The 461373-nt window shown below is 42.3% G+C and carries 428 protein-coding genes, 3 tRNA genes, 3 rRNA genes, 10 pseudogenes, 2 riboswitches and 1 other annotated feature (2 of these 447 cut by a window edge); of the genes and pseudogenes, 188 read left to right on the top strand and 256 right to left on the bottom strand.

Features of this window, described 5'->3' with window-relative positions; all coding sequences use genetic code 11:
• Both J7649_RS03300 and J7649_RS03295 read right to left on the bottom strand, forming a co-directional pair.
• A protein-coding gene (locus J7649_RS03300) for an urea amidolyase associated protein UAAP1 (RefSeq protein WP_219309354.1) crosses the window boundary here: on the bottom strand, positions 1-245 show its 5' end (the start). Its footprint begins 493 nt before the window's first position; only the first 245 of its 738 coding nucleotides appear in the window; it begins with the start codon at positions 243-245; its stop codon lies off the left edge, out of view.
• A gap of 28 nt (positions 246-273) precedes the next feature.
• A riboswitch (guanidine-I (ykkC/yxkD leader) is annotated at positions 274-385 on the bottom strand.
• Between the two features lie 206 nt (positions 386-591).
• On the bottom strand, positions 592-1485 hold the full coding sequence (locus J7649_RS03295; protein WP_004280389.1) for a LysR family transcriptional regulator: 894 nt from the start codon (positions 1483-1485) through the stop codon (positions 592-594).
• 280 nt (positions 1486-1765) lie between these two features.
• Between J7649_RS03295 and J7649_RS03290 the strand changes: the two genes are divergently transcribed.
• Positions 1766-2488 (top strand): HAD family hydrolase, encoded by a 723-nt coding sequence (locus J7649_RS03290; protein ID WP_005251895.1) that lies wholly within the window; start codon positions 1766-1768, stop codon positions 2486-2488.
• Positions 2489-2557: 69 nt separating this feature from the next.
• Here J7649_RS03290 and J7649_RS03285 read toward each other — a convergent pair whose 3' ends face one another.
• The 4 genes from J7649_RS03285 to J7649_RS03270 form a co-directional block, all read right to left on the bottom strand.
• The gene (locus J7649_RS03285; RefSeq protein ID WP_004280391.1) at positions 2558-2908 is read right to left on the bottom strand and encodes a hypothetical protein; all 351 of its coding nucleotides are present in this window, start codon (positions 2906-2908) and stop codon (positions 2558-2560) included.
• A gap of 259 nt (positions 2909-3167) precedes the next feature.
• Positions 3168-4334, bottom strand: a complete 1167-nt coding sequence (locus tag J7649_RS03280; protein WP_376699629.1) for a fatty acid desaturase family protein — start codon at positions 4332-4334, stop codon at positions 3168-3170.
• Between the two features lie 42 nt (positions 4335-4376).
• Positions 4377-5399 (bottom strand): flavin reductase family protein, encoded by a 1023-nt coding sequence (locus tag J7649_RS03275; RefSeq protein WP_219309352.1) that lies wholly within the window; start codon positions 5397-5399, stop codon positions 4377-4379.
• Between the two features lie 297 nt (positions 5400-5696).
• The gene (locus J7649_RS03270; protein WP_219309350.1) at positions 5697-7334 is read right to left on the bottom strand and encodes a long-chain-fatty-acid--CoA ligase; all 1638 of its coding nucleotides are present in this window, start codon (positions 7332-7334) and stop codon (positions 5697-5699) included.
• Positions 7335-7712: 378 nt separating this feature from the next.
• Here J7649_RS03270 and J7649_RS03265 point away from each other — a divergent pair, with 378 nt between their 5' ends.
• The gene (locus J7649_RS03265) at positions 7713-9134 is read left to right on the top strand and encodes an aminotransferase-like domain-containing protein (protein WP_219309348.1); all 1422 of its coding nucleotides are present in this window, start codon (positions 7713-7715) and stop codon (positions 9132-9134) included.
• A gap of 48 nt (positions 9135-9182) precedes the next feature.
• Here the strand turns inward: J7649_RS03265 and J7649_RS03260 are convergent, their stop codons facing one another.
• The 3 genes from J7649_RS03260 to J7649_RS03250 form a co-directional block, all read right to left on the bottom strand.
• Entirely contained in the window at positions 9183-10517 is a 1335-nt protein-coding gene (locus J7649_RS03260; RefSeq protein WP_219309346.1) for a DcaP family trimeric outer membrane transporter, read from the bottom strand.
• Between the two features lie 108 nt (positions 10518-10625).
• Complete coding sequence (locus J7649_RS03255) at positions 10626-11999, bottom strand: MFS transporter (RefSeq protein WP_219309344.1); 1374 nt, start codon at positions 11997-11999, stop codon at positions 10626-10628.
• Between the two features lie 228 nt (positions 12000-12227).
• Complete coding sequence (locus tag J7649_RS03250) at positions 12228-13139, bottom strand: LysR family transcriptional regulator (protein WP_219309342.1); 912 nt, start codon at positions 13137-13139, stop codon at positions 12228-12230.
• Between the two features lie 115 nt (positions 13140-13254).
• Here J7649_RS03250 and J7649_RS03245 point away from each other — a divergent pair, with 115 nt between their 5' ends.
• The 12 genes from J7649_RS03245 to pcaD all read left to right on the top strand — a co-directional run bounded on the left by J7649_RS03245 (position 13255) and on the right by pcaD (position 24477).
• On the top strand, positions 13255-14364 hold the full coding sequence (locus J7649_RS03245) for a muconate/chloromuconate family cycloisomerase (protein WP_004647035.1): 1110 nt from the start codon (positions 13255-13257) through the stop codon (positions 14362-14364).
• Positions 14365-14377: 13 nt separating this feature from the next.
• Complete coding sequence (catC, locus tag J7649_RS03240; protein WP_004647036.1) at positions 14378-14668, top strand: muconolactone Delta-isomerase; 291 nt, start codon at positions 14378-14380, stop codon at positions 14666-14668.
• A gap of 154 nt (positions 14669-14822) precedes the next feature.
• Positions 14823-15743 carry a catechol 1,2-dioxygenase gene (catA, locus tag J7649_RS03235; RefSeq protein WP_005246248.1) on the top strand — a complete coding sequence of 307 codons (921 nt, stop codon included), beginning with the start codon at positions 14823-14825 and terminating at the stop codon, positions 15741-15743.
• Positions 15744-15814: 71 nt separating this feature from the next.
• Positions 15815-17203 carry a benzoate 1,2-dioxygenase large subunit gene (benA, locus tag J7649_RS03230; RefSeq protein ID WP_219309339.1) on the top strand — a complete coding sequence of 463 codons (1389 nt, stop codon included), beginning with the start codon at positions 15815-15817 and terminating at the stop codon, positions 17201-17203.
• On the top strand, positions 17200-17691 hold the full coding sequence (gene benB, locus J7649_RS03225) for a benzoate 1,2-dioxygenase small subunit (protein ID WP_071320743.1): 492 nt from the start codon (positions 17200-17202) through the stop codon (positions 17689-17691). Before benA ends, benB begins: the two co-directional genes overlap by 4 nt.
• A gap of 93 nt (positions 17692-17784) precedes the next feature.
• Entirely contained in the window at positions 17785-18801 is a 1017-nt protein-coding gene (gene benC / locus J7649_RS03220; RefSeq protein ID WP_219309336.1) for a benzoate 1,2-dioxygenase electron transfer component BenC, read from the top strand.
• 24 nt (positions 18802-18825) lie between these two features.
• Positions 18826-19611, top strand: coding sequence for a benzoate diol dehydrogenase BenD (benD, locus tag J7649_RS03215; protein WP_219309334.1), 786 nt, complete (start codon positions 18826-18828; stop codon positions 19609-19611).
• Between the two features lie 58 nt (positions 19612-19669).
• Positions 19670-20890: a benzoate/H(+) symporter BenE gene (gene benE, locus J7649_RS03210; RefSeq protein WP_219309332.1), complete on the top strand. Its 1221-nt coding sequence runs from the start codon at positions 19670-19672 to the stop codon at positions 20888-20890.
• Positions 20891-20927: 37 nt separating this feature from the next.
• Positions 20928-21599, top strand: a complete 672-nt coding sequence (locus J7649_RS03205; RefSeq protein WP_004731110.1) for a 3-oxoacid CoA-transferase subunit A — start codon at positions 20928-20930, stop codon at positions 21597-21599.
• 19 nt (positions 21600-21618) lie between these two features.
• Positions 21619-22269 carry a 3-oxoacid CoA-transferase subunit B gene (locus J7649_RS03200; RefSeq protein WP_076753613.1) on the top strand — a complete coding sequence of 217 codons (651 nt, stop codon included), beginning with the start codon at positions 21619-21621 and terminating at the stop codon, positions 22267-22269.
• 163 nt (positions 22270-22432) lie between these two features.
• Positions 22433-23638: a 3-oxoadipyl-CoA thiolase gene (gene pcaF / locus J7649_RS03195; protein WP_219309330.1), complete on the top strand. Its 1206-nt coding sequence runs from the start codon at positions 22433-22435 to the stop codon at positions 23636-23638.
• A gap of 59 nt (positions 23639-23697) precedes the next feature.
• Complete coding sequence (gene pcaD, locus J7649_RS03190) at positions 23698-24477, top strand: 3-oxoadipate enol-lactonase (RefSeq protein ID WP_219309328.1); 780 nt, start codon at positions 23698-23700, stop codon at positions 24475-24477.
• A gap of 74 nt (positions 24478-24551) precedes the next feature.
• On the opposite strand, the gene J7649_RS03185 is transcribed toward pcaD, so the two are convergent.
• Both J7649_RS03185 and J7649_RS16760 read right to left on the bottom strand, forming a co-directional pair.
• A complete protein-coding gene (locus J7649_RS03185) occupies positions 24552-25439 on the bottom strand; it encodes a DMT family transporter (RefSeq protein ID WP_219309326.1) in 888 nt (295 codons plus the stop codon).
• 100 nt (positions 25440-25539) lie between these two features.
• Entirely contained in the window at positions 25540-26238 is a 699-nt protein-coding gene (locus J7649_RS16760) for a hypothetical protein (protein WP_228738659.1), read from the bottom strand.
• A gap of 86 nt (positions 26239-26324) precedes the next feature.
• On the opposite strand from J7649_RS16760, the pseudogene J7649_RS03175 reads away from it, so the two are divergent.
• Positions 26325-27090, top strand: a pseudogene (locus tag J7649_RS03175) (IS5-like element ISAba31 family transposase).
• On the opposite strand, the gene J7649_RS03170 reads toward J7649_RS03175, so the two are convergent.
• Positions 27078-27533, bottom strand: coding sequence for a hypothetical protein (locus J7649_RS03170; RefSeq protein ID WP_219309323.1), 456 nt, complete (start codon positions 27531-27533; stop codon positions 27078-27080). The pseudogene J7649_RS03175 and the gene J7649_RS03170 sit on opposite strands and share 13 nt — an antisense overlap.
• Before the next feature lie 255 nt (positions 27534-27788).
• Here J7649_RS03170 and J7649_RS03165 point away from each other — a divergent pair, with 255 nt between their 5' ends.
• Positions 27789-28856, top strand: coding sequence for a zinc-binding metallopeptidase family protein (locus tag J7649_RS03165; protein WP_004731123.1), 1068 nt, complete (start codon positions 27789-27791; stop codon positions 28854-28856).
• Between the two features lie 190 nt (positions 28857-29046).
• On the opposite strand, the gene J7649_RS03160 is transcribed toward J7649_RS03165, so the two are convergent.
• On the bottom strand, positions 29047-30216 hold the full coding sequence (locus J7649_RS03160; protein ID WP_004280402.1) for a thiolase family protein: 1170 nt from the start codon (positions 30214-30216) through the stop codon (positions 29047-29049).
• A gap of 83 nt (positions 30217-30299) precedes the next feature.
• Positions 30300-32081, bottom strand: a complete 1782-nt coding sequence (locus tag J7649_RS03155; protein WP_219309321.1) for an acyl-CoA dehydrogenase C-terminal domain-containing protein — start codon at positions 32079-32081, stop codon at positions 30300-30302.
• A 499-nt stretch (positions 32082-32580) separates the two neighbouring features.
• Here J7649_RS03155 and J7649_RS03150 point away from each other — a divergent pair, with 499 nt between their 5' ends.
• A complete protein-coding gene (locus J7649_RS03150; protein WP_004280405.1) occupies positions 32581-33186 on the top strand; it encodes a TetR/AcrR family transcriptional regulator in 606 nt (201 codons plus the stop codon).
• Between the two features lie 93 nt (positions 33187-33279).
• On the opposite strand, the gene J7649_RS03145 is transcribed toward J7649_RS03150, so the two are convergent.
• The 4 genes from J7649_RS03145 to cysK all read right to left on the bottom strand — a co-directional run bounded on the left by J7649_RS03145 (position 33280) and on the right by cysK (position 37842).
• Positions 33280-33474, bottom strand: a complete 195-nt coding sequence (locus J7649_RS03145; protein WP_004731127.1) for a heavy-metal-associated domain-containing protein — start codon at positions 33472-33474, stop codon at positions 33280-33282.
• A gap of 78 nt (positions 33475-33552) precedes the next feature.
• Positions 33553-33963 carry a Cu(I)-responsive transcriptional regulator gene (cueR, locus tag J7649_RS03140; RefSeq protein WP_005266316.1) on the bottom strand — a complete coding sequence of 137 codons (411 nt, stop codon included), beginning with the start codon at positions 33961-33963 and terminating at the stop codon, positions 33553-33555.
• Positions 33960-36659: a heavy metal translocating P-type ATPase gene (locus J7649_RS03135; protein WP_219309319.1), complete on the bottom strand. Its 2700-nt coding sequence runs from the start codon at positions 36657-36659 to the stop codon at positions 33960-33962. Before J7649_RS03135 ends, cueR begins: the two co-directional genes overlap by 4 nt.
• A gap of 184 nt (positions 36660-36843) precedes the next feature.
• Complete coding sequence (gene cysK, locus J7649_RS03130) at positions 36844-37842, bottom strand: cysteine synthase A (RefSeq protein ID WP_180180759.1); 999 nt, start codon at positions 37840-37842, stop codon at positions 36844-36846.
• A gap of 281 nt (positions 37843-38123) precedes the next feature.
• Between cysK and J7649_RS03125 the strand changes: the two genes are divergently transcribed.
• The 10 genes from J7649_RS03125 to J7649_RS03080 all read left to right on the top strand — a co-directional run bounded on the left by J7649_RS03125 (position 38124) and on the right by J7649_RS03080 (position 50080).
• Positions 38124-38441 carry an ArsR/SmtB family transcription factor gene (locus tag J7649_RS03125; RefSeq protein WP_005266304.1) on the top strand — a complete coding sequence of 106 codons (318 nt, stop codon included), beginning with the start codon at positions 38124-38126 and terminating at the stop codon, positions 38439-38441.
• A gap of 216 nt (positions 38442-38657) precedes the next feature.
• Positions 38658-40406 (top strand): SulP family inorganic anion transporter, encoded by a 1749-nt coding sequence (locus J7649_RS03120; RefSeq protein WP_219309317.1) that lies wholly within the window; start codon positions 38658-38660, stop codon positions 40404-40406.
• A gap of 328 nt (positions 40407-40734) precedes the next feature.
• Positions 40735-41931, top strand: coding sequence for a serine/threonine transporter SstT (gene sstT, locus J7649_RS03115; RefSeq protein ID WP_219309315.1), 1197 nt, complete (start codon positions 40735-40737; stop codon positions 41929-41931).
• A 42-nt stretch (positions 41932-41973) separates the two neighbouring features.
• The gene (locus tag J7649_RS03110; protein ID WP_004647063.1) at positions 41974-42648 is read left to right on the top strand and encodes a YoaK family protein; all 675 of its coding nucleotides are present in this window, start codon (positions 41974-41976) and stop codon (positions 42646-42648) included.
• A gap of 15 nt (positions 42649-42663) precedes the next feature.
• The gene (locus tag J7649_RS03105) at positions 42664-43200 is read left to right on the top strand and encodes a DUF2058 domain-containing protein (RefSeq protein ID WP_168386892.1); all 537 of its coding nucleotides are present in this window, start codon (positions 42664-42666) and stop codon (positions 43198-43200) included.
• A gap of 165 nt (positions 43201-43365) precedes the next feature.
• The gene (locus J7649_RS03100) at positions 43366-44640 is read left to right on the top strand and encodes a mechanosensitive ion channel family protein (protein ID WP_005266301.1); all 1275 of its coding nucleotides are present in this window, start codon (positions 43366-43368) and stop codon (positions 44638-44640) included.
• 226 nt (positions 44641-44866) lie between these two features.
• A complete protein-coding gene (locus tag J7649_RS03095) occupies positions 44867-46717 on the top strand; it encodes an ABC transporter ATP-binding protein (protein WP_219309313.1) in 1851 nt (616 codons plus the stop codon).
• Positions 46718-47179: 462 nt separating this feature from the next.
• A complete protein-coding gene (locus tag J7649_RS03090) occupies positions 47180-48208 on the top strand; it encodes an AraC family transcriptional regulator (RefSeq protein WP_005246182.1) in 1029 nt (342 codons plus the stop codon).
• 82 nt (positions 48209-48290) lie between these two features.
• Complete coding sequence (gene gcvH / locus J7649_RS03085) at positions 48291-48665, top strand: glycine cleavage system protein GcvH (RefSeq protein ID WP_004280423.1); 375 nt, start codon at positions 48291-48293, stop codon at positions 48663-48665.
• A gap of 239 nt (positions 48666-48904) precedes the next feature.
• Positions 48905-50080, top strand: a complete 1176-nt coding sequence (locus J7649_RS03080; RefSeq protein WP_213687327.1) for an MFS transporter — start codon at positions 48905-48907, stop codon at positions 50078-50080.
• 82 nt (positions 50081-50162) lie between these two features.
• On the opposite strand, the gene J7649_RS03075 is transcribed toward J7649_RS03080, so the two are convergent.
• Positions 50163-51359, bottom strand: a complete 1197-nt coding sequence (locus tag J7649_RS03075; RefSeq protein WP_219309311.1) for a PilT/PilU family type 4a pilus ATPase — start codon at positions 51357-51359, stop codon at positions 50163-50165.
• Between the two features lie 565 nt (positions 51360-51924).
• Positions 51925-53262: an ISNCY family transposase gene (locus J7649_RS03070; protein ID WP_219309309.1), complete on the bottom strand. Its 1338-nt coding sequence runs from the start codon at positions 53260-53262 to the stop codon at positions 51925-51927.
• A gap of 158 nt (positions 53263-53420) precedes the next feature.
• Here J7649_RS03070 and J7649_RS03065 point away from each other — a divergent pair, with 158 nt between their 5' ends.
• The 3 genes and pseudogenes from J7649_RS03065 to J7649_RS03055 all read left to right on the top strand — a co-directional run bounded on the left by J7649_RS03065 (position 53421) and on the right by J7649_RS03055 (position 56940).
• The gene (locus J7649_RS03065) at positions 53421-53978 is read left to right on the top strand and encodes a hypothetical protein (RefSeq protein ID WP_219309307.1); all 558 of its coding nucleotides are present in this window, start codon (positions 53421-53423) and stop codon (positions 53976-53978) included.
• Positions 53979-54132: 154 nt separating this feature from the next.
• Positions 54133-55458: an ISNCY family transposase gene (locus J7649_RS03060; protein WP_081400761.1), complete on the top strand. Its 1326-nt coding sequence runs from the start codon at positions 54133-54135 to the stop codon at positions 55456-55458.
• Positions 55459-55605: 147 nt separating this feature from the next.
• Positions 55606-56940: pseudogene (locus tag J7649_RS03055) on the top strand (ISNCY-like element ISAba32 family transposase).
• A gap of 618 nt (positions 56941-57558) precedes the next feature.
• On the opposite strand, the gene J7649_RS03050 reads toward J7649_RS03055, so the two are convergent.
• The 3 genes from J7649_RS03050 to J7649_RS03040 all read right to left on the bottom strand — a co-directional run bounded on the left by J7649_RS03050 (position 57559) and on the right by J7649_RS03040 (position 60982).
• A complete protein-coding gene (locus J7649_RS03050) occupies positions 57559-58608 on the bottom strand; it encodes a 3-deoxy-7-phosphoheptulonate synthase (protein WP_219309305.1) in 1050 nt (349 codons plus the stop codon).
• A 522-nt stretch (positions 58609-59130) separates the two neighbouring features.
• Entirely contained in the window at positions 59131-59661 is a 531-nt protein-coding gene (locus J7649_RS03045; RefSeq protein ID WP_219309303.1) for a hypothetical protein, read from the bottom strand.
• Positions 59662-59869: 208 nt separating this feature from the next.
• The gene (locus tag J7649_RS03040; RefSeq protein WP_219309301.1) at positions 59870-60982 is read right to left on the bottom strand and encodes an S-(hydroxymethyl)glutathione dehydrogenase/class III alcohol dehydrogenase; all 1113 of its coding nucleotides are present in this window, start codon (positions 60980-60982) and stop codon (positions 59870-59872) included.
• Positions 60983-61103: 121 nt separating this feature from the next.
• Here J7649_RS03040 and J7649_RS03035 point away from each other — a divergent pair, with 121 nt between their 5' ends.
• The 3 genes from J7649_RS03035 (at position 61104) to J7649_RS03025 (ending at position 63901) form a co-directional block, all read left to right on the top strand.
• The gene (locus J7649_RS03035; RefSeq protein WP_219309299.1) at positions 61104-62660 is read left to right on the top strand and encodes a phospholipase D family protein; all 1557 of its coding nucleotides are present in this window, start codon (positions 61104-61106) and stop codon (positions 62658-62660) included.
• A 167-nt stretch (positions 62661-62827) separates the two neighbouring features.
• On the top strand, positions 62828-63265 hold the full coding sequence (locus J7649_RS03030) for a hypothetical protein (RefSeq protein WP_004647076.1): 438 nt from the start codon (positions 62828-62830) through the stop codon (positions 63263-63265).
• A 159-nt stretch (positions 63266-63424) separates the two neighbouring features.
• Positions 63425-63901, top strand: a complete 477-nt coding sequence (locus tag J7649_RS03025) for a pyridoxamine 5'-phosphate oxidase family protein (protein WP_219309297.1) — start codon at positions 63425-63427, stop codon at positions 63899-63901.
• A 98-nt stretch (positions 63902-63999) separates the two neighbouring features.
• Here J7649_RS03025 and J7649_RS03020 read toward each other — a convergent pair whose 3' ends face one another.
• The 7 genes from J7649_RS03020 to J7649_RS02990 form a co-directional block, all read right to left on the bottom strand.
• A complete protein-coding gene (locus J7649_RS03020) occupies positions 64000-64584 on the bottom strand; it encodes a uracil-DNA glycosylase family protein (RefSeq protein WP_219309295.1) in 585 nt (194 codons plus the stop codon).
• A 32-nt stretch (positions 64585-64616) separates the two neighbouring features.
• On the bottom strand, positions 64617-65327 hold the full coding sequence (locus J7649_RS03015; protein ID WP_219309293.1) for an SGNH/GDSL hydrolase family protein: 711 nt from the start codon (positions 65325-65327) through the stop codon (positions 64617-64619).
• Positions 65328-65544: 217 nt separating this feature from the next.
• Entirely contained in the window at positions 65545-66603 is a 1059-nt protein-coding gene (locus J7649_RS03010) for a fatty acid desaturase (protein ID WP_219309291.1), read from the bottom strand.
• A 409-nt stretch (positions 66604-67012) separates the two neighbouring features.
• On the bottom strand, positions 67013-67756 hold the full coding sequence (locus J7649_RS03005) for an SDR family oxidoreductase (protein WP_004280440.1): 744 nt from the start codon (positions 67754-67756) through the stop codon (positions 67013-67015).
• 52 nt (positions 67757-67808) lie between these two features.
• On the bottom strand, positions 67809-68507 hold the full coding sequence (locus J7649_RS03000) for a histidine phosphatase family protein (protein WP_071850090.1): 699 nt from the start codon (positions 68505-68507) through the stop codon (positions 67809-67811).
• Positions 68504-69625: a phosphotransferase family protein gene (locus J7649_RS02995; RefSeq protein WP_219309289.1), complete on the bottom strand. Its 1122-nt coding sequence runs from the start codon at positions 69623-69625 to the stop codon at positions 68504-68506. The genes J7649_RS03000 and J7649_RS02995 overlap by 4 nt, the downstream gene beginning before the upstream one ends.
• 52 nt (positions 69626-69677) lie before the next feature.
• Positions 69678-70919, bottom strand: a complete 1242-nt coding sequence (locus tag J7649_RS02990; RefSeq protein WP_086044765.1) for an acyl-CoA dehydrogenase family protein — start codon at positions 70917-70919, stop codon at positions 69678-69680.
• A gap of 95 nt (positions 70920-71014) precedes the next feature.
• Between J7649_RS02990 and J7649_RS02985 the strand changes: the two genes are divergently transcribed.
• Positions 71015-71932, top strand: coding sequence for a LysR family transcriptional regulator (locus J7649_RS02985; protein ID WP_219309287.1), 918 nt, complete (start codon positions 71015-71017; stop codon positions 71930-71932).
• Positions 71933-72100: 168 nt separating this feature from the next.
• A complete protein-coding gene (locus tag J7649_RS02980; RefSeq protein WP_114541976.1) occupies positions 72101-72712 on the top strand; it encodes a thermonuclease family protein in 612 nt (203 codons plus the stop codon).
• A gap of 87 nt (positions 72713-72799) precedes the next feature.
• On the opposite strand, the gene J7649_RS02975 is transcribed toward J7649_RS02980, so the two are convergent.
• From J7649_RS02975 to J7649_RS02965, 3 genes are read right to left on the bottom strand one after another with little or no spacing between them, the layout of a single operon-like run.
• Complete coding sequence (locus tag J7649_RS02975; protein WP_004647088.1) at positions 72800-72907, bottom strand: hypothetical protein; 108 nt, start codon at positions 72905-72907, stop codon at positions 72800-72802.
• A gap of 9 nt (positions 72908-72916) precedes the next feature.
• Positions 72917-73921 carry a cytochrome d ubiquinol oxidase subunit II gene (gene cydB / locus J7649_RS02970; protein WP_044108336.1) on the bottom strand — a complete coding sequence of 335 codons (1005 nt, stop codon included), beginning with the start codon at positions 73919-73921 and terminating at the stop codon, positions 72917-72919.
• Positions 73918-75363 (bottom strand): cytochrome ubiquinol oxidase subunit I, encoded by a 1446-nt coding sequence (locus J7649_RS02965; protein ID WP_219309285.1) that lies wholly within the window; start codon positions 75361-75363, stop codon positions 73918-73920. The genes cydB (J7649_RS02970) and J7649_RS02965 overlap by 4 nt, the downstream gene beginning before the upstream one ends.
• Positions 75364-75628: 265 nt before the next feature.
• Between J7649_RS02965 and J7649_RS02960 the strand changes: the two genes are divergently transcribed.
• Together J7649_RS02960 and J7649_RS02955 are read left to right on the top strand one after the other, a co-directional pair.
• Positions 75629-76072, top strand: coding sequence for a MarR family winged helix-turn-helix transcriptional regulator (locus tag J7649_RS02960; protein WP_004280452.1), 444 nt, complete (start codon positions 75629-75631; stop codon positions 76070-76072).
• On the top strand, positions 76069-77271 hold the full coding sequence (locus tag J7649_RS02955) for an MFS transporter (protein ID WP_219309283.1): 1203 nt from the start codon (positions 76069-76071) through the stop codon (positions 77269-77271). Before J7649_RS02960 ends, J7649_RS02955 begins: the two co-directional genes overlap by 4 nt.
• Positions 77272-77277: 6 nt before the next feature.
• Here the strand turns inward: J7649_RS02955 and J7649_RS02950 are convergent, their stop codons facing one another.
• Complete coding sequence (locus J7649_RS02950) at positions 77278-78258, bottom strand: GlxA family transcriptional regulator (protein ID WP_005246142.1); 981 nt, start codon at positions 78256-78258, stop codon at positions 77278-77280.
• Positions 78259-78372: 114 nt separating this feature from the next.
• Here J7649_RS02950 and J7649_RS02945 point away from each other — a divergent pair, with 114 nt between their 5' ends.
• Positions 78373-80160: an acyl-CoA dehydrogenase gene (locus J7649_RS02945; RefSeq protein WP_219309280.1), complete on the top strand. Its 1788-nt coding sequence runs from the start codon at positions 78373-78375 to the stop codon at positions 80158-80160.
• A 54-nt stretch (positions 80161-80214) separates the two neighbouring features.
• Here the strand turns inward: J7649_RS02945 and J7649_RS02940 are convergent, their stop codons facing one another.
• Positions 80215-81429 (bottom strand): alkane 1-monooxygenase, encoded by a 1215-nt coding sequence (locus tag J7649_RS02940; protein ID WP_219309278.1) that lies wholly within the window; start codon positions 81427-81429, stop codon positions 80215-80217.
• 188 nt (positions 81430-81617) lie between these two features.
• Between J7649_RS02940 and J7649_RS02935 the strand changes: the two genes are divergently transcribed.
• Positions 81618-82568, top strand: coding sequence for an AraC family transcriptional regulator (locus tag J7649_RS02935; RefSeq protein ID WP_219309276.1), 951 nt, complete (start codon positions 81618-81620; stop codon positions 82566-82568).
• A gap of 2 nt (positions 82569-82570) precedes the next feature.
• On the opposite strand, the gene lpxB is transcribed toward J7649_RS02935, so the two are convergent.
• On the bottom strand, positions 82571-83743 hold the full coding sequence (gene lpxB, locus J7649_RS02930) for a lipid-A-disaccharide synthase (protein WP_219309274.1): 1173 nt from the start codon (positions 83741-83743) through the stop codon (positions 82571-82573).
• Positions 83744-84130: 387 nt separating this feature from the next.
• On the opposite strand from lpxB, the gene J7649_RS02925 reads away from it, so the two are divergent.
• The 3 genes from J7649_RS02925 (at position 84131) to J7649_RS02915 (ending at position 86829) form a co-directional block, all read left to right on the top strand.
• Entirely contained in the window at positions 84131-85021 is an 891-nt protein-coding gene (locus J7649_RS02925; protein ID WP_005266268.1) for a sulfite exporter TauE/SafE family protein, read from the top strand.
• A gap of 127 nt (positions 85022-85148) precedes the next feature.
• Positions 85149-86240: a 3-deoxy-7-phosphoheptulonate synthase gene (locus J7649_RS02920; RefSeq protein ID WP_174766804.1), complete on the top strand. Its 1092-nt coding sequence runs from the start codon at positions 85149-85151 to the stop codon at positions 86238-86240.
• A 64-nt stretch (positions 86241-86304) separates the two neighbouring features.
• Positions 86305-86829: a phosphatase domain-containing putative toxin gene (locus tag J7649_RS02915; RefSeq protein WP_213687344.1), complete on the top strand. Its 525-nt coding sequence runs from the start codon at positions 86305-86307 to the stop codon at positions 86827-86829.
• Positions 86830-86831: 2 nt separating this feature from the next.
• On the opposite strand, the gene ispF is transcribed toward J7649_RS02915, so the two are convergent.
• Positions 86832-87320, bottom strand: a complete 489-nt coding sequence (gene ispF, locus J7649_RS02910; protein ID WP_004280465.1) for a 2-C-methyl-D-erythritol 2,4-cyclodiphosphate synthase — start codon at positions 87318-87320, stop codon at positions 86832-86834.
• Between the two features lie 100 nt (positions 87321-87420).
• Here ispF and J7649_RS02905 point away from each other — a divergent pair, with 100 nt between their 5' ends.
• Entirely contained in the window at positions 87421-88074 is a 654-nt protein-coding gene (locus J7649_RS02905; protein ID WP_005266266.1) for an A1S_1983 family putative colistin resistance protein, read from the top strand.
• A gap of 82 nt (positions 88075-88156) precedes the next feature.
• Here J7649_RS02905 and J7649_RS02900 read toward each other — a convergent pair whose 3' ends face one another.
• The 6 genes from J7649_RS02900 to J7649_RS02875 form a co-directional block, all read right to left on the bottom strand.
• Positions 88157-89401 carry a D-amino acid dehydrogenase gene (locus tag J7649_RS02900; RefSeq protein ID WP_219309272.1) on the bottom strand — a complete coding sequence of 415 codons (1245 nt, stop codon included), beginning with the start codon at positions 89399-89401 and terminating at the stop codon, positions 88157-88159.
• A 135-nt stretch (positions 89402-89536) separates the two neighbouring features.
• Positions 89537-89624, bottom strand: a riboswitch (glycine riboswitch).
• 318 nt (positions 89625-89942) lie between these two features.
• Entirely contained in the window at positions 89943-90851 is a 909-nt protein-coding gene (locus J7649_RS02895) for an AEC family transporter (RefSeq protein ID WP_219309270.1), read from the bottom strand.
• Positions 90852-90976: 125 nt separating this feature from the next.
• Positions 90977-91498 carry a GNAT family N-acetyltransferase gene (locus J7649_RS02890; protein WP_219309268.1) on the bottom strand — a complete coding sequence of 174 codons (522 nt, stop codon included), beginning with the start codon at positions 91496-91498 and terminating at the stop codon, positions 90977-90979.
• A 66-nt stretch (positions 91499-91564) separates the two neighbouring features.
• Entirely contained in the window at positions 91565-92659 is a 1095-nt protein-coding gene (aroC, locus tag J7649_RS02885; protein WP_004280471.1) for a chorismate synthase, read from the bottom strand.
• A gap of 13 nt (positions 92660-92672) precedes the next feature.
• Positions 92673-93683, bottom strand: a complete 1011-nt coding sequence (prmB, locus tag J7649_RS02880; RefSeq protein WP_044108320.1) for a 50S ribosomal protein L3 N(5)-glutamine methyltransferase — start codon at positions 93681-93683, stop codon at positions 92673-92675.
• Between the two features lie 204 nt (positions 93684-93887).
• Complete coding sequence (locus tag J7649_RS02875) at positions 93888-94274, bottom strand: lysozyme inhibitor LprI family protein (RefSeq protein ID WP_219309266.1); 387 nt, start codon at positions 94272-94274, stop codon at positions 93888-93890.
• Between the two features lie 200 nt (positions 94275-94474).
• Between J7649_RS02875 and J7649_RS02870 the strand changes: the two genes are divergently transcribed.
• From J7649_RS02870 to J7649_RS02845, 6 genes and pseudogenes are all read left to right on the top strand, one after another.
• A complete protein-coding gene (locus J7649_RS02870) occupies positions 94475-94783 on the top strand; it encodes a hypothetical protein (RefSeq protein WP_085064442.1) in 309 nt (102 codons plus the stop codon).
• A gap of 160 nt (positions 94784-94943) precedes the next feature.
• Positions 94944-96320, top strand: coding sequence for an ABC1 kinase family protein (locus J7649_RS02865; protein ID WP_219309264.1), 1377 nt, complete (start codon positions 94944-94946; stop codon positions 96318-96320).
• Positions 96321-96565: 245 nt separating this feature from the next.
• Entirely contained in the window at positions 96566-97852 is a 1287-nt protein-coding gene (locus J7649_RS02860) for an acyl-CoA dehydrogenase family protein (protein ID WP_219310043.1), read from the top strand.
• 23 nt (positions 97853-97875) lie between these two features.
• Positions 97876-99075 (top strand): annotated as a pseudogene (locus tag J7649_RS02855) (acyl-CoA dehydrogenase family protein).
• Positions 99076-99188: 113 nt separating this feature from the next.
• Positions 99189-99680, top strand: coding sequence for a GNAT family N-acetyltransferase (locus J7649_RS02850; protein WP_005246123.1), 492 nt, complete (start codon positions 99189-99191; stop codon positions 99678-99680).
• Positions 99681-99804: 124 nt separating this feature from the next.
• Positions 99805-100386, top strand: coding sequence for a lytic transglycosylase domain-containing protein (locus J7649_RS02845; RefSeq protein WP_005246122.1), 582 nt, complete (start codon positions 99805-99807; stop codon positions 100384-100386).
• A gap of 467 nt (positions 100387-100853) precedes the next feature.
• Here the strand turns inward: J7649_RS02845 and rrf are convergent.
• The 9 genes from rrf to ftsY form a co-directional block, all read right to left on the bottom strand.
• Positions 100854-100968: ribosomal RNA gene (gene rrf, locus J7649_RS02840) — 5S ribosomal RNA — on the bottom strand.
• Positions 100969-101175: 207 nt separating this feature from the next.
• A 23S ribosomal RNA gene (locus J7649_RS02835) occupies positions 101176-104069 on the bottom strand.
• Between the two features lie 415 nt (positions 104070-104484).
• A tRNA-Ala gene (locus J7649_RS02830) sits at positions 104485-104560 on the bottom strand.
• 48 nt (positions 104561-104608) lie between these two features.
• A tRNA-Ile gene (locus J7649_RS02825) sits at positions 104609-104685 on the bottom strand.
• Between the two features lie 60 nt (positions 104686-104745).
• Positions 104746-106283: ribosomal RNA gene (locus tag J7649_RS02820) — 16S ribosomal RNA — on the bottom strand.
• Together the 16S, 23S and 5S rRNA genes with 2 tRNA genes alongside form the textbook arrangement of a ribosomal RNA operon.
• Positions 106284-106752: 469 nt before the next feature.
• On the bottom strand, positions 106753-107367 hold the full coding sequence (locus J7649_RS02815; protein WP_005100087.1) for a DUF2057 family protein: 615 nt from the start codon (positions 107365-107367) through the stop codon (positions 106753-106755).
• 202 nt (positions 107368-107569) lie between these two features.
• Complete coding sequence (locus J7649_RS02810) at positions 107570-108163, bottom strand: nitroreductase family protein (RefSeq protein ID WP_004731228.1); 594 nt, start codon at positions 108161-108163, stop codon at positions 107570-107572.
• A 196-nt stretch (positions 108164-108359) separates the two neighbouring features.
• Entirely contained in the window at positions 108360-109049 is a 690-nt protein-coding gene (locus J7649_RS02805) for a nitroreductase family protein (RefSeq protein ID WP_219309263.1), read from the bottom strand.
• Between the two features lie 177 nt (positions 109050-109226).
• Complete coding sequence (ftsY, locus tag J7649_RS02800; RefSeq protein WP_219309262.1) at positions 109227-110330, bottom strand: signal recognition particle-docking protein FtsY; 1104 nt, start codon at positions 110328-110330, stop codon at positions 109227-109229.
• 177 nt (positions 110331-110507) lie between these two features.
• Between ftsY and J7649_RS02795 the strand changes: the two genes are divergently transcribed.
• Positions 110508-111917: a M16 family metallopeptidase gene (locus J7649_RS02795; RefSeq protein ID WP_219309261.1), complete on the top strand. Its 1410-nt coding sequence runs from the start codon at positions 110508-110510 to the stop codon at positions 111915-111917.
• Positions 111917-113491, top strand: coding sequence for a M16 family metallopeptidase (locus J7649_RS02790; RefSeq protein ID WP_044108949.1), 1575 nt, complete (start codon positions 111917-111919; stop codon positions 113489-113491). The genes J7649_RS02795 and J7649_RS02790 overlap by 1 nt, the downstream gene beginning before the upstream one ends.
• Here the strand turns inward: J7649_RS02790 and J7649_RS02785 are convergent.
• Together J7649_RS02785 and J7649_RS02780 are read right to left on the bottom strand one after the other, a co-directional pair.
• Entirely contained in the window at positions 113415-113738 is a 324-nt protein-coding gene (locus tag J7649_RS02785; protein WP_004645254.1) for a hypothetical protein, read from the bottom strand. The genes J7649_RS02790 and J7649_RS02785 overlap by 77 nt on opposite strands.
• A 98-nt stretch (positions 113739-113836) precedes the next feature.
• Positions 113837-114196, bottom strand: a complete 360-nt coding sequence (locus J7649_RS02780) for a hypothetical protein (RefSeq protein WP_034436454.1) — start codon at positions 114194-114196, stop codon at positions 113837-113839.
• A gap of 224 nt (positions 114197-114420) precedes the next feature.
• Between J7649_RS02780 and J7649_RS02775 the strand changes: the two genes are divergently transcribed.
• From J7649_RS02775 to J7649_RS02765, 3 genes are all read left to right on the top strand, one after another.
• The gene (locus J7649_RS02775; protein WP_004278686.1) at positions 114421-114654 is read left to right on the top strand and encodes an SEL1-like repeat protein; all 234 of its coding nucleotides are present in this window, start codon (positions 114421-114423) and stop codon (positions 114652-114654) included.
• Between the two features lie 151 nt (positions 114655-114805).
• Positions 114806-115186: a DUF2750 domain-containing protein gene (locus J7649_RS02770; protein ID WP_004645256.1), complete on the top strand. Its 381-nt coding sequence runs from the start codon at positions 114806-114808 to the stop codon at positions 115184-115186.
• 104 nt (positions 115187-115290) lie between these two features.
• Positions 115291-115722, top strand: a complete 432-nt coding sequence (locus tag J7649_RS02765) for a CBS domain-containing protein (protein WP_004278688.1) — start codon at positions 115291-115293, stop codon at positions 115720-115722.
• Between the two features lie 129 nt (positions 115723-115851).
• Here the strand turns inward: J7649_RS02765 and trpB are convergent, their stop codons facing one another.
• The 9 genes from trpB to J7649_RS02720 all read right to left on the bottom strand — a co-directional run bounded on the left by trpB (position 115852) and on the right by J7649_RS02720 (position 123558).
• A complete protein-coding gene (gene trpB, locus J7649_RS02760) occupies positions 115852-117060 on the bottom strand; it encodes a tryptophan synthase subunit beta (protein WP_219309260.1) in 1209 nt (402 codons plus the stop codon).
• 107 nt (positions 117061-117167) lie between these two features.
• Positions 117168-118355 carry a vWA domain-containing protein gene (locus J7649_RS02755; RefSeq protein WP_219309259.1) on the bottom strand — a complete coding sequence of 396 codons (1188 nt, stop codon included), beginning with the start codon at positions 118353-118355 and terminating at the stop codon, positions 117168-117170.
• A gap of 13 nt (positions 118356-118368) precedes the next feature.
• The gene (locus tag J7649_RS02750; protein ID WP_005262763.1) at positions 118369-119220 is read right to left on the bottom strand and encodes an AAA family ATPase; all 852 of its coding nucleotides are present in this window, start codon (positions 119218-119220) and stop codon (positions 118369-118371) included.
• 20 nt (positions 119221-119240) lie between these two features.
• The gene (locus tag J7649_RS02745) at positions 119241-119624 is read right to left on the bottom strand and encodes a hypothetical protein (protein WP_184413068.1); all 384 of its coding nucleotides are present in this window, start codon (positions 119622-119624) and stop codon (positions 119241-119243) included.
• A gap of 21 nt (positions 119625-119645) precedes the next feature.
• Complete coding sequence (locus J7649_RS02740) at positions 119646-119951, bottom strand: YcgL domain-containing protein (protein ID WP_004278695.1); 306 nt, start codon at positions 119949-119951, stop codon at positions 119646-119648.
• A gap of 130 nt (positions 119952-120081) precedes the next feature.
• Positions 120082-121224, bottom strand: coding sequence for a ribonuclease D (locus J7649_RS02735; protein WP_004278697.1), 1143 nt, complete (start codon positions 121222-121224; stop codon positions 120082-120084).
• 178 nt (positions 121225-121402) lie between these two features.
• A complete protein-coding gene (recR, locus tag J7649_RS02730) occupies positions 121403-121999 on the bottom strand; it encodes a recombination mediator RecR (protein ID WP_005100074.1) in 597 nt (198 codons plus the stop codon).
• Between the two features lie 13 nt (positions 122000-122012).
• A complete protein-coding gene (locus J7649_RS02725) occupies positions 122013-122342 on the bottom strand; it encodes a YbaB/EbfC family nucleoid-associated protein (RefSeq protein ID WP_004278699.1) in 330 nt (109 codons plus the stop codon).
• Between the two features lie 28 nt (positions 122343-122370).
• Complete coding sequence (locus J7649_RS02720; RefSeq protein WP_005100072.1) at positions 122371-123558, bottom strand: O-succinylhomoserine sulfhydrylase; 1188 nt, start codon at positions 123556-123558, stop codon at positions 122371-122373.
• Between the two features lie 142 nt (positions 123559-123700).
• Between J7649_RS02720 and J7649_RS02715 the strand changes: the two genes are divergently transcribed.
• The 10 genes from J7649_RS02715 (at position 123701) to J7649_RS02670 (ending at position 131775) form a co-directional block, all read left to right on the top strand.
• Positions 123701-124798 (top strand): alpha/beta fold hydrolase, encoded by a 1098-nt coding sequence (locus J7649_RS02715; protein WP_219309258.1) that lies wholly within the window; start codon positions 123701-123703, stop codon positions 124796-124798.
• Positions 124799-124860: 62 nt separating this feature from the next.
• Positions 124861-125733, top strand: a complete 873-nt coding sequence (locus J7649_RS02710) for an NAD(P)-dependent oxidoreductase (protein WP_219309257.1) — start codon at positions 124861-124863, stop codon at positions 125731-125733.
• 86 nt (positions 125734-125819) lie between these two features.
• Complete coding sequence (locus tag J7649_RS02705; RefSeq protein ID WP_004278704.1) at positions 125820-126089, top strand: YARHG domain-containing protein; 270 nt, start codon at positions 125820-125822, stop codon at positions 126087-126089.
• A 31-nt stretch (positions 126090-126120) separates the two neighbouring features.
• Positions 126121-126534, top strand: coding sequence for an HIT family protein (locus tag J7649_RS02700; protein WP_004278705.1), 414 nt, complete (start codon positions 126121-126123; stop codon positions 126532-126534).
• A 317-nt stretch (positions 126535-126851) separates the two neighbouring features.
• On the top strand, positions 126852-127985 hold the full coding sequence (locus J7649_RS02695) for a porin (RefSeq protein ID WP_219309256.1): 1134 nt from the start codon (positions 126852-126854) through the stop codon (positions 127983-127985).
• A gap of 436 nt (positions 127986-128421) precedes the next feature.
• Entirely contained in the window at positions 128422-128613 is a 192-nt protein-coding gene (cydP, locus tag J7649_RS02690; RefSeq protein ID WP_004645265.1) for a cytochrome oxidase putative small subunit CydP, read from the top strand.
• On the top strand, positions 128613-130199 hold the full coding sequence (locus tag J7649_RS02685) for a cytochrome ubiquinol oxidase subunit I (protein ID WP_064095306.1): 1587 nt from the start codon (positions 128613-128615) through the stop codon (positions 130197-130199). The genes cydP and J7649_RS02685 overlap by 1 nt, the downstream gene beginning before the upstream one ends.
• The gene (gene cydB, locus J7649_RS02680; RefSeq protein ID WP_219309254.1) at positions 130196-131341 is read left to right on the top strand and encodes a cytochrome d ubiquinol oxidase subunit II; all 1146 of its coding nucleotides are present in this window, start codon (positions 130196-130198) and stop codon (positions 131339-131341) included. The genes J7649_RS02685 and cydB (J7649_RS02680) overlap by 4 nt, the downstream gene beginning before the upstream one ends.
• Positions 131342-131367: 26 nt before the next feature.
• On the top strand, positions 131368-131469 hold the full coding sequence (gene cydX, locus J7649_RS02675) for a cytochrome bd-I oxidase subunit CydX (RefSeq protein WP_004278713.1): 102 nt from the start codon (positions 131368-131370) through the stop codon (positions 131467-131469).
• Between the two features lie 3 nt (positions 131470-131472).
• Positions 131473-131775 carry a cyd operon YbgE family protein gene (locus J7649_RS02670; RefSeq protein WP_219309252.1) on the top strand — a complete coding sequence of 101 codons (303 nt, stop codon included), beginning with the start codon at positions 131473-131475 and terminating at the stop codon, positions 131773-131775.
• 154 nt (positions 131776-131929) lie between these two features.
• Here J7649_RS02670 and rodA read toward each other — a convergent pair whose 3' ends face one another.
• The 6 genes from rodA to J7649_RS02640 all read right to left on the bottom strand — a co-directional run bounded on the left by rodA (position 131930) and on the right by J7649_RS02640 (position 138143).
• Entirely contained in the window at positions 131930-133069 is a 1140-nt protein-coding gene (rodA, locus tag J7649_RS02665) for a rod shape-determining protein RodA (protein WP_004645269.1), read from the bottom strand.
• A 112-nt stretch (positions 133070-133181) separates the two neighbouring features.
• On the bottom strand, positions 133182-133895 hold the full coding sequence (gene ispD, locus J7649_RS02660; protein WP_219309250.1) for a 2-C-methyl-D-erythritol 4-phosphate cytidylyltransferase: 714 nt from the start codon (positions 133893-133895) through the stop codon (positions 133182-133184).
• Positions 133864-134256, bottom strand: coding sequence for a septum formation initiator family protein (locus tag J7649_RS02655; RefSeq protein ID WP_004645271.1), 393 nt, complete (start codon positions 134254-134256; stop codon positions 133864-133866). The genes ispD and J7649_RS02655 overlap by 32 nt, the downstream gene beginning before the upstream one ends.
• Before the next feature lie 7 nt (positions 134257-134263).
• Positions 134264-135553 carry a phosphopyruvate hydratase gene (eno, locus tag J7649_RS02650; protein WP_004278719.1) on the bottom strand — a complete coding sequence of 430 codons (1290 nt, stop codon included), beginning with the start codon at positions 135551-135553 and terminating at the stop codon, positions 134264-134266.
• Between the two features lie 59 nt (positions 135554-135612).
• Positions 135613-136470 (bottom strand): 3-deoxy-8-phosphooctulonate synthase, encoded by an 858-nt coding sequence (gene kdsA, locus J7649_RS02645; protein WP_004278721.1) that lies wholly within the window; start codon positions 136468-136470, stop codon positions 135613-135615.
• Positions 136471-136502: 32 nt separating this feature from the next.
• Entirely contained in the window at positions 136503-138143 is a 1641-nt protein-coding gene (locus J7649_RS02640) for a CTP synthase (protein ID WP_004278723.1), read from the bottom strand.
• Between the two features lie 225 nt (positions 138144-138368).
• Here J7649_RS02640 and J7649_RS02635 point away from each other — a divergent pair, with 225 nt between their 5' ends.
• Positions 138369-138791: a hypothetical protein gene (locus tag J7649_RS02635; RefSeq protein WP_373683213.1), complete on the top strand. Its 423-nt coding sequence runs from the start codon at positions 138369-138371 to the stop codon at positions 138789-138791.
• Between the two features lie 56 nt (positions 138792-138847).
• Here the strand turns inward: J7649_RS02635 and J7649_RS02630 are convergent, their stop codons facing one another.
• The 3 genes from J7649_RS02630 to J7649_RS02620 all read right to left on the bottom strand — a co-directional run bounded on the left by J7649_RS02630 (position 138848) and on the right by J7649_RS02620 (position 142647).
• Positions 138848-139960, bottom strand: coding sequence for a YheT family hydrolase (locus tag J7649_RS02630; RefSeq protein ID WP_086044730.1), 1113 nt, complete (start codon positions 139958-139960; stop codon positions 138848-138850).
• Positions 139961-140030: 70 nt separating this feature from the next.
• Complete coding sequence (locus J7649_RS02625) at positions 140031-140441, bottom strand: nuclear transport factor 2 family protein (protein WP_005100041.1); 411 nt, start codon at positions 140439-140441, stop codon at positions 140031-140033.
• 181 nt (positions 140442-140622) lie between these two features.
• Complete coding sequence (locus J7649_RS02620; protein WP_219309248.1) at positions 140623-142647, bottom strand: NADPH-dependent 2,4-dienoyl-CoA reductase; 2025 nt, start codon at positions 142645-142647, stop codon at positions 140623-140625.
• A 166-nt stretch (positions 142648-142813) separates the two neighbouring features.
• On the opposite strand from J7649_RS02620, the gene J7649_RS02615 reads away from it, so the two are divergent.
• The 4 genes and pseudogenes from J7649_RS02615 (at position 142814) to J7649_RS02600 (ending at position 146020) form a co-directional block, all read left to right on the top strand.
• Entirely contained in the window at positions 142814-143353 is a 540-nt protein-coding gene (locus tag J7649_RS02615; RefSeq protein WP_219309246.1) for a PadR family transcriptional regulator, read from the top strand.
• 23 nt (positions 143354-143376) lie between these two features.
• Positions 143377-144309: an alpha/beta fold hydrolase gene (locus J7649_RS02610; RefSeq protein WP_219309244.1), complete on the top strand. Its 933-nt coding sequence runs from the start codon at positions 143377-143379 to the stop codon at positions 144307-144309.
• A gap of 19 nt (positions 144310-144328) precedes the next feature.
• Positions 144329-145033 (top strand): annotated as a pseudogene (locus J7649_RS02605) (SIR2 family NAD-dependent protein deacylase).
• An 87-nt stretch (positions 145034-145120) separates the two neighbouring features.
• A complete protein-coding gene (locus J7649_RS02600) occupies positions 145121-146020 on the top strand; it encodes a LysR substrate-binding domain-containing protein (RefSeq protein ID WP_219309243.1) in 900 nt (299 codons plus the stop codon).
• Positions 146021-146269: 249 nt separating this feature from the next.
• Here J7649_RS02600 and map read toward each other — a convergent pair whose 3' ends face one another.
• Entirely contained in the window at positions 146270-147064 is a 795-nt protein-coding gene (gene map / locus J7649_RS02595) for a type I methionyl aminopeptidase (RefSeq protein ID WP_219309242.1), read from the bottom strand.
• Positions 147065-147414: 350 nt separating this feature from the next.
• On the opposite strand from map, the gene brnQ reads away from it, so the two are divergent.
• Entirely contained in the window at positions 147415-148701 is a 1287-nt protein-coding gene (gene brnQ / locus J7649_RS02590; protein ID WP_219309241.1) for a branched-chain amino acid transport system II carrier protein, read from the top strand.
• Between the two features lie 586 nt (positions 148702-149287).
• Positions 149288-149506, top strand: coding sequence for a hypothetical protein (locus J7649_RS02585; protein WP_004645284.1), 219 nt, complete (start codon positions 149288-149290; stop codon positions 149504-149506).
• 113 nt (positions 149507-149619) lie between these two features.
• Here J7649_RS02585 and J7649_RS02580 read toward each other — a convergent pair whose 3' ends face one another.
• Positions 149620-150078 (bottom strand): hypothetical protein, encoded by a 459-nt coding sequence (locus J7649_RS02580; protein ID WP_219309240.1) that lies wholly within the window; start codon positions 150076-150078, stop codon positions 149620-149622.
• Positions 150079-150195: 117 nt separating this feature from the next.
• On the opposite strand from J7649_RS02580, the gene J7649_RS02575 reads away from it, so the two are divergent.
• On the top strand, positions 150196-151059 hold the full coding sequence (locus tag J7649_RS02575; protein WP_219309239.1) for an alpha/beta hydrolase family protein: 864 nt from the start codon (positions 150196-150198) through the stop codon (positions 151057-151059).
• A 198-nt stretch (positions 151060-151257) separates the two neighbouring features.
• On the opposite strand, the gene J7649_RS02570 is transcribed toward J7649_RS02575, so the two are convergent.
• Entirely contained in the window at positions 151258-151479 is a 222-nt protein-coding gene (locus tag J7649_RS02570) for a hypothetical protein (RefSeq protein WP_004278743.1), read from the bottom strand.
• A gap of 140 nt (positions 151480-151619) precedes the next feature.
• Between J7649_RS02570 and J7649_RS02565 the strand changes: the two genes are divergently transcribed.
• A protein-coding gene (locus J7649_RS02565; protein ID WP_411800830.1) for an IS5 family transposase occupies positions 151620-152371 on the top strand; the annotation gives its coding sequence in 2 pieces (ribosomal slippage) (positions 151620-151854 and positions 151854-152371; 753 coding nt in all).
• Here J7649_RS02565 and J7649_RS02560 read toward each other — a convergent pair.
• The 5 genes from J7649_RS02560 to J7649_RS02540 all read right to left on the bottom strand — a co-directional run bounded on the left by J7649_RS02560 (position 152317) and on the right by J7649_RS02540 (position 157547).
• Positions 152317-153153, bottom strand: a complete 837-nt coding sequence (locus J7649_RS02560) for a hypothetical protein (protein WP_219309237.1) — start codon at positions 153151-153153, stop codon at positions 152317-152319. The genes J7649_RS02565 and J7649_RS02560 overlap by 55 nt on opposite strands.
• A 70-nt stretch (positions 153154-153223) precedes the next feature.
• Positions 153224-155863, bottom strand: coding sequence for a bifunctional aconitate hydratase 2/2-methylisocitrate dehydratase (locus tag J7649_RS02555; protein WP_005252103.1), 2640 nt, complete (start codon positions 155861-155863; stop codon positions 153224-153226).
• Positions 155864-156160: 297 nt separating this feature from the next.
• Entirely contained in the window at positions 156161-156430 is a 270-nt protein-coding gene (locus J7649_RS02550) for a hypothetical protein (RefSeq protein WP_219309235.1), read from the bottom strand.
• Between the two features lie 210 nt (positions 156431-156640).
• Positions 156641-157000, bottom strand: a complete 360-nt coding sequence (locus J7649_RS02545) for a hypothetical protein (RefSeq protein WP_004278748.1) — start codon at positions 156998-157000, stop codon at positions 156641-156643.
• Between the two features lie 112 nt (positions 157001-157112).
• Positions 157113-157547: an I78 family peptidase inhibitor gene (locus J7649_RS02540; RefSeq protein ID WP_004278749.1), complete on the bottom strand. Its 435-nt coding sequence runs from the start codon at positions 157545-157547 to the stop codon at positions 157113-157115.
• A 350-nt stretch (positions 157548-157897) separates the two neighbouring features.
• On the opposite strand from J7649_RS02540, the gene xseA reads away from it, so the two are divergent.
• Both xseA and xseB read left to right on the top strand, forming a co-directional pair.
• A complete protein-coding gene (xseA, locus tag J7649_RS02535) occupies positions 157898-159169 on the top strand; it encodes an exodeoxyribonuclease VII large subunit (RefSeq protein ID WP_219309233.1) in 1272 nt (423 codons plus the stop codon).
• Positions 159159-159353, top strand: a complete 195-nt coding sequence (xseB, locus tag J7649_RS02530) for an exodeoxyribonuclease VII small subunit (protein WP_004278752.1) — start codon at positions 159159-159161, stop codon at positions 159351-159353. Before xseA ends, xseB begins: the two co-directional genes overlap by 11 nt.
• A 229-nt stretch (positions 159354-159582) precedes the next feature.
• Here xseB and J7649_RS02525 read toward each other — a convergent pair whose 3' ends face one another.
• The 9 genes from J7649_RS02525 to J7649_RS02485 all read right to left on the bottom strand — a co-directional run bounded on the left by J7649_RS02525 (position 159583) and on the right by J7649_RS02485 (position 170519).
• Positions 159583-159783 (bottom strand): hypothetical protein, encoded by a 201-nt coding sequence (locus J7649_RS02525; protein ID WP_005247241.1) that lies wholly within the window; start codon positions 159781-159783, stop codon positions 159583-159585.
• A gap of 653 nt (positions 159784-160436) precedes the next feature.
• Positions 160437-160724, bottom strand: a complete 288-nt coding sequence (locus J7649_RS02520) for a hypothetical protein (RefSeq protein ID WP_005103447.1) — start codon at positions 160722-160724, stop codon at positions 160437-160439.
• 159 nt (positions 160725-160883) lie between these two features.
• A complete protein-coding gene (locus J7649_RS02515) occupies positions 160884-161024 on the bottom strand; it encodes a hypothetical protein (protein ID WP_004645377.1) in 141 nt (46 codons plus the stop codon).
• A 157-nt stretch (positions 161025-161181) separates the two neighbouring features.
• Positions 161182-161451, bottom strand: coding sequence for a hypothetical protein (locus J7649_RS02510; protein WP_005263238.1), 270 nt, complete (start codon positions 161449-161451; stop codon positions 161182-161184).
• Positions 161452-161598: 147 nt separating this feature from the next.
• The gene (locus J7649_RS02505; RefSeq protein ID WP_016658330.1) at positions 161599-162069 is read right to left on the bottom strand and encodes an IS5/IS1182 family transposase; all 471 of its coding nucleotides are present in this window, start codon (positions 162067-162069) and stop codon (positions 161599-161601) included.
• The gene (locus tag J7649_RS02500; protein ID WP_219309230.1) at positions 162017-162463 is read right to left on the bottom strand and encodes a transposase family protein; all 447 of its coding nucleotides are present in this window, start codon (positions 162461-162463) and stop codon (positions 162017-162019) included. The genes J7649_RS02505 and J7649_RS02500 overlap by 53 nt, the downstream gene beginning before the upstream one ends.
• Positions 162464-162678: 215 nt before the next feature.
• Positions 162679-162882: a hypothetical protein gene (locus J7649_RS02495; protein ID WP_216986118.1), complete on the bottom strand. Its 204-nt coding sequence runs from the start codon at positions 162880-162882 to the stop codon at positions 162679-162681.
• Between the two features lie 324 nt (positions 162883-163206).
• Complete coding sequence (locus J7649_RS02490; RefSeq protein WP_219309228.1) at positions 163207-167727, bottom strand: translocation/assembly module TamB domain-containing protein; 4521 nt, start codon at positions 167725-167727, stop codon at positions 163207-163209.
• Between the two features lie 35 nt (positions 167728-167762).
• A complete protein-coding gene (locus J7649_RS02485; RefSeq protein ID WP_219309217.1) occupies positions 167763-170519 on the bottom strand; it encodes an autotransporter assembly complex protein TamA in 2757 nt (918 codons plus the stop codon).
• A gap of 174 nt (positions 170520-170693) precedes the next feature.
• Here J7649_RS02485 and J7649_RS02480 point away from each other — a divergent pair, with 174 nt between their 5' ends.
• The gene (locus J7649_RS02480) at positions 170694-172013 is read left to right on the top strand and encodes an MFS transporter (RefSeq protein WP_219309205.1); all 1320 of its coding nucleotides are present in this window, start codon (positions 170694-170696) and stop codon (positions 172011-172013) included.
• Positions 172014-172016: 3 nt separating this feature from the next.
• Positions 172017-172652, top strand: a complete 636-nt coding sequence (coq7, locus tag J7649_RS02475; protein ID WP_004278762.1) for a 2-polyprenyl-3-methyl-6-methoxy-1,4-benzoquinone monooxygenase — start codon at positions 172017-172019, stop codon at positions 172650-172652.
• Positions 172653-172796: 144 nt separating this feature from the next.
• Here coq7 and J7649_RS02470 read toward each other — a convergent pair whose 3' ends face one another.
• A complete protein-coding gene (locus J7649_RS02470; RefSeq protein ID WP_219309203.1) occupies positions 172797-173498 on the bottom strand; it encodes a DUF1003 domain-containing protein in 702 nt (233 codons plus the stop codon).
• Positions 173499-173780: 282 nt separating this feature from the next.
• Between J7649_RS02470 and J7649_RS02465 the strand changes: the two genes are divergently transcribed.
• Positions 173781-174482, top strand: coding sequence for a VIT1/CCC1 transporter family protein (locus tag J7649_RS02465; protein WP_219309197.1), 702 nt, complete (start codon positions 173781-173783; stop codon positions 174480-174482).
• Between the two features lie 570 nt (positions 174483-175052).
• Here J7649_RS02465 and J7649_RS02460 read toward each other — a convergent pair.
• The 4 genes from J7649_RS02460 to J7649_RS02445 form a co-directional block, all read right to left on the bottom strand.
• Complete coding sequence (locus J7649_RS02460) at positions 175053-175490, bottom strand: 2-amino-4-hydroxy-6-hydroxymethyldihydropteridine diphosphokinase (protein WP_219309195.1); 438 nt, start codon at positions 175488-175490, stop codon at positions 175053-175055.
• Positions 175447-175827, bottom strand: coding sequence for a dihydroneopterin aldolase (gene folB, locus J7649_RS02455; protein WP_004645388.1), 381 nt, complete (start codon positions 175825-175827; stop codon positions 175447-175449). The genes J7649_RS02460 and folB overlap by 44 nt, the downstream gene beginning before the upstream one ends.
• Positions 175828-175963: 136 nt before the next feature.
• The gene (locus J7649_RS02450; RefSeq protein ID WP_004278767.1) at positions 175964-177262 is read right to left on the bottom strand and encodes an ABC1 kinase family protein; all 1299 of its coding nucleotides are present in this window, start codon (positions 177260-177262) and stop codon (positions 175964-175966) included.
• A 58-nt stretch (positions 177263-177320) separates the two neighbouring features.
• Positions 177321-178091: a HesA/MoeB/ThiF family protein gene (locus tag J7649_RS02445; RefSeq protein WP_219310042.1), complete on the bottom strand. Its 771-nt coding sequence runs from the start codon at positions 178089-178091 to the stop codon at positions 177321-177323.
• Positions 178092-178575: 484 nt separating this feature from the next.
• Between J7649_RS02445 and J7649_RS02440 the strand changes: the two genes are divergently transcribed.
• Positions 178576-179106, top strand: coding sequence for a pyridoxamine 5'-phosphate oxidase family protein (locus tag J7649_RS02440; protein ID WP_044108878.1), 531 nt, complete (start codon positions 178576-178578; stop codon positions 179104-179106).
• Positions 179107-179361: 255 nt separating this feature from the next.
• Here the strand turns inward: J7649_RS02440 and J7649_RS02435 are convergent, their stop codons facing one another.
• The 3 genes from J7649_RS02435 to J7649_RS02425 form a co-directional block, all read right to left on the bottom strand.
• Positions 179362-181008 (bottom strand): AMP-binding protein, encoded by a 1647-nt coding sequence (locus tag J7649_RS02435; protein ID WP_219309193.1) that lies wholly within the window; start codon positions 181006-181008, stop codon positions 179362-179364.
• 270 nt (positions 181009-181278) lie between these two features.
• Positions 181279-182415 (bottom strand): acyl-CoA dehydrogenase family protein, encoded by a 1137-nt coding sequence (locus J7649_RS02430; protein ID WP_219309191.1) that lies wholly within the window; start codon positions 182413-182415, stop codon positions 181279-181281.
• Between the two features lie 247 nt (positions 182416-182662).
• Positions 182663-183433 (bottom strand): 3-hydroxyacyl-CoA dehydrogenase, encoded by a 771-nt coding sequence (locus J7649_RS02425; RefSeq protein WP_219309189.1) that lies wholly within the window; start codon positions 183431-183433, stop codon positions 182663-182665.
• A gap of 138 nt (positions 183434-183571) precedes the next feature.
• Here J7649_RS02425 and J7649_RS02420 point away from each other — a divergent pair, with 138 nt between their 5' ends.
• Positions 183572-184594 (top strand): AraC family transcriptional regulator, encoded by a 1023-nt coding sequence (locus J7649_RS02420; protein ID WP_219310040.1) that lies wholly within the window; start codon positions 183572-183574, stop codon positions 184592-184594.
• A 228-nt stretch (positions 184595-184822) separates the two neighbouring features.
• Entirely contained in the window at positions 184823-185176 is a 354-nt protein-coding gene (locus J7649_RS02415) for a hypothetical protein (RefSeq protein WP_004278774.1), read from the top strand.
• Positions 185177-185358: 182 nt separating this feature from the next.
• Here the strand turns inward: J7649_RS02415 and prmC are convergent, their stop codons facing one another.
• Positions 185359-186177 (bottom strand): peptide chain release factor N(5)-glutamine methyltransferase, encoded by an 819-nt coding sequence (gene prmC, locus J7649_RS02410; RefSeq protein ID WP_219309187.1) that lies wholly within the window; start codon positions 186175-186177, stop codon positions 185359-185361.
• Complete coding sequence (prfA, locus tag J7649_RS02405; protein ID WP_004645400.1) at positions 186177-187265, bottom strand: peptide chain release factor 1; 1089 nt, start codon at positions 187263-187265, stop codon at positions 186177-186179. The genes prmC and prfA overlap by 1 nt, the downstream gene beginning before the upstream one ends.
• 345 nt (positions 187266-187610) lie before the next feature.
• Here prfA and J7649_RS02400 point away from each other — a divergent pair, with 345 nt between their 5' ends.
• The 4 genes from J7649_RS02400 to J7649_RS02385 all read left to right on the top strand — a co-directional run bounded on the left by J7649_RS02400 (position 187611) and on the right by J7649_RS02385 (position 190815).
• The gene (locus tag J7649_RS02400) at positions 187611-188027 is read left to right on the top strand and encodes a glycine zipper domain-containing protein (protein ID WP_004645401.1); all 417 of its coding nucleotides are present in this window, start codon (positions 187611-187613) and stop codon (positions 188025-188027) included.
• Between the two features lie 245 nt (positions 188028-188272).
• Positions 188273-188728 carry a hypothetical protein gene (locus J7649_RS02395; protein WP_004278778.1) on the top strand — a complete coding sequence of 152 codons (456 nt, stop codon included), beginning with the start codon at positions 188273-188275 and terminating at the stop codon, positions 188726-188728.
• Between the two features lie 170 nt (positions 188729-188898).
• Positions 188899-189903, top strand: coding sequence for an LLM class flavin-dependent oxidoreductase (locus tag J7649_RS02390; RefSeq protein ID WP_219309185.1), 1005 nt, complete (start codon positions 188899-188901; stop codon positions 189901-189903).
• A 348-nt stretch (positions 189904-190251) separates the two neighbouring features.
• Entirely contained in the window at positions 190252-190815 is a 564-nt protein-coding gene (locus J7649_RS02385) for an NAD(P)/FAD-dependent oxidoreductase (RefSeq protein ID WP_219309183.1), read from the top strand.
• 246 nt (positions 190816-191061) lie between these two features.
• On the opposite strand, the gene ppsR is transcribed toward J7649_RS02385, so the two are convergent.
• Complete coding sequence (gene ppsR, locus J7649_RS02380; protein WP_004278781.1) at positions 191062-191898, bottom strand: posphoenolpyruvate synthetase regulatory kinase/phosphorylase PpsR; 837 nt, start codon at positions 191896-191898, stop codon at positions 191062-191064.
• A gap of 154 nt (positions 191899-192052) precedes the next feature.
• On the opposite strand from ppsR, the gene ppsA reads away from it, so the two are divergent.
• The 12 genes from ppsA (at position 192053) to alr (ending at position 205171) form a co-directional block, all read left to right on the top strand.
• Positions 192053-194431, top strand: coding sequence for a phosphoenolpyruvate synthase (gene ppsA, locus J7649_RS02375; RefSeq protein ID WP_004278782.1), 2379 nt, complete (start codon positions 192053-192055; stop codon positions 194429-194431).
• A 419-nt stretch (positions 194432-194850) separates the two neighbouring features.
• Positions 194851-195648: an RDD family protein gene (locus J7649_RS02370; protein WP_219309181.1), complete on the top strand. Its 798-nt coding sequence runs from the start codon at positions 194851-194853 to the stop codon at positions 195646-195648.
• Positions 195649-195946: 298 nt separating this feature from the next.
• On the top strand, positions 195947-197041 hold the full coding sequence (gene cyoA, locus J7649_RS02365) for a ubiquinol oxidase subunit II (RefSeq protein WP_005247266.1): 1095 nt from the start codon (positions 195947-195949) through the stop codon (positions 197039-197041).
• Between the two features lie 3 nt (positions 197042-197044).
• Positions 197045-199033, top strand: coding sequence for a cytochrome o ubiquinol oxidase subunit I (gene cyoB, locus J7649_RS02360; protein WP_219309179.1), 1989 nt, complete (start codon positions 197045-197047; stop codon positions 199031-199033).
• A gap of 4 nt (positions 199034-199037) precedes the next feature.
• A complete protein-coding gene (gene cyoC / locus J7649_RS02355) occupies positions 199038-199658 on the top strand; it encodes a cytochrome o ubiquinol oxidase subunit III (RefSeq protein ID WP_004278786.1) in 621 nt (206 codons plus the stop codon).
• Entirely contained in the window at positions 199658-199984 is a 327-nt protein-coding gene (locus tag J7649_RS02350; protein ID WP_004645410.1) for a cytochrome o ubiquinol oxidase subunit IV, read from the top strand. The genes cyoC and J7649_RS02350 overlap by 1 nt, the downstream gene beginning before the upstream one ends.
• 10 nt (positions 199985-199994) lie before the next feature.
• Positions 199995-200873 (top strand): heme o synthase, encoded by an 879-nt coding sequence (gene cyoE, locus J7649_RS02345; protein WP_219309176.1) that lies wholly within the window; start codon positions 199995-199997, stop codon positions 200871-200873.
• A gap of 436 nt (positions 200874-201309) precedes the next feature.
• Positions 201310-201696: a 30S ribosomal protein S6 gene (gene rpsF, locus J7649_RS02340; RefSeq protein WP_004278789.1), complete on the top strand. Its 387-nt coding sequence runs from the start codon at positions 201310-201312 to the stop codon at positions 201694-201696.
• Between the two features lie 12 nt (positions 201697-201708).
• Positions 201709-201936 (top strand): 30S ribosomal protein S18, encoded by a 228-nt coding sequence (rpsR, locus tag J7649_RS02335; protein WP_004278792.1) that lies wholly within the window; start codon positions 201709-201711, stop codon positions 201934-201936.
• 9 nt (positions 201937-201945) lie between these two features.
• Positions 201946-202392: a 50S ribosomal protein L9 gene (gene rplI / locus J7649_RS02330; protein WP_004278793.1), complete on the top strand. Its 447-nt coding sequence runs from the start codon at positions 201946-201948 to the stop codon at positions 202390-202392.
• A 216-nt stretch (positions 202393-202608) separates the two neighbouring features.
• Positions 202609-204051 carry a replicative DNA helicase gene (gene dnaB / locus J7649_RS02325; RefSeq protein WP_005247269.1) on the top strand — a complete coding sequence of 481 codons (1443 nt, stop codon included), beginning with the start codon at positions 202609-202611 and terminating at the stop codon, positions 204049-204051.
• 49 nt (positions 204052-204100) lie between these two features.
• On the top strand, positions 204101-205171 hold the full coding sequence (alr, locus tag J7649_RS02320) for an alanine racemase (protein ID WP_219309174.1): 1071 nt from the start codon (positions 204101-204103) through the stop codon (positions 205169-205171).
• Positions 205172-205217: 46 nt separating this feature from the next.
• On the opposite strand, the gene J7649_RS02315 is transcribed toward alr, so the two are convergent.
• The 5 genes from J7649_RS02315 to J7649_RS02295 form a co-directional block, all read right to left on the bottom strand.
• A complete protein-coding gene (locus J7649_RS02315) occupies positions 205218-205649 on the bottom strand; it encodes a BLUF domain-containing protein (RefSeq protein WP_219309172.1) in 432 nt (143 codons plus the stop codon).
• A gap of 82 nt (positions 205650-205731) precedes the next feature.
• Positions 205732-206466: a proteasome-type protease gene (locus J7649_RS02310; RefSeq protein WP_004278798.1), complete on the bottom strand. Its 735-nt coding sequence runs from the start codon at positions 206464-206466 to the stop codon at positions 205732-205734.
• A gap of 13 nt (positions 206467-206479) precedes the next feature.
• Positions 206480-207259, bottom strand: a complete 780-nt coding sequence (locus J7649_RS02305; RefSeq protein ID WP_180190917.1) for a transglutaminase family protein — start codon at positions 207257-207259, stop codon at positions 206480-206482.
• Positions 207256-207858 carry an alpha-E domain-containing protein gene (locus tag J7649_RS02300; RefSeq protein ID WP_180190918.1) on the bottom strand — a complete coding sequence of 201 codons (603 nt, stop codon included), beginning with the start codon at positions 207856-207858 and terminating at the stop codon, positions 207256-207258. Before J7649_RS02300 ends, J7649_RS02305 begins: the two co-directional genes overlap by 4 nt.
• Positions 207859-207880: 22 nt before the next feature.
• A complete protein-coding gene (locus J7649_RS02295) occupies positions 207881-209440 on the bottom strand; it encodes a circularly permuted type 2 ATP-grasp protein (RefSeq protein ID WP_219309170.1) in 1560 nt (519 codons plus the stop codon).
• 240 nt (positions 209441-209680) lie between these two features.
• On the opposite strand from J7649_RS02295, the gene J7649_RS02290 reads away from it, so the two are divergent.
• Complete coding sequence (locus J7649_RS02290; RefSeq protein ID WP_219309168.1) at positions 209681-210688, top strand: helix-turn-helix transcriptional regulator; 1008 nt, start codon at positions 209681-209683, stop codon at positions 210686-210688.
• A 501-nt stretch (positions 210689-211189) separates the two neighbouring features.
• Positions 211190-212860 (top strand): FMN-binding glutamate synthase family protein, encoded by a 1671-nt coding sequence (locus J7649_RS02285; RefSeq protein WP_219309166.1) that lies wholly within the window; start codon positions 211190-211192, stop codon positions 212858-212860.
• Between the two features lie 69 nt (positions 212861-212929).
• Here the strand turns inward: J7649_RS02285 and J7649_RS02280 are convergent, their stop codons facing one another.
• From J7649_RS02280 to J7649_RS02265, 4 genes are read right to left on the bottom strand one after another with little or no spacing between them, the layout of a single operon-like run.
• The gene (locus J7649_RS02280; RefSeq protein WP_005252171.1) at positions 212930-213973 is read right to left on the bottom strand and encodes an alpha/beta hydrolase; all 1044 of its coding nucleotides are present in this window, start codon (positions 213971-213973) and stop codon (positions 212930-212932) included.
• Entirely contained in the window at positions 213973-215112 is a 1140-nt protein-coding gene (locus tag J7649_RS02275; RefSeq protein WP_219309164.1) for a YdcF family protein, read from the bottom strand. Before J7649_RS02275 ends, J7649_RS02280 begins: the two co-directional genes overlap by 1 nt.
• A 1-nt stretch (position 215113) precedes the next feature.
• A complete protein-coding gene (gene murB / locus J7649_RS02270; protein ID WP_219309162.1) occupies positions 215114-216154 on the bottom strand; it encodes a UDP-N-acetylmuramate dehydrogenase in 1041 nt (346 codons plus the stop codon).
• Between the two features lie 3 nt (positions 216155-216157).
• Positions 216158-216664, bottom strand: coding sequence for a low molecular weight protein-tyrosine-phosphatase (locus J7649_RS02265; protein WP_004645426.1), 507 nt, complete (start codon positions 216662-216664; stop codon positions 216158-216160).
• Positions 216665-216784: 120 nt separating this feature from the next.
• Between J7649_RS02265 and J7649_RS02260 the strand changes: the two genes are divergently transcribed.
• Together J7649_RS02260 and J7649_RS02255 are read left to right on the top strand one after the other, a co-directional pair.
• Positions 216785-217945, top strand: a complete 1161-nt coding sequence (locus J7649_RS02260; protein WP_219309159.1) for an iron-containing alcohol dehydrogenase — start codon at positions 216785-216787, stop codon at positions 217943-217945.
• A 44-nt stretch (positions 217946-217989) separates the two neighbouring features.
• Positions 217990-218424: an acyl-CoA thioesterase gene (locus J7649_RS02255; protein ID WP_081401206.1), complete on the top strand. Its 435-nt coding sequence runs from the start codon at positions 217990-217992 to the stop codon at positions 218422-218424.
• Positions 218425-218432: 8 nt separating this feature from the next.
• Here the strand turns inward: J7649_RS02255 and dnaX are convergent, their stop codons facing one another.
• The 5 genes from dnaX to J7649_RS02230 all read right to left on the bottom strand — a co-directional run bounded on the left by dnaX (position 218433) and on the right by J7649_RS02230 (position 224949).
• Positions 218433-220565: a DNA polymerase III subunit gamma/tau gene (dnaX, locus tag J7649_RS02250; protein ID WP_219309157.1), complete on the bottom strand. Its 2133-nt coding sequence runs from the start codon at positions 220563-220565 to the stop codon at positions 218433-218435.
• A 133-nt stretch (positions 220566-220698) separates the two neighbouring features.
• Positions 220699-221142, bottom strand: coding sequence for a copper resistance protein NlpE N-terminal domain-containing protein (locus tag J7649_RS02245; protein WP_153566242.1), 444 nt, complete (start codon positions 221140-221142; stop codon positions 220699-220701).
• Between the two features lie 78 nt (positions 221143-221220).
• Positions 221221-222486, bottom strand: a complete 1266-nt coding sequence (locus J7649_RS02240) for a serine hydrolase domain-containing protein (RefSeq protein WP_219309155.1) — start codon at positions 222484-222486, stop codon at positions 221221-221223.
• A gap of 59 nt (positions 222487-222545) precedes the next feature.
• On the bottom strand, positions 222546-223400 hold the full coding sequence (locus J7649_RS02235; RefSeq protein ID WP_044108854.1) for a MaoC family dehydratase: 855 nt from the start codon (positions 223398-223400) through the stop codon (positions 222546-222548).
• Between the two features lie 157 nt (positions 223401-223557).
• Entirely contained in the window at positions 223558-224949 is a 1392-nt protein-coding gene (locus J7649_RS02230) for a 3-oxoacyl-ACP reductase (RefSeq protein WP_153566239.1), read from the bottom strand.
• A 240-nt stretch (positions 224950-225189) separates the two neighbouring features.
• Between J7649_RS02230 and J7649_RS02225 the strand changes: the two genes are divergently transcribed.
• Complete coding sequence (locus J7649_RS02225) at positions 225190-226707, top strand: acetyl-CoA C-acetyltransferase (protein ID WP_219309152.1); 1518 nt, start codon at positions 225190-225192, stop codon at positions 226705-226707.
• A gap of 54 nt (positions 226708-226761) precedes the next feature.
• Here J7649_RS02225 and J7649_RS02220 read toward each other — a convergent pair whose 3' ends face one another.
• Together J7649_RS02220 and aceI are read right to left on the bottom strand one after the other, a co-directional pair.
• On the bottom strand, positions 226762-228777 hold the full coding sequence (locus tag J7649_RS02220; RefSeq protein ID WP_228738657.1) for an LVIVD repeat-containing protein: 2016 nt from the start codon (positions 228775-228777) through the stop codon (positions 226762-226764).
• Between the two features lie 337 nt (positions 228778-229114).
• Positions 229115-229552: a chlorhexidine efflux PACE transporter AceI gene (aceI, locus tag J7649_RS02215; RefSeq protein WP_180086906.1), complete on the bottom strand. Its 438-nt coding sequence runs from the start codon at positions 229550-229552 to the stop codon at positions 229115-229117.
• A gap of 98 nt (positions 229553-229650) precedes the next feature.
• Between aceI and aceR the strand changes: the two genes are divergently transcribed.
• The 4 genes from aceR (at position 229651) to J7649_RS02195 (ending at position 233628) form a co-directional block, all read left to right on the top strand.
• On the top strand, positions 229651-230541 hold the full coding sequence (gene aceR / locus J7649_RS02210) for an HTH-type transcriptional regulator AceR (protein ID WP_219309150.1): 891 nt from the start codon (positions 229651-229653) through the stop codon (positions 230539-230541).
• An 89-nt stretch (positions 230542-230630) separates the two neighbouring features.
• Positions 230631-231608 carry a transaldolase gene (gene tal / locus J7649_RS02205; protein ID WP_219309148.1) on the top strand — a complete coding sequence of 326 codons (978 nt, stop codon included), beginning with the start codon at positions 230631-230633 and terminating at the stop codon, positions 231606-231608.
• Positions 231609-231683: 75 nt separating this feature from the next.
• Positions 231684-232343, top strand: a complete 660-nt coding sequence (gene leuE / locus J7649_RS02200; RefSeq protein ID WP_219309146.1) for a leucine efflux protein LeuE — start codon at positions 231684-231686, stop codon at positions 232341-232343.
• Between the two features lie 109 nt (positions 232344-232452).
• Positions 232453-233628 (top strand): benzoate/H(+) symporter BenE family transporter, encoded by a 1176-nt coding sequence (locus J7649_RS02195; RefSeq protein ID WP_219310038.1) that lies wholly within the window; start codon positions 232453-232455, stop codon positions 233626-233628.
• Between the two features lie 39 nt (positions 233629-233667).
• On the opposite strand, the gene J7649_RS02190 is transcribed toward J7649_RS02195, so the two are convergent.
• Together J7649_RS02190 and J7649_RS02185 are read right to left on the bottom strand one after the other, a co-directional pair.
• Positions 233668-234012: an SMR family transporter gene (locus J7649_RS02190; protein WP_004645439.1), complete on the bottom strand. Its 345-nt coding sequence runs from the start codon at positions 234010-234012 to the stop codon at positions 233668-233670.
• Positions 234013-234102: 90 nt separating this feature from the next.
• Positions 234103-235089, bottom strand: coding sequence for an alpha/beta hydrolase (locus J7649_RS02185; RefSeq protein WP_219309144.1), 987 nt, complete (start codon positions 235087-235089; stop codon positions 234103-234105).
• A 266-nt stretch (positions 235090-235355) separates the two neighbouring features.
• Here J7649_RS02185 and J7649_RS02180 point away from each other — a divergent pair, with 266 nt between their 5' ends.
• Together J7649_RS02180 and J7649_RS02175 are read left to right on the top strand one after the other, a co-directional pair.
• The gene (locus J7649_RS02180; RefSeq protein WP_004278834.1) at positions 235356-235799 is read left to right on the top strand and encodes a universal stress protein; all 444 of its coding nucleotides are present in this window, start codon (positions 235356-235358) and stop codon (positions 235797-235799) included.
• 134 nt (positions 235800-235933) lie between these two features.
• Positions 235934-236380, top strand: a complete 447-nt coding sequence (locus J7649_RS02175) for a universal stress protein (protein ID WP_219309142.1) — start codon at positions 235934-235936, stop codon at positions 236378-236380.
• A 33-nt stretch (positions 236381-236413) separates the two neighbouring features.
• On the opposite strand, the gene J7649_RS02170 is transcribed toward J7649_RS02175, so the two are convergent.
• Positions 236414-236623: a hypothetical protein gene (locus tag J7649_RS02170; RefSeq protein ID WP_004278836.1), complete on the bottom strand. Its 210-nt coding sequence runs from the start codon at positions 236621-236623 to the stop codon at positions 236414-236416.
• Positions 236624-236837: 214 nt separating this feature from the next.
• The gene (pepN, locus tag J7649_RS02165; protein WP_219309140.1) at positions 236838-239444 is read right to left on the bottom strand and encodes an aminopeptidase N; all 2607 of its coding nucleotides are present in this window, start codon (positions 239442-239444) and stop codon (positions 236838-236840) included.
• A gap of 361 nt (positions 239445-239805) precedes the next feature.
• Here pepN and J7649_RS02160 point away from each other — a divergent pair, with 361 nt between their 5' ends.
• The 3 genes from J7649_RS02160 (at position 239806) to thiM (ending at position 242265) form a co-directional block, all read left to right on the top strand.
• On the top strand, positions 239806-240063 hold the full coding sequence (locus J7649_RS02160) for a hypothetical protein (RefSeq protein WP_004278839.1): 258 nt from the start codon (positions 239806-239808) through the stop codon (positions 240061-240063).
• A 161-nt stretch (positions 240064-240224) separates the two neighbouring features.
• Positions 240225-241385: a hypothetical protein gene (locus tag J7649_RS02155; protein WP_005106588.1), complete on the top strand. Its 1161-nt coding sequence runs from the start codon at positions 240225-240227 to the stop codon at positions 241383-241385.
• Between the two features lie 31 nt (positions 241386-241416).
• Positions 241417-242265: a hydroxyethylthiazole kinase gene (gene thiM / locus J7649_RS02150; protein WP_005106587.1), complete on the top strand. Its 849-nt coding sequence runs from the start codon at positions 241417-241419 to the stop codon at positions 242263-242265.
• A gap of 571 nt (positions 242266-242836) precedes the next feature.
• On the opposite strand, the gene J7649_RS02145 is transcribed toward thiM, so the two are convergent.
• Entirely contained in the window at positions 242837-244360 is a 1524-nt protein-coding gene (locus tag J7649_RS02145) for a TerC family protein (protein WP_195725866.1), read from the bottom strand.
• A 742-nt stretch (positions 244361-245102) separates the two neighbouring features.
• Between J7649_RS02145 and J7649_RS02140 the strand changes: the two genes are divergently transcribed.
• Positions 245103-245567: a MarR family winged helix-turn-helix transcriptional regulator gene (locus J7649_RS02140; protein WP_004278843.1), complete on the top strand. Its 465-nt coding sequence runs from the start codon at positions 245103-245105 to the stop codon at positions 245565-245567.
• Between the two features lie 78 nt (positions 245568-245645).
• On the opposite strand, the gene J7649_RS02135 is transcribed toward J7649_RS02140, so the two are convergent.
• The 5 genes from J7649_RS02135 to J7649_RS02115 form a co-directional block, all read right to left on the bottom strand.
• A complete protein-coding gene (locus J7649_RS02135; RefSeq protein ID WP_071850115.1) occupies positions 245646-246308 on the bottom strand; it encodes an SOS response-associated peptidase family protein in 663 nt (220 codons plus the stop codon).
• A gap of 92 nt (positions 246309-246400) precedes the next feature.
• Positions 246401-247849 carry an aldehyde dehydrogenase family protein gene (locus J7649_RS02130; RefSeq protein WP_219309138.1) on the bottom strand — a complete coding sequence of 483 codons (1449 nt, stop codon included), beginning with the start codon at positions 247847-247849 and terminating at the stop codon, positions 246401-246403.
• A gap of 127 nt (positions 247850-247976) precedes the next feature.
• Positions 247977-250142: a malate synthase G gene (locus tag J7649_RS02125; protein WP_219309129.1), complete on the bottom strand. Its 2166-nt coding sequence runs from the start codon at positions 250140-250142 to the stop codon at positions 247977-247979.
• 364 nt (positions 250143-250506) lie between these two features.
• Positions 250507-251658, bottom strand: coding sequence for a cell division protein ZapE (gene zapE / locus J7649_RS02120; protein ID WP_005252217.1), 1152 nt, complete (start codon positions 251656-251658; stop codon positions 250507-250509).
• Positions 251659-251742: 84 nt separating this feature from the next.
• On the bottom strand, positions 251743-252750 hold the full coding sequence (locus J7649_RS02115) for a helix-turn-helix domain-containing protein (protein ID WP_004645451.1): 1008 nt from the start codon (positions 252748-252750) through the stop codon (positions 251743-251745).
• Positions 252751-252894: 144 nt separating this feature from the next.
• On the opposite strand from J7649_RS02115, the pseudogene J7649_RS02110 reads away from it, so the two are divergent.
• A pseudogene (locus tag J7649_RS02110) lies at positions 252895-254392 on the top strand (flavin-containing monooxygenase).
• A 68-nt stretch (positions 254393-254460) separates the two neighbouring features.
• Positions 254461-255369 (top strand): LysO family transporter, encoded by a 909-nt coding sequence (locus tag J7649_RS02105; RefSeq protein ID WP_219309127.1) that lies wholly within the window; start codon positions 254461-254463, stop codon positions 255367-255369.
• Between the two features lie 435 nt (positions 255370-255804).
• Here J7649_RS02105 and pyrF read toward each other — a convergent pair whose 3' ends face one another.
• From pyrF to J7649_RS01960, 28 genes are all read right to left on the bottom strand, one after another.
• Positions 255805-256485, bottom strand: a complete 681-nt coding sequence (gene pyrF / locus J7649_RS02095) for an orotidine-5'-phosphate decarboxylase (protein ID WP_004278851.1) — start codon at positions 256483-256485, stop codon at positions 255805-255807.
• Between the two features lie 36 nt (positions 256486-256521).
• The gene (locus tag J7649_RS02090; RefSeq protein WP_004278852.1) at positions 256522-256881 is read right to left on the bottom strand and encodes a lipopolysaccharide assembly protein LapA domain-containing protein; all 360 of its coding nucleotides are present in this window, start codon (positions 256879-256881) and stop codon (positions 256522-256524) included.
• A 24-nt stretch (positions 256882-256905) separates the two neighbouring features.
• The gene (locus tag J7649_RS02085) at positions 256906-257211 is read right to left on the bottom strand and encodes an integration host factor subunit beta (RefSeq protein ID WP_004278853.1); all 306 of its coding nucleotides are present in this window, start codon (positions 257209-257211) and stop codon (positions 256906-256908) included.
• 163 nt (positions 257212-257374) lie between these two features.
• Entirely contained in the window at positions 257375-259051 is a 1677-nt protein-coding gene (gene rpsA / locus J7649_RS02080) for a 30S ribosomal protein S1 (protein ID WP_004278854.1), read from the bottom strand.
• Between the two features lie 110 nt (positions 259052-259161).
• Complete coding sequence (cmk, locus tag J7649_RS02075) at positions 259162-259845, bottom strand: (d)CMP kinase (RefSeq protein WP_219309125.1); 684 nt, start codon at positions 259843-259845, stop codon at positions 259162-259164.
• Positions 259846-259862: 17 nt separating this feature from the next.
• Positions 259863-260294: an SRPBCC family protein gene (locus J7649_RS02070; RefSeq protein ID WP_219309123.1), complete on the bottom strand. Its 432-nt coding sequence runs from the start codon at positions 260292-260294 to the stop codon at positions 259863-259865.
• Positions 260295-260354: 60 nt separating this feature from the next.
• Positions 260355-260870 carry a tRNA adenosine(34) deaminase TadA gene (tadA, locus tag J7649_RS02065; protein ID WP_114541085.1) on the bottom strand — a complete coding sequence of 172 codons (516 nt, stop codon included), beginning with the start codon at positions 260868-260870 and terminating at the stop codon, positions 260355-260357.
• Between the two features lie 7 nt (positions 260871-260877).
• On the bottom strand, positions 260878-261999 hold the full coding sequence (locus J7649_RS02060; RefSeq protein WP_219309121.1) for an enoyl-CoA hydratase/isomerase family protein: 1122 nt from the start codon (positions 261997-261999) through the stop codon (positions 260878-260880).
• Entirely contained in the window at positions 261996-262709 is a 714-nt protein-coding gene (ung, locus tag J7649_RS02055; protein ID WP_219309111.1) for a uracil-DNA glycosylase, read from the bottom strand. Before ung ends, J7649_RS02060 begins: the two co-directional genes overlap by 4 nt.
• Positions 262710-262755: 46 nt before the next feature.
• Positions 262756-263352, bottom strand: a complete 597-nt coding sequence (locus J7649_RS02050) for a 6-pyruvoyl trahydropterin synthase family protein (RefSeq protein ID WP_004278864.1) — start codon at positions 263350-263352, stop codon at positions 262756-262758.
• 152 nt (positions 263353-263504) lie between these two features.
• Positions 263505-264476: a type II secretion system minor pseudopilin GspK gene (gene gspK, locus J7649_RS02045; RefSeq protein ID WP_219309109.1), complete on the bottom strand. Its 972-nt coding sequence runs from the start codon at positions 264474-264476 to the stop codon at positions 263505-263507.
• Positions 264477-264482: 6 nt separating this feature from the next.
• Positions 264483-265124 (bottom strand): type II secretion system minor pseudopilin GspJ, encoded by a 642-nt coding sequence (gene gspJ / locus J7649_RS02040; RefSeq protein ID WP_219309107.1) that lies wholly within the window; start codon positions 265122-265124, stop codon positions 264483-264485.
• The gene (gene gspI / locus J7649_RS02035; protein ID WP_404976566.1) at positions 265121-265672 is read right to left on the bottom strand and encodes a type II secretion system minor pseudopilin GspI; all 552 of its coding nucleotides are present in this window, start codon (positions 265670-265672) and stop codon (positions 265121-265123) included. The genes gspJ and gspI overlap by 4 nt, the downstream gene beginning before the upstream one ends.
• Positions 265662-266213, bottom strand: coding sequence for a type II secretion system protein (locus J7649_RS02030; protein ID WP_005106567.1), 552 nt, complete (start codon positions 266211-266213; stop codon positions 265662-265664). The genes gspI and J7649_RS02030 overlap by 11 nt, the downstream gene beginning before the upstream one ends.
• A gap of 9 nt (positions 266214-266222) precedes the next feature.
• On the bottom strand, positions 266223-266837 hold the full coding sequence (locus J7649_RS02025) for a TetR/AcrR family transcriptional regulator (RefSeq protein WP_005252237.1): 615 nt from the start codon (positions 266835-266837) through the stop codon (positions 266223-266225).
• 41 nt (positions 266838-266878) lie between these two features.
• Entirely contained in the window at positions 266879-267652 is a 774-nt protein-coding gene (locus J7649_RS02020; RefSeq protein WP_005252239.1) for a TatD family hydrolase, read from the bottom strand.
• 27 nt (positions 267653-267679) lie between these two features.
• Positions 267680-268021, bottom strand: a complete 342-nt coding sequence (locus J7649_RS02015; RefSeq protein WP_004645468.1) for a PilZ domain-containing protein — start codon at positions 268019-268021, stop codon at positions 267680-267682.
• Between the two features lie 15 nt (positions 268022-268036).
• Positions 268037-269017, bottom strand: a complete 981-nt coding sequence (locus J7649_RS02010; protein ID WP_219309103.1) for a DNA polymerase III subunit delta' C-terminal domain-containing protein — start codon at positions 269015-269017, stop codon at positions 268037-268039.
• Positions 269018-269031: 14 nt separating this feature from the next.
• Positions 269032-269793 (bottom strand): 3-deoxy-manno-octulosonate cytidylyltransferase, encoded by a 762-nt coding sequence (gene kdsB / locus J7649_RS02005; protein ID WP_219309101.1) that lies wholly within the window; start codon positions 269791-269793, stop codon positions 269032-269034.
• A 12-nt stretch (positions 269794-269805) separates the two neighbouring features.
• Positions 269806-270810, bottom strand: coding sequence for a tetraacyldisaccharide 4'-kinase (lpxK, locus tag J7649_RS02000; RefSeq protein ID WP_219309099.1), 1005 nt, complete (start codon positions 270808-270810; stop codon positions 269806-269808).
• 3 nt (positions 270811-270813) lie between these two features.
• The gene (msbA, locus tag J7649_RS01995) at positions 270814-272541 is read right to left on the bottom strand and encodes a lipid A export permease/ATP-binding protein MsbA (RefSeq protein ID WP_219309098.1); all 1728 of its coding nucleotides are present in this window, start codon (positions 272539-272541) and stop codon (positions 270814-270816) included.
• Positions 272541-272963 carry an ExbD/TolR family protein gene (locus J7649_RS01990; RefSeq protein ID WP_044109548.1) on the bottom strand — a complete coding sequence of 141 codons (423 nt, stop codon included), beginning with the start codon at positions 272961-272963 and terminating at the stop codon, positions 272541-272543. Before J7649_RS01990 ends, msbA begins: the two co-directional genes overlap by 1 nt.
• 10 nt (positions 272964-272973) lie before the next feature.
• Entirely contained in the window at positions 272974-273612 is a 639-nt protein-coding gene (locus J7649_RS01985; RefSeq protein ID WP_004645474.1) for a MotA/TolQ/ExbB proton channel family protein, read from the bottom strand.
• Positions 273613-273645: 33 nt separating this feature from the next.
• Complete coding sequence (locus J7649_RS01980) at positions 273646-274533, bottom strand: ParB/RepB/Spo0J family partition protein (RefSeq protein ID WP_004731487.1); 888 nt, start codon at positions 274531-274533, stop codon at positions 273646-273648.
• On the bottom strand, positions 274530-275312 hold the full coding sequence (locus tag J7649_RS01975; RefSeq protein ID WP_005106558.1) for a ParA family protein: 783 nt from the start codon (positions 275310-275312) through the stop codon (positions 274530-274532). The genes J7649_RS01980 and J7649_RS01975 overlap by 4 nt, the downstream gene beginning before the upstream one ends.
• Positions 275313-275337: 25 nt before the next feature.
• Positions 275338-275970 carry a 16S rRNA (guanine(527)-N(7))-methyltransferase RsmG gene (gene rsmG, locus J7649_RS01970; RefSeq protein WP_004645477.1) on the bottom strand — a complete coding sequence of 211 codons (633 nt, stop codon included), beginning with the start codon at positions 275968-275970 and terminating at the stop codon, positions 275338-275340.
• Between the two features lie 85 nt (positions 275971-276055).
• A complete protein-coding gene (gene murU, locus J7649_RS01965) occupies positions 276056-276745 on the bottom strand; it encodes an N-acetylmuramate alpha-1-phosphate uridylyltransferase MurU (RefSeq protein WP_219309097.1) in 690 nt (229 codons plus the stop codon).
• A complete protein-coding gene (locus J7649_RS01960; protein ID WP_004731490.1) occupies positions 276746-277759 on the bottom strand; it encodes an aminoglycoside phosphotransferase family protein in 1014 nt (337 codons plus the stop codon). It abuts the gene before it with no gap.
• Positions 277760-277880: 121 nt separating this feature from the next.
• On the opposite strand from J7649_RS01960, the gene J7649_RS01955 reads away from it, so the two are divergent.
• On the top strand, positions 277881-280334 hold the full coding sequence (locus J7649_RS01955; protein WP_219309096.1) for an LPS-assembly protein LptD: 2454 nt from the start codon (positions 277881-277883) through the stop codon (positions 280332-280334).
• Positions 280334-281641 (top strand): peptidylprolyl isomerase, encoded by a 1308-nt coding sequence (locus tag J7649_RS01950; RefSeq protein ID WP_219309087.1) that lies wholly within the window; start codon positions 280334-280336, stop codon positions 281639-281641. Before J7649_RS01955 ends, J7649_RS01950 begins: the two co-directional genes overlap by 1 nt.
• 119 nt (positions 281642-281760) lie before the next feature.
• On the opposite strand, the gene hfq is transcribed toward J7649_RS01950, so the two are convergent.
• The 4 genes from hfq to tsaE form a co-directional block, all read right to left on the bottom strand.
• Entirely contained in the window at positions 281761-282291 is a 531-nt protein-coding gene (hfq, locus tag J7649_RS01945; protein ID WP_148334401.1) for an RNA chaperone Hfq, read from the bottom strand.
• Positions 282292-282382: 91 nt separating this feature from the next.
• Entirely contained in the window at positions 282383-283327 is a 945-nt protein-coding gene (gene miaA / locus J7649_RS01940) for a tRNA (adenosine(37)-N6)-dimethylallyltransferase MiaA (protein ID WP_219309086.1), read from the bottom strand.
• Between the two features lie 6 nt (positions 283328-283333).
• Positions 283334-285301, bottom strand: coding sequence for a DNA mismatch repair endonuclease MutL (gene mutL, locus J7649_RS01935; protein ID WP_219309084.1), 1968 nt, complete (start codon positions 285299-285301; stop codon positions 283334-283336).
• Complete coding sequence (gene tsaE / locus J7649_RS01930) at positions 285291-285770, bottom strand: tRNA (adenosine(37)-N6)-threonylcarbamoyltransferase complex ATPase subunit type 1 TsaE (RefSeq protein WP_219310036.1); 480 nt, start codon at positions 285768-285770, stop codon at positions 285291-285293. The genes mutL and tsaE overlap by 11 nt, the downstream gene beginning before the upstream one ends.
• Positions 285771-285896: 126 nt before the next feature.
• Between tsaE and J7649_RS01925 the strand changes: the two genes are divergently transcribed.
• From J7649_RS01925 to J7649_RS01915, 3 genes are all read left to right on the top strand, one after another.
• A complete protein-coding gene (locus J7649_RS01925) occupies positions 285897-286805 on the top strand; it encodes a pseudouridine synthase (RefSeq protein WP_219309082.1) in 909 nt (302 codons plus the stop codon).
• Between the two features lie 114 nt (positions 286806-286919).
• Positions 286920-287267, top strand: a complete 348-nt coding sequence (locus J7649_RS01920; RefSeq protein ID WP_004645487.1) for a type II toxin-antitoxin system RelB/DinJ family antitoxin — start codon at positions 286920-286922, stop codon at positions 287265-287267.
• 97 nt (positions 287268-287364) lie between these two features.
• The gene (locus tag J7649_RS01915; protein WP_004278907.1) at positions 287365-287808 is read left to right on the top strand and encodes a GNAT family N-acetyltransferase; all 444 of its coding nucleotides are present in this window, start codon (positions 287365-287367) and stop codon (positions 287806-287808) included.
• Between the two features lie 43 nt (positions 287809-287851).
• On the opposite strand, the gene J7649_RS01910 is transcribed toward J7649_RS01915, so the two are convergent.
• Positions 287852-288559 (bottom strand): pseudouridine synthase, encoded by a 708-nt coding sequence (locus tag J7649_RS01910; protein WP_219309080.1) that lies wholly within the window; start codon positions 288557-288559, stop codon positions 287852-287854.
• Between the two features lie 140 nt (positions 288560-288699).
• On the opposite strand from J7649_RS01910, the gene J7649_RS01905 reads away from it, so the two are divergent.
• Positions 288700-289152, top strand: a complete 453-nt coding sequence (locus J7649_RS01905; protein WP_004645490.1) for a DUF441 domain-containing protein — start codon at positions 288700-288702, stop codon at positions 289150-289152.
• A gap of 259 nt (positions 289153-289411) precedes the next feature.
• Here J7649_RS01905 and J7649_RS01900 read toward each other — a convergent pair whose 3' ends face one another.
• The 6 genes from J7649_RS01900 to hrpA form a co-directional block, all read right to left on the bottom strand.
• Positions 289412-289738 (bottom strand): gamma-glutamylcyclotransferase family protein, encoded by a 327-nt coding sequence (locus tag J7649_RS01900; protein WP_219309079.1) that lies wholly within the window; start codon positions 289736-289738, stop codon positions 289412-289414.
• Between the two features lie 30 nt (positions 289739-289768).
• Complete coding sequence (locus tag J7649_RS01895) at positions 289769-291484, bottom strand: AAA family ATPase (RefSeq protein ID WP_004278911.1); 1716 nt, start codon at positions 291482-291484, stop codon at positions 289769-289771.
• 90 nt (positions 291485-291574) lie between these two features.
• Positions 291575-293581, bottom strand: a complete 2007-nt coding sequence (locus J7649_RS01890) for a hypothetical protein (protein ID WP_219309078.1) — start codon at positions 293579-293581, stop codon at positions 291575-291577.
• 196 nt (positions 293582-293777) lie between these two features.
• Positions 293778-294530, bottom strand: coding sequence for a 1-acyl-sn-glycerol-3-phosphate acyltransferase (locus J7649_RS01885; RefSeq protein ID WP_219309077.1), 753 nt, complete (start codon positions 294528-294530; stop codon positions 293778-293780).
• A gap of 26 nt (positions 294531-294556) precedes the next feature.
• Complete coding sequence (locus J7649_RS01880; RefSeq protein ID WP_004278914.1) at positions 294557-295666, bottom strand: beta-ketoacyl-ACP synthase III; 1110 nt, start codon at positions 295664-295666, stop codon at positions 294557-294559.
• A 30-nt stretch (positions 295667-295696) separates the two neighbouring features.
• The gene (gene hrpA / locus J7649_RS01875) at positions 295697-299551 is read right to left on the bottom strand and encodes an ATP-dependent RNA helicase HrpA (protein ID WP_219309076.1); all 3855 of its coding nucleotides are present in this window, start codon (positions 299549-299551) and stop codon (positions 295697-295699) included.
• A 489-nt stretch (positions 299552-300040) separates the two neighbouring features.
• Here hrpA and ahpC point away from each other — a divergent pair, with 489 nt between their 5' ends.
• On the top strand, positions 300041-300604 hold the full coding sequence (gene ahpC, locus J7649_RS01870) for an alkyl hydroperoxide reductase subunit C (RefSeq protein ID WP_004278916.1): 564 nt from the start codon (positions 300041-300043) through the stop codon (positions 300602-300604).
• Between the two features lie 297 nt (positions 300605-300901).
• On the top strand, positions 300902-301108 hold the full coding sequence (locus tag J7649_RS01865) for a KTSC domain-containing protein (protein WP_004278917.1): 207 nt from the start codon (positions 300902-300904) through the stop codon (positions 301106-301108).
• 11 nt (positions 301109-301119) lie between these two features.
• Here the strand turns inward: J7649_RS01865 and J7649_RS01860 are convergent, their stop codons facing one another.
• Together J7649_RS01860 and J7649_RS01855 are read right to left on the bottom strand one after the other, a co-directional pair.
• On the bottom strand, positions 301120-301710 hold the full coding sequence (locus J7649_RS01860) for an O-methyltransferase (RefSeq protein ID WP_219309075.1): 591 nt from the start codon (positions 301708-301710) through the stop codon (positions 301120-301122).
• Between the two features lie 24 nt (positions 301711-301734).
• Positions 301735-301953 carry a DUF1653 domain-containing protein gene (locus J7649_RS01855; protein ID WP_219310034.1) on the bottom strand — a complete coding sequence of 73 codons (219 nt, stop codon included), beginning with the start codon at positions 301951-301953 and terminating at the stop codon, positions 301735-301737.
• Between the two features lie 233 nt (positions 301954-302186).
• Here J7649_RS01855 and ahpF (J7649_RS01850) point away from each other — a divergent pair, with 233 nt between their 5' ends.
• The 3 genes from ahpF (J7649_RS01850) to J7649_RS01840 all read left to right on the top strand — a co-directional run bounded on the left by ahpF (J7649_RS01850) (position 302187) and on the right by J7649_RS01840 (position 304635).
• Positions 302187-303752 carry an alkyl hydroperoxide reductase subunit F gene (gene ahpF / locus J7649_RS01850; protein ID WP_219309074.1) on the top strand — a complete coding sequence of 522 codons (1566 nt, stop codon included), beginning with the start codon at positions 302187-302189 and terminating at the stop codon, positions 303750-303752.
• Positions 303753-304038: 286 nt separating this feature from the next.
• A complete protein-coding gene (locus tag J7649_RS01845) occupies positions 304039-304284 on the top strand; it encodes a hypothetical protein (RefSeq protein WP_004278921.1) in 246 nt (81 codons plus the stop codon).
• Positions 304285-304428: 144 nt separating this feature from the next.
• Complete coding sequence (locus J7649_RS01840; protein WP_005106537.1) at positions 304429-304635, top strand: hypothetical protein; 207 nt, start codon at positions 304429-304431, stop codon at positions 304633-304635.
• Here J7649_RS01840 and J7649_RS01835 read toward each other — a convergent pair.
• Together J7649_RS01835 and J7649_RS01830 are read right to left on the bottom strand one after the other, a co-directional pair.
• Positions 304619-305257: a LysE family transporter gene (locus J7649_RS01835; RefSeq protein WP_184413292.1), complete on the bottom strand. Its 639-nt coding sequence runs from the start codon at positions 305255-305257 to the stop codon at positions 304619-304621. The two genes, J7649_RS01840 and J7649_RS01835, sit on opposite strands and share 17 nt — an antisense overlap.
• A gap of 119 nt (positions 305258-305376) precedes the next feature.
• On the bottom strand, positions 305377-305943 hold the full coding sequence (locus J7649_RS01830) for an FxsA family protein (RefSeq protein ID WP_219309073.1): 567 nt from the start codon (positions 305941-305943) through the stop codon (positions 305377-305379).
• Between the two features lie 125 nt (positions 305944-306068).
• Between J7649_RS01830 and ruvC the strand changes: the two genes are divergently transcribed.
• On the top strand, positions 306069-306614 hold the full coding sequence (gene ruvC / locus J7649_RS01825; protein ID WP_004278925.1) for a crossover junction endodeoxyribonuclease RuvC: 546 nt from the start codon (positions 306069-306071) through the stop codon (positions 306612-306614).
• 3 nt (positions 306615-306617) lie between these two features.
• Here ruvC and J7649_RS01820 read toward each other — a convergent pair whose 3' ends face one another.
• Positions 306618-306890 carry an acylphosphatase gene (locus J7649_RS01820; RefSeq protein ID WP_071851795.1) on the bottom strand — a complete coding sequence of 91 codons (273 nt, stop codon included), beginning with the start codon at positions 306888-306890 and terminating at the stop codon, positions 306618-306620.
• Between the two features lie 10 nt (positions 306891-306900).
• Positions 306901-308358: an NAD(P)H-hydrate dehydratase gene (locus J7649_RS01815; protein WP_219309072.1), complete on the bottom strand. Its 1458-nt coding sequence runs from the start codon at positions 308356-308358 to the stop codon at positions 306901-306903.
• A 23-nt stretch (positions 308359-308381) separates the two neighbouring features.
• On the opposite strand from J7649_RS01815, the gene queG reads away from it, so the two are divergent.
• The 3 genes from queG to bioB all read left to right on the top strand — a co-directional run bounded on the left by queG (position 308382) and on the right by bioB (position 310919).
• Positions 308382-309476 carry a tRNA epoxyqueuosine(34) reductase QueG gene (gene queG, locus J7649_RS01810; RefSeq protein ID WP_219310032.1) on the top strand — a complete coding sequence of 365 codons (1095 nt, stop codon included), beginning with the start codon at positions 308382-308384 and terminating at the stop codon, positions 309474-309476.
• 104 nt (positions 309477-309580) lie between these two features.
• Complete coding sequence (locus tag J7649_RS01805; RefSeq protein ID WP_004278929.1) at positions 309581-309784, top strand: hypothetical protein; 204 nt, start codon at positions 309581-309583, stop codon at positions 309782-309784.
• A gap of 133 nt (positions 309785-309917) precedes the next feature.
• Positions 309918-310919, top strand: a complete 1002-nt coding sequence (gene bioB, locus J7649_RS01800; protein ID WP_219309070.1) for a biotin synthase BioB — start codon at positions 309918-309920, stop codon at positions 310917-310919.
• A gap of 7 nt (positions 310920-310926) precedes the next feature.
• On the opposite strand, the gene J7649_RS01795 is transcribed toward bioB, so the two are convergent.
• The 4 genes from J7649_RS01795 to J7649_RS01785 all read right to left on the bottom strand — a co-directional run bounded on the left by J7649_RS01795 (position 310927) and on the right by J7649_RS01785 (position 313710).
• A complete protein-coding gene (locus tag J7649_RS01795; protein ID WP_034438286.1) occupies positions 310927-311163 on the bottom strand; it encodes a hypothetical protein in 237 nt (78 codons plus the stop codon).
• Positions 311164-312000: 837 nt separating this feature from the next.
• On the bottom strand, positions 312001-312687 hold the full coding sequence (locus J7649_RS01790) for a metallophosphoesterase (protein WP_219309069.1): 687 nt from the start codon (positions 312685-312687) through the stop codon (positions 312001-312003).
• A 33-nt stretch (positions 312688-312720) separates the two neighbouring features.
• Complete coding sequence (locus J7649_RS16755; RefSeq protein WP_228738656.1) at positions 312721-313005, bottom strand: hypothetical protein; 285 nt, start codon at positions 313003-313005, stop codon at positions 312721-312723.
• A gap of 9 nt (positions 313006-313014) precedes the next feature.
• On the bottom strand, positions 313015-313710 hold the full coding sequence (locus J7649_RS01785) for a hypothetical protein (RefSeq protein ID WP_228738655.1): 696 nt from the start codon (positions 313708-313710) through the stop codon (positions 313015-313017).
• A gap of 113 nt (positions 313711-313823) precedes the next feature.
• On the opposite strand from J7649_RS01785, the gene J7649_RS01780 reads away from it, so the two are divergent.
• On the top strand, positions 313824-314696 hold the full coding sequence (locus tag J7649_RS01780; RefSeq protein WP_219309068.1) for a competence protein CoiA family protein: 873 nt from the start codon (positions 313824-313826) through the stop codon (positions 314694-314696).
• A gap of 138 nt (positions 314697-314834) precedes the next feature.
• On the opposite strand, the pseudogene J7649_RS01775 reads toward J7649_RS01780, so the two are convergent.
• Positions 314835-315587, bottom strand: a pseudogene (locus tag J7649_RS01775) (IS5 family transposase).
• A 310-nt stretch (positions 315588-315897) separates the two neighbouring features.
• Between J7649_RS01775 and J7649_RS01770 the strand changes: the two are divergent.
• Both J7649_RS01770 and J7649_RS01765 read left to right on the top strand, forming a co-directional pair.
• A complete protein-coding gene (locus J7649_RS01770) occupies positions 315898-317703 on the top strand; it encodes an ATP-dependent nuclease (RefSeq protein ID WP_219309067.1) in 1806 nt (601 codons plus the stop codon).
• On the top strand, positions 317687-319672 hold the full coding sequence (locus J7649_RS01765) for a UvrD-helicase domain-containing protein (protein WP_219309066.1): 1986 nt from the start codon (positions 317687-317689) through the stop codon (positions 319670-319672). The genes J7649_RS01770 and J7649_RS01765 overlap by 17 nt, the downstream gene beginning before the upstream one ends.
• A 188-nt stretch (positions 319673-319860) precedes the next feature.
• On the opposite strand, the gene J7649_RS01760 is transcribed toward J7649_RS01765, so the two are convergent.
• The 9 genes and pseudogenes from J7649_RS01760 to J7649_RS01720 all read right to left on the bottom strand — a co-directional run bounded on the left by J7649_RS01760 (position 319861) and on the right by J7649_RS01720 (position 333049).
• Positions 319861-321123, bottom strand: a complete 1263-nt coding sequence (locus J7649_RS01760; protein ID WP_228738654.1) for a 5-methylcytosine restriction system specificity protein McrC — start codon at positions 321121-321123, stop codon at positions 319861-319863.
• Position 321124: 1 nt separating this feature from the next.
• Positions 321125-323020 carry an AAA family ATPase gene (locus J7649_RS01755; protein ID WP_104425925.1) on the bottom strand — a complete coding sequence of 632 codons (1896 nt, stop codon included), beginning with the start codon at positions 323018-323020 and terminating at the stop codon, positions 321125-321127.
• A 38-nt stretch (positions 323021-323058) separates the two neighbouring features.
• Positions 323059-326313: a type I restriction endonuclease subunit R gene (locus tag J7649_RS01750; RefSeq protein ID WP_219309065.1), complete on the bottom strand. Its 3255-nt coding sequence runs from the start codon at positions 326311-326313 to the stop codon at positions 323059-323061.
• 34 nt (positions 326314-326347) lie between these two features.
• Positions 326348-327265: an Abi family protein gene (locus J7649_RS01745; protein WP_219309064.1), complete on the bottom strand. Its 918-nt coding sequence runs from the start codon at positions 327263-327265 to the stop codon at positions 326348-326350.
• 187 nt (positions 327266-327452) lie between these two features.
• Positions 327453-328829, bottom strand: coding sequence for a restriction endonuclease subunit S (locus J7649_RS01740; protein WP_219309063.1), 1377 nt, complete (start codon positions 328827-328829; stop codon positions 327453-327455).
• Positions 328829-331156 (bottom strand): type I restriction-modification system subunit M, encoded by a 2328-nt coding sequence (locus tag J7649_RS01735; protein WP_219309061.1) that lies wholly within the window; start codon positions 331154-331156, stop codon positions 328829-328831. Before J7649_RS01735 ends, J7649_RS01740 begins: the two co-directional genes overlap by 1 nt.
• Positions 331157-331310: 154 nt before the next feature.
• Positions 331311-331418, bottom strand: a pseudogene (locus J7649_RS01730) (IS701 family transposase); the annotation flags it as partial.
• A gap of 15 nt (positions 331419-331433) precedes the next feature.
• Entirely contained in the window at positions 331434-332462 is a 1029-nt protein-coding gene (locus J7649_RS01725; protein ID WP_219309059.1) for an IS701 family transposase, read from the bottom strand.
• A gap of 233 nt (positions 332463-332695) precedes the next feature.
• Positions 332696-333049 (bottom strand): helix-turn-helix domain-containing protein, encoded by a 354-nt coding sequence (locus tag J7649_RS01720; protein WP_005103547.1) that lies wholly within the window; start codon positions 333047-333049, stop codon positions 332696-332698.
• A gap of 496 nt (positions 333050-333545) precedes the next feature.
• Here J7649_RS01720 and J7649_RS01715 point away from each other — a divergent pair.
• Positions 333546-334765 (top strand): IS3 family transposase gene (locus J7649_RS01715; RefSeq protein ID WP_219309053.1). Its coding sequence is split into 2 segments (ribosomal slippage): positions 333546-333822 and positions 333822-334765, totalling 1221 coding nucleotides; the frame shifts between segments, so codons are not numbered across the junction.
• Positions 333821-333937 (top strand) — a sequence feature (AL1L pseudoknot). (Overlaps the previous gene by 117 nt.)
• A gap of 1 nt (position 334766) precedes the next feature.
• On the opposite strand, the gene J7649_RS01710 is transcribed toward J7649_RS01715, so the two are convergent.
• Entirely contained in the window at positions 334767-335000 is a 234-nt protein-coding gene (locus J7649_RS01710; protein WP_005265709.1) for a hypothetical protein, read from the bottom strand.
• Positions 335001-335197: 197 nt separating this feature from the next.
• Positions 335198-336253: an aromatic ring-hydroxylating oxygenase subunit alpha gene (locus J7649_RS01705; protein ID WP_000991568.1), complete on the bottom strand. Its 1056-nt coding sequence runs from the start codon at positions 336251-336253 to the stop codon at positions 335198-335200.
• A 344-nt stretch (positions 336254-336597) separates the two neighbouring features.
• On the opposite strand from J7649_RS01705, the gene J7649_RS01700 reads away from it, so the two are divergent.
• The 3 genes and pseudogenes from J7649_RS01700 to J7649_RS16935 all read left to right on the top strand — a co-directional run bounded on the left by J7649_RS01700 (position 336598) and on the right by J7649_RS16935 (position 339774).
• A complete protein-coding gene (locus J7649_RS01700; protein ID WP_005090782.1) occupies positions 336598-337587 on the top strand; it encodes an isopenicillin N synthase family dioxygenase in 990 nt (329 codons plus the stop codon).
• Positions 337588-337613: 26 nt separating this feature from the next.
• Complete coding sequence (locus J7649_RS01695; RefSeq protein WP_000738084.1) at positions 337614-338690, top strand: apurinic/apyrimidinic endonuclease family protein; 1077 nt, start codon at positions 337614-337616, stop codon at positions 338688-338690.
• A pseudogene (locus J7649_RS16935) lies at positions 338687-339774 on the top strand (BMP family ABC transporter substrate-binding protein). Before J7649_RS01695 ends, J7649_RS16935 begins: the two are co-directional and overlap by 4 nt.
• Positions 339775-339844: 70 nt before the next feature.
• Here J7649_RS16935 and J7649_RS01680 read toward each other — a convergent pair.
• The gene (locus J7649_RS01680; protein WP_219309051.1) at positions 339845-340777 is read right to left on the bottom strand and encodes a LysR family transcriptional regulator; all 933 of its coding nucleotides are present in this window, start codon (positions 340775-340777) and stop codon (positions 339845-339847) included.
• 306 nt (positions 340778-341083) lie between these two features.
• On the opposite strand from J7649_RS01680, the gene J7649_RS01675 reads away from it, so the two are divergent.
• The 6 genes from J7649_RS01675 to J7649_RS01650 all read left to right on the top strand — a co-directional run bounded on the left by J7649_RS01675 (position 341084) and on the right by J7649_RS01650 (position 347594).
• Entirely contained in the window at positions 341084-342058 is a 975-nt protein-coding gene (locus J7649_RS01675) for an isopenicillin N synthase family dioxygenase (RefSeq protein WP_219309045.1), read from the top strand.
• Positions 342059-342074: 16 nt separating this feature from the next.
• Entirely contained in the window at positions 342075-343028 is a 954-nt protein-coding gene (locus J7649_RS01670) for an isopenicillin N synthase family dioxygenase (RefSeq protein WP_000735994.1), read from the top strand.
• A 17-nt stretch (positions 343029-343045) separates the two neighbouring features.
• A complete protein-coding gene (locus tag J7649_RS01665) occupies positions 343046-343837 on the top strand; it encodes an outer membrane protein OmpK (protein ID WP_000739035.1) in 792 nt (263 codons plus the stop codon).
• A 20-nt stretch (positions 343838-343857) separates the two neighbouring features.
• The gene (locus J7649_RS01660) at positions 343858-345189 is read left to right on the top strand and encodes a nucleobase:cation symporter-2 family protein (protein ID WP_004839196.1); all 1332 of its coding nucleotides are present in this window, start codon (positions 343858-343860) and stop codon (positions 345187-345189) included.
• 288 nt (positions 345190-345477) lie between these two features.
• Positions 345478-346410, top strand: a complete 933-nt coding sequence (locus tag J7649_RS01655; RefSeq protein ID WP_219309035.1) for an IS5-like element ISAha2 family transposase — start codon at positions 345478-345480, stop codon at positions 346408-346410.
• A 257-nt stretch (positions 346411-346667) separates the two neighbouring features.
• Positions 346668-347594: a LysR family transcriptional regulator gene (locus tag J7649_RS01650; protein WP_005265716.1), complete on the top strand. Its 927-nt coding sequence runs from the start codon at positions 346668-346670 to the stop codon at positions 347592-347594.
• Positions 347595-347717: 123 nt separating this feature from the next.
• On the opposite strand, the gene hpxO is transcribed toward J7649_RS01650, so the two are convergent.
• Positions 347718-348875, bottom strand: a complete 1158-nt coding sequence (gene hpxO / locus J7649_RS01645) for an FAD-dependent urate hydroxylase HpxO (protein WP_219309033.1) — start codon at positions 348873-348875, stop codon at positions 347718-347720.
• Between the two features lie 210 nt (positions 348876-349085).
• Between hpxO and alc the strand changes: the two genes are divergently transcribed.
• Together alc and J7649_RS01635 are read left to right on the top strand one after the other, a co-directional pair.
• Positions 349086-350093 carry an allantoicase gene (alc, locus tag J7649_RS01640; protein ID WP_000212598.1) on the top strand — a complete coding sequence of 336 codons (1008 nt, stop codon included), beginning with the start codon at positions 349086-349088 and terminating at the stop codon, positions 350091-350093.
• Between the two features lie 96 nt (positions 350094-350189).
• Complete coding sequence (locus tag J7649_RS01635; RefSeq protein ID WP_000250866.1) at positions 350190-350690, top strand: ureidoglycolate lyase; 501 nt, start codon at positions 350190-350192, stop codon at positions 350688-350690.
• A 125-nt stretch (positions 350691-350815) separates the two neighbouring features.
• Here the strand turns inward: J7649_RS01635 and J7649_RS01630 are convergent.
• From J7649_RS01630 to ureE, 15 genes and pseudogenes are all read right to left on the bottom strand, one after another.
• Positions 350816-351534 (bottom strand): annotated as a pseudogene (locus tag J7649_RS01630) (outer membrane protein OmpK).
• A 126-nt stretch (positions 351535-351660) separates the two neighbouring features.
• Complete coding sequence (locus tag J7649_RS01625; RefSeq protein ID WP_000139429.1) at positions 351661-353022, bottom strand: nucleobase:cation symporter-2 family protein; 1362 nt, start codon at positions 353020-353022, stop codon at positions 351661-351663.
• 35 nt (positions 353023-353057) lie between these two features.
• Positions 353058-353378: a hydroxyisourate hydrolase gene (gene uraH, locus J7649_RS01620; RefSeq protein WP_000625767.1), complete on the bottom strand. Its 321-nt coding sequence runs from the start codon at positions 353376-353378 to the stop codon at positions 353058-353060.
• Positions 353375-353878 (bottom strand): 2-oxo-4-hydroxy-4-carboxy-5-ureidoimidazoline decarboxylase, encoded by a 504-nt coding sequence (gene uraD, locus J7649_RS01615; RefSeq protein WP_001177702.1) that lies wholly within the window; start codon positions 353876-353878, stop codon positions 353375-353377. The genes uraH and uraD overlap by 4 nt, the downstream gene beginning before the upstream one ends.
• Positions 353879-354021: 143 nt before the next feature.
• Positions 354022-354984: an allantoinase PuuE gene (gene puuE, locus J7649_RS01610; protein WP_000127611.1), complete on the bottom strand. Its 963-nt coding sequence runs from the start codon at positions 354982-354984 to the stop codon at positions 354022-354024.
• Between the two features lie 385 nt (positions 354985-355369).
• A complete protein-coding gene (locus tag J7649_RS01605; RefSeq protein ID WP_044112009.1) occupies positions 355370-356302 on the bottom strand; it encodes an IS5-like element ISAha1 family transposase in 933 nt (310 codons plus the stop codon).
• A 519-nt stretch (positions 356303-356821) separates the two neighbouring features.
• On the bottom strand, positions 356822-358522 hold the full coding sequence (ureC, locus tag J7649_RS01600) for an urease subunit alpha (protein ID WP_004778074.1): 1701 nt from the start codon (positions 358520-358522) through the stop codon (positions 356822-356824).
• 11 nt (positions 358523-358533) lie between these two features.
• On the bottom strand, positions 358534-358995 hold the full coding sequence (locus J7649_RS01595) for a GNAT family N-acetyltransferase (RefSeq protein WP_108563965.1): 462 nt from the start codon (positions 358993-358995) through the stop codon (positions 358534-358536).
• 89 nt (positions 358996-359084) lie between these two features.
• The gene (locus tag J7649_RS01590; protein ID WP_004778077.1) at positions 359085-359393 is read right to left on the bottom strand and encodes an urease subunit beta; all 309 of its coding nucleotides are present in this window, start codon (positions 359391-359393) and stop codon (positions 359085-359087) included.
• Between the two features lie 19 nt (positions 359394-359412).
• Positions 359413-359715, bottom strand: a complete 303-nt coding sequence (gene ureA / locus J7649_RS01585; protein ID WP_004778079.1) for an urease subunit gamma — start codon at positions 359713-359715, stop codon at positions 359413-359415.
• A gap of 159 nt (positions 359716-359874) precedes the next feature.
• Positions 359875-360777 (bottom strand): urease accessory protein UreD, encoded by a 903-nt coding sequence (locus J7649_RS01580; protein WP_004778080.1) that lies wholly within the window; start codon positions 360775-360777, stop codon positions 359875-359877.
• A 34-nt stretch (positions 360778-360811) separates the two neighbouring features.
• Positions 360812-361384 (bottom strand): HupE/UreJ family protein, encoded by a 573-nt coding sequence (locus tag J7649_RS01575; RefSeq protein WP_004778083.1) that lies wholly within the window; start codon positions 361382-361384, stop codon positions 360812-360814.
• 12 nt (positions 361385-361396) lie between these two features.
• Positions 361397-362011: an urease accessory protein UreG gene (ureG, locus tag J7649_RS01570; protein ID WP_004778085.1), complete on the bottom strand. Its 615-nt coding sequence runs from the start codon at positions 362009-362011 to the stop codon at positions 361397-361399.
• 18 nt (positions 362012-362029) lie between these two features.
• Entirely contained in the window at positions 362030-362695 is a 666-nt protein-coding gene (locus tag J7649_RS01565) for an urease accessory protein UreF (RefSeq protein WP_004778087.1), read from the bottom strand.
• Positions 362682-363164, bottom strand: a complete 483-nt coding sequence (ureE, locus tag J7649_RS01560) for an urease accessory protein UreE (protein ID WP_005090807.1) — start codon at positions 363162-363164, stop codon at positions 362682-362684. Before ureE ends, J7649_RS01565 begins: the two co-directional genes overlap by 14 nt.
• A gap of 623 nt (positions 363165-363787) precedes the next feature.
• Between ureE and J7649_RS01555 the strand changes: the two genes are divergently transcribed.
• Genes J7649_RS01555 through J7649_RS01545 form a run of 3 tightly spaced genes read left to right on the top strand, consistent with a single transcriptional unit; the run spans position 363788 to position 369651 of the window.
• Positions 363788-364429: a hypothetical protein gene (locus tag J7649_RS01555; protein ID WP_005265722.1), complete on the top strand. Its 642-nt coding sequence runs from the start codon at positions 363788-363790 to the stop codon at positions 364427-364429.
• Positions 364419-366602: a hypothetical protein gene (locus J7649_RS01550; RefSeq protein WP_044113116.1), complete on the top strand. Its 2184-nt coding sequence runs from the start codon at positions 364419-364421 to the stop codon at positions 366600-366602. The genes J7649_RS01555 and J7649_RS01550 overlap by 11 nt, the downstream gene beginning before the upstream one ends.
• Entirely contained in the window at positions 366595-369651 is a 3057-nt protein-coding gene (locus tag J7649_RS01545; RefSeq protein WP_044113118.1) for a site-specific integrase, read from the top strand. The genes J7649_RS01550 and J7649_RS01545 overlap by 8 nt, the downstream gene beginning before the upstream one ends.
• Here J7649_RS01545 and J7649_RS01540 read toward each other — a convergent pair.
• The gene (locus J7649_RS01540; RefSeq protein ID WP_052431342.1) at positions 369642-369965 is read right to left on the bottom strand and encodes a hypothetical protein; all 324 of its coding nucleotides are present in this window, start codon (positions 369963-369965) and stop codon (positions 369642-369644) included. The genes J7649_RS01545 and J7649_RS01540 overlap by 10 nt on opposite strands.
• 147 nt (positions 369966-370112) lie before the next feature.
• On the opposite strand from J7649_RS01540, the gene J7649_RS01535 reads away from it, so the two are divergent.
• Entirely contained in the window at positions 370113-370457 is a 345-nt protein-coding gene (locus J7649_RS01535; protein ID WP_000171483.1) for a helix-turn-helix domain-containing protein, read from the top strand.
• Between the two features lie 144 nt (positions 370458-370601).
• Here J7649_RS01535 and J7649_RS01530 read toward each other — a convergent pair whose 3' ends face one another.
• The 3 genes from J7649_RS01530 to J7649_RS01520 form a co-directional block, all read right to left on the bottom strand.
• On the bottom strand, positions 370602-370907 hold the full coding sequence (locus J7649_RS01530; RefSeq protein WP_228738653.1) for a helix-turn-helix transcriptional regulator: 306 nt from the start codon (positions 370905-370907) through the stop codon (positions 370602-370604).
• Positions 370908-371007: 100 nt separating this feature from the next.
• Positions 371008-372255, bottom strand: coding sequence for a tyrosine-type recombinase/integrase (locus J7649_RS01525; protein WP_129717164.1), 1248 nt, complete (start codon positions 372253-372255; stop codon positions 371008-371010).
• Positions 372256-372448: 193 nt separating this feature from the next.
• Positions 372449-372525 (bottom strand) — tRNA-Ile (locus tag J7649_RS01520).
• A gap of 798 nt (positions 372526-373323) precedes the next feature.
• On the opposite strand from J7649_RS01520, the gene J7649_RS01515 reads away from it, so the two are divergent.
• The 3 genes from J7649_RS01515 (at position 373324) to J7649_RS01505 (ending at position 376157) form a co-directional block, all read left to right on the top strand.
• Entirely contained in the window at positions 373324-373878 is a 555-nt protein-coding gene (locus J7649_RS01515) for a 1-acyl-sn-glycerol-3-phosphate acyltransferase (protein ID WP_004278932.1), read from the top strand.
• 248 nt (positions 373879-374126) lie between these two features.
• The gene (locus J7649_RS01510) at positions 374127-374876 is read left to right on the top strand and encodes a YebC/PmpR family DNA-binding transcriptional regulator (RefSeq protein WP_004731522.1); all 750 of its coding nucleotides are present in this window, start codon (positions 374127-374129) and stop codon (positions 374874-374876) included.
• 129 nt (positions 374877-375005) lie between these two features.
• The gene (locus J7649_RS01505; protein WP_004645517.1) at positions 375006-376157 is read left to right on the top strand and encodes an IS4-like element ISAbe18 family transposase; all 1152 of its coding nucleotides are present in this window, start codon (positions 375006-375008) and stop codon (positions 376155-376157) included.
• A 66-nt stretch (positions 376158-376223) separates the two neighbouring features.
• Here J7649_RS01505 and J7649_RS01500 read toward each other — a convergent pair whose 3' ends face one another.
• Entirely contained in the window at positions 376224-376694 is a 471-nt protein-coding gene (locus J7649_RS01500) for an Lrp/AsnC family transcriptional regulator (RefSeq protein WP_004645518.1), read from the bottom strand.
• Between the two features lie 380 nt (positions 376695-377074).
• Between J7649_RS01500 and J7649_RS01495 the strand changes: the two are divergent.
• Positions 377075-378472: pseudogene (locus J7649_RS01495) on the top strand (hypothetical protein).
• A gap of 64 nt (positions 378473-378536) precedes the next feature.
• Here J7649_RS01495 and J7649_RS01490 read toward each other — a convergent pair.
• Positions 378537-379301, bottom strand: a complete 765-nt coding sequence (locus tag J7649_RS01490) for a glutathione S-transferase family protein (RefSeq protein WP_219309031.1) — start codon at positions 379299-379301, stop codon at positions 378537-378539.
• Between the two features lie 294 nt (positions 379302-379595).
• On the opposite strand from J7649_RS01490, the gene ychF reads away from it, so the two are divergent.
• The gene (ychF, locus tag J7649_RS01485; protein WP_004645523.1) at positions 379596-380687 is read left to right on the top strand and encodes a redox-regulated ATPase YchF; all 1092 of its coding nucleotides are present in this window, start codon (positions 379596-379598) and stop codon (positions 380685-380687) included.
• Positions 380688-380897: 210 nt separating this feature from the next.
• Positions 380898-381515, top strand: a complete 618-nt coding sequence (locus J7649_RS01480; protein ID WP_219309029.1) for a superoxide dismutase — start codon at positions 380898-380900, stop codon at positions 381513-381515.
• A 190-nt stretch (positions 381516-381705) separates the two neighbouring features.
• Here J7649_RS01480 and J7649_RS01475 read toward each other — a convergent pair whose 3' ends face one another.
• A complete protein-coding gene (locus J7649_RS01475; RefSeq protein WP_004645527.1) occupies positions 381706-382203 on the bottom strand; it encodes a hypothetical protein in 498 nt (165 codons plus the stop codon).
• A 103-nt stretch (positions 382204-382306) separates the two neighbouring features.
• Between J7649_RS01475 and J7649_RS01470 the strand changes: the two genes are divergently transcribed.
• From J7649_RS01470 to dapC, 6 genes are all read left to right on the top strand, one after another.
• A complete protein-coding gene (locus J7649_RS01470; protein ID WP_004278940.1) occupies positions 382307-383059 on the top strand; it encodes an AzlC family ABC transporter permease in 753 nt (250 codons plus the stop codon).
• Complete coding sequence (gene ygaH, locus J7649_RS01465; RefSeq protein WP_219309026.1) at positions 383056-383403, top strand: L-valine transporter subunit YgaH; 348 nt, start codon at positions 383056-383058, stop codon at positions 383401-383403. The genes J7649_RS01470 and ygaH overlap by 4 nt, the downstream gene beginning before the upstream one ends.
• A gap of 88 nt (positions 383404-383491) precedes the next feature.
• On the top strand, positions 383492-384091 hold the full coding sequence (locus tag J7649_RS01460) for a hypothetical protein (RefSeq protein ID WP_219309024.1): 600 nt from the start codon (positions 383492-383494) through the stop codon (positions 384089-384091).
• 160 nt (positions 384092-384251) lie between these two features.
• Complete coding sequence (gene purT / locus J7649_RS01455; protein ID WP_180038727.1) at positions 384252-385466, top strand: formate-dependent phosphoribosylglycinamide formyltransferase; 1215 nt, start codon at positions 384252-384254, stop codon at positions 385464-385466.
• A 26-nt stretch (positions 385467-385492) separates the two neighbouring features.
• Positions 385493-388165: a [protein-PII] uridylyltransferase gene (gene glnD, locus J7649_RS01450; RefSeq protein WP_219309022.1), complete on the top strand. Its 2673-nt coding sequence runs from the start codon at positions 385493-385495 to the stop codon at positions 388163-388165.
• Between the two features lie 17 nt (positions 388166-388182).
• Complete coding sequence (gene dapC / locus J7649_RS01445; RefSeq protein ID WP_219309020.1) at positions 388183-389352, top strand: succinyldiaminopimelate transaminase; 1170 nt, start codon at positions 388183-388185, stop codon at positions 389350-389352.
• A gap of 102 nt (positions 389353-389454) precedes the next feature.
• Here the strand turns inward: dapC and J7649_RS01440 are convergent, their stop codons facing one another.
• Positions 389455-389931 carry a glutathione peroxidase gene (locus J7649_RS01440; protein WP_004278946.1) on the bottom strand — a complete coding sequence of 159 codons (477 nt, stop codon included), beginning with the start codon at positions 389929-389931 and terminating at the stop codon, positions 389455-389457.
• Positions 389928-390347 carry a peptide-methionine (R)-S-oxide reductase MsrB gene (gene msrB, locus J7649_RS01435; protein ID WP_004645533.1) on the bottom strand — a complete coding sequence of 140 codons (420 nt, stop codon included), beginning with the start codon at positions 390345-390347 and terminating at the stop codon, positions 389928-389930. The genes J7649_RS01440 and msrB overlap by 4 nt, the downstream gene beginning before the upstream one ends.
• A gap of 228 nt (positions 390348-390575) precedes the next feature.
• Between msrB and J7649_RS01430 the strand changes: the two genes are divergently transcribed.
• Together J7649_RS01430 and J7649_RS01425 are read left to right on the top strand one after the other, a co-directional pair.
• Positions 390576-392006 (top strand): pyridoxal phosphate-dependent aminotransferase, encoded by a 1431-nt coding sequence (locus tag J7649_RS01430; protein WP_219309018.1) that lies wholly within the window; start codon positions 390576-390578, stop codon positions 392004-392006.
• A 213-nt stretch (positions 392007-392219) separates the two neighbouring features.
• Positions 392220-393431, top strand: coding sequence for a YbfB/YjiJ family MFS transporter (locus J7649_RS01425; protein ID WP_219309016.1), 1212 nt, complete (start codon positions 392220-392222; stop codon positions 393429-393431).
• Here J7649_RS01425 and J7649_RS01420 read toward each other — a convergent pair.
• From J7649_RS01420 to icd, 3 genes are all read right to left on the bottom strand, one after another.
• Positions 393410-393967, bottom strand: a complete 558-nt coding sequence (locus J7649_RS01420) for a M23 family metallopeptidase (protein WP_219309015.1) — start codon at positions 393965-393967, stop codon at positions 393410-393412. The two genes, J7649_RS01425 and J7649_RS01420, sit on opposite strands and share 22 nt — an antisense overlap.
• 143 nt (positions 393968-394110) lie before the next feature.
• Positions 394111-394242, bottom strand: a complete 132-nt coding sequence (locus J7649_RS16875) for a hypothetical protein (protein WP_004645538.1) — start codon at positions 394240-394242, stop codon at positions 394111-394113.
• Positions 394243-394540: 298 nt separating this feature from the next.
• Positions 394541-395797 (bottom strand): NADP-dependent isocitrate dehydrogenase, encoded by a 1257-nt coding sequence (gene icd / locus J7649_RS01415; protein ID WP_219309012.1) that lies wholly within the window; start codon positions 395795-395797, stop codon positions 394541-394543.
• A 194-nt stretch (positions 395798-395991) separates the two neighbouring features.
• Here icd and J7649_RS01410 point away from each other — a divergent pair, with 194 nt between their 5' ends.
• On the top strand, positions 395992-396780 hold the full coding sequence (locus tag J7649_RS01410; protein WP_004731551.1) for an rRNA large subunit pseudouridine synthase E: 789 nt from the start codon (positions 395992-395994) through the stop codon (positions 396778-396780).
• A gap of 155 nt (positions 396781-396935) precedes the next feature.
• On the opposite strand, the gene J7649_RS01405 is transcribed toward J7649_RS01410, so the two are convergent.
• Entirely contained in the window at positions 396936-397349 is a 414-nt protein-coding gene (locus tag J7649_RS01405) for a hypothetical protein (protein WP_219309010.1), read from the bottom strand.
• Positions 397342-397659, bottom strand: a complete 318-nt coding sequence (locus J7649_RS01400) for a hypothetical protein (RefSeq protein WP_219309008.1) — start codon at positions 397657-397659, stop codon at positions 397342-397344. The genes J7649_RS01405 and J7649_RS01400 overlap by 8 nt, the downstream gene beginning before the upstream one ends.
• A gap of 170 nt (positions 397660-397829) precedes the next feature.
• Between J7649_RS01400 and paaI the strand changes: the two genes are divergently transcribed.
• A complete protein-coding gene (paaI, locus tag J7649_RS01395) occupies positions 397830-398222 on the top strand; it encodes a hydroxyphenylacetyl-CoA thioesterase PaaI (protein WP_219309006.1) in 393 nt (130 codons plus the stop codon).
• A 75-nt stretch (positions 398223-398297) separates the two neighbouring features.
• Here paaI and J7649_RS01390 read toward each other — a convergent pair whose 3' ends face one another.
• On the bottom strand, positions 398298-400001 hold the full coding sequence (locus J7649_RS01390; protein ID WP_219309004.1) for a M61 family metallopeptidase: 1704 nt from the start codon (positions 399999-400001) through the stop codon (positions 398298-398300).
• Between the two features lie 175 nt (positions 400002-400176).
• Here J7649_RS01390 and J7649_RS01385 point away from each other — a divergent pair, with 175 nt between their 5' ends.
• From J7649_RS01385 to slyD, 3 genes are all read left to right on the top strand, one after another.
• Positions 400177-401490, top strand: coding sequence for a D-alanyl-D-alanine carboxypeptidase PBP6B (locus tag J7649_RS01385; protein WP_219309002.1), 1314 nt, complete (start codon positions 400177-400179; stop codon positions 401488-401490).
• A 241-nt stretch (positions 401491-401731) separates the two neighbouring features.
• The gene (locus tag J7649_RS01380; protein ID WP_005247395.1) at positions 401732-403018 is read left to right on the top strand and encodes an NAD(P)/FAD-dependent oxidoreductase; all 1287 of its coding nucleotides are present in this window, start codon (positions 401732-401734) and stop codon (positions 403016-403018) included.
• A 136-nt stretch (positions 403019-403154) separates the two neighbouring features.
• On the top strand, positions 403155-403637 hold the full coding sequence (gene slyD, locus J7649_RS01375) for a peptidylprolyl isomerase (RefSeq protein WP_004278960.1): 483 nt from the start codon (positions 403155-403157) through the stop codon (positions 403635-403637).
• A 166-nt stretch (positions 403638-403803) separates the two neighbouring features.
• Here the strand turns inward: slyD and J7649_RS01370 are convergent, their stop codons facing one another.
• The 5 genes from J7649_RS01370 to J7649_RS01350 form a co-directional block, all read right to left on the bottom strand.
• The gene (locus J7649_RS01370) at positions 403804-404577 is read right to left on the bottom strand and encodes a M48 family metallopeptidase (RefSeq protein ID WP_219309000.1); all 774 of its coding nucleotides are present in this window, start codon (positions 404575-404577) and stop codon (positions 403804-403806) included.
• A gap of 112 nt (positions 404578-404689) precedes the next feature.
• Positions 404690-404998, bottom strand: a complete 309-nt coding sequence (locus J7649_RS01365; RefSeq protein WP_044113013.1) for a hypothetical protein — start codon at positions 404996-404998, stop codon at positions 404690-404692.
• Positions 404999-405158: 160 nt separating this feature from the next.
• Positions 405159-406478 carry an adenylosuccinate synthase gene (locus tag J7649_RS01360; protein ID WP_219308998.1) on the bottom strand — a complete coding sequence of 440 codons (1320 nt, stop codon included), beginning with the start codon at positions 406476-406478 and terminating at the stop codon, positions 405159-405161.
• Positions 406479-406548: 70 nt separating this feature from the next.
• Positions 406549-407715 (bottom strand): ATP phosphoribosyltransferase regulatory subunit, encoded by a 1167-nt coding sequence (locus J7649_RS01355; protein ID WP_219308996.1) that lies wholly within the window; start codon positions 407713-407715, stop codon positions 406549-406551.
• A 206-nt stretch (positions 407716-407921) separates the two neighbouring features.
• Positions 407922-408377: an Lrp/AsnC family transcriptional regulator gene (locus tag J7649_RS01350; RefSeq protein WP_004645552.1), complete on the bottom strand. Its 456-nt coding sequence runs from the start codon at positions 408375-408377 to the stop codon at positions 407922-407924.
• A 147-nt stretch (positions 408378-408524) separates the two neighbouring features.
• Between J7649_RS01350 and J7649_RS01345 the strand changes: the two genes are divergently transcribed.
• Both J7649_RS01345 and J7649_RS01340 read left to right on the top strand, forming a co-directional pair.
• Positions 408525-409274, top strand: coding sequence for an AzlC family ABC transporter permease (locus J7649_RS01345; protein ID WP_219308994.1), 750 nt, complete (start codon positions 408525-408527; stop codon positions 409272-409274).
• Positions 409271-409570, top strand: a complete 300-nt coding sequence (locus J7649_RS01340) for an AzlD family protein (protein ID WP_219308992.1) — start codon at positions 409271-409273, stop codon at positions 409568-409570. Before J7649_RS01345 ends, J7649_RS01340 begins: the two co-directional genes overlap by 4 nt.
• A gap of 42 nt (positions 409571-409612) precedes the next feature.
• Here J7649_RS01340 and J7649_RS01335 read toward each other — a convergent pair whose 3' ends face one another.
• Together J7649_RS01335 and J7649_RS01330 are read right to left on the bottom strand one after the other, a co-directional pair.
• Positions 409613-409909, bottom strand: a complete 297-nt coding sequence (locus J7649_RS01335) for a hypothetical protein (protein WP_004278968.1) — start codon at positions 409907-409909, stop codon at positions 409613-409615.
• A 192-nt stretch (positions 409910-410101) separates the two neighbouring features.
• Positions 410102-411124, bottom strand: coding sequence for a type I glyceraldehyde-3-phosphate dehydrogenase (locus J7649_RS01330; protein WP_004278969.1), 1023 nt, complete (start codon positions 411122-411124; stop codon positions 410102-410104).
• A gap of 388 nt (positions 411125-411512) precedes the next feature.
• Here J7649_RS01330 and alaS point away from each other — a divergent pair, with 388 nt between their 5' ends.
• From alaS to csrA, 3 genes are all read left to right on the top strand, one after another.
• On the top strand, positions 411513-414206 hold the full coding sequence (alaS, locus tag J7649_RS01325; RefSeq protein WP_219308990.1) for an alanine--tRNA ligase: 2694 nt from the start codon (positions 411513-411515) through the stop codon (positions 414204-414206).
• Between the two features lie 64 nt (positions 414207-414270).
• The gene (locus J7649_RS01320; RefSeq protein WP_004278971.1) at positions 414271-415551 is read left to right on the top strand and encodes an aspartate kinase; all 1281 of its coding nucleotides are present in this window, start codon (positions 414271-414273) and stop codon (positions 415549-415551) included.
• A gap of 250 nt (positions 415552-415801) precedes the next feature.
• Positions 415802-416056, top strand: a complete 255-nt coding sequence (csrA, locus tag J7649_RS01315) for a carbon storage regulator CsrA (protein ID WP_004278972.1) — start codon at positions 415802-415804, stop codon at positions 416054-416056.
• A 95-nt stretch (positions 416057-416151) separates the two neighbouring features.
• Here csrA and rnhB read toward each other — a convergent pair whose 3' ends face one another.
• A complete protein-coding gene (gene rnhB, locus J7649_RS01310) occupies positions 416152-416739 on the bottom strand; it encodes a ribonuclease HII (RefSeq protein WP_004278973.1) in 588 nt (195 codons plus the stop codon).
• A 59-nt stretch (positions 416740-416798) separates the two neighbouring features.
• A complete protein-coding gene (locus tag J7649_RS01305; RefSeq protein ID WP_219308987.1) occupies positions 416799-417170 on the bottom strand; it encodes a hypothetical protein in 372 nt (123 codons plus the stop codon).
• 217 nt (positions 417171-417387) lie between these two features.
• Here J7649_RS01305 and J7649_RS01300 point away from each other — a divergent pair, with 217 nt between their 5' ends.
• Positions 417388-417951: a cytochrome b gene (locus J7649_RS01300; RefSeq protein WP_026055720.1), complete on the top strand. Its 564-nt coding sequence runs from the start codon at positions 417388-417390 to the stop codon at positions 417949-417951.
• Positions 417952-417994: 43 nt separating this feature from the next.
• On the opposite strand, the gene J7649_RS01295 is transcribed toward J7649_RS01300, so the two are convergent.
• From J7649_RS01295 to yaaA, 4 genes are all read right to left on the bottom strand, one after another.
• On the bottom strand, positions 417995-418348 hold the full coding sequence (locus J7649_RS01295) for a hypothetical protein (RefSeq protein WP_004645560.1): 354 nt from the start codon (positions 418346-418348) through the stop codon (positions 417995-417997).
• A gap of 45 nt (positions 418349-418393) precedes the next feature.
• Complete coding sequence (locus tag J7649_RS01290; RefSeq protein ID WP_004731590.1) at positions 418394-419395, bottom strand: adenosine deaminase; 1002 nt, start codon at positions 419393-419395, stop codon at positions 418394-418396.
• A 76-nt stretch (positions 419396-419471) separates the two neighbouring features.
• Complete coding sequence (locus tag J7649_RS01285; protein WP_004645563.1) at positions 419472-420794, bottom strand: NCS2 family permease; 1323 nt, start codon at positions 420792-420794, stop codon at positions 419472-419474.
• 1209 nt (positions 420795-422003) lie between these two features.
• Entirely contained in the window at positions 422004-422786 is a 783-nt protein-coding gene (gene yaaA, locus J7649_RS01280; RefSeq protein ID WP_219308984.1) for a peroxide stress protein YaaA, read from the bottom strand.
• A 123-nt stretch (positions 422787-422909) separates the two neighbouring features.
• On the opposite strand from yaaA, the gene J7649_RS01275 reads away from it, so the two are divergent.
• On the top strand, positions 422910-423542 hold the full coding sequence (locus J7649_RS01275) for an alpha/beta hydrolase (protein WP_004645565.1): 633 nt from the start codon (positions 422910-422912) through the stop codon (positions 423540-423542).
• A 32-nt stretch (positions 423543-423574) separates the two neighbouring features.
• Here the strand turns inward: J7649_RS01275 and J7649_RS01270 are convergent, their stop codons facing one another.
• From J7649_RS01270 to pheA, 5 genes are all read right to left on the bottom strand, one after another.
• On the bottom strand, positions 423575-424117 hold the full coding sequence (locus J7649_RS01270; RefSeq protein WP_004278982.1) for a GNAT family N-acetyltransferase: 543 nt from the start codon (positions 424115-424117) through the stop codon (positions 423575-423577).
• Positions 424105-424467: a hypothetical protein gene (locus J7649_RS01265; RefSeq protein WP_004278984.1), complete on the bottom strand. Its 363-nt coding sequence runs from the start codon at positions 424465-424467 to the stop codon at positions 424105-424107. The genes J7649_RS01270 and J7649_RS01265 overlap by 13 nt, the downstream gene beginning before the upstream one ends.
• Positions 424468-424566: 99 nt before the next feature.
• On the bottom strand, positions 424567-426813 hold the full coding sequence (locus J7649_RS01260) for a bifunctional prephenate dehydrogenase/3-phosphoshikimate 1-carboxyvinyltransferase (RefSeq protein ID WP_219308982.1): 2247 nt from the start codon (positions 426811-426813) through the stop codon (positions 424567-424569).
• A gap of 3 nt (positions 426814-426816) precedes the next feature.
• Complete coding sequence (hisC, locus tag J7649_RS01255) at positions 426817-427908, bottom strand: histidinol-phosphate transaminase (RefSeq protein ID WP_004645569.1); 1092 nt, start codon at positions 427906-427908, stop codon at positions 426817-426819.
• A gap of 66 nt (positions 427909-427974) precedes the next feature.
• Entirely contained in the window at positions 427975-429084 is a 1110-nt protein-coding gene (pheA, locus tag J7649_RS01250; protein ID WP_004278987.1) for a prephenate dehydratase, read from the bottom strand.
• A 488-nt stretch (positions 429085-429572) separates the two neighbouring features.
• Here pheA and J7649_RS01245 point away from each other — a divergent pair, with 488 nt between their 5' ends.
• Positions 429573-430091 (top strand): DJ-1/PfpI family protein, encoded by a 519-nt coding sequence (locus J7649_RS01245; protein ID WP_219308979.1) that lies wholly within the window; start codon positions 429573-429575, stop codon positions 430089-430091.
• A gap of 85 nt (positions 430092-430176) precedes the next feature.
• Here J7649_RS01245 and J7649_RS01240 read toward each other — a convergent pair whose 3' ends face one another.
• Complete coding sequence (locus J7649_RS01240; RefSeq protein WP_114541957.1) at positions 430177-431319, bottom strand: acyl-CoA dehydrogenase family protein; 1143 nt, start codon at positions 431317-431319, stop codon at positions 430177-430179.
• A gap of 159 nt (positions 431320-431478) precedes the next feature.
• On the bottom strand, positions 431479-432822 hold the full coding sequence (locus J7649_RS01235; protein WP_004731608.1) for a dicarboxylate/amino acid:cation symporter: 1344 nt from the start codon (positions 432820-432822) through the stop codon (positions 431479-431481).
• Positions 432823-433231: 409 nt separating this feature from the next.
• Between J7649_RS01235 and J7649_RS01230 the strand changes: the two genes are divergently transcribed.
• Positions 433232-434233, top strand: coding sequence for a glycosyl transferase family protein (locus J7649_RS01230; protein WP_005106493.1), 1002 nt, complete (start codon positions 433232-433234; stop codon positions 434231-434233).
• An 82-nt stretch (positions 434234-434315) separates the two neighbouring features.
• Here J7649_RS01230 and J7649_RS01225 read toward each other — a convergent pair whose 3' ends face one another.
• Both J7649_RS01225 and J7649_RS01220 read right to left on the bottom strand, forming a co-directional pair.
• Complete coding sequence (locus J7649_RS01225) at positions 434316-434588, bottom strand: YeaC family protein (protein WP_114541946.1); 273 nt, start codon at positions 434586-434588, stop codon at positions 434316-434318.
• Positions 434589-434591: 3 nt separating this feature from the next.
• On the bottom strand, positions 434592-435530 hold the full coding sequence (locus J7649_RS01220) for an NAD(+) kinase (RefSeq protein ID WP_004645573.1): 939 nt from the start codon (positions 435528-435530) through the stop codon (positions 434592-434594).
• Positions 435531-435721: 191 nt separating this feature from the next.
• On the opposite strand from J7649_RS01220, the gene mrcB reads away from it, so the two are divergent.
• Positions 435722-438112, top strand: a complete 2391-nt coding sequence (gene mrcB / locus J7649_RS01215; protein WP_219308977.1) for a penicillin-binding protein 1B — start codon at positions 435722-435724, stop codon at positions 438110-438112.
• 14 nt (positions 438113-438126) lie between these two features.
• Complete coding sequence (locus J7649_RS01210; RefSeq protein WP_044113031.1) at positions 438127-438672, top strand: hypothetical protein; 546 nt, start codon at positions 438127-438129, stop codon at positions 438670-438672.
• Positions 438673-438730: 58 nt separating this feature from the next.
• On the opposite strand, the gene J7649_RS01205 is transcribed toward J7649_RS01210, so the two are convergent.
• Positions 438731-439630, bottom strand: coding sequence for an NUDIX domain-containing protein (locus J7649_RS01205; protein ID WP_219308975.1), 900 nt, complete (start codon positions 439628-439630; stop codon positions 438731-438733).
• A gap of 138 nt (positions 439631-439768) precedes the next feature.
• Here J7649_RS01205 and hemP point away from each other — a divergent pair, with 138 nt between their 5' ends.
• On the top strand, positions 439769-439939 hold the full coding sequence (hemP, locus tag J7649_RS01200) for a hemin uptake protein HemP (protein WP_004645578.1): 171 nt from the start codon (positions 439769-439771) through the stop codon (positions 439937-439939).
• 87 nt (positions 439940-440026) lie between these two features.
• On the opposite strand, the gene J7649_RS01195 is transcribed toward hemP, so the two are convergent.
• From J7649_RS01195 to tfpB, 4 genes are all read right to left on the bottom strand, one after another.
• Positions 440027-441349 (bottom strand): sensor histidine kinase, encoded by a 1323-nt coding sequence (locus J7649_RS01195; RefSeq protein ID WP_219308973.1) that lies wholly within the window; start codon positions 441347-441349, stop codon positions 440027-440029.
• A gap of 4 nt (positions 441350-441353) precedes the next feature.
• Entirely contained in the window at positions 441354-442019 is a 666-nt protein-coding gene (locus tag J7649_RS01190) for a response regulator transcription factor (protein WP_219308971.1), read from the bottom strand.
• A gap of 135 nt (positions 442020-442154) precedes the next feature.
• Positions 442155-442520 (bottom strand): NirD/YgiW/YdeI family stress tolerance protein, encoded by a 366-nt coding sequence (locus J7649_RS01185; protein ID WP_004645581.1) that lies wholly within the window; start codon positions 442518-442520, stop codon positions 442155-442157.
• Positions 442521-442613: 93 nt separating this feature from the next.
• A complete protein-coding gene (gene tfpB / locus J7649_RS01180; RefSeq protein WP_219308969.1) occupies positions 442614-444371 on the bottom strand; it encodes a type IV pilus assembly ATPase TfpB in 1758 nt (585 codons plus the stop codon).
• Positions 444372-444580: 209 nt separating this feature from the next.
• Here tfpB and J7649_RS01175 point away from each other — a divergent pair, with 209 nt between their 5' ends.
• The 3 genes from J7649_RS01175 to J7649_RS01165 all read left to right on the top strand — a co-directional run bounded on the left by J7649_RS01175 (position 444581) and on the right by J7649_RS01165 (position 447069).
• Positions 444581-445834, top strand: a complete 1254-nt coding sequence (locus J7649_RS01175; RefSeq protein ID WP_219308968.1) for an MgtC/SapB family protein — start codon at positions 444581-444583, stop codon at positions 445832-445834.
• Between the two features lie 183 nt (positions 445835-446017).
• Positions 446018-446281: a hypothetical protein gene (locus J7649_RS01170; protein WP_219308966.1), complete on the top strand. Its 264-nt coding sequence runs from the start codon at positions 446018-446020 to the stop codon at positions 446279-446281.
• Between the two features lie 23 nt (positions 446282-446304).
• Entirely contained in the window at positions 446305-447069 is a 765-nt protein-coding gene (locus J7649_RS01165; RefSeq protein WP_219308964.1) for a hypothetical protein, read from the top strand.
• A 44-nt stretch (positions 447070-447113) separates the two neighbouring features.
• On the opposite strand, the gene tsaA is transcribed toward J7649_RS01165, so the two are convergent.
• A complete protein-coding gene (gene tsaA / locus J7649_RS01160) occupies positions 447114-447818 on the bottom strand; it encodes a tRNA (N6-threonylcarbamoyladenosine(37)-N6)-methyltransferase TrmO (protein ID WP_219310028.1) in 705 nt (234 codons plus the stop codon).
• 105 nt (positions 447819-447923) lie between these two features.
• On the opposite strand from tsaA, the gene J7649_RS01155 reads away from it, so the two are divergent.
• Positions 447924-448703, top strand: a complete 780-nt coding sequence (locus tag J7649_RS01155) for a ferredoxin--NADP reductase (protein ID WP_219308962.1) — start codon at positions 447924-447926, stop codon at positions 448701-448703.
• 64 nt (positions 448704-448767) lie between these two features.
• Here J7649_RS01155 and J7649_RS01150 read toward each other — a convergent pair whose 3' ends face one another.
• The 3 genes from J7649_RS01150 to J7649_RS01140 all read right to left on the bottom strand — a co-directional run bounded on the left by J7649_RS01150 (position 448768) and on the right by J7649_RS01140 (position 450005).
• Positions 448768-448950 carry a YgdI/YgdR family lipoprotein gene (locus J7649_RS01150; protein WP_004279008.1) on the bottom strand — a complete coding sequence of 61 codons (183 nt, stop codon included), beginning with the start codon at positions 448948-448950 and terminating at the stop codon, positions 448768-448770.
• 18 nt (positions 448951-448968) lie between these two features.
• Positions 448969-449220 (bottom strand): hypothetical protein, encoded by a 252-nt coding sequence (locus tag J7649_RS01145; protein WP_219308960.1) that lies wholly within the window; start codon positions 449218-449220, stop codon positions 448969-448971.
• Between the two features lie 161 nt (positions 449221-449381).
• The gene (locus J7649_RS01140) at positions 449382-450005 is read right to left on the bottom strand and encodes a cation efflux transmembrane domain-containing protein (RefSeq protein WP_219308958.1); all 624 of its coding nucleotides are present in this window, start codon (positions 450003-450005) and stop codon (positions 449382-449384) included.
• Between the two features lie 86 nt (positions 450006-450091).
• Here J7649_RS01140 and J7649_RS01135 point away from each other — a divergent pair, with 86 nt between their 5' ends.
• The 3 genes from J7649_RS01135 to J7649_RS01125 all read left to right on the top strand — a co-directional run bounded on the left by J7649_RS01135 (position 450092) and on the right by J7649_RS01125 (position 452301).
• On the top strand, positions 450092-450502 hold the full coding sequence (locus J7649_RS01135; protein WP_216986217.1) for a Cd(II)/Pb(II)-responsive transcriptional regulator: 411 nt from the start codon (positions 450092-450094) through the stop codon (positions 450500-450502).
• 132 nt (positions 450503-450634) lie between these two features.
• Entirely contained in the window at positions 450635-452044 is a 1410-nt protein-coding gene (gene trhP, locus J7649_RS01130; protein ID WP_004645587.1) for a prephenate-dependent tRNA uridine(34) hydroxylase TrhP, read from the top strand.
• A 2-nt stretch (positions 452045-452046) separates the two neighbouring features.
• On the top strand, positions 452047-452301 hold the full coding sequence (locus J7649_RS01125) for a YfhL family 4Fe-4S dicluster ferredoxin (protein ID WP_004645588.1): 255 nt from the start codon (positions 452047-452049) through the stop codon (positions 452299-452301).
• Between the two features lie 250 nt (positions 452302-452551).
• Here the strand turns inward: J7649_RS01125 and ahpF (J7649_RS01120) are convergent, their stop codons facing one another.
• The 6 genes from ahpF (J7649_RS01120) to glyA form a co-directional block, all read right to left on the bottom strand.
• Positions 452552-454117 carry an alkyl hydroperoxide reductase subunit F gene (ahpF, locus tag J7649_RS01120; RefSeq protein ID WP_219308956.1) on the bottom strand — a complete coding sequence of 522 codons (1566 nt, stop codon included), beginning with the start codon at positions 454115-454117 and terminating at the stop codon, positions 452552-452554.
• 243 nt (positions 454118-454360) lie between these two features.
• Positions 454361-455278, bottom strand: a complete 918-nt coding sequence (locus tag J7649_RS01115; protein ID WP_180086164.1) for a hypothetical protein — start codon at positions 455276-455278, stop codon at positions 454361-454363.
• Between the two features lie 37 nt (positions 455279-455315).
• Complete coding sequence (locus J7649_RS01110; RefSeq protein WP_219308954.1) at positions 455316-456449, bottom strand: toxic anion resistance protein; 1134 nt, start codon at positions 456447-456449, stop codon at positions 455316-455318.
• A 16-nt stretch (positions 456450-456465) separates the two neighbouring features.
• Positions 456466-457257: a hypothetical protein gene (locus J7649_RS01105; protein WP_004645592.1), complete on the bottom strand. Its 792-nt coding sequence runs from the start codon at positions 457255-457257 to the stop codon at positions 456466-456468.
• A gap of 341 nt (positions 457258-457598) precedes the next feature.
• Complete coding sequence (gene rnk, locus J7649_RS01100) at positions 457599-458003, bottom strand: nucleoside diphosphate kinase regulator (protein WP_044112091.1); 405 nt, start codon at positions 458001-458003, stop codon at positions 457599-457601.
• 505 nt (positions 458004-458508) lie between these two features.
• Complete coding sequence (gene glyA, locus J7649_RS01095) at positions 458509-459759, bottom strand: serine hydroxymethyltransferase (RefSeq protein WP_005103619.1); 1251 nt, start codon at positions 459757-459759, stop codon at positions 458509-458511.
• Positions 459760-460331: 572 nt separating this feature from the next.
• Here glyA and J7649_RS01090 point away from each other — a divergent pair.
• Both J7649_RS01090 and J7649_RS01085 read left to right on the top strand, forming a co-directional pair.
• Entirely contained in the window at positions 460332-461030 is a 699-nt protein-coding gene (locus J7649_RS01090) for a 3'-5' exonuclease (protein ID WP_219308953.1), read from the top strand.
• 101 nt (positions 461031-461131) lie between these two features.
• Positions 461132-461373, top strand: the start of a protein-coding gene (locus J7649_RS01085) for a hypothetical protein (protein ID WP_219308951.1). Its footprint extends 424 nt past the window's final position; 242 of the gene's 666 nt are visible here — the first part of the coding sequence; it begins with the start codon at positions 461132-461134; its stop codon lies beyond the right edge, outside the window.

Here is a 461373-nt window from a genome sequence, read left to right as displayed (position 1 = left end):
AAATCAGACGCCAAAATGTGCCCTGTACTTAAAAATGCGCTGTGTTGACCTTTTAAGCTGTCTGGCATGTTATAGGCTTCAAGCTTATCTTCGCTATTCACACAAAACAGTGAAACATTGGCATTTGCGCCTAAAGATTTAAGTTGTAAAACTGCGCCACGCTGGATGCGTGCTGACCAGTGGTGTCCACCCGGTAAACGTTCAGTCCAGAGGACTTGATCTTCGTGATAAGTAGTTGTGCTCATATGCATCCATCCCAATCTTGTACGGTTTACCTCCCGGGCTTTTATCCCTCCGTGTAGCTTGAGCTTGAAACTTAAGCCGTGAACTCTCGGTCGCAGACCTACATGAATCTTCATGTATCGGAACCCTAGATCACTTTTCTTTGTTTTAGATAAATGCAAAGTGCGTGCCAAATGAGTAATACTATTTTTATGTTTAGTAATACTTTTTTTGAGTTGGAGCTGATCAATTCAGGTGCAAGGCTCTGAAAAAGGCATCAAGATGTACCAAAATAAAAAAATCCCGGCTTGAACCGGGAATTGTAAAATCTAGAGATGAGAACTCAATCAAACTATTTAAGCGGTAGAGCTATTTACTTAAAATCTCATGCAGCATATTACGTAACCATTGATGACTGGTTTTATGATGACAAGACATATGCCAGTACTGCTTCACAGAATAGGTCGGGAACGCAATTGGTGCATTAAAAATCTTGAGATTGCCACGCGATAGTAATACTTCGCTCAAATAATAAGGTACAGTCGCAATTGCATCGGTTTCTTGTACCACCAGCCCTACCCCCAGATAACTGGGCAGACGCATCAAAATGTCACGCTTGAGTTCCAGATTCAGCAATTCATTTTCAATATGGTAATGCCCCATCCCGGCATCAATATCAATATGGGTTTCACGTAAATACTCTTCTGTCGTGATGCTGTCACCCGTGAGCCGCGGATGGTCTTTCGCCGCGATCACCACATAATATTGCTCAAACAGTTTCTGCTGATAAAAGCCATTCTCCAGATTTGGCAAGAAGCCCAAAGCCAGATCAATCTCACCATTGGCCATTTGATAACTGGTTTCCGATGTAATCGGACGCACATTCAGACGGATATGGGATGCATGCTGCTTCAGATACTGGGAAATTTTTGGCAATAACACCAGATGTGATACATCGGTCATCGCCAGTGTAAAGCGCTGCTGTGAAGTGACCTGATCAAAATTGATAGTGAAATTATTGATTGCTTCAACTTTGCTCAGTGCTTCGCTGACCAAGGGAAAGAGCTGTTTGGACAGGTCTGTCGGCAGCATTTCATTGCCAATACGTAAAAATAAAGGATCACCATAATGCTGGCGAATTTTATTCAGCAGATTGCTCACCGCTGGCTGGCTCATATCTAAATGATCGGCTGCCTGAGATACGTTTTTAAATTTATAGACATAATAAAAAATACTGAGCAATTTACAGTCAAGTTCAAACACAGAAATACATTTCCTTTAACTTTCTCATCATTCGGACAGGTCTTTCATCCGCATAAGTCTATTGAGGGTCAGATTAAAATATAACACTTCGCAACTATTGTCAGGATTAAACTCGCTGTAATTTTCCGAAAAAAATACTTTTGCCAGATGAATAAATCCATTAAAAAGTACCTCAACGCAAAATTTCCAGCCCGGTTTGCTCAGGTCAGTTAAACATTTAAATCGTATGCGATATACTCAGCCACACCCAATAAATGGTAAAAATACAGAGAAATCTTATATGTTTCAGGATAAAAAGCTGGTCTGTTTTGATCTGGATGGTACGTTGATTGATTCTGTAGGCATCTGGAATCAGGTCGATGCAGCCCTGATTGATGAGCTCTCCAACAGAAAAGTCGATTTACATGAGATTCAGCAACAGCGCGATCTTCAACTTACCGCCTTGAGACATAGACCAGATCCTTATCTGGAATATTGTGGATTTTTAAAAGAACAATACGGTTTTGAACCAGCTAAAGAAGAAGTAAAAAATCGTCGTTATAGTATTTCCCGACATTTTCTTGATTATATCGTCGAGTTAAAACCTCAGGCAGACCTCCTGATTCAGGCTTTAAAACAGCAACAGATATCACTGGCTTTGACCACCACCACCAGTTTATTCAATGTACAGCGCTATCAGGATAACAATCGAAATATTAATTCTAAAATCAGCTTTGATGAGGACTTTTCCTTGATTCTCACCCGTGAAAATGTCCAGAACATTAAACCTCATCCCGAAGTTTATCTGAATGTTTTGCAAGCCTTTAACCTTCGACCTGAGGAATGTCTAATTATTGAAGACTCTCTAGTCGGTGTAGAAGCAGCAAATCATGCGGGCATCGAGGTAGTGGGAATTTATGACCAGCACTCCGCTCATGAAATAGATTTGATTAAAGCCAAAGCAAATTATTATGTCGAAAATTTTGCTGAATTATTAAGTTCATTCAATAACAACATCCACTAAAAAAGATGCCATGAAGCATCCTTGTTCATGACATCTTGAATACTATTTGTGGCTTAAAAATCTTGCTGACTATTTGGCTTTTTTATAGATTGAGCCTGAACCAACCAGATTTCCGGTTTTCTCATCGATTGCAAAATCGACCATACCTGCACCTGCGTTCAACTGAAGCATGCCATTTTCGTTCACTGCAGCGGGCATTGGATTCTTTTTCTCGGTTTTACCGGTTTCCTTATCTTTGATCGTATTGGTAATCAGATAATTTTCACCATTTTTTGAAATAACCAGAATATTTTCAAGTTTTGGATTTTCCACGGTGTTTTTCCAGTTGCCCTGATAATCTGGTGCGGGTGCTTCAGTGGTGTTACAAGCAGTTAAAAGTACTAATAATGGAATTGCTGAAAAATATTTAAGATGTTTCAAAACTGAGACCTTAAGTGTAACGACGCGGCCATTATAGAGAGAAGCCCTTAGGGCTGAAGCAGGTTGTTGTAGGCAAAGCGTTTCAGCAGTACTGGATCTGTTTTGCTTTCGTCATTTTTTGAAATCTGTATCCATATTTTATTCATAAACAGGAGGATTTTAATGATATTGAATCTGATAAAGGTCAAAAAAAATTCCTCAATAGACCATCCAAATCTATTGAGGAGTACCAAAATGGTGAATAAGTAAAGCTTAAAAATTATGACAATAGTTTCGCTTTAAAGTAGTTGAATACAGATTTGGCAGCATGGGTTTTTTCAACCACCTGCTCAGTCCAGTGATTCGGTAGAGAACATTTAGCCAGACCTACCCACACTGTAGAAAACTGTTTCATGAAGCTGGCTTCGTTATAGTGAATACCATATTCTGCACAGAGCGCTTTGATTTTTGGCGCAACCTGCGCATAGCGATTGGCGGGCATGTCCGGGAATAGATGATGCTCAATCTGATGACTCAAATTACCACTCAAGATATGTAGCCAAGTTGTTCCACTAAAATTGCTCGAACCGCGAATCTGGCGTAAATACCACTCGGCACGGGTTTCATTGTCGGTATTGTCCATTTCAAAGGTTTCAGCATCTTCAGTGAAATGACCGTTAAAAATAACAGCAGAAGCCCATAGACTGCGAATCACATTGGCCACCACATTTCCGGTAAATACCGGAATGGCATTTGGCCCGGCAATGATCGGGAAAAATACATAATCTTTTAACACCTGACGGCGCATTTTCTGGCGCAAAGGTGCTGCTTCTTCCCAGACTTCTTTCCAGGTCTTGGTTTTATAGGCAATCACGTCTTCCAGATGCAGGCGTTGCAGGCCAACATACCATTCGAAAAACACCATTAACTGAATGCCCAGTGGAATATTGAACAGAAAGCGTGGTTCCCACTTTTGCGATTCACTGACTCGAATCAAGCCATAACCGACATCATGATCCATCCCGACAATATTGGTATAAGTATGGTGAATATAGTTATGGGTGTATTTCCAGTCATCGCCGGTTGAAATCGTATCCCAATCATACGTCACCCCATTCAGACTCGGATCATTCATCCAGTCAAACTGGCCATGCATGACATTGTGGCCGAGTTCCATATTTTCCACGATTTTGGAAAGACCGAGCAGACCTGTCCCTGCCAGCCATACTGGTGGCAACCAGCCGGCAAACATCAGCATGCCACGTGAGGCAATTTCACTATAGCGGACAAAGTTGCGGATTTTATAAATATATTCGGCGTCTTTTTCCCCCAGATCATCCATGACCTCGCGGCGGATCGCATCGACTTTGGCACCGAATTCCTCAATCTGTTCCGGACTGAGAAATTGGCTTTTGCTATGTCGTTTAAAATCAATTTGCATATTCATGGGAGCACCTTCTTATAGTTTAATTAATGGCTTATCAATAGCTTATAAATTAATTACCACAGGACTCACTGCCTGAGAAATGCACAGTTTGATCTGGGTATTATTACCATGATCAATTTCACCAGTCAGGACATTTCGTACCGAACCACTGACCTTTGTACAGGAACAGGTATTGCAGATACCCATCCGGCAACCATGTGCTGGTCGCAAGCCAGACTTTTCGGCACTTTCCAGTAAGTTGGACTGCGCCTGAAATTCCTGCTGTGATCTTAAAAACTGTACCGGCTGTGCTTTAATTTTTTCATCGACCACAATCTGGAAATATTCTGAATGAAAATTGGATTTCAAATCCAGTTTATCGACGATGCGAAGTGCAGCTTTCATCATCCCGGCAGAGCCACAGGCGTAAATTTTTCGTTCTGCAAAGTCTGGCACCAGCTTTTGCAATAAGCTCTGCGTCAGATGCTGCTGGTGTTCCACAGTATTGAAATGGTGATATTTCAAGTTTGGATGCATGAGAGCCAAGGTTTTCAGTTCAGCATGAAAGGCATCATCTCGAGTGAAATAGATCAGGTCGATCTGTTCCAGAGACTGGATCACTGCTTTTTGCAGCAAGGAATAAATGGCCGTAATCCCACTGCCTGAAGCCAGGAATAAAATCGGCTGCGTGGATTTTTGCAATGTGAACTCGCCTTGCGGCTGTGATATTTCGATCACGGCACCAATTTGCATCAGGCTTAAGGCACGTGACACTTTGCCCTGCTGTTTAACCGCAATGATCAGATCACCATTTTTCAATACCGTCACCACAGAATAATGTCGCTGATGACGTACGCCATCCAGTCCGACAGTCACTGCAATATTCTGGCCGGCCTGAAATGACTTGGCTTTAAAATTATGATTTGGACGTAAGTGAATCTTGAAAAAGTCAGGGCTGATGGCTTGAATGCCCATAACGGCAGCCTTAACTTTTTTGATTGCCCAAGTTGGATAGATTTTTTCACCAATAAAATCAATGAAATCTTCCCGGATCCAATGCGGCTGATAGGTTGGCATGCTTGTCATTTTTATCCCCTTATCCGCAGACAGTTTCATTAATGTACAACTGTCTAATTATTATATTGCTCAGGATAAAGAATTCTCACATTCAGACCATGGCAATACAGGTCAAATTATGTGCCTAAGCCATATAATATGACTTTTTGTCGGACAATATCGTCTAAAAGTAGCGATCAAGGCGATATGGATTGAGAAAAAGCATTTTTAAACAGACAATGCTGCTTAGCCTGTACATAAAAAACTGACCTCTATTCGAGATCAGTTTTTTGACTTCATATTGGGATTTTCAGATTAAATGGCGCGTTAACCTACTGCCTGCTCCAAAAGTATTGCGCCATATAATTCACGCAGATCCTTTTTCAGCATTTTACCAGTACCACTGAGTGGAATCGCATCAACAAATACGACTCGGTCTGGAATCTGCCATTTGGCTACCTTGTCCGCATAATAATCTAGCAAATCAGTTTCACTTAGCTGGCTGTCCGGTTTTTTAATGGCAATCAATACCGGGCGCTCATCCCATTTAGGATGCTGGGCGGCAATCACGGCAGCCATCGCAATTTCCGGATGTCCCATGGCAATATTTTCCAGCTCCACCGATGAAATCCATTCTCCGCCAGACTTGATTAGATCTTTAGAACGATCACTGAGTTTCATAAAACCATCCTGATCCAGCGTAGCAATATCACCGGTATCAAACCAACCGTCAGCAGTCAAAGCTGACTCTTCCTTGCCGAAATAGTGGCTGATGACCCAATGCCCTTTGACCTGTAAATTTCCTGTGGTTTGTCCATCACGTTCAATTTCATGCGTCCCTTTTTCTGCATCAGTCAAACGTAGGTCAACCCCGAATGGCGGACGGCCTTGAGACAGACGAATCTGTAATTTTTCTTCATCAGACAGATGCAAATGTTTGGTCTTGAGCTGATTCGCTGTACCTAATGGACTGATTTCTGTCATGCCCCAGGCATGGATCGTTTCACAATTAAACTGTTCTTTGAAAGCCCTTAGCATGGCCGGTGGGCATGCAGATCCGCCAACCACATTACGTTTTAAGCTTTCCAATTTAGAACCTGACTGATTTGCGGCCGCAATCAAACCTTGCCAGATGGTCGGTACGCCAAGTGCTACCGAAACCTGATAAGTATCAATCAGGTTGACCAGACTGGTGCCATCCAGACCCGGTCCAGGAAGAACCAAAGTGCATCCGACCATTGCAGCGGCATACGGAGTGCCCCACGCATTTACATGGAACATCGGCACCACAGGCAACATAATGTCGGCAGCCGAGACATTTAAGGAATCAGGTAAAATGATGGCATAGCTATGTAATACCGTAGAGCGATGGCTAAACAGCACACCTTTGGGATTGCCCGTAGTTCCCGAGGTATAACACAGAGAGCTTGCTGAGTTTTCATCAATTATTGGCCACTCAAAATCTGCATTTTGGCCGGCAATCAGATCATCATAAAACTGAACTTCTGGAATCGCTTCTCTAACTGCCGGATCAGCCGCATCCAGACAGATAAAATGCTCGACCGAGGTCAACAGCGCTTTCACGGTTTTAATTAAAGGGACAAATGTTTTATCAAACAGCACCACGCGATCCGCAGCATCATTGATAATAAAAATCAGCTGTTCCGGAAATAAGCGCGGGTTAATCGTATGACAGACCAGGCCGCTGCCAGAAATGGCATACCAGGACTCTAAATGGCGATGATTATTCCAGGCAATAGTCGCGACCCGATCTCCCTGCGCCAAGCCGAGTTGTTGTAATGCATTGGCAAAACGTTTCGAGTTTTGGTGAATTTCTCCCCAATTGGTCACTGTAATAGTGGTATCGGTATTTTTGGAAATTACCTCGGTATCGGCATGATAGCGTCCTGCATGTTCAATCATGCTGCTGATCAGTAAAGGCTGAAACATCATATTTCCGAGCATTTTCCACTCCTTTGTGCTTGTTATTGGTCCGTATTTGCGTATCGTTTTTATAGTTACATGATGGCTCGGTCTGAAACCGTAACTTACTTTTTATCATCATGTGGATTGAATTTAGCAAGGAAATCTAACTTTGTAAGTATCGAATTGTGACAAATTAAGCCAAGTGACTGAGGCGTATAAAAATGGGAATATGATTTATGTAGAGATAAAATTTCCACAGAAAATTTGAGACCTGATTTTCACTTTAATTGTCTTGCATCAAGACTCAAGCTTAAAAATAGAATGTCAATAATCCTATTCCTCCCTTTTGTTATATTAAGCATCCTAAAATATGCTATAAATCAAAATAATTAGAACAGTTTTAGTTCAAGAAAGTATATGTATAAGTCTGAAAAACTGGCACAAAATATTCGTCAGATGATTGAAAATGGCGTATGGAAGGCACATGAAAAATTACCTTCACTTCGCGAACAGACCCAATTATCTGGTTATAGCCTGATGACGGTACTCAATGCTTATCAAGAACTTGAAGCACAAGGGCTGGTCTATGCCAAAGACAAATTAGGCTATTACGTTGCAGAACACACTCAAGCGCTGCTCAATAACAAACAGTCCGTCCAGATTGGTTTAAATCCTAAAATTCAAATCAATTCGGTGGTATTTAATTATTTAAAATCGACTCAGTCAGCCGAGATTGTGCCTTTTGGTTCTGCCTTTCCCAATGCAGAGCTGTTATATAACGCTAAATTTATGCAGATTCTGGCGCAGCAGGCCAAAAGAAAAAGCAGTTATAACAATCAGAACCATATGCCGCCTGGTAATCAGGACTTGCGGCAACTGATTGCCAACCGTTATCAATTGCAAGGGATTACCTGCAATCCAGATGACATTGTCATTACGTCCGGCGCACTAGAAGCACTGAATCTGTCTTTACAGGCCTTAACCCAACCCGGTGATTTTATTCTGTTGCAGCAAACCATATTTTATGGCGCTTGGCAGGCAGCCGAACGTCTGGGATTACAGGTGATTACGATTCCAGAACATCCACAGTTTGGCTTTGATCTGGAATCATTTGAACAGGCTTTAAAACAATATCCGATCAAGGTTTGCTGGCTGATGCTGAATGCCCATAATCCGATTGGTTTTACCGTCAGTTCTGAAATCAAACAGAGAATCGCGGAACTTTTGTATGAATATCAGGTGTATTTAATCGAAGATGATGTTTATCAGGAATTAAATTATGGTTCATCCAAACCGCTACCGGTTAAATATTTTGATCAGCATCAGATGGTGCTGCACTGTGCCTCATTTTCGAAAACGCTGGGGATGGGCGCCCGCGTCGGCTGGGTGTATGCCGGCCCATTTTCGGATGCCATTCAGCACTTACAGCTCATGAGCACTTTAACGGTCAGTCCCTTACTTCAAAATGCGCTGGTCGAGTTTATTTCACATCATCATTATGAAAAACATTTGCGGCATTTAAGGCAGCATCTGGAAAAATATAAAAAGAAATTTTATCAGGAACTTAAAGCACGTTTAGGCACCCTCTGTGAAATTTACTATTATTCCAGTGGTTATTTTCTCTGGATTGAGTTGCCTAAAGAAGTCGATGCCCAACAGCTCTATGAACAATTACTTCAACAGCATATTTCAATTGCCCCTGCACTGCTGTTTAAGCCTGAGCCTGCCAGCCAACATTATATTCGCCTGAATTGTTCGTTTGAATGGACAGCCAAGGTTGAAGATGCAGTCAATCTGCTGACAGAAACCATTCTTCAAAAGAGCAAAAGCGCGGATTAATTCATCCACGCTTCTGTTACAGCTCAGACTCTCTCATTGAAAGAAGTCTTAGAAGTTGTAAATAGCAACCGCATTAATACGGTTGTCTTCACCCTTACGACTACTAATCGCATCACCTTCAGTATTTAAGACAGGTCCATAGGCTTCACGCTCACCATAGACATATTCCAAACCAAAACTTAAAGGCTTGGTTGGGCTATAGAAAATATTGGCCCAAGCTTGCCATAAGTCTTTATTGGCTTTAGTTTGATCAACAGCAGCCAAATAACCAGTATCCTGATCAAAATTCATATAGCCATAACCCAATGTACCGCGCAATTTGTCATTAAACTGCTGCGTTAGACCGACTGAAATTGAATCAAATTCACTTTGTAATAAATCGCCATTTGCAGCGGTAATCACACCCGTATTTGCATAAGATACAAAGCTGCTATCGCCTTTGACATGGTAATAGTCAGCTTTGAGCGTTGTACCCGGCACAACATCATACTTGGCACCAAGCCCTACACCCCATGCGGTTTTTTCATCTTCATTGACACGCTTTTCATTCCCCATCGCACGGGCACTGACTGTAAGATTATCAGCAAATTTATGATTTAAACGTGCCGTTAAAGCAGGTAGACGTTGTTTAATACCAGTAATGGTTGCATCTTTAGGATCTTCTACTGCAAATACTAGATTGGTTTCAGGACTGATGGTGCTGGTATAACGAACTTGTGGCGTCCGTTTAATTGAACCGCCAGCATAAACCAATGCATCTACAGTTTCCGGAATATAATCTGGCACTGCAAAGTTCGACCAGGTTTGACCGATCAACCAGTTGGCATAGCTGATATAAGCATGACGGATACGCAAGTTATCAAAGCTTGCGCCGCCCAGAAAATCCACTTCAACTTTACCGCTTAAAGCTTTATCTCCAGCACCGACTGGTGCTTTAAAATCCATGCCTAAACGGGTTGCAGCCAGAGTAGATTTAAATTCATCACTACGCTCACCGACACCTTCTAAAGGTACAGCATTAATCTGGTTATACATACGTGCTGCTGAACCACCTTCAGCCTGATAAGAGGCATCGGCACGAATATTTCCATAAAGATTAAATTCGGCACCACTGGCAATTTTCATTACGGGTTTTGTTGCTGGAGCAGGTGTTGCTGCAACATGTGCAGTGACCACAGCCGTCTGTCTTTGCTGTTGCTCAACCAGTGCGCGTAGAGCCTGAACTTCCTGGCGCAGTTGTTCAATTTCCTGCTGATTCGACTGAGCTGAGGTTTGTGCTTGAGTCGATAAGCTGATGCCCCCTAAACTCATTGCCATCATGCTCATCAGAACTGTGCGCTTGAATGTGATTGTTGGTTGATTAAATAATTGTGTCGTGTTCATCCTAAACTCGCTTTTTATTATGCGTTTCGATTCTAGCAACAGATCACCACCCGTTACGATGGCGATCTATATCATTGGGAATATTATCTTTATTGATTGAAATCTAACTTAATGTGTCGCTTCTTTTGCCAATGGATTCGGCTTCACATCAGGTGTTGCAAGGGCTTGGCCATCTACGGAAGTTTTTAAGTTCACCAGGAAAATTGCCAGCGCAGCGATTACGCCAGGAATCGCAATTGCAAAGAAGTTCATTTGATGTGGTAAATTCATGGTTAATAAAGCACCAGTGAGTACCGGCCCAACAATTGCACCAATACGTCCAATACCTGATGCCCAACCCATACCGGTAGAACGTACCGTCGATGGATAATACTGTGCCACAAAGGTATAGAGCAGAATTTGTGAGCCAATCGTTGCAGCACCTGCCACAGCAATCAAGGTATACAGCACGAATTGCGGACTGTTAAAGCCAAGCAGAATCAATGCAATGGCACCGCATAAGAACATGATAGTCAGCACTTTTTTGATATGGAATTTATCTGCGAGATATCCACCACCAATGGCACCCACCATTCCACCAATATTCAGGGCGAACAGGAAGATCATACTTGCACCCAGCGAGTAACCTGCCTGAATCATCAGTTTTGGCAACCAGCTACCCAAGGCGTAGACCATCAACAGGCACATAAAGAATGCCAGCCAGAACATAAAGGTACTGAAGCTACGGCCTTGTTGAAAGAGTGCTTTTAATGGTGCCTCATCCCCTTTTTGTACTTCATTCAGCACAAACTGGGTATCACTGGTAATGACCTGTGTCGGAGAAATTTTCTGAATAATAATGTGTGCTTGAGCCGTCTGTTGTTTGTTGGTCAGGTACATCAGGGATTCTGGCAGATATTTCCAAAGAATCGGCAAGATGAGCAATGGAATACCGGCAAGCAGGAACATGATTTTCCAGCCAAATTGTGGCACCAACCATGCACCGAGTAGCGCAGAAGTCATCCCGCCAATGGCATAACCACTAAACATCAGGGCAACCAGCGTACTGCGGATACGTTTAGGCGCATATTCGGTCATCAAAGCGACCACGTTAGGCATGACCCCGCCAATACCCAAACCAGCCAAGAAGCGCAAGATTCCAAATTCGATTGGTGATGTGGCAAAGGCACCAATGAATGTGAAGCCGCTAAAAATAGCCACACAGATCATGATGGTTTTTTTACGGCCGAGTTTATCGGACAATGTACCGAAACTCATGGCACCAAACATCATTCCGAATAAGGCAGTACTAGCCAGCATTCCAGCTTGCACTGCACTTAACGACCATTCTTGCATCAGCAGCGGCAATGCCACCCCATAGATGACCAGGTCATAACCGTCAAAGATAATGATCAGTAAACACCAGATCAAAACACCCCAATGAAAGGGTGTGAATTTCGCTTCATCAATCAGCGTATTTATATTCACTTTATTTGTAGACATCTCCACCTCCTAATTGTGAAGTTCAACTTATGCTGCTCACAATGCAGAAAATAGGAAAAAATGTCTAAAACTGAATAGGCATGGCTTTATACCTATAAGGTTTGGGTCAAATTAAACTATTCAATTAATTAATAAATATATTATTCAATCAAGATGTTTTGTAAAACAGGTTTTTTTATAGCGTCCTCATAAGTTTTTGTGCTATATCATTCACACGATTTTTAGCGATTAAAATACCGATCGATCGTATTTTAGCGCTTCAAGATCATAGACTTGATACACAGCATCAAACAGGTAACGGATGTATTCGCTCTCATCCATATTGCGCATGGCCATAAAGACAGGACTCACTGCAAAAGCATCTGCTAGAGGTACAAAGTTGAGATGGGCTAATTTAATGTTTTGTGCACTTTCCGGCACGATGCAGACGCCTTCTCCGGCAGCGACAAAGCCCAGTGCCAGCTGTAACTCACGGACAATCCGGATATTTTTCGGTTCCAGACCATACTCGGAAAATATGCCACGAACCTGGGTCGAAAAATTTGCCTTTCCAGTATTCGGATATAAGAACAGATGCTGATCGACCAGTTCAGATAAATGTATATTTTCTCGATGGGCCAGTACATGACTTGAATGAGCCGCCACCACTAGGCGTTCTTCACGCAATAACACCCGTTTTATCGCAGGATCCGAGATTCTTAAACGGCCGAAACCGACATCAATTCTTCCCTCTTTCAGTGCCTGAATCTGTTCATAGGTATTCATTTCCATCATCTCGATTTTGAGATAAGGATGCTGCTGCTTAAATAAAAATAAAATCCGTGACAACAAACCAAACAATAAAGAGCCAACAAAACCGATGGTTATGGTGCGATCAGCAATGCCAATCCGTTTGGTCATCGATTTTATTTCTTCAGCATTAGACAAAAGTTTAACAGCGTGCTGATAGAAAAACTGACCGGCTTCAGTGGTTTTTAGCGGGCGGCTACCACGCTCAAATAGCTGAATATCGAGCTCTTGCTCTAGATTTTGAATCTGTCGGCTCAAAGGTGGTTGAGCAATAAACAGTTTTTCTGCCGCTTTGGTAAAACTTTGTTCTTCGACGACGGCAACGAAGTAACGCAAATGTCTGAGTTCCATGGCTCTGAATACCTTTAAAGTATAAAAAAATGCTAAATCGATCTTAGACCAATCAACATTATTCTTTTAAGGTATATCAAGTCAAAGCATTAAAGCAAGAATGTGAACCCGTATTATGTATAAGTCAGTTGAAACCTTGCTGGTAGAAATTCCAACCATTCGCCCTCACAAGATGGCAGTGGCGACGATGCAAACCCAGACCCTGGTATTGGTCAAAATCACCACTGAAGATGGTTACATCGGTTGGGGTGAAGCAACAACTATCGGTGGCTTAGGTTATGGTGATGAAAGCCCGGAAAGCGTAAAAGTAAATATTGAAACTTATTTTGCGCCTCTTTTAAAAACATTATCCGGTTTAAATGTTGCACAGACATTACAAGCAATCAAAAAGAATATTAATGGTAACCGTTTTGCTAAATGTGCGATTCAGACTGCACTTTTAGACATTCAGGCACAACGTTTAGGTTTGCCATTAAGCGAAGTCCTCGGTGGCCGCTTACGTGACAGTATTCCAGTTCTTTGGGTATTGGCTTCTGGCAATACCGAAAAAGATATTGCTGAAGCAGAGAAAATGGTTGCGGCAAAACGTCACAACATTTTCAAACTCAAAATCGGTTCTCGTCCGGTAGAAGAAGATGTTGAACATGTGCTGGCAATTAAGAAAGCCTTAGGCAAAGACGTTTCGATCCGTGTCGATGTGAACCGTGCCTGGTCAGAACTGGAAGCGATTAAAGGCATTCAGTTATTGCAAGATGGCGGTGTTGATCTGATTGAACAGCCATGTGCAATTGATAACCTGGACGCCATGCGCCGTCTGACCAGACGTTTTGATGTTGCCATCATGGCAGACGAATCGTTAATGGGCCCGCACTCAGCGTATGAGATTGCCAAACAAAACGGTTCTTCTGTATTTGCAGTCAAAGTTGCCCAGTCGGGTGGCCTGATTGAAGGTTGCGAAGTAGGCAAGATTGCCAAACTTGCAGGTATTGACCTGTATGGCGGCACCATGCTGGAAGGCCCGGTGGGCACAATTGCTTCGGCACATGTGTTCTCTACTTTTGAAAGTCTGGCGTTCGGTACCGAGCTGTTTGGTCCTCTACTGCTGACTGAAGATATTTTGAAAACCCCGCTCAACTATCAAAACTTTGAACTTGAGATTCCGAAAGGACCAGGTCTAGGGATTGAGTTGGATGAAAACAAGATTGACAACTTGCGTCGTCAGTAATTAGGAGAAACCCATGCTTTTCCACGTACGTATGGATGTAAACATTCCACGTGATCTGCCAGTTGAACAGGCAAACGAAATTAAGGCTGTTGAAAAGGCTTATTCACAGGAATTGCAGCGTCAAGGCAAATGGCGTCATATCTGGCGCATCACGGGCCAGTACTCAAACATCAGTATTTTTGATGTTGAAAGCAATGAAGAGTTGCACAACCTGTTACAAGGCTTGCCTCTCTATCCTTATATGAACATTGAAGTGATGGCATTAAACCGTCACCCATCTTCAGTTCGAGATGACGACAGTTGATTAAATGAGCGGATTGGGAGTCACCGGATTCCCCTTCCAAATCGAAAACAGAGGGTACCTCAACAAGGATTGTGGCCAGCCAGATTTAGCCAGCCAATGAAAGCTAAAAAAGTGCGCCACTAAAAGATGAAAGACATACTTTAGGAGCAATAGTATGAATCGCCAAGAAATTGATGCATTAGTTAAGCAAATGAACGTTGATACAGCGACAGGTCCTGTAGATGAACGTGTACAACAAGTTGTTGTGCGTTTATTGGGTGACCTTTTCCAAGCGATCGAAGATCTTGATATTTCTCAGTCAGAACTGTGGAAAGGTCTGGAATACTTTACTGATGCCGGTCAAGCGAACGAATTAGGTTTATTGGCTGCAGGTTTGGGTCTGGAGCATTACCTAGACTTACGTGCTGACGAAGCAGATGCTAAAGCAGGTATTACTGGCGGTACGCCACGTACGATTGAAGGTCCACTTTATGTAGCTGGCGCACCTGAAACAGTAAGCTTTGCACGTATGGATGATGGTTCTGAAGAAGGAAAAATCCCGACGCTGATCATTGAAGGTACAGTGACAGATACTGATGGCAACCGTGTTGAAGGTGCCAAAGTTGAAATCTGGCATGCAAACAGCCTGGGCAATTACTCATTCTTTGACAAGTCACAGTCTGACTTTAACTTGCGTCGCAGCATCATTACCGCTGCCGATGGTCAATATACTGCATTGACTACAATGCCAGTAGGTTATGGCTGCCCTCCAGAAGGCACAACTCAGTTTGTACTGGACAAGCTAGGCCGTCACGGTAACCGTCCATCGCACGTACATTACTTCGTATCTGCACCGGGTTACCGCAAGCTGACTACTCAATTCAACATTGAAGGCGACCAATACCTGTGGGATGACTTTGCATTCGCTACTCGTGAAGGTCTGGTTGCAACTGCGGTTGACGTGACTGATGAAGCTGAAATTACAAAACGTGGTCTGAACGGTCCTTTCAAACACATTCAATTTGATATTGAACTTGTGAAAGAGAAACAAGACGCGCCTTCTACTGAAGTTGATCGTCGCCGCGCTAGCGCTTAATACATTAAGAAGCGGGATATGCCTTGAGATATATCCCGCTGACTTCCCCCTTGGAAAGTCGGAGAAAGGACATGCCTCGTATTCCCGTAATTAACACCAGCCATTTAGACCGCATTGACGAATTACTGGTTGATGATTATGAATCTGGTGAATTTAAACTACACCGTTCAGTATTTACAGACCAGGCCCTGTTTGACCTTGAGATGAAATACATCTTTGAAGGCAACTGGGTTTATCTAGCACATGAAAGCCAGATTCCAAACAATAACGACTTCTATACTACCTATATGGGTCGTCAGCCGATCATCATTGCACGTAACCGTCAAGGTGAACTGAATGCCATGATCAATGCCTGTTCGCATCGCGGTGCACAATTGTGTCGTAACAAGAAAGGCAATAAAGCAACTTATACTTGCCCATTCCATGGCTGGACGTTTAATAACTCAGGTAAGTTATTAAAAGTCAAAGATCCGGCTGAAGCGGGTTATTCAGACTGCTTTAACAAAGACGGTTCACATGACCTGAAAAAGGTTGCCCGTTTTGAAAACTATAAAGGTTTCCTGTTCGGTAGCTTGAATCCGGATGTTCCTTCTCTGGAAGAATACCTGGGTGAAGCGACTAAAATCATTGACATGATCGTGGATCAGTCTGAGCAAGGTCTGGAAGTTTTACGTGGTTCTTCGACTTATACCTATGAAGGTAACTGGAAGTTGACTGCTGAAAACGGTGCTGATGGTTATCACGTGTCTGCTGTACACTGGAACTATGCTGCAACGACTCAGCAACGTAAAGAAAAAGAAGCTGGTGACAACATCCGTGCCATGAGCGCAGGTGCATGGGGCAAACAAGGCGGTGGTTCTTACGGCTTTGAACATGGTCACATGTTACTTTGGACGCAATGGGCAAACCCGGAAGACCGTCCTAACTTTGCCAAGAAAGATGAATACACTGCGCAATATGGCGAAGCTATGGCGAAGTGGATGATCGAACGTTCACGTAACCTGTGTATCTATCCAAATGTGTATTTCATGGATCAGTTTGGTTCACAAATCCGCGTCCTGCGCCCGATTTCTGTCGATAAGACTGAAGTGACGATTTACTGTATCGCACCTGTAGGCGAAGAGCCTGAAGCGCGTACCCGTCGTATCCGTCAGTATGAAGATTTCTTTAACGCTTCAGGTATGGCAACCCCAGACGATCTTGAAGAATTCCGTGCATGTCAGGCAGGTTATGCCGGTATCGCGCTGGAATGGAACGACATGTGCCGTGGTTCTAAACACTGGATCCAAGGCCCGGACGATGCTGCCAATGAAATCGGTTTAAAACCAAAACTGTCTGGTATTAAAACTGAAGATGAAGGTCTATACCTGGCTCAGCACCAGTACTGGTTAGAATTGATCAAAAAAGGCATTGCGACTGAAAAAGAAATTGCAGCATCTACTGAAGGAGAAAACGCATGAGCGACATCACTTTAGAAAATATTGCGCAGTTCCTGTATCAAGAAGCTCGCTTTTTAGATGATGAACAATGGGATGACTGGTTAACTTGTTATGCCCCTACTGCTTCTTTCTGGATGCCAGCCTGGGATGACGACGACAAACTGACTACAGATCCACAGTCTGAAATCTCCCTGATTTATTATCCAGACCGTCAAGGTTTAGAAGACCGCGTGTTCCGGATCAAGACTGAACGCTCATCTGCCACCATGCCGGATACACGTACCAGCCACAACATCAGCAATATTGAAGTTGTTGAACGTGATGGCGACAAGGTCACTGTACGTTTTAACTGGAACACCTTGAGTTTCCGTTATAAAAACAGCTACAGCTACTTCGGTATGTCACGTTATGAAATCGATTTTTCAGGCGATAAACCACAAATTTTAAGCAAATACGTGGTACTGAAAAATGATTACATCAATCAGGTTATCGACATCTATCACCTTTAAGACTGTTTTTATTACAGCCAGGTAAAACCTTTCAGCCAGATGGAAAATTGGCTGAAAGGTCCAGTTACAAAGATTTATATAGGATATTCAGCCATGTCAAACCACAATGTTGCACTTCAATTTGAAGATGGCGTTACACGTTTTATTTCTGTTGCCCAAGGCGAGACCCTGTCTGATGCAGCTTACCGTCAAAAGATCAATATTCCTTTGGACTGCCGTGATGGTGCTTGTGGAACGTGTCGTGCGTTTTGTGAATCAGGTTCATTTGACATGCCTGAAGAAACTTATATTGAAGATGCATTAACCCCAGAAGAAGCAGCTGAAGGCTATATTCTTGCTTGCCAATGTAAACCGACCTCAGACGCCGTATTTCAGATCCAAGCTTCTTCGGAAGTGTGTAAAACTGAAATTCACGCATTCCAGGGTACGCTGGCTCGTGTCGAAAACCTGTCTGATTCAACCATTACTTTTGATATCCAGTTAGATGAAGGTCAACCAGACATTCACTTCCTAGCAGGTCAATATGTCAATGTCGGAATTCCAGGCACCACAGAGACCCGTTCTTATTCATTCAGCTCAAAACCGGGTAATCGTCTGACTGGTTTCGTAGTACGTAATGTACCGAATGGTAAAATGAGTGAATTCTTAAGCGCCAACGCCCAAGCTGGCGACAAAATGACTTTTACTGGTCCATTTGGTAGTTTCTATTTACGTAATGTCGCTCGCCCTGTCTTGATGTTGGCCGGTGGTACAGGTATTGCACCATTCATGTCGATGCTGCAAGTTCTGGAAGAAAAAGGGTCAGAACATCCAGTGCGTCTGGTGTTTGGTGTGACCAATGACTTTGACTTGGTGGCGATTGAAAAACTGAACGAACTTCAAGAAAAATTCTCTTGGTTCGAATACCGCACTGTGGTTGCTAACCCGGAATCTGCTCATGAACGTAAAGGTTATGTCACCGGTCATATCGAAAACGAATGGCTGAATGGCGGTGATGTAGATGTCTACCTATGTGGCCCGGTACCAATGGTTGAAGCAGTTCGCGGCTGGCTCGATGCTGAAGGCGTTAAACCTGCAAGCTTCCTGTTTGAAAAATTCTCTGCAAACTAAGTTCAGACTGAGTCGGAGAATAGAATGAATCATGCAAAAAGATTTGAAAATAAAGTTGTCATTGTGACTGGTGCCGCCCAAGGCATCGGGCGCGGTGTCGCGCTGCAAGTGGCCAGCGAAGGTGCTCAAGTGGTCATGGCTGACCTTTCCCCTTATGTGGAAGAAGTTTTAGCTGAAATTGAAGCTGCCGATGGTGATGCGATTACCGTCAAAGCCAATCTGGAAACGTTTGCTGGTGCTCAATTAGTCGTTGAAAAAGCACTGGATACCTATGGTCGTGTCGATGTCCTGGTCAACAACGTGGGCGGTGCCATCTGGATGAAACCTTTCCAGGAGTTTTCTGAAGAGGAAATTCTTAAGGAAGTGAACCGTTCGCTGTTCCCGACCTTGTGGTGCTGCCGCGCAGTACTTCCGGAAATGATTAAAAATCAGAAAGGGACGATTGTAAACGTATCTTCTATTGCCACACGCGGCATTAACCGTGTTCCGTATTCGGCATCGAAAGGTGGTGTGAACGGTCTGACAGCTTCCCTTGCCTTTGAACATGCCAAAGATGGTATTCGTGTCAATGCAATCGCGACTGGCGGCACTGAAGCACCACCACGTAAAGTGCCACGTAATGCCGACCCACTGACCGAATCTGAAAAAGAATGGATGCAGCAAGTGGTTGATCAGACCATTGACCGTACTTTCATGGGACGCTACGGTACGATTCAGGAGCAAGTGAATGCAATTGTATTCTTGGCTTCGGATGAATCATCTTATATGACAGGTACAGTGGTACCGGTCGGTGGTGGTGATCAGGGCTAGTCCTGATCATCACGATTTTTAACAGGCTCATGGTTAGACGCAAGGAGGCACATCACCAATGAATACCCTGTTTCAGACATTAAAAAATAATTGGTCAATTTCAGCAACTGTTGCAGGATTCTTAGCAGTGCTGATTTCCTATTCAGGGCCACTGATCATTTTTTTCCAGGCGGCACAGCAAGCCCAGGTTTCCCCGGACATGATGATTTCATGGATTTGGGGAATTTCTATTGGTGCCGCACTCGCAGGTATCTTTTTATCGATTAAATACAAAATACCTGTCGTTACCGCCTGGTCTGCACCCGGAACAGCTTTATTAGTCACGCTGTTTCCCGATATTTCGCTCAATGAAGCGGTTGCTGCCTATATCACCTCTGCCGTGGTGATTTTTTTCATTGGGATCACCGGTTATTTTGATAAATTGCTGTCCTGGATTCCTCAGGAAGTCGCTGCCGGAATGATGGCAGGGATCTTATTGCAGTTTGGTTTAGGGCTGTTTACCGCGACCGATACCATGCCCTATATCGTCTTTGGCATGCTGGCGGTATTTTTGCTGGCCAAGCGTTTCAGTCCACGCTATGCCATGGTCTGGGTACTGGTTGCCGGTGTGGTTTTAAGTATGTTACTGGGCAAGATTAACCCGGTCACGGCAGATTTTAGTCTGGCAATTCCGCAATTTATTGCACCGGAATGGACCTGGAGTTCAACCCTGAATCTGGCCCTCCCCCTGATTCTGGTCAGCCTGTCTGGCCAGTTTTTACCGGGCATGGCGATTATCAAACTCAGTGGTTATGACATGCCCGCCAAGCCGATTATCAGTGCGACCAGTATTGCCTCGCTTGCAGTGGCCTGTGTGGGGGGTATTACCATCGTATTGGCATCTATCACGGCTGCTTTGTGTTTAGGCAAAGACGCGCACGAACTGAAAGAAAAGCGTTATATCGCCGGCGTGGCGAATGGGCTTTTTTATATTTTAGGCGGCTTATTTGCCGGCAGCATTGTCATGCTGTTTAGCCTGATGCCCAAAGAATTAATTGCGGCTTTGGCAGGACTGGCATTGCTCGGTGCGATTGCCACCAACATTTCCGTGGCCATGGGCAAAGAGTCACAACGTGATGCAGCGCTTATCACCTTTTTAGCGACTGCTTCCGGCATGCATTTCTTGGGACTGAGTTCAGTCTTTTGGGGAATTTGCATTGGCCTGGTAGCACATTTTCTGCTGTCACAGAAAAACCGTAACGCAGTTCCGGTTACAGCATCAGATTCAAAACGAGTTTAAAGACATCCATCAGTTTAGGATATGTAAGGACCAGATTATGATAGATAAAAGTTCATTATCATTGAAAGAAGCACTCTCCCAGATCAAGGACGGTTCTACCATTATGATCGGTGGTTTCGGTACAGCGGGTCAGCCTGCTGAACTGATTGATGGTCTAATCGAATTGGGTATTAAAGACCTGATTATTGTCAACAACAATGCCGGTAATGGCGACTATGGTCTGGCTAAATTACTCAAAGCTGGTGCAGTGCGTAAAATCATCTGCTCATTCCCGCGTCAGTCTGATTCCTGGGTATTTGACGAATTATATCGTGCTGGAAAAATTGAGCTGGAACTGGTACCGCAAGGTAATCTGGCTTGCCGTATTCAGGCAGCAGGTATGGGCTTAGGTCCAATCTACACGCCTACCGGTTTTGGTACTTTGCTGGCTGAAGGCAAACCGACCATGAACTACGAAGGTAAAGACTACGTTTTAGAAAATCCAATTAAAGCTGACTTTGCTTTAATTAAAGCTTCTAAAGGCGACCGTTGGGGCAATCTGGTCTACCGTAAATCTGCGCGTAACTTCGGCCCGATTATGGCGATGGCGGCTGATGTGACGATTGCTCAAGTTTCTGAAGTGGTTGAACTCGGTGCACTGGATCCAGAGCACATCATCACCCCGGGAATTTTTGTTCAACACGTTGTTCAAGTTAAACCTGCACAATAATTGGCATCGGAGATAAATAATGAGCTATAGCAAACTGACCCGTGACCAGATCGCTGAACGTGTGGCACAAGACATTCCTGATGGCGCTTATGTGAACCTCGGTATTGGTTTACCGACCAAGATTTCCAGCTACCTGCCAAGCGATAAAGACGTCTTCCTGCATTCTGAAAATGGTTTACTGGCTTTCGGCCCTCCTCCTGCTGAAGAAGACCGCGATCCTGAGCTGATCAATGCCGGCAAAGAATTCGTAACTTTACTTGAAGGTGGTTCTTTCTTCCATCACGGTGATTCATTCGCGATGATGCGTGGCGGTCACTTAGACATCGCTGTATTAGGTGCATTCCAGGTCGCTGAAAATGGTGACTTGGCGAATTGGCATACTGGTGCACCGGATGCGATTCCAGCAGTCGGCGGTGCAATGGATCTGGCTGTGGGTGCGAAAAAAGTCTTTATCACCACCGATCACGTGACCAAAAAAGGCGAGCCAAAAATCGTGGCTGAACTGTCTTATCCGGCTACTGGCCTGAAATGTGTTGACCGTATCTATACCGACCTCTGCGTGATTGATGTCACCCCTGAAGGGATGAAAGTGATTGAGAAAGTTGAAGGTCTGTCATTTGAAGAATTGCAGTCGTTGACTGGTGCCAAACTGATTGATGCGACTCGATGAGTATAAATAGACAGACATCGCTATTTTTAAACGACACATTGAATAGAGATTGAACGTTCCTTCTCCCTCTGGGAGAAGGTTAGGATGAGGGGAATTTCCAGACATCCTCTCCCTAACCCTCTCCTTCAAAGGAGAGGGAACTTTATAAAGAAGAGAATACTCCATGAAAAACGCATATATTATCGATGCCATCCGTACCCCATTCGGCCGTTATGCCGGTGGTCTCGCACCTGTCCGTGCAGATGACCTTGGGGCGCTGCCAATTAAAGCCTTAATGGAACGTAATCCATCGGTGAACTGGGAACAGGTCGATGACGTGATCTATGGCTGTGCCAACCAGGCCGGTGAAGATAACCGTAACGTCGGTCGCATGTCTTCGCTGCTTGCAGGCCTGCCTTATCAGGTTCCAGCAACGACCGTGAACCGTCTTTGTGGCTCATCAATGGATGCAATCGCAATGGCAGCACGGGCGATTAAAGCCGGTGAAGCCAATCTGATCATTGCCGGCGGTGTAGAAAGCATGTCGCGTGCCCCATTCGTGATGGGCAAGTCAGAAACGGCGTATGGCCGTAGCCAAAAGATTGAAGACACCACCATGGGCTGGCGTTTCATCAACCCGAAACTGAAAGAAATGTACGGTGTGGAAACCATGCCGCAAACCGCTGAAAATCTGGCGGAGCAGTTCAACATCAACCGTGCAGACCAGGATCAGTTTGCCCTGACCAGCCAGCAACGTACCGCAGCAGCGCAGGCCAATGGTTTCTTTGCCAATGAAATTATTCCTGTAGTGATTCCACAGCGTAAAGGCGATCCGGTGGTTGTGGATACTGATGAACATCCACGTGCTTCAACCACAGCAGAAGCTCTGGCAAAACTGAAACCTGTGGTGAAAGCAGACGGTACAGTAACGGCGGGTAATGCTTCAGGGATTAACGATGGTGCGGCTGCCCTATTAATTGCATCTGACGAAGCGGTTGCTCAACACGGCTTAAAACCACGTGCCAAAATTATTGGTTCAACCGTCGTTGGTGTTGAACCACGCATCATGGGCTTCGGTCCTGCACCTGCCATCAAGAAACTGTTGGCACAAACCGGTCTGACTTTAGAGCAGATGGATGTGATCGAGCTGAATGAAGCCTTTGCAGCACAAGCTTTGGCTTGTACGCGTGACTTGGGTATCGAAGACGGTTCAGAGAAAGTCAATCCAAATGGCGGTGCGATTGCCTTAGGTCATCCACTGGGTGCATCTGGCGCGCGTTTGGTGACGACTGCACTGAACCAACTGGAACAGACTGGTGGTCAATACGCTCTATGTTCAATGTGTATTGGTGTCGGTCAAGGCATCGCTTTGATTATTGAACGCGTCTAACAACCTATTAAAAAGATAAACCTCCTCCCTTTTTTAAAGGGAGGTCGGGAGGGATTTCAATGCCAACATTTACATCCAACGATGCCCAGATCAATTACCAGACCTTTGGTGATGCCAGCAAATCTGCCCTGGTTTTTTCTAATTCATTGGGTACTAAATTCAGCATGTGGCAACCACAAATTGAATTTTTCCAGCAAGACTATTTTGTCATTTGCTATGACACTCGTGGTCATGGCGCTTCCTCTGCACCACAAGGTCCGTATAGCCTGGACCAGCTAGGACAGGATGTAGTGAATCTGCTGGATCACCTGAACATCCAGAAAGCCGCTTTCTGTGGTATCTCGATGGGCGGTTTAACCGGTCAATGGTTAGCGATTAACAAGCCTGAACGTTTTAGCCACGTGATTATCTGCAATACGGCTGCCAAGATTGGTCAGGAACAAGCCTGGCTGGAACGTGCCGCGTTGGTGCGTGAACAAGGTCTGGCACCGATTGCATCAACTGCAGCATCACGCTGGTTTACCGAACCCTTTATCCAAAGCAACGCAGCGACAGTTGCAGAACTTTCAAACGACCTTGGAGCTGGCAGCCCGGAAGGTTATGCAAGTTGTTGCGAAGCTTTGGCTAAGGCGGATTTACGTGAACAGATCAAAACGATTTCAGTGCCGGTACTGATTGTGGCCGGTCAGCAAGACCCTGTAACGACTGTGGCTGATGGTCAGTATATGGTTGATCGTATTGCCAATAGCCAACTGTTTGAAATCAATACCTCGCACATTTCCAATGTGGAACAACCTGAGGCCTTTAATCAGGCAGTTCAGAAATTTATCGCAGCTTAAACAATAAATGCAAAGAAAAAGCCACTGTTGATCAGTGGCTTTTTTATACTTAGATTTAAAAAATTAGTGCTGCATCAGGCCCAGATTACTAGAATCGCCGCAATCACTACCAAGCCTAGTCCCCAATGCTCCGCACGTGCCAGTTTATCTTTAAAGAAATATGCCGAAATCAGTATACTAAACAGAATCTCAATTTGTCCTAAGGTTTTCACGACCGGCACACTCATCATGCTCATGGCAGTAAACCAGCCGAGTGATGCCATAAAACTGCACACACTCACCTTAAAAGTTAAGCCCAGACGCTGCCACATGGCCACTAAAGTCTGGCGACTGAATAGGCTGAGGTAAAGCAGCATACTCAGGCACTGAAAACTGATCACCATTAACAGCACCCAGGCCGCACGATGCAAGGTGGGTAAAGTGCTTAATTCCAGACTGGCTTCGCGTACCAGAAGCGAGGTAATGGCAAAACTTAATCCACTGCCAATCCCGATCGCCAATGTTCTCGCTGAAAACCCGCTGACCTGTTGGCCTTTACTCAATAAAAATACCGCATATCCGCCCAGCGCCACACCAATCCAGGCCAGAAATGACAAATGATCTGCTAAAAAGGTCACGCCAATAATGGCTGCAAGAATGGCTTCACTTTTCGCCAGCCCCACCCCAACGGCATAATTTTTTTGCTTGAACAGTTGTACCATCAGCGCCGTAGCTAAAATCTGACTGCAACCCGCAATCACCACATAGACCCAGAACTTGGGCGTGAAGTGAATCACACTTTCAACTGGCTTGAAATAATACAGGCTGCTCAGGTAAAGCGCAGCGAATGGCAAACCGAAAATAAAGCGTGCCAGGGTGACTCCCCACACATCGACCGTGGTGCTGAGCTGTTTTTGAAAGGCGTTGCGCCAAGCCTGCATAAATGCAGCCATTAAAGTGAAGAAAATCCAGCTGAATGCCATCTACTGATCGCTATTACCTCAAAAGTAAATTAATTCTATGCCTTAGTAAAAGCGCTGACTAATTAAAAATAGGATACTCGCCGATAGCGGAAAGTTTGGATTACTTTCTAAATTCACTCACTAATTTGGCAAGTTGCTCCATTCCATCAAAGGTGGTTGGAATCTTGTCATCAGATGAAACTAGCGGTGAAAAGATAATATTTTCAAATTTCTCAAAGCCTGCTGCATTTTTCTTATGCAGTTTTTCTGAATCTTCAGCATAGTTATGGATGAACTGACACAGTGCCATGCGAAGTTCTAGCTGCATCATTTGAGATTGGACTGCTCTTTTGTCTTGTAAAGAAATTTTTAAAAGATATAACGTAATTAAAATTAAAGTAATGAAGGGAATAGAAATAAACCACATACCAGTAGGTAGCTTTCCATCAAAATAGAAAAATGCTCCAATTAATGCACCTAATTCCACAAAAGGTATAGAAAACATTGTTGCTGCAACAAAGCTATAAGTACCTTTTGCATTATCTAACTCTATTTTTTTCTGATCATAAAGCTCTTTAAAACCTTTATTGAGCAAAACGAAATCATAAGTTTGTTTATTTTTTTCAAGACGCTTTTCTAATTCTGATACTTCACTTTTTTTAGATTCAAATGTACTAGTCCAAGCATCAATTTTTTCTATATTTCTGTGATTAGACTCTAAATATTCAATATATTTTGAAAAATGATCAGGTGTTAAAGTTTCAATTATTTTTTGAAAATTTGGATTAGAATAAACTTTACTTAACAGTTTAAATGGCAATTTATCTAGGGTGTGTTGACACTTTTAGCTTAAAAAAATAGCGAAGTAGTAAAATCAAATCGCCAAACCCAATTTTACTATTCGCTATGCCTCGTACCATGCTGACAGATCAACACTGGCAAAAGTTGAAAGTTATTCTGCGTAATTTATCCATTCACCACAACTCAAATTTACGCAATTTTATTGAAGCTATTCTCTATAGAATTAGAACAGGCTGTCCGTGGCGAGATATTCCTTGTTGTTTTGGTCATTCAAACTCTATTTTCAAACGTTTTAATCGTTGGTCAAGCAGCGGTAAGTTACTTAGATTATTCAAATTACTAGCCTCATGCCCCGATATGGAGTGGATTTTTATTGATGGCTCTCATGTACGTGCTCATCAACATTCTGCCGGCATAGCGAATCAATCTATTTCTAAAAGTGTAGGAGGAAACTCCTCAAAAATACATTTGATTGTTGATGCACATGGCAATCCTATTGATTTCGTGATTACCGATGGAACCACACATGATGTTAAAGTTGCACCTGATTTAATATCAACATTAGATTTAAAAGAGACAAAAGTGGTATGTGCAGATAAAGGCTATGATTCAGAACCACTGCGTGAACAGATCAGGAAAACAGGGACTAAAGCGAATATACCAAAGAAAACAAATAGCCAATCGAACAATGACCATATGGACTGGTATTTATATAAAATCAGGCATTTAGTTGAAAATATGTTTTGTAGATTAAAGCAATTTAGAGGAATAGCTACTCGATATGACAAGCTCAAAAGAAATTATCAAAGTTCTGTTGCTTTAGCCTGTATATTTTTATGGCTACCTTTATAGGGTTAATTATGAACAGTAAATGTCAACAGACCCTATAAAAGAAAAAATATAATTTACTTCAGGACTGAATTTATTTGCATTATTTTCAATAAAATCAAAAAAGGATTTTTGAAAAGAGTATCTATAATCTTTCCTAAACATTACTTCTTTATAATATGCATAGATTAATAAATTTATATACTCTAGCTTTATTCGATCCGAATATTCAAAATGATGCCCTAATTCCCCATACTCATTATCAAATACCAACTTTAAACTTAAATCATTTCTTTTTTTGATCTCTATACAGTGTTCTTCAAACTCATTTAGCCTTTCATTATCATAAAGATCTATAGAATCTAAATTTTTTAGTAACTCCTTTTCCCACTCATCAATATCTGTCCTTTCTTTAATTTCAGAAATATATTTTTTTAATTGAATGATAACATTGCTAAATGAATTACTAAGAAATGAAAAAGCCATACTAAACCAATTTTTATAATTAAATAATGGTAATTTTCTTATAAATCAAAAACTAAAGCAATATCAATAATCATTAAACTATCTTTGATGGGATATTCATTCACACCTTTTTTACAATTCATCCATATAGAATTTTCAATGAAATTTTTATGATGTTTCTTTATCAGGAAGAAATTTAGGTAGGCATTCTGAACCTTTCTTGGTGTTCATCGAACATAAACATTTTAGGTCGTTCGCTTCCCTACAGGGAGTTTAATGAAACATTTTGAATGTGCCGTCTGCAAGCAACAGCTGTTTTTTTACAAATCAGTTTGTGATCACTGTCTGTCACCGATCGGTTATATCGCTTCGGAAAAAGAGCTATGCGCATTCGAAAAACAGAGTGCTGAGCGATGGGTTCCAATCGCCAAGAACTACCAACATGCCAGTTATAAACCCTGTCACAATTATGTAAATTATCAGGTATGCAACTGGATGATCCCCAGCGATGAAGACGAGGAATTTTGTGAATCCTGTCAGTTGACCCATGTCATTCCTGATCTGGAAAATTCTGAGAACCTGATTTACTGGTTTCGACTGGAAGAAGCCAAACGTCGATTCCTGTATTTGGCCCAGCGCATGAACATGATGCCACGCCCTAAAAAGTCTGAAGATGATCCATTTGGTCTGCGTTTTGATTTTCTCCTGCCCCAAGAAGATAAGCCTGTTTTAATTGGTCATGCCAATGGTGTCATTACCCTCAATGCCATTGAAGCTGATGTGGTTTATCGTGAAACTACACGTGTGAATATGGGTGAAAACTACCGGACTTTATTGGGTCATTTTCGTCATGAAAGCGGCCATTATTATTTTGCGCTCATGCAACATATGCATCCGGAATTGCTAGATGAATTCCGTCAGTATTTTGGCGATGAGCGGCAAGACTACAGCAAGGCACTTGAACGCCATTATAACGAAGGCGCACCAATCAACTGGCAGGAAAAGTATATCAGTGCTTATGCCACCGCCCATCCCTGGGAAGACTGGGCAGAAACCTGGGCACATTATCTGCATATGATGGAAACACTGGAAACTGCCTACTATGGTGGTATGCGTGTCGAAGGAAATGGCAGCTATCTGGCCAGTATGGATTTTAAAGAATGCCCGATTGGTGGACAGGATTTTGAACATATTCTGGAAAACTGGGTTACCTTGACCTTTAATCTGAATGCCTTAAACCGTTGTATGGGTCTGGAAGATGCCTACCCCTTCAAGCTGAGCGAAGCAGTTAAAGACAAGTTACGATTTATTCACCGGCATGTGCTGGAAAAAGTTTTTAAATAATTTAAAAAGTAATTTTTATAGTAAAAATATAGATGGAATGGGATCAGCAAAGTCTGAAAATATGGATTTTATTGTGTATTTTAAAAATTAATATGATTTAAAGAATCCCTGCTCCTGGTAAACCAAGAGCAGAAAGTCTCCAATGAATCAGTATTGAGTTTGCTACCTGAATATACGATTTAGGATGTGCTTAAATCAGTTCCACAGCAATCGCAGTCGCTTCACCACCACCGATACATAAGGACGCAATCCCTTTCTTGCCGCCAGTACGTTTTAAGGCATGAATCAAGGTCACAATAATACGAGAGCCAGAAGAACCCAATGGATGACCAAGCGCACAAGCACCACCATTAATGTTCACTTTTGCTGGATCAAGTTTAAAGCCATCAATGGCTAACATAGTGACCATGGCGAACGCTTCGTTGATTTCCCAAAGGTCAACCTCCTGAGCATCCCAACCGGTTTTTTTCAGGACTTTTTCAATCGCACCAACAGGTGCAATAGTAAATTCTGACGGATGCTGCGAATGGCTGGCATAGGCCAGAATATTAGCTAGCGGTTTTAAGTTACGCTGTGCAGCAATTTCGCTCGAGGTGATCACCAATGCTGAAGCACCATCTGAAATTGAACTGGCATTTGCCGCAGTAATGGTGCCGTCTTTTTTGAACGCTGGACGCAGAGTTGGAATTTTATCAGCCTTGGCATTTAAAGGTTGCTCATCCTGCTCTACTATCACATCACCTTTACGGCTGCTGACAGTGACCGGCACGATTTCATCTTTAAAGAAGCCTTGCTGGACGGCGGTCACGGCTTTATTTAATGAGCCAATCGCATAGTCATCCTGCTGCTCACGCGTATAGCCTTTTTTATCCGCCATTTCCTGAGCCAAAATTCCCATCGACAGACCTGTTTCAGCATCTTCCAGACCTTCCTGGAACATGTGATCAATGACTTTTCCATGCCCCATACGGAAACCGGCACGTGCCTTGTCCATTAAATATGGCGCGTTTGACATCGATTCCATACCACCTGCAACCACAATCTCTGCTGAACCGGCCTTGATCGCATCTGCTGCCTGCATCACCGCCTTCATGCCAGAACCACAAATTTTATTGATGGTGGTCGCACCAGTTGAATCCGGTAGACCTGCCTGACGCATGGCCTGACGTGCCGGACCCTGTTTTAAACCGGCTGGCAGTACGCAGCCCATGATCACTTCATCAATATCATTGGCCGCCAATCCTGCACGTGCCACCACTTCTTTAATTGCCACAGCACCCAAATCTGGCGCGGTACAGCTTGACAATGAACCTTGAAAGCCGCCCATCGCGGTACGTACTGCATCTACAATTACGATCATTTTAGTTTCATCCTTTTTCATCATTGTTATCAACCCTACATAGCCAAAGCGCTGTAGGGCTGGTCCTTCGCAATCATTGCGGGTTAAGCCTGTGCGGTAAAATAGTCTTCAGGCAACTGCATCACCAGTTCCGCACCGGCTTGAATACGTTGGATTCGTGCACTCAAATCCGGAAGTATTTTGGCCACATAATAGTTGGCCAGTACCAGTTTGTTCTGGAAGTAGCTGTCGTCTTTGGCTGCAGCGGCTTTGCTAATCCGCGCATACATATACACGAAACTTAGTAGCCCAACCGCATGTAAATAATCGACAGCAATCGCGTTGGCAAAATCAGGGTTCAGTTTAGACTGCTCGACGATGAATTTGGTGATATCTTCAAGTTGCTGGCAGGCTTCTAATGTCGCCGTTTTAATCGTCAATGAATCATCTAAATTTTGGGCAAATTCACGGATTTCAGCAATATATTCCGCGATATAAGCCCCATTACATTTGGTGGTTTTACGCCCAATCAGGTCAATCGCCTGCACGCCATTGGTGCCTTCATAAATCTGTGAAATACGCAGGTCACGAATACACTGTTCCATGCCCCATTCACGGATATAGCCATGACCACCGAAGCACATTTGCGCTTCCAGTGCAGAATCCAGTGCCTTGTCGGTCAAATAAGCTTTGGCGATTGGCGTTAACAGCGCCACACGGTCAGTCGCTTTACGCACCGCTTCAGGGTCGGTTGAGTATTTGGTAATATCCAGTTGTTGACCTACATACACCGCAAACGCACGTGAAGCTTCATTGTTAGCACGTACATTGAGCAGCATACGGCGTACATCGCCATGGACTAGAATTGAATCGGCTGGTTTTTCTGGAGATTTTGCACCAGTTGATGCACGGCCCTGTAAACGGTCCGTCGCATATTGTGCCGCATTCTGGTAGGCAAATTCTGCTGCACCAATGCCCTGAATTCCCATAGACAAACGTTCGTAGTTCATCATCACGAACATGCCGGCCAGACCTTCATTTTCATTGCCAACCATATAGCCCTTGGCGCCGTCAAAGTTCATGACGCAGGTCGCCGAGCCTTTAATTCCCATTTTATGTTCGATTGAACCGGCAGATACTGCATTACGCTCACCCAGTGATCCATCTGCATTGACCAGGAATTTCGGCACAATAAATAATGAAATACCACGTGAACCTGCTGGTGCATACGGTGTTTTCGCCAGTACCAGATGAATGATGTTTTCACTCAGATCATGCTCACCGCTGGTAATAAAAATTTTGGTGCCGGTAATATTGTACGAACCATCTTCATTTGGTTCAGCTTTGGTCTTGATAATGCCAAGATCTGTGCCGGAATGTGGTTCAGTCAGACACATGGTGCCTGACCATTCACCCGTATAGAATTTTGGTAAATAAGTTTCTTTCTGTTCCTGTGAGGCGCGGTCATTGATCGCCATACCTGCACCCACAGTGAGTAGTGGATAAAGCATAAAAGATGGGTTGGTGCTCCAGATCATTTCATCCGCCAGAACCGTGAGCATCTTCGGCATGTTTTGTCCGCCCCATTCTTCAGGCGCACCCAAGCCTACCCAGCCACCTTCAGCAAACTGTCTGAAAGCTTCTTTAAAACCTTTGGGTGTTGTCACCACACCATTGTTAAACTGAGCACCACCTTCTTCATCAGCAGGACGATTCAGGTCAAGCATAACATTCTTCGAAAATTTGCCCATCTCTTCCAGAATTGCATTTGCCGTTGCCATATCTAAATGTGCAAGATTTTCATTACCTTGCCAAAATTGTTCAGCTTGGAATACATCATTTAAAATAAATTCCATGTCTTTTAGCGGCGCATTATAAATCGGCATTTTTAAATTCCTTAAAGGGTGATACTCAATCCTGTTGCCAAATATTTTCTAATTTTCATTAGAATCCAGGCAGGCCATTTTAAAATTGTGATATCCAATTCTTGCAGTATTAAATCTATATCTAGATTCATAAAGTTGCATTGAAAATCACGTCTTCATGTTCAGTATGAGTAACTGAATATACCAGCTTAATATTGATCTACTTTCCGTACTAAACCCTGATGAATATGGGTTTAAAACAGTCAAAGGATTTAGCTTCGTGCGCTGAAACAATAAAATAATTATACTGAAAATGGAATTTTATTTAGCAAAGTTGATCTCTAGGGTTCAGTTTTCTTGACAATATTTCTGTCTGCTCAGCATCGCTATTTTTATTTGTCACCAGTTGCTGCATAAATATACAAAATGAGATAAATATCACGACCTTAGTTTTATAGCCATCGCGTGCAAAATTTCATATTCTTGGAAGGTTCTTTTTCGAAAAGTATGGACCAAGAAGATGACGACTGTAAGACAGCAGAACTTCCTTCTTCGTAAAGAGAAGATCCTCAGCATGGCGGAAAGCCTGCTACTGGATAATAATCAGGACATTACCCTGAGTGAGCTGGCCAGTGAACTGGACATCGCAAAAGGAACCATCTACAAACATTTTAAAAGCAAGAACCAGTTATATTTAGAACTGATTATTCTGAATGAAAAAAGAATTCTAGAAATATCAAAAAAGCATAATAACGATATTAAAAATTATGTTTCACAATATATGCTCTATCACATGCTCAATTCGAACCGAACCATCCTGTTACATGTCATTGAAGAGCGTTTAACCAATAACGAAAAAAATCTGAAAGAGTTATTTCAGGAGCTTTATCGTATTCGTGAAGAACGGATTATCCGGATTAAAGACATCACCCATGATTATCTGGTGGCTTTAGAAAGTGCCATGTCGATTCGCGATTATTTATCTTATATCTGGACAGTCACCTATGGCGCTTCGCTGTTATTAAATTCGACCAATTACCAAAAAGCGATTGGATCACGCGAACGTTTGATTAAGCTGTATATTAATCAGGCGCTGATGACGCCAGATAAAATCTCATCGGTATGATCACTAGAATAAAAAATGCCTGATTCAATCAGGCATTTTTTATTTGGCTGTATGAGTGCATAAGATCACTTTCGCAATCTAACTCGACAATGATCAGGCTGCCACAGGCGGGAAACCATCTTCGGTTAAAGCTGCAACAATCTCAGATTCACTGGCTGTCGATTCAACTTCAACCAGTTTAGTGGCCACATCAATATTCACAGTGGCATTTTCATCCAGATCTTTAATCGTAGCCGTGACACTGCGCGCGCAGCCACCACAGGTCATGTTTTCAATACGGAATTTCATGTTTAGCTCCATAGGATCGGTTTAAAGTTTATCTGATTCGGCAGACTATATTTAATCTGAGCTGAACTGCAGATCAGGTCAGTGCTGCTCAGGGACGACACCCTGTTCAATCTGTTTTAAAATCTGGCAGTCAGACTGTTCATTGCCGGCACATTGTTCCACCGATTGCTGTAATATCATCAGCATATGCTGCATATCGGCAATTTTCTGTTGTAAAAACTGGATATGTTTTTGTGCCAGCTGTTTAACCTCGCTGCTCTGGCGTGAGCTGTTCAGCCACAGACCAAGTAATTCTTTCATCTGCTCTGAAGAAAAGCCGAGTTCACGTGCATGCTGGATAAAACTTAAGATTTTAATATCCGCATCACTATAAACCCGATAACCTGTATCACTGCGTTTCGGAGCCGGCAACAAACCAATGTCTTCATAATAACGAATCATTTTCGCAGAGATGCCAGAACGTTTTGCCGCCTGACCAATATTCATCATACTGACTCCTTAAACTGCACCGGTTGATAGGCTTTTAATCTCAAGGCATTGCTGACGACAAACACGGAGGACAACGCCATCGCACCTGCGGCAAACATTGGCGATAACAATATACCCCAAAATGGATAAAGCACACCCGCGGCAATCGGAATTAAGGCAATATTGTAGACAAAGGCCCAAAACAGGTTCTGTTTAATATTGCGTATGGTCGCCTGACTTAAACCAATGCCTGTAGCCACATGCTGTAAATTGCCTGACATCAACACCACATCGGCTGCTTCAATCGCGACATCGGTACCGGTTCCAATCGCCATACCGACATCGGCCTGGGCCAATGCCGGTGCATCATTGATTCCATCCCCAACAAAAGTGAGCACGCCGTATTGCTGCTGGAGTTGTCGTACTGCATCGACTTTTTCATGCGGCAAAACTTCCGCAATCACCTGATCGATTTTCAACTGTTTGGCGATCGCCTGTGCGGTATGCTGATGATCACCAGTAATCATCGCCACTTTAAGACCTTGGTCATGCAAGGCCTGAATCGCGCTATAAGTAGTTGGTTTAATCGGATCGGCTACTGCAATAATCGCAGCCAGTTTCTGATTAATCGCTACATATAAAGGACTACGACCCTGATCACCGAGCTTTTGTGCAGTGGCTCTAAACAGATCGACATTTAAGCCCAAGTCCTGCATCAGACGTTCTGCACCGATATGCAGCTGCTGACCAGCAACCTGTGCTTTTACCCCTGCACCAGTGATCGAATCAAAATCGGTCACTTTACTCAGTTCCAGTTCTTGCTCACGAGCAGCCTGAACAATGGCGTGGGCAATCGGATGTTCTGACTTGGCCTCAACTGAAGCGACGAGCTGTAATACGGTCTGCTGATTAAAATCTGCCGTAACTTCAAAGTCAGTCAACAGCGGTTTTCCTTCAGTCAAGGTTCCAGTTTTATCCAAGGCGACGACTTTGGTTTGCTGCAGTAACTGTAAAGCTTCACCCTTACGGAACAACACGCCCAGTTCTGCTGCACGGCCAGTGCCGACCATAATTGAAGTAGGAGTCGCCAGCCCCATCGCACATGGACAAGCAATAATCAGTACGGCGACTGCATTTACCAATGCGTAGGTCAGATTCGGCTCAGGCCCAAACAGGAACCAGACCATAAAGGTTAAGGCCGCCAATGCCATAACAGCCGGCACAAACCATAAGGTCACTTTATCGACCACGGCCTGAATCGGTAGCTTCGATCCTTGCGCCTGTTCCACCATCTGAATAATCTGCGCCAGTACCGAATCCTGTCCGACCGCAGTGGCCTTGATTTGCAAGGTTCCGTTCTGGTTTACTGTACCGCCAACCACCTGATCGCCAGCCTGTTTGGCCACAGGCAAAGGCTCACCGCTAATCATCGCTTCATCGATATAGCTTTGCCCGGCAACGACTTCACCATCGACGGCGACTTTTTCACCCGGACGAATTTCAATCAGCATCCCTTGTTGTACATCGGCAATTGCCAGATCAACCCAGTGATTGTTTTGTTGTACTCGGGCTGTTTTTGGCTGCAAACCGACCAGATACTGAATCGCTTCCGAAGTTTTCCCTTTGGCTTTAGCTTCCAGATAACGCCCCAGTAAAATCAGCGCGACAATAACGGCGGCCGCTTCAAAATACACATGCACAGTGGACTGCGGTAACAGCTGCGGAAAAAAGGTCGCAATACAGGAAAAGCCATATGCGGCAATGGTTCCAACGGCCACCAGCGAGTTCATATCCGGTGCCAGACGCAATAGTGCCGGAATCCCATGCTGATAAAAACGCCGTCCCGGAATAATCAGCACCAAAGTGGTCAGTACAAACTGCAGATACCAGCTGTTCTGGGTTCCCAGCGTATGGGCAATAAAATGATGAAATGCCGGAATCAGATGCGAGCCCATTTCCAGAATAAATACAGGTGCTGTCAGAATGACTGCAAGCCATAAATCTCGTTTCAGTTGTGCCGTTTCATTGGCTTTCTTTTCCTGAAAAGCATCATGGCTATCTGTCGACATATCCCTACCAGATTTTATGGTGGCCTGATAACCGGCTTTCTCCACCTCAGCAATCAAGGCCGGAATCTGGGCATGCGAGGCTTTCACCCAGGCAGTTTCGGTGGCCAGATTGACCTGTGCTTCGCTGACACCTTCTACTTTTAATAAAGCTTTTTCAACCCGTGCCACACATGAAGCGCAAGTCATGCCTTCAATAGCCAGTTCAATGCGATCGCTCTGAATATCAAAACCGGCTTTTTGCATGGCTTGAGTCAGCTTGGACAATGGCACAGAATTGATCGCACTCACATGCGCCTTTTCAGTGGCCAGATTCACTTGTGCATCCAGCACGCCCTCCACTTTTTTTAGGGCTTTTTCTACGCGAGCCACACAGGATGCACAGGTCATGCCTTCAATGTTCAAATCAAACTGTTGCGTCGGTACATCAAAACCGGATTTTTCAATTGCTTGAACCAGCGCAGCGGCAGCAATTGGCTGCTGGCTTTTAATAAAAGCTTTTTCAGTCGATAGATTGACAGATGCCTCGACCACGCCTTCAATTTTTTTCAAGGCTTTTTCCACGCGAGCGACACAGGAGGCACAGGTCATACCGCCAATCTGCACCTGCTGCTCATATAAGCGGTTGCTATCTTGTTCTGCCATGCCCATCTCCATGCCTCAACTCACTTTTGAGCTTATAGCTTAAACATTCCCATCATGGTAAGGTCAAGTCTTTCATCTGACTATTTTAAAAAATGTAGCGTCCTGCTGCGATTTAAAGTCACCCAATAAAAAAGCCCGAAGATGACTTCGGGCTTGTATGCCAGTATTTAAAATATAAAATGCATCAATGTTATTCGGCAGAAATATCTTCAAATAAGATCGAAGACAGGTAACGTTCACCACCGTCTGGCAAAATCACCACAATATTTTTACCAGCATTTTCAGGGCGAGCCGCCAATTGTGCCGCGGCTGCCATAGCCGCGCCACTTGAAATGCCGACCAGGATACCTTCCTGAGCCGCCGTTTTACGTGCCCACTCGACTGCATCTGCGCTATTAATGGCAATCACTTCATCAACGAGGTCTAAATCCAGATTACCCGGAATGAAGTTGGCACCAATCCCCTGAATTTTGTGTGGTCCAGGTGTAATGTCTTCACCGCGTTTGGCCTGACCAATAATTGCAGACTCAGCGGGTTCCACCGCCACTGAATATAAAGGCTTATTTTTTACCTTTTCAAAGTAGCGTGAAATACCGGTAATGGTTCCACCCGTTCCGACACCTGCGACCAGAATATCGACATTGCCCGCAGTCGCTTCCCAGATTTCTGGGCCCGTAGTTTCTTCATGAATTTTAGGATTGGCCGGATTTTCAAACTGTTGTGGCAGGTAGTACAGTTCAGGATTTTCATTGACTAGACGTTGTGCTTCTTCAATCGCGCCTTTCATGCCTTTGGCCGGATCAGTCAGTACCAGATTGGCACCCAATGCTTTCACCACCTTACGGCGTTCAATACTCATGCTTGAAGGCATGGTCAAAGTAATGTCATAACCTTTGGCTGCCGCAACAAAAGCCAATGCAATACCGGTATTGCCGCTGGTTGGCTCGACAATATGCATACCGGATTTGAGCTTGCCAGATTTTTCAGCATCATTAATCAACGCTGCACCAATACGACACTTGACTGAGAATGCCGGATTACGGCTTTCAATTTTCGCAAGTACCGTGGCCGGAGCGGAAATCACACGATTAATACGAACAAGCGGTGTATTTCCAATCGCGTCTGCATTATTACTATAAACCGCTATACCTAAATTATTCGGTGTTGGAAAAGCTGAATCTGTACTCATGATGATATCCCTGATGTTATTGGTTCAAGTCGCTTAAACATCATACAAGCATTTTTTTGCTTTGTAGATGTTTGATGAAACTTGCACTTCATTGCACGAATGTGAACTAAAATACTTTCTGCACTATGCAATAAATTTATCTTATCTATCAATATTTAAAATATAATTTTAATTGATAATTCAATTCATTAAAAACCATAAAACTTAACTGTTTTTAGCAAGGTATTACGGGCTAAGACCCGTATAATTAGCGGGCTGTAACTTTATAATGGACATATTGAATGAAAACCGATTTTGAAATCACGACTATGCGCGATTCAGCAGAACAGGTCGTCGGCATTTTAAAATCTCTGGCCAATACCGACCGTCTTCTCATTTTATGTCATCTGTCTCAAGCGGAACTAAATGTTTCAGAAATTGAGGAAATAACTGAGATTAAACAGCCGACTCTTTCTCAGCAGCTCATGATGCTGCGTAAAAGCGATGTGGTAGATACCCGACGCGATGGCAAACAGATTTATTATTCAATTAAAGATCAAAATTTGATTGTGGTCTTAAATACCCTTTATCAATTGTATTGCGGCAATTCAGCTAAATAAAGAATCTTTCTTTTTTCAGTCATCAAGATAAGTTTCTTTAAACTCTTATTGAGGTCGTTCTACACCACTAAGATCACGATCATAGAGTTTTTCAAATGATACGTGCCTGGCTCAGATGATTCATTTTAAACATGAATCATCAGGAATTCAGATCAGCTAAGACTTCTTAGCAGAATTTGTGCATAATATATCTATATTTGTGATTTAGACCTTTTTATGCCAAATTTCAAGTCTAAACTTCTGCATAGACTGCCTGCCTGGGCATGGTTAAGCCACTACACGCCGGTCAAATTTAAGTCTGATGTGCTGGCTGCCCTGATTGTGGTGGCGATGCTGGTGCCTCAAGGGATGGCCTATGCCATGCTGGCAGGATTGCCGCCGATCATGGGCTTATATGCCAGCATCCTGCCGATGATCATTTATGCGCTGCTCGGTGGGAGTTCGACTTTATCGATTGGCCCGGTAGCCATCATTTCCATGATGACTTTTGCTACGCTCAATCCACTTTTTGAAGTCGGCTCACCAGTCTATATTGAAGCTGCGACTTTATTGGCACTGATGGTCGGGATTATTTCCCTGCTTTTGGGATTATTCCGTTTTGGTTTTCTGATCCAGTTGATCAGTCATCCCGTGATTCAAAGCTTTATTATTGCCTCTGCCTTATTGATTGCGTTTGGGCAGTTAAAGTTTTTGGTCGATCTTCCTTTAAAAGCCAATAACCTTCCGGAGTTTGTCAGCAGTTTGCTGCAATATTTCCCGCTACTGCACGTGCCGAGCCTGATTTTCGGCCTGTTCTCTATCGGTCTGCTAATCTATTTGCCCAAGTTATTAAAATCTCAGGCTGTACAAAGCCGGATCGGCTCTACAGATTTTCTGGTACGTGCAGTGCCCCTGATTTTGGTGTGTCTCGGCATTGCGGCGATTGTCTTTCTGGATTTAAAGCTTCAGGGTATTAAAACGGTCGGTGCAATTCCTTCCGGTTTTCCACCCTTGTCTTTTCCACACTGGAACTGGGAATTGGTGATGACCTTGTTACCGGGTGCCAGCATGATCGCCATGATCAGTTTTGTGGAGTCACTATCGATTGCTCAAGCCACGGCCTTACAGCAACGCAGTCATTTAAACAGTAATCAGGAACTGATCGCGCTCGGTCTGGCCAATATCAGTGCAGGCGTGAGTTCAGCTTTTCCTGTGACCGGCAGCCTGTCGCGGACGGTGGTGAATGCCGATGCCGGTGCCAAATCACCTATGGCCGGTGTTTTATCCTCGATTCTGATTATTTTCGTGAGCCTGTTCTTTACCGGATTTTTTGAAGATCTGCCGCTGACCATTCTGGCCGCGACGATTATTGTTTCCATCTGGAAGCTGGTTAATTTTCAGCCATTTTTTGATGCCTGGCGCTATTCCAAGGCAGATGGCCTTGCCATGTGGATTACCTTTCTGGGCGTGGTTCTTATTGATATTTCGACCGGTTTGATCATTGGGATCGTATCGACATTTGTGCTGATGTTATGGCGAATCAGCCGACCGCATATTGCGGTTGTCGGTCTAGTGGAAGGAACCCAGCATTTTCGCAATATTCAGCGGCATCAGGTCAGTACCTCAAACCGGGTGCTGTCACTGCGGATTGATGAGAATCTGACATTTCTGAATGCCAATAGCTTTAAAGGTTATCTGATCAATGAGATCAGTCTAAATGACCAGCTGCAACATGTGATTATTAACTGTTCCAGCATCAGTGCGATTGATCTGAGTGCTCTGGAAATGCTGGAAGATTTAAATGCAGAATTGGCCAAACTAGATATTCGCCTGCATTTTGCCGAAGTCAAAGGTCCGGTCATGGACAAGCTGCAAGCTTCTAAATTGATGACGCATCTGAGCGGGCGCATTTATCTGACCCATTTTCAGGCGATTCAGGACCTGGCACCAGAGATCTTTGAACAGCATAAAGATTATACGATTTAGAACAGCAGATATTTGAACTTATGGCCGGAGATTCCGACCGGTCATAAGTGCAGTCTTTTCTGAATTTTCAAATATAATTTGAATTTATCTATTTAACTTTGATATTTATTTCATGAATACAATTTTAAAAGCGCTGATTTATTCATCATTTTAAGAAGTCTTTCTTCAATATAAGCGCTGTTTTAAACCAATAGATTTTATAATAAATCAATAATATCAATATCTTGGTTTTTATATGAAAATATATTTTAAGCCTTGTTTAAATTAAGTATAAAATAGCGCAACTTTTTCCCAAATTTAGCCCTCGTAATTTTCACAAGGCAACCTTATGTTTTCTGCCCTTATGCGCATGAGCTTAGTCTCTCGAATCATCATCGCCATTATTTTAGGTGTGGGTGTGGCTGTGGTATTTCCCGAAGCTACTCCCTCATTAAGCCTATTGGGCGACCTGTTTATTAAAGCCTTGAAGTCTGTTGCACCGATTCTGGTTTTCATTTTAGTTTTAGCTTCTATCGCGAATTTTAAAGTGGGCCAATCCAACGCCGCCATCAAGCCGATTATGCTGATGTATGCGGTCGGTATGTTCCTTGCTGCGCTGAGCGCTGTGGTGTCGAGCATCTTATTTCCAAGTACGCTGTTCCTGGATATTGCTGCACAAGCTGACTTGCAGCCACCGGGTAGTCTGGTGGAAATTCTGAAGAATTTGCTGCTCAGCTTTGTCGCCAACCCGGTTGTTGCAATTGCTGAAGCAAACTTTATTGGTATTCTGGCCTGGTCAGTAGCATTGGGCATTGCTTTCCGTCATGCATCGGATAGCACCAAGACGCTTTTGAATGATGCAGCCTTTGCAGTGAACTATGTGATTCGTTTAGTGATCAGCTTTGCACCTTTGGGTATTTTTGGTCTGGTTGCGGTGACTTTTGCTGAATCTGGTCTGGACACGCTGACAAGCTATGTACATTTGTTGACTGTATTGTTAGGCACAATGGTGTTTGTGGCACTGGTGATTAATCCGCTTCTGGTTGCCTTAATGACGCGTAACAACCCGTATCCACTGGTGTTCACCTGTTTGCGCGAAAGTGGCATTACCGCTTTCTTTACCCGTAGTTCAGCAGCCAACATTCCAGTCAATCTGGATCTGGCAAAACGTCTGGGCGTCAAGGAATCAACTTCAAGTATCGCAATTCCTTTGGGTGCTACGATCAACATGGCAGGTGCTTCTGTGACCATTACTGTATTGTCATTGGCGGCTGTAAATACTTTGGGGATTAGCGTCGATTTCAGCACTATGCTCATTCTTTCTGTGGTGGCAACCGTTTCGGCATGTGGCGCTTCAGGGGTTGCAGGAGGTTCATTGTTACTGATTCCAGTTGCATGTGGCCTGTTTGGGATTTCTTCGGATATTGCCATGCAAGTCGTTGCAATTGGTATGGTCATTAGCGTATTGCAGGATTCTACTGAAACCGCGCTAAACTCATCGACCGATGTTTTATTTACTACAGCAGTAGACCGCGCATCAAATTGATTTTATATTGATTAATCAATATGTTTAGCCAATGATGTTGTTATGCCATTACAGCGTTTACCTACCTGGGTACAATTAGGGGCGTTTTTTCTTGCCGTCAATGCCGGCATGATTAACGTCTTGGGTCTGGTGACGGTACTGCACCAGTCTGTTTCACATATGACCGGTAATGTCAGCATGCTGGCCATGGCCCTGCTAAACTGGCAACCAGAACAGATGTTGTATCTCTTTTTGGTCACACTCTGCTATGTCATTGGTTCATCCTATAGCGGGCTCATTCTTGGAAATAGTCACTTTCGCCTAGGGCAACTTTATGGTTACCCTTTAAGTCTGGTGGCTATTTTTATTTTGATCTGCTGGTTATTGTTGCCCTATTTCCCGCGCTACGCCTTGTTATGGGCCTGTGTTGCCATGGGGGTGCAAAATGCCATGGTCAGCCATTATAAAGGTGCCATCATTCGCACCACGCATTTATCTGGCGTACTGACCGACCTTGGCTTGGCGATGGGCTACCGGTTGCGCGGTTTAGAGGTAGAATCACGACGTGTGGTTTTGCATCTGCTTATTTTGCTCGGTTTTTTAAGCGGCGGCATTCTTGCCAGCTGGCTATATCCTTATTTAAAATTAAATGCATTCCTGATCCCGGCAGTGCTGAGTCTGGTTCTCAGTCTCACGTATTGGGTGATTTATTTACGTTATCGACATCAACACGACTAATATCTGGACATTCTCATGGTTAAAAATGCATTGCAGGCACAATTGTTAAAGGCAGGATTGGTCGATAATAAAAAAGCCAAAAAACTGTCTAAACAGGCTGTGCATGAAAAACGCACCGGTGACGGTACCGAAGCTGAAATCAAGGCCAAGATTGAACAAGACAAACAGCAAAAAATGGCCAAAGATCAGGCGATTGAGCAAGAGAAAAAAGCAGCTTTGCAGGAAAAAGAACTGAAAGCCGCAATCATGCAAATGATTAATCAGCACAAAATCCGTAATACTGACGGCGATGCGGTGTATCAGTTTATTGATGACAGCAAAGTCAAAAAGGTCTATTTAAACCAGCAGATCTATAATGCGTTGGTGGCAGGCAGTCTGGTGATTGCACGTGAAAATGACAGCTATGCTTTCTTGCCTAAAGCTCTGGCAGAGCGTATCAATGCGAAAATGCAGGGCTTTATCATTGTGAATAATTCAGAGAAAAATGAAGAAACCACCGATGAAGAAGATCCATATGCAGCTTATGTTATTCCTGATGACTTGATGTGGTAAGCATCGCGATATCATTACTGAAATATCGAAGATCAGAAACCGGCGAATTCGCCGGTTTTTTATTTGTATGTGCTGTTATTTAATAATTCACATTAACAAATATGTTTTAAAAAGTTATCCAATATTAAAAAATCTGATCCAAAACTATAAACTTGATCTAAATTTTTGATTGAAGAGAAAGATCGTTTGGAACAGTTTAATTTTATTCGGAATATTCAAGAATGGGCAAATCAGTACCCATGGCTGGAAATGCTATCTTCACTGAGTATTGTGATTTTACTGGCGATTCTTGCCAATCTATTTGCTAAACAGATTGTGGTACGCGGAATACGTCAACTGATTTCCAGAATGCCTTTTGCCAATAATCAGATTTTTGCTGAGCATAGCGTGATTCGCCGGATTGCCAATATTGTTCCCGCAGTAGTGATCATGAACGGGATTACCACAGTACCGCATTTATCTGACAAGGTTGAGTCCTTTGTGCAAATGGGGGCACAGGCTTTTATCTTCCTGACGATTGCCTTAGCTCTTGGTGAATTACTGAATATTTTTAACCTGGTCTATCAGCGTAATCCCAAGTCACGTAACAAACCGATTAAAGGTTATTTGCAGCTGGTCAAACTGATTATCTTTATTGTCTGTGGCCTGATGATTCTCGGCACTTTCCTGAAAAAGGATGTCTTTACCTTGCTGGCTGGCTTCGGTGCCATGGCCGCGGTGTTGATGCTGGTCTTTCAAAATACCATTTTGTCACTGGTGGCGTCAGTGCAGATTTCATCTTATGACATGGTGCGGATTGGCGACTGGATCGAAATGCCCTCGCTGAATGCGGACGGCGATGTCATTGATATGTCATTACATACCATTACGGTACAGAATTTTGATAAAACAGTGACTACCATTCCGACCAACAAACTGGTGACGGACACCTTTAAAAACTGGCGTGGCATGCAGGAAGCCGGTGCACGCCGGATCAAGCGCTCGATTCATATTGATCAAAGCAGCGTGCATTTTATGTCGGCTGAAGAACAGAACAAGCTGAAAAATTTTATTCTGTTGGATCAATACTTAAATACCAAGTCAGAGGAACTGGAACAATTTAATCTGCAACTGAGCCATCATTCGCAATATAACCAGCGCCGTCTCACCAATCTGGGAACTTTCCGTGCCTATGTAGAATTTTATCTGCAACAGCATTCGGGCATTAGTAAAAATCATTCCCTGATGGTGCGCCAATTGCAGCCGACCAGTGAAGGTTTACCGTTAGAGATTTATGCTTTTACCAATACTACCGCCTGGGTGGAGTATGAAAATATCCAGTCTGATATCATGGATCATCTGCTGGCGATTATTCCGGAATTTGGTTTAAAAGTGTATCAAGCGCCTTCAGGTCTTGATTTAAAGGAAGCATTTACTCAACCATCTTCGATTATTACTTAAACACAAGTCATCCAATCTCAAGCCTGAGGTGCTGCTGCATTTCAGGCTTTTTTATTTCATGAGATGTTTAAATTCTGACTGGCATAAATCTGGCTTTAGTTTAATTTTTATAATCCAAGTTTTAATTGAGTGAATCATTTTGTGGCAATTTCACCCAATTACGGGCTTAAAAAAACAGAATCCTTTATAATTCCCGAAAAGCAAAATGCATGATAAGAGTACGATAATGTTTCGATGGCTTGAAAGACTGGTTGACCCCTATCCCACCAAAAATCTGAATCAACCTTTACCGACCAAGTTTTTTCCATTTGTCTGGCAGGCGGCCTATGGCGTACGCCGTTATTTGCTGATTCTGGTGCTGTGTACCGCCGGGGCTGCCAGCTTCGAAGCTTTTCTGTATTCAAAAATTGGTGATCTGGTGAACTGGCTCAGTAAAAGCCAGCCCGATACTTTTCTGGAGCAACATGCCAGTAATTTAACCTTACTGAGTATTGTTCTGCTGGCCAATATTTTCTTCGCCAGCGCACAATCACTGATTAAGCATCAAATTCTGTATAGCAACTTCCCGATGCGTTTACGCTGGCGCTTTCATAATCTGCTGATGAAACAAAGCCTGGATTTTTTCCACAACGATTTTGCCGGACGATTATCGGCCAAAGTTATGCAAACCGCTCTGGCAGTACGCGAATTCTGGGTCATTCTGGGTGACATGCTGGCTTATGTGCTGATTTATTTCATCACCATCAATATTGTTTTGGGTGCAATTTCACCCTTGCTGATCATTCCATTGATGGTCTGGCTAGCCTTGTTTATCTGTGCAGCGTGTTATTTCATTCCACGTTTGAGCAAAATTTCCAATGCTCAGGCGGATGCCCGTGCCGTCATGACCGGGCGTATCACGGATGCCTATACCAATATTCAGACTGTCAAGCTGTTTGCTCATGCCGGTCGTGAAAGCCAGTATGCCAAGACCTCTATGCAGGAATTTATGGTAACGGTATATAAACAGATGCGTCTGGGTGCCCAATACGAAATCAGTATTTTACTGCTGAGTGTAGTGTTATATGGCGGCGTACTGGGTACTGCGATCTGGTTGTGGATGGAAGGTCAGGCCGAGCTGGGCATTATTGCTGCAACTACAGCAATGGTACTGAAACTGAACAGTATTGCCGAATTTATGATGTGGCAGACCTCTGCCCTGTTTGAAAATGTCGGTACCATTCAGGATGGTATGAAAACTTTGGGTCGTAAAATTGCCATTGAAGATAAACCGGATGCCAAAGAGCTACAGCTCAATCATGGTGAGATCAAATTCGAAAATGTCAGCTTTGCCTACAATGATAAAAATGTGATTGATCAGTTTAATCTGACCATTCGTCCGGGTGAAAAAATCGGGATTGTCGGTCGTTCAGGTGCCGGTAAATCCACCCTGATTCAACTGTTGCTGCACTTCTATCATATCAACCAGGGGCGTATCTTGATTGATGGTCAGGATATTGATGAAGTCACTCAAGACAGTTTGCGCAAGAACATTGCATTAGTGACTCAAGATACTTCACTGCTACATCGCACGGTCGCGGAAAATATTAAATATGGTCGTCCTGATGCAAGCGATGAAGAAATGTTTGAAGCCGTGCGTAAAGCCAAGGCAGAAGAGTTTATTCCCAATCTGACCGATTTACGCGGTAAAAAAGGCTATGAAGCCTATGTCGGTGAACGTGGCGTAAAACTTTCCGGCGGACAACGTCAGCGGATTGCGATTGCTCGTGTGTTCCTGAAAGATGCCCCGATTCTGATTCTGGATGAAGCGACCAGTGCACTGGATTCTGAAGTCGAAGCCGCTATTCAGAATAGCCTTGATGACTTGATGCAAGGTAAAACCGTGATTGCCATTGCACATCGCCTGTCAACCATCGCGCAGATGGATCGGCTGATTGTACTGGATCAAGGTCGGATTGCCGAGCAAGGCAGTCATGAAGAACTAGTAGCATTGAATGGCATCTATGCCCAACTTTGGCAACGTCAAACGGGTGGTATGTTGATTCAACAGCAGGTCAAAGCACCGAAGGATGATTAATACAGTATCTGGAAGATTTCAAAATTATTGATGATTTGATCATCTTCAATACTAAACAGGTCTGGGACAAAAGAAAACTTTGCCCAGACCTTTCTTTTTAAAATCTTTTATATAGATGAACCTTAAGTTGCCATCTATCTGGCATTTTAATGAAATGACCTCACTCTCTAGTGCTGAAAGCTCTCTGATGAAGTCCTGTTTAATACTTAATAAAAACTAGACCAATCATCCTGTCCTGAGCAAACAGATGCTGGGATGTGACTTGTTCAATAAAATAATTTTAATTTCATCAATAAAATTATGCGGTTTAAATTGATTTTAATGCTGAATTCAGGCTAATCTGCCAGTGGCAGAGTCACAATCGCCAAAATTTTGTCCAACAATTTTAATGAAAAATTTGGCGGCTTCATGCCAATATCTATTTATAAATAAAAAAATTTGAATGAGTGCAACGGATCGCGCATGAAAACAATTGCTCCACGCCAAGACCAAGGAATTCCAGGTGTTTACGGTCTCCTGCTTCTCGATGTCATTTCCCGCTGGGGTTATAATAATGAGTCGCTTTTCCAACCTTTTGGCCTGACCAGTGAACAGTTGGCAGATCCTGATTTTCGTATTCCAACCCCTGTCGCCAACGAACTGGTGAAATATGCCCTGAAACTGACCGGCGAACCGACCTTGGGCTATCATCTCGGCACACAGATGCGGATCTCGATTCATGGCTTTATTGGCTATGCCATTATGACGGCGAATAATATTACCGATGCGCTGGTACTGGCGAACCGATTTATTCAACTCCGTTTACCCTTCCTGCAACTATTTTTCTCGACTTTTGGTGCCAAAGCCACGGTACAGTTGCAAACCGATATTCAGCTTGAACCTCTGCGCACCGAAATTTCCATTGCCTTGATGATCGGTCTGATCAGTATGGCCAAAGCGATTACAGGCGTTACTGATGCGACAGGAGAAATCGACTTCGATTTCAAAAAGCCGGAAGATTTTGAACGCTTTATGGCGAAGTTCCCCACCCATCAGTTCCGTTTTGAACAACCGCATTTAATTCTGAGCTTTGATAAAAGCTACCTGATGAACAAGCTGGTGCATGCCGATCCGATTGCCAGCCAGATTGCGATTAACCAGTGTGAAACGGAACTTTCTGCCTTGGGTGAACGGCATCGGATTGCCATGCGTGTCCGGGATATATTAACCCATGCTGAGCAACACTATCTCAGTATTGAAAGTGTGGCGGATCGCTTGCACATGTCTGACCGCACCTTAAAACGTCAACTCGCCGCCGAAGGCACCTCCTTTTCTACCCTGGTCGATGAAGTGCGTTACCGGCATGCCACCTCGTTATTATCCCGGACAGATTTCACTCTGGAACAGATTGCCGATGAACTGGGTTATAGTGATGTCGCCAATTTTAGCAGAGCATTTAAACGCTGGAGTGGTCGCAGCCCGAGCAACTGGCGCAAAGATCCTTATTTATAAGGAAGTATAAGCCTTTTGTTTTGCTTAAAAAGAATGTATAAAACATGTCAAAAATGATCTTAAGATTTTTAAGGAGTTATCAATGAATCATCCTGCAGAATTAAAGTACGCAAGTACACATGAATGGGTGCGCATTGAGGGTGATCTTGTTGTGACCGGTATTTCCGACCATGCACAGGATGCGTTAGGCGATTTAGTCTATGTAGAAGCACCAGATCTTGATTCACATATTACTGCGGGCGAACAAGCTGGCGTGGTTGAATCAGTAAAAACAGCTTCCGATATTCATGCACCAGTGTCTGGTGTAGTGGTTGAAATCAATCCTGATCTTGAAGATGATCCAGATTTCATTAATGATGACCCATATGGCAAAGGCTGGATCTATAAAATCAAGCCAGACAATATGGCAGATGTCGAAAAGCTGCTTTCCAATACAGAATATGAAGCTGGCCTCTAAGCCATTTTAACTTTAAAAAATCAGCCTCCGGGCTGATTTTTTTATTAAAGATCAAGCGTTGCATTTCCTAGTTCAAATTAAATTTCATGCATTTATCATGAAATATCATTGTATTTTTCACTTATTTTTCTTAAAGTCTTGCTCATATCTCCTTCGCTCCTAGATAGCTCGCGCTTATTTATAACAATAATTTCCCATGCTGAGCCCAGCGTCTTACAGCATATCATTTTAGGAAAATCATGAACGCCATTGCAGCGCCACTATGGACCAAGTCATTTGTGCTTTGTTTGGCCAACAACCTATTTTTATTTATTTTCTATTTTGCACAAACCACAATTTTGCCAATATACATCTTAAAAGAATTAGGCGGCAACCTGACTCAGGCAGGTCTGGCCATGACCTTGTTTATGGTCTCTGCCATTGCAGTGCGACCTTTTAGCGGTTTAATTATCGAAAAATTCGGGGTACGTAGAACCCTGATTATTTCAGAAGTGTTTTTTAGCCTGTTTTCACTTACTTATCTGCTGGCAGATCAGCTCACGATTCTGTTTATCATCCGTTTCTTCCATGGCATCTGGTTCAGTATATTGACTACAGTTTGCGTGCCTGTGGTGAACCAATTTATTCCGGAGCAGCGTAAAGGTGAAGGCATGGGCTATTTTGTCATGTCGGTTAATCTGGGGATTGTCTTAGGTCCGTTAATAGGTCTAAGCCTGATGGAATACTGGTCTTATTTTCAGGTCAGTATGCTATTGATCGTCTTGGTTTTTATCGGATTTGCCTTCTGTTTTTTGATTCCGGTCAAAGAACCTGAAAAAATCATCAAAAATACCAATAAGAAAACCTCGCTTGAGCTGACAGATTTTGTGGAAAAGAAAGTGCTGCCTGTCGCAGTATTGGCCATGCTGATTTCTTTTTCTTATGCGAGCATCATGTCTTTTATCGCACCCTTCGCAGCCAGCAAGGATTTAATGGCCTATGCAGGTTTATTCTTTGTGGTTTTTGCGATTTCCATGATGAGCTTACGGCCGATCACCGGAAAGATTTATGATCGTAAAGGCCCGCAATATGTGATTTATCCGGCATTGCTGGCTTTTAGTTCGGGTTTATTTTTACTGAGCCAGATTCAGAGCTTATGGGGATTTATGCTGGCTGCAGTCATGGTTGGTGTGGGCTTTGGTAGTGTCCAGCCGTGTATTCAAACTTTGGCGATTCAATGTGCGCCCAAGCATCGAATTGGCTATGCAACTTCAACTTTTTATACGTTTTATGACCTGGGTATTGCCATCGGTTCACTACTGATTGGTGCCATCATTGCAGCTTACAGTTATCAGTTTGCTTTTATGCTATGCGGTATTTTAACCTTAAGCAGTATTGTTTATTTTAAGCTGGTGGTGCAACGTAAAACCGTCTAGTTTTATGGATTGAATCGAATAATAAATAAGATCAATAAAAAAACAGGCAGAAAATTCTGCCTGTGATTTTTTGAGCAAATATTTATTCTGACACCGAAGTATTCTCTGCTTGTTTCTCTTCCGCTTTTGGCTCTTGCATCATGGTGAATTGGGTTGCCTCTGTGGCTACGGTAGTGTCCTGTCGGTTACTTTTCAGCTTGATCTGCAAACGTAATTCATTGGTAGAATCAGCATTACGCAAAGCTTCTTCATAGGAAATGGCGCCTTGGTTATACAGGTCAAATAAGGCCTGGTCAAAAGTCTGCATGCCCAGTTCACGCGATTTCGCCATAATTGCTTTCAGCTCATGGAATTCACCTTTCAGAATCAAGTCTGAAATAAGTGGTGTATTCAACATGATTTCAATCGCTGCGCGACGGCCTTTACCATCTTGAGTACGAATCAGACGCTGTGAAATAATTGCCTTCATATTGGATGACAAATCCATTAATAACTGATTCCGGCGTTCTTCCGGAAAGAAGTTAATAATTCGGTCCAAAGTCTGATTGGCATTGTTGGAGTGCAGTGTTCCCAAACACAAATGACCAGTTTCCGCAAAGGCAATCGCATGTTCCATAGTTTCAGTATCGCGAATTTCCCCGATCAGAATCACATCTGGTGCCTGACGCAAGGTATTTTTCAGCGCGTTGTGCCAGGAATGGCAGTCCACTCCGACTTCACGATGAGTAATCATGGATTTTTTATGCTTGTGCACATATTCAACCGGGTCTTCTACGGTAATGATATGCCCGGCCGAATTTTCATTACGGTAGTCAATCATCGCCGCGAGTGAAGTTGATTTACCTGAACCCGTTCCACCGACCACCAGCACCAGTCCGCGTTTTTCCATAATCACATGTTTCAGCGATTCCGGTAATTTCAGTTTCTGGAAGTTTGGAATTTCTGCAGTAATGGTACGAATTACCATGCCGACATTGAGTTGTTGCTGGAACACATTGACCCGGAAACGGGAAACACCTGGCACGGTGATGGCAAAATTGCACTCGAGTTCAGTTTCAAATTCTTTACGCTGTTTATCATTCATCAAGCTGTAGGCAAACAGCTTGGTTTTTTCAGCCGTGAGTTCCTGCTGTCCAAAAGGTTTCATTAAGCCCTGATGTTTAATACTAGGTGGAAAATCAGCCGTAATAAATAAATCTGAACCGCCATATTCCACCACCTTAGTCAGCATGTGATGCATGAATTTTTTTGCTTCGTCCAACAATTCTGCCGTGAACATCTTTTCCCCCGGAAATGCACAACGGCACAAATCTCAATCTTAGATTTATGCCAAAATATTTTGATTTCATTGTGCAGCGTTTTTTTTAAAGCCTCAAACATATTTGATTTATAAAGAAAATATTTTAAATTTTTTATGTGATTTACTTCAATAAAAATGAAATTAACCTGCAATATGTACGCTTTTTTAAAGCAACTCTGCTCAAAAAGAAGATTGTCATTTAAATGGTAAAACTCTATCAGACGACTCATAATTTGTCTTTTACGACATATAGAGTGTTATTTTTTTCCTTATGATTACCAACTTCCCTATTTTTTATGTACCAATTTCGGTTCTACCACATGTAATAATGACTTATGAAAAATAGGACAATATTTATAAAAGTTGAACAAAACCGTGGAACTTTGCTCAAATAATAGGCGTGGAACTTCGTAAATTATTAAAAAAGCCTAATTCAGCTAAGTTAGGCTTTTTATTCGATTATAAAAATATGATTTATATAAAATAAAATAGATATGTTATTCCCAAGTAGAAATGTCCTACCTAATAACCAAATAGAAATGTCCTATATGGACATTTCCAAGTCAAGCACAGGATTCAGATTTCGTTGTTGAATTGCTGTTTTCTGTGCACGTCTGCTTGGCATCTTTTGAGAACGATTACGTTTGTTTTGCTGTTCCAGTTCTTCATGCTGTTGCTGAATATGTGCCAGAACTGTACCTAACCGTTTATTCTCAACAATCTCATTTTGCTGCAGCCCAGCCAATTTATTGAAGATGCTGTAGTTGAGCTTTCGCCCTTCATGCATGAGGGCCACAGTGCCATCCGGATACTCTAGAAATGAAATGTATTGCCCAATCAGCTTATGATTCAGTACTGTTGGCTCAAGCATATAAATACATTTGTCATAGGTCAGGGTCAGATTCTTGGTGACCTTACGCGGTTCCTGCCAGGTAAAAATATCATCCAGTTCAAGATCAGATTCGGTTAATGGCCGATGTAAATTCTTTGAGTTTCGCGCATATTTGGCGAACTTCTGATTGAACTGCTCGATAAAGCAGGGCAACCATGCATTGGCCTCAGCAATCGAACAGATACCTTCCAGGCGCATCTCCTTGATCAGACGGTCCTGAAGAGTTCTATTGGCACGTTCTACGCGGCCTTTGGCTTGTGGGGAGTTGGCGAAGACAATATCAATGTTTAACTCATTCAGGATCCGCCCAAATTGCGTGATCTGGCTATCTTGGCTCGATTTCTGATTCACTCGGAATACCGAGTGTTTATCGCTATAAAACGCTAAAGGCTTGCCGTATTGCTCAATGTAGGCTCGGGTTGAAAGCATATAATCAAAGGTCGTTTCAGCCTCACAAAAGCGCAGATGCAACAGCTTTCCAGTGGCGTCATCGATATAAACCAGCAAGCAGCATTTGGAAGCTCGACCTTCAAACCAGTCGTGATATGAGCCATCGATCTGGATCAGCTCACCGAAGCAATCACGGTTGTATCGAGGCTGATATGGACGTTTCAGGCGCTTGGATCGAGGAATCCAGAGGTCATTTGCAGTCATCCAGCGACGAACCGTTTCTACCGGGATATGCAGGCCAAACATGCTGCTGAGCTTCTCATGAGCCAATGTAGGACCAAAGCCCAGCAAATGTTCAGAAATAATGGAAAGACATTCTGATTTTAACAGGACGTCATGGCGACGATGACCCGGTTGACCACGACTGGCATGTGCCATACCTGAGACACCATCTTGATTGAGCTTCTGCAATAACCGGGTAATTTGACGGGTGGAAAGATTCAGGATTTCAGCAGCACGGACCTGGGTAATACGATGATCTCTAACGTCTTGCAGAACTGCAAGACGTTGAATTTCTTTATCAGACATAGTGATCAGCATCTATATTTTATATCCAGTCCATGGTGATAAAAACCATCATAAACCAGACATTTTTATTGGTGAGAATATAGACACTTTAAATGGGTTCTAACAAGATAATTTCGTATAACGTGTATTATGTTAATTTTAGGAAAACTTAAACGAAATCACCAAAAACTATGAAAAAAAAATCAGCTTTTTTATATTATTTAGATGTTACAGCACCATTTTATTATTTTTATCTTGTACCCACTGTAATCGCATTAGTCATAGTCAGTTTTGATTTCTCATTTCAGGGCTTATTTCCGACCACAATTGACTCTTCGATTTCAAGCCAACATAAGTTTCTAAATGACTATTTTGCAATATGTAATTTTTTCGTGATTGGGCTTATTGTTATTAATTATTTAAGACACCCACTACCAGCCAAATATGTAAGACAAATACGTCAGCATTATGCAACATTAAATAAGAACCAGCAGTCTATCAATGGCTGGCTTGGCATTGTATTTTTCTTTTTTACTTTAGGCCTAATGAACCTGACTTGGTTTATTATTAATGATGAGCCTCTCCCACCATATAAAGAATGGCGCAAAGGCGATACTCTTACCTACTTAAACAGTTTCGCACATCCTTATATTTCTGCTATTGCTTTTAGTTTGCAATATGCCCTCATGGTATTCTTTACATTAATATTTATGAACATATTTGATAATCGTAAATATAGACAAAATTAATATGCTTAGTGCCATTTAACATAATGGCGATTATACGAAAGGCCCTTTGTAACTCCAAAATAGAAATGTCCGGTTTCTCCAAAGTAAAAATGTCCGCTTTTAGAATATGCGCTTTTGCGATTATCGAAGCGGACGGTTTGATATGTTGGTGTCTATGTCGGATAAAGAACTTAAACGATTGTCGGTCTTGCAGGAAATCTGCGATCAACGCATAACTCAATCCCAGGCTGCTCAGCTACTTCATATCTCAGAACGTCAGATCAGACGCTTACTGCAGAAATACAAAGCTCAAGGTCCAGCTGCATTAGCCCATGCCGGTCGTGGCCAAACCAGCAATTCCAAACTTCCTGAAGAACTCAGACTCAAGTGCCTCAATATTGTTTCTGACCAACTCCATGGTTTCGGACCCACTTTAGCGCATGAAAAGCTCACCACCGTACATGGATTCGATCTTTCAGTAGAAACCCTGCGTTCTTGGATGATTGCAGCCGACTTGTGGATTCCTCGCGCCAAGCGCCTGAAACGCCCATATCAGCCTCGATATAACCGGGATTGCTATGGTGAACTGATCCAGATTGATGGCTCTCACCATGACTGGTTCGAAGGGCGTGCTGCTAAATGCTGTCTGCTGGTGTTTATTGATGATGCCACAGGCAAATTACAGCATTTACGCTTCTGTGAGTCAGAATCAACCTTTGACTATATGATTTCGACACGTTTGTATGTTGAACAGCACGGTAAGCCCTTAGCGTTTTACAGCGACAAACATTCAGTCTTTAGGGTAAATCAAAGCAGCAAGAAAGACACCAAGATTACCCAATTTGGGCGAGTACTCAGTACGCTCAATATCGATATCATCTTCGCCAATTCACCACAGGCCAAAGGACGTGTAGAACGAGCCAATAGAACGCTTCAGGATCGTCTGATTAAGGAGATGCGCTTAGAAGCTATCAGTTCGATTGCAGATGCCAATGCCTGGCTGCCCTGCTTTATTGAGCAATTTAATCGTAAATTTGCCAAGATGGCCTTTAATCCTAAGGATCTCCACCGGACTGTCACTGAAACAGCTGAAGAATTAGATGATATTTTTACTTGGCGTGAACCCCGCAGAGTCACCAATAGCCTGACCATTACTTATGATAAATGTGTATATATTCTGGATAATATCCAAGAAAATCAGAAGCTGATCGGTAAATATCTTGAGTTTCTAGAATATCCGGATGGTACTGTAGCGATCATGCATGAAGGACGGAAGATCAATTACAGCATCTTCGATAAATTAAGTCAGCTTAACCAGCGAGAGATTGTTGAGAATAAACGTTTAAGTTCTGTATTGCTGCATATTCAACAACAGCATGAAGAACTGGAACAGCAAAACAAACGTAATCGTTCTCAAAAGATGCCAAGCAGACGTGCACAGAAAACAGCAATTCAACAACGAAATCTGAATCCTGTGCTTGACTTGGAAATGTCCATATAGGACATTTCTATTTGGTTATTAGGTAGGACATTTCTACTTGGGAATAACAGTGTTTGTTAGAACCCATTTAAAGTGTCTATATTCTCACCAATAAAAATGTCTGGTTTATGATGGTTTTTATCACCATGGACTGGATATAAAATATAGATGCTGATCACTATGTCTGATAAAGAAATTCAACGTCTTGCAGTTCTGCAAGACGTTAGAGATCATCGTATTACCCAGGTCCGTGCTGCTGAAATCCTGAATCTTTCCACCCGTCAAATTACCCGGTTATTGCAGAAGCTCAATCAAGATGGTGTCTCAGGTATGGCACATGCCAGTCGTGGTCAACTGGGTCATCGTCGCCATGACGTCCTGTTAAAATCAGAATGTCTTTCCATTATTTCTGAACATTTACTTGGCTTTGGTCCTACATTGGCTCATGAGAAGCTCAGCAGCATGTTTGGCCTGCATATCCCGGTAGAAACGGTTCGTCGCTGGATGACTGCAAATGACCTCTGGATTCCTCGATCCAAGCGCCTGAAACGTCCATATCAGCCTCGATACAACCGTGATTGCTTCGGTGAGCTGATCCAGATCGATGGCTCATATCATGACTGGTTTGAAGGTCGAGCTTCCAAATGCTGCTTGCTGGTTTATATCGATGACGCCACTGGAAAGCTGTTGCATCTGCGCTTTTGTGAGGCTGAAACGACCTTTGATTATATGCTTTCAACCCGAGCCTACATTGAGCAATACGGCAAGCCTTTAGCGTTTTATAGCGATAAACACTCGGTATTCCGAGTGAATCAGAAATCGAGCCAAGATAGCCAGATCACGTAATTTGGGCGGATTCTGAATGAGTTAAATATTGATATTATCTTCGCCAACTCACCCCAGGCCAAAGGCCGTGTGGAACGTGCCAATAGAACACTCCAGGATCGCCTGATCAAGGAAATGCGCCTAGAAGGTATCTGTTCAATTGCCGAGGCAAATGCCTGGCTGCCCTGCTTTATTGAGCATTTCAATCAGAAGTTTGCCAAGTGTGCGCGAAACTCAAAGAATTTACATCGGCCATTAACCGAATCTCATCTTGAACTGGATGATATTTTTACCTGGCAGGAACCGCGTAAGGTCACCAAGAATCTGACCCTGACCTATGACAAATGTATTTATCTGCTTGAACCGACAGAGCTGAATCATAAGCTTGTTGGGCAATATATTTCATTTCTGGAGTACCCGGATGGGACTGTGGCCCTCATGCACGAGGGACGAAAGCTCAACTACAGCATTTTCAATAAATTAGCTGGGCTACAGCAGAATGAGATCGTTGAGAATAAACGGTTAGGTACAGTTCTGGCACATATTCAGCAACAGCATGAAGAGTTGGAAAAACAGAATAAACGTTCCCGTCTCAAGAAAAGTATGCCGAGTCGTAAAGCTCAGAAAGCTGTTATTGAACAAAGAAAGTTAAATCCTGTGCTTGACTCTTGTGGTTAAAAACAGGACATTTTAAATGGTTTATCGCATAAACATTTTAATTGGTGAATAACAGCCCTTGTAAGTCCAAAATAGAAATATCCGCTTTCAGACTCTGGCATTGATTATGCCACCTAACATTAAAAGTGACATTGGCCATACGTTTTTAGCCAAATTATGCGTTGCCCAGATCCTCAGTATTAATCGGTAGAAAGTGTGCGTGATCTAGACTGCTCAAGCATAGATATTTGAGTACTTTCCGCCTGCAAAACTGGGTTAAGACGATTACTTTTCAATTTGATTTGCAAGCGCAGTTCATTATTGGAGTCCGTATTACGCTTAGCATATGGTGCATAAATTTACGTGCTTCATCGAGCAATTCGGTTGTATACATATCGAGATTCCTGAGATCATGACTGGTCAGCCGTATAGAATGAGCTGGAGCAAAATCTCTAATAAATTATTGTTATTGTTTATTTTTTAATTTAATTATTTTTATTCAATTTATAAAATCGTTCTAATCATTATTTTTATTTTCAAACGCTCTGATGAGCTGATTTAAGCATCTGGGAGATGCACTGATCAGCTTCATCCGATTCTGTCTTTCCCCAATCAATTGAGGAAAGACATCATTCAGTTTTAAGCACTACGCTTCAAACCTTCAATTCGTAGTGAGTCAGTCATATTTAACAATAGTTGTTCGGTTTTTTTCCAGCCCAGACATCCATCAGTGACTGACTGACCATAAGTCATTTGCTCAGAAATTTTTTGATTCCCGTCAACAAGATGACTTTCTAGCATTACACCACGAACATTGGTCTGTAAGCGTTCTGCCACGATCTGCTCCAGTACTTCAGGCTGCAGCATCGGATTTTTTGAGCTATTGCCATGACTACAGTCAATCACCAATGCGGGTAAGTCGATCTGATGTTTGGCGCGGATTTTCTCAATTTCTGACAATTGATAATTTGGTCCGCTATTCGAGCCACGTAAAATCAAATGTGCTTTAGGATTACCTTGCGAGTGTAAAATGCATGGTAAACCAGACTGGCTCATCCCCAGGAATTGATGCGGATGAGAGGCAGACTGAATGGCATCCAGAGCAATTTGAATCGAACCGTCAGTACCATTTTTGAAACCAATGCTATATGGCATATGGCTGGAAATTTCGCGATGAATTTGCGATTCGCTAGTACGTGCGCCAATCGCCCCCCAACCTAGTAAGTCATCGAAATATGCGGTTGCCATCGGACTGAGGATTTCAGAGGCAATCGGCAGACCCATTGCAATGATTTTGAGGTATAAGTCACGGGATTTTTCCAAGCCCAATTGCATATTGGATGAACCATCCAGATTTGGATCGTAAAGGAAACCTTTCCAGCCTACGGTAGTCCGTGGTTTTTCGATATAAGCACGCATCACCAGGAAAATCTGATCAGATAGCTGTGACTGAAGCTGTTTTAATTTTTCTGCATAGTCTAGCGCGGAAGCTTCATCATGAATGGAACATGGGCCGGTGACCACCATTAAACGATGATCCTTGTCTTCTAATATATTTTGAATGGTTTGACGATGTTCAGCGACTTGGCTGGCCAATTGCGGAGACAGTGGCAATTGTTGCTTAAGCTGCTGGGGTAAAGTTAAAATGCTTTCAGCATGATGTTGTTGTGATGTATTTGAGGTATTCATGACTTTAATCCTGGGACTGACAATCAGTCCAAACTTTTATTTGAGCGTTATGGGTCTAATCGAAGGTGTTGTGAGTGTCATTAGCTGACTAAAATAAGACCAATAAAAGTTGTTAAAGTATGAATAGTTAAAGTTTGTCATGGCTGTCTCCAAATATTGTAAAAAAATGAAAGGCATAAAAAAACCTGATCAGGGTTGCCGATCAGGTATAAACTGGTGGGCAACCTTTTCATTGCCCAAACGCGTTCAGGCAATTAGCTAAACTGCCAGAAATAAAAATATGCGTTTGAAATGATAGGTTGCTTTAACATGTTATGTCTTTCATAAAATGTGATTCTGAAATTAAAATACGCGCTCTGTGATCATTTGACAAGCATTAAATATAAAAAAATATTTATTAACTTTTCTACTTTTATTTATCGATTCATCAAACCGAGAGATGTATCACTAAAAGTGGTAAAAACCCACAAACTTATCGCGGGTTTTACCATAGAAACTTCTCTTTAATCCGAAGATTAAAAATTAACGTGAAACACGATTCCAGGCATCACGCACTGCAAATTTAGCCTGTTCCCAGTTTAAACGTGATTCGCCTTTCATTTGTTCCCATTTCAGTCTCAAATCAGGTTCTACGTCTTCAAAACGGGTATGGGCATCATAGCTGCCACGGTTTTCATAACCAACTCGATAGGCCGTATCATAATCACGGTCATAATCCAGATCGCTATAAGTAGTACGGGCATCTGAATAATATGGCGTATTGATCGAATTATCACGCCAGTAAGCCTGTTCTTCTGTTGGATTTATAGCTTCGCCTACACCTTTACCTGCCAGACCGCCAACAACCGCACCAACTACACCACCGACAGCGACACCCACTGGACCGCCTGCAGCACCAATGGCTGCACCTGCCGCTGCACCACCTGCGGCACCGACACCTGTACCCACAGGATGCGCGCCAGGTTCACCAGTAATTGGATCGGCATTCAAATCATCGCGGACATCTTTAGGCGCATTCTTAATTAAATCACGATCAAAATTATCATTCGACATAGAGCTTATCCTTATTCTTTAAAATGGTTTTAGCACGTATTTTCATACGTCCTATTTAATATAAGCATCTGGCATGTAATGACATTAGCAGGCGTGTGTTGTTTCAGTGACTCTCTGTGAGGCTTTCATGCACTAATGTATCCTGAATCAGGTGAAAGCCGCATAAAAAAGACCGGTTTAATACCGGTCTTTTTTAGATTAAAACAGCTTAGTCAAAATGAATGACCGTACGGATCGACTTGCCTTCATGCATCAGGTCAAAAGCTTCATTGATCTGATCTAATGGCATGGTATGAGTCACAAAAGGTTCAAGCTGAATTTCCCCTTTCATTGACTGCTCTACCATTCCCGGTAATTGTGAACGACCTTTGACTCCACCAAAAGCTGTACCCATCCATTTACGACCTGTGACTAACTGGAATGGACGGGTTGAAATTTCTTTACCTGCACCGGCTACACCAATAATCACTGACTGGCCCCAGCCACGGTGCGCACATTCTAGTGCTGAACGCATCACATCTACATTGCCGATACATTCGAATGAATGGTCTACACCCCAACCGGTCATTTCAACGATCACTTGCTGGATCGGCTGATCATAGTCTTTTGGATTTAGGAAATCTGTCGCACCAAACTGTTTCGCCAGTTCAAACTTATCCGGATTGGTATCAATCACAATGATACGGCCGGCTTTGGCCTGACGTGCGCCTTGTACTACAGCAAGACCAATACCCCCTAAACCAAATACTGCAACACTGTCACCTTTCTGAACTTTCGCCGTGTTATGCACCGCACCAATACCAGTAGTCACACCACAGCCCAGCAGGCAAACATGCTCATGATTGGCTTCAGGATTAATTTTTGCCAGAGAAACTTCAGCAACCACGGTATATTCAGAAAAAGTCGAACAACCCATATAATGATAGATCGGCTCGCCATTATAAGAGAAACGGGTCGTACCATCTGGCATGACGCCTTTACCTTGGGTCGCACGCACAGCAACACACAGATTGGTCTTACCTGATTTACAGAACAAGCATTCGCCGCACTCAGCAGTATAAAGCGGAATCACGTGATCGCCCGGTTTCAGGCTAGTGACTCCTTCACCTACTTCAACGACCACACCCGCACCTTCATGACCCAAAATTGCAGGGAATACACCTTCAGGATCTTCACCAGACAAGGTAAATGCATCTGTATGACACACACCTGTATGGCTAATTTTTACTAATACTTCACCTGCTTTTGGTGGAGCAACATCCACTTCTACAATTTCTAATGGCTGGCCTGGACCAAACGCAACTGCTGCACGTGATTTCATGTAAAACTGTCCTTTTTTTGCTGATTTACAGATGACTAACAGTAACCTCTTTCTATTCGGAGATTCAACTATTAACATCACCAGATAAGGAATAAAAGATCCTATAATTAATGGAACATCAATGACTAAACCTTCGCCCTTTGTATGTTTGAGCATTTTTACTTTTAGCATCATGCTTTCTGGCTGTGAACTGGCTCCCAATACTGCTGAAGAAGCGAAAATCACGCCGGTTCGACCGGCGCACTGGATCGACAATCAACTTTCAAAACAGCAGATCAATAGTGGTAAAACGGCTTTCTTGCCGCTCTATGATGGTTTTATGAGTATGGCAGCACGTCTGCACCTGATTAACAAGGCCAAATATCATCTGGATCTGCAATATTACATCTGGAAGGATGATTATATTGGCAATATGATCTTGTCTCAATTACTCAAAGCTGCCGATCGCGGTGTCAAAGTGCGGGTTCAGATTGATGATCAAAATGGCACCCAGCTTGATGACAAGCTTCTTGCTCTAAGCCAACATCCAAATTTTGAAGTCCGGATTTTTAATCCCTATAAATTTCGTCATTTACGTGCGCTGGATTATGGTTTCCGGATGAAAAAGGTCAATCATCGCATGCACAATAAATTAATCATTGCGGACGGAACTGCAGCCGTGACTGGTGGCCGGAATATCAGCAGTGAATATTTTGATGCCAGTGAAGATTTTCAATTCACCGATGTTGATATATTCTTCGCGGGGCAAAGCGTAACAGATGCCAATCAGACCTTTATTAACTTCTGGAATGATGATCTGAGTTATGATGTACGACAGGTACTCAATGATACCGGCCATCCTGAAATGCTCAAAAGGCTCAGAACTGAATTTGAACGAGAAGATGTTGACGAAACTGCACTCAAACGCCGGGTGGGCATTGCCCAGAAGCAAGTCGAACAACACTTAAAAAAACAACCCATTCACTGGGCGCCGGCTTATTTTGTTGCGGATAGTCCCGCAAAAGCACGCCCCCATGCCAAAAATGGCGATTATATTTATACCCATATGCTCGAACTGATGGGTGAGCCAAAAAAACATCTGGAACTGGTGTCCTCGTATTTTATTCCCACGCAAAAAGGCGCTGACTATTTAACTCGTCGTGCGCAACAAGGCGTGAAAATCAGAATCCTGACCAATTCTTTTCAGGCCAATGATGTGGCTGCGGTGCATGCCTATTACCAGCAATATCGTCAGCAATTATTGAAAAGTGGCATCGAACTCTGGGAATTTAAACCCTACATTGTCCGTCCGGAACGGACCTGGTATGAAATTATGACCGGAGATATCATTCCGGCTAAAAACAAAAATAGCTCCAGTTTGCATGCCAAGTTTTTTGATCTGGATGGCATGGTTTTTATCGGTTCATTTAATTTTGATCCGCGTTCAGCCTATTTGAATACCGAAGTCGGGCTGGTCATTGAGTCGGAAGATTTTCAGAAGGAAATTACCAGTGCGATGGATCAGTACTTACCACGCGTGGCTTATCAGCTTAAGCTGAATGAAAAAAATGAAATGATTTGGCTAGAACATCAAAAAGATGGCCGTAGTATTCAACATTTACATGATCCGGAAACTACAAAATTCCAGCGTTTTATGATGAATCTGGTGACGAAATTTCCCGGTGAATGGTTAATGTAATGACATTGGAGTGACCTTAAAATTACATGCTATGAAAAGCCCGTATTTCGAGAATAGCCGATTAACCTAACTTAGTCCGATCATCTTTTAAAAGGTTTTACAGTCGATTGCGCTTACTTTAGAATTACACTTTTCTCGTATTTTGCGATTGTTCGCCCTCCACTCCCATGCAATTTTTTGATTTAAGCCGTCAGTTTAAGTTCAGTGATATTCTGACGCCTGTAAAAACTCTCCATGATTTATCCCAGCAAGAATGGTATTTGGCCAAAATTCGTGTGGAACATGACTGTCTGTCCGACTCCGATACGGTCGAGGGACAGGTAGTTTTGAAATCCAGTGAAAATATTCAACTTGAACTGGAATGGCTGATTCAGGATAGCGGTTATGAATTACAGGTTTTATTTAAAGGTGTAGAAACCGAAGCCACTGATGAGACCGGTATTATGTTGAAAGGTGCACAACTGGTCGATGAACTGCAGCAAGTACTCTCTGCCCAAGCATTGAGCTTATGGATTGATGGCACTCTTTTGCCGATGTTGCCCGAGATCCGTCAGGAAATTAAAGCACGTTTAAACTTATGGGATTATGTCGAATACGATGGCTAATCGCCGAGTTTTGCATTTTTTAAAGAGCCTATGGGGCTCTTTTTTATAATCTGAATAACGATTTAGATTGATCAAACTGCCGTAGCTTCAGTTTTTTCAGGCAATGCCGAGCTGGGTAACTTGTTATAAAATTTATAAAAATAATAAGAGAATCAAGGCATGATTTCTGATAATGAATGGCAACAGATTCGCCGGGTGGTCGCTGATGCACAACGGGCCGCCATGCATTGCTCTATTGCAACAGTCAACTCCAAAGGCTTTCCTAGTATTACTCCGATCGGAACCGTATTCCTCAACAAAAAGACCAGTACGGGTTTCTTTTTTGATACTTATTCCACTACTTTTTCTGAGAATTTGCAGCATCAGCCGATGGCCTGTATACAGGCTGTGAACAGTAGCAAAATGTTTTGGTTTCATGCGTTGCTTAAAGGTAAATTTAAGCGTTATCCAGGAGTACGCTTATATGCAGAAATTGAGCCTTTACGTCCGGCCTCACCTGAGGAAATACAGCAGGTGGATTCGCGTATTCGAGCTTTAAAATGGACCAAAGGTAGCCAGTTAATCTGGTCAAGCTTTCATCATGTCCGGGAGATTAAGATCAATAGCTATCGCTGGGTCGAATATCCAAATATGTGAATAAATACAACCAAAAACTTACAAATAGTAAGTTCATTTCTTATCTGCAGCCCAGAAACTTCTTTAACTATTTTTTCATCTGATTATTGGATTAAATATTAAACCAGACCCACATGCTCAAACATTGTCCGGTAACTTTCGGCTTTTTTCTCCAGAGAAACCGGATATGCTCGAGAAGATGAAGGCATGCGATATAAATACAGATCACGTCCGACAAAATGAGCCTGACTTGGCTGGCCAATACTCGGCTTGAAAGTCCCTTCAGGCATGGACAGCATCATGGTGTCTGTGGCCTTGTCGCCTGTGGTCATAATATGATTACACTGCGGCATTTGGCTGAGCAGTTGCTCAATATTGGTGGGTACTACAATTTCCAAAAATTTATCTGAAGCATTGCCCTTTAAACGCCGGATCTGATAGCCACTATCAAAAATCGCAATCCCCGTTTCAGTTAAAAAATCCCGGATTAATTGTTCCTGAAATTTTTTATTAGGTAAGTCCAAAAAGTAATCTTTATTTTCAAAAAAAATCAGTCCAAAAATCCGCCACATATCATTTTGATAGTTTGGATAATAAAAGTTCATTTTCCAGCGTGTGGCAGGTGGCGGGAAGCTGCCCAACATCAATAATTTGGCATTGGACGGTAAAAATGGCGGTAGCGGATGCGTTTCAATATCAGACATAGAATTAACTAAATTGAGAGATTTCAACTATTTTAGAAGGTCTTCCGAATCTTGCCAGCCACTTCTTGTCCCCAAAGTGTATAAACTTCCTTACTCGGATGAAAACCATCTGCAGCCATTTGTAAATTCATGGCACGATACTTCTCAATATCGTATTCAATCCATTGCATATTCACTTGCTGATTCACAAATTTTTCCAGTTGCTGGTTCATCTGTTTAGCATACTGGCCAAATAGCCAGGCTAAAGGATTCGGTAGCGCCGGAAACATATTCATTGGCGGAACACCGGCAGCAATGATCAGTTTCGGTCTAAATTTTTGCTGAATTTTACTATAAAGCTGTTCCTGTTTCTGAATCCAAATATCAGCAGGCATCAGTTTGGTCACATCATTGACGCCAACCGACGTGACGATTACATCATAGTGCTGGACTTCTATTTGGTCCAAAGCATGAATTACTTTTGAGCTGGTATCACCGGTTTTGGCCTGTAATTTCCAGTCAATTTCAAAGTCATTTTTCAGTTCATGTAGAATTGCACCCAGTAATGCATCATCCTGATGTTCTACTCCTACACCTGCTGCTGCCGAATCCCCTAAAATCAGCAGAGACAGTTTGTTGCCGGTTCCGGTTTGACCTTCACGTGCACCTTCAGGTTCCGGCAGTCTTAGGGTATTTTTCTTGACACGATTACCCTGAATGACAAGTGCAGGAATCAAGGCAATGGTGGCGGCTTTCAGCAACATAGCGGGCTAATTTATATAGGGATATACTTAATTTTACCTGAGTTTATTCTTTTGAACTATTTCCTCAACAGTCATTTTAAATGAATGTTCACCTAAATTTAACTAAGATAGGATTCTTGCAAAATACAGGCTTATACATCTTGCCATTGGGTAAAACATCAAGGATAAATATAAAAAAATCCCGCTTAAAAACGGGATTTCTTATGGAAATTAAAGCTTAGATTTTATAGTCATTCCAGCGATTCATACGCTTAAAAGTTCCCACATCATTAAAACGCACGCCCACTTCTTTCATTACTTTATGCGCCGTTTTGGACGTCAGTTGACGGATATAAAATGGCTCTTTGACCACAAAATGATGAATCGCATGGGTCGAACCAAAATTACAGCAGAATAACTGGAACGGAACCATCCACCATGGATTGAGCACTTGGGTTTGTTTGATCACATCACGTGGATCAATATCGCCATAGTAATGCATATTTGAGCTGACAAACTGCAAGCTAAAAGAACGGATAAAGTTCGGAATCACCCAGATGACTGCCAGCAGATTTACAATCGGCATCGCGTCGACAATGCCTTGCGACCAGACCATCTCATAACCGAATAGCGGTGAAACTGCATTTAAACCATGAAAGACCACAAACAGGTAGCACAATCCATAGTAAATAATGCTGAGAGGTAAAAAGCCAAATAGCTGAGAAATCATGGCAATTTTACGTTCTTTTTCAGGCTGTTTTTCCAGAAAAAGATGAATCATTTTAATCATCTGAAATGGACGCAGATACACTGACATCAACTGGTCACTAATCACCAGAATTCGGCGAATGCCCCAAGGCATACCATTACTGATGCCACGTTCTTCCAGGTCATGTTCAGTGCCTGAATATTTATGATGATGCAAATGTAAACGACGACGTGCCCACGGACTGATGGTGTTTGGACGTGCCAACCAGACCAGTGCCAGCATCAGATGATGTGCCCAAGGTGTTTTTTTGAAATACATATAATGAATCAGGTCATGTTCCAATTCATGGGTCAATGATACAAAAATCGCAATCAAGGGAATGGTAAACCATGCTGAGAGATAACCTGTTCCATATGCTACCGCGCATGCAATCATGCCTGCCCAGGCAAAGCCTAAAATACTCGCACCTATAAAGTTCTGATGTTTGAGTATGGGATAACGAGCACGCACCTCTTCCCCGGCCTGGGTAACGATACTTCTGACCTTGGAGATTCGCTGCTGGTCAGTCATATCCGCAGATGTAGACATATGGACAACCTTTAATTTCTGAACGGTTGTACATTAAAGGAAATTCTAAAAAAGAGAAGTTATCATTCCACTTTTAGAGTGAGTATGTCTAAGTTTTGGACAGTTTGGAAAAGTTCTTAAAATTGGCGAAAATTAGGAAAAGTAAAAGATGGTCTTTCTCATGAAACGAAAATTTAAAAGTAATTGATTTAATTGCAAATTCACCAATAAAATAAAAATATAATTTTTGATAATTTAAAACTTTATTTTAATAATCAATATATTAGGATTTATAAAATTTCGCTTTTTTGTAAATTCAAGCTATACATTTTTTAGAAAAAAATACTGATTCAGAAATTTTTCTCAGTTTGTCATAAAAAATAAAAAGAGAAGCGCTCTAGCTTCTCTTTTTATAGATCTAAGAGCGCTTTTAACCTAACTTGTTCACCAGTTTAAGTGGTAATACTTTCATGGCTAGACCGAGTGGCAACCAAGGCCATTTCGGCACATAAGCCTTAACTGGTGCTTTTTCAATTTCTGCTGCCAATAAACGCGAACCAGTTTTTTCATCTACTTCAAAAGGTAGCTTTTTTGCCCCTTCATTAATTTCAGTACGAATATATCCTGGGAAAATGGTGGTCACTTTTATTGGCGTATCGATCAATTCAGCTCGAATGCCTTCCGCTAAATGAGCCACGCCGGCCTTACTTGCACCATAAGCCGTTAAATGTTTTGGCATACCGCGCATTGCACTCATAGATGAAATCATCACCAGATGGCCAGAGTTTTGTGCACGGAAGATTTCAACTGCAGCTTCACATTGTGCTAATGCCGAAATAAAGTTGGTTTCAACCGTGGCTTTATTGATAGCAAAATTACCTTTACCAATCCGGCGGCCCTCACCGACACCAGCATTCACAATAACTCGGTCAATGGTGCCAAAGTCTTCTTTAAAAGCACGAAACACTTCAAACACTTGATCGTAATCGGTGACATCTAGTGTTTTGGCAATGACTTTGATGCCATATTGGCTTTCCAGTTCCTGCTTTAAGATTTCCAGACGCTCCAAACGACGTGCACAAATCGCCAGGTTATAGCCTTTTTTCGCAAATTCACGTGCCATACCGGCGCCGATCCCTGAACTTGCACCGGTAATTAAAATTGTTTTAGCCATGTATTTACCCTATTCCTTTATTTTTCTAGCGTATTAGGTTTTCAATCTCATTTTAAATCCAGGTCAATAAGTCTGGACGCTGTGCTTTAATAAAATGATGTTCATTTAAACTGAGTAGTTGCGGTTCATTACCCACCAGACGTAGTGTCGTGATACTGGTATTGGTAATCGCCCAGTTCAGAGCAAAGGTTTTCTCCGGACTAAGGCCCAAAATTTTGCCTACAGCCACAGAAATCACCCCACCTGAGGTATAAACTACTGCATAGCGTGGTCGGCTTTTGGACAACTGGTCACACAGATTTTCTAAGCCGCTTTCCACGCGTGCTTTGAAACTTGGCCAAGATTCATCATATTCATGGTGATAATCATCGCCAGTCCAGCGTGCAATTGCACCGCTAAAAATCTTGCTCAGATAATCCCGTGGATTTTCATGTTCTGATACATCCTGTTTCAGCAATTCAGGCTGATTAAAGCGCGGCTCATAACGGGCGAATACCTGCTGATGATTAAATTCATTCCAGGCACTATCGGTCAGAATCTCACTTTCCGGAAAACATTTGTCCAGTGATAATTGCGCTGTCTGTTGATGGCGTTGCATGGAACCAGCCACCACATAAGGCGCTTCTTTCAGGATTTCGTCAAAATAGCGACCCAAAAGCTTTGCCTGTAACTCGCCGTTGGGCGAAAGTTGATCGTAACTTTCTGCGCCAAAAGAGGCCTGGCCATGCCGGATCAAGTAAATGGTTGTCATTTTGGCATTATCTCTTTAAATTTAAGCACATACTTTTGTGCAATCTCATTGGCTTCCAGTTTTTGCTTGCCAATCAGTTTTAAGGCACGAATATGCAAGGCATGAATCACCACCCAAAAATCCTTGAACGCTGGATTATTAGTCTGTTTATGGTAATAACGATAATAGATCTGCTGGGCAATCACCGCGAGACGGAAAATTCCGAACACCTCATAAAACGCCCAGTTTTCCGGTTGCAGGCCGGTTTTTCCCAAGTAGTAATCCACCACTTCTTTACGGGTAAACATACCTTTTAGATTGGTCGGCTGGCGGCGTGTTGCCTTAAAGATGGCATTGTCAGTATCTTCCACCCAATAGGCTAAAGCAGAACCTAGGTCCATGAGCGGATCGCCGAGTGTCGCCATTTCCCAGTCCAGTACGCCAATCACTTCAGTCGGATTTTCCGGATTTAAGATGACATTATCAAAACGCCAGTCATTATGAATCACACAGGTTTTAGAATCTGAAGGAATATTATCTTTAAGCCAGTTGCGCACATATTTAAATGATGGAACATTTAAAGTTTTAGCCTTTTCATAACGTACATCCCAGCCTTCGACCTGACGGCGACAATAGCCTTCACCCTTACCGAGATTTTCAAGTTCAGTTCCTTGATAAGGCACCTGATGCAATTCGATCAGTTTATCAATCACATTGATACATAAAGTCCGGATATCGGATTCAGTAAGCTGCAGCTCAGCTGGCATTTTGGCGCGAGGAATAATTCCTTCAAGCCGTTTCATCACATAGAAATCACAACCAATCACTGATTCATCCTGACAAAGCGCGACCATTTCAGGCACGACGGGATAATGTTCAGCCAAGGCTTTCTGCACATGATATTCACGTGCCATATCATGGGCTGATTTGGCTTTGGTACCTTGTGGCGGACGACGTAAAATTAAATCGGCATTGGCATACTGTAAACGGTAGGTCCAGTTTGAAGCTCCGCCTGAATATTGGGTCACCTGCACAGGGCCTTCAACATTCACATTTTGCTGAATTAACCAATTGGTGATGGCTTGTACATCCAGTTCTTCACCTTGACGAACTGCTCCACCTACATCAATAACCGCCATAATTTTTCCTTAAAATTTTTTAATACGTTGCAATTTTCTAGTTAAAGCCAGCTTATTTTTTGCGACGAGTACTGTAGCCACGTTTTGCCAGTTCCAGTTTGGCAATCATGCCCTTATGCACTTCGTCCGGGCCATCAGCCAAACGCAAGGCACGTGCCTGAGCAAAAAATCCGGTTAATGGTGTATCCCGAGAAACACCGGCACCGCCGTGGATCTGGATGGCCATATCAACAACTTTTTCCAGCACACTTGGCGCAACGACTTTAATTGCAGAAATTTCAGTCAGTGCTGCCATATTCCCTAAAGTATCCATTTTATAGGCGGCATACAAGGTCAAAAGACGTGCCTGATCAATCGCAACCCGTGCTTCCGCGACACGCTCCAGGTTGCCACCGAGTTTTAAAATCTCTTTGCCAAATGCGCTACGGCTCATACCACGGTCAATCATCAACTCTAAGGATTTTTCCGCAGCACCAATACAGCGCATGCAATGATGAATACGGCCTGGTCCTAAACGACCTTGAGCAATTTCAAAACCCTGACCGGCGCCACCAATAAAATTCGCTACCGGAACGCGGACATTTTCAAAACTGACTTCGCCGTGGCCATGTGGTGCATCGTAGTCACCAAACACTGGCAGCATACGTTCAATTTTTACCCCTGCGGTATTTACCGGAACTAGAACCATCGAATGCTGATGATGACGGTCTTTTGTTTCATCTGGAGTATGTGCCATAAAAATAATGATTTTGGCGTTAGGATCGCCCAGACCTGATGACCACCATTTACGGCCATTCAAAACAATCTCATTACCTTCCACCATCGCCGTTGCCTGCATATTGGTGGCATCACTGGATGCAACTGCAGGTTCAGTCATACAAAAGACTGAACGGATTTTTCCTTCTAAAAGTGGCATCAGCCATTCTTGTTTTTGTTCTTCAGAACCATAACGCCACAATACTTCCATATTGCCGCTATCTGGCGCATTACAGTTAAATACGACTGGTGCAATCAGGCTACGACCTGAAAGTTCGGCAATATGTGCATATTCCTGAACTGATAAACCTTGGCCACGTTCAGGACAAGGGAGAAACATATTCCAGAGGCCAGCTGCCTTGGCTTTGGCTTTTAAGCTTTCCAGTTCTGCTGGCCATTGCCATTTGGTCCAGTCACCGCCTTGATTCAACTCATGAACCTGCTGCCAGAAATCAGCTTCAACTGGTTCAATTTCCTCAGCAATAAATTTTTTGGTTCTATTTAAATAATCTTGTGCACGTGCTGAAAGCTCAAACATCTCTTTTATCCCTCTAAATATTCTAATTCATACGCTTTACAACACCTTAACCCAAAACCTATTATGAATAAAATGATTTTAACCCATACAATATTATGCATAATATTCATTCCAAAACAGTCATGGACCTGCGAAATTTTCATCGTATCGACATTAACCTTTATCCGCTTTTTATGGCAATTTATGAGCAGAATAGTATTTCTAAAGCTGCACAGATTTTATCAGTTAGCCAGTCTGCTGCCAGTCATGCTCTGCAACGTTTAAGACAGCATTTACAAGATGATTTATTTGTACGTACTGGTAGCAAAATGCAGCCTACGCCGTTTGCGGAACAGATCTATCCTGAGCTGAAGAATGCACTTTTTGCGATTCAAAATATTTCAATACAGCATCAGCAGTTCAGACCAGAAATGATTCAGAGTTTGAAAATTGCCGTTCATGATGAAATTGAGCCAATGATCTTTCCCAGACTCGTTCAGCACTTTCAGCAACTCAATCTGGAAATTCAACTTAGCAGCATGAAGCTGGACCGTAAAAATATAGCAGCAGACCTCGCCTCTCAACAGATTGATTTTGTCATAGATCTGGAACAAAACATTGCTGAAAAAATCCAGTTTGAACGCCTGGTGCAAGATGAATTTGTAGTGTGTACACAATTAACAGAAATGAATGAGCAGATTTATCTTGCCTCGCCTCATATTGGCGTGTCATCACGCCGTACTGGTGTTTTGGTTGAAGATATTTATTTAAGTCGGAAACAATATTCACGACAGATTTTTTTACGCTGTCAGCATTACTCAACTGCTCTGCAAATTCTGGAGCAGCAAAAGACAGCCATGCTGACTATTCCTAAAAATGTATTGACGCATTTACAATTGGCTACCAGTCTAAATATTTTTGAAGTCCCTGTGGAACTGCCGAAAATTAATATGGGGATGTATTGGCATAAGGATTTGCAAGAGAATAAAAGACATCAATTTTTGAGAAGTGAAATTTATAAAATTTTTGCTTAGGCTATTTATAAAGGAATGCAAGTTTACTTAGGCTATTTTTATATAAGTTTAGATGGTTGCATCTTCATCTTTTCAGTAGAAAAATATACTTAGGCTATTTTAGCTGGTACAAAACTAAACACTGAGTGATTAGCTTTTAATCCGTAGATCTACTGGCTTTGCTCTAAAATGGCTCGACTTTTAGCTGTGATTTTACAGCTGGTTTTGCTGATTTGGATCTTGCCTTTGTTAAATCTCTCCATCACCTGGCAAATTGTGCTGGGCCTCGTACTGCTGTGTTTTTCTTATTATCTGCTGCATAAAATTACAGTTTATTTAAAAGATGTTTTCCGCCCTTTTAAGAAAGGCAAAAAATACTGGTGCCGTGTAAAAGCCGTAAGTGATGGTGATACCCTCACCTGCTACCGTTTTAACATTCGTCGCTCTGAAACCAAATTACGCTTTGCCTTCGTTGATGCTCCTGAATCATCGCAAGCCTATGGTAAAGAATCGCAGCGTCTGGTCAAAAGCATGGTGAATAATAAAATGGTTCGGGTCAAGATAACCGACATTGACCGTTATGGCCGCTGTGTCGGTGTGGTCTATCGCTATCGCAAAAATATCAATGAAGAGATTGTCAAACGTGGTGCAGCGTGGGTCTATGAAGAATATATCAAGGATAAAAACCATTTACGCTATATGATGGAGCTGCAAAATAAAGCCAAGAAACAGAAAAAAGGTCTTTGGAAAAGTAGCCGTCCTGTACGTCCAAGTGTTTATCGTAAGCAGGTAAAATCGTAAATTTGGTTTTATCAAAGATAAATTGCAAATAAAAAAAAGTGATCAGGACATTCAGATCACTTTTTTCATTTTTTTAGTTTTACTAATTTAATAAGCCAAATGCACCAGAAAGCGGAATGCGCCAGCAATCAGGGCTAGCGTTAAAAATCCTGCCAGCCATAATCCTACAAACCATAATGCCTGCTTGCCTTTCATGACCACTCCTTAATGATAGCCATCATCGCCGACCCTGACCTTATGCCGGAATACCCAATAGGACATACCGGTATAAATCACAATAATTGGAATCAGGATTAAGGCACCAATCAAGGCAAATAACTGACTATTTTCATGCGCTGCTGCCTGCCAGATGGTCACGCTTGGCGGAATAATATATGGCCATAGACTAATCAAGAATCCGGTATAAGCAAGGAAAACCAGAACCAGCATATAGGTAAATGGACCTAATTCACTGCGTCTTTTACAGGCACGTAAGGCCAGCCAGGTAAACAGCAGAACCAGAATTGGAACTGGCATAAAATAGGTGAATTGTGGCTGACTAAACCAGCGTTCGGCAATCTGTGGATGGGTCAACGGCGTATAAATACTGACAGCACCCAATATGATCAGCAAGGCAATAATCAGCTTAGGCATTAGTTTAAACATTCGATCCTGTAAATCATCTCCGGTTTTATAGATCAGCCAACCACAGCCTAATGCCGCATAGAGCACCACCACACTGATTCCGGTGAAAATACTGAAGGGAGTGAGCCAGTCCAGACCACCCCCAACATAGACACCATTTCGAGTTTCAATGCCCTGAATATAAGCGCCTAAAATCATGCCTTGCAGGAAACTGGTGATCGCAGAACCACCGATAAAGGCTTTATCCCACCAATGCTTGCTGCGGTTTGCCTTGAAGCGGAATTCAAAAGCCACTCCCCGGAAAATTAAGGCAATCACCATCAGAATAATTGGCATATACAGCGCGGAGAGTACGGTCGAGTAAGCAAGTGGGAAGGCTGCAAACAACCCTGCACCGCCCAAAACCATCCAGGTTTCATTGCCATCCCAGACCGGAGCCACGGTATTCATCATGACATCGCGTTCATCCTGATGCGGGAAGAAAGGAAACAAGATACCGATGCCCAGATCGAAACCATCGAGAATGGTATAAATCAATACACCCAAACCAATAATCACAATCCAGATTAATGATAAATCAATCATTTTTTATCCTCCTGATCCGCTTGTTCAGGAACTTCTTCGATACGTTCGCGAATACTACTTAATGGTCGACGCGAGGCTTGAACCACATCGCTATCTGATTCATGATCTGGTCGGGTATGAATAAAATCCGGACCTTTGTGCATCAGGCGCAACATGTAGTAAATTCCGATACCAAATACCACACAGTAGACAACTACAAAAATAATCAGGGTCAGCCCCACCTGTTCAGCGGAAACCGGAGACAATGCATCCTTGGTTCGCATGATGCCGTAGACTACCCAAGGCTGACGGCCAACTTCTGTGGTAAACCATCCCGCAAGCATGGCAATAAATCCGGAAGGTCCCATAATCAAGGCAAACCGGTGTAATGCACGGGACTCATAAAAGCGGCCTCGGGTACGTGCCCACGCTCCCCATAACGCCAGTAACAGCATCAGCACGCCCAGTCCAACCATAATCCGGAAGCTCCAGAACACCACCAGTGAATTCGGCCTGTCTTCAGGCGCAAAGTCTTTAAGCCCCGTAACCTTGCCATCCATCGAGTGGGTTAGAATCAGGCTACCCAAGTTGGGAATTCCGATTGCATATTTGGTTTCTTCGGCCTCCATATCTGGAATACCAAAGAGATATAAGGGCATGCCTTCATCATGATTGGTTTCCCAGTGCCCTTCCATTGCCGCCAGTTTTGCTGGCTGATGCTCAAGGGTATTAATACCGTGCATATCACCGACGATGACCTGCAAAGGTGCAAGTACCAGAAGCAGCCACATTGCCATGGAAAATGAAGTTTTAACCAGTGCATCGCGACGGCCTTTGATCAGATGCCATGCAGCTGTAGCAGCAACCAGTAAGGCGGAAACCAGAAAGGCAGCCATAGCCATATGGGCCAGACGATAAGGGAAAGATGGGTTAAACACGATAGCAAGCCAATCTTGCGGAACAATCAGGCCATTTTCAATCGCAAAGCCTTGTGGGGTCTGCATCCAGCTATTGGACGATAGAATCCAGAACATGGAAATACAGGTGCCTATCGCAACCATCAAGGTCGAGAAAAAGTGCGCCTTTGGTCCCACTCGCCCCCAGCCAAATAACATGATGCCCAGAAAGCCCGCTTCCAGAAAGAAAGCGGTGAGTACTTCATAGGCCAATAAAGGTCCAGTCACGCTGCCTGCCACCCGGGAAAACTCACTCCAGTTGGTTCCAAACTGGTAGCTCATGACCACACCAGAGACGACACCCATCCCGAATGCCACAGCGAAAATTTTCACCCAGAATTTGAATAGATCCTGAAAAATCGGATTTTGGGTTTTGAGCCAGCGCCATTCCAGAATGGCCAGAAAGCTGGCCAAGCCAATAGAAATTGCCGGAAAAATGATATGAAAAGATACAGTAAAGGCGAACTGTATTCGTGCTAACTCTAATGCAGTTAAACCCAGAGTCATAAGCTTCACCTATGCATTGTTATTTGGCATCTTTGCCCTTCAATTTTTAAGTCATGAATTTTTCTAGTGACATGGCTAGCTTAGGCGTGGCTGTTATAAAAAGTATGTAGTCTTTTGTTGATTATTTTTTAATCAGGTTAAACTATGTAACTCTTGCTGATAAAGAAAATATTACTCTGAATAATTTTTAAAACTTTCCTCTTGAGCTTTAGATAAAACAGGCGTAAATTAGGCCTAAATTTAGTTACCCAGGTTAACTAACCATATGTTTTCCGAATCTCCCCGACTTCGTACGCTGTTATTACGCTGCGCACGACTGATGAGCGATGAGATCAATACGATCTTGTTGTCATCTCAATTAAATTATTCCTTATGGCAGGTGTTATACGTCATCCAGTCAAAGCAACAATGCACGCTGGCAGATATTTCCAGTTATCTCAATGTATCCAAGCCCGGTATTACTAAGCGGATTCAGCAACTGGTTGAACTCGATCTGATTGCCCAACTCGAAACTGAAGACAAACGTCAAAAGCTGTTCAAGTTGAGTGAGCAAGGAATTGAGACCTTTGCGATGTGTTCCAAACAGATCGATGCATTTGAAGATCAGTTGCTTGAGCACGTTGAATCAGATGATCTTGAAGGCAGTAAAAATACCTTGATGCAACTCATTCAGCAGTTATATCCCTCATCTCAGGACAGACCTCAATGAGCCAAGAACAAGAAGCGCCTTTATGGACGCCCAATTTTATCCTGATCAGTCTGGTGAATTTCCAGCTGGTTCTGGTGTTCTACTTACTGGTGATTGTGATTGTCGGCTACTCAGTGGCTGAGCTAGGAGCTTCGACTGCACAAGCCGGTCTGGTATCAGGTCTGTTTATTGTCGGCACCCTATTCGGACGACTATTGATCGGAAAATTACTGAATCGTCTGGGCCTAAAAAATACGCTTGTCATTGGCCTGACTGGCTTTCTGCTCTTTTCCGGACTGTATATGATTCCGGCCAAGCTGGAAGTTTTATTGGGTATCCGCCTAATACACGGTTTTATGATGGGTATGGCTTCTACTGTACTGGGTACAGTGATTGCACAGACCATTCCTGCCACACGGCGTGGTGAAGGAATTGGATATTTCAGCATGAGCAGCACCCTTGGCACAGCGATTGGTCCCTTTGTCGGAATCTGGCTGATGACAAATTTTAATTATCAGGTAATTTTCATCTTTACCAGTATTGTTGCGCTCAGCTGCCTGATCTGTGGGCTATTTATCCAGCCACCACGCCTTAAGGCAGGTCATTCGTCAGCAGCCTCTACTTCGCAAAGCACCAGTAAACTGGCTCAGTATATTGAACCGAATGCGCTACCGATTGCACTGATTGTACTGCTGGTGGCAACGTGTTATTCAGGTATATTGTCGTTTATTCACTTTTATGCCAAAGAAATCAATTTGGTAGAAGCCGCATCATTCTTTTTCTTAATGTATGCCTTTGCTATTCTACTATCCCGTCCTTTTACTGGCCCTTTAATGGACCGTAAAGGTGAAAATATCATTATCTATCCTGCCATTGTGATTATGGCATTAGGGATTTTGCTTTTAAGCCAAGCACAAAACTCTGTGATGTTACTCTCTAGTGCAGCGTTACTCGGTTTTGGTTTTGGGAATATCCAGTCGGTGTGTCAAACCATTGCGGTGAAAAGTACAACATTGCAGCGTATGGGTCTAGCAACCTCAACCTTCTTTATTGCCCTGGATGCCGGTCTTGGTTTTGGCCCGTATTTCCTGGGTATGCTGCTGGACCAGATTGGTTATCGCCAGCTTTATCTGTTCTCGGCGCTGCTCACCCTAAGCTGTCTGGCCTGGTATTACATTCTGCATGGCCGTAAAGCAGGAAAAGTACAGCCTTCTCATTAAAAGCTTTTAAAAGCGCCGGCTAAACCGGCGCCGGTATTCCAACGGCGTCAGACCGGTTTTTTTATGAAATAAACGGCGGAATGAACTTGGATCCTGATAGCCGACATTTTGCATGATCACATCCACAGCTTGATCGGTTTCTTCCAGTCGTTTACGGGCAGCTTCAATTCGGATCGCTTGTAGATATTGATTGGGCGGTATGTCTAAGGCTTGTTTAAAGCGTCGAATCAGGGTTCGGCCAGTCACATTAAACTGCTCTGCCAGCTGGTTCAAACTAAAATCTTCATGAAAATGCTGCTCTAGCCAGTTCTGGATTTTTTGTACCAGTTCATCATGGTGCGGCTGGCCAATATTCAGCAATGAATAAGACAACTGGCTATCACGGCGGTAATCAATTACGAAAGATTTAGCCGATTGCATGGCCACCTCAAAGCCATACAAGCGCTCAATCAGATGCAAACCCAAGTCAAACCAGGCCAGGCCTCCACCCGCGCAATAGATATTCTGATCCCGGCTAATCATCAGATCGGCATTCAGTTTCACCTTAGGATAGCGTGAACGAAACACTTCCTGAAAACCCCAATGTGTTGTTGCAATCCGGTCATCTAAAATGCCTGCTTCTGCCAGAAAAAAATTCCCCGTACAGTTTCCTGCAATTAAAGTCGCCTCTGCATGTGCAGATTTTAAAAAATGAATCAGTTCTGGATTCTGTTGCAATACATCCTGAATCGGTGCAGCGATGGTCGGTACCACCAGAATATCTGCAGTTTGAATCTCTTGATAAGAAAAATGTGCCTGCAACTGCAGCCCATTGATACACCGAATCGGATGTCCCTCCGGACTGGCGATACTCACCTTAAACAGGCGCTGTACGTCCTGCTGCTGGATCCGGTTCCAGCTTACGCCAGCCATGGTAAATAAATCGACCACACCCGTAATGGCCGAAGCCAGAGCCCCATGAAAGCCTAAAATCACCACCTGTTGCATACTTTACTAATTGTCACTTTTCACCCGATTCATGTCATTATTGACAATCCTCCTCAATAAAAGCAACTGCTAGTCTTGATGCTATCTCAAGGATTGCACATTTAGGATAGTACCGTGACCCAACTGATTAATGATAAAGATCTGCATTTCCAGCTTTATGACGTATTCAAACTTGAAGCGCTGACTAAACTGCAACGCTATCAGGATCATGACAAAAATACTTTCGACAGTATTCTGGAAACGGCAAAAGGTATCGCGACTGATTATTTTGCGCCGCATAATGCCAAAGCTGATCAACAAGAACCGAACTTTGATGGCAAACAGGTCAAAACCATTGATGAAGTGAAGACAGCCTGGCAACAGTTTGCCGATGCCGGCCTGCTTTGCGCCCAGCATGATTATGCAGATGGTGGCATGCAACTGCCCACTTTGGTGAATATGGCCTGCAATGCTTATTTTATGTCGGCCAATCCGTCCACCGTGGCTTATTCTTTTCTAACGGCCGCTGCGGCGAACCTGATACAGGCTTTTGCCTCCCCAAAACAAAAGCAAATATTCCTACCGCATATGTTGAGTGGCCGCTTTGCTGGCACCATGGCCATGACAGAGCCGAATGTAGGTTCCTCTTTGGGCGATCTGACCACTAAAGCCATTCCTCAGGCAGATGGAATTTATAAAATTAAAGGCCAGAAAATGTTTATTTCGGGTGGCGATCAGGACATTAGCGAAAATATTGTGCATCTGGTCTTGGCGCGGATTCAGGATGCGCCGCAAGGCGTGAAAGGAATTTCCCTGTTTATCGTACCAAAATTCAAAACCAACGAGGATGGTTCACTCGGTGAAGCTAATGATGTACAGCTGGCTGGCTTACTGCACAAAATGGGCTATCGAGGTACTACATCTACAGTTTTAAGCTTTGGAGAAAATGATAATTGCTTAGGCTATTTAATTGGTGAACCCGGTCATGGCTTAAAATATATGTTCAAGATGATGAATGAAGCACGTGTGGGTGTCGGTCTGGGCGCAGCCATGATTGGTTATCGTGGCTATCTGGAATCTCTGGATTATGCTAAAAACCGTCCGCAAGGCCGGCCAGTTCATGAAAAAACACCTGACTCGAAACCAGTAAATATCATTGAACATACCGATGTCAAACGCATGCTACTGGCGCAAAAGTCATATGTAGAAGGTTCGCTGGCACTTTGCTTATTTGCAGCCCGATTAATTGATGAACTTCAGGCAGCTCAAGATGAAGATAGTGCAATTCTGCTTGATCTCATCACCCCGGTGGTCAAATCTTTCCCTTCTGCCTATGGTCCGAAAGCCAATGATCTGGCTATTCAGGTCCTGGGCGGCGCGGGTTATACTCGTGAATATCCGGTGGAGCAATGTTACCGTGATAACCGGCTCAATCCGATTCATGAAGGAACTTACGGCATTCAATCTCTGGATCTGCTGGGACGTAAACTCTGGCAGCATAATGGCAAAGGGCTCAATCTGCTCATGCAGCGCATCCAGAAGACCTTGTCAGAGATTCATGAACCTAAGATAGTGGAACTCGCAAAGATCTATAAACAGCATCTTGCCACTGTGCAAAAGACTACACAGATTTTAGGCCAGGCCTTGCATCAAGGCAAAGTCAGCGAAGCTTTGGCCAATTCAGGCCTGTATCTGGATATGATGGGTAAGACCATCCTAGCCTGGCTATGGCTGGAAATGGCGAATCAGGCTCAACTCAAGTTTGGCACATCTTCGCAGGCAGAAGATCAGACTTTTCTGGCAGGGAAAATTCAGGCAGCTCAATATTTTATTCGCTGGGAACTCCCTGAAATTGAACATCAGGCCAAATTACTGATGCATCTGGATGATACTTGCCTGAATATGCAAGCCGACTGGTTCTAGGCAGAATTAATCAAAAAATGCGCCTTTATCGGCGCATTTTTATTTTGTAATTCATTAAGCTGTAGAGTTATTTACACCAAATTTTTTAAATAGCTTGGCACGCTTGGAAGGCAAGATATTAGCCTTACTTAAATCGCCCTGATAGTGCTGATATACCCGCTGATCCATGATTTTGTACCATAAAGGTGGAATCAAGGCTGGAATCAGCATGGTTGCATAACCGCTGGGTAATTCTGGCGCTTCATCAAAATGCCGCAACGCCTGAAATGGACGGCTTGGAAAAGCATGATGATCAGAATGGCGTTGTAACTGATACAAAAACAGATTAGTTACGATATTGTTGTTATTCCAGCTATGTTCCGGCAAGGTTCGCTCATAACTGCCATCCGCTTTCTGTCCACGTTTCAGTCCGTAGTGCTCGATATAATTCACAATCTCAAACAGGCTAACGCCATAAAATGCCTGTGTCAGTGTATAAGGAATAATTTTCTTGCCATACGCCTTTAGCATCAAGGCATGATAAGCAGCACTCATGGCCCAACCATGAAACAGCTCATTTTCCTGACTAAAGAATTTCAGTCCTTTACGCTCGAGCCGTCTTTTTTCAATCTGGATTGCAGATTTTAATCCACCTATTACGGTACGTGGCCAGAAGCGGTAAAAAGATTCACCCATTTTTGAAGATGCCGGATCTTCAGGCGTGGCCACCCGTTTATGGTGTCCATAAGGATGTTCGATCCGGAAATGGTTATAGCCCAAAGGCATCAGGCTGGCATGAGACCAGTAATGGTCTTTTTTCTGGGGACGATGGCTGAGTTCATGTGCGGTATTCACCCCCACACCATTAATCGCACCCATAGAAACTCCAAGCAGTACCTGATCCAGCAAAGACACATTTGGCCGGCTTACGACATAACCAGCAAAGGCATTGGCTGCCATTTGCAAGGGAATAAATGCTTTTACAATGCGGTCATAATAAGGATCGTTAACCAGTGCCTTGATCTGCTCATCATTTGGGTTATTGGCATCATCGCCAATCAGGGCATCCAGAGTCGGAATGATTACGTGCAGTAATAATAGTCCGCCCATCGCAAAGACTTTTTGAGTGGCCTTGGGACCAAAATGATAACCGGCCAGAATTCCCATCCCGATCACAGGCAGACCAGGGCTAAGTAACCAGCCAAAACGTTTTTTATCCAGCTTTACACCTTTTAGTGCCGACGCTTCCTGCGTAAACTGCGCTTTCTGGATTTGTGCAGGGGCATTCATTGCGACCTTCCTTTTTTATGTTACTCTGCACTCATAGTTGAATATTTCAGCAGCAGCGAACAGTATTCAACGTCCAGAAAAGCTATGTCAGCGTCTTTGGCACATGCAGCCAAATTCTGGCCTAAAATCACAAAATTAAAAAATTTATAGTCAATTCAATGAAATAAAACTGAAGAATAGAGTTAGGCATGGATGCTTTAAGTAAAATTTTTGATGATATTCATCTGGAAAAATCGGAATATCTTTATCTGAATGTATTTCATCCAGGCGGCTTTGATTATCAGCATGAGCCTTTTATGCTGGCCTATATCCTGTTACAGGGACAGGCCCAATTAAAGTTCATAAATGGTGATCGACTGGAGCTGCAACAAGGTGATCTGGTGCTATTACCCGCAGGTTCCTCCCATCATGTTTCCTGCCCAGACAATGCCGATTTTTCTGAGCACCATGCGATTAATCCTTATTTTCAGAGCAATGCACAGCAATGTGTTGATCTCAATCGGGAAAATTCGGCGGAGCATAGTTTCATACTGGCTATTCGTTCTAGCTTGGATATCCAGATGGCCAAACCTCTTTTGAGTGCATTACCTAAATACCTGCATATTCAACATATTCTGGGTGATACGGCGCCAGAATGGTTACAGGTTGGCTTGCAGTTTCTGGCACTGGAAACCCAGCAGCTTCGTCCCGGACGTGACAAGATTCTGGATCATCTGGTCAGTATTTTACTGATTGAATGCGTACGTGATTATATTTTAAACCTGGAAAATGCCTCGAGCTGGCTAAATGCGCTCTCGCATCCGGAACTATCCAATGCACTGGCAGCGATTCATGGCAAACCTGAACAATTCTGGACTGTAGAAAGTCTGGCCGAACAATGTCATATGTCACGTTCCAAATTCGCCCAGTTATTTACCCAGATTGTCGGTGAACCGCCCCTTGCCTATCTGCAACAGCACCGCCTGCGTCTGGCAGCGCAATATTTGAGAAATAGTGGATTTGGTATCCAGCAGATCGCTTATCTGGTTGGTTATTCATCCGAGACGGCGTTTAGTCAAAGTTTTAAAAAACAGTTTGAACAGACGCCGACCCAATACCGGCTGAATTGTCAGAAGAATCAGTCTTTATTACCAAACTAAAATTACTGGACTAAAGCCAGTACCGTTTTGACCGGATCTTCGCTATTGCCAGAAAGCAGCTGCTTGTGCATGGTGATATGCTGCATGACCTGAGTCTGCGCCACTTCAATATCCATTAACTTTTCAATTTCAGCAGCCAGATTTTCCGGGGTAGCATCGGACTGAATCAATTCCTGAATCACTTTTTTGCCGGCAATAATATTTGGCAATGAAAAATAAGAGATTTTTACCAGTAATTTGGCAATTTGATAAGTCAGCCAGTGCAGCTTATAAAAAGTCACCATCGGACGGTGCAGCAACATCGCTTCAAGCGTTGCAGTTCCAGACGCCAGTGCAATAATATTGGATGCATTCATGACCTGACGACCAATTTTGGATTCAGCACTGGTATTTTCCATCAGGCGAATCTGGGCCTTTAGGCTCTCAGGATAAGTGGCCAGTAAATTTTCGATTTGCTGTTTACGCGCATCATTAATTGCCGGAATCAGAAAGATATAATCTGGATATTTTTGATGCAGAATATTGGCAGCATCCAGAACCAAAGGCCCTAAACGTTCAATTTCACCACGACGGCTGCCCGGCAATAAGGCAATATATTTCTGATTTGGATCAAGACCTAATTCTGTCTTGGCCGCCAGAATTGGATTTTCAAGCGGTAACTGGCTGGCTAGAGGATGTCCAACAAAAGCTGCTGGCACATCCCATTGCTTGAAAAAGGCTTTTTCAAATGGAAATAAGCACAGTACCAGATCAATACTGGCTTTAATGCCATGCACACGACCTTGACGCCATGCCCAGACTGAAGGACTGACGTATTGCACCGTTTTAATCGGTAACTGTTTTTGTTTAAGGGTTTTCGACAAACGCAGGTTAAAATCAGGCGCATCAATTCCGATAAAAATATCGACCGGATCTTTAGTCCAGGTTTCCACCAGACCGTCACGAACAGCAAACAGTTTTTTAATATCTTTTAAAACTTCGACAATGCCCATCACCGATAAAATATCCATCGGATAATAGCTTTTAAAGCCTTCCGCGATCATTTGTGGCCCACCGATACCTTCAAATTCAGCATCAATGCCTTGCTCACGAAAACGGCGAATCAATTTTGCGCCAAGCGTATCTCCAGAAACTTCACCGACCACGATTCCAATTTTAAGTTTTCGATTTAGCAAGTGGGTTTCCTCTCAAATCCGCATGGAAATTTATTGAATCGGGATTCTAACATAATCCTGTGGCTATTCCGGAAGAAGCTTAAGCATCTTCTCATTTTAAGAAACTCACCGTTTAGAATGACTTAGTCAATAAGGGAGCTTGCATAACAAGAATTAAATGGACATTTACAGGTACATTCAATTAGACAGAAATGGGTCAAATCGGACAGTTAAAATCAATCATTATATTCGCACCTTATACATAACCCAGTGAATAAACATGAAAGATCACCTAATATTCTTCACCTAGCTTTATCTTTTTTATGCATAAGTAAATCAATAATCAAGACAACGACTTATATCCAAAAGTCATAAGATATGCTCGTTTTTTGATTTTGGCATATATGCATGTTTGGTCCGATTGAATTTATTTTAGCAGGCGTTCTGGTAGGTTTTTGTGTAGGTGTCACCGGTGTCGGTGGCGGTTCATTAATGACGCCAATTCTTATCAGTTTATTCCGGATTGAACCGCATATCGCGATTGGTACTGACCTGCTCTATGCCGCGATTTCTAAATTCTGTGGCTCGTTTGTGCATGCCAAGAAAATGAATATTGTCTGGCCGATTGTGATCTGGCTGGCCGTTGGCAGTATTCCCGCATCTTTTGCAACACATTGGGTTCTTGATAACTATCTGAGCCAATCAACGCATTACAAGGCCGTCCTGACCATGGTATTGGGCTTTATGCTAACCATTACCGGCTTATCCATTCTGTTTCGTAGCCAGATCGAAAATCTTTTTAATAAATACAGAAAACAAGAACTACCGGATATGACCCAAGATCTGGAAAAAGTAAAGCTGCAAGCCAAGGAAAAGCGCGTAGCCATTATCATCATGGGCATTATCTTGGGCATATTTGTCACGCTATCTTCAGTGGGTGCCGGCGCATTTGGCATCATGGCACTTGTAGTCATGTTCCCGAATCTGCCAATGATTCGTATCATTGGCTCAGATGTTGTGCATGCAGTGTTACTGACCCTGGTTGCAGGGCTGGGTCATATGTCTTCAGGCAATGTCGATTTCATGCTGCTCATGTGGTTATTGGTGGGATCTATTCCAGCGATTATTGTCGGTACTTTACTCAGTTCACGTATGCCAGAAAAACTGATCCGCAAAATTTTAGGCATTACCCTGTTTGCGCTGGGTGTGAATTTCATGATTAATCCTGTGAAATCAAAACCGGCTCAACCTGCTGAAACAGCAATGATAATTGTGAGCCAAAATTCCCCGTCCGTTTAAGTTAACTATCCGATTCATCACTTTTTTTTCAAAGAAGTATTCATCTTTTTTATAACAAAGTGACGCATCATTCATGTTATATTCGGGCTATTAAACAACCTTTTGTATGATCGAACCAGTGACGGCAATGAATACACAACAGTCAAATCCTATTTCAGCATCAGATATTGATGACGTGAATATCCACAGCATGATTCCTCTTGTAACCCCTGCCGAGCTTAAAGCAGAGTTACCGTTGACTGAAACTGCTTATCAAACCGTACTGCATGGTCGTGAAACGATTCGTAAAATTCTGGATGGTGAAGACAAACGCCTGTTCGTTGTAATCGGCCCTTGTTCTATCCATGATCCGGCGGCGGCGCATGAATATGCTGAACGCTTAAAAGTGCTGAGCGAAAAAGTTAAAGACAGCTTATATATCGTGATGCGGGTTTATTTTGAAAAACCACGTACTACCGTAGGTTGGAAAGGTCTGATCAATGACCCAGACATGAATGATTCATTCAATATTGAAAAAGGTCTGCGTATCGGTCGCAAGCTATTACTTGAACTGAATGAAATGGGCTTGCCATGTGCCACTGAAGCACTTGATCCAAACTCGCCACAGTATTACCAAGACCTGATTTCATGGTCAGCGATTGGTGCACGTACCACAGAAAGCCAGACCCATCGTGAAATGTCTTCTGGTCTTTCTTCACCAGTCGGCTTTAAAAATGGTACTGACGGCGGTTTAACGGTCGCGACCAATGCGATGCAATCTGTGAAACATGGTCACAGCTTCCTCGGTCTGAATGATCAGGGTCAGGTGGCTGTGATTCGCACTTCAGGCAATCCTTATGCTCACGTGGTACTGCGTGGCGGTAATGGCAAACCGAACTACGATGCAGGCTCGGTTGCCGATGCAGAAGCTGCTCTAGCCAAGGCCAAAGTCAGCACCAAGATCATGATTGATGCCAGCCACGCCAACTCTAACAAAGACCCGTACCTGCAACCACTTGTACTTAAAAACATTTCAGAACAAATTCTTGATGGAAACAAGTCAATTGTTGGTATTATGGTAGAAAGTCATCTTAAGGGTGGTCGTCAGGACATTCCGGCGAACCTGAATGATATGGAATACGGTCAATCCGTTACGGATGGCTGTATCGACTGGGAAACGACTGAAAAAGTTTTACTCGACATGCATGAGGCATTGAAAGACATTTTACCTAATCGTTAAATGATCTGACAAACGCCATCGCCAAGATGGCGTTTGCATTTCTAGAACAAGGAAAATTTATCTGATGAATGATATTGAAACGGCATTAAGCCAGATTGAGAATTTTCAGTTTATACACGAACATCTGTTTAGCTCCGGTCAACCAACTACTGCCCAGCTACAGCTGATGAAAGAATACGGTGTATCTACAGTCATCAATGTAGCGCTAACCGATAGCGAACAGTATCTGCCGCATGAAGATAAAATTTGCCTTGAGCTGGGACTAAACTATATTCAGGTTCCGATTTCCTGGGAAACACCTTCAGACAATCAATGTCTGCTGATACTGGACCTAATCGATCATCTGGTAAAAGAGCAAATGGTCTGGGTACATTGTTCGCAAAACTACCATGTCAGTTGTCTGATGTACTTATATCGTCAGTACTATATGGATATGGATTTGCCTACAGCACAAGAACACTTGCATCAGATCTGGGAACCAAATGAAACCTGGACCGGTTTAATGCATGCGGTTGCCCTACAGCTACAAGGCCGTAAAGCAACTCAGGAACTGGAACTTTCCCTGATTAATCCAAATTATTTTGCCTGATTTTATTTACTGTGGCTCAATAACACGGTTGCCATCGACATAATTCCTTCCTGACGACCGGTAAAACCTAACTGTTCAGTGGTGGTAGCTTTAATACTGATTTGAGTCACATCAACATCCAAAACATCTGCAATACTTTGACGCATCGCCAGATTGTGTTTCGCCAGTTTTGGACGTTCACAGGCCACGGTAATATCGGCATTATTCAGGTGATAACCACGATCCAGAATTAGCTGATAAACATGCTTGAGTAGTACCCGGCTATCTGCACCTTTAAACTCAGGATCTGTATCTGGGAAATGCTGGCCAATATCTCCAAGCGCCAAAGCACCCAACAAAGCATCACAGAGTGCATGCAGCACCACATCACCATCCGAATGTGCTTTCAGACCGTGAGTATGCGGAATTTGAATGCCTGCCAGAGTGACAAAATCACCTTCTTCAAATGCATGCACATCCAGACCCTGGCCAATACGAATTTGTGCGATCACCTTATACATCCTTTAGAAATAGCCCATTGAAATCTTGTACACTTGCTTTCTATTTCGCTATAGTTAGACCAAGCGTAAGACAGTGAAAGTATAAGCGATCATGCTACTGAAAACTGATATAAATATGTTGAAAATAATTGGCCTGATGCTCGGTCTGGGGACGATTTCTACGGGTAGCTCAGCGATCACAATGGATTGTAGCGATGACAGCAAAAAAACGGCTGCCATGAATAAAGTCTGCTCAGCATCGCTGGCTGAATCTCGTGAAAAACTCACAGACCAATACTTTACTGCTTTTCTGATTACTGATGCACCTGTGCGTTTATTACAAGATAGCCAACAACTATGGGCGACCCGCTTACAGCAATGCAAAACGCTAGACTGTTTTAAACAGCAGTTTGAATGGCGTTTAGATGATTTAAATGTCTATATTTCACTGAATCAAAGTCTGACCCAGCATTATATTAAGTTTGAACAGGGACAAATCGCCAAGCAGCCCGTGCATCTCAAGATTCATCAACTGACCAAAGACCGGATCAAGATTGAAGGCCTGGCATATCGTAATCCAAATAACCGGACCGAGAAGCAGACCGTTCCTTTTTTAGCCTATACTACGCCTGAGACAAAAAACCAGATCACCGATAATGAAAATGACTGCCGCTATGAGTTTAACTATAGTAAAGCCATTTTAGCGGTCAGTAGCCAGCAGAAAGGCTGTGAACGCTTTACCGGTATTTATCGACTATATGATTGATTTAATTTAAAAATATTAAAATTTATTGTCATATAAAATGAGATTTTTGGCGTAAAAAATAGCCCGCAAGCGGGCTATCAATTTAAGCTGGATAGTATTGCGCAATTTCCTGACTGATCATTGCGGCCGTTGCAGCTGATAAAGTCCAGCCCAGATGACCATGTCCGGTATTGTAAAAGACCCGCTCATGTTTGCCACGGCGTACCACAGGCATCATATTTGGCATCATTGGGCGTAAGCCTGCCCAAGGCACGACATGCTCAGTACACAGATCAAAATTACGATTGGTCCAGTCAATTAAAGGTTGAATCCGGTCTGCACGAATATCCCGGTTATACCCATTAAACTCGGCTGTTCCTGCAACACGCAAACGATCCTTGCCTAAACGTGACAAGACAATTTTGGCGCTTTCATCCAGTAAACTCACCCAAGGTGCGTTGTTTTGGCTCTGCTCATCCTTCAGTTTCACAGTAATGGAATAACCTTTGACTGGATAGACATTCACTCGTTCACCAAGAATCTCAGCCAGTTGATAACTACCAACCCCTGCACAGACCACAACGGCATCTGCATTAATTTCTAGAACATCATCTGGAGAGGAATGGACATTTTCAGTACTAGGTTTGCATTTAACTCGAATATTTTGAGTCTGATGATCAACAGCGAAAACATCTTGACCAAACTCAAATTTCACGCCTTTTTGCATACAGGCTTTAGCCAGACCAGTGCTGAATTTATGAATATCCCCGGTGGCATCGCTCTGGCAGTAAAATCCTGCGTAATAATCGCCCGTTAATGCGGGTTCGATCTGCTTGATTTCTGCATTGGAAATTGCGTTGCGCTCCAGACCACCGCTACACAACAGATCATTCACTTTGATCGCAACATCATAATCCGTCTTGTTATGATAAAAATGTAAAATTCCACGTTTTTCTAAATTGAAATCAATATTTTCTATTTGGGCAATTTCAAATAAGCGCGCTCTTGCCAGTAAAGCCAACCGTACAGTTTCTCGGGTATTGGCTTCATAATGTTTGATATTGCTCAGAAATTCCATGAGCCAGCTGTATTTATGCACACTGAAAGAAGGATTGAGCAAAAGTGGTGCAGTTTTCTGTGACATCCATTTGATGCCTTTGAGTACCGTGGCTTTCTGGTTCCATACTTCGGCATTACAGGCAGAAAGCTGGCCGCCATTGGCAAAGGATGTCTCCATAGCCGGATAAAGATGCCGATCAACCACGGTCACTTGATAGCCTGATTGTGCAAGCTCATAAGCTGTGGTTACTCCGGTGATACCGGCCCCAATCACCACGACATGACGCATAGACACCTCCTTGATTATATTGATGTCTTTTCCCATCTGTCATGTGTACCTGAGAGCTTCGATAGATGCATTGCACATCAATGCGGCCACCTTCCCCTTCGGTGAGTGATTCAACACTTCTCTCCAGAGTCTTTATCCATTATCACAGTCCTTTTGCCTGAGAGTTTCCTGGGATCTTGCTCCTTCGGCGAATGCAGAAGCATTTCTCTCCTGCAATAATGTTTTATTATCATGAGCAATTTATATACCATTTTTAGGAAAAACACAGTTTTTATTTATGTTAATTCACGTGAATTTATCTGTGATTCTTTTTAATTAACAGCATAAATATGTGATGGAGGATATTGCCTAGATATCAAATTTTTAGATTTAGATTTTGCTGCTGTAAATGAAACGAGTAAGTTCTACCCTTTATAAAATTCTAAGACTTATTTAGTTTTGGCGCTTAAATAGAGTTTCATTATGGCTTAGGCTATTTTAATAATTCAAAGTATATATCATCCAAAGCAAAATTTAGACTTTTATCATTTATTCTAGAATTTTAGATAATCCAAGAAAGCATCAGTACTAAGCTTCCTGCTGCGACCACTGTTTGTACACTAATAATACTAGCCATTAACTCACTATCGCCACCATATACCCGCGTTAAAACATACGAAGCTGAGGCGGTAGGAAGTGCAAAGAACAAGACCAATACCTGAGTAGTTAATGCATCAATCTGGAAAATTTTACACACTAAAAATGCAATCAGCGGCATTCCGAACAGGCGACCAAAGGTTATCAGGCTGAGTGGCAATACATCACGCTGAAAACCCTGAAACTGTAAGGCAGCGCCCACACAGATCAAACCGAGCGGCAAACTGCACAGTGCAATCTGTTTAAGGAACTGCTCTGTTCCAGTCCAGAGTGACAAACCGGAAAGATTAAATAAACCACCCACTATACAGCCTAAAATTAATGGATTTTTAGACAAATCCAGGACGATTTTTTTCAGCTGCATATCGTGGCTACGGGTAAATGCCAGCACTGACAAGATATTCACCAAAGGAATACACAGCACCATGATCACAGCGAAAATAGTCATACCCTGCTGCTGAAATAAGGCGCTGACAGCAGCAAGGCCAATATAGGTATTAAAGCGCAGTAAACCTTGAACATAGACGCCGAAACGCGCATAGGAAATTCGGTAAATTTGGCGCAAGATATACAGCGCAATACTGACCACAGCCATGATGCTAAATACGACCAGTACTACATCCTGAATGACATTCATTTGAATCTTGGCAGTGGCCAGATTTAAAAACAGCATTACCGGAAACAATGCATAATAATTTAACTTTTCAGCGCCTCGCCAAAAATCATCACTCAACCATTGCCTACGCTTAAGCAGATAACCAAAGCTGATCAGTCCGATGAGGGGAAATAAAGAAGTTAAAATAATATGCAGCATGTGACATCCTGGTCTGTTTTCTGCCTAATCTTAAGCCGCTTAGACTGAACAGAAAACTTAGCATATTGATGAGCTTTTTCACCACTCAATTTAAGTAGCAAAAAGCTTGAATTTTCACCAACTAATCATATTGATCTGATGATTTTTTCTAAAATCAGTAAATGTAACGGAATCAACGGTTCTCCGACATTTTGACCCAGTGGATATGCTTCAATCTTTTCAGTCAGCTGATAGCCACGGCGCTGATAATATGCCAGCAGTTCAATACGGACATTTAATACTGACATCTGAATCACTTTCTTCTTAAATATTTCGAAAATATGGGATTCGGCAAAGTCCAATAATTGCTTGCCATAACCCGAGTTTTGCTCAGCAGGTGCAACAGCAAAGCTTCCAATCTCTGCTACTTGCTGTCCTAAGCTCACGCCAATACAACCAAGAAGCTTATTATCAATTTCCAACACAAAGAGCTGAAAATTTTCTAAATTGAGCAAGTCATATAACTGTTTTTCTTGAATACGATCACCTTGGATCATTCCTGCCTCAGTCGTCCATCCATCCAGAGTACGATAAGCTGTATTAATCAGTATGGTAAGTTGCTGAATATCAGCCTTGCTTGCCAATCGTATATTTTTATAGTGATTCATTTTATAAATAAAAAAGTCAGACCGAAGTCTGACTTTAAAACAATTTCACTTTAAAGTTAAAGCAAATTATTTAGGTTCAATCGGTGCAAATGGCGCAACAACATCGGCATTTTGCGCACGGTGACGCATGAAATGATCCATGAGCACAATCGCCAGCATCGCTTCAGCAATCGGGGTTGCACGCACGCCCACGCAAGGATCATGACGGCCTTTGGTCAGTACATCAGTATCTTCACGCTCAATATTGATGGTTTTACCCGGCGTGGTAATAGACGCAGTTGGCTTCAAGGCAATCGCAACACGAATGTCCTGACCGCTAGAAATACCACCTAGAATACCGCCAGCATGATTGGCCAGGAAGCCTTCTGTGGTGAGTTCATCACGGCTTTCATGACCAAACTGTTCAGCGACGCCAAAGCCATCACCGATTTCTACACCTTTAACGGCATTAATCGACATCATGGCATGGGCAATATCTGCATCTAAACGGTCAAATACAGGCTCGCCCCAACCCACAGGTACTTTAGATGCAATGATCTCGAGTTTAGCGCCACAACTGGTGCCTTGCTCACGCAAAGACGTCACCAGCGCTTCAAAACGTGGTACTGCATCCACATCGCCACAGAAAAACGGATTATTTGGAACTTCATTCCAGTCCAGTTTCTCTGCTTTTTCAGTACCAATTTGAGTCACATGGCCACGAATCTCAATACCAAATTTCTCAAAAAGGAATTTCTTAGCAATTGCACCCGCTGCGACACGCATTGCCGTTTCACGGGCACTTGAACGGCCACCACCGCGGTAATCACGGAAACCATACTTTTGGGTATAGGTATAGTCGGCATGACCCGGACGGAAAGTCTGCGCGATATTGCCGTAGTCTTTCGATTTTTGATCCGTATTACGAATTAACAAACCAATTGAAGTACCAGTCGTTTTACCCTCAAACACACCGGAAATAATTTCTACTTCATCGGGTTCTTTACGCTGGGTTGCAAATTTCGATGTACCCGGCTTACGGCGGTCCAGATCTTTTTGCAAATCAGCTTCAGTCAGCTCAATGCCGGGTGGAACCCCATCGATGATGGCCATCAAGCCAACACCGTGAGATTCACCACAAGTCGTTACACGGAACAGTTGCCCTATACTATTACCTGCCATGTCAAACGACTCCTTATGCTTGAATAGACTGAATGAATAAATCACGGTAGGTACGGCATTGCTCTGCAGTCAATGCAAAGATACCAGTGCCACCTTTCTGGAATTGTAACCAGTAGAAATCAACCGAATTGAAGTTTTGGCGCATCGCCCATTCTGAATTACCCACTTCAATCACGATCAGGCCATTTTCAGTCAGGTAATCTGCTGCTTGAGCCAGCATTTTACGCACCAGATCCAGACCGTCCTGACCTGCAGCAAGCGCAAGTTCAGGCTCATGATGGAATTCTTCAGGCAAATCAGCCATATCTTCCGCATCGACATACGGCGGATTAGATACGATTAAATCGTACTGATTTTCGGCTGGAATTTTTTCAAACAGATCTGATTCAAGCAATGCGATCTGATATTGCTTGTCATGATGCTCAGTATTGATTTGCGCAACTTCCAATGCTTCTTTCGAAATATCGGTGGCATCTACTTCAGCTTCAGGGAAAGCATAAGCCAAGGCAATTGCGATACAGCCAGAACCGGTACACATATCTAGAATGCGTTGTGGTGTTTTTGGATTCGGGTTTTCCGGCAAGTTATTAACCGCTTCACCCATTTGACCATGTTCACCCAGGCAATACGGGGCGAAACGGTTTTGAATCAGTTCAGCAATCGGTGAACGAGGAATCAGCACGCGTTCATCAACGTAGTAAGGTTTGCCATCAAAGTAAGCCAGGTTCAATAAATATGAAGTCGGTACTTTTTCATTAATACGGCGTTCCAGCAGACTTAAAAATTCGGCTTTTTCACTTGGTAATAATTTGGCATCTAAAATTTCAGCGTCCGCTTTCCATTCTAATGACAGGGTTTGCAGCACTAGCGCTGAACTTTCAGCAAAATAATCTTCTGTGCCTTGGCCCAAATGTGCATCGTATTGACGTAATGCTGTCACACCAAAACGAATAAAATCACGAATGGTGGTTAAATTTTCAGCGGCTTCCTGCATATGTTCAGGGCTAATAGTCGGTCGATCCACTTAAGGCGTCTCCAAGGTCATTTTTTTAAACGCCTTATGATACCTTGTTTTGCCTGCTTTTATAATGCTAAAAGCATGAAAAACACGAATTCTCTATGCCCACAAAAATTATAAAATTCTTGTTTTTGTGAGCGATTATGATTATAAATTTTGACTTTATTCAGAGATGTTTCTGTTAAATGCCGAGGCTAATACTATGATGATTTATCGGAACCCGGACGCATAAGAGCGGGATTGATAAAGATTGGCCTGATCCATAATCAAAGCCAGCATACATTGACCTTGCTGCTGCTTGGCATATTTTCCTGACATTCTAAAATTACATTGCTGGGCCAGTTTACGCTCCCACAATACATGCTGACTGCGAATGGCGGCGGTCTGGTTCGGATTCAATTTTAAATAAGTTTTATAGTTTTTCTTCAGGCGTTTATTGTGAACTTTCAGCTCTTTTTCCAGGCATTTTTCCGCTTTGGGTGTATTACCATAACTAAAATTCATGCACTGTGTATATTCCTTGGAATACCCAACAGCAGCTTGTGTCTGAACCGCAGTACCCGCAAAAACTGCAACTAAAAACCATGCAAGACGCATAACTTCCCCTTGACCGAAACCGGTACAATCCCAATAAATGTTTAACAATCAATATTGTTTAAATTATCCACTGATATTAACGTAGTCCGGACAAAAATCCTATGCATTTCTCGGACTGAAAGATTAAACAGTTGCACAATTGAAAATTGGCACGTGACCCACATATAATCCGCATTCAATCTTCAAATGAGCCCAGATCTATGAGCTATAAGCACAATAATCTTATGGCGATGCGCCAGAATTACTGGAATGATCAAGCCTCCAGTCAGGTGCAGCAAGAAAAGGTATTTTTGCAGTCGACCTTAATGCAGCATGGCGTATTTACCGATGCGACACTGGAAGATGCCAAATATCTGTTTTTTGGCTTGCCTAGTATTGTGATTGTAAAAGGCTATGCTTTGGGCTTTATGCATGACAGCGTACAGCGCCTGATTCATCAACATATTCAAACAAATAAACAACAGTTACAACAACGATCTGAATTAAAAATCCAATTTCAAATGGCATAATGCCCTGTCTAAACTGATACAAGTTGGTGAATAAATGAAAGCTTGCCTAGCTTTTACTATGAATTCAGCGGCTTAAACTTTTTTAATACGTGCAGAAACGCTACTATCCCTTACAATGATTTATTCTGCTTCATGCTGATGATGAAAGGATCGAGTTTACATGTCAGATCAGAACGATAAGCTTAAACAACTGAAAACCTCCTCTATGGATCGACGCTTATCGATCGCAAAGGCATCCTTGCTGGCAGGCACGCGTTGGGCAGCTTCTAGTGCAAGCTCCATATTCTCAAGCGAAGAAGAAAAAGAAAAGAAACGTAAAAAAGCCATGAAAGAACAGGCCGATTATCTGGTAGCAGAAATTGGCAAGCTGAAAGGGTCTATCGTTAAAATTGGCCAGATGATGGCGCTGTACGGTGAGCATTTTCTGCCAGAAGAAGTCACTCAGGCTCTAAATACCCTGAACAATCAGACGGTAGCATTGGCATGGCCAGCCATCAAGACCCAGTTACAGCAACAACTCGGTTCAAAACTCGACGATCTCACCATTGATCATGAACCTTTGGGTACAGCTTCTTTGGCACAGGTACATCGTGCTACCCGAAAATCTGACGGAATGGAACTGGTGTTAAAAATTCAGTATCCGGGTGTTGCAGAAGCGATTGATTCGGATATGAGCCTGTTTAAAAACATGTTGAAATTGACCCGCATCGTGCCACAGACCCGTGAATTCGACCAATGGTTCGATGAAGTCCGTGAAATGATGCATCGTGAAGTAAATTATCAGATTGAAGCAGATACCACACGTCGTTTTGCTGCACGTTTAAAAGATGATCCGCGCTATATCGTCCCAACCATTATTAATGAATATTGCTCTGATCGTGTGCTGTGCATGACCTTCGAACGCGGTGTGCCGATCAACAGCCCGGTGATGTTGTCCCTACCTCAAGAACGCCGCAACCAGTTAGGTGAAGCCTCTCTGGAAATTGCAGTGCGTGAAATCTTCGAATGGGGCGAGATGCAAACCGATCCGAACTTTGGTAACTATCTGGTTCGTCTGGGCAATGGCGCAGATGTGCACGACAAGATCATTTTGCTCGACTTTGGCGCGATCCGCCAGTTTGACCAACATCTGCTCAGTGTTGCGCGTAACCTGATTCAGGCAGGCTATCATCATGACTCGGATATGATGGTCAAGGCGATGACCGGTTATGAGTTTTTTGATTCGATCCCGCAAAGCATCAAACCGGATATGGCTAAGGTCTTCTTATTAGCTACTGAAGCATTTAGCTCACCGCTAAATAATCAAGAATTGCCAGCTGGCATCATGGATGAACATAATCGCTATGACTGGAAAAAAAGCCAGCTGCATAGCCGTGTGATGCAACAGGCGTCGAGATCTATGGCTTCACGTTATTTCAGTGTTCCACCGAAGGAATTTATGTTTATTAGCCGTAAATTTATTGGTGCTTACACCTTTATGACCGTGATTGATGCCAAAACCAATGTGCGTGCCATGATTAAACATCATCTCTCTTAAAATAAAACCTGCATCAAAAAGACCCGGATGATTTTGTCATTCGGGTCAATTTTTATCCAAAATGGATTTTTTGTATTTTTATCTTTCTTTTAATTTTCATTGATTTATTCGCCCCTTTCTTCAATCCCAAAAACCTAAAAATTGTCAATCATTCATGTCAGGGATGACATAGTTTTATCTCTGAGTGCATGTCAGTATTAAAAAAATAACGTGACAACACCTTTAGGATAATCAGAATGAATAATATGGTGAATAAAGCCCAAGGATTTGGCTTGTCCATACTGACCAAAATCGCGGGTAGCGAAGTATTAGATCAATTAAAACTGCGTAAATTTGTAGAAAAATCACTTTATCAAAGTTCAAAAGCAGGATTCAAAACCTTAAGTCAAACCCAGAAAATCCTGAAATCTGGCCAGAAGATTCAAAAACAGCGTCTGCCGCATCAGTCCAAATCCTTATTTGATCTGAATCTGACTGAAGAACAGCAAATGACCTGTAATGCCATGCAGCAATTTGCTAAAGAGGTGCTATATCCATTGGCACATGATGCAGATCAGCATGAATTATTTCCCCATGAACTCTGGCAATACAGCACTGATTTAGGTTTGAATTTCTATGCCCTGCCTGAAGCATTGGGGGGCGTTGCATCGGAACAGAATATAGTTAGCAATATTTTAATCGCTCAACATTTGGCTCAGGGTGATTTCAGTCTGACGGCTGGCTTACTTTCGACTTTTAGTGTCATTAATGCCATTACCCGCTGGGGCTCAGAGCAGATTCAGTCAGAATATCTGGGCGCTTTCGCAGAAAATCCTGAGTTAAAGGCCACCTTTGCAGTGCAGGAAGAAACAGCAGCGTTTAACCCGGAGCAACTTAGAACCAAGGCTGTTGCACATCAGGGACATTATCTGATTCGAGGTCAAAAGACCTTGGTGCTCTTGGGAGAAAGTGCCGATCTATACCTGGTCAGTGCTAATCTAGATGGCAGAGCTGAGGTCTTTGTGGTGCAACGCGACAGTACCGTCACTGCGAAAAAATCGCCGGCTATGGGATTAAAAGCTACTGAAACCGTTACGCTCAAATTTGAAAATACTCCGGCATATCGTCTGGGTGATGAAGATTTTGATTATCGTACATTCGTAGATTTGGGCAATTTAATGTGGTGTGCGATGGCGGTGGGCACCTGTGAAGCAGTCAAAAAATACTGTGTGCAATATGCCAATGAACGTATTGCCTTTGGTGAACCGATTTCTCATCGTCAGAGTGTCGCCTTTATGATTGCCGATATGGCCATTGAAATTGATGCAATGCGAATGCTGATCCTGAATGCCGCGAGTCTGGCTGAATCTGGTCAAACTTTCCATCGTGAAGCCTATTTGGCACGCTTACTCTGTGCAGAAAAATCCATGAAAATAGGCACCGATGGTGTACAGATTTTGGGTGGTCATGGTTTTACCAAAGAGCATCCGGTCGAACGCTGGTATAGAGATCTTAGATCTACTGCCATTCTCCATTCTGGCTTGCATGCCTGATCAAAACATAAAGAAGAATAATGATGAATCTACAAACTCCAAAAAAATTTAAGCTTTTGATTGATCAAGCACATGAAGTTGCCCTCAATGTTTTGCGTCCGATTTCACGTAAATATGATAAGGCTGAACATGCTTATCCGATAGAGCTAGACATGCTCGCTTCAGTCGTGGATGGTATGAACCAAGGTAGCGAAGGCATGAATGCTGGTGCAGCGGTCAATAAACGTGGCGATGCAGACAGCAGCAATAAAAATGGCATCAATATGTCTACCGCCCTGAGTATTATTGAAATGTGTTATGGCGATACTGGCTTATTACTCTCGATGCCACGCCAAGGATTAGGAAATTCAGCCATTGCAGCTGTTGCCAATGATGAGCAATTGCACCGTTTTCATGGAACTTGGGCAGCCATGGCGATTACCGAGCCAGGTTGCGGTTCAGATTCCGCTGCAATTCGTACCACTGCGACTAAAGACGGTGATGACTATATTCTGAATGGTGAGAAGATTTTTGTAACCTCCGGAGATCGTGCTGATGCAGTGGTCGTTTGGGCAACTTTGGATAAAAAACAGGGACGATCGGCAATTAAATCATTTGTGGTGACCAAAGGTACTCCAGGAATGAAGATTGAACGACTGGAACATTAATTAGGGATTAAATCATCCGATACTGCCACGATTAGCTTTATCAACTGTCGAGTACCTGCAGCAAACTTGCTCGGTCATGCAGAAATCGATGTTGCTAAAGGCTTTGCTGGCGTGATGGAAACCTTTGATAATACTCGCCCGCTGGTTGCAGCCATGGCGATTGGTTGTGCGAAAGCCTCGCTGGAACGCATCAAGGAGATTTTTAAGGATCAGCTGGACTCCACTTATGCCACACCGTATTTACAAAGCTCTAATATCGCAGCACAAATCTATCGTATGGAAGCTGAATGGGAAGCAGCACGCTTACTGATGCTGAAAGCTGCCTGGATGGCCGATAATCGCAAACCCAATTCACGTGAAGCCTCTATTGCCAAAGCCAAGGCCGGTCGGATCGGTAATGAAATCACCTTAAAATGTGTCGAACTGGCAGCAGCCATTGGTTATAACGAAACTGAACTTTTGGAAAAATGGGCGCGTGATTCCAAGATTTTGGATATCTTTGAAGGCACCCAGCAAATTCAGCAACTCATTATTGCCCGTCGGGAGTTGGGAAAATCATCAAGCGAATTAAAATAGTGATTGCTCATCAAATAGTGAATTAAACTTATCTAAATTGAATAAACGATGGCTTTTTTAAGGATTTAAGGTTATAAAAATTCATCGTTTTTTCAAAATAAAATCAGTTCTATATGTACTCTATTCGTCCTATTCAGCCTGAAGATAATGCCCAAATTGCAAGCATTATTCGTCGTGTTTCCCAAGAGTTTGGGCTGGCAGCAGAATCTGGTTTCGCAGTAGGCGATTCTATTCTAGATGAACTGTATCAAGTTTATCAGCAACCGAAATCAGCTTACTGGGTTGTTGTGGATCAACAAAATAAAATTTACGGTGGTGGTGGAATTGCGCCATTAAAAGGTGATGCAACTATTTTAGAAATTCAGAAAATGTACTTTTTACCTGAAATTCGTCAGCAAGGTTTTGCCAAGAAAATTTTAGAATTATCCTGTGAATTTGCACAGACTCATCAGATTAATTCAGTCTATCTAGAAACAACTAAAGCGCTTTGGCAAGCGGTGAAACTCTATGAAAAATTAGGTTTTCAGCATCTTGATTATCCTGAAGGCAATACCGGACATAGTGATGCCTGTGAAATCTGGATGCTAAAGACCCTTTCAATTTAGAGATTTTTTAGTAGATAGATAAAATTTGTATAGTAATAAAGTGCTTTCATCAGCAGCAAGCTTGACTCTTGTATATAGGCTGCCTAACATCGAAATACGTTTATTCAGGCATGGAATCCACAGTTTGTTTTTTTCTTATTTATTCAATCCAATTAAATCTAAACGTTCACTATTTCATTCTCATTCTTTTAAATTTTCTTCTATTTTATTGAGCACTTTTCTTTTTGCGGGTTGCTCATCCTTGGGCGGAGGCTCGGTAGAAAAACGCGCAGCTAAGCTGTCTAAAGGCATTCAAACTGCTTATTCCACCCCATCCAGTACAGCTAATCGTGTTTCACCTTTAATTGTTCAACATGCACAAAATCAGGGTGTAGATCCACTTCTAGTGGCGGCTGTGATTCGTCAGGAATCTACTTATCGTAGCCAAGCAACTTCGCCAGCAGGTGCGGTAGGCTTGATGCAAGTGATTCCGAGATATTGGCAACAAACTTGTCCAGGTGATTTATACAATGAAAGCAGTAATATCCAATGTGGTACATATATTCTTTCTAAATATAATCAATCATCCGGTGACTGGAAGAAAGCGCTTGCCTATTATAATGTAGGTCCATCGGGTTATGAAAATAATCGTAAAATGCGTAAACAAGGTAAACGTTATGCCAAACAAGTAAAACAGCATAAAAAAATGCTGAAAGACTCTCTATAATTACTGATTTAAGCTAATTAAATTAATAATGCTTAGGCTATTTTATGTAAAGCTTTGATAATTAGTAGTTATTAAATAATACCTATTGAAATTTCTGCTATGAAAACATATTTAGAAAATATTAACTACAGTTGTGATATGCGTGTTCGGTAAAAATACCCTGCCATAAAAAACCAGCGATTCGCTGGTTTTTTATTTTTTAAGATTTATAAGATAGGACTGTAAAATCTTTTAGATCAAACTATATCGATCGGATAACACTAGTCATATTAACGTGAATCATCCTTCTAAGAAGACTTTAATAAGATTTCAGATAAATACTTCTATACACTTAAATTAATAAGTTCGTGGAGCTCGATAGGAAGTGAATGCATATAGAAATCAGAATCAGAAATAAAAGACTTATTTCTAAAATCCCGCGCATAAAAAAACACCCCCTTCGCTTGAAGGGGGTGTTTCGAATAATGAGCTGGCGATGACTTACTCTCACATGGGTAACCCCACACTACCATCAGCGCTAAGAGGTTTCACTTCTGAGTTCGGGAAGGGATCAGGTGGTTCACTCTTGCTATGGTCGCCAGCACAACTGGTATGATTACTTACTGAGGTCTTATGGTTGCCTTAGCTTTCTTCAAATCTTGCACTCTGTTCAAAGCAGTGCTTTGAACATCGTTCATTAACAGATATATCTGAGTTGCAGTAGTTTGTTCGTTTAGCGTAACTAAATCAAGTCACTTTGTTTAATATCGAATCAATCGAGCTTTTATACAACAACTGTTTGGGTGTTGTATAGTCAAGCCTCACGAGCAATTAGTATTGGTCAGCTTCACATATCACTATGCTTCCACATCCAACCTATCAACGTCGTAGTCTTCAACGGCTCTTTAGGAGACATAAAGTCTCGGGGAAATCTTATCTTGAGGTAGGCTTCCCGCTTAGATGCTTTCAGCGGTTATCCCTTCCGAACATAGCTACCCGGCGATGCCACTGGCGTGACAACCGGTACACCAGAGGTTCGTCCACTCTGGTCCTCTCGTACTAGGAGCAGATCCTCTCAAATTTCCAACGCCCACGGTAGATAGGGACCGAACTGTCTCACGACGTTCTAAACCCAGCTCGCGTACCTCTTTAAATGGCGAACAGCCATACCCTTGGGACCTGCTTCAGCCCCAGGATGAGATGAGCCGACATCGAGGTGCCAAACACCGCCGTCGATATGAACTCTTGGGCGGTATCAGCCTGTTATCCCCAGAGTACCTTTTATCCGTTGAGCGATGGCCCTTCCATACAGAACCACCGGATCACTAAGACCTACTTTCGTACCTGCTCGACTTGTGGGTCTCGCAGTTAAGCGCGCTTTTGCCTTTATACTCTACGCGTGATTTCCGACCACGCTGAGCGCACCTTCGTACTCCTCCGTTACTCTTTAGGAGGAGACCGCCCCAGTCAAACTACCCACCAGACATGGTCCTCGTCCCGGATAACGGGACAGAGTTAGAACCTCAATATTACCAGGGTGGTATTTCAAGGACGGCTCCATCGCAACTAGCGTCGCGACTTCAAAGCCTCCCACCTATCCTACACAAGTAAGATCAAAGTTCAATGTCAAGCTGCAGTAAAGGTTCACGGGGTCTTTCCGTCTAGCCGCGGGTACACCGCATCTTCACGGCGAATTCGATTTCACTGAGTCTCTGCTGGAGACAGCGCCCCCATCATTATGCCATTCGTGCAGGTCGGAACTTACCCGACAAGGAATTTCGCTACCTTAGGACCGTTATAGTTACGGCCGCCGTTTACTGGGGCTTCGATCAAGAGCTTCGCTTACGCTAACCCCATCAATTAACCTTCCAGCACCGGGCAGGCATCACACCCTATACGTCCACTTTCGTGTTTGCAGAGTGCTATGTTTTTAATAAACAGTTGCAGGGGCCTGGTTTCTGAGGCTGTCGCCCGCTCAAGGAGCAAGTCCTATCACCGACAACAGCGTACCTTCTCCCGAAGTTACGGTACCATTTTGCCTAGTTCCTTCAGCAGAGTTCTCTCAAGCGCTTTGGTCTACTCGACCTGACCACCTGTGTCGGTTTCGGGTACGATTCCTGTGTAACTGAAGCTTAGAGACTTTTCCTGGAAGCATGGTATCAGCCACTTCACTGTACAAGTACAGCTTGCTATCAGTTCTCAGCATAGAGTACCCCGGATTTGCCTAAGATACATGCCTACAACCTTCCACCTGGACAACCAACGCCAGGCTGACTTAACCTTCTCCGTCCTCTCATCGCATTACACAGAAGTATTGGAATATTAACCAATTTCCCATCGACTACGCCTCTCGGCCTCGCCTTAGGGGTCGACTCACCCAGCCCCGATTAACGTTGGACTGGAACCCTTGGTCTTTCAGCGTGCGAGTTTTTCACTCGCATTGTCGTTACTCACGTCAGCATTCGCACTTCTGATACCTCCAGCAGACTTCTCAATCCACCTTCATCGGCTTACAGAACGCTCCCCTACCACGCATAATAAATTATGCATCCGCAGCTTCGGCATATAGTTTTAGCCCCGTTACATCTTCCGCGCAGGCCGACTCGACTAGTGAGCTATTACGCTTTCTTTAAAGGGTGGCTGCTTCTAAGCCAACCTCCTAGCTGTCTATGCCTTCCCACATCGTTTCCCACTTAACTATAATTTTGGGGCCTTAGCTGGCGGTCTGGATTGTTTTCCTCTTGACTACGGACGTTAGCACCCGCAGTCTGTCTCCCGGATAGTACTCATTGGTATTCGGAGTTTGCATCGGTTTGGTAAGTCGGGATGACCCCCTAGCCGAAACAGTGCTCTACCCCCAATGGTATTCGTCCGAGGCGCTACCTAAATAGCTTTCGGGGAGAACCAGCTATCACCAAGTTTGATTAGCCTTTCACCCCTATCCACAAGTCATCCCCTGGCTTTTCAACGACAGTGGGTTCGGTCCTCCAGTTAGTGTTACCCAACCTTCAACCTGCTCATGGATAGATCACCTGGTTTCGGGTCTATACCCAGCAACTAAACGCCCTATTAAGACTCGGTTTCCCTACGGCTCCCCTATTCGGTTAACCTCGCTACTGAATATAAGTCGCTGACCCATTATACAAAAGGTACGCAGTCACCGAACAAGTCGGCTCCCACTGCTTGTATGCATGCGGTTTCAGGATCTATTTCACTCCCCTCACAGGGGTTCTTTTCGCCTTTCCCTCACGGTACTGGTTCACTATCGGTCAGTCAGGAGTATTTAGCCTTGGAGGATGGTCCCCCCATATTCAGACAAGGTTTCACGTGCCTCGCCCTACTCGACATCATCATATAAGCCCTTTCGTGTACAGGACTATCACCGTCTACGGTCGCACTTCCCAGAGCGTTCCACTAGAACTTATATGACTTAATGGGCTCTTCCCCTTTCGCTCGCCGCTACTGAGGGAATCTCAATTGATTTCTTTTCCTAAGGGTACTGAGATGTTTCACTTCCCCTCGTTCGCCTTGCAACACTATGTATTCATGTTGCAATACCTACCTTATGGTAAGTGGGTTTCCCCATTCAGACATCTCCGGATCACAGGATATTTGCCGCCTCCCCGGAGCTTTTCGCAGGCTATCACGTCTTTCTTCGCCTCTGACTGCCAAGGCATCCACCACATGCACTTAATTACTTGACTATACAACCCCAAACAGTCGTTTATCCTTACAAGTAGGATAAGCAACAGATCGTGTCTTTCAACACTCTCATACAGTTGGCGTTTCGTAGATTTAACTACTGTACAGCTTCAATTAGATTCATATACCAAAACGCTTGATTCAGTTAATTTCGCTAGAACTCATTTCTTGTAGTTGCCTACTTGAAACGAGTTTGAACAAATTATTTCAACTCAAATATATTCTGTTAATGATTTTTCCAGCCTTCGTCAGGTCAGGAAACTGTGATAAATCACAGAGATTATCAAGTGCGCGTATCATAACGCTTGTACTTGCTAATCTCTAGGATCTAAACACTTGATCGCTTAAGGACTAAACTAACAATCAACTGATTGTCTATTTATTAGCTTTTGTCTTTATACATTCCGTAGGAATGTATGGTGGAGACTAGGAGAGTCGAACTCCTGACCTCCTGCGTGCAAAGCAGGCGCTCTACCAACTAAGCTAAGTCCCCAGCTTATCAATAAGTCAATGTTTCTGATTTTCCGTACTTCGTCAGTAGTGGTGGGTCTGACAAGACTTGAACTTGTGACCCCACGCTTATCAAGCGTGTGCTCTAACCAACTGAGCTACAGACCCTCAGATACATCGTATGAAGAACAACTTGTTGTGGATTCTTACCAATCGTCAATCTTTCGTTAAGGAGGTGATCCAGCCGCAGGTTCCCCTACGGCTACCTTGTTACGACTTCACCCCAGTCATCTGCCACACCGTGGTAAGCGTCCCCCCTAAGGTTAGACTACCTACTTCTGGTGCAACAAACTCCCATGGTGTGACGGGCGGTGTGTACAAGGCCCGGGAACGTATTCACCGCGGCATTCTGATCCGCGATTACTAGCGATTCCGACTTCATGGAGTCGAGTTGCAGACTCCAATCCGGACTACGATCGGCTTTTTGAGATTAGCATCCACTCGCGTGGTAGCAACCCTTTGTACCGACCATTGTAGCACGTGTGTAGCCCTGGTCGTAAGGGCCATGATGACTTGACGTCGTCCCCGCCTTCCTCCAGTTTGTCACTGGCAGTATCCTTAAAGTTCCCGGCTTAACCCGCTGGCAAATAAGGAAAAGGGTTGCGCTCGTTGCGGGACTTAACCCAACATCTCACGACACGAGCTGACGACAGCCATGCAGCACCTGTATGTAAGTTCCCGAAGGCACCAATCCATCTCTGGAAAGTTCTTACTATGTCAAGACCAGGTAAGGTTCTTCGCGTTGCATCGAATTAAACCACATGCTCCACCGCTTGTGCGGGCCCCCGTCAATTCATTTGAGTTTTAGTCTTGCGACCGTACTCCCCAGGCGGTCTACTTATCGCGTTAGCTGCGCCACTAAAGTCTCAAAGACCCCAACGGCTAGTAGACATCGTTTACGGCATGGACTACCAGGGTATCTAATCCTGTTTGCTCCCCATGCTTTCGCACCTCAGTGTCAGTATTAGGCCAGATGGCTGCCTTCGCCATCGGTATTCCTCCAGATCTCTACGCATTTCACCGCTACACCTGGAATTCTACCATCCTCTCCCATACTCTAGCCAACCAGTATCGAATGCAATTCCCAAGTTAAGCTCGGGGATTTCACATTTGACTTAATTGGCCACCTACGCGCGCTTTACGCCCAGTAAATCCGATTAACGCTTGCACCCTCTGTATTACCGCGGCTGCTGGCACAGAGTTAGCCGGTGCTTATTCTGCGAGTAACGTCCACTATCCAAGAGTATTAATCTCGGTAGCCTCCTCCTCGCTTAAAGTGCTTTACAACCAAAAGGCCTTCTTCACACACGCGGCATGGCTGGATCAGGGTTCCCCCCATTGTCCAATATTCCCCACTGCTGCCTCCCGTAGGAGTCTGGGCCGTGTCTCAGTCCCAGTGTGGCGGATCATCCTCTCAGACCCGCTACAGATCGTCGCCTTGGTAGGCCTTTACCCCACCAACTAGCTAATCCGACTTAGGCTCATCTATTAGCGCAAGGCCCGAAGGTCCCCTGCTTTCTCCCGTAGGACGTATGCGGTATTAGCATCCCTTTCGAGATGTTGTCCCCCACTAATAGGCAGATTCCTAAGCATTACTCACCCGTCCGCCGCTAGGTTAAGTAGCAAGCTACCTTTCCCCGCTCGACTTGCATGTGTTAAGCCTGCCGCCAGCGTTCAATCTGAGCCATGATCAAACTCTTCAGTTTAATACTATGTAGTGCCTTAAAGGGCACCAATCTTGGCTCATCAATTTTCTGACAAATATTTCTCAAATAAACTTCGAGTAATTTCTACCATCAATCAATGAAAATAATTTCGATCAATCAATCAGTAAAAATCCACACAAGTTGTTCTTCATAATCTCTTAATGATCTTCTTAAAACCTCGTCAGTTTCAAGCTCCAACCCAATCACTTAACGTTTCGTTTCATGCATTGCGTTGGTGTGCTGCGTATTCTATACAGTTTCAAAACGAGCGCAAGGGCTTTTCTTAAAAATATTCAAAAAAACCAATCATGCGTTTATTTTTTAATCTAAAAGGCTATTTTTAACACTTTTTTGCGTTTTTCTAGCTAATTCCGCATGAAAAGTTTAAGCAAATGTTAATTTTCTAGCCTTCATCTCATAAAAAAAGATCACCTCAATGGTGATCTTTTTGATTCTTCATCAAAATATTTTAATTTGTCTGCTCAGCGAGCCAAGTCATGAATTTTTGACGTTCAGCTTTAGAAGCTTTCTGCCATAATTGAATCAGCTGCTGATCATTCTGTTCTACTGACTGAGTATATATAGCTGCCGGTTGATGAACTGGTGTCGCGGCTTGAGTTGTCATATCTACTTTTTTAGTCAATACGCGATTTCCAAACCATGGTTTCGCTGAATCTTTAGCGCCCGTCTGCTGGACTAAGAGCTGATTTTTCGCATCATATAGGCCAATAATGGGCTGATCTTTATATTTTTGCGCTGCATCAAAATCTTTAGGCGCCTGAATAAGTGCTAAACGGTAAGTTTCACCATCTTTAAGGCTTGGTGTTTTTACCGTAACCACACCTGACTTTAAAATGTCATGTGAATTGTCTGAATGCTGGAAAAATTCGTTATAGCGTACGCTGATCGCATTTACACCTGCATCCAAGCTATAAGTCTGATTAGAACGTAATAGACCCGAGTTCACCTCTTGATCATTTACGGCAACAATTTTTATTTCTTCAGGTACTGTGACGGTCACTGCCGAAAAAACTGGTGTGCTAAACAGAAACACTGCTGCAGTTGCCGCAATACGTAAACCCATATCCTATACTCATTTTTGGTTGTTTATTAAAAATTAGCTGCACTATGCCGCGTCTAAATGACAATCTTATGACAAAAGCTGGAGCGATACAGCCTGTGTTTTTAGCATTTATTTAGCTAGACATATCACATCATATCTAAATACAACTCTAAGACATAAAAAAGAAGCATCAAAGTGCTTCTTTTTTATAACCTAAAATCGTTTACGCAAAGGTCTTAAAGCGTTCTGCATCATCCATAAAGGTTTTTTCACCTGCAGGAGCTTCAATCGAACCAAATACCAGTTGAGCGCGAAGTTTCCAGTGAGATGGAATCTCGAAAGTTTGTGCAACTTCTTCATCAATAATTGGATTGTAGTGCTGCAATGAAGCACCGATATTTTTTTCTGCCAAAGCGGTCCAGGTTGCAAACTGTGCAATAGCGGAAGAATGCTCAGACCAGACTGGGAAGTTATCTGCATAGAGTGCAAACTGCTCTTGCATCGACTTCACCACATTCTGATCTTCATAAAACAGAGCGGTTCCATAACCTGCTGCAAAAGCATTGATCTTGCTATTGGTTGATTCAAATGCATCTGCTGAAACAAGGTCACGTAAAGTTTCACGTACAATATGCCAGAAGGTATCATGTGATTGACCAAATAAAATCACCACACGCGAGGTTTGCGAGTTAAAAGATGACGGACTGTGCTTCACCGCATCTTTAATGATTTTCTCAATTTCTGCTTGATCCAGATCTACATTTTTTCCAATTGAATAAATGCTACGGCGTTGTTTGATTTGATCTAAAAATGCCATGAACCCACCTCTGTATATTTTGGTTATTTGAAAATCGATAAAGTTATATTACGTGCTTTAAGCACCCAAGACAGGTGCATTTCGATAACAATGTGTTTTATTTATAGAACAATCAGATTTAGATCTGAGTAGCGTATTTGTATCTGATTTTATCCGCAGCTTCCATGCTGTCACATATAAAGTGTTCTATAAACTTTTAATTAAATACTTTGAAACGATGCTGATCCGGTTTTTGTAATTTTTCTTCTACTGTTTGTTCAATTGATCCAAAGCAAAGTTGGGCTCGCAACAACCAGTTCTTTTCAATTTCAAAATGCTCAGCGACCCTTTCATCAATCAGTGGATTGTAGTGCTGTAAGGATGCCCCTAAGCCAGAATCTGCCAGCGTCGTCCACACAGCAAATTGCGCCATACCGGAAGTTTGTTCCGACCATGCTGGAAAATCTTCACTATTTAATGGCATTTTCTTTTGTAATTGTTGAATCACGGCTTGATCTTCATAAAACAAAACCGTGCCATAGGCAGCAGCATATTGATTCAACTTGATTTCCATTCCTTCGTAAATAGATGCCGGCATATGCTGACGCTGTACCTGTTTCACAATTTCCCAGAATTGATGATGAGAATCTGCAAATAACACCACAATGCGCGTAGTTTGAGAATCATAAGCCGAAGGGCAACTGCGCACTGCTTCCTGAATGATTTCGCCAAGATAAGTCTGACTATAATGTACCCGCTTACCGAGTTGATCGATACTACGGCGCTTTTTCAATTGATCGACAAAAGTCAGTTCTAAATCACCATTCAGTTTATTTTTTCTTGAAAATTTAAAATCCTTGGTTATATCGCTTGTTAATACCTGACCAATCTTATTTAGCAATGCCATTTTCTACCCCACAAAAAACAAGCCAAATAAGCTTAGAAAATCCCCTACAATTATAAGGCCTTTATCAAGATGGGCAGATTTAGTGGTGGTTTTACTGTCGGTTTTTACAACACTCAAACCAGCCAAAAACAACAAACTCCGCACTTGGCGGAGTTTATGTGAAGCATTGCACATTATTTATTTTTCAGTTTCAAATAATGCAGCAACAAAAGATTTGGCAGAGAATGGACGCAGGTCATCAATTTTTTCACCCACACCAATAAAGCGAATCGGCACATGAGTACGACTGGCGATATTAAACAGTACCCCACCTTTGGCAGTACCATCAAGTTTGGTAATAGTTAAGCCCGTCAAGCCTACCGCCTCATCAAACATCTCGACCTGATTAATAGCATTCTGACCAGTACCGGCATCGACCACCAACATCACTTCATGAGGTGCAGTGGCATCAATTTTCTGCATTACACGTTTTACTTTAGTCAATTCCTGCATCAAATGACCTTTGTTATGCAAACGGCCCGCTGTGTCTGCAATCAATACATCCACACCTTTGGCACGCGCACTTTCAAAAGCATCGAAAATCACTGAAGCTGAGTCAGCACCATGACCCTGAGCAACAACCGCAATATTATTACGCTCACCCCAGATCTGGAGCTGTTCAGTTGCAGCCGCACGGAAAGTATCGCCTGCTGCCAACATGACGGTCTTGCCTTCACCTTGCAGGCGCTTTGCCAACTTGCCAATGGTAGTCGTTTTACCGACACCATTCACACCAACTACCAGAATCACATAAGGCGATTTATTCGGATCAATATGCAGCGGTTTTACCCGTGGTGCCAATAAAGCCACCAGTTCTTCCTGAAGCGCTTTATAGAGTGAATGCGAATAGATCAAATCACCACGTGCCGTACGTTCAGTCAGGTTAGCAATAATGGTCTTGGTTGCTTCCACGCCAATATCTGCTACCAGAAGCTGCTCTTCGACTTCTTCTAATAATTCATCATCAATTTCTTTACCGCCGATCAGGATATTCACCATCCCATCGGCAAGGTTTTTACGGGTTTTGGTTAAACCCACTTTCATACGGCTAAAGAAGCCAGCTTTCGCAGCAGAATCTTCATTTTCAGTTTCTGTTTCGACAGGTGCAGAAACCACAGCTGTTTCGCTTGGCGTTTCTATGATAGGCACATTAACCGCAGGTAAGCTCGGTAATGTGACATCATCATCTCCGATATCAGCATCAATCAAAAATTTGTTTTGCCCATTAGATTGCTGTTGCATGCCGAATCCTTGAAAAGCATTGCGTTAAAAACCCAGATTCTACCATAACTTGCCAGCTTTGCAGCTAGCAATGCAAATGCTGGACAAACATACCAAAAAGCTACAGCTCTCGGTTGCTTTCAAGCACACATTTATTAAAAATAACTCTAAATACAACTGCCTATTTCAGGAGATCTAGTGTTCATCACCTTTTTGACTATCTCCTCTTTCTCGCAAATGATCAAACAGATGCTTTATCCACTCGGTGCAGCAGTCTTGCTTAGCCTGAGTTTTAGCTCGGTTCAGGCACAAACCCGAAGCGAATTGTCACGGACTACTTTTGAAACCACTTTAAGTAACGGTTTAAAAGTCATTATTCGGGAAGACCATCGTGCGCCCATGGTAATGACACAAATTTGGTACAAAGTCGGCAGTAGTGATGAATCCGGAAATATTCTGGGGGTATCCCATGCACTTGAACATATGATGTTCAAAGGCACTCATAAAGTCCCAAATGATGAATTTACCCGTCTTAGCCGGATTTATGGCGGCAGTATCAATGCAGCCACCTTTACCAATTACACCAATTATTATCAGCTCTATCCTAAGGCTTATTTCCCTATGGCCTTGGAACTCGAGTCTGATCGTATGAGCAATTTATTATTGCGGCAGCAGGACTTCGAGCCAGAAATTAAAGTCGTCATGGAAGAACGGCGCCAGCGTACCGATGACAATCCGCGGGCGCAAGCATTTGAACGGTTTAAATGGGTCAGTTATCCGACCAGTCATTATCGCCAGCCGGTGATTGGACACATGAAAACTCTGAATAATATTCAGTTGAATGATGTCAAAAAATGGTACCGGGATTGGTACAGTCCGAATAATGCCATTCTGGTGATTGTGGGGAATGTAGAATCTGAAGCTGCTTTGGCTCAGGTACAAAAATATTTTGCTGACATTCCCGCACGTCCAACACCGGCGCGCAATGACGTACTGGAGTTTGAGCGTTTGGGTTATCGCCATATGGAAATCAATAGCAATATTCAGGTGCCCAATCTGTACATGACCTGGAATGTAAAATCCCTTGGCACTGCCAAAAACCCCCAAGATGCTTATGCCTTGACCATTATTCGCAGTCTTTTGGACAGTGGCATTTCTTCGCGCCTGCAAGACCGATTGGTACGTGATCGTAAAATTCTGACCTCTGTCAGCGTTTCTTATGATCCCTATAATCGCGGCGACAGCCTGTTTGGTATTTCTGCCTTACCTGCGCCGGGCATCTCTTTGCAAGAAGCACAACAAGCAATTCAGGATGAAGTGGATTTACTTAAAACTACAGCGATGACCCAACAGGAAGTGGATCGTATCAGTACCCGCTTTATTTCCAATTTGATCTATAGCCAGGATGATATTGCCGGACAAGCCAAAATGATTGGAAATCTAGAGGTCAATGGCTTGAGTTATCGCCTGATGGATGAATTACCGAAACACTTTGAAAGTGTCAGCGTTCAGGATATCCAGCGTGTCGCAAACGCCTATTTTGTACGTGAAAATCTCAGCACGCTTTATCTCTCTCCTGAACAAAACACCCAGCAACGGGGATTATAATGCTTCAACTTCGTTCATTTTTGCTTATTTCAATTTTAAGTCTTAGCTCGGCTACCCATGCAGAAAACTATCTGGATCCCCAGCCTAACCAAAATGATAATCCGAGTCAGTTACAGTCTATCCCTTTGCTGCAAAGCTTAAAAAATATTAATCAGCAACGGGATTTTCAGGCGCCTTATATTCATGATCTAAATAATCGCTACAAAGTACGCACGCTGTTTGTTGAAACGCAAGATCTTCCCATGGTAGATATCCAGCTGACCTTTAATGCCGGTTCGGCCCGTGATCAGGAAATTGCCAAAGGCCTATATGGTCTATCCAATATGGCAGCCAAGTTGATGCGTGAAGGAACCGACAAATATAGCGCCAATCAGGTGGCGGAAGTTTTTGACCAAACCGGAGCACAATTCAGCGTACAAGCCTATCGGGATATGTTTGTGGTTCGTCTGCGTACGCTTTCAGACCCGGAAAAACTGGAACCCGCATTGGGCATGCTGATGGAGGTTCTCAAGAATGCATCATTTAAACCATCCAGCATTAATCTGGCTTTAAGCAATACCCAAGTGGGACAAAAACAGCTACAGGAAAATCCAAGCCGATTGATGGATATCCGGTTTTATCGTGCCCTTTATGGTCAACATCCTTATGCAGAACCAATCAGCGGCACCCAAGGCAGCACCAAGAAAATTAACGCAGAATTATTAAAAAAATTCCGTGATCAGTTTTTGGTGGCGCAAAATATGAATATTGCTATTACCGGTAAACTCAGCCCTAAACAGGCACTGGAACTGTCTGAACGAATTGCCGGCAATTTACCTCAAGGGCAAAAAGCAGAAGCATTGCCACAGCCTGAAATTCAATCTGGTTTTGAAGTGGTACATCTACCCTATAACTCGTCTCAGGCGCATGTCACCTTTGGGCATTTAGGCCCAACCCGCTTTACTGAAGATAAACTGGCTTTAGAAGTCGCCAATCGCATGTTTGGCGGTAGCGGATTTAATGCAGTATTGATGCAGGAACTACGGGTGAAACGTGGTTTTACTTATGGCGCTTATAGTTCATTGAGCTTTAGTCAGGCACCCGGCGTATTCAGCTTTAAGTATTCCACGCGTCAGGATCAACTGCTAGACAGCATTCAGGTTGCACATCAAGCATTTATCCACTTTGTCAGCCAACCTATTGATACTCAGCGTCTGGAAGAAACCAAAGCAGGCATGTTACGTGCTTTTCCTAATAATTACAGCAGTAATGCCACCATTAATGCCCAGCTAGGCAATATGGGTTTTTATAGTGAGCAAACTGATTATTTATCCAGTTATCCAGAACGCTTGGCTAAAATCACAGCAGCAGATGTACAAAATGCAGTGCGCAAGCATTTTCATCCTGATCACTTAACCCTAGTCGTCGTCAACAAAGAACTGGATCAAAATGCCTTGAAAATGCGTTTGGAGCGAAATTTAATGGATGCCAATTATTACTTACCAACAAACCCTATGCCTAAGGCATCTCCACAGAGACCGGCGGAAGCTGACGTGCCCGAAGTGATTCCTGCTGATAAGCCTGCATCAATTTAAGATATTGCCCACGACGGATATGCTGCTGCTCTAATAAAGCGAGTGCCATATCCTGAGTTTGGGGAAGGTTTTGCTGTTTAGACAGTTGCTGAATCTGGGTGACTTGAGCAATGCTCAACGGACGATATAGAGCAAATGCGGCTAAAAGTAGAATGATCGCAATAATAAAAATAACCACACTGTTATAAATCTGTTCCAGTTTGATTCTGCTGAAAAATTGGCTTAGTTTTTCTGTATCTATAGACATACACTACCTCAGGTTAGAGGTAGTGTATGGTCGCAGTTACATAAGTTCAAGTCAGCGCACTGAATATTCATAAGAGCTGAATCCTGCTATTTCGAGGACTAATTCATGATTCTGGTAATAATTGTTGAATACAGCACCAATGCAACAACAAGCAATACCAGTGCAATTGCAAATTTACTTAAACCCGCTTCTGCTTCAGGCGGATGCAGACGATCCTCATCTGCAATGCGGACCAGCTCACCATTATAAAGCTTATAAAACTGCTCACGCTGGTTTTCATCCAGCGCACGGGTAAAGTCGTAGACTTCTTTACGTTGTGCCAGTCCATAATCACCCAGATGGGTATGTTTACTGAATATAGCTTGATCGAGTTTTTTACGATGCAAATCGGCAAGTTCCATAATTTGACCTGCAGTCGGAGGCATATCAAATTTCACACCATCTAAAGTTCTTGTCATCATGGCCTTCTCCTTATTGTTTGCTATCCATTTACAATGTAGCTTAATAATATTTATAGTTGTGTATAGTTTAATCAGTTAAACTATAACTTAAGTAAACAAATAAAATCGAATAGTTGACTTTTCCATTATTTTGTAATATTAGTTTAACAATACTAATTTATATTTGTATTTAGACTAAATAGTCTATCCTGTAATCATAATTAAAATTAAGGAGTTTTTATATGATACAACAACTCTCTCAACACGATCTGGAACATCTGTACGCAGATGCCGTGAATACCATTCAATCTCAAATGAACTTTGCTGATGCAGTAAAACAGCTTGAAGAAGCCGCTCGTGCTGGCCATGGTAAAGCAGCGCTTTTTTTAGCAGAACTTTATTATCAAGGTTTCCGTGTAGAACGAGATTCACTCAAAGCCCAGTACTGGCAGAACATGGCCACCATGCAAGCATAAAGAAACGTCACCTAGGTGGCGTTTTTTTATGCCCTTTTTTCAATAAGTAGCAATCAATACATATTTTCTTACGAATCCTTGCAAAGCTGAAACAGTAATTTCATATAAAGTTTCTAGAATAGAGCCTGAACTCCAATAGCACTTTATTCTAATGAAACCACGAAAAATTATTCAATTTGATCCGATCTGCAAAAACTTTCTGTTAAAGATCACGATGCTTAAATCTTTGATGAATTGTGGCGAGCTATGGGGCGCATATCACCAAGGCTGGGCGATGATGCGTGACCAGGAAGACTGCATCTTCCCATTCTGGCTCAATCCGCTGGATGCTAAAAATTATGCCCAGCAGCATTGGCCGGATTACATCCCGCGTAAAATCAATTCTGAAGATTTTGAAAATGCATTATTGCCGACCCTGTCGCGACTGAATGTTACGCCAGCCCTGTTCAACACCAATGGAACCAAACTCAAACTGACTGCTGCACAGATGCGTCATCTGTTTTTTTCGCAACAAAGACTGCACATTGCTTAAATAACATGCTATTTATAAAGACTAAAACCTAAACACTTAGAGATGTTCAGGTTGAATACATACTCTAGGATTAATAATAAATTAACCAATAAGGATGATTAAGCATGACCAATGTGGCACAGGTGCTCAGTGAAAAAATGCATCAAGCTATTTATACCATCCGTCCAGATTCTACTGTTTTAGAAGCCATCACCTTGATGGCGGATAAAGGAATCGGGGCGCTTGTGGTAACCCATGAAGACAATGTGGTGGGGATTTTGTCAGAGCGGGATTACACGCGTAAGATCGCCCTGATGCAAAGAACCTCATTCGACACCACTGTTAATGAGATCATGACCTCTAAAGTGATTACCGTAAATACAGCTACTAGCGTAGAAGACTGTTTATCTTTGATGACTGAACGCCACCTACGCCACTTACCCGTGGTCGAACATGAAAAACTGATCGGTCTGATTTCAATTGGGGATTTGGTCAAAGCGGCCATGGATGACCAACGCAAATTGATTGAACAGTTACAGCAATATATCTCAGGTTAAAACATCATCTAGCTTTCTCTAAGGCATTTGAAGATCACTTAAGTGACACCAAGATAAAGTTTTATATCTGATCCATAAAAAATCCCGGTATGTGTACCGGGATTTTTTATATGAACATTCTGAATAAAATCAGTTTAGACCTAATTTTTCTGCGACGTAATCTGAGTCTTTATCACCACGACCAGAAAGATTGACCACGATCTTGACTTCTTTTGGCAATTTGCCTGCTTCACGAATTGCCCAGGCCACTGCATGTGAACTTTCTAAAGCCGGCACAATACCTTCTACACGCGACAAGGTCATGAAAGCATCCAGACATTCCTGATCGGTGGCGGTGGTGTACTCGACCCGGCCCAAATCCTTAAGCAGACTATGTTGCGGCCCCACACCAGGATAATCCAGGCCAGAAGCAATCGAATGTACCGGTAAAGGTTCACCCTGCTCATCTTCCAGCACATAGCAGGCCATACCATGCAATTGACTTGGTTTACCCAGTGTTAAGGTCGCCGAATGCATATCGGTGTCCAGGCCATGACCTCCCGGCTCTACGCCCACCAGCTTTACTTCCGGTTCATTTAAAAACGCGGTAAATGCACCCACTGCATTGGAACCACCGCCAACACAGGCCACCACATAGTCCGGGTTTGCACCAAAACGGTCATTACTTTGCACTTTGATTTCATCACCGATAATGGACTGGAAATCACGTACCATCATTGGAAATGGATGCGGCCCCACCACCGAACCAATGGCATAGATATAATTTTTCGGGTCTTTCAAGTATTCTTCAAATGCACTATCAACTGCATCTTTCAGGGTTGCTGTACCACGCGTCACAGAGATCAGGCGCGCACCCAGAATCTTCATTTTTACGACGTTTGGATGCTCTTTTTCAATATCCACCTGACCCATGTGAATTTCACATGGAATCCCAACCAAGGCACAGGCAGTTGCCAATGCGACGCCGTGCTGACCCGCACCAGTTTCTGCAATGACTTTGGTCTTGCCCATGTATTTGGCCAGCAAAGCTTCACCTAGGCAATGATTAATCTTGTGCGCGCCGGTATGGTTCAGGTCTTCACGTTTCAGATAAATCTGCGCCCCGCCAAGCTGTTCAGAAAGACGTTTGGCATGAAATAAAGGACTTGGGCGACCGACATAATGGGCAAACAGATCTTTCAATTCATTCTGAAACTCTTCAGTCTGACGAATTTCCTGATAGGCCACATTAATATCATCCATAGCCTGTTTCAGATCGGGTGGAATAAACTGACCGCCATACTGACCAAAAAAACCCTCTTCATTCGGTAACGCAATACCATTAATTTGATGAGCCATAATCATGCCTGAAATTTTAAATAAGAGATAATGAGTGACTTTATACTAGAATAATTTTTTTTAAATCACTAATAACTCTAACTAAAGTCACTTATAGATAAATGGAATTAACGCGCCAGATATTTAGTCATGTCTTCAATGCCTTTCAGCGTCATTGGAAACATATGATTTTCAAATATTTGCTGGATCAGACCAATAGTATGGGTGTAATGCCAGTATTTTTCTTCTTCAGGATTCAGCCAAGCGGTTTTATCAAAATGCTGACGTAGACGCTGCAACCAGACTTGCCCAGCCTCATCATTCATATATTCAACCGAACCACCGACAGAATTCAGCTCATAGGGTGCCATGCTGGCATCACCGACTACAATCACGCGATAATCGCGCCCATAGGTATTGAACAAATCCCAGGTATTCATACGTGAACTGGAACGACGGACATTGTCTTTCCAGACATAGTCATACAGACAGTTATGGAAATAAAAATATTCCAGGGTTTTGAATTCGGTTTTCGCAGCACTGAACAACTTTTCACACTGGGCAATATGCGCATCCATCGAACCACCGACATCGAACAGCATTAAAACTTTGATGCGGTTACGACGCTCCGGCACCAGTTGTACATCCAGAATACCCTGCTTGGCCGTTTCACGAATCGTTCCATCAATATCCAGCTCTTCGGCTGCACCCTGACGGGCAAATTTTCGTAGACGGCGCAATGCCATCTGCATCTGACGGCTACCTAAAATCTGTTCATCATCCAGATTGCGGTATTGACGCTGTTCCCAGACTTTTACTGCGGAACGTTTACGCCCCGGCCCGCCAATACGCACACCTTCAGGATGATCACCATAAGCCCCAAAAGGTGAAGTCCCGCCAGTACCAATCATCTTGTTACCGCCCTGATGTTTTTTATGCTGTTCGCGCAGACGCTCTTCTAGCATTTTCATCAGCTCTTCCAGCGATCCGGCTTTTTTCAGCTCTTCGCGCTGCTCTGGGGTCAAATGCTTTTCCAGCAACTCCAGATCAAACCAGTCTTTGGGCAGCTTATGCACCTGATTTAGCAGTTCATCCAGATCAAAGGTCGCGATACCATCAAAATAGTCTTTCATGGCGCGATCGAACTTATCGAAATAGCGCTCGTCCTTGACCATGACGGTTTTGGCCAGCTGATAGAATTCATCCTGATCGGCAAAAACCAGACCTGCAGCAACCGCCTGATTCAGGTCAATCAGCTCACGAGTCGATACCGGCACGCCGTATTTGCGTAAGGTATAAAACAGTCGCACAAACATGCGTGTTTCTCCCTTAACGACGTGACATAAATGCTAGACGTTCGAGCAACTGCACATCTTGCTCATTCTTGATTAATGCACCGTACAAAGGTGGAATTGCTTTAGATTTATCAGTATTGCGCAGAATATCTTCCGGCATGTCGTCAGCCATGAGTAGACTGAGCCAGTCGATCAGTTCAGACGTTGAAGGTGGTTTTTTTAAACCCGGAATCTGGCGCAATTTAAAGAAAACCTGTAAGGCTTCATTCACCAGTGTGGTCGAGATATTGGCAAAATGCACATCAATGATTTCACGCATGGTGGCTTCATCTGGGAATTCGATGTAATGGAAGAAGCAACGACGCAGGAAAGCATCTGGCAATTCTTTTTCATTATTTGAGGTAATGATCACGATTGGGCGCTGAGTTGCGGTAATGGTCTCGCCTGTCTCGTACACATAGAACGACATTTTATCGAGTTCATGCAGCAAGTCATTTGGAAACTCGATGTCTGCCTTGTCAATTTCATCAATCAGCAGAACACAGCGTTCTTCACTGGTAAATGCTTCCCACAATTTGCCCGGCTTGATGTAGTTCTTGATGTCATAGACACGGTCATCACCCAACTGGCTATCGCGCAAGCGCGATACTGCATCATATTCATACAGACCTTGCTGTGCTTTGGTAGTAGACTTGATGTGCCAGGTGATCAGTTCCAAACCCAGACTTTCTGCAACTTGCTCGGCCAGTAAAGTCTTACCTGTACCCGGCTCACCTTTGACCAGCAACGGTTTTTGCAAACTGCGTGCAGCTTTCACCGCAAGTTTTAAACTGTCAGTCGCGATGTACTGATCGGTACCTGAAAATTGTTGAATATCAGCAGACATGATTGAACCTTATTTTTTACTTACAGCGGTGAACTTTTCTCGTGAACACGAATATTGCTTTTGTTCGACACATAGATCGACCAGCAATAGCCAATCACAGATCCAATCCCAATGACAAATAAAATAAGTGACGCATTAATCCAAACCAGGGATTGCTCTTTGGTCAGCATCCCAAATAACAGACCGAAAATCGCAGGTGCAATGGACGCATTCGACCCCTCAGATACCGTCGGTGTTAGCAGAATGGCAAAGGCCACAATCCACAAAAAACCGCCCGCAGGTTTAGGCAGGTGCTTGGTTACGCCATACCAGCACCATAAAGCAATCAGGCTGCCGAGCAGATAAACTGCTACGGCAATGCTCTGTTCAGGAATTGAGTCTAATACAGCCACATAACCATTCATTTCACAACTCCTGAATTAACATTAAGCACCGCGTAAACCTTCTGGTGCCACAGCGTTTGGATCAATCAAGCCTTCTGGCGGCATTTGCAGGAAGAACCCGCGGGTTTCAATAGAATCCATGACATGCAAGACATTGGCACGTGCCAGTTTACGTGATTCGCTTAATTCAAGATGCATGACAAAAGTCGCACGTCCAAATGCTGCCTGTACTGCTTCAGTTAATACACTTAAAGGCTCGAATGTTTCAGCTTCGCTTTCATTCGCAGGACGCGCCACATACAGATACATTTCACTTTTTTTGCTGGATTTGTAGATAGACACTTGCATATTTCAAACGACTTTTCTGGAAAAACAACCGCAAGGATACATCAAAAAAAAGACAGAAACATTAGCCACGTCTCATGCATCAGTCGTGATTTTGTATAATTGCTTTTTCTTTAACCAATCCTGCAACCAATCACTCGCTGACTTTCATCTGGGTAGACAGATAAGATTCATCCTGATGCAATACCTGAATCAGTGGCTGAGTTAATAACTCATAGCGCCAGCCAAGTAGATAATCCGGCAGATCCTGCTCGTCCTTATGAAAGACTACATGCTGATACAAGGCATTCAGCCATTTCTTACGCATCAGGACTTCTTTCGGAATTGAGGTTTCATTGACGACATTCTGAATAATTGAATCAATTTTTTCGCCGATATCTTTAGAAGAATGGCGAATTGGACGTGCCAGACGTAAAGGCCAGTTTGCCGGCTCCGGCAGGAATTTCAGTAAATCTAAAATGGTTTTGCCATGCTCACGAACCACATTCGAACGAATGTCTTTCACATGACTCAGCTGGAAATTATTGCGCGGGAATTTTTCCACCAGATCAATCATGCTGGCATTTTTCAAAATGAAACTGCGTGGCTGATTCAGTGCTTTGGCAATCTGATCACGCCAAACCATTAATTGCTGCAATTGCATCAGCTGACGGCGTGAATGCCGGTAATTGCCGACATCCTGATACAACAAGGCAGTTGGGGTATCTTCGCCAATTTCCTGAGTCAGAAAACGGCAATCTTGCAAGGCAAAATCCAGCAGATCTTTCGAATCCAGATCCTGTTTAATTTTCTCTGACAGTTGCACCAGATAATGCACATCATTGGCAGCATAGAGCAACTGTTCGGAACTGAGTGGACGCGCCAACCAGTCAGAACGGGTCTGGTCTTTTTCGATATCGACTTCCAGCATCTGCTTCAATGCATTTTGATAGCTGACTTGCAGACCATGCCCAAGAAAAGACATGCCAACCTGAGTGTCAAATACATTACTCAGCGATTTCTTCTGGGTATAGTGATAAATCAGATCGATATCTTCACTACAAGCATGAAAAATATTCTGCTGTGCGTTAAAAATTTTATTAAGGAACTCAGTCAGATCCAGCGTGGTTCCATCCAACAAATAGACCTTGTTGTCTACGTTAATCTGAAAAACACCCAGCTTAGGCCATAAGGTATCAACCTTGATAAACTCGGTATCCAGCCCATACACTGAATTCTGATCCATCAGCTTCAGTACATGAGTTAAGTCGTTTTGATGTTGAATAAATTGAAACATAGAACTGAGTCTAAGATTAGATTCTCGATAGATCCATATTAACTGATCTATAGAATTTTTGTATAAAAAATAAGGTCAATTCTGCCCTATTTCCCAAAAAATGGCGCTTACTTATCAGGTTTTATATTCTAATTAATATCTTTTTTATATTAAAACTAACAAGATATTTAAGCTCAGCTTACTTCATGCGCATCCGGTTATGTACTGCCTGACTCAAGGTATGGCTATCGACATATTCCAGCTCACCACCTTGAGGTACGCCTTGGGCAATTCGGGTCATCTGGATCGGTAAATGCTTACTGGCCTCAACCAGATAATGTGCCGTGGCTTGACCTTCTACAGTAGCATTGGTTGCCAGAATCACCTCTTTTACCTGACCATTGGCCAAACGATGTAACAAGTACGGAATACCGATTTCTTCTGGTCCAATACCATCCAGTGGCGATAAATGTCCGCCCAATACATGATATTTACCTCTGAAACTACCACTTTGCTCAATCGCCATGACATCTGCAGGTGATTCCACTACACAGAGCAGTTCATCATCACGATCCAGAGAGCTGCAAATATTGCAGACTTCGTCTTCGGTCAGAGAATGACAGACTGAACATTCATGAATGTGATTGGTTGCCTCAGTCAGCGCATGTGCCAGACCAATAGCACCCTCACGATTTTTCATGATCATATGCAATGCCATACGTTGAGCCGATTTTGGCCCAACGCTTGGCAAAATGCGTAATGCTTGAACGAGTTGATCAAAACGATCACTAAACATTGCGCATTCTTCCTTAGAACATACCTGCAAGACCAGGCGGTAAACCCATGCCTGAGTTCGCTGCTTTCATTCTTTCGTCAGATACCACTTCTGCCTGACGTGCTGCATCATTCATTGCAGCTGCAATCAGGTCCTCGATCATGTCTGGATCATCCTGAAGTAATTCAGGATTGATTTCGATACGCTTCACTACGTTACGGCAAGTCATGGTTACTTTCACCAGACCGCCACCCGCCTCGGCATGCACTTCAGTTTGCGCAAGCTCTTCTTTGGCTTTTTTTACGTTGTTTTCAACTTCTTTCTGCATGCGCTGAGCTTGCTGCATCAACATGTTAATGTTCATAAATATCTCCGAACATAAATTTATAAAATTAAATCAGGTCTAAACCGCGACGAATATCCTGGATAATATCACCAATCTCTTCCAAACCAACAGATACGCGAATTAAACCTTCACGAATACCAGCGGCTTCTTTGGCTTCAGGCGACAATTTACCGTGTGTCGTGGTCGCCGGATGGGTAATAGTCGATTTTACATCGCCCAGATTGCCGGTAATCGAAATAAACTGGGTATTGTCAATGACAGTCCACGCTTCCTCACGGCCACCTTTGACTTCAAAAGACACAATACCGCCAAAACCGCTCTGCTGTTTTGCTGCCAGTTCATGACCGACATGCTCAGGCAGGCCCGCATAATATACTTTTTCTACTTTTGGATGCTGATTCAAAAATTCAGCCAGTTGCTGAGCACTTGCTGAATGTTCACGCATACGCAAACGTAGTGTCTCCAAGCCTTTCAGGAAGACCCAAGCATTGAATGGGCTCATTGACGGGCCTGTGGTACGCACGTAGCCGAAGATTTCTTCTAGTAACTTGTGATTACCTACGACAGCACCACCCAAGGCGCGGCCCTGACCATCCAGATATTTAGTCGCAGAATACACTACCAGGTCTGCACCAAATTTGATTGGTTGTTGTAACACCGGTGTACAGAAGCTGTTATCAATCGCCAGTAAAGCATCATTGGCATGCGCAATATCAGCGAGTCCCTGTATATCGGCTACTTCCGCTAAAGGATTCGATGGAGATTCAACAAAGAGAATTTTTGTTTCAGGCTTGATGGCATTTTTCCATGCATCAAGATCGGTCAAATCAACGAAATCAACGCTGACGCCAAATTTTGCGACATATTTTTCAAACATGGAAACCGTAGAGCCGAAGACAGCACGTGAACAGATCACATGATCACCCGCTTTTAAAAAAGCCATCATCACTGCCATAATGGCTGCCATACCCGAACTGGTGGCGACGGCGCGCTCTGCACCTTCAAGTGCAGCTAGACGCTTTTCAAACATGGCAACGGTCGGATTGGTAAAGCGAGAATAGATATTGCCCGGTTCCTGGCCTGAGAATTTAGCTGCGGCTTCTGCAGCATTTTCATACACAAAAGACGATGTTAGAAAAATCGGTTCGCCATGCTCACCTTCAAAAGTGCGGGTATGACCGGTACGAATGGCTAAAGTTTCTAATTGGTAAGAAATATCGTCTTGCTGGCTCATCGCTTTACCTCAGCCCTCAGGCTGCCTTTTGTAAAAATTTGCCAACATTTTGAGCGCCTAAGCTATTTCAGGTCAAGGCATAATAAGCGATTATTGCTTAGACTTCGATCAATCCTCCCGCGGATACGGATATTTTATTTACATGATTCAGTTAAAACAAAACTTTCAGCGCCAGCAAAAAAAATTGAAACACCTCAGCACCCGGGTGTTTAATGCCTCCTCACTGATCCTGTCGCAAAAAACCCCTTTTGAATATATTGCCGGCACCGAGTTTTGCAAGATTCGCTATTACGCTTCACCCAAGAAAAAATATAAGGAGCCTCTGGTCTTCATCGCACCCTTGGCGATTAAGATGGATATCTATGATCTGTATCCTTATCGCTCTCTGGTCAAGCATTTTCAGCATAGCGGTTTTGATGTCTATCTGGTGGAATGGAAACGTTTTAACTTTAAACATCGCCACCTGAACTTTTTATCTTTTATTGATGCAGCCATTCCTCAATCCATTGAAACCATCTGCAAGCATTCGGGCAGTCAGTTCATTTCCCTGCATGGCTGGAGTATGGCTGGCGTGTTTGTCACGCTCTATACCGCCCTGCATTCGCCTGAACATGTCAAGAATCTGATCGTGGTGGGCAGTCCTATCGACAGTTATGCGTCAGGACGTGTCGGCAAACTTTTTTCTACGACAAACAAACTAATTTCTAAAAACAAAAATCTGCAACAAGCCATTCATCAAGGACTGATTCCAAAGCAATATATTCATACGCCGGGTATTGTAAATGCCTTGGGCTTTAAATTACTCGATCCGATTGGCTGGCTCAAAAGCCAGAAACAGTTTCTGTTAAATCTAGATCATGTCGAAGATGTCTATGAACACGCCACCATGGGAAATTTCCTGAACAAGATGATTGATTATCCAGGTGGGATTAATCAGGACATGGTGCTGCATTTATGGCTGCAAAATCCTTTAAAACAGGGTTCTATCACTTTGGATGGCCGTGTCGTTGATCTTAAAAATATCAGCTGCTCCCTGTTGGTAGGTGCAGGTCAAACCGATCAGATTGTCACAGAACAGTCAGCTAAGCCTTTGATGGAATTGACAAGTAGCCAAGATAAGACGTTTACTCTTATACCGGGTGGTCATCTTGGACTAATGTCGAACCAGAAAACGGCAAATACATTCTGGCCCAAAATGACGACCTGGCTGGTGCAGCGCTCTACACGTCTTGATGTTTAGTGTAGATTCCCCGCACCAGAAAAAAATATTAAATAGCTTTAAACATATTCAGAGGGTACAGCATGATTCAGTCAGTGGCATTTATCGGCCTAGGTGCAATGGGTTTTCGTATGGCAGCACACTTACCCAAGCATTTTGATACGGTCTATGTCTGGAACCGCAGCTTTAACAAAGCAGAGCAACATGCGGCTGAATATGGCACCCAAGCCGTCACACTGGAACAGGCCGTACAGGCAGATGTAATTTTTTCTTGCCTGCCCACCAGCGCTGACGTTGAACGACTTCTGGAAAATCTGTCGCTTAAATCCGGTTCAGTCTGGGTCGACTGCACCAGTGGTGTACCGGATTCTGCCCAAAAACTGGCAGTACAACTGGCTGAACATGGGGTAATCTTTCTGGATGCACCGGTCAGCGGTCAAACCATTGGTGCTGAAAATGGTACATTAACCGTGATGGTGGGCGGTAATGCAGAGGGCTATGAAAAAGCCCTTCCTGCGATGCAGGCATTTGGCAAGCTGATCAAGCATGTCGGTGAATCTGGCGCGGGTTTTGCAGTGAAGGCCGTAAATAATATGTTAATGGCTGTAAACCTGTGTGCCGTTGCTGAGGGCTTTACTACCTTGAAAGCGCATGGGGTAAACCTGCATGAAGCACTGGATTGTATTAATGCTTCAAGTGGTAAAAGTATGGTGACTGAAACCGTATTGCCACAGCGTATTTTAAACCGCAGTTTTCCTGTAACCTTTGCCCTGCCACTCTTGGCCAAAGATACAGGCATTGCAATCGACCTTGCACGTGAAGCCAAACTTTCTGCGCCTGTGCTCTCGTTGACCCAGAATCTGATTCAGGCGGCCAGCGATCTGTCGGATAAAAACAGTGATTTTTCCAGTGCTGTGAAAATGTATGAATCATGGAGTAATATTACCATCGAGTAATATCTCGCCATTGAATAATGATAACGAAACCTCATATTGTGACTAGTAGGCAGGCACATATAGTGGATAACCCAGAGGAAACTCTCATGAAGAAATTTTCTGTTGCAGCATTGATTGGCTTTGCAACTTTGTTCGGGGCTTCAACATCGGTTCTTGCATCTGAACAAGAGTGCAAAAAATTAAAAAATGATCATGACGTGATTTATGCGTCTAAAGGTTTCTGTTTCAAAGATCCTGAAGCAAAAGCCAAGTTTGGTAATGACAATTGCTATACAACCAAGCCAAAATTCTCGGAAAAAGAGCAACAACGTCTTGACGCGATCAAAGATCGTCAGAAAGAATTGAACTGTAAATAATTCAGTTTAATGACGCTCAAGGAATATACTTATGACTTATGATGATCAGAATATTTTTGCACGAATTCTACGCGGTGAACTTCCTGCGATAAAAGTGTATGAAGATGACCAGGTTCTTGCATTTATGGACATCATGCCTCAGGCAGAAGGTCATACTCTCGTGGTTCCGAAAACTCCGGCGATCACTTTACTGGATCTACCCCCTGAAGCTGCAGCCTATACGATTCAGATCGTACAGAAAGTTGCAAAAGCCATTGAAAAAGGTTTAGGTGTGGACGGTATCGTGCTGATGCAATTATCAGGGGCCGCAGCGGGTCAGACCGTACCACACGTACATTTCCATCTGGTTCCTACCTCTTTGCATAATCTGGGCAAACATGCTGCACAGATGGGCGACCAGGAAAAAATTAAAGCGCTGGCTGAGAAAATTAAAGCTGCCCTTTAAGCTATTCTTAATATCTAAAAATGGAGCCTCGGCTCCATTTTTTATGTCTAATGTATTTCACTCTTGATTAAGCCAATAAAATATCAGTAAAAGTCACCTAGCCTATTTTTTAGGTTTTGCAGCAATCCTGCTTACCCAACTCATAATCTTACAAAAAATAAGACAATGATTGTCTTTAATATTTCTGAAATATTTCCTTAATCATATTGACTTATTTGTAATGAATACTTGGCACCAATAGAGCAGTAGATGTTTCAAAACAATACTGAAACTTGTTTTTAAGACGATGAATAAAAAAGTCTTTATTGGAGCAACACATGAAAAAAACGTTATCTGCATTAGCAATCGGGGCAACAATTTTAACACCAGTGATGGCAGCTGCTGCTGATGTTAAAGTGTATGGTCGTGCACACGTTTCTTTAGATTATCTGGATGATGGCCAGGATTATAACGAAGTAGGTCTTTCTTCAAATTCTTCACGCTTGGGTTTTAAAGCTGAACAAAAATTAGAAAATGGTATGACCGTATTTGGTCAAATCGAACAGGAAATTAACTTTGCAAGTGGTTCTGCAAACGATGATGTTGAATTTGCAACTCGCGATACTTTTGTTGGTTTAAAGGGTGATTTCGGTCAAGCGCGTATCGGCCGTTTTGACAGCCCATTCAAAGTAGCACGTGGCCCGGTCAACTTCTTTGGTGATATGGTCGGTGATGTTCGTAACGTCACACGTGCTGGCAACTTGCGTTTTGATGAACGTAATAACAATACCATTGAATATAAATCACCTAAGTTTGGCGGCGGCTTTAATGTTTTAGCAGCACTTTCTTTACACGAAGGTAATAGCCCTGATAGCGTGTCAACGTCTTCACCAAAAACTACTGTAATTGAAACTGTGAATGGTCCAGTAACAGTAGTCGTACCGGGAACCACAACTACTACCAATAAAGATAATCGCGATGATAAAGCATACGATCTCGCTTTAACCTATAAAGAAGGTAAAGTTGATTTTGCTGCTACCTATGAACATTATGAAGAAGATGCAGGTCGTGGCGAACGCGATGGTTTCCGTATTGCTGGTGCTTACAAAATCACCCCTGAATTCAATCTGGGCGGTTTATACCAATTCCTTCAACATGATAATTCTGAAGCAAACCCAGATGCACAAGTATTTGGTGTAGCCGGTGAATATAAATTTGCACCAAAAACCTCATTCCGTGGTGAAGTATTCCACCGCGATGTCGATGCCGATGATGCGAATGCAACTTTACTGGCAATCGGACTTGAACACCGTTTAGATCCAACAGTCCGCATTTATGGCAACATAGCAACTGTACTAAATGATGAAAACTCAAACCTTACCCCTTGGGCACAAGGTCGTACCAATGCTGTAGGTGGCGCACGCGGTGAAGACAGCCTAGGTCTTTCTCTAGGCATGCGTTACGACTTCTAAGTCCAGTCTCCCTCACAAAGCTTAAAAAGAACATGCCTCCAGCATGTTCTTTTTTTGGTGTGTTTTTTATCAATATAAATATGGTGAGAAAGATTGTGACACTGATATTCAACTCTTATAAAACCAACCAATTTAGTTTGATTAATTTTATTCTTTATTTTAAAACCAAGCATTTTAATCAGATTAAAAAATATTAATCCAACTAAAACAATCTACATTCGAATATATAAATATAAGCATTTTAGTCGGATTTAAAAACCAATAAAATTACATAAAATAATAAAAAATATTTAGAATAAATTTTAACTCATATAAATATATATTTTTTATTTTCAGATACTTGTAAATATATATTTATTTAAACTGTATCGTCTATTTATTTTTTAGTTACAATAGATTAATAATATACAACAAGTCATATAACAGGCTTAGTCGAATGAGCTTAGTTCCCAAAAATCTAAACCAGAGAGTGGTTAGAGAAATAACTGCTATTTTAATTATCAAGGTTATTTTACTCATGATAATTAAAAATATCTGGTTTGATGCGCCTACGATTCCTAAAAATTTTGACAACCAAGTCGCCGAGCGTATCGCCGGCAATCCTTCCCAAATCCAGGAGACACGTTGATGATTTCTGAAAGCGTGGTCGATCTCTCGCGGTTCCAGTTCGCCATGACCGCGATGTATCACTTTATTTTTGTTCCACTGACTTTAGGCCTGGCTTTTCTACTTGCCATTATGGAAACCACCTATGTGATTTCCGGCAAAGAAATCTATAAAGACATGACCAAGTTCTGGGGAAAACTGTTTGGTATTAACTTTGCCTTAGGGGTAACCACCGGCCTGACCATGGAGTTCCAGTTCGGAACCAACTGGGCTTATTACTCGCATTATGTCGGTGATATTTTCGGTGCACCGCTGGCGATTGAAGGTTTGATGGCCTTCTTCCTTGAATCGACGTTTATTGGCTTGTTCTTCTTTGGTTGGGATCGCCTGTCCAAAGTGCAACATCTGGCAGTAACCTGGCTGGTGGCTTTGGGTTCAAACATGTCCGCACTCTGGATTCTGGTCGCCAATGGCTGGATGCAAAACCCGGTCGGTTCGGCATTTAACTATGAAACCATGCGTATGGAAATGGTGGACTTTGCTGCATTGATCTTTAACCCGGTCGCTCAAGTTAAATTTGTGCATACCGTATCTGCCGGTTATGTCACAGGTGCCATATTCGTCCTGGCTATTTCAAGTTACTACATGCTGAAAAAACGTGACCTGCCTTTTGCACGCCGTTCTTTTGCCATTGCAGCCATCTTCGGGCTTGCTTCTACACTTTCGGTGATTTTACTGGGTGATGAATCAGGTTATGAGCTGGGCGATGTACAGAAAACCAAACTGGCAGCAATTGAAGCAGAATGGGATACTCACCCTGCACCTGCGCCATTTACTTTGTTCGGTATCCCGAATAAGGAAACCATGACTACAGATTATGCAGTGAAAATTCCTTATGTAATGGGTCTGATTGCTACACGTTCTACGACTGAACAAGTTACAGGTATTAAGGACCTGCTGGTTCAGCATGAAGCGCGTATCCGTAATGGTATGGTGGCCTATTCACAACTGGAAAAATTACGTGCTGGTGATCAGTCTCCAGAACTGAAAACCGCTTTTGAAGAAAGCCAAAAAGACTTAGGTTACGGTCTACTTCTGAAAAAATACACACCAAATGTCGTTGATGCTTCTGAAGAGCAAATCAAAGCAGCTGCTAAAGACACTATTCCACACGTACCAAGCCTGTTCTGGGCATTCCGTGCCATGGTAGCTTCCGGCTTCCTGATGCTACTTCTATTTGCACTGGCAACTTTTGCGGTAGCAAAACGTAATGCTGAAAACAAACCATGGTTATTGAAATTTGCATTATTTGCACTGCCTTTACCTTGGGTTGCTGCGCAAACTGGCTGGTATGTAGCAGAAGTAGGTCGTCAACCATGGACTATTGGTGAGGTATTACCGACGCATCTTTCAGCATCAAGCTTAAGCACAGGTGATGTCTGGGGTTCAATCCTCGCATTGGCAGCATTCTATACCGTGTTACTGATTATCGAGATGTATCTGATGATCAAGTTCTCACGTCTTGGCCCAAGCTCACTGCATACTGGTAAATACCATTTTGAAAAGCTTGCAGCTGCAGAAAAGTCAAATGGGGAGACTCAAGCATGATCGAATATGAATTATTAAAAATCATTTGGTGGGTGCTGGTAGGCGTATTGCTGATTGGCTTTGCCCTCACCGACGGCTTCGATATGGGCTCCATGGCGATCATGCCATTTGTGGGCAAAAATGATAGCGAGCGCCGTGCAGCGATCAATACCATTGCGCCGCACTGGGACGGTAACCAAGTCTGGTTTATTACTGCCGGCGGTGCTTTGTTCGCTGCCTGGCCAATGGTCTATGCAACCGCCTTCTCTGGCATGTACTGGGCACTGTTGCTGGTACTGTTTGCCCTATTCCTGCGTCCGGTCGGTTTTGACTATCGCTCAAAACTGGAAAATACCAAATGGCGCAATTCATGGGACTGGGGTCTAGCCATTGGTGGTGCAGTGCCTGCATTGGTCTTCGGTGTGGCATTCGGCAACATGTTCCTGGGTGTACCATTTACTTTAGATGAAACTGTACGTTCTACTTATACTGGTAGCTTCTTTGCCCTGCTCAATCCGTTTGCAATTGTCTGTGGTCTGGTCAGTTTATCGATGCTGTGTGCACATGGTGGTGCATGGTTAATGCTGCGTACTGATGGTGACCTACGCCAACGTTCTGCCAAAGCAACACAAATCATGGGACTAGTGTATTTAGCAACTTTCCTGGCAGCCGGTGCATGGTTGTATTTTGGTGGCATTCAGGGCTATACCTTAGTTACACCTTTTGATACCAATGGTGTTGCCAATCCGCTGGCCAAAGAAGTATTGACCAATGCCAATCCAGGCTGGATGAATAACTATTCGACTTATCCAATCACGATGGCAGCGCCTATTGCCGGCATTTTGGGTGGCTTGATCATTGTACTAGCAGGAGGTAAAAACAAAGCAGGCTTGAGCTTCCTGGGTTCATCTCTGGCAGTTATCGGTGCAATCCTGACTGCAGGTTTTGCCCTGTTCCCTTTCCTGATGCCTTCAAGTGTTAACCCGGTTGCAAGTCTGACCATGTGGGATGCGGTATCCAGTAAAAATACCTTAACCGTGATGACCGTTGCTGCCTGTATCTTTGTTCCATTGATCCTCATCTATACTACTTGGTGTTATTACAAGATGTGGGGCGTGATCACCAACAAACACATTGAAGATAATTCACATAGCCTGTACTAAGGGCTGTGTCTTAAGGAGAGACAACTATGTGGTATTTTGCTTGGATTCTGGGTGTACTGATGGCCTGTTTTGCCAGTGTGATTGCTGCCATTTACATGGAACAACACCAAGACCTGGATGAGGAATAAAACATGACCGAAGCTGCGCTTGAGAAAACCGTTGTAGACAAGAAACCAAACAAATTTGCGATGATGATTTCCTGCCTCCTGGCTTTTCCTCTCGCAGCCGTGTTATTGGTTCATCCTTCTGCAATGCTGGATGCCAATGGTGAATATAGCCACAGTGCCATGATGTATATCATGATTGGTATTTCTGGAGGCTTTGTCCATGGTGTCGGATTTATGCCACACCACTGGTTCTGGAAATGGCTGTTTAGTCCATTTTTAGCTTGGCCTTTAATGATCTGGGGCTATTACACCTGGTTCCTCAGTTAAAGTATGAAATTAAAAAAGCCCTCACGTGAGGGCTTTTTTAATTTCATACGAATTCTAAAATATTCTTCTTTTTTCTTCTGGCCCAACAGGATTTTTAAAACAACTTATTTTAAGTCTATAAGAAAGCCGGAACCAGTCCGACTTTTAGAATGATTTATCGATGAGTATGGATCGACATCACAATGCCCATCCCGGCCAGCATGGAAATTACCGCTGTTCCACCATAACTCATCAGCGGCAATGGATCTCCGGTCACAGGTAAAATCCCGCTCACCATGCCTGAGTTTAAGAATACAAAGAAGAAAAAAGTCAGTCCCATGGCTCCAGCATATAAACGGCCAAAGTTATGAAAGCTGTTTAAACCAATCATCAGACAGCGAATAATAATGGCAGTGAATAAACTAAACAGCAGAAAAACACCGATAAAACCAAATTCTTCGGCATAAGTCGACATAATAAAGTCAGTATGATGTTCAGGGAGATAACCCAAATGCGATTGCGTACCTTCGGTATAGCCTTTGCCTGTGGAACCGCCTGAACCAATGGCAATTTTGGACTGGATAATATTCCAGCCCGCGCCCAAGGCGTCTGACTCCGGATCAAACAACGTGGTAATACGTTTTTTTTGATACTCTTGTAGAACGAACATCCATGCAGCCGGAGCTGCCACAGCTACCGCCGCTGCTGCACCACCAATCAGACGCCAAGACATCCCACTTAAAAACAGAACAAAAATACCGGGAATCACCAAACCAATATTCAAGTCAGGCTGAAGTGCCACCAAAACAAATGGTACACCCAATAAAATCAAAGCCCCGACAATATGCAAAAATTTGGGAGGAAATGGCTTACGTGCAAAATACCAGGCCATCATCAAAGGCATGGCAAATTTCATCACCTCACTCGGTTGCATGCTTCCCACCCCCGGCAAGGTAATCCAGCGGGTTGCACCTAAACGTTTTTCACCAATCACAAAGACCAACAACAACATGAATATGCCAAAGGCATACAGGTATGGACTAATCGCCTGATAGACTTTCGGTGGAATCTGCGCACAGATAAACAGCAGCACAAAGCCAATCCCGAAACTGATCGCCTGACGCACCACCATGCCAGAGTCTTCGGAGGTCGCGCTATACACCACCATTAAACCCAGAATTGCATTGAGAACCAGAAAGCACAATAACCATGGATCAAGGTGCAACTTGGTCCATCGAGATGAATCTTGCGGATTAATACTACGTCCATCACGCAAAGAGTGACGTAAAAACCGATACTGCTGTGAAGGTATCATTGGCCAAAAGGTGAAAAAGAATGATGGCAAAATTATAAGTGAAAGCTATAGCGAATAGATCGCTATAGCCAGATTTATTCTGCTTTTATTTAAATATTATTTGAATATATTTTTAAGCCTGAGCCTGTAAAATCAGCCTGGCCAGTTCCAGATCATCCGGATAGGTAATTTTAATATTATCGGAACGACCTTGTACTACACTCACCGGCTCACCGATATGTTCCAGCGCACTGGCTTCATCAGTAATCGTAGCACCATCTTTCAATGCTTGTTGAATAGCACGATTTAAGACTCCCAGTTTCGCCATTTGTGGTGTTTGTGCCTGCCAGAGCATTGAACGATCCACTGTTTCCTCAATATCAAAATTGGTTACTACACGCTTAAGTGTATCTCTTACTGGAATCGCCAGAATCGCAGCCTGATCCTGTAAAATTGCCGTATTGACCAGTTGTTGCAGACAATCCTGACTAACACAGGGACGCGCCGCGTCATGTACCAGCACCCACTCATCTTCAGAAGCGATTTGAGATAAATAGTTCAGTGCATTTAACACGGAATTCACCCGCTCGGCACCACCCAAAGAAAAATGGGCTTTCTCCAGACTGGAAAATGGTAGCGTTTTTGCGACGTTGTCCTGTTCACCAATCGCCAGAACATAACCTGTCAAAGGTAGTTGATTCAGACGAGCCACCGTATGTTCAAGAACAGTTCGCTCTTGAATCATCTGATATTGTTTCAGTTCTGTTTTGGAGAAACGGCTACCGGAACCTGCAGCTGGAAGAATGGCCCAAAGTTTAGGGTGTGGTTGGTGCTTCAGCTGACTCATTGGTTCGCAGGTCTACTTTAGAATTAGGATTAAGATAGATCGGTTTATATTGAGTACTGATCGTGCTCATTTGAATAAAAGTTTCGCGTGGCTTAATCAGGCCAAGATCTAAACGCGCATGTTCTTCGATGGCTTCAATACCATTCTTCAAATCATAAACTTCTGCCGCCAGAACGCGATTACGCTCTTTTAGTTCATCATTCAATTCCATTTGTTGCTGGATTTTCTGGGTCAGTTGCTGATGATCATGATAACCACCTTCACCAAACCAGTATAAATATTGAAACCCTGCGATCAAAATGATCGCAAGGCCCAACAGTACTTTACTCGCAGTCGAGTCGAATACATTTAACATTGACATAAGTCGCTTAGTTCAAACCTTTGAACTCAGCTTTACCGCGATATGCAGCATTAGTCAATTCTTCAATACGAAGTAATTGATTATATTTCGCTACACGGTCAGAACGGCAAAGTGAACCAGTCTTGATTTGACCCGCCGCTGTACCTACTGCAAGATCAGCAATCGTTGAATCTTCAGTTTCGCCTGAACGGTGTGAAATTACAGTAGAGTAACCATTTTCTTTTGCAAGATAGATGGCATCTAAAGTTTCAGTCAAGGTACCGATTTGGTTATATTTGATTAAGATCGAGTTACCAACTTTCTCATTAATACCACGTTGTAAAATCTTAGGATTCGTTACGAATAAATCGTCACCAACCAACTGGATCTTGTCACCAAGAATAGAAGTCAGGTAAGACCAGCCTTCCCAGTCAGATTCATCCAGACCATCTTCAATCGAGATAATTGGGTATTGGTTTACAAGACCTGCTAAATAGTCAGAGAACTGGTTGCTTGTGAACGCTTTGTTGCCTTCACCTGCAAGAATGTACTGACCATTTTTGTAGAATTCTGAAGATGCACAATCCAGCGCAAGCATTATGTCAGAACCTGCTTTGTAGCCAGTTTGACCAATTGCTTCAAGAATAACTGTGATTGCTTCTTCGTTTGAACGTAAGTTCGGTGCAAAACCACCTTCATCACCTACCGCAGTGTTTAAACCTTTTTTGTTTAATACTGATTTAAGTGAATGGAAGATTTCAGCACCGGCACGTAGCGCTTCAGAGAATGAAGTGAAGCCTACTGGCTCAATCATGAATTCTTGAATATCGACGTTGTTGTCTGCATGTGAACCACCATTGATGATGTTCATCATTGGTACAGGCATAGTTAGAATCGTTTGACCGCGAAGATCTGCGATGTATTGGAAAAGAGGAATTTTCTTTTCTTCAGCAGCAGCGCGAGCAGCAGCCAAAGACACTGCCAAAGTTGCGTTTGCACCTAGTTTTTCTTTGTTTTCAGTACCGTCAAGCGCGATCATCGTGTTATCGATGTCTTTTTGTTCGAATACTGATTTACCGACCAAAGCGTCACGGATTAACGTATTTACGTTATTTACCGCAGTTTTAACGCCTTTACCTAAGTAACGCGCTTTATCGCCATCACGAAGTTCTAAAGCTTCACGAGAACCAGTTGAAGCACCAGATGGTGCACATGCACGGCCAACTACGCCAGATGCTAAGATTACGTCTGCTTCGATGGTAGGGTTACCACGAGAGTCCAAAATTTCACGTGCACGAATGTCAACGATTTGGCTCATGAACTATTCCTCAGTTGATTAATATGAGCTGCCTATACGGCAGCGCAAGAGTGATAAACTCAGTGTGTATCTAACTTTTCGAAACCTTTGACCAAGGTATCCAATTCTTTTAGCTGTGCCAGGAAAGGCTCAAGCTGAGACATGCGCAGCGCACATGGACCATCACACTTGGCTTTTTCCGGATCTGGGTGTGCCTCTAAGAACAAACCAGCAAGACCCGTTGCCATACCCGCACGCGCAAGCGTTGTAATTTGCGCACGACGACCACCGGCAGAATCTGCACGGCCGCCTGGGGTTTGTAAGGCATGGGTCACATCAAAGAACACCGGCACATTCATCTCTTTCATGATGTCGAAGCCCAGCATATCTACAACCAGATTGTTATAGCCAAATGCCGAACCACGCTCACAAATAATCAGCTTGTCATTTCCAGCTTCCAGACACTTATGCAGAATATGGCGCATTTCGTGCGGAGCCAGGAACTGAGCTTTTTTGATGTTGATGATCGCATCCGTTTTTGCCATGGCTTCCACAAGATCCGTCTGACGGCTTAAGAAAGCTGGCAATTGAATAATGTCTGCCACTTCTGCAACAGGAGCCGCTTGATACGGCTCATGCACATCGGTGATGATCGGCACATTAAAGTGTTTTTTAATGTCAGCTAACCACTCGAGACCTTTTTCCAGGCCTGGGCCACGGAAAGAGTTCAGGCTTGAACGGTTGGCTTTATCAAAGCTGGCTTTGAACACATAAGGAATGCCCAAACGTGTACAGATATCGACATAAGTCTCTGCGATTTCAAAAGCCAGGTCTTTAGATTCAAGTACATTCATTCCGCCGAATAATACAAATGGCAAATGATTTGCCATTTGTATATCGCCCAAACGTACAATTTCTTGTGGTTTTAATTGCGACATTTAAACTTCCCTAGTTGTGTCCTACGCACCGATTATTTGGTTTTTTGGTACTGCTTTTTCGCAGCATCAATGAAACCTGCAAATAATGGGTGACCATCACGTGGCGAGCTGGTAAATTCCGGGTGGAATTGTACTGCAATAAACCAAGGATGTGCAGGAATTTCAACAGTTTCTACCAGATGCTGTACCGGAGAATAACCAGAAATCTTCATGCCTTTTTCTTCCAGCACTGGGATATAACGGTTGTTCATCTCGTAACGGTGACGGTGACGCTCGATGATTTCTTCAGAACCATAAACTTCTGCAGTTTTAGTCCCTGCAACCAGTTCAGATTTTTGCGCGCCTAAACGCATCGTGCCACCCAGATCAGAATCAGCAGAACGTTGCTGAACTTCACCACGCTCATCTAACCATTCAGTAATTAAACCAATCAATGGAGATTTGGTTGAACGGTTAAATTCAGTCGAGGTCGCGTCTGCAATACCAGCAACATTACGTGCGTATTCGATCACAGCCAACTGCATACCCAAGCAAATACCGAGGAACGGCACACCGTTCTCACGTGCGAACTGAATCGCCTTCATTTTGCCTTCAGTACCGCGCTCACCGAAACCACCAGGAACTAGAATCGCATCAGCATCTTTCAATACTTCTGCTACATCTTGGCCTTCAAGCTCTTCAGCGTTTACGTAGTCAATCTGAACTTTCACACGGTTTTGAATACCCGCATGTAAAAGTGCTTCGTTGACAGATTTGTAAGCATCTGGAAGTTCAACGTATTTACCGACCATTGCAACACGTACGGTGTATTCAGGGTTCAGTAATGCTTCTACAACGTTATCCCAATCTGTTAAATCAGCTTCAGGAAGATCGTTATAACCAAAACGTTCACAGATTAAATCATCAACATTTTGTTCGTAGAATGTACGTGGAATCTGGTAGATCGAACGTGCGTCTTTACATACCACAACGGCACGTGCTTCAACGTTGGTAAATAATGCAATCTTACGCGTAGTATCTGCATCTACATCGTACTCTGTACGACAGATGAGAATGTCTGGCTGAATACCAATCGACAGGAGTTCTTTAACAGAGTGCTGTGTTGGTTTGGTTTTTAATTCTGCTGCAGACTTAATGTATGGGAGTAACGTTAAGTGCATTAACATGGTACGTTTATGACCAAGTTCAACCATTAACTGACGTACAGATTCCATGAATGGGAGAGATTCAATGTCACCTACAGTACCGCCGATCTCTACGATCGCAACGTCATAACCTTCGCCTGCACGAAGTACACGCTCTTTGATATTGTCAGTAATGTGTGGAATAACTTGAACAGTACCGCCTAGATAGTCACCACGGCGTTCTTTGTTTAGAACATCCTGGTAAACACGGCCTGATGTGAAGTTATTTAGTTTGGTCATTTTCGCACGACGCAAGAAACGTTCGTAGTAACCCAAGTCTAAGTCTGTTTCAGCACCATCTTCTGTAACAAAAACTTCACCATGCTGGAATGGGCTCATTGTCCCTGGATCGACATTAATGTATGGATCCATTTTTACCATGGTCACTTTTAAACCACGAGCTTCTAAAAGTGCAGCAACAGAAGCAGCTGAAATACCTTTACCTAGTGATGAAACTACACCACCAGTAACGAAAATAAAATGGGTCATTGGGTTTCTCGTACAATCGAGCCTAAATCGGCCTGCAATGTTGCGCAATTTTACTTTACCTTGTACCTAGAAAGCAAAGTCAATCCGCATCAATTCAAAGAACAATAAACAATTGACTATTCTAACAGCAATTCCTATAAAAAATTACAGTAAGTTCATATGATTTCTATCTTGCATTTTGCTGCTATAATAGTGTATCCACTCCACACTTTTATGTTTGATGCAATGATGATGAAGAAACTTTTAATCTCCACCCTAATCCTGACTGGCCTGACATTAACTGCGTGTGTAAAAAAAGAAGCACCAAAAGAAGAAGAGCAAGTAGAAGTTACTCCAGCATCTGAAATCTCGACTCCAGAACCAACGCAATTTGAACCGCTTGAACCTGTAGAGCCAGCGGCAATTGAAGAGGAAGTAGCGCCAACGGTTGAAATTCAACGTGAGCAAACTGAAAACACCACGACTGAAATCCGTCGTGAAATCAAAAAACCAGAAACTACTGAGCCGGCACCAGTGCCTGAAACCCGCGAAGAACCTGCGTCAAAGCCTGCTGAGACCACACCTAAAACCAATTCAAATCCAGAAAACAAGTCTGAGGATGATGCGGTTGCTGACGCGATTGCCGCAGCGATGCCAGCACTTGACTAATTACAGGATCATTCATCAAAAAACCCAGCAGATGCTGGGTTTTTTATTGGAACTTTTTAAGCAGATACTGTTGCCGGTGCACGAGATAAGTGAATCAAATAGTCTGCCATTAGTCGGGTAGCCCAAGATTCGGTTTGCATCAAGCCCTGATAAAAGCCGCAATGACTGCCTTTTTTGGTGGTAATCACCATAATATTGGACATCGCCCGAATTTTTTCTTTATAAGGTTCTAAATTTCGGATGTGACAAACCGGATCATCCTCCGCATTTAAAATCATCAGCGGAATTTTGATACTTTCAAATACATAAATCGGATTGGTTGCCTGGGTATAACTGGCATAATCCGTAAATCCGGCCAGTTCAAAATAGAGTTTTTCAAATTCGGACAGATCTTTAACTTCTAATAACTGTTTCCAGCTTGGGCAGACCTGCCAGGTTTCCTGATAAGGATGAATAAAGCGCTTAATCAGTTTTTTGGCCATAACTTTACTGTAAAACGGATGCACATTGGCAAAACCAGTTTCAGTGTTATAGCCAGGACATAAAGCAAAAGCTGCTTTTAATGGGGTTTGTTCACCCTCTTCGCCCAGATAACGCACTAACAATCCCGTACCCGCAGAAGAGCCAACCCCATAGAGATCGGACTGAGGAAATCTGTCCTGTATATACAAGAGTTGTTCACGCAAATCCTGAGTTGAACCAAACAGGTTCATTTTAGGCACAGGCATGGGTAAGTCTGCATGACCACGGCGTAAACACAATGCAACACGCCAACCCGTATATTTATGCAGATCACGAACCAGTTCACGCATTGATTCAGGAGAACCGGTTATCGTATGCAATAAAACAATGGTAGGGGTATTTGCAGGAAGATCCAGTCCATACCAGGCAATACCGGTAATTCCGCCATCTGACATTTTCAGCTGTTCAAGCGCGTCATATTTCAGCTTAATGGTACGTTTTTTAATTAAATCGAAATACAGAATATGTGCGTGTGCATTGGCTAACCAAGGTGTAGGACGATATTTTTGTTGCAGCTGCGGTAAGCGCTCAATGAGTCCTGAAAATACACCATTCGGATTGTAATACAGGGTCGGCTCGTCTGCTCCACTGAAACGATCCAGATACTCACTGGAAAGCTGACCCAATTTTTTAAGCAACATTTTCATCTGTCATCCCCCTCTAGTTGTACTAGCTGTGATTTACAAATTTCATGCCGACTTGAATCAATAGTTCGAATTAAGTTTTAGCTTGGAATGATTGCATCCGCTGGCCCATCTGTACAGCCAAGGCTTCAAGTCCGGACTTAGGTCGAATCATGACTTCAAAATCAATCATCTGCCCCTCTTCATTAAACTGAATCATGTCAACTCCCTTTAGTTTTTTATCGCCCACATTGGCAGAAAACTCAAGTACGACATTGTTACCATCTTCACTTATAAATTCACGGTGATAAGTGAAGTTTTCAAAGACTTGAATGACATTGGTCAAAATAAAAAATACCAACTGTTTTCCAGGATAAGGCTGAAAAGCCACAGGCGAACGAAATACCACTTCTTCAGCAAGCAGCTCATTCAAGATCGACATATCACGGCTTTCTAGCATCTCATGCCAGCGTGCAATGGATTTTTTGGTATTTTCGATGGTCATTTTGAATTCCTTTTTTGTTATTAAAAAATTAATCTCCCTCACCCCAGCCCTCTCTTGCACTTCGTTTAAAGCAGTACTTTAAACTCGTTCAGGGAGAGGAAGATAACACTTTTTATACCGATTTATCCCTCTCCTTTTAGGAAAGGGTCAGGGAGAGGTTAATAAAGTTTGGCTTTTTAAATTAAATCACCGCCGCCAATTCAGCACCCTGACGGATGGCACGCTTGGCATCCAGCTCACCCGCTTCTTTCGCTCCACCAATCAGATGCACATTTTTACCCGCCGCTTTTAGCTCATCAAACATGGCGGTATAAGATTCCTGACCGGCACAAATAATCACGTGATCGACTTCCAACACAGCAGGCTTGTCATTCACGACAATATGTAAGCCCTGATCATCAATTTTTTCATAATTGGCGCCCGCAATCATTTTTACGTCACGGTGTTTTAAACCGGTACGATGAATCCAGCCTGTGGTTTTACCCAAACTCGCGCCGACTGAAGCAGCTTTACGTTGCAATAAATAAATTTCACGTTGCGGTTTTTCTACATTTGCAGCTTTTAAGCCACCGACATTTTCATAGTCAGTATCAATACCCCATTCATCATAGAATTTTTCCGGATTGATACTGCCACTTTCTCCTTCATGGCTCAGGAATTCGGCTGTATCAAAACCAATACCGCCTGCACCAATAATGGCAACTCGCTGACCCACTGGCTTACGTTCTTTCAAAACGTCCAGATAAGACAGTACTTTTGCATGAGCAATGCCCGGAATCTCAAGCTGACGCGGTGTCACGCCTGTTGCCACCACAATATCATCAAAGCTTGACTGAGCCAGCTCTTCCAGACTCGCCTTATGATTCAGTTGCAATTTGATACGTGGTTGTAATTCAATCTGACGCTTGAAGTAGCGCAAGGTTTCATAAAACTCTTCCTTGCCCGGAATGGTCTTGGCAATATTAAACTGCCCGCCAATCTGAGCAGCGGCTTCAAATACCGTCACCTGATGACCGCGATTTGCTGCATATACAGCAAAGCTTAAACCTGCAGGACCCGCACCAATCACGGCAATATTTTTTGCTACATTGGTTTCTTTAAAAATGAGCTCTGTTTCATAGCAGGCACGTGGATTGACCAGACAGGTGGCAATTTTCATTGAGAAAATATGATCCAGACAGGCCTGATTACAACCGATACAGGTATTGATCTCATCGCTACGACCCTGCTCCGCTTTCAGGACAAACTCAGAGTCTGCCAACATTGGGCGGGCCATGGAAATCATATCAGCATCACCAGATGCCAATACATATTCAGCCATTTCCGGAGTATTGATACGATTTGAAGTGATTAAAGGAATCTTCACCTGACCTTTCAGTTTACGGGTGACCCAAGTGAAGGCTGCACGTGGCACTTTGGTGGCAATGGTCGGAATACGCGCTTCATGCCAGCCAATGCCAGTATTGATAATGGTCGCACCAGCTTTTTCAATTTCTTTGGCCAACTGGATGACTTCTTCCAGAGTTGAACCGCCTTCGACCAGATCCAGCATAGACAAGCGATAAATAATGATAAAGTTCTCACCGACCATTTCACGGGTACGGCGTACGATTTCAATCGGGAAACGGATACGGTTTGCATAGCTTCCGCCCCACTCATCATCACGATGGTTGGTACGTGCTGCAATAAACTCGTTAATCAGATAGCCTTCCGAGCCCATGATTTCTACACCGTCATAACCGGCATATTGAGCCAGCTTGGCACAATTGGCAAAATCATCAATGGTTTGCTGCACTTCAGCCGAAGTTAAAGCATGCGGTTTGACTGGATTGATCGGTGCCTGAATTGGGGATGGCGCGACATTTTCAGCCTGATAAGAATAACGCCCGGTATGCAGAATCTGCATGGCAATTTTCCCGCCCGCCTCATGTACGGCCTGAGTAATCACTTTATGCTTTTCAGCTTCTTCAAGAGTGTCAAGTTTGGAACCACCATGAAACGTTACGCCATGATCATTTGGAGAAATCCCGCCGGTGACGATTAAAGCGACTCCACCTTTGGCACGCTCTGCATAGAAAGCTGCCATCCGATCATATCCGCCTGCTGCTTCTTCCAGACCAACGTGCATGGAACCCATTAACACGCGGTTTTTAAGCGTGGTAAAACCCAAGTTCAAGGGGGCAAGTAAATTCGGATATTTAGACATTTCAACTCCTGAGCGTGCGTTTAGGCTGGCTATTGTTTTAGCAACTGGCAGTTTGATCCCTCAACCCATCCAGTTTAATGCAACTTGTTGCACTAATTTATATGCCAGAATTGATTTTTATGCAACATGTTGCATAATAATCCCGAGTCACTTTTTTGAGACGTTTATGTCTTTAGCGCATGTTTTATTGACCAGCCTGATTGAAAAACCCAGCACCGGAATCGAACTGGCCCGCCGCTTTGACCGTTCCATGGGCTTCTTCTGGAATGCAACTCATCAGCAGATTTATCGCGAGCTGAATGCCATGCTACAAAAAGGCTGGATTTCCACGCTAGAAGAGGAAGATTCCAATAGCCGCAAAAAGACTTATCAGGTGGAACGTCGGGGCCGGGAAGAACTGGCTAACTGGATGCTGCAACAAAGCCCACCAGCACAACTACGTGAAGAGCTGATGGTACGTTTACGTGCCGAAGCCCAGCTTGGTGGCAATAACACCTTGGCAGAGCTGGAACGCCATCTGGAACTGCATAAAGAAAAACTGAAAACCTATCAGCAGATTTTTGCCAAAGACTTTGCTCAAGCGGACGAAACTGACCGTACCTTGTATATTCATAAAATGATTTTGCAACTGGGGATTGATCAGGAACTGGGCTGGATTTCCTGGCTGGAACAGGTCATTCCGCGACTCAAACAATTTGATGCATAACAATTATAAATACGGAGATACACATGCCTTTTTATCGCATGCCCGATGGTGAACAGCTGTTTATACGGGAATACGGTCAGGGACAGCCGGTACTGGTACTCTCGGGACTTGGCATGCTGAGCTGGCAATGGAAAGCTTTTCTCTATCCGCATCAGAAAAATTTCCGTTTCATTATTCCGGAATGGCGCGGCTTTGGGGCTTCCAGTCGCTGTAAAATTCCGCAAGATCTCGATGCAATTTCCAGTCATTGGCTGGATATTCAATCGGTAATTCAACAGCTCAATTTAGATAAATTCATTGTGATTGCTTACTCTATGGGCGCGACGACAACCATGCATGGGCTGCACTATGGGGACTTTACCAAACACATAACAGCTTATTTGCACATTGATCAGACTCCCAAAATACCAGTCGATGATGCCTGGGCTTTTGGTCTTTTTGGCCCACGTCATCAGGAATTTATCGACATTCTGCAGCAGCTCTCTGCCCTACTTGCACAATATCAGCAAGTTGAATTGATTCGCGATCTTGACGTTTCGGTCCGTAAACAAATTGCCGCCCTATGGCTAAAGTTTATTCAGCTACAAAATGAACAAAAATATAGCCTGAAAGCTTTCGAATTCATTTTGAATCAACCACGACTGCAAAGTCTGTTATTGCCTTCCAGTCGGGTGGATTATATGACGTGGTATATCAACAATTATTTATATCATCGTGAAGATTACCGAGAAGCATTGGCCCAGCTCAGCTGTCCGGTGACTTTCTTTAGCGGTGTACAATCCAAGTTGTATCCTTTTGAAGGTCAGCGCCTGATTGCAGAAAGCCTGCCTCAGGCCAAACAGGTACTTTTCAGCAAATCCGGCCATACACCTTTACTGACTGAACCGCTAAAATTTACCCGGGAACTTGGTATCTTCTTAAAAGAAAATTCACAATCTAGCACTTCAGCTGCCTAAAGATTCAGGAGATAGCACAATGAAAAAGCTGGTGGTTTTTTCCGGTGCAGGCATGAGCGCCGAAAGTGGCATTCATACTTTTCGCGACAGTGATGGACTTTGGGAACAATACCGGATTGAAGAGGTTGCCACACCTGAATCCTGGGCTAAAAATCCAGAACTGGTGTAACGCTTTTATAATGCCCGCCGTAAAAATATTCTGGAAGTACAGCCGAATGCAGCCCATCAAGTGATTGCGGATCTTGAAGATAACTTTGATGTGCATGTAATCACCCAGAATATTGATGACTTGCATGAACGTGCCGGCAGCTCCAAGGTGATTCATCTGCATGGCAATATTCGCCTGGCCAAAAGCTCAGGCCCCGATGCACAAAGCACGACCGAGTTTTATCCCATTGAAGGTGCTGAATTAGATTTAAATCAACACTTTTGTAAAGCTGGTTATCCTCTGCGTCCACATGTGGTCTGGTTTGGCGAAGCCGTGCCCGCGTATGAAGAAGCCCAAGACTGTGTACAGGACGCCGATATTTTCGTGGTCATTGGCACAAGCTTGCAGGTTTATCCGGTCGCCGGGTTAATTCATGAGATTCCTGCGAGCTGTCAGGCCTATTACATCGACCCGAAAGCTGAGCAGCAGCATTTGCCTGCACAGTTTTACAAAATTCCCCAAAACGCGACCGACGGCATGCAAACATTGCTAGGTTTACTTAAATCCGGGAATTAAAAATTTTTTATATGCTGCATTCTCTGATTGACAGTATGCAACAATCAATTTTTAATCAGCTTATCGTTGCAAGAATGGAATTAAACTATGCTGTCTGATCTGGATGACTTTTACTGTTTCGCTCAGGTGGTGGAACATGGCGGCTTTAGTGCAGCCGAACGTGCAACCGATATTCCCAAATCCAAACTCAGCCGTCGGGTGTTTAATCTGGAAGAGCGCCTGGGTGTGCGTCTGATTCAGCGCAGTTCTCGTCATTTTGCCGTCACCGATATTGGCATGAATATTTACCGGCATGCCCAAGTTATGCTGAATGCTGCACAGGCGGCGCATGATCTGGTGGACCATCTGAGTACCGAACCGCGTGGAACCATTAAAGTCAGTCTGCCAGTGTCCATTGCCCAGAATGAACTGGCAAAAATTCTGCCAGATTTTTTGAAAAAATATCCTGAAATTAAAGTTCAGATGATGATCACCAACCGCCGGGTCGATATTATCAATGAAGGCTTTGATCTGGCCTTACGCGTCCGTTCCAGCCTGGATGATGACCCAAATCTGGTGATCCGCCAGTTTGAAAAAATTGAGCAGCATCTATTTGCCAGTCAGGGTTATTTAAATGAATTTGGTGAACTAAAAACCCCTGAGCAACTGGCTGAACATAAAATCCTGAGTATGGCCAAAGACCATACCGAACAGTTTCTGACCTTACAAAATGAACAGCAGGAACAGAAAAAAATCCGTGTCAGTCCAACGGTTATGGGGTCTGACCTAAATATGCTGGCACAACTGGCCGCATCAGGCTCAGGTATCACTTTGTTGCCAGATAACGTGGTCGAGCAATATGTAGCAAGTGGCGAACTGGTTCGAGTGCTTCCTGACTGGAAAGCACCGCATGGTATTTTCCATGTGGTTTATCCTTCACGTCGCGGCTTATTACCTGCAGTAAGGGTCTTTATTGATTATCTGGTCGCTGAATTAAATCGGCGCTAAATGAAGTACTTTTGAGAAAAACTAGACAAAAAAATAGCTCATTCTTGGGGAAAAATGAGCTAGAGAAACTTTCACTACAGCATAGTGAGCGAAAAAAAGGGAACCTATGTATCTGACTCTTAGTTTAATCAGATATAAAATCCTAAACCACTGTTTAATGTAGTGTTTTGTATGTTTTCGTCAGCAAGAATGAGTGAGTTGTAATTTATGTAAGTGGATTATCTGAATAAAGATCATTCAATCAATATTTTAAATTTCCGAATACTCACCTGTGCCTTCAGGCCAAGGCGACAAGACTTCAAACCCGGTTTCAGTCACATAGACCATATGTTCCCATTGGGCAGACCAGGATTTATCTGTAGTAACCACGGTCCAGCCATCTTTCAATTCTTTGACGCGGGCTTTACCCATATTCACCATCGGCTCAATGGTAAACACCATACCTGGAACCAGTTTAATGCCCTGACCCGGCTGGCCGTAATGCAAAATGTTTGGCTGTTCGTGATAGACCTTGCCGATGCCATGACCGCAATATTCGCGCACGATGGAATAGCCTTCACGCTGTGCGACCGTTTGAATCGCATAACCAATATCACCCAGGGTCGCGCCCGGCTTCACCGCATGAATCCCGGCCACCATGGCTTCATAGGTGGTATTGACCAGTCGCTTGGCTTCTGGAGAAGGAGTTCCAACATAGTACATCCGGCTGGTATCACCAAAATAACCGTCTTTAATAATGGCAACATCAATATTGATAATATCGCCATCCTGCAGAACGACTTTCGATGATGGAATGCCGTGACAAACCACTTCATTCGGTGAAATACAGGTGGTTTTGGTATAGCCATAATAGCCAATATTGGCGGGCGTCACTTTTAAGGTATTTACAATAAAATCATGACAGAGATCATCCAGATATTCAGTCGTGACACCTGGCTTGACATGCTCCCCGATCATCGCTAAAACTTCTGCAGCCAAACGCCCAGATATCCGCAATTTTTCAACATCTTGCTCAGTTTTAAGACTAATCGCTGGAGCGCGCATATACCTATCCTCACTATGAATCCCTGAATTATAATCCCTTTTTTGCGAAATATGTCGCAGTTGTTGAGTTTCGGCACAGCAATTTTCCTTGAAATAGGAATTTTCACTGCTGTTTATTTGTACAAACAATAACTGACATATTTTGATATCAAGTGCAGATATTTTTTGAGCTTGTAAGGAAAAATATATTTTTCAGCGAATTATCAAACATATATTTCTACCAAGATTTGAATGACCGGTTATGTGATCCGCAAACTCACTAGAATCAAGGCTTCCAGCCTTAAAATAAACTCCAAAAAATTGGACATATACACTAAAATCGCTTTCTTTTGTTCTATTGATCTCCCTTTATGACAAGTCTGCGTACTCGGGATATTGTCGCCCTAGGTTTTATGACCTTTGCACTGTTTATTGGTGCGGGCAACATTATCTTCCCACCGATTGTGGCTCAACAAGCCGGTGAACACGTATGGCTCGCTGCTTTAGGTTTCCTTATTACAGCAGTCGGCTTACCCGTGATTACCATTATTGCGTTGTCTCGCGTTGAAGGCTCCATTCAGGCACTAAGCTCGCCTCTGGGCAAAGCAGCCAGTATTTTGCTGACTGTGATATGTTACTTAGCTGTTGGCCCTTTATTTGCGACACCACGTACCGCAACCGTTTCTTATGAAATCGGTTTTTCATCTTACTTTGGCAATGAATCTGGCAGCCTGCTCATTTACAGTATCATCTATTTTGCTGTAGTGACCATCGTGTCTTTATATCCAAACAAGATTCTGGATACTGTCGGCTATTTCCTGTCGCCACTTAAAATTATTTCTTTGATCATTTTGGGTGTAGCAGCCGTGATGATTCCTGCCAGCAATCCGCCTGCAGCGATTGATAATTACGTTACCAGTCCAGTGACTGAAGGCTTCGTAAATGGTTATTTAACCATGGATACTTTGGGCGCTTTAGTTTTCGGTATTGTGATTGTTAAAGCCATTACTTCACGTGGTGTAACCGATAAAAAACTGATTACCAAATATGCAGTGAATGCCGGCATTATTTCTGGTATTGGTTTAACTCTGGTGTATTTAAGTCTGTTTAAACTTGGACTAGGTAGCCATGAGATTGCACCAAATGCAGCCAATGGTGCCATTATCCTGCATGCATATGTACAACATGCTTTTGGCGATATGGGTGCTTACTTCCTGTCTGGCATGATTTTTATTGCCTGTATGGTGACTGCAATTGGTCTGACTTGTGCCTGTGCTGAGTATTTCTCCAACTTGACCAAGATTCCATACAAGATCTTTGTATTTGTTCTGGTGGGCTTCTCACTGGTGATTTCAAACCTGGGTTTAACCAAACTGATTGCTGTTTCGGTTCCAGTCTTGAGCGCTATTTATCCGCCTGCCATTAGCGTCATTATGCTGAGCTTCTGTGCGAGCTTCTTCAACAAACCATCTCATGTGATTGCACCAGTGACCCTGGTAGCCTTTATCTTTGGTATTTTTGATGGATTAAAAGTCGCTGGTTTTGAATTGCCTGCATTACTGCAAAATTTACCTCTATCAGATCAGAATCTGGCCTGGTTTATCCCGTCCATGATTGTATTGCTGATTACAGCTGTGATTGACCGTATTAGAAACTAAAATTTCTAGGATGTCTGAAAAATCGTATTTTTACCCAAAATCCGGTTTGAGCGTGATCAATAATTGTCAGGTTTTACCCAAACGGACATTTATTGTTTCTTAATAATGACATCAAATCACCGCTGTAAATCTTGATACTAAGATTTTCTATAAAATATGATGTATAGAATTGCACTTTAATTATTTTATTTTTTATATAAATATAAACAAAACTTTAATTTCCTGATTTTAGATACCTATTGTTGCCAACTTAAACCAAGTCCCCCTCCGAGTCATACGCAGGCTTACAAAGTATTGATTAACACTACATGTCTTTGGCGTAGAATTTGCATTTTCTATCTGGTCGCATTAATCAAATGATGACTACATCTTATTTCCAAAATTAGCTGGAGGTGAAATCTAAAAATATAATTCTTGCCTAATCAAGTGATTATGTAGTTATACGACTAAAGATGGCCATTTTGACTGTAAAAGCCTGCCACAGAAGTTGCAAAGGTCCAAATTAAACAGTACAACTATATATTCAATTCTGACTGATTAAATCTGCTTTAATCTTCAATAACATAAATAAATGGGAGGGATGGAGATGTTATCATTACATTTCAACAAGCAAGTCTTCATTGACGCTCTTAAAGCCAACAACACCAATCTGGTGACATTTATATGCACCACTTTTGCACTCATGCTGACTTTAACCGTCCATTGCTTAATTCAAGGTAATTTAAAACTTGAATACTTTGGCTATGCACTGATTGTCTCAGCTGCATTTTTCCTATGGGCTGCCATAGACCAGAAATACCGATAAACAAATTTTAAATTAGCCCAGATGGATGATTTGGCCAGTCATCCATCTGGTGAAAAAAGTGTTTTAACTTTCCAACATTCCAGCATCCTTTCAGAATAACTATAAAAATAAGATTAAAATAATCCGATAAATGCTCCATAGAGCAAAATCCCTGTCCCGCCCAATTCTGCGACAATTAAACCCAGCATGGCGAAAGTCATCAAACTTCCTGGCAAATAAAACTTACCCAGCTGATGCGGCTGTTTAAACTGATTCGTCGTGTCTTGCAGGAAACCATGCAACATATAAGCCCCAATAGAAAAACTGAAAAACAGAATATTGATCAGTACGCAAACCAGATTCACCATACTCGGCAACACTGAACAATAGGCTAATACTGCCAGAATTAAGGTCGCAGGTGCATAAAGTAGGCTGCTACGATGGGCAATATCGACATAATAATGTGCGCGTGACTGAGGTGATTGACGAATCTGCCAATATTTCCAGACACCGGTCAACATCCCGATCCACAAGAATATTCCACTAAAAATAACGGCTATTTTAACGGCCAGCTCAAGTTCCATTAGCTGCATAAGTTTATTCCATCTCTATTATTTTACTGACTTTTAAGTCATGTTTTCCCCAAGCTACCCTGCTAAAAATCTATACAGTAAAAGCTTCATGGGATTATAAAAATCATAGTGTATCGTATGTCTGAATTTGAAACATTGACTCTCCAGTGTCAGGATGGCTATCGCTTAAGTGCACGTTTTTATGCAGCTATTTCTGAAACTAAAAAACTTCCGGTATTAGTTTGTCCGGCAACAGGCATTACCAAACAGTTTTATCATCAGTTTTGTGTCTGGTTACAAGCTCAAGGCTATGCCGTTATGGTCTTTGATTTTCGGGGGATTGGTGATTCACTACACGGTCCTTTGAGAAAGTCAAAAGCCAGTATTGTGCAATGGGGTCAACTGGATATTCCGGCCGCGATTGATGCTTTATCAACGCGTACCAATGCAGAAAAAGTGATCCTACTTGGACATAGTGCCGGTAGTCAGCTTTTAGGTATTGTGCCAAATTACGATAAAGTCGCAAAAGTGGTGGCTGTCTCTGGCTCTACTGGACATGTGAAAGGACTCAAAGGTAAAACCAAGTTACTTGCGCCAGTGATGTTTAATGTTATTTTCCCACTGGCACGCATCACTAAAGGCTATGGCCCGACTCAAGCGATTGGTATGGGTGAAAACCTGCCGAAAGATGTAGCTCGCGAATGGGCGCAGTTCTGTAGTAAACCGGGTTATGTAATCAACGCGATTGGTAAAAAGATTGCACCATCCCATGATTATCATGCGCAAATCACCTGCCCGATTACCTCAATCTGGTCATCGGATGATGAGATTGCCACGGAAGCCAATGTGAAAGATTTACTGCGTTTATATCCAAACGCAAAAACCCAGATAATTAAACTTAGCCCTAAAAGTTATGCCTATAAAGCCATTGGTCATATGCTGATGTTTAAAAAATCGCATCAGAATTTATGGCCGGTGATTGAACAGCAATTGACTGTTTAAATCAGATTTAGATGGTTATTTGCAGACTGCTGTGTTCTAATACACGCAGTTTGAGATGAGCCTCTTACAGTATATGGGCTTGACCTATATACGACTAGCCCCTAACCATGGGGCTTTTTATTGTTTGAATATTTTAAAACGGATATAAAATGGACTGATGATAACGTCAACCCATGTTTTTCTTTATCGAATTAAATATTATTTTGACTCAATGTCATAGACCCAATTTCGTGCCTGTTTGTCTGTGGTCGTTTCACAAACGTAGTAGTCGTGATCCCATGAATCAGGATGGAATATTTCCTTTTTGGTATAGGTGACATTTTTGCCTTTTTCGACGCAGACAAAGCTGTCACCTTGGTCTTTGACCTGCGTTCCGTTGAGGAAGCCACCAATACAGAGGAATCGGGATTGTTTTGCCATTTGGTTAGATCAACTTCTTTGAACTTTTAAATCATCAGGTAAATTATTATAAATTTTTCTAGGGCGTGTCCTCATTTGAAAAATTGGTTTTAAATACTTAAAATCCTCCTTTAAGCTCTTTTGATTTCTATATTTTTTCAATGGCACGTACTCTTCTCACCGATGATATCTGGCAGCAAATTCAAGATACTATGCGATTACACGGTTGTTACTGTTCAAAGAATAGTAGAAATATCATGGAAGCGATCTTATGGAAACTGCGTACAGGCGCCACATGGCGTGATATTCCCCAAGAATTTTGTCCTTGGCAAACTGCTTACAATCGCTTTAATCGTTGGGCAAGCAAGGGATTGTGGGATAAATTTTTTTTAGATTACGAGGCGTCTTGGATCAAGAATGGGTATTCATTGACGGAAGTTACATACGCGTGCATCAACATGCAAGTGGAGCTCGGCATGGTTTCGAAAGAGCAATTGGACAATCACGTGGTGGACGAACAACAAAAATACATCTTGCAACCGACGCGAATGGATTACCGATTGATTTTAAAATCACTGGGGGTGACGTCCACGACAGTCAAGTTGCAAAACAACTGATTGATACGGTAGACGAGGCAACTTATCTCATTGCTGATAAGGGGTATGATGCTGAGTACATTAGAATATATGCCAAGAACAAGAATATGATTCCCATTATTCCATTGAGATCAAACAGTAAGAGATCGAATAAGGAATTTGATAAATATCTATATAAATTAAGACACTTAGTTGAAAATGCATTTTCGAGATTAAAACATTTCCGTGCTATTGCAACTCGATTTGATAAACTGGCACGCAATTATAAATCTATGATTCGTATAGCCTGTATATTTATTTGGTGCAAAGCCAAATGAGGACACACCCTAGTTGTCATTGTTATTTTTTGAATATTGACGATATCATCATTGATTTTTTCACCACTAACAAAACTGCGTAATGAGATTAAAGTTTTCTCATAAAAATAATCGTGCCAAATAAACATATACTCGTCACCATATTTCTCAAATGAACTTTTAGTACTTGGTAAGTATTTAATTATTAGTTCAACAAGCTCTTTATCTTCTTTTTTTAAAAATTCTGTGGTTTTATCTTTAAAAGCCGCTATTAATGTTATTGCAGTAACTGTTATTCCCTGAAAAATACGCAAACTATTTAAACTTTCATGATCTAAATAAAGATCTATAAAATCACTATTTAAGTCTTTAATTTCTTTTAAAATATTTTCAATGTTGCAGTCACGGTATAGCTGCTCACCAACCCCTTGTAATTCTAATTCTCTTTTTTCAGCATATACTTTTTTAAAATTAATTCTTATTAGTATTTGAATCAGGAAGTTTGTTTTATTAAATACTTTTATTAATTTTGAACAATCTTCCGCAGCAATTAATTGCTTATCATTTCTTACTTTTGAACGATTTTTTTCTAAATCAGTTAAATAATTATTTATTAACGCTATATGACTGTCTTTTTCTCTTATTTTTTGTCGAAATTCTTCCATTTCTTTTTCAAATTTAATATTAATTTTCTTTTCATAATACTTAAAAATAATATCTTTAAAAAAATATGCAATACCAACAAGAAAACTTGTAGATCCTAATGTACTAAACAACAACACTGATAAATCTGATAATTCCATTAATAATTCTTCTCAAAAAAATAAGGGCTGATAAATCAGCCCTTATTTTAAACTACTTTTTAATCAACAATTAAGTTAACTGAGCAGCAGCAATTTTCTTCGTATCAACGTCTTTAGCAGCGTCAGTATATTCGCTCATCTTGTCGAAGCTTAAGTATTGATAGATGTCAGCTGACATGCTGTCAATTTGAGCTGCGTACTGTTGGTATTCTTCTGGAGAAGGTAATTTACCCAATACAGCAGCAACAGAAGCAAGTTCAGCAGAAGCCAAGTAAACGTTAGCACCTTGACCTAAACGGTTCGGGAAGTTACGAGTAGAAGTCGATACACAAGTTGTGTTCGGAGCTACACGTGCTTGGTTACCCATACACAATGAACAACCTGGCATTTCAGTACGCGCGCCAGCTTTACCATAAATGTTATAGAAACCTTCTTCCATCAACTGATGTTCGTCCATACGCGTAGGTGGAGCAATCCACAAACGAGTTGACAACGCACCACCAGGAACTTTTTCTAACAACTTACCAGTCGCACGGAAGTGACCGATGTTAGTCATACAAGAACCAACGAATACTTCGTCAATTTTCGCGCCTTGAACGTCAGAAAGAAGTTTCGCATCATCTGGATCGTTCGGGCAGCAAAGAATAGGTTCTTTGATGTCTGCAAGATCGATTTCATACACTTTCGTGTATTCAGCATCAGCATCAGCTTTGATCAGGCTTGGGTTAGCCAACCATTTTTCCATGTTCTCAACACGACGAGCCATCGTACGCGCATCGCCATAACCTTCAGAAATCATCCACTTCAACATGGTGATGTTTGAACGAAGGTATTCAGCAACTTTCTCTTCAGAAAGCGTGATAGAACAACCAGCAGCTGAACGTTCAGCAGAAGCATCAGAAAGTTCGAATGCTTGCTCAACGGTCAGGTCAGTTTCCATTTCTGTTAAGTCGATCTCAAGGATACGACCAGAGAAGATGTTTTTCTTACCTTTCTTCTCTACAGTTAGGTCACCTTCCTTAATTGCGTAGTAAGGAATTGCATGCACAAGGTCACGTAGCGTGATACCAGGCTGCATTTTACCCTTGAACTTCACAAGTACAGATTCAGGCATATCAAGTGGCATAACACCAGTTGCTGCAGCGAACGCTACAAGACCAGAACCCGCCGGGAATGAAATACCGATTGGGAAACGAGTATGTGAGTCACCACCAGTACCAACAGTATCTGGAAGAAGCATACGGTTTAACCAAGAGTGAATAATACCGTCACCTGGGCGTAAAGACACACCACCACGGTTCATGATGAAATCAGGAAGCGAGTGTTGCATTTGAACGTCAACTGGTTTTGGATACGCAGCTGTATGACAGAAAGATTGCATAACAAGGTCAGCAGAGAAGCCTAGGCAAGCCAAGTCTTTCAATTCGTCACGAGTCATTGGACCAGTTGTATCTTGCGAACCAACAGTAGTCATCTTAGGCTCACAGTAAGTACCTGGAAGTACACCTTGACCTTCAGGAAGACCACAAGCGCGACCAACCATCTTCTGAGCTTGAGTGAAACCTTTACCAGTTGCAGCAGGCTGAACCGGAGTACGGAACATTGTAGATACTGGAAGACCTAAAGCTTCACGAGCCTTAGTCGTCAAACCACGACCTACGATCAGGTTAATACGACCACCAGCACGAACTTCGTCAAGAAGTACTGGAGTTTTAAGTTCAGCTTCAGCGATTTGCGCGCCGTCTTTGAACGCAGTTACTTTAGCAGCAGCGTGATCGATCTTAAGAACGATTTCGTCGCCCATGTTCATGTTGGCAACATCGATCTCGATCGGTAATGCACCCGCATCTTCCATGGTGTTGAAGAAAATCGGAGCGATTTTAGAACCTAGGCAGTAACCACCGTCTTTTTTGTTCGGGATGTGCGGGATGTCGTCACCGAAGAACCAAAGTACAGAGTTAGTTGCAGATTTACGAGATGAACCTGTACCAACAACGTCACCCACGTAAGCAACCTGGTTGCCTTTCGCGATCAGTTCTTTAATCTGGTTAAGTGGACCCACTTCACCAGGAACTTCTGGATTGATTCCGTCACGTACGTTTTTCAACATTGCATTTGCGTGCAATGGAATGTCTGGACGGCTCCAAGCGTCTTGTGCAGGTGACAAGTCGTCAGTGTTGGTTTCGCCAGTTACTTTGAAAACAGTCAGTTTGATTTCTTCAGGAACGTCTTTACGGCTAGTGAACCATTCAGCGTCAGCCCAAGACTGCATAACTGCTTGAGCATTTGCGTTACCAGCTTTTGCTTTATCAGCAACGTCATGGAATGCATCAAATACAAGAAGCGTTTTTTTCAATGCTTCAGCTGCAAGTTCAGCAAGCTCAGCATTGTCTAAAAGTTCAACTAAAGGCGCTACGTTGTAACCACCAAGCATAGTACCTAGTAAATAAACAGCACGTTCTTTAGAAACGAGTGGAGAGGTTGCTTCGCCTTTTGCCAATGCAGCTAAGAACGCAGCTTTTACATATGCAGCTTGGTCAACACCTGCTGGTACACGGTTTTCAAGCAAATCTACCAAGTATGCTTCTTCACCAGCTGGCGGGTTTTTTAGTAGTTCAACTAATGCAGCTGTTTGGGCATCGTCAAGTGGCTTCGGTGGGACTCCGAGTGCGGCACGTTCTTCAACGTGTTGGCGGTAAGCTTCTAGCACAGTGTTATTCCTCTTTTTTAAAAAATTACTTATGAATTCCTGCTTATTCCAAGCTTCATAAATAATATGGACTCCGAAATTTTACTAAATTTCCAGTTAAAAGTTAATGCAACTCAAGTGTTTCTTCGTGATGCTCGTTATTTTATAACTAAATGATGCTCTTAATGATTATTCCATAATCAGTTCCAGCTTACACCACACGAAACAAGCCCATGAATAGGCCCTTTTAACTGAATTTAATGCATAAAAAAGGCAACCCTGATGTTGCCTGATTTGACGTTAAAAAGATACTCCACCTTAGTGTACAGTGGTCGAGTTTAAATACTGCTGATATGAGTCTCGGCAGCCTTGGAATTTCACCACGCATTCATCTTCACAGGTTGTACTGTGATTATTGCTGGCAAAGGAAATAACAATCTGATAAAGCTTTTTATCTTGTTCTAGCATCTTCTTTAAAACGACTTTGTCACCAACGCTGAGTACATAGCGACTGCCGCCAATAATGACCACACCTTCTTCATCTTCCAGCAGTAGATCAGAATGATGCAAATATCTTACGACTTCCATATTGTGCTACTCCTTGGTTAATTGGAGTTAAATTCATTATTCAATATAAAGATAAGTATTTCTATATTTTAGATTTAAAAATTGTCACAAAGTGTACATTTTTTGCTTAGGCTATTTCTATTTTTCAGTCTTTTGAAGATGTGTATATTTAAATACGTTTAATGGGAAATATGAGTTGAATGATTTTATGCAGATTTTAAAAACCGTTCCTTAGAACGGTTTGTAATCTGGTAATTCATCATGCGGTGTCGCAATACACTTTGCAGTAAATTCAGCACGGACTTTTTCACGGGCTGCTTTTACATCACCCTTAATCTCTTCGGCTGGAATTGCATAGACTTCATCAATAATATTCAGGATAAAACCTTTGGTGGTTTCATCATCGATCTTGTTGGCATGCTCGATTGCTTTTTCTTTCTCAATCGCATTCTGACGATCCAGCATAATGGTACGCGCCGCATTACCGACGCTTCGACAATAACCTTGCCACTGCTCTTCAGGGGTTAAGGGTTTCTTCTCGGCACAACCGGCCAGCGCCAGCATAAACGATAAAGCCAATAACTTTTTCATGAATTTCTCCTTCCGAGGGGCAATATAAAAGATCGGGGAAGATTTGTCATTTCAAAATGCGAGTTGTATGGAATTAAAAAAGCCCACTCATGGGCTTTTTCATTTTGTGTAATTAACCACATGAAGCCTGGATAATCTTTTTGCTTGTAGGATCCACCGTTACAGTCACTCGTTCTTCACGATAATCCATCGTCACCGCTTGACCCGGCTCAACCATACGTACAATTTGTGCCTTGGTTTTCTGCTTGATTTGCGCTTCAGTCAAATTGGACTGACCCACCAATGCCGCTGCCTGATCAGCAATACATTTAGGTTGATTCATGTGCAGTAATTCCCACTCCTCGACCACCTGACCATTCTTTAAATGGCAATATCCGACCTGACCATTGCTTTCAGTACGAATCTCAAGCTTGCCACCCTGATTGACACAATAAGCGCTTGCAGGATTCGCTGAACCTATTTTAGGAGCTTCCGTCTCAGATTGCGGCGTGGTGGTACATGCGCTTAGAGCGAGAGCCAGCAAACCGAACAACATTGTTTTTTTCATGAGAGCCTATTCTTCTTCAATAATTCTTCACCAATTTAGCATATTTCCTTGTCCTTGCCAGAGACAAGTCTGTGTACATTTTTAACCGTACTTTTTCATTAAAGAATGGAAATAAGACCTTTGTGCATTAAGGACTTCAACGCTATAAACTCTCTCAATGAACAAGATAAACAGAAGAGAAGAACCTCTCCATAATAAGGAAATGTCGGACGAATCGCCTAAACCAAGTGATTATGCATTTTAATAGCATTACATTGTCATTACATCATTCAAATATGACTTCGCTTTTAGATTTGTGATCTGTGCTGGATTGATTTAATATTTGATTGAATTTTAAACTTTCTATTGGCATGACAGACGATCCTCAACTCTCCCTCAAGGAATATCTTGCTACGGTTCAGGAAGTGGTCAAACTCACTTTCGATACACCAGTATGGGTCAAAGCCGAAATTCGTAATCTAAGTATTAAAGCCGGCCATTATTATCTGGAGCTGGCAGAAAAAGAAGCCGATAGCGATCAGGTGATTGCCAGTTGCCGAGCAACCATCTGGAAATTTAGTGCCCAGAAAATTGTCACGCAGTTTGAACGTGAAAGCGGGATTGAGCTGAGTCGTGATCTGAAAGTGCTGATTAAAGTCAAAGCCAACTTTGATCCGCAATATGGCTTTTCTTTAAATATTGTCGAGATTGATTCGGGCTATACCTTAGGAGATATTGCCCGGCGTTATCAGCAGATTGTTGAGCGGTTGACGACTGAAGGACTGATTCAGCGCAATAGAAACTTGCCCAGCCCTTTTGACCTGAACCGGATTCTGGTGATTGCTCCCGAAAATGCAGCAGGCCTGGGAGATTTTAAAAAAGATGCCGATGCACTGCAGCATGCGCAGGTGTGTGAGTTTATCTATCACAGTGCGACTTTTCAGGGAAATACTGCCCCGCAAAGTATTATGCAAAATCTGGCGCAAGCGCTCAAACAATGGGCACAGACTTATAATACAGCACCGGATCTGATTGTGATTATACGAGGTGGTGGCGCAGTCAATGATCTGGCTTATTTGAATGATTATGATCTGGCTGCCCTGCTCTGTAAACGTTCGGTACCTGTCTGGGTCGGCATCGGGCATGAAAAAGACCGTACTATTCTGGATGAGATTGCGCATCGCTCCTTTGATACCCCGAGTAAAGTTATTGCTGGAATCCGCAATCATGTCTTTGAACTAACCCAGGATGTCCTGAATTATCTACAGCGGATTCAGCGTTTATCTCAGCAACAGATTCAGGCTTATCAAAATCAGAATGATCAATTTTTGAAACTGATTCAAAGTCTGGCCAATAACCAGATTATGGATGCGCTGCAACGTCTGCAACAGATCAAGGCCAATACTGCCAGTCTGGCCCAACAGCATACCCTGCTCATCAATCAACAGCTCGATGCCCTGATGCGGGAAACGCTACTACAAAATCCTAAACATGTTTTATCCAAGGGTTATGCCATCGTGCGCCAGCAAGAACATATGGTTGCCTCTATTCAACAGATTCAGTCCAGCGATCTGGTTGAAGTCGAATTACATGACGGCATTTTTTCAGCACAACTTATACAGGTACTTCCTTATGAATCATGATACTTTGAGCTTCCAACAAGGCTATGACATCTTGAAAAAGAATGCGGAACTGCTCGAATCTCAGCAAGAACCGGATATTGATAACTTGATGAAAATCGTGGAAGAATCCATGACTGCCTATAAAGCTTGCAAGGCCCGGGTTGAAGCGGTTCAAACTGCTTTAAATGAGACGTTTAACGATTAATTGCACCCCATTTTAAATATCTTATTAGGCTATTTTGCTAGATTGAATTGACATAAAAGCTCTCATGAATGAGGGCTTTTTTATTAAGTGAAAAAAATCATTTCAATGACTATTTAAATTTTCTAGATGGGGATTTTGATCAATCCGCTCAATTCTAAATGGGAAATATTGTATTTTCATTCTCATCCACCAGACGATAAAAAAGCCCAATATTAAATTGGGCTTTTTATTACTCTTCAATTTCTATCGGATCACCGTCTTCAGGGCGAATATGACGCGTCCCATCATCCGCAGGATCAACACTAGAACCATCTTTGGTAATAGCATTGTACATTTCATCCTCTTTCTTATCATCGATAAATTCTTCATCTTCGAAATCTTGAGGCTCACTATCGTTGTCGAAGTTTAAAGGCTTTTCTTCATTTATCATGGCGATCCATCACTTATTTAACCAATAAAATATCATGCTTAAATATTTGAAAGATTCATTCAATAGTCAACCATGATCATTTGTGTAACTGAATAAACACAATAGTAATTGGAACTTTACTTTTCCATAGATAAAAAAATGCCTCCTTAGGGAAGGAGGCTGAAATTGGAAAGAAACTACAGCGATAGAATCTATTCATGCATTATATATAAACTTATAATTTATACATTAGCATAATATTACATTAATTTTTCAATTAAAAAGCCCACTTACTTTTTCAAATAAGCGGGCTAGTACTGTAGTCATTTTCTTCGTATTATTTGCGTTTTCTTGTTTTCGCAAAACGAATATAGCACTGTGAATTTACCAATAAAGTATAGAGAGTATTAATAAACTGTTTTCTTACATTTGCTTTAAGTTACTTTTCGTTCAATAAGCTATACATATTAAAAAATCCCATCTTTCGATGGGCCTTCCCCTTTATCACTTTTGCGCTGACTCAGGTATGTTGTCAAAGTGAGCAACGACTAGAAAATACGCAAGCTATTGGTAAAAATATATAAATACCCCATTAACATATAAAAAAACTATAGTTTTATAAAAAATAACTATACTTGTTGAAGTAATTGACGATTTTAACCTTCAACGACACCTTATAGCTGACTTAATTTGCTAGACATATAAGTTAAAAATAACGTCTTATCCTGAAAATTAGGCATTTCAAACACCCAAAAAATGTAATTTTTAGATCTCAATTTAAGTTTCACATTCACAGCCTTTACTTGAATTATTACATCCTCATGCTGCATTTCTGCGAATAATTCTAAAATCAGCGCAAAGAATCTCAGTTTGTTGACTGTGTTGTATTTTGTTGGTTTATATATTCTCAAGGCTTCAGAATATATAAGCTCGCACCATTCATTTCCATCTTCATCATCCATTAGCTCTCATTTAATTATTTAAAATAGATCAAGAGGTAGGTTTATAACATGGTGGCTATAATTAAACTGCTTTTAATCTGAATATTAAAATTATAATTTTTTAGAAAATAAAAAAGCCCATCATCCGATGAGCCTTTTTGGAAAATATATCGTGAAGAACTAAGCTGCAAATTCTTGCAGTACAAATCGTTTTACACTTTCATCAAAGTCAGGTTTTGAAAGAGCAAGCTTGCCATTTTTCATAGTTTTATAACAATAACTCGCTGCTACTCCCATACCAACCAAAGTCAACAACTTCATTGCTCACCTCTTTACTGGGAAGATTTGAATACAAAGTTATCATTCAAATTTGTAGTTTTCCAACTCAGTTTCGATTGTTTTCTGTACTACATGTTAATGAATGTATGAATAATAAATGAAAACCTGCCGTATGATGCGTTTGCTTAAAGTCTTTCAACTAGTGGTTAATTTGCGTATCTATCCAGTTAAGGAAATTTTCCTTATTACTGAATTCTGGCATAGACCCTAAATTTATAGTTTCTTTAGCCCCAAATTTTCCAGCGACAGTATTCGGTGCTTGAACTCTGAAATCCAGAGGATCACTTTCATGTAGAGTTCTAAAATATTCTACCGCTTTATCAAATTCACTTTTATCCTTAAAACCTGGTCGTTCCTTTAAAAAGTCATAAACTTGTTCTAGAGCTGGTAGATAATTATTTTTAGGCATTCTGTTTTCTCTAAAATGATGAGTTTTATGATGAAGACCTATTTTGAATGAATAATGATAAGAATATTCCCTTATTTCTTAGAGTTTATGTAAATCATGATGATTTGAGAGTTAAATCCAAATTCTGGAATAGACCTCTTTCATAAATCATTTTTTGCTCAGTTCCAAGTTGTAGATTCCAGCGATTAAATTGAATCTCAAACCAAGCCTTTTACCTCTATTTCGATAACGCTCAGCAAGGATTTTGAAGGTTTTCAGGCTGCCAAATACATGCTCAATTCCGATTCTTCTTTTATTGATTTCTTGATTATAGATTTTCAATTCAGGATCCAATTTACAGTGTCTTTTGGCTTTTAATGGCAACAGGCTATTCGGATACAACACATAAATCCCCTGATAGCCTTTATCTGCAAGGATAAAAGCCCCAAAAGGAATCTGGTTTAAATTGCGTTTGAACAACTTGAAATCATGCACTGCACCGCGACTGGTACATAAACTCAGAATTTGCTGAGTTTTGTAGTGAATCATGGCCTGTACTTTAAAGGTATGGGTCTTTTTCTTGCCGCTATAGCTTTTCTTCTGTTTTTTTAGGCCTTTGGATTGGAATTTCCGTGGCATCCACGATCACAACATTCCAGTCGATGCCTTCGCCCTCGGGTAAATCTTTGGGTAAATTAAACAGATTGGACCGAATCAGGCAGTCTTCAACATGACGGACAATTCTTGAGGCTGTGGGCTCTGAAACCCCGTAACTCGTCGCAACGTGAAATAAGGTTCGGTATTCCCGCCAATAGCTCAGACAGAGCAGAACCTGATCCTCCAGGCTTAACTTGGGCGGTCTGCCTTTGGCAGAGACATGCTTCTGCAATTGCTCAACCATCAAATAGAAAGTTGACCATGAGATGCCTGTGTATCGCTTGAACTGAGGATCAGAAAGCTTGTTTGAATCGATGTATTTCATCCGCAGATTATGCACGAATACTAAGAAATCCGGAGTGCAAATATTAACCAAAAAGAAGATCGTTTTTTGATTTATGAAAGAGATCTAATGACCTGATAAAAAAATGAGCGTAAATATACACTCACTTTTACTACATTTTCTAATGCATGCTTAACTGACTGGCATTGCTCTAAAATAAGGTCTGTTTTATCGAACAAAGTGCAAATGTCAGCTGCTCTATCAGCAAAGATCAGATGTTTTTAAATACGTCACTTTAAGGTTCAAGCCTAATTAACGCTATGAATATCAAGTTCATCATTGGTGGTCAATACAATAGAAGCCAAAATTGGAATGCCCAAAATGAAAGGTACAGCGAAAATCCATAGAACTACGGTTACATCAGATTTAAAGAAAAATTGAATGGCTAATGCAGTCAAAATAAGTACAGAAAATAGAATCGCAGCAAAACGGATGATAAATTTAGTCGACATGCGAAGATGCTCTTATGCGTGAAATCGTATTTTCAATATACACCTATTTTTATTATGGGTTTATTGATTTTCAGTCTGTTATTGCATGTTTTAATTGATTTTCTATATGTGATAGCTGACTCATGCGACGAGCAGTTTTCTTCACCCTGAAGTCTCATCCTAAGTTCTTTCTCTACTCGTAACTCTATTGTCATATATGGATAGGGATTGAATTTAGATATCAATGCTTCTGCTGACTAATACATCAATCTACTTTATAGCCAATAAAATCTGTGTGCTGTCTCATAATAAAAAAGCCCTAAAATTAGGGCTTTTTTATTCGGATTAGAATCGCCAGTTATAGAACAAGTCAATCGCACGCTCTAAAGACTGACTCGCTTCTAAATACAGACGCTGATTTACCTGATAACGTAAAGTCAGCTTATTCACTGGTGTGAATACCCCGACCCCATAGCGCAGATATAAATCCGGCGTAATATAACCGGTCACAGAAACCTGGGTATCATCTCCTGTACCTTGAGCATCCAGAGCTAGACCAGTTAAGCCAAAACTGCGCCCGATCTGGTTGGTCAGTGCGCGGGTGCTACCCAAGCCCAGACTAATCCCCGCAGCAGCGATCGTATTATTCACATCGGATCTAAATCCTTCAGCCTGGCTTAAACCAGATACACCCTCATTAACACGACCGGTAATCAAGGCATTCAAGGCTTCCTGTTCTGACAGGCCTGCATCATTATAAATCTGAATACTTGGACTCGATGCAGTCCCTGTTACGCGCACTCCAACTGTACTACCCTGAACCGATTTATTGGCATCAATGTCCAGTGTCGGATTGGTAAGTTCACCATTAAAACGTGCGATAGCACGATTCAGGTCCAGACTTTGACCATAGGCTTCGATTTTCACCCGCTGTGATACCCCGATTGCACCATTGGCACGCATTGCGGTTTCCAGACCACGCTGTGACAGATTGACTCGACCCAAGAGTGGAATACGACTGTCAAAGCCCTGGAAAATCACCTGATTCCCTAAAGAAACGGCAACATCTGCCCGGATATCCCAAGGACGTGCAGACTTCAAGATCGCCAGCTGATCATCACCTTCACGCACGACACGTACATCTGAAGATAAACCAACTACAGGTTCTGAGGCTTCAGGCATTGAAATCAATGCCCGCGGTACATCGATTGTGCCACTCAGACTCAGTTTTTTATTAAATGGATACATGTCCAAAGTCAAATCAGGTGTCACTACAGCGGTAATTAATGGGGCCTGACGAATCAGCAGATTGTCCCCTTGCAGTTTTAACTGCACCCGCGGATCACCTTTCCATTCCACAGAACCGGTTAATTTGCCCACACCACGGCCACTGTTAAATGCGCCATTGATGCTGGCCGAATTCTGACGTATGGATGAATAGAGCTGTACATTGGTCAAATTCACCGGTAGGGAGATCATGCTGATTGAAGCATCTTTGACACGAACCTCACCTTCAAGCAAAGGATCCGTTAAAGTTCCGCTAATTTTTCCGGCATAAGATAAAATCCCGTCCAGATTACGGATGTCCTGAATAAATGGCTTAAAGACTTTGAGCCGTACCTGGTTAAAGGCAATTTCGCCACGCATCGGTTTACTGTCACGGTATGGATCAATGATGACATTGGCATAGCCGGTTCCGATATCCGGGGTTTTAACGTCCAGCCGAAGTTGCAAGCCATCTGCCACACTTTTTGCCACCAGACCGACTTCATCATATTTCAGTGTAGAACCCAAATAATCCGGATCTTCAGAAGATAAGCCCACCACACCATTACGCGTCACCAGACGTGCGTCAATTTTAGGTTTGGCACCTTGCGCCCAGGCAGCCTTGGCATAACCATTGACTTTACCCGTCAACGCCAATCCATCAGGCAAGAATGCACTGAAATCTTCCAGATCAAGGTTTTGGGTAACAAAAGAGGCACTGCCACGGGTTTTATTAACCCGAATCGGCTGATCAAAACACAACTGGCTTTGCTGACTCATCCAGCAATGAGCACCAACAAACAGATCCGATTGAGCACTGTTATAAATCACGGCTGCATTTTGACGCTGCACCAGACGAGCACGTAAAGAGTCGAAATCACCTTTTTGAATCTGACCCAGCCAGTTATTTTGGGCATTAAAGCCACCGGCGAGCTGCACAAAGAATTTTGACAGGCGGTTTTCTGCCTGCACTTTGAGAATGTGCGCAGCACGGGTACCGGCCAGTGATATCTCACCGCGTACAATCTCGCGTGAACCGCTACGCAGGCGATCCATTGTCGCGGTCAATAAGGTTGGTGTGCTTTGCGATGTTGGCAACTGTCCGCGAACACGAACTTTCTGCACGCTAAACAGGTTTTTAAAAGCAAAATTATCGATAGATAGATTAGCTGAAGCCTGCAATCGTGGCTGCGCCTGCATATTGATATAGCCCTGCGCACGACCTCTTAAGCCCGGATACAATTCAAACAGGGCCGGTGCATTCACTTTTAGTTGGAGGTTTTGTGCATTACCGGTCGCCTGAATCTGGTTGCTGGCATAAGACAGGAACAAGTTATTGGCTTCAAACTGCTGTGGTACAAAACCACGCTGGTTTGAATTAATGATGACCGATAAATTACCCTTGCCACGTACCGGTTTGTTATTCAGCATACCGGCCAGATTCAAGCGTTGAATCTGAATGCGTTTTAAGGCATCTGACCACACCCCTTGAGTTTGCACATTGCCTGACAATTCACCTTTCAGTTTGGCATTAAAATATTGCGGCTTAAAGCGGATTAAGGATGCGTTGATATCCCAGCCAATGCCATTCGCCAGATTGACCAGACCGTTGGCATTAATCTTGCCAGCCACACCATCATGACGAAATTCATTTATCTTCAACATTTCTGGTGTGCCTGAAACGCGCAGTTTCAGCATACCCTGACTGGCTTTAAGCTGGCTGGCATTTAAAGCACCATCATAATTGACCGCATAACCTTTAAAACCACCACCCGCTTTTTCATTATGGAATAACAAGGCAATGGTGCTGTTTCCGGTCAAACGTACGGTTTCATTTTGCTCCGCCAGTCGTCCGGTCAAGTCAACACTGTTCAGTTTGATAATCTGCTGATTCGGTTGCGCATAACCATTGGCTTTAACCTGGCCATTCAAACGATCTACCGGTGAAGCTGCCGCAATACTTTGGGTATTCAAATTTTTGGCATTTAATACTGCGGCCCATTTTAACTGGCGTTTTTCCTGTGGCAGTTCAATCCGTGCATTGCCGCTTAAGCTGCCTGCTGCATTGGCGCTGTAATTAAAGCTCGGGACATTCAGGATATTTTTGTTCAGATTGAGCTTGGCTTGGTACATGCCTGCAGGTAGAAGTCCTTCTTCATGCTGCTCGACTTTAGTCGCCACATGAATATTCTGCTGACCTTCGACCAATGCCAATTTGACATCGCCAGACTGACTGCTGAGCCAGCCCACATAAGGTACGGCGCGATCAATATTTTTCCAGGCAACATCTAACAGCATCGGTTGTACTTTATTGCCTTTGGCTGGGTTTTGATCCAGCTTCAGATTCCAGCTTTCATAACGGTCGAAATCAACCAGTCCGGTAAGGTTCAAGCCATTTTCCAGGTTACCCGCAGAAGCAATATTCGCATCCAGACTTGGCGGCAAGAAATCTTGTACGACTTGCGGAATGCGCTCGTGCTTGGGATCAATCCCGTTCAAACGCCCAGCCAGATCCCAGCTGACCCGGTCTTTCCAGCCTACTGTCCCGGCAAGGCTAACTGTACCTTTCATCAACTGACCATTCAGATCGGTAATATTCAGCTGATTGACCAGATCGGTATACATCACCGCACTATATTGGCCTTGCGGAATATTTTCCCCAATCAGGTCAGTCTGGACGTTCAGGTCCAGACGCTTGATATCGCCATTAAACTCGGCAATACCGTCTTTGGTAAACAGTTTCTGTTCGGCCAGAATAGGCCAGTGGTAATCTTTGAACTTTAACTCGCCGCGCATCGGTACCTGAGGACGCATCGGATGTACGATAACCCAACCGGTTAATAAATCAGGCGTATTGGTTGCTACGCCAGCCTGAATCGTGTCCAGTGTTCCGCGTGCCCGCACCTGAATATCATGAATATTCAGGCTGTCTCTTAAAGAAGGCAGATTGACGATGCCCGTGGCATCTAGCGGATATTTGCCTTCAAACTGCATTTTACCCGTGGCTTCACGTACCGATAGATAGCCCATATCCATCCGGGAATCTTCAAAATTTAATTCGGTGCCGGACCAGAGCGCCTCATTTAATTCAATATTATAGAAATCAACTGCATTGGTCTGGGTTTTAATGACCAAATGATCCAGCAGTAAATGATCAACGCGCAAGATAAAAGGCAAACGGATAGCATTAAACTTGAACGGTTCGCCCGTTGATGGTTGCTTGTTAATAATTTGCAGATTGAGGACATCGGCTTCAGTCAGATGAATTTCTTTTTTGACAATCGCGCGCCAGCCCAGCTTAACATCAGCACGATCAATTTTGACATCGACTGGTTTCAGGCTGACCAGCACATTTTTAAGAATAATTCCGCGCCATAAATTGCCGCCTTCATATTCATATTGAATAATTTGCTGGCGTTCCAGCACCTGATCCAGCAGAAATTTACTGCCCTGATTGGTCGAAAACAGTAGAGCCAACACAGACAGCAGAAAAATCAGCGAAAAAAGCACCGACAATAGGATGCTTCTGAATATACGGCGCTTTTTCGGCACAACGCTATCTTGTGGTTCTTGTTCTGGCTGTGGTTGGTTCTCGACCATGATCTACCCAAATAACTATTTTTTAAAATGATGTTTTATAACTGTGATCCAATAAAGAAATGTAAACGAATCGGATAATTGTCATCAGACAGTCCAGTCGCAACATCTATACGTATTGGCCCAATCGGTGAAGCCCAACGCACACCCACACCCGCGCCATATTCGGTCGGATTACTGAATTCTTTATTATAGGCATTTCCGGCATCTGCAAAGACCGCAGCACGCCAGCCTTCCTTAAACTGATAATTATATTCTAATGAAGCCACGCCCAAGGCCTGACCACCTACTTTAAAACCGTCAATTTCCGGAGAAAGGCTCTTATAATCAAAACCGCGGATACTCTGGTCACCCCCGGTAAAATATCTCAGGTTATACGGCACTTTGGCAAAATCTTCAGTAAAGATATAGCCTGCATCGGCACGACCCACAAACTGATGGTCTGCATTTTCACCCAATGAATAGATAAACCGCCAACCTGCATTCACAATGGCCATATCGGCATCAGAGAGTAAAGCCTCACTGCCCAGTTCAATCTTATAGGTCTGCTTAAAACCTTTGGTCGGATTGACCCGACGATCACTCTCGGTACGTGAAACTTCATAACCCACCAGTAGCGATTGCTGTTCATCTTCGGTATTAAAGCGAAACGCTTCTGGAATCTGGTTAAAATCAACAGAACCATCCTGTGTTAAGCGATCCAGACGATAACGGGCGCCAAAAGTACGTTGCCAGTTACCCAGTGGATTTTTAATAATCCGGTCTGCCCCTAAGACTGCCGATTCAATCAACAGGCCTTCGCCCTGTGCGACGCCTTCACGCTCTTCACGCTCATAACCACCCACAATACTGACATAATCATTCAGCGGATGGTGATAGGGAATATTATAACGTCCATCAATCGACTGACGGATGCCAGATAACTCCATGTTGGCATCAAACGAATGTCCGCGCTTGTTCACAATGGCACGACGATATTGACCACGTAAGCGGATATCGGTATCTGTGCCATAACCCAAACCCACTTCAGCACTATTTAAACGGTCTGCATTTAAAGTCACAATCACTGGAATCTTTTTCTCTTCCCGTGCCTGTACTTTTAAACGGTCCTGTTCATTCTCTTTGGTTTGCTGCTCAACCCGTAAAGTTCTTAAATTTGCGCTTTCCTGATCGCGGCTACCGGCAAACTGGTCTTCATCTACGACATTCTGGGTCACTTCCTGAGAAGAGGATACCGAGCGAGCTGGTTGCATAGTAGCAGCCTGATCTTCAGTCCGTTTCTGTTCTTCAATCAGGCTTTGAATATCGGGTGCCAGTTCCAGCTCTTTATCAAGCGGATCAGGGCGAATCGCATCCACCAGAGTATAGTTAAAATAACGTGAGTTGGTCAGGTTATTGGCCAAGCCATTCACCCGCCAGAAGGTATAATCTGCACCATCTGTCCAGGTGACCAGACTTTCCAGTACGTCTCGATCCAGCGGAAATTCCTTTTCAGGATCGCTCATTCTGAACTCGACATTGCCTAATTTATAACGTTCACCCGTTTCAAAACGCAGATTCACATCGGCGGTGTTTTGTGGCTGAGCAATCTTTACATCATGCAGACGCCAGAATGAATCAAAATAACCATTGTTATTGGCTGCTGTGGTAATGCGTGTCTTGGTTTTTTCATAATTGCCATGATTGAAAATATCGCCTTCTTCCTGTTCAGGTAAAAGACTGATGACCTGGAATTGCGGCTGTTCGGCGCCCTCTCCAGTAAATTCAATATTTTGACTGCTAATCAGGACAGGTTCATTCGGGGTCACAAAAACCCGAACCCGACTGTCAGAGAGTTTTTCAAATCTGAACTGAGCATTATAATAGCCCACCGCTTGCGCTGCCTGTCTGGACAAGGTGCGTAATTGCGGCAAAGCCGAATTAAAGTCGCCAAAAGACTCTTGGGTAAAACTGGATAATTTGGCTTTGACATTATTTCTTAAATTCAGATGGCCTTCAGGCACATCTTTACGATTCAGCATACCGTTACTTTGCGCCACACCTTGCCCATTTATGATCACCACATCTGCACTAATGCGGGGAACTCTTGCGGTCATGATCTGACGTGGAGGACGGATTTTATAAAATAGTCGTTTGAACAGATTCGGACGTTTATCATCCTCAGCGACAAGCTGACCTGGCACTTCTGGCAAGGTCAATCCGGCTTCATTATTTTGTACAATAATCTGGCTGTCAGCCTGAATCGATTGCATCAACTGATCGACATTAACCGGCGCCTGATTGATTTCCAGCAGTTCTTGCTGGCTGATATCGGCCACCACCGTTTCGCTGGTCTGAGTATTGCGATAGTTTTGTGCTTCCTGTTTGGCTTGCTCGGCTACCTGGTAAATTTCATTCGCCATGTTCTGATCAATAGTCTGTACTTGCAGATCTTCCAGATCATCAAACTCGATCGGCGTAAATTCACCCAGACCAGATCCTGCATTTTGCTGTTGTTCCAGCATCAACATGCTGTCAACTGGTACTTCCGGCTCCAAGGCTTCTTCGATTTTTTCTTCTGCTTCAGTTTCAGACGTGGCCACCCCCTGACGAATCGCTTCTTTAGATAGCTCGTCCACCATTTCTGCCTGAGAAATGGCTACGGGTGTTTCTGGCTGTTCGGTTTGTGCCATGCTCTGATGGGATAACATCATAAAAAAGATGCTCATACACAGCTGCATACCACTATGCTGTGGTATGAGAGGCCCCATACTGCGATTTAGCATCGTTTTTTTAAAATTTTTCTTTGCAGGCATAGCAAACTCTAAACGAATACATTCTTTAATTGATTATTTGACCGAAAAATATAAGCTAAGGAGCTTAATTAATTGGTTTTTACCTTTACATGGCTGAAAGTATCTTACATGATTTTTCTCAATGTTTACGCATAACTGACATTTCTTAATAAAACTTAATGTAGCACGGCCTATATGAACAAAAATGAACATTTGTTAGCTTCTCGGCGCTTTTTACCGATGTTTCTGACGCAGTTTTTTGGTGCATTAAACGATAATGTATTTAAACAGGCGTTACTGCTGGTCATTACTTATGGCTGGATTCAACAGCAATCGGCCAGCATCAGCACTTTAAATAATCTGGCGGCTTTAATGTTTATCTTGCCCTATTTTATTTTTTCAGCCACGGCCGGTCAGATTGCCGACAAATACGAACGTTCACAGCTGATTCGCTATCTCAAGCTTCTGGAAATTGCCATTATGTTGCTGGGAACTGTCGGTTTCCTCATGGGCAATTTATGGATTCTGTTATTTGCCCTGTTCCTGATGGGCACCCATTCCACTTTCTTTGGCCCGATCAAATATGCGATTTTACCTGAAGTCCTGAAACCGAATGAACTGATGTCCGGCAATGCCCTGTTTCAGTCCGGAACTTCTCTGGCAATCCTATTCGGTATGATTCTGGGCGGTGCAGTCATTGCAGCTTCCGCCGGCAACCTGATCTGGATCAGTTTAACCGTCATCAGCATCGCCTTGATTGGTTATATATCCAGTCGCTATATCCTGAAACAAAGTATTCCCGCGCCTGAGCTGCAAGTTGACTGGAATTTCTTCCGCACCAGCTTGCAGACCTTGAAATATGCCAAAAGCTTACCTCTGATTTTTACCATTTTACTGGGCAACTCATGGTACTGGTTTTATGGTGCAACCTATCTGACCCAGATTCCTCAGCTGACATTACAAAATCTGCATGCATCTGAAAATGTCGCCAGTCTGCTCTTAACCTTTTTTTCTGTCGGAATTGGTCTGGGTTCATACTTATGCCGTAAAATTGGTGGCAGCCAGGTCAATATCAAGATGGTGCCTTTTGGCGCGATCGGTCTGGTGATCTTTGCCCTGTATCTGGCCGCGAGTCTGGCCTTTGTTCCGGAGCGTACAGGTGCATTAATCGGCTTGGCAGATGTCTTTCAGCAAGGCTGGAGCTATTATCATGTGATGCTGGCCGTCACCTTACTTGGAATTAGCGGCGGTTTTTATATTGTACCGCTGTATGCCATGATGCAGGCGCATTCTCCCCGCTCACATCGTGCGCGTGTGGTTGCAGCAAATAACATTCTGAATGCCGTTTTCATGGTATCTTCTGCTATATTCTCGATTATTATTTTAAGTGTTTTAGAGCTTGATCTTAAAATACTTTTTTGTATTACCGCAGTATTAAGCGGCCTGTTTACTCTCTGGCTACTTTACCGGCTGAAACCAATGATCAAAACTGCAAAAGCGCCCTTGGAGGATTAATTCATGCGTCAATATACAGGTCTCGATAAACTGATTCACTCTTTTGACCAGGCATTACGCAGTCTAGTCCCGGGCACGACTTCGGCCCAACGTGAAAATCCGGCCCAACCGGTAGAAACACAGTTAACCGTCAGTGATGCACGTCATGTGGCAGGTTTAATGCGGGTCAATCATAGTGGTGAGGTTTGCGCACAGGCGCTGTACCATGGTCAGGCGATGACGGCGAAACTCCCGAATGTACGTCGCGAAATGGAACAGGCAGCGATTGAAGAACAGGATCATCTGGCTTGGTGTGAAAACCGCTTAAAAGAACTGGATAGCCATACCAGTCTGCTCAATCCGGTCTGGTACGGTCTTTCCTTCGGTATGGGTGCAATTGCCGGAATCGCAGGCGATAAATACAGTCTGGGTTTTGTGGCTGAAACAGAACGTCAGGTCAGCATGCATTTACAGCATCATCTTAGCCAGTTGCCACCGCAGGATGAACGTTCTCGTCGTATTCTAGAACAGATGAATGAAGATGAACTGCATCATCGGGATACAGCGTTAAATGCTGGCGGTGTAGATCTACCCGTTCCAGTTAAGATCGCCATGACAGGCATTTCCAAGTTGATGACCAAAACCAGTTATTTTATTTAAATCCCACTATTTTAATTTTAGCCCACTCATTTGTGGGCTTTTTAATACATCTGAAATCCTCACTGGTATCTATCAGCTCAAGGGATATCGTTATCTTATTGCTTATAAGTTCTATAAAATAATAGAGATTCCCCACAGCTTCCTTTAATCTTTTTTGCTCATTTCAGAAAGCAGGTCCAGCTGGATTTCCTGAATTTGCGCCAACCGTTCCCATTGATGTAGCAGCAGATGATCTAATTTTTCATGCAAGTGTTGGATTTCCAGCTCGGCTTTTAAATTGATCTGATAATCATTTTGCGAACGTAAGCGGTCTTTTGCTTCCTGTCTGTTCTGGCTCATCATAATAATAGGTGCCTGAATCGCCGCAAGACAGGACAGGATTAAATTCAACAGAATAAATGGATAAGGATCAGTAGGTCGTGTCACCATCACCACAGTATTTATCGTAATCCACAGGCCCAAGAAGATTGCAAAACAAATCAAAAAGGTCCAGCTTCCACCAAAAGTTGCAATTTTATCGGCGAGCCTTTCTCCCAAGGTCCACTTTTGCTCTAAGCTCGTTTCCACATTTTTGGTGATCAGTTCATGCTGATGCATGCTATGAATCACTTCAAACTCAAGATCAGTTACTTCACCCTTTTCCGAACTTAATAATGAATGTACATATTGTATGCGGTACTGGGTTAAATCTGCCTGGCAAATATAATCTTGTGGTGTCCAGTCAGGAATATCCTTAGCAATTTCTTCAGTAATGACCTTTCTGACTGTTCCCATCGGAGTGAGATTTTTCAGAAGAAAGTGCTTGCCGCATACCAAGCATTTATGGCTTTCATGTTTTTCTTTCATGATAATTCTCTTTTTAAACCGGCTCACTCAGCTATTATTTTGTTCGATATGTTTGATTTGCTTTAGTCATTTTTACCATTTGCAAATCAATTATGTATCAAGTGCGTCTGATTTCTTGAAATTATGAATCTCATTTCGATTTTATCTTAGATTGATAAAATGCTCAGCCAAGCGCACGATGAGCTGATCATTCAAGATAATTTTCAGATCGATTCAATCCTACTATCTATACATGACTTAAATTTAATATAATCATGATGATAATAAAAAAGGGGCTTCATTGTGCGCCATTCATCCCATCTTGAAAAACATTATATCGAACGCGCGGGCTGGCTTCGTGCAGCTGTACTGGGGGCAAATGACGGGATTATTTCGGTCACCAGTCTGGTGGTGGGTATTGCAGCCAGTGGAGCATCCACAGAAATTTTATTGGTGACCTGTGTTGCCGGATTGATTTCTGGCGCTGCTTCAATGGCGGCCGGTGAATATATTTCGGTTAAATCCCAGCAAGATATTGAAACCAATGATCTACTCATGGAAGAGCGCGAACTCCAGCGCCATCCCACCCATGAGTTAAATGAGCTCAAAACGATTTATATACAGCGTGGGTTGGAACCTGCTTTGGCACAACAGGTCGCTGAACAGCTGACCAACCATAATGCCTTGGATGCCCATGCTCGAGACGAAATTGGTATTTCAGCACATACCTCTGCCCAACCCTTTCTCGCTGCATTTTCTTCCGCCATGGCATTTACGGTAGGTTCATTATTTCCTTTAATTTCAATCATGATTTTACCGGAACACTATCTGGATAAAGGCGTCATGCTGATTGGTGTTTTAAGTTTGGGGATGATGGGTGCACTGGCGAGCTATGCCGGTGGAGTAAGTGTCTGGAGAGGTGCAGTTCGGGTGATGCTCTGGGGAATTATCGCCATGTTATTCAGTGCGTGGATCGGATCATTATTTAATGTGTCTGTTGCCTAAATATTTATTTATTAGTTAGACACAGAATAGGATTGAGCCGTTCTTCTATTAACATCACTGAAAAATATTTTTTTCAAAGAATTAGCGGCTCTAACAAAACTTGAGTTTAATTAATATATGTTCGGTTTTAATTTAGATGTTTAAAACCTAAGATCTATGTCTGAGAGGTATTGTTATGGAAACTACGATCATTCTTGCCATCTTGGCGATCATTATCGTATTGCTGATTATTTTTTATAACAAGAAAAAGTGAAAGAGCGATGATTCATTTCTTGATACTTTGAGGATTTTTATTGATCTTAAAATACATTTCAGAGCTTTAAATCAATCAAATATTAATTCCCTGTTGGATCACATAAAGAATTCCAAGAATTAAAATGACCGAAACCAAGATTTCTAATATTTTCATTTTTAAATGATTCCCAAACTCCACCTGCACCATCTTATCTGAATTTTTTTTCATATAAAAACAAAAAACTGCATCATAAAAAAAGCCTGATCTTGCTTGATCAGGCTGGTTAAGCATTCGTACTAGATAAATTTTATTAGCAGAAAATTAGGTGATTTGATTTAAATCAGCTGTTCAACTGTTGGAAAGCTATGTGAGCCATGCTCGAACATGGCATCATGCCAGATATCAAACATGGGCACTTTCACATCCAGAGCCAAGGGCAACTTTTTTTCATTAAACTGCATATGTTGAAGATCTGATCCCCAAGCAATCAAATCAACATCCAAAGTAATCTGATGGGATGGACGTACTCGCCCTGATGCCTGTTCCAGCTGTTTGAGCAGCTCAATCATGTCTTCACTAGACACTGAACTCCGCAATAAACACGCTGCATTCCAGTAATCTGCACCGATGCCATCGCGGCAAGGAATCATATAAATGGGAGAAAACTGAACTTCTCCCCATTCGGAAATACGTTGCTGTGCAGCTTGAAAGTGTTGCTGAGGATGACAATTACTCGCTAATGCTAGGGCGAAAATCGTTTCGATGGCGTTCAAGACGTATCCCTACAGAATTGGCTTGCGCGATAATGGCAGGCTTACGGATCGTAATATTAATCGATTCAATTGCTGTAAAGGTAGTAAAAAGTGCATTCAGCACTAACTTTGCTGCATGTTCAATCAATTCAGGCTTGGCGTCTTGAATGACTTTGCTGGAAATCTCACAAATTTCTGCATAATTCAGCGTATCTGCAAGTGCATCTGAGTTTGATGCCTGTTCTAAATCGGTTTGAATGGTCAAATCCAGCATTAGAGGCTGAATAATTTGACGCTCCCAGTTAAAGCAGCCCACGACTGTCTCAACCTTTAAACCTTCAATAATAATGGCGTCCATTGGATTGCTCGAGAATATGATATTTACAACTAATCTCCCTAAATCCCTCTTTTATAAAGAGGGACTTTTATCGCTTCTACTTTATCAAGCAATGAGAAACTCCTCCCTTTAGAAAGGGAGGTCGGGAGGGATTAAATTAATGCTTTAACAGCAGATTCGGATCCATGCTCTGCACCATCTGCAAACGCTGATCGGCATAGATGTCGGTATACGGCGCCAGAATACGCATGAAACGGTCGAAATACAGCATTTGCTTGAACAACAAGGCAAAGTCACGCGGGAACCGGATCCCGTGACGCTCACCCACAGCCACCATATCCATCATGATATCGTTCAGATCAGCAGGATTCGACGTTAACAATTCCTGTGGATCTGCCATCAACACGCCACTGAATAAACGCTCTAGATCAGCAGCCAAAACTTTGGTGTCTATCTGCACAGCGGTCATACCCATTTTCAGCATGTTTTGCGCCATCAGCTCATAATTGGTATGTTGCAATGAATCCATAAATGCCATACAGGCAGTCCATACTTCAGGCTTGAGCTGACCGACAATACCGAAATCAATAAAACCGACACGGCCATCTTCAAGTAGCATCAGGTTGCCTGCATGCAGATCGGCATGGAAACTGTTACACATCATCAAGCTGCCAAACCAGGTATTCATCGCAGTGATAAGTACTTGAGATGGATCTTTGGATACTTTTTTGACCACTTCAAAATCTGTCAAAGGCACACCGTATAAACGCTGCATGGTGAGCACACGACGGGTCGAATATTGATGATAAACCTTAGGTGCAGTGGCTGCCTGATTGTTGGTGATATTCAGGTAATTAACGAAATCATCCAGATTCTGTGCTTCTTCGATAAAATCGACTTCACGCACCATACGGGTTTTGATTTCTTCGACAATGTCAGCCAGTGAAGCAAACTTAACTTTCGGGACTGCTTTTTCCAGTAACTTGGTTGCCCAATGTAGGACGTTCAAGTCAGTGTACAAAATGGTCTCTACGCCCGGTTTTTGTACCTTAATCACGACATCTTCGCCAGACACCAGTTTGGCTGCATGTACCTGTGCAATAGATGCAGAGGCTAATGGCGTTTCATCAATCGATGCAAAGATTTCGTCGAGATTACGCCCTGCAAATTCAGAGGCTAAAACCTGCTGGATATAACTAAACGGCAAGCGTGGTGTCTGATCCAGACAGCCTTGAAATTCTTCAACGTATTCACGTGGAAACAGCGACGGCGTACTGGCAATAAACTGACCAAGCTTGATATAAGTCGAACCTAAGGATTCAAAAGTTTCACGCATCAGTTTGGCATTGCTCGGCTTTTCAGTGGCATATTTAAAGCCCGCCTTTGCCGCAACGACTGCTGTTTCTCCCATACGGGCAACTGAACGTATTCCATCTAACCAGATATTGTTTTTCATAATGTCTTAGGAAAAATTAATTAAACGCAGTGTAGCAAAAAAAATTCACTTTGCAGGCTTATCTTGCCTGACAGATTGGGCAATCTGTATCTTTTTCGAAAGTGAGAATCCGCTGCTTAAAACTCATACCATCCCACAACAACAGCTTTTGTCGAAGTGGCATCTGGCCCAATCCCAGATATAACAAGGCGTGATGTGCCTGCAAGCTGGCCATCACATTCGGTGTGGTCGCCAGTACACCGGAATCTGCACAGCGCAGACTTTCATCGGCCTGATTTTCTGGCGGGAACAGGCAGGCATAACAGGCGGAATCCCCTTCGACCATAAACAGCTGACCTTGCAAGCCAATCGCAGAAGCACTCAATAAGGGTACATTCAGCTCAACACAAATCTGATTGACCAGATAACGTGTGGCAAACTGATCACAGCCATCCAATACCAGATCCTGATGCTCGATCACACTTACTGCATTCTCAGCCGTTAAGGCCTGATTCACATATTCAACTTGTAGGTTCGGATTAACCTGACTCAGTCTTTTGGCCAGCGTTTCTGCCTTATAAAATCCAATATCCTGCGGTATAAATGCCAGTTGTCGCTGTAAATTACTCATCTCGATGGTATCCGGATCGATCAGGGTAATTTTTCCCACACCTGCACGTGCCAGAAGTTCTGCCAGTGCACAGCCTATCCCGCCACAACCAATAATGCAGACATTAGAAAATTTTAACCGTTCTTGAGCGTCAATATCCCAGCCATCCAGAAGAACCTGACGGCTATACAGATGCAGTTCAGCATCGGTGAGTTCGAATTCTGGGGATATGGCATCCATGTTAAATGTAGACAACGTCTTTCCTTGTTTCGAAAATTTTTAACAATGATCGCAAAAATTAGCTTTACTGAATTTTTTAAGGACTGATAAATCTCTGGAATATCAATCTCACATTCAATTCACAGCACATCAATAAATGGTTCGGCCATCGTTGATGGCAAATAGCATATCAGCTAAACGCTCGGTATCAAGATGCAGCGGCTATGGCTTGGCAAGATTTTTTGAATCACCTCAATTCAATGGTTCCGGCAAACAGCTTTTTCTCATTTATAAAAGGTGTCAGACCTGAAGTTTTTAAAATCTTTGCTATTGAATTACCCTGTAAATAGAGCAGCCTTGTTTAGCAATTCTGTAGTCTCTGCCTGTATTTGAGTATGAAAATGTATGAGTTCAGTGAGACCTAAGGCATCTGTCTCTAAATATGATTAATCTGAAAATACCAAGCAATCTTTTCAGCTTTCATAAAATCGTATGGAGAACATACATGACCGAGCATAACAATACTCAACATGATAATCGTGAAAAATTATGGGAATTGATCAAGGATGTCCGTTACACCATGATCAGCCATTTAACTGATACACATGAAATACACTCCCAGCCGATGACCATGCTGAACTCCGAACAGATGAACGAACGTCAAAACTTATATTTCATCCTGCGTAATACCAATGATCTGGTCAAAGCAGCAGAAACTGGCCGTGGTCAAATTGGCCTGTCTTTTGCAAAACCATCAGATGGTATCTATGTGTCGATCAGTGCTCATGCCCAGATCAGTACTGACCGCATTCTGATTGAACAGTTGTGGAATCCGTGGGCAGAAAACTGGTTTGAAGGCAAGGATGATCCGACCGTACGGGTATTGATTGCTGAAGCAGTCAGCGCAGAATACTGGAATGTCACAGATAACAAAGTTACCCAGCTTTTTAAAGCCTTAAAAGGCGGTGTTACCGGCGAAGCGGGCGAACCGCATGCAGAACATCAAAAAGTGAATCTACAAAGTAATATCTGGTAATGAATGAGATTTAGCCTCTTTATCTTAAGAGGCTAAATTTTTGATATATTTAATTTTAAATATTAATGTAATTTTACTGTAATGACATAAAAAATTATAATTTTTGCTTGCCTTAATCTGCTCTCTTAAAAATATAAGTTCGGGAAAATCAGCTCAATATCTGATTAAAATTTAAGTAGCAGATTTATTTCTTAAAAAACCAAAAGGCTGCTATGGCAGCCTTTGAACATTCAATCAAACAATTAATTTGAAAAATTAGCTGACTCGCTTCATCTCTTGAAGTTTGGCAACTTCCTGCTGTTTGAGTAAATTTCGCTGAATCTTGCCACTCGATGTTTTAGGCAAAGATGCCACAAACTCAATCTCTTTCGGATAGGCATGTTTGGATAAGCGTGAACGTACATAACTTTGCAGTTTCAACATCAAATCTTCAGTAGCTGGATATGCTGATTTAAGTACTACAAAGGCTTTCACAATTTCAGTACGTTCTGGATCTGGCTTGCCGACGACTGCAGATTCAAGCACTTCTTCACATTCAAGCAAAGTACTTTCTACATCAAAAGGCCCAACCCGATAGCCCGAAGTTGTAATGACATCGTCTGCACGCCCAATAAAATCAATACCGCCATATTCATTCAGCTTCACGGTATCACCAGTGAGATAATACTGCCCGACAAATGACTTGCGGTTGTGGCCTGCATAGCCTTCAAACCACATCAACGGTGAAGCTGCACAGTCAATTGCCAAGGTTCCAATCCCGCCTTTTTCTACTTCCTGATGTTCTTTGTCCAATACAGCAAAACGATGCCCAGGAATAGCAAAACCGGCTGAACCAACTTTTTTATAATGCTCCAAGCCATGATGATTGGCGATCACCATACCCAGTTCAGTCTGTCCATATTGATCGTAAATATTCACACTTAAATCATGATTGAACCACTGAATCACTTCAGGCGTGAGCGGCTCACCTGCACTGCTTACCACGCGTAAATGCGAACTGATGCCTGCATCAAATTTTTCTTTAAAGCCAAAGAACATGCGAAATGCGGTTGGCGAACCAGTCAGGTTATTCACCTGATATTTTTGAATGATTTGTACGGCATTATCGACACTAAAGCCACGTTCATCCATGATGATGCTGTGCCCTAAACTCAACGGCCCTGCAATACCATAATACAGTCCATACGCCCAGCCCGGATCTGCCAGATTCCAGAAGGAATCTTCATCTCGCAGATCTACGGCGTGCAGCATATAGCCTTTAAAGGCCAACAACGCTTTTAAAGGTACAGGAACCGATTTTGCCAAGCCTGTCGTACCTGAAGTAAACATCATCAGGAAGACATCATTAAACTGGCAATTTACCGGTTCAAACTCCTCTGGTTGTTGCTGTAAGGCTGTCCAGAAATCCGCATCTTGATAATTATTTGTCGCTGTTTGATGCACAGTCAGAATATTAGGAACATTGAAATCATGGAGTTTCAGTCGTTGTTCTTCATCAGTAACGATCAACTGGGTATTGGCGGTACTGATACGATGTTCAATGGCTTTGCTTTCAAAGGCAGTAAATAAAGGTTGGTAAATGGCACCAATCCGCCAAGTGGCCAATATAGTAATTAAGAGTGCTGGCGTTCTTGGCAGCAACCCTGCAATACAGTCACCAGCCTTTAAACCCAGAGAATGCATATAATTGGCCAGCTGTCCTGAAGCCACGGCCAGTTGTTCAAAGGTCCACTGCTCTGCATCTCCATTTTTACCTTCCCAGATCAGTGCAGTTCGGTTTTGACCCAAGTAGCGACCACAGCATTCGGTATACGCATTGATGTTCTCTGCGTTTCCAACCAGATGTTCTTGAACCATATTTTCAAAATTAAAATCAGCATATGCCTGTTCTAGTGTCTTCATGACGACAACCTCTTTCCTGTTGTAGTTTTCAGGCGACCTTGCCTGAGTTTGTCCATTTGTATTTGTTGTTCCTGCTGATTCCATCAGCATACTTTTTTAAATCTGCATTCATGCCCTAGGACTAGAACATGAATAAGGCTTATTTTTCGATTATTCGTACTGTATGTCTTTAGATCATCATGTTCAGTTAAATCCTGCAATTTCCATATCCATCAATAGTAAGTGCAGGATTTAAACATCAATCAAAGTCTGTTTTTTTAAATTAAAAAATCAGCGTTGACATACTTCACGTGCAATCACCAGTCGTTGAATATCTGATGCACCTTCATAAATCTGGCTCACTCGTACATCACGATAAATTCGCTCGACCGGAAAATCAGAGACATAACCGTAGCCACCATGAATCTGGATCGCATCCGAGCAGACTCTTTCTGCAATAGTCGATGCAAACAGTTTTGCCATCGATGCTTCTTTTAAACACGCCAAGCCTGCATCTTTTAATGTTGCAGCATGCAAAACGAGCTGACGTGCGGCTTCAATTTGTGTCGCCATATCTGCAAGCCTGAACGCCACAGCCTGATGTTGCACAATTTCTACACCAAAGGCTTTACGGTCATTGGCATATTCCACTGCAGCATCCAGTGCAGCCCGAGCCATACCGACAGATTGTGCCGCAATGCCGATCCGACCCGATTCAAGGTTCGACAAGGCAATTTTATAACCTTCACCCTCCCGACCTAGCAAGTTGGCAGCAGGAATCCGGCAGTTATCCAGAACGATGGTCGCGGTATCAGAACAATGCTGACCCATTTTCTCTTCTAGGCGTGACACGATATAACCCGGTGCATCGGTCGGCACCAGAAAGCATGAAATACCCTTTTTCCCTGCAGATTTATCAGTCACAGCAAAGACTAGTGCAATCTGTGCGTGTTTACCTGTCGTGATAAACTGCTTGGTACCATTTAGCACCCATTCATCGCCATCGCGTTCGGCTTTACACTCCAGCGAACTGGCATCCGAACCGGCCTGAGGTTCTGTCAAACAGAAACAGCCGAGCCATTCACCTGTTGCCAGTTTGGTTAAATACTGCTGTTTTTGTGCTTCAGTGCCATAACGCTGGGTAATGCCGCAAGGCAAAGAATTCTGCACACTGATAATCGTCGAGATTGCACCATCTCCTGCGGCAATTTCCTCTAGCGCCAAAACCAATGATACATAATCCAGACCTGCACCACCCCATTCTTCAGCCACTGTCATACCCAATGCACCAAGCTCACCAAGCTCTTTAAGTTCTTGTGCTGGAAATTGTGCCGTTTTGTCGCGTAAGGCCGCCGTCGGTTTCAGCTTCTGCTGCGAATAATTGCGCATCATGTCCTGAATCATTTTTTGTTCGTCATTTAAAATCATTGAACTTCCCTTTCTATATCTATTTTATTTACTTCAAGCTTTTTACTATTGAGATCGTTGGCACGTCGGATAAGGCGGCATGGATGTCGCCTGCGAAACTGAGATACAGGGATGTATCTTCAGTTTCGCAAAGGATTTTTGTTTCTTTTGATCCTTCAAAAGAAAATGCATGCTTGAGCAAATTCATTTAAATTCAATGAGAAATTTACAGATGTGCAAATCATCATGTCCTATATAAATCGAAGACTTATTTAGGCTGCATACGGATTGCGCCATCCAGACGAATGACCTCACCATTTAAATAACTATTTTCAAAAATATGTCCCACCAGCTGGGCAAATTCCTGTGGTTTTGCCAGACGTGGTGGAAACGGCACCATTTGCCCCAAAGCATCCTGGACATTTTGCGGCATGCCTTTCAGCATCGGAGTTTCCATAATGCCCGGCGCGATGGTCATGACACGGATCGCTTCACGAGCCAGTTCACGTGCCAAAGGTAAAGTCATTGCGACGACTGCACCTTTGGATGCCGCATAGGCAGTCTGACCAATTTGACCGTCATAAGCGGCAACTGAAGCAGTATTCACAATCACGCCACGTTCTTCTTCACCCGATTGCAACTCATATTTTGCAATTAAAGCCGCCGCATGACGCAACATATTAAAAGTACCATTTACATTAATATTGAGCACTTTTTGAAACATGGCTAATTCATGGATGCCGTTACGACCCAATACTTTGGCAGACGGTGCAATCCCGGCACAGTTGATCAAGCCATTCAGTTGACTATACGTGCTTTCAACATGAGCGAAGAAACTTTCAATGGCTTGTTCATCGGTAACATCGAGCTGTACAAACTCAGACTGTGCACCCAGTTGCTGCTGTAGTACTTCACCCTGCTCCTGATTCATATCGACCAGAATCACTTTGGCACCGTGTTCAACCAGATGAGTCGCTGTGGCTGCACCCAAACCTGAGGCACCACCGGTGATCACAATAACTTTTCCCTGAATGTTCATGTTTATTTCCTAGCGATTTTTCTATTTCAGATACGACTTAATATGCAGAGTAAACAGAGTTTTTATTCTGTACAATTTCCAAATATTGCATCTTGCATGATGTATTTGGACAATGAAAACAAGGATGTCAGACTGAATATGCATAAGCCTGCACTGGAATATAGCAAAGGCACCATCTCGATTGACCTGGTGAACGAAGCATTGCTGGATGCCAAACGGCTGCAATTTGATATCTCTGACATTCTAAAAAAAGTCAATATCCCAGCAGAAGTATTGAATGCTCCCAAGGCACGCGTATCCGTTAGCCAATTTGCCCAGTTATGGACTGTGCTTGCAGACAGCATGAATGACGAATTTTTTGGTATGGACAGCCATGCCATGCGTCGTGGTAGTTTTAAATTACTTTCGAAAATGGTCATGCAGGCAGATACACTGGAAAAAGCGCTGCAACATATTTTGCAATTTCTCAACCTGGTTTTGGACGATCTGCAAAGCACGCTCATGGTTGAGGAACACTATGCCTATATCGTGATTTATGATCTACAACAGACTAAACGCATGTTTAGTTATGCGACTTATCTGATGCTGATTCATACCCTGATCTGCTGGTTAAGTGGACAACGGATTTTGCTTAATCAGATTCAATTGAAATGTGCAGCACCCCTAGATGATTTTGATTACAAAGTCCGTTTTTGTGAACAGATTGAATATCAGGCCAGCGAAAATTACGTGCAATTTGATGCCAGCTATCTGCAATTGCCGATTAAACAGGATGCTCAGTCCTGGTATCAGTTTATTCAGCAAACCCCACAAAATTTATTGGTGCGTTTTAAAAACCCCTATGCCTTGAGCACCCAGATTCGCCGTCAATTACTGCAAGTTTCACCGGCAGAATGGCTGGAACTGAATGAACTGGCCTTAAAAATGAATATGTCTGAAGCGACCATGCAACGGCGTTTAAAAAGTGAAGGTGTCAGCTATCAACAGTTAAAAAATGAGATACGCCGGGATACCGCCATTGAATTGCTGACCCGTACTGAACAAAGTTTACAAGAGATTAGCGATCAGCTTAATTTTCAGGAATCCAGTGCATTTCATCGTGCATTCAAAAAGTGGACTGGCGTCAGTCCAGGCGCATATCGACAAAATAACATTAGATAATTTATATAAACTTAGACTTCAAAGATATTACCGAAAAATACTTAGATTCTAAGCATTTATTTTTATTATGATTATATATTTCAAGCCCTAAAACATATATTAGCAGGACTACACAGTCACCCAGAAAGCTTTGCAATTCACCCGGAAATAGATTATTTTTCATTCAATTTATAGCACTTTTGCTATTGGCTGTACTCTCCATTTTCCTTTCTAGTTGAAGGTATCTCCATGTTAAAGATGACTGATGTGCTTGGGCAAAATCTTGTCCAAAACTTCTCTAAAGCTTTATTTTCTTCGACTGATCTCATTACAGAACAGTTGAATCAAGGGATTTTAAATGCATCGGATGCAGAACTGAAAGATGCAATTCTGCACTTCTTTAACCAGGTAGATGCTGTGGAAGCGGCTCAGGCCCTCGAAATTCCGGCAGAACGTATCAATGAATTACAACAAGGTATTGCCTTGAAAGATGAAAAATCTCTGGCAGATACTTTAAAAGTTGTGGCACTTTGTCTGGCAATGGAAACTGGTAGTCTGGATCAGGTAGAAGTCTATGACTGTCTACAAGACTATCCAATGTAATTATTTTTAAAAATTCCTCGAAAGCGGTGCTCTGGCATCGCTTTTTTGTTTTTAGTTATACTGCGTTGGCATCATGTCATTCAAAATACTTAAGGTTTCAGATGCAGTCAGGAATTTATAAAGAAAAAATCCAATAAAAAAGCGACCACATCGGTCGCTTTTTTATAAAGATAGATGACAGATTAATGTGGCCATTGACCCAAAGTTACGCGATCATTCCCGCCATAATCTTTAACCGTGCGGACTTGCTTATAACCCGCCTGTTTAAATAGATGTTGTACGGCGTCTGCCTGATTATAACCATGCTCAAGCACCACCCAACCATTCACGGTCAAATGCTTCTTGGCTTGCAGAATAATCATTTCAATATCGGCCAGCCCCTTTTTATCTGCCACCAGCGCACGTTCCGGTTCAGTCGCCAGATTCTGCATATGCACATCATCAGCGTCGATATAAGGTGGATTCGATACAATGGCGTCAAAGAATTGACGGCCAAATGGCTTCAGCCATGAACCCAGAACAAATTCTACATTCTCAATATCATGTTGTTCCGCATTATATTTCGCCACCTCAAGCGTAGGCTCGTAGATATCGGAAGCCGTTACTGTCCAGTTAGAACGTTCAGATGCCAGTGATAAGGCAATTGCGCCAGTACCTGTACCCAAATCTACTACACGGGCATCTTCAGGCAGGTCTAACTTCAATACCGTCTCAACCAGTACTTCAGTATCCGGACGTGGCACCAAGGTATCTTTGGTGACTTTTAGATCCAGTGTCCAGAACGGTTGTGAACCAGTCACATAAGCCAAAGGCTCACCGGCAGCAATACGCGCCAACCCGTCTTTATAAGCTTGTTCCTGCTCAGAGGTTAATTCCTGATCCTTTTTCATCAGCAGATCAAATGAATCAATCTTGGTGATGTGTTCCAGTAACCAGGCATTTTCCTGACGTTCGTAACTTTCAGCTTCACCGCGCAAAGCCAGCGCTTGTAAAATATTCATTATCCACCATTCTGCTGTGCAAGCATGGCCAACTGATCCGCCTGATATTCGCGATGCAGGCTGTCTAGCAATTCGGTCAAATCACCTTCCATCACGGCATCCAGCTTGTATAAAGTCAGGTTAATGCGGTGATCTGTCATACGACCTTGCGGATAGTTATAGGTACGGATACGTTCTGAACGATCCCCCGAACCCACCAGGTCACGACGCATTTCCGAGGTTGCTGCATCTGCTGCTGCACGTTTGGCATTTTCTAAACGTGATACCAGCAGTGCCATCGCTTTGGCCTTGTTCTTATGCTGTGAACGCTCTTCCTGACACTCCACTACGGTGCCGGTTGGGATATGAGTAATACGTACTGCAGAATCGGTTTTGTTAACATGCTGACCACCTGCACCTGAAGCACGATAGGTATCAATGCGCAAATCAGATGAGTTGATTTCAACCGAGGTATCGACATCAATTTCAGGAAGAATCGCAACGGTACATGCTGAGGTATGCACACGGCCTTGTGATTCGGTCGCTGGTACACGCTGTACACGATGCGCACCACTTTCAAATTTTAGACGACCGTAAACCCCGTCACCATTAATCAGGCAGATGACTTCTTTATAGCCGCCATGTTCGCCTTCATTTTCAGAGAGGATTTCAATACGCCAGCCTTGGTTTTCCGCATATTTACTATACATACGGAATAAATCGCCCGAGAAAATCGCAGCTTCATCGCCACCGGTTCCGGCACGAATCTCAAGATAAGCCGAGTTGGCATCATTCGGATCTTTCGGAATCATCAGGATGTTCAGGTCAGCTTCAAGCGATTCAATTAAAGCTTTATTCTCTTTAATTTCTTCCTGTGCCATTTCCTTAAAGTCCGGATCTGACAGCATGGCCTGAGCCGTTTCGATGTCTTCTTCAGCCTGTCTATACTTGGTCCAGACATTGGTAATTTCTGTTAAGTCATTATGCTCACGTGACAATTGACGGAAGCGCTTATTATCAGAAATGACTTCTACATCAGCCAGTAATGCGGTCAATTCTTCATGGCGGTCAGAGAGTTGGTCTAATCGTAAACGTAACGATTCTTTCATTTTCTAAAAAATCTCAAACATAGGCTGTGACTAAAAACCGATTTAGCACAGCGAAATCAAAAAATTGCGCCTAGTTTAACGACTCTGGCTTCTAATGAACATCATTATTGAGTAAGTCCGCGTTGCTATCATTCATGCTCTACAGCATTTGTTAACAAATATGATTAAAAACAGTGGAATTGCTTTTTTTATAGTCGATCTTATTCTTATTTCTTGCCGATTTTACAATTCGCCAAATAAAGCAGGGAATTATGAAGAAACATCTTCATATTGTTTTGGGCATGATTTGTTACATTTTCCGCATCGAAATAACTACAGTCCTGTAGATGGACACGGAGTGATGACATGAAACTCAACGCACTTTTAATGAGTACAGTTTTAGCTGCTGGTTCAATGATGACCGTAAACGCACATGCCGACAGTACAGCGCGTGTTGCAGCAGCAAGTGCTTTAGGTAGTGTTGCAGGTACAGCATTAGGTAAAAACATGGGCGGTAATACCGGCGCAACCATTGGTGCTGCTTTAGGTGGTGCTGGCGGTGCAGCGGTTGCAAGCAGCAAAAAAAACCGGACTGAATCTGCCATTGGTGGCGCTCTAGGCGGCGGTGCAGGTTATACCGTAGGTAAAAATATGGGCGGTACTAACGGCGGTTATATCGGTTCAGCTTTGGGTGCTGCCGGTGGTGCTGCACTAGGTAACAAGATTGCAAAAGATAAAGCAGCTGAAAAACGCTCTAAACACTGGAAAAAACGTTACCGTTAATTTGCGCTCAGGCAGTTTAGACCAGACGCTACATTTAACATGAAAAGCACCTTTTGGTGCTTTTTTTATTGTGGCTTTAATACGTGAATTTTCAATTAATACATGGAATTATCCTGTCCACATCATGAATAAATTAAGGAGATAAAAATCACAATTCGCCAACACTGCCTTCATGCTGTTTTGCGCTTGCTAGATTAAATTTATCTCATCAACAAAATATAGCTAGATATATAAAAGGTGTCCTCATGAACTATAAATCTCTAATGATCGCTGTCGTAGCAACCTCAGCCATGGGTATGACAGCTGCCAATGCAGGCAATACAACCAATACAGCTTTAGCTTCTGCTTTGGGTGGTGTCGTTGGTGCCGCAGTAGGCAATAAAATGGGTGGTACCACTGGCGCAACAATCGGTTCAGCGATTGGTGGTGGTGCGGGTGCCGCAGTAGCAGCAAATAAACGTGACCGTAATGGTGCGATTATCGGTGGTGCCCTAGGTGGCGGTGCAGGTTATGCGGTAGGCCGAAACATGGCAGGCACCAACGGTGGTTATATCGGTGCAGCACTGGGTTCAGCGGGTGGTTCAGCTTTAGGTAAAAAAGTCAGCGAAGACCGTCGTTATGATGACCGCAGCGAACGTCGCTATAATTCTTCTCGTAACTACCGTTATAACGATTATCGCTATAACAACCGTCGTCGTTAAAATTCTCTCCCCTTATTCTTTCCTCCTTTATAAGCATCTTCGGATGCTTATTTTTTTTGCCTTTATTTTTTATCTTTATCTTTTAGTTTACACTTATATCGATTTTTTTCGATATACAAATACATTCTAAAGTCGTATGCTTTTAGAGATGTCTATTTAAGAGTAATACTATGCGTACGCTTAACGATACCCAGTTCTCTATACTCGAACTGGTTCCTGTTCGTGACGACAAGAGCATTCAATTCGCGCTAAACCATGCGCTGGAACTTGCCCAAGCAGCAGAAAAATTGGGTTATCGGCGGATGTGGCTGGCAGAACATCATAATATGGATGGCATTGCCAGTTCAGCAACCGCAGTTCTCTTAGGCTATTTACTGGCGAATACCAAAACCTTAACTTTAGGCTCTGGCGGAATTATGCTACCGAATCATGCTCCACTAGTAGTGGCAGAACAGTTCGGCACCTTGGCAACGCTCTATCCGGATCGTATTGAACTGGGTCTGGGCCGTGCTCCCGGTACCGACCAAATGACCATGCGTGCCCTGCGTCGTGGCCGTCAGGAAACCGAAGACCAATTCCCGCAGGATGTTCTGGAAATTCTGCAATATTTTAAAGATCCAATTCCAGGACAGCGTATTGTAGCAACGCCAGGTCAAAGCACGCATGTACCCGTATGGCTTTTAGGTTCCAGCCTGTTTAGTGCACAACTGGCGGCAAAACTTGGTCTACCTTATTCCTTTGCTTCGCATTTTGCCCCGCGTATGCTGGGTCAGGCCATTCAGCTGTATCGTGACAATTTCGAACCGTCTGAATATCTCGATCGTCCTTATGTGTCGATGGGTGTACCGACCTGTGTCGCAGATACTGATGAAGAAGCAGAATATCTAGCGACTAGTGCCTATCAGCGGGTTTTATCACTGATTCGTGGACAAAGCCTGAAACTTAAAGCACCAATTGACTCCATGAAAGGTCTGTGGTCGCCGCCGGAAAAAATGTCAGTCGATAATTTCTTTGCCATGGCTCAGGTCGGCTCCAAAGAAACCGTTAAAGCTGGGCTAGAATCGCTTTTGGCTAAATATGATGTGGATGAGTTTATCTTTACTTGTGACATCTATGACACTGACAAGCGCCTGCACAACTTTGAGCTATTAATGCAAATTAAAAATGGTCAGTAAATGAGAGTTGCATCTACCTATTCTCAGCAATGGGTAGATGTTTTTCATCTTTAAAGATAAATGACCAAAAGAAATATATCAGTAAAAGCATTTCTATCGACCTCCTCCATTAAAAAACTTCTTCCCTAAACGAACACTTCACTTCTTTTCCTTCATCCATCTCAGCAAGTTAAAAGTCATTCCTTTTGGATCGCATGTAAATCTATTCAGTCTTCAATAAAATCAGATTTTATATTTTGCTCAAATAGATGACTGTCTAAGTTAAATTTTTCACTTTACCCTGGCTTGAGTTTTTGTTTATATCTCATACAAAGAAAATTAATTATTAAATAAATTCAAGGAATTCTAATGTCTACCAAGCAGGATCTACACGCTGGTATTTTTGAAAATCGCCCCGAACATTTTCAGCAGTTTAATGGAATTAAAGTGCCCTCTTCCGAACTGTTAGAATTGGATTATGCAGATAAAGATATTGCGATTATTGGCACGGATCAGTTTACCGTGAGCCAGCTGGATAAAATCAGTCAACATGCCCGTTCGGTAAAAGTTTTCCAGATTAATCCTGCTTTTGTACTGCCCGGTTCCGACCGAATTCTGCAACGAATTATTAATCATCCGCTGATTGGTAAAAATCGCCGCTTATTTAACAACCGCATTAAAAGCCTGCTTTCTCTGCGGTTTTTAGAAAATCAGGTGCAGAATTTGTGGCTAAGACGCCAGTTAATGCCAAATCTTGCATCTTCCCGTAAAATTTATCTGAAATCAGATCATTATTATGCTGCCCTACAGCGTGAAAATTGCCACCTAATTACCTGGCCGATTCTGAAAATTTCGGAAAATACGATTCATTGTATCAATGGTGAGCAGCATCTGGTTGATATCATTATTCATACTTATTCAGCAGAAAAATAACTCACACTGGCGAGTAAAAATGAAAAATTGGTAAGCTAGTAATGAGATTTTTATTTACGTATCAAGAACCGACATGATGATTTATTCAACAAAATGAGCAAAAAAGACTCTTTTATATTTCAGAATATGATAGTTGGTATTTTCTTAGAATTATAAAATTCATACATTATTTCGATTAATCAATGCTTACTTGTAATTTTTAGCTATAAATCAAAGCCAAACCGCAGTTTGGCTCTGGCTGGTTTCTTAACCGATTCGACGTTTTAAACCGGTCATTTGCAACACACGTGTTGAGATTTCTTCAATCGACATTTCAGACACATTCAGGTACTTGATGCCTTCCGAAATATAAATTCCTTCAATCGCACGCAACTCCATCTGACACTGACTAAAGCTGGCATAACGGCTATTGGCCTTACGCTCAGAACGAATGGCCACAAGGCGTTCCGCATCAATCATCAGGCCAAACAGCTTGTTTTTATGCGGTCGCAGCACGGCTGGCAGTCGGTTATCATCCAAATCTTCTTCAGTCAGTGGATAGTTCGCCACGCGAATACCGAACTGCAAAGACAGATAAATAGAGGTCGGGGTTTTACCTGAACGCGATACACCAATCAGGATCAGGTCAGCTTTATCATAATGACGGGTACGTGCGCCGTCGTCGTTATCTAAAGCAAAATGAACAGCATCAATACGGGCCTTATAAGACTCAGAGTCGGTCACCGCATGGGTCTGCCCGACTAAAGTTGTAGGAATCGTGCCTAATTCATCAGCCAACTTACTAATAAGCCCTTCAAATACATCGAGATTTACTGCATTTGCAGTATTAATAATGTCGCGCACATAGGGATCAACCAGGGTATCAAATACCAGCGGTTTTTCACCGTCGATTTGAGCTCTTGCATTGATCTCTGCCACCACATTTGTAGCCGCTTCTTCGGAACTAATGTAAGGAATAATATGAATGTCAAATTTCACATGCGGAAACTGCGCTAACAGCGAGTGTCCAAGGGTTTCAGCGGTGATGGCGGTACCATCTGAAATAAAGAAAACACTACGCTGAATTTGTTTACCTTCCGACATTAAAATTCTCCTCCAACATTTGTCTTAGTGCTATATAATCTTTATAGTAAACCGATCTTACATGACTGTCGCTTAGTAAAATCAAAAACCTAGATGATTTGCTATACTCTCATGCCGAGATAGTGATTAATACTGCAAAAGTGGAGTAACAACTTTGGAAGCGCGCGTAATTGGTCTGGAAAAATTAGGGAAGCACGACGTTGAGCTGGTCGGTGGGAAAAACTCATCACTAGGCGAAATGATCAGCCACTTATCAAATGCTGGTGTATCTGTGCCAGGTGGTTTCGCAACGACTGCCGATGCCTACCGTGAATTTCTCGAGCAAAGTGGCCTAAACGCTAAAATCAATGCAGAGCTTGCTGCACTCAATGTTGATGATGTAAATGCACTTGCTGAAACTGGCGCAAAAATTCGTCAATGGATTGTGGATACTCCACTTACGCCTGCATTAGAACAAGAAGTTCGTACAGCATTTGCAGAACTTTCTAACGGCAACCCTGACATCGCGGTTGCCGTTCGTTCTTCTGCAACTGCAGAAGATTTGCCGGATGCTTCTTTTGCCGGCCAGCAAGAAACTTTCCTGAACATTCGTGGTATCGATAACGTTCTGATCGCGATCAAAGAAGTATTTGCATCTTTGTACAACGACCGCGCAATCTCTTACCGTGTACACCAAAACTTTGCCCATGATGTAGTTGCCCTGTCCGCTGGTGTACAACGCATGGTTCGTTCAGAAACTGGTGCTGCCGGTGTAATGTTTACGCTAGATACTGAATCAGGCTTCCGTGATGCAGTATTCATTACCGCATCTTATGGTTTGGGTGAAATGGTTGTTCAAGGTGCCGTCAACCCTGATGAATTCTATATTTCTAAACCGCTTTTAAATGCAGGCCGACACGCGATCCTTCGTCGCAACCTGGGTTCTAAGCACCAGAAAATGATTTATGGTGAAGAAGCATCTGCAGGTAAATCTGTCGTTGTCGTGGATGTTGAAAAAGCTGAACGCCAACAGTTCGCTTTAAACGACCAGGAATTACAAGAACTTGCTAAACAAGCGCTGATCATTGAAAACCACTACGGTGCACCAATGGACATCGAGTGGGCAAAAGATGGCGATGATGGCAAGATTTACATCGTTCAGGCGCGTCCTGAAACTGTAAAAAGCCGTGAAAATGTCGGCACCATGGAACGCTACCTGTTGAAACAACGTGGCACTGTAATTTGTGAAGGTCGTTCAATCGGTCAACGCATTGGTTCTGGTAAAGTCCGCATCGTAACGTCGATTAAAGAAATGGACAAAGTACAAGACGGTGATGTTCTTGTATCTGACATGACTGACCCGGATTGGGAACCAGTGATGAAACGTGCAGCTGCGATTGTAACAAACCGTGGTGGTCGTACTTGTCACGCAGCAATTATTGCACGTGAGCTTGGTGTGCCTGCAATCGTTGGTTGTGGTAATGCAACTGAAGTCCTTGTAGACGGTCAGGAAGTGACTGTGTCTTGTGCTGAAGGTGATACTGGCTTTATCTATGAAGGCGCACTAGATTTTGAAATTCAAAAGAATTCAATTGAGTCTATGCCTGCTCTTCCATTTAAAGTCATGATGAACGTGGGTAACCCGGACCGTGCATTTGACTTTGCTCAAATTCCAAACGCAGGTATTGGTCTGGCGCGTCTTGAATTCATTATTAACCGTATGATTGGTGTTCACCCGAAAGCATTAATCAATATTGACAGCCTTCCACGTGAAACACGTGCAGCAGTCATGGCGCGTACTGCAGGTTATGCATCTCCAATTGAATTCTATGTAGAGAAACTGGTTGAAGGTATCTCGACACTTGCTGCTGCATTTGCAGACAAGCCAGTCATTGTTCGTATGTCAGACTTCAAGTCTAACGAATATGCAAACTTGATCGGTGGTAAGTTATACGAGCCAGAAGAAGAAAACCCGATGCTAGGTTTCCGTGGTGCAAGTCGCTACGTTTCTGATAACTTTCGTGATTGCTTCGAACTTGAATGTCGTGCATTGAAAAAGGCACGTGATGAAATGGGTTTAACCAATATCCAGATCATGATTCCATTTGTTCGTACTGTTGCTGAAGCGAAACGTGTAATTGAACTTCTTGCATTAAATGGTCTTAAGCGCGGTGAAAACGGCCTTAAAGTGATCATGATGTGTGAACTTCCAACCAATGCTTTATTGGCAGATCAATTCCTTGAACATTTCGATGGTTTCTCTATTGGTTCAAACGACTTGACACAATTAACGCTTGGTCTTGACCGTGACTCGGGTATTGTCTCTCACCTATTTGATGAGCGCGACCCTGCAGTTAAGGCGTTGCTTTCTCTTGCAATTCAAGCATGTCGTAAAGCTGGCAAATATGTCGGTATTTGTGGTCAAGGTCCTTCCGATCATCCAGATCTTGCACAATGGTTAATGGAACAAGGTATCGACTCTGTGTCTTTAAACCCAGACTCGGTACTTGAAACTTGGTTCTTCTTGGCTGAAGAAAAAGTGCAAAAAGCATAAGCAATTGTGAATAAAAAAGACCCTTTGATAGGGTCTTTTTTATGAGATAGATATTATGATTTATTGTTTGAAAATTGATAACTAAAGACCCAATCACAAGCTAAACAATTGAATTTATAAATATAATTAAATCAACGCTTATCAACACATAAAGACTGTAATGACAAACAAATACCAACAGTAAAGTCATATCAAAATGGCAATAATAATAAATAACCATCGAATGTTCAGGAAGATATTTTTAAGAATGCAGATCCTTGCAATTTTGTATGGGCTCATTTTTAATGAGAATTATGATTGAAAATCCTCAATTAATCTATATCTTACGATGAGAGGATGTTTGTTTTCAAAACAGAATTCAATACAATCTTGATCAAAGCTATTATTAGTTCACATTTATATATTGAGATTCAGTCTATATGCAGATTTACTTGGCACGGAACAATCAACAAGCTGGTCCATATACGCTCGAGCAATTGAATCAGATGCTGGCGAATCAACAAGTCATGCTGACTGACCTGGCATGGCATCAAGGCATGACAGAGTGGAAAGCCTTAGGTGAACTTACCCAAGGAAAATCGGTATATCAACCTGCAGGGTATGTCGCTCCGGCAGTCACACCTGAAACGCCAGTATTCCAGAACAATCAGTCAACGACTTCGGCCTATTCACAGCCTCATACCCAAACAGCGACTCAAAAGAATGAACTCGCCAGTATTCCAAGCCGTATACTGGCCAAAATTGTAGATGTGTTACTGTGGTTACCAGCAACCTTCATTTTGACTGCATTTTTTACACCTGAACAGGAAACCCGATTTGCACAACTGAATGAAGAATTCATGAATGTCGTGCTGAGTAGCAATGCAGATCCTGCTCTGGCCCAACAATTACAGACTCAAATGTTTGAGATGTTTTCTCAGCAGGCGTGGCTTGTCACAGCGGTCTATTTGATTATCATGCTGGCCATTCAAGCCTTTCTGATTGCCAAATCAGGCCAAAGTATTGGTAAAAAGCTGACGAAAATCAAAATTGTAGATGCCGAATCAGGTGAAAAGACCAGCCTGTTACGCGCCTTCACTATTCGTAGTGTATTTTTCATATTTTTAAATATTGTATTTATGCCACTGAGTTTAATTATTGACTGGGCCTTCGGATTGGGCAAAAAACGTCAAACCTTGCACGATAAACTCGCAAAAACGCAAGTTGTGAAACAATAGTGCAGGAATACACAAAATGGGATGAATATCATCCCATTTTGATTACAGAACTTTGAAATTGAAATAAAATTCCCATAAATCCCCCCCAATCCAGACCAGCAAAATCGGTTTTTATTACAGGCATTTAAAGCGCCCTAGATATAGCTTAGTTCGTGAATCTCAGGCATAATGCCCTACAACGTAGCGGTGTATTGTGATTAATAGGATGTTTTGTAAAATTCAGCCTTTTTTGTCATGTGCACTTTAATCGCTATCCCATATTAAATTAGGGAATGGGACTCTTCACCGAGGTTGTAAAATGAGACAAACGATTTTAGCTGTATTGTCTTTATCTGCGATGACTGCACTCTTGACCGGGTGTGGTGGTGATATGGTACTTCTGAACTCTAAAGGTCCAGTTGCAGCAGGTCAAAGTAACCTGATGATGACTGCGATTTACTTAATGCTTTTGGTGGTTATTCCATCAATCATCATGGCATTATGGTTCGGTTGGAAATATCGTGCATCGAATAAAGACGCAGACTATAAACCTACATGGGCACACTCTACTGCGATTGAAATTGTAGTATGGGGTATCCCTGTCATTATTATTGGTATTTTAGCTTGGTTAACTTGGTGGGGTTCCCACAAGTATGACCCATACCGTCCAATTGAAGCAGATAAAGCGCCATTAACTGTTCAGGTTATTGCTGAGCAATTTAAATGGATCTTCATCTATCCTGAGCAAGGCATTGCAACTGTTAACGAATTGCGTTTCCCAGAGCAAACTCCGGTAAGCCTTCGTTTAACCTCTAACTTCACGATGAACTCGTTCTTCATCCCGGCGTTAAGTGGTCAGATTTATGCAATGGCAGGTATGCAAACTCACCTTAACTTCTTAGCTGATGAAACTAGTCCAGCTGAAGGTTATCGTGGTTTCTCTTCAAACTATTCAGGCTATGGCTTCTCACAAATGCGCTTCCGTGCACATTCTGTGACTGATGCTCAATTCGCTGAATGGATTTCTGCTGTTCAGGCAGGAAACGGTACTTCAGTTAACCCTAATGCAGTACAAAAAACTGTTCTAGACCAAGCTGAATTTGCAAGCTTACGTGACGGTAACCGCGGTGTTCACCAGATCGAAGCGATTATTGCAAGAGCTAAGACTCCTGAAGAGAAGGCTGCTGCTGAAGCAATGAAGCCTTACCCTACTAAGCCACATCCTGTGACTTACTACTCTTCTGTAGAGCAAGGTTTGTTTGAATCTGTGATTCACAAGTATATGAGTAACTACCACGGTGCTGACCATTCAGCTCCTGTAGAAGCTGCAGCGACTGATGCTGTTGCTCATGAAGCGTCTGCTTCTGAAGCTCATGTAGCTGGTGAACATGCGACTGCTTCTCAAGGAGAATAAGACATGAGCTTCTTAGGTAAGTTAGGTCCGGATGCAATTCCTTACGATCCAATCGTATTGGCAACTGTTGCAATGATGATCTTGGGTGGTATCGCAGTTGTTGCCGGTATTACCTACTTCAAAAAATGGGGCTACCTGTGGAACGAATGGTTCACATCTGTAGACCATAAAAAAATTGGTATCATGTACCTGTTCGTATCGATCATCATGCTGGTGCGTGGTTTCGCCGATGCGATCATGATGCGTCTTCAGCAGTTCCTTGCAAAAGGTGGCGGCGAAGGTTATTTACACCCTGAGCATTACGATCAGATCTTTACCGCGCATGGCGTGATCATGATCTTCTTCGTGGCAATGGGTCTTGTTGTTGGTTTGATGAACATCTCTGTACCGCTTCAAATCGGTGCACGTGACGTTGCATTTCCATTATTAAACTCACTCAGCTTCTGGTTATTCGCCGGTGCTGCGGGTCTAATGATGGTGTCACTCGCGTTAGGTGAGTTCGCTGCAACAGGCTGGATGGCATACCCTCCACTGTCTGGCATTGAATACTCTCCAGGCGTAGGTATGGACTACTATATCTGGGCACTGCAAATTTCAGGTCTGGGTACGCTATTAACGGGTGTTAACTTCTTCGTTACCATCATCAAAATGCGTGCGCCTGGCATGAAACTTATGGAAATGCCAATCTTTACCTGGACATCTTTATGTACAGCAGTATTGATTATTGCGGCTTTCCCAGTGTTGACTGCAACAATTGCAATGTTAACGCTTGACCGTTACTTCGGTTTCCACTTCTTTACTAACGACTTGGGTGGTAGCCCGATGTTGTACGTGAACTTGATTTGGACTTGGGGTCACCCGGAAGTATATATCTTGGTATTACCAGCATTTGGTATTTATTCTGAAGTTGTTGCGACTTTCTCGCGCAAAGCATTGTTCGGTTACAAATCAATGGTGTATGCAACAGTAGCAATCACAGTATTGTCATTCGTTGTATGGGTTCACCACTTCTTTACCATGGGTGCAGGTGCCAACGTTAACGCGTTCTTCGGTATCATGACCATGATTATTGCGATTCCTACAGGTGTGAAAATCTTCTCTTGGTTATTCACCATGTACAAGGGTCGTATTGTTTACACTACTCCAATGCTATGGACACTAGGCTTCCTGGTAACTTTCGGTATCGGTGGTTTAACAGGTGTATTGATGGCGGTTCCACCAGCGGACTTCCTGGTACATAACTCTTTATTCCTGATTGCTCACTTCCATAACGTAATTATTGGTGGTGTAGTATTTGCGATGTTCGCAGGTATCATCTTCTACTGGCCGAAAATGTTCGGTTGGAGACTGAATGAGACTTGGGGTAAAGCAGCGTTCTGGTTCTGGTTCTTCGGTTTCTACTTTGCGTTCATGCCACTTTATATCCTTGGTTTCATGGGTATGACACGTCGTTTGAATACATTTGACAACCCAGAATGGGACCCGTATGTAAATATCGCGATGTTCGGTGCAGTTCTGATTGCGCTTGGTATCGTATGTTTCATTCTGCAAATCGTGGTTGGTTTCTTACAACGTGACCAACGTCTGGATTTGACTGGCGATCCATGGGATGGTCGTACCCTTGAATGGGCGACATCTTCTCCTGCTCCGTTCTATAACTTTGCTCATCTTCCAAAGATCAATGGTATTGATACTTTCTGGATCGAGAAAGAAAATGGTGTTGCGTATGCAAAACCAACGAAGTACGAAGATGTTCATATGCCAACTAACCGTGCTGCCGGTTTCGTTATCGCGATGTTCATCACTGTTATGGGCTTCGGTTTAATCTGGCACATCTGGTGGTTAGTAGTTGTTACGTTCATTGCTTCTATCATTAGCTTCATCGTGTCTTCTTTCACCAAGAAAGTGGATTACTATGTTCCAGCTGCTGAAGTTGAGCGTATTGAAAACGAACGCTATGCGATTCTTGAAAAACACTTGAAGAAGGACTAAGACAATGGCTGAAGTACTTCATCACGATAACCACGGACACGATGAGCATCATCATCACGATGATACTGACATCACCGTCTTTGGTTTCTGGACTTACTTGATGAGTGACCTTGTCCTGTTCGGCACACTCTTCATTGCGTTCGCTGTTTTGAGTAGCCACATTCCTGTGGGTACTCCAAGTGCGAGAGACCTGTTTGGCGACTCTTTAGGTTTCGTTCTTACTGAAACCTTCGCCCTCTTGATCTCTTCTGTAACCTTTGGTTTTGCAGTTCTTGCTGCATACAAAAAAGACGTTGCAAAAGTACTGACTTGGTTAGCGATTACTTGGGTATTCGGTGCTATCTTCATTGGCATGGAACTATATGAGTTCAATCACCTAGTTCATGCTGGTCACGGTCCAAGCACAAGTGCGTTCTTATCTGCGTTCTTTACTTTGGTAGGTACGCACGGTATTCACGTAACTTCTGGTCTGGTCTGGATGATCGTGCTTATGGTTCAAATCAAGAAATATGGTTTGACTCTTGCAAACACGCGTCGTCTAGCTTGCCTAAGCTTGTTCTGGCACTTCCTTGACATCGTTTGGATCTGTGTATTCAGCGTAGTTTACTTGATGGGAGTTCTGTAATGAGTCACGATCATAACGCTGCTGGCGAATCACACGGTAACGTTAAGCAATATACTGTTGGCTTTATCCTTTCTGTCATCCTTACCGTAATTCCATTCGGTATGGTGATGGCAGGCGGTTTTGGCCGTGGTATCTTGATTACTGTCATCGCGATTACTGCGGTTGCTCAGATTCTTGTGCAGTTAATTTACTTCCTGCATATGAACTCTTCTTCAGAGCAACGCTGGAACGTGATTGCATTCGTGTATACCATCTTAACTATCGCTATTCTTTTAGTGGGTTCTGTATGGATCATGAATTACCTACACTACAACATGATGATCTAAACTGGTCGTCATGCTGAAAAAGTATTTATTCCTGACTAAGCCAGGAATTCTCTTCGGTAACTTTGTTACCACTTTGGGTGGCTACTTCGTAGCCACCCAAGGTTCTGTAGATTTCCTTCTCCTGCTTATTACCCTTCTCGGTACTACGCTTGTCGTAGCATCAGGATGTGTGGTCAACAACGTGATTGACCAGGACATCGACCAAAAAATGCAGCGCACCCAAAATCGTGCTCTGGTTACCAAAACCATTTCCGAACCTGTTGCCCTGGCCTTTGCTCTGGTATTAGGCATCGTTGGTTTTAGTCTTTTATGGTTCTGGGTAAATGCGTACTCTTTCTTATTCGCGGTGATTGGTTTTGTCGTATATGTTGGTTTCTACAGCCTATGGACAAAACGAACCACAATTCATCAAACTGTTGTAGGCAGTATTTCTGGTGCAGCTCCGCCTGTCATTGGTTATACCGCAGTAGCCAATCAATTTGACCTCGGTGCGTTACTGATCTTTTTAGGTTATGCGCTATGGCAAATGCCTCACTCATGGGCGATTGCGATTTACCGCTTTGATGATTACAAAAATGCAGGCATTCCGATTTTGCCTGTAGCGCGTTCGATTCATCGTACCAAGATTGAATCACTGGTTTATGTGGTGTTATTCACGCTGACCATGAATGCGTTATTTGTCTTTGGTTATGCCAACTGGTTCTATGCAGTGATTTTAAACTTACTGTGCATTTACTGGTTATATATCGGTGTCATTGGATTTAAAGCTGAAAATGATCAACTTTGGGCAAAGAAATATTTCTTGTTCTCGGTGATCCTGATTACTGTCATCAGTATTATCTTTAGCTTTACCTCAACTGCGCCATCTACACAGATTGTGTTTTTTTAAAAAGATAGAGTTAGTCTCTATCTTTTTTTATTTTGATTTTCCTATCCCCCATTCCAAGTATCTGTAGAGTAGAATCAAAATCTCTGCTTTAGAACCTCCCTCTCTTTTCTTATCTCTGATAAATTTACCGTTTTTTGGTTTTAGCCTGACATTGATAATGTGTATGCAGATTTTAAGTTAGAGAAAGCCACTTGATATTCTCAATAGTACATTTGCTGAATTTAAGCAGTCGAACCCTGCTGTTTTAAAGTTAATGTGGTTTTCTATTAAAAGATCTGACTATAGATATAATTTCGCAAAAATGTCTTATTTGGTTGAAATTATCCCTAAAGATCACTACAATTCCCCCTTCGCAAACACTGCGACACAACTTTGGTTGTGACTCCTTGCTTCAATTTACTTAAATTGGGGCTGTCCAAACCGTAAGGAGCTGACAATGCGTCATTACGAAATCGTACTTTTAGTACACCCTGATCAAAGCGATCAAGTAGTTGGTATGGTAGAACGCTACCTAACTCACATCAAAGAAGCTGAAGGTCAAATCCACCGTCTTGAAGACTGGGGCCGTCGTCAATTGGCTTACCCAATCAACAAGATCCACAAAGCTCACTACATTCTTATGAATGTTGAGTGTGGTCAAACTACTCTTGATGAGCTTGAAGAATTGTTCCGTTATAACGACGCAATCATTCGTAGCCTTATCATCCGTCGTGAAAACGCTATCACTGAAGAGTCACTATTGGCGAAGAGTGCTGAAGAAAAACGTGCGCGTAAAGCTCAACGTGAAGAAGCACAACACGCTCAAGACTCTGCTGAAGCTTAAGGAGAACATAACATGGCACGTTTTTACCGTCGTCGCAAGTTCTGCCGCTTTACAGCTGAGAACGTTACGTACATCGACTACAAAGATATCGACACTTTAAAACAGTACATCACTGAAAACGGCAAGATTGTTCCTAGCCGTATTACAGGTACTAAAGCTCGTTACCAACGTCAATTAGCGTTAGCTATCAAACAAGCTCGCTACTTGTCTTTGATCCCTTACACTGACAATCATAAGTGAGGTTGAGCTGTGGATATTATCTTATTACAACGCATTAAAAACCTAGGTAAACTAGGCGATAAAGTTTCAGTTAAAGCTGGTTACGGCCGTAACTTCCTTATCCCTCAAGGTAAGGCTGTTGCTGCAACTGAAGCAAACACTGCTGCTTTTGAAGCTCGTCGTGCTGAACTTGAGAAAGAAGAAGCTGCTATCTTGGCTGCTGCTCAAGCACGTGCTGACCAATTGAACGAAGTGAACATCGTTATCACTGCGAAAGCTGGTGATGAAGGTAAACTATTTGGTTCTATCGGTACTCGTGACATCGCTGACGCGTTGACAAATGCTGGTCTAGAAGTAGACCGTGCTGAAGTACGTCTTCCAAATGGCGCGCTTCGTCACACTGGCGAATTTAACATCGCAATCCAATTGCACCATGATGTTACTGCAGAAGTTCTAGTTACTATCGTAGCTGAGTAATTTCTCGCCTCAAAAAGAGCATGCGAAAGCATGCTCTTTTTTTATCTCTAAAAAATATAATCTAGCCAACACTGTCAAATTCATTTTATTATTCGTGTTTACAAAAAATTGCACTTCGCATTTTTGATCAGAGCGCGTATCATTTCATCTCGTAGTGAATAAACGCTATTCATCTCCGACGATATTTAACCATTGTATTTAAAATCAGGGATTTATATGTCACAGGCGAATGCCAGCAAAAAGGTAGCTACTGCTAAACCGGAAATTGTTACTGAAAATAGCAATCTCAAGGAGTTCCGTACTCCACCTCACAATTTAGCAATTGAACAGGCTGTACTTGCTGCCCTTATGACTGTGGCTGAATCTTTTGAGCAGGTCGGTGATGTGCTGACCGAAAATGATTTTTATGCCACCCGACACAAATATATTTTCCGCGCCATTGAACAGCTCTCTAAAGAAAACTCGCCTTATGATGCGGTTCTGGTGCATGACTGGCTCATCAAACAAAACTTGCTCGATGCAATTGGTGGCGAAGAATATCTGATGCAGTTAATGGCAGATTCGCCATCGAGTTTCTATAACCTGGAAACTTATGCAGGCAAAATTAAAGAATTCTCTACCCTGCGTAGTATGATTAAAGTCAGCTCTGAAATTTTACAAAATGCCTATGACACCAAAGGCCGTACTGTCAGTGAAATTCTGGATCTGGCTGAGACCAATATTTTCTCGATTGCCGAACAGCATAATAACAATGCCAAAGCGCAAGGGCCTAAGCCGATCAACTCGGTGGTCGCGGACGTATTCGACAAATTAAATGAACTGTCGCAAATGGAAGGTAGCATTACCGGTTTAACTACTGGTTTTGTGGAACTGGATAACAAAACTTCCGGCATGCAATCCGGTGACCTGATTATTGTCGCAGCGCGTCCTTCCATGGGTAAAACCACCTTTGCCATGAATCTGGTCGAAAGTGTTTTATTCAATAATAACCTGCCTGCTCTGGTCTATTCGATGGAGATGCCAGCCGACTCCATCGCCATGCGTTTGATTTCATCATTTGGTCGCGTGCATCAGGGACATTTACGTTCTGGTAAAATGGACAGTGATGAATGGTCAAAAGTCACCAGTACCATTGTGCATTTACAAGAAAAAAATCTGTATATCGATGATTCTTCTGCGCTACCACCAACAGAATTACGTGCCCGTGCGCGTCGTATTGCCAAAATGCATGGCGGAAAGCTGGGCTGTATCATGGTCGATTACTTGCAGCTGATGAAAGTACCCGGTATGGGCGATAACCGTGTCGGCGAGATCTCGGAAATCTCCCGAAGCTTAAAAGCTTTAGCGAAGGAAATGCAATGTCCGGTAATTGCCCTGTCACAGCTCAACCGATCGCTGGAAAACCGTCCAAACAAACGTCCGGTGATGTCCGACTTGCGTGAATCCGGTGCGATTGAGCAGGATGCCGACTTGATCATGTTTATTTACCGTGATGAGGTTTATAACAAGGAGTCCAAGGAAGCTGGCACCGCCGAAATCATTATCGGTAAACAGCGTAACGGCCCGATTGGTACCGTGCGTCTGGCATTCGAAGGTCAATATACCCGCTTTAGTAATCTCTCGCCTGAGTTCTATGCTCAGTATGATGACGAAGAGTAATCAGTCTCTTCTCATCACATTTCCATCGTCCCTCTAGGAGTAATTTAGGGTGCGTCAAGCTACAGTTTATATTGACAGCGCTGCGCTGCAATATAATTTAAACCGTGTCAAACAACTTGCCCCAACCGCGAAAATCGTCAGCATGGTGAAAGCCAATGCTTATGGACACGGAGTTAAAGACTGCTTAGCAGCCTTAAGCGAAACCGATGCCTTTGGTGTCGCCTGTCTGCAAGAAGCCTTGGAAATTCGTGAATTGGGCTATCTACAGCCGATTACGCTCATCGAAGGTATTTTTTCAGCCGATGAAATGCAGCTTGTAATCGATCAGAATATTGAAGTTGTGGTACATCATCAGGCTCAAGTCGACTGGTTACTGGCTCATAAAGATGCCTATATCGCCAAAGAACTTAAAGTCTGGGTCAAACTGAACAGCGGCATGAACCGCCTAGGTTTTAAGATTGAAGCGATCAAAGACGTAATTCATACCCTAAAAGCTGAAGGCTTTACTTGCGTGCTTGCCATGCATTTTGCCAATGCCGATGCTGAGCATCCGCTGAATGATGAACAAATCCGTCAATTCCTGGAAATTAAAAATGATTGCGCTCCAATTTTAGCCTCTTGCTGTAACTCGGCTGCAATCTATAAATATCCAGAATTGCATTTTGACTATGTGCGTCCAGGGATCATGCTCTACGGTGCGACGCCCTTTTCAGACCGGGATGTGCATGATCTGGACTTAAAGCCGGTCATGACGTTTACAGCTGAAATTATTGCCTTGAATGAGATTCAAGCGGGTGAGCATGTCGGTTATGGTTCAACGTTCACCGCAGATCAAGACATAACTTTGGCCATTGTTTCAATTGGCTATGGTGATGGCTACCCTCGCGCTTTCCTAAAACAGAACTATGTCGCGATTAATGACCAGCAAACTCGCGTGATCGGCCGCGTAGCGATGGATATGATCGCTATTGATGTCACAGGGTTAGAGGTGCAATTGGGCACAGAAGTCGAACTTTGGGGTAAAACCCGTCTGGTGGATGATGTGGCTGAAGCGAATGGCACGATTGGTTATGAACTATTATGCCGACTGAGCAATCGTCCACTACGCCAAGTAGTCTGATCTAGTCCTCAAAGTAAAAAAGCCCAACATAGGTTGGGCTTTTTCTTTAGGCTGACTTTTGTTCTTCGCCCTGCTCTATGCATAATTGCATTAATAAGGCATCGACATGACTTTGCTGAAAGTCAAAAGGATTAAACTCATCAAATCCCATTTCCCGACAGAATTGCTGGATTTGACTGCGTTTAGAAATATATTTCATCGACCAATCTGGGAAACTCGGATATTCAATTTCCTTGGTCTCAAATAATTTAATATCCTGATGGCGAGGATCTTTATTCAGTCGCTCCACCAGCAGACTTTTTAAAGTGGGACATTCCCCTTCGAGACATTGAAAAAAATGACCATCTGCGAAATACAGTACACCTGTCACTTGATGCTGGTAATTAAAATCACGAGCTTCTTTCAGGATATTCGCCAAATCTTCAAGTAAGTCAGGTTTGGGAGAAGTACTTTTACTGGCGTAACAAAATTGGTACATGCGCTAACTTCTCTATTTTTATTATGCTGAACTGCATAGAAGTTAACACTGTACGCGAAAAACCTGAACCCGGATAGGTTTATTATAAGAAATACTCATTAGAGGGAACCGGAAGTTCCGCCAATCCTTTTTTCAAGGTCTCTGACCATTGCCGGCTGATTGACGTGAAATACTCATCATCTTCGGCAATACGCTTGCCTCTTGGCATGATCAGACTGTCTTTTTTATAGACCAGCACATCGAGGGGCATACCAACCGATACATTGGAACGTAGGGTCGATGCAAATGAAATCAGGGAACAGCGCAAAGCTTCATCCAGCGGCATATCATAAGTCAGCGCACGATCCAAGATTGGCTTGCCATATTTACTTTCGCCAATCTGGAAATACGGCGTATCGCGTGTGGCACAGATAAAGTTCCCTTGCGGATAAACATGATAAAGCTGCATATCCTGATCTTTAAGTTGCCCCCCGACCAGCAGATTGCAATAATAATTACTTTGTTCCGAAATATCGCTCGTAACATTGGCAATCACTTTTTTCAGCATACTACCCACCAGCTCAGCGACATCAAACATGGTGTGCAGACTCAAGATATTGGGTTCCTGCTTCAGTTCGAGCTGATTTTTGATATGCCCAATCACGGCTTGTGTGGTTGCCAGATTTCCGGATGCCTGTATGACGATCATACGTTCACCAGGAATACCAAAGGTATACAACTTTCGAAATACAGAAATGTGATCTACTCCGGCATTCGTCCGGGTATCACTGATAAAAAGCATACCTTGCTCTAAACGTAGTGCACAACAATACGTCATTCATTCGTCCTTATTAACATCCTAGCACTTGAACGATGGAATGCATGGATTCCACACCGCCCTTTTCTCTGACACCGCGTACCGGCGCCACATCCCAATAATCCCGTCCAATCGCCACATAAACATGCGAACTTGGAGTAAACAACAGATTACTGACATCAAAACAATACCATGTCTGGTCTACAAACACCTCTGCCCAAGCGTGACTGGCCAGATGCGAAGCATTTTGTGCATATAAATAACCAGAAACATAGCGTGCAGGCAAACCTAGATATTTGCACATGGCAATAAAAATATGACTATGGTCCTGACAGACGCCCTGTCTGGACTCAAAGGCATCTATTGCAGAGCCTTGCACTGAAGTACTGTTGGAAATATAAGGCACATGTTCCAGCAAGGCCTGCGCCAGTCCGATCAAATGCTGACGGGTTAATGCAGGAACATGACGTTGTGCAAAATCTTTCATTGCTGCATTACATTGTGTTGATTCGGTCGGCTGTAGAAAAAGATTGGGATTGATTAAATCATTCAGTCCACTCTGATGCGCAGGATTCAGCTCAACAATCCCTTGCGCCATGATGGTCAGGGAATGATAAGGCTCCCGCTGGCTACAGGTCATCCACAGATTATGAAATGCATCTTTCCGGATTTCTTTATTACCCGGTACACTGATATCCCAAGAATGAACCCGCTGATGCGCATTGCTCGAAGGCATCATTTTAATGTACTGAATACTGTTCCTTACCTCGGCCGTGTACATATAGTGCGTTTGGTGATTCACCATCAATTTCATACATCTGCCTCAAACAGTTGATGAATATGGTCGCTAAACTGATAGAACTGGATTCGATTCGGCTCTGTACGTAACTGCTCCCAGTACTGTTCCAGATCATCCCAGCCCATTTCTACGAGAATTCTGACCACATAATCAATCTTGCACAGTGTAGTACTGGTTTCTTCACCCAGGCGTAACTGGTGATCGAGCTGTTCGACACATTGCCCTAAACTGAAAAACAGGAAGATATCGGAAGATTCGGCTTCCAGAATATCTTCACATTCCGTTATCACTTCACAGATATAACCGGCATTTTTGTCTGCGGTTTTGATCAGTTTCATCAGTTCTGCATAGCCTGAAGCAGACAGCACCCCACGCAATTCCTGAATATTGTCTTTGGCCACTTTAAACTGCTGGCTAAAAGACGCCACTTGCGTAGGATCAAGTACCAGCTCATTTAAGGAACTGGCATCAAAGGCAGGTAAACAGAAAGCATGAGCATATGCCACTGCCGCTTCGTCTTCTAAAAATGGAAAGCGCGCACATAAAAAATGAGTGCGAGATAAATAACGCCCTAACCAAAAAATATGTTGCGCATTGCTATTCAGCAAAACCATGACATTTTCCTTCTTTGGAATCTTATGAATGTAAATTGTCGACTACCCAGGTATCTTTGATACCGCCACCTTGTGATGAATTCACCACCAGTGAGCCGGGTTGCATCGCCACACGTGTCAAGCCACCCTGTACGATTTCAGTACGATAAGGCGAACTTAATACAAATGGGCGTAAGTCGATATGACGTTCAGCAATACCAAAATTGGTCAAAGTCGGACTAACCGATAAGTCCAAAGTTGGCTGCGCAATATATAAATGCGGCGCAGCTAAAATTTTCTCCCTGAAAGTTTCAATTTGCTGTTTAGACGCTTGTGGTCCAATGAGCATGCCATAACCGCCCGAACCCTGCGCTTCTTTCACCACCAGCTGATCCAAATGAGCCACGACATAGTCTAATTCTTCAGAATTACGACATTGATAAGTCGGAACATTTTTTAGAATTGGCTGCTCGCCCAAATAAAAACGAATCATTTTGTCGACATATGGATAAACCGATTTGTCATCTGCCACACCGGTTCCCGGCGCATTGGCAATCACGACATTATTTTGCAAATAAGCCGACATCAAGCCAGCAACACCCAAAGTGCTATCCGGTTTAAAGCATAAGGGATCAAGAAACGCATCATCGACCCGTCTATAAATAACATCGACTCGTTGGCGACCACGTATGTTTTTTACATAAACCTTCGAGTCATCAACAAAAAGGTCACGTGATGTTACCAATGGCACATCCATCTCTCTTGCAAGGAAAGCATGTTCATAGTAAGCGCTATTAAAACATCCTGGAGTTAATACCACGACAAATGGCTTGTCGACGTAGGCATTTTCGATCAGGATTTCTTTCAATAATTGTGGATATTGCTCGATTCCGGCAATCTTGGACTGCTCGAATACTTTCGGCATCAGTTTTTCACTGATCTTGCGGCATTCCAGCATATAAGAAACACCAGATGGCGTTCTGAGATTATCTTCTAAGACATAAAACTCGCCCTTGGAATCACGGATCACATCGATCCCGCTAATCTGGCTATAAATCCCACCTTTCAAGCTATGTTGATACATATGCGGCTGATAGGCCTCATGAGTTAAAATCTGCAACTCAGGAATAATATTGGCTTTTAAAATGTCCTGTTGATGATAAATATCATGTAAGAATAAATTTAGCGCCCGTATCCGTTGTGCCGAGCCTAAAGCCACCATATTCCACTGCTTCCGGTCTATGACTCGCGGAATGATATCGTAGGGAATGGTGCGTTCTACGCCTTCTTCATCGCCATAAACGGTAAAGGTAATACCGTGATGTAAAAAATGTTCTTTTGCTACCTGATTCAGTGCATTGAGTTCATCCAGCGTATGTTGTGATAACCATTCTTCCAGTCTTTGACCAGCCTGACTGGACAACACATGTTCATCCTGCATTTCATTAAAGAACTTTGAAGATAACTGCTGCAGTAAAAGTTGTGGATTCGTTGTAGTAGATACCGCTGTAGTTTTAGTGTCTATAAAATTTTTTCCAATATTCTGGGAACTAAATTTATCAATTGTTTCAATCACATTTGTATCCTGATTTCCTTTAAGCATACAAACCCTCGTATTATCATCTATTATAATTAAATCAAAGCAATATCCATGCCATGACATCTGTATTTCAATTACCATTAATCTAATAAATGCCCTTTGAACTCAATGCCATTTTCGACCAAGTTGTTTTAGAATTGTAGGACAAATGTTGCACAGAGGGACTTGCGAAAAAATGAGAGTTTTTTTATTGTGTTAAGCTAAGCCTAAATCCCCTCTTCTTTATTGCCAGCAAAATAAATTATGTCAGCACAAGAAAAAGAAACTTCAAACAGTCTATATCGCCAATGGCAAATCTTGTCGCGCCTTTCTACCGGCAAATGGATGGGAACACGTGAATTACAGGAAATCCTGAATCGTGAAGGCATCGATATCAGTCTGCGCACCATTCAGCGCGACCTGAATCAGATTGCTCAACGCTTTCCGATTGAAAGCAGTAAAACCACGCCGCAAGGCTGGCGTTGGCGTTCAGATGCACCGCTGCAAAGTTTGCCGCATATGACCAGCTCGCAAGCGGTCACTTTCATGATGGTCGAAGAACATTTAAAACATCTGCTGCCACCGAGCCTGATCGAGGAAATGAATCCGTGGTTTGATCTGGCACGACGCAGTCTTTCTTCCCAGAACAATGTCCGGCAATGGATTAACCGCGTACGCATTGTTCCGGCTACCCAACCCCTGATTCCACCTGTGGTAGATAAGGCTGCGCAGCAAGCGGTGTATGAAGGTCTGTTACAGGACAAACAGCTGGAATGTGTGTATCAGGGCCGCGGTCATAATAGCGAAGAAAAAACCTATATTCTCAATCCTCTGGCATTGGTACAAAAAGGGTCAATCATCTATCTGGTGTGTACCCGTCATGACAAGTCCGATATCCAGACCTTTGCCCTGCACCGCTTTAAATCGGCCGTCGTGCTGAATTCACGTGCCTTGCATCCGGTCAATTTCGATATTGATGAGTATATTGATTCTGGTGCGCTGGGCTTCCGGGTGGATTTCAACCATCCTACCGAAAATGTCACGCTTAAACTCAGGATGTCGGAATCGGATGCACATTACTTTGAGGAAAGCCAGCTCAGCAAAGACCAGAAAATTGAAAAAATGGAAGATGGCATGTCGCTGATCACTGCTACCGTGCCATTTACCTCGCAACTGGTCTGGTGGCTACGTAGCTTTGGTAAAAAGATTAAACACATTGAACCGAGTATTGTAGCCAATGCAGTCGATCAACTGGATGAGGAAAACCCTTAACTATACAGGCTTCATCCAGATTCTTTTAGGTATTCCAGAATAAAAAAATCCCCAAATTGGGGACTGTAGAGTTATGCTTATATTTTTGTTCTTGTTGTGGTGATCTGCCGCTGTGCCAAGCTGCTTTTCTTTAACACCCCGAAATGCAGCTTGGATGAAACATCAATATTTAAAAATGACTGAGACATGAGCAAGCCAGCTCAGCATCATTAAAGCGAATGGATTTTTTGGTCATGGTTTAAGACTCCTACGTAGTGAATAAACCGACTATAAAGTCATCTGCCTTACTTGTGAAATAAATAGAATGCATGTCTTTTGCAGATTTTTTCTATAGTACTTTTTTCGAAAAATTTATCTATAATCGCTGCTGATTCATTGCCTGGCTTAATAGTATTTTCGGCAAGTTTATAAAATCCAATAACAATTCTCTGCTTGTATAAGATACCTCGCTCTGCACATCATAAAGCCCTATAGAAGTAGAAATAGGGACTTAATTTTACAATGGCTAACCCTGCTCAATTAGTACGTCACAAGCTGCTCAATACTTTCTTTTCCCGCCATTCGGTCTGGTTTGCCTGCATTGTGATTGCAGTGATTTTTACTACATTTCATATCGGTTATTCGCCGCGTTATATCTATTATTTTATGCCGCAAACGTTGGTGAATACCCTGTGGATCCTGAGCATTCTGCTGAGTCTGCTGGGTTTGTATGATGTACTGCAAAACAAGCATTCCATTCTGAAAAATTATCCCATCATGGGACATTTCCGCTTTATTTTTGAGGAATTCCGTCCCGAGATTCGTCAGTATTTTATTGAAGCCGACCGGGATGCACTGCCTTTTTCCCGTATGCAACGCAGTCTGGTGTATCAGCGGGCGAAAAATGAAAATTCAGATAAACCTTTCGGCTCGATTCTGAATGTCTATGAAGATAATTACCGCTTTGTTAGTCATTCCATCACGCCCTGCAAAGTTGCTGATCCGCAGACTTTTCGTATCCTGATTGGAAATGAGCAATGTACCCAGCCCTTTTCAGCTTCTATTTTAAATATTTCAGCCATGAGCTTTGGCAGCATGAGTGCCAATGCGATACGTGCACTTAATCTCGGCGCTCAAAAAGGTGATTTTTTCCATGATACAGGCGAAGGCAGTATCAGTCCCTACCATCTGGAATATGGCGGTGATCTGGTCTGGGAAATTGGCAGTGGTTATTTTGGCTGCCGTACTTTAGATGGACAATTCGATCCGGAACGTTTTGCTGCACAAGCGAAATTACCCCAGGTGAAAATGATTGAAATCAAGCTTTCGCAAGGCGCAAAACCTGGCCACGGCGGTATTTTACCTAAAAGTAAAATTTCGGAAGAAATTGCCCAAATTCGAGGCATCAGCCGTGATCATGATTGTGTTTCACCTTCGAGTCATCCGGCATTTAGCACACCGATTGAAATGATGCATTTCATACAAAAATTACGTGAACTTTCCAACGGAAAACCGGTCGGATTTAAACTGTGTCTGGGTCAACCGTGGCAGTTTATGAGCATGGTCAAAGCTATGTTACATACCCAGATTTACCCAGATTTTATTGTGGTTGATGGCTCTGAAGGTGGAACGGGAGCTGCACCCATTGAATTAATTGACTATGTTGGTGCCCCATTAAGAGAAGGTTTGCTGTTTGTACACAATACCCTGGTTGGTGCAGGTTTGAGAGATAAGATCAAAATTGGTGCAAGTGGTAAAATAATTAGTGCATTCGATATTGCCAGTACGCTTGCCATTGGTGCGGATTGGGTGAACTCTGCCCGTGGTTTTATGTTTGCAGTGGGCTGTATTCAGGCACAAAGTTGTCATACCAATCAGTGCCCTGTCGGAGTTACAACACAGGATAAAGATCGCCAGAAAGCTTTACATGTGCCGACCAAGGCCGAACGGGTATTTCATTTCCATAAGAACACCTTGCATGCCCTGTCTGAACTGATTGCTTCCGCAGGTCTCAAACACCCTTCAGCCATTAAGGCACATCATCTGGCACAACGCGTGAATAATCACGAAATAAAGAACTTTGCGCAGATTCATTTCTGGCTCAAAGAAGGCGAATTATTGTCCTGTGAAAATAAGGATGAGGAGAACTTCTACTTCCGGATGTGGAACTTGGCCAAATTAGAAAAATTTTAAATCGATAACATTAAAACTAAAAAAAGGCGTTTTCATAAACGCCTTTTTAAATATTCAATTTTCACTCTATTAATAATAAGTTTTGCTGCCATGTGCATGCAGAAAGGCTGGGATCAAACCCGTCAATGCAGCACGAATATCAGCACGCTCATTGATTAACTGATGCGAACCTTCTTCTAGCATCAGCAAAGTCTGGAGCCGGAATTTACGTCGGATAAATTCGATATTATAACGCCAGTCCACAGTCTGATCCTGTGCACCCTGTGCCAGCCAGACTGGAATACGACAAGCCGGACGCGCTTCCATTTCCAGCATCCAGCGTGACATCGCCAAAATCCAGTCCATACCCATCATTCGCGGTTGTAATGGATCTTTAAGCCGGATAAAACGCAAAAACTCCGGATTATGGTTATTGCGTCTGAAATGTCGGGGAACTTCACGTTTGATTCGGCTAATAATGCCCAATCCGACCGAATTATGCCACCAAGCAGTTTTGGCGGGACGAATCAATGGTGATAATAGCAAGACCCGCTCAACAAAAGGATTTTCGCGACGTTCCGCAAACTCCAGTAAATGGTGCATCCAGATCGCACCGCCGGTACTTTGCCCGATGCCAACCCAAGGTTTGGGTAATTGTGAAGCATGTTGCACATAACGATGTACGGCATGCAAAACCTGCTGATAATGATCAAAATTCTGAATGCTGGCAGGTGAACCATCACTCAGGCCATGTCCGGGCAGGTCATAGGTCAATACGCTAAAACCCTGTTCCAAAAGCTCTTTGACAATAGGCTGATAAATGCCGCTATGTTCCAGATAACCATGTAGCAGAAAAGCAGTTCCCTGAATCTTGTCAAAGCGGGTATTTTCCAGATTCGGTTCAAACACCTGTACATGCAACCTGAATAAAGGCATCTGTACATAGCCCTGCCAGTGTTTACAAACCAGTAAATCAAAACCATAAAGCTTGCGATAGGACTGCAGCTCAATCGGCGGTTCATCACTACGATTCAGGTTTAAAGGTGGCAAGAGTTGAGGCGTAACATCCCGACTCGGAATGGGTAAATCCAGCTGTTTCAGAATGGTAGGATTTAAAAATGGGATATCAGACATTATGGCACCTCCCGACAGTCACTGGATCCAAACCACATATCGCGCATGGTCGCCAACATTTCATAATTGGCACGACGACTGTGATCATAATTTTGTGCACTTGGACGCCATCGTGTCAATGACGTTGGCATCGGCGCTTCTACCGGAATGGTTTGTATGCCATTTAACGCAAATAAACGGCGGGTACGCGGCATATGATAACGATCCGTAATCAGAATCACTGTAGGCGCTCCACCTTTCTTTTGTAATAATAATGAACTGAAACGGGTATTTTCACAGGTGTTCATGCTGCGATCTTCCAGTAATTTGGCATCGACACCATGATTTTTTAACCAGCGCTGCATATACGGTGCTTCGACCCCACTCAGAACAATCGGTAACTGGTAATGTTTCTCTACTGCCAGCGTGGTTTCCAGACGTAGTCGCGTATAGTTATTGACGATGATCTCTTTGCCTTGGTCATCTAGGGTTAAGCCACCACCCAATACCACAATGGCATAAGGCTGAGAGCTATTCGCCGGTTTAGCCTGCTGTTGCTCTTGTAGTAAAGCCAAGTCCTGCTGGATTTCCTCTCCATCGGTTTCCTGTACCGAACTGGCTTCACCCTGCTCAAGTGGATGCGTCGTCAGAAACTCCATATATTGCTCAATGCGTTCCTTATTTTCACTACTGTCCCACTCCAGCAATTCCCGGACATTGGCTGTCGGATCGGCTGGTTCTGCATCTTCCTGTGAGGACAATAAGGGCACCTGAGCAGGTGGACTTTGCTCTGCTTTTTGATCTTGCTGTTCGCGCTGATATTCTTCAATCACCTGCTGCAGTGCTTTATAACGTGCCTGAATCAACATGAGGTTGGCCGAGTTATTTTGCTGGATATCCTGTTCCATGACCTTTAAATACGCCTGACGGGCAATCCACAAATCAGAGCCAGGTTCCAGATTTTCATGTTCGCTGAGTGCAGCCATTTTCTGGCTTTGAGCCGCGACTTCATTTAGCTCTAAGGAGACAAACTGGTTTAAGCCCTTGACGATCATTTTTGAGTAAAAAGGCGTATAAACCAACACCAGTAGACAGCCGCATAGCACAAACAGTCCAGTGACAATTTGTAGCAAACGTACCATCCAATGGGTGTTTTTCATGTTATTCCTCTTCCTGATGAGAACGGATCAAGCCATTTTTATCGAACAATACAGGTTCAGGCTCCAGCATTAGACTAAATTTTTCCCAAACTGACTGTTGTACTGCACGATACGTTTTACGGACATCGGTGAGAGAGGCCTGACCATAATTCACCAACACCAGCGCCTGTTTATGAAACATGCCAACAGGCCCCAACTGTTTACCCTTCCAGCCCGCCTGATCAATCAACCAGCCTGCTGCCAGTTTAACTTGAGCATTCGTTTGCTGGTAATGGGGTAAATTCGGGAAAGATACAGCAATTTGGTCAAAGACCGCCTGATCAACCACCGGATTTTTAAAGAAGCTGCCCACGTTGGGAAATTCTTGTGGATCAGGCAATTTACTCTGGCGAATCTGGATGACCTGTTGCTGCAAGTTTTCTGCTGTGAGCTGATCACCGACCGCAGTCTTCAGATCACCATAATTCAGTTTCAAATCTGGCTGTTTAAGTAATCTAAAAGTCACATGGGTAATCACATAACGATTGGGATCATCTTTAAAAATACTATGCCGGTAGGCAAACTGACAATCTGCTGCCTGAATCGAAGCAAACTGTTTCAATTGTCGGTCATAGACCTCAACAGAATCGATGAATTCTCCGACTTCGACACCATAAGCGCCAATATTCTGTACTGGCGATGCACCGACCCGACCCGGAATTAAAGCTAGATTCTGTAGGCCATATAAACTTTGTGCCGTGGTCCAGAGCACGAAGTCATGCCAGCCTTGTCCGCCGCCTACACGTAAACGTTGCGACTGATCATCAGCATCCAGCATTTCAATGCCTTGAATATCCATATGCAGAACTAGCGCATCAATCTGCTCCGGCAACAACATATTACTGCCGCCTGACAGGATCAGCACATTGAGTTGCTGCTGTTCCGCAAAATCCAGTGCAGTTAGCAGATCAGCGGTGGATTGAATCTGAGCATAGTGCGAAGCAATCGCTTCTAAATTTAAAGTATTAAAAGGTTTAAGTTGAACCTGGGTTTGAATCTGCATCGCTTAAACCTTGTGTAAATTCTGTTTAAAAATCTCAATCCAGGCCTGGCTGCTGGACTCACACTGATCAAGCACCCGTTCAAAGCCATCCGCTTCGCCATAATAGGGATCCGGTAAGGCCTGTTTCGGATAGGTCTGATCATGCTCACTCATCAATGCCACACGTGCACGTACATGACCAAACTGAGTTTCTGCCAGACGCTGTATGTTCTGGATATTGGATAAATTCTCCAGATCCATCGCCAGAATCAGATCATAATCAATAAAATCGTGTGGAATGAGTTGACGTGCGCGAAGTGCTGAAAGGTCATAGCCACGTTTTAGTGCATGCTTCTGGCTACGCAAGTCCGGTGCCTTGCCCGGATGATAATTACTGGTTCCGGCAGAATCGACCACAATATTCAGTTGCTGTTCATCACAATAATGTCTGAGTACAACTTCTGCCGTGGGAGAGCGGCAAATATTTCCCAAACAAACACATAACACCTTGTATGGCGTTCTGGATGACATAAACAACCTCAGAGCTACTTTATTTTAAGGATTCTTATGTTAAGTTATTTATATACTGATTCCTATCTTACAACCATAGAATAATCTCGTATTTGCAATAAAAAAATCAAGGATATCGCCATGAATCGTTTTCAGTTTCAAACCGTCCCCAATATCATTGCCGGACTAGGCACGATTCAGGAATTATTTAAAATTCTAAAAAATGGCCGTTATCAACGTCTTCTGCTAGTGACTGACCCTGGGATGCTGAAGCAGCAATTACATCTGCCGCTTCTTGATATTATTGAATCTGCCGGGCTGGAGTACGTGATTTACTCGGATGTTCAGGCCGATCCGCCCGATACAGTGGTGCTTGAAGCGGCGGCTTTTGCAAAACAGGAAAATATTGATGTGGTGCTGGGCTTTGGTGGTGGCAGCTCGATGGATGTGGCCAAACTCATTGCAATTTTGGCGCATCCCGAGCAGCATCAGACACTGTCCGATCTGTATGGCGTTGATAATGCCACCGGACCGCGTTTAGCCTTAATTCTGGTACCAACTACGGCTGGAACAGGTTCAGAAGTGACGCCGATTTCGATTGTCACCACAGGTGAAACCACTAAAACCGGTATTGTGGCACCGATCCTTTTTGCTGATATTGCCATTCTGGATGCAACCTTTACCCAGAATCTTCCGGCACAGATCACTGCTGCCACCGGCATTGATGCCATGGTACATGCCATTGAAGCCTATACCTCAAAACACAAGAAAAACCCTTATTCGGATATGCTGGCCAAACAGGCTTTAAGATTACTGAATGCCAATCTGCCGCGCGTGCTGCAAGACGGATATGATTTAGATGCGCGTCAAAATATGCTGGTCGGTTCCATGCTGGCCGGACAAGCCTTTGCCAATGCACCAGTCGCCGCCGTACATGCGCTGGCTTATCCACTGGGTGGACATTTTCATCTATCGCATGGGCATAGCAATGCGCTGGTTCTAACTGAAGTATTAAAGTTTAATGCGCCAGCGGCCAAACAGCTCTATGCGGAATTGATGACCTGGCTGGATCCTTACAGTAAAGGTTGTCATGATGGCCTGACTGATCTGTTTATTGATCATTTTAATAATCATCTGATGCAAAGCGGTTTGACCCTAAAACTGAATCAGTTGAATATTCCGGAAGATATGCTGCAGGTCATGGCAGAAGATGCGATGCAACAAAGCCGGCTGTTGCAGAATAATCCACGTGAACTCAAGGTGGAGGATGCTTATCAGATTTATCAGGCGATCTATGCCTAGATCAATTTCCACTTAAGCCTTATCTAGCTGAGGACTGAATAGTGATGAAAGCCACCATCAAACAGCGCGAACACTATACTTTTTTCCTGCCCATTCAAACCCGTTGGGCAGACAATGATCTGTACGGCCATGTCAACAATGTGACTTATTATAGTTATTTTGATACCGCAGCCAATGCCCTGCTGATTCAGGAAGCTGATTTTGATCCTAAATATTCCCCGATGATTGGGCTGGTGGTCAGCTCCAACTGTCAGTTCAATCAGGAACTGTCTTATCCAGAAATTATTGAAGTGGGCGTGGCCATTGAAAGCATGGGAAATTCATCGCTCAGCTATGATCTGGCTATTTTTAAACGCAACTCAGATACAGCCGCTGCGCAAGGCAATTTTGTCCATGTATTTGTTGACCGTGAAACACGAAAAAGCACCCCGATTCCAGTCGAAATGCGGGATGCTTTATCTCGATTTGTTGTGACTTAACATCCAGCCTATTTCAGCTGAATATTTTGCAGTTCACCATCAAACTGCTGTAACAGATCGCGTACTGCCGGTTCAGCATGTAACAGTTCTTCGGCACGTTTAAAGGCACGTACCTTACGCTGATGCTGCATGGTATAGGGCGTTAACTGATCCACATTTTCAAATTCCACCTGGAAATTGGTTTGCGGCCATTGCTGTTGCAAAGCAGCTTCCAGATGATGTTGCAACTGGGTCAGCAACTGCTGGTACTGTTCAGGAATATGGAAAACGGATTCGCCATTCATCTGACCAGTCATGATGCCATACTGCGCCAGTTCCTGTACCGCTGGAGAAAGCTGGCTATTACGGAACCAGTATTCCCATTTTTCTACGCTCCACTCACCTTCTAAGGTTTGTTCAGGTATTTTCAGAATATCCTGTGGCATCAGATTCTGCGTATTTACATCTTGAGAAATATCTTCCAGCAAAGCTGTCTGTGCGACTGGCTGAACCGGCGCTGTATTTTCAAGAGCAGGCTGAGCAATCAATTCCTGTGAAAGTTCTAATTCCGGTGCAGCAAGACTAAATTCCTCATCAGCAGACATGATGTCTTGTGCTGGCTCGGTAGGGATGACAGCATCTGCAGGAATAAACTCTTCAAGCAGGAAATCATCCGAACTGTTGCTGGTAGCAGGTGCTTCTGGCTTACTCTTGATTTCATCAAAACCAAATAGGCCTTTGTCATCATTTGGATCAAAAACAATTTGATCACTAGACCGCACTTCTTCAATCACTGTTTGAGTTGCTACAGGCTGGACAGGTTCAGGCGCATTGATGCTGGTTGGCTCGTCTTCATCCAAAAAATCATCCGAAGAAGGTTCAGACGCTGATGCGACATCAATCTCCTCATCTGTCTCATCGTCCAGAGAAAAATCATCAAATATCGGTTCTGCCTCCAATGATTGTGTTTCTACTGATTCAGATTGAAGTTGTGTCTGAACGGGCTGCTGTAGACGTGTTGTATGAGTTGTTGCCTGTTGCGGTACAGTCTCCTGCATCACTGGAATTTCACTTGGTTGTAATGGACGGAAAGCCAGTAAGCGTAGCACCGTCATCTCAAAGCCTTGTTCCTGCGTAACTGCAAGCTGTAAATCGGCACGACCCTTACAGGCAATCTGATAATACAGTTGCAGGTCTTGTGCTGAGATGAGAGCCGATAACTGCATGATCTTTCGATTGATTTCGGCACTATATTTCAGGCTCAGATCTGGCAGGTACTGCAATAAAGCCAGTTCATGCAGTGTCGAAATTAGCTGGTCTAGCACCAGTGACACATCCAGAGCTTGCTGACGGAATTGTAGTAATAACTGACTGACCTGCGCTTTCTGGTTCTGGTGAATCGCCAGAATCAGATCATAAATAATGGTGCGGTCAATCAGTCCCAGCATGTCTTTGACATCCTGATGCTGAATCGCTCCCTGACCATAGGCAATCGCCTGATCGGTCAACGACAAGGCATCACGTAATGAACCTTGCGCAGATTCAGCAATCTGCCAGATGGCATCCTGATCAGACTGAATGCTTTCTTTGCTAAGAATATGGCCTAGATGTTCAGTAATTTCATCGACTGCCAATGGACGCAAAGTAAATTGCAGACAGCGAGAAATTACGGTAATGGGTAGTTTTTGCGGATCGGTGGTTGCAAATAGGAATTTGACATGTTCTGGCGGTTCTTCCAGCGTCTTTAACAGCGCATTGAAAGAATGCGTGGAGAGCATGTGCACTTCATCGATCAGGTAGACTTTAAAGCGACCTTGAGTCGGTGCATAAGGCACATTGTCGAGCAACTCACGTGTATCTTCCACCTTGGTGCGTGACGCCGCATCAATTTCAATCAGGTCAATAAAACGACCTTCATTGACTGCGGTACAGGTTGCACAGACTTCACAAGGCGTCGAGGTAATACCGGTTTCACAGTTCAAGCACTTCGCCAAAATACGTGCAATCGTGGTTTTTCCGACACCACGCGTTCCCGTAAACAAATAGGCATGATGCAAACGGCCACGTTCGAGCGCGCTGGTTAAAGCACGTGATACATGGTTTTGACCCACCAATTCATTGAAATTACGAGGACGGTATTTTCGCGCAAGTACTTGATACATGTATGCTCCTTTTTACAGGTCTAAGCATACTGTTTTTTTATGAAATAGTGAAATGAATGCCGGTTTATAAAGAATAAAAATTCCTTGATCAAAATCATTGAAAAAGGGATATAAAACAGATGCTTTTTTAAAATCAGGCGGATTCAAACAGGATAAAGTCACTTTGCATCTGGTAGCGTTTGCCTGTTTGATCTTCACGAATTTCCAGAACATGCTTTTTCAGATCGACATAGAGCAGATTTCGGGTATCGACATTCAGCAGTTCAATCTTTTGTTGTGATTCATCCTGAAACCGAATCTGCCCGCTCATTGTTTCAATTTCATTATGACCACTTAAACTTTCACGCTGTAAAGTAAAGGTCTGATCTTCATTCAAGGTCAAGGCCACTGCCATGCCTGGACAGTCTTCACAACTTGAAAAGCATCCCATACATGGTGTTGTGCCCTGATAACTCCCGACCCAGGCAGGAATCTGAGCTTTGGCTTCCATCACCGTTTTTGCAGCCGGCTGATTCGGCTCCTGACATCCGAACAACGCACTGCTTGCAACCAGAGGAATCACCAGCACTTTTTTCATTACTTCACACCACAGCCATGGACTGCGCGACAAAATAACATATTTAGCTAACGGGCTAAACTCCCAAATCAGGGATATTTAGCGCCAGCCTTTGCGACCGGTCAGTACCGCATCCGCACAGCGCAAGGTTTCTTGCGTCAGGCCCCAAAGACGGTAATCTCCAGTTAATGAACCTGTCGGGAAATTATGCGTATAGGCAAAACTCAAACCGCGCTCAGGATCGCACCAGGCACCAGAGCCATTAAACCCCATATGACCAAAACCTTTAGAGGCTTTTCCTAAAGTGAGAACACGGTGATAACCCAAGCGCCAGTGCATCGGTAAAGGCATGATCCGATCGCGTGTTTTGTACTGCACCTGACTCAGTCGCTGGAAAACCTCAGGCGAAATCAGTTGCTGACCTTGCCATTCACCATGACTGGCCAGCATGGCATAGATTTTTGCCAGACTCTCTGCGGTAAAGACACCGTTAGCAGATGGGATAATGGCTTTTAGACCCTTTTCACTAAAGAAACTAAATTTCTTCATGCCTTTGGGAATCATTGCATCCTGAAAATCCTGTGGACTCTGACCACTCCATACTAAGGCTCGTTCCATCAGGTTGGGTTTTCTTGGTGTAGTTTTTTTCGCAGTCTGTGTTTGAGACTTGGCTGCTTTAGGCTTTAAAATGGGCAGCGCTACCCGAGCTAACTCATTCGTCGGTACGCTAAAATAAGCACCATTTAACTGTAGTGGCTGTACCAGATATTCCTGCATCAGCTCACCCAGTTTTTTACCAGTCGCTTTTTCTAATGCTCCACCCACCTGCCAGCCAAAAGTCAGCGGTTGATAGGCTGCATCTGTTGCAACTCGAAAACGTGGTTCCGCTGCTGCAATCCGGTCCAGCATATGCGACCAGTCGGCCATTTCAGTGGCATCATCAATCATATTACGGATATCAAACAGGCCACTTTGATGACTCAGCATATGCGCCAGAGTAATATTTTCTTTACCCTTTTGTGCAAATTCAGGCCAGTATTCTGCAACCGGTCGATCATAATCCAGATAACCTTGACTCACCAGAATGTGCGCCAAAGTCGCCAGCACACCTTTGCCTGTGGAGTAACACAGCGACATGGTATCGGGTTGCCAATTTTCAGTGACAGACTTTTTACCGGTATAAATATCGACGACCTTTTGTCCCTCAAAATATACCACCAGTGCGGCACCACCCTGTTCGGTACGTGCATCCTGCAAACGGCTAAACTGACGGGCAAGATCGCTAAAATGCTCATCGACATTGCCCTGATAATTGTGCTGATCAGCAAACAGATAATCTTTAATTGGCTGCATCATTCTATCCATAGAATATTGATCCCTTAAAATGAAAAAGCCTAAATCAGATTTAGGCTTTTGATCCAGATTTAAATCGCTTTGATATGACCGGTGACATGCGGTTTTTGACTCTTACTGTTTCGAATCAGGAAATCTGTCTCATTCGCTGCCTGCGCGGTCAGGAACTCAACTTTAGATGGCAAGTACATCGGCAACTTGAACCAGACATCAACTTCATAAGCATCTGGCAATGACAGATTCGCCAGTGCTTTGGCTTTGCTCCACATACCATGTGCAATTGCCTGTTTAAAGCCAAAGGCTTTCGCTGTAACTGCATGAATATGAATCAGGTTAAAGTCACCTGAGGTCATGGCATAACGGCGACCCGTATTCTCCGAGATGCTCCATTCATTATTCAGTTTGTATTCTGGCGCTTGGCTTTCTGCAGGTTTAGCAGCCGCTTTAGCATTGGTCTTTTGACGTGACAGATAAGTGGTTAATGCTTCCACTACGACCTCACCTGCCACTTTGACTGTAGTAATGAAATCAAACTGAACGCCTTTATCATGTGGCTGTAATTCACCAAATTTGCATGATAGGGTCAAGGTTTCATTGACGCCAATTTTACGGTATTGCTTCACTTGGTTACGGATATGTACCAAGCCCAAGATCGGAAATGGAAATGCTTCTGAAGTCATCATGTGCATTTGCAGGCTTTGTGAAAGAACCGTCAGATAAATCGCTGGTATATAACCATTATTTTTAAAGCCGCAGACTTCATTATAAGCTTTCAAATGTTTTTGATCGACCTTGAATGAATCCACCACATATTCAACTTGCGGTAGAACTTTTTCAGCTTTCGGCTTTTTAAAAATCAAGCCTTGAATCACTTTTGGATAGGCTAAATAAGGTTTTGGAAGTTGACTAAAATGGCGCGTATTCATACTGAACCTTTAAAATATTCTTTTCATTTATATATGAGTGGAGTTCTCTCTCCCTTTGGGAGAGAGTTAGAGAGAGGGCTAAAAAAAGGCCCCTAGTCTCCCTCTCCTAAATCCTCTCCCTGAGCTTTAATTAAACTGCAAGAAAGGACTTGATGCTTTAAGCCCCTAACAGACTTTGACCACATACACGTACCACGTTGCCATTTAAACCTGTTGATGCAGTAGCAGCAAACATTGCAATCGTTTCTGCAACATCAACAGGTAGACCGCCCTGACTCATCGAATTCATACGGCGGCCTGCTTCACGGATCGCAAATGGAATCGCAGCCGTCATCTGAGTCTCGATAAAGCCCGGTGCAACGGCATTAATCGTTATACCATTTTTTAATGTCGGTGCTGTGAATTTTACTACACCAATCACCCCGGCTTTAGATGCTGCATAATTGGTTTGACCCAGGTTTCCTGCAATCCCAGAAATTGAGGATACACAGATAATACGGCCATTGGCATTTAGACCATCGTTGGAGATTAAATAATCATTCACGCGTTCAATTGCCGACAGGTTGATGTTAATCACCAGATCCCACAGTTCAGGCTTCATATTGGCCAAGGTCTTGTCACGAGTAATTCCGGCATTGTGCACAATGATGTCTAAGCCGCCATGCTCTGCTGCCGCTGCCTTGATCTTCTCACCTGCATCTGCAGCTGTAATATCAATAGCCAAGGTAGAACCGCCGATCTCACTAGCTACACGATCAAGGTCAGCCTGCTGTTGTGGAACATCCAGACAGATGACATGTGCACCATCACGGGCCAATACATGGGCAATCGCTTCACCAATACCACGGCTTGCGCCTGTCACAACCGCAGTTTTACCCGCTAATGGCTTGGTCCAGTCTACGTCTACTTTTTCAGCAGGTGAAACACGAATCACCTGACCAGAAACATAGGCAGAACGTGGAGAAACTGCAAAACGTAAAGCAGACTCAAGGTTTGCTTCTGCACCAGCATCTACATAGATCAGGTTCGCTGCAATTCCCTTTTTAAACTCTTTACCAACAGATTTTACAAAACCTTCCAGTGCACGTTGAGCGATTGACTGACTGACTGATTTAGCAGTTTCAGGCGTAGTCCCTACAATCACGACACGGCCAGAACTTTGGATTTGACGCGCAATCGGGTTAAAGAAATCATAAAGTGATTTTAACTGTTCTGAATTTTCGATCCCTGAAGCATCAAAAATAACGACCTTGAATTTTGATTCTTTATCGCCCGGGTTAAATGCACCCAGATTCAGCCCAGATGCTGCAGCCGCCTGTTGCAACTCAGCATTATTACCTGCATAGCTGTTGGCATGAATATTTGCCAGAACCTGAGCAATAGCACCCGTCAATGGACTTGCTGGTGCTGCGCCCAATAATACTGCGCCTTTTACCACCGGCGTAGCAGACTCAAAACGGTCTAAAGAAGTTGGGGATGGCAAACCCAAATTTTTAATGACAAATTTACCAATAGGAGATTTTGCAAAAGTTTGGTACTGATCAGTCATGTTTATTATCTCTCATACAAATTAATTTTTGGTTGATCTAAAGTTACCCTTAAACTTCAATATGATGCCAGACACATATATTTCAATAGATCCGCCAGATTCCGCCCAATCATACTTGAGATAATAGGCAGATGACTTGACCTGAGCGCAGTCTGTAATGTCATTGTAGTCAATACAGCCTATCCTCTTCTATGCTAATGTAAGCACCAAGAAGACGATCTATTTGCCTGGTAAAGCCTTATGAGCAAAACAACTCAAGAAAATCCAGCAGTCGAGAACTCTGCGACAGAAACTGTGTCAAAACCATCAACGCGCACCAAGCGTAGCACTAAAAATACTGACACAGCCACTGGGACAGAAAAAAGTCCGACTAAAACCTCGCGTACACGGAGCACACCTGCCCGTGCCAAAAATACGACTTCATCTGAAAAAGATTTAATCTCTACAACACAGACTTCTGTTCTACAGGAACCAAACATGAGCCAAAATACAGTTCGCCGCGTTGCGATTATCGGTGGTAACCGCATTCCATTTGCACGTTCTAATGGTGCTTACTTTACGGCATCCAATACTGACATGTTTACAGCAACCCTGAACGGCCTAGTTGAACGCTTTAATCTGCAAGGTCAACGCTTAGGTGAAGTGGTTGCGGGTGCAGTACTGAAACACAGCCGTGACTTCAATATGACCCGTGAATGTGTACTAAATACTGCCCTTGCACCTGAAACGCCTGCTTATGACATCCAGCAGGCATGTGGTACTGGTTTGCAAGCGGCATTTCTTGTTGCCAACAAGATTGCTTTAGGTCAAATCGAAGTAGGCATTGCAGGTGGTGTAGATACGACTTCTGATGCACCGATTGCTTTTGGTGACAGTTTACGTAAAGCATTACTTGAGCTAAACATTGCGAAAACTGCAAAAGACCGTCTGAAAGCACTGACCAAAATCAATGTGAAAGACCTTATGGATGCACCAAAAAATGGTGAGCCGCGTACAGGTCTGTCTATGGGTGATCATCAGGCGATTACTACACTGGAATGGGGAATTTCCCGTGAAGCACAGGATGAACTTGCTGCATCTTCACACCAGAAAATGGCTGCAGCGTATGAAGAAGGTTTCTTTGATGACCTGATCACACCATTCTTGGGTCTTCAACGTGACAATAACCTGCGTGCGGACTCAAGTGTTGAAAAACTGGCGAAATTAAAGCCGGCCTTTGGTAAGGGCGATGCCCGTACCATGACTGCGGGTAACTCTACGCCGCTAACAGATGGTGCTTCTTGCGTGCTCTTGGCTTCTGAAGAATGGGCGAAGGCAAATGGTCATGAAGTATTGGCTTACCTGACTTTCCAGGAAACTGCCGCAGTTGATTTTGTCGAGAAAAAAGAAGGCCTGTTGATGGCGCCTGCTTATGCCGTGCCGCGTATGCTGGAACGTGCAGGTCTGAAACTGCAAGACTTCGACTATTATGAAATTCATGAAGCTTTTGCATCTCAAGTATTGTCTACGCTGAAAGCTTGGGAAGATCCGAAATTCTGTAAAGAGCGTTTAGGTCTGGATGCACCATTAGGTTCAATTGACCGTGCCAAACTGAACGTAAAAGGCTCTTCACTTGCTGCCGGTCACCCGTTTGCAGCAACTGGTGGTCGTATCATTGCGACAGCAGCAAAACTGATTAACCAGAAAGGTTCAGGCCGCGTACTGGTGTCGATCTGTGCAGCCGGTGGTCAAGGTGTGACGGCAATTATTGAAAAATAATCCGTTGACCGATCCAATTAAAAAGCCCCTCAATTGAGGGGCTTTTTTTATGTTTTAGGGATTTGTTATTGGATTATTTTTAAAATATTCATCTACTTTATTCCATGGTGCAGTCGATGCCACACCTTTTACCATATTCTGGTTCACACCCTGACAAAGCGCGCTGTCGGGTGTTAGGTGGAAAGCATTCACATTTGGGTCCATATAAGGAATTGAGCCTGGACGGCGCTGGAAATAGAAGTTTAACCAATCGACCATAGCTTCAAAGCCATAATTCGACATGGCCCAGGCACTATTATGCCCGCCCCAATGATGACCAAATTCATGTGCAATAATTCGATAACCAGATAATGTGTAATGGCCATAGAATAACCAAGTATCTACTCCTAATACTGCTCCACCACCTAAACCACCACCCATATTGGTAATGCCAAGATTAATTTCATTGCGGTTAAGAATTTCCCGATAGATCCGGACATAATCTTCTGGCTGAAAGAAACCATTCGGCCCTTCTACCTGACCATCATTGCCAAAAAAATCGTGTCCCATGACCGCTTTATGGTTAAACCATAAGGTTTCAAATTCTGGAGTACTGAGCATATAGGCCAGATTGGTCATCATCATGACCCATTCCCGGGCATAGACCGGCGTAATACGACACCATTTATTCGGTTCATCATAGGTACCAAAATAAATTTTCCATTTGGCTTTAATCTGATTCAGCTTTTTGACGTGCTCATCGGTCTCAGAGTTAATTTTCAGATCAAAAATATTGCTTGGATTTTGCGTGGTCTGACTCAGACCTGCTAGCTGGATCGAGCCTGTGCCATCGAGCAACGGGAAACGGGATTGATCGGTCAGTTTGAGATCAAAGCTGGCATTCGAAAATGGCGTCAACTGATCCAGCTTTGCCAGAATCACCCAGTCTTCTGAGTTTTTAATCTTGGCACGAATCTGCAAATCACGTACAGGCACAGCACTGTAGCTTTGCAAATGCAGGCGGTTGCCATTTAGAGTTGCCGATAAAATCTTGTCCATATAGACATGACGCTGGCTGCTATTGGTCAAGGTTTCCCATGATTCACCATCCTGCAAGACACGGCTTCTCTCGCGTGCCTGAGATTCGGTTAAAATCATAGCTTGGTTTAGCTGTGTGGATTTATTCTGTTGCAAGGTCAGCATTGGCAGAATATGAATTTTCTGATTGGCCATGTGTAATAGATTCTGACCATAAATATAAAGATCGCTGGCCTTGGCCAGTCGACTGCTCTGGTTTTGCCCTTTTAAAATATAATCTCGGAAAGTATCTACACTTTTATTGGGTAAGATAGACTCCAAGTTAAAAGATTTTTCCCGGTAGCTTTTTACAGTTCCATCATTTCGTGACACATAGACCAAGCCATCGTTATGACGATGCATGACTGCCGACAAATTGGTTTCTGTTAAAATGGGCGTAATATTATTTCCATTTTCCTGAATCTGATTGATATCGTGGACATAAGTCATACCATCCGGCAGGCTGGTATACAGATAGTCGCCCATGACCTCCATACGTGCATTACAGTTGCGTGCACAGCCCGGCAAGCTGAGCCGTGCAAATTTGCGGGCCTTTAAATGGTTTTGCGCTGTCACATCACTTTGACGCCAGACATTGATCCGGCCTTCAATATCAGGTACATACACATAACGGTCGTCAGCAGTCACTGCATTGCTATGTACCAGCGAATAATTAAGCGCATCGCCCCACCATACACCTGTGCCGAGTGCCGTAATGAAGTTCGGTTGCTCACCACTAATATCTAGAATATCAATTCGGTTTAAGCCATAGTTGGCCACATATAAACGCCCTGCATGAATTTCCAGATCATTCAGACTGTCCCATTTTTTGGCCAGACCCGGAATTTTCATAGGATCTATGGAACTGAGTGCACGTTTTTGTTTTAAGTCATAACGCAAAATATTCGATTCGGCCTGACTATTGGCAATATAAAGGACATCGCCATTTACCACCATGACGGTGGGATTCCAGCTGGCCAGACCGAAATTCCCTGCTGTTAATTCTGAACCCACATCCAGAACCTTAAATTCCGCAATTTTGCTCAGTTGCTCACCCGAACCGGGGGGGGTGTCACTGGATCCGGCAGCGTCTGCTGTGGCGTACTGCTCTCACCTCCTCCACCCCCACATCAGCAACACGATGGACACTGACAAGATCGCTCGTCTAAATAGCATTGAATTCCCCAATAAATTTAAAAATTAAAATAAAAAATCAAAGTCTTATAGCTTAATTTTCAGTTGGGTTCGAGCATAAAAAATGAGGACTTGACCAAGTCCTCATCGCTGAATATTTCACCTTTCGCATTCTGAAAAGGGAGTCTGAACTGTGTGGTATTTTTTATGGCGTATTTTATGATGAGATTTTCCGATAATCCGGCTGTAGCCCCAGTCTGGCTTCTAGATGATCATAAACCCACTGAAAAATAAAGGTATATACGAGAATACAAAGGGTTAGAGCTAAGTCCAGCAAAAAGGCCTGAGCCAGACTCATGTGTAAGGCATAAGCCACCATCGGAATGGTCGCCAGCATCAAACCGCCTTCAAAGCCAATTGCATGAGCAATTCGCACTTTAATGGTTCTTTTCAAATGATGTCTGGCTTCAAACTTTTCAAAATAGTGATTGAACAACATGTTCCAGAGTACTGAGGTCAGAGCCATGGCAATTCCTAGCATACCTGTGACCTCAAGCGGCATATGCATCAAAGTACTTAGCAGGACAGCGATCACGACCAGTAAAATGCCTTCATATAAAGCGGCATGAATCAACCTTCTTTTGGAAATTAACATATCAAATCAGCTCAATTCATTACATGATGCAAGAATTTTATTTCTTTAAATCTGACTATTCGAGTTAGAATCTATCAATAAAAATGAAAGATAAAATTATGAATGTTAATCAAGAACAGCTACTGATGTTTAAAACTGTGATGGAAACCGGTTCTTTCTCTGCGGCTGCCCGTCAACTAGGTAAAGTACCTTCCGCAGTCAGCATGGCCATTGCCAATCTGGAAATTGACCTGAATCTAGAACTGTTTCAGCGTATAGGTCGTGAACCAAAACCGACCGCACAGGCGCAGGTATTGTATGAAAAAACCCAGCAACTTCTGGTCGAAATGAATCAGTGGAAACAGCATGCTCAAGCCCTAAGTTCAGGCCTAGAATCTGAACTGAATATTGTGGTGGTCTCAGAATTGCTGCATACGCGCTGGACCGATTATATTGTGTTGCTAGAACAGGAATTTCCTGCACTGCAAGTCAATGTATTCAGTGCACCTCAGGAAGATGCACATCGTATGCTGTTTGAAGGTTCAGCGCAGCTAGCCTTGATGTTTGAACGCGAACAACTGGAAACACGGGAACAGTTTGTGGAATTGAAACGTGAGGTACTGGTGGCTGTAGTCGCCAAACAGCATCCCCTAAGTCAGTTCGATCAAGTCAGTTATGAACAGATTTTGCAAAATAGGCAGATTGTGGTGGCCAGTCGGGATCGCACCATCAAGCCGGAACTACTCTTTTCACGAAATTACTGGCGCACCGATAACCATCACTCGGCTTGCAGCATGATTCAGCAAGGACTGGGCTGGGGGGTTCTGCCACTCGAAATGCTGAATGAGCAGCCACATTTGAAAGATCAGTTACAGGTTCTCAATCTGCTCGATTTCACCCCAAAGTTTGAATATTTTGTTGATCTGGTCTGGAGCAGAGAAACCCGATTAGGCACAGCTGCTCATTTTTTGATTAATCACTTGCGCAAACAACGTAAAACCGGGCATTAATCACAGAAATTCAACGACAGTCTACTTGGTAAACCGGCCATTTATGATATATAAGAAAGCATAAGCAATAACCATAGAACTAGATCGTAATGACATTAACTGCATTAAACCAATTAAAAAACTTGACGATCATTGTGGCAGACAGCAGTGATTTGAGTGCCATTGAAAAATTTCGTCCGCTTGATGCAACCACCAATCCATCGCTGATTACTGCAGCAGCAAAACAACCTGAAAATCAGGCCTTGATTGAAGCTGCTTTTCAGCAAGCCCAGCAAGAAGGCTATGCAGATGACGCTCTGATTGAACGGACTATTGATATTTTAACGGTCAAATTTGGTGTAGAAATCTTAAAACTGATTGAAGGTCGTGTTTCAACGGAAGTCGATGCTTCGCTGTCCTTTAATACTGAAGCTACCATTGCCAAAGCCAAAGAGTTACTGGCACTTTATGCGCAATATGGAATTGACTCAGACCGCATTCTGATCAAGATCGCGTCTACCTGGGAAGGCATTCAGGCAGCGAAAGCACTGGAAGAACAAGGCATTCATACCAATCTGACTTTATTGTTTGGTCAGCATCAGGCCCATGCCTGTGCTGATGGCAAAGTAACATTAATCTCGCCTTTTGTCGGCCGTATTCTGGACTGGTACAAAAAAGCTGAAGGCGTTGAGTCTTACCCGATTGAAAAAGATCCGGGTGTACTTTCGGTTAAGCGTATTTATGAATTTTATAAAGCGCATGGTATTCAGACTGAAATCATGGGTGCCAGCTTCCGCAGTATTGATCAGGTACTGGGTTTAAGCGGCTGTGATCTGCTCACGGTAGCACCAAATTTATTGGCCGAACTAGAAAATGATCAACGTGAAGTGCAGGCGCAACTCTCAGCCAAAGATATTCAAGTTCAAGGTGAACTCAGTCCAATCAGCCATGCCGATTTTGATGCACAATTGAAACAGGATCCGATGGCCAGTGAATTATTGCAAGGTGGCATTGAGGGCTTCATTAAAGCCCGTGAACAACTGGCTGCTTTATTACGTGAAACTTTCCTGAGTACGACTGAAATTTAAAGAAAATTTAGCAAATTTCTCCAGGCCGATGTTGCTATAATGCCACATCGGCTTTTTTGTTCATGCGAGTTTTTCGTGTTTGGTATCACAGATCTAACGACCTTTATCATTGGAACAACGTTGATTGTGTTACTGCCTGGGCCGAACTCCCTGTATGTCATGTCAATTGCCTCCCGTTTTGGCATTAAAACAGGTTATATGGGTGCCTTGGGGGTTTATACCGGTGATCTGATCTTGATTATATGTACAGCACTGGGTGCGGCCTCGCTCCTACATGCCTTTCCGGTACTGTTTATTGCCCTGAAAATTATCGGGGCGATCTATCTCAGTTACTTGGGTATCAAACTGATCATCGCAGCCTATCAGACTTTCTTTCCGGTAAAGTCCGCACAACGCGTCCAGATTAAAAAAACATCTTCCAATACGACTGAATCAATTCAGCCCTTTCGTACCGCACTTACCATTAGCATCTTAAATCCTAAAGCAATTCTGTTTTACCTGTCATTTTTTGTTCAGTTTGTCGATCCTGCCTATCCTTATCCTGCCCTGACGTTCACGCTTCTGGCTGTGATCTTGCAATTGATCAGTATGACCTATCTTTCAATCCTGATTTTTTCTGGTGTAAAACTGGCGTCCTATTTCAACCAAAATTATAAAGTGACTGCCAGCTGTGTCGCAGCGGTCGGGATTCTATTTTGTGGTTTTGGGCTTAAACTGGCGACTTCAACTTTCTAGTAGTGACCGGCTTCAAGCCAGTAGATCTCTGGATAAAATTGTTAAAAACATTGTGTTGATACGTGAAAAGCGTATGATTTAAACGCATTTAAAAATAGTGTCATGGATGATGCCAAAACTTTTACAAGATCTCTCCTTTCCTGCCATCATGGCCGGTTTTATTACCTGCATGATTGGTATTAGTGTTTCCGCCGTACTGGTCATTGAAGCCGCTCAAAGCCTAGGTGCTAATCAGGCACAAATTAGCTCCTGGTTATGGGCACTGGGTATAGGTATTGGAGTTTCTGGATTTTTGCTTTCCTGGAAATATCGCTATCCAATTTCGACTGCCTGGTCGACTGCCGGTCTGGCGCTGGTCATTGCTTCTGCCGGTCATTATAGTCTGGGTGAAGCAATCGGGGCTTTTCTGATTTCTGGAGTTCTTATTGCCTGTCTGGGATTTTTTGGAATTTTCGAGCGAATTTTCCAGTTTATTCCACAAAGTTTGACCAGTGCTATGCTGGCAGGCGTGCTATTAAAATTTGGCATCTCGGTCTTTGGTAGTCTTCAACAGTCATGGGAATTTGTGCTTTGTGTACTGGCGATTTATCTGGTTTCTAAAAAACTGAGTACGCGTTATAGCATCGTGATTACCGTCTTGATGGCTATTGCCCTCTGTCCGTTCTTTATTAATTTTACTATTCCACAGCTGAACTGGAACATTGCCCAGCCGGTATGGATTACACCTGAATTTAGCCTGCAGGCTGTTTTAGGATTAGCCTTGCCTTTGATGGTGATTAATCTGGCATCGCAATACTTGCCCGGCTTGGCCGTGATTAAAAGTTATGGTTATCCGCCGAAAGTAAATACTATTCTAGGCTGGACGGGTATTACACAGACGATGTTGGCGCCATTTGGCTGTTTTAGTGTCAATCTTGCCGCAATCAGTGCGGCGGTCAGTCTGGATGCTCAAGCGCATCCTGATCCGGCCAAACGTTATATTGCCGGTATGAGCTGCGGCCTGTTTTATATCCTGATGGGTTTTTTTGCTGCGACCTTGACCAGTCTATTGATGGCTTTTCCGGGGATTCTGATTACAGTATTGGCAGGCATTGCCCTGTTTGGCACCATTGGCCACAATATCGCGCTGGCTTTTCAGGACAGTCATGACCGTGAAGCAGCACTGATGACATTCCTGTTTAGCGCATCTAATATCCAGTTTTTTGGTATTGGCTCCGCTTTTTGGGGACTGCTACTTGGTTTGATGGTTTATTTGCTGTTTAAGCTTAAACCGCAAGTGGCATAAGCTTATTGTAGAAACAAGGCAGTTACTTTTGCTGCCTTTTTAATGTCCTGCAGTCTGGGAAAACAGGTTAATCACCACCACACCGGAAATGATCAGTGCAATCCCGATAAAAGCTGGTAGATCAAGCGCCTGCTTGAAGATTACATAGCCTACGATTGCCGTAAGAACAATGCCTACTCCCGCCCAGATCGCATAGGCAATGCCTAAAGGAATTACTTTAATGACCTGAGACAGCAAATAAAACGCAATACAGAATAAAATGACTACTGCCAGAGATGGCCATAATCGGGTAAAGCCTTCTGATTTCACCAAAAATGTTGATCCAGTCACTTCGGCAATAATAGCCAACGCCAACAACAAATATGCCCATGACACAGGATTCATTTTTCAAACTCCAAACTATTTTTCAATGATTGCTGTCGGGACGATCTGACACGATCAATCTTGAGAGATTCATTTTGCACAGTTTTCTCTTCACGGGGAAAGCTGATGTAAAAAATCCAGGGTTTTGACAAAAGTTTGCTGACTTTCCTTTTTGCCCATAAAAAACTGATATTCATGAATAAGCCAGGCCTTAGACTCTGGATAAAATATTTCAGTCACAGGAATCTGCTGTTCCTTCAAAGCTTTTACAAATGGTAGCGCCTGAGTATCGGTCAGAAAATCCTTGTTCCCGCCACTGATGAACACTGGCGGATAAGACGGCGTAATATACTGAATCGGAGAAATCTGCTTTAAAAACGCGGCATCATGTTTACGATCGCCGGTATAAGCCTGAATCAGGTTAAAGACACCCCATTCGATAATTTTCATTTCCTCAGGTGCTGTGCTGGAAAATGCTTCTAAGTCATAAATTCCACAATGCAAGATTAAACCTTTAAGCTGCGCAGGTTGCAGATGAGGCTGAATACCGGATTGGTTGGCAAATACAGGATTAGTCAAAAGAGCGGCGTAATGGCTGGCCATATTCGCCCCGGCAGAATCTCCGGCCAGATATAGGTTCTGGGCATCGATTTGATAGGTTTCTGCATAGGTATCGAGAAATTCAAGTGCCTGATTGATCTGGTGTAACTGGCTTGGATAGGTCGCTTGTGGCGCAAACTGATATTGCACGGATACCACATTATAGCCCTGTGCCGCCAGCAGCTTGAAATAACCCCGTGCATGTTCTTTAGAACCTGAAATCCAGCCGCCGCCATGAATCCAGACAATGGTCGGTCTTGGTCCAATACTGGCAATATTCTGCGGCTGATACAGATCCAGAGATAATTTCTGCTGTGGCGCATAGGTAATATTTTGCTGGACGATAACCGCACCAGGCGCATAACGATCCATCACTTTTTGCTGCAAGCCTGTGGTCAGGTTAAAAGCACCGGCAATGACTTTACTGTTCTGTGCGGTCTGACAGCCGGAAAGAATAACTGAACCTATGAGCAAAAGATGAATGGCAAAAAACCTCAAAACTGTCCCCTATACATGATCTAAAAACAGGCTACGGCAGTTTAAACCATCCTGCTGTAAACGAGGACTATTCATCCTCTTATTTTTGATCATTAAAACTGTAAATCCGAGTTTTTTACTCTGTTTTTTTTATCACTTTTACATGAAAAATATTTGTAATTTAATGAGTTTTTTCAATTTTACCGCTTTTTTGCAATTGCACCCGCCACAGCACTGTGCTATCAATAAACCAAGCCTAAAAATCAGACAACCTGCGGAGAAAAGCCATGGCCTATCAACATATTTTAGTCCCAGTGGACGGTTCAGAAATTTCCTTTTCTGCAGTACGACATGCTGCCAAAATTGCCAAGGCATTCGGTAGTCAGCTTTCCCTGATCAGCCTGATCGCAGAAGATCCTTTTACCGAGGCTGATTTTTATTACAGCTCCTCTATCATGAAGGAATATTTTATCGAGGCACATGCTAATGCCAAAAAGGCCCTGAAAGAAGCCACTGCCATCGCAGCCGGTGAAGGTATTGAAGCGCAATCCCGCATTGTCACAGGTTTAGTCAATGCAGAGCATATTGCTGAAACCGCGGGTGAAGTGAAAGCCGACCTGATCGTCATGGGTTCTCATGGCCGTAAAGGCTTCCAGAAAATGATTCTGGGCAGCTTTGCACAGGATGTTTTGGGTGCGAGTGAAATTCCCGTACTGATCGTGAAAAAATAATCCTGATGCTGCGCATCTTCAAGATGCGCAGTACTTGCTACTTTACATTTGAAAGTCTAACAAAACATGCTGTGGAGATTTACTCGCTCAAACCACACTCCCCTTTACTGCAATAATAAATATGAGGAAGCACCATGAATAACTATGATCATCTTCTCGTAGCACTCGATGAGTCCTCGATTTCCTATGCTGCCGCAGATCATGCCCTGGAACTGGCCAAAGTATTTCATAGCCATGTCACTTTACTCAGCGTGATTGCGGTGGATCCTTTTAAGGGCGTAGATTTTTACAAAGTTGCTCCAGCAGTCACAGACTACTTTATGCATGCAGAACAAAATGCACTGGATCGTTTAAATGAACTGAAACTGAACTTTGTTGGTGATGGTATACAGGTAACGACAAAAATCCTGCATGGCATGGCACCGTCAGAAGGCATTATGCAGGCTGCAAATGAATCCCCGACCGATATGATCATTATGGGTTCACATGGTCGTAAAGGTCTGCAGAAACTCATGCTGGGCAGTGTCGCTCAGAATGTTCTGGCACTTTCCTCTATTCCGGTACTTATCGTCAGAGAATAAGATGCTTGATCAAAGCCTGTATGATGCAGGCTTTTAGCGAAGTTTTTGATTTAACTCACTTAAGAAAATTTCAGCATCAAGCTGGCTTTGAAATACTTTTTTGTATTCTCCGACCTGCTGAATGGAATGCGGCGTATATTGAATGGAGATTTCAAGTAAGCCATTTTCAGGATTCTTGCTGACATGTACGGCAATAATATGCTGGCTATTTAAATAAAAACCATCTTCAATTTTCACTAACATATCTTGGACAACCTCTAGTAAGCGAATCTGTAGATCCCTTTACCTAGCTTAAGCTTAATAAACAAATACTCTTTTCCATATAATCATACTGTAACACCCTTTAGTACTTACCTAAGCCTTTAGAGAAATTCAACTGTATTTAAAGCCAGCGTTTGAAATAAACAGGAAATAAAAAACCGGATCAGGTCGATCCGGTTTTTTATGAATATTGATGTTATACGCTGAGCATACTATTGAGTGTCTCAGACACATTTTTAGATTTAACCAGTGGCTTTAAGGTTTCAAGCTGTGCTTTCACTTCACTGCGTTGCGGTTCTGCCAAGGTATACCAGCGTGACAATACCTGTAGCAAACGTGAGCCTACAATCGGATTTTTCTCGTCCAGATATTTTGCCAGTCCAATAAAATGCTGCACGCCAAAGCTCCAGGTATTGACCGGATTAGCATTCAGCCCCCCGCTCACTGCACGGATACGGTTAGGCACAGCCAGATCATAATCCGGATGCTGGGTCAGATACGCAATCGTTGCATCCGTTGCTTTTGGATGTGCTGCCTGAACCATAAACCATTGGTCTAAAGACAAGGCTTCATCTTCAAAGCGGCTATAGAAATCTGCCAAAGCTTCTTCTGCTTGTGGTGCATCATTCCAGACCAAGACTTTCAGCGCACCCAAACGTTCAGACATATTCCCCGTGTGATATTGCTCATAGGCTAAATCAAAGGCAAATGCATCTCCCTGACGAGCCATCATCGTCAGCATAATATTTCTTAAAGCACGCACACCCATCGCTTGTGAGAATTCAGATTGCAGATCAGGATCCAGATTAAGATAAGTTTCTTTCGCTGTTTCTCCAAAAGCACGTGCCAAGGTATGCAGCAAAGCCTCACGCTTTTCCTGAATCATAACCGGATTATAATCCTGATCAATACGGCTACCTAAATAACCTTCCGACGGTACATCAAACAGACGTGATGCCAACAGCGGATCTTTCTCAATCACATCCGGCAAGGTATTGAGCATAGCCTCGATATAAATTTCTGCAGGCTGGTCATCCAGCAAGATACGCTCGAGTAAGGTCTGAGTTGCTTGCCACTGGTTAAAACCATTGGTCTCGTATTGCAACAGGAAAGCCAGTTCTTTTTCTGAATAGTCAAAGTCCAGATTCACTGGTGCAGAGAAATTACGCAGCAAGGACACCACCGGTTTTGCTGTCACACCGCTAAATTCAATCGTGGCTTCATCCTGATCAAACAGATACACGCCATCTTTGACGCCATTTTCAAAGAGTGCCTCAGAGTTCAGCGTTAGCTGCTCACCGGTTTCAGCATCAAACAATGCCAAAGCGACTGGAATGGGTACTGCTTTCAGATTTGGATATTTAGCATGGGTTTTCAGGCTTTGCTTAAAGCTGAGGCGATAGATTTGGGTCTCTACATCATATTCAGCTTTTGCTTGAAGTTTAGGCGTACCCGGCTGGTTATACCAGGTCAGGAAATTTGAAAGATCCACACCTGAACCTGCTGTTAGTGCAGCCACCCAATCCTCAACCGTTACCGCCTGACCATCATGACGGCGGAAATATTCATCGGTTCCCTGACGGAATTTTTCCTTGCCAAGCAAGGTCGCCATCATGCGGTTAATTTCCGCACCTTTTTCATAAACGGTGGCGGTATAGAAGTTGTTAATTTCTACAAAATGATCCGGACGCGGTGGATGTGACAATGGGCCTGAATCTTCCGGGAACTGATGTGCTTTCAGAACTGCCACATCATCAATACGCTGTACTGCAGCCGACTGTAAATCTTCCGAGAAAGACTGATCACGGAATACGGTCAAGCCTTCTTTCAGACACAACTGGAACCAGTCACGACAGGTAATCCGGTTACCAGTCCAGTTATGGAAATATTCATGCGCAATGACTGACTGCACTCGCATGATAGCAGCATCAGTGGTGTACTCTTCATCGGCCAGCACACATGAAGTATTGAAGATATTCAGACCTTTATTTTCCATGGCACCCATGTTGAATGCACTGGTCGCCACGATCATGTAGTTATCCAGATCATAAGGCAGACCATAATGCTCCTCATCCCAGCGCATGGAATGTTTGAGCGCTTCCATGGCGATCTTGCATTTTGGAATATCTTTTTCTTCTGCATAGATTTCCAGAGCTACATTGCGGCCTTCCGATGTGACATAAGAATCTTTCATCACTGCCAAATCACCAATGACACAGGCGAACAAATAGCTCGGTTTCTTGGTCGGATCCTGCCAGATGGCATAATGACGATTGGCATCGACTTCACCTGTTTCCAGCAGGTTACCATTTGCAAGCAAAACCGGATATTTCTTATCTGCTTCGACACGCGTCGTAAAGACCGACAACACATCAGGACGGTCTGGATAGAAAGTAATTTTACGGAACCCTTCTGGTTCATTTTGGGTCACAAACAGATCTGAACTGGCCTGATATAAACCTTCCAGCATCGTATTACTTTCAGGGTGGATTTTAACCACAATTTCAAGCAACACTTGATCAGGTGCATTGGCAATGACCAGCTGTTCAGCATCCAAGTGGTAGTCACTGGCATTCAGGGTTTGACCATTTAACTTAATCGATTGCAGCTCTAGATCGCGGCCAAGCAGAACCAGATCGCCAGCAGTTTGGCGCTGCATCTCCAGCTTGCTGCTGACCAGACTGTGGTCACTATAGACTTGAATATTCAGGTCGATGGAATCAACAATAAAGGAAGGTTTTTGATAGTCTTTTAAATAAATGGTTTGATCCGCTTCGATCACCGGGTTTGCCGCAATATTCATGTCCTGTCCTAATCTTTTATCGTGTTCGACATTGTTCATGTCAAAATCATACGCCAAGTTTTAAACGCTGTCTGTGCATTTGTATTGTTAGATCTAATATGGGCATTTCATGCACCACTTTCAATGCATTCTGCCTAATTGAGCAGCACTCGACTCTACATAAGAAATATCTGTGCCATAAAAATAGTCAGGATCATAATTTCTGACATTTTCATAAATAACTGATTTAAAAATATATAATTTTATTTGCTGAGTACCGAATAAATTCTGATTAATAAATGAGCACACTTCTTGCTACAGTTAAACCGTGTTTTTCCACACTTCCAATGAAAGAATAATGATAACGATGATGAGGTGAGCCATGTATTTAAAACAGCATGTTGTACGGATCGAAAATATCAAAACTTTGCAGACCCTGGATCAGGCCAATATTGACCATAAAGTGATTGCCCTGTTGATGAGCTGTGAAGGCATTCCGCTTCAGGCCCATGAAGTGACTGCCATTCTCAACACCTACGATGCACTCGGTGCCAAAAAAGTGCCCTCTAAAAAGGTTCAGGCCTTAATTCATGCCAAACACCGCGGCGAGGAGGACGACACATTACCCTGCCCGGTTTAAAAAACGTCATTTCATGTTTTTAAAATCAGAGCTACTTCGGTAGCTCTTCTCTTGTTTGGGTGACTAATTTTGATTTAGAAAAATTGCACCAGTCCACTACGTTTGCATCTCATCAGCCGTGTATAATCAAATGCCCTTCCATTCTAGAGTTGCTCGCGACCATGGTATTCAGTGTTCTGCAAAAACAGCTTGATGAAAGTACTCACTGCCCATTGTGTAAGGCATCGATGTATTGGATTGAGGCAGAACAATATGATCAGGAGCTGAGCTATCATGAATGCAGCCATTGCCAGCATCAGCTTTACTCCGATCAAAAGCACAATTGTTATTGCGAACAATGTCTGGCGCAGCGTAAACGCATGCTCAAGGAAGTCCGTTTACAGGAAAACCGTCAATATCATAAAAAGCAGGATCGGCCGGTTCTTGAGCTGAATCAGCTCAGTTTTATCAATAAACTGTTTTTACTTGCGATTCTGGATGAACAGGTGCAGGAATATAGCCAACACCGTGAATATATTGACTGGCATCAAATTCGATATTATTCCATCAGTCCCAATTATCTGTTCCAACATGGTCTGGTGAAAAGCCTGATCCGGGATCAGGTTCTGATTCCCAAAGATCTCCAGCAGGAAAATCAGCATTATTATATTAATGTGCGACTGGATGGTTATTCTGAACCGACCCTGTTCAGTATCACCCAGCAGCTGCGCAACTGGTTTTATCAAAACCTGAGCCAAGGTGTGCCCTTTAAAAGTGCAGATGAAGTCAAAGATGCACTCTATTGCCTGCTATATGAAGAAATCATTCAGTTTGCCCAATTCTATTGCCGTAGCTGGAATGTGCAAATTGCCGGAAATCAGAGCTTTCAGACCTTTTGCTATCGTCTTTTGGATGTACTGGCTGTGGGTCAGATTTATTATCTGGTGCAGACCGGGCTGGAATATCTATATAAACAAAAAGCCCTCAAGCCCCGCAATGAAAACTTTATTAATACCAATCTGCTGAAAAAAACCTTGCAGCAGTACCGCGAACGTTCAGTTACAGAAAAATGGGAAACCTCTACCCTGCCGCGTCCACCGCAACTGGCATTCAGCAAGATGAGCGAAATCCTGTTTTATCGGTTTTTGGGCTATGATGAAAATATCTTCTTTCAGCCGGTGTGGCGTTCGTGGCACAAGATCGAACCTCGCCTGAAATTCTATTCCCAAAAACGTTGTATGCATTGCGGCTCACAGGAACTGTCGGTGGATTATGATGCCAGTGACTATGTCAGCCTGTTCTGTCGTAGCTGCAAGCATCAAGACCATTATTTTACCCGCTGACCGAATACAACGAATCTTTCTCTTATTCTAAATGACCATTATGACGACTTCTACGCAAGCACTACAGCAAACGCTTCTGGATCAGATCTGTGAGGCCTGGTTGAAACTTCAGCAACAGCAGCCCCTGGTGCATATCATGACCAATACGGTGGCCAGCAACTATGTCGCCAATATTGTACTGGCTGCGCATGCTTCTCCGGCCATGATCGACAATCCGTTTGAAGCTGAAAGTTTTGCCAAGACTGCTACAGCGATCAGTCTGAATCTGGGTACACCGACGACAGAGCAGGTTCAGGCGATGCAGCTTGCTGCGAAAACTGCACATCAATTGCAAAAACCGTGGGTGCTTGATCCGGTCGGTTATGGAACAGTTCTGCGCTGGCGTTCTGGCGTCGTAGATCAGTTGATGCATTCCCAGCCTACGATTTTACGAGGCAATGCTTCTGAAATTGGTGCTTTGGCTGGCAAGCAGATCGAGTCCAAGGGTGTAGACAGCACAGTAGACAGTGCGGATGTTTATTTACAGGCGCGAAGTTTGCTGGATCATTGTGAATGCATCGCAATCTCCGGTGAATCTGATTACATTATTTCGAAAGACTATCCTGTGATACAGGTGTCAGGCGGTTCTGCTTTACAGCCCCGAATCACGGCGATGGGATGTGCACTCGGGGCACTAATTGCTGCCTATAGTGCAGTAACGTCCCCAGCCCTTGCTGCATTAACGGCACATGTACATTTTGCAATTGCCGGTCAATTGGCATTTGAACGTGCGCAACAGTTAGGCAGTTTTAATGTCGCCTTTCTGGATGAAATCCACCAACTCAATACTGAAACAATCCGAAAATACGCCAACTTTAAAATTCTGCCAGAATCCATTTAGTTTACTGGTCGCTTCACAGGGTGTTTGTTCTCCTGAATAGATAAACGCCCCTATTTAGATTGATCCTGCCCATTTGCTCTATTGATCTCCTTAGAAATGTTTTGTCTAGCTCTTTCGGAGATCATTTTTGAGTAGTTTTATTCTGAACTGAGTAGGCTTCATACAACTTATCTAATGATTTCCACACAAACGATTTCCATTTTACTTAAGATCTGTTTGCATCATGCAAATCTAGTTCATGTGAATTGTAGTTCAATTTTTTGTCAGTATTTAAATATGACTTTTAAGTTTTGATTAACAGGTTACATGAATCAATATTTGATGCTTGATCATGCTTATTTTCGATTGCTGACTTGACTTTTTCGGCTTCAAAATCTCACTGCAATATCCGGATATTCAGCTCAATCGGGAACATGACTAATAGTATGAATAAACTGATAAAAATCAGTTTAAACGAAGGCTCATATTATTTTAATGAGCCACATTCAACAGACATGCATTAAAAAAGCCAGCTGCCACTAAAGCAACTGACTTTTAGAATTTGAACAAATAACGTGTTTAAAACACCTGTTTAACCTACGTAATGAATGCTGACCGACTTGATACGATTGCTTTCAATTTCAGTGACTTTGAACTGCACACCTTGATAATTTAACTCGGTGCCCACTTCAACCGTACTGTTAGTTTTATCCAGAATCAAACCCGCAACACTGATATAGCCAGCATCTTCATCAATCAGATCAATCATGCCAAGCTCAAGCTCAAGCTGATAAAGATCTAACATGCCCGATGCGATCCAGTGCGTATCATCCACTTTCACCAGATCCAGCTGTTCATCTGCATCCGGGAATTCACCGGCAATTGCTTCAAATACATCTAGCGGTGAAATCAGACCCTGTACATTACCAAACTCGTCACTCACCAAGACCAAAGAACCTTTAGAGGTACGCAAGGTATTAATCGCGTCAATAACTTTCATCTTTTCAAAGATATAAATTGGGCGATGACGTTTAATCAGTGCTTTTAATTCTTCCGGCTCTTCCAGTACATCCAATAATTCTTTGGCACGTACTACGCTAATCACCTTATCTAGGCTACCGCGACATACCGGGAACAGACTGTGTGGAACAGACAGAATTTTTTCACGGATCTGTTCTGGGCTATCTTCCAGATCAACCCATGAAATCTGACCGCGCGGCGTCATGATCGAAGCGACTGAACGCTCTGCAAGGGTAAGCACCCCACCAATCATATAGCGTTCTTCATCTGCAAAGGTTTCTTGTGCCTGATTATTTTGACTGTCGGTCGTCTCTAGCTTGCCACCCATTAACTTCAGGATCGAGTCAGCCGTACGATGACGCAAAGGAATCTTGGATTCATGTTTAGCAGCATTACGCTGACCGAACTGGTTGAATGCTTCGATTATGATCGCAACACCAATACCTGAATAGATATAGCCTTTTGGAATATGGAAACCAAAACCTTCTGCAATCAGGCTGATACCAATCAAAAGTAGGAAGCTTAAACACAGAATCACCACGGTTGGATGACGGTTCACAAAATTGGTCAATGGTTTCGATGCCAGTAGCATCACGCCCATTGCGACAATCATGGCAGCCATCATGACATAAATATTGTCGACCATACCAATGGCGGTAATCACTGAATCTAAAGAGAAAACAGCATCTAAAACAACAATCTGTGCAACAACAGCAGTGAAACTTGCATATACCACATTGGTAGACACTGTGACTTCAGGTTTACCTTCAATCTTTTCATGCAGCTCAGTAACGGCCTTATACACCAGGAACAAGCCACCAAATAACAAGATCAGGTCCCGACCGGAGAAGGTCCAGTCAAACACAGTAATCAATGGTTGTGTCAAAGTGACCAACCAGGCAATGGCAAATAACAGGCCTAGACGCATGAATAATGCGAGAGACAAACCAATAACACGTGCTTTATCGCGTTGTTCAGGAGGAAGTTTTTCAGCCAGAATGGCAATGAAGACTAGGTTATCAATACCTAAAACAATTTCAAGAATAATAAGAGTAATTAAACCTACCCAGATTCCGGGATCTAATAAAAATTCCATTAGAGAATGACCCCGTTCGAGTAAGCTAGAAATAGAGATGGAAGATCAACGCACGGCGAGGGATCCATTAAAATTTAACCTATGCAACTTAAGACTATTCCATTATGCATAAACTGAGTATTTTGTAATGTATTAATTTACAAAAAAATTACATGATCATGATTTTATTGAGACTTTTATGACCAACTGATTGATGCTGAAACTGATTAATTTTAATTTTTTCTACATCATGTATTCGAATTGAATTAAAAATAAACAGAATTTAGTTTGATTAGGCTATTATTTTTAAGGTCACTTAAAGATTAGAGCATAAACTATTTTTTTATTGAAAGAACAATCACTTAAAAATATAGCTGTAAATAATCATTTACTATATTGACTAAAACCACTCAATCACCTTATATTTCTTAAATCGATTAATTTATTGAAATACAATTATTTGCATTAAAACCTATTCAGACAGGCTGCTTAAGAACAATAAAAAGTCTTGGAAAACATTTCTACTCACGAAATACATAATGAGGAATTAAATTTATACAAAATATTATCGCCTTTCATCCGATTTTAAAGAACAATCTTCGCGCCAGATAAGGCTCACATGCAGAACTGATCAACTCCTTGGGATGTTAAGCAAAACTAAAAAGTGTTAGCGCTTTAACATTTTTAAAATAAAGGTTGAAATATGCATAAACTTTTTCATAAAATGAAAGGGCCCTAGAAAAATAAATACAAGGAACATTTCATGACTAAGAAATATGCAAAATTTTTGCCGTGTACGGAAGAATTTAATTTAGAAAACTTTCCATATTATTGGGTAACTCAGGTTCATGCTCAATACGTCGTTAATGTCGATCATGCACTAAAAAAGTATGGTGTTGACAATTCCCGCCGCCGCATCCTTCTTGCACTAAAAGCCAAACCGCATGCCAGTGTTTCTGATTTGTCAGAGATGGTTGTTTCTAAAATGTCGACCACGACTAAAATTGTCTACCGCTTAAAAGACGAAGGTCTGGTTGAAACCTATTCATGTGAGGATGACGCACGGATTACCCGAGTATTTTTGACCGACAAAGGCATGCAAATGACGCATAAGATCAATGATCTGACAAATGTGGTACTGGAACAGTCATTTGAAGGCCTGACGCCTTTGCAAATTGAAAAAACCATGGAAAGTTTACGTCATATTTTCAAAAATTTAGCTCGTTAAGAGACCTACTTTTTATTTTAAATAGACGCTGGCGAATTGGCGCATACTTTACAATAATAAATAATTCGCCAGAGCTTTCTAAAAATCAAAAAAGTTCAGTTGTGGACTGACTTTTTTGATTTTTTCTTTTGGTACATGTGAACATTCAAACTCTTCTACCGGAAAGCCCTCTACAAAGCTACGAATATCCGGATGCCTTAGCGTTAGCCATTCTTGCAGTCGCTGCTGTGGAATCACAATAACCGAGCGTTTGATATTACCCGGCTCATGAAACTCCTTCATCATGGGATGGTCAATTGCATCCATGGTAATCATACTGGCAGAGCGTACAATTTCCCCTTGTACCCGAGCGATCTCATACACAGCTGCAATAAAAGTCGCCTGACCATCTTTACGTCTTACACCCCAACGCTGCGGTTTATTGTCAAAATATTTGGACTCATAAAATTCCGATACCGGAATGACGCCAAAATGACATTTGGCAGTGGCCTCAGCAAAAGTGGGCTTTTGCAGTAAGGTTTCATTTCTGGCGTTATAGGTCTTGGTGCCTATAGTTTTGTCTTCTGCCCATTTCGGAATGAGTCCAAAATTCACGGAACGCCATTCCAGTCCTTGAGCGGAATGAAATAAAAGCGGTGTAGCATAATTGGGATAGACCTCCTCTGGATATTCAAAAGGAATTTCTGGCAATCCCAGATTATGCAACTGTTCTAAGGTTAAAGGCTTAAAGTTGGCGCACATGGTTCATATATGTAAATCATTCGACCATCAGATTATACCGTGATGCCAAGTCGAAGCCTGTCGTATTTCTATAGTTTTAGGCGCGTTGACTGTTATGAATTCGGGACAGTCAACCAATGTGTCCGGGTAAATTCCTCAAAAATCCAGCGGCCATTAAAACGACCCAATCCTGAATTTTTTTCGCCGCCAAAGGGTGCATTTGACTGGTCTGCTACACTAATGCCATTAATATGCGTCATACCAATATCCAGTTGTGCGGCAAAAGCAGTGCCTCGATCGATGTTTGAAGTACATACTGCACTGGATAAGCCAAACTCGGTCGCATTGGCTAGGTTTAAAGCATGTGCTTCATCCCGGGCTTTTAAGATAGGTAAAATCGGACCGAAGCTTTCTTGCTGCGCCAGATCGGAATCTTCCGCAACATCAATAAAAATATGCGGAGAAACCAGATTCCCTTCAATGCCTCCTTCATAGACCAGTTGCGCGCCCTGCTCGCTGCCCGTTTGAATGATCTGTTGATGCTTTTTAACCTGACTCTGGTTAATGATCGGACCGATCACGGTATCTTCCAGATTTGGATCACCCACCGGAATCATTTTGATCCGATCCAGAAGCTTATCTACGTAAGCATCATGAATAGAGGTATCAACAATGACCCGGTTAGTACTCATGCAAATTTGTCCCTGATGCATAAAACGCCCCATCATCGTCAATTCAACCGCTAGATCAAGATCGGCATCATCCAGAATGACCAAAGGTGCATTGCCACCCAGTTCGAGTGCCAGACGCTTGATTCGGGAACTGGATAAGGCTTTACTGCCTACACTTTTCCCCACTTCAGTCGAACCGGTAAATGAAATCATTTTCGGCACTGAATGCTCAACAAAATAATCCCCGATTTCACTGCCAGCACCGGCAACAATATTCAGTGCACCTGCAGGCAAACCTGCCTCTTCAAATAATTTACCGATTAAGGTGCCGCCAGTCACTGGTGTATCACTGGCCGGCTTCAATACAACGGTATTACCACAGGCAATTGCAGTCGCCACTGAGCGTAAGGATAAATGAAATGGAAAGTTCCATGGACTAATGACAGCAATCACGCCTAAGGGCTTGCGCAAAACCATACTTTTACGTGCCGGATCCTTACTTTCCAGCTGTTCTGTTTGGATCCAGTCTGGAAAAGCCAGACTTTCCTGAATGATGCCCAGAGCAGCATCCACCTCAACGCCGGCTTTAATGCGCGTACTGCCTGATTCAATAATGAGCCAGTCAATGATTTCGTCCCGACGCTGCTGAATGATCGCGATTAAATTTTGCAGCACTGTTTTACGTACTTCAATGGATTTCAAGCCCCCTTGCTGGAAAGCCTGCTCTGCTGCGGTATAAGCACTGTCGACATCGACAGAACTGGCAGCTGCCATGCTAAAAATTTCGCTCTGGGTATAGGGGTTGATATTTTTTATTGTTCTGGTTGAAGTACCGGCTTGCCACTGACCATGAATAAACTGCTGGTCTAAATTTTGATATACCGTTGTCATTTTATTGTTTCCTCGCATGCTTTGCCCCACTTTAAAAGTTCGGCTGGAAAATTTCTAGTCAGAACGACAGCGGCTTACTATTAGACAATAAAAAAGCCTCCGAAGAGGCTTTTTAAGCTAGACAGGATTAATCACCTTTATAACCTTTTAACTTTAAACGCGCTGCATGTAGAAGCGGCTCAGTATAACCTGATGGCTGCTCACCACCTTTAAAGATCAGGTCAGATGCTGCCTGGAATGCAATATTGTTGGCAAAGTCAGCAGACATTGGCGTATACAGTGGATCATTGGTATTTTGCTCATCCACAATTTTCGCCATACGTTGCATGACTTCTTCTACTTGCTCACGACTTACGATACCGTGACGCAACCAGTTCGCAACGTGTTGTGAAGAAATACGTAGAGTTGCACGGTCTTCCATTAAACCGACATCATTGATGTCTGGCACTTTAGAACAACCTACACCCAAATCTACCCAACGAACGACATAACCCAAGATACCTTGACAGTTATTTTCGAGTTCTTTGGTTTTTTCTTCTTCAGACCAGTTAGTGTCTTTCGCCAATGGCGGTGTCAACAAATCATCTAGAGATAAAGGCTGAGTCGACAATAGTTCTTGCTGACGGTCTGCAACATTAATCTGGTGATAGTGAATCGCGTGGATCACCGCACCTGTAGGTGATGGAACCCATGCACAGCTCGCACCCGCTTCAGGATGTTCAGTTTTGGTTTTGTACATGTCAAGCAGCATGTCTGGCTTTGGCCACATGCCTTTACCGATTTGTGCTTTGCCACGTAAACCTGCTTGCAGACCGATCATCACGTTACGGTTTTCATAAGCCGGGAACCAGATTTGGCCTTTTACTTCGCCTTTACGAACGAATGGACCAGCTTCCATAAAGGTATGGATTTCATCACCGGTACGGTCCATGAAACCTGTATTGATGAAGATCGTACGATCTTTGGCTTGTGCAATACAGTTCTTCAAGTTCACAGAAGTACGGCGTTCTTCATCCATAATCCCGATTTTTAAAGTTTTTGCAGGTAAGCCAAGTGCCTGTTCTGCACGTTCAAACAATTCAACGGCAAATGCCACTTCTTCAGGACCATGCATTTTCGGCTTAACGATATACATTGAACCTTGACGCGAGTTCTTGATCGTGTTTTCACCTTTGATGTCTGCGAAAGACAACAATGGCGTAACCAGTGCATCCATGATGCCTTCATAGATCTCTGCGCCATCTACCAGAATCGCCGGGTTTGTCATTAAATGACCAACGTTACGCAGCAACATCAATGAGCGGCCATGAACTTTAGTTTCACCACCTTCTACATTTTTGAAAGTGCGGTCTTCATTCAGTTTACGGGTAACAGTTTTACCGTTTTTCTCAATAGACTCTTCTAAAGTACCTTTCATCAGGCCTAACCAATTACGGTAGCCTTCCACTTTTTCTTCAGCATCAACGGCTGCAATCGAGTCTTCCAAGTCCTGAATGGTCGTAACCGCAGCTTCAAGAACCACATCTTTTACGCCTGCTGCGTCAGTTTGACCAATCGAACTATTGGCATCAATCTGGATGATTGCGTGCAAGCCATTATTTTTAAGTACGATTTCAGTCGGTGCTGAAGCTTCGCCATTGTAACCAACGAATTTAGCGGCATCTGCCACAGTTGTTTTTGAACCGTCTTTTAGGGTAACAACTAGTGCATTAGCTTCAACTGCGTATTGAGTTGCGTCTGCGTGCGAACCTTGTGCCAATGGGAAAGTTTCGTCGAGGAAATTCTTTGCAAATGCGACAACTTTTTCACCACGTTTCGGGTTATAGCCTTTGCCTTTTTCCGCGCCATCTTCTTCAGAGATGACATCGAAACCATAAAGTGCATCGTACAAAGAACCCCAACGTGCGTTTGCAGCGTTCAGGCAGTAACGTGCATTACGTACCGGTACCACCAACTGTGGACCTGCCAGTACTGCAATCTCTTCGTCTACATTTTCAGTGCTGATTTGAAAATCTTCTACTTCTGGTAACAAGTAGCCAATTTCAGTCAAGAAAGCTTTGTAAGCTTGTAATTCAAATGTGTTATTGCGGTGCCATTCATCAATTTTCGCCTGAATGTCATCACGCTTAGCCAAAAGTGCTTTATTTTTAGGGCTAAGATCAACAACGACTTGTTCAAAGTTTTTCCAGTATGTTTCGCTGTCTAAACCAGAACCTGGTAGTGCTTCATTTTCGATGAAATCGTAAAGTTCTTTAGCAATCGCTAACTTGCCTTTTTGAATACGTGCAGTCATTGTCTTTCCTGATATTGCTACTTTTTATACAAGAGATTCTAGTATACCGATTAAAATCTAGCTGAATAGTATTATCACATTGCTAAATACTGAGCATTTTTTCTAATATGAATACCCTCATAAACATATTTGATCTTTCTCAGTTACAAATAGATATCATTCTGCTAAATACCCTAATGACAGTGTATAAAGTTTTCGAAATGTAGAAATTAGACTTAAGTTCAGATTTTCGAGTAAAAATTATGCATTCTAGTTATACACGATCATATTTAGATCAAGATTAAGCCATGTTTAATCAGGCTTGTCGATAATTTAAGTACCTATTTTTATAAAAAAAGCGCCGGTACATCCAGCGCTTTTATGGTTATTCTCCGTTCACAGAGGCGATTTTCTCAATCTGGCGATGTTCAGAATTCAGGTATTCATCCGACTGCATTTCCAGCAAACGGGAACGGGTTCGTTCAATTTCAAAGGCCAGTTTCTCACCTTGATAAATATCCACGATATTATCTTCCGAGGTTAAGAGTAACTTGACGCCGCGGTCATAAAATTCATCGACCAGATAAATAAAACGGCGTGTTCCATCATTCAGAAAATCGGTCAGGTGCGGCACATTGCTGACCAACACTGTATTATAAATATTGGCGATTTCAATAAAATCAGCTGGACTACGTGGCTTTAAACACAGTTCAGAAAACTCGCACCACAACACATCTTCGGTATGTGACACGGTTTCGACAATACGGTTGTTGATGATAATCGGTTCTTCCGAGCAGGTCTGAGTCTGAGTCAAAGCGCTAAAACGCTGTGCAATCCAGTTTTTATGATCATGCGTCAACGGGAATTTAAACAGTTGTGCCTGTTTTAGAACCCGTAGACGGTAATCGACTCCGGCATCAACATTTAACACCACACAGTTTTTCTTGACCAATTCGATAGTAGGCATAAAACGGTCACGATGAATGCCATTTTTATATAAACCGTCCGGTGCGATATTCGAGGTAGCGACCAAGGTAATACCGCGTTCAAACAGCTTCTGGAATAGATCGCTTAGAATCATCGCATCCGTTACGTTAGATACAAAAAATTCATCAAAACAGATGATGACCGCTTCTTTATAAATCCGATCCGCCACGATATCTAGGGGGTTACGCTGTCCGGATAATTTGTTTAACTCACGATGCACATGCTGCATAAAATGGTGAAAATGCATCCGGGTTTTACGGCGAAACGGAATCGAATCGTAAAACTGATCCATTAACCAAGTTTTTCCACGCCCCACACCACCCCACATGTACACCCCTTTCGGAGATGTCTGACGGCGAAAGCGGCGAAATGCTTTTTTCGATGCCTTAAAACGCTGAATCAATTCCAGCCAGACACGATTCAGTTCATGTACTGCCATTGCCTGTGCTTCATCAGGCATAAACTGTCCCGAAGAGATCGCTTGTGCATAACGTTCTGCAGGAGAAATCGGACTAAAAGCGGTGCTGTGCTGTGAATTAAAATCGGACATAGAATTTCGTACTATTTGGGATCAATTTAATTATAGCGGAGTTTAATCAACACGCTATAACACTTTGGCATAAACTAACTTAGGCTATTTTATATATTGCCGAGGACTTTGCCCAAACCAGCGTTTAAAGGCATGGTTAAAAGCGGCCGGCTCGGAATAGCCTAATAATTCTGCAATCATTTCAATCGAATACTGTTTATATTCAATTAGTCGCAAAGCCTTATCTTTAATAATTTCTTCGCGAATCTGCTTATAACTGGTATCACACTGCTGTAACTGATGCCGCAAGGTTCGTTCCGGAATATTCAACGCCTGTGCCGTTTCAGCCATGCTCGGCATCAGGCCGCTTTGGATTTCCAGATAATCCTGCACACGCTGCACCACAGTCGGCGTCTGCTCATCCTGTTGCAAACGCTCCAGTTCAGCCAGACATTTGGCTTCATAGACAGCAAAAGTGACCGCATCTGCAGAAGGAATTTTAATATCCAACACTGCTTCATCAAACCAGAATGCTGCCCGAGATGCATCAAACTGTACCTGTGTTCCATAATAATCATGATAGACCTTTAAGGTATTCAGATCTTCTGGATAGGCAAATGGCAACTCGATCCGCAAATCAGGTTTGGATAAGCCCATCAATTTGTAGATTTCCCGGATAAACTTAAACGTTCCGGAAATCTCTGCCTGTGCCAGCAACATTCTCAAATGATCATCCTGCTGCTTGGCTCGATAACATAGCGCGCTATGATGCTCGCTTTGCTGCAAGGCCAACTGACCGGTCAAATGCGTCAACTGCTGAAAACGGATCACCTGATTCAATGCATCACGTACCGTAGGACTGGTCACCAGCAACATGAGTAAGGGACCATAACCTGCCAAAGCATAATGCTGGCCAATCAATAATCCCTGTTCAGGTTGGATTTCCTGTCCCACCACCTTAAGCACATCATGTTCCAGACTCGGATGGATCACCGAGCTTGGATCAAAGGCATCTACACGCAGCCCAATGTTTTGCAGTTTCTGATCGACCTCCATGCCAGCCTTGCGCATTCCTTGAATCAAATACATCAGACTGAGAACAGAACGTTTCATAACCATACAAATACAATGTGATTATTCTAGTTGTACTATAAAAATAATGTGTCGGCTATTGCCGTTTAGATCAATTTTCTATCTAATCATCAAGGAGCAAATTACGATAAATATCCAACATTAAAATAAGTAAGGAATTTACTGATGCTAGATTATGCCACAGCTACACGTTCCCATCCCCATACTAAAGTTGCCATTATTGGAGCTAGTTGCGGAGGGATTGCCATGGCAATACGTTTACAACAGCATGGTATTTATGATTTTATTATTCTTGAAAAAGGTAACGATTTTGGCGGAACCTGGCGGGACAATCAGTACCCTGGAGCAGCCTGTGATGTGCAATCACATTTATATTCCTTGTCATTTGCACCGAAAAGCAATTGGTCCAAACGTTATGCGGAAGCACCCGAGATATTTTCTTATATTCAGGATCTGGTGACCGATTATAACCTGCGTGCTTTTTGCCGTTTAAATACCGAAGTACTGGCAGCACATTACCAGGCAGAACGCTGTCTATGGCAATTACAGCTACAGGATCAAAGTATCCTTGAAGCCCAGTTTGTTATATTCGCTTCCGGACCTTTACATATTCCGCAAATCCCAGATATTCTCGGTATTGAGAAATTCCAAGGCAAAGTCTTTCATTCTGCGCAATGGGATCACACTTATGACCCGACTGGCAAAAATGTCGCATCGATTGGAACAGGTGGCAGCGCCATTCAATATATTCCGGAAATTGCCCCGCAATGCAAACATCTGTATGTCATGCAACGTACTGCGGCCTGGGTCATTCCTCGTGATGAACGTGCCTACCCCGACCTTGAGAAGAAACTCTTCAAAAAATATGACTGGTTTAGAAAGCTACACCGTGCCCGCCTGTATTGGTCAAATGAATCGCGTGTCGTACCGATTGCCAAACCGGGCATTATGAAATTCACCCAAAAACTGGCAGAACTATTCATTAAATATGAGGTCAAAAATCCTGAATTGGCCGAAAAACTGACCCCCCGACTACATCATGGGCTGTAAACGTATTCTGGTTTCAAATAAATACTTCCCGACTTTTAACCGCCACAATGTAGAACTGGTGACCGAGAAGATTCAGGAACTGACTGAACACAGTATCATTACACAAGATGGAAAAGAACGGCCGATTGACTGCCTGATTTATGGCACCGGATTCATTACCGATCCACGTATCTATATGAAGAATTTTCAATGTACCGGGCTCGATGGTGCAGAGCTGAATGAAGTCTGGAAACAAGGCGCTGAAAGCTATTATGGAATTTGCATGAAAGACTTTCCAAACCTGTTTCAGTTACTGGGCCCAAATACCTTATTGGCGCACAACTCTGTGATTTTTATGATTGAGGCACAAGTCGAATATATTTTGCAATTGATGCAACTGGTCGATCAATTCCAAAGCGATGCCATCATGGTCAAAGACCAGGCACAAAATACATTTAATCAGCAGGTGCAACACATGTTTGAAAAGACCGTGTGGCAATCTGGCTGTGTCAGCTGGTATCAGCAGGAAGGCAGCAAGAACTTTGCCTTATGGCCAACTTATACCTGGAAATACTGGCTCAAAACAAAAAAGCCAAATGCCGCAGATTATCGATTATTGAATAAAGTCGCCTAAAAGCTTTTTACCATCTGACATCAAGCGGTGGCATAATTTATAGGTAATTTTTTCAATCCATTAAACTTATGCAATCGCTTTGGCTTATCTTTCAGCTTCTATTCTGTCTAGCACTCGGTTTTGCCATGGCAAAACGAATTCCACTTTCGATTATTAAAATCTGTTTCAAGCTATTGCCCTATTTTAGCTATGTTTTATTGATTGCGATTGCCTTTGAATTTTCACAACTGGTAGATGAATTACAGCATCCCCTACAGATTCTAAGTACGTCGATCAGTATTGCCTTTCTGACTTCGCTCGGTGCTTTTGCATTTTGTTATCTACTATTTAAATGGGCAGGTTATCTTCCGAGTTCAGGCCGAGTCTCCGTCGACCTGGTACTTAAATCCTTGCTGAATATGAGCTATGCCTTTTTGGCTCTCGCAGGTGGATATTGTTTACATGCGGGCTTGAATCTGTTTGATCTATCCTTGCAAATCAGCACCTGGCATTTGTTGCTGGTATTTATGTTCATAATTGGCCTGGATCTGGCTTATTCACCTTTAGATCGTTCCTGGTTAAATTTTAAAATTCTCTTAGTTCCGATTGGTTGTATTTTTGGTTCATTATTTGCAGTCATGCTTTATTCATTCTGGAATACAGACATCAGTCTAAAAGATTTGATCATGCTGTCACAAGGCTATGGATTTTACTCAATGTCAGGTGTTGTCGTAACAGAACTCAGAAATGCAGAACTCGGCAGTATCGCGCTAATGAATGACCTGTTTAGAGAAATTTTTGCCATATTACTCATGTATTGTATGGGCTGGAGATACCCAAGATCCGCCATTTCCGCAGCGGGTGCAACTGCGATGGATGTGACTCTACCGATGGTTAAACAGGCCTGTGGGCATGATTTTATTCCACATGCCATGGTCAGTGGTTTTATTTTGTCACTGTTAGCACCAGTCATGGTGAGTGTACTGGCAGCGATTTAATTACTTTATCACTTTCTCAATCTCACTAAATTCCTCTTTTATAAAGAGGAACTCTCCTCCCTGATTCAGTTTAAAAGCAGAATTTTAAAACGAAGCACAAGCAAGTAGGCCGAGAGGGCTGACTAAAAACTTAAATCAATATCACTTAAGGCATCGCCTACTGTTTCAATAACATCCGAAGCAAGACTGATGGCATCAGATGCCAAACTGACCACATCGATCCCCGCTGTCCGATCTGCTGAGCTTGCCTGCTGTTGTTGCTATTCTTGTTGCTTAAGCTGTTCTGCCTGTTGAATATTTTGAATCACGTCATTCTGTACTTTTTATAATTGTGGTTCAGATGAAGTCATCATTTTTCCTTTTTATTTTATAACCATTTTTTCAATATATAAAAAAAGCCTTTCGACTGAAAGGCTTTTTGTCATTCAAACCGTATTAAAGCGTTGCCAAAATATCTTTCAAAGTCTGACGCATATTTTTAGACTGGGTAATCGGGCGACCAATTACCAGATGTGTTGAGCCATCTAGCATTGCCTGTTTCGGTGTCACAATACGTTTCTGGTCATCTGCATTCGACCCTTCTGGACGAATGCCGGGTGTCACTAATGCAAAGTCTTTTCCAATCGTTTCACGTAACATTTTCGCTTCTTGAGCTGAGCAAACCACCCCATCTAGACCACTGTCTTTTGTCAGTTGTGCCAGACGTTTTACATGCTCATTTGGCTCAATATCCAGACCAATATCTTTCAAGTCTTCACGGCCCATTGACGTCAATACAGTCACTGCAATCAACTGAGTTTTATAATTACCCGCTTGTAAACGCTCTACACAGGTTTCCATCATCTTGCGGCCACCTGAGGCATGCACATTGACCATCCACACACCCAAATCTGCTGCCGCGCATACTGCCTGTGCTGTTGTATTTGGAATATCATGAAATTTCAGATCCAAAAATACATCAAAGCCTCTATCTTGAAGCGCTTTGACAATGATTGGACCTTCATGGGTAAATAACTCTTTACCAACTTTAAGTCGACACAAGGCAGGATCTAACTGTTCTGCAATGGCTAAGGCATCAAATTGGCTTTTGGCATCTAGTGCGACGATGATACTCAAGAGATTACCCCTTCATATAGGCAAAAAATAAGCCCATTATAATGGGCTTTGATTTTCATTGGTAATATCTAATACAGTTTTTTCATGCCGGGTATGGGCTGCTGCTTCAGCGGCCATTAACTTGGCTGTATTCAACTGTTCCTTACGTAGATGTTCAATGTCTTTACGCAGTCGTTTAATTTCCCAATTCGTCTGAAAAACCCGGAAGATCTGAACGCCCAATAACAGACCCAAAACGACACCTAAAGATAACGTGAGGAGAAGTAATAATCCCAGGCGCATTGCGGGAACTTGAGTAAATAACAAGTCCACTGACAATTCGGTACCGTTTTGCAAAACCAAAGCTAATGAATAACCAAACAGTACCAATAAAAGAATGACCAGAACGTAACGCATGAACACCCCGCAAAATATTTACAATTATTTTTGTGCAGACTCGTTCACAGCGTCACGAAGTGCCTTGCCTGGTTTAAAGTGCGGAACTGCTTTTGCAGCCACTTCTACTGATTTACCAGTTTTAGGGTTACGACCTACGCGCGGTTCACGGTGATGCAATGCAAAACTACCAAATCCACGAATCTCGATACGGTTGTCAGTTGATAATGCTTCTATCATTTGATCGATCATAATTTTAACGGCTTCTTCCACTAAAGGCTCAGCCAAATGCGGATTTTTTAATGCAATACGCTCTATTAAGTCAGACTTATTAAGTGCTTCAGTAGTCATCTACGACCTCTTTAATTATCAAGCTACTTGGGATCTATTTCCCGATAATAACCTGTTTAAATACAAAACGGTAGCGCAATAATTAAATACTACGCTACCGTTTACAGTATTTGTATAAAAAGTATTAGTTAACTTACATTAACAATACAATTCAAACGCTTACTTAGTTGCCCATTTGAGCTTTGATCAGGTCACCAATCGTCTTAGGACCATTGTCTTGACCAGCAGGAGCTGTTTTCAAGTTAGCAACTGCTTCTTTCTCTTCAGCTTCGTCTTTCGCTTTGATAGACAAGTTGATTGCGCGAGATTTACGATCTACGTTGATGATCTTCGCTTCAACTTCTTGACCAACTTCAAGGAACTTAGTTGCATCTTCAACGCGGTCGCGGTTGATTTCAGATGCTTTCAGAGTCGCTTCAACTTCGTCAGCTAACTTAACAGTAGCGCCTTTAGCGTCAACTGCAGTTACAGTACCTTTAACCAACGCACCGCGTTCGTTAGCAGCAAGGAAGTCATTGAACGGATCGTTGTTCATTTGCTTGATGCCAAGGCTGATACGGTTGCCTTCAGCGTCTACAGAAAGGATAACTGCTTCAACAGTGTCGCCTTTCTTGTAACGACGAATCGCTTCTTCGCCTTGTTCGTTCCAAGAAATATCAGACAAGTGAACTAGACCGTCGATACCGCCTGGCAAACCGATGAAGATACCGAAGTCAGTGATAGATTTGATCGTACCAGAAACTTTTTCGCCTTTGTCGTGATCTTTAGCAAACTCTTCCCATGGGTTAGCACGAGTTTGTTTGATACCAAGAGAAATACGACGACGTTCTTCATCAACTTCAAGAACCATAACATCAACTTCGTCACCAATCTGAACAACTTTAGATGGGTGGATGTTTTTGTTCGTGTGATCCATTTCTGAAACGTGTACTAAACCTTCAACGCCTTCAGCGATTTCAGCGAAACAACCGTAGTCAGTCAGGTTAGTTACGCGCGCTTTAACGATTGAACCTTTAGGGTAACGGTTCATGATCGCTAACCATGGATCTTCGCCAAGCTGTTTAAGACCTAGAGAAACACGGTTACGTTCGCGGTCGAATTTAAGTACTTTAACAGTAACTTCTTGACCCACTTCAACAACTTCTGAAGGGTGCTTGATACGTTTCCAAGCCATGTCAGTGATGTGAAGAAGACCATCAATACCGCCAAGGTCAACGAATGCGCCGTAGTCAGTAAGATTTTTGATCGTACCAGTAACTGTTTGACCTTCTTCAAGCTGAGCAAGAAGAGCTTCACGGTCAGCTGAAGATTCAGCTTCCATAACAGCACGACGTGAAACAACAACGTTGTTACGTTTAGCGTCAAGTTTGATTACTTTGAATTCTAACTCTTTGCCTTCTAGGTGAGTAGTATCACGAATAGGACGAGTATCAACTAAAGAACCTGGAAGGAACGCACGTACTGGACCGATGTCAACAGTGAAACCACCTTTAACTTTACCAGAGATAACACCAGTAACGATTTCGCCGTCTTCAAAGATTTTTTCAAGTTTAGTCCAAGTTTCTGCGCGTTTAGCTTTTTCGCGAGAAAGAACTGTTTGACCCATACCGTTGTCAAGTGCTTCAACAACTACGTCTACAGTGTCGCCAACTTGAACTTCAAGTTCGCGCTGTTCATTTAAGAACTCAGCACGGTCAACAACGCCTTCAGATTTAAGGCCAGTGTCAACAGTTACCCAATCAGAGTCAATGCTTACTACAACGCCCTGGATAACTGCACCCTTTTCAACGTTGAGGTTTAATTCGCTTGCTTCAAAGAGGGCTGCAAAAGATTCGGTCATGATATTTCCGATAAAGTCAGCGGTCTTGGATCAGACAAGGCCGGTTTAATTAAGCATCTACATAGTCCATATAAAACTGATCAAGCTATGCGTTTGCTGATAAAATTGGGTTAATTTGCTAACTGCTGATCCACATACGTGGTCATCAGCTGGAATACTTCATCGATATTCAAATCTGAACTATCAATAATGTAAGCATCATCCGCAGGCTTGAGTGGAGCGACAGTGCGTTCCATATCTCGTTTATCGCGAGCGATGATATTAGCTAAAATGTCGCTTATTTTAACATCCAGCCCCATGCCCTGCAACTGCTTTACACGTCTTTGCGCGCGTGATTCAGCCGAGGCCGTCAAATATATTTTTGCCTGAGCATTCGGGAAGATACTTGTCGCCATATCACGTCCGTCTGCTACCAGACCAGGCGCCTGTGCAAAGGCATGCTGACGTGAAACCATCGCTGTTCTAAGCTCAGGAATTGCTGCAACTTTTGAAGCAAACTCTCCTACCCGTTCAGTTCGAATAGTTTGGGACACATCTTCACCATCCAGCCACACCTGCACCCCGGTGGCGGTACTGACAAACTGGATATCTAAATTTGTTGCGATTTGTACGCATTCTGGCAATTTCGTGTCTAGCGAATCCAGCAAATCATGGTGATGCAATGACAAACCCAAAAGGCGGTATAAAGCACCAGAATCCAATAAGTGAAACTGATAATGTGCAGCCAGTTTCGCTGCTAACGTGCCCTTGCCAGACCCACTTGGACCATCAATGGTAATAATTTGAACTGTCATTGCTTTCCCGTTGTTGTTTAAACAGATTTTGCGAGTTTTGTCAGGCCTAGTTTAATCGCTGCCTGTAACTGTGCAAGGATTAATTTACTCACAAAAGGCGCACGTGCCTGCAATTCAATCGTATAAGTTACTAACGTTTTGTCATCAGCCAGTGCTTCAAATTCAATAATGCCTAAATGATGCTTGATCAATGGATTTTTAATAATCTGATATTCGATGCGATTATTTGGCTCGAACAAGGTAATTTGTTCTTTCAGCGGCTTCACTGGCCCCATACCCATTGCACGTACTGAACCGAGTCCATCAGGATATTCAGCATCCGCAGAATCCTTGATTCGTTCGACCTGCATCGGTGCGAGGGCAATATTATAAGTGGCATGCTTGGACATCAAATTGAAGACATCATCAAGGGCTGCTGGGAATTCTTTTTTTACTTGGATGCTGTTCATTATTGTTCCTGAAGATTGCAGATATTTGAAAGTAAGCAAATTTTAGCGGATAAAGCAGATTTATTTCTGCGTATTTAATAACTTTTCTTGTAACTTGAATTGTCGTTTCTGCTCGCGACGCAACTTAAAAAATGCACTGAGCTGTTCAGAGCATTGCTGCTGCATGCAGCCTGCCTGGAAAGAAAATACGTGATTATAATAACCGGTTTCAAACAGTTGACGCGCACTCACCAGTGAACCTGCTTTCGCTTCAAATGCGCCAAATACTACCCGTGAAACCCGTGAATGCACCAGCGCACCAACACACATGGTGCACGGCTCTAAAGTCACATAAAGCACTGCATCATCAGGTAAACGATAATTCTGGATGTTTTGACAGGCATCACGCAGCGCCACAATCTCGGCATGCGCGGTCGGATCATTTAAAGAAATCGGCGCATTAAAGCCCTGACCAATGATCTGATTCTGACTAACAATAATCGCACCCACCGGAATTTCGCCCTGTGCGGCAGCAAGTGCAGCCTGCGCATAGGCAAGCTGCATCCAGTATTCATCGCTCAATTGTGTTTCGGACATGTAAAACTTAAATCACACCATACTGTTTTAGCAAGGCATTCCAGCTTTCAATATTGGTCACCGGAGGATTTCCAGACAGGATACCTTTTAAGCTCATATCTGCACCTTTTTTCCACTCAGGACTAAGGTCTTTATCGACCAGACGTGCACGCACACCTTCGACAAAGTCATGATGACGGATTTTCCAGTCTGAGATCTGAACTTCCAGTTCGAAAACTTCATTCCAGGAATGTACCTGCTTACCCCATTGCCATAATAGCCAGGTCAAGGCTGCAGTAGTTGGCGAACCTTTTTTCAGGTTTTCACTGGCCTGACGCAACCAGTCACTACGAGCATCACTCAGGCCAATAATCGACTCATAATCATGCTCAAAGTTTATGCCACGGCAAACACTATGAATCACATCCAGAGAGTTTTGCAGCGGGCCCGGGCCGACCGGACGGTGCATACTATTCAGGGTGTCATCAATGGCACGGAAGTCACCTGCAGGATAATGCTCCCAGTCGATATTAATGACTTTATCCAACACTGAATCACGCTGTGCATCACAAATATGCGTTGCCCAGCCAATCCCATAAGCGCCCGCAGCGGTCATGATTGATCCGGTCAAGCCGGTAAATAGACCAATCGCACCACGATCTGCCAGGAAGCGGGTTGCACCTACGTCTGGATACAAACCGATATTGATTTCAGGCATGGCCAAACGTGAATATGGTGTCACTAAACGGAAAGGCGCTGCCATAAACAGGCCCAAGCCACCGCCCATCACATAACCTTCACCCCAGACTAAAACGGGTTTGGCATAATTATGCAATAACAGATCAAGTGCATATTCTTGCTCAAAGAATTTATTGGCAGTCGCGACTTCATCATTAATCACTAACTGACGCAGTTTACGCACATCCCCACCTGCACAGAACGCTTTCGGTGTGGTTGAATCCAGCCAGATGGCTTTTACACTGTCATCATGATGGAAATCCTGAAATACTTCCAAGAGTGCGGAAGCAATCGATTCATCGAGAGCATGCAAAGATTTTGGGCGATTTAAACGAACGATACGCCAACCATTGTGCGCTTCTTCAACAATCAAATCCGGATGATAATGTTTAGTAAGGGGAGAATATTTCATGCGTCCAGCTGCCAATCTATAGGCTCAATGCCATGTTGTTTGAGGTAGTTATTCGATTTTGAAAATACTTTACAACCAAAAAAACCACCACGGTTTGCTGCCAAAGGCGATGGATGTGCTGCCTTTAACACGAGATGCTTGTCTTGATTAATGCGCTGTCCTTTACGCTGTGCGTATGCGCCCCAAAGAATAAAGACAATATGTTCACGCTGTTCATTTAATACATCAATGACGTGATCGGTAAATTCTTCCCAACCGCGCTTCTGATGCGAAGTTGGCTGACCTGCTTCGACGGTCAGTACTGCATTTAACAGAAGCACACCCTGCTCTGCCCAATGCGTCAAGTCACCATGCTTCGGTCTTTCAACCCCAACATCTGCATGTAACTCATGAAAAATATTACGCAAAGATGGTGGTAATGCAACCCCCTTTTGCACGGAAAAGCTTAATCCATGCGCTTGATTTGGGCCATGATAAGGGTCTTGCCCTAAAATCACCACTTTTACCCGATCTAGCGGCGTGGTATTCAAAGCATTAAAAATCAGATGATTGGGAGGATAAATGATTTTATCTGCTTTTTTTTCTTCAACGAGAAATGCTTTTAATTCATCCATTTTTGGCCTGAGCAAAAATTCACTCAATCCATATTTCCAGCTTTCATCCAACTGAACTTTATTCAGCTTGGCCAGTTGCTGTTCATTTAAAGACATTCTTCAATCCTAAATCTATGTCAATGGATTTAAAGTCACGCAGACTTTAAATCTGTACCTGTAAATCTACTGTAGGGTTATGAAATGGTGTGCCCTGTTTGAGCTTGGCGAACATGTCCGGATCTGTCCATTCGGCTTGCACCTGTTCAGAGAACTCAAGTTGCTCCAGACTCAAAATTCCCATCTGTTCATTTTGAATATCTTCTAAAAAGCTTTGTGCATAGCCGGTGTCAGTTTCATGCACAATCACAGAATAGACTTCGACATCACCTTCGCCATTTTGAGTCACGGTCGATGCCAGCACTTGCTGTGCCAGAAAGAAGAAAATACGTGAAAACTGCTCTGCTGATGGCGATACCGGCAAAGATACCCAGCGCGCGCTGAAATTCTTGCAGGCCTGAATATATTCCGGGTCGTCATTTTGCCAGAAGCAGATGGCATGATCGAAAGAATCAAAGAAATCCTTAATCACACCTTTAAGCAGACCAAAGTCATAGACCATTTGACCATGATCTAGCTTCGAGGCTTTTAGCAATAACTCGACTTTATAACTATGGCCATGGATCGAACGCTTACAGCGATCTGACGTGCAGTTACGCACAATATGAGCATTCTCAAACTTAAATAACTTACGAATTAACATATGCCGTAATGTCGTCAAAAAATAGGTGAATTAATTTTGATTATAAAGCAAAAGTAAAGCTTTGAGGATTAATTTTGCTGTTTAGCATGATAGGGAAAAGGCATCAGCCCGGCATTTGCGCTTATACAGCCTGTACAATTCATGAGCTAAAATTAAAATGGCGCCATGCTACGGTAAGCGACATAAACCTGTTTGTCCTGGCGAACCAGATCACTACTAAATTGGCGCTTACGCTCACTTAAAACCACTTCGATTCGGGCTTTAAAATAATTGGATTGCACCCCAAGCAGACTGTTAAACAAATTACGCTTGTCCGCATCGACCTGAGCGAAAGGCTCCAGTGACCATAGATCAGTCACATTGGAAAAGTGCTCCAAATTGGCCTGACGCTGATCCAGCAATTGCTGCACTGCATTCACATCCAGCTTTTCATCCATACTGGCCAAAAGAAAAGCTGAAGCGGTATTAATATTGACCAAGCCCTCCTGCACCGGTGCAGTACTCAGATAAGGTGCTATCAGCTTATATTTACTCTCTTTAAAACCACGTACCAGCTTTAATTCTTCTACGCTGTGAAATTTTGCATTCGGTGGCAAAGCAGCATTTGGCAAGCCTTGATAATAGTTAGATTCGGCGCCCATGCCCCCACTGACCAGCTCGTCTGCATCCTGCCAGTCAATGACTGCTTCACTCAGCTGTTCCGGCAAACCGGCACGTTTTAGAATCAGCTCGAACCATGCTTTGGCATTTTCATTGACTGCGCCTTCGGCAGTAATCAGGCTATTTAAATTAAACTTGCCTGATTCATCCTGTATTATTCCGGAGACATAACCGTCATCTACCGGAAAAGCTGGCATGGGCTGCGCCCAGGTTTCCTGCAGATGGTCGACCTTTGCGGCATTTTCAGCTTCATCGACCAGCAATTCAGAAAAAAAGGCCTCAGCACTTTTGGCATACATTAAGGACTGGTTTTGTCGCATCAAATAGGCAGTGCTTTCAGCAGTTGCAGCTTGACGTTGCGCAATCGTAGCCGCCAGAATAGTCGCTAGCGCTACCATCACCAGAATGGTAATCAGTGCAATGCCCTGCTGCTGCTTGATCATGATCGCTTTATTCATTTTCATTTCTTATTATTCTGAGCTGGGTTGACCGGTGTTCTGAGTATCAAGCAAAAAGTCCGTATTCAATAAACTGAACATCCATTCATAACTTACACCATTCACGGTTAAATTGATTTTAATCCCTTTAGGCAAACGCTGTTTATGCTCCAACTGATTCAGATCAGCAGAAGCATCTGGCCATTGCGTGAGCTCATTCGGATTGAGTACGACGATCTGGAATTGTTCCACTTCCGACAATAAAACACTGGATTCGGGCTGATCTTGACCTGTCTGATTCAGGTTCCGGTATTTCAAGCGATAAAGTTTCTGCTCATCAGCTCGATACTGATATTCAATGCGCTCATCTGGGGAAATCCCCTCTTCCAAAGGGTCAGTCACTCCAGTTTTACTGAAATTAAAGCGTCCGTTCTGTAGCACTAGAGCCGGCTGAATATCGCCATTGATATTGGCCGTTAAGGGTACTGCCTGTACGGTATCTCGCAGAATCTGCTGATAGGTTTGCTGTAACTGACCTAAACGCTGTTCATGAATCACATTCTGATCTTTGGTTTTGACAATATAATCAAAAACTTTCCAGCCCAAAGCAGACAGCACCGCAAAGATCGCAATTGCGACCATTAATTCAACCAGGGTAAATCCTTTAGGCTTCATGGAGTATTGTTCATACGATGATTAAAGAACATCAGACTGCTGATGCCAGATTCAACCTGACCACTGTCCTGATTAACCAGACTAATCTGTAATTCGATTCGCTGGACATTCGGACTGACCGTCGGCTCACTACGCTTGTCAATCTGCCAGGTTTCACCTTGCTGGGTCAGCTGTTTGGAAGCCGTGCCTTCCATCCATTCCTGATTGATTTCCATTTGTGCCACTTCATTTAAGGCAACAAACTGTGCTTTGGTACGTAGAATGGCATTTGAGGTGGATTGGGTATATTGCATCGCGACTTTGGTCAGGGTTATGGCTGCGGTCGCAAAAATTGCCAAGGCGACCATAACTTCCAATAAGGTAAAACCTGAGGCACGATTAAGTCGAGTAACACTCGACCTGAGCGACATTGTCGCGCAAGAAAGTCCGATAGCAGCGCAAGACGAAGTCCTATGCTTGCAGCACACATGATCAAATCCATGAACACTCGCCTTAAACAACTTGATTACACCAGACCCAGCGCTCTGCTTGAAATATCTAGATTTCATTGATTTTACCCAGATGATCAATCTCAATCGCAGCACCCACTTCACGGTCTTCTAAAAAGAACTGAATCCGCACCGGTTTGACTTCACCATTGCCGAGCCAGATTAATTGAGGTGAATTTGCCTGAGTCAGGTCACGATTTTGTGCCCTGGCATAACGCTGCTGTTCCAGTGCCTGAATTTGAAAGGAAATATGATCAGGCAAACTACGCAATTTAAAATCTGCATAATTTTGCCATTTCTCATTTTGCAGGTTCGGTTCAGTCTGCGCTGCCGAACGATATTCTATAATTCCATAGCGAAATGGCGTGACATCTGTCGCTGATTGAACGTCAAGCGCGAGTATTCTGGATTGGTCATTAGCCTCGCGTAGCACCCGTTGCAAGTCCACCAATAAAATTTCCCGTGCCTGCATCGCTTTGCGCTGATCGACACCACTGGTATTCAGCAGCACTAGTGAAGCCATAATTCCCATAATCACAATCACCACCATCAATTCGATTAAGGTAAAGCCACGAACTGCACTGTGAGGTGATCTGATCATAGGACAACCTTAGGCAAACTGCTCGGCTGAATGTACCTGCTTAGGCAAAGCCAGTGCCTGATCGATATAGGCTACACGCAATGTATCGCGCGAACCCAAATAACGCTGATAGAAACTGGAATTAAGAATTGCAGCTGCACCATGGGTCAACGACCAGATCGAAGCCAGATAATCGCGTACTGACATGCGGCTATTAATAGAAGCCAGATAAGTTTCTGTCATACGGATAATCAGGCGTAAACGCTGTTTGCGCACCTGATAAAGTTCGCTAAAAAGGTGCTGGATTCCAACCCCAGTCGTCGACAGGCGTTCTTCAATCTGATGAAACAGCACGGTTCGTTCCGGATGATGTAAATGATGCAGCATAAAGAAGGCCAGATGTTCAGGAAAGGCTTTATCGCTATCCTGAATCATTTCCAGCAACATGCGCTCATTACGGATAATCAGCAGCATGTACAGCTCATCTTTACTCTGAAAATGTTTATAAAGTGTCCCTTTGGCCAGATCAAGCTCGGCAGCCAGCGCATCTAGCGTCATTCCTGCTTCACCATTTTCCAACAGGAGCTGTTCTGCAACTTGAAAAATCAAGGTTTCTCTTGCTCGAAACTGAGCCTGACGATCCATCTTCACCCTATAAACTCTCTTTGTACTTTATATAACTTTATTTACTTTAAATTCAGAAGATTTTCAAAGTTCTGCTTTGTGATAAAAGCCATTTCTTCTAGCGACTTATCATATACATCGCAAAGCGCTTTGGCTACATAAGGAACGTATTTAGGCTCATTAGATTTGCCACGATACGGCATTGGCGCAAGATAAGGACTATCGGTTTCAATCAGCACACGATCCAGCGGAACCTGTTTGGCGACATCACGCAGATCCTGCGCATTTTTAAATGAAACAATTCCGGAAAATGAAACATAATAGCCGCAATCCAGTACTGCTTTAGCGGTTTCCCAGTCCTCGGTAAAACAGTGCAGGATGCCATGCGTAGATTTTTCCGCGCGAATAATATCGACGGTATCATGCTTGGCGGAACGGGTATGAACGACTACAGGTTTTTTGGTGATTTGTGACGCATGGATATGCCGGGCGAAACAGGCTTTTTGCTCTGCAATAAAATCGGTACTGTGATAATAGTCCAGACCTGTTTCACCGAGTGCCCAGACTTTCTCCGGTTGCGCCAGTTCGACCAGATATTCAGTCGTGGCACGCGCCATGGTTGCAGCATCTTCGCAAGGATGTACGCCAACGGTATATCCGACATCTGCATGACACGCGGCAATTTTGGCCAGCTCGATATGATCATCCAGATCGACCGAGATACTCATGAATTTGGAAACACCGGCTTCACGAGCCTGAGCCAATGCTTGGTCCAGATCACCATGATATGGTGTCAAATCAAGCAGGGTTAAATGACAATGAGTATCTACAAACACGATGCGTTCCTACCAAGGGTAAATTAACTACATAGTGTAACTTTTACGTCCTTCAGATTTAAGACCTGCAACCAGACGATCTGCTTCATTTTTAAAATAAACGCCTTTTTCACCGCTTAACTGGATGCCAAAGCCTTGTGGCTTGATGCCATTCTGCTTTTGCGAGACCCAGATGACTTTACCGGTTAAAGGAATTTTCTGGGTCTGGTCAGGCAAAGTCGTCAATACAAAAACCTCTTCGCCCAGTTTGACCGGCTGCTTGGAAGGAATAAAAAGCCCACCACCCACAACATAAGGCATATAGCTGGCAAACAGTGTTTCAATGTCAGGAATAGTAGCCTGAATAATACCGCCCATACGTGGTTGCATGTGATTTCCCCTTAATTAAAGATTCATCAGCTTGATAAACAGTTCATCGATGACCAGATTGCTTTGGACATTCTGCTCGAGATATTGCTTGGCGCGCTGAAAATCTTCATAAATTTTAAAAAGTGCTTCTAATGAATATTGTTCGGCAAGCACATTCAACTCAAGATCAATGTTTTTCACCGTCTGATTTAGCTTGACACAAATTAAATCGGACAACAAGTATTCAAACATTTGAGCAAATTCACCAAAACTCAGGCTTTTATTCCATTTGGTCGCAATTGCCAGTGGCATATTTTTTTGAATGACCAGTTTTTGCCAGTCTTGCAGGAATTCCTGACGCAGTGGCAGCCAGGCACTTTGTGCAACCTCTAATGCCTGTAACGGCATCTGATTAGACAGGTTCATCAATAACTGTTGCTGGCTAGCGCCTGCATCTGGTAACTGCTTCTGGACATAATCGCTAAATTGTTCTGCGGAAATTCGATCCAAAGCAAAATGCTGCAAACGACTGCGGATGGTCGCGGGCAATTTTAAATAATGATTCGCCAGTAAAATAATCACCGTATTATCACCGGGTTCTTCCAGTGTTTTAAGCAAGGCGTTAGCAGAGGCAATATTTAAGGCTTCTGCCGGCTCAATCACAATTACACGCCAGCCATCTACAGTCTGTTGCACAAAAGGCAGAAGATCACGAATCTTCTCGATCTTGATTTTAGCATTCTGTTTTTTATTGTCTTCATCGGTACTGATATGCACATAGTTGGGATGGGTATCTGCCTTTAACCATTGGCAGCTACTGCATTCACCACATGGCCCGGCAGGCTGACGATTCAGGCATAACACCCAAGCCAGAAACTGTTGGGTAAACGCTTCTTTGCCACAGCCTTTTTTTCCATAAAACAATAAACCATGCCCAAGCTTGGGAAAGCGTCCGGTCAGGGTTTCCCAAACCTGTTGCTGCCATGGATAGATATGTGCATTGACATCAAAAGGCATGTATTTGACTCTTCTTAGGCAAAATGGGAAAGCTCCATCTGATTTAGGCGATCCAGATCTTCCTGGGTATCTACCCCTGGCGGCAAATTGGCTTCAGCCACCGCAATGGCAATACGGTGTCCATTTTCCAGTACCCGTAACTGTTCTAGAGATTCCAGTTTCTCCAGCACACCCATTTCCCAGGTCACATATTCTTGCAACAGTTTGACCCTATAGGCATATAGACCTAAATGACGATAGGCCTGATCATGCAGCTTCAGTTCAGCCAGTTTCGCGCCATCACGGTCATAAGGAATGGTAGCACGGCTAAAATACAATGCCTGCTGGTGTTTTGACATTACGACTTTTACAATGCTGTCGCGTTTGAATTCATCCAGTTGATGGATCGGCTCACATAGCGTCGACATGGAAGATTCAGGCTGATCTTCCAAGAGTTGAGCAACCTGTTTTACCAGTTGCGCCGGCAGTAAAGGTTCATCCCCCTGTACATTGACAATGATGTCATCACTGGCCCAGCCTTTAGTTCGAGCCACTTCACTCAAGCGGTCTGTGCCTGAAGGATGATCCGCTGAGGTAATCACCACATCAATGCCTTCAGCACGGCAAACGGCTGCAATACGCTCATCATCAGTTGCCACACACAGATCGTCAAAACCTTGCACTTTTTTGGCTTGGTCCACTACCCGCAGAATCATGGGACGACCATGAATTTCCAGCAAAGGTTTACCCGGTAAACGTGAACTGGCGAAACGTGCAGGAATAACAATGTGTTTCATAATGAATGAGCCTTAAGAAATTTGAATACCGTATTGTTGTAACTGTTGCTGCAAGACTGTATAGCAGGCTGGCGATAGGACTGCATCGACTGGCACCACCCAGATATCCTGTTTAAAATCTGGATATTGTTTAAGTAGCGCCATAATTTTTATTGCGTCTTTTTCAGTGGTAATAATCGGATTGTTATCATCGAACTGTAAATCTTCAATGTCATAGTCATGATGGTCTGGAAACTCATGACACTGAAATTGTTCTATGCCTAAATTTTGCAAGGTCTGATAAAACCGCTGTGGAAAGCCAATGCCGACTACCGCATAAAAAGCCGCTTGAGGGTTAAAGATTTTAGTGTTGTCCTGATTAAGCAAATAAGGCTGTGATGCAGCCAGATGCATATGCAGTTCAGAGCTTGGGTTAGCCGAATGCTCAATTACGGTTCCCGTTTTCAAACGGGTCACTGGTTCACGTAGATAACCTTCTGGAAGCAGTTTCTGAGTACCCAGACCGCGATTATTATCCAGCACAATCCACTCAATCTGGCGATTCAAGGCCCAATGCTGCAGGCCATCATCACAGATAATCAGATCTAGTTCATGTTTGTGCAGCAATAACTCGATACTTTTCTGCCGGTTGGGACCAACTGCCATCGGCACGCCTGTTGCCTGTACAATCAAGGCAGGCTCATCTCCGACAATCTCCGGCAAGGTATTAAAGTCGACATAGGCAGGAAATGGACCTTGGCCGCCATAGCCTCGACTGATCACGCCTACTCGAACATTTTTCTCGGTTAAATAATCCACCAGATGAATCAACAAAGGTGTTTTACCGCTACCACCGACTGTGATGTTACCAATTACCATAACGGGAATTGGTGCACTATAACTTTTTTTGATGCCTTTTTGATAAAGCCAGTGATTGCTGACAAAACCCAGGCGATACAACCATGACAAAGGACGCAGCACCACCAGCCACTTTGCCTGTGCATTCCAAGCATCCTGAATGATTTGTGCCAGTGCCATAAGTTACTGTTCCTCAAAGTTACGCTGATGCAACTGATAATAAGCACCATGTAGCGCAATCAGTTCGGCATGACTGCCCTGCTCAACAATACGGCCCTGATCCATGACAACAATACGATCCGCGTTTTCAATCGTCGATAGACGATGTGCAATTACGATGGTGGTACGGTCCTGCATGGCTTTATCAAAGGCACGCTGAATAAAGTATTCCGACTCGTTATCCAGCGCACTGGTCGCTTCATCCAGAATCAGAATAGAGGCATTTTTCAAAATTGCTCGCGCGATGGCGATGCGCTGACGCTGGCCACCAGACAGGTTTAAACCCTGAGCACCCAGCTGAGTATTATAACCTTGCGGTAGTGCCATAATAAAATCATGCGCATAGGCTGCCTTTGCTGCCGCGATAATATCTTCATCGGAAGCACCTTCGAGCTGACCATAAGCAATATTTTCCCGCACGGTACGATTAAACAGTACTACTTGCTGGTTCACCATAGCAATCTGGGTTCGCAAGGCGGTAATTTCAAAATCTTCAATCGGTTTCTGATCCAGCAAGATCTGCCCAGAAGTTGCATCCTGATAACGCACCAGCAGATTCACCAGAGAACTTTTTCCTGCACCAGAACGTCCTACCAGCGCTACTGTTTCACCGGCCTTGACCTGCAAATTAAAGTCATGAATAGCATGATGGCCATCATCATAAATCAAGTTGACATCTTTAAACTCGATATCGCCTTTCAGGCTATCCGTTAAAGTCCCGGTATTTTTTTCTTCAGGCATATCCAGCAATTCAAATACCGAATGAGCCGCAGCCATACCACGTTGAATTTTTTCATTGATATCCGTCAAGGCTTTGATCGGTCTTGCCAGCATACCCGCCGCAGTAATATAAGCGACAAATTCACCCGCAGAGGTATCACCCAGAATTTGCGGACGCAAGGCAATAAACATCACAATACTCAGTGAAATCGACATGATCAACTGAACGACAGGACTATTCAACTGTTGCACAGCGACCATTTTCAAGCCACGACGCAAGTTTTCAAGCGAGTTCTGTTTAAAGCGTTCCTGCTCAGAACTTTGCCCGCCAAAACCCTTGACGATCAGGTTGGCATTCACCGTTTCCTGCACTACATGGTTCACATCACCCATGGTGTCTTGTACTTGTTGCGATAATTTACGCATCCGTCTTGCAGCTTTACTGATAATAAAACCTATGACGGGTGCAAAAATCAGGATACACATGGTCAGACGCCAGTTGGTATACAACAGGTAGCCTAATAATGCCAGGGTGATCAAACCTTGTTGCAACAAGGTTCTTAGGGCTTCAGTTGAAGCAGCGGTTAGCTGTTCAACGTTATACATGATTTTGGCAGTAATATGCCCGCTGGTATTGTCCAGATAATACTGGGAAGGTAAACGCAGCAATTTTGCAAAAACTTCCTGACGGATATTGAATACCAGATTCCGGGAAATTACCGCAGTAAAATATCCACCCATGAACAAACCCAGGCCCCGGAAGAACATGAGTATGACCACTAAAAACGGGAAAAGTGATGTGAAACTCTGGTCTTTATTTTGAATCGCCTCAATAATATATTCCAGTAATTTAGCGACAGAGACTTCCGTAGCGGCATTAATAGAAAAACCCAGCAGGACAAGCAATGCAATGCCCCAAAACGGTTTTAAATAACTTAAAAGGCGAAGATAGACCTTAAAATCGTGCTTCACTAATAACCTCGGGTGGGTACTTTGGTACTGATATTAATATTTACAAAGCCGAGCTGCCCGGCCACATCCATGACACGAATCACGTCCTGATGGCTGGCTTTTGCGTCAGCTGCAATGACAAACATTACATCACGGCGTTCATTAGAAATCTGTTTAATTGCAGTATTTAAATCCGCGACTTCCTTACTGGCCAAGGATTGACCATTGACTGCGTAATGACCATTGGCATCCACAATCACTTCAACTTTCTGATCATAGCTTTTAGGCGGTACACCTTGCGCATCCGGCAAGGTCAGATTCATTCGGCTCATTTGGCTAAATGTCGTCGACAAAAGTAAAAAGACCAGAATAAACAGCAGACAATCAATCATCGGTGTCAGATTAATATGTACATCTTCCACCTGGTTGCGTTTGAATTTCATCATCCGCCTCCTAGCTGGCTTTTTGCATGTCTTGATCTATGTCTGCATGATTACGATAAAAAAGATCCGCATGAAACAAAGTCGCTTGCTGTTCAAGTTCAGCCACATATTCCTGAACCAGACGCTGAAAATAACGGTGCGCAAACAGTGCAGGAATTGCAATCAACATACCGGCTGCCGTGGTAATTAAAGCCTTGGAAATACCCGGCATCATCAATACCGGATCACTCCCGGTACCTACATCGATCATCAGGAAAGATTCAATAATCCCAAGTACAGTTCCCAATAAACCGAGTAAAGGCGCAACTGCACTCAAAGTTCCCAGAAAATTAATGTTTTTTTCCAGATAACCAATTTCCTGTGATGCCACCACTTCCATCTGTGCGCGAGCATACTGCTCACCTTGCTGCTTGCTGGCATAGCCTGCAGTAAATACCCGACCCAAAGTGCTTTGCTTTAAGGCCGCACTTTGATTCATTTTTTGCATGACTTGTGCTGTATTTTGCGAAGGCCCCATCAACAGTGTCAACGGAAGTACTGCATTCTTTTTCAGGCGAATCAGACGCTCGATCGAAATCGCCAGCATAAAGATAGAACACAAGACCAGGGGCAGCATAAGCCAGCCACCTGCTTTAACCAATTCCCACATCTAATTTATTCCCCAATAAAAAAAATATATAAATTATTCATCTTCTAAAATAGAAAGAATGCCATCCAGCTCTTCTAAAGAGTGATAGCTAATAACCAGTTTCCCTTTACCTTGCTTGTTATAGTCAATTTTAACATCTGCACTGAAACGCTCTGAAAGGCGCTGAGTCAATTGCTGAATATCCGGTGCTACAGCTTCTTTTACTTTTTCTTGTTTAGGTGTATTGAAATCACGGACTAACTGCTCGGTTTGACGAACAGACAGACTTTTTTCAATTACGATATCTGCAACTTTGAGCTGATCTTTAGCTTTTAAGGTTAAGATCGCACGTGCATGCCCCATATCCAGCAAACCCTGCTGCATAAAGTCTTTCACTTCTTCTGCCAGGCTAAGCAGGCGAAGTAGGTTACTCACTGTCGTACGCGCTTTACCCACGGTATCTGCAATTTCCTGATGGCTTAAGCCAAATTCTTCATGGAAACGTTGCAGAGCCATCGCCTGATCAATCGGATTCAGATCCTGACGCTGGATGTTTTCAATCAATGCCAGTGCAATGGCAACCTGATCATTCAGATCCCGTACAATCGCAGGAACCTCGGTCAAACCCGCCAGCTGTGCAGCACGCCATCGACGTTCACCCGCAATAATCTCGTATGGATAGCGTTCATCGTCAACCGGACGGATCACGATTGGCTGCATGATGCCATGCTTTTCAATCGATGCCGCCAGTTCCTGCAAATCCTGCTCGTTAATATAACGGCGTGGCTGATATTCACCACGCTTGAGCAAATTCACATCAATCTGTTTCAACTGACCATGATCAAGACCTTGGGCTTCGAGTTGTAATTTTTCTTTTTGAATTGATCCCAGCAAGGCATCCAAGCCACGACCTTTGGCGAGTCCACGTTTCTTGACGGTCATGCTTTACTTCCTTTTTTCACTTTGCTTTTCTTTAATACTTCAGCTGCCAGATTTAAGTAAGCAACTGCACCCTTTGAGCTTTTTTCAAAATAAATCACCGGCAAACCGTGTGCTGGTGCTTCAGCCAGACGGATATTCCGTGGAATCACGGTTTCATACAGTTTTTTACCAAAATATTGTTCTAATTCTTCAGAGACATCACGAGTCAAGGCATTGCGTGCATCGTACATGGTGCGTAATACACCGACAATTTGCAGGTCCGGATTCAAGGCTTGCTGAATCCGATCGATGGTTTGGGTTAAATCCGCCAGACCTTCCAGTGCATAATATTCACACTGCATTGGAATCAGCACACCATCCACGGCTGCCAAAGCATTGACAGTAATCAGGCTAAGACTCGGTGCACAATCAACAATGATATAGTCGAATGAAGCTTCAATTTCCTGCAATGCATCCCGCAAAATGAACTCGCGCCCTTCCTGCTCTGCAATCGCCAACTCAACCCCAGCCAGATCACGGTTTGCCCCAAGAACCTTGTAGCCGACTTCCGCCTTAGAGATCGCCGTTTCAATCGGCACTTCACCCAGCAATACATCCGTGACCGAATAGAGCAAGTCATTCTTCTGAATGCCAGACCCCATGGTCGCATTGCCTTGCGAATCCATATCAACCAGCAAAACACGTTTTTTTAACACAGCTAAAGATGCCGCCAAATTTACTGCGGTTGTGGTTTTACCAACACCACCTTTTTGGTTTGCAATCGCAATAATTTGTGCCATGTTGCCCCCAATCCCTTTAAAAATCTTAAATACGTTTTAATAGAAGTAAATGACGCTGTTCGTCTAAGCGCGGAACTTTAAGTTCAATAATCTCACAACTAAATTCATTTTTTAAAGTAGCAACTTCATCTTCAGGAATTAAGCCTTTCATTGAGGCAATAATCGTTTGTTCGTGCATATATGGCTTAGAAGCATCGACAAAGTCTGTTAATGATGCAAAGGCACGACTGGTAATCACATCAAATTGACCCAGCTCATTGATGCTGTCTTCGTTTTCTACACGCGTTTGCACGGCAATAACATTTTTAAGTTTTAAGTCAGCAATAAACTGTTTGAGGAAACGAATTTTTTTACCGTTAGAATCCAGTAATACACATTCACGCTCAGGCTGACATAAAGCAATGATCATGCCCGGCATACCACCACCAGTACCGATATCCAGTAATCGACCCGCTGGCAAGTCCTTTAAAATACTTAAACTGTCGAGCAGATGCTTGACTAGCATTTCCTTAGGATCACGGATTGCAGTCAAATTGTATGCTTTGTTCCACAGCACCAAAGCATCCTGATACTTGAGTAATAAATTTAAAGCCTCATCAGATAGCTCTAAACCCAAAGCCTGGCTACCCTGCTTTAGTTCTTGAAAAAACATGTGCATAAACAATCTACGCTCGAAAAAGTTAGGTGGAAGTATACCGTTTTCTCTATATTGGCACAGTAGGCACTGCTTAGCGAATATTCACTTAAGCAAACTTCCCTTCACGGATCATTGAATCCAGTGCCGCTAAACGCTCCGGGGTTCCCACATCAACCCAAATGCCTGCCAGTTTAGAAGCGCCAACCTGCTGATTCTGCATTGCCGCTTTTAGCAATGGGGCTAAAGGACGCTTGCCAATGTCTAAGCCTTGGAACATCTTCGGATCAAGTACGGATATACCGCTAAACGTCAGGTTTTCACCTTCGATTTGCTGATCAAAGGTATAAGCCTTCCCGTCTGCAAGCGTAAAATCACCCTCTGGATGTTGTTCAGGGTTCTGCACAAGTACAAGATGCGTCAAATTACCCTTTAGATCAATATCCAGTAAAGGAGCAAAATCCATCGTGGTCCAGACATCACCATTTAACAGAATAAAAGGTTCATCACCGAGTAGCGGCAAGGCATTAATGATTCCACCAGCGGTTTCCAGACCTTCACCCTCATGTGACCAAAGGATGTTAATGCCAAATCGTGAACCATCGCCCAAAGCTTCTGCGAGTTTTTCACCGAGCCAAGCCGTATTGATGACAATTTCAGTGACACCGATCGCAGCCAGTTTCTCTATATGCCAGACAATTAAGGGCTTGCCCCCAACTTCCAGCAAAGGCTTTGGCGTATGCAGCGTTAGCGGCCGCATACGATTACCGAGTCCTGCGGCCAAAATCATCGCTTTCATTCAGGCAGCCACCTCATATGAGCCATATTTAGCTTCAAATGCAGGCATCACTCTGTCACGCATAAACTGCATGAATGGCTCTAGTTCTGCATAAGCCTTAGATTCTTCAAGCAGATACCACATCACACGTGGTAAGTCCTTGAGATAACCTGACTTGCCATCACGTTCAAACAGACGCACAAAAATACCTAAAATCTTGATATGACGCTGAATCGCCATCATGTCGGCGTCTTTTTTAAACTGTTCAAAGTCACGCTCTTCTTTAGCAGATGCTGGCAACAAGTCATAAAAGTTTTTGAACCAGCGATACACACGATCGGCATTCCACTGTACATAGGCATCACGGGTAATCGAGATCAAGTCATAAGTATCCGCACCAATCACAGCATCCTGAAAATCAATCACACCGAGTTCGGTTTCATTGTCGATTTTCATCAAGTTACGACTATGGAAATCCCGATGCACGATCACCTGTGGCTGTGCCAATGCGGCATTCGCCAAAATCGCAAAAGTGCGTTTGATCAAGGCGCTTTCTGATTCAGTCAGTTGAACCTTTAACGCTGGTAACATCCAGTCAGTCAGCAATTCCATTTCCGAGATCAGTTTTTCATAAGAATATGCCGGGAAATGCCCTTCTCCAGCAATCGATTGTAGTTGAATAAGCTGCTTAAAGCTTTGCTCATAATAGGCATCTACAGTCTCGTCATTCAGCAGATTCGACAGCAGCACATCACCAAAGTCTTCGAGCAGTAAAAAGCCATTTTCCAGGTCTTTTGCCACGATATGCGGAACACGCACGCCATGTGCATCAAAAAACTCATCTATCGTCACAAAAGGCACACAATCTTCTTTTTCTGGTGGTGCATCCATCAGCATAAATGTTTTATTATTCAGTTTGATTCGTGCATAACGACGGAAGCTGGCATCACCTGCTAAAAAATGAGTTTCAAATTGATCTGAACCGAGTACAGAGGCAATCCAAGATTGTATCAATTGTTCGCGTTGTGTATTCATTTGCAATTAATTCTAATACAGGCTGAGTTTTTAAAGTGCTAAGTGTAGCTACTTATCAACTTTTTCTCTATGATGCGACAATAATTAATTGCGATAAAAGCATGATTGGTTAATGAGACAAATGAAGCATCACTTTAAAATAAATCCTCTAGCGACTGCGATCTTAACCCTTTTATGTGGCAGCTCAGCCTCCGGCTATGCTGCATCAAATGTCTCGTCCGATGTAAATGCAGAACAACTCAAACAGCGCATAAATGAGACCTATCCAGGTGAAGCATTCTTTTCGCAATACTATGTCGACAAATCCTCAGCTGAGGCACAGCAGCGGCAGGAAAAATACTTAAGTTCAGCTTATTGTGAAGGCACCTGGGTGACCCCGATTGCCCCAGATGCAGCAACCGTTGCGCCAGATCAAGCTACATCCACCATTACTGCAGATTATGGTCACTACAATCCAGCAGGTGACTCTTATTTAGAAGGCAATGTCATTATTGACCAGCAAGGTCGCCAGATTCGTGCTGAACGCGTAACGATTGATCAAACCCAAACCTATGCAAAAGCAGAAGGTCGTGTACAACTTGCTCAGGGTGGCCTGCTCTCGCAAAGTGATGATATTAATTATAATTTAAAGACCCAAGAAGGCGACCTAAACAACAGTTTCTATATTGCCGAGCAGCAACATGCGCATGGCCGGGCAGAAAAGATCGCCAGAACTTCGACCGAAACGGTAGAACTCGAAAATGCCACCTATAGCACCTGTCCACCTGAGCAAAAACCGACCTGGAAAATCCAGGCAGAAAAGATCAAGCTGAACCAGGAAACCGGACGTGGTGAAACCCGGAATACAAAACTTTATGTTAAAGATGTTCCAGTCTTGGCAGTTCCCTATTTCAACTTCCCGATTGATGACCGCCGCACTACCGGTATTCTGACGCCGACATTTGGCTTTACCAATGATGGTGGTCTGGAACTGGGTGTTCCGGTTTACCTGAATTTAGCACCACAATATGATGCGACAATTACGCCGCGTTATATTGGCGATCGTGGTGTAATGCTGGATGGCGAGTTCCGTTATCTGACTGAGAATTATGGTGAAGGCCGTATTTGGGGAGGTTATTTACCTTCCGATGAAAGCTATAGCGACGAAGACCGTAAAAGCCTGCATTTCTTACATAACTGGCAGATCAATAATCAGCTTTCCACCAATCTTGAATATAACTACGCTTCAGACAAAGATTACTTTGCCGATCTGGATAACAACCCGAACTCTAAAACTGACCTGAACTTACGCCGTGCCTGGGAAGTCAATTACAAAAATGGTATTCCTGGCTTAAAGGCACAATTCAAAGTCGAAGATTTCCAGACCTTAGATCCAACTGTACTGGATGAAGACCGTCCTTATGCACGTTTGCCGCAGCTTTTAGTCAATTACAAAACTGGTAATCCATTGGGATTACAGCTTGAATTTAATAACGATACGGCTTATTTCCAGAAAGACCTGAGAAATTTCGCCGATACTGATCCAACGGGTGAGAAGGTATATCAGCCAAGTGGTACACGGATCTATAACGACTTTTCCGTGCGTTATAATCATTTTACCCCGTGGTCATTCTTCATTCCTCAGGCGACTGTACGCAACATCAATACTTTCTATGATGAAAAAACCCAAAGCCGTAGCGCGTCTAGTGAAAACAATTCGATTGTGGTGCCACAATTTACACTAGACACCGGCTTAATTTTTGAAAAAGAAGGTACATATTTACAGACCTTAACGCCTCGTCTGTTCTACGCCTATTCACCTTATGAGAACCAGCAGAATCAGCCGAACTTTGATTCAGTCGTTGCTTCGATTAATTATGATCAACTTTTCAGTGCGCGTCGCTTTTATGGCAATGACCGCCTGGAAGACAATAACTTTGCTTCCTTAGGTCTGAGCTATAGCCTATTTAATGAAGAAGGTCTGGAGCGCCTGCGTGCCAGCATTGGACAGAGCTTTTTCTTTGAAGATCGCCGTGTAACGCTGGAAAATGATGCAGATGAATTCGACCGTGAAAGTCATACTGGCCCTGTAATTCAACTGACCAGCCAGCTGTCAAATAATGTTCACGTTAATCTGAACTCAAGCTGGATGTCGAATGGATCGAATGCCCAACGAGATTTGCAGGTTTATTATACCGGTGATCAAGGCAATCTTTATAACTTAGGTTATTTCTATCGCAAAGATATTCCGAACCGTCAGGACAACTATGACCAGATCGTGGGTTCATTTATTCAGCCGATTGCCAACAACTGGCGTCTGGTTGGACATGCGCAGTTTGACCTGGATAATAGTGTCGCACGGGAATATTTACTTGGCGTGAACTATGAGTCATGCTGTTGGGGAGTTTCTGTTTATGGTCGCTCATATTACAATGACTTAGATGACGTTAATGATTCAAACGTCAAAGCCAAACGCGCTATTATGGCCGAAGTCAGCCTGAAAGGCTTAGGTGGGTTAAGCAGCAAACTCACCTCATTACTAGAAAATCGTATTCTAGGTTTTAACAATATCAATCAAACTTGGACAGAACGTTAATGAAGACAAAACAGTTAAAACAAATTTTTAAAGCAACCGCACTTGCGCTATGCCTTTCTTCAGCGATGACGACTTTTGCTGTTGCCCAACCTAAAGATGAAGTTGTAGCTGTAGTCGACAATAGTGTTATTCTGCGTAGTGACCTGGCTCAAGGTGTAGCCGAAATCTCACATCAGCTGCAAAAACAGAAAAAGACAGTTCCACCACAACAATATCTTGAGCAACAAGCTTTAGAGCAACTGATTATTCGTCAGGCACAGCTTGAACAAGTTAAACGTTATAACATTCGTCCAGATGAAAAAGCTTTAAATGAAGCCGTCCTGAAAGTTGCCCGTGATTCTGGTTCACCGAGTCTGGAAGCATTCCAGCAGAAACTGGATGCCATGGCACCGAATACCTATGCTTCTTTACGTAACCGTATTGCCGAAGATTTAGCACTGAATCGTTTACGTCAACAAATCGTGACTTCACGTATTCAAATTACAGATCAAGATGTTAAAAACTTCTTAAATACCCCGCAAGGTCAAGCTTTGCTTGGCAGTCAGGTCCATGTACTGCATTTACGGGTAAGCGGTGAAAATGCTGAACAAATTGCAACAAAGGTAAAGCAAGAATTAAATAGCAGCAATGACATTCAGGCGATCAGCAAAAAGTACAGCACTGGCGGCATTAAAGTCGAAGCTGCTGATATGGGTGTGAGAAATCTGTCAGAAATTCCAGCAGAACTGGCTGCACGCGTGACCATCCTGCAACTAGGTCAGACTTCTGAACTGATTCCTGTGGCTGATGGTGTACATGTTCTGAAGCTCTTGGAACGTAAAGGTGGCGAACAGAAAGCCCTTGTTCCTCAATATTTAACACGACACATTCTGATTCAACCGTCTGAAGTGGTCAGTCCTGAAAATGCCAAGCAGATGATTGACAGTCTGTATAATCGCCTGAAACAAGGTGAAGATTTTACTGTTTTAGCTTCAACGTTCTCCAATGATACTGGCTCGGCTCGTGATGGCGGAAGTCTTGGTTGGGTCAGCCCTGGGGTGATGGTGCCTGAATTTGAACAGCAGATGAAAAGCACCCCAGTAGGTCAGTTCAGTAAACCGTTTCAATCCCAGTTTGGCTGGCATATTCTGCAAGTGAGCGAAACACGCCAACAAGATATGACACAGGAATATCAGGAACGTATGGCTCGCCAATTGCTTGGTGAACGTCAATTTGATGCCGAATTAGATAGCTGGTTACGTGAAACGCGCAATAATGCTTATGTAGAAATCAAAGATCCTCAACTGGATCCTAAACGTAACCGTTAAGCCTTACCATAATCCTAAAAAGCCAACGACATCTCGTTGGCTTTTTATTTAAAAAACTTAAAACGTACAGATATAAAAAAACCTCTCATATAGAGAGGTTTTTTAATTTTCAAACTCGATTAACGATTGTTTTCATCGTCTGAAGAGTCTTCAAATTTAGTGTCGTTGTCAAAACCAGTGCCTTGACCACCAAAGCCAGCACCTTGACCACCGAAGCCACCTTGACCACCGAAGCCGGCACCTTGACCACCGAAGCCGGCACCTTGACCACCAAAGCCACCGCCTTGACCGCCGAAGCCACCTTGACCACCGAAGCCGCCGCCTTGACCGCCAAAACCACCTTGACCACCGAAGCCGCCAGCACCTTGACCGCCACCAAAGCCACCTGCAGCACCTTGACCACCGAAGCCCGCACCTTGTGGACCAGCAGGCGCGCCAGCAGGACGTGGATTACGTGCAGGTACTACAGTTGAAATTGCATGCTTATAAACCATTTGGCTTACTGTATTTTTTAATAAAACCACGTATTGGTCAAAAGATTCGATATGACCTTGTAATTTAATACCGTTTACCAGGAAGATAGATACTGGGATACGTTCCTTACGGAGAGAATTCAAGAATGGATCTTGTAAAGTTTGACCTTTAGACATGTTATAACTCCAAAAAAATTAAAAATCAGCGCAAAAACTATCTCTATTTTTCAATTAAAAATTATAAAAAAGATAGTCCCTAAATTTTGCTTTATCCGTGACAGTTTCGCAAGTCTTCTTGAGCCTGCTGTAGCGTAAAATATGTTGTAAATTTATGCTTTTCTTGCAAAGACCTTAACCACGTATATTGACGTTTTGCAAGTTGTCGTGTCGCAAATAAAGCTTTATCCTCCATTTCCCGTTGCTTTTCCTTGGTTTTATCAGCATTTTTTAAGAATTCCATAGCCTGACGATAACCCACTGAACGCATGGAAGGTAAATTTTCATTAAAATCGTATTTTTCAATTAAATTCACAACTTCATTTAAAAAACCGCTTTTCCACATAATTTCCAGACGTTGTTCAATACGCCCATGCAATTCTAACCGATCTGGCATCAGTGCATAATTATGGAAACTGTAACGATATGGTAAGTTTTTAGGTTGTTCTGCCTGTAGTTTTGTAATCGGCTCACCAGTCAATTTAAAAACTTCCAAGGCTCGAATAATGCGCTGCTTGTCGCTAACCTTGAATTTTTCACCGGCAATCGGATCGACTGCACATAATTCTGCATAAACCGCTTCCCAGCCCTCCTGCTCACCCTTGGCTTCAATCTCTGCCCGGATAGCATAGTCTGCACTTGGTAGGTTATCTGACAAACCTTCAAGCAAGGCCTTAAAATACAGCATGGTTCCGCCAACCAGAATCGGGGTTTTACCACGCACATGAATATCATCAATCAGGCGGCAAGCATCTTCGACAAAGTTGACTGCAGAATACACTTCAAGTGGACTAATAATATCAATCAGATGATGCGGATAGCGCGCCAGTTCCTCTTTAGAAGGTTTGGCTGTACCAATGTCCATTTCCCGATAAACCAGTGCAGAATCGACCGAAATCAGCTCAAATCCCCCTTGCTCATACAGTTCACATGCCAAAGCGGTTTTACCACTTGCAGTTGGCCCCATTAAATTGATGACCGGCAATTGATTGGACATGTAAAACTACTCTCCTCGAGCAAAAAGTTTATCTAGTTGAGCCAATGGAAAGGCGCGCCAAGTCGGACGACCATGATTACATTGACTGGCAAATTCGGTTTGTTCCATCTGCCGTAATAAAGCATTCATTTCAGACAAACTTAGGATACGATGCGCTCGCACTGCACCATGACAGGCCATTCCCGCCAAAATTTGGTCACGCTTCTGCAATAGGCTTTGTGCTTGATCCCCCGGATCTAAATCATTCAATAATTCAGGAATCAGGGCATCGAAATCGGCCTTGTGTAGAATAGCCGGTACACCACGTACGATAACTTGCTCATCACCATACTGATCGATTTCCAGCCCCAAACGTGCCAACTGCTCTTTCAGCTCTTCGACACGCATGGCCTGCATCCGGCTAATATTCACGACTTTTGGAATGAGCAATTGCTGTGATGTCCAGAATTCAGGTTTATCCCAAGCCGATTTCATTTGCTGCAAGACAATACGCTCATGCGCCGCATGCATATCCACAATAATCAGACCTTCGGTATTTTGCGCCAGAATATAAATGCCATGTAACTGGGCAATAGCAATGCCCAATGGATGCTCATCCACTTTAGTGTTTACATGTGTCTGAAAAGACTGCTCAGGGCTGAATATTTCGGTTTCCGAACTTTCTCTGAGCGGTGCTAAATAACTTTGCAAGGCATTATTCAGCTGCTGTGAACCAGAATAAGATTTACGGTAATCTTGGGAATAATGCACTGTTTGTGGACCTGAAGATGCAAAATCGGTCAGCACATCTGAAGTTTCATTTTCACTTAAGGCAGATGTCGTTCTCACCACCTGTGGCTGAGAATGCGCAGTCTGATGCAGGCTGAACTGTTCCTGATAACCCGGTTGCGGGGCCGTCAAGCCAGGCTGCTCATCCTGTTTCATTGCCTCGGCTAAATCTGCAGTTGCGGTCTGGAATTGTGCCAACGTTTCTTTGGCATAATGCCGTACGAACTCATGTACTTCTCGTTGATTCAGGAAGCGAATTTCATGCTTGGTCGGATGGACGTTTACATCCACATTTTCTGGATCAACTTCCAAAAACAGTAAATAAGCCGCATGCTGATGTCCATGCAAGATGCCGTCATAGGCCATCCGCAAGGCATGAGAAATGGTTTTGTCTTTGACAATCCGGCCATTTACATAGACATATTGCAGATCTGCCTGTGAACGCGCATCCGAAGGATGACCAAGCCAGCCAGACAAATGCATGTTGATACTGTCTGCATCCATCCAGTAGGCATTTTCAGTAAACTGGCGGCCAAGCAATTGCTGTACCCGCTGAAAACGCAAAGCGCCGCTATCCGCCACGGGTAAATTCAGTTTGATGCTTTCATTATGTTCCAGCACAAAACGGATATCAAAATGCGTCAGTGCCATACGGCGCACAATTTCTTCGATATGACCAAATTCAGTGCCCGGTTTTTTCAGGAATTTACGTCGTGCAGGCACATTAAAAAACAAATCCTGAACCCGAATATGCGTCCCTTTTGAAGCCGCGACCGCTTGAATTTCCTGATGATCAAAAGCCGTGCCATTGACTTCGACCTGATAACCGATGCCCTCGTCACTTTGACTGCTGATCATGGTCAGGCGTGAAACCGCTGCTATCGACGCCAGTGCTTCGCCACGAAAGCCCAGACTGCTAATCGCATACAGCTCATCAGCACTCTGGATTTTGCTGGTGGCATGACGCATCACGGCCAGCGGTAAATCCTCATGATGAATTCCGCGTCCATTGTCGATGATTTCAATTAAAGTACTGCCGCCCTGTTCGACCCGAATGATCAGCTCTGTCGCCCCCGCATCAATCGAGTTTTCCAGTAACTCCTTGACCACAGAAGCCGGACGTTCAATCACCTCACCTGCGGCAATCTGGTTGGCAAGTGCAGGATCAAGGGCACGAATACGGCGCAGACTTAAATCATTCGACATGTGAAAATTGACGCTCCAGAGCCTCTCGTAAAGCAAGATTCGATGAAATCAGGCTTGCAGTACGGGTCAGTTCATCTTCAGATTTTAAAATTTCAATAATCAGGTCAGCTTGCGGAATTTCATCACCACCTTTAGATGGCCATTCAAATAAAAATAGCGCACTCGGTGTTTCCAGGTAATCCCGGATGCCCATCAGTTCCAGTTCATACGGATCATTCAGACGATACAAGTCAAAATGAAAAATATCCTGACCATTAATTTGATAGGGTTCGACCAGTGTATAAGTTGGACTTTTCACTGAACCTTTATGACCCAACTGTTGCAAATAATAACGCGTTAAGGTCGTTTTTCCTGCCCCTAGGTCACCAATCAGATACACGACCCCCGCAGGGAAATTCTCCGCCAGAACCTTGGCCAGTTTTTGGGTATCGTCTTCATGATTTAAAGTGACACTAAATGAATAAGGCATATTACTCACGACATGATGCAAAAGAATAAATATGATAGCATCGCCACGCTTTAAAAGCCTATTCACCTGTGTGAGAAACTGTATTTTTTCACAGCATCTGCTCCTTAAGAGGTTAATCTGCCTGCCATGCAACCAACTGTTGAATTTAACCCGCCTATGCTCAATGGGGTCAGTGCCAGTAAAGTGTTTTTGCCAGCCAGTCCGGATGCACCTCTGACAGTTTTTGCTTATTTATGCACGCAATTTGCGCATATCACAGCAGATGAATGGCAGTCCCGTTTCGCCGAAGGTCTGGTCTATGATGCTCAGGGCAATCGATTAACTTCAGAAAGTCCATTTCAGGCCAATAGCCATTGTTACTATTATCGCTTTTTGGCACATGAAGTGCATGTTCCTTTTCAACATCAGATTTTATTTGAAAATGAGCATTTCATGGTGGTCGATAAACCGCATTTTTTGACCATGAGCCCGACCGGACAATATGTGCAGGAAACGCTATTGGTTCGTCTTAAAAAGCAAACCGGTAATGAACATTTAACGCCTATTCATCGGCTGGATCGTGAAACGGCAGGTGTGGTCCTGATTTCCAAATGCGTGGAATCACGTGGCCTATATCAGCAGATGTTTGCTACACGTCAAGTGCAGAAGACTTATCATGCGATTGCAGCTTATCAACCTGATTTAAAATTTCCATTGATCACGCGATTAAGAATGGAAAAGGGACAGCCTTTTTATACCATGCACGTGCTAGACGGAACGCCGAATAGCGAGACGGCGATTGATCTGCTGGAACATAATACAGAATGGGCCAAATATGAGCTGAAGCCGCATACTGGCAAACAGCACCAATTACGGGTGCACTTGAATCATCTGGGTATTCCGATTCAGCACGATCCCTTTTACCCCCAAGTAGCGCATAAAGCGGAAGATGATTTTTCAGCACCTTTAAGTTTATTGGCCAAACATATTCAATTTGTCGATCCGATCACGCAGAAAAGCATGAATTTCAGCTCGCACCTTGAATTGACACTGTAAATCTCTTGTCATTACAGATTATTTTCTAAAATCGGTCGCTTTAAGATTGAATTTCAAACGTAATTGATTAGAATAAAGGCGAAAAGTTAAGTAATTTAAAGCTTTAAAAATATTATGAGAAAAACTGAAGTTTATCAAATTCGCTTGGACTCGCAAGAGAAGAAACAAGCCTTTGCGGTATTTAAGCAATTGGGGATTACGCCAGCTCAGGCCGTGCGTCTTTTTTTCAAGCAGGTGGTGATTACCAAATCCATCCCCTTCTCGATTGAAAACCAGAATATCAATCTGGAACAGCTGATCCGGCTGCGCAAGCTGAAACAAAATGAAGCGAAAACCGAGCAAAATGCGCTTTCCAGTTCTGCCCTGAATCTACTCGATGATCAGGAGATTCAGCTGGATGATGATCATCTTGATTTATTTGAAGAACTGAATGCCATTTTGGGTGAAAGCGACAAAATTTAACATTGTTGCATTTCCGAACAATTTCTAAAGCCTGCCACTCCCAAACTTCGCTATGCTTGATGCTGATAATCAATAAAAAATTAGCATGGAGTATGCAATGCTCGTACGACGCGCCCAGTCAGCAGACCTGAATCAGCTGGCGGTATTATTTGATGAATATCGACAGTTTTATGGTACGTCTTCCAATCCTGAACTCTCTTACCAATTTTTAAAACAGCGTTTTGAAGATGGGCAAACCGTCATTTTCATTAATACCAAAGATGATACTTTTACCGGCTTTATTATCCTGTATCTGGGTTTTTCTTCAGTGGCCTGCTCGACCTATTATATTCTGGATGATGTCTATATCACCCCGGTTTTTCGGCGTCAGGGCGCAGCCAAACAACTAATTGATACCGCGATTTTATTTGCCAAACATGAACAGGCCTTAAGAATCACCCTGGAAACCCAAAAGAATAATTATCAATCGCATAAATTGTACGAATCCATGGGATTTATCAAGGATGATGAATTTCAGACCTATCACTGTTTCCTAAAATAAGTCCTAATCTTTTTAATCACATTTCAAGCGAATAAAAAAATTATTATTCTGAGCGGAATTTGGCCTGCGCCATCTGTTCTGCATTTAAATACAACCATTCTCCTTCAGCCAGTTCAGGCAAGGCCAAAACACCAATCTGTGCACGATGTAGCTGTTCAACTTTATTACCTACGGCAGCCAGCATGCGTTTTACCTGATGATAAACACCTTGATGAATGGTCATTTGCAGACGGTTCTCAGCCAATCGTGTCACTTCGGTAGCTGAAAAAATGCCTTTTTCATTTCTTAATTCAACACCTTGTTCTAGTTGCTGAATCTGTTCATCCGTGACGGCATCCGCAGTTTGCATCTGATAAACTTTGGCGACATGCTTTTTCGGATGGGTGAGCGCTTGCAGAAACTGTCCATCATCGGTCAGCAATAATAGTCCGGTGGTATCCTGATCCAGACGGCCTACACACTGAATCCCCCGATTCAGCAAAATGTCATCAAACAGGTCAAACACACTAAAATGATGCGTCGCCTGATGCGAACACTCGTAGCCTTGTGGTTTGTTTAAGGCGATATAAACTTTTTCCCGATAGGTATGACTTTTACCATAAACCTCGAAATTTAAATGATTTAAATCCAGGTTATATTTAGGATTGTCAACCACTTCATCTTGAATTGAAACAGCACCATTTTTAATCAGTTGCTGACAATGCTTGCGGGAGCCGAAACCTTGTGACTGCAACATTTTTTCCAATAGCATCTGTTTATACCTGTATCGAGTGAAGACCTGTGCATTCTATCCTGAAACAGTCATGAATTTGGTTTCTTCCGCTGTTTTCTAGGTATCATGCGTTGAAAAGCTCTACAATAGCTTTATTTTTCATTCTTTCTCTCCCGCTTATGTCGCAACTTGATCTGAATCTGATTGTTCTTTTGGTTTTACTGGCTTGCGGTATTTTCAGTCACAATAGCGCCGTCACCATTGCTGCAGCGGTGTTAATCGTTTTGAAAATCACGCCTCTCAGCAGTTTATTGCCTTATGTACAGGCGCATGGTTTAAATATCGGCATTATTATTCTGACCATTGGTGTTCTGACACCGATTGCCAGTGGCAAAATTTCAGGAGAAAGTATTCTCAAATCTTTCCTGAGCTGGAAGTCTTTGCTGGCAATCGCGATTGGGGTTTTTGTTGCTTGGCTGGGCGGACGTGGAGTGAAGCTGATGTCAAATCAGCCAGATGTGGTGGCCGGACTGTTATTAGGCACAGTGGCTGGTGTAGCAGTATTACGCGGTGTTCCAGTCGGTCCTTTAATTGCGGCTGGGATTTTATCGTTATTGATTAGTACACAATAAATGTACAAATCATCAGCGCGTATTCCCAGTATGCAATAATTTCTCAAAAATACATCACATGACCGGAAATATGCAGACCACCCGTTGATTATCTTGCGCTAAGCTCTAAAGCAATGCTTCAGGCTTGCTCAGAAGATACTATCAGATCAACGGAATACTTTATTAATTCAATCTTTTGAAACCAAGTCAAAGGAAAGTTATGATCTTTGAAGCTCTGACCTGATAAAAATTTGAAATTCAATAAATGACACACCCCAGTCTAATCTTTCAAAGCATAGACCAAACTTTCTATCGTCTGACCATTTTCCAAATATACTTTAACCGGAATACGTTGATATTCATCGCCTTCAAATACATCCAGCTCATTCCAATATTTAGGGAGATTCTCGGATATGAATACATAACCGGTAACAGTTTCTCCCGAATCACTGAGCTGAATACCCGGACTGCCCAGCTCAGCACCCCAACCGCGCTGCTGCAAATGCCCACGAATATAACCGGCTTTCCAGCTTCCCCCAATCCGTTCCATCACATGGGCATTGGGTTGCTGCGGACGAAGCGTGCCGTATACGAATAAACTGTGCATCTTAAGAACTCTTAAACATCATTTTGATGATTACTCTACAAATAGTAGTGCTAGACGCACCTGGTCATAAGCCATTTTAGGCGTAGTCAATTCCACAATCGGACGCAGCTTAATAGAACCGTCATCATTAAAATGTTCCGAATTTTGACGCTTGGTCAAGCGTTTATAAATCTTGCGCACCTGCTCCACGACCTCTTCACCCGGATGGGCAACTGAAATATCCAGTCCCTGCTCTTTATGCAAACGTCCCAAATGATTGATGATGGTTGCCGGAGTCAAACCACGTTCAGTCGCGATATCGGCAATTTCATAGCCTTCTTCAAACAGTTCACGCGTTTCATCTAACGTTGCAGTGGCATAGCTTTGTTTTCCAGCATTCTTGGCAATTTTCTTCTCATTGCGCTGGATTTCAACTTCATTCAAAGTCCCGCCACAATGTCGGATAAAGGCTTTGTGCTGCGCAGTCAAATCGACATTTTCGAAATTCGCTTCGGCTTCATCAGAAAGTTCCTGAAAACGGCGATCGGCTTTAATCGCCAGACTATCGAGCTCCAAAGCCTGTTCATTAAAGCCTTTTAAACGTAAGCCATTTAAGCTTTTTAAACGGGACAAGGCGACATAGCCCTGGCCTTTTTCAAAGGTATGACTCAGATCAATTTCAGCGGCTTCCAAAGTCATGCCTTGTGATTTATGAATGGTAATCGCCCAAGCCAGACGCAATGGAATCTGCTGGAAACTGGCAATGGTTTTACCGGCCTCATTGTCTACCGACCAGGTTTCAGGCTCAACCACCAATGTAGTACCATCGGTCAATTTGACTTTAGGCAGCACACCATATTCATCATCCTCTTCAAAACTGATGACTTCGCCCAGACTGCCATTGATATAACCCATATCAAAGTTGTTTTTTACAAACATGACTTTGGCATGTTTTTTCAAGGTTAAGGCTTCAGGCGCTCGCACTGACGATTTTAAAGTCTCGATCAGCTTTTCATTGCCATCGCACTGCGCATCAAACTGGCGTGGATCATTGTCAATTTCATTCAGATGTTTAAAGTTAATACTGTCCACATCCATATTATGCGTATACAGGCGCGTATAGGTATCGCCGATTTCTTGATGTCGCGTGGCCTGTAAAGCAGTGCGGTGTTCATGGCTAATCGCCTGCGCACGGATCGCATTCAGAATGTCATTCAAATAATCATTGCCCTGACGATGCTGCTCAGTTAGGTAGCAAACGCGAAACTTGGCTTCGACCCAGGCATCCGACATAAAGCAGAATTTGTCGCGGTTGCGCTCATCATTTTTACCGACTGGCGGTAACTGGAAAAAGTCCCCTGCTACAATCACCTGAATACCACCGAAAGCTTCATCACTTTCCTTGAAATATTTCAATACCTGATTGACCAGATTCAGCTGCTTGGCATGCAGCATTGAAATTTCGTCAATAATCAGGACTTGCGCATTTTCCAGATGTTCTTTTAAGTATTTGCGCTCTTTCATCCGCTTTAAGTCTTCTTCAGACAAAAAGTCTTTAATGCCAATGCCTGCCCAGGTATGAATAGTCATACCATTCATGTGTGTGGCTGCAATACCGGTCGATGCGGTAATCGCGACGGCGACCTTACGTGCCTTTAAATAATTAATATATTGATTCAGCGTATAGGTTTTTCCTGCACCGGCAGAACCGGTTAAAAAGACATTTTCTCCTGCTTTGAGTAACTTAAGGGCAGTTTCCTGTTTCATAAGAGCAATACCGTAAAAGAACGGCTATAGCCTAACGATTTTTAGCGGAAAAGTTAAGCGTCATGGAGGAAAACAAGCTGTATTGAACTGTCAGGCCTGCAAGTTGAGCCAGTTAATAAAATGCATGGCGATATTACTGTATTCAGCTTCTGCTTTCTGGTTATTCGGATATTCCAGCTGATCAAAAATCACCTGTCCATTCACCAATTGACATCCCAAGATCAAAGGTAAACGTACGGCAGGATGAGACATACGAAAGGCCACATACTGCCCTTCCACAATTTGCTGAGCATAGCTTGCCGCCAGACAGTTCCTGAAAATTTTAGATTCCTCTAAAATCCGATCCAAAGTTTTAAGCTCTTCAAAACGCCAGTTAAAATACAGTAAAAATGAAACCTGAGTGATTGGTGTCCAGTTCACCAGTGCGAACTGTTTTTTCAGCTTGGCGATCATTTCCTGCTTTTGAACCTGATCATGCCAGACGACCGCCTGATTAAACAAACTGGTCCAGCTCAGATTTTTCGGTATTTCTGTATGGCTGGAAAAATACTCTACCAGATAGTCACGCACATAACTGTCAAATAGCGACTCACGTACATGCCCGCTTTGCAAATAAAACAGCTGCCTGAACTCAGTAAAAGGAATGCGATAGCGGTGCAGAACATTATAGAAATCACGATTCTGCTGGCTTTGAGGCTGAATATACACCAGAACCTCATCGGGTAAATGCGCCGTAATTTTATATAAATGCTGCATATACGCCTGCATCACCCGGCTCAAGTTCAGATAAACCTTTTTAGTCAGCTGATCATCCATTTTAACCACATTGCGCAGCAGCTCCATCCATTCGTCCAGATACAGGATTGAAGGGCTAATCGCAATCCGCTGATCCTCAATCGATTGGCGTGTGCCTTTTAATACCACCGCCTGATTATACTGATGCTGAAACCAGTCATGCTGGATGGCATATTCATGCATGCTATGAATAAACAATCGCGCCGAGACATATTGAAAATATTGTAAAGTCGCCAAAATAATCTGGGGATGAATATGATGGCTGTCTACAAAACTTAAGGCAGTTACTGCAACGCGTACACTGCTATGCTGGATATTATTACTGATCCAGTCCAGTACCTCGGCCGGTTGCTTGAAGATCCAGTTCACGGCACGATGACAATCAAATAGTGGCAATCGGGCTACTTTTTTCTGCCATAAATACGGATGATTTTCCAGGAAATTCCGTTTGGATAATAAATCATCCCGATGCCACACGTCCCGGTTCATCAATCGGACAAAACCGAGCAAATTACTTTGCTCCTCAGCATGCCGATATAGCAAACAGATATCATCAGTATGATCATTCAATTCATGCAGATTAAAGCGCTCTTCAAAAGACAGCGACATAATCCGGAACAGTGCCGGAGGCAAAAACTGTGCGGCGCTAAAACAGAACTCATCCAGACTGTCCATCAATGACTGGATCGACAGGAATTCATCCTGCTGTAGACACTCCAAAGAAAAAGCCTGTTGCAAGCTTTCAAGAATCTGCTGTGGAATCTCTTGTTCATCCTGAATAAAGTTTTGCATGACAGGTGCTGTATACAACCCGGCCTTGATCAGCTGCTGGTCGATAATCTCAGCTTGAACAATCGACATTTGCTGCAAAAATTCGGACACCCGTTCCAGGCCATTAACCCACGCATAAACCTGAGCTAGGATAAGCTGACGTAACTGTTTGGCTTTGTCGCGTAAATACAGCGAATGCTGTGGTTTTAAATCGCCAGTCAGGAAATAGATATCCTGTAAAAAGAATTCCTCCAGGGCTTCTGCCTTACATTGCTGAAAATAAAAATGACTGTCAACCAAAGCAGGTGCAGCTCCAGAGTCTAGTGCATAGGGAGTATGAAACTGGATATAAAACAGACCATCCAGCAATTCAATCCGGCACTGATCCTGCTGAATTTTTATTAAATTTTGTGCATTCAGATGACCAATTATTGCCATCTGATCAAGATAAAGCTGGTTCAGCTCTGGAGAAATCCGTAAACATTGTTGTGCCAATAACCTTAAAGATGCTACCAAGCTTTCCTGTTCCATACGTACACCTCGGTCATCTTAGAATCATCTTATTTTTATATTGGATCATGCTGAGTCCTTGATCGCCAATCAGTGAACACTTAAAAATACATTATGGCATCACTTGCACTATAAAACAGTCCATGCATCCTCATTGCTAAAAATAGAACATCTCAATAGATCATAGCCTAGATTTTACAGGAAGAATTTTTCTGTTTTAGTCTTGCTGACGTAGCGCCTTAAGCTCGGCCAAGCCGGTATAAATATGTTGCTGCAAGCTGTGTCGAAATGCAATCAGCTCTTCCTGAGTCTGAACCTGAGCAATCGATTGTCGCGGCATAAACTGAAAATAAAATGGCAGGCGTTTTGGGAATAATCGTTTAGGCAAAGATGGAATCACATCGCCCTGACGTAATAATTTATTGAGTTGTGGTACTTTGAGGAGTTTTTGAAAATATTTATGCTGGATGATCTTATTGGCATCAAAGCCAATCTCATAGACTTCATCCCCACCAAGCGCAGCAAAAGGGACAATGTCATAGTTAAATTCCTGAGCAAGTCTTAAAAATCCGTAGCGTTGCTTCCAGATCAGCTGATACTGTTCACCCTGACGTTTGAGTACCTCACGCCCACCTCCTGGAAACACCAGAATCGAGTAGCCCTGCTGCATCACAGCACGTACATAATGCTGGATGCCATCGACTGCCCCAAACTTTTTCACGGCTTCACGCCATAAGGGCACATAAAAATGGCTATGATCCGCAATACTGACCACAGCCACCTTATGTTCGTTATAGAGATAATCAATCAGCATCGGCGAATCAAAGATGCCGTACATGGAATGATTACCGACATACATTGCAGGCCGACTGGCATCAATATATTCAGCCCCTAAAAAGGTAGGGGTAAAATATAATTTGGATAAGCCACTTAAGCGTCTAATCCATTGCCCATCATGTTTGACCTGCAAGCTGTCTGCTCCTTATCTACTCCGGACTATGCCACGCGCTTTTGGACCAGAATCGAACCCACCGAATAACCGGCACCAAATGAACACAATACACCGTATTCACCATCTTCAACTTCATGTGCAGTACGGTGCAAGGCAATGATCACCCCGGCAGAAGACGTGTTGGCAAACTCGTTCAGAATGATCGGTACCAGACCAGGTTTGGCATTTTCTTTACCAACCACCAGTTTCAGGATCAGTTCATTCATGCTGGCATTGGCCTGGTGTAACCAGAAGCGTTTAACACCTGTAGGCTCAATCTGATTCTTTTCCAGTTGCGCAGTAATCATTTTCGCAACCAGTGGACAGACTTCTTTAAATACCTTACGACCATCCTGACGGAAACGTTTGTCGTCAATGTCAGCATTTTCAGAAGTATTCAAGAAACCAAAGTTATTGCGGATGTTATTCGAGAACTGGGTAAACAACTCAGAATCCAGAATTTCAAAACCGGTTTTGCTGTCGGTATTTTCAATAATTGAAGCGGTTGCCACATCACCAAAAATAAAGTGACAGTCACGTGAACGGAAATCGGTATGTGCAGAGGTAATTTCCACATTCACCAATAACACACGGCGCGCGCCTGCTTTGATCGCATCATAAGCCTGTTTCAGACCAAATGTTGCTGCAGAACACGCCACGTTCATGTCATAGGCATAGCCTTTGATACCTAGAGCGGTTTGAATCTCGATCGCTACGGCAGGATAAGCACGTTGCAAATTCGAGCATGACAAGATCACGATATCAATGTCTTCGGCAGTCACACCGGCATTTTCCATCGCCTGCTTGGCTGCGATTACACCCCATTCTGCTTGCAATGAAATTTCATCATCTGCACGTTCACGTAAATTTGGACGTAAGCGTTTTGGATCAAGAATGCCTGATTTTTCTACGACATAACGGCGTTGTACGCCAGATGCTTTTTCAATAAAGTCTGCGCTAGAACCACGACGCGCTTCAACTTCGCCTGCAGCGATTTTGTCAGCATTTTCGTGATTAAACAGTTCCACATAAGCATTTAAACTTTCAACTAATTCTTCATTGGTGATGACATGTTCCGGATGGAATAAGCCCGTACCCGTAATGCGGATGCCCATGTAAAATTCCTTATCTGAATTACCTATATCTTAACTGATTCCAAGACGATCCCATACTTTTTGCAAGCGAGTTGGAGACACGGGTGCTTTTGTTTTCATCGGTTGTGAAAACAATGAGATTCTTAACTCCTCGACCATGAAATACAATTCTTTCAGGCGAGGGTCATCTTTAAACTTGAATAATTTTTCCATCCATTGATCAATTTGGTCAATGGCGGAATTGTCCCTTTGTAGATTATTGGGCAAGCGCTCTAAACGCAAGATCAAGGCTTTCAAATAACGTGGAAATTCGATCCATACATCGGAAGGTTTACGATACACAAAGTCAGAAAGGCTCATTAAATCAAGTTGATCTTCAATATCATTGATATTTTTTTCAAACACAGAATGATCTAAAACCAATAATTTCCGGCGGATTTCCTGCCACTGGATATAAATATCCGTGATCTCTTTCAGGGCAACTTGGCCATAAGTCAAGAAAGATTTTTTTACATCTTCAACCAGTTTTTGGAACTCTTGCGCATTGACGGGTAATTCATTAATAGACATGTGCAGTGTGGCATAAACTAACATTTGTTCCAGTTGTGCCTTATCACCGAGTGGTGAATAAGCCAGCGCCAGAGGTTTGGAAATCTGTTTTTTCAACTGGCGGGTCAAGTCTCCGAGTTGCATATGCACCAGTCGGATCACTCCTTCACGATGTTTTTTGATCGCTTCAGCCTGATCATTAAAAGTCTGAATCACCACACCCGATTCATCTTTCTGCTCCAGGGCAGAAAAAGCTTTAATCGGAACCAGCGCCTGGTACTGCTTGACCACGACACCGGTGACTTTTTGTGAGGCTTCAAATACAAAGCTTTCCGGGAAGGTTTTAAATTCACCTTTAAGCTGTTTGACCGGACTATGCGTTTCAGTCCGACAGCGCGCTTTCAGCTCGGCAAGATCACGCCCCTGCTCAATGACACGACCTTTTTCATCAGTCACTTTAATAAAAGGCAACAGATATTGGTCTACCCGGTCAAAGCTGAAATCTTTCTCCGTGATTTGTTCGCCTCGCAGCTGGAATGCCAAGAAACTAAAAATATGTTTCTGTAAATCCTGCGCATCTACTTTTGCTATGAGTTTTTGTGCAGTATCCGGAATCGGCACCAGATTACGGCGCTTATCCTTCGGCAAAGCTTTTAGCAATGCTTCAATCAGATCCAGACGCCAACCCGGAATCCCCCATGACCAGATACCTTCATCGACCTGGGCCAAGGCTTGCAGTGGAATTTTAACCGTCGCACCATCTTCATCATGACTCGGGTCAAAGCGATAAGTCGCCGCCAGACGCAGACTACCATTCTGCAAATAGTCCGGGAATTGCTGTGTTGTCGGACGGTCATTCAGCCACAGCGCATCATCATCGACAAATAAATAACGCGGATTCTGGGGCTCTACTGTGGCACGCCAGTCTTCAAAACTACGCCGGCTGGCCACTTCAGGCGGCACTTTCGAGGCATAAAATTGGTAAATGGTTTCTTCATCAACAACCAGATCACGACGGCGCAGCTTGTCTTCTACTCGCTCGACTTCTTCCAGTTTAAGCAAGTTATGCTTTAAAAATGGTGGAGTAATGCCTAAATGCCCAGTGGTTAAAGCATCCCGCAAGAAAATTTCATGCGCGGCCGCCTGATCTACTTTTTCATAATTGATTGGGCGTTTCGGCTCAATGATCAGACCAAATAATGAAATCTGATCATAGGCATTCACTACACCAGCTTTTTTCGACCAGTGCGGTTCAAAATAATGATGCTTGAGCAGGTCACGCGCGGCCAGCAGAATCCATTCCGGTTCAATCTTGGCCAGGGTACGTAAATACACCTGGGAGGTTTCGACCATTTCAAAGGCCATCACCCACGGCGTATTGGTCTTGTGCAAGGTAGAAGCCGGGAAAATCCGCGCTTTTTGCTGACGTACTGCCATAAAGACATTACGCTCATCGGTCTTGTTGGCGATAAACGATAACAGACCGGTCAACAAGGCACGATGCAAATTCTCATAACTGGCTTTCTTTTCATTAAATGACAGTTTTAAGCCCTTAGCCAAATCCACCAGCTGCTCATGAGTTTTCTTCCATTCACGCAGACGCAGCCAGCTCAGGAAATGATTTCGTGCAAATGTACGGCGCTTACTCTCGCTCATGCTATCGCGGTTATTGTGTAGCGTTTCCCAAAGCTTGATATAGAACAGGAAATCAGAATCGGCTTCACGGAATAATGCATGCTTCTGATCCGCCTGCATCTGTTTATCCGCAGGACGTTCACGTGGGTCCTGAACTGCAAGTGCTGCCACAATCACCAGCACTTCATTCAGCACGCCAAAATGTGCACCACCAAGAATCATGCGGGCCAGACGTGGATCGATCGGCATTTTCGCCATTTGATAACCGATTTTGGTAAGCTCAAGTTTTTTCTCGGATAAAGCCCCCAGCTCAATCAATAACTTACGCCCATCATTCACCAGACGGTGATCTGGCGGTTCAATAAAGTCGAAGTCTTCCAGTGAACCCAGCCCCAAACTTTGCATCTGTAAAATCACCGATGCTAGGTTGGTTCGCTTGATCTCCGGTTCGGTAAACTCAGGACGGCTGAGGAAGTCATCTTCAGAATACAGGCGTATACAGACACCCGGCGCAATACGGCCACAACGGCCTTTACGCTGGTTCGCGGCTGCCTGAGAAACAGCTTCAATCGGTAAACGCTGCACCCGTGAACGATAGTTATAACGTGAAATACGCGCAAAACCGCTGTCAATTACATAACGGATATTCGGAACGGTTAAAGCCGTTTCTGCTACGTTGGTGGCAATAATAATGCGTCGCCCACCACCAGAAGGATTAAAGATTTTTTGCTGTTCAGCCAGCGCTAGACGCGCATATAAAGTTAATACTTCCGTATGGCGTGGCCCATGTTTGATCAGGGTTTCCTGTAGCTCGCGAATTTCCTGTTCAGTACTGGCAAAAATAAGGATGTCGGCATGTTCGGGATGACCTTTTTCCTGTGCATCCTGAAAGCATTCTTCGACTGCTTTGACCACAGCGCGAGGCAGGTTTTCTTCAAAATCATCAAACTCATCATCATCACTACCGCCAATGCTCATTTCCGAGATCGGGCGATAACGCAGCTCTACCGGGAAGCTGCGGCCTTCCACTTCAAAAATTGGTGCACCATTAAAGTAACTGCTAAAACGGTTTACATCCAGGGTTGCTGAAGTAATGATGACTTTCAGATCGGGACGACGCGGCAACAGTTGCTTCAGATAACCCATAATGAAGTCGATATTCAGTGAACGTTCATGCGCTTCATCAATAATAATCGTGTCATATTGGGTCAGGTATCGGTCATGCGTCAGTTCGGCCAGTAAAATACCGTCTGTCATCAAACGCACAATTGAGTCTTGTGAACCCTGTTCCGTAAAACGTACTTTAAAGGAAATTGATTCACCGAGTTTTTCGCCAACTTCTTCGGCAATACGCTGTGATACGCTGCGGGCTGCCAGTCGACGCGGCTGGGTATGTCCGATCATTCCGGTCAGGCCACGTCCAGCCAGCATAGCAATTTGCGGTAACTGGGTGGTTTTACCAGAACCGGTTTCACCAGCTACAATAATAACCTGATGCTTTTGAATCGCAGCAATCAGTTTGTCAGTGTATTGGGTAACCGGTAGATCCTGATTCAGCTTGATGTTCGGAAGACGTTCAAGCCGTTGCCGTACTTTCAGATTGGATTTTTCAAATAATTCCTGATACTGCTTGGCATCTGCGTCTTTCCCCTTTTTCAGTCGATTTAAACGGTGACGGTCACGCGCCATTATCCATTGATCTACATTTAAATGACTCTGCACAGAGAAAACACCCACATCAAAAAACCGGAAAGGTTTATTTTACTTGGTTCATTAGATTTCAGATAGTCGTAGTTCTGTTAAGTGCCGGACAAATTGGCTTTGATCGCCTGATTTCCCTCAATTCAGCGCCATAAACCTATCTAAATTTCTACATGACCCGCATGAGTTCCCTTGATTAGGTTTAATCATCAGTTTAAGTTTCGAATTGATATTTAAATTATTTTGCGGAAATCATACTTTTTTCCGAATTGCCCCTTGAATTTTTTGGTTTCAACATCATGTTTGCTAGCACGAGGAAAAAGAGATAATTTTGTCATCAGGCCATCATCTTGATGCTGCTGAATGAACAAAGCGATTTTGCCGAAGTGGCGCATTTTTACTTAATTCGGTTTTTCCGATGTTTGTAATGTAAAAATACCATTTTAGCATCAACCAAAATTTCGATACTCTTATTCAAAATCAAAGACTACCTCAATCATGGAGACAATGATGAGCTTAATTAATACTGAAGTTAAACCATTTAAAGCAACTGCATTCCAAAACGGCAAATTCATTGAAGTTACTGAAGCTGACCTGAAAGGCAAATGGTCTGTTGTATTCTTCTACCCAGCTGACTTCACTTTTGTTTGCCCAACTGAACTTGGTGACCTTGCTGACAACTACGCTGAATTCCAAAAACTAGGCGTTGAAATCTACTCAGTTTCTACTGACACGCATTTCACTCACAAAGCTTGGCACGATTCTTCAGAAGAAATCAAAAAAATCCAGTATGTAATGGTTGGTGATGCAAACTGGACACTTGCTAAAAACTTTGACGTATTAATCGAAGCTGACGGCCTTGCTGATCGTGGTACTTTCGTAATCGATCCAGAAGGTAAAATCCAAATCGTTGAAATCAACGCTGGTGGTATCGGCCGTGATGCTCAAGAACTTCTTCGTAAAGTTAAAGCAGCTCAGTACGTACATGCTCACCCAGGCGAAGTTTGCCCAGCTAAATGGAAAGAAGGCGATGCAACTCTTGCTCCTTCAATCGACCTAGTTGGTAAAATCTAATTTTAAATTTTAATTAGATTGAACTGATTCAAAAAACCACGCTTTTTAGCGTGGTTTTTTATGGTTTAAACTTTTATCTCAGCGCAATACGGGAGTTTATTTTTTTAAATTATTTTATTAGGACTTTAAATATTGCAGTCCTATTTTTTCTTGATCCATCATATAAAAATTCAGGCATATCTTTTGCTTCGCTTTCTCATAATCCTTACCCATTCTTACAATTGAGCTATACATCTGCAGAGCCATATGGCATAAGTTCAAATGATAAGATAAGAAATATTCAGTGGAGGAACGCATATGCAAAAACTGCTTACCGTGATTTCTTGGAAATACAATCCCTCAAGCCGCCACCTGAAAATTGTATACAGTAATGGTCATACCGAGCTGTATCATCCCGTACCTGAATTTATTTATGACAACTTACTAAGACGCCAAGACAAAGCCGCATTCGTGGAAAAGTATCTCGAATATAATTTACATTTTAATAAAATTTGCATGGATTGAAGTGAATCCATTTAACGAAATCCCACCATCAGCAAACCTGCGCCTATGGGTACAGTACTCATGATAAAACGTGGGTCTTGCTGAATTAAGGCAATAAACTCTTCGACTTCTGCTGCATGTGAAATGACATTATCAACTACCAGTAACCCGCCCTTTGCTTTAAGTAATCGACTCAAATGTGGCCAGTAACTGACATAAGCATCTCGTTCAGCATCTAACAGGATAAAATCAAATATTTCCTTTTCTGCCTCCAGATAAACCTGAGCATCAATTACTTTAAAATTGATTAAATCTGCAAGATCTATTTCTGTCGCATATTGCTTTGCCTGAATAACCCGTTCTGCATCAACTTCAAGTGTTGTAATCATGGCTTGAGTCTGCCGAGCCGCTTCTGCCAGCCATAGAGTGGAATAACCAGTAGAAGTCCCAATTTCCAGAATACTTTTGGATTGTTGCGCACGAATCAGCATAGATAAAAATCGGCCTGATTCTGGTTCTATATTGCGATATCGGTGCAGGCGATCTGCCTGCTTAAGATCATGCCTATGAAATTTTTCATATAATTCTTGCATGAATCTTTCAAATTCATCTGAGTTTTGCATCACTCTTCCCTGAGTCTGTTTGGCTTAAAGTGCCTGAATCAATTTAAAGCGTTCTACTTCACGATCATCGCTGGTGGTAATGGTTTCAGTGAACATCGTTAAAGGACGTACCCAAATTGAATAATCCCCATAGAGACATTGATAAACCACCAGCTTTTCTTCAGTTTCACTGTGCGTGGCGACATGAAACACCTGATAAAGCTGTCCCTTATAATGTTGATAAATACCGCGTTGTAATTCCATCATTCAAGTCTCAAATATCTTGTTTTAATCTTAGCTGAAAATCCTTATTCTTGCTCTAAACTACTTGAAAATTAATCTTTTGACCCCATATAGAACTTTGAAATTAATGATGAATTTTTCAATAAATCTGAAAATCCGATCAATAAAATAAAAACAAACTGTTTTACCTATTTATGCAATTCATTTAATATCCTGTTATCAAATAAACATTTACTCCTTTGGAGACGTTAGCAATGTTAGACCAAAATACTTCAGCTCAACTTAAAACCCTATTAGAACGTCTGGAAGGCCCGATTGAACTGGTGGCGACTTTGGATGGCTCTGACAAATCAGCCAAAATCCAGGAACTGGTGTCCGAAGTGGCTGCACTGTCTGACCTGGTCACTGCACGCTTTGACGGGACCAATGCACGTGCGCCAAGTTTCGGGATTGCAAAAGCTGGTGAGGAACCACGTGTATTCTTTGCAGGCTTGCCAATGGGCCATGAGTTCACCTCACTGATCCTGGCATTGTTGCAAACTTCAGGTTATGCACCAAAAGTCTCTGATGAAGTTTTGGCGAATATCAAGAGCCTGGGTGTTCAATCTAACTTTGATGTGTTCGTCTCTTTAAGCTGCCATAACTGTCCGGATGTGGTTCAGGCACTTAACCTGATCGCCATCTATAACCCAGGCACTACAGCGACCATGATTGATGGGGCTTTCTTCCAGGAAGAAGTAGAAGAACGCAAAATCATGGCGGTTCCGATGGTGTTCCAGGACAACCAGCATATCGGTCAGGGTCGTATGACACTGGAAGAAATTATCGCCAAGCTGGATAGCAATGCCGCTGCCAAAGATGCTGAAAAGCTGAATGCCAAAGACACCTTTGATGTCCTGGTGATTGGTGGTGGACCTGCAGGCAATACTTCAGCCATCTATGCAGCGCGTAAAGGCATTAAGACCGGGATCGTGGCGGAGCGCATGGGCGGTCAGGTCATGGACACCATGGATATTGAAAACTTCACGTCAGTACAAAAAACCCAAGGTCCTAAATTTGCAGCGGAAATGGAAGCCCACGTGCGTGAATACGGGGTCGACATCATGAACCTGCAACGCGTGTCTGATATCAAAGGGGCAGACGAAACGGCCAATGGTCTGGTGGAAGTGACTTTAGAGAATGGTGCCAAACTGGAATCTAAAACCGTGATTCTGTCGACCGGCGCACGCTGGAGAGAGATGAACGTTCCAGGTGAGCAGGAATACAAAACTCGTGGTGTGGCCTACTGTCCGCACTGTGATGGCCCACTGTTCAAAGGCAAGCGTGTAGCCGTGATTGGCGGTGGTAACTCGGGTGTTGAAGCCGCGATTGACCTGGCGGGGATTGTGGAGCATGTAACTTTGGTGGAATTTGATACCAAGCTGCGTGCGGATCAGGTGCTGCAAGACAAGCTGAACAGCTTGCCGAATACCACCGTGATCAAGAATGCCCTGTCGACTGAAGTGCTGGGTGATGGTTCACAGGTGACCGGTCTGAAATACAAAGACCGTGCCACGGATAAAGAGCATGTGGTTGAGCTGGCGGGGATCTTCGTGCAGATCGGTTTGTTGCCTAACACCGATTTCTTAAAAGAAACTGCTGTTGAGCTGACCAACCGCGGCGAGATTGTGATTAATGATCGCAATGAAACCAATGTGAAAGGTGTATTTGCAGCAGGTGACTGTACCACAGTGCCTTACAAGCAGATCATCATTGCCACCGGTGAAGGTGCCAAGGCGTCACTGTCTGCTTTTGATTACATCATCCGTTCTGGGCAGTAAGTTTTAGACTAGCTCAAATAAAGCCCGCTTGATGCGGGCTTTATTATGTATATTTTCAAGAGAATTAACTCTTAATTCATTGATTATTATTTGATTAATGAAAATATTTCTTACATTTTAAGAAAATCCTACTGCTTGTGTAATGAATTTTTATACTCTATTGTCTCTATGTAATTATCAGCAATTGCTTATTGCAAGCTGATGCTGCTCTACCTATGATAAAAAACCAATTGAATCATCTTTCATGATCGAAGAATAAAAAGGATAACATCCTGGGAGAAGAACAATGCAGTATCAATATCATTGTGCTTGCTGCGAAAAAGTAGTCGACTCTACAGAAAAATCATGCTCAAACTGTGGCTCACATCATATTCGCAGCCCTTTTGGTTTCTGGATTTTTTGTCTTGTGGCCTGCCTCGTTACAGCAATCGTATTTAAAGTCGTGCATTTGTATGTGCAATCACAACAAGAAGTTCCTATACAACACTCTATACTGGATGTTTTAAAAGAAGAAGATAAAAGACTTCGCTAATTTCATGCATCTCACAGCAAAGACCTGTTAGTTCAAACAAGTCTTTTTATTACTCTTAAATAATTCAAATAGAGATGCGGAAAATAACCTCATCAAATCCAGCTTTGATTTACAATAGCTGTGGATTTGAATGAGAGATGTGCCATGGTTCAGTTAATTAAAAAAGGTGGATTGCGTGAGCGCGCTAACCGTAGTCGCAGTTATCAAGGCTCTGAAAATACTGAAACCACCTTAAAGCCTAATCGTTATCAAACGGCGGTTAAAACACCAGACAATTTAGCCTCTCCTTCCCCGACCTCACCAATATCTCCAGCATTAAATGAAGATACCCTCCTTAATTCATCAGAATAAGTGCTTCATACCATAACCACAATGCAAATAGCAGAAATAGTCCGCCTGACATCATATCAATATAACTCCCCGAACGCTGGTACAAGATTTTAATTTTTGGTTGGGAAATCAACAGCATCAATAAAGTGAAGGTGATAAAAGTCTGCAAGGGAATAATTACCGCTAACTGTGCTTTCAAATAATCGGAAGCAGACGAACTTAAGGCCAGTGAAAATACGCTACTAAAATAGATCAGTGTTTTGGGATTAGAAAGATTGGTCCATAAGCCCAACATAAAATAGTTTTTAGCTTGCACCTGTCCATTTGTATCTTCGTCGGTCTGATGTCTATTTTTAAAGCTATGTACACCACCCTTTAACATGGCCCATCCCATTTTGGCCAGGAATATACCACCCAAAAGCATTAAGGCTTGCTGAATCCATGGAAACTGGTCAATTAACACGGTAAAACCCGCAAGTGTCAGCACTACCCAAACCACAATACCAGCAGAGATCCCTGCGATAACTTTCAGAGCATTTTGGCGTGTGGTGGATGCGGCACTTTTGGCAATGAGCAAAACATCGGGACCGGGACTGAGTTGAGCAACAAAATGCAGGAGACAGATCGTAAAAAGCAGAGACATTAAAATAAGGTAAATTTATAAAAATATATTATAACGTTTGTTAAAAGACATTAGAAAGTTCCAATAAAAAAACCGAATCATCAGATTCGGCTTAAATAGAGTTTTTTTAAATAAAACATTTATTTTGGATTGATATCTTTCATTTCAATTTTTTTCGCCTCAGGTCTCACTTCACGTGCTTCACCATCAATAATGGTGGAATCACCGCGACCTGATTGCTGATTTTGCATATCCTGCATTTGACGCATCATCTCGGCAAATGGGTTTTGGCCTTGTGCCCCACCCATATCGCCCATCATGCCCCCCATCATTTTTTCCATCATCGCCTGCTGACGTTTCATCATCGCTTTCATCATGGCAGCCTTAAAGACCTGCTGAACCGCTGGAATTAGCATCAGTACGGCTAATACATCGGTAATCAATCCAGGAATAAGCAGAAAGAAACCTGCCAGAATTTTAGGTAAATTTCCTGTTAATGCAGGATCTGCACTCATCTGCCCCATTTGCATTTGCTGCATCTGTGGCATGATACCGGCCGAGTATTTACGGATCAGATTCATACCAATAAAAAATGCGGCTACAAACCAGAAAAATACGTACCACATGCTCCCGACGAGGTCACCCACGCCAATCCAGACAAATACTTCTAGGATTAAGCCTGCAAGGATAATAAGAAATAATTTCATGAAAATTAATCTAATCTCAGTAAAATAAATAATAGGATGCTGGAATCAACTGCTTCATCAGGATCAAGCTTTTTTGATACGCTTATGTAACAATATGGGCATTATTCTATTTTTAAAGTGCGGGCATGTCATTAATTATTGGGATTGACCCCGGTTCTCGTTTAACCGGTTACGGAATTATCGAAAAAGACGGCTCCAAACTGACTTTTGTTGATGCCGGCACCATCAGAACAGAAACGACAGAAATGCCTGAACGTTTAAAACGGATCTTTGCCGGCGTGGAGCGCATTGTAAAATTTTATGGCCCCACTGAAGCTGCAGTCGAACAGGTCTTTATGGCACAAAATCCGGATTCTGCCTTAAAACTTGGTCAGGCTCGTGGTGCTGCTGTTGCTGCACTGGTCAATCTGGATTTGAAAGTCGCTGAATATACCGCGCGCCAGATCAAGCAGTCGGTAGTCGGTTATGGTGCTGCCGATAAAGAACAGGTACAGATGATGGTGATGAATATTCTAAAACTCAGCATCAAACCGCAACAAGATGCGGCGGATGCCCTGGCGGCTGCCATTTGTCATGCCCACGCCTCAGGCAGCATGAGTAAAATGGCAGTATTGAATGCGTTGGGCGGTATGGCACGCGGCCGGAGTCGTGTCAGCAGCCGTCGTCGCTAAGGTTCAACGCAATATTCTAAAGTCTTGAACATCTAGGTCAGATTCCAGATGCTCTTGAATAACCGCTTGTACAGTTGCACGAGCAGGCCCTTGCCAACTTCGTGCAATCATTTCGTCAAGCTGAGAGTCTGTTCCAACAATAACCACCTCCACTTCACCCGTGCTTAAGTTCCGTACATGCCCCTTCAGCCCAAGTGCTTGAGCCTGCTCGGCAAACCAATAACGGTATCCAACTCCTTGGACTTGGCCTGAAATATTTAATTTGATGACTGGCACACTATCCTCTTTAACGGTTCACCACCTGATAAATCGCATGTTTCATATCCTGCGCCTGTAAACCGCGTTCGCCATTTTTGGCCAGTTCATCACCTGCCAGTGCATGTAGCGTCACAATTTCATGCAAATGAATTTTTTGTGCAAATTGCGCCTTTAAACTGGCAATCATACCGGCCAGCACATCCCCCATTCCGCCAGTGCCCATACCGGCATTCCCGGCATCACAGATGTAAAGCCTTTCTTCCAGAATCAGACTGCCTGAACCTTTTAGCACCCACTGTCCCTGATATTTTTGTTGCAGGGCATGAATGGCTGCAATCCGATCCATTTCAACTTCCGCAGTGCTACATGCTAGCAAAGTTGCAGCTTCTCCTGGATGTGGTGTGGCATAAGTCTGGGAATTCAAAACTTGAGGCTGCTTGGCCAGAAACCATAAGGCATCCGCATCCAAAACAACCTCCAGATCAGATTGCTGAGTCAGCTCAAACCAAGCTGTATATTGTTGCTCTGACCAAGGATCACGACCTAATCCCATGCCAAAACACACTGCATCTACCTGCTGAATCAATGCTATGCGCTGCTTGACAGTGAGAGTATTAATATCACGTAGCATGATATTCGGCGCACGTGACAAAATCGCAGTATGGTGTTTTGCATCACAGACGATCGTCACTTTACCTGCTCCGGCAGCAAATGCTGCCTCTGCTGCCATGATCACTGCCCCCCCCATATCGGCATGACCACCTACAACCAAGACATGACCATAACTGCCTTTATGACCAAAGGCTTCACGCTTCGGCAATTGAATCTGATGTGATGAAAGACAAGCAATTGGTTGAAGCTCAGTATCTGTCGGGATAGCAGAAATCAGTTCGATCTTGCCCGCATATTCTTTGCCTTGTCCGGTAAACAGTCCTGCCTTAAGCCCTAAACCCGTGAAAGTGTAGTCAGCTTTAATCGCAACAGGCAAAGGCTGGCCGGTATTGGCATCCAATCCACTCGGAGTATCAATTGAGATTTTTAATCCAGTTTGCTGATTGATCGTTTGAATAACATTTTGCCAGTCAAAGTCCAGCTGACGGTTCAGACCAATTCCGAATAATGCATCGATATAGACCTCACATTCAGATTGAAAATCAAAATGCGAATAAGGCTGCAAGCCAGCTTGCTGAGCTTCCTGCACAGCCGATGCTAAATCTTTGGAATTACCCAACTCAACTGCATAAATATCAACACTGAAGCCCGCCTGTTTGAGATATTTGGCCACAAGATAGCCATCGCCGGCATTATTACCCTGACCACAGCAGACAGCGATTTTTTTTATTTTTTGCTGGGAAAATAAAGTGATCAGCCGCTGACTAATCCCCCAGGCGACTTGTTGCATTAAACCGTAGGAACTATTTTGCTGTTGAAACCAGCGCTGCTCCCATGCTTGTAGATCACGGCTATGGTAAACTTGTTGCTGCATTTCTTATTCCCTGTCTTTGGTTTATGGCAACTCCCGATTCTCAAGCGCAAATTAAAGTTTATCAACAAGATCCAGCCGAGCTAAAAGCATGGATTAAAGCGCAGGCTTTAGAATTGGGTTTTTCTGATTGTGTCATTGCCAAACCAGATGCTCAAGCAGAATTAGCACGCTTACAGGAATATCTGGATCGTGGTTATCATGGTGACATGAAGTTTCTGGAAGAGAATCTGGAAAAACGTGCCAATCCCGTCTTACTGGTTCCCGGCACACGTAGCATTATCTGTGTGCGTATGGATTATCTGGTCGACGCACCAGAACCACGTTATATCCCTTATGCACCCAACTCTGCTATTATCGCGCGTTATGCTCGTGGCCGGGATTATCATAAAACCATGCGCGGTCGCCTGAAAACCTTGGCGACAAAAATCCGGGGAAAAATCGGAGATTTTGAATCACGTCCTTTTGCGGATTCTGCACCCATTTTTGAAAAATCGCTGGCTGAAAGTGCCGGCATGGGCTGGACAGGTAAACACACCCTGCTGATTCATAAAACATCAGGCTCATTCTTTGTACTGGGTGAACTGTTTACTTCACTGGAACTGCCCTTTGATGAACCCGCGACCAAACATTGTGGCTCCTGTACTGCCTGTATCGACATCTGTCCGACTCAAGCCATTGTCGAGCCTTATATGTTAGATGCTCGCCGCTGTATCGCCTATCTGACCATCGAATATAAAGGCATTATTCCAGAAGATTTGCGACGCGGAATTGGTAACCGGGTTTTTGGTTGTGACGATTGCCAGCTGATATGTCCATGGAACAGTTTCGCCCAAGTGACCTCGATAGAGGATTTTCATCCGCGGCATGGACTGGATCAAGTGAGTTTACTGGATTTATGGCAATGGGATGAAGCCACCTTTTTAAGTGCGACTGAAGGCAGTCCGATGCGTCGTACGGGTTATCAAAGCTTTATGCGCAATATCGCCATTGGTTTGGGCAATGCACCCTTTGATGGGCAGATTATTCCGGCCCTTCAGCAACAGCGTAATCAACATGATGAAATTGTGCAGGTACATATCGATTGGGCTATTCAAGAACAACTGGCAAAATCCAGTTGATTTTCCATCTTTACCTAGCGTCACAGTTTCACTTAAAAGCCTTACACACCCATGTTTCAGACTATGGCATAAATAAAAATAGTCAGAAATGAAGTGGAGGAAAGATGATGTCATCAAAAAATCCAAATCAAGAACTGCTGGAGCAGCTTCAGCATGACCAGCAGAAGCAACAACAGCAGCAGCCGCAACATGGCCCGATTAATTCCCCAAAAAACAATCAGCATGAACAGGATCAGCGCGTGTTTAACAAGCAGCACCGTAGTGATCTGCATGGCCAGGATATTCATGGAAATCACAGTAATAAATAATCTGGCAACTGAAAAACAAAGCTCACCTCGTGTGGGCTTTGTCATTTATATAAGGTCATATTTTGCTAGTGAAGCAAAAGCTTATTTTTATTAAGATGAACCGAATGATAAATAAGCACAGATAGGGAAAGAGATGAACAGTAGTGATGCGGTACGTAATGATTGGTCACGTGAAGAAATACAAGCTATATATCAACAGCCTTTAATGGATTTAGTGTTCCAGGCGCAACAGGTTCATCGTGAACATTTCACTGCGAATACCGTTCAGGTGAGCACCCTGCTTTCGATTAAAACCGGTAAATGTCCTGAAGACTGTAAATACTGTTCACAATCAGCGCATTATGATTCCAAACTGGAAGCTGAAAAACGCATTGCGGTCGATAAAGTGATTCAGGAAGCCAAACAGGCGCTGGCATCAGGAAGTTCACGTTTCTGTATGGGGGCTGCATGGCGCAACCCGCATGAACGCGATATGCCTTATGTGCTGGAAATGGTACGTGAAGTTAAAGCACTCGGTCTGGAAACCTGCATGACACTGGGGATGCTAAATGGATCTCAGGCTGAACGCTTGAAAGATGCAGGACTGGATTATTACAACCATAATCTGGACACTTCTCGTGAATACTATTCACATATCATCAGCACGCGTAGCTTTGATGATCGTCTGGATACATTGGATCATGTACGTCAGGCTGGTATGAAAGTCTGTAGTGGCGGTATTGTGGGTCTGGGTGAAAATCGTGATGACCGAATTGGTTTGTTATATGAACTTGCAACTCTGGCGATTCATCCGGAATCTGTGCCGATCAATATGTTGGTTCCGATTGAAGGAACACCGATGGCAGATGTAGAAAAGCTGGATGTGATTGAGTGGATTCGTACCATTGCCGTAGCACGCTTGCTGATGCCTAAAAGCTATATTCGCCTTTCTGCAGGGCGTGAATCCTTAAGCGATTCAGATCAGGCTTTGGCATTTATGGCTGGTGCCAATTCTATTTTCTCTGGTGAAAAACTGCTGACGACCCCTAATACATCCCAAGGCCGGGATCAGCAACTTTTTGCAAAATTAGGTTTAGTTGCAGAACAGCCAAAACCGAGTGTTCGCAGTCTGGCTACAGATGCAATGGCAAGTTAATCACTGTTTAAGTTGATGAACTCGCAGAAAAGTTATGTGCAGTAATTAAAATGCCATAACGGGCATTCAGATAATCTCCGACTCGGATTTGATCTACTCCATTGGCATGATGCACCATCAGCGCTTGCGTGACTGCATCATAGCTAAAGGAGTCATAACTATCTTGATGCAGGCTGAGCCAGTGCAGCGTATCTGCCAGGTTGCTGTCGACGATATAGGTATCTGCATGAAAATCTTTGCTCATATTCCTGTTTATCGTGTTGAAATTTCCCTTTAATTTTAACGGAAATTAGCCCATGACAAGCATAAAAAAAGTGAGCCATTGCTCACTTTTCTTGTAAAAACTTTAGTCCTTATTCGTACCGCACTTACGACACTCCCTGTGTTCCCCGATTTCTTGCATTTGCTCATATTCATAAATATGCAAACAAAACAATTTTCTTAAAAGCTGAAGCATCATTGAAACTCCTGTTTAATCATTTTTTTAATACGCTTCTTAAGATATTCCGTCCTGAAACATCATGATTTTTAACTAAAAAATCATCTCATATTAATTAGCATAATTTTTTCAGTTGTAAAATGCATTTCATCTACTTTTCACTTTTTTTGCAGATATTCTTTGAACTACATCACAATTATTTCATAAATATGAACTTTTTTTTTGATTAAAGAGGATGTTTATGGAATTTAGATAACAAAAGTAATATCTGAGGGAGATGCTTTTTTATTAAGCTGGTAACGAAGAATCTTTATTGAAAGGCAAACTAGAAAAGTTCATTATCAGTGGAGGCAACCCATTTTAAGTCCTTCGAGATAAGAACGACGATCAATTAAGTGAATTGCTTACTTCAGATTTCATAATATCCAAAAACAAAAAAACCACTTACGATTAGTACACGTAAGTGGTTGTTTTATATGGTGGGCCCAGACGGACAACAACCCTCTCCTACCCTATTGTTTTTATTACACTAATTAATATTAAAAAATTACGGGATACAAGCTAGGATACATGATTCAAGTGTTGCTTTTTTGACCTGTTGAACTTTTTTCACCACCGAACTCCCCTACCACATCACCGTGTTTACTGGATTTTTACAATACAAAGCTTCTTGGTAAAAGAGGAACCCACATCAATGTAATGGCAATTATCTATTTTAGTATGCTCTTTTACAATGGTGTGACCTAGATAGATTTCATCAATATTTTCCACAGTATCGTAATGTTCTGAATGATTACGGATACGTCCTCTCCCCCACAGCGCATTCGCATAAGCCGAACTTACACCTGAAATTTTATAGTCGCCTTGTGCAATGTCGTGCTTAAAAGCATTCCAATCATGAATATCGACGTCTGCATGTACTACACCAATGATTTTATGTTCGAATTGAACCTCAATAACTAAAGGAAGTTGTTTAAATAGTTCGATAATTTCAAATTGTTGCTTCGCACTCAGTTGATAAAACCACTCCCCCCCATTACGTGCATGTATATCTTTTATTTTACGATCATGAGGCGACCTTATGCACATTTCTTCATGGTTACCTCGTACCGTAAAAAACCAAGATTGATTCAATAAGGAAATACACGCTAAGTTTTCTTCACCTCGATCTACAAGATCGCCAGTACAAATAAGCACATCATTTTGAAAATCAAAATTAATGTTTTGGAGCTCCTGCATCAACAGGCTATAACAGCCATGTAAATCACCAACCACATATATATTATCCATTTGATTTGCATTGATTGTACAAATAGGAGAATAGCTCATTGACTTAATTCTTCACACTTAATTTTAATATCATTACCGACTTAACAGCTTTCCAATCATAAGCACTCGATCAAAGCTATACACATGCGCAAAAGGACTTTCTACACAACGTCCAACTAATGGCAAATTATGATCAGTTTGGCCAGTTCTAAGTACAACCTCTGCTGAACAAATAGGACATATCCCTCTAAACCGAGTTACACGTGTTAATTGATTACGCTCTCTATCACGATACATCTCAATATCAGCATGTTCTTCAGCTAATGAAATAAACGTCATAGGTGCTTTAATGACACGATGCTCCGGTAAATTCCACATTGGAACGAATCAATATTTGAATGATAGGTAAGAAAATCCAATTAGACAGACTATAAATAACAAATCAAGTGTCGTGAAGTTTTGTCCTTCACGTACTAAAACTATTGAAAATGCACAAACATATAAAGCCCATGAAATAAAACCGCCAAAGAGAACTATCAGCATAAACAGTCCTCTTATACTTTTATTTTTTATTTCACCATTCTTAAATATAAATCGATAAAACCACGACATCTTTATTGCTGAAGAATCTACACGTTCATAAGTGATGTACTCAATATCTTCCTCATTTACTAATTTTTCATCAACACTTTCAATTACAGTCTCTTGAATGTCCAACCAAAAAAGACGCTCATTACCTTTTCCACCAACAGTGTCGTTCGTGCGTACAACCGGCACATATCCGATTTCGGAAAATTTTTGAATATGCTTAGAACTTAAACGCTCAAGGTATTCATTCAGTTTTCTTTCATTGATCCATTTTCCTAATTCTTTTAGATCTACGTTATCCGCAGAAAGCTTCCCATCTACAGCTGCCTTCAATTTATACCTTGAATAGGCAACATGATCATCAACTTGCCCCTTTAATAGCCCAAGCGTCGCAGCACACATTACCTTTAAGCATTCATAAGCCCTATTTTGTGCTAAATCATCCTTGAGCACATTCCATAAAATTGAAAAAACTTTTAATTTTAATTCAAACACTTAAACCCCCACATACCCGTATATACCCGTATATACCCCGTTTATACAGTGTTATCAGAATTAGACCATAAGCATAGTGAGTGAGTAAATCAACTTCACTAAGGATTTTAGTCATGACGATGCATATTGCATTAAACGAAAATAATAAATTGGTTAATATTGAGCAGGTTGAACGTGGACTCGCTTGCCAGTGTACTTGCTTTGAATGCGGTGAAGCCGTTATCGCTCGTAAAGGTGAGATTAAGGAACATCATTTTGCTCATGCAAGTAATAAAGTAAGCTGTACGATTAACCCTGAATCCGTACTACATAAATATGCCAAAGAGGTTATTCTTGAATCTATGGGACTTATGCTTCCTGCTCTACCTGACTCAGATAGTGAAGCTGCATGGTGGACCTTCGAAAAATTATTACCTGAATTTTCTCTCGGTTTAATTCGCCCTGACCTTATTGGTTATTTTGATGGCGAACCTATTTTAATTGAGATCGCAGTCACTCATTTTATTGATGCTGAAAAACTAAAACGCATTGAGGTTTTTAAATCAAAATGTATTGAAGTCGATTTATCATCACTTCTTAAAAATGATATTGCAATTCCAAGTACAGAAGCCAAACAGCAAATCCTCGAGAACCTAAACAATAGAAAATGGATTTACCCACTTCCGCAAGAACAATCCACTCAGCAACAAATAGCTTCTACTTCCTTTAAAGTAACCACCACACTACCAGTAACGCCTGACCTACAGAACACCAGTCCGAATTGGCAGGACTATAAATTTAAAGTTAAAGGCATGCACCTTAATGTTCGCCATTTTGCGAGTGGTATGATTTCAGTAAATAGTGCATACAACCCTGCAATCACTGCGATGCTAAAAGAATGGAAACGTGAAGGACGTGGTTCATATAATCCAACATATAAATCCTGGAACTATTGGCTACCATTTTCCGAGAAAGTTATAGAACGACTCCAAGTACTCAATGAATGAAGGGTATCCCCTATAAATTTCCTGTCTATGCATATATGTAATACGATAAGTGCGAAAATTGGAACTTAACTAGTCAAAAAGTACCGTTTAGTACCCAATATCGCACTTATCGTATAGAGAAAACACTAGGGTGTGTCCTCATTTGGCTTTGCACAAAATAAATATACAGGCTATACGAATCATAGATTTATAATTGCGTGCCAGTTTATCAAATCGAGTTGCAATAGCACGGAAATGTTTTAATCTCGCAAAAGCATTTTCAACTAAATGTCTTAATTTATATAGATATTTATCAAATTCCTTATTCGATCTCTTACTGTTTGATCTCAATGGAATAATGGGAATCATATTCTTGTTCTTGGCATATATTCTAATGTGCTCAGCATCATACCCCTTATCAGCAATGAGATAAGTTGCCTCGTCTACCGTATCAATCAGTTGTTTTGCAACTTGACTGTCGTGGACGTCACCCCCAGTGATTTTAAAATCAATCGGTAATCCATTCGCGTCGGTTGCAAGATGTATTTTTGTTGTTCGTCCACCACGTGATTGTCCAATTGCTCTTTCGAAACCATGCCGAGCTCCACTTGCATGTTGATGCACGCGTATGTAACTTCCGTCAATGAATACCCATTCTTGATCCAAGACGCCTCGTAATCTAAAAAAAATTTATCCCACAATCCCTTGCTTGCCCAACGATTAAAGCGATTGTAAGCAGTTTGCCAAGGACAAAATTCTTGGGGAATATCACGCCATGTGGCGCCTGTACGCAGTTTCCATAAGATCGCTTCCATGATATTTCTACTATTCTTTGAACAGTAACAACCGTGTAATCGCATAGTATCTTGAATTTGCTGCCAGATATCATCTGGTGAGAAGAGTACGTGCCATTGAAAAAATATAGAAATCAAAAGAGCTTAAAGGAGGATTTTAAGTATTTAAAACCAATTTTTCAAATGAGGACACGCCCTAGTAATTTTTAAATTTTGCGATTCATATACGTTAAATGGCACTACTCTAAGCTTTGCACCATCTGTACTCTTTTAATAGTTGCCGATTTATTAAGCACTACAACGCAATCATCTTGATAAAGAAAAAAATAAGGTTAAGAAGACTAAAGTTCATAATGGATATATTATTTCTATCACAAACTTATGATATAAATAATATATACAAAAATTTACTCCAAACAACATAAATTATGTACTTATCAAATATAAAACTTTGGAATTTTAGAAAATATGGAGTAGTTGGAAATACTTTTGATCTAACTAAACCTAATTTAGACCTTAATTTTACCAAAGGTCTAAATGTGCTAATTGGTGAAAATGATTCGGGAAAAACGGCAATCATAGATGCCATTAAATTGGTTTTAAAAACTCATAGCTACGATTACATCAAGGTAGAAGAGAAAGACTTTTTTGACGGTTCTACACGATTTAGGATTGAACTTGAATTTTATGATTTAACTGATGATGAAGCTAAAAACTTTACAGAATGGTTAGGCTGGAAAGGTACTGGAGCTGATGCTAAAACATTCTTAAAATTAAATTATGATGTCACTCGCAATGATAAAAAAATTACTCCTTCAGATATAAAAGCAGGTGCTGATTCAGAGGGTTATCTATTAACGGCTGAATCAAAAGAATATCTAAAAACAACATATTTAAGACCTTTAAGAGATGCTGAAAATGAGTTGATCTCAAAACGAAATTCTCGACTTTCCCAAATTTTATTAGGTGATCCTACTTTTAAAAACAAAGATAAAAATCATGAACTTGTTCATATGTTTGAAGGTCTGAATACAAATTTAAAAAAATATTTTAAAGGTGAAGAAATAAGTTTTATCGACAAAGATGGTAATCCAGTAACAAAAACTTATGATGATGGGAAGACAATTAAAGACAAAATTGATGGTTACATTAAAAATTTCTACAATGAAGGCATTTTCACTGAATTTAATGTTTCGTCAACAGAATTAAAAAGTATTTTAGAAAAGTTTTCTCTTTTTTTAGAATCACAAAGAAATGTAGGTTTAGGCACTTTAAATCGACTTTTTATGGCTGCAGAGTTACTTCACTTAAATAAAGAAGATTGGCATGGGTTACGTTTAGGATTAATTGAAGAGTTAGAGGCTCACCTACATCCGCAAGCCCAAATGCAAGTGATTGAAGCATTACAAAGACAAACAAATATTCAATTAATTATTTCAACACATAGTCCCAATTTAGCATCAAAAGTTAAATTAGAAAATTTAATTCTATGTAATAAAGGCAATGCTTTTCCTTTAGGGAAAGAATACACAATGCTAGAGCCTGATAGCTATAAATATCTAGAAAAATTTCTCGACACTACTAAGACAAACCTCTTCTTTGCTAAAGGAGTGATTCTAGTAGAAGGATGGGCGGAAGAAATTTTAATTCCAAGTTTCGCAAAAGCTATAGGAAAAGATTTAACGGCAAAAGGCATTTCTGTCGTTAATATTGGTGGTGTTGGTTTTCAACACTTTGTCGATATTTTTCTTCGAAAGCAAGAATCTCATATGACTATTCCTGTTGCGGTGATTACGGATTCTGATGTAAGAACTTATGAAAAAGTTGGCGAAGACTACTGTCCCAAATCATCTAAAGTACTAGAAAATGAAATCGCTAATAAAATTAAAGAAATTAATGAAAAATCGAATCAAAATGTTAAATATTACGCCGCTAAACAATGGACTTTAGAATATTCTATTTTCAAATCTAAAAAACTGTCAGCATTATTTCAGAAACATTCTAAAACTATACATACAAAAACCAAATGGGACTCAAACTTTGAATTAGAACTCGCAAAAAAACTCATCAATCAAGGGCTAAAAAAAACAGAAATAGCTTATCGTTTAGCTCATGAATTAGATAAAGAAATGAACAAGCACGAACCTGACAGAACATTAAATCTTCATGAAACTGAATCGACAGACAGTATTTATTATTTAATCGAGGCGATTGAATATGTCACAAACAATTGAAATTACAGATGAAGATATAGATTACTCTGAAAAAATTTTACTACCTAAAGGTAAAGTTTTTGATGATGAGCGACGCGACTTTATCCGTAATTTATCTACGATAGATTTACAAGCTGTTCCTGGTAGTGGAAAAACAACAGCTCTTTTGGCAAAATTATTAATTTTAGAAACTAAGCTCCCTTTATCTGATGGTTCAGGAATTTTAGTTCTATCTCATACCAATGCAGCCGTAGACGAAATTAAAGAAAAAATTCATCAATACTGCCCAAAGCTTTTTCGTTATCCCAATTTTATTGGAACGATACAAAGTTTTGTAAATGAGTTTTTAGCTATTCCTTATTATAATTTTAAACTTAAGAAAAAACCGCTACGTATTGATAATGAAATATATGCAGAACAAATAGAATTTGCTCTTTCATACAATACAAAAATAGCTCTTTCAAAACGTGGCATAAATTATATTGACATATTAAGTAATTCATTTATAAGTAATAAAGAAATATTTCAGCATTTTTGGAGTAATAAAGAAGTAAATATTCCAAAAATTGGTAACCATACAACTACATATAAAGAATTAGCAAACATAAAACTTAATTTACTAAAAACTGGCATTCTTAGCTTTAGCGATTGCTATGCTTTAGCACAAAAATATCTAAGTAATTATCCTATTATTTACAAAATTATTAATAAAAGATTTCAATACATATTTATTGATGAAGTGCAAGACATGGATACTCACCAATATGAGCTCATTGAAAATATATTTACAGAAAATAAGGATACAAATAGTACAATTCAAAGAATAGGAGACAAAAATCAATCTATTTATAATTCAATAAAAACTGAATCAATTTGGCAAGATAGGGACAATGTTTTTCACCTTTCAAATAGCCAGCGTTTAAGTAGACCAATCGCAAATATTGTTAAAAATTTTGCACTATATCCTGAACACTGCTTAAGCATAATAGGAATGAATGAATGCCAGCTTAAACCGCATATATTATTATTTTCAGATTCATCTATTAAGAACGTTATCCCACATTTTTCTCAACTTGTACAACAATATAAAGGTTCTGGTGAACTAAACTTTCCTCAAGATAAACCTCTAGAAATAAAAGTCATAAGTTGGAATACCGATTGGAAAGAAGATGAAGCTAGTCGTACTAACCCGTCTAAACTTAGATTAGAAGATTATCATCAAGTTTTTAAAAAAAATGAACAAAAACCTAAAGAGGATTATAAATGCTTAAAAAGTTACCTTCATTTCTATGATAAAAAGTACACCACTCTATCTATGATTAGAAAAAATATTTTTCATGCTCTACTTAAGATCTTAAGAATCGAAAAGATTTCGACAAATGAAAATCGTCTTTATACTATTTTAAATTTAATTAATTACCTAAAGGTAAATTCAGAGCAAAATTATGCAGATTTAAACTTAAAAGTATATCAAATTTGTTTAAAGATAATTAAAAATGAACCGAATCAGGCTTTGTCTGATTTACAAACTTATATTCCTGTATTCCTTTCTTATTTTAAAGAAAATTATAGTCTTTCTTTAACGTGCAGTAATTTTATTAACAATGATACAACTGGTATTGACCAAACTAGTAACAATCAAACTTCTACTTCAAATATTATTGAAGAAAATGATCTAAAAATTGAAATTACTAGTGTTCATTCTGTTAAAGGTCAAACACATGATGCAACACTATATTTAGAATCATATTATTATGAAGATGGAAAAGGCAGTAATGCTAAATCTTACGAGTCGCAAAGACTTGCAAATCAATTTTTAGGAAATCCCTTTAACCTAACCACTGAAAGAGCGAAACAATCAACAAAAATGGCATATGTAGGGTTTTCACGAGCAACTCAGCTACTATGTATAGCAATACACAAAAATAGATTTGAACAATACCTAAACACAATAGATCGAAATATATGGGAAGTTAAAAATATTGAATAGTGATTAATCTTGGTCTGCCCCGCTCCTAGACAAATTTTGACTATTCATTTCACATAGGAGAGAACATTATGAGTGGACAAGGATACATCCCAGATGTTTAAAGATGAAGCTATTAAATTTATTATCAACCGTAGATATTCCACCACAAATGTAACAAAATATTTAAAACTACTATTCAAAATATAAAATTATAATGTAGGTAATTTAATAGGCATCTTATAAAATTTTATAAATTGATCAATTGGCTGAGCTTTTAATAATTTGGGTAATTGTTCGAAAGATCGTTGATCTGGATAAATAATTAAACAATCTACAACAATATTCTCCATTTCTTCACCACTATAACCAAAGCATTTCAGAATTTTTTTATCACGAGCATATCCTGCAATTTGTCTTATATCATCAGAATTGTATCGCCCCCTATTTTTCTCATTATCCTGATAGAGCTGCTTATATTTTGTATCAATCACTATTTTTTCAGATTCAGTAATTAATAGAAAATCTGGTTCACCATAATTGGCTTTTTCCTGAAAATGAATTTTCTTACCATATTTCTCTTTTAGTAGCCCTAATACATAAAGTTCAAAGAGCTTTGGCATATCAATCCAAAAAGGTGGAACACTTACTACCTTGTCATCAATTTCCTTAAGATTGTAACCAAATCTCTTTATGATCATTCTTGCTAAATCGAGTGCTTCTTTATATTCCTTATAAAAAGCATTTATTTTCGTTTGTTTAGTTAAATGAAGATCAAAATTCTTATCATCTACTTCATGAAAAGCTGGTTTACAAAAGCTTATTAGAGGCAAAAAATAATCCGAAAATTGCCGATATTTTGCCAAATACATCTCTGCAAATTTCAAAGCAGACTTTAAAATTTTATTTTCAATAGAATCGACACCATAGACTTCAAAATTACATATAGTCTTATTAGGTCTGTTCTTTAAGATATTTTGTTTTAAAGTCTTTGAGACAAGCACCTTACCTTTGATCTTAGAACTTAAATTCTGTTCTACTCGGTAATATGACTTTTTTAACCCTTTTCGAACTACAGATTTTAAAACTTGCAGATACCTGATCATTAACAGTGGTGTAATTAAATCCTGTTTCTGATTGATCTCGATATATGGTTCATCAAACTTAATTTCGTACAAATCCTTTGAATACGCTGATATATCAGAATGTTTCATACATGAGAATAACATCTGGAAATAGTCAGTTTCTTTTGTCTCCTCATTCAATTTTGGAGCTACATAAATAGCTGTGTCATTCTTTTTAAGCCAATCAACACCAACATAATAATTAGTATGTAAGGTAATACCACCTTGACTAAATTTAAGCTCTATACACTTTTTTTCCCTATTATCACAAAAAATAATTTCTTTGACATTAGCCAAATTATCTACTGTGATATTAAGAGGCAAATGTTCAAATGTTTGTTGTAAATTCACTTTAGACCTTTAAGTTCTCAATATGTGCTGCAGCAGACTCTAGTAAAATCCCATCTTTCAAATATTCTTTTAAAATTGGTTTAATTTCATAATCCAATTTAATTTTTAGTTTATTGTCATCTTGGACTAAAAAATAACTATGCCCAATCATGACATCATCTTTCTGGAAATCGGGTGACAGATGTTCTTTAAATAATGAATCTACATTTTTGAAAAGATTTTTAGCTTTTTGATTTTCAATAATGGACTCATTTGGTCGCACATCAACAAATGCAAATCGCCTTCTTATTGCATAATCGATATGTCCTACAGATCGATCAGCAGTGTTCATTGTGCCAATGATATATAGGTTTTTAGGGAGAATAATCTCCCTTCCACTATCCCCATATTCATACATAGATACCACTGATTCTCCTCTATACTCTAGAGCATAAATAAGTTCACCAAGTACTGAAGGTAAATTGGCTCTATTAATTTCATCAATGATTAATACATACTTTCCATTTGGATTTTCTTGAGCTTTTTTTGCAAAATCTGCTAATATTTTATTTTCTACGTTATAAGATATACTTCCATTATCATCAGTTTCTGCAACAATCCCTCTTACAAAATCCTCATAAGAATATGCTGGATGGAATTGTATAATTTGATATTCACCTTGGCTAATCACTTCATTTTTTTCACTAATATCTTCTCCAGTTTTTAAATTAAAATTGGTAGACAAAATATTTGAGAATTCAAAAACTGAAATATCTAAATTAAATTTTGTTTTTTTATCCAGATAAATTTCATAAAGCTTTTTATTTTTCTCAAATAAATTTAGAGCTGAGCAATCAAATTTAAAAACTTTTAAAGCATGGTTAATCATTTTTTCACTATTTATAGGAAAATATTCTGTTGGATAGTATGTATTTAAAATTTTTAACATGAAGCTATCACCGAAATACTTGACAACCTCATCAAGATTTTTTTGATTTACCAAATTATGAAGTTTTTGTGCTACTTCTTTCATCGCAGCTTCATCATCAGTGACATTTTTAATAAATCCGTGCTTACTATATTCCTGTGTACTCTTTTTCCAATAGATTTGGTATGAACGAGATGATCCTGGGAAATAGTACCCCAAAGGTTGAAGTCCTCTCTCAATCCACCAACAAAAGTTATCTCGCTCACCTGTACCAGTACAATATTTATATAAAGTTAATTGCTGGTCTAAACTTTCTTTAGGAAATTGTTCTAAAAACTCATTACGAAGACGTTGATGGAGTTTTCTAGTGGCTTGAATATGATCGCTAGTCGGATCAAATTTTTTTAGTTCACTATCGATAATTTCTTCTGGATGACCAAGCACGTTTGGTTTGATCATGTCTTCAGCGATCAATTTTGCTAAACGAGTTTTCCCCGTTCCTGGAGGACCTTGTAAAATTATTTGGTACTTATAAGTAAGTAAATTAATCGTATTATCCATTACCACTTTTCCATTTATATCTTGATACCAAAATTTAATAAAGTCTGAATTATTAGCTATTTCAATAGTTGTGGGTAAATATAAAGAATCATTCCAACTACCGTGATAATATTTCTTAAATTTTCCTTTATATAAACTGCCTTCTAGCGATAAAATTTCTATCTTTCTAACCAAATCGAACCAAATACTATTATCTACATTCTCATAGCATTCACTTATTACTTTTACTAGAGCAAGTGGACCATCGCTTCTAATGAGTACAACATCGCCTATCTGGACATCCGTATTAAATTTTTGTGGTTGTCCTCTATCATTCGGCCATTGATTCCCTAAACCTATAACACCATTTTCGAGAAGAATTCTTTTTGCTTCAGTACGGTTAACAGCTTCTTTATCACTAGGATGAATCTGCATATGCCAAAAATTCATATTTTTTTACTCTGAAATATCTTTATTTATAACAAAACCTAACGTTCTCTATTCACCAACACATCATAAATAATATGCGCAAACTGCCTCATCTTTGCAGGATCGCTCATGAGCTGTGTCATCTGCTCCATATGTGCCTCATTACTATCCAATACGGCGTCATCAAGCGCCGTATCAAACTCTCCCAGCATCGCCTGTTCACGGGTATTGTTTTGGATCTGCTTCATCATGCGTGTGTTCTCAGACATCTTATCTGCGACGGTATGCACATAATTAATCATGTCTTTATCGGTCAGCTTATCCGTGATAAAGATCTCATTCACACGGCTTAAAATCACCGACAGGAAGTCTTCTTTCTTGTCTTTCGCCTTGGCTGTACCCAAATCATTCCCAGGCTCCAATTTATGCTCAGTACTGTCTGCTTTAAGCTGAATATCCTGCTGACGAAGCTTAGACAAGCGGTAATGGCTCATTGCTACATTACTCAGATCAATTTCATCTTCGTCCGCAGCTTGTTCACGCAGCATCGGGCGTAAGTTACGCGCAAAAAGACTGAGCTTCTCAAGTTCTTGATCATCATATTCCACGATTTGAGACATAAATTCATAGAAACGGGTGAAACTGCCTAAATCCTTTTTGAAGATTTCCAGAGCATCACGCGCTTTCTTCGCTTCTGCAAACTCATTTTCAGCATTGGCAATCAGTACGGCGTCACCTGTCTGTTTACAGCGTTCTAAACGGTTCTTGGTGACATCATAATCATTGATGGCTTGTTTATAGCGATGCTGCCAACGTTGTAAAGCGGGCTTACAGATGTTAGCGAGAGCTGCACTGGATTTATTTTTGCTGTAGAAGGCCTCAACGAACTGTTCTACCTCAGTCCAGAGGAAAATGCCTGAGGCTTTCAACTTTTCAAACAGATCATAAACCTGATCAGGATTGGATACATCCGCCAGTTCCGCCGTTTGATAATATGGCTGGAAAGCATCCAGAATGTCTTGTGGATCGTTAAAGAAATCCAGAACAAAGGTGCCTGACTCCGCTTTACCCGGATAAGTCCGGTTTAAGCGCGATAAGGTCTGTACACACTCCACCCCACCCAATTTCTTATCCACGTACATGGCACACAGTTTCGGCTGATCAAAGCCGGTCTGGAACTTATTTGCCACAATCATCACCTGAAAGTCATCGCTATCGAATGCCTTACGCATCTCACGACCTTTCATATTCGGGTTCATATTGCTTTCGGTAAATTTTTGACCTAACAGATGGCTACTGTCTGCATCATTGGCATTAAATTCTACATCGCCTGAGAATGCCACCATGGCTTGAATGTTGGCATAGTTCTGTTCAGCAATGTATTTATCAAAAGCCTGTTTATAACGCACCGCTTCTTTACGAGAACTGGTCACCACCATGGCTTTGGCTTGTCCACCGAGTAAGCCCATAATATTTTTCTTGAAATGCTCAATGATGATATTCACTTTTTGCGAGATATTATGATCGTGTAAGCGTACCCACTGATTCAGCCTGGTCTTGGCTTTCTTGGCATCGACCTGAGCGTCTTTTTCTTCGATCTTCTGCTTGAGCTTGTAGATGACTTTATAGTTGGTGTAATTCTTCAGTACATCCAAAATAAATCCTTCTTCAATCGCTTGGCGCATCGAATAGACATGATATGCCACAGGAATATTGGTTTTAGACGGCGGCATGCTTGGATCGGGCAAGCGTCCAAACAGTTGTAAGGTTTTATCCTTTGGGGTTGCGGTAAAGGCATAGAAGCTTAGGTTTGCACTGCCCTTACGTGATGCCATCACTGCATCGAGTACATCTTCAGAAGAAAGCTGTTCATCTTCATCACGCTCTTCAATCATCAAAGTTTCTTTGAGCTGACGCGCCGTGGAACCGCTTTGCGATGAATGGGCTTCATCGGCAATGACGGCGTATTTACGTTCTTTTAAACTGGTGCTGTTTTCAATGGCACGCAGTACAAACGGGAAGGTCTGAATGGTGACGATGATAATCGGCTGGGCCATTTCCAAGGCTTTGGCCAGTTTCTCGGATTTAGAACCATCACCTTCTTTATTGTTAATCCGACCCACGACGCCATCCGCATGTTCAAACTGATAGATCGTATCTTGTAGCTGTGCATCCAGGATGGTTCGGTCTGTCACCACAATCACCGAATCAAACATCTTTTTATTGTTGGCATCATACAGACTGGATAGTTGATGCGCCGTCCATGCAATCGAGTTAGATTTACCCGAACCTGCGCTGTGCTGAATCAGGTATTTCTGTCCTGTGCCTTCTACCAATGAATCTTGAACTAGGTTATTCACCACTTTCCATTGGTGATAACGGGGGAAGATCAGACTTTCCTTTTTGTATTTGCGCCCTTCCCAGTCTTCCTTTTCTTCAATCTGTAAATGAATGAAGTTACCCAAAATATTCAGCAAGCTATCAGGTGTTAAGACTTCATTCCATAAATAGCCTGTGGCATATTCGTTGACATCTTCAGGGACATCATTGCCTGCACCTTGGGCTGAAGTACCTTTGTTAAATGGCAGGAAGTAGGTGCTATCACCACTCAAATGCGTCGCCATATAGACTTCATACTGACTGACGGCAAAATGCACCAATGCCCCACGCTTAAACATCAGCAAGGGTTCAGGCTTATTGGTTTCAGGGTCTTTGGGCAATCGGGTTTTTCGGTACTGTGTCATGGCATTTTGCACAGCCTGTTTAAACTCGGACTTGAGCTCCAGAGTTGCCACAGGAAAGCCGTTGATAAACAGTACCAGGTCAATCCGCCATTTCTTGGCTTGCTTGCCTGTTGCCTCTAATTCAGCTTTGGATGTGTATGGGCTATACACCAGTTCAGGCACGACACGGCAGATATTTTGCTGATAGCGCTGATTCAGTTCGGGGTTTAAACCATGTTCAGGTTTAAACTGACAGAATGAAAAGCGTGTGCCACGGGTCTTGATGCCATGACGGAGTATGCCCAATGTGCCATAACTGCGGGATTCAACATCGGTGGCATTGATATCGGCTTTTTTAAGCTGAGCCACGACGGTATCTAAAAAATGGCGTTCGGTATCATTGGGGAAGATGTTTTTAAATTTCTGCCACTCGACCTGTTGGGTCTTTTGGACAAAGTCGAGTACGTCTTGCTCATACAGGGCTTTTTCACAATTGTAGCCTTGCCCAGAACCCACAATCCAGCCATACGATTGCATTTGCGCAATAATATCTTGTTGGAAGATAGTTTCTAAAGTTGCATCCGATCTCATGTTTCCCCTACCCCTAAATACTCAAATTTCTTTATTACTGTTCTATTTGCCAAACTGGATAGCTTTGCCAATCTTCAGGGAAGCCCATCGCTGTTTTTGATATGTTGTGATGTGTCAAAAGCAGATCAACCAGACGTTTACGCCATGTATGCTGTGGGGCGATTTTGTCCATGAAATAGAGTAGAAATACCAGACTGTTATAAATTTTTCGATCTGATGCGTTGGTATTTTCAAAATTGCATTGCACCCGAAGCCCCATCGGCTTACTGCGCGGCTTGGCAATGGTTTTGGTAAATTTGCGGTTCCATAGTCTTGAATGATGGGCACAGGTATTTCTTAAGTAGACAAAATGCTGTAATAAGCCTTCAAACTGTTTTTCATCGCAATCAAAATGACTGGAAATGGCTTTACGTGTCTGAATCGGTGCCAAGAGCTGATACCATTTGGACAGTTGCCCGAAACTCATCACTTCGCAGGTGGCCCAAATCGGTGGTAATTCAGGATCATCATAGGTACGTTTATAGTGTTCTATAAAGACTTCGTCTGCTCGGTCTACTTCGCCTGCAAGTGATTCTAATAATTTGTGCCATCTAAAGGCGGGTTTAAAGTATTGCCCTTGCAGATAGGCATGACAACCATGCCGATGTGCCAATTCATAGGCAAAACGGGTCCGAACGGCAACTTCCAGACGTTCTATGGCATCCAGGATGAGTAGCCTTAATTCACGATCAAAAACATATAACTCTAAAACCTGTTCAAAACTGGTCTCTGGTTTAAAGCAATGTGGTGAGTGGGTATCTTCAAATGGAAGCCAATAGGCACCTAAGCGATAATAATTGATTTGCTCTAGGTAAAATTGTGCCTGTTGTTCATTGGCAAATTGCATGCCACGCGCTTTTAATAATTCGATTTGTTCAGCAAAAGTTTTGGCAGGCTTGTTAAAAGATTTCATAGATGGCTTGCCCCTATTTTTATATTTTTTAGGGCTCCAGAAACAAGTAACCCGACAGTTTGAGGATGCAATTGCTTGCCTAGCCTTGTCGGGTGTTGTTGAGCATATAGTGAATCATTGCAATTATTTATGCAATGATTTTTTGTATCTGCTTGATTCCACATTTGTTTGAGGCAACTGAGAATATTCATGCGCTAAACTCCGTTTTAGCCTCATTGGGGTGTTGCCAGTTGCGTACGTCGATTTTGCCTGTGACCGCAGAGGATATAAGTGCTGTACGGCGCTCACCTAGGAGATTAGAAGCATTAATCGCTTGATCAATCAACCGATCCATATCTGCAAGTTTGATCTTTAACTCATCTACTAATATTTTTTGTTCATGCATCGGAGGTAATACAAAATTCATTTTTGACAATGTAGATATGTAGATATGTTTGATAGTTGTACCGCCAGCATCAAATATTATTTTGCTCTGATAATCAGCACCGGAAAAGGCTCTAACTAGAAACTCAGGTAGCACAATTTTTTTATGAAGCCTTAAAAGAGCTACGGACTGACTAATGCAAACTTCATTATCACCATCAAATAGCGCCGTTCTCCCAAGGGTTCCATCCTTTGTAACTAATATATCACCTGCTTGCGGTTTACTTTTAGGGGACAATAGATTCCTAAATGCTTCTATAGACGTGCGTCTTGCCCCCTCATACTTCACTCGTCCAAACTCAATATCTGTGGCCGTCAGCATGTAAGGCCCTTCATCTGTTGAAGGCATGGGATTGGTGAATCCATAAGAAATGAATTCACATAGCCAACCTACTCTACTCACCTCCCAATGTGCCGGAACCTCACCTAACCATTCAACACCTGAATCTTTCATTGGAACATCAGGATTTAAACCTTTGGTCACGGCATGGCTAATTACCGCTTGACGTTTTTCTTTAAGCAATTCAATCAGCTTTTCTTGTTTGGCAATCAGGCTGTCAATTTTTGCGGTTTCATAGTCGAGGAAACCTATAATTAATTTTTGTTCTTCTTGCGGAGGTAACATGAACACAAATTTAGAGATTTGTTCAAAGTTTAATCCCTCTCTGTTTCCACCTGTCTGTATCAATCTAATTTGAGATTGAATAAGATCTGCTTTTATTACTAAAGACAAAAACTCATTCAAATATTTTTGTACACGAATAATGCATACGTGCTGATTCACATTAGCTTCAGGAAAATTTGTAGGCACTAAACAACTTCGTCCAATTGAGCCTCCTGTGATGTTTAGCAGAATATCTCCTGAAAAGACTTTTGACGTAGACATCTCTTCATGAATAACGTCTGTAATATAAACACTTTCAGATTCTTCGATTTTCAAACCATCATTATAAATATTCTGGCTTCTTAAAAATAAAACCCCTTCATCTTGGTAAATTTCAGCACCACCTTTGGGTGTCTTGCCACTACCAATTTTTGAAGTATGAAAACCAATTTTCGATACTTTCCAATGACTAGGAATCTCACCTAACCATTCAATACCTGAATCCTTATATTCAACATATTTCTGATACTTCGCCATTAAGAATGCACCTCATGAAGAAGTGCCATAATTTCACGGCTGACTGCATCCAAATCTGCATCAATTTCGCTTAAATCACGTGGTGGCTCATACACATAAAAATGGCGGTTAAACGGAATCTCATAACCGACAATACCAATTTCAGCATCTTGAGCATCACGCTTATCGGCGTTAATCCATGCATCAGGCACATGCGGTTGAACTTCACGCTTAAAGTAAGACTCGATTAAATCGGTGGTGCTTTGGCTTGGGTCAAGGGCAATGTTTTCCGCATCACGCAAATCACCATCCTGCACAAACTCAACCACTTTGCCTTTATAGCTAAACTGACCATAAAGCGGATTTTCTGCGCCTTTCACCACTTTATTGATAACAGGTTCAGCGTCGGCATTTTTCCAGGTGATCGCATCCAGGAATTGCTTCTTCTCTTTGGTTTCCAGTTTCACATTGGCATCTTTTAACGCTTGCTTGAGTACATCATCAAAGACATTAAAGTCATCACATTGCGCCGTGCCGATCTTCGCTTGTAAACATTTAGCTTTGTTTAATAAGTTACGCTGTTCCAACCACAATTTTGGCTCAAGTACGGTCTTAATATCTTTTTCTTTCAGCTCGCTAAATTCGGCTTTAATCAGCGCACGGATTTCCACCTCAAACTCATCAAGCTGACCATAGCTGTCTTCTGTCCAGTTCGTAGCGTATTGCGCATAGACCTTTTGCATCACCGCATTAAACGGCTTAGGTGCAAAACGTAACGATGCTACGGCGTCATCACTCACCTGAGCAGATAAGCGCAATGGACGCTCAATGGTCACACGGCGGTAGCCAAAATCATAGCTGTCAAAGATTTTGCTAGAAAAGGTTTTAGCAGCTTCATTTTTAGGATTAACCGATTGACGACCACGATTAGACTTAACCTCTGCGGGCTTATCCAGTTCACGTGCATCCGTCACTTCAAAGTCACCATAACTGCGGGTAATCATCGCAATATCGTCTTCGCTCATTTCATTACGTTTAGAGCCAAGAGACTTACGCATTTTGCTGTACAGGTTGCTACCGTCAATCAGCTGTACTTTGCCCTTACGTTGAGTCTCTTTTTTATTGCTGAGTACCCAAACATAAGTCGCAATACCGGTGTTATAGAACATATCGGTGGGTAGCGCGATAATGGCTTCCAACAAATCTGCTTCTAAAATATAACGGCGGATTTCACTTTCACCACTGCCCGCACTGCCTGTAAAGAGTGGTGAACCATTCAAAATAATACCAATACGACTGCCCTGCGCCGTGCTGTCGTCTTTATTACGCATCTTGCTAATCAGATGCATCAGGAACAGCAAAGATCCATCAGACACACGTGGCAAGCCTGCACCAAAACGACCTTCAAAGCCTTTTTGCTCATGCTCGTCTTTAATATCTGATTCGATCTTCTTCCAGTCCACCCCAAATGGCGGATTCGATAGCATGTAGTCAAACTTCTCATAGGCCAATTGGTCATTGGAGAGAGTATTACCCAGTTTGATATTACGCACGTCCTGACCTTTGATCAGCATGTCTGCTTTACAGATCGCATAAGACTCAGGGTTTAACTCCTGCCCAAAAACGCGCATTACCGCATCAGGGTTATGCTCATAGACATATTCCGAACCTGAGGATAAAAACCCACCCGTACCCGCCGTAGGATCGTAAATGGTCCGAATAATACCGTCACCACTCAGCACATCATCATCCTTACTGAATACCAGACCTGTGGTTAAACGAACGATGTCACGTGGGGTAAAGTGTTCCCCTGCAGTTTCATTTGAACCTTCAGCAAAACGGCGGATCAGCTCTTCAAACACCAAGCCCATTTCATGGTTAGATATATTTTTTGGACTGAGATCAATTTTAGGATCTGAAAAATATTGAACGACTTTGTAAAGCAAATTGGCATCATCCAGGAGACCAATAAATTCATCGAACTTGAAGTGTTCAAAGATTTCACGTGCATCTTTGGAGAAGTTTTGAATATAAGTATTGAGGTTTGAACGAATGTCTTTTTGACCCAGGCTGCCTAAATCCAGCTCGGAGGTATTAAAAAATGACAGGCCATTGGTTGCCTTTAGCAGCATTTTTTCTTTGGCTTCTTCTGGCAGCGGCATGAGTTTCACTTTTTCATTGGCTGCCAATACATCTGCCTTACTGTCTTCAAGTACACACTCTAAACGGCGCAACAGCGTAAATGGGAGAATGACACGACCGTATTGCGATTGTTTGAAGTCACCACGCAGTAAATCTGCCACCGACCAGATAAAAGCTGCTACTTGTGAAAAATTATTATTTGTCATTAAAAAATACCGCTAGCACTCAGGCTATAAAAACTTGAAATTTATAGTTTCATTGTGCCTGATTTACAACATGTTTTGCTAGAGATAGACTGTACAAAAGAATATTAATTAGTATGCCTATGAGTTTTTTAAGTATTATAGGACTTACGCACTATTATTTATAGATTCTCTGTGGTAGCAGATGATTTTTATCGAGAATAAAGTCATCAATGAAGTTTTTGATAACTGGTCTAAATAATTTCTTCTGCCAACGATATACATTAGGACTTACGCACTATTATTTATAGATTCTCTGTGGTAGCAGATGATTTTTATCGAGAATAAAGTCATCAATGAAGTTTTTGATCATTGGTCTAAATAATTTCTTCTGCCAACGATATATATTTTCAAAGATCCGCTCAAACTGGTTCTTTTGTATCTCAACGTAGGCCATCAAGGCTGAAAAAATATGATTCAAAATCAGTTTAGATCGTCTTACTTGAAACTTTTCAATATGACAAACTTGTTTAATCACCCGGTGATATTGCTCTATTTTCCAATGACTTGAATGTAATTCATGAAAACCTTCAAAGGACAATAAATCATCTTCATCTTGATGCACAATATAAAACCTCTGCTGTTCTTTTAACTGAGTCTTAAATAATTGTACAAAGCCAAAATCTTTGAGCCAGACCACTTGACCCTGATGGAAATCTGGCAATAAACGCAGTTGAAACCATTGTCCTTTTTCTGGGGAAACCTTACGGTTACAGTCGATACCAAACATAAATCGAATACCATATTTTCTTATGGTTTTTAGATTTCCAGTCGATGAATACCAACTATCACCTGTAATAAATTGAATCTTTGCACCCCAACTGAGTACTTCACTTAACATATCCATAAAGTAATCATTCTTGGTTTTACTTTCAGATTTGTCATAAATTCGGAAATTAATTGGAATATTTTGACCATTTTGATCTGTCGCATACAAGGTAATGAGATTAATACCCTTGACGGATCGGTGGTGTTTGCCTGACCAAAAATAGCTAACCAAGTCCATATGTTGACTATATGGTTTATCTAAAACATTATCATCAATACTGACTATAAGTTTATTATTATCAATATGTTGAATTGATTCTTGATATAGGTCGTGAGGTGTGTAGTCTTCACGCTCTAGAAAGCGATTTACACTATCATGCGAGATATTATAAGTCTCGGCAAGTTGTGTGCAGCTAATAGAGTTCGGTTCTGTCATGAGAAAGCCCATATAAATGGGTAATGTACAAGTTGCTGTAGAAGCATGTTTAATTCGTCTGATCACAGATACTTTATAAAGTATTTTAATACTTTTTTGAATCCGTCAATGCGTAAGTCCTATATTATTGAAAATAAAGAAATTTTTAGCTTTATGCTCAACGATGAGCAGTGGGACAGATTGAAGGTTGATATAAAATACACCGATCATTAAAAGTTTGTTCTAGTAAGCCCTTCACGTCTGTCCATACCATTTTGGTACTCCCTCAAACCTATCAAGCTCTTTATCGTGAAGGTATATCACCAATCTAATTCTGGCTTTGCGGTCTTTATAACCAGTTTTTGAGTTCGTTTATTATTACCTGAGGCTTTTTTGCGAACTTTACCTTTGAGCTTAAGCAACTGTATCGGTGAAAATGATACTTCAGGTATCAATTGATCTAGATTACCCAACATATTGAGCGCACCTAAAATAGCGATCAGCTCTACTAGTCGAACGTCGCCTTTCTCCGCATTAAGGACAGCTCTCCGACTAATCCAAGCTTTATTAGCAATCTCCGCTTGTGTCATATCTTGATTCAATCGGATGCGTTTTAGGCGCTCACCTATTACTGACGCAATATATATCGGACTATCATTTTCGGAATAATTCATTATTTATTATCCTCATCTAGCTATGTGTTGTGCCGCCGTCATATAAAAATCTAGTCAAAATACCAAAATCTTTAGATCCAAATATGGCACAGCTCTCATGTTAGTTGCCAGTTCTTTGTTAATATCTATGCCTAACTAAATGCGCATTTACCCTAGCTAAAACTGAACATAATGAACGTCCCATCATCAGTTTCCGATGGACTCAATCTTGGCCGCTCTTCCGTATAAATAAAATAAGAAAAATACAAAACACAGTTAAACCAGTCACATTCAAAAACAAAGAATCAATAACTTAAATAAAAAAATCTATCTAAGCAAACCCTTAGCCTAGTTTAAAAAGAATTCAAATTCATCAAAAACCACTCACATTTATAACCATTTTCTTGATCTTTTTTTTGAAATTAACTTTTTAAGCATGTCTCTATATACATTAAAAAAATAAGTAGTGAACCGTACCAGGTTTGTCGGAGAGTCAATATTCTGAGAGACTATCCCGATGACAAAACCAAACTATACCCCCGAAATTAGAGAAAGAGCGGTTCAATTATTGATTGAATCTGAAAAAGATTATCCTTCTACTTGGGCTGCAATCACAGCAATTGCGCCTAAGATTGGTTGTACTCCTGAAACACTTCGTGCCTGGCATCAAAAATACTTAGATCAACAAAATCCCGCCAAAGTACAACAGGTATCTGACCAAGAAAAAATGAAGCAAATGGAACGTGAAATTAAAGAATTAAAACGTGCCAATGAAATTCTACGTAAAGCAGCCGCTTTTTTCGCCCAGGCGGAGCTCGACCGCCCACACAAATAATGGTGGATTTTATCCTTAACAATAAAGATCGATATGGTGTTGAGGCGATTTGTAGGATTTTACCGATCGCTGCTTCAACCTATTACCGGACTTTAGATCTCACAGTAAATCCAGAACATCGAGCGAAACGAGATTTACATGACTTGCAGCATGCTGAGGAGATTAAGCGAATTTGGAAAGAAAGTTCAGGTCGGTATGGTGTGCGTAAGGTCTGGCAACAACTGAAACGTGAAGGCTATGTGATTGCACGTTGTACAGTTGCTCGATTGATGCAAAAGCTAGGTATACAAGGTGTTTGGCGTGGTAAGAATAAACAAACCACCCGTAACCGAGATGACCAAAAACGGGCAGATGATTTAGTGAAACGTAATTTTAATGCTGATCATCCAAACCAACTATGGGTGGGTGACTTTACGTATATTCAAACTCATTCAGGCTGGGTATATACCGCATTTGTTAATGACGTGTTCTCACGAGCAATTGTTGGATGGAAAGTATCTACACGGATGAATACAGATATGGTACTCGATGCATTGGAGCAAGCATTGCACGATCGAGGCATGCCAAAGAATGTGATTCATCATTCCGATAGAGGTGTTAAATATCTTTCTATTCGCTATACCAATCGTTTAGAAGCTGCAAATTTACGAGCATCAGTCGGTACAACTGGTGATTCATACGATAATGCTCTGGCTGAAACGGTGAATGGCTTATACAAAACAGAGGTGATTGAATATTTAAAAGCAGATTGGCAAGGTTTAGCAGATGTACAACTTGCGACACTAAACTGGGTAGATTGGTTCAATAAAAAGCGTGTACACAGTGCACTGGGTTATGTATCGCCTTTTGAGTTTGAAGCAATGTACTATGATAAGATTAACCCGTTAGGTCAGGTGGCCTAACTTAAATAAAAAAGTCTCCGACAAACCCGGTACGGTTCAAGGGGATATGCATAACGGTACTTGGATTGACCAAGGTAATAGAAGCTACATCGTCGAACTTGGCTTTCTTTGAGTTTGCGAGATAGTTCTTGATTTCAACTACACGAGATTCTGGAACACGCAAAACTTTTGTAGGTTCATCATAAAGAGCTTTACGTCCTGCCCCTTCTCTACTTCCACCATACTGGTTTACCATCTATGTCTCTCCCTGTATAAACTTGATATTGTAACAAAATCAAGTTTATTAATTAGAAGAAGCTAAGACAATGAAATTACGATAAATGGTTAGTCACTTTTATATTAGTATTTCTGCGAAATCAATCTCTAAAAATATAAGGGAAACTATTTCCCTTATATTTCAACCAATCGTGAGAATCAGGTTATCTTATATCCCTAGACCACATATCTTTTACTTAATCCCCATTCTGCCAATATCCGTCTATATGTCGTTGAAGATTTGTCTGCTGCAAAGTGCGCCTCCATTGAAACATCTAATGGAAGTTCTTCCGGTTTTTGACTCTCAACAATATCCTGATCCTCTGCAAAAATTTGTGCATTGAAGTCATATACAGCCTGTAGGTCACCCGTCGTATCAAAATTACGTGTCAACGGAACAAATAGCCTGGTTTGATTATGCGAAACAGGACAACAAGCATTCAAAATTTTTAAAATCCCATTGTTAGGAAAATAGACAGTAAGTGTTGCCGAGAATGGAGGATATACATCAAATTCTCGTTTCCATAAGAAATTCTCTGGCTCTAAATGTCTCAAACTATGAGGAAAGTTACTTACTGTAGAGATATAAATCGTTTTAAGTCCATAATCTGTTCTTTCAGTTTCATATTTTGGCACTACTGGATTATCACGATCAGCGAATGCCTTGTTATGCACCCAGGCAAAATGTGCCACATCGATAAAACCTTCAAGCTGACGACCACTAGAACCTGCTATATCAACAAATGGTGGGAGTATTGATTGATGTTCATCTGAATCCCAAGTTTCAAGAACTGGAAAATTAGCTTCACTTTCATCACGGCTAAATAAGCTGGTCCAAACTAGTCCATATTTCTCAACTACAGGGAATTTAGTTAAGGTGAACCGATCTGAAATTTGGGTAAGTTCTGGTTGAGCAGGGATTTTTACGCACTTACCTTGTGCGTTATAGTTGAGCCCATGATAGGGACAAACAATATTTTCACCTTCTACCCATCCTTTACTTAATGGCACTCCTCGATGTGGACAGATATCTCTTACCAGATGAATTTCTCCACTTTCAGTTTTATAAATAGCCATTTTGACATCAAGAAGCTGAACTTGCTGCGGTTGAGTCGTTACATCCTGGATTTGAACTACCGGATACCAATGCTGCGCTAGAATATTCCAGTCATTTGGGTCAAATTGACTACATTGTGGCTGAGTGAATAAATTGAGAACTGGTATTGCATTCATTTTAGCGCTGCCCCTCTTATAAGTTATTGATTAATTCAAACTTCTTAGCATTGCTGCATCATGACTTTTTCTTTTCTATCTGTCTATTAAAGACTTTAGGAATGGTATTTCTAATTTTTAGAACACTTTTCTTATTATTGTTCTTCTTATCTAAACTTAACGAATAACTAGCATTTTATAACTCATCACAATTCTTAATTGATGCTGAATTACTTGGACTCCTATTACTACTCTGACTTTATTTAGTGTTGCCTTTTTGGCAACGAGTTGAGCGAGATTCTCTGCTATGCACGGAATTAAATTGTCATTAAGTTGATAACAACAAAGTTCAAAGAGCCACAAAAATGTTGACATACACACCACCTTCTACGGCTAAAAGTATTCCAGTAATCGACTTAAGCGACAGTTTTTCCGATAACCTGGAAAACCGGAAATCTGTTGCGTGGGAAATCCATAAAGCATGCAGAACAACAGGTTTCTTCTATATTAAAAATCATGGTATCGCTTCTGAAGTTCTCCAAAAACAATTAGACATTGCAAAACAGTTTTTTGACCTTCCGATTGAAAAGAAACTAGAAGTTGATTTCAAAAACTCCAAATGCCTTCGTGGTTATGAACCAATGGCAGCTCAAACACTTGATGAAGGCTCTCCTCCTGACTTAAAAGAAGGGTTCATGTCAGGGAAAAATCTAGATTCAAGTCACCCATATGTCCAAAAAAGCTATCCACAACATGGGCAGAATCAGTGGCCTGAAGATCTTCCTGAAATGAAGACCCAGACCGAAACCTATATTCAACAGACTTTAAAACTGGGTAAGCATCTAGCTGGCCTATTGGCACTTTCTCTTGGGCTTGAAGAAAACTACTTCGAGGCAGGCTATGATGAAACTGTCATTATTACCCGTATGCTTCACTATCCTCCTCAATCTGAAAAAATTGTAAACAATCAGCTAGGGTGCGGTGCGCACACTGATTGGGGGTTACTGACGCTCTTATTGCAAGATGAAGTAGGTGGACTAGAAGTACGCAATAGTGAGGGTGAATGGATACGTGCACCTCACATACCAGATACTTTTATCGTAAACCTCGGTGATTTAGTCCAATTCATGACTAATGGACTCTACCTCTCAAATATGCACCGTGTTTTCAATAGTAAAGCAGGTGTCTCACGTTATTCGGTTCCAACCTTCTTTGACTTGGATTACGAATACAAAATCAAAACGCTGCAAAATTTAGGTGATCAATTTAAGGCTGAACCTAAAGAAATGACTGTAGGTGAGTACCTAGCCTATATGTATCAAAAAACTTACGCATCGAAAAAAGAAGCCGTTTAATTTATTCAACAGTTGGTATCAAAATTATGAAAAAAATGTTTCCTCTAGGTTGTGCTGGTTTAGGCATTCAAAACTCATCAAAAGAACGACCAGTAAGCCTGAATGAGCCTACTATTCTCGAACAGTTCGAAATGCTAAAAGCTGCGGAGGTCTTTGATTTTCTGGATCGTATCCCTCTTGAAGATAGTCAAATAGATGCTTACATCAAGGCAAGTCAGAAAACAAATATCCCTATTTATTCTGGTTGTGGCTTATATGTCATTGGCAAGGATGAGGAAGCATTCAAACAGGATATTAATCGTAGTGCCGCTGTAGGGGCCAAATTCCACAACATGATGATTTGGGCAAAACATGCAGATGGTCATTATGTAACGAACGAAGAAGTTGCTAAAACTTATATCGATTTCTACACCTACGCTCAAAGTAAAGGAATAACGGTTACCTTAGAGTGCCACGTTGATAACTGGTCTGAAGATTATCGTCGAGTAATTCCGGTGGCAGATCTTATAGAAAAAGAAGGTGTGCCGTTTGAGTTTGCAATGGATTACAGCCATTGTATTTTTAAAATTGAAAATGAAATTGAGCTTGCTGTATCACAAATGCGTGATGATCCTGAAGCTATCAGAAAGTTAGATCCTTTTAATAATGATAGTTTTGCAGATGATTGGCTGAATCGAAATTTAGTTACATGGGGGCAGATCCGTCCTGCAGTCCCGAATAATCCAGTTAACTGGTTAGCATTTGAAACAGGACCATATAATGGCTTAGGAACAAATCGTCCTGGCCGAGGAATTCAGTATCCATTTAATCAACCTACGGAAGGTGAATGGCATACAGACTTCTGGCATGCATATAAGCTTGCACCAACCAAAGAAGTCATTCGTAAAATCATTGATAGCTACTTGAACAATCCAAATTCTAAAGTTCAACTTATGACTGTTGATAATATCAATTTAGAGTCGTATGGTTTAAATTGGAAATACAACATGTTTGCCGACAGTTGCAGTGTTGCCCATTATATTCGTGAGATTTATGAGGAGCGACTGGCAATATTTATGGCAAAACAAAATTCAACTGATACTCTTCAAAGAGAATCAGCATGAATAACCTACTTAATTTAAAAAATATTTTCGTAAATGCCAGTCTTTTAGGACTTTTACTCATCAGTGGGGCCAATCCAGCATTGGCCGCTGATCAAGCGGCTTTTGTCTATGTCGCTCATAAAAACGATTATGGTTGGTCTTATTCACACGATATAGGTCGTCTGAAAGCAGAAAAGTCCTTACAGGGTAAATTTAAGACCTCTTATATCGAGAATATTCTAGATAATGCCGACTCTGAACGTACATTTCGGAGACTCGCACAACAAGGAAATAAGGTTATATTTGCTACTACCTTCGGGTATATTAATGCCATTGAAAAGGTAGCTAAACAGTTCCCGAACACCATTTTTATGCATGCGAACGGATATAAAACTGCAAAAAATGTGGGAGTCTATGATATCCGAACCTATGAAGGCTCTTACTTGCAAGGGGTATTGGCAGGCTATAAGACTAAAAGTAATGTTTGGGTGTTGTAGCACCATTCCCAATTCCTGAAGTCATTAGAGACATCAATGCCTATACACTTGGGGCTCAATCTGTAAATCCAAAAATTAAGACCAAGATAGTCTGGATTAACACTTGGTTTGATTCAGGAAAAGAGCATGAGGCTGCACTTGCATTAATATCGCAAAATGCTGATATATTATCACAAGTCACCAACTCACCCGCTGTAGTTAAAGCTGCTCAGGAAAAAGGGAAATTTGGCTTTGGCTGGAACTCAGATATGAGTAAGTTTGCTCCTAAAGGTCACCTAGCTGCATCAGTGTTATATTGGGAAAAAATCTATACTCCTGTTTTGCAGCAAGTGCATAACAAAATATGGAAGTCGGGATCGACATGGTATGGTGTCAAGGAAGGTGCCATCGATATAGCAGGTTTTGGTCCAATGGTCTCTAACAATGAAAAAATGAAGGTTTTGGCAGTCCGAGATAAAATTCGTAACGGTCAATATATTGTGTTTAGTGGACCACTTTACAAACAAGATGGAACATTACTTTTGGGAAAAGGTAAACATCTCTCAAATACGCAATTGATGAGTATGAATTATTTCGTTAAAGGCGTGGATGCTGCTTATCCAAAATAAACAAAGCTAAGCCTTTATTGAGGGATTTCGATAAGGGCTTAGCTTTTTAGTTGTACTTTTCAGGTTATGTTTATTGTCCAGCTTCGCCTCTTTGTAGGATTTCATCTGTAATAAGCCTGGAGAGAGCGTCTGTTGCTGTAGAAAGATAATGACCTTTACGTGCATACAGACCTAAATCACAGTAGATACCATTGTTATCATTAAGCGGAATATAGCGAAGGCGATTATTAATTATTTCATTTTCCAACCCAAAGAATGTCTGAAAACCAATTCCCTTATTCCTGAGTATTAACTGTTTCATTAATTCCAAAGAACTCGTTTGCATTTTAAAATTTGGAATAGCATGTTGTGCACCCGCAAATAATGGCGCCAACTGTTGATAAATAGATAAATTAGGTTTTGGCATAATCACATCATAGTCGAGGCACTGATGGAATGACACCGTCTTTTGAGAGGCCAAGGGATGCTCAGTCGATACAATTGCACCTAATTTAAAATGGGATATTGCTATTTGGTGCAAATCATTATGCTTTGGCAAGGCAAAAGCCAAGCCTAGATCCACCCTATTTTCAATGATTTCATTAGGGATATCTTTTGAGCCTAAAATTGTAACCCCTACAGTTACATTAGGATATTTGACCTGGAATTTTTCAATAATCTCTGGCAGGAAATTAATTGCCAGTGTTTCAACACTCGCAATTTCTACATGACCTTTATAAAGCCCTTTCAGTGCATCCAATTCATTCTGCAATCGCTTAGTATCTCGCAATACTAAACTAATATGTCTTGAAAACAACTCACCTGCATGAGTAAGCACCATACCCGAAGGCACCCGATTGAATAATGGTGCTCCAATTTCATCTTCGAGTTTTAAAATTTGCCTATTTACAGCGGAAGATACGACATTTAATTGTCTGGCTGCTTCCCTGATTGAACCGCACCGGCGTACAGCATCAAAATAATGAATTGCTGCTGAGTGAAAGCGAAGACCACGTGTACTCATTTTAACATCACATCCTATTCCAATTTTAAAGCCCCAATCCATTTATAAATTTGAATGAGCTATTGAAATAGAAGCAAAAAACTTGCCATTAAGTAGCAGCCATTTTTTGGACCTAAAGCATTATTTTCAGTGCATCCCGTTGCTTTTTCGGCATCATCACTCATTTAAAAAAGTTTAAGCAATTGTTTTTATTTAATTAATTAAGAATAGCTCTCTTTTTGGCATCAGCTTGCTCGATATTCATTGCTATGCGGTCTCATGATTATTTTATAAAAAAAGAAAACATTATTTTTGAGAGATTGCTACATGACTGCGCTGGAAAACAATCAAAACATTACCTCTATACCCATCATCGATATTTCTGGACTTTTGGATAATGACATACAAACGCACCAAAACATTGCCTCACATATTCGGAAAGCATGCTTAGATAAAGGTTTTTTTTACATTATGGGACATGGAGTTTCTAAAGCATTACAAGATAAGGTTTTTGAATATTCCAAATTATTTTTTAGTCTTCCCCCAGAACAGAAAAAGCATTGGTCCATAGAGCTTTCTGAAGCAAATAGAGGCTATGAACCATTAAGAGCACAAACACTTGAACCTAATTCTCCGCCTGATATAAAGGAAGGCTTTTATATCGGGAAGGAACGCTCACCTTCAGATCCTTTTGTCATCCATAAAGCTTTTAACCAAGGCCCAAACCAATGGCCAGATATTGATGGATTTAAAGAGGTAATGGAGGAATATCAAGTTGAATTGATTAAAGTCTCTGAACGACTCATGCGTGCTATTGCATTATCTCTAAACTTGGAAGCTGACTATTTCACAGAGTTTTGTAAGGATGCAGATTTAGTCACTTTACGCTTATTACACTATCCCCCTCAACCAGCTAATGCTCAACCAAATGAAAAAGGTTGCGGGGCACATACTGATTTCGGCGGGCTTACTCTATTACTTCAAGACCATAATCGTGGTTTACAAGTATGGGATCAGTCAACAAACCAATGGATTTGGGCAGAGCCTATTGAAAATAGTTATGTCGTTAACCTAGGTGACCTAATCTCTATGTGGACGAACAATACATATAGATCCACCCTCCATCGCGTCATCAACATCTCAGGTGGGGAACGATATTCTGTTCCATTCTTCTACAGCGGTAATCACCAGTATCAGATTGAATGCATTCGAGAGTGTTTGGAGGAAAACTCAGAACCGCTATATCCACCAATCAGTGTTGAACAGCATTATCGTAACATGTTCAAAAAAACATATATCTAATAATAAGGAGTTTCCCATGAAAAAATTACCAGTTATCGACATTGCACCTCTTTATGACGTTAACCATCCTGATTATGCAGATATATGCAACCAAATTGACCAAGCATGTCGTGAATGGGGGTTCTTCTATATCAGTGGTTATAAACCGAATCACCTTGCAGAAGTTCAAAGTTTAGCTAAAGAGTTTTTTAGTAAGCCTCTACAAGAGAAATTAGAAATAGATATTCAAAAGAATAAAATTGCACATAGAGGATATGGTGCATTAGGAGTAGAACAACTGAACCCTGACTTACCTGAAGACTTTAAAGAAATATATGACATGGGTGTCCATTTAGAAGCTAATCATCCCGAAGTCATTAATCAAGAACCTCTAAGGGGACCAAATGTTTATCCAAATATTGAAGGGTGGAAAGTAGCTACAGAAGAGTATTTTGATGAAATGGTGGATTTAGCAAAAATATTGCTTAATGCCATGTCTCATGCCATTGGTCTTCCGCAAAATTATTTTGATCATTGTCTGCAAGACAGCCTATGTTTTCTCCGGTTAATTCATTATCCGCCTACCTTAGACAATACAGACTCTCAAGGTTTTAATGCGGGAACACATACTGATTATGGGTGTGTAACTATTTTGGCTCAGGATGAAGTAGGTGGATTACAAGTTCAGGATGTAAATGGTAATTGGATCGATGCTCCTCCTATACCTAACACCTATGTAATCAATATCGGAGATATGATGGCACGATGGTCAAATGATCTCTATAAATCGACACCTCATCGCGTTTCGAGTCCTAAAGGAAAACAAAGATTCTCATTTCCATTTTTCATACAACCTAGTCCAAAAACGATAATTCGCTGCCTACCTAACTGTTATAACGAATCAAATCCTCCTAAGTACTTACCAATTACTAGTATGGAATATTTGCAATCACGTTTTAGTGCAACCTACAAACATCGTGCTGAAGTTTGAATATCGGAAACAATTATATGAAAAAAAATGCGCCCTATCTATTTTTAAGCACATGTTTAATAAGCACTTATTCTTTTGCTGAGGAATCATGGTTAAATTGGCAATCCAATAGTATTTCTGCACTTTACGGTAAAGGTTTTGAAGTAGAGCCTGATACACATGAAACGATTACTTTTGAACATGCGAGCAGTTGGAAATGGGGGGATCTCTATCTATTTGTCGACACTTATTGGTTTGACGGTGAAAAGACTGCTTCCCAAGGTCATAATGCGGTCTATACAGAAATTGCTCCCCGCTTTTCAATAGGAAAACTAACCAATACGAATTTGAGCTTTGGGCCAGTGAAAGATGTCCTAATAGCTACAAGCTTTGACTTAAGCATCCAAGATCAGCCTGGTTATGACGATATGTGGACTTATTTAGTTGGTCCAGGTTTTGACCTTGATATCAAAGGCTTTGATTATTTCACCCTTAATTTTTACTATCGCATTCCAGACGATGGAAACACCCCAAGTGGACAATGGCAAATCACTCCTTGCTGGTCATATACCGTCCCATTTCTTAAATCATCAATCATTTTTGATGGATACATTGATTGGGTAGTCAATTCCAAAGGTAATAACTCTTCCGACTTTCACTTTAACCCACAAATCAAATATGACCTTAGCCCTCATCTAGGCTTAAGCCCAAAAAAATTAGCAGCAGGTATTGAATACGACTATTGGAAAAACAAATTCTTAATCGAAGACACTCCATATTTTAAAACTAATCAAAATGCTACTAGTTTCATCGTCAAATATACCTTTTAGGCTGAAGGAGAAAAACATATATGACTAACACAATCACAGCCAATAACTTAAAACCAAGCTCCATGATTTTTCTCAGTATCCAGCACGTCTTGGTAATGTATGCAGGTGCTGTTTCAATTCCCCTAATTGTTGGAGGAGCTTTAGGGTTAAGCACTGCAGAAATTGCTTTCTTAATTACTGCAGATCTATTTGTTTGTGGCATTGCCACCCTCATTCAAACTATTGGTTTTAAAAATGTAGGTATTCGCTTTCCCATTATGATGGGAGTTACCTTTACTGCAGTAGGCCCAATGATTGCAATTGGGACTAATCCAGATATGGGACTACTAAGTGTATTTGGGGCAATCATTATCGCAGGGATCTTTGGCTTCCTGATTTCACCATTTATTGGAAAGTTAATACGATTCTTCCCTCCTGTGGTGACAGGAACTCAAATTCTTGTGATTGGTCTATCTCTCATTGGTATTGCAGGCACATGGTCCGCTGGCGGATATGGGGTAAAAGACTTTGGAAATCCATTGTACTTATCTATCGCTGCCTGTGTTCTATTAAGCATTATTATCATCAGCCGTTATGTTAAAGGCTTTTTGGGCAACATTTCAGTTCTAATCGGGATGGGAATTGGTTATATCATCGCTGCATTTTCTGGCCTCATCTCTTTAGACAAGATAGATGAAAGCCCATGGTTAGGTTGGGTGATGCCATTTCACTTCGGTATTCCAGAGTTTAACTTTTGGGCTGTCTTGACTATGTGCGTAGTCATGCTGGTTATTTTCATTGAAACAGCTGGGATGTTCATGGCTGTAGGTGAAATTGTTGAAGAAGAAGTGGATCAGGAAAAATTGACTCGCGGTTTTAGAGCTGACAGCCTTGGCACAATGATTGGTGGGATTTTTAATATCTTCCCGTATACATCCTATGCTCAGAACATCGGTTTGCTAGCGATCACAGGTGTTAAGAATCGCAGTGTATGTGCTTTAGCTGGTGTGTTTTTAATCCTTTTAGGTCTATTTCCTAAAATAGCTTACTTTGTTGCGTCTATACCCTCATGTGTTCTAGGTGGAGCCGCATTGTTTATGTTTGGGATGGTGACATCTAATGGTATCAAAGTACTGCAGCGTGTCGACTTTCAAAATGTGAATAATCTCTACATCATTGCAGTCAGTGCCGGCATAGGTATGTTGCCTGTATTCTCACCTACTATTTTCTCACAACTACCATCTTATCTTTCACCTCTGTTAAACAGCCCAATTTTGCTAACGGCTTTTTGTGCTGTGATTTTGAATGCTGTTCTCAATCGAAAACAGCGGATATTGGATGAACAGTATCTTCAGAAATTGAAAGATGCATAAATATCAGATACACAGCTTAAAACATTCTTGTTCTATGTAAAAAAGGGAGCTAATGCTCCCTTAATTCATTGATATCAGTAAAAAGTTTCCTCTTATTTAACTCAGTTCAAAGCTGTCACAGATCCTTTCAATCCCTGCTGGATATCGAACGCATTCTGTTCTATCACAGGCTGGTGCAGACCTTCTTCCTGATAAAACTCGTCCACCACATCTAGCCCCTCCTCAATATCCATTGGCTTTGTTGCACAAACCTAGCCTATAAGGTTTATTCAGTCCTATAATTTCAAAATGAATAAACCTACTCCTAAAACTTATCGTACAACCAACTGGTCTTCCTATAATCGCGCTCTCATTAATCAGGGCAACATTTCCATTTGGTTTGATCCAAACACTCAGTGGTATGCACAACCACAAAACAAGCAAGGTCGAAATCAAACTTACTCCGATACGGCTATTCAATGCTGTTTAATGATCAAATCTTTATTTAGACTCTCTTTACGCATGGTCACAGGTTTTGTTCAAAGTCTGATTAAACTTTGTGGATTAAATTGGACCGCACCAGATTACAGTACGCTTTGTGGAAGACAAAAACATATTGATATTGCGATTAGCTATCAAAAAAGTAGTGATGGGCTACATCTACTCGTCGACTCAACTGGCTTAAAGTTTCTAGGTGAAGGTGAGTGGAAACGTAAGAAACATGGACCTGAATATCGTCGCCAATGGCGTAAGCTTCATATTGGCATCGATGCTGAAACCTTGCAAATACGTGCAGTACAGCTTACTACAAATAATGTGAGCGATTCGCAAGTACTCGGTGATTTACTTGCTCAAATTCCCTTAGATGAACGAATTGATTCGGTCTATACCGATGGTGCTTATGACACGAAGCACTGCAGACAAGTCATTCTAGATCGAGATGCACATGCGCTCATTCCGCCAAGAAAAAATGCAAAACCATGGAAAGATCAGAAATTGAGATCTTTAGAGCGGAATGAGTTACTGAAAACAGTTAAACGTTTAGGAAGAACGCTTTGGAAAAAATGGTCTGGTTATCATCGTCGAAGTTTAGTTGAAACCAAGATGCATTGCATCAAACTATTAGGTGATAAATTAACAGCAAGGAGTTTTTCTAGTCAGGTGAATGAGATTCATGCACGCATAGCCGTATTGAACAAATTTACAGAATTAGGTCGTCCTCATACCCAAGTTGTCACTTGAATTCTGTTCAAATGAGCAGAGTGTTATCTTTTAAATCTTTGTGCAACAAAGCCCCATGTAACTAGGGCTAATTCGTTCTTTTCTAAGTCAAAAATACGTTTGGATAGCATTTCTGTCTATTAGAATGATTTGCATACAATGTTCTGTTTTTTAGAACACAAAAGCAGAATGAATTGAAAAAATCAAAAGTTATGGCATGAAAATCGCTTAAGCATGGATAAGTACTTTGTAAACTGCCCGTGAGATTGAATAGCTGTATGTCGATTACCTTTTCCCGATTTTCTGAATATTTTATGGCTGTTGCCCGTACTGGCAGTTTACGTAAAGCCGCAGAACAGCTTTTTATTTCAGTCTCTGCAGTGCATCGGCAAATTGTTCTTGCTGAAGAAGAGTTAGGCGTTGCTTTATTTGAGCGTTTACCGCAGGGGCTGAAGCTAACGTTAGCAGGTGAATTACTTTATGCTGATTTGCTTAAATGGCAAAAAGAATATCAGCTGACTCGAATTCGATTTGATGAAATTCAAGGATTAAGTCGCGGCAATATTGAAATGGGTTTTATTTCTGCCCTAAATGATGGTTTTGTCGTGGATTGTATTCAACGCATGGCTGAAAGCTATCCATGGATTAATCTCAATATCAGTATGAATAGCAGTGAAGAAATATCGAGAAAAATCATTGATGCAGAATTAGATTTTGGCATTATCTTAAATCCTAAAAGTCACAATCAATTAGAAATCTTATCCTTTATTGAAATTCCTTTAGGCTATGTTTTATCACCACATCACACCTTAGCCGGCATGGATAAAATCTATTTATCTGACACTTTAAATGAGCGTCATATCATGCCAAGTGAGCCCTTAGTCATCAGTGATTATGTACATACACTCTATAAACATCACAAATTTAATCCTATACAAAAGATAGAATGTAATGACATTAGAATGATAACATCATTAATTCAACAACAATTAGGCATTGGCTTAATGTCATATATGGATGCATTACCACTTTTAAACTCAAAAAAGATCGTATTTAAGCCCATTCGTGAAAAAGGTATGCATCGTTTAACCATTGCACTGTGCGTCGCTTCAAAACGTCAAACATCTCGTCTTTCACAAATAATGGTAAATTTATTGGTCGAAAAAATGGAAGAAATCAAATTGCAATTAAAGCAACTTCCTTAAACATTTAATCCTTTGCTCTTCAATCTAATGTTTCTAAATAGCTAAAAAAAGCCAGTGTGAATATTCACACTGGCTGCTGAAAGCTAACCTTTTAGTTTTACATTTCTTTTTGTGTCTTACAGCTTAGTCGAGTGGATTACCGACAATGTTACTAATAATTCCCTTCATAATATGATTGCCTTGTTCTTTACGTAACTCTTCATACCACTCTCGGGTCACCGCTTCATCTTTCATATGTGTCACATCACAGCGCTTACGGGCACGAAGTACCAACTCATTGGCACGTTCATTACGCTTGTTCTGATAGCGACGTAAAGAATCTTGTAAACCTAAGGTATTAATTTGCAATGAACGTGCCAAATAGATAGCATCTTCCATCGCTTGGCAGCCGCCTTGACCAATATCAGGTGTTGTACTGTGCGCTGCATCACCTACAATCACCACTCGACCTTTGTAAAAATTGGCAAATGGTTCGATATCGTGAATTTCTACACGATTGGTCTTTTGCACATCGACTGCATCAATTAACTTTTGGACAGGCTCACACCATCCTTTAAAGTATTGTTTGAATAAAGCTTTGTATTGGCTACGATCATTTTCAAGACCAACAGCTAACGGCACATCAAAAAAGAAATAGAAACGATTATTCGCCACTGGCATCAGTGAAACACGTTTGCCTTCACCTACAAACGTTGTCCATTGATCTGCTGCGGCATAATCGTCTGAGACATCAACGAGACCATTCCAATTGACATAGCCTGCATAGCGTCGCTCAACTTGCTCACCTAAAACATAGGCACGAGTAATTGAGTGTGTACCGTCTGCACCCACCAATAGATCAGATTCTATTTCGCTACCATCTGCAAATTGAATTTTTACACGCACTCCTTCTTCAACAAAAGAAATCATTTTCTTAGCTAGATGAATATCTTCACGACCAAATTCATCCATTAACATATTCTGAAGTTCCGCACGTGATACCGGATATGGTCGTTGCCCGACTTCTTCAATCAATGGATAAAGGCTAAACTGGGTCATCACATCGCCCGTCAGACCATCAATATAAGCAAGGTTATCCATTTTGCCGCCAAGCTTTTCAACTTGCTCTGTCAAACCCAAATAATTTAGACATTTCACACCGTTAGACCATAACGAAATAGCAGCACCCACCGGTAAAATTTGTTCTGCCTGTTCATAGATGGTTACTTGGTGTCCGAATTTTTTTAGTGCGATGCCTGTAGTTAGACCCGCCATACCTGCACCAATAATTGTAATTTCCATCTATAATTCCCCTGTGTTTTATAAGTTTCTAAGTCATAAAATGCTAAAAGCGTGCCATTTTTTATAAAGCGCCCTGAAAAAAATCCAAAGTTGGCACACGCTGTGCATCTAAACGCGTGTAAATGCTTGTTTTTATCGTTTGTTAAATTTTTTGTAGCACGATAGCGCAAAGCATGAATTTTGAAAGAAAATAGCGAATGGATTTAATATATGGCGACTTTATTAGCACCCGATTTTGATATTCCTGCACAATTACAGACACTTACCAATTTGGCAGATGACCGTATTGGTGCAAAAATTATTGAATGTTCAGATGAATTTTTCGCAGAAGCAAAACGTATGCTTCAATTTGACGCGCCAATTTTTGTTGAAGATAAATTCGATGACCATGGTAAATGGATGGATGGTTGGGAAACGCGCCGTAAACGTCACACAGGTTATGACTGGGCAATTATTCAATTGGGCGTAGCTGGGCATATTAAGGCTTTAGATATTGACACTACCTTCTTCACTGGGAATTACCCTGCTTCAGCTTCAGTTGAAGCCTGCTACGCCCCTGATGGCGATCTTGCTCAAGCTGAATGGTTGAACATATTAGAGAACAACGTACTTGGCCCAAGTCAGCATCATGTTTTGCCGATTACAGCTGACCAAGTTTTTACTCATGTGCGTTTAAATATTTTTCCTGATGGTGGTGTTGCTCGTTTTAAAGTGTATGGTGAAGTGAGCGTTCAACAACAAGATCACACTGCAACAATTGATTTAGTTGCTTTAGAAAATGGTGGACGTGTAATTGCTTATAGCGATGCACATTTTGGTCATCCACGTAATCTGATTAACCCAGGTCGCGGAATTAATATGGGTGATGGTTGGGAAACCAAACGTCGTCGTGCACCGGGCTTTGATTGGTGTATTTTGGCTTTGGGTCAAACTGGTGCAATTGAAAAAATTGATATCGATACGGCACACTTTAAAGGCAACTTTCCAGCCCAAGTCTCTATTCAAGCCGTATATGTTAAAGATGCAACTGATCCACAATTAATTCCACAAAGTATGTTCTGGCCATTTTTGCTTGAAGCACAAGACATGCAAATGGATCATATTCATAGCTTTGTAAACGAAATTTTGCAACATGAAAAGATCTCGCATATTCGCATTAATATGATTCCAGATGGTGGTATCAGCCGTATTCGTTTGTGGGGTAAAACCAAAAGCTAAATTGAAAGCTTGAATACTTTCTACATCGAGAAGGATAAGTACTGTGGTTTTATCCTTCTTCTCCTACACTTGATATAGACAATAAAAGAATTACACATGGTTCAAACAATTCAGCTACAGCCCCTGAGCATTGAAAACTTTGCCCCTTTTGGTGAGGTGATTTGCTGCGGAGGACAGGATTTTTTTCATATCAATGATGCACATACCGAGCGTTATCATGCCCTTGTAACCACTGAAATCTTCGGTGAAGCACATGCAGGTATTAGTATTTTTCGTAATATTAAACAGACAGAAATTCCTTTTTCGGTTTCGATGCTTGAGCGACATCCGAATGGCTCACAAGCTTTTATCCCGATGCAAGGTCAGGCTTTTTTAATTGTGGTGGCACCTGCATTGGATGATCAAACGCCTGATATTTCAAAACTCTGTGCTTTTATTTCAGATGGTACACAAGGTGTTAACTACCATGCAGGTACATGGCATCACCCTCTATTAACTTTAGAGGCGCCAAGTAACTTTGCCGTGGTTGATCGTATTGGTATTGGACATAATTGTGATGTTTATCAGTTTAATGAAGTACTCAATATCGTGGCATAAATTTAAACTATCATTGAAATTGAAACCTCAATTTAAAATTGTCTCAGAAATTAAAAGCCCCATCCGTGGGGCTTTTAAGTCTTGTGCAGTATGTTGTGTAACGATGTACGGTTTTAACGAATCAATTAGAAGTGATATTTCACTAGCGCACTGACGTTATTTTCATCTTTACCTTTAATATTATATTTATTATTCCAAACTGAATGCTCAACGCCTACATACAGGCGTGTATCTGGGGAAATATGTTGCCCCACATTCCATTTATATTGACTGGTCCAGTTCATCTCACTGGCTGAGCCTTTTTCCGCAGTTGACCAATCCAGAAAAGCATCTGCTAAGAAAGATTCTGAGCCAATTTTAAAAGGTATGGCATAGGTAAGCGTCATTTGATAGTCATCAGCTTTAGTATCATTATTCACTTTATATAAATTTAATTTTGCATATTGAAAATATGGCACATCAAAGTCTAAGCCAATACCATAGAGAAAATTATCCAGTTGCTACCCGCTTCCCAAGTGGTTGCAAGCAATACATCTTTTACAGGGCCAAATTTAAGTTCTTTACCCGTTACATCGCCTAAACTCAATCGTGGTGATGCTTCAAAATAGGTTTGATCGCCCCTGACGTCATTATGTGTACGGTCGGCAAAAATGAAGAAATCACCATATTTAAGCTTTGACGCGTATTCAAATGTCACAGTGGTTTGTTTGTCTTCTTTTGCAATGAGCTGATAGTCGGTGCCATATAGACCGGTAATGCTGAAGTCTTGCCAGATTGGGGCTGCAAAGATAGAGTTGGCTGAAATAGTGCATAGAATTGCAGCTGAAAGAGGCATAAATTTCATTAAATTGTTTTTCCTAGCGATAAATACGTTTTGAGTAATTTATTTAGCAAAAACAAAGCCAATATTAGATTTTTTAATAAAAAAAGCCCACATTAATGTGAGCTTTTTTTATTTATTTTGAATAGCTTAGTGATGACTATCTATAACAATATTGCTGGTTTTATTCACTTCTTTACTTTTAAAAAAGTTTAGATGGTTAAACACAATATTTAATACGATGGCCATGAGGCACGTTGAACTAATACCTGAATGGAACAGGGTTTGTACCCATTTTGGGAAGTTCGCATAGAATGAGTGATCAATAATTGGAATCATACCTGCGGCAATTGCTGTAGCAACAATGATTAGGTTCTTTTGCTCACTATAATCAATTTTAGCTAAAGTACGAATACCACTTGCAGCCACTGTACCAAACAATACCAAACCTGCGCCACCCAATACCGGTACAGGAATTGCAGCAATCAAACGGCCCATAATTGGTAAAATACCCAATACAACTAAAATTAAGCCACCCGCTGCAACAACAAAACGGCTTTTTACACCAGTAATCGCGACCAAGCCTACATTTTGTGCAAAGGCACTTTGCATGAATGAGCCAAATATTGGTGCTGCCGCACTTGAAAGCATATCGGCACGTAGCCCATTGGTAATACGTTCAGCGTCGACTTTGGTACCGACAATTTCACCAACAGCGATAATATCAGCTGTAGTTTCAGTCATAATCACCAATGTCACAATTAGCATGGCAATAATGGCACTCAGTTCAAATGTTGGCATACCAAAGGCAAAGAAACTTGGGAATTGAATCCAATTGCCATTTGCGACTTTTGAGAAATCGCCAAAGCCCATCGCATATGCCAGCACTGTACCTAGCACAATTGCTAATAAGATGGATAAACGACGAATTGTAGCGTTTCGAGTAATATTCAGCACAATGACAATGGCTAAAGTTAGAAAAGCCAAACTAATATTTTCAGCACTGCCCCAATCAGGCGCTTTGCTATTTCCACCCATCATCCAACGTACTGCGACAGGTAGCAATGACAAACCAATCACGGTAATCACGCAGCCGGTCACGATTGGCGGGAAAAAACGAATAATTTTTGAAAAATATGGTGCTAAAAAGAAACCGATTAATGAAGCAACAATAACCGCACCATATACTGCCGAAAGCCCACCACCTGCAGTGACTATGGCAATCATCGTTGCCACACCAGCAAAGGATACGCCTTGAACTAGGGGTAATTTTGCACCGATGTATTTCACACCGACCGTTTGTAAAATCGTGGCTAAACCACCGACAAATAATGCTGCTGCAATTAATAAACCAATTTGTGCAGGTTCAAGTCCTGCGGCTGTACCAATAATCAGTGGCGGCGCAATAATACCGCCATACATCGTCAATACATGTTGTAAGCCATAAGCTAGGCTTTTCCCTGCACCTAAATATTCATGTTCTGGTGAAACTGTTTGATTTTGTTCTGTCATTTTTATATCCCCCGATCCGTTTTATGATGCTATTTTTAGCTACCGCGATATGTTGAATAGGCAAAAGGGCTAATCAACAAAGGAATATGAAAATGCTGTGAGGCATCTTTTACTAAGAAATGAATTACTGCTTTTGGGAAAAAAGTTTCGGTATTAAGACTTTCAAAATAGTCCGCTGTGGCAAACTCTAAGCTATAGCTACCCGTAGAAAATTCGCTTAAACCAAAGTCGGTCACACGGCCATCTGCATTGGTTTGCCCTTCACCAAGTAACATACCGTCTGCATTGAATAATTTAATCAAGACATTGGCAGCAGGTTTCCCAAGATTTGTATCTAAAATATGTGAGCTGATCATGCACTTAGCTCCTGTTTTAATCTTAATAAGGCAATTTCAGCCAATTGATGATGGACAATACGCTTTTCAGTTTCTGGATTATTCAGCAGACGGTACTGCAATGCTTGTAATACATTTTCACTGCTTAAGCCTGAAGCTTTAATTAAGAAGATATAGCCGTACTTTTTTTCATAAGCGATGTTGCCTTTGAGCAATGCCATTTGTGTTTCTTCATCGGCTGAAATAGCGGATTGTTCACGGTTGGAAAAATTCTTTTCTAATTCAGAAAGTTCAGCTTGGGCTTTTTTTTCACCAATACGCGGGTGATTATCTAAAGCAGATTTAATTTCTTCCCACGACCATGTACGAGCAGCTTGAGCCGCGTATTCCAAAATACTGTCTAATGATGCATACGGACGCTGACTGAGCAGCTCATTCGCCCAGCTTTCAATTTGCACACAGTGCTTTAAAAATGTTTTTACATCGGCTTCGGATGCTTGATTAAATTCAACAAGTTGCACTATTAAATCGCCTAAAAATATTTAATATTCGTTCAAAACATGTTTTGCAATATCAATGCCAATCCCTTATTTCTTAGACAAATTGCTTTTTATAGGCACAAAAAAAGAGGCGCTAAGCCTCTCTTTCTTCTTTATTTTTTTTATTACGGTGCATGGTGTTTTATCCAATGTTCTGCAATATCGGCACGACGACAAACCCATACTTTTTCATGCGATTGCACATAATCTAAGAATCTTTGTAGTGCTTTAAAGCGTCCTGGTCGCCCTAAAATACGACAGTGCATACCAATAGATAGCATTTTTGGCGCAGTTTCACCTTCGGCATATAACACATCAAAGGCATCTTTAAGGTATTGATAAAATTGCTCACCACTATTAAAACCACCCGGCGAGCAAAACTTCATATCATTACTTTCAAGTGTATATGGAATGATTAAATGCGGACGTGTTGCACCATCTACATTCGTCACTGTGCTCCAAAATGGTAAGTCATCGCCATAATAGTCACAGTCATATTGAATCTGAGGAAATTCAGCAAGTAATTTTCGAGTATTCGGGCTATCACGTCCGGTATACCAACCGATTGGTGTTTTACCAAATAGCGTTTCAAGCACGCTAATAGCTTGATCCATATGTTGGCGTTCTTGTTCGATTGGCATATCTTGATAATGCAACCAACGTTGACCATGCGATACGACATCATAATTGGCTGCTTTAATCGCTTCCACAATGTAAGGATTGCGTGCCAAAGCCATACCCACACCGAAAATGGTCATGGGGAGTTGGCGTTTTTTAAACTCTTGGTGAATGCGCCAAAAGCCCGCTCGTGAGCCATATTCGTACATGGAATCCATCGACATGTGTTTGTCTGGAAAACTGGCCGCGCCAATAATATCTGACAAAAACTGTTCTGAACCTGCATCACCATGTTCTACATGGTTTTCACCGCCTTCTTCATAGTTCAATACAAACTGAACCGCGACACGAGCACCATTTGGCCATTCCACTTTGGGTGGTTCTCCATGATAGCCAATCAGATCTCTGGAATAGTCTTGTTGTTGAATCTGGTCTATCAGATCTTGCCCACGTAAATATGTTGCTGTCACATCCACTTCCTAATTTGTTATATCAAACAGTCAAAAAATAGAATGAATTAAGCAATTAGTGCGCCAAAACTTAGTATACAAGTTTTATTTCCTTTCTAAAGGAACGACAACTGATGACGCGTGCATATTGAGCATCTAACTTTATAAATTTAATATCTAAAAAATATTTTTTCTTTGGACTGTCTAATGAATACAAAACATAAAAAAATTATTAATATTTTTACTTTAGAATTTTTTCTTTCATTTTTTAGTACATTAGACTTCCGTCATAAATCAAAAAACGTACAATTTATTTGATCTTAAATTAATCAGCAAAATTATTTAATTCAAGAGGGCTTTGTTGCACAAACATTCAAAAGCTAAACTTCTTCCAAGTTATCTAAATTTAAGTGGCAACTTGGGTGTGAGGTCGGCCTAAATCTGTAAATTTATTTAATACGGCCACACGTGCATGAATCTCATTGACTTGGCTTTGAAAGTTTCTCGCACGGAGTTTATCGCCTAATAATTTGATGCAATGCATCTTGGTTTCTATCAGACTTCTGCGATGATAGCCTGACCAATTTTTCCATATTGTTCTTCCTAAACGTTTAACTGTTCGAAGTAATTCATTTCGCTCTAGCGAGCTGGTCTTTGTATCTTTCCAAGGTTTCGCATTTTTTCTTGGCGGAATCACCGCATGTGCTTGTCGGTCTGCAATTACTTGACGGCATTGCTTGGTGTCATAAGCCCCATCAGTATAGACAGAGTCAATCTGCTCATCTTGTGGAATCTGATCGAGTAAATCACCAAGCACTTGTGAATCACTCACATTATTTGTAGTGAGTTGAATAGCGCGTATTTGAAGGGTTTCAGCATCTATACCAATATGAAGTTTACGCCATTGGCGACGATATTCAGGTTGGTGTTTCTTACGCTTCCATTCACCTTCACCTAGAAACTTTAAGCCAGTAGAATCGACGAGTAGCTGGAGACCATTACTGCTTTTTTGATAGTTAATTGCAATATCAATATGCTTTTGTCTTCTGCAGATGGTGGAATAGTCTGGTGCTGTCCAATCTAATCTACAAAGATGAATGAGACTTTGCACAAAGCCAGTGACCATGCGTAAAGAAAGACGAAATAAGGATTTGATCATTAAACAGCATTGGATGGCTGTATCTGAATAAGTTTGATTTCGACCATGTTTACCTTTGGGTTGAGCGTACCATTGAGTCTTGGGATCAAACCAAATTGAGAGATTTCCTCGATTTATTAATGCACTGTTATAAGAAGACCAATTGGTTGTACGATAGATTTTATGTGTGGGCTTATTCATTTGAGAATTATATTGTGGAATAAGCCTTTAGAGATAGGTTTGTGCAACAAAGCCTGCTGGCATATACAATTTAGATTGGGTGAAAGATAAACAATTAAATTGATTGAAAAATGATTTATGAAGGAAGTCTAATGGTTACGGTGATCAATTTAAAACACCAAATATTTTAAACTTAATTATTCTTTTTATCATAGGATTAATTTCTTGGTTTTTCTTTTATTTCTTTAATTTAAAACATAAAATTTTATTAAAAAAACTTTCCCTTGGCTTATTTGATATCTGCATTAATCTTTTAAGACTTGCCTGTGGAATCATGATTTCATTTGTTTTTTTACACTTATTGGTAGATGGGTATAATCATAAATTATTAAATTTTACATTTTTTGGATTGTTAGCCCTTATAGAGGTAGTCGTATTTTCATATTTTAAAGATTATTTACTTTTCAAAAATACTAAAATTTAAAAAAGAGAAGCCTTTCATATTCAGAAAGGCTTTGTGAAATAGTGTTTTGGAAATGATTAAAATAAGAAGTAACGCTGCGCCATTGGTAACACTTCCGCAGGCTCACAAGTCAAATGCACACCATCTGCACGTACTTCATAAATCTCAGGGTCAACCTCCATTACAGGACAATAAGTATTTAACTTCATATCTGCTTTCGAGATATTACGCGTGGCTTTACAAGGACTAATCAACTTCTTTAAAGCCAATTGTTCATGTACGCCTTGCTCTATTGCCACTTGCGATAAAAAGGTAATGCAGGTGTTATGTACGCCACGAGGGTAAGCGCCAAACATCGGACGATAATGCACAGGCTGTGGCGTTGGAATTGAAGCATTAATATCACCCATCGGCGCAGCTGCAATCATTCCGCCTTTAATAATCATCGAGGGCTTAACACCAAAAAATGCAGGCTTCCATAAAACAATATCGGCTAATTTACCCACTTCAATCGAACCAACTTCATGGCTTAATCCATGGGTAATGGCAGGATTAATCGTATATTTAGCAATATAGCGCTTCACACGATTGTTATCGTGATTTTGATTATCACCTTCGAGTGGGCCGCGTTGCACTTTCATTTTATGTGCTGTCTGCCAAGTACGTAATATTACTTCACCCACACGCCCCATCGCTTGCGAGTCGGAAGACATCATGGCAATTGCGCCCATATCCTGCAAGATATCTTCTGCAGCAATAGTTTCACGGCGAATCCGACTTTCAGCAAAAGCAACATCTTCAGAAATTGCAGGGTCTAAATGGTGGCAAACCATCAACATATCTAAATGTTCATCAATGGTATTGACGGTATATGGACGTGTGGGATTGGTTGAAGATGGTAAAACATTGGGTTGACCAATTGCTTTTAAAATATCTGGTGCGTGACCACCGCCCGCACCCTCAGTATGGTAAGTGTGGATGGTCCGGTTATTAAATGCTGCTAAGGTTTCTTCTAGAAAGCCACTTTCATTTAGTGTGTCTGTGTGAATGGCAACTTGTACATCGTATTGATCCGCCACACTTAGACAGTTATCAATCGCGGCTGGCGTCGATCCCCAGTCTTCATGTAATTTTAAACCCACCACACCGGCTTTGATTTGTTCAGCGATTGGTTCTGGCTGACTCAAGTTGCCTTTACCTAACAGACCAATATTCATAGGTAAATCATCAATAGCTTGTAGCATGGTCGCAATATGCCATGGGCCTGGAGTTACTGTGGTTGCAGATGTTCCTGCGGCGGGGCCTGTACCACCACCAATCATTGTAGTTGTGCCTGACATTAGTGCTGTTTCAACTTGTTGTGGGCAAATCCAATGAATGTGAGTATCTATCCCTCCCGCCGTTAAGATTTGTCCTTCACCTGCGATGACTTCAGTTGCTGCACCTAAAGGAATTGTAATGTCAGGTTGAATATCAGGGTTACCTGCTTTACCTATTTTCCAGATACGACCATTTTTAAGTCCAACATCGGCTTTGACAATACCCCACCAATCGACAATTAAAGCATTGGTAATGACGGTATCAGCGACCTCATCAGACAATAATTGTGACTGTCCCATACCATCGCGAATGACCTTGCCACCGCCAAATTTAACTTCTTCACCATAAGTCGTGAGGTCTTGTTCAACTTGAATAAACAATTCTGTATCAGCTAAGCGAACTCTATCACCTACTGTAGGGCCAAACATTTCCGCATAAGCACGGCGAGACATTTTCATTAATATATTTCCTATTCTAGATTTTTTGGCTTTAGCAGCTTTTGCATCGGAATAAATTGAATACCCCATTTCTCCGTTAGCGCACCGACCACTTCAAATCCATATTTTTTATAAATATCGAGTGCATAATGACTTGAATTTATTGTGATTATATCGGGATCATTTTTAAGTATTTCTTGCTCTAAAAAGTCCCACATTTGTCGACCATAACCTTGACCGTGATATTCAGCTTTTAAGAAATAATGCATGACATGAGATGGAGCGATATACGCCAAATTCCCAACGATTTCTTCATTAATTTCTGCCACAAAATAATGAATAAGTGGTTGTTGGAAGATGTTTTTCAACATATCAGGTTTAAAGCGTTCACGTCCTTCTTCAGTCATGACAACATAATCGACAAAAGGTTCAATAACAGCAGCGATGGCTTCAACATCATCAACAGTTGCTGGGCGTATTTTCATTATTAACATTTAATTCTCTTATGCTTTTTCATGTACTTATTGAACTTATTACTAACAATAATTTAATTGTTCAACAAGACACTTGAGCATAAAAATAGTTAATCCAATTTACCCATAACACGCCCTGCAAACCCATACACCTCACGTTTACCTGCAAGTGCAACCAATTCGATATCTCGACTTTGGCCCGGTTCAAAACGAACTGCTGTTCCAGCAGCGATGTTGAGTCGATAGCCTCTAGCTTGCTCTCGATTAAATTGCAAAGCATCATTGGCTTCAGCAAAGTGAAAATGAGAACCGACTTGAATTGGTCGATCGCCTGCATTAGCAACACGCATTTTCAGTGTTTCTCGTCCGACATTCATTTCAATGTCTGAATCAGGCGTAATAATTTCACCAGGAATCATGGCTTACTCCTTATTTTTATTAGACAATGGGTTGATGAACTGTGACTAACTTTGAACCATCTGGAAAAGTAGCTTCGACCTGCACTTCTGCAATCATTTCCGCGACACCATCCATGACATCTTCACGACTTAACAAGGTTGTGCCGTAATGCATTAACTCGCTCACGGACATGCCATCGCGTGCGCCCTCAAGCAGTGCTGCTGAAATAAATGCAATTGATTCTGGATAATTCAATTTTAATCCACGCGCTTTACGACGCTCAGCAACAAGGCCTGCGGTAAAAATTAATAATTTATCTTTTTCAGTTGGATTAAGTTCCATAACAATTTCCTAATCTTCTAAAATGTAGAATGCAAAATGCGTGCAAATTCTTCTTTCGCTCTCGCACGTTTTGATTTTTAGTGTCCTAACCCAAAGGTAAAATGAACACTTAATCTATTAATCTTGCTAGACCTATCTACTTTCCAATGATGGCAAAACTTAAGTGCGCCAAATCCGTGGGAATTCTTCTGCTAGGTCATACCAATAGCGTCTTAAACGGGCACGGACTGCTGCAAAAGCATCATGGCATTCACGTACATCATCGCCTAAATAACGTGCACAAATCACATCATCTAACAGGGTTAAAGTCACCGCTAGATTCATCCGCATAATCAATTCACGGATTAATTCGATATGTTCAGCCAGTAATGTTGTTTGCCTTAAACGCGATGGTGCTACTGCCCAGAAACTTCCCATCACAGCATGTCCATTCATACCTAAACAGGATGTAAGCCACCGATCCTGCCCCTTAAAATTTAAACTATCTGCAACCAATAATTTGTCTGCACGATACAGCCTAAATTTGCTTTGGTATTGCCCTTGCTGAAAAATTTCACCACGTGCTTGTCGACCGATGACCAACATATCCCACCCAATAAAACTGGCCATTTCATCTAGATGAATATGTGTTTCAGAGTCTGCATTGGCACCATCAAAAAGCATGGTTTCTTGCGGTAACCATTCAAATGTCGCCTGTGCTGCGACATGTATATGAATATGCTGATAGGCTTGCTTGCCATTGGTTTTGTACCATTTTCCTGCACCGGGCGTGGTAACTAACGCATGCGCATTCGCCTCAACTTTCATATCAAAAGTCAGATGGTCTCCGCCAGCAATTCCTGCTGGTGGATGCACAATAATTGCATGGCAAATACCAGTTTTTTCAGGCCACAACATCTTCTGAACGCGTACAGGCCCATGATGCTTGCGATGCTGTAATACGGTTCGATTTGACTGTACTTGATAGGCAAAACCAAGTTCCAAACAGGCATACCACAGTTGGCTGTTATGCTGCTGTTGTGTCGATATAAATTTTGTTTCGCTTAATACCAGATCATTCATTTGCATCTCCCTATTATTTGAGATGAATGAGGCATCAAGCTAAACCAATTACAGCAACAATAGCTGTCAAAGCACCAATCATTTGCTTACCATAAGGCACATATTTTTGAATAAATGCGCCGACGAGCAAACCGAATACGTATATAGATGCCATCGCTGTAACCATACCAACGACCAGTAAAACTGCCTGACCGCTTTGGCCAAGTTCCGTACCATGTGCGATGCCATGAAAACCGGCCAAAAGTGCAGCAATAAAAGGAACGGCTTTATTGGTTTTGGTCCAAAGAGCAACAGCCAATACAATTAACGACGCAATAATGCCGTTTTCAGCAATTGCTGTTGCTAAGTTGAATTGTGCACCGATCATAAAACCGACAATCATTGCGGCAGATAAACCGAATAATCCGGCCCATTTCCAGCGCTGGTGTGCAGTCCAAATCAATACGCCAAATGCTAACGCCATCATTAGATGATCAAGCCCTGTAAATGGATGCACAAAACCGCTGATAAAACTATTATGGCTATGCTCATGGCCTGGATGCGCCATTGCTACCAAGGGAAAGAATGCCAACGATGTGAAGGTAATTCTTTGCAATAATAACTTCATAGTGGATGCCCCTTATGCTTTAAACAAACCTTGTTTCTCAATAAAGCTGATGATGTCATTTAAGCCATCTTTAGTTTTCATATTGGAAAATAGAAAAGGTTTTTCACCGCGCATACGTTTCGCGTCTTGATCCATCACATCTAAATTTGCTCCAACCATTGGTGCAAGGTCGGTTTTGTTTATGATTAACAAATCAGATTTGGTAATACCGGGGCCACCTTTACGCGGAATTTTCTCCCCACCCGCCACATCAATTACATACAGGGTTAAATCTGAAAGTTCCGGGCTAAATGTTGCTGCCAAATTATCACCGCCACTTTCAATAATGATCAGTTCAAGGCCATCAAATTTTTCGCACAGGTCATCAATAGCCGCTAGGTTAATGGAGGCGTCCTCACGAATTGCGGTATGCGGGCAACCACCTGTTTCTACACCAACAATACGCTCAGGTGACATAGCTTCATGGCGTGTTAAAAAGTTGGAATCTTCTTTGGTATAAATATCATTGGTCACCACCGCCATATTGTATTTTTCACGCAGTGCCTGACATAAATTTAAAGTAAGCGCTGTTTTACCTGAACCAACTGGACCGCCAATACCTACGCGTAATGGGCTACGTTCTGTCATGTGAAATGTCCTTTATTTTTAAGATCTAAATAATCGTGAATATTGTGTTTCGTGTGCCATACTGAGCATGGCGTAATTAGGTAAGGCGCTACTGAGTTCAGCATCTTGCAGTGCTAAAGCACGTTCAATTGCCTCTGGAATCAGCCCATGAACATGCCATAAAATCCGTTGTCCACTCATCTGTCCAAGTGGTACAGTTTTCACGGCAGCCAACACCTGATTTTCAAGTACGGTAAAGGTATAAGCAGTCAAAACCTCTGCAACATCAAGTTCGAGTTGCCCACAAAGATGCGCATAGATGGGTACGAAACCGATCTGCTTTTTTAATTTCACAGGCTTTTTCAGCACATCACGAATCCACGCATTTAATGAAAATGCCAATTGCTGTGATTCAGCCAATAACTCTTTGCTTTCTCGACTTGCTCTATATAACTGCGCCCAGTATTCAAACTGCTCAGGCTGATCAAAAGATATTATTAGGCGTTTCAAAACGGGCAGCTCAAACCGTACCAAAAGCATTTCAAGCACTTCTTCAAAATAAGTAATGCTCGAGGTTTCATCAAAAATTAAGCTCTGATCAATCGCACTTTCTACCCCTTGAGAATAACAGTACGCCCCAATTGGTAGTGCCGTTGAGGACAAAGTCAACAGACTTAAAAGCTGTGAAGCATTAGGTGTGAACATGATGCAAAGCCTTAATTGGGCTTAATCTGTGATCATGCTGATGCTGTGCATAAGCACCGCTTTCAGGCTCAAATGGATGCATGGTTTCATATACCGTTAAACCAAGTCCAATTATCATTTCAGCCAATACATGATCTGGCTCAAAATACAGCGCCGTTGGTGTGAGCATTAAAGGGACGTGACGATTACCTAAGTGATACGCTGCTTTTAATAAATCAAAGCTGCTTGGTGCTTCTACTTTCATGAGTTTTTCTGCTTTGGCATCGACACGCAGTACATCACCCTCTTGAGTTGCGATATATGAACCGTGCCTTAAAATGCCGGTACGGGGTAAATCTGCACCAATATCGTGCCCGTTAGCTAAAGTTGCACGAAAACGGCTCTTTTGTCGTGTATCAAATGTCAGTTCAACTATCTCAACATTTTCTTGTACGACATTACCCTCAAGTCTTTCCGTATAGATTTTCATAAATACCCAATCTCAATTTCTTTTATCGTGATTCGTGAACTAAATTGATGCTAAATTCAGCATTAAATGAATGATTTGCATTAAAATAATGCACTATTCATGCCAATCTTATTTTGCCAAGCGTTTTATTTTTGCCGTGTCTATCTAATTATTTTGAAATTTGCTTCGTGCAAGACATCTTAATTATTAAAAAATATGTGATTGCCGATAATTATTCAGATGGCCATAAAAAAATCCCCCCATCGATGGAGGATTGTAGAAATAGAATTTATGCCAATCTAGCTAAGCATTAATACACATCTCGTCGGTAGTGACCGGCCTTACGTAAGGCATTAATTTGTTTAGCACCTAAAATTTCTACTAAAGCATCATCAATACCTTGGGCCATATTTAAACTACCACAGAGATAATACAAAACACGAAGAAACCAGCCACATTCACATCAAATAAAATCAATAACTTAAAATAAAAATTCCAAATACACCCTATTTCCCACCCGCTTTGAGCCTCTCAAATTCATCAAAAACCGCCCACATTTATAACCACTTTCTTGATCTTTTTATAAAAATTAAAAGTTTTTTGTACTTCTTGATCTAAGTTAAAAAAATCAGGAGGGCGAATAAATGAAGCCTACAAAAGCAAATTCTCAGCTAGCCAATAAAAGACCGTTTTATACAAAGGAGGTCATGATCCGTCCTTACCCGCCTCTGTTCAAAATTTACCAAAGCTACGCTCAGATTTTAAATGCCTCGCAACTGCCAACACACTTTCAACATGACGTGAGCCTAATATCTGCTACTGCACCTGCTCCAGCTGAGTTATTCGCAACAGATAACTTTCTTCTTGTTTATATAGCACAACAACAAAATATTCGAATCAAAGCTCGAAGCATTGTAGAAGCTGATGTAGACCTCATTCAGGTTCAATATCAACTCAGCAACACACTCTTTAAGTTGATGACTGAGCTCAAGATCAATCCACAGGCTCTTAATCCCGATAAGCTACTTCATAACTTAAATCAGTCTCTATCGAAACAAGCAATTTACGATGTGAATCAAAAGCTTTATGACAAACCCAGATGCAGTCTTTCTCGAGACCTACTCGCTAAGTTAATCGATTGCAGTCGTAATCAGCTACTTTATCGCCAGAAGCAAATCAACGGCACTCACGACCTACGAATTCAAGCACTCAAAAATAAATGTAAAGCACTCACGAGCGTACAACCATGCGCATCACAATTTTGGAGTTTAGACCATGAAAATTGAAAACATCATTGAGCGAATGCTAGATCATGAATTTTTTGATCAGGACTATCAAAATGCTATCGCACAGCACTTAAAACCTACAGTCTTAATCCCTGAATTAAAACCCTTATTGAAAACAACAGTCAGCTTCGATGCAGACTCTAAGTTTGAACTCCCAACAAAACTACCTCTCCCCCCAAGTGTGTCTAAACATCCGATCTGTGCCTATCTCTATTCAGTAGATCAGCATGAATATCCTGTTATACAACGATGGGCTGTGCATAATTTACATGCAGCATGTATTCTTAAAGCAATTCCGAATCCGACTGAAAAGGATCACCAAACCACCATTATTAGAGTGTTTAATCGATTTAGATTAGCAAACGAAGCTTATGCCGCATCGCAACAAGGCAAACAATTGAATCGGTATCAGCAGGAATATTTGTGGTTATGGGAGCAATTGCCTAGCCATGAGATTACCTTGGCTGACTTCGTGAAGAGTTTACGGGAATTAGAAAACGACTCTAAACTCAATCGTTTTCAGTATCTATTACTGCTTGATATACGGCGATTCTATGATTATGTCTTAGCACTTAAACCCAAGAAACATTACTCAGCACCACCCAAGCACATCGATGAGCCAATTTATTTGGATGAACACAACGCCATTTTACACTGTCCATATGACATGCCTCAGAAACAGCATCCTGCTCTCTTTTATGAGGAATTACAGGATGAACAGCCAAATCAGCAATACTCACTCAATACAGCGCAGGTATCGCCTTTAGCAAGCCAATCGAGTTATTTGCAACATCAAGTGAGTAAACTGACACAACAGCATATCATTAGACAACAACATAATTTTAGCTGTAGTAAGCATTATCCAGATTTCAACAGCCTGAGCTTACTTGTAAAACATTGCCATCAAGTCTATTTGAATCATCCAGAAAAAAATAAAGCGTATCTTTTTATTCTACTCAGTTTCTTAAGCGGTGTTCCGATTGAGCAATGGCTGGAGTTACAGACAAATCAGCGCCGTGTCCTAAATAATCGACAGAAGCTCATTTTAGAAAACGACCAATATTTTTTACGTTCAAAATTCACGCTATTTGAGAACACTGACTTTAAATTTAAAGAACAGTTACTCAATCAAGTGACCTACTTCGACTTACCACTAATTAAAGAATTAGTAGATGGTCTAAAAAAATCTCCTGTTGTGAGCCAGGAGCAAGTCAATCAAGCATTAAAAAAATGCCGTCACGAACTGTTTATTCCGTCTTTATCAACTAAAAAAATAAGTGTTTTACTACATCATTGTATTTATAGACATACCAAGAACGAGCAACTCGCTGACATACTTACGGGTATTGATGCCAATCGATCGGTTTCTATTTCATATTGCTCATATCCAATCTACCGCTTACAGCAAAGTTATCAATCAACAATACAACAACTCTCAAATGCGTTAGCAAAAGAAATTCATGTCGTTGATGATGAACAATTAAGATTTGGTAGCGGCAAAGCTCCCAAAGCCCCGACAGTGACTGCTATATTTGCCTACTTACAACATCAGATCATTCAAGCCCGACACAGAAACCAAATGCTTGAGATGTTCAATCACTACAATATTTGGCTTTGGCACATTTTATTGCTATTCACTGCTGCTCGACCTGTAATTGGATTCCCAGGTTTCTTACGAAACTTTGATTTAAAACAAAAATGGCTTTGGGTTTCGGACAAAGAAATTCACACAAGAAATGAAGATGGACGCTTAATCCCATTATGTGATTTTGCAGTTCAAGAAGTCCGTCAATTTATTGGCTATTTAGGTGAATTCCAACAACTTCATCCAGAGCATCAATCACACATTCAAGAAATTTTAAGCAGTAAAAAGCCTCTGCTGAGTGTTTATCAACATGGAGAATGGCAAGCGCTTAGCCCTCATCTTATAAGCTCATTTACTCGTGTTATGGAGATCAACCACGCAAATTGGCTTAGGCATACAGCTCGTGCATATCTCACCGAAAAAGCAGATGAAAATTTAATTTTAGCCACGTTTGGGCATGAGCAAAACCAACAAGAAATCGGCCAAAAATTCTCAAGTCTGTCTCTTCAACAATATAGAGCCCTCGCTGATTACCTTAACGAGATGCAAAATTTTTACAGTATCGATGGAATGTATGAACATGCCTAAACAAACAAAGTATGCCCATGAACGCCGTGCGAACAACAGAGACCAAAAGCGAATTAAAGAGCGTATACAAATTCAAGCGATCATAGATGAGTTTCTGTCGTTCGAGCAATTACATCAAGCACAGCAGTCAGAAAGCATAACTACTGTCTATGACCAAGTTAACCAACACTTAGACCAACTAAAATGTAGTTTTTCTCTAAAAAAGGCATTTTATCAGCAGTTCCGTAAACGTATTATTCAATCTAATCGTGCCTATCATACTGATTTACCTTTACCCACCAAGCATCTCGTTTCTATTCAACGTACGCCGTTACTATTCAATGAGACTTGGCTAGAACAAACTAAATACATCTCACAGATCAAAGAAAAACTTTTAAGATATTGGTATACGGCGGATGACTTTACCATAGATGAAAGCATTGGAAATATACTGATCTGCGCAATTCTCTATGGTGGGATCTCTAATCTTTCGAGCCTAACAGCTTTGCTAGAACATTTAAAACAACAAGGTTCGATTGATCAGATCTCAAGAATACAAATCCCTCTGATCTTTCTAGAACCACAATCACCACATTATGGTGATTTATATGACCCTAAACGTCCCTTAAAAAAATCTAGAAATTTTGTACCCGATCGGCTAACACTGCTATGGATTACTAGGTTTAAAACACAAGCAATAGATATCCAACACGATTGTTACACTTATATCAATTGTATTTTTAATGCATTAGCACTTCCGTTTAATCCAAAACAATTCAAACAATTCTTACAGATGGCTAGTCATTCATGGATGCAACTAGATAGGGTTGATTTAAGCCCAGCACTAAGTCTTTGCTTATCAGAAGAGATTGAGACCTGCGGTTTAAGTCCAAGTGTTTTTAAACGCTATCTCACACCTCAGTTATCCAATTTCGATTTACAACAAACTGAAGAACCTCTACCTAAAACGCTAAATCCCGCAGAAAAAGAAGAAAAATCCTGCACAGATCACTCTCTAGATTCATCGATTGCATTGCATAAACAAATTTTAAAATTTTTTAGAAATAGTGATCAGACCGTAACAGATCTAAAAAATTGCTTACTCAACCAACATGCTCATCTTCCAGAAAATGCGAAGAGGCTCGGGCTGTGGTTATACAGCTTGTTTCATCCTACACGAGAAGATATTGAATATATTGCCGAGCTTTATCAGCTCGATCAAAGTAAGTACTCGCGTCATATAGCTCAACAGCAAAAAATTCGTCATAGCTCAATATATAGCTACTACACAAAACTCGCAGAGACTTGGTTATTGCACAGTACAGATTATCTAGAAGAGCTCAATCTCAACGATCATTTAGAAACGATTTATAGCCGTATGTTAAATGGCGTAGGTAAATCTAGATCACAAAAATTCGATCTTTTAAAACGATTCCATCAATTTCAACAGATGCTCTTTAACGCTGAATCGTTCCCTCTCAGCACTGAAGGACTACGTATTCACTCACCCAAAGCTGAGATTATTTCAGGAAAAACTTTTCAACATCTACTCAGTCAGCTTAGTCAATATAAAAACTCAAGCTATACCCCACATGATTTAGAAATGCTGAGTATCGTATATACGATAGCTTTTCGTACTGGCATGCGCATCAATGAAATACTCGGCATGCGAATCAAGGACGTGGAAGGTGTCAAAGCAAGTTCCATTTGGATACGTACATATCGTGCAAAGCATCAACAGCATTTTCTTAAAACGGATAGTGCTGAGCGCAATCTCAACGTTCAAATTTTACTTAGCGAAGAAGAGCATCTCCAATTTCAGAAATACTGCAAGGCACGCCGTATAGCCTATAACCCCAATCAATACCTATTCACGATGTGGAATAGTGCAGAACGTATTAGACCCTACATGGTCACCACACCTTTTCAAAAGACACTTGATTCAATTTTGCCAAATCATTGCTATACCTTCCATTCACTGCGACATAGTGCGACGAACAATCTAGCTATAATTTTGACTATGGACTACGAGTTTGTAAACGTCTTCACTGACTATTCACCTAGGCATTACAACTTGATTCGTAGTCAGCTCTTATCGTCTCAAACACCTCAAAATTGTTGGTATCTACTTGCCCACTTATTGGGCCATATTGATCCTACTGAAACCTTTAGGAGCTATTTGCATCTAGCTTATATAATGGCAGGTTATCAATTAAGAAAATTTGACCCATGTTTGGATCGAACCGTTATTCGAAAAATCTGTCCAAGCTTAAAATCATCTAAACACCAGCAAATAGCACTTAGCTATTACGATGAACAAATAGTACAAACAATAAAAATAAAACCTATAACAATGCCTGATGAATACATCAACACATCTAAGATTAAAGGGGATTTAGTTCAAGCAGAAGATAGCAATTTTTTCTATGGAACCAGTAAATCTAGTTATCCATTTTCTCTAGTCATAAAAATCCTCAAAGCCTTAGATCAATCATATACACCAGAGCTTCTTTCACAACAATATGATTTTCCAATTGAGACTCTGATGCCATGGCAACAGAATATACTTAGGCTCAAACAACTCAAAAACCGTAAAAATCGTCCGCGTTTCATCATTAATGCCGAAAAATCAGAGCGCGTACTTCCGCACATTGAAACTGCCGAAGACAAAAAACTTTTAGAATATTTTTTTAAACAGCTTAACCAGCATAGTTGTAATGATATCTATATATTAGATGCACTACATATTTTTGAAATGAAAGCCAATATTTCACATGCAGGATTAATTTTTAATGCTAATGATGTAAGACTAGCAAATCGATTTTTAAGGGGTATTTATTCTTTATTTCCAGAAAAATATTGGCATAAAGCGATATCACCTGACATTCCTCAGGAGAAGCTCATGGCAAGACTACATTCTAAACTCCCTTCTTGTCGTACGAACAGCAGTTTAAGTAACTCCTTTAAGTTGGAGCTGATATCTCAGAAAAATGGTAAATCACTCGGTATCTTTCGCTACTGCCTGTTGATTCTACTGATTTTATGTACGCAGTTGCCAGATCATAATTGATCTGGTTGATAACAGGAAAACTCATAAAAATCTTGAACCAATTTTTCATAAACATCAGAAAAATTGATTAACTGTTTTGGTTGCAAACCATAATGCTCAAAATAGCGAGCATCAATAAAGTAAGCCAAGCCGATATGCGTATTTAGATAAGTAGATACGCCAAGCTGCCTACAAAAATCAGGGTTATATTGTAGCTGTAACGCCGTATTTAGAATAATTTTTGACGTCACAATTTTAGCTACATTGCGAATATTCAGATGCCGAATACTTGGATGCATTGATGTCAAAACGCGACTCGAAGAATAATCCATCATGATCATTTGACCTTCTATTAATTTAAATTTTTATCAAGTAATGATTTAGTTGCTTCTCGTTTCGCAAGTTAACATCTAAACTATATCTATATTTATATAAAAACATGACCAAAACGTCAAGTTTTTATTGTCTATTTGGCGGTAATAATGACACTTGAATTAGACCCGAATGAATTTAAAATTCGATTGAAAGAAGTTAGAAAGATACGAAAGCTAACACAGCTAGAACTTGCTGAAAAAACGGGGATACCCGTAACCTCGATTGCGCATTTTGAGTCAGGCTCTCGTAAACCCTCTTTAGAAAATTTCTATAAGCTCATTGTCGTGCTTAATGTATCATCCGATTACATCTTGGGACGCTGTGAAAAAATGAGTACCTCAGCGATTGATCCTATTACTAATGCTTTACAGGACCTACCAGAGTTGGAGCGTAAAATGATTGAGAAATTCATTGTATCTTTGACGAATGAGAACATTAAACAGAATGATTAGATGTGTTATTAAATAAAAGTTCTGGAAATTAAAAAACCACATAATGTGGTTTTTTTGCATAGCAGCATAATGGCTATAAATACATAATGTATTCGCTATGAAGAAAGTCACCATCTATTTCATAGATGGTCATTACAATTCTGATTATCTCTCACCTCTACATTTTGTTTTGTAATTTCTATACCATTCTTCTATTTCTTCAGTATCAAAATAGACCGCTGCTTGGCGAGAAGCCCCTTCTTTCAAAAATCTTGGGAAAGTAGGATCATTTTCGATAATTTTGCGCAAGCAATCTCGGGTGACATTAAGCAACTCACAAACTTGATTGTATTTTAAGCGAAGAGGCTTCAGATTCTGATAACCAACAGGTATATCTAAATCATCATTTTTTTGAACAGTACGTACAATACTTCGACGAGTATGTGATGTAGGCGCTTTAAAATGATCCAACTGAGGATCCTCATTTAACAATAGAGAAACCATCCTAGCAAAAATGAACAATTCAAATCCCATCCGTTCAAAAACTCACAAAAGTCTCCACTTTTTTAAATTAATACTTAAGTAAAGACTCAATATAACCACTCCACCACTCCATGATTTCATATCGTTCTTCCAAGTGTGCCTCTTTATCATATGCTCCCTTGACCCCAGTTTTTAAATGAGCCAATGCTGATTCGATCACCTGCCATTTGTCACTATAGCGTTTATTCAAATTGGAGGATGCAATATGTCTAAATCCATGTGGATTTTGTTTTCCTCGATAACCTAATCGATTCAATGCCGCATTAAATGTTAAATTCGAAATTGGCTTATTAATGCTATCGCGACTTGGGAATAAGTATTCACTTTCAGGTGAAATTTTCTTTAGCTCCATCAATAATTTAATGACATGCTTGGACAAAGGAATCCCATGTTCGATACCTTTTTTCATTATATTTGAGGGACGTATCCACACCGCCTCATCAAAATCAAATTGCTCCCATTTCGCCTGTCGCAATTCCCCTGGACGAGGAAACATATGTATTAAAAGTTCTAAGCCTATTGCAATCGGTCTGGATGAGGAATTTCGAATTAATGAAATCATTTCTGGAAGCTGTTGAATAGCTACATGCTTCATACTTTGAGATTCCCCTTTCGCTAAATAATCACCAATCCCTTCCAATGGATTATATAAAATACCTTTTTTAAATTTTGCTAAACCATAAGCACCTGAGCAACATGAAATAAGCTTTTCAATTCTGTTATAAATTCCTTCATTCATTTGCTTGTTAGTAAAAAACTCCAACCATTCTGCTGGTGTAATTGATTTATATGGTCGATGTCCAAAGACAGGAATTAAATGTCGTTCAACCGATTGTTTTTCCTTTTTATAAGTATCAGCAGCCCAAGTCTGCTTTTTTCGCTCTAACCACTCATAAATAAGATGCGAGAATAAAGCCTTTTCCTCCTCAAGCTGAATTTTCTTAATCTCAACCTGTGTTTGAATTAGTATTTCACCTAGCGTCATGGCCTCTGCTTTTTCACGTGCTTGCGCATAACTTACAGATGGATAACTACCTAATCCTATCCATGCCCATTTTCCTTGATCATTCTTATATCGATATTGCCAATGTTTTTTGCCATTCGGTTTAACCCTACAATACAAACCTGGAATATCAGTAGGCTCACGATATTCTTTCGCTTTGGGTTTAAGTGTTTTATAAATTTCTTCAACACTTTTTTTTCGGCGAACCTTTGTATTCTGCGATACAGATCTTAGACGAATATCATCGTGAGTATTAACATCAAAAACATTCATAACTTATGGAATCTCCAGTAATTTTTTCCTTGGTGTATCCCTGAGTTATATTTTAAATTTAGGATACAAACAAGGATACACAGAGCGTGTTCCCATACGAAGTTATATAAGTTTAAACAAAGCAATAAAAAACCCTTAACTCTATTAGAATTAAGGGTTTAGATCTTATATAAAGCTATATAAATATAAAATTTGGTGGGCCCAGACAGACTTGAACTGTCGACCAACGGATTATGAGTCCGCTGCTCTAACCAACTGAGCTATAGGCCCTATATGCTGAAAACTTTATTTATCAATAAGTTCAGGCGTCATGAATACTAGCTAAGATTTTTTGGAAAGACAAGTGCTTTTATAACTGCTTGAACATTTAGGCAGCAATCATGGGCGACTTGTCTTAGTCAAAATTCAGTTACTTAAGACTTCAGTATAGGAGGCATATAGAAAAATGAGATACATGCTGCATCATTTAAGATAAATGAGCCTTTATCTTGAATTTAATCCGGTCTACTAAGGGTAAAACTGATAGATTTAAGGTCTTAGTATATCTATAAGGTATCAAAATTCTTTATTGCTCAGGCAGCAATGTTAAAGGAATAGCCTAGAACTAAAGAAGATAGAATGACTAGAATTCAGACTTCATTTCTTCGTCTTTATGTAAATCCTGCTTAATTTCGATCAAAGACCATACAATTATAAGCGCAAAAATCAATAGGGAGACTACGAAGGCTGTCATGTACGTCATACTTTTCAATCTCAGAGTAGAAAGAATAAGAAAATAGAAAAGACCTGTATCAGTCTTCTTCTTCGACAAAAGTCTAATAACTAAAGTGTGCTCTGGATAGTCATTTTTTCATCATTTTAAGACTTTTTTTGTATCTACTGATATTTTTAAGATATTAATATTATTTTATTTATATATATTAACTCTTAATTTTGCAGCTTAAAAAGATGAATAAATCATAGATTTTTACATTATTCGCTGATTTTATTGGAAAGCCTATTGACTGTATGGGCGAACAAGATGAAATTATGCAGTTCTCTACATACAGCTTTTACTTCTCCGTACTTATGCTAAACAAATTCCTTGGCGAATCTGCATTTAAACTTGCAGGTTGGCAATATCATGTCGAACCAGATGTGCTTGAAGACAAACAGGTCATTATTGGATTCGAACATACCTCAATGATGGATGCGGTACTGTCAATTGCCCTGTTCCAGATCTATGATCTCAAGGTACATACCTTGATCAAAAAAGAATTATTTAAAGGACCCTTCAAGCCATTATTGAACGCTGTGGGTGGTATTCCGGTTGACCGCAAGGCCAGTAAAGATATCGTGACCCAGATGGTGGAACATTTTCAGAACAATGAAAAGTTCAATCTGGTCATTGCACCCGAAGCAACACGTGCTAAACAAGGTGAAGCACGCAAACCGATCCGTACCGGTTTCTGGCATATTGCCAAGGCTGCCAATGTACCGATCGTGCTATTATATGCCAATTCCAAAACCAAGCAAGGCGGTATTCTCGGCAAGATTTATCCGACAGATCTTGCGCATGACCTGGCTTTGATCAAACAACTTTATAAAGACAAGGTTGGTCTGGATATCGTTATTCCAGAATAAGCTTTTTAAAAAGAAAAGCACGGACATAATCAGCGATTCTGCTGTTTATGTCCAAGTCATCTGTCCATATAAATGTATAAATAGAATTATAAATTCCCCTATCCTCTTTCTATTTTTCCTCGATATTGCACTTTTTTTGTTTTTATCCTGAAATCTCAAATCCAGACACTTTTTTTTAAAAAAACGCTTATGGTAGAATTTCGGCATTCTGATAGGCATACAGCCAATCTACAAGGAGCATAGTTCGCATGGCGGGTCATTCCAAGTGGGCCAATATTAAGCATCGCAAAGCAAAACAAGATGCAAGTCGTGGTAAAGTTTTTACCAAATACATTCGTGAATTAACCACTGCTGCAAAGCTTGGTGGTCCAGATACTGCAAGCAACCCTCGTCTACGTGCTGTGGTTGAAAAAGCATTATCAGTGAATATGACACGTGACGTGATCAACCGTGCCATTCAACGTGGTGCTGGTGGCGAAGATAACGATGACCTGAAAGAAGTGACCTACGAAGGTTATGGTGTAGGTGGTGTTGCGGTTATTGTTGAAACCATGACTGACAACTTGAACCGTACTGTGCCTGACGTACGTCATTGCTTCTCTAAAACTGATGGTAACCTAGGCACTAACGGTTCGGTGGCATTCCTGTTCACGAAACGTGGCGAGATTACTTTTGAAGATGTTTCTTTGGAAGATCAAATCATGGAAGTGGCATTAGAAGCAGGTGCGGAAGACATCGAAGTCACTGAAGATGAAATCCTGGTGATTACTACACCTGAAGCTTTCGGTGATGTTCAAGATGCTTTAACTGCTGCAGGTTTAAAATCTGACAATGCTGAAGTGGTGATGAGTCCTTCAACCAAAGCAGAAATCACCGACATCGATCAAGCGAAAAAAATCATGAAAATGATTGATATGCTTGAAGATCTGGATGATGTACAGAACGTATATACCAACGTTGAATTCTCAGATGCTGTTTTAGCAGAACTTGATGCTTAACTGTCACTGATTCAAAAAACGCACCTTAGGGTCACTGCTGTCCCATAGTTTGCTTTAAATAAAAAAACCTGAGTCCTAACAGTTAAAATATGAGTGCAAACAAACACTTTAACGACCAGGATTCAGGTTTTGTCACATCAGAATACCGTATTTCATGAGCTAATTAAACCTGTTGTGCGACAGGATTTTGAACAACTTGCTAAAGTACACCATGTTGGACAGAAATTTAGAGCGGCTTCCCGGTGGGATCAGTTTATTGCCATATTGATGTCTCAATTCTCTTGTAGACAAAGTCTGAGAGATATTCAATCCAATTTGGAGTGCCAACAGGAAAAGCTAAGTCATCTCGGAGCAAAGTCTATTCCCCGAAGCACGCTGGCACGAATCAATGAGCAGCAGCCTGCTGCCTTGTATCAACAGCTATTTCACAAGTTGCTTAAATACTATGAACACTCAAAAGTAGCTCATAAATTTCGCTTTAAGAATCCCTTGTATTCCTTGGATGCCAGTCATATTGACCTGTCGCTTTCCTTATGTGAATGGGCCAAAGTTCACGACTCAAAAGCCAGCATGAAACTCAGCATAGGATTGAATCACAGCAATGATATTCCTGAGTTTGTTGCAGTTGAAAATGGCAAAGAAAATGACATGGTACAAGGCCGCAAATTCCAGTTTCCTGCTGGCAGCATTGTAGTTTTTGATAAAGGCTATGTCGATTACCAATGGTATGCAAATCTGACTGCTCAAAACATTGGATTTGTCACACGTTTTAGGCCTAAATCTGTGTATCAGGTGATCCAGCAACATCCAGTGCTTGAATCCAAAGGTATTCTAAAAGATGAAACCATTCAGCTGAATAGCGCACATGCCCTAAAAAGAAAAGCCCCAGTGTTAAGAAGAATTGAATATAGAGATCAGCAAAGTGGCAAGCACTTTAGCTTTCTCAGCAATAACTTTCATTTAGCCGCCTCCACCATTGCGGCGATTTATAAAGATCGTTGGAAAGTTGAGCTGTTCTTTAAGGCGATTAAGCAGAATCTCAAATTAAAAGCGTTTCTAGGCCGCAGCAGGAACGCAATTCAGACACAAATCTGGATTGCGATGATCGCCTATTTATTGGTGAGTTTCGCTCAACATTTAGGGAAAACAGGTTGGACAGTTCAACGTTTACTCAGAATAATTCAAGTGAATTTGTTTGAAAGAAGAACTTTAAAAGCTTTATTTTCACCCGATAAAATACCCATAAAACAAGAGGAAGCTCAAATGAGCTTCCTCTTGTGAAAAATTGTGGGACAGCAATGACCTTAGGGTGCGTTTTTTTGTGGCTGTCGACCACCCTAGCTTTGATTAAACTTTATTGAGTAATCCGCTACAGTTAAAGACATTATATTCTTTAATGACAAAGCTTGAATGCAGTGCAACCACATGCTCAATTTTTCCAATCCGCTTGAGCAGGATTTCACTATAATTTTCCATATCCCGCGCCACGACTTCGACAATAAAGTCCGCAGACTGACCGGTGACCAAAAAGGCATTAATCACTTCGGGAATACTTTCCAGTTCTTCCAGAAATTTAGCAAAAGTATCACTATCATGTTTGCTTAAGGATACCTGCAACAGCACATGCAGACTGAAACCTAATTTTTGGTAATTGATTTCACGTTTTAAGCCACTGATAATATTATGATCTATTAAGTGTTTGATCCTGCGATGCACTGAACTCACAGATAAATTCACCCGTTCGGACAGTTCATTCAGATTGACATCTTCATGGGTCAATATTTCTAGAATATGTTTATCGAAACGATCCAGTTCCATTTTTATACTCTTATATCAATAATCAATAGATGCAGAAAATTTTGCGCCATCTCTGTTATACAATATTTATTTATTTTTCACAAAATTTTCATATTCTGAAATTTTTTTCCAAATGGGATTTCATTTTATAAATACGGTTTTCAGGATGGTTTAAATGACCGTTAATCGCATTAATTAAAAATATGACCAATGGTATTTTAAGTTAAATCTTTATTTTTAAATTATTTAAATTGGCTAAACATAGCAACAGATAGGCTATTCCTCTCAGCCCCTACACGACTTAACCGTCCATCTTTTACAAGTGTATAGAAATAGATTAAAACAAAGGCGCTTTAAAAACAAAAATAGCGCATTTCAAAAATATTACACAAGGAACGGTCATGGCTTCTAAACTTTTAAGCTTGATAAAAACAAAAGTGAGTCCTGTTTTAACCATCGAAACCCAAACAAAGAGCTTACTGGGCGGCTTATTCGGTGGAACGACATCAGGTACCCTCACCAATCTTATTGGCAATCTCACCGGATCCAATACTTAACCTTCGGTCAGCTCATTATTAAATAATCTCCTTTCTGGAAGCAGCCTGAGTACGACAAATCTCAGCAATTTATTAACTCAGTTGTCTGGTTCGAATGCCTCAAGTCTAAATATTCAAAGCCTGATCAGTAGCTTAACCCAATCCAATGGCGGTAGCTTTAATATTACCCAAGTCACCAACTTATTAAAGAGCTTAATGGGGAGCAATAGCAGCAGCCTGGATCTTGAGACTATTTCTAAACTGGTGGGCGGCTTATTGGGCGGCAGTATGGGCAATATTGATATTGGTAAAATTTCTCAACTGGTCGGTGGCCTGATCGGTGGTTCAAGCAATATTGATATCGGTGCAATCGCGGGTCTGGTCAGCAACCTCATCGGTGGTAATGGCGATGTCGATATCGCACAAATTGCTCAACTGGTGGGTGGTCTGATTGGTGGTTCTGGTGGATTGGGCGGTGTAGATATCGGTGCCATCGCGGGTCTGGTCGGCAACCTGATTGGCGGTAATGGTGAAATTGATATCGCACAACTTGCTGAATTGGTCGGTGGTCTGATCGGCAGTTCTGGCGGATTGGGCGGCATAGATATTGGTGCCATTGCAGGTCTGGTCAGTAACATGATCGGTGGCAATGGCGAGATTGATATTGTACAAATCGCTCAACTGGTCGGTGGTCTAATTGGTGGGTCTAGCGGATTGGGCTGTGTAGATATTGGTGCGATCGCGGGTCTGGTCGGCAACCTGATTGGCGGTAATGCAGGCAGTGATTTTGATCTTGGTGCTATTACCGATTTAATTAGCGGCTTTGTAGGTGGAAATGCAACGGGTGGTTTTGATGTCGGTGGCTTCACTGACTTACTGAGCGGTCTGATTGCGAATGGCTCAAATGACATAGACTGGGGTGGGTTATTGGGTAATCTGAATCTCGGTAGCGATCTGGATCTGGGTGGTATGATCGAAGGTATTTCCTCTGATTCAAACGGCTTTGACTTAGGCAGTATTGTCGAAGGTGTTGGTCAGTTGGTTGGTAGTGGCTCTTCGATTGAACTACCTGACCTCGGTGATCTTATCCAAGGGGTGGGCGCGACTGATTCCAATATTGATCTGTCTGCTCTCCTGCCTGGCATCAAAGATACGATTCAGAATATTGGCAGTGGCGGTTCTTCATCCGGATTTGATTTTGGTTCACTCCTCAATAATTTTACTAAAAATATTGATATCGACCAGACTAATCCTTGGGGTTAATCATAATCTCATCAAAAAAACGCGCTTCATGCGCGTTTTTTAATTTTGAAAGTAGCATTTAAACTTATATACCACGCCAGTCTACCCGTGCATTGCGTTCGGTTCGGTAAATACGACAAATATATTCACCCAGTGGTAGCTCATTCAAATACTGCTGATAGTCACGATATTCTTCGGACAAGGTTTCAAAATTTTCTTTTTCCCACGGCGTACCTGGAATCGCCAAAAGCGGTGCCAACATGGAACAGACTGCAATATCCGCCAGACCTAAACGATTTCCGACAAAATAATGCCCACCTTGGCTGACCAGCATCTGATTGAGCTGCTGTACAGCAACATCGATGTGTTGTTTAGATTCCGCCACGGTTTCCTCATTCAATGCATAACCCTTGGCCACCATCGCTTTCAATAAAGGTTTAGAAAATTTTTCAAACTGGCGCAGATAGCCCTGCTCACCAATTAAAATATCCAGAGATTCATGATCAGAAGTCAGTGCTTGAGAGAGCATCCAGCGACGGACATGACGACCCAATTCCAAAGTAATTTCATTAATTTCTAAAGCTTTATTTCGAAAATACCCTTCTGCGTGCAGTAAACGATGTTCTGGATAAGTATCATCCAAATACAGAGCAATCTGGGTGGAATCTGCGATCCATCGATCCTGATCACGCAAAATAGGCAGACGATTCTGGCCTGTTTTCAGGCGGGCAAAAGCGCGGTGTACCCCGGGTATCAGATTGTGAGCAACATAGTACAGCTCTTTATGGTCCAGCATCCAACGTGCTTTTTCGCAAAAGTGAGATAAAGGAAACTGGTATAAAGTTCGCATGTATGCTCCATGTTTATCGTTATTGGATCAGGGCGTGTAGGCCGCTGTTTTATTCAGATACTTTAGTCACTCACTTTTAGAAAAACAATGTGATTTTTATTCAAAAGTAAAATACTGGCTGATTATTCCTCTATGGTTGGTGGACTCACTACACATCCCGGAAAGCTCAGCGAGTCATTTTAGGTCGCCAGAAGCATTTGATTGCAATAAACCACAAGCACATGACCTGACTTTAGCCGTGCTTTCATGTAAAATCGGGGGCAATTTTTATATAACGCTTTTGTGAGTTATTTCATGGGTTTTAATTGCGGTATTGTCGGCTTGCCGAACGTTGGTAAATCTACACTTTTCAATGCCTTAACCAAAGCTGCTATTGCTGCAGAAAACTTCCCTTTCTGTACGATCGAACCAAACACCGGAATTGTACCTGTTCCTGATCCACGTTTAGACAAATTGACTGCAATTGTTAAACCGCAACGTGTTATTCCGACTTCTATGGAGTTTGTAGACATCGCAGGTCTGGTAGCAGGTGCTTCTAAGGGTGAAGGCTTGGGTAACCAGTTCCTGGCCAACATTCGTGAAACTGATGCAATTGCTCACGTTGTGCGTTGTTTTGAAGATGAAAACGTGATTCATGTGAATGGTCGTATTGATCCACTAGATGACATTGCTACGATTAATACCGAACTTGCGCTTGCAGACTTGGATGCTGTAGCCAAAGCGATTACGCGTTTGACTAAATCTGCTAAGGGTGGCGACAAAGAAGCGCTAGCTACTAAAGCAGTTCTGGAAAAAATCCAGCCTTTACTGGATGAAGGTAAACCGGCTCGCGCAGCGGACCTAGATGATGACGAACGCAAGCTGGTTCGTGGCTTTGGTTTAATGACGCTTAAACCAACGATGTACATTGCTAACGTTGCTGAAGACGGTTTTGAAAACAACCCGCATTTAGATGCAGTGCGAAAATTGGCCGCTGAAGAAAATGCGATTGTGGTTCCACTTTGCAACCAGATTGAAGCTGAAATTTCATTGCTTGAAGATGAAGACCGTGCTGAATTCCTTGAAGCAATGGGCATGGAAGAACCGGGTTTAAACGTTGTAATTCGTGCAGGTTATTCATTACTGGGCCTACAAACTTACTTCACCGCGGGTGTACAAGAAGTTCGTGCCTGGACCGTAAAAGTTGGCGCAACTGCACCACAGGCAGCAGGCGTGATTCATACCGACTTTGAAAAAGGCTTTATCCGTGCAGAATGTATCGCTTATGATGATTTCGTGCAGTACAACGGCGAAGCCGGTGCGAAAGAAGCAGGCAAATGGCGTCTAGAAGGTAAAACTTACATCGTTCAGGATGGCGATGTTTTACACTTCCGTTTTAACGTTTAAGTCATTGCTGTTAAAAAAAGCCCCTTCTTGGGGCTTTTTTATTGCTTATAAAAAGAGGATTCATACGTATAACAGGCTTTCTGGAAGCGCATAAGATCAACATATATTAACAATAATGATAACTATTCTCATATATGAATATTAAATTAGAGTGTATCTTAAATCTAATGAAAAATAACCTAACTCCATTCTCCCCAAGGAATCCTGCCAATGAGCTACACCTTGCCTGTACTGCCTTATGCTTATGATGCGCTAGAGCCTCATATCGATAGCAAGACTATGGAAATTCATCATAGCAAGCATCATCAAACTTATATCAATAATATCAATGCAGGAATCGCGGGTACAGAGTGGGAAGATTTATCAGTCGAAGCCTTAATTAGCAAATTCAATGAAGTGCCCGAGCAACTCAGACAGAACGTGATTAATAATGCTGGTGGACATGCCAATCATTCCCTGTTCTGGACAGTGATGAGTCCAGACGGCGGTGGTCATCCCAAAGCTGAAATTGCCAAGGCCATTGAACATGAATTAGGAGGATTTGAGGCATTTAAAGAAGCATTTACCCAGGCAGCGCTTAGCCGTTTTGGTAGTGGGTGGGCCTGGTTAAGTATGACGCCAGATCAAACGCTTATTGTAGAAAGTAGCGCCAATCAGGATTCTCCGCTGATGCATCGCAATATTCCCCTTTTAGGTCTGGATGTCTGGGAACATGCCTATTATTTACAGTATCAAAACCGTCGTCCGGAATATATCTCAGCTTTTTTCAATGTCGTGAACTGGAAAGAAGTAAATCGTCGTTATCTGGAAGCGTTAAACGCACTTTAAATCTTTGAGGAGATCTGCCATGTCTACACGTACAATGATTCAACGCATGATTGGCAGCACACTCCTGATCTGCGGTGTAATGGTACTTTTATTAGAACATATGTGGCTGCCCTATTTTTAAAGCTTATTTTGCTAAAAAAGCCAGTCATTCAGACTGGCTTTTTATAAGTACATTTAAATGGGCAAAGGTTTATTGCATATTGGCAATTGCAGTACCTTTTTGCTTAGGATCGGTATTTCCGAGTGCAGGATGGGCAATGGCATTCTGACATTGCAGTTTATCCCGCTCATAATCCGCCTGTTTTTGTTGCAGACTATTACCATTTTCCATGGTCGTCCGCGCCCAGATTTCCAGACTGGTCAAAGCTTTACGACACAGAGCATATTTGCCTTCGGTCACCGAATCGGTCATTTTGACATTAATACGCCAGTCTGTACTCAATTTACGTGCTGGTTGACGTACCTGTGTTTCCAGCTGATCCACTTCTTTATTATAGACCAGTGGATCCACTTCATTGATCAGTTGCCATGCGGCATTGGCATAAGTCGTCGCATCATTAGTCAATTTAGGTGCCGGTTTAATTTCTGGCTTATCAGTCGATTGACTGTCATTCCCACACGCTTGTAACAATATTGCCGTGCTTATTAAAGCAGCAATCAGCATCGCACGTGTCTTGAACATCCACATATCAGGCTCGCCAATTTAAACATTTCGGCACTATGCTATTAAATTCACGTAGAATACACAATCTTCATTTGACCCATCGTTCAACTCTCCTTCAAGGTGTGTCGTGTCTGAACCGAATCAACTCGCTACGCAACCTGCTGGCTTCTGGCAAGGTGCAAAAGATAGCCAAGCGATTATCTTCACTTATTTACCAGTGTCGTTTGCTTTTGGTGTTTCAGCCACTCAGTTTGGCTTTACCGCCTGGGAAGCACTGTTCCTGTCCTGCTCGATGTATGCAGGTGCCAGCCAGTTCCTGGTGGTCGCTCTCTTAGGTAGTGGAACATCTATCTGGATGACGGCATTAACCGTGATTGCCTTAGACATTCGTCATCTGCTTTATGGCCCTGCGTTACAAAATCTGATTCAAGACCGGCTGAATTTAAAGAAAACGGCAATCTGGTCTTGGGGTTTGACCGATGAAGTTTTTGCCTCCGGCATGATCAAGCTCTCGCAACGGCGACAGGAATGGTCAGAATCCTGGATGCTCGGTTTAAGCCTGTTTAGCTGGATGTCCTGGGCACTCGGATCTTTCCTCGGTGGATTGTTTGCCGATCAGGTCAGCAACCTGCCGCAATTCTTACAGGCTGCGCTGGATTTCTTGTTACCTGCGCTGTTCCTGAGCTTCTTGTTAGCCGCTTTTGAGAAAAAACATACTTTTGTTGTAGCTGTCACAATTCTGGTGTCTGCGATTGCCTGTTATTTTATCGACCTGTCTGCCGCGATCTTTATCGGTATAAGTTCTGGTATTTTCGCAGGCCTGTTTAAGCACTATATTTTGAAGCAGCCAGATCCTGAACACGCAGGAGATCAAGCATGAATCTAGAGATTATTCTGGTCGGGATTTTAGTCGGGATTGCCAATTTTGCCTCGCGCTTTGGTCCTTTTTTTGTCATTCAAAAATTTCAGCAAGGTTCGCAAAAACGCGGAGCGTTGTGGCTTAAAATTGCCTTGGGTTCAATCGGTATTGCTGCGATCAGCTCTATGCTGGTGGTTGCTACCCTGCCGCCTTTATTAGAAACGCCGAATAAAAGTTTTGCGATGCTGGTTGGCTTTATTGTGCTCACGGTTTTGTACTTTAAGGTTAAACGTATCGTGATGGCGACCCTAACTGCAGCACTAACCTATGGGTTGGTTTACACCTATGTTGCAGTACCCTTTTAAGCTTTAACTAGTTGATCAATTGAAACAAAGACTTATGCTAAACTTAACGTATAAGTCTTTTTTTATATAAAAACCAGGAAAGATAGCCATGTTTGCAGCGAAACTGGTAATTGAAGGAAAAATCTTTATTCATCATCAGCGCGATGAAATGTTAACCGTGTTTCATCGATATGAATTACCGGGACAGTATTTTGAATGTTTTATCAATGCTCAGAATTTTACCGGACATTTTGTTGAAGTACATGTGCAGCCGGCGGATCAAGTCCGTGTGGTTTACATTCAGAAAAATGGCCAAAATAAAATCATAGCCATGCTTATTCAGAGCCAACACGTGCTGCATCTTCATCCCTTGACATTGGTCTTAGGTAAGTGGAGCTTCATACATCGTATCCTGCCGAATGCTCTAAAAATTTTTGCTAGTTTATTTGCGCTCCTTATTATTCTTTTTTCAGCTACCGCCTTTTCAGCAGATCAGTTCCAGCTCGTCGCCGTCTTGCGAGACAGCATTCAATTCACAATTTTTGGACTACTGTTATTTTTGCTGTGCTTGGTACTGCCTTTTGTATTGCCCTATGCCTATTTCCTGCATGTTCGTACATTGCGTCTGTTAAAGATGTTGAATATCAATGCTGAACACGTTGCACAAATAGAAAAGCTCAAGTCTCAAAGCGGGATTTATCTTCTGTAAACGCAGTCTGACAGCGATGTGAAAATGACAGCGCCTCCTTATTCAAATCCAGAAAAACTTTATAAATAAAACTGTTGGTCAATATCACAATTTTGTATGAATCTTGGCTTAACTGCCGGCTCAGTTCTGCTATGCTAAAAGTCCATAAAATCAAGCATGGATGATCCACATGAGCGTGACTATTGGTACTCCCCTTCAATCTTCTGCCTATAAAGTTCTATTATTGGGTTCTGGTGAACTGGGCAAGGAAGTGGTGATTTCACTACAACGCCTTGGAGTCGAAGTTCATGCTGCTGACCGTTATGATCATGCCCCTGCCATGCAGGTTGCGCATTATTCCTATACCTTGAATATGGCAGATGCTGTAGAACTCAAACAACTCATCAATCAAATCCAGCCACATTTAATTGTTCCTGAAATTGAAGCGATTGCGACCGAAGTTCTGCTTGAAATAGAAGCCCAGAACATTGCTACGGTGATTCCTTCTGCTAAAGCCGTCAATCTGACCATGAACCGTGAAGGTATTCGTCGTCTGGCTGCGGAAGAACTCGGTCTGCCAACTTCAGCTTACCGTTTTGCCGACAGTTTAGAATCCTTCCGCGCGGCCTGTGACGATGTCGGCTATCCAAACTTTGTGAAACCGGTGATGTCATCTTCAGGCAAAGGTCAGTCTCGTGTTACCCGTTTTGATGAAGTCGATGCTGCCTGGGAATATGCGCAAACCGGTGGCCGGGTCAATCAGGGTACTGTGATTGTAGAATCACAAATTGACTTTGATTTTGAAATTACCTTATTGACTGTTCGTGCAAAAAATCCAGAAACCGGCGAAATCGAAACGTCTTATTGCGACCCGATCGGACATCGTCAGGACTCAGGTGATTATGTGGAAAGCTGGCAGCCTCAACCGATGACTCCAGCCGCGCTGGAAGAATCCAAGCGTATTGCCAACAAGGTCACTACAGCACTTGGTGGCTGCGGAATCTTTGGAGTGGAACTCTTTGTAAAAGGCGACAAAGTATGGTTTAGTGAGGTTTCCCCACGTCCACACGATACTGGACTGGTGACTTTAGCCTCCCAATTTCAAAGTGAATTTGAGCTGCATGCACGTGCTATTTTAGGCTTGCCGGTGAATACTGCACGACATAGTGTGGCTGCCAGCGCGGTGATTTATGCTGGAGTAGATGACCGCAATCTTTCATTTTCTGGCCTGAATCTTGCTTTAGCAGACGGCAATACCGATTTACGCCTGTTTGGCAAACCTGAAGGTTTTAAACGTCGTCGTATGGGCGTTGCCACAGCACGTGCGGAAAACATTGAACAGGCACGTGAACTGGCCCTACAGGTCGCAAACCAAGTTAGCGTCAACCAAAACTAAGCTGAAATACCAACGGACGACTGTACATGATCAACACCCATCCACTGCTGAATTACGCTAAAAGTAACCATGACATTAAAGCCATCAATCAATGGCGCAGTGATGTCGAAAATCAGCTTCAGGAAAGTTTTGAAAATGGGCAGTCGATTCGGGATATTATTCTGGCGCGTTCCAATCTGATCGATGAAGCCCTGCAGTTTCTCTGGCAGCATGCCGAACTGGCTCAAACTGATTTGGCCCTGTTTGCTGTCGGGGGCTATGGCCGTCGTGAAATGCTGCCTTATTCTGATGTCGATATCATGATCTTGTCAGAAGACGAGATTAACCCGGAACAGGAACAACTGATTTCTACATTCATTTCATCGCTTTGGGACGTGGGGAATTTCAAACCCGGTATCAGTGTCCGCACCATCAATGAATGTGTCAATCAGGCCAGCAGTGATCTGACCGTCGCCACCACCCTGATCGAAGCCCGCCTGATTATTGGCAATGAAAACCTGTGCAAATGGCCACGTCGTATCGTGTCACGTACCTGGACTGACAAAACTTTTTTTGATGCCAAGATGGATGAGCAGCATAAACGCTATGCTCAGCACAACAATACCGAAAGCAATCTGGAACCGGATATTAAAAATGCGCCGGGTGGCATCCGTGATATCAACCAGATTGGCTGGATTGCCAAACGGCATTTCCGCGTCAATCGCATTTATGATCTGGTACATCTCGGTTTTATTTCAGAATTTGAACTCGGTGTGCTTGAGGAAGCCGAAAGTTTCCTCTGGGAAATCCGTCATCACCTGCACCGCCTGACCAAGCGCGATGAAAACCGCTTATTGTTCGATTATCAGCGTGATATTGCTGCCAAATTTGGCTATGTACGTGAAGAGGCGCATCATCCGAACTATCCAATTGAACAGTTCATGAAGCGCTATTATCGCAGTGCACAGCAAGTGTCTACGCTGAACGAAATGCTGCTGGCCTATTTTAATGAATCGGTCATTACGCCACGTTTACCGCAATATGAACGCCAGATCGAAGAAATCAACCAGAACTTTAAACTGGTCGATGGCAAACTGGCTGTGCAGCATCATAAGATTTTCTCGGAAAATCCAAGCGCAATTCTGGAAATTTTCTATCTGCTGGCCAATCGTCCTGAGATCGAAGGTATTCGTGCGCGTACCTTACGCTTGCTGACCTTGGCTGGAAAACGCATTGATCAGGATTTTCGTGATAATCCGGTGCATCAGGCGCTATTTATGGCGATTATCCGTTCACCGCATCGACTCTATGACACCATGGTTGCCATGAAGCGTTATGGTGTGCTTGGAAATTACATTCCGGCCTTTGGACAGATTCTAGGACTAATGCAATATGACCTGTTCCATATCTATACAGTCGATGCGCATACCTTATTGCTGCTGCGGAACTTAAACCGCTTTAAAGAACCTGAATTTGCCAAGGAATTTCCAGTGGTCAGTTCAGTGTTTCAGCGTCTGACCCGTCGTGACATCGTCTATCTGGCAGCAATTTTCCATGATATTGCTAAAGGTCGTGGCGGTGACCACAGTGAACTCGGTGCCAGCGATGCGATTAAATTCTGCCGTAGCCATGGCTTTACTGAACGCGAAAGCAATCTGGTGGCTTGGCTGATCCAGAATCATCTGGTGATGTCTGTCACCGCCCAGAAAAAAGATATCTCCGATCCGGATGTGGTCAAAGAATTCGCCGAAAAAATGGGTGACATGGAACATCTGGACTATCTGTACACCCTGACAGTCGCCGATATTAACGCCACCAATCCGAAGCTGTGGAATACCTGGCGCGCTTCGCTGATGCGTCAACTATATACTCAGGCACGTGACGTAATCCGTTCTGGTCTGGGCCGTCCGGTTGATTATCAAATGCTGATTGAAGATACTAAATTTGCAGCCAGTGAACTTCTGGTTCAGGACTTCTCACTGGATGAGGTAGAAAAAGTCTGGCAGGAACTTGGTGATGACTATTTCCTCAAAGAAACAGCAGATGAAATTGCCTGGCATACCCGTGCCATTTTACAACACGGCGATAATCCTGCCCCACTGGTGCTGATGCGGGCGCACCGTAAATATGCGCAGGATGCGGTACAGATCTTTATTTACACGCAGGATCAACCCAACCTGTTTGCCACCACCGTGGCTATTCTGGATCGTATGAATCTGGATGTACAAGACGCACGGATTATTACAGCGACTAAAGCCTTCAGTCTGGATACCTATGTAGTACTGGACCGTTTTGGTACCTTATTGACCGATCCGGAACGCGAAGCCACAGTGATTGAAGCTCTGAAAGATGCCTTGAGTCATTCTGATGAATATCCGGGCCTGATGCAGCGCCGGATTCCGCGTCAATTACGTCATTTTGATATTGAAAATACAGTCGATATTAGTATCAATCCTGCCTTGAATCAAAATATGGTCGAAATCGCTACTCTCGATCATCCTGGTTTACTTGCCAAAATCGGTGGTTTATTTATGATGCAAGGCCTGGATATCCACTCTGCCAAAATTGCTACACTTGGCGAACGTGCCGAAGACATATTTTTTGTCACCAAAAAAGATGGCAACCCTATGACACCTGAAGAATCTGCTGAATTTGCAGCTGCACTTAAAACTGCACTGGATGAAGCCTCTCATCAGGTTTGTAGTCAACACACACATTAAAACGCGGTTACTTATTCATGAACTCTAGCTTGTCTCTACTGCACCCTTATCCGTTTGAAAAGTTAAATCAGCTTTTTGCGGATATCCAGCCTGCAAATATGCCTTTAATTCCCCTGTCGATTGGTGAACCGAAGCATCCTGCACCGGAGTTTGTGAAACAAGCGATTATCGATAACTTCAAACATTTGTCGACATATCCAAACAGTAAAGGCCTGCCGGAGCTACGTGAAAGTATTGCCCAATGGCTGACGCGCCGTTTTAAGCTAAATAGCATCAGTGCAGACAGCAATATCCTGCCTGTTTCTGGTACACGTGAAGCGATTTTCTCGTTTGTACAGGCTTTGGTGAATCGTGAAGATGCACCTTATGTGGTGATGCCAAATCCGTTTTATCAGATTTATGAAGGCGCAACACTGCTCGCAGGTGCCAAACCTTATTTCATCAACTGTACTGAGGAAAATAACTACCTTGGTGATTTTGATGCTGTTCCGGCACAAGTCTGGGAAAAAACGGCATTGCTATTTGTCTGTACCCCGGGCAACCCAACCGGTGCAGTGCTATCCAAAGAACAGTTTAAAAAACTGATTGCCCTGTCGGATCAATACAACTTTGTGATTGCTTCAGACGAATGCTATTCGGAACTGTGGTTTGACCAAGCACCCGTAGGTTTACTGGAAGTTTGTGCTGAAATTGGCCGGGATGACTATAAAAACTGTGTGGTGTTCCATTCACTGTCTAAGCGCTCTAACCTTCCGGGCATGCGTTCAGGTTTTGTTGCCGGTGATGCCAACCTGTTAAAACCTTACTTGCAATACCGTACTTACCACGGCGCAGCGATGCCGGTGCAACATCAACTGGCGTCTATTGCTGCCTGGGATGATGAAGCGCATGTGGAAGAAAACCGGGTGCAATACCGTGCCAAGTTTGATTTATTTCAACAGGAACTCGGACATTTATTGCCACTCAAAAAACCGGATGCAGGTTTCTATTACTGGTTAAAAGTTGACAATGATGAAGCCTTTGCTAAACGCCTGATGGAAGAAGCACATATTAAAGTACTTCCGGGTCGTTATTTATCCCGCGATACTGAACAGGGTAATCCGGGTGAAAATCATGTACGTCTAGCACTTGTGGCCGATCTGGCGCAATGTGAAGAAGTCATTCAACGCCTGAAAGCCATTCTCTAAGTTTTAATCATGATTAAAAAACCCACTGAATTGAAGTGGGTTTTTTAATTGAAATCAGATGAGTTCTATTTTTATCTCATACTGATAAAATAACACAGAGTATTACAACACTTTTGCAATTTCATCCTCAAGATCTTCAGGCTTGGTGGTCGGAGCAAAACGGTTCAATACCTTGCCATCACGTCCGATTAGGAACTTGGTAAAATTCCATTTAATTCCATTGCCTAAAATACCTTTGGAATTATTGGTTAAATAGCGAAAAATGGCGTGCGCTTCAGGGCCTTTGACATCTACCTTGGAAAACATCGGGAAAGATACCCCGTAATTCTTCTGGCAAAATTCACCAATCTGTTCATTGGAACCCGGATCTTGGCCGCCAAACTGGTTACATGGAAATCCCAAAATTTCCAGACCTTGATCTTTATATTTTTCGTAAAGTTTTTCTAATCCTGAAAACTGTGGGGTAAAACCACACTTACTCGCTGTATTGACGATCAAAAGTACCTTGCCTTCATAATCTGCAAGTGGCTTGCTTTTGCCATCTAACAATTCAGCTTCGAACTGATAAATGTTAGTCATGGATAGGTTTCCTCATCATTTTTTTCTTGTGTTTCTAAGTCTAGAGAAGCCGAGTTGACACAATAACGTAAGCCCGTCGGTTCTGGACCATCCGGGAAAACATGCCCTAAATGTGCGTCACAATGATGACAAACTATCTCAGTTCTGACCATTCCGTGTGAAGTATCAGGTAATTCTTCTACTACTGAACTGCTGACGGGACGGTAGAAACTTGGCCAGCCACAGCCGCTGTCATACTTGGTCTCAGAAGAGAACAGTGGCGTGCCGCAGCAACGACATACATAAGTGCCATCTTGCTTGGTATTCCAGTATTTTCCAGTAAATGCCGGCTCGGTTCCCTTCTCGCGCGTAATGCGAAACTCCTCAGGTGATAACTCTCTTTGCCATTCCCGGTCTGATTTATTGAGTTTTCCCATGATCACATACCTTTTTATCTTGCTATTTAAAATAGGATAATCCTATATTTACGTGATTCATTTTAAAAATTCTAGTCTTTATTCAACATTTTACAAAAGACATATAATGCCCAAAAAAGCAAAAAGAAAGCAAATATAAAAATAAAAGTAAGCAATTTTTACATTAAATGTTTTTTAGTGAGCAAATTTAATGGTATTCTTAGCTCTAAATTTGCTCAGGATTAAAAAATGTCGCAAAAAAAGAGCGTAATTTTTAAAAATCTGCTGCCTGTGATCAAACAATATCAGCAGCTTGGATTTACGCATGAAAAAATTGTTGCACTACTTCGAGATGAACATGATCTCGATCTAGTCACAACTGAGACATTTAAAAGTTATTTATATCGTTATGCAAAAGTGACCTCCACTCCTTCCGAGAACATCAAAATGCCGAACACTTTCCAAACCCCTCGCGAGATCAAGAAATCATCTAAGCTCGAGCATGTATGCTACGACATTCGCGGACCTGTGTTACGAGCGGCCATCGAGATGGAAGAAGCCGGTCACAAAATTATCAAATTAAATATTGGTAACCCTGCCCCATTCGGTTTTGAAGCGCCGCAGGAAATTATCAACGATGTGGCTTTAAACCTGCCGAATGCGATTGGCTACACGGATTCCAAAGGGATTTTCCCGGCGCGTAAGGCGATCTGTCAGTATTATCAGCAAAAAGGCATTCTAGATATGCACGTCAATGACGTCTATATCGGTAATGGTGTGTCTGAACTGATTGTTATGGCCATGCAAGGTCTGCTGGATGATGGCGATGAAATGCTGATTCCAATGCCGGATTATCCACTCTGGACGGCAGCAGTGAATCTGTCTGGCGGTACAGCGATTCACTATAAATGTGATGAAGAAAATCACTGGTATCCAGATATTACTGACATGGAAAGCAAAATCACGCCAAATACCCGTGGTATTGTGATTATTAACCCGAATAACCCGACCGGTTCGGTTTACCCACGTCATGTGTTGCAACAAATCGTCGACTTGGCCAAGAAATATGACCTGATTTTATTTGCTGATGAAATCTACGACAAAATTATTTACGATGGAATCGAGCATGTTGCTGTAGCAGCTCTGGCTGGCGATCAGCTCTGTGTTTCGTTTAACGGTTTATCTAAAGCCTATCGTATTGCTGGTTTCCGTTCCGGCTGGATGGCCATTACCGGCGATAAAGCACGTGCCGCAGACTATATCGAAGGTTTGGATATGCTGGCATCGATGCGTTTGTGTGCCAACCATCAGGCTCAATATGCGATTCAGACTGCACTGGGCGGTTATCAGTCGATTAATGACCTAATTCGCCCAGGTGGGCGTTTATATGAACAGCGCAATATTGCCTGGGAAATGCTGAACGAGATTCCAGGTGTATCTTGTGTCAAGCCTGAAGGTGCAATGTACTGTTTCCCGAAACTGGATCCGAATGTGTATCCAATTCAGGACGATGAAAAACTGATGCTGGATTTGTTACGTGCAGAGAAAGTACTTTTGGTACAAGGTACAGGCTTTAACTGGCCGACACCGGATCATTTCCGTGTAGTATTCCTGCCGGCTGAAAATGAACTGCGTGAAGCCATTACCCGTGTTGGCCGTTTCCTGGCCAAGATGCGTTAATTCTTGAAATAGACAATATAAAAAACCGCGTTGAGACGCGGTTTTTTATTTCTCTGAAAAAATTCAGGCTTTTGACTGATAAAATCTTAAAAATCTTACCGGTTTCTTTGAGCAAATTTCTGCACTCAATGGTTTCTTTTCAGGCAATTTTTCCCTTTATTATGAAGATTCATGTTATTTTTTGACTAAACATAAAATTCCATGAGTACACGGATGTCCTCAAACACAATCAAGCTCAGCCTGTTTCTTTGTCTTAGTATGTGCTTGGGCATTGGCATTCTTCGCTTTTCTTATACCGCACTGTTACCTGGCACACGCGAAGCCTTTGGCTGGAGTACAGATTTTGCCAGCCTTTTGGGCAGTGCCAATTTGCTGGGTTATTTAATCGGTGCATTTACGGCCATGCGCCTGCCTCAAGACCGCAGCATGAGTACCTATATTCAAATTTCAGCCTTTGCCGGCATGTTCAGCCTGATGTGCTGTGCATTTTCTGGTTTTTCTGAAGCATGGTATATCGCTTGGCGAATCATTTCCGGGATCAGCGGTGGACTGATGATGATCTTATCGCCGAGTGTGGTCGCACAGTGTTGTGAACTCCAAGATCGTCTTAAAATCAACTTTATTGGTTTTAGCGGGATTGGGTTAGGTGTTTTAATTGCTACCCTGTTTCTGCCTTATCTGGATCAAATTTCCATCCAGACTGCCTGGCTGATCTTATGTGGTTTTGCCCTGCTCATCTGTATCGTTTTAAGTTTACTGATTCAGAAATTTAAGCCGTATTTGTCCGTACAAGCCCCTGCTGTTACCTCTCCTCTAGCTCTGAATAGCATCTTTTATAGTTTACTTACAGTTTATGCTTGTAGTGCTTTCGCCTATATACCGCATTCACTCTTCTGGATTGATTATTTAAGTCAGCAGTTAGGATTGAGCTTGTTCTGGATTAATTTCAACTGGATTCTGTATGGACTCGGCAGTGCCTTGGGTGCCTTGAGTGCTTATGCACTGGCCAGAAAATGGGGTAATTTTGCTGCACTGAAAATTCTTTATAGCCTTTATATTATGGCCATTTTTATCGCGACTCTAGATGCCTATCCCTTACTCACTTTTAGCTCTTCCTTTTTTACCGGGATGCTAAATCCGGCTGTGGTCTTCCTGACCTCCTATACCATTTTGCAACTGTATGGACTGGCTTATAAAAAGCTCTGGAGTATTGCTACCTTGTGTTTTGCCTCGATTCAGCTGATCGGTGGACTCAGCTTTAGTGCGCTGCAATATTTTGGATTGAGCTATCATCAACAGTTCATACTGGCCACATTGGTTCTTTTATTAGGAACATTGCAATTGTTCTGGTGTACACGTCCTGCCAGACTCAAGCCTGAACAACAAACTCAGCCAGTGTCTGCTCATGGAGAAGGAACTAAATAAGGATAAGGATTGGTTGCTCCTTGCCCACCCAGATAAATCCCATAATGTAAATGCGGTGGGGTATTTTTAGCATTGCCCGTATTACCCACATAAGCGATGACTTCACCTGCTTCGACCCAGTCGCCTTCCTGAATATCCGCTGCATAATCATCCAGATGTGCATAATAATGCTGACTCATATTGGGGCCAGTCACCCAGATAATTTTTCCACCCAGATTGTTGGTACCAATCCTACGCACAATCCCTTGGGTCGCGCTGAATACTGGCGTACCGCGTTTGGCAAAAATATCCGTCCCTTCATGTTTACGACCGTCACTACGCGCTGCTCCCCAAGTATCATTAATTTGACCAACTCTGACGCCTTCAACCGGAATCTGTAGCGGAGCTTCTAACTGGGCTCTCTGTAATTGCCAATACAGATAAGGGCTTTTCCAACCTGCTGCTTCACCTGAAGGCGGTGGCTGACAGGCAGTTAGTAGAAAACCTATAGATAACAGTAAGCTTATAATCCGAAGAAATTTCACCAATATTCGCATTAAATTAAATAGATGACTTTTATCTTAATCACAACCGCCTAATTTAAAGTCACAATCCTGTTATTTTTAGTGATGATTTTATACAAGCGTTCAAATAACAAAACCCTCAAATGAGGGTTTTGTTATTTTAGGTGGATAGGAGATTATCTACGTTTTTTAGCACGAGATGGTTTCGATGGTTGTTGCTGTTGTTGCTGTTGCTGCTCTTCATTCTGAGCATTGTCCTGCTTGTCTTTTTGTTGGACCTGCTTATGTCTCGCTTTAGCTTTAGCCATGATTTACTCCTTTGGAGAAACGTCTCTATATCACTGGAAGTTCCATTCATCACTCTAACGTTTATACAAAATAAGCCAATCGCTGAGCTGTATCCAAATACGTCAATGTAATACAGTCTTTACTAAGTTATTCAGCTTAGAACGAATCATTTTTAAGCTCATTACACTTCTTACATGATCTTGCAGCCTGATACTTATTTTAACGTTTAGCTCTTATCTGTTCAGACTTTGCCTGAAAATAAAACTATAAAAAACCCGCAATTACTACGGGCTTTAACTCATAAATTGCTTCGCAATTTCAGGTATCCATATTAGCAATAATCGCCTCACCAAACTCGGAACAACGAAGTAAGGTCGCCCCTGGCATCAGACGCTCGAAATCATAGGTCACCGTTTTTGCCGCAATCGCACCCGAAATCCCCTTGATGATCAGGTCGGCAGCTTCTGTCCAGCCCATATCACGCAGCATCATTTCAGCAGACAAAATAATCGAACCCGGATTTACTTTATCTTGTCCAGCATATTTAGGTGCTGTACCGTGGGTTGCTTCATAGACTGCAATCGAACCTCCAATATTGGCACCCGGTGCAATCCCGATCCCCCCAACTTCCGCAGCCAGCGCATCAGAAATATAGTCACCATTTAAGTTAAGTGTCGCAATCACAGAATAATCCGCCGGGCGCATCAAAATTTGCTGCAAGAAGGCATCGGCAATGACATCTTTAATAATAATGTCTTTGCCTGTTCTTGGATTTTTGATTTTAACCCACGGACCACCATCTAAAAGCTCACCGCCGAAACGTTCCAGCGCGACTTCATAGCCCCACTCTTTAAACGCCCCTTCGGTGTATTTCATGATATTGCCTTTGTGCACTAGCGTCACACTAGGCTTGTCATTTTCAATGGCGAACTGGATGGCTTTACGTACCAGACGCTGGGTACCTTCTTTAGAGACAGGCTTGATCCCGATTCCACAATTGTCTTCAAAACGGATTTTGGTTACGCCCATTTCTTCTTTCAGGAACTTGATAACTTTTTTCGCTTCGGGAGAGTCTGCCTTCCATTCAATTCCGGCATAAATATCTTCTGAATTTTCACGGAAGATCACCATGTCGGTCAATTCCGGATTATGCACCGGTGAAGGCACGCCCTCGAACCAGCGCACCGGACGTACACAAACATATAAATCCAGTTCCTGGCGTAAAGCCACATTCAGGGAACGAATACCGCCACCGACTGGTGTGGTTAGTGGCCCTTTGATCGATATTACATAATCACGCAGCGCCTCGAGAGTTTCTTCAGGCATATAGGTGCCGTAAATTTTGTCAGCTTTTTCACCGCAGTAGACTTCCATCCATTCGATGGAACGCTTCCCGGCGTATGCTTTTTGCACAGCAGCATCTACCACAGTTCGCATTGTTGGTGTAATATCTGCACCGATTCCATCCCCTTCGATAAATGGGATAATTGGATTATTTGGTACGTTGAGTGACAGGTCTGCATTAACGGTAATTTTGGTACCATCCACAGGTACTACGATTTTTTGATATCCCATTATTAGTATTCTCCCGGATGCCGCTGACAAATCTAAAATAATTGCCGATTAGGCAATACTTTCAACTGTTCTTAACGCATAATATTCTAATCCAGATTTGTTGTTTTTGAGATTTATACGGGAAATAGCTAAATTTCCCTTTTAAATAAACCTCTACATTTTTTAAATTAATGTAATTATAGAAGTTATTTCCTATGAAAATCGTCATTCTAAACAAACCTTATGACGTCCTCTCCCAATTCCGTGCGGATGAAAAGCACCCAACCATGGCTGATTTTGTCAACGACAAAGATTTACGTCTTGCTGGCCGTTTGGACATGGACTCAGAAGGTCTGGTTTTCCTCACCGATCACGGTGGTCTCAACCAATATATCACCAATCCTGCCAATAAAAAGTTTAAAACTTATATGGTGCAAGTGGAAGGTGATGTGACCGAAGAAGCACTTGAGCAACTTCGTAAAGGTGTTGAACTGAAAGATGGCATGACGCTTCCTGCACGTGCTGAAAAAGTATCTGAACCGGAATGGTTGTGGGAGCGTAATCCTCCTGTACGTTTCCGTGCCTCTGTTCCAACGTCTTGGGTTGAAATTTCGATCTGTGAAGGTCGTAACCGTCAGGTTCGTCGTATGACCTCTGCCGTGGGCTTCCCTACACTGCGTTTGATCCGTACCAAGATTGGTGAGATTGATTTGGTTCGTATGGGATTGCAACCGGGCGAGACCAGAGAAATTGAACCATTACTTTATCCAGACTTCCAAAATGTTCCTGCGGAAGAACCATACCGTTCACGTTCTTATGTGAAAAAGCCGGGTGGTACGGGCGGTAAGCCAATGGTTCGCAAGAATAAAGATGGTTCTGTGAAAAAGTCTGGCACCAAACGTATCTGGCAAATGGATGAAAGTGAAAAGCCGCGTCGTAAGACCAATGGCACAACTCGTCCAAATACTAAAGCACCACGTGGTCGCGGCCGCGGTCGTGGCTAAGTTTGAATAGATTCAATCAAGCTCACTTCGGTGGGCTTTTTTATGTGCCAAAATTTCTAATTCATTAAGACATGAGATGAATACTTTATTTAACCGTTGCTTAGTTTTATGGGTATTCGATGTATTAAGAAAATAAAAAATAAAAAATAAAAAAATTAATCTTCACTTGCTTCAGAAAGATAAACATTTATTCCATAGAATGGAGGGTTAATTTGGAATACGTGCGTATTAATTATTTTTTTATATAGTTTTCCAGCTTTAGTTTCATATTCAATTGTGAAATCTACTACTACCTCTCTTTTCATATTTAATATATCAACCTGTGCATCATCAAGCTCCAAACGAATTTCCTGATCTTCATTCGCTAAAAATTTATTTATTTTATGGATAATAAAACTATTATTAAGTTGTTTAACTTTGACGTTAAAAGCATCATTTCCTAGATTTGCAATAGTCAGCCTTAAAGCAACAAGGCAATTATTTGTCATTTCAGAATTATCAAAAACAGTTCTAACTTTTGACTGTAAAATAAAAAATCTGGCTTCTCTGGATTTTTGACTCTCAAACAATTGCTCTTTTTTGGATATTTGTTACTATTTTTTGCTGTTCAATTCCTTGCCTCATCTCATCAATTTGAAGCTGTAATGCTCTTTCTTGTTGCTCTAATGCTTTTGTATTTTGCTCCAACTGTTTACCTTGCTGAACATAGCCTAAAATCAGCCAGAGAAAAGCAATTGGCGCAAATATTCCCGCTAGAAAATCCCCAAGCTCATTTAATGAAGTAGGCGAACTCAATCCACCAAAAATCCAAAAAGAAGTGATTACAGCAAGCCAAATTACTGTTATTCCAATTCCCCAATTTAAACTATTTTGATTCATCTTCTAATAATAAAAAACCCATACCTAAATATAGGTTTTACCTGCTTTTTCTTATGTGTGCAAACAAGATTTTTAACTCTTCCCTCTTGTCATTCTGACTATCCGATGGTACTTATGATTCACATAATTAACATTTAAAAATAAAACGTATCTTAAAAAGGAGTTTTGCAATGGATCAGCAAGTCAGCCAGATGTTTAATCAGGATCGGTTAATTCAGCATCTTGGTGCTCATCTGGTTTCTTATAACCACAATTATGCAAAGATCGAATTAAAGGTGACTGAACAGCATTTACAGGGTCATCAGACGTGTAACGGCGCTGTGATTTTTGCACTTGCAGATGCGGCTTTTGCCATTGCCTGCAATACTGGTGAACATCCGGCGGTTGGTCAACATTGTGGTATTCATTATTTAAAACCGGGCTTGCTTGGTGACACACTGACTGCTGTAGCAGAACATAAGGCCAGCAGTGGCCGTAGTGGCATTTATGATATTCAGGTGATGAATCAAAATAATCAAATCGTGGCGGAATTCCGTGGCACATCACGACTGATCATTAAATAATTTTTTCTCAAAATTTAATGCAATAAAAAACCGGTGACGATGCACCGGTTTTTTTAATTAAGAATAATTATGGCTTTAAGCTTTAAGCCATTTCTCAGCTTTAGCCTGATCTTCCACTTTCAGTTCAACTTCGGTCAGTTCAGAACCCGCGGCTTGAACTTCAAAACTCATCAGCTCATCACGACGGAATGCATACACTGTAAAAGTACCTTGCTGTTTTGCATAGCTTTCAACAAGTTTGGTCGTTGCTTTTAATCCATCAATTGCAATGATGACATCATTGGCAGAAAGGCCAGCGAGCACAGCGGCACCCTCACGACGCGCAGATTGAACCAGCACACCTTCCGGCTTATCTGCCAGCTTTAGACCGAATGGCAAAGACTTATCATTTTTCAGGCTATAAGCCATACCAAACTCAGGGAAGAGCTGATCCAGCGGCAATTCATCTGTGGTATTGATCAAGTGATTAATCTGTTCTGACCAATCATCTCCTGTCAATTCTTTACACAATTCAAAGATCGTCCGTTCATGCACCTGAACGCCTTTCTGGGCATTTTCATACAAACGGCGCATCAAAGCATCCAGACTTGAACCACGTAAACGCAGACCCAAATCCAGGCACAGTGCAACTAAACAACCTTTGTTGTAATAGCTGGTACCCGCATTATTCGAGTTTTCATCCTGACGATAGAATTTCACCCAGGCATCAAAACTGGATTCAGACACTGACTGAATCACACGTCCCGGATTTTGCAAATAACGGTCAATCTGTGCTTTTAACAAAGCAATATACGATTCCTGATTAATCACGCCGCTACGCAGCAAAATCAAATCATCGTAATAAGAGGTGAAACCTTCAAAGATCCATAACAGAGAGGTATAACCTTCTCTGTTTAAATCATAGTTAACGAAGTTTTCAGGGCGAATAAACTTCACCAACCATGAATGGAAATATTCGTGGCTACATAAGCCGAGGAAACGCTGATAATCTTTAGATGGCTCTTCTGGCTCATTGGCTTTCGGCAAGTCATCACGTGGTGAAATCAGGCTGGTAGAATTTGGATGCTCCAGACCGCCATAGCTATTGCCGGTTGCCATGGTCATAAAGGTATAGTCTGTAAACGGCGCCGAACCAAACATTGAAATTTCTGTAGCACAGATTTTTTCAATGTCTTGCTGCATACGCGCCGCATTCATCGCGTGTTTGCCTGACACCACAAACTCATGCGGAATACCATTTGCTTCAAAACTGAAACGGGTTTGTTCTGCTAGCTCAAATGGCGCATCAATCAGTTCGGCATAGTTTTTAGCTTTCAGCGTGAAACGGCCTCTGACCAGACTTTTGGCTTTCATGCCGCTTGCCAGCTGAAAATGCTTTAATTCATCTGGCAGGAAGATTTCCAGTTCAATTTCTTTATTTTCCTGACCTTCTAGCCCTAAACATGCACAAGCCGGGTTCACGTAGAGACGATTTTGATCCACATATGCACCACGAACGGACAGGTCATAGGCATAGACATCATATTCAACTGTAATCAGTTCATGATCAGTATTGAATAAACGCCATTTATTTTTTTCAAATTTCTGGATCTGTAACTGGCGCCCATCTTCATCATAGGCTTTGACCGCTTCAATGTGCTTGGAAAACTCTCGAATCAGATAGCTGCCCGGAATCCAAGTCGGCAATGACAGGACTTGTGTCGGGTCCGCAAGAAAACGAACAGTCACGTGAATAAGATGCTGACGATAATCGTCAAATTCAATTTGATAATGCAACATAATGAACGATATAAAATTAAAATAAATGAGATATAGCTTAGCTTAGCATTTTTTAAGCCAGTATGGTTTAGCTGTCTTATTTGTCTACATTTACGACTAGCTATCTGTATAAAAAAGGCATAGCATGCGTGAAAATTAAATCGTTCAACACCCGCCGGGTTATCAAGGAACACCATTGAAATACATCATCTCACTGATTGCGGTTTTCAGTTTATTTATTTCTGCATTTTCACATGCTGCCCTACTCAATATTGTGCCTGAAAGCGTTGAAGCTGAAGCCTGGACCATTCTGGATTCACAGTCTGGTCAAGTCATTGCAGAGCATAATGCCGATGTGCAACGCGCTCCGGCTTCGCTGACCAAAATGATGGTGGCTTATATTGCCTTAAAGGAAATTGAGGCCGGAAAATTAAATAAAAATGAAGTTTTAACCGCGACCTCTGTGGTGAAAACTGTGATGTGGGATGAGTCACAAATGTACCTGAAAGAAGGTGATCAGATTTCAGTCGATCAGCTTCTGGCGGGCTTAATTATCATGTCTGCCAATGATGCCGCGGTGACGCTGGCTGAGAAAATTTCGGGTGGTATTCCGCAATTTGTTGAACGTATGAATCAGGAAGCCAAAGCACTGGGCATGCAACATACCAATTTCCAGAATCCGGCCGGTATTACCATGCCTGAGCATTATTCGACTGCCGCCGATTTGGCCAGACTGTCTATGGCGGTGGTGAATGAAACTCCAGATTATCTGTATTATTCCAAGCAGCCAAGCTTTACCTACAATCAGCATTTTCATCGTGCGACCAACCGTGTGCTTCAGGTCGATCCAACCGTAGATGGCTTAAAAACCGGTTTTACCCGTGCAGCGGGCTATAACCTGGCATTAACCGCCAATCGCGTCACCGCAGATTTTGAGATGCCGAATCGCCGTCTGATTGTGGTGGTACTGGGTACTAAAAGTGCCACAAAACGCGCTGAAGTATCACATAAGCTGATGAATCTGGCCTATACCTATACCCGCAATGAAGTAGCGATCAAAGATCAACAGCTCCTTGCTGAGTTGCCTGTGATTAAATCCACCTTAAAAATGTTTAAGGTGCAAACCAAGCAGCCGCAGATCATTACCACTTCTTTATATGATCAGGGCTACAGTATTGACCTAAACCAGTTTGATCAAACCCAACAGCGTGTCATGCTGAATACAGGTGATGGCGTTTTAAAAAGTATCGAGCCATTACAGGAAACTCAGACTCATATCAATGTTGAAGTGAAAGCATCTGAACTCATTGCACCTTTGGCGACCATGATGCCTTTGGCGACCATTCAGGTTTATCAGAATAATCAGTTGATTCGCACCATTCAAATTGAAGATCATGTCGAAATTGAAGAAGCCAACCTGTTTCAGAAATTCTTTACTTGGCTACAAGGCTTATTCGATTTGTTTTCAGACAATACGCCAAGCGTAAAGCTTTATCCTTTAGATAGATAATAGCCCTACATCTCAAGTTACTTTTCTTTAAGCTAGAAGATCTACTCGCTGATCTTCTGGCAGATTTTCTTTTCTCCCTGCATCACTCCCCAAGACAGGGAAACTTACCTGCCCTCACAGAATTGCTACGTTTTGTAATGTGTATAACAATTTTAACCAAGACGCGATCTGGCCCATGCCATAGTATATTTTCTCTCTATTTCTCTTATTTTTATTAAAAAAATAAACAGGTTAATCATATATGACAGCACATAAAATCGTGATTGTGGGTGGTGGTGCCGGTGGTCTGGAACTGGCAACTCAGCTGGGTGAGAGCTTGGGTAAAAGCGGCAAAGCGCAGATTGTTTTAGTCGATCAAAAACTGACGCATATCTGGAAACCGCTACTGCATGAAGTTGCCGCAGGCACCTTAAATCCACATGAAGAAGAAACTAATTATTTTGCCCATTCAGCCGCACATCATTATGAATTTGTCTTGGGGACATTTACCGGTCTGGATCGTGAAGCGAAACAGATTGTGGTAGAAACAGAATATTTCTCCAAAAAAGCCCAAGCCAAGAAGAACCAGCGCATCGACTATGACACCCTGGTACTGGCCTTGGGTTCTACCTCGAATGACTTTAATACCGAAGGCGTCAAACAGTTCTGTCATTTTCTCGACAGCCGTCCACAAGCTGATATCTTTCAGCAGGACCTGTTGCATCTCTACTTGAATGCTCAACATGAAGCTTCGAGCCGTGAACTGAATATCGCGATTATTGGCGCCGGTGCGACTGGAGTAGAATTGGCTGCCGAGTTGGTGGAGGCCAAACACAATTTCTTTAAATATGGCTTAAACAAGGTCGATCCAAATAAAGTCAAAATTACCTTAATTGAAGCGGCGGATCGTATTTTGACTGCGCTCTCGCCGAAAGTTGCTGAACATACCATGCAACAGCTGGAAAAATTCGGTATTGAAGTCCTTACCAGTCATCGTGTGGCCAAGGTAGATGAAGACAAAATTTATTTTGCAGATGGCTCAAGTCTGGATGCCGAGATTAAAGTCTGGGCCGCAGGTATCAAAGCACCTGAAGTCTTGGCACAACTGCAAGATATGGAAAAGGACAATATTCACCGCTTGAAAGTCTTCTCCACCCTGCAAACCAAATCTGATCCAGACATTTTTGCTTTTGGTGATTGTGCTCACTGCCAGCCTGCTGCAGATGAACCGGTCTTGGGTCCACGCGCACAAGTGGCTAGCCAACAGGCCAATTTCCTGGCCAATGCCTTAAAAGCACGGATCAATGAGGAAAACTATTTACCGATGTTTAAATTTTCCGACAAAGGCTCACTGATTTCCTTAAGCCAGAATAAAGCTGTCGGTGAATTACTCGGTCAGGTCAATGTGCAAGGCTTTGTTGCCAAATCGATGTATGTTTCTTTATATCGAATTCATCAGGCGACCATTCATGGTTATGCGCATGCTGGCATTCTCACCGCAAAAGATTTTGTTACACGAAAAATTTCTCCAAAGCTGAAATTGCATTGAAATTCCAGAATTTGGCCCAATCAATGAAAAAATCGTCAACAAAATTGTCAAATTGCGTTTTTTTGCTAATTTTAGTCTACAAAAATGCAATTTCACTTTATGATGTACCCTTAAAAAATTGAATGGATCAATTAACATGACTGCTATTGCAAATAACCTCGTGGTTTCTTTCCACTACACATTGACTAACGCAGAGGGTGAAACTCTCGACCAATCTCAAGGTGAACCACTTGCCTATTTGCACGGTGCAGGTAACATCATCCCAGGTTTAGAAAATGCGTTAGAAGGCAAAACTGTAGGTGAAAAATTCACTGTAAACGTTCCTGCTGCTGAAGGTTATGGCGAATACAACCCTGACCTAGTTCAAGAAGTTCCTGCGCAAATGTTCCAAGGCGTAGACAACATTCAGGCAGGTATGCAGTTCCAAGCTCAAACTGATGACGGCGTGCAAATCGTAACTGTTAAAGCAGTTGAAGGCGACAATGTTGTTGTTGATGCTAACTTCCCACTTGCTGGTCAAGACCTGACTTTCGAAGTTGAAATCGTATCTGTTCGTGAAGCTTCTCAAGAAGAATTAGATCACGGCCACGTACACGGTGTAGGCGGTCACCAGCACTAAGATCTTCTGATCTTGAGTGAAAAAAGGCAAAGTCAGACTTTGCCTTTTTTATTGCCTGAAAATAGCCCGCAGAATATTAACCATCCAATTAGCTATAAAAAAAGCAGAGCCATTGCCCTGCCTTTTCAATCCGATCAAGATCTCCTTTCAGAGGATGATCACTGGATTATTTGTTTTGGTTATAAATCTGCATAGCTACTGGTAACTGTTGACGCATTTGCCCAATACGCTGGCTATTCGATGGATGCGTAGAGAGGAAGGTTGCACCACTGCCGCCACCGAGTTTGTTCATTTTTTCCCACAAGGTAATGGCTGCATTTGGGTTATAACCTGCGCGCGCCATCAGCATTAAACCGCCTTGGTCAGCACGGCTTTCCAGATTACGCGAGTATGGCAAGCCAATCCCGATTTGACTACCCAATTGTGCGGCTGCAGCACCACCTTGACCCACACCTGCTGCATTTAAGCCAATACCCAAGGCCAGATCAGTCAGGGCCTGAGCACCGATTTTCTGCTTAGAATGCTCTTCTAAAGCATGCACCATTTCATGACCCATAATCGCTGCAATTTCAGCATCGGTCAGATTCAGTTTATTCACGATACCCGTATAGAATACAACCTTACCACCTGGCGCAACAAAGGCGTTAACCTGGTCAGATTTGAGCACAGCCAATTGCCACTGGAATGCCGTACCGGTTTGATTCATCTGGTTAGCAACCGGTTTCAAACGGTTAAATACATTATTAATCCGTTTATAGGTCGCTGAACTGGTATCCAGTTGACCTTTGTTCTTCGCATCATTGACCATGGCATTATAGCTTTGGCTCGCAGATGCATTTAAGGTCGCAGTATCTGCCCCTGCCATATCGGCAATGGTGGTACAACCTGATAATGTGACGACTGTAGCAGCCGCCATACTCAATAAAAGTTTATTCTTCATTATAATTTACTCCACCTTGGCTTAAGGGCAATTTACATTGTAAAAATTATAAGTGAAAGCGTTCAGCAGCTAAACGCTTAATTGATTCATCTTCTTATAAATTATGTAATTTTTAAGCCAAATACTGTATCGCCAACCAATAAATCAGACAAATAATATTGAGGCCTAAGTAAACCTGACTGAGCGGTTTGATTTTCTGTTCAAGCACTTCGTCTTTACGTTTGAAATATAAAAAAGCATTTTGCAATAAAATAATAGGCACTAATACACAGGCGATAATGACACTCAGACCAATCAGCGCCGCATAAATCACTTCGGGATTTTGGGTTTGCGCACGAATAATCATCATGGCAATTGTTGGCGCCCCGCCCATCGCAAATAACAATGAATAAAACATGGTCGCTGATATATTTTTTTGCATCCTGCAGCTCATTTTTCTTTCTTTATATACCGCTATGTTAAAGCACATCACGCTACATTACCGATGCAACTTTAGTCTTGAAATAGCTGCATAAATTCAGGATATAAAAAAACCCATCCGGAAATGGGTTTTTATCATTCAAGCTTTAATCAAATGAAGATTAAGCATCAAACGGGTGGCGAAGAACAATCGTTTCTTCACGGTCTGGACCTGTTGAAATGATGTCGATTGGACATTCAATCAATTGCTCAAGACGTTTTACATAGTTCAATGCAGCTTCTGGCAATTGATCCAGTGATTTCGCACCGAAAGTTGACTCAGACCAGCCTGGCATAGTTTCGTAAATCGGTTTTAAAGTTTCGAATGCAAGCGCATCAGAAGAACCGACACAACCAGAATCTGCAGCTTCATAACCCACACAGATTTTCACTTCTTCTAAACCGTCAAGAACGTCAAGTTTAGTCAGGCAAATACCAGAAAGTGAGTTTACGTCAACTGAACGGCGTAGGATTTCAGCATCGAACCAGCCACAACGACGTTGACGGCCAGTAGAGGCACCAAATTCATTACCAATCGTACCGAGGTGTTTACCAATCGCATCACCCGTGTCATTTGCAGCGTCATACACCAACTCAGTTGGGAATGGACCTGCACCTACACGCGTTGTGTACGCTTTAGTAATACCCAGTACATAGTCAAGGTGCAAAGGACCCAGACCTGAACCAGAGCTTACGCCACCAGCAGTGGTATTCGAAGAAGTCACATACGGATATGTACCGTGATCAACGTCAAGAAGTGAACCTTGCGCGCCTTCAAACATGATGTTGTCACCGTTTTTACGGTAGTTGTGCAATTCAGTAGTCACGTCCACAACCAGTGGCGCAACAACTTTACGCCATTCGTCGCAAAGTGCCAGCACGTCTTCCAGTTTAACTCCTTCAACACCGTAGTATTCAGTCAGCTGGAAGTTATGGTAGTCCAGAAGTTCAGTTAACTGAGCAGTAAGATGATCACCACCACGTACCAGGTCAGCAACACGGATTGCGCGACGCGCTACTTTGTCTTCGTATGCAGGACCGATACCGCGACCTGTCGTACCAATCTTCGCATTACCACGTTTTTTCTCACGTGCTTGGTCAAGTGCGATGTGATTTGGAAGGATCAGTGGACAGTTTGGAGAAATGCGTAAACGCTCTTTAACAGGAACGCCTTCTTTTTCAAGAATATCCATCTCTTTGATGAGCGCTTCAGGAGAAAGAACAACACCGTTACCAATTAAGCACAATACGTTTTCACGTAAAATACCTGATGGAATGAGGTGTAAGACAGTTTTCTTACCACCAACCACAAGAGTGTGACCTGCGTTATGTCCGCCTTGATAACGAACTACCGCTGCCGCTTGATCTGTGAGCAGGTCGACGATTTTACCTTTACCTTCGTCGCCCCATTGGGTACCAAGTACCACAACATTCTTGCCCATAATAGCCTCATTACATCATGCTGTTAAAGTTGAAAGCCCCGCTCAGCGACATGAACACTGAGCCAAGCAGTTAAATCGTTTTGACTGTCCACTCACCATTCGCATTCACCAGCTGGTGCGTCGCATATGGAATCGAGTTTAAATCATCATTACCCAGTAACTGAATTACACTTAAGCCTTGTGTGCGAATATTCTGAATCGCATTCAGAAGCTCTGCATCAGTGCCTTTAGGTGCAACCACGACCTGTACCGCATCAAACTGGCCTGCGCTTAAAGCATATAAGTCACAAGAGAAACCGGTTGCCGGACGCGCACGGCCAAAATGTTCACCAATGCCATCATAACGGCCACCTTGTGCCAGTGCAGCTGCACGGTTCGGTGCATAGACTGCATACATCAAGCCAGTATGATAATGGTATGAACGTAATTCAACTACATCAATACCAATACTCAAGTTTGGCCAACGGGTTTGAACTTCGTCTTTGGTGGTTTGCAAGACATTAAAAGCCTGCGTAAATGCTGGATTTGCCAACACTTCAGCACTTAAATGCGCTTGTAATGCATCCAAGTCGCTGGCATAGCGTCCAAGTGCATAGAAATCCTGACCAAATTTCAGGTCTGCCGTGAATTCTTCTAATTCTGGCAAAGCCTTACGCTGGTATAAATCAGATAATTGCTGTTCAGCGACTTTGTTTAAGCCGGCTTGAGCCACCAGACTGCGGAATAAACCCACATGACCTAAGTCCAGATGAATACCATCTGCCAGACCTGTTTCCTGAATCAGACTGATCATCAAGTCGACCATTTCTACATCGGCATCGATGCTGTCTGAACCAAATAGCTCCGCACCTAACTGTAGTGGCGCACGCGAAGTGTTAAAACCGCGAGGCTTGGTATGCAGAACGGTTCCTGCATAGCAGTAACGTGCTACACCTTCCACTGGATGTACATGCGCATCAATACGAGCCACTTGTGGTGTCATATCGGCACGCACACCAAGCAAACGACCAGAAAGCTGATCGATTACTTTAAAAGTGGCTAAGTCTAAATCTTGATTCGATTCTGAGAGAGAAGATAGAGATTCGATGTATTCAATGAATGGCGTGTACACCAGCTGATAACCTCGAGATGCAAGGAAATCCAGTGATTTACGGCGCAGACTTTCAATAACTTGCGCTTGTTCTGGTAATACATCAGCTACACCATCAGGTAATAACCATGTCTCTGAAATGGGCATGTTGTAAACCTAAATTCTTGTCAGCGCGGAACGAATCCGCATAAAAAAATCGGGAGCACACCCGATTTCTCCTAGTCTAGCACGATAGTTTTGGCTGTGCATCGCAAATTTTATAATTTTCGCTACCTGATGAAATCAACAACAATTGTGTCAACTATCAGCGTTTTAATGCACATTTAAAAGAAATAGCATGACAAAATCCGGCATTAAACCAAAGGCAATGCAGTCGTGCTTTTAACCGTTTGCAATGGAATTTCAGTTTTTACACTTTGAATGCAGGGAATTTGGGTTAAATGATGAATCTGAAATTTACGATAGGCATCCAGATCAGCCACCACAATTCTTAAAAAGAAATCACAATCGCCTGCCATTAACTGGCACTCGACGACTTCTGGCATTTCCTTGATCGCTTCGACAAATTGATCGACCACAGCAGCTTCTTGAGACTTGAGCCAGACGCGTGCAAACACGCTCATCGCCAAATTGACCTTTTGTGGATTCAGCAGTGCGACATATTGCTCAATCACGCCATCATCTTCCAGCTGTTTTACCCGTCTTAAACAGGGTGACGGTGACAAGCCAATTAATTGAGCCAGTTCATTATTTTGCAGTTTTCCATTCTTTTGCAGCTCATGCAAAATGCGTTTATCTATTTGATCCATGTCTATGCCTTGGCATTTAAAACCCCTTAAATTTAATTTAGCGCAATTTAATTTCAAATAAAACTCAAATCTCTTTCACTACAACAGCAAATAGCCTGAATATCGCCATAAAATATGGTCTAGTTTTGCAGTACCCAGGTCATTTCCATGCTTTTGTTCAGACAAAGCACCGCAGCGGTGGTTGTCCCTACCGATTTCAGCGAATTTCAACGTGGCATGAAAGATTCTATCCCCATGCTTTTGGGAATTATCCCCTTTGCGCTGGTGCTGGGTGCGACGGCGGTACAGAAGAATTTCAGCTTGCTCGAAGTGCCATTACTGACCGGTTTGAACTTTGCCGGCGGTTCTGAATTTGCCATTCTGGAGGTCTGGAGCAGTCCACCAAATTTACTCATGCTGATGTTCATTACCTTTCTGGTAAATAGCCGGCATCTGTTGATGGGCGCCAGTTTGGTGCCGTATTTAAAGCATCTTCCGAATCTTAAAGTTTTTCCGGCGCTGTTTTTTATGGTCGATGAAAGCTGGGCACTCGGTCTGGCTGATGCACAAAGGAAACAGGCGCAACTGGGTTATCGTGCTGCTTTTAGCATGCCTTATTATGCTGGCCTGTGTTTTTGCCTGTACTTGATGTGGGTCGGATTTACCACACTCGGCGCCATGCTTGGGCCTGTATTAGGCGACATCAAACGTTTTGGTTTTGATATGGCCTTTCCTGCTGTATTTCTGGTGTTACTAAGAAGTATGTGGAAAGGTTTTGAGGCTGCCCGGCCATGGCTGGTCAGTTTAGTCTGTGCGGCTTTGGCTTATTTATATTTACCTGCGGGCTGGTATGTGCCGATTGGTGCCTTGTCTGGAATAGCTTCGGCATTTTTCCTGATTCAAGAAGATCAAACATGATCCAGATGAGCACCTTGGTGGCCATTATCCTGATTGCTGCGACCACCTATTTAACCCGGATCTTGGGCTATGTCTTATTAAAAAATAAAACGCTGACACAGCGCCAGCGTAAAATTCTGGAAGTAGTCCCCGGCTGCGTGCTGATTTCAGTGATTGCACCCTATTTTGTACGCGACAATCCTGCAGACCTGATCGCCTTGGCTTTAACGCTATTTGCCGCTACACGTTTTGGATTATTACCGACCGTCGCCATCAGTATGGTTTCTGCTGCAATTTTAAGAATTTTAATAATCTAACGCTAGAAAAACCCCTTTAAATGATCTCTAAAGGGGTTTTGTTTATTTCTGTGGATCAACCACTTTGGTCAGCAAACTGACCAGTTCGGCATTTTGCAATTCAACCTGCTGAAGTTTGGCTGTGGTCTGATCCAGCACTTCCTGCTGCACATGCATTTTTTTGGCTAGATCCTGCATGATTTCCAGGGTCTTTTTTAAATTTTCTTCCAGATGCACGATTTTTTCTTCGACTGGCACGCCTTCCACGCTACGTGGCTCATCACTCTGATTAAACTGCAGCCAGATCAGAAAAATCACCGCCAAAGTCAGCAGTATAATAAATCCCCAAACCACCATCATGTGCTTGCTCTTATTTCATTTTATTGTCTTTATCTTAACGAAAAATGCTGCAGATAACGTAAATAATTCAGCCTCAATTCCTGATTTTCGATCAATTACCGGCAAATTCTCTTAAAACATGGCTTGCAGAATATTTACAGGCAAGAAAAAAGCACCGTATCTCGGTGCTTTTGAGGTTTAGATAACCCGAACTTAATGAAATGATTCACATAAATCCAGCAGACGGTTGGCATAGCCCCACTCGTTATCGTACCAGGCAAAGACTTTGGCTTGATGCCCGACGACTAGAGTCTGGGTCAAATCCACAATCAATGAATATGGGGAATGATTAAAATCACTCGATACCAATGGCTCATCTGTCACGGCCATAATTTCCGCAAAATCCTGCTGGGCAGCCTTGATCAGCACTTCATTCAGCTTGTGATCGGTAATCGGCGACTGGGAGACAAACGTTAAATCAATCGCGGCCACATTAATGGTCGGCACCCGAATTGAATAACCATCAATACGATCTTCCATTTTTGGCATGACACGCTTTAAGGCACCGAGTGCGCTCGAAGTCGTAGGAATGATGTTATGGCCTGAAGCACGTGCACGACGCAAATCACGATGCGCATGATCCAGTACCGACTGATCCGCCGTTACAGCATGGATTTCAGTCATCAGGGCGCTAGTGATGCCAAAAGCATCATCGACAATTTTGACCAGTGGCACCAAAGCCTGTGTAGTACAAGAAACACTGGAAATGATCTGGTCCGATGCTTTGACTTCATGATGATTGACACCATAGACAATTGCGGCATCGACCGTATCAAAAGGTGCTGCGCCGATAATCACACGTTTCGCCCCTGCTCCAATATGCTGGGTCGCGGCTTCACGAGAACGGAACAGTCCAGTACATTCAAGCACTACATCTACCGCCAAGTTTTGCCAAGGCAACTTAGCCGGCTGCGACTCACACAAAACCTGTACTTTTAATGCAGCATCTTGATAGCTGATATGCATATAGATATGTTCAGTATCATAGCTGAGATCCACCTGCCCCGGAAAACGGCCATGGGTCGAGTCATATTTAAACAGGTGAATCAGGGTTTCAACATCGGCAATATCGTTAATGGCAACGATTTCAAAATTAAAATCTTTCGGGTTTTCAAACCATGCGCGCAGTACATTCCGTCCAATACGCCCAAATCCATTGATTGCCACTCGTTGCATGACTCGACCTTTTATATGCCTATTTTAAAACTCTTCTATGTTAAAGGATTTCTGGCGCCGTACATTAAAAACTTCAGTGAAAATACTGATTTTCGATTATTTTATTTCTGATACATTCGTCTGTATTCGAGCCATTTAAAATTCCGTTTATTTTTTAAAGAGATGGATATAGACGAATTCTACTGTGGGAAAATTCAATTTAATTATTCAGCGAAAAACCTGAGTAAATAAATCCTTCGCAATTGGTTTTAAAATGATTGGTGCATACTGCTTTTTCCGTTATAATTTGGCGTTTTAAATTTTTAAGCCCCGCATTGCAGCAGAGCTCTTGTATGCTTGTCAGACTGTGGTGTTTTAGCCAAATCGGAAATTATGGAGTGACTTGGTTGTGAGTACTCGTTTTATGACATCAGCTGAAATTCGTGAAGCATTTTTGCGTTACTTTGAATCGCAAGGGCATACACGTGTCGCGTCGAGTTCTCTAGTACCTGCCAATGACCCAACTTTGCTGTTCACCAATGCTGGTATGAACCAGTTTAAAGATTGCTTCTTAGGTCTAGAAAAACGCGATTATGTACGTGCAGTGTCATCACAAAAATGCGTGCGCGCAGGTGGTAAGCACAACGACTTGGACAATGTAGGTTATACAGCACGTCACCACACTTTCTTTGAAATGTTGGGTAACTTCTCCTTTGGTGATTACTTCAAACGTGATGCGATCAAATTTGCTTGGGACTTTTTGACTAACGAAGAATGGCTTGGTCTTACTAAAGATAAACTCTATGCAACCGTTTACCATACAGACGACGAAGCATTCGACATCTGGAACAAAGAAATCGGTCTAGACGCTTCTCGCATTATTCGTATTGGTGACAACAAAGGCGGTCAATACGCATCTGATAACTTCTGGGCAATGGGCGACACCGGTCCTTGCGGTCCATGTTCTGAAATCTTCTTCGACCATGGCGATCACATCTGGGGTGGCCTACCGGGTTCTCCTGAAGAAGATGGCGACCGTTTCATTGAAATCTGGAACAACGTATTCATGCAGTTCAATCGTACTGCGGATGGCGTATTACACCCTCTTCCAGCGCCTTCTGTGGATACAGGGATGGGCTTGGAGCGTATTTCTGCCGTTTTACAGCATGTCAACTCAAACTACGAAATCGATTTATTCCAGCATTTACTTAAAGCTGCGGCTGAAATTATTGGTTTGGACACTACAGCGCTTGAAGCTGAAGCTGCTGAGAAAGGCACACCAGTTCAGTATCCTGCTTCATTGAAAGTTGTTGCTGACCATGCACGTTCATGTTCATTCCTGATTGCTGATGGCGTAAATCCATCGAATGAAGGTCGTGGTTATGTACTGCGTCGTATCATCCGTCGCGCAGTACGTCATGGTAACAAGCTAGGTGCAACAGGTTCGTTCTTCTACAAGATGTTGAAGCCACTGATCGAAGTGATGGGCGAAGCTTATCCTGAACTTGCTGCTCAACAAGCACGTATCGAAGCACAACTTCTGAAAGAAGAAGAACAATTTGCCAAAACACTTGAGCAAGGTTTGAAATTGCTTGAAGGCGAATTGGCACAGTTAAAAGGTTCTGTGATTCCGGGCGAAGTGGTATTTAAACTTTACGACACTTATGGTTTCCCGACTGACTTGACTGCTGACATCGCACGTGAACGTGACTTAACCATTGATGAAGCTGGTTTCGAAACTGAAATGGCTGCACAGCGTCAACGCGCACGTGATGCAGGCAAATTCGCAATCGACTATAATTCTGTTGTGAAAGTCGAAGGTGAAACTCAGTTTGAAGGTTACGATGCAACTGCGGGTCAAGGTCAAATCATCGCAATCTACAAAGATGGCGAGCAAGTTGACGAAGTGGTTGAAGGCGACGAAGCACTGATCGTACTTAACCAAACACCTTTCTACGCAGAAAGCGGCGGTCAAATCGGTGATACAGGTATCTTTAAAAACGATACTGGTATTTTCGAAGTTCAAGATACCAAAAAATCTGGTGGCGCATTTGTACACCAAGGTATCGTGACGATGGGTAACTTGAAAGTTACTCAAAATGTAGAAGCAACAGTAAAAGCAGATATTCGTGCAGCAACTGCGCGCAACCACTCTGCGACTCACCTGCTACATGCTGCGTTACGTCAAATTTTAGGTTCACATGTACAGCAAAAAGGTTCATTGGTTGCATCTGATGTGTTACGTTTTGACTTTGCCAATGACCAACCTGTAAGCTTTGAACAGCTGCAAGAAATTGAACGTTTGGTCAATGCTGAAGTGATTGCCAATACTGCGGTGTCTACTGAACTTCTGGATATCGAGTCTGCGAAAGCTAAAGGCGCGATGATGCTGTTTGGCGAGAAATACGGTGACGAAGTACGTGTACTGTCTATGGGTTCAGTGATTGAAGAGAAAAACTTCTCAATCGAACTTTGCGGTGGTATTCACGTAAAACGTACCGGTGATATCGGTCTGTTCAAAATCACCTCTGAAGGTGGTGTGGCAGCCGGTGTACGTCGTATTGAAGCAGTAACAGGCACTAAAGCAGTTGAAGTTGCGCAAAAAGCCGATCGCGATATCAATACGATTAACGGTTTGCTCAAAGCACAAAAAGACCAGACTTTAGAAAAAGTTGAAGCACTGGTTGATACTGCATCGAGCTTGCAGAAACAGATTGAACAACTCAATCAAAAACTTGCTAGCCTGCAAGCCGGTGAACTTCTAAGCCAAGTTCAAAGCATTGCAGGTCGTGCAACCTTGATTACAACTGTTGAAAACATGGATGCAAAAGCACTACGCAACCTGCACGACGGTGTGAAATCAAAATTAGAAAATGCAGTGATTGTTCTGGCAGGTGTAGAGGGTGACAAGGTGAGCTTGATCGCATCTGTAGCAAAAGACTTTACTGCTTCTATTAAAGCAGGTGACATCATCAAACATTTGGCAACTGAGCTAGGTGGTAAAGGTGGTGGTAAACCTGACTTAGCACAAGGTGGCGCGCCACTTAACGAGAAGTTTGCTCCAGTGATGGCGGATTTAACTGCCTGGCTTGCAGCAAAATAAAACTTCAATTTTGTGTAACTGACCCTGATAGGTACATCAGGGTCATGGCTTATATGGAACAACTATGGCATTAATCGTTCAAAAATATGGCGGTACCTCTATGGGTACTCCCGAGCGCATTTTAAATGTTGCTCGTCGTGTAAAGCGCTGGCATGACCACGGCCACAAGGTAGTGGTAGTGGTATCAGCAATGAGTGGCGAAACCAATCGTCTACTTGCTTTAGCGAAGGCCATTACCGAAACCCCTGACCCACGTGAACTAGACCAAATGGTATCTACGGGTGAACAGGTTACGATTTCTATGTTAGCAATGGCGCTGAACTCAATTGGAGTTGAAGCAAAATCACTAACAGGTCGCCAGGTTGGCATGAAAACCGACAGCTCATTCAATAAGGCACGTATCGAATCCATTGATACTGAAGTCCTGAACTCAAATCTGGATGCAGGCCGCGTACTTGTCGTTGCCGGTTTCCAGGGTTTTGATGAACATGGCAATACCACCACTTTAGGGCGTGGCGGTTCTGATACTTCAGGTGTTGCAATTGCTGCCGCACTCAAAGCAGATGAATGCCAGATTTATACCGACGTTGACGGTGTATATACCACCGATCCACGTGTTGCACCAAAAGCAAAAAAAGTTGATCGTATTTCATTTGAAGAAATGCTTGAGATGGCGTCACTCGGTTCTAAAGTCCTGCAAATTCGTTCAGTTGAATTTGCTGGTAAATACCAGGTGCCTTTACGCGTATTATCAAGCTTCGACAATGACAACGATGGCGCATTCGACGAAGAGTTTAAGCAAAACGTTGGTACACTTATTACGACTGAATTGGAAGACAACATGGAACAGCCAATTATCTCCGGTATCGCATTTAACCGTGACGAAGCAAAATTAACTATTTTAGGTGTGCCTGACGAACCGGGTATTGCTTCTAAAATTTTGTGCCCGATTGGTGATGCCAATGTTGAAGTGGATATGATTATCCAGAACGTTGAAGAAGATGGTACAACTGATTTCACTTTTACTGTGAACCGTGGCGAATTAAATAAAGCCAAAGCCATTCTTGAAGCAACTGCTCAAGAAATTGGTGCGCGTGAAGTTGCGACCCGTTCAGATATCGTAAAAGTATCAATTGTAGGTGTAGGCATGCGTTCACATGCCGGCGTGGCAAGCAAAATGTTCACAGCTTTGGCAGACGAAGGCATCAACATCCTGATGATCTCGACGTCTGAAATCAAGATTTCTGTGATCATTGAAGAAAATTATCTTGAACTTGCGGTTCGTTCATTGCATACCGCATTCGGTTTAGACCGTGAACAAGGCGAATCTAGCGCACGTGCTTAAGCGTTAAGACAGAATATTGTCATTGTTTGACAGTATTTTATAAAAGTCTACAAAAATGCAGAGCCACTATAGTTTTTTTTATAGTGGCTCTGTTATATTAAGCCTGAGGATTTTTAACCAGCTGAGATAGATTAAAATCTTTCACCCAGATGACAGAATTTCTATCCAGATCTTATTTTGTAATTTTTGGTTGTGCTTTTTGTTTTACATTCAATAGATTGCAGGTTTTGCATTTTGCAAGGAGAAAAACATGCTGATTCTGACTCGACGCGTCGGGGAAACTTTAATGATTGGTGATCAAGTCAGTGTGACTGTGCTTGGTGTAAAAGGTAACCAGGTTCGTATCGGGGTAAATGCTCCGAAAGAAGTCTCTGTGCACCGTGAAGAGATTTACCAGCGTATCCAGCATGAACGTGCAATGCATGAACATCTTCAACATATCGATCAAGATTACCAACCTTCTTATGAAGATGACAGCCAGACACAAAATAACTTTAATCGTTAATGTTTGTGCGAAGAATAAAGCGGCTTTTGAGCCGCTTTAAATTTGTCTAAATTTTATACAAAAATATTAAATACTTAGATAATTTAAAATAAAACTTAAAGTTCTGCACCCTGCTGTAATGCTGCAATCACCTTTTTTACCGGCCCAAAACTGCGACGATGCTCATCAATCACGCCATGTAAGGCAATCGCTTCAAAATGTGCCTTGGTCGGATAACCCTTGTGCTTGGCAAAGCCAAATTGCGGATGCTTCTGGTCCATCTCGATCATCTGATGATCACGGGTTACTTTCGCCAGAATACTGGCTGCTGAAATTTCAGCATGCAGTGCATCACCACCCACCACGGCATCACAGCTCATAGCAAGGCCCTGTGGAATCTTGTTGCCATCGACCAATACATGCTCAGGCTGAACTGGCAAAGCTTCTACAGCACGGCGCATGGCCAGCAAAGAAGCTTGCAAAATATTATGTTCATCAATCTCTGCCGCAGAAGCCTCAGCAATGGCCCATGCCAGCGCTTTTTCCTGAATCTCGATAAAAAGTTTTTCACGCTTCTTTTCAGTGAGTTTTTTAGAATCATTTAAACCCTCAATCGGGTTGTTCGGATCCAAAATAACTGCCGCAGCGACGACTGAACCGACTAATGGCCCACGCCCTGCTTCATCTACACCAGCAATCTTCATGTCTATTTTTCCATAAAAAATAGGCTGAACCAGTCAGCCTATTTCAATTTAATCTTGGCTTAGTTTACAGCTTCAGCCACACAAGCGTTAATGGTTTTTGCAACCACATTGCCGACAATCGTCGCACGTGCTGCCGGGTCAATTGCTGCAGTCGCCAAATCTACCGCTGTTACACTTTGTGGCGCTTTTTCACTGACACAGCCACAAATTTCAGTCTGGATATTCTGCTTTTGGGTCGTAGTCATTAGACGTGTAGCTGTTTGCCATGCTGGAATATTATTCAGCTCAGTCGTACATTTTGTATTGATCGCGATTTTAAGCGCAGCCCCACCCAGCTGTTGAGTCGTGGTTTGCGTTTCAGGGCTGCCTGTTGTTGCACAAGCAGATAAAACCAAAGTAAGCGGAGCAAGTGCAGCCAATAATTTTTTCACAGATCTGTTCCTTGTTTATTCATATATGAAGCGTGACGCTATTGTGCCGAAATTCACCTGAATAAGAAATCTATAAATCATCCTGAATGTTTAATCTGCACCCAGCCATTTCAATGGATGTTGCATGAAAGCCACCATAGCGTTGCAGATTTGGAATTGCTGGGCTGATTCGCCCTTTGCTAAGGTGCATCCATCTTTGAGGGCAATCGAAAATCACATGGAAAAAGTACAATATTACACGCGCACGGCACAATGGTTGCACTGGATCATGGCAGTTATCTTTATTGCGGCCTGGCTGATTGGTTTTTATAGTGGGAATTTTTTAAGTTATGAGGTCGATGGCAGCTTTAAAGGCGATGTCATCACCCTGCATAAAAATATCGCCACCACCATTATTTTCCTACTGGTTGTGCGAATTTTCTGGCGTTATACCCATCCTGCCCCTGAACTACCGGACACTATGTCACCCCGGATGAAAACTTTGGCACATGCAGGTCATCTGGCTTTGTATTTTATGCTGATTGCTCTACCTGTCACCGGCTGTTTATATAGCTGGAGTCTGGGCTATCCAGCACCAGTGCTATATTTATTTAACCTGCCGGCACTGATTGCAGAAAATCCGGCTGTAACCGCGATCGTAAAACCCCTGCATATCTGGCTTTCCTGGGCAGTTGGCTTACTTTTAGTTGGACATATTTTCGCAGCACTGAAACATCATTTTATCGATAAAGATCATGTACTCAACAGCATGACCCGACAATCCAAATCTTCTAAAAAATAATCTGCAAAACCACACTCAATCAGCTTTCATTGCAAAGCTGATTTTATTTTAAGAACTCGGTCATGCAGCCTTTCAGACTGTTTGCAATAGCCTGTTGCGTGAGTTTTGACTTTACTTCTTCATCCAGAGTCGCTTTCAGTAAAGTGCTTGCCGGAATATCCTTGAGTGCATGCTCACCTACACATGAACAGACATTCTGTTCAAGTTCAGCTTTATTTTTGTCCTGCATAAAATAGGTCGAGGCAGTCCAGAATTTAGATGCTTTCAATTCTTTTGCACATTGGTATTCAATCACGGGTTTTAAAGTACGCTGTGTCAAAGTCATATCCGCATTTGAGCAAGCAGATATCAACACGCTACTGATGAGCAGAATTATATTTTTCAATTTCATATCCATCTATAAAAACAAAGGCAGAGCGAACCCTGCCTTTTATTTAAAAACTTAAACCAGGGCACGGATCTGGTTGATCCATTGCTCTTTTTCAGTATCGGTAATAAAAGAGGCTTCAAATGAGTTAATGGCCAATTGCTTGAGTTCCTCATTGCTTAAATCCAGTGCTTCAGCAATGGCAATAAAATTGTCATTCATATAACCACCAAAATAAGATGGATCATCTGAATTGACTGTAACGTGCACGCCTTGTTGCAAGAGGCGACGGATATTATGCTGCTGCATATCATCCACGACGCAGAGTTTCAGGTTTGACAATGGGCAAACTGTCAGTGGCATCTTTTCTGCGATCAGGCGCTGCATTAACTCCGGATCTTCTTCCGAACGAACCCCATGATCAATACGATTCACTTTCAGCAAATCTAAAGCTTCCCAGACATAAGCTGCCGGACCTTCCTCACCTGCATGTGCTACAACCAAGAAACCTGCTTCACGCGCTTTAGCAAAGACACGTTCAAACTTTGAAGGTGGATGCCCGACTTCACTTGAATCCAGACCGACCGCAATAATCTGGTCTTTATAAGGTAAGGCCTGTTCCAGTGTTGCAAATGCAGCATCTTCACTTAAATGACGCAAGAAACACATAATCAGATGTGAACTGATACCAAGTTTAGTTTTGGCATCATCACAGGCTTTTTGCAAGCCGTTGATCACGGTTGAAAAAGCAACACCACGATCGGTATGGGTTTGTGGATCAAAGAACATTTCAGTATGCACGACCCGGTCTTCAGCACATTTTTCAAAATACGCCCACGCCAGATCATAAAAATCCTGTTCATGAATTAATACAGCAGCGCCGGCATAATAAATATCCAGGAACGACTGAAGATTATGAAAGTTATAGGCCTGTTTAACTTCTTCAACAGATTTATACGGGATGGCAATTTTATTACGCTGAGCGATCGCAAACATTAGCTCAGGCTCAAAAGTGCCCTCAATATGAACATGAAGCTCGGCCTTTGGCAAAGCTCGAATCAACTCAAGACGGTTCATCGCTTCTCCTCATGAAACCTAAAATAATAAAAAAAGGGTGCAAACTGAGTTTACACCCTTTCCAAATCTAGAAAAATTAGCCGCCAAATAGTGCGAATTTAAGCGTCCATAGTACTGCAATAATCCAGACCATATACGGTACAGTTGATGCCTTACCGGTTAACAATTTGATCAGTGCATAGCTGATGAAGCCCATCGCAATACCATCAGCAATGGAATAGGTAAATGGCATAAATACAATGGTTAAAAATGCAGGAACTGCTTCTGTAATATCTTCCCAGTCAATATGCACGATACCTTGAATCATTAAGACACCGACAAATAACAGCGCTGGTGCTGTTGCAAAGCTTGGTACAGACTGTGCCAATGGTGCAAGGAACAAACAGGCAACAAACAGGATACCGACTACAACAGCAGTTAGACCTGTACGGCCACCGGCTGCTACGCCCGCAGAAGATTCAATGTATGGCGTAGTTGAAGATGTACCCAGCGCTGCACCTGCAACAATTGCAGAAGAGTCCGCAAAAAGTGCTTTTTTCAAACGCGGCAGTTTGCCATCTTTCAACAAGCCTGCACGGTGTGAAACACCAACCAGCGTACCGGTTGAGTCGAATAAATCGACCAGGAAGAAGACAAAAATCACGCCAATTAAACTGGCAGTGAACAGACCTTCAAAGCTCATTTGCATAAATGTTGGTGCAATCGATGGCACTGCGCCAACCACACCTTTAAATTCACTCAGACCCAATGCTGCTGAAATACCGGTTAACACCAAAATACTGATGATGATCGCACCACGCACTTTAAAGTGATGCATCACAACAACCAGAAGGAAACCAAATAATGCAAGCAAAACCGATGGTTGTTTTAAATCGCCCAAACCTACCAACGTAGCAGGATTATCCACAATCAGGCCGGCATTTTTCAAAGCAATCAGCGCAAGGAATAAGCCAATACCACCACCGATGGCCAGTTTCAGCGACATTGGAATCGCATTTACAATGGCTTCACGGATTTTGAACATGCTGATCGCAATAAACACAAGACCGGAGATAAACACAGCCCCAAGTGCTGTTTGCCAAGGCACACCCATTCCCAAACATACGGAATAGGTAAAAAAGGCATTCAAGCCCATGCCTGGTGCAAGTGCAATTGGATAATTTGCAATCAAGCCCATGACTAAACAGCCAATCGCGGCTGCAAGACAGGTTGCTACAAAGACAGCCCCATGATCCATCCCCGTTTCGGACAAAATCATCGGATTGACAATAATGATGTAACACATCGTTAAGAATGTAGTTACACCGGCAAGAACTTCTGTACGGAAACTGGTTTTGTTTTCACTCAGTTTAAACAGACGTTCAAGCATACTTTCTGAAGATGGATTAGGAGTCGTCATGACCTAGCCCCTATTGAGTAAACTTTATGCTTTAAGCAAGCCGTCAAATAAATGAAATTTTATAAAAAAAATTCATCAATTTTAAGGATGTGTTAGCAACGAATATGCCAGCATAGCCATTTGACGGGTTAAAATGTTGGAACAGCTTACAGCCCCAGGGCTATGCTATAAAAACCCAAAAAAAAATCTAAACAAAAAAGCTGCATAACCTTTATGCAGCTTTATTTTCTTGATTTAAACCAAATGCTTAACAAGATGAATTCTGCTTCATCCTGATCGTTGGCAAATTATAACACATTGATTTCTTATTGCTTCTTAGATTTTACACTTTATTAGAAATTAATATATCTTAAATGAATACTTTAAATTTTTATTATATTTATTATTGATTTAATTTTATCATTTTAGCCCAATCAACGAAAGAAGATTGTCTAGCCTGCTTAATGTCGATGCCGATTGGATTCCAGCAATTTGCTTGAATCACGTCCATCGTTCAAGACATGACGGATCTTTTCATATTTTCTGATTTCGGACTGTTTATGGACACAAAATCCTAATAAACTGATCATTAAGGCAAAAACAGGGATAGCATATATTTTCATTTTTATTATGCTGCTTTGTAACACTATGCAATTATGCTAACAAAAAACCTAACAAACTTGTGACATAGTTTACATTTAACCCGATAGAAGGCATTTATTTATCCTCTAAATATTAATTTTATGTCGTTTTATTTATTAATACTTAATTAATTTATAATTCTTTTTTCAAAAAATCGATCCTATTAAAAATCCTTTTAAAAAAAAACTAAATAATTGAATTTAATATATTTTTTAAACCACCTAAAAGAAGTTTATTCAAAATTAAGATATGGAGATAAATGAAATCTAACCTATTCAATAGAAATTATTTCGATTTATTTTATCGGCCTTTTCCAAGAATGCTCAACTTTAATTTTTAGAATAAAATGATCTAAATAAGGGAGATTTTGCTAGGGATTTCAAGATGTTTAGCGATATTTTTTATTTTTAATTACCTTGAAGCTCTACCTGATATTCAAGAATTACAGATTTTATAGTTGTCATGATGCTGTCTATTATTCCCTACTCACATCACATGCATGTACATAGTTCAAGAACCTAACCATAATAACGACATCCCAATATCCGGCATATATATCCTCATGCTGAATACTGGGAATCATCTCATTTATGCACTCAGTTGTTCATCACGTTTGAACACCAGTTCTCCCTTAAGTGAACTGTCTGCATCGAAATAATAGCCATCGCTATTAAAAGCTTTCAACTCTTCGACACAATCAATTTTATTTTCAATCATAAAACGCGCCATGAGACCGCGTGCTTTTTTGGCATAGAAACTAATCACTTTATATTTGCCATTTTTCTGATCCAGAAATACCGGCTTGATAATGTCTGCCTGAATTTTGCGCTCGTTGACTGATTTGTAATATTCATCAGAAGCAATATTCACCAGAATTTCAGAATTTGCTGCGGTTAAATCCTGATTAATCAGATCAGTAATGTGATGAGCCCAGAACTCATATAGATTATGCCCACAGGAATTGGCTAACTTGGTTCCCATTTCCAGACGGTACGGCATCATTAGATCCAAAGGACGTAACAGTCCATATAATCCAGACAACATACGTAAACGGTCTTGTGCATAGTGCAGATCTTCGTGCTTCAAACTATAGGCATCCAGTCCGGTATAGACATCACCCTTAAATGCAAAAATCGCCTGACGGGCATTGGCTAAATTAAAATCCGGTTGCCAGTCATTAAAACGTGCGGTATTTAAAGTGGCAATTTTTTCACTAACACTCATTAAGCTGGAAATTTCTGTTGCAGAAAGTGTGCGACAAACGTTGATCAAGTCCTGTGAATGTTCTAATAATCTCGCTTGAGTAAATTGGTCAGTCGGTAATGGAGTATCGTAATCGAGAGTTTTGGCTGGAGAAATTAAAGCGAGCATGGCAACCTGGTCAAAAAATGATTAATCAAACTATATCAGTCTGCTTATTTTAATTCCAATTCATGTTTTTATTCACCATAATCGTTAAAATGCACGATTCTCCTGTTAATCATCGGTTTTTATATGCCCGAGCAAATTTTTCTTCAAGGGCCTGCGGGTCAGATTGAAGTTTTTGTGGATTATCCTCAGGGTGAAGTGAAAGGATTCGCGGTAGTTTGTCACCCCCATCCATTGCAAGGCGGTACACCACAACATAAGGTTCCGGTTTTACTGGCACAAATGTATCTGGAACGTGGCTGTATTGTGTATCGTCCAAGTTTCCGTGGTTCTGGTCAAAGTGAAGGTATACACGACGAGGGCTTCGGTGAAACGGATGATGTATTAGAAGTCATTCGGTTCGCTCGCAACCAGCATATTGCCCTGCCTTTTTATGCAGGCGGTTTTAGTTTTGGTGCGCATGTCATGGCAAAAAGCTATGCAGCCTTACCGGTAGAATTGCAACCAAAGCAAACCATTTTATGTGGTCTGCCGACTGCAACAGTGGCTGGTATTCGCCATTATGTGACGCCCGCCATTAAAGGCGACATTCTGTTCATTCATGGTGAAGCCGATGAGGTGACTTTGCTCTCAGATATGATTGAATGGGCAAAGCCACAACGCCATTTAGTGACCGTATTACCTGGTGCCAACCACTTCTTTACCGGCTATTTAAAGCAATTGCGGATCGCAATGACCCGGTACTTAGCGCTTGGCTAAATAAAAAAACCCATCAAATGATGGGTTTTTTATTAAAAGACAAAATCTTCTGCAAAAATTTCATACATCACAGCCCGATATTTAGGCTTATCGATGTAGCGGATAATTTTTCCGCCCAAGCGTTCTGCAATTTTACGGCTAGCCCAGTTTTCTTCTGCTACCGGGTAGCTTAAAACTTGAATCCCTAATGTATTGAAAGCATAAGCCACAACACAATGCACTACCTCATGTCCATAATGATGACCATGTGCAGTTTCACGAATCCAAATACCGACTTCAGGTATTTCATCATGAAGTCGATGCAAACCACATAGCCCAATAAATTCTTGTGTTTCAATATGACGGATCACAAATACATATTCTTTATAATCAGTCATATTTTCCAGCCAATTTTGCCAGACTGTTGCAAATCCCTGTTCAGATTGTGGTGGGTCCCACGCCATAAAACGTGTCAAACTCGGCGTAATTGAAGCATAAGTTTCTTTGGCATCGGCTGATTTAAAACAATTCAGGATCAAGCGTTTACTTTGCAGTGTAGGCAAAGCTGATTGAGTCTGTTGAATTAGCTCTTCCATTCAAACTCGCTAAAGCGTTCCTGCTCTTTTAGAGAGGTTTCCACTGCCTGTGCAAGCTGATTAAGCAAACTTCTTTCGGTGATACGATCCAGCCAGTCCTGTTCTTCTTCAGGATATGAGGCAATCTCACAGACCAGATGCCCTTGTTCATCTCTGGTTTCGCAACTCACTGATAAAGGCAGCGCATGTTCTTCTACGCTGACGGCAACCTGAGCACCACTTTGGCTTAAGGTCTGAAAACCGTATTTACCTAATTTTTCGGCAAGTAAATGTGCTACATATTCCTGGGTTTCTTGACCATCCCGTGGTGTTTGGCTCTGGGTATTGGCCATGAATTTTAATTTTCGCATCGCTACTTCCAAATGGCTTTTTTCTTATATGGGTTTAGCATAAGCAATATAAACAAAACAGCCAAGCAAAAGCTTGGCTGTTTCACATAATTTTAAAAATTATTCTGATACTTGAATTGGCAGTCCTGCGATTGAGGTCAATTCTGTGAAGGTCGGGAAACTGGTTGCGACCGTTTCGGTTCCGACAATCTTGATCTGCTCCGAATTACGCAAACCGGCAATCGAAAAACTCATCGCGATACGGTGATCGTGATGCGATTCAATTTCACCACCCGTAAAGATTGGCAACCAGTCACCGGACTTACCCTTACCTTCAATGATGATGCCATCTTCAGTTGGGGTACAGTCGATGCCCATGGTTTGAAGACCATCTGCCATGACCTGAATACGATCCGATTCTTTCACGCGAAGCTCGGCAGCGCCGGTCAAAATCGTCTGACCTTCAGCACATGCAGCTGCAATGAATAACACCGGGAATTCATCAATCGCCAATGGCACCTGATCTTCCGGCATATGAATACCTTTGAGCGTACGCGTACCACGGATACGAATATCGGCAATCGGTTCACCGCCCGCAATACGCTCGTTTTCAACTGTAATGTCCGCACCCATTTGCTTGAGGATTTCGATCACACCCGTACGAGTCGGGTTAATGCCTACCGCTTCAAGGGTGACGTCCGAATTTTCAGTAATCACGGCACCCACCATAAAGAAGGCTGCTGAAGAAATGTCTGAAGGCACCTGAATATTGGTTCCGACCAGCTTACCGCCACCTTGCAGGGAAATTCGGTTGCCTTCAGTTTTTACTTCATAACCAAATGCACGCAGCATACGTTCAGTATGATCGCGGGTTGGTTCAGGTTCAGTCACCGAAGTTTCACCTTCCGCCCACAGGCCTGCAAGTAGAATCCCTGATTTCACCTGAGCAGAGGCCATCGGCAAATCGTACTGAATCCCTTTAAGGTTTTGGTTACCCGTGATGGATACAGGTGGTGTACCGCGTTCACCCGTGGTCTGAATTTGCGCGCCCATTTCACGTAAAGGCTTGGCAATACGCTCCATTGGACGTTTGGATAAAGATGCGTCGCCAGTCATGACTGAATCAAATTTTTGCGCTGCCAGCATACCGGACAACAAACGCATTGAAGTGCCCGAGTTACCCATATAAATGGCAGACTGTGGCGCTTTAAGGCCATGCATGCCGACACCATGAATGGTCACTTCGCCATTTTTAGGGCCTTCGATACTGACACCCATATCACGGAAAGCTTGCAGTGTCGCTAAAGCATCTTCACCCTCCAGAAAGCCGGTCACATGCGTGGTGCCTTCAGCAATCGCACCAAACATGATCGAGCGATGCGACACAGATTTGTCACCTGGCACGGTAAATTTACCCTGAAATTTCTTGGCACCCGGCTGAATGGTAAATTGTTGTGTCACTTTATTTTTCTCCATGAAAGGTTTCTTGGCGAGCATATGGTTGAAATGCTGGCGAGCTGCCTGCGCATGACCCAATAAGCCCATCAATGCGTGGGAATCTTCATCTTCAATCAATTTGCGAATAATCGCGAGCTGCTGTTCAAAGCCATCAACAGCATTCAGAACTGCTTTTTTGTTGGCAAAAAAGATGTCATGCCACATTTGTGGATCGCTAGCGGCAATTCGCGAGAAATCCCGGAAGCCACCGGCAGCATAACGAAATATATCTAAATTGTCTTCACGCTTGGCCAATTGCTCAACCAAGTTGAATGCCATGAGATGCGGAAGATGACTGGTATGCGCCAGCACTTCATCGTGCTTGTCGACATCCATACAAATCACTTCGGCTTTCGCCGCTTGCCACAGCTGAATCAGTTTATCGACGGCCCAGTCTGCACTGCTTGGCAGTGGCGTCAAGATCACCTTGTGATTGGCAAATAAATCAACTTTACCTGCATGCACCCCGGTATGCTCGGCACCTGCAATCGGATGGCCCGGTACAAAACCTTCAGGCAGTTCATCGCCAAAAACCGCTTTCGCTGCATCGACCACATTACCTTTGGTACTACCCACATCAGTAATAATGGTATTGGCAGATAAATAAGGCTTGATAGCTTCCAGCACCTTTTGCGTGGCACGTACCGGCAATGCCAGTACCACCAGATCAGCGCCTTTGACCGCCTCTACAGGATCGGCATAGCCTTCGGAAATCAGGCCAAGAGATTTAGCATCTTCCAAAGTCTTTTGTGAACGTGTCGATGCAACAATGTCATTGGCCAAATGCTCGGCTCGAATGACACGCGCCAGACTTGAACCAATCAGTCCAAGCCCGATAAATGCAACTTTTTCAAACAGTGGCTGCGACATGGTTTAAGCTTTTGCCTCTAAACCGAGTACTTTAGCCAATGCGCTCAAGAATTTCGCATTTTCTGCTTCAGTACCAATCGATACCCGAATGTGATTAGAAATACCGACCGGACGCACAATCACCCCTTGCTTGAGCAGACCATTGAAGGTTGCTGATGGGTCTGCCTGTACATCTACCAAGATAAAGTTGGCACGTGAAGGCACATAGTTAAGACCCAAAGCCTTAAAACCAGCTTCAAGTTGCGCCATACCGGCTTTATTCACTTCACGAGAACGCGCGATAAAATCTTCATCTTTCAGTGCAGCCACCGCAGCCACCATCGCAAGATGGTTGACATTAAATGGCTGACGAATACGATTGAGATAATCCGTCACTTCTACTGAAGCCAGAGCAAAACCAACACGTAGTGCAGCCAAACCATAGCACTTCGACAAAGTACGGCTAACGATCAGGTTTGGATATTGCGCGAGGAATTTCAAGCTGTTGAAGTTTTCCGGGAAATATTCCACATAGGCTTCATCCAGAACCACGATGACATTGGCAGGAACTTTTTGCATGAACGCTTCAAATTCAGCTTCTTCAAACCAGGTTCCTGTTGGATTATTCGGGTTTGCAATGAAGACGAGTTTGGTATTGTCCTGAATGGCAGCCGCCATTGCTTCCAAGTCATGCGAAAAGCCTTTAGCTGGTACTTCAATCGCTTGCGCATTAATGGCTTGAGTTACCAATGCATAAACCGCAAAAGCATGCTGGCTATACACCACCGAATCATTTTCTGAAACGAATGCACGGGCAAACATTTCCAGTAAGTCGTTTGAACCATTCCCCAAGGTAATCTGATCATGATTAAAACCAAACTGGGTTTTGATCTGATCTTTCAGGATAAAACCACCACCATCTGGATAACGGCCAATTTCAGCAATTTCCGCAGCGACCGCTTCTTTGACTTTATCTGAACAACCCAGCGGATTTTCATTTGAAGCCAGTTTGACGATATCGGTAAGACCCAACTCGCGCTCAAGTTCACTGATCGGTTTACCCGGTTGATATGGCTTTAATTTTGAGATGCCTGAATTGGCTGGAACAAACGACATTTTAGACTTCCAATTTTAGGTATAAAACAGTGGTCAGCACCCTCGCCCTGACCACGTATAGCTGACTTAAAGTACAGCTGCAGGATATGAACCGAGCACGCGAACTTCTTTAACCAAAGGACGAATTTCTTCAATGGCTGCTTTCACGTGTTCCTGCTCAATATGGCCTTCAAGATCAATGAAGAACACATAAGCCCATTTTTCAGGAAGTGCAGGCCGGGTTTCAATACTGGTCAGGCTGATATTGTGCTTGGCAAACGGCGCCAGAATTTCCAGCAAAGCTCCGGCACGATCATGCGCTGAGATTAGTAATGAAGTCTTGTCATTACCACTTTGCGGCACTTTTTCACGACCAATCACCAGGAAGCGTGTGGTATTTTCCGGATTGTCCTCGATATTGCTATGCATGATTTCGAGGTCATAGATACTCGCGGCAATTTCAGAAGCAATTGCAGCAGAATGCCATTCATTACGAATACGGCGTGCTGCTTCCGCATTGGAACTTAAAGCGACACGTTCCACACCTGGATAATGAGCATCCAGCCACTTACGGCATTGAGCCAAAGTCTGCTGATGCGCATAAATCTGTTTGATGCTGTCTTTACGGGTATTTTCAGAAATCAGGAACTGATGGTGAATCGGTAATTCAACTTCGCCAATCACATTCAGGTTCGATGTTTTAAAACAGTCCAAAGTATGGTTGACCACGCCTTCAGAGGAATTTTCTACCGGCACCAGACCATAATGGGCACTGCCTGCTTCCACGTCACGGAAAACTTCATCAATGGTCGGTAAAGGACGAACCACAGCATCATGACCAAAATGCTTGAGTACCGCAGAATGGGTATAAGTCCCGACTGGTCCAAGGAAAGCAATGCTTTGCGGAGCTTCGAGTGCCAGACAGGCCGACATGATTTCACGGAACAGACGTGCCATGGTGGTATCAGACAATGGCCCTTCATTACGTTCCATGACATTACGCAAAACCTGAGCTTCACGTTCTGGACGGTAAAACAGCGGATTCTCTTCTGAGGCAAATTTTGCTTTTGCCACAGCTTCAGCCAAACGTGCCCGACGGTTAATCAATTGCTGAATTTGCTGATCAACAGAATCGATATCTTCACGAATTTTTACCAAATCAAGAGAAGTCGTGGTGTTTTGATCGTCGTTGATCATTGTTCTGTCGCCCTTCATAAACCTTATCTGTTCAGTATAACAATAGTGAGCTTTCAAAGGTTACGCAATATGACATTGGTAGATTAAGTCTTAAAAACATACAGTTGATTTTAACCGTTTATCGCTTTTAGTCATATCTGGTAACATTTACTTCAGCTTTTCTGCTTGATTTACATTATTAAATTGTAAACTTTGCCTGTCCATATTAACTGATTTTAAGGAAGATGAAATATCACTATTTCTTAATCTATATAGCGGTTTTAAGCATAAGAAAATTAAAATAATTGCTTCGCAAACGTCATTTTTGAACCATTCATATCTAAGATAGATTTCACAATAAAATGCACACTCTGCAATCCCATTTTTATCGACTTCTCTTTGATTTCACTTATTTTTTTACATTAAATCACTACTCAATTACAAAGCAGAGACGATTTTTTAACCAATCATAGATAGTCTAACTTAAAACAAGCGTTTGGGTGTCAGTCATGCCAAAAAGAATAGCTGTACTTTTGACGAATAATTTTGAAGATCAGGAATATCTTGAACCCGTTGCAGCCTTGCTGGAAGCAAAGCATAGCATCTGTAATATTGAGTTTAATGCAGGAAAAGTGGTCTATGGTCTGCATGGCTGTTCTGCAGTGACGATTGACCGGGACATCGAACAAATCAGTATTGATGATTTTGATGCCTTGCTGATTCCTGGCGGTGAATCTGCAGTTTCTTTATCTACCGATATGCGGGTGCTGCAATTTATCCAGGCTTTTAATCAAGCCAAGAAAACCATCTTTAGTTTATGTGATGCATCATTATTACTGTGTGAAGGAGATGTGCTGAAAAATCGAATTATTACCAGTATTCGCGCGCATGCCAGTCGCGTACAACGTGCCGGTGGAACGTATTATGATGCAGAACTGGTGAATGACAATAATCAGTTGATTTCATCGCGTCTACCCAATGATTTACCCATTTTTATTCATGAATGTTTGGATGTCTTAAAATCATAAAGTCTTAAAAAATATTTCCCATCTTGGCTATGTTCTCCCCCTATAAAAAAGAGTCCTTCGGGACTCTTTTTTTATGAGTGAGCTATTAACGTCCTAACAGACCACGTGCCACTATCTCTTTCATGATTTCATTAGTACCACCATAAATCCGCTGAATCCGCGCATCAACGAAGAAACGTGAAATTGGATATTCAGTCATATAGCCATAACCCCCAAATAATTGCAGGAGATTGTCCGCGATTTTCATCTGCATATCGGTAGAAAAGCTCTTCAATGCCGCTGCAGTTTCTACATCCAGCTTCCCTTGCATATAAAGCTCAAGATTCTGGTTATAAAATGCTGCAGTTGCCAATTCATCAATTTTCGCTTGCGCCAACACAAAACGAGTATTCTGGAATTGACCGATCGCCTGACCAAAAGCCTGACGCTCTTTCACATATTGTGTGGTCACATCGATCGAGCCACGAATGGCGCCTAGAGCGGTGGCAGCGATGGCGGTACGCTCACGTGGCAATTCCTGCATCAGGTAAGCAAATCCCTGTCCCGGCTGACCCAGTAATTGGTCCTTTGGCACTTTAACATTGTCGAAGAACAGTTCAGACGTATCCTGAGCATGCAGACCAATCTTGTCCAGATTAGTGCCTTTTTTAAAGCCTTCCAGATGGGTATCGACCAGCAGCAATGAAACGCCTTTAGCTCGGGCTTGAGGATCGGTTTTGACCGCAAGCACCACCAAGTCAGCATGCTGACCATTGGAAATGAAGGTTTTTGAGCCATTTAACAAATAATATTCATCCTGCAAGATGGCACTAGTACGCATGGCTTGCAAATCTGAACCTGCACCTGGCTCGGTCATGCCAATCGCACCGACCACTTCACCGGTGACCATTTTTGGTAACCAGTATTTTTTCTGTTCTTCAGTACCAATATGCAGGATATACGGTGCTGCAATATCGGAATGACAAGACAGACCTGTGGCAATGGCACTGTATCCGGCACGTGCAGATTCTTCGATCAGCATCAAGGAATAATCGGTCGGCACCCCATAGCCACCATATTCTTCTGGAACATCGACACACAAGAAGCCATTTTCACCGAGTGCATTCCAGACTGAACGCGGCATCAGACCTTCACGTTCCCACTGGTCGTAGTACGGTGCGACATGTTCGTTCATAAAGCGTTTAAAATTATCGCGGAATAATTCTAGATCGGCATCGTAGGCAAGCATTCTATTGTCCTTGTTGTTTATCATTTTAGTTTCCTTTTCACAGACTATCGACTTTCCTGCTCCCTGTCATGTGCCGGCATTCATCTTTTTACTAACTTCACAGTCAATAAAAAAGGGAAGCCGAAGCTTCCCTTTTAGACATGAAAGACAGACTCAAAATTAGTGAGCGTTATTGCCTTCTTGTGCCATTTTTTCGTCAATTTCTGCAGGATTTGCTAAAGCATAGTTCAGCTTGTCCATATCTAACTGGCCCACCCATTTCGCAACCACTAAAGTCGCCAAAGAGTTACCGACCAGATTGGTCAAGGCACGAGCTTCAGACATGAAACGATCGATACCGAGAATCAATGCCAGACCTGCAACAGGAATATTCCCTACAGCAGCCAAAGTTGCCGCCATCACAATAAAGCCTGAACCAGTCACGCCTGCCGCACCCTTAGATGAGATCAGAAGTACCAGAAGCAGGGTAATTTGATGAGACAAGTCGAGTTGCGTATTGGTTGCTTGCGCAATAAAGATTGCAGCCATCGTCAAGTAAATCGACGTACCATCCAGGTTAAATGAATAACCAGTTGGAATCACCAGACCTACCACCGACTTCTCTGCACCGGCAAGTTCCAGTTTCTTCAACATACGTGGCAGTACTGATTCTGAAGATGACGTCCCTAGTACAATCAGAAGTTCTTCGCGAATCAGGCGGATCATCTTCATGATGCTGAACCCTGCGAAACGCGCAATTGAGCCCAATACGATGAAAATAAACAGTACGCAGGTAACATAGAAACAAATGATCAACTGTGCCAGCTGAGCAAGAGAACCAATACCATATTTACCAATTGTAAACGCCATTGCACCAAATGCACCAATTGGAGCAAGTTTCATCACCATGTTCACGATGTTGAAAAACACATGTGAAATCTGGTCGATGAGTTTCAGGACTGGCTTGCCTTGATCACCTAGCTTATGCAGTGCAAAACCAAAGATGATCGCAAACAATAGAACTTGCAGGATTTCGCCTTCTGCAAATGCGCCCACAACCGTATTTGGAATGATGTTCATCAGGAAGTCGATAGTCGATTGTGACTCACCTGAAGCGACATATTTACTGATGCCAGTGGTATCCAGTGAAGCAGGATCAACGTTCATGCCCACACCAGGCTTGACGATGTTAATCACGACCAGACCGATGACCAAAGCAATCGTGGATACGATCTCGAAGTAAAGTAAAGCCACACCACCAGTTTTACCGACTGATTTCATGCTTTCCATACCTGCAATACCGCTGACCACGGTACAGAAAATCACAGGTGCGATAATCATTTTAATCAGACGGATAAATGCATCACCAAGCGGTTTAAGCTGTTCGCCCAAGCCAGGGACATGCTGTTCTACGCCATTGATAATTTGCGTACCACTAGGCGAAAAATGCCCGACCAGAATACCTGCGATAATGGCCACAATCACTTGAAAATACAGTGACTTATAAATTGGTTGTTTCGCCATAATAAATCTACTTGAACGATATCAAAAATAAGAAAGACCATTTTGAGAAATATACTGACCTCTTTATCCCTTCTCAGGATGAACCGGATCAAGTCTCAAAAGGCTCAAGAGAATGTTCAAAAATGATAATCAGCCATGCATTGAATCTGACACTCAAGTATCAGACCAAAGTATTAAATGGGAAAAAGAGATTAAGAAAAATTAAACAGACTCTAAAAATTGCCTAAATTTTACCGAATATTCAGACTAAATGTGCATAACTTATTATGCGCTTGTTTATGTTTTAACCAGAATAGATTAGACATTAGTCGATAATCAGATTTAACTGATTGTTTTACGTATACTGAAATGTTTATGGATTTTCACCCTCTCCCTTGACATTAATATTTTCTGCAAGCTGTAAAAAGTTATGAATACCAAAAGAAATATTTATAAAGATTTCGAACATCCCTTTGCCCAATATGTACGCATTGTGGGTAAAGGGAAAAATGGCGCCCGCTCTCTCTGCTATGATGAAGCCTATCAAGCCTTCAGTATGATTTTGAAAAATGAAGTGCTGGATGTGCAGTTAGGTGCATTCTTGATGTTATTGCGGGTCAAGGAAGAATCTGTAGATGAGTTGGCCGGTTTTGTACAGGCGACACGTGACCAGCTGAGTTTCAAAAAACTGGATGTCGATCTGGACTGGTCTTCATATGCGGGCAAGCGCAAGCATTATCCATGGTTTATTCTGGCAGCCCTGACACTGGCCAAGCATGGTTATAATATTGTGATGCATGGTGCCTCGGGCCATACCATGAACCGCGTTTACACCGAACAGGTGCTGACTTACTTAGGCTATCCAATCTGTCAAAATGATGCCGAGGTTGAACAGCAACTTCTACAACAGCATTTTGCTTACATACCGTTAGAAGTAATTTCTCCGATTCTTGCAGACTTGATTGCGCTGCGTAATGTCATGGGCTTACGCTCCCCAATTCATACCCTGGCGCGTCTGATCAATCCCTTTAATGCCAAAGCGACCCTGCAAGCCATTTTCCATCCAGCATATCGTGGTTCGCATCAGCAAGCAGCTTTCCGCTTGGGCTATAAAAATAGTGCCGTGATTAAAGGTGAAGGGGGCGAATTCGAGCGTAATCCGGATGCCAAAACGCTCATCTGTGGCATTAAAGATGGCCTGCTCTATGAGCATGAATTGCCAAAGCTCACTGACAACCGCAGTCCAATTGAAGAAGAACTGGATCTGGCGCTATTTAAGGCTGTCTGGGACGGTCAGCAAAGCCATGATTATGGCGAGATTGCAGTGATAGAAACTATGGGCATTGCGCTATATACCATGGGCGTGTGTGACAGCTTTGAAGCTGCGATGCAAAAAGCCAAAATCTTATGGGCGAATCGCCACACGGTTTAATCTTGTGCAAAAGAAAAAAGCATTGTTCAGTGAATGAACAATGCTTTTTTTAACTGTATTGCTATTGGCTGGGAATTAAGCCTTAAACAAAACGAATCGGCTTGAATTCAGGTTCATTATTGTGATGATCATCATCACACTCTTCACCCTCTTCTTTAGTACCGCGATCGATATAACCGCTGCGCTCATTTTCAGGCAGGTTTTTCATTTCCCAGGCATACACTGCCTGCATACAGGTCTGACGTTGTTCTGGTGTCAAGGCTACACCGTTTGGCCACTTTCCAATTTCGACTGCTGTTCTTAGGCGTTCAACAATCTCAGGATTGAGTACGGCAAGCATTTGTTCAATATTCATGATTTAATCCTGCTTAAAATAATCAAAGTCCTGATTCCACCCCAGTTTGGTTCGACAGGCATTATAAAAGTCATAACCCGGTGGATGCAGAAGATTCAGTTTAAAGGGATGCTTGCGAATATGGACGCTATCACCCACATTCAAAGACACACTGTGTTGTCCATCCGCACTAACCATCGGCAGTACGCGATTTTCACGAATCAGTAATTTAATTTCACTATGTCCACCGACCACAATCGGGCGTGAAGACAAGGTATGCGGATGCATCGGTACCAAGGCAATCGCATCCATACTTGGATGTACAATCGGGCCACCACCAGAAAGCGCATAAGCCGTAGAACCAGTCGGCGTAGAGACTATCAGGCCATCGCTGTGCTGACGATAGACATATTGTCCATCAATATTCAGTTCAAAATCGATCATATGTACCGATTTCCCTGAATGTAGCACCACATCATTTAGAGCAATGGCATCGTAAATCACTTCACCTTTGGAGCGAATTTCGACTTCGAGTAAAAAGCGTCGCTCAGTCTGAAAGTCACCCTTTAATACCTGATCCAGCTTGAATATCACTTCAGTCGGCTTGATATCCGTTAAAAAACCCAGACGACCACGGTTAACCCCGATCACCGGGGTATTGTACTTGACCAAGGCGCGTGCTGCATGTAATAGCGAGCCGTCACCGCCCACGACAATCACCAGATCCACTACCTCACCCAATAAGGCACGACTGACGGTTTGGGTATTTTGATAGGGAACAAGTTCAGCTGTCGCTGCATCAAAAACTGGGTGTAGGCCTAAATTGAGAAGATGATCGTGAATAAGGCATAAGGTTTCAACCACCGACGATTTATCAGGACGTCCTATTAACCCGATATTTCGAAAGGTCTTATGGGAAATTTGCACCAGTGTCGTCGCTCCGCTACGAATCCTGCTTATCATAACATTAAGCTATACCTGGATGACAATTTATAACAGTGCTTCATAGGTAGGAAATTATTTGAAATATATTCGAATTAAGGAGAAATTGTGGGGTTTCATTTTAATTTTAAGCGCATTTCTTGATTAAATATTGCAAAATAATGAAAAGCTTCGCATGATTAGCACAATTTCACAGGATCTTATAAGTATTTATGAAATCTGAACGTGGCATGGGGTTTCTTGCCTTAATTTTTTCTATTATTGTCATTTCTATCTTTGTAGCATTTAGTATCTATTTGATTAGATTAGACAATATTGTACGCGACAAGTTTGAAGGTCAGCGCTGGGATATTCCGGCCAAGGTCTTCGCACGTCCGATGGAAGTGTACGTGAATGCCCCAGTCAGCCTGCAGGATTTCCAACAAGAATTAAAATTACTCGGTTATAAAAATTCGGATAGTTATACTAAATCAGGCAACTTTGTCACCACGGGTAATACCCTGTATGTGCATACACGCGGCTTTGATTTTGGTGACCGGGTTGAACCGGAACAAATATTGAAAGTCAGTTTCAGCGGTGAACAGATTGCAGAAGTCAGCGCAACCAAACCGTCTTCAAGCGGGATTGCGCGTTTAGAACCTTTATTAATTGGTGGGATTTATCCGCAGCATAACGAAGACCGTGTGCTGATCAAGCTAAATAAAGTGCCTAAGCCCTTGATCGAAGCGCTGATCGCGACCGAAGACCGTAAGTTCTATGAGCATCATGGGGTTTCACCGCGTGGTATTGCACGTGCCGTAGTCAGCAATATTACCGGTGGTAAACGTCAAGGTGGCTCAACCTTGACCCAGCAGCTGGTCAAAAATTTCTATTTAACCCCGGAGCGCACCTTAAAACGTAAAGTAAATGAAGCCTTTATGGCGATGCTGATTGAATTGCATTATGACAAGAATGAAATTCTGGAAGCTTATTTAAATGAGGTGAATCTGGGCCAGAATGGTAACTATTCTATTAATGGTTATGGTCTGGCATCGCAGTTTTATTTTGGCCTGCCACTGCGTGAACTGAATATTTCCCAGCAAGCATTTTTGGTGGGTTTAGTCCAAGGCCCGAGTCTATACAATCCATGGCGCAATCCTGAAAGTGCAAAAAAACGTCGTGATATTGTCCTGAATAATATGTTGGTGATGGGCTATCTGACTCAGGAACAATATGAAAAAGAAACTGCACGTCCATTAAATGTCATTTCAAAACCGACTTTAGGCCCTGCCCGCTTCCCGGATTTTCTGGATATTGTACGTCGTCAATTACGCACAGATTATCAGGAAACCGATCTGACCAATCAGGGTCTGCGAATTTTCACTACTTTAGATCCTCTGGCCCAAACCAGAATTCAGGACAGCTTTAAAGAGACGGTGGCGCGTTTAAGCAAATCCAATCCGGGTCGCCTGAAAGATTTACAGGGTGCGGTATTGGTATCGCATCCGGAAAATGGTGAGCTGGTGGCCGCAGTAGGTTCTACTCAAGATTTTACCGGCTTTAACCGTGCAGTCGATGCCAAGCGTCAAGTCGGTTCCCTGCTAAAACCGGTGATCTACCTGAGTGCCCTGGAATCGAACCGTTATCACTGGGCAAGCCCAATTGAAGACAGTGAAATCAGCATCAAGAGTGATGGCAAAACCTGGACGCCGAAAAACTATAGTGGTCGCGGACATGGTATCATTCCAATGTCACAAGCCTTATCGCAATCTTATAACCTGTCCACTGTGCGTTTAGCACAAGAATTTGGTCTGTCCAACTTTATTAATCATCTGAAAAAATTTGGTGTGACCTCAGATATTCCATCTTATCCATCGATTTACTTGGGTGCGGTAGATATGTCCCCGATGGAAGTGATGAATATTTACGGCAACTTTGCTACAGGCGGCTTTAAATACCCAACCAAAGCCATCCGCTCTGTGGTGGATGCCAACGGCCGCTCTCTGGATCGTTATAGCCTGAGTGTACAACCGACCATTGATCCAGCTTCTGCTTATGCCCTGAATTATGGCTTACAACAGGTCATGTCGAATGGTACAGGTCGTGCAGCCTATAACAGCTTACCACGCAGTCTGAATCTTGCTGGTAAGTCAGGTACTACGAATGACAGCCGTGACTCATGGTTTGCCGGATACTCAGGTAATTATATGACCGTGGTTTGGCTCGGTCTGGATGACAACAAAGTCACTGGCTTAACCGGTTCTTCAGGTGCCCTGCCCGTTTGGACCAATGTCATGAAACAGTTGCGCCAGAAACCGGTGAATCTGCCACAGCCGAATGAAATCGAATGGCATTGGCTGGATCGTTATACTGGTTTATTGTCTGCACAAGGCTGTGAAGGCGCCATGTATATCCCGATTTCGCGTCATGCCCTGCCAAATCAGGCGACTGCCTGCGGCATCTCGCATTATGCGACGGAACCTTATGATATTGATTCAGAACCTGCGCCATCTGATGCTGAACAGGATGATATGAGTCGCTACATACAAGAAAGTGAAACAGAAATAGAACGCGATCTTGAGAGCGAAACCCGTATTATCGCCAGTGGAAGTTATAGCCATTAATTGAGTCTATGTTTATGTTAAGAAAAATCCTCCCTGGTTTGCTCATCCTCAGTCTGGTGGGCTGCCAAAGTATATCTGAGCCAGAAAAGCCAGTTACCCCTGCCAAGCCTGCGGTGGAAAAACCTAAGGCAAAAACGCCAGATGGCGTAGTGATTACGCCTTATGACCGTCCTGACATCAAACGTCAGAAAATTGTCATTCCTGAACAGAAGCCGAAAAGCCAAAAGTTTGATGATGGCCGTAATCTGCCGGCTTTCAAGAGTCTGATGCAGCAAACCCAGCAGGCCTATACCAAGCAGCAGTTCGCTCAAGCTGAAGCGTCTGCAACTCAGGCACAGCGACTGGCCCCTCAGGCACCGGAAACCTATTTATACTTGGGTATGATTGCTAACCGTAAAAATCAGCCAGCAAGCGCCGATGCTTTTGCCTTACGTGGCCTGAGTTATGCACAATCTAGTGCCATGAAAAAGCAGCTTTGGCAAGTGCGCCTTAAATCTGCTCAGTTGCGGAAAAATGCCAAAGCGATTCAGCAAGCCCAACAGGCACTCAAAAAACTTTAAGATAATTTTCCATAGAAACTGACTTACTAATAGAAAGTTTATTTTATAAATAAAGTGTTTAAATATAGCGGATGCCGGCAATGCCATAAGCGTGCTGGCTTTTTGCATACTCAAGCTCATCAGCCTTCATTCCACCCAAAGCAAAAACCGGAATCTGTACCTGCTCTGCCATTTGCTTGAATTGCTCCCAGCCTAGCGCAGGCGTGTCCGGATGCGTTGCGGTCGCCAGTACCGGACTCAGCAAGGCTGCTTCACAACCGATCTGTTCTGCATGCATTAAAGCACTCAGGTCATGACAGGCTGCCAGATAACGATAGCCAGATTTCAATTCACCTTGTTTCAAGTCCATCAATTGAGTCTGTTTTAGATGAATCGTATGAATCGTCTGCTGCTGCAATTCATTCAGTTGTGACCAAAGCTGCTGATTAATAATTAACTTGGAGAGTTGATCTACCGGATACTGCTGTAATTGCATGATCCGTTCAGGGGTTGCTTCCACGCGCCAATACAACATTTGATCTGTATCTAGACTTGATAAGATATCCAGATCTTCAGCAATCTTGATGCGCTGCGGCCATTGCAGCTTTTGAATCATGGACTGATTGGCTTTCGGAAAATTCAACTGGCCAAGTTCTTCCCGGCTGTACCAGCGCCAAGGCTGTTTGATTTCAGCCAGTTGCGCAGGCTGTACTGAAGCATGGAAAATATGCAAATTGACGATGAGATCTTCATATTCATGGGAGATAAAATCAGAAGCATGCCAGCGTTCGATATCAACGCCCACCTCTTCAATCACTTCGCGGCGACAGGTTTCGACTAGCAACTCACCCTGTTCAACTTTTCCGCCTGGAAATTCATATTTATTGCCCTGATGCTGCTTGGCCTCACGCCAGCCGACGAGAACCTGATTTTGATAAAATAAAAGCGCAATTGCGACATGAATCGTAGCTTTAGTCATGATGTACAGAACCGTTAAAGTTTTACAGATTGTAAGCAAATTAGAGTTTTTTATAAATTGCTCAATATTTCGTTGACAGATATATTCGATAATGATTATCATTTAAATCAATCCAAAACACACCACGGAGTCGACGGAATGAACGCCCCATTTAGCCTATTTACCCGTAACAATGATACTCACCATGCCTTGCCAATGCTGCACTCCAACAATCTTTTTGCACTGGGTCGTGAAATCCGGATCATGCATGCCGGCGAAGAATACCGCTTGCGTCTGACCCGCAATAACCGTCTTATTCTGACCAAATAATTAAATCAGTTCTAATAATAACAAACGTGGGAAGCAGCAGTATGAATCAGCGCATACTGCTTTTTAATCTTCTGATCATGAGATTTGCTATTCAAGCTTAAAACTCAATAACACTTTAAGTCCGCCCAGATCCGACGGCGCATAGTCAATTTTAGCTGCATGCAGTGCCATAATTTTCTGGCAAATGGACAGACCTAGACCTGAACCCTGAGTTCGCGTACCCAAAGCCCGATAAAAACGTTCACCTAAACGTTCCAGCACATCATCAGTAATCCCCTCTCCTGAGTTTTCAATCAATAGTTGTATCTGATGCTGCTCAACAACCGTTCGGATCTCGACCTGTCCCTGCGGCGGCGTATACCGAATAGCATTGTCGACCAGATTGCGAATACAACTAAAAATCAGCTCTGGATTCGCTTCGATCACAGCATCCTCAAGGTTTAGATTCCAATGAATGTCTTTTTCTTCTGCAAAAGGCTGCAATGCCTGCAAAGCCTCCTGAACCAGATTTTTAAGATTAATCGTTTGCGTTGGTAATTGCCCTGCGCGCTCCGGATCGAGTCGTGCCAGCAAGAGTAAATTCTCCAGCACCTGCGTACCGCGGTTGACATCATTTTGAATCAACTGTAATGCCTGAGGGAGCTGTGCATCATCTTGATATTTGCGTTTTAAAACCTGTAGACGCATTTGAATCGCAGACAGTGGCGAACGCAGCTCATGTGAAGCATCTGCAGTAAAACGCTGTTCAGCAGCCAGTGATTTCTCCAGCCGGCCGAGCATGGCATTCAGCTGACGAATGATCGGTTGCAGTTCAGTGATTTCAGGGTCAGGTGTTTTAATAGGACTCAGATCCTGAGCAGTCTTGGAACCAATGGCACGCGAAATCTTGTTTAATGGCCGTAACTGGCGTTTGACCGAGACCCTTAGAATCAGCCATTGCACTAGCCATAAAGTGAATAAGATCCCGGCAAAGCCCAAAGTAGTTTGCCAGAGTTCATCGAAACGTACTGAAAGTGGCTGTACGATTTTGACCTGAAGGTCGTCATCTTCCGCAGTCAGTATCCGGATAAAATGACCATTTTTATAAGCAAACTGAAAGCCGTTGTTCTGTGCTTTTGGAATGGTATTAATTAATTCATCATCAATCGAAGTAGTCAGTACCTGCTGGCCCAGCAACAAGGCATACTGGATATCAAACTGTTCACTGAGTTCATCCACCTGGGCGTCTTTGGCCTGGGTCACATCGCCAAGCAGTAACTCAGAAATCTGCTCCATTAATTCATCATGCAGCTGACTGGCTTGATAACTGGAAATTCCCAATAACAGCAGCCAGGCCAATATTCCAGCCAATATCGAACTGAACAGCGCATGTTTGATCAGTTTAGTTTGCAAGGAAATAGCAGCTGACATAGGTTTATACCTCAGCCTTATGCATGCGATAGCCCAGACCGCGAATGGTCTTAATCATCTGGCTGCCAATTTTTTTACGCAGCTGATAGATAAACACTTCAATCGCATTACTTTCAATTTCATCGCCCCAGGCATACAGCGATTCTTCCAGCTGTTCACGGGTGACAATATGTTCAGGCTGCTGCATCAACTTATATAGAATCTGAAATTCCTTCGCAGTCAGATTCATAGCTTGACCTTCTTTAGTCAGGGTTTTGGCTTGAGTGTCCAGACTGAGATCCTGCCAGTGCAGGATATGATTCGGTATTTTCTGCTTCTGTCTGAGTTGGGCACGAACTCGGGCCGAAAGTTCTTCCAGACTAAAAGGTTTGACCAGATAATCATTCGCGCCTAAATCCAACCCCTCGACGCGGTCATCAATACTGTCTTTAGCTGTAATAAAAATCACTGGCGTATCTTGCTGTTGGCTGCGCAAACTTTTCAGAATCTCGTCTCCAGTGGCATTCGGCAGGCCACGATCCAGCAGAATGCAGTCATATTGATGCTGCTCAATCGCCAGGATCACATGATCACCGCGCTCTACCCGATCAATCACATAACCATCCATTTCCAGCCAGGTCTGGATACTGTCTGCCTGAGACTGATCATCTTCTGCCAAAAGAATACGCATATTCTGCTCCGTTTGCTTCCTTGTTCTATCTTGCCCTGAAAAAGCAGCAGACTCAAAAAAACCACATGCTTTTTGGTAACTTGCATGTGGTTTTTTGTTGCTATGTTCAAACTGATTTCAGCAAATCAGGCGATATTAGAAGCGAACCTGATCAACCTCAATTTCAACACGTTTTGCCGGTTTATAATCAATGTCGATTTCACCTGTGATGATTACCGGTGTTTTGGCTGAAATCGGTTTGCCTTGCCAAAGTTCGTCATCAATCTCAACCGTAATGGTGCCTGTACTGTCGCGGAACTGGTATTTTTCATCACCGACTGCTTTCACGACATAACCTTTAAGCTGAACTTTGCTGTCATCTTTCATGGCCAGTGCCTGTTTGACTGTAGTCGATTTAGCAAAAGCGGCCTGATTTACAGCAGTGTCACTGCTTGCTATCGTAGCCGTCGCGATAGAACCCATCAATGCAGCTGCCAAAACCGTATTTATCATCATTTTCATCGCAATTACCTCTTTAAAGTCTTGCCTTGTTTCGATGATGCTATTAAAACAGCCGAAGATGAATTGAACCTTAAGATTACTTCATTTTCAAAATTAATTTAAGGGTACGACTCTCAGGACTTCTTCAAGCGTAGTGACACCTTCCAGAATCTTGCGCGCCCCGGCAATTCTGAGCGGCTCTACCCCTTCTTTTTTCGCCTGCTGACGCAGCTGGTTCAGATTAGCATCGGCACCAATCAGCTGTTTAGTGGTCAAACTCAGTGGCATAAACTCATAAATCCCAATACGGCCTTTATAGCCGGTATGCCGGCATTCTTCGCAGCCCACCGCCTTAAAGACAAATTCCGGTCGCGGCAAAGGATAATCGGCTGCCAGATGCTGCCATTCCTGTTCATTCAGGAAGCTTTCCTGCTTGCAATGTGGGCAGAGTTTACGCACCAGACGTTGAGCCAGAACACCCAAGATGGTTGCTGCTGTCAAAAATGGCTGTACGCCCAGATCATGCAGACGGGTCAGACTCGACGGCGCATCATTGGTATGTAAAGTTGAGAGAACCAGATGACCAGTCAATGCTGCCTGAATCGCCATATTGGCAGTATCCTGATCACGAATTTCCCCGACCATGATAATGTCCGGGTCCTGACGCATCAATGCACGCACGCCGTCAGCAAAACCAAGATCGATACCATTATTGACCTGCATCTGGTTAAAGCTAGGTTCCAGCATCTCGATCGGGTCTTCAATGGTACAGACGTTGACCTGTTCAGTCGCCAGCTGTTTCAAGGTTGAATAAAGCGTAGTAGTTTTACCGGAACCAGTCGGACCGGTCACCAGAATAATGCCGTGACTGTGACTGGTCAGATTGTTCCAGTCATTGAGCAGATGACCTTCAAAACCGAGTTGCTGGAAGCTTCTCACCAGCACTTCCGGATCGAAAATACGCATCACCAGTTTTTCACCGAATGCCGTTGGCAAGGTCGACAAACGCAATTCGGTTTCCTGTCCTTTTGGTGTACGGGTTTTCAGGCGGCCATCCTGTGGTTTACGTTTTTCCGCGACGTTCATCCGGCCCAGAATCTTGATCCGGGAAATGACGGCGGTCAATGTATTGGCGGGCATGTTGTAAATCGTATGCAGTACGCCATCAATCCGGAAACGAATCTTACCCGTATCTTTACGCGGTTCCATGTGAATATCACTGGCGCCCTGCTCAAAGGCAAATTGCAACACCCAGTCTACCAGTTTGACAATATGCTGGTCATTGGCATCCGGATTCTGTGAGTCACCCAGCTGTAGCAAGGCTTCGACGCCCTTATTTTCCCGGTCATAGGCGGAAGATTTTTGTGAACCACTGACTGCACGACTGACCTGATAATATTCAGTAATATAACGTTGTAATTGTTCTGGATTCAGTAATACCCGTTGTATTTTTTTTGGTGCAATATTCTGCTCGAGATTCGATATCCATTCAGTTTTATAAGGCTGATCTGTAGCAATCAGAACTTTGTCTGCCTGAATTTCTACCGCCAGAATACGGTTGCGCAGTGAATATTCCTGCGACATGACATGGGTCAATGCCTGTACATCAGCTTTGAGCGGATCAATGATATAGAACATCAATCCGGTTTTTTCTGCCAGCCACTGACATAAACGGTTCAGGGTCAGCGTTGTTTGAGGATGGGACTGATCGACCAGATTAAAATTGGCAATCCACTTTAAAGGGTGCCATTTTAATTGTTCACGTTGCCGATGAGTGGTTTGTACCAGCATCCGGTCGCGTTCACTGATCTTACCGTCTTTAAAGAGTTGGTCTAGACACCATGCCGTATCCATTTCAAAGTCAAATTTCATTATTATCAGTCCCCAAACTTGCCTCCACTATAACAAGTTTTTGCAGTTTTTCGCATGCTCTCGACCTATCGAATGTACGTTTCTATTTCAATCTCAAAAAGAAAGTAAAGAATGGATTTGATCACTACTGCAACATTTTTGATCTATGCAAACCTGATCTCATCACATATATTTTTAAATAATCAACTCTTAGCTTGCTGAGGTCACAGATGGATTTGACTGCGGTTCCCCTGCATGCGCATTCTTTTCATGAACTGCTCACGATACTCACCTCGGCATTGGGCTGCGGCCTATTGATTGGTCTGGAGCGGGAACGGCATAAACAACGTGAGCAGCAACCGAGTTTTGCCGGCTTACGTTCCTTTGCGATCTGTGCTTTATTGGGCGCACTGTGTTTCCTGTTTGGAATCGTGATTGCTGTAATAGGTGCTTTGATCGTGGGTGGTATGGTCATTTTATCCATAAAAAATCAGCCAGATGACCCGGGCATTACCACAGAGCTTGCATTTGTGATGACCTATTTTATTGGCGCCATGTGTTTGTGGAATATTCCTCTGGCAGCCGGTCTTTCTGTGCTCTTAACCGGTATTTTGATGGCCAAACATACCATGCACAACATTGCCGGAAAATGGATTAAAGAAGCCGAGTTCAGGGATGGACTATTATTACTGGCCTTGATTTTGATTTGTCTGCCGCTTACTCCTGATCGCGCTTTTTGGGGCGAAGTGCTTAACCCTTATCTTATTTTAAAATTACTGACCTTAATTTTAGTGGTACAAGCTTTGGCGCATATTGCTAAACGCTTTTTTTCGACTAAAAATGCCCTAATGCTGTCCTCCATTGCTTCTGGTTTTGTTTCCAGTACGGCGACCATCGCTCAGTTGGGCTTACAGGTCCGTAAAGGTGAAATGGATGCACGATCGAATGCCGGCGCCGCGCTGATGTCCTGTATCTCGACCATTGTTTTGCTATTGATTGTGGTTGGGGGTGTATCGTGGAGCTGGCTTAAAATCCTGCTCTTGCCCTCTTTAGTTGCCGTAATCCTTCTGGCAGCCTGTGCATTTTTCTTATTGCGCAAGGCAAAACCTGCTCCGAGCATGGAATCATCAGACAGCCAGATGTTTAGCTTAAAAGAAGCTGTGATTATTGCAGTCACATTAACATTGATTCAGGCTGGAGTTTACGGACTGGAGGTCTGGCTCGGGGATGCCGGCTTACTGGCCGGGACCTTACTCGCCTCTCTGTTCGAGATTCATGCCGCGATGGCCAGTGTCGTCGTTCAAGGTGATCCCTCCAATCTACGTTTGATTTATGCCCTGCTTTTAGGTCTGGGTGCTCATGCCCTGGCCAAGTCAGCCAATGCCGCTTTGACCGGTGGCTGGAAGTTTGTCCTTTATTTTGCGCCTGTGCAGATTTTACATATGGCAGTGTTAATTGCAATTTTGTGGTGGATGGTCTTTTAATTATTAAATATTTCTAACTAATTAATTTTTATATTTTTACTAGGTTTTATTTCAATATTTTATAGCTATAATCGGCTGGCTTTACTTTTAAAAAACAATTGAATTAATATAATTTTTATAGGGTATTTATGAAATTTAAGACTTTATCATTCGCAATTTTTAGTGCATTCATGTTAAGTGCATGTGGCGGAGGTTCATCTTCTGAATCAAACACTGGAACTGGAACTGGAACTGGAACTGGAACTGGAACTGGAACTGGAACTGGAACTGGAACTGGAACTGGAACTGGAACTGGAACTGGAACTGGAACTGGAACTGGAACTGGAAATACTACAACAAATGATTCTGAATGGTCTGTGTATTCGCCTTCCTATTTCGAAAATTCTGATTACTTATTCGACAAACTCACTTTTACAAGCAAAGGGGATACACAATATGTCCGTGTAGACTATTTAAGCAACCTAAAAGATATGGAAACTCTTGATATAAATGAACTGTATATTTTTAGTGATTACTTAACTAATGAAGGTCTCTATGAATTAGAATTAAATAAAGATCCTGAATTAGGCTATAAAATTGGATCACTTTTAAAAAATACTCCAACTGAAAAAACCTATATCCCATCCTCTAAAATCGGACATACAGGTCTTCAATTAACTGAACAATATGAGTTAGTCGATCTATCTGGCAAACCATTGGCTGAATACATAGATACTCATCTGTATCTGGTCTCTTCTGAACCTAAGCTAAATTATTATGGTAGCTTCGGACAACTCTATCTTTCTAAACTTAAAGACAAGAAATTTCCAAATGGTTCAAAATGCTTAAGAGGATTAAATTTATCTTCGAGTAAAGACTTTATTATGATGTATCAAAACCCATACGATACTTCTGATAGTTTCCAAGATATATTCTCTGAGGGCTATAACACTATAAATCTAGGTGGATATAAGGCTTTTATTTCGAATGCAATTTATCCAAATGAATATATCAGCGCCATTGTGCAATTCGATAATAAATATCGTATGGGCGAGTACAATAAATCAGGTACTTATTACTCTTTAAATAAAGAAATTGAAATTGAAACACAAGTTTTAAAAGAACTTAAGTCTGATAAGCTTACAGATGCAGAGGAAATTTTAGAACAAGAGTTATATATTCAATCTTTACAAAAAGAATGTACTATTTTTAACTCCACTGCGAGTAAAGAGATTGATAAATACCGTGTAATGTAATTCAGCCAGATCATTTTTTGGGGGAATATCCCCCCCAAAAAATTTTAAATCTCGACAATCTCAATATATTGTGTATTTACTCTAAACTTCACATCTAAATCAGCAAACTTCATCCCATAAATCCGCTCTTCATCTTCCTGATATGCTGGTCTTGGATCTAAAGATAAAACCGCTTCCAGTTCCTGAATAGTCTGCATAGAAATTTTTCCATTTCCTAGTAATTGTTGCTTTTGCTGCTCCGCTTCATCGCTCCAGATGACGGTTTTACGTGATGGTTCATCCTGTGCATAACCGCTTTGTGCTTCAATGATAGCATCCGAATATTGTATATAAGGTTTAATATCTACAATTGGCGTGCCATCGAGCAAATCACTCCCTGTCACATATACTCGAACATGTTTACCCACCTTTCTCACTTCCTTGAATTTGACCACAGATAAACCAATCGGTGATGGACGATACATGCTGCGCGTGGCAAACACGCCTATTTTCTTGTTACCGCCCAAACGTGGCGGACGCACTTGTGGACGAAACTGGCTGTTGTCCTGGTTTTTATTGTCATGAAATTGCCAAACCAACCACAGATGACTGAACTCTTCAATTCCCTCAAAGGCGAGTAGGTCATTATAAGGCTCGACCATTTCGATATAACTTTCGACCTGAACCAGATTCGGCTGACGAGGAATACCAAATTTTTCTTTATAGGGAGAGCGCATATAACCAATTATCGGCAGCGCAAGTTCAGTCATCATCACTTTTTTTGATAAGCTCAATTAAATATATTCAGTTTATCGAGAATGAATTTAGATTAGAATAGCAAGCTGTTCTAATTTGATAATTTATTGAGACCTTTAATGGCTGCTTTTAACGTCGAAAAGATTACTCACGTCCACCACTGGAATGATACTTTATTCTCTTTTAAAACGACTCGTGACACTGCTTTGCGTTTTAAAAACGGTCAGTTTGTAATGATCGGCCTTGAAGTCAATGGCAAGCCGTTAATGCGCGCATATTCAATTGCAAGCGCCAACTACGAAGAAGAGTTAGAGTTTTTCTCAATTAAAGTGCCTGATGGTCCACTGACTTCGATTTTACAGAAAGTCAAAGTCGGCGATGACATTTTGGTGTCTAAAAAGCCGACAGGTACATTGGTACTTGATGACTTGAACCCAGGTAAAAATCTTTACCTTCTTTCTTCTGGTACAGGTCTTGCACCGTTCCTGTCGACTATTCGCGATCCAGAAACTTACGAGCGTTTTGAAAAGATTATCGTAGTTCACGGTACCCGTTTCATTTCAGAACTGGCTTATCAAGATTTGATCCTGAATGAAGTGCCAAATCATGAATTCTTCTCTGAACTAGGCGCGAAAGAAAAATTGGTATATTACCCAACCGTAACCCGTGAAGAATATCCAAACCAAGGTCGTGTAACCACTGCCATTGAAACTGGTGAACTGTTCGAAAAAATCGGTCTGCCACGTTTCAACCCGGAAACTGACCGTGCCATGTTATGCGGTAGCCCTGCATTCCTAGATGATGTTGCTACGCTTCTTGACCAACACGGTCTGAAAGAATCTCCAAAAATGGGCGTTCTGGGTGACTACGTGATTGAACGTGCATTCGTAGAAAAATAAGATTTTCTAAAATAAAAAACCGGACTTAAAAGTCCGGTTTTTTATTGGAACAATCACTAAAAAATTAACGATCGCGGCCTTCCTGATTTGCAGAACCTGAACAACCTGCGCCACCTGCAATGATGAAACCCGTTTGCGCTTTACATGAACCAATCATACGGCCATGAGAGTCAAATGTAGTCACTGACGATGCACAACCCGTCAATACAACAGTTGCTACGAGTGCAATAAGTGCTGATAATTTCATGATATTCCCCTTTATTATTTACGGTTTTAAATTAATCTGATTTTGGCTTGGTGGCGTTGGTAATAGGCCCGTAGCAGCATCCGGCGTATTATAATTCACACCCAAAGCATCGCCTGAACCACTACAATGTGCGCTCGCGATTGAAAGTAGGCCACGCGTCGCTTTACATGAACCGATAATTTTTCCTGTTGCATCATAAGTCACGACTTTGGAACTACAAGCGGCTAAACTAGATATTGCCAATATTGAAAAAATTTTAATTAAATTCACATTAACCCTCGCATTATGCAAAAAACTAAATTATTAAAATTTATGTATATTTTATGAATTTCGCGAGAGATTCTAATTTAATTTGTTTATTTGTAAAGCTTTATTTTTCACATATTATAAAAATAAAAAGCTGCCCTGCAGGACAGCCTTAAATATAAAAATTAGCTGGATTTATGTTTAAGTGATCTTTCTTCTAGGGACTGCTTAATCACTTGATAACCTGATGTGATGCCAAGTGTTGCGATAATCACAGCCACAATAATATCTGGCCAAAGACTGCCTGTACCAAATACGCCTACGGCTGCCAAAATGACCGCAAAGTTGCCAATCGCATCATTACGACTACAGAGCCAGACCGACCGCATATTGGAATCACCTTCACGAAAAGCATAAAGAATTGCTGCTGTAAATACATTCGCCACCAAGGCCAGGACGCCAATCAGGCCCATTGTCAATGCTTCAGGTGGAATGCCTTGCAGATAGGCGTAAATCACTTTGCCAATAACCACCAAGCCAAATACAGCCATGGTCAAGCCTTTAATCAGGGCAACTGTTGCGCGCCAATACAGGCTTGCCCCTAATACAGCCAAAGAAATTCCGTAATTGACCGCATCTCCAAAGAAATCTAGCGCGTCTGCCCACAAGGCCGATGAATGTGCATATGCACCACCGATCAGCTCCACTACAAATAAAGTCAAGTTCACCAGCAAGGCAATCCATAGCGCTGTTCTAAATTTGCTGTTGGGCTTGATGGGTGCCGGTTCAGGACTACAACTACAAGCCATATCATTCCCCCGATGATTTTTTATCTAAAATACGATAAATTGATTAGAAACTATGGACTAACTCCAAGGTCAAGCATGAGGGCGATATGTCAGTTTATTTGATTTCAGAAATGGCCAAAAAAACTGGTCTAAGCACCGATACCCTACGTTTTTATGAGAAAAAAGGCTTTATCCAGCCGAATTTTCGAGCAAGTAATCAGTATCGTTATTATGGTGAAGACGCATTAAAAAGACTGCTTTTTATCAAGCGTTGCCGTGCCTTGGACATGTCGTTAAAAGAGATTGAAACCCTGATTCAACTTGAACAAAATCCGGAACAGGACTGCTGTGCCGTCAACCAGCTGATTGATCAGCATCTTTCGGATATTTCAAATAAAATTAAAGAATTACAAATATTTGAACAGCAACTGATTACACTGAGAGAAAGTTGCAATACCCCGACCACGATTGATCATTGCCAGATTTTAAAAACGCTTGAAAACCCTGAAAATGACTGAATATTGAAGAAATTTTATGGACGCTTCCTACTTAAAATAAAACTTTGTTTTACCTCAAAATGGCGTATTTCCGAGTGATTTACTAGGTTGAATCCAAATTCCAGATGATTAGAATAAAACCGTACTTTTTATATGTCTTTCGATTTGATCATGAGCATTACCACTGTTACCGAACTTCTCTCACCTGCTGGCTCACTGAAAAATATGCGCTATGCCTTTGCTTATGGTGCAGATGCAGTCTATGCCGGTCAGCCGCGTTATAGCTTGCGGGTTCGGAATAATGAATTTGACCATGACAATCTCGCCATTGGCATTAAAGAAGCACATGAACTCGGCAAAAAGTTCTATGTGGTGGTCAATATCCAGCCGCATAACTCCAAGCTGAAAAATTTTATTCGTGATTTAGCGCCTGTAGTGGCGATGCAGCCAGATGCGTTGATCATGTCCGATCCAGGTCTGATCATGCTGGTGCGTGAACATTTTCCAGAGATGGATATTCACTTGTCTGTTCAGGCCAATGCCGTGAACTGGGCAACCGTGAAATTCTGGAAAAATATGGGCCTGACCCGCGTGATTCTGTCACGTGAACTGTCGATTGAAGAAATTGCAGAAATCAAACAGCAAGTGCCCGATATGGAGATTGAAGTCTTTGTTCATGGTGCACTGTGCATGGCCTATTCTGGCCGTTGCATGCTGTCAGGCTATATGAACAAACGTGATGCCAATCAGGGTGCCTGCACCAATGCCTGCCGCTGGGAATATAAAGTGCTGGATGCTAAGGAAGATGAAACCGGTGATGTGATTCCAGTGAAAAATCTGGATTCAGGCTGCTGCTCCAAAGATGCCGACGAACAACACATGCAAGAACAACATCAGTTTGATGAGCCTGTGTTATTGCAGCGGAATGATGAAGATATGTTTGCCGCAGAAGAAGATGAACACGGCACTTATTTTATGAACTCGAAAGATCTGCGTGCAGTCCAGCATGTAGAGCGCTTAACTAAAGTGGGTGTGCATTCACTGAAAATCGAAGGCCGTACCAAGTCTTATTTCTATTGCGCCCGTACTGCTCAAATTTACCGTAAAGCGATTGATGATGCGCTTGCGGGTAAACCTTTTGATCCGTCACTGATGACACAATTGGAAGGCTTAGCGAATCGTGGTTATACCGAAGGTTTTCTACGCCGCCATGTGCATAGTGAATATCAGAATTATGAACATGGTTCTTCCAGTTTTGATCATCAAATTTTCTGTGGTGAAGTACTGGAGCGCAATGGAGATTACATCAAGATCGATGTGAAAAACCGTTTTATCGTCGGTGACTCACTCGAACTGATGACGACTAAAGGCAATATCACTTTCAATTTAACCGAAATGAAAGACAAAAAAGGTAATCTGATCGAAGACGCCAAAGGTTCAGGTCATATCGTTGAGATTCCAGTTCCGGCAGATGTTGATATGCAATATGCCCTGCTCATCCGTAATCTGCCAAGCTCGACTATGGATATTTCGGCATCTTCACTGGCTTATCAAGCGAGTTAAATATGGCACTACTAATTACCGACAAATGCATCAATTGCGATATGTGTTTACCGGAATGCCCAAATGACGCGATTTATGAGGGTGCGAAAGTTTATGAAATTGATGTGAACCGTTGTACAGAATGCGTCGGTTTTTATGAGCATCAGACCTGTGTAGATGTCTGTCCGATTGAATGCATTGTTCCACATCCGGAGTATCGGGAAACACAAGAACAATTACTGGAAAAATTTAAGGGTTTGAACTTATTTAAATCTTAAAAATGAAGCGATGGAATAAACATTGCTTTATATAAAAACAACCTTGGGGAAAGTATAAAAATAAGGGTTGAAAACAAAAACTGTGCAGAGGAAAGGAACAGCTTAAAGTGCGTGGGGACACTTTTGGCTGTTCCAATAATAAATATAAAAAAAGGAACTCGGGTGTTAGCGTCCTGAGTTCCTATAAAGCGATAATAATGTATTTATAAGATATAGCACCTCGGTTTTGGGGAACCCAGGTGCTATTTTTTTATTGTCCTGAACGGATGATGTAATCAAAAGCAGACAGTGACGCCTTGGCACCTTCACCGGTGGCAATGATGATCTGCTTGTAAGGCACTGTGGTACAGTCACCTGCTGCAAATACACCTTTCACATTGGTTTCATTGCGATCATTAATCACAATCTCGCCGCGGTTGGTCAGCTCAACAGCAGTTTCTTTTAAGAAATCGGTGTTAGGCAACAAACCGATCTGCACGAAGATCCCCGCCAGCTCAACCACATGCTCTTTATCCGTGGCACGGTCTTTGTATTTCAGACCGGTCACCTGTGAACCATCACCCAGCACTTCAGTCGACAGGGCATTCTTGATCACGGTGGTATTCGGCAAGCTGTTCAGCTTGTCTTGCAGCACCTGATCCGCACGCAGCTTGGTATCAAATTCCACCAAAGTTACATGCTCCACAATCCCCGCCAGGTCAATCGCGGCTTCAACACCCGAGTTACCACCGCCAATCACGGCTACACGCTTGCCTTTGAACAGTGGGCCATCACAGTGCGGACAGTAGGCCACACCACGAGTTTTGTATTCCTGCTCACCTGGAACGTTCATCTCTCTCCAGCGTGCGCCGGTCGACAGAATCACGGTTTTAGATTCCAGTTTGGCACCATTCTCTAAAGTCACTTCCACCAGACCATTGGCCGTTTCGTCTGCCCCTTTGATATCAGACACGCGTTGCAGGTTCATGATGTCGACCCCGTATTCACGCACGTGGGCTTCCATTTCCGCTGCAAATTTAGGACCTTGGGTTTTTTGTACTGACGTGAAGTTTTCAATATCCATGGTGTCCATGACCTGACCGCCCATGCGCTCCGCCACGATCCCGGTTTTAATGCCTTTACGCGCTGCATAGATGGCTGAAGTATTCCCCGCAGGTCCACCACCAATCACCAGAACATCAAAGGCGTCTTTGGCATTCAGCTTTTCCGCATCTTTGGCAGCGGCATTGCTATCCAGCTTGGCAATGATTTCTTCCAGTGTCATACGACCCTGACCGATATGCTGGTTGTCCTGGAATACCATCGGCACCGCCATGATTTTGCGTTCTTCGACTTCTTCCTGGAAGAAGGCCCCATCAATCATGGTGGCAGTAGTGCCCGGGTTATAAATGGCAATCAGGTTGAGTGCCTGAACCACATCCGGACAGTTATGGCAGCTTAAGGATACAAATACATCGAAATTAGATTGAACACCTAGGCTCTTGATATTCGCCAGAACTTCATCAGAGACTTTCGGTGCATAACCTGAGGTTTGCAACAATGCCAGGATCAGTGAGGTGAACTCATGGCCCATTGGCAAGCCTGCAAAGAACACACGCGGTTCCTCACCTTGTTTGGCAATCCCGAAACTTGGCGCACGTGCATTGGTCCCGTCAAAGCGTGCAGTGACCAGGTCAGACAGTGCAGCCACTTCGGCAACCAGTTCCTGGATTTTGGCTGATTTGTCAGAGCCATCTAAAGTCGCCACCAGTTCAATCGGACCTTCCAGGCGTTCTAATAGGGTTTTAAGTTGAGCTGAAGTATTTTGATCTAACATTGCTAACGTCTCCAAAGGAGTAAATGTTTATTTGATAACAGGATATTAAATGAATTGCATAAATAGGTAAAACAGTTTGTTTTTATTCTATTGATCGATATTTTAGATTATAAATCCAATCATAGATTTTATGCTGCCTTATTTTAATTTTTGGGCGGTATTGAGCAAGTTGAATAGGTTATCTTAAAAATAGCGTTGAAATTCCATCAAAAAATGCTCCCTATTCAGGAGCATTTTGGGAAATTAATGAATCCGCTGTTCGATACGGAGTGATCGACCCTTGATTGAGTTGGCCAAGAAAAACAAGATTAAGCTGAGTAGCGCCGATAAAATAGCGACACCAATAATGACCAGATTCGTGATCTGGCTCAATTGATCCGCCTGTTGCACCTGCGTATTTACACTCTTAGCGACCGTTGTCATCGCTTGACCATAGACTTGTTGCTGCATGGTCCAGATTTGTTCAGGCTTGAAACCATATTGTTCAAATTTAGGATCCTGTTTTTCTGCCTCAACCAATTTTAAAACATAGGGTTTTGCGGCAGATAAATCTTGCGGCTTATGCAGCAATGCCGTTTGCGCCAATAAATAAGACTTTACTGGTGCAGCAATCTTTGAATCGGCCAGGTAACGGGCGATTTCACTATCATTGATATTACTATCGTAATACACCACTTGCTGATAAGCATCATCCCGATCATTGCGCAGATCATGCTGCCAGTAAGTTAAGCCTGACCAAATTACGATAAAAGCAATCAGCCAGGCGACAAATTTCAGCACAAAAGACTGAAAGCGCACATAAAAGAAACGCAACTTTTTCAGTAAGCCAATCACAAAAAATGCACCGATGAAAGAGGCAAAAATTTTAATAATCAGCCAGCCAAACCAGCTCAGCAAACTAAAAAAATAATCTGGACTATCACCAATGCTGGCCAGTGTGGCATCTACACTGACCGGCAAATGCAATTGCTGTACTTGGGTACTTAGGCCAAAAAAACCATAGACCAGTTCCTGCTGGAAAAATAGGCTGATCAGTGAGGCTATAAATACGGTAGAGGTGGTCAAACCCAATAGCATCAAATTGCGTTGACGTTTCTTGAGTGCAACTACCCCCTGTTTGATGTCCTGAGGCTTAACGGCGTATTCATCTAAGGGCGGCAATCTCTACTCCTTCTTACAGATTTTGGCCCTACCTGATTTAGTTGGGCTTGGATCCACTGGTACTTGATTCAATCACCAAATGATTCAGATTATCCTGCAAAGCTTTCAAACGCACGGTTGCTTCTGTGCGTTTTTGTACACCTTCTTTCTGAATCTGAATCACATCATTTACAGTTTTAATGAGGGTGTTTTGCACATGTTCAAGCGTTTCAATGTCAATCACCGAGCGTTGATTGGCTTTAGCCGTATCAACCGAGTTCTGATGTAACAGGTCAGCATTACGGCGCAGCAGCTCGTTGGTAGCATCATCAATGGTATTGGCCAGCTGTACACTGTTCTTCTGTTCACTCAACGAAATCGCCAGACTGATCTGGTTTTTCCACGCCGGTAAAGTAATGTTTTTGATCGCATAGAACTTGTCGACCAACATCAGGTTATTCGACTGGATAATCCGGATCATTGGCAAGGTCTGCATCGCAGATTGCTGCAATACCTGTAAATCACTGACACGTTTTTCCAGATTATTGGCCAGATGGTTCAGGTCATAAATTTTCTGGGTGGTGCTCTGATCTTGCGGCAAGGCGGTTAAAGTGGAAATTTCCTGCTGCAGCTCCTGTTCGCGTAAACGGCCTGCGGCGATATGTACCCCGAGCTGTTTATATTCATCCTGTACCCCGTCAAACATTTTATCCAGGGTATCAACACGTGCTTTCAAACCGGATTGCGAGGTTTCAATCTCTTTCACCAGTACATCTAGCTGCTCTTTAGTGGTATTGAAATGCGCATCAAAGTTATCTTTCGCACCTTTGAATTTGCTAATAATATTGCCAAAAAAACCCGAACTTTTCTTTTTATTGAGAATACTGCTGGTATTCAGCTGCTGAGCCACCTGTACCACCTGATTCAGCTTCTGTCCTGTCGCATCCAGATCTCTATTTTGCACCAGATTCAGTAATTCATCGGTATAGGTCGAAGTTTTGGTCGCAATATTTTTGCCATATTCAGCCACGCTGTTATGACTCATGTTCTGCAACTCTTTACGTGCAGCCAGCACCTCCTGAAAGTCAGCAGGCTGTAAGCACAGTTCTTTCAGGTCCATTTGCTGGAATTTTTGTTCGACCAGTTCATTCGAGCTTTCAACAGGTAAATTTACTAAATCAGACTTGATCATAGTTCACCTTATATTGTTATGTTTTCGAGGGTTTCTCGAGGGATTTTTTTAACGTTTTAATCAGACTCTCACGGCTATTATCAAGTTTTTCCAGATCACTTGTCGAGTGTTTCGTCTGGCTTTGTTTGACATGATATTGCCAGGCCGGAATCAAGACCTGCTGTGCTTCCTTAAAGCGATCCAGCAGGCTAAAGGAAAGCTGCTGCGAAAGCTGCATCTGGGTAATGGCGATGTCATTACTGCTTTGCAAGGTACGTAAGGTATTAATTTTCTTGGAGAGGCGTTCTGAAAAATTATCCAAGGGATGCTGGTTTTTGACGAATAGCGGATATTCAGACAGAAACTCGTCTGCTGCGACAATGTGCTTGGCCATCTGTTCGCGCAACCCCAAAAGCTGCTGAAAACGCGACTGCGATTTCTGAATTTCAATCTGTAATTTACGGCTTAAGTGATCGGCCTGATCGAGCAAACGGTCTAGCCGTTGATAATATTCCACCTGACTTGAGCCATAATCCAGATCGATGCCTAGCCATTTCTGTAGGGCATTAAATTTACGTTTTTTCAGATATTTTTTAGATTCTGCCAAGGCATGAATCAATTGCTCAATGGTCTGGCTTAACTGTTGGGTCAAGTGCGGATCTACACCATTCAGTAGAACGGACTGTGCCTGAATCAGAGCATCTGCATAATGATTCAGCCCATATTGATTATCCAGTACAGGCACAAGCTCATTACGCTTAATCGCCAGAATTTCCTCACGATCAAGCATCATATCAGTCAAGGCAGGTAGAGCTTCAAAGCGCGACATGGTTGAGGCGATATCCTTTAAAAAAGTGAAACAAAGAAGTCTAGAACATCTTCGAATGTAGCAAAAAAACAGACCGCGTTGTGTATATTTATCCAGAAATTCGTTACATCACTTTAACTAAATCCATGTTTTATCTTTATTTTAATTATGATTTTGGCAATACGATTCAATTGCAGAGATAAATGACTACATTGCATTTTGAGAATTATTTAACTTTAAGCATTTAGAACTTTAAAATGTATTCAATCTGATCTAAATGCTTACAACATCAGGTTTTACTTAAAATCCATATACAAAAAAAGCCATATTGCTATGGCTTTCAAGGATGATCCAACGCTGGCTTAAAGATAATCCCCTTCGCTCTCCGGCTGAAACAGCACTTTTTCAATGGTTACTTTCATGGTATGACCATCCGGTTGTGGCCATTCAATGGTTTGACCTTCCGCTAAGCCCAAAATGGCTGCACCTATTGGTGCGACCACATTGACCTGCCCCTTTTCACCTTTAAATTCGTGTGGGTAAACCAGTGTCACCTCAACAGCTTCCGTAGAAGGTGCAATGGTCAGCAACACACGGGAATGCATGGTCACGATATTGCTTGCGATCGCTTGCGGCTCGACCACTTCGGCACGTGCCAATTCATCCTCTAAGCGGATCATGGTTTCGCTCAGCTTGCTCTGATTCTCCAGCATCGTTTCCAGACGATGTAAATCTTGCTCAGATAAAATAATGTTGGGTTTAGTCATCCTTATTACCTTGTTTAATGCATAAATGAAAAATTAATCAATCAACCGCCAGCAGCATTTTTAAATACAGGATTTACCCATATTCAAATGATACCGATCCATATAACGTTTAAATAAAAAGAATGATGTCATTCACGGCGCTTATATCAGCACCACCTTACAGTAACATGGGATTCACTCAAGCGCTTCATCTACCATGATCTTCAGCTCAATAACCTATTATTTTTAAAGTGTCAGGTTCTGAAAATAATTCCTGTAAATAATTTCAAGCAAAGCATGCAACGAATGCATTCATTCTTTTAAAGCATTTAAAAATACAAATAGTTGATAAAAGACTTTAAGCCAGATTGAGAAAAACTCAATATGATTTTATTGATGACTCAATCTCTTACGGCATGGAAATTGATCTATATAAGCCCGATCAAGTCTAAACATCTTTTACATCGTTATTTTTACAGCTATAAAAAAAGCTCCCGGTTGGGAGCTCCTTTCCGTTTATAAGCGATTATGCATAAACTGGGAATTTAGCACATACCGCTGCAACTTTCTCTTTCACCGCGTTGATAACAGCTTCATCGCCTTTAGCATCTAGGATGTCAGCGATCCAGCCTGCAAGTTCACGCACTTCAGCTTCGCCAAAACCGCGAGTTGTTACTGCAGGTGTACCGATACGGATACCTGAAGTGACGAACGGAGAGCGTGGATCGTTTGGTACAGAGTTTTTGTTCACAGTAATGTGAGCAGCACCTAACCAAGCGTCAGCTTCTTTACCTGTGATGTCTTGTTTGATTAAAGACAACAAGAACAAGTGGTTTTCAGTACCACCAGAAACTACGTCATAACCACGAGCGATTAATACTTCAGCCATTGCTTTCGCATTCACAACTACTTGTTGCTGATAAGCTTTGTATTCAGGTGCCATTGCTTCTTTGAAGCAGATTGCTTTCGCAGCAATCGCGTGAACCAAAGGACCACCCTGGTTGCCTGGGAATACAGCCGATTGAAGTTTCTTCTCGATTTCTTCGTTTGCTTTCGCAAGGATCAGACCTGAACGTGGACCACGAAGTGTTTTGTGAGTCGTAGTCGTAGTAACGTCAGCGATTTGCACCGGGCTTGGGTAAACGCCAGCGGCAACCAGACCTGCAACGTGAGCCATATCAACAAATAGGTAAGCGCCAACTTTGTCCGCGATGTCACGGAAACGCTGCCAGTCAACGATTTGGCTGTATGCAGAGAAACCAGCAACGATCATGCGTGGCTTGTGCTCAAGCGCCAAACGCTCAACTTCTTCGTAATCGATCTCGCCAGTTTCAGGGTTTAAACCGTACTGAATCGCATTATATGTTTTACCAGAGAAACTTACTTTTGCACCGTGCGTCAAGTGACCACCGTGAGCAAGGCTCATACCCAGAACTGTATCGCCCGGGTTAAGAAGCGCTAAGTAAACTGCTGAGTTTGCTTGTGAACCAGCATGTGGCTGAACGTTAGCATAATCAGCACCAAAGAGTTCTTTAGCACGGTCAATCGCCAATTGTTCGATAACGTCTACATACTCGCAACCGCCATAGTAGCGTTTACCTGGGTAGCCTTCCGCATATTTGTTAGTAAGTTTTGAACCTTGAGCTTCCATAACTGCTGGTGAGCAGTAGTTTTCAGAAGCGATTAGCTCAATATGAGCTTCTTGACGAGCATCTTCATTCGAGATTGCTTGAGCTAATTCTGGATCAAATTCAGCGATAGAGATATTGGCAAACATTAGCGAGGTCCTATTGATTTAGGGCTTTTAAGCCGTGCTAAGATTGGCGCGTATTGTAGCATGAAGTTTTAAATTTTCGATCATGAACTTTATTCAGTTTGCAATAAAAATGGCTCAACTCTTTAGAATTCATGGTCAATTTAAGTAAAATCAAACTATTGAATTGACATTAAAGTTTTTTGACTTTTAAAATTTTGCGTATTTTTCTCACGCTTTGTAAGCTTACATTGCTTTAAATACTGAATGCCCTGTGATCTAGCAGCACTCCCAACCAATTTAAAATCGGATCAACGCATTTTCCTCATTCTTTCTTTAGACCTTATTCTTTCTTTAGACCTTTCTCCCTCTTTTGTCTTTCTGAACTTCTTGAAGATGCCTTAACCTGAATCAGATAATTGTAGATATCTAAATTGAGAGATGTGTGTTTGATCTATTTGTTCATAATTAGGCAGGATTGGATTGATTTACCTCATTCTTTGTCTATAAGTGCATATTTTATAAAATTCAGCTTAATCTTTTTCTCTATTTATCGTTAATATGAAGCCTGTCTCTTCTTTTATGGTGCTTAACGCATGCAGGCCATTATTCTTGATACCGAAACGCATACTTTAAATGGTCAACCCATCGAAATTGCTTATGCGCCTGTCGAAATTGTAGAGCATAAAATCAGTCTGGATAAAAGCCGTCTGTTTGATCAGCTTTATTCATGTGACGAAGCCATTTCTTTTGCTGCCATGGCCGTGCATCATATTCTGGAATCGGATCTGGAAGGTCAGCCGCATTACACTACCTTTCGCCTGCCTGATGAAACCGTCTATATGATCGGCCATAATATTGATTATGACGTCCGTGCCATCGAAAAATGTGGTGTAGATACTTCAAAAATCAAGGCGATTTGTACACTGGCTTTAGCACGTCAGGTCTGGCCAGATGCAGAAGCACACAATATTTCTGCACTGATTTATATGATCACCAAAGGCAGCGAAAGAGCGCGTGAAATGATCCGTAAAGCGCATCGTGCCGATATGGATATTATTTTAACTGCCAATATTTTGATGCATATTGTGCATCATTTAAAAATCAACAATATGCAGGAATTATTCGAGGCTTCTGAAGATGCCCGAATTCCACGTACGATTAATTTTGGTAAACATCGCGGTACCGCTATTGCAGAACTGCCTGCTGACTATGTGCAATGGTTGTTGCGTCAAGATGAGCTGGATCCTTATTTACGTAAGGCCCTTGAAAATACGGCGATCACTACATTATAGGTCTTATCAAAATAAACCTCTGTATTTTAATAAATACTTCATATTAATGTAATTTTCACAGACTATGCTCTAGCTGAATTTAAGCAACCATCTATTCAGCTATGATGCATTTTTATAAAACTCAACGTGGGATCGAGGTGCTACAGGATCGCTCCATCCCACTGACCGCACGCCAACGCCGCTTACTGGTTCTGATCGGCAGCCAAGATTTCAACTTATTAAATGATGGCTTAAAGCAGCAGCTTGCTCCTGCCGAACTCTTAGATCAACTTTATGCCATGGATTTAATCGTTCCGGCTGAAACTGGCGAGGTAGCCATCAGTCAAAAGCAGGCTGATGCAAG

Origin of the sequence: Acinetobacter lwoffii (assembly GCF_019343495.1) — a bacterium.
In the GTDB taxonomy this organism is placed as follows: Bacteria; Pseudomonadota; Gammaproteobacteria; order Pseudomonadales; family Moraxellaceae; genus Acinetobacter; species Acinetobacter lwoffii_P.
Note: the sequence above shows the minus strand (reverse complement) of the source record. Positions and strands in the feature narration are given on the sequence as shown.

What these genes read in the sequence shown, in the direction of transcription:
- J7649_RS03290 (WP_005251895.1), top strand. Translation starts at nt 1,766, where the DNA reads ATGTTTCAGGATAAAAAGCTGGTCTGTTTTGATCTGGATGGTACGTTG.
- J7649_RS03280 (WP_376699629.1), bottom strand. Translation starts at nt 4,334, where the DNA reads ATGAATATGCAAATTGATTTTAAACGACATAGCAAAAGCCAATTTCTC.
- J7649_RS03275 (WP_219309352.1), bottom strand. Translation starts at nt 5,399, where the DNA reads ATGACAAGCATGCCAACCTATCAGCCGCATTGGATCCGGGAAGATTTC.
- J7649_RS03270 (WP_219309350.1), bottom strand. Translation starts at nt 7,334, where the DNA reads ATGCTCGGAAATATGATGTTTCAGCCTTTACTGATCAGCAGCATGATT.
- J7649_RS03265 (WP_219309348.1), top strand. Translation starts at nt 7,713, where the DNA reads ATGTATAAGTCTGAAAAACTGGCACAAAATATTCGTCAGATGATTGAA.
- J7649_RS03260 (WP_219309346.1), bottom strand. Translation starts at nt 10,517, where the DNA reads ATGAACACGACACAATTATTTAATCAACCAACAATCACATTCAAGCGC.
- J7649_RS03255 (WP_219309344.1), bottom strand. Translation starts at nt 11,999, where the DNA reads ATGTCTACAAATAAAGTGAATATAAATACGCTGATTGATGAAGCGAAA.
- J7649_RS03250 (WP_219309342.1), bottom strand. Translation starts at nt 13,139, where the DNA reads ATGGAACTCAGACATTTGCGTTACTTCGTTGCCGTCGTCGAAGAACAA.
- J7649_RS03245 (WP_004647035.1), top strand. Translation starts at nt 13,255, where the DNA reads ATGTATAAGTCAGTTGAAACCTTGCTGGTAGAAATTCCAACCATTCGC.
- catC (WP_004647036.1), top strand. Translation starts at nt 14,378, where the DNA reads ATGCTTTTCCACGTACGTATGGATGTAAACATTCCACGTGATCTGCCA.
- catA (WP_005246248.1), top strand. Translation starts at nt 14,823, where the DNA reads ATGAATCGCCAAGAAATTGATGCATTAGTTAAGCAAATGAACGTTGAT.
- benA (WP_219309339.1), top strand. Translation starts at nt 15,815, where the DNA reads ATGCCTCGTATTCCCGTAATTAACACCAGCCATTTAGACCGCATTGAC.
- benB (WP_071320743.1), top strand. Translation starts at nt 17,200, where the DNA reads ATGAGCGACATCACTTTAGAAAATATTGCGCAGTTCCTGTATCAAGAA.
- benC (WP_219309336.1), top strand. Translation starts at nt 17,785, where the DNA reads ATGTCAAACCACAATGTTGCACTTCAATTTGAAGATGGCGTTACACGT.
- benD (WP_219309334.1), top strand. Translation starts at nt 18,826, where the DNA reads ATGAATCATGCAAAAAGATTTGAAAATAAAGTTGTCATTGTGACTGGT.
- benE (WP_219309332.1), top strand. Translation starts at nt 19,670, where the DNA reads ATGAATACCCTGTTTCAGACATTAAAAAATAATTGGTCAATTTCAGCA.
- J7649_RS03205 (WP_004731110.1), top strand. Translation starts at nt 20,928, where the DNA reads ATGATAGATAAAAGTTCATTATCATTGAAAGAAGCACTCTCCCAGATC.
- J7649_RS03200 (WP_076753613.1), top strand. Translation starts at nt 21,619, where the DNA reads ATGAGCTATAGCAAACTGACCCGTGACCAGATCGCTGAACGTGTGGCA.
- pcaF (WP_219309330.1), top strand. Translation starts at nt 22,433, where the DNA reads ATGAAAAACGCATATATTATCGATGCCATCCGTACCCCATTCGGCCGT.
- pcaD (WP_219309328.1), top strand. Translation starts at nt 23,698, where the DNA reads ATGCCAACATTTACATCCAACGATGCCCAGATCAATTACCAGACCTTT.
- J7649_RS03185 (WP_219309326.1), bottom strand. Translation starts at nt 25,439, where the DNA reads ATGGCATTCAGCTGGATTTTCTTCACTTTAATGGCTGCATTTATGCAG.
- J7649_RS03170 (WP_219309323.1), bottom strand. Translation starts at nt 27,533, where the DNA reads ATGGCTTTTTCATTTCTTAGTAATTCATTTAGCAATGTTATCATTCAA.
- J7649_RS03165 (WP_004731123.1), top strand. Translation starts at nt 27,789, where the DNA reads ATGAAACATTTTGAATGTGCCGTCTGCAAGCAACAGCTGTTTTTTTAC.
- J7649_RS03160 (WP_004280402.1), bottom strand. Translation starts at nt 30,216, where the DNA reads ATGATCGTAATTGTAGATGCAGTACGTACCGCGATGGGCGGCTTTCAA.
- J7649_RS03155 (WP_219309321.1), bottom strand. Translation starts at nt 32,081, where the DNA reads ATGCCGATTTATAATGCGCCGCTAAAAGACATGGAATTTATTTTAAAT.
- J7649_RS03150 (WP_004280405.1), top strand. Translation starts at nt 32,581, where the DNA reads ATGACGACTGTAAGACAGCAGAACTTCCTTCTTCGTAAAGAGAAGATC.
- J7649_RS03145 (WP_004731127.1), bottom strand. Translation starts at nt 33,474, where the DNA reads ATGAAATTCCGTATTGAAAACATGACCTGTGGTGGCTGCGCGCGCAGT.
- cueR (WP_005266316.1), bottom strand. Translation starts at nt 33,963, where the DNA reads ATGATGAATATTGGTCAGGCGGCAAAACGTTCTGGCATCTCTGCGAAA.
- J7649_RS03135 (WP_219309319.1), bottom strand. Translation starts at nt 36,659, where the DNA reads ATGGGCATGGCAGAACAAGATAGCAACCGCTTATATGAGCAGCAGGTG.
- cysK (WP_180180759.1), bottom strand. Translation starts at nt 37,842, where the DNA reads ATGAGTACAGATTCAGCTTTTCCAACACCGAATAATTTAGGTATAGCG.
- J7649_RS03125 (WP_005266304.1), top strand. Translation starts at nt 38,124, where the DNA reads ATGAAAACCGATTTTGAAATCACGACTATGCGCGATTCAGCAGAACAG.
- J7649_RS03120 (WP_219309317.1), top strand. Translation starts at nt 38,658, where the DNA reads ATGCCAAATTTCAAGTCTAAACTTCTGCATAGACTGCCTGCCTGGGCA.
- sstT (WP_219309315.1), top strand. Translation starts at nt 40,735, where the DNA reads ATGTTTTCTGCCCTTATGCGCATGAGCTTAGTCTCTCGAATCATCATC.
- J7649_RS03110 (WP_004647063.1), top strand. Translation starts at nt 41,974, where the DNA reads ATGCCATTACAGCGTTTACCTACCTGGGTACAATTAGGGGCGTTTTTT.
- J7649_RS03105 (WP_168386892.1), top strand. Translation starts at nt 42,664, where the DNA reads ATGGTTAAAAATGCATTGCAGGCACAATTGTTAAAGGCAGGATTGGTC.
- J7649_RS03095 (WP_219309313.1), top strand. Translation starts at nt 44,867, where the DNA reads ATGTTTCGATGGCTTGAAAGACTGGTTGACCCCTATCCCACCAAAAAT.
- J7649_RS03090 (WP_005246182.1), top strand. Translation starts at nt 47,180, where the DNA reads ATGAAAACAATTGCTCCACGCCAAGACCAAGGAATTCCAGGTGTTTAC.
- gcvH (WP_004280423.1), top strand. Translation starts at nt 48,291, where the DNA reads ATGAATCATCCTGCAGAATTAAAGTACGCAAGTACACATGAATGGGTG.
- J7649_RS03080 (WP_213687327.1), top strand. Translation starts at nt 48,905, where the DNA reads ATGAACGCCATTGCAGCGCCACTATGGACCAAGTCATTTGTGCTTTGT.
- J7649_RS03075 (WP_219309311.1), bottom strand. Translation starts at nt 51,359, where the DNA reads ATGTTCACGGCAGAATTGTTGGACGAAGCAAAAAAATTCATGCATCAC.
- J7649_RS03070 (WP_219309309.1), bottom strand. Translation starts at nt 53,262, where the DNA reads ATGCTGATCACTATGTCTGATAAAGAAATTCAACGTCTTGCAGTTCTG.
- J7649_RS03065 (WP_219309307.1), top strand. Translation starts at nt 53,421, where the DNA reads ATGAAAAAAAAATCAGCTTTTTTATATTATTTAGATGTTACAGCACCA.
- J7649_RS03060 (WP_081400761.1), top strand. Translation starts at nt 54,133, where the DNA reads ATGTCGGATAAAGAACTTAAACGATTGTCGGTCTTGCAGGAAATCTGC.
- J7649_RS03050 (WP_219309305.1), bottom strand. Translation starts at nt 58,608, where the DNA reads ATGAATACCTCAAATACATCACAACAACATCATGCTGAAAGCATTTTA.
- J7649_RS03045 (WP_219309303.1), bottom strand. Translation starts at nt 59,661, where the DNA reads ATGTCGAATGATAATTTTGATCGTGATTTAATTAAGAATGCGCCTAAA.
- J7649_RS03040 (WP_219309301.1), bottom strand. Translation starts at nt 60,982, where the DNA reads ATGAAATCACGTGCAGCAGTTGCGTTTGGTCCAGGCCAGCCATTAGAA.
- J7649_RS03035 (WP_219309299.1), top strand. Translation starts at nt 61,104, where the DNA reads ATGACTAAACCTTCGCCCTTTGTATGTTTGAGCATTTTTACTTTTAGC.
- J7649_RS03030 (WP_004647076.1), top strand. Translation starts at nt 62,828, where the DNA reads ATGCAATTTTTTGATTTAAGCCGTCAGTTTAAGTTCAGTGATATTCTG.
- J7649_RS03025 (WP_219309297.1), top strand. Translation starts at nt 63,425, where the DNA reads ATGATTTCTGATAATGAATGGCAACAGATTCGCCGGGTGGTCGCTGAT.
- J7649_RS03020 (WP_219309295.1), bottom strand. Translation starts at nt 64,584, where the DNA reads ATGTCTGATATTGAAACGCATCCGCTACCGCCATTTTTACCGTCCAAT.
- J7649_RS03015 (WP_219309293.1), bottom strand. Translation starts at nt 65,327, where the DNA reads ATGTTGCTGAAAGCCGCCACCATTGCCTTGATTCCTGCACTTGTCATT.
- J7649_RS03010 (WP_219309291.1), bottom strand. Translation starts at nt 66,603, where the DNA reads ATGTCTACATCTGCGGATATGACTGACCAGCAGCGAATCTCCAAGGTC.
- J7649_RS03005 (WP_004280440.1), bottom strand. Translation starts at nt 67,756, where the DNA reads ATGGCTAAAACAATTTTAATTACCGGTGCAAGTTCAGGGATCGGCGCC.
- J7649_RS03000 (WP_071850090.1), bottom strand. Translation starts at nt 68,507, where the DNA reads ATGACAACCATTTACTTGATCCGGCATGGCCAGGCCTCTTTTGGCGCA.
- J7649_RS02995 (WP_219309289.1), bottom strand. Translation starts at nt 69,625, where the DNA reads ATGGCGGTTATTGATGTAGGTGGAGCAGTTCGTCAAGGTGAAGAACTG.
- J7649_RS02990 (WP_086044765.1), bottom strand. Translation starts at nt 70,919, where the DNA reads ATGTTTGAGCTTTCAGCACGTGCACAAGATTATTTAAATAGAACCAAA.
- J7649_RS02985 (WP_219309287.1), top strand. Translation starts at nt 71,015, where the DNA reads ATGCATAATATTCATTCCAAAACAGTCATGGACCTGCGAAATTTTCAT.
- J7649_RS02980 (WP_114541976.1), top strand. Translation starts at nt 72,101, where the DNA reads ATGGCTCGACTTTTAGCTGTGATTTTACAGCTGGTTTTGCTGATTTGG.
- J7649_RS02975 (WP_004647088.1), bottom strand. Translation starts at nt 72,907, where the DNA reads ATGAAAGGCAAGCAGGCATTATGGTTTGTAGGATTATGGCTGGCAGGA.
- cydB (WP_044108336.1), bottom strand. Translation starts at nt 73,921, where the DNA reads ATGATTGATTTATCATTAATCTGGATTGTGATTATTGGTTTGGGTGTA.
- J7649_RS02965 (WP_219309285.1), bottom strand. Translation starts at nt 75,363, where the DNA reads ATGACTCTGGGTTTAACTGCATTAGAGTTAGCACGAATACAGTTCGCC.
- J7649_RS02960 (WP_004280452.1), top strand. Translation starts at nt 75,629, where the DNA reads ATGTTTTCCGAATCTCCCCGACTTCGTACGCTGTTATTACGCTGCGCA.
- J7649_RS02955 (WP_219309283.1), top strand. Translation starts at nt 76,069, where the DNA reads ATGAGCCAAGAACAAGAAGCGCCTTTATGGACGCCCAATTTTATCCTG.
- J7649_RS02950 (WP_005246142.1), bottom strand. Translation starts at nt 78,258, where the DNA reads ATGCAACAGGTGGTGATTTTAGGCTTTCATGGGGCTCTGGCTTCGGCC.
- J7649_RS02940 (WP_219309278.1), bottom strand. Translation starts at nt 81,429, where the DNA reads ATGAATGCCCCTGCACAAATCCAGAAAGCGCAGTTTACGCAGGAAGCG.
- J7649_RS02935 (WP_219309276.1), top strand. Translation starts at nt 81,618, where the DNA reads ATGGATGCTTTAAGTAAAATTTTTGATGATATTCATCTGGAAAAATCG.
- J7649_RS02925 (WP_005266268.1), top strand. Translation starts at nt 84,131, where the DNA reads ATGTTTGGTCCGATTGAATTTATTTTAGCAGGCGTTCTGGTAGGTTTT.
- J7649_RS02920 (WP_174766804.1), top strand. Translation starts at nt 85,149, where the DNA reads ATGAATACACAACAGTCAAATCCTATTTCAGCATCAGATATTGATGAC.
- J7649_RS02915 (WP_213687344.1), top strand. Translation starts at nt 86,305, where the DNA reads ATGAATGATATTGAAACGGCATTAAGCCAGATTGAGAATTTTCAGTTT.
- J7649_RS02905 (WP_005266266.1), top strand. Translation starts at nt 87,421, where the DNA reads ATGCTACTGAAAACTGATATAAATATGTTGAAAATAATTGGCCTGATG.
- J7649_RS02900 (WP_219309272.1), bottom strand. Translation starts at nt 89,401, where the DNA reads ATGCGTCATGTCGTGGTGATTGGGGCCGGTATCACCGGAGTAACCACA.
- J7649_RS02895 (WP_219309270.1), bottom strand. Translation starts at nt 90,851, where the DNA reads ATGCTGCATATTATTTTAACTTCTTTATTTCCCCTCATCGGACTGATC.
- J7649_RS02890 (WP_219309268.1), bottom strand. Translation starts at nt 91,498, where the DNA reads ATGAATCACTATAAAAATATACGATTGGCAAGCAAGGCTGATATTCAG.
- aroC (WP_004280471.1), bottom strand. Translation starts at nt 92,659, where the DNA reads ATGGCAGGTAATAGTATAGGGCAACTGTTCCGTGTAACGACTTGTGGT.
- J7649_RS02875 (WP_219309266.1), bottom strand. Translation starts at nt 94,274, where the DNA reads ATGCGTCTTGCATGGTTTTTAGTTGCAGTTTTTGCGGGTACTGCGGTT.
- J7649_RS02870 (WP_085064442.1), top strand. Translation starts at nt 94,475, where the DNA reads ATGAGCTATAAGCACAATAATCTTATGGCGATGCGCCAGAATTACTGG.
- J7649_RS02865 (WP_219309264.1), top strand. Translation starts at nt 94,944, where the DNA reads ATGTCAGATCAGAACGATAAGCTTAAACAACTGAAAACCTCCTCTATG.
- J7649_RS02860 (WP_219310043.1), top strand. Translation starts at nt 96,566, where the DNA reads ATGGTGAATAAAGCCCAAGGATTTGGCTTGTCCATACTGACCAAAATC.
- J7649_RS02850 (WP_005246123.1), top strand. Translation starts at nt 99,189, where the DNA reads ATGTACTCTATTCGTCCTATTCAGCCTGAAGATAATGCCCAAATTGCA.
- J7649_RS02815 (WP_005100087.1), bottom strand. Translation starts at nt 107,367, where the DNA reads ATGGGTTTACGTATTGCGGCAACTGCAGCAGTGTTTCTGTTTAGCACA.
- J7649_RS02810 (WP_004731228.1), bottom strand. Translation starts at nt 108,163, where the DNA reads ATGGCATTTTTAGATCAAATCAAACAACGCCGTAGCATTTATTCAATT.
- J7649_RS02805 (WP_219309263.1), bottom strand. Translation starts at nt 109,049, where the DNA reads ATGGCATTGCTAAATAAGATTGGTCAGGTATTAACAAGCGATATAACC.
- ftsY (WP_219309262.1), bottom strand. Translation starts at nt 110,330, where the DNA reads ATGCAACAGCAATCTAATGGGCAAAACAAATTTTTGATTGATGCTGAT.
- J7649_RS02790 (WP_044108949.1), top strand. Translation starts at nt 111,917, where the DNA reads ATGCTTCAACTTCGTTCATTTTTGCTTATTTCAATTTTAAGTCTTAGC.
- J7649_RS02785 (WP_004645254.1), bottom strand. Translation starts at nt 113,738, where the DNA reads ATGTCTATAGATACAGAAAAACTAAGCCAATTTTTCAGCAGAATCAAA.
- J7649_RS02780 (WP_034436454.1), bottom strand. Translation starts at nt 114,196, where the DNA reads ATGACAAGAACTTTAGATGGTGTGAAATTTGATATGCCTCCGACTGCA.
- J7649_RS02775 (WP_004278686.1), top strand. Translation starts at nt 114,421, where the DNA reads ATGATACAACAACTCTCTCAACACGATCTGGAACATCTGTACGCAGAT.
- J7649_RS02770 (WP_004645256.1), top strand. Translation starts at nt 114,806, where the DNA reads ATGAAACCACGAAAAATTATTCAATTTGATCCGATCTGCAAAAACTTT.
- J7649_RS02765 (WP_004278688.1), top strand. Translation starts at nt 115,291, where the DNA reads ATGACCAATGTGGCACAGGTGCTCAGTGAAAAAATGCATCAAGCTATT.
- trpB (WP_219309260.1), bottom strand. Translation starts at nt 117,060, where the DNA reads ATGGCTCATCAAATTAATGGTATTGCGTTACCGAATGAAGAGGGTTTT.
- J7649_RS02755 (WP_219309259.1), bottom strand. Translation starts at nt 118,355, where the DNA reads ATGTTTGTGCGACTGTTTTATACCTTACGCAAATACGGCGTGCCGGTA.
- J7649_RS02750 (WP_005262763.1), bottom strand. Translation starts at nt 119,220, where the DNA reads ATGTCTGCTGATATTCAACAATTTTCAGGTACCGATCAGTACATCGCG.
- J7649_RS02745 (WP_184413068.1), bottom strand. Translation starts at nt 119,624, where the DNA reads ATGAATGGTTATGTGGCTGTATTAGACTCAATTCCTGAACAGAGCATT.
- J7649_RS02740 (WP_004278695.1), bottom strand. Translation starts at nt 119,951, where the DNA reads ATGCAAGTGTCTATCTACAAATCCAGCAAAAAAAGTGAAATGTATCTG.
- J7649_RS02735 (WP_004278697.1), bottom strand. Translation starts at nt 121,224, where the DNA reads ATGTTTCAATTTATTCAACATCAAAACGACTTAACTCATGTACTGAAG.
- recR (WP_005100074.1), bottom strand. Translation starts at nt 121,999, where the DNA reads ATGTTTAGTGATCGTTTTGATCAACTCGTTCAAGCATTACGCATTTTG.
- J7649_RS02725 (WP_004278699.1), bottom strand. Translation starts at nt 122,342, where the DNA reads ATGAACATTAACATGTTGATGCAGCAAGCTCAGCGCATGCAGAAAGAA.
- J7649_RS02720 (WP_005100072.1), bottom strand. Translation starts at nt 123,558, where the DNA reads ATGAGCCAGCAAGACGATATTTCTTACCAATTAGAAACTTTAGCCATT.
- J7649_RS02715 (WP_219309258.1), top strand. Translation starts at nt 123,701, where the DNA reads ATGATTCAGTTAAAACAAAACTTTCAGCGCCAGCAAAAAAAATTGAAA.
- J7649_RS02710 (WP_219309257.1), top strand. Translation starts at nt 124,861, where the DNA reads ATGATTCAGTCAGTGGCATTTATCGGCCTAGGTGCAATGGGTTTTCGT.
- J7649_RS02705 (WP_004278704.1), top strand. Translation starts at nt 125,820, where the DNA reads ATGAAGAAATTTTCTGTTGCAGCATTGATTGGCTTTGCAACTTTGTTC.
- J7649_RS02700 (WP_004278705.1), top strand. Translation starts at nt 126,121, where the DNA reads ATGACTTATGATGATCAGAATATTTTTGCACGAATTCTACGCGGTGAA.
- J7649_RS02695 (WP_219309256.1), top strand. Translation starts at nt 126,852, where the DNA reads ATGAAAAAAACGTTATCTGCATTAGCAATCGGGGCAACAATTTTAACA.
- cydP (WP_004645265.1), top strand. Translation starts at nt 128,422, where the DNA reads ATGAGCTTAGTTCCCAAAAATCTAAACCAGAGAGTGGTTAGAGAAATA.
- J7649_RS02685 (WP_064095306.1), top strand. Translation starts at nt 128,613, where the DNA reads ATGATTTCTGAAAGCGTGGTCGATCTCTCGCGGTTCCAGTTCGCCATG.
- cydB (WP_219309254.1), top strand. Translation starts at nt 130,196, where the DNA reads ATGATCGAATATGAATTATTAAAAATCATTTGGTGGGTGCTGGTAGGC.
- cydX (WP_004278713.1), top strand. Translation starts at nt 131,368, where the DNA reads ATGTGGTATTTTGCTTGGATTCTGGGTGTACTGATGGCCTGTTTTGCC.
- J7649_RS02670 (WP_219309252.1), top strand. Translation starts at nt 131,473, where the DNA reads ATGACCGAAGCTGCGCTTGAGAAAACCGTTGTAGACAAGAAACCAAAC.
- rodA (WP_004645269.1), bottom strand. Translation starts at nt 133,069, where the DNA reads ATGATACCTTCACAGCAGTATCGGTTTTTACGTCACTCTTTGCGTGAT.
- ispD (WP_219309250.1), bottom strand. Translation starts at nt 133,895, where the DNA reads ATGAGTCAGCTGAAGCACCAACCACACCCTAAACTTTGGGCCATTCTT.
- J7649_RS02655 (WP_004645271.1), bottom strand. Translation starts at nt 134,256, where the DNA reads ATGTCAATGTTAAATGTATTCGACTCGACTGCGAGTAAAGTACTGTTG.
- eno (WP_004278719.1), bottom strand. Translation starts at nt 135,553, where the DNA reads ATGAGCCAAATCGTTGACATTCGTGCACGTGAAATTTTGGACTCTCGT.
- kdsA (WP_004278721.1), bottom strand. Translation starts at nt 136,470, where the DNA reads ATGTCGCAATTAAAACCACAAGAAATTGTACGTTTGGGCGATATACAA.
- J7649_RS02640 (WP_004278723.1), bottom strand. Translation starts at nt 138,143, where the DNA reads ATGACCCATTTTATTTTCGTTACTGGTGGTGTAGTTTCATCACTAGGT.
- J7649_RS02635 (WP_373683213.1), top strand. Translation starts at nt 138,369, where the DNA reads ATGATGATGAAGAAACTTTTAATCTCCACCCTAATCCTGACTGGCCTG.
- J7649_RS02630 (WP_086044730.1), bottom strand. Translation starts at nt 139,960, where the DNA reads ATGAAAATGTTGCTTAAAAAATTGGGTCAGCTTTCCAGTGAGTATCTG.
- J7649_RS02625 (WP_005100041.1), bottom strand. Translation starts at nt 140,441, where the DNA reads ATGACCATCGAAAATACCAAAAAATCCATTGCACGCTGGCATGAGATG.
- J7649_RS02620 (WP_219309248.1), bottom strand. Translation starts at nt 142,647, where the DNA reads ATGTCTAAATATCCGAATTTACTTGCCCCCTTGAACTTGGGTTTTACC.
- J7649_RS02615 (WP_219309246.1), top strand. Translation starts at nt 142,814, where the DNA reads ATGTCTTTAGCGCATGTTTTATTGACCAGCCTGATTGAAAAACCCAGC.
- J7649_RS02610 (WP_219309244.1), top strand. Translation starts at nt 143,377, where the DNA reads ATGCCTTTTTATCGCATGCCCGATGGTGAACAGCTGTTTATACGGGAA.
- J7649_RS02600 (WP_219309243.1), top strand. Translation starts at nt 145,121, where the DNA reads ATGCTGTCTGATCTGGATGACTTTTACTGTTTCGCTCAGGTGGTGGAA.
- map (WP_219309242.1), bottom strand. Translation starts at nt 147,064, where the DNA reads ATGCGCGCTCCAGCGATTAGTCTTAAAACTGAGCAAGATGTTGAAAAA.
- brnQ (WP_219309241.1), top strand. Translation starts at nt 147,415, where the DNA reads ATGACAAGTCTGCGTACTCGGGATATTGTCGCCCTAGGTTTTATGACC.
- J7649_RS02585 (WP_004645284.1), top strand. Translation starts at nt 149,288, where the DNA reads ATGTTATCATTACATTTCAACAAGCAAGTCTTCATTGACGCTCTTAAA.
- J7649_RS02580 (WP_219309240.1), bottom strand. Translation starts at nt 150,078, where the DNA reads ATGCAGCTAATGGAACTTGAGCTGGCCGTTAAAATAGCCGTTATTTTT.
- J7649_RS02575 (WP_219309239.1), top strand. Translation starts at nt 150,196, where the DNA reads ATGTCTGAATTTGAAACATTGACTCTCCAGTGTCAGGATGGCTATCGC.
- J7649_RS02570 (WP_004278743.1), bottom strand. Translation starts at nt 151,479, where the DNA reads ATGGCAAAACAATCCCGATTCCTCTGTATTGGTGGCTTCCTCAACGGA.
- J7649_RS02560 (WP_219309237.1), bottom strand. Translation starts at nt 153,153, where the DNA reads ATGGAATTATCAGATTTATCAGTGTTGTTGTTTAGTACATTAGGATCT.
- J7649_RS02550 (WP_219309235.1), bottom strand. Translation starts at nt 156,430, where the DNA reads ATGGAAGTCGTAAGATATTTGCATCATTCTGATCTACTGCTGGAAGAT.
- J7649_RS02545 (WP_004278748.1), bottom strand. Translation starts at nt 157,000, where the DNA reads ATGAAAAAGTTATTGGCTTTATCGTTTATGCTGGCGCTGGCCGGTTGT.
- J7649_RS02540 (WP_004278749.1), bottom strand. Translation starts at nt 157,547, where the DNA reads ATGAAAAAAACAATGTTGTTCGGTTTGCTGGCTCTCGCTCTAAGCGCA.
- xseA (WP_219309233.1), top strand. Translation starts at nt 157,898, where the DNA reads ATGACAGACGATCCTCAACTCTCCCTCAAGGAATATCTTGCTACGGTT.
- xseB (WP_004278752.1), top strand. Translation starts at nt 159,159, where the DNA reads ATGAATCATGATACTTTGAGCTTCCAACAAGGCTATGACATCTTGAAA.
- J7649_RS02525 (WP_005247241.1), bottom strand. Translation starts at nt 159,783, where the DNA reads ATGATAAATGAAGAAAAGCCTTTAAACTTCGACAACGATAGTGAGCCT.
- J7649_RS02520 (WP_005103447.1), bottom strand. Translation starts at nt 160,724, where the DNA reads ATGGATGATGAAGATGGAAATGAATGGTGCGAGCTTATATATTCTGAA.
- J7649_RS02515 (WP_004645377.1), bottom strand. Translation starts at nt 161,024, where the DNA reads ATGAAGTTGTTGACTTTGGTTGGTATGGGAGTAGCAGCGAGTTATTGT.
- J7649_RS02510 (WP_005263238.1), bottom strand. Translation starts at nt 161,451, where the DNA reads ATGCCTAAAAATAATTATCTACCAGCTCTAGAACAAGTTTATGACTTT.
- J7649_RS02505 (WP_016658330.1), bottom strand. Translation starts at nt 162,069, where the DNA reads ATGCCACGGAAATTCCAATCCAAAGGCCTAAAAAAACAGAAGAAAAGC.
- J7649_RS02495 (WP_216986118.1), bottom strand. Translation starts at nt 162,882, where the DNA reads ATGTCGACTAAATTTATCATCCGTTTTGCTGCGATTCTATTTTCTGTA.
- J7649_RS02490 (WP_219309228.1), bottom strand. Translation starts at nt 167,727, where the DNA reads ATGGTCGAGAACCAACCACAGCCAGAACAAGAACCACAAGATAGCGTT.
- J7649_RS02485 (WP_219309217.1), bottom strand. Translation starts at nt 170,519, where the DNA reads ATGCCTGCAAAGAAAAATTTTAAAAAAACGATGCTAAATCGCAGTATG.
- J7649_RS02480 (WP_219309205.1), top strand. Translation starts at nt 170,694, where the DNA reads ATGAACAAAAATGAACATTTGTTAGCTTCTCGGCGCTTTTTACCGATG.
- coq7 (WP_004278762.1), top strand. Translation starts at nt 172,017, where the DNA reads ATGCGTCAATATACAGGTCTCGATAAACTGATTCACTCTTTTGACCAG.
- J7649_RS02470 (WP_219309203.1), bottom strand. Translation starts at nt 173,498, where the DNA reads ATGAAAGAAAAACATGAAAGCCATAAATGCTTGGTATGCGGCAAGCAC.
- folB (WP_004645388.1), bottom strand. Translation starts at nt 175,827, where the DNA reads ATGGACGCCATTATTATTGAAGGTTTAAAGGTTGAGACAGTCGTGGGC.
- J7649_RS02450 (WP_004278767.1), bottom strand. Translation starts at nt 177,262, where the DNA reads ATGAAAAACAATATCTGGTTAGATGGAATACGTTCAGTTGCCCGTATG.
- J7649_RS02445 (WP_219310042.1), bottom strand. Translation starts at nt 178,091, where the DNA reads ATGGATGCCATATCCCCAGAATTCGAACTCACCGATGCTGAACTGCAT.
- J7649_RS02440 (WP_044108878.1), top strand. Translation starts at nt 178,576, where the DNA reads ATGACCGAGCATAACAATACTCAACATGATAATCGTGAAAAATTATGG.
- J7649_RS02435 (WP_219309193.1), bottom strand. Translation starts at nt 181,008, where the DNA reads ATGAAGACACTAGAACAGGCATATGCTGATTTTAATTTTGAAAATATG.
- J7649_RS02430 (WP_219309191.1), bottom strand. Translation starts at nt 182,415, where the DNA reads ATGATTTTAAATGACGAACAAAAAATGATTCAGGACATGATGCGCAAT.
- J7649_RS02425 (WP_219309189.1), bottom strand. Translation starts at nt 183,433, where the DNA reads ATGAACATTCAGGGAAAAGTTATTGTGATCACCGGTGGTGCCTCAGGT.
- J7649_RS02420 (WP_219310040.1), top strand. Translation starts at nt 183,572, where the DNA reads ATGCATAAGCCTGCACTGGAATATAGCAAAGGCACCATCTCGATTGAC.
- J7649_RS02415 (WP_004278774.1), top strand. Translation starts at nt 184,823, where the DNA reads ATGTTAAAGATGACTGATGTGCTTGGGCAAAATCTTGTCCAAAACTTC.
- prmC (WP_219309187.1), bottom strand. Translation starts at nt 186,177, where the DNA reads ATGAATATTTTACAAGCGCTGGCTTTGCGCGGTGAAGCTGAAAGTTAC.
- prfA (WP_004645400.1), bottom strand. Translation starts at nt 187,265, where the DNA reads ATGAAAGAATCGTTACGTTTACGATTAGACCAACTCTCTGACCGCCAT.
- J7649_RS02400 (WP_004645401.1), top strand. Translation starts at nt 187,611, where the DNA reads ATGAAACTCAACGCACTTTTAATGAGTACAGTTTTAGCTGCTGGTTCA.
- J7649_RS02395 (WP_004278778.1), top strand. Translation starts at nt 188,273, where the DNA reads ATGAACTATAAATCTCTAATGATCGCTGTCGTAGCAACCTCAGCCATG.
- J7649_RS02390 (WP_219309185.1), top strand. Translation starts at nt 188,899, where the DNA reads ATGCGTACGCTTAACGATACCCAGTTCTCTATACTCGAACTGGTTCCT.
- J7649_RS02385 (WP_219309183.1), top strand. Translation starts at nt 190,252, where the DNA reads ATGTCTACCAAGCAGGATCTACACGCTGGTATTTTTGAAAATCGCCCC.
- ppsR (WP_004278781.1), bottom strand. Translation starts at nt 191,898, where the DNA reads ATGTCGGAAGGTAAACAAATTCAGCGTAGTGTTTTCTTTATTTCAGAT.
- J7649_RS02370 (WP_219309181.1), top strand. Translation starts at nt 194,851, where the DNA reads ATGCAGATTTACTTGGCACGGAACAATCAACAAGCTGGTCCATATACG.
- cyoA (WP_005247266.1), top strand. Translation starts at nt 195,947, where the DNA reads ATGAGACAAACGATTTTAGCTGTATTGTCTTTATCTGCGATGACTGCA.
- cyoB (WP_219309179.1), top strand. Translation starts at nt 197,045, where the DNA reads ATGAGCTTCTTAGGTAAGTTAGGTCCGGATGCAATTCCTTACGATCCA.
- cyoC (WP_004278786.1), top strand. Translation starts at nt 199,038, where the DNA reads ATGGCTGAAGTACTTCATCACGATAACCACGGACACGATGAGCATCAT.
- J7649_RS02350 (WP_004645410.1), top strand. Translation starts at nt 199,658, where the DNA reads ATGAGTCACGATCATAACGCTGCTGGCGAATCACACGGTAACGTTAAG.
- cyoE (WP_219309176.1), top strand. Translation starts at nt 199,995, where the DNA reads ATGCTGAAAAAGTATTTATTCCTGACTAAGCCAGGAATTCTCTTCGGT.
- rpsF (WP_004278789.1), top strand. Translation starts at nt 201,310, where the DNA reads ATGCGTCATTACGAAATCGTACTTTTAGTACACCCTGATCAAAGCGAT.
- rpsR (WP_004278792.1), top strand. Translation starts at nt 201,709, where the DNA reads ATGGCACGTTTTTACCGTCGTCGCAAGTTCTGCCGCTTTACAGCTGAG.
- dnaB (WP_005247269.1), top strand. Translation starts at nt 202,609, where the DNA reads ATGTCACAGGCGAATGCCAGCAAAAAGGTAGCTACTGCTAAACCGGAA.
- J7649_RS02315 (WP_219309172.1), bottom strand. Translation starts at nt 205,649, where the DNA reads ATGTACCAATTTTGTTACGCCAGTAAAAGTACTTCTCCCAAACCTGAC.
- J7649_RS02310 (WP_004278798.1), bottom strand. Translation starts at nt 206,466, where the DNA reads ATGACGTATTGTTGTGCACTACGTTTAGAGCAAGGTATGCTTTTTATC.
- J7649_RS02305 (WP_180190917.1), bottom strand. Translation starts at nt 207,259, where the DNA reads ATGAAATTGATGGTGAATCACCAAACGCACTATATGTACACGGCCGAG.
- J7649_RS02300 (WP_180190918.1), bottom strand. Translation starts at nt 207,858, where the DNA reads ATGGTTTTGCTGAATAGCAATGCGCAACATATTTTTTGGTTAGGGCGT.
- J7649_RS02295 (WP_219309170.1), bottom strand. Translation starts at nt 209,440, where the DNA reads ATGCTTAAAGGAAATCAGGATACAAATGTGATTGAAACAATTGATAAA.
- J7649_RS02290 (WP_219309168.1), top strand. Translation starts at nt 209,681, where the DNA reads ATGTCAGCACAAGAAAAAGAAACTTCAAACAGTCTATATCGCCAATGG.
- J7649_RS02285 (WP_219309166.1), top strand. Translation starts at nt 211,190, where the DNA reads ATGGCTAACCCTGCTCAATTAGTACGTCACAAGCTGCTCAATACTTTC.
- J7649_RS02280 (WP_005252171.1), bottom strand. Translation starts at nt 213,973, where the DNA reads ATGTCTGATATCCCATTTTTAAATCCTACCATTCTGAAACAGCTGGAT.
- J7649_RS02275 (WP_219309164.1), bottom strand. Translation starts at nt 215,112, where the DNA reads ATGAAAAACACCCATTGGATGGTACGTTTGCTACAAATTGTCACTGGA.
- murB (WP_219309162.1), bottom strand. Translation starts at nt 216,154, where the DNA reads ATGCAGATTCAAACCCAGGTTCAACTTAAACCTTTTAATACTTTAAAT.
- J7649_RS02265 (WP_004645426.1), bottom strand. Translation starts at nt 216,664, where the DNA reads ATGTCATCCAGAACGCCATACAAGGTGTTATGTGTTTGTTTGGGAAAT.
- J7649_RS02260 (WP_219309159.1), top strand. Translation starts at nt 216,785, where the DNA reads ATGAATCGTTTTCAGTTTCAAACCGTCCCCAATATCATTGCCGGACTA.
- J7649_RS02255 (WP_081401206.1), top strand. Translation starts at nt 217,990, where the DNA reads ATGAAAGCCACCATCAAACAGCGCGAACACTATACTTTTTTCCTGCCC.
- dnaX (WP_219309157.1), bottom strand. Translation starts at nt 220,565, where the DNA reads ATGTATCAAGTACTTGCGCGAAAATACCGTCCTCGTAATTTCAATGAA.
- J7649_RS02245 (WP_153566242.1), bottom strand. Translation starts at nt 221,142, where the DNA reads ATGAAAAAAGTGCTGGTGATTCCTCTGGTTGCAAGCAGTGCGTTGTTC.
- J7649_RS02240 (WP_219309155.1), bottom strand. Translation starts at nt 222,486, where the DNA reads ATGGATAGAATGATGCAGCCAATTAAAGATTATCTGTTTGCTGATCAG.
- J7649_RS02235 (WP_044108854.1), bottom strand. Translation starts at nt 223,400, where the DNA reads ATGAATACGCGCCATTTTAGTCAACTTCCAAAACCTTATTTAGCCTAT.
- J7649_RS02230 (WP_153566239.1), bottom strand. Translation starts at nt 224,949, where the DNA reads ATGACTGATCAGTACCAAACTTTTGCAAAATCTCCTATTGGTAAATTT.
- J7649_RS02225 (WP_219309152.1), top strand. Translation starts at nt 225,190, where the DNA reads ATGAGCAAAACAACTCAAGAAAATCCAGCAGTCGAGAACTCTGCGACA.
- aceI (WP_180086906.1), bottom strand. Translation starts at nt 229,552, where the DNA reads ATGTTAATTTCCAAAAGAAGGTTGATTCATGCCGCTTTATATGAAGGC.
- aceR (WP_219309150.1), top strand. Translation starts at nt 229,651, where the DNA reads ATGAATGTTAATCAAGAACAGCTACTGATGTTTAAAACTGTGATGGAA.
- tal (WP_219309148.1), top strand. Translation starts at nt 230,631, where the DNA reads ATGACATTAACTGCATTAAACCAATTAAAAAACTTGACGATCATTGTG.
- J7649_RS02195 (WP_219310038.1), top strand. Translation starts at nt 232,453, where the DNA reads ATGCCAAAACTTTTACAAGATCTCTCCTTTCCTGCCATCATGGCCGGT.
- J7649_RS02190 (WP_004645439.1), bottom strand. Translation starts at nt 234,012, where the DNA reads ATGAATCCTGTGTCATGGGCATATTTGTTGTTGGCGTTGGCTATTATT.
- J7649_RS02180 (WP_004278834.1), top strand. Translation starts at nt 235,356, where the DNA reads ATGGCCTATCAACATATTTTAGTCCCAGTGGACGGTTCAGAAATTTCC.
- J7649_RS02175 (WP_219309142.1), top strand. Translation starts at nt 235,934, where the DNA reads ATGAATAACTATGATCATCTTCTCGTAGCACTCGATGAGTCCTCGATT.
- J7649_RS02170 (WP_004278836.1), bottom strand. Translation starts at nt 236,623, where the DNA reads ATGTTAGTGAAAATTGAAGATGGTTTTTATTTAAATAGCCAGCATATT.
- pepN (WP_219309140.1), bottom strand. Translation starts at nt 239,444, where the DNA reads ATGAATATTGCGGCAAACCCGGTGATCGAAGCGGATCAAACCATTTAT.
- J7649_RS02160 (WP_004278839.1), top strand. Translation starts at nt 239,806, where the DNA reads ATGTATTTAAAACAGCATGTTGTACGGATCGAAAATATCAAAACTTTG.
- J7649_RS02155 (WP_005106588.1), top strand. Translation starts at nt 240,225, where the DNA reads ATGGTATTCAGTGTTCTGCAAAAACAGCTTGATGAAAGTACTCACTGC.
- thiM (WP_005106587.1), top strand. Translation starts at nt 241,417, where the DNA reads ATGACCATTATGACGACTTCTACGCAAGCACTACAGCAAACGCTTCTG.
- J7649_RS02145 (WP_195725866.1), bottom strand. Translation starts at nt 244,360, where the DNA reads ATGGAATTTTTATTAGATCCCGGAATCTGGGTAGGTTTAATTACTCTT.
- J7649_RS02140 (WP_004278843.1), top strand. Translation starts at nt 245,103, where the DNA reads ATGACTAAGAAATATGCAAAATTTTTGCCGTGTACGGAAGAATTTAAT.
- J7649_RS02135 (WP_071850115.1), bottom strand. Translation starts at nt 246,308, where the DNA reads ATGTGCGCCAACTTTAAGCCTTTAACCTTAGAACAGTTGCATAATCTG.
- J7649_RS02130 (WP_219309138.1), bottom strand. Translation starts at nt 247,849, where the DNA reads ATGACAACGGTATATCAAAATTTAGACCAGCAGTTTATTCATGGTCAG.
- J7649_RS02125 (WP_219309129.1), bottom strand. Translation starts at nt 250,142, where the DNA reads ATGACTGCACGTATTCAAAAAGGCAAGTTAGCGATTGCTAAAGAACTT.
- zapE (WP_005252217.1), bottom strand. Translation starts at nt 251,658, where the DNA reads ATGTCCGATTTTAATTCACAGCACAGCACCGCTTTTAGTCCGATTTCT.
- J7649_RS02115 (WP_004645451.1), bottom strand. Translation starts at nt 252,750, where the DNA reads ATGAAACGTTCTGTTCTCAGTCTGATGTATTTGATTCAAGGAATGCGC.
- J7649_RS02105 (WP_219309127.1), top strand. Translation starts at nt 254,461, where the DNA reads ATGCAATCGCTTTGGCTTATCTTTCAGCTTCTATTCTGTCTAGCACTC.
- J7649_RS02090 (WP_004278852.1), bottom strand. Translation starts at nt 256,881, where the DNA reads ATGCGTTACGTTCTGGTCATTCTTTTATTGGTACTGTTTGGTTATTCA.
- J7649_RS02085 (WP_004278853.1), bottom strand. Translation starts at nt 257,211, where the DNA reads ATGACTACTGAAGCACTTAATAAGTCTGACTTAATAGAGCGTATTGCA.
- rpsA (WP_004278854.1), bottom strand. Translation starts at nt 259,051, where the DNA reads ATGACCGAATCTTTTGCAGCCCTCTTTGAAGCAAGCGAATTAAACCTC.
- cmk (WP_219309125.1), bottom strand. Translation starts at nt 259,845, where the DNA reads ATGACAGTTCAAATTATTACCATTGATGGTCCAAGTGGGTCTGGCAAG.
- J7649_RS02070 (WP_219309123.1), bottom strand. Translation starts at nt 260,294, where the DNA reads ATGAACAGCATCCAAGTAAAAAAAGAATTCCCAGCAGCCCTTGATGAT.
- tadA (WP_114541085.1), bottom strand. Translation starts at nt 260,870, where the DNA reads ATGTCCGAAACACAATTGAGCGATGAATACTGGATGCAGCTTGCCTAT.
- J7649_RS02060 (WP_219309121.1), bottom strand. Translation starts at nt 261,999, where the DNA reads ATGAAATATTCTCCCCTTACTAAACATTATCATCCGGATTTGATTGTT.
- ung (WP_219309111.1), bottom strand. Translation starts at nt 262,709, where the DNA reads ATGTCTTTAAATGAACAGCAACTGGCCAAGCTGAATAAAGTTCAGTTG.
- J7649_RS02050 (WP_004278864.1), bottom strand. Translation starts at nt 263,352, where the DNA reads ATGTTAATTCGTAAGTTATTTAAGTTTGAGAATGCTCATATTGTGCGT.
- gspK (WP_219309109.1), bottom strand. Translation starts at nt 264,476, where the DNA reads ATGAAAATGAATAAAGCGATCATGATCAAGCAGCAGCAGGGCATTGCA.
- gspJ (WP_219309107.1), bottom strand. Translation starts at nt 265,124, where the DNA reads ATGAAGCCTAAAGGATTTACCCTGGTTGAATTAATGGTCGCAATTGCG.
- gspI (WP_404976566.1), bottom strand. Translation starts at nt 265,672, where the DNA reads ATGAAATCTAGATATTTCAAGCAGAGCGCTGGGTCTGGTGTAATCAAG.
- J7649_RS02030 (WP_005106567.1), bottom strand. Translation starts at nt 266,213, where the DNA reads ATGATCAGATCACCTCACAGTGCAGTTCGTGGCTTTACCTTAATCGAA.
- J7649_RS02025 (WP_005252237.1), bottom strand. Translation starts at nt 266,837, where the DNA reads ATGGATCGTCAGGCTCAGTTTCGAGCAAGAGAAACCTTGATTTTTCAA.
- J7649_RS02015 (WP_004645468.1), bottom strand. Translation starts at nt 268,021, where the DNA reads ATGCAACCACGTATGGGCGGTATTATTCAGGCTACTATTCCTGACATT.
- J7649_RS02010 (WP_219309103.1), bottom strand. Translation starts at nt 269,017, where the DNA reads ATGCCTTTTGATGTCAATGCACATATCTATCCATGGCAGCAACAGGTT.
- kdsB (WP_219309101.1), bottom strand. Translation starts at nt 269,793, where the DNA reads ATGAAACACATTGTTATTCCTGCACGTTTCGCCAGTTCACGTTTACCG.
- lpxK (WP_219309099.1), bottom strand. Translation starts at nt 270,810, where the DNA reads ATGGCACTGGCACAAATCATTCAGGATGCTTGGAATGCACAGGCAAAG.
- J7649_RS01990 (WP_044109548.1), bottom strand. Translation starts at nt 272,963, where the DNA reads ATGAAATTCAAACGCAACCAGGTGGAAGATGTACATATTAATCTGACA.
- J7649_RS01985 (WP_004645474.1), bottom strand. Translation starts at nt 273,612, where the DNA reads ATGTGGGAATTGGTTAAAGCAGGTGGCTGGCTTATGCTGCCCCTGGTC.
- J7649_RS01980 (WP_004731487.1), bottom strand. Translation starts at nt 274,533, where the DNA reads ATGACCGTCAAGAAACGTGGACTCGCCAAAGGTCGTGGCTTGGATGCC.
- J7649_RS01975 (WP_005106558.1), bottom strand. Translation starts at nt 275,312, where the DNA reads ATGGCACAAATTATTGCGATTGCAAACCAAAAAGGTGGTGTTGGTAAA.
- rsmG (WP_004645477.1), bottom strand. Translation starts at nt 275,970, where the DNA reads ATGCACATGTTTTTTCAAGAACTAAAGCAGGGTAGCCAGGCTTTGGGT.
- murU (WP_219309097.1), bottom strand. Translation starts at nt 276,745, where the DNA reads ATGAAAGCGATGATTTTGGCCGCAGGACTCGGTAATCGTATGCGGCCG.
- J7649_RS01960 (WP_004731490.1), bottom strand. Translation starts at nt 277,759, where the DNA reads ATGAATACACAACGCGAACAATTGATACAATCTTGGATTGCCTCTGTA.
- J7649_RS01955 (WP_219309096.1), top strand. Translation starts at nt 277,881, where the DNA reads ATGAAGCATCACTTTAAAATAAATCCTCTAGCGACTGCGATCTTAACC.
- J7649_RS01950 (WP_219309087.1), top strand. Translation starts at nt 280,334, where the DNA reads ATGAAGACAAAACAGTTAAAACAAATTTTTAAAGCAACCGCACTTGCG.
- hfq (WP_148334401.1), bottom strand. Translation starts at nt 282,291, where the DNA reads ATGTCTAAAGGTCAAACTTTACAAGATCCATTCTTGAATTCTCTCCGT.
- miaA (WP_219309086.1), bottom strand. Translation starts at nt 283,327, where the DNA reads ATGTCCAATCAATTGCCGGTCATCAATTTAATGGGGCCAACTGCAAGT.
- mutL (WP_219309084.1), bottom strand. Translation starts at nt 285,301, where the DNA reads ATGTCGAATGATTTAAGTCTGCGCCGTATTCGTGCCCTTGATCCTGCA.
- tsaE (WP_219310036.1), bottom strand. Translation starts at nt 285,770, where the DNA reads ATGCCTTATTCATTTAGTGTCACTTTAAATCATGAAGACGATACCCAA.
- J7649_RS01925 (WP_219309082.1), top strand. Translation starts at nt 285,897, where the DNA reads ATGCAACCAACTGTTGAATTTAACCCGCCTATGCTCAATGGGGTCAGT.
- J7649_RS01920 (WP_004645487.1), top strand. Translation starts at nt 286,920, where the DNA reads ATGAGAAAAACTGAAGTTTATCAAATTCGCTTGGACTCGCAAGAGAAG.
- J7649_RS01915 (WP_004278907.1), top strand. Translation starts at nt 287,365, where the DNA reads ATGCTCGTACGACGCGCCCAGTCAGCAGACCTGAATCAGCTGGCGGTA.
- J7649_RS01910 (WP_219309080.1), bottom strand. Translation starts at nt 288,559, where the DNA reads ATGCTATTGGAAAAAATGTTGCAGTCACAAGGTTTCGGCTCCCGCAAG.
- J7649_RS01905 (WP_004645490.1), top strand. Translation starts at nt 288,700, where the DNA reads ATGTCGCAACTTGATCTGAATCTGATTGTTCTTTTGGTTTTACTGGCT.
- J7649_RS01900 (WP_219309079.1), bottom strand. Translation starts at nt 289,738, where the DNA reads ATGCACAGTTTATTCGTATACGGCACGCTTCGTCCGCAGCAACCCAAT.
- J7649_RS01895 (WP_004278911.1), bottom strand. Translation starts at nt 291,484, where the DNA reads ATGAAACAGGAAACTGCCCTTAAGTTACTCAAAGCAGGAGAAAATGTC.
- J7649_RS01890 (WP_219309078.1), bottom strand. Translation starts at nt 293,581, where the DNA reads ATGGAACAGGAAAGCTTGGTAGCATCTTTAAGGTTATTGGCACAACAA.
- J7649_RS01880 (WP_004278914.1), bottom strand. Translation starts at nt 295,666, where the DNA reads ATGGGCATCCGCATTACGGGTACGGGCTTATTCCATCCGGAACATGTC.
- ahpC (WP_004278916.1), top strand. Translation starts at nt 300,041, where the DNA reads ATGAGCTTAATTAATACTGAAGTTAAACCATTTAAAGCAACTGCATTC.
- J7649_RS01865 (WP_004278917.1), top strand. Translation starts at nt 300,902, where the DNA reads ATGCAAAAACTGCTTACCGTGATTTCTTGGAAATACAATCCCTCAAGC.
- J7649_RS01860 (WP_219309075.1), bottom strand. Translation starts at nt 301,710, where the DNA reads ATGCAAAACTCAGATGAATTTGAAAGATTCATGCAAGAATTATATGAA.
- J7649_RS01855 (WP_219310034.1), bottom strand. Translation starts at nt 301,953, where the DNA reads ATGGAATTACAACGCGGTATTTATCAACATTATAAGGGACAGCTTTAT.
- ahpF (WP_219309074.1), top strand. Translation starts at nt 302,187, where the DNA reads ATGTTAGACCAAAATACTTCAGCTCAACTTAAAACCCTATTAGAACGT.
- J7649_RS01845 (WP_004278921.1), top strand. Translation starts at nt 304,039, where the DNA reads ATGCAGTATCAATATCATTGTGCTTGCTGCGAAAAAGTAGTCGACTCT.
- J7649_RS01840 (WP_005106537.1), top strand. Translation starts at nt 304,429, where the DNA reads ATGGTTCAGTTAATTAAAAAAGGTGGATTGCGTGAGCGCGCTAACCGT.
- J7649_RS01835 (WP_184413292.1), bottom strand. Translation starts at nt 305,257, where the DNA reads ATGTCTCTGCTTTTTACGATCTGTCTCCTGCATTTTGTTGCTCAACTC.
- J7649_RS01830 (WP_219309073.1), bottom strand. Translation starts at nt 305,943, where the DNA reads ATGAAATTATTTCTTATTATCCTTGCAGGCTTAATCCTAGAAGTATTT.
- ruvC (WP_004278925.1), top strand. Translation starts at nt 306,069, where the DNA reads ATGTCATTAATTATTGGGATTGACCCCGGTTCTCGTTTAACCGGTTAC.
- J7649_RS01815 (WP_219309072.1), bottom strand. Translation starts at nt 308,358, where the DNA reads ATGCAGCAACAAGTTTACCATAGCCGTGATCTACAAGCATGGGAGCAG.
- queG (WP_219310032.1), top strand. Translation starts at nt 308,382, where the DNA reads ATGGCAACTCCCGATTCTCAAGCGCAAATTAAAGTTTATCAACAAGAT.
- J7649_RS01805 (WP_004278929.1), top strand. Translation starts at nt 309,581, where the DNA reads ATGATGTCATCAAAAAATCCAAATCAAGAACTGCTGGAGCAGCTTCAG.
- bioB (WP_219309070.1), top strand. Translation starts at nt 309,918, where the DNA reads ATGAACAGTAGTGATGCGGTACGTAATGATTGGTCACGTGAAGAAATA.
- J7649_RS01795 (WP_034438286.1), bottom strand. Translation starts at nt 311,163, where the DNA reads ATGAGCAAAGATTTTCATGCAGATACCTATATCGTCGACAGCAACCTG.
- J7649_RS01790 (WP_219309069.1), bottom strand. Translation starts at nt 312,687, where the DNA reads ATGAGCTATTCTCCTATTTGTACAATCAATGCAAATCAAATGGATAAT.
- J7649_RS16755 (WP_228738656.1), bottom strand. Translation starts at nt 313,005, where the DNA reads ATGTGGAATTTACCGGAGCATCGTGTCATTAAAGCACCTATGACGTTT.
- J7649_RS01780 (WP_219309068.1), top strand. Translation starts at nt 313,824, where the DNA reads ATGACGATGCATATTGCATTAAACGAAAATAATAAATTGGTTAATATT.
- J7649_RS01770 (WP_219309067.1), top strand. Translation starts at nt 315,898, where the DNA reads ATGTACTTATCAAATATAAAACTTTGGAATTTTAGAAAATATGGAGTA.
- J7649_RS01765 (WP_219309066.1), top strand. Translation starts at nt 317,687, where the DNA reads ATGTCACAAACAATTGAAATTACAGATGAAGATATAGATTACTCTGAA.
- J7649_RS01755 (WP_104425925.1), bottom strand. Translation starts at nt 323,020, where the DNA reads ATGAATTTTTGGCATATGCAGATTCATCCTAGTGATAAAGAAGCTGTT.
- J7649_RS01750 (WP_219309065.1), bottom strand. Translation starts at nt 326,313, where the DNA reads ATGAGATCGGATGCAACTTTAGAAACTATCTTCCAACAAGATATTATT.
- J7649_RS01745 (WP_219309064.1), bottom strand. Translation starts at nt 327,265, where the DNA reads ATGAAATCTTTTAACAAGCCTGCCAAAACTTTTGCTGAACAAATCGAA.
- J7649_RS01740 (WP_219309063.1), bottom strand. Translation starts at nt 328,829, where the DNA reads ATGGCGAAGTATCAGAAATATGTTGAATATAAGGATTCAGGTATTGAA.
- J7649_RS01735 (WP_219309061.1), bottom strand. Translation starts at nt 331,156, where the DNA reads ATGACAAATAATAATTTTTCACAAGTAGCAGCTTTTATCTGGTCGGTG.
- J7649_RS01720 (WP_005103547.1), bottom strand. Translation starts at nt 333,049, where the DNA reads ATGAATTATTCCGAAAATGATAGTCCGATATATATTGCGTCAGTAATA.
- J7649_RS01710 (WP_005265709.1), bottom strand. Translation starts at nt 335,000, where the DNA reads ATGGTAAACCAGTATGGTGGAAGTAGAGAAGGGGCAGGACGTAAAGCT.
- J7649_RS01705 (WP_000991568.1), bottom strand. Translation starts at nt 336,253, where the DNA reads ATGAATGCAATACCAGTTCTCAATTTATTCACTCAGCCACAATGTAGT.
- J7649_RS01700 (WP_005090782.1), top strand. Translation starts at nt 336,598, where the DNA reads ATGTTGACATACACACCACCTTCTACGGCTAAAAGTATTCCAGTAATC.
- J7649_RS01695 (WP_000738084.1), top strand. Translation starts at nt 337,614, where the DNA reads ATGAAAAAAATGTTTCCTCTAGGTTGTGCTGGTTTAGGCATTCAAAAC.
- J7649_RS01680 (WP_219309051.1), bottom strand. Translation starts at nt 340,777, where the DNA reads ATGAGTACACGTGGTCTTCGCTTTCACTCAGCAGCAATTCATTATTTT.
- J7649_RS01675 (WP_219309045.1), top strand. Translation starts at nt 341,084, where the DNA reads ATGACTGCGCTGGAAAACAATCAAAACATTACCTCTATACCCATCATC.
- J7649_RS01670 (WP_000735994.1), top strand. Translation starts at nt 342,075, where the DNA reads ATGAAAAAATTACCAGTTATCGACATTGCACCTCTTTATGACGTTAAC.
- J7649_RS01665 (WP_000739035.1), top strand. Translation starts at nt 343,046, where the DNA reads ATGAAAAAAAATGCGCCCTATCTATTTTTAAGCACATGTTTAATAAGC.
- J7649_RS01660 (WP_004839196.1), top strand. Translation starts at nt 343,858, where the DNA reads ATGACTAACACAATCACAGCCAATAACTTAAAACCAAGCTCCATGATT.
- J7649_RS01655 (WP_219309035.1), top strand. Translation starts at nt 345,478, where the DNA reads ATGAATAAACCTACTCCTAAAACTTATCGTACAACCAACTGGTCTTCC.
- J7649_RS01650 (WP_005265716.1), top strand. Translation starts at nt 346,668, where the DNA reads ATGTCGATTACCTTTTCCCGATTTTCTGAATATTTTATGGCTGTTGCC.
- hpxO (WP_219309033.1), bottom strand. Translation starts at nt 348,875, where the DNA reads ATGGAAATTACAATTATTGGTGCAGGTATGGCGGGTCTAACTACAGGC.
- alc (WP_000212598.1), top strand. Translation starts at nt 349,086, where the DNA reads ATGGCGACTTTATTAGCACCCGATTTTGATATTCCTGCACAATTACAG.
- J7649_RS01635 (WP_000250866.1), top strand. Translation starts at nt 350,190, where the DNA reads ATGGTTCAAACAATTCAGCTACAGCCCCTGAGCATTGAAAACTTTGCC.
- J7649_RS01625 (WP_000139429.1), bottom strand. Translation starts at nt 353,022, where the DNA reads ATGACAGAACAAAATCAAACAGTTTCACCAGAACATGAATATTTAGGT.
- uraH (WP_000625767.1), bottom strand. Translation starts at nt 353,378, where the DNA reads ATGATCAGCTCACATATTTTAGATACAAATCTTGGGAAACCTGCTGCC.
- J7649_RS01605 (WP_044112009.1), bottom strand. Translation starts at nt 356,302, where the DNA reads ATGAATAAGCCCACACATAAAATCTATCGTACAACCAATTGGTCTTCT.
- ureC (WP_004778074.1), bottom strand. Translation starts at nt 358,522, where the DNA reads ATGAAAATGTCTCGCCGTGCTTATGCGGAAATGTTTGGCCCTACAGTA.
- J7649_RS01595 (WP_108563965.1), bottom strand. Translation starts at nt 358,995, where the DNA reads ATGTTAATAATGAAAATACGCCCAGCAACTGTTGATGATGTTGAAGCC.
- J7649_RS01590 (WP_004778077.1), bottom strand. Translation starts at nt 359,393, where the DNA reads ATGATTCCTGGTGAAATTATTACGCCTGATTCAGACATTGAAATGAAT.
- ureA (WP_004778079.1), bottom strand. Translation starts at nt 359,715, where the DNA reads ATGGAACTTAATCCAACTGAAAAAGATAAATTATTAATTTTTACCGCA.
- J7649_RS01580 (WP_004778080.1), bottom strand. Translation starts at nt 360,777, where the DNA reads ATGAATGATCTGGTATTAAGCGAAACAAAATTTATATCGACACAACAG.
- J7649_RS01575 (WP_004778083.1), bottom strand. Translation starts at nt 361,384, where the DNA reads ATGAAGTTATTATTGCAAAGAATTACCTTCACATCGTTGGCATTCTTT.
- ureG (WP_004778085.1), bottom strand. Translation starts at nt 362,011, where the DNA reads ATGACAGAACGTAGCCCATTACGCGTAGGTATTGGCGGTCCAGTTGGT.
- J7649_RS01565 (WP_004778087.1), bottom strand. Translation starts at nt 362,695, where the DNA reads ATGTTCACACCTAATGCTTCACAGCTTTTAAGTCTGTTGACTTTGTCC.
- ureE (WP_005090807.1), bottom strand. Translation starts at nt 363,164, where the DNA reads ATGAAAATCTATACGGAAAGACTTGAGGGTAATGTCGTACAAGAAAAT.
- J7649_RS01555 (WP_005265722.1), top strand. Translation starts at nt 363,788, where the DNA reads ATGAAGCCTACAAAAGCAAATTCTCAGCTAGCCAATAAAAGACCGTTT.
- J7649_RS01550 (WP_044113116.1), top strand. Translation starts at nt 364,419, where the DNA reads ATGAAAATTGAAAACATCATTGAGCGAATGCTAGATCATGAATTTTTT.
- J7649_RS01545 (WP_044113118.1), top strand. Translation starts at nt 366,595, where the DNA reads ATGCCTAAACAAACAAAGTATGCCCATGAACGCCGTGCGAACAACAGA.
- J7649_RS01540 (WP_052431342.1), bottom strand. Translation starts at nt 369,965, where the DNA reads ATGATGGATTATTCTTCGAGTCGCGTTTTGACATCAATGCATCCAAGT.
- J7649_RS01535 (WP_000171483.1), top strand. Translation starts at nt 370,113, where the DNA reads ATGACACTTGAATTAGACCCGAATGAATTTAAAATTCGATTGAAAGAA.
- J7649_RS01525 (WP_129717164.1), bottom strand. Translation starts at nt 372,255, where the DNA reads ATGAATGTTTTTGATGTTAATACTCACGATGATATTCGTCTAAGATCT.
- J7649_RS01515 (WP_004278932.1), top strand. Translation starts at nt 373,324, where the DNA reads ATGCTAAACAAATTCCTTGGCGAATCTGCATTTAAACTTGCAGGTTGG.
- J7649_RS01510 (WP_004731522.1), top strand. Translation starts at nt 374,127, where the DNA reads ATGGCGGGTCATTCCAAGTGGGCCAATATTAAGCATCGCAAAGCAAAA.
- J7649_RS01500 (WP_004645518.1), bottom strand. Translation starts at nt 376,694, where the DNA reads ATGGAACTGGATCGTTTCGATAAACATATTCTAGAAATATTGACCCAT.
- J7649_RS01490 (WP_219309031.1), bottom strand. Translation starts at nt 379,301, where the DNA reads ATGCGAACTTTATACCAGTTTCCTTTATCTCACTTTTGCGAAAAAGCA.
- ychF (WP_004645523.1), top strand. Translation starts at nt 379,596, where the DNA reads ATGGGTTTTAATTGCGGTATTGTCGGCTTGCCGAACGTTGGTAAATCT.
- J7649_RS01480 (WP_219309029.1), top strand. Translation starts at nt 380,898, where the DNA reads ATGAGCTACACCTTGCCTGTACTGCCTTATGCTTATGATGCGCTAGAG.
- J7649_RS01475 (WP_004645527.1), bottom strand. Translation starts at nt 382,203, where the DNA reads ATGTGGATGTTCAAGACACGTGCGATGCTGATTGCTGCTTTAATAAGC.
- ygaH (WP_219309026.1), top strand. Translation starts at nt 383,056, where the DNA reads ATGAATCTAGAGATTATTCTGGTCGGGATTTTAGTCGGGATTGCCAAT.
- J7649_RS01460 (WP_219309024.1), top strand. Translation starts at nt 383,492, where the DNA reads ATGTTTGCAGCGAAACTGGTAATTGAAGGAAAAATCTTTATTCATCAT.
- purT (WP_180038727.1), top strand. Translation starts at nt 384,252, where the DNA reads ATGATCCACATGAGCGTGACTATTGGTACTCCCCTTCAATCTTCTGCC.
- glnD (WP_219309022.1), top strand. Translation starts at nt 385,493, where the DNA reads ATGATCAACACCCATCCACTGCTGAATTACGCTAAAAGTAACCATGAC.
- dapC (WP_219309020.1), top strand. Translation starts at nt 388,183, where the DNA reads ATGAACTCTAGCTTGTCTCTACTGCACCCTTATCCGTTTGAAAAGTTA.
- J7649_RS01440 (WP_004278946.1), bottom strand. Translation starts at nt 389,931, where the DNA reads ATGACTAACATTTATCAGTTCGAAGCTGAATTGTTAGATGGCAAAAGC.
- msrB (WP_004645533.1), bottom strand. Translation starts at nt 390,347, where the DNA reads ATGGGAAAACTCAATAAATCAGACCGGGAATGGCAAAGAGAGTTATCA.
- J7649_RS01430 (WP_219309018.1), top strand. Translation starts at nt 390,576, where the DNA reads ATGTCGCAAAAAAAGAGCGTAATTTTTAAAAATCTGCTGCCTGTGATC.
- J7649_RS01425 (WP_219309016.1), top strand. Translation starts at nt 392,220, where the DNA reads ATGTCCTCAAACACAATCAAGCTCAGCCTGTTTCTTTGTCTTAGTATG.
- J7649_RS01420 (WP_219309015.1), bottom strand. Translation starts at nt 393,967, where the DNA reads ATGCGAATATTGGTGAAATTTCTTCGGATTATAAGCTTACTGTTATCT.
- J7649_RS16875 (WP_004645538.1), bottom strand. Translation starts at nt 394,242, where the DNA reads ATGGCTAAAGCTAAAGCGAGACATAAGCAGGTCCAACAAAAAGACAAG.
- icd (WP_219309012.1), bottom strand. Translation starts at nt 395,797, where the DNA reads ATGGGATATCAAAAAATCGTAGTACCTGTGGATGGTACCAAAATTACC.
- J7649_RS01410 (WP_004731551.1), top strand. Translation starts at nt 395,992, where the DNA reads ATGAAAATCGTCATTCTAAACAAACCTTATGACGTCCTCTCCCAATTC.
- J7649_RS01400 (WP_219309008.1), bottom strand. Translation starts at nt 397,659, where the DNA reads ATGAATCAAAATAGTTTAAATTGGGGAATTGGAATAACAGTAATTTGG.
- paaI (WP_219309006.1), top strand. Translation starts at nt 397,830, where the DNA reads ATGGATCAGCAAGTCAGCCAGATGTTTAATCAGGATCGGTTAATTCAG.
- J7649_RS01390 (WP_219309004.1), bottom strand. Translation starts at nt 400,001, where the DNA reads ATGTTGCATTATCAAATTGAATTTGACGATTATCGTCAGCATCTTATT.
- J7649_RS01380 (WP_005247395.1), top strand. Translation starts at nt 401,732, where the DNA reads ATGACAGCACATAAAATCGTGATTGTGGGTGGTGGTGCCGGTGGTCTG.
- slyD (WP_004278960.1), top strand. Translation starts at nt 403,155, where the DNA reads ATGACTGCTATTGCAAATAACCTCGTGGTTTCTTTCCACTACACATTG.
- J7649_RS01370 (WP_219309000.1), bottom strand. Translation starts at nt 404,577, where the DNA reads ATGAAGAATAAACTTTTATTGAGTATGGCGGCTGCTACAGTCGTCACA.
- J7649_RS01365 (WP_044113013.1), bottom strand. Translation starts at nt 404,998, where the DNA reads ATGCAAAAAAATATATCAGCGACCATGTTTTATTCATTGTTATTTGCG.
- J7649_RS01360 (WP_219308998.1), bottom strand. Translation starts at nt 406,478, where the DNA reads ATGGGCAAGAATGTTGTGGTACTTGGTACCCAATGGGGCGACGAAGGT.
- J7649_RS01355 (WP_219308996.1), bottom strand. Translation starts at nt 407,715, where the DNA reads ATGCCCATTTCAGAGACATGGTTATTACCTGATGGTGTAGCTGATGTA.
- J7649_RS01350 (WP_004645552.1), bottom strand. Translation starts at nt 408,377, where the DNA reads ATGGATCAAATAGATAAACGCATTTTGCATGAGCTGCAAAAGAATGGA.
- J7649_RS01345 (WP_219308994.1), top strand. Translation starts at nt 408,525, where the DNA reads ATGCTTTTGTTCAGACAAAGCACCGCAGCGGTGGTTGTCCCTACCGAT.
- J7649_RS01340 (WP_219308992.1), top strand. Translation starts at nt 409,271, where the DNA reads ATGATCCAGATGAGCACCTTGGTGGCCATTATCCTGATTGCTGCGACC.
- J7649_RS01335 (WP_004278968.1), bottom strand. Translation starts at nt 409,909, where the DNA reads ATGATGGTGGTTTGGGGATTTATTATACTGCTGACTTTGGCGGTGATT.
- J7649_RS01330 (WP_004278969.1), bottom strand. Translation starts at nt 411,124, where the DNA reads ATGCAACGAGTGGCAATCAATGGATTTGGGCGTATTGGACGGAATGTA.
- J7649_RS01320 (WP_004278971.1), top strand. Translation starts at nt 414,271, where the DNA reads ATGGCATTAATCGTTCAAAAATATGGCGGTACCTCTATGGGTACTCCC.
- csrA (WP_004278972.1), top strand. Translation starts at nt 415,802, where the DNA reads ATGCTGATTCTGACTCGACGCGTCGGGGAAACTTTAATGATTGGTGAT.
- rnhB (WP_004278973.1), bottom strand. Translation starts at nt 416,739, where the DNA reads ATGAAGATTGCTGGTGTAGATGAAGCAGGGCGTGGGCCATTAGTCGGT.
- J7649_RS01300 (WP_026055720.1), top strand. Translation starts at nt 417,388, where the DNA reads ATGGAAAAAGTACAATATTACACGCGCACGGCACAATGGTTGCACTGG.
- J7649_RS01295 (WP_004645560.1), bottom strand. Translation starts at nt 418,348, where the DNA reads ATGGATATGAAATTGAAAAATATAATTCTGCTCATCAGTAGCGTGTTG.
- J7649_RS01290 (WP_004731590.1), bottom strand. Translation starts at nt 419,395, where the DNA reads ATGAACCGTCTTGAGTTGATTCGAGCTTTGCCAAAGGCCGAGCTTCAT.
- J7649_RS01285 (WP_004645563.1), bottom strand. Translation starts at nt 420,794, where the DNA reads ATGACGACTCCTAATCCATCTTCAGAAAGTATGCTTGAACGTCTGTTT.
- yaaA (WP_219308984.1), bottom strand. Translation starts at nt 422,786, where the DNA reads ATGCTCGCTTTAATTTCTCCAGCCAAAACTCTCGATTACGATACTCCA.
- J7649_RS01275 (WP_004645565.1), top strand. Translation starts at nt 422,910, where the DNA reads ATGCCCGAGCAAATTTTTCTTCAAGGGCCTGCGGGTCAGATTGAAGTT.
- J7649_RS01270 (WP_004278982.1), bottom strand. Translation starts at nt 424,117, where the DNA reads ATGGAAGAGCTAATTCAACAGACTCAATCAGCTTTGCCTACACTGCAA.
- J7649_RS01265 (WP_004278984.1), bottom strand. Translation starts at nt 424,467, where the DNA reads ATGCGAAAATTAAAATTCATGGCCAATACCCAGAGCCAAACACCACGG.
- J7649_RS01260 (WP_219308982.1), bottom strand. Translation starts at nt 426,813, where the DNA reads ATGTCGCAGCCACTGTTTGAAAAAGTTGCATTTATCGGGCTTGGACTG.
- hisC (WP_004645569.1), bottom strand. Translation starts at nt 427,908, where the DNA reads ATGTCGTTTGTTCCAGCCAATTCAGGCATCTCAAAATTAAAGCCATAT.
- pheA (WP_004278987.1), bottom strand. Translation starts at nt 429,084, where the DNA reads ATGATCAACGACGATCAAAACACCACGACTTCTCTTGATTTGGTAAAA.
- J7649_RS01245 (WP_219308979.1), top strand. Translation starts at nt 429,573, where the DNA reads ATGCCAAAAAGAATAGCTGTACTTTTGACGAATAATTTTGAAGATCAG.
- J7649_RS01240 (WP_114541957.1), bottom strand. Translation starts at nt 431,319, where the DNA reads ATGCTTGCCTACGATGCCGATCTAGAATTATTCCGCGATAATTTTAAA.
- J7649_RS01235 (WP_004731608.1), bottom strand. Translation starts at nt 432,822, where the DNA reads ATGGCGAAACAACCAATTTATAAGTCACTGTATTTTCAAGTGATTGTG.
- J7649_RS01230 (WP_005106493.1), top strand. Translation starts at nt 433,232, where the DNA reads ATGAATACCAAAAGAAATATTTATAAAGATTTCGAACATCCCTTTGCC.
- J7649_RS01225 (WP_114541946.1), bottom strand. Translation starts at nt 434,588, where the DNA reads ATGAATATTGAACAAATGCTTGCCGTACTCAATCCTGAGATTGTTGAA.
- J7649_RS01220 (WP_004645573.1), bottom strand. Translation starts at nt 435,530, where the DNA reads ATGATAAGCAGGATTCGTAGCGGAGCGACGACACTGGTGCAAATTTCC.
- mrcB (WP_219308977.1), top strand. Translation starts at nt 435,722, where the DNA reads ATGAAATCTGAACGTGGCATGGGGTTTCTTGCCTTAATTTTTTCTATT.
- J7649_RS01210 (WP_044113031.1), top strand. Translation starts at nt 438,127, where the DNA reads ATGTTAAGAAAAATCCTCCCTGGTTTGCTCATCCTCAGTCTGGTGGGC.
- J7649_RS01205 (WP_219308975.1), bottom strand. Translation starts at nt 439,630, where the DNA reads ATGACTAAAGCTACGATTCATGTCGCAATTGCGCTTTTATTTTATCAA.
- hemP (WP_004645578.1), top strand. Translation starts at nt 439,769, where the DNA reads ATGAACGCCCCATTTAGCCTATTTACCCGTAACAATGATACTCACCAT.
- J7649_RS01195 (WP_219308973.1), bottom strand. Translation starts at nt 441,349, where the DNA reads ATGTCAGCTGCTATTTCCTTGCAAACTAAACTGATCAAACATGCGCTG.
- J7649_RS01190 (WP_219308971.1), bottom strand. Translation starts at nt 442,019, where the DNA reads ATGCGTATTCTTTTGGCAGAAGATGATCAGTCTCAGGCAGACAGTATC.
- J7649_RS01185 (WP_004645581.1), bottom strand. Translation starts at nt 442,520, where the DNA reads ATGAAAATGATGATAAATACGGTTTTGGCAGCTGCATTGATGGGTTCT.
- tfpB (WP_219308969.1), bottom strand. Translation starts at nt 444,371, where the DNA reads ATGAAATTTGACTTTGAAATGGATACGGCATGGTGTCTAGACCAACTC.
- J7649_RS01175 (WP_219308968.1), top strand. Translation starts at nt 444,581, where the DNA reads ATGGATTTGACTGCGGTTCCCCTGCATGCGCATTCTTTTCATGAACTG.
- J7649_RS01165 (WP_219308964.1), top strand. Translation starts at nt 446,305, where the DNA reads ATGGAAACTCTTGATATAAATGAACTGTATATTTTTAGTGATTACTTA.
- tsaA (WP_219310028.1), bottom strand. Translation starts at nt 447,818, where the DNA reads ATGACTGAACTTGCGCTGCCGATAATTGGTTATATGCGCTCTCCCTAT.
- J7649_RS01155 (WP_219308962.1), top strand. Translation starts at nt 447,924, where the DNA reads ATGGCTGCTTTTAACGTCGAAAAGATTACTCACGTCCACCACTGGAAT.
- J7649_RS01150 (WP_004279008.1), bottom strand. Translation starts at nt 448,950, where the DNA reads ATGAAATTATCAGCACTTATTGCACTCGTAGCAACTGTTGTATTGACG.
- J7649_RS01140 (WP_219308958.1), bottom strand. Translation starts at nt 450,005, where the DNA reads ATGGCTTGTAGTTGTAGTCCTGAACCGGCACCCATCAAGCCCAACAGC.
- J7649_RS01135 (WP_216986217.1), top strand. Translation starts at nt 450,092, where the DNA reads ATGTCAGTTTATTTGATTTCAGAAATGGCCAAAAAAACTGGTCTAAGC.
- trhP (WP_004645587.1), top strand. Translation starts at nt 450,635, where the DNA reads ATGTCTTTCGATTTGATCATGAGCATTACCACTGTTACCGAACTTCTC.
- J7649_RS01125 (WP_004645588.1), top strand. Translation starts at nt 452,047, where the DNA reads ATGGCACTACTAATTACCGACAAATGCATCAATTGCGATATGTGTTTA.
- ahpF (WP_219308956.1), bottom strand. Translation starts at nt 454,117, where the DNA reads ATGTTAGATCAAAATACTTCAGCTCAACTTAAAACCCTATTAGAACGC.
- J7649_RS01110 (WP_219308954.1), bottom strand. Translation starts at nt 456,449, where the DNA reads ATGATCAAGTCTGATTTAGTAAATTTACCTGTTGAAAGCTCGAATGAA.
- J7649_RS01105 (WP_004645592.1), bottom strand. Translation starts at nt 457,257, where the DNA reads ATGTCGCGCTTTGAAGCTCTACCTGCCTTGACTGATATGATGCTTGAT.
- rnk (WP_044112091.1), bottom strand. Translation starts at nt 458,003, where the DNA reads ATGACTAAACCCAACATTATTTTATCTGAGCAAGATTTACATCGTCTG.
- glyA (WP_005103619.1), bottom strand. Translation starts at nt 459,759, where the DNA reads ATGTTTGCCAATATCTCTATCGCTGAATTTGATCCAGAATTAGCTCAA.
- J7649_RS01090 (WP_219308953.1), top strand. Translation starts at nt 460,332, where the DNA reads ATGCAGGCCATTATTCTTGATACCGAAACGCATACTTTAAATGGTCAA.